This is a genomic window from Pseudomonas putida, assembly GCF_009883635.2.
Classification (GTDB): Bacteria; Pseudomonadota; Gammaproteobacteria; order Pseudomonadales; family Pseudomonadaceae; genus Aquipseudomonas; species Aquipseudomonas putida_W.
This window is the reverse complement of record NZ_CP026115.2, coordinates 2,606,905-3,056,963: the sequence shown is the minus strand read 5'-3', so window position 1 is coordinate 3,056,963 and position 450,059 is coordinate 2,606,905. Positions and strand designations below refer to the sequence as shown.

The following is a 450,059-nucleotide window of genomic DNA, read 5'->3' as shown; positions in this document are numbered from 1 at the left end:
AAGGCACCCGCTTCACCGAGGCCAAGCACCGCGAACAGCAGTCGCCCTACCGATATCTGCTCAAGCCCAAGGCCGGCGGCGTGGCGTTCGTGCTGGCGGCGCTGGGCGAGCAGCTGGATGCGCTGCTGGACGTGACCATCGTCTATCCCGGCAACCAGGCGCCCGGGTTCTGGGACTTGCTCAATGGCAGCATCAGCCGGGTGATTATCGACATTCAGGTGCGTGAGCTGGACCCGGCATTGTGGGAAGGAGATTATGAAAATGACCCGGCCTTCCGCCAGACCGTGCAGGCCTGGGTGAATCAGCTGTGGTTGGACAAGGACCAGCGGATCGCGCAGCTGCGGGCAGAAATAGGCTGAACCCGCTTCGCCTGTGCCGGCCCTTTCGCGGGACAAGCCCGCTCCTACAGGTCGGCGGTATTCCTGTAGGAGCGGGCTTGTCCCGCGAAGAGGCCGGCACAGGAGTGCACACAACCCCGATTAAAACCCAGGCTAATAATCAGAATAAGTAATACTTTTTTGTCATCACCCACCTAAGTGGATAAAAATCGACCAAAGCACAACTACAAAAATGCCTGGATCGATCGATGGCCAACCCACCCAGCTCCAACTCCGCCCAACTGCGCCGTGTCCTCGGCCTCCCCGCCCTGGTGTTCTTCGGCCTGGTGTACATGGTCCCGCTGACTATCTTCACCACCTACGGCATCGTCACCGAACTCACTGGCGGCCGCACCGCCAGCGCCTACATGGTCACCCTGGTGGCCATGCTGTTCACCGCAGCGTCCTACAGCTTCATGGTCAAGCGCTTCCCGGTCGCAGGCTCGGCGTACTCCTACACCAACATGGCCTTCGGCCCCAACGTCGGCTTCCTCGCGGGCTGGTCGCTGCTGCTGGATTACCTGTTCCTGCCGATGATCAACTACCTGCTGATCGGCCTGTTCCTCAACATCGCCTTCCCGGCCATCCCGGCGTGGTCCATCGCCCTGGCCTCGATCGTGCTGGTAACGGTGTTGAACGTGGTCGGCATCCACTCGGTGGCCAAGACCAGCAACCTGATCGTCGGCGCGCAGATCGTGTTCATCGTGGTGTTCGTCGCTCTGTCGTGCCAGTCGCTGGCCGGCCAGCCGCTGGACCTGCTGTCGCCGCTGATGGGTGATGGTTCCAAGCCCGGCTTTGGCGCGATCATGGCCGGTGCGGCGGTGCTGTGCCTGTCGTTCCTCGGCTTCGACGCTGTCTCGACTCTGGCAGAAGAGTGCCGCGATGCCCGCCGCGACGTGCCACGGGCTATCATCCTCACCACCCTGTTTGCTGGTGTGCTGTTCACCGTGTTGGCCTACGTCAGCCAGCTGGTCTTGCCGGGAAGCACCTTCGCCAATGCTGATGCAGCGGCCAACGAGGTGATGTTCAAGGCGGGCGGTCAGTTCCTGGCCAACTTCTTCACCGCCGCGTACGTGGCCGGCAGCCTGGGTTCGGCGCTGGCCTCCCAGGCGGCGGTATCGCGCATTCTGTTCACCATGGGGCGGGACAACGTGCTGCCACGACGCAGCTTCGGTTATCTGTCGCCACGCTTTGGCACGCCGGTGTTCGCCATTGCGCTGGTGTCGGCGTTTTCGCTGCTGGCACTTGTGATCGACCTGGCCACCCTTGCCTCGCTGATCAGCTTCGGTGCGCTTGTGGCGTTCTCGGCGGTGAACCTGGCGGTGGTGAAGACCCACCTGATGGACGATGGCGCCCAGCGTAACCTCAAGGGGCTGCTGTGCTATGGCCTGGTGCCGCTGGTGGGGTTGGCGCTGACTCTGTGGCTGTGGACCAGCCTGTCGGCACTGACTCTGGTGATTGGCCTGTGCTGGTTTGCCCTGGGCCTGGCCTACCTGGCGGTATTGACCGCCGGCTTCCGCCGCCCGGTACGCCTGGTGGACTTCACAGAAGCTGCATAGCCAACCCGATCCCGCGCCGATCAAACAATGCGCTTGCGCACTGATCTCACAGGCTTGACTGGTCCGAAACAGACGTAGGAGCGAGCGACAGCTCGCGATGCGCCGCGCGGGCGGCGCTCGATCTGATAGGCGCTGAAGGTGTGATGCCGAGCACCTGCTTGCCTCTACAACATCTTCCGGTTACACCCCAGGCGTCATACCTGAAAGGCCGGTGTGGCCAAGCCAGGAGATTGGCAGGCGACCCGGTCAGGGCCGCCATGCGCATGCCTTGAGGGGTGTGGCGCCTGTGACATCGAGCGCCGCCCGCGCGGCGCATCGCGAGCTGCGCTCGCTCCTACGTCTGTTTCGGGCCAGTTACGCCTGCACCAGAGGCGCGCGCCCCCTCGGGCATGGCTTGAGATCGGGCTGGACATGACAGTGCTCAAAAACGTTGGTTGGCGACCGGGCTTTAGACCGAAGGCTGGGCCAATGGCGCAGGAGTAGTCCACAAACTCCCCAGATTCTGCAACAACGACCCGGCAATCCCCTGCTGCCCCAGGTACTGCAGAATCAACGGCGCAAACTGCCCGATCATCCCGGTATCCATCCCCAGCGCCTTGAACGCACTGTCCAGGTCGCCACGGTTCTGCACATCGTTGCCCAGCGCCTTGTCCAGGGCCGACTGGTTGCCCTTGTCGCTGCCCAGCAAATCACCCAACCCACTCAACCCGCCCAGGGCATTGGCGCCCGACAGCAGGTCCAGGCCCGGCACGGCCTTGGTCAGCTGGCCATAGTCGTCGCTGCTCAGGTTGTTGCGCGCCAGCCCCAACATGGCCCCTGCCCCGCCCACGGCCTGTTCGGGGGTGATGTTCAGCTGGCTGCCCAGGGTGTTGAGCAGATTGGCCTGCCCTTCGGGTGCCTGTACCTGGCCTTGTTGCTTCTGGTTCTGCATGGAAGAGACGGCGTTGGCGGCGTCGCTGAGGTTGAAGGCGAACACCGGACTTGCGGCCAGGGTCAGCAGAGTTGCCAGGGTGAATGCTTTCATCGGGAGAGACCTCGTTGGCCGGGATGGCCTGGGAAACGAGCCATTAGACTGAATGTTCGAAGATTTGTTCCGAGACATGCTTCGGGCCGCTTGGGCCCGCCTATCCTCCCCGGCAAGTATGAGCGCCGCAATGCTATCGCTGCCTAGCATTTTTGCCAGTTGTGGCATTGTTCGGAAGCGAACGACGCTGAGCTCAACTCCTGCCTGTCGGATGGCAGGCAAAACTATCAACGAGGGTAGGCGAGTGAATACTCAGCAGCACTTCTATAAAGGCCCGCATCTGCACACCATAAAGTCGAAAGACCAAGCTATTTCATTGTTCCATCATCAGGACATACCTTTGGCGGAACGGCGCGGGGCAAGTCCGGCAAATTTGTTCGGTAGCGACATGAGTCGATCAGTATTGAAGAGCCTTAAGGCATCTCTGCCAAACTCATTTTCTTACACGCCATACGGGCACACTCCCTACCAGATAGGGACATCGTCATCGCTGGGCTTCAACGGCGAACACCGCAACGCTCTGGGGCTCTACGCACTTGGCAATGGCTATCGTTCCTATAGCCCCACACTCATGCGATTCTTTTCGCCGGACTCCATGAGCCCGTTTGGAAAGGGTGGATTGAATGCCTATGCCTATTGCGCAGGAGATCCGATTAACCGTAAAGATCCTACAGGCCACTTCTTCTTCCAAGTGGTCGTAGGGATAATAGTTGCAGTAATCATCTTAGCCATAGTTGTTTCCGTTGTTCTAAATAACCTTGCTAAAAAAGGAAAGGGTGTAGGCAGGGTAGGAAACGCCGTACAAGACGACACATCAAAGATTAGAAAATCGACTCGCGAGGCTTGGCAAAGGTCCCAACTATTGTAGCGTTTGTTGCTGCTGGCCCCCTTTAGACCGCTCAGCGTGCCAAACTCGCCAAGACTTTCAGATTTTTACGCTTACTTGTAGGACGTTCCTGAATTACTGTCCCAAGTCGCTTAAGCCATTGCGATGATCTGGGCCGGGCTCTAGTCTCGGGCGGTCGCTGCGAAATCAGCGACCGGCTTTGACAGGCCGTCCTAGTCAAACACATGGCTTTGCCTATATGGCAGCTGTGCATGGGGCACTTCACGTGCGCCGGGTTTTGTTTGACCTACCGGTCTGTCAACCCATGTACAGCAGCAATCCACCCCACACCTCCCATTCCCTCGAAGACACCCTCATCCAGGCCACGGACTATGCGCTATGTGCCCAAACCGTCGCGCATCAGGCGATTCTGCTGCAGCCCAAGTCGCCGGCCTCGATTCTGATCATGGCCACGATGCATGAGCTCGAAACGTTGCGGGTGCTGCTTGAGACGGCCTTAATTCAGGTGCAGTTGCCTGCTGAGCCGCGGACTTTGCATTAAGGGCTCCAAGCCTTGCGTTGCCTGGCCTGGCCTGGCCTCTTCGCGGGACAAGCCCGCTCCTACAGGTTCAATGCTGGCCTCAGGCTTGGCGCACGGCCTGTAGAAGCGGCTTTAGCCGCGATAGGGCCGGGCCTGGCTGTCGAGAAACTTCAGGGAGATAGAACGATGACCAGCGACGGCATCAAGACCACCGTAGGCACGACCTTTTTCTACCAGGGCGAAGGCCAGACCCACCCGCTGTTCTGCATTGCCCCGGGCATTCCCTGCCAGAGTGCACGGGAACAGGCTTCGGAACTGATGGGCTATGTGCGGGATTTGACCATTGATGGCCTGATGGACAACAAGCCGCAATTGCTTTGGGCTTCACATTATCTGAGTGCGATGGCCAAGGCGCTGATGGATGATGCTGAATTGGGGATGATGCGCTGAGTGATGGGTTGGCAGGGCTGGCCTCTTCGCGGGCGAGCCCGCTCCCACAGAGACTCGTGTCAGACTATAAAACTAGTATTTCTGCCAGTAGTAAAATCCCTGCAGCTGTTCAGAATGGGCCTCAAGCAACCGCCATTCATCCAGCACGGCAGGGACTTGAATCATGAACAAAGCATCGAACCGTTCACTTTTCTTCTACCAGGGCGACAAGCTCATTACCGTGAAAGAAGGCGACCAGCATCGCGCCATTTTCCGCAATGCGGAACAACCATTGGCAGAGTTGAGTACAGACAACACTCAAGCCGGTGGCCTTCTGGCGATCGACCAGATGGGCTCGGTGCTTGTCGTACAAGGCTCAGACGAGCAGCCATAAAAAAGCCCCTCAAGATGAGGGGCTCTTTGTTACATCACGCGATCAAGCCGCGCCCCACATCTTGTGCGGGTCGATCACGAACTTCTTCGGCACGCCTGCATCGAACTCGCCATAGCCTTCCGGCGCCTGATCCAGGTTGATCACCTGCACGCCCACCACTTCGGCAATGTTGATGCGGTCCCACATGATCGCCTGCATCAGCTGGCGGTTGTACTTCATGGTCGGGGTCTGGCCGGTGTGGAAGCTGTGCGACTTGGCCCAGCCCAGGCCGAAGCGGATGCTCAGCGCACCGATCTTGGCAGCGGCATCCACCGCGCCTGGGTCTTCGGTCACGTACAGGCCCGGGATACCGATGTTGCCGGCTACGCGGGTCACTTGCATCAGCGAGTTGAGCACGGTGGCCGGGGCCTCGTGCTTGGCGCCCTCATGACCATGACCACGGGCCTCGAAGCCGACGGCGTCAACGGCACAGTCCACTTCCGGTTCGCCGAGGATGTCGACGATCTGCTCGTGCAGCGGGGTGTCCTTGGACAGGTCGACCACTTCGAAGCCCTGGGACTTGGCGTGGGCCAGGCGCGCCGGGTTGAGGTCACCCACGATGACGCAGGCGGCGCCCAGCAGGCGCGCCGAGGCAGCGGCGGCCAGGCCGACCGGGCCGGCACCGGCGACGTAGACGGTGCTGCCTGGGCCAACGCCGGCAGTAACGGCGCCGTGGTAGCCAGTTGGCAGGATGTCGGACAGGCAGGTCAGGTCACGGATCTTCTCCATGGCCTTGTCGCGGTCCGGCAGTTTCAGCAGGTTGAAGTCGGCGTACGGCACCAGCACGTATTCGGCCTGCCCACCGGTCCAGTCGCCCATGTCGACGTAGCCGTAGGCACCGCCAGCGCGGGCCGGGTTGACGGTGAGGCAGACACCGGTGTGCATCTCTTTGCACGAGCGGCAACGGCCGCAGGCGACGTTGAACGGTACCGACACCAGGTCGCCGATCTTCAGGCGCTCTACATCACGCCCCATCTCGACGATTTCACCGGTGATTTCGTGGCCCAGGACCAGGCCGACCTGGGCAGTGGTGCGGCCGCGGACCATGTGCTGGTCGGAGCCGCAGATGTTGGTGGAAACCACCTTGAGGATCACGCCGTGCTCGATTTTCTTGCCGCGTGGGTCTTGCATTTTCGGGTAGTCGATCTTCTGCACCTCGACCTTGCCCGCGCCGAGATACACCACTCCACGATTGCCAGACATGCTCTTACCTCGCTTGATTTTTATGTATGCAGCGGTGGTGAACGCGCCGCCATCCATGGGCGGCTTGTGTTACTGGAATGCAGGGAATTGTGGGCCTGATACGGCGGATTGCACTGACTGGAAACGACAGGGAGATGCCTTTTAACGGCAGGTAGAAATGTCGGCCCCTTCGCGGGACAAGCCCGCTCCCACAGGTATTGCGTAGGCCTGGAGCAACGCGATACCTGTGGGAGCGGGCTTGTCCCGCGAAGGGGCCGGTGCAGGATGTCAGAGAACGACTGTCCGGTTGGCGTTGAGGAACACCCGCCGCTCGATGTGATACCCCACCGCCCTCGCCAATGTCAGGCACTCGATGTCACGCCCCTTGGCGATCAGGTCTTCCGGGTAATGGCTGTGGTCCACCACCTCGACACCCTGGGCAATGATCGGCCCTTCGTCGAGGTCGTTGTTGATGTAGTGCGCCGTGGCGCCGACCATCTTCACGCCCTTGTTGTAGGCCTGGTGATAAGGCTTGGCGCCCTTGAACCCGGGCAGCAACGAGTGGTGAATGTTGATCGCCCAACCATCAAGACGCCGGCACAGCTCCGGCGACAGCACCTGCATGTAGCGGGCAAGCACCACCAGCTCCGCGCCGGTTTCTTCAATCACCTGGATCACCTTGCGCTCCTGCGCAGGCTTGTCCTTCGGGTCGAGGGCGAAGTGGTAGTAGGGAATCTTGTGCCAGTGCGCCAGGGGTTCGAGGTCCGGGTGGTTGGACACCACCGCGACCACGTCCATGGCCAGCTGGCCGATGCGCTGGCGATACAGCAGGTCGTTCAGGCAATGGTCGGCCTTGGACACCATGATCACCACCTTGGGGCGGTGATTGGGTGCGGTCAGCTCGAAGGCCATGCCGAACGCATCGCTGCGCTCGGCGAGGCCGGCGCGGAAACCCGCCTCGTCGAAATCGTCCGGCTGGCGGAACTCCACGCGAATGAAGAAACGCCCCGACAGCCGGTCATCGAAGGAGTGGTGCTCCGTGACGTAGCAGTGCTGCTCGTAGAGGTAACGCGTCACTACGTCGACGGTGCCGAGCATGCTCGGGCAATCGGCGGTGAGAATCCAGGTATCCGGTGCCCGACTCATGTTCTGCTCTCCTTACGCCTCGATGCTCAGGCCGTACTCGGCCGAAGCGTCCTGCAGCCACAACCACCAGTAGTCGGAGAAGCTGCGGCGGATCACCAGTTCCCAGGTGTCTTCGGCAGTGCGGCGGATCACCAGCTGCGACTTGGCGAACACGGTGCCGACGGCCTTGCCGACCGGGAAGTTGTTCGGGTGAACATCATAGCTGGTGGATTTCATCAGCACTTCGCGCACGTTGGGGCCGCGCAGTTCCAGCAGGCTCTGCCCGCCGCTGACATTCACCACCTGGATGTGCTGGCCTTCGAGGGCCGCACGCAGCTTCTGTTCAACCGCCAGTTCCTGGCCGCCCGGAACGATCAGCAGCCACTCGTCGGGGCCGACCCATTGCAGGGAGCTGTCAGCATTGGCCACGACGGTCAGGGCAACCGGCAGCTCCAGGCCCAGGGCCTTGTGCACGCCAGCGGCGAATTCCGGATTGTGACCATCGCCACGAATGGTCAGGTGACCGAGGAATTTCTTCTCACGCAGGGTCACGCCTGCGTTCTTGCGGCCTTTGCCAACCAGGCTGGCCAGGTCGGCGTGGTGCAGTGGCGACTGGGCCTTGGCCTCGGCGCCGGGGTTTTGCTGGAAGACGTTGATAGCGCTCATTTCTTACCTGCCTTGAATTCTTGTTCGTCAGGGCTGCGCAGCGCTGCAAGCAGGCTGCGCGGCCATCCGGGGCCTTAGACGTTCTGCCGCTCACCCTTCGGATCGAAGAACACCGAAGACACGATCTCCGCCTCGATCACGCTGCCATCGGCCTGCGGCGAGTACACACGCTCGCCCATGCGCTTGAGGCCGCCCTTGACCACACCCATGGCGAACGAATAGCCCAGGGAGTTGGAGGCGTAGCTGGAGGTCACGTGGCCAACCATGTCCATCGGGATCGGCTGCTTCGGATCGAACACCAGCTGGGCGCCTTCGGGCAGCCACTTGGTCGGGTCGATCGGCTTCAGGCCTACCAGCTGCTTGCGGTTGTCGCGCAGGCAGTCTTCGCGGTTCATGCCACGCAGGCCGATCCACGAGAACGGCTTGTTGCGGCCCACGCACCAGCTCATGTTGAGGTCGTCCGGGTTCATCGAGCCATCGGTATCCTGGCCGACGATGATGAAGCCCTTCTCGGCACGCAGTACGTGCATGGTCTCGGTGCCGTACGGGGTCAGGTTGTACTTCTTGCCCGCCTCGATGATCTGTTCCAGCACGCCCATGGCGTAGTTGGCCTGCACGTTGACTTCGTACGACAGCTCACCGGTGAACGAGATACGGAACACGCGGGCCGGTACGCCGCCAACGTTGCCTTCCTTCCAGGTCATGAACGGGAAGGCTTCCTTGTCCATGTCGATGTCGGTCAGCTCGCTGAGCAGCTTGCGGCTGTTCGGGCCGGACAGGGTCATGGTGGCCCAGTGGTCGGTGACCGAGGTGAAGTACACCTTCAGCTCTGGCCATTCGGTCTGGTGGTACAGCTCCATCCACTGCAGCACGCGGGCGGCGCCGCCGGTGGTGGTGGTCATGATGAAGTGGTTGTCGCCGACGCAGGCGGTCACACCGTCGTCGAAGACCATGCCGTCTTCCTTGCACATCAGGCCGTAGCGGGCCTTGCCCACGTCGAGCTTGGTCCAGGCGTTGGTGTAGATGCGGTTGAGGAACTCGCGCGCGTCCGGGCCCTGGATGTCGATCTTGCCCAGGGTCGAGGCGTCCAGCAGGCCCACGCTGTCACGCACGGCCTTGCATTCACGGGCCACGGCGGCATGGATGTCTTCACCGGCTTTCGGGAAGTACCAAGGGCGCTTCCACTGGCCGACGTCTTCGAACTCGGCGCCGTTCTTCACGTGCCAGGCATGCAGGGCAGTGAAGCGCACTGGCTCGAACAGGTGGCCACAGTGACGACCGGCTACTGCACCGAAGGTTACCGGCGTGTAGTTCGGGCGGAACATGGTGGTGCCCATTTCCGGGATGGTGATGCCGATCGAACGGGCGGCGATGGCCAGGCCGTTGATGTTGCCCAGCTTGCCCTGGTCGGTACCGAAGCCCAGTGCAGTGTAGCGCTTGACGTGCTCGACCGACTCGAAGCCTTCGCGGGTGGCCAGTTCAATGGCTGCGGCGGTGACGTCGTTCTGCTGGTCGACGAACTGCTTGGGTGCGCGGGCAGTGCCCTTGTCGTGCGGCACCTGGAACAGCGCCACGGTGGCCTCTTCCTTGCGCGCCACGGTTTTCGGCAGGCTGCCAACGGTGGCCTTGAAGCCGGCTTCAGTGGCTGCGCGGGCGCCGCCCTCGAAGCCATCGGCAATCACATCGCCCAAGGTGTAGACGCCGTTGATGCCACCCACGCATTCGCGTTTCTGTGGGGCATCGCCCGGCACGAAGCCGAGGATGTCTTCACGCCAGACCGGGCGACCGCCCAGGTGCGACGCCAGGTGCACGATCGGGCTGTAGCCGCCGGAGGTGGCGATCAGGTCGCATTCGAGGGTTTCACCAGGGCTGGTGACCTTGTGCGCCTGCACATCGATGGCGGCCACGCGGGCGCCGCTGACGTGCTTGGTGCCCTTGGCCTCGATCACGGCACTGGAAGTGAGGATGCGGATGCCCTTGGCGCGTGCTTCTTCAACCAGCGAACCGCGTGGGTTGTGGCGGGCATCGGCAATGGCGACCACCTGCAGGCCAGCGTCGTGCCAGTCCAGCGCGGCGCGGTAGGCATGGTCGTTGTTGGTCGACAGCACCAGCTTGCGGCCCGGGGCCACGCCGTAACGGCGAACGTAGGTGGACACGGCACCGGCCAGCATGTTGCCCGGCAGGTCGTTGTTGCCGTACACCAGCGGGCGCTCGTGGGCGCCGGCAGCCAGCACCACGCGCTTGGCGCGAACACGGTGCACGCGGTGGCGAACCTGGCCGATCGGGGCGCGGTCGCCGAGGTGGTCGGTGAGGCGCTCGTGAATGGTCAGGAAGTTATGGTCGTGGTAGCCGTTGACCGTGGCGCGTGGCAGCAGGGTCACTTCCGGCAGGCTTTCCAGCTCTTTGACCACGGCGTTGACCCAGTCGGCGGCAGGCTTGCCGTCGAGGGTTTCGCGGGTGTCGAGCAGGCTGCCGCCGAACTCTTCCTGCTCGTCAGCCAGGATCACGCGGGCACCGCTGCGGGCAGCGGCCAGCGCGGCGGCCAGGCCAGCAGGGCCGGCACCGACGATCAGCACGTCGCAGTGCTGGTTCATGTAGTCGTAGCTGTCCGGATCGTTCTGCAGCGGCGCACGGCCCAGGCCGGCTGCCTTGCGAATGTACTTCTCGTACGTCATCCAGAACGATTTCGGGTACATGAAAGTTTTGTAGTAGAAGCCCGGCGGCATCATGCTGCCGCCCACCTTGCCGAGGATGCCCATGACGTCGTTGTTGACGTTCGGCCAGCCGTTGGTGCTGGTGGCGACCAGGCCTGCGTACAGCGCCTGCTGGGTGGCACGCACGTTAGGGATCTGGGTGGCTTCGCTGGAGCCGATCTGCAGGATGGCGTTCGGCTCTTCGGTACCGGCGGCGATGATGCCGCGTGGGCGCGAGTACTTGAAGCTGCGGCCAACGATGTCGACGCCGTTGGCCAGCAACGCGGCGGCCAGGCTGTCACCGGCATAACCCTGGTAGGTCTTGCCGTTGAAGGTGAAGTTCAGGACCTTGCTGCGGTCGATACGGCCGCCGCTGGCGAGGCGATAGGTCTGGCTCATACTTTTTCCCCTTGGCCTTTGACGGTCGACGGTGCGCTGCTTGGCTTGCCGGCGTCGGTCACTTGCGGCTTCTCGCCAATCTTGTAGGTTTCCAGAATTTCGTAAGTCACGGTGTTACGGGTGACGTTGAAGTACTGGCGGCAGCCGGCAACGTGGTCCCACAGTTCGTGGTGAATACCGCGTGGGTTGTCACGGTAGAACATGTAGGTGCCCCACTCCTCGTCGGAGCAGGCGTTGGGGTCCAGCGGGCGGGCGATGTGCGCCTGGCCAGAGGCGTGGAACTCTTCTTCGGAGCGCAGCTCGCCACAATGGGGACAGAAAATATGCAACATGACGGTGGCTCCGGTTAGTGGGCGACGGCGGCAGCGCCGTGTTCGTCGATCAGTGCGCCGTTGTAGAAGCGGTCCATGGAGAACGGCGCGGCCAGTGGGTGCATTTCGCCCTTGGCCAGGCTTGCGGCGAAGACGTTGCCCGAACCCGGGGTCGCCTTGAAGCCGCCAGTACCCCAACCGCAGTTGAAGAACATGTTCTTGACCGGGGTCTTGGTGATGATCGGGCACGCGTCCGGCGAGGTGTCGACGATGCCGCCCCACTGGCGGTTCATGCGCACGCGCGAGAGGTTGGGGAACATCTCGACGATGGCCTGCAGGGTGTGCTCGATCACCGGGTACGAACCGCGCTGGCCGTAGCCGACCCAGCCGTCGATACCGGCACCGATCACCAGGTCGCCCTTGTCGGACTGGCTGATGTAGCCGTGTACGGCGTTGGACATGATCACGCTGTCGATGATCGGCTTGATCGGCTCGGAGACCAGTGCTTGCAGCGGGTGCGATTCCAGCGGCAGGCGGAAGCCGGCCAGCTTGGCCATGTGCCCGGAGTTACCGGCGGTGACCACGCCGACGCGCTTGGCGCCGATGAAGCCTTTGTTGGTTTCCACACCGATGACCGCGCCGTTTTCCTTGCGGAAGCCGATTACTTCGGTCTGCTGGATCAGGTCCACGCCCAGGGCGTCGGCGGCACGGGCGAAGCCCCAGGCCACGGCGTCGTGACGGGCTACGCCGCCACGGCGCTGAACGGTGGCGCCGAGGATCGGGTAGCGGGTGTTCTTGGAGCAGTCCAGGTACGGGATTTCGGCCGCGACCTGAGCGGTGTTGAGCAGCTCGCCATCGACGCCGTTGAGGCGGTTGGCGGAGACACGACGCTCGGAGTCACGCATGTCCTGCAGGGTGTGGCACAGGTTGTAGACGCCGCGCTGGGAGAACATCACGTTGTAGTTGAGGTCCTGGGACAGGCCCTCCCACAGCTTCATGGCGTGCTCGTACAGGTGCGCCGACTCGTCCCACAGGTAGTTGGAACGCACGATGGTGGTATTACGGGCGGTGTTGCCGCCGCCCAGGTAACCCTTCTCGATCACCGCGACGTTGGTGATGCCGTGTTCCTTGGCCAGGTAGTAGGCCGTGGCCAGACCATGGCCGCCACCGCCGACGATGACCACGTCGTAGACCTTTTTAGGGGTCGGCGTGCGCCACATGCGCTGCCAGTTCTCGTGGTGGCTGAGGGAGTGCTTGAAAAGGCCGAAGCCCGAGTAGCGTTGCATGGTCGTTTACTCCACTCAGCGGTAAACAGGGAAGTCAGCGCACAGGGCCGCGACGTTCTTCGCCACATCGGCTTCGACGTCAGCGTCACCGAGGTTGTCGAGGATGTCGCAGATCCAGCCGGCCAGGGCCACGCACTGAGCGACCTTGAAGCCGCGGGTGGTGACGGCCGGGGTGCCGATGCGCAGGCCCGAGGTGACGAACGGCGACTGTGGGTCGTTCGGTACGGCGTTCTTGTTGACGGTGATGTGCGCGCGGCCCAGGGCGGCGTCGGCATCTTTACCGGTGAGGCCCTGGCGGATCAGGCTGACCAGGAACAGGTGGTTGTCGGTACCGCCGGAAACCACGTCGTAGCCGCGGTCGATGAACACCTGGGCCATGGCCTGGGCGTTTTCGATCACTTGCTTCTGGTAGCTCTTGAACTCAGGCTCCAGCGCTTCCTTGAAGCACACGGCCTTGGCAGCGATCACGTGCATCAGCGGGCCGCCCTGGGCGCCCGGGAATACCGCGGCGTTGAGCTTCTTCTCGATCTCTTCGTTGGACTTGGCAAGGATCAGGCCGCCACGTGGACCGCGCAGGGTCTTGTGGGTGGTGGTGGTGACCACGTCGGCGAACGGGATCGGGTTCGGGTACAGGCCAGCGGCAACCAGGCCGGCAACGTGGGCCATGTCGACGAACAGCAGCGCACCGACTTTGTCGGCGATGGCGCGGAAGCGTGGGAAATCGAGGGTCTTGGAGTAGGCCGAGAAACCGGCAACGATCATCTTCGGCTTGTGCTCGACGGCCAGGCGCTCGACTTCGTCGTAGTCGATCAGGCCGGTGTCGGTATTGATGCCATATTGAACGGCGTTGTACAGCTTGCCCGAGGACGACACCTTGGCGCCGTGGGTCAGGTGGCCGCCGTGGGCCAGGCTCATGCCGAGGATGGTGTCACCGGCCTGCAGCAGGGCCAGGTAGACCGCGCCGTTGGCCGACGAGCCGGAGTGTGGCTGGACGTTGGCGTAGTCGGCGCCGAACAGTTGCTTGGCGCGCTCGATGGCCAGCGCCTCGACTTTGTCGACGTGCTCGCAGCCACCGTAGTAGCGCTTGCCTGGGTAGCCTTCGGCGTACTTGTTGGTCAGGCCGCTGCCCTGGGCCTGCATCACGCGCTTGCTGGTGTAGTTTTCCGAAGCGATCAGCTCGATGTGATCTTCCTGACGCTGTTCTTCGGCATTCATCGCCGCCAGCAGTGCATCGTCGTAACCCTGGATCTGGTCTTGCTTGCTGAACATCGTGTATCTCCCGGCAGCGATCGTTTTTTGTCGTGGGGCACTGTGGCCCTTTGTGGCGATGTTATGACTGGCCGGGGCGGGTCAGATGCCTGCGCACGCCTTGCAATGGCGCGTTTACGACATTGGCTTTTGTGTTGACCATGCCGGCCCTTTCGCGGGGCAAGCCCGCTCCCACAATGTTCGATGTGCACAGGGCCATTGTGGGAGCGGGCTTGCCCCGCGAAAGGGCCGGAATGACCAACCCTGATTTCAGCTTATGGTGGGGTTGTATAGGCAACCGCTGAATCGATGGTTTAGAGTGCTGTTCTGCGTCGTTCAAAGGACAGTGCCATGACAGACAAGAGCCAACAATTCGCCAGCGACAACTATTCCGGCATCTGCCCCGAAGCCTGGGCCGCGATGGAAAAAGCCAACCAGGGCCACGACCGCGCCTACGGCGACGACCAATGGACCGAGCGTGCGTCGGAATACTTCCGCAACCTGTTCGAAACCGACTGCGAGGTGTTCTTCGCCTTCAACGGCACCGCCGCCAACTCCCTGGCCCTGGCCTCGCTGTGCCAGAGCTACCACAGCGTGATCTGCTCCGAGACCGCCCACGTCGAAACCGACGAGTGCGGCGCGCCGGAGTTCTTCTCCAACGGCTCCAAGCTGCTCACCGCACCCAGCGTCAACGGCAAGCTCACGCCTGAATCGATCCGCGAAGTGGCGCTCAAGCGCCAGGACATCCACTACCCCAAGCCGCGGGTTGTCACCATCACCCAGGCCACCGAGGTCGGTACTGTCTATCGACCCGACGAGCTCAGGGCGATCAGCGCCACCTGCAAGGAGCTGGGCCTGAACCTACACATGGACGGCGCGCGCTTCACCAACGCCTGCGCGTTCCTCGGCTGCAGCCCGGCCGAACTGACCTGGAAGGCCGGCGTGGATGTGCTGTGCTTTGGCGGCACCAAGAATGGTATGGCGGTGGGTGAGGCGATCCTGTTCTTCAACCGCCAACTGGCCGAGGACTTCGACTACCGCTGCAAGCAAGCCGGGCAACTGGCGTCGAAGATGCGCTTCCTGTCGGCGCCGTGGGTGGGGTTGCTGGAAGATGGCGCCTGGTTGCGCCATGGCAATCACGCCAACCATTGTGCGCAGTTGCTGGCGTCGCTGGTGGGTGATTTGCCGGGGGTGGAACTGATGTTCCCGGTGGAGGCCAATGGGGTGTTCCTGCAGATGCCGGAGCATGCCATTGAAGCGCTGCGTGGCAGGGGCTGGCGGTTCTATACCTTTATTGGTAGCGGTGGCGCGCGGTTCATGTGTTCGTGGGATACCGAGGAAGAGCGTGTGCGTGAACTGGCGGCGGATATCCGCACGATCATTGTTGGCTGAGGGATTGCTGGGGCTGCTGCGCAGCCCATCGCCGGCAAGCGCGGCTCCCACAGGTACGGCGCATGGCTTGAATCCTAGGCGGTCGGGGTGGAAGCCGCGCTTGCCGGCGATGGGCCGCGAAGCGGCCCCGGCAATCTAGAGTTTGAACCCACCCATCTGCCGCGCCAGGTCATCAGCCAGCCCACGCAACGCTTGGCATTCCTCGCGACACCCCTGCACCTCGGCCGCCGTCTCCCGCGCCAGGTCGGAAATGCCCTGCACCGTCCGGTTGATCTCCTCGGTCACCGCCGACTGCTCCTCGGTTGCCGTAGCCACTTGGTGGTTCATGTCACTGATGTGCTCCACCTGATCGGTAATCGCGCCCAGCGATGTGCCCGTGCGCAGGCTCGATTCAACCCCGCTACCCGTCGCCTGTTGCCCCGCCTGCATCGAACTGACCGCCGAACCTGCCCCCTGCTTCAGGCGCTGGATCATCTGCTGCACTTCATCGGTCGATAGTTGCGTACGCCGGGCCAAGGTACGCACCTCATCGGCCACCACGGCAAACCCGCGGCCCATCTCTCCAGCCCGCGCGGCCTCGATGGCTGCGTTCAGTGCAAGCAAGTTGGTCTGTTCAGAAATGCTACGGATCACCGCTAAGACTTCATCGATCGAAGCAACTTCATCCGCCAACTGGCTGACGGCATCGGCCGCCTTGCCGATATCGCCCGACATGCCCTCGATACCGCGGATCGAACGCTGCACCACTTCGCGTGCCTGCAACGCCTCCTCCCGTGCCGATTGCGATGCCTGGGCCGCATCACCGGCATTGCGGGCGATGTCCTGCACGGTCAGGCCCATCTCGTGCACGGCGGTGGCGACCATTTCGGTCATTTCCTGCTGGCGGCCGGAGCGTTCGGCCGTGTTGTCCACCACCTGGGTGACCTGCTCCACAGCCAGGTGCAGCCGCTGGCTGGTGCGCAACACCTCACCGATCAGGCCGCGCTGGCTGTCAAGGAAGCGGTTGAAACCACGGGCCAGGTCGCCCAGTTCATCCTGGCGGGCATCGTCCAGGCGATGGCTGAGGTCCCCGCTCCCACCGCCGATCTCCACCAGCGCGGCGGTGACGCGGCGAATCGGCCGCACCAGGCCTCGCGCCAGCAGTACCACCAGCAGCAGCGAAATCAATGCAACCGCGCCGCCGACCAGGCTGGTCAACCACACCGCCTGGCGCATCTGGGCGTAGATTTCCGCCTTCGGCACTTCGGCTACCAAGGTCCAGTTCAAGTCGCGCAGGGGCAACCCCAGTGCCAGATACTCTTCGCCGTCTCGGCTGAACTGGCCGCTGAGCAGTTGGCCCCCCTTGGCCAATACAGCCCTGGCTGTGTCCTCGCCCATTTGCTCGGCGAGCTGGCGCTTGCCGCTGAATGCCGCGTCTGGATGCACCTGGATCAGGCCATCGTTGCGCACGAGGAAAACCTTGCCATGCTCGCCGAAGCTGAAGTCATGGATCAGTTTCGACAGTTCGGTCATGCGCAGGCCCATGCCGGCGACGCCGACCAGCTTGCCGGCCTTTTCCACCCGGTAATCGATGAACAGCGCCAGTTCGCCCGTGGCATGGTCGATGTCGATATTTACCAGGCGTTCGGCGCCGCTGTCGATGTAACCGTAGAACCACTTGTCATTGAGGTTGCCGCGACTGAGAACGCGGTCCAGGCCATTCTCGTTGTAGTAGTTGCCGGTTTCGGTCGAGGCGAACAGCGCGGTGAACGCATGGTTGCGCTGCTTGGCGGCTTGCAGGTATTCCAGGAATTGGGGGGTCTGAGCGGGATCTTCGCCAGCCGCGAGCCAATCGCGCAGCAGCGTATTACCGGCAATGTCGGCCGCAGCCACTAACGGCTGGCCAAGCATGCGCTCGATGTCGTTGCGGATGGCTTCGATGCCGGCCGGCAAGGCCGTTTCGAGCAGGTAACGCTCGGTCAGGCGGTTGAGCGCCACCGTGAAGATGATCACTACCACCAGGATGCTCGCCAGCAGGGCTGCGCCCATGCTCGCAATCAATTGCCACTGGATGCTCTTACGCCAGATACGCATGCCCCGCTCCCCGCTAATTATTGTTTTGCGAGAAGTGTATACACTTGCGTATTCAGTTAATCCAGTGATCTGGAACAATGGGGCCGCATCGCGACCCCGAAGAGGTGTCAGGACTCAGCAATGGTCTTGACGATGGCGTCCACCGTGGCGTCGATCTGCGCCTGGGTACGCTCGAGGGTCTGCTGGTGTTCCTTTTGCAGTTCAACCTGCTTGGAACACAGATTCAGCGCGGCCAGCACCAGCAACTTGTCACCGATCAGGGTCGGGTACTGGCGCTTGGTTTCGTTCAGCGCGGTGTTGAGCATCCGCACTGCCTGGGCCAAGGTCTCTTCCTGGCCTTCGGGCGCCTTGATCGAATAGTCGCTGCCGAGGATCGACACGACATTGATCGGCTGCGCTTGCAGTCTCATGCGCCGACGACGCCTGCGCTGGCGCGGTCAAGCAAAGCCTGCAGACGTGCGGCGGTGCTGCCGTTTTTCTCTTCCTGCTCCATCAGAGACAGTTGCAGGGTCTCGTTTTCTTCCTTGGCCTGGGCCAGTTCCTGGCCGAGGACGGTGTTCTGCTCGGTGAGTTGAGCGTTTTTCTGCATCAGGTCGCTGACCAGTTGCTCGATTTGATTCAGGGAGGCTTCCAGCATGGGTCTATCTCGGGTTGTTGCAAAGGGCGCACACGATAAAGAAAAGTGTGAGCCCCCGCCATTAAATATCGGATTCTTAAGGTTTCTGCCCCGCAGATTGACAGGGTATCGGGCCCCTTGTTCCGACATGGATCAACCGCCGGTCAGGTAAATAGTTAGCTGGCTCACATTTTCCGTCAGTCAGCCTCAAGACTGGCCAGTCACGACCGATAGACAGGCAGGTCATATTTCGTCGCATGGACCGCGCCTCCATATTCCTTGCCTGGACTCTTCCCCATGTCTCTTCGCAACATGAACATCGCCCCGCGCGCGTTGCTCGGGTTCGCCCTGATCGGCGTGCTCATGCTCGGCCTTGGTATTTTCTCGCTCATGCAAATGGGCAACATCCGCCAGGCCGGCGTGGACATCGAAAATGTCAGTGTGCCCAGCATCAAGACCCTGGACGAGCTGACCGCACTCAACCTGCGCATGCGCACCCTGTCTTATCGCCTGCTGCTCAACCGCGAGCCGGAAACCCAGCGCGATACCCTCAACCTGCTGGACCAGCGCAACGCCCAGATCGACCGCGCCCACCAGGCCTACCTGCCGATGATCGGCGCTGCCGACGAGCGGGCCGCCTTCGACCAGTACACCCAGCTGCTCAGCCAGTACCGCCAACTGGAATCACGCATGCGCAGCCTGAGCCAGGCCAACCGCCTGGACGAACTGCGCGACCTGCTCAACCGCGATCTGCTGGCCAACTCCGAGCAGATCAACAAGGTCATGGACACCTTGGTGCAGATCAACACCGACCAGACCCGCGCCACCAATGAAACCGCCGCCAGCCAGTACTCCGCCGCCTTCGCCCTGGTGATCGGCCTGTTGATCGCCGCTACCGTACTGACCTTCCTCTGCGCCTTCCTGCTGACCCGCAGCATCGTCAAGCCGATCGAAGAGGCGCTGCAGGCGGCCGAGCAGGTGGCCGACGGCGACCTGACCAAGGTCATCCGCGCCGAAGGTACCGACGAAGCGGCACGCCTGCAGCGCGCCATGGCCCGTATGCAGGACAAACTGCGCGACACCCTGCAACTGATCGCCGGTTCCGCCACCCAGCTGGCCTCGGCGGCCGAAGAGCTGAACTGCGTCACCGACGAAAGCGCCCGCGGCCTGCAGCAGCAGAACAACGAAATCGAACAGGCCGCCACCGCCGTCACCGAGATGACCAGCGCCGTGGAAGAAGTGGCGCGCAATGCGGTCAGCACCTCGGAGGCTTCAAGCGAAGCCAGCCGCTCGGCCGGCGATGGTCGTGACCTGGTCATGGAAACCGTGGGTGCCATCGAGCGCATGAGCGGTGATGTGCAGGCCACCGCCCAGCTGATCACTCACCTGGCCGAGCAGTCGCGCGACATCGGCAAGGTGCTCGACGTAATCCGCGGCCTGGCCGACCAGACCAACCTGCTGGCGCTGAACGCCGCGATCGAAGCGGCACGTGCCGGTGAGGCCGGTCGTGGCTTTGCCGTGGTGGCGGATGAAGTGCGGGCACTGGCCCATCGTACCCAGCAGTCGACCAGCGAGATCGAGCGCATGATCGGCAGCATCCAGGGCGGCACCGAGCAGGCGGTGGAGTCGATGCGCACCAGCACCGAGCGCGCCGAGTCGACGTTGAGTATCGCCAAGGGTGCGGGCATGGCGCTGGATACCATTGCCGGGGCTGTGGCGCAGATCAACGAGCGTAACCTGGTGATCGCCAGTGCGGCAGAGGAGCAGGCCCAGGTGGCGCGGGAGGTGGACCGCAACCTGGTGAACATCAACGACCTGTCGGTGCAGAGTGCTACCGGGGCGCATCAGACCAGTGCGGCAAGCGCCGAGCTGTCGCGCCTGGCGGTGGACCTGAACGGTTTGGTGGCCCGCTTCCGTACCTGACTTCAGAAAGCCGGGGCCGCTTTGCGGCCCCGGCAATCTCGGATCAGTAATCGATCCGCACATCCCCTTTCGGCACACTGCAGCACGACAGGATGTAGCCCTCGGCTTCGTCTTCCTCGGTAATCCCGCCGTTGTGCTCCATCTCCACTTCGCCGCCCAGCTTGAGCACCTTGCAGGTGCCGCAGATACCCATGCCGCAGGCTTTCGGGATCATCAGGCCAACCTTCGCCGCCGCCGCATGCACGGTCTCGCCCGGGGCGACGCGGATGCTCTTCTCGCTGCCGATGAACTCCACCAGGTTGAGGTCGGAAACATCCAGTTCCGGCGCATCGGCGGCTTGCTCGGCATGCTCCACCGCATCGGCCTTGGCTTCCGGTGGCGTCGCGCCGAACGATTCCTCGTGGTAGTTCTTCATGTCGAAGCCGACCGCTTCGAGCATGCGCTTGACCGCGCTCATGTACGGCGTCGGGCCGCAGCAGAACACCGTGCGCTCCATGTAGTCCGGCGCAATCAGTTCCATCAGGCGCTGGTTCAGGTAGCCACGATAACCTGCCCACGGCTCACCTAGCCCATGCTTCTCGCAGATGATGTGCAGGCTGAAGTTGGGAATGCGCGAAGCCATCTGTTCCAGCTCGCGGTGGTAGATGATGTCCTTCGGCGAGCGCGCGCTGTGCACGAACACCATGTCGACGTTGGCGTTGGTGTCGTAGAACCAGCGCGCCATCGACATCACCGGGGTAATACCCACGCCACCGGACAGGTACAGCACCTTGCCCGCCGGGAAGTCGATGGCGTTGAACAGCCCCACCGGCCCGTGCACCGGCAGCTCGGCGCCTTCGTGCATGGTGTCGTGGAGGAAGTTGGACACCAAGCCGCCCGGCACGCGCTTGACGGTGATCGAGAAGCTGTAGGGCACCGACGGCGAGCTGGAGATGGTGTACGAGCGCATCACCGGCTTGCCTTCGATCTCCAGCTCCAGGGTGACGAACTGCCCGGGCTTGAAGAAAAACATGATCGGCTGGTCGGCCATGAAGCAGAAGGTGCGCACGTCCCAGGTCTCCTGGATGACCTTGACGCAGCGCACGATGTGGCGGCCGTTGGCCCAGGTCTGGGTGGTGACCGGATTGAGGAAGGTATCGGACATGTTCATCTCCAGCGGCCGACTATGGCCCTTTTTATGGCTTGGATAATGCGCAAGCTGAAGGCTGCGTACATTCCTGCCAGCGACATCGGCGTGCTTATCGCGACCAGCCCCGCGCTACAAGGGCTGGCGCGTCGTAATTCAAATCGGCCATGTCGCCCATGGATACGGTTCACGGCGCCTTCGGACGCACACTCCACGGCAAAACAAACAGCTGTTTTTCAGACAGTGACCTTGCGGCACCACAACAACGATTAGCCACCTTTTTCCGGCCGCGCACGGCCCCGAGGAATACACGATGGACGTCACCGCAACCCTGAGCCTGGGCGATCCACTGGAACCTGCACGCAAGGCCACCGCCGAGATGCTGCAGACCCGCGAGCGCACCTACTCGCTGCCCCAGCCGTTCTACACCGACGAGCGTCTGTTCCAGATCGACATGCAGGAGATCTTCCAGAAGGAGTGGCTGATCGCCGGCATGACCTGCGAGATCCCGGCCAAGGGCAACTACATCACCCTGCAGATCGGCAAGAACCCGATCCTGGTGGTGCGTGGTGCTGAAGGTAAGGTGCATGCCTTCCATAACGTCTGCCGCCACCGCGGCTCGCGCCTGTGCGTGAGCGACAAGGGCAAGGTGGCCAAGCTGGTCTGCCACTACCACCAGTGGACCTACGAACTGGACGGCCGCCTGCTGTTCGCGGGCACCGAAATGGGCGCCGACTTCGACATGAAGGAATATGGCCTGAAGCCTGTGCACGTGAAGGTTTCCGGCGGCTACATCTTCATCAGCCTGGCGGAAAACCCGCCTGCCATCGACGAGTTCCTGGCCACCTTGGACCATTACATGGAACCGTACGACATGGAGAACACCAAGGTGGCGGTGCAGACCACCTTGATGGAAAAGGCTAACTGGAAGCTGGTGCTGGAAAACAACCGCGAGTGCTACCACTGCTCCGGCTCGCACCCGGAACTCCTGCAGACCTTGCTGGAGTGGGACGACACCAACGACCCGCGCGCCGACCAGGCCTTCAAGGACCACGTGGCCGCGTCCGCCGCCGCCTGGGAAGCCGAGAAGATCCCGTACCTGCACAAGAGCCATGGGTTGCGTAACCGTATCGTGCGCATGCCGCTGCTCAAGGGCACCGTGTCGATGACCATGGACGGCAAGCAGGCCTGCCAGAAGCTGATGGGCCGCATCAAGAACCCAGACCTGGGCTCGATGCGCATCCTGCACCTGCCACACTCGTGGAACCACTGCATGGGCGACCACATCATCGTCTTCACCGTATGGCCGATCAGCGCACAGGAGACCATGGTCACCACCAAGTGGCTGGTGCACAAGGATGCCGTCGAGGGTGTGGATTACGACCCAGAGCGCATGCGCAAGGTGTGGGATGCCACCAACGACCAGGACCGTCGCCTGGCCGAAGAGAACCAGCGTGGGATCAACTCCACGGCGTACCAGCCTGGGCCTTACTCGAAGACTTACGAGTTTGGCGTGGTCAACTTCATTGATTGGTACAGCCAGCGGGTGCTGAACAACCTGGGCGCGGAGCCAGCGCCCTACCTGAAGGAAGTGCAAGCGCAGTAACGGTGCAGCTGGACTGACAACGCCACGGCCGGGTTAACCGCCGTGGCGTTTTACATGACAATCCAGAGCTTCCTCACACGTTACCCACAGATTTAGCTACAGCCTTTGCGGGCAGCAGTGCAAGCACTCCAGCAATACCCTCAAGCTACAATCGATCATTATTTGATCAAAACACTGTAACCCTCTGATTTAAAGGCTTACAGCCCATACCGAACATCTTGTCCACAGAAGCGCCAACAGTTTTTGTGCGCAGTTGCATTTTGATCTCTGAAACTCTGTGGGTAAGCAGCACAAGTTCCTGAAATTGCTGGCTCTGCGCGAAACTGCAGCCTTTTGATCATTTATTGAACACCACGCTAGAGCACCCAGAATTCGCGGCCTTCAGCTGTTGCCAAACAGATTATCCACAAACCCGCCAACAGTGATTGTGGGAAACTTGGCCTCCCCAGTTCTGCAGCTGCCTGTTTTCAACATCTGTGCCACTGATCATATTTTGACCGCTCCCGCGCAGCCATTGCCAGGCAAGGGCCCCAGCGAAGCGCAAACACTTTATCCACATAGTGGCGAACAGATTCCGTGGGCAAAACGGCGACGCAACTGACATTTTTACCAGTTTCACCCAAATGCCACCTGTGCTTCAGTATTGGCCACTACTTTGGCATTACTCAGGAGCAACTTATGCACAGGCGCCTGGCTGGGACTGTGAAATGGTTCGATGACGGCCATGGCATGGGGGTAATCAGCGCCGAGGGGCAAGATTGGGATTACCTGGTGTTGCGCTGTGCGGCAGGGGATGGGGGACTTTCGGCGGGGGAGCGGGTGTCATTCGAGCCGGTAACCGAAGCGCTGGCGAGCTGGGCGTTCAACGTGGTTCGGCAGTAACCGCTTTTGTAGGAGCGGCCTTGTGTCGCGAAAGGGCTGCGAAGCAGCCCCGGCAATATGTGCAACTGCGCTGATATCCTGGGGCTGCTTCGCAGCCCTTTCGCGACACAAGGCCGCTCTCATCAAACATAAAATAACTCATTGTTTTATAAGCATTAAAATCAAGCGGCCTCTACCAGTTCCAGACCCAGTTTCCGGGCCTTGCGCAGCAAGGCCCGGAGCTGCCTGCCCTTGCTTCGCTCTTCAAATTCTTCAATGCCTTTCTCTGCGTAGGCTTGGCCTCTGGTCACCATCGCATATATCAACCGTGCAACCTGATGCGCTGTGGCCTTGATCGCACAGCTCGTGTCCATTCGCGAAAGACGGGCGCGATGACTGGTACCGATAAAACTCTTGTCGTTTCTGGCGTTGGACGCGGCCTGCTTCAGTGCCTGCGCAGCACGATTGATTACTTTAGGGCCTGATCCCGATAGCTGTCGGCCGCCGGAGATGCGAGTGGGCGGTGCCAAACCCAGCCAGGAACAGAAGTGCTGTGAACTAGGAAAGCGGCTGAGATCTGGGCCGATCTCACTCGCAATGACCAACGCGGTATCCACGCCGATCGTGGGAATGGCGGTTAAATCAACGCCCATCACTTTCCAGACGGCTTGATGCAATGCGGTCTGAGCAGCAGCAGATCGGTGTGGGCTGCGCAGCACTTTGCGCGATGGCTGTGGCTTCTCTTGTCGCACAGGCAGTAGTGCTAGAACACCGCTAATCGCCTCATCGTTATCAGCGATTTGCTGTTCCAGAAAGTCGTAAGCCTCCACCTCCTGCGCTAGTGCATGGAGATGTTCCAAGCGCCAGTTGCCGTGCAGACTGCGAGCAACAGTTTCTGGAGTTGCCTTGATGCGACGATCAATCATCCCTGCCAGTATCTGTGGATCGCGTTCGCCGTCAATGATCGCTCGCAGAATCCTCATTCCCGTGACCCCAGAGATGTCACTGATGACATTGGCAAGTTGGATGTTCATCTGAGTGAGCGCTTTCTGAATACGATTCAATGCTTGCGCCTGATCGCGGACTTTATTGGCCCGTTGGCGAACCAGCGCACGCAAGGTGCAAATCGATTCAGATGGGCGGAATGCTCCTCGGAGCAATCCATGGCTCATCAACTGCCAAATCCACTGACAGTCGAGCACATCCGATTTGCGCCCGGAAATCTGCCGGGTGGACCGCGAGTTAACCAGGTAAACATTGAAGCCGCGGGCATCAAGGAGTTCAAACAAGGGAATCCAGTAGACCCCGGTTGCCTCCATAGCAACGACCTCGACTCCCATTTCAGAAAGCCAGTCGGCCAACTGGTTGAGGTCGTGCGTGAACGTGGCGAAGCTGCGCACGATGGGCTCATGATCCTTACTGGCTGCAACCCAATGCTCGCGGCTACCGATGTCAATGCCAGCACAATGTGGATGAACAAGTTGAAAACGTTGCTTGGCCTGCTTGCGCGCCATGAGTATTCCTCGCAGGATAATGGGCGCGCGGGGCACACGGCGGCGAAAGGTTCACTCTCTCATACGTGGTCATCACCTGACGGTGGTGCCTACATGGACTCCACGCCGATGCCGTGCGGGCCACTCTCCTACGCGGGTGCTGATGACACCAATGCGGGTTACGGCCTCTGTCCCGCGCCCTTAGATCCTAACAAAGCAAAAGGCGGCTGCCCTACGGGCAGCCGCCTTTTGCTTTGTCCATTTCATGCCTCAGCGCTCAATGCAGGCCATGCGCATACCAGTTTGCTGCGCGACAGCGCGGCGCCTAGCGGCGGGTGGACTCCTACAAAACAGCGCAGCCAGGCTCAGCGCAGGACACCCTCCTCTATCAGCAGCTTGAGGATCGCCTCGGCGCCCTCCTGTGGAGAAACATCCTTCAGCACCTTGCCGCCACCACCACTGGCCTTGGCGGTAGCTGCCTTCATCCGGTCCGCGCCACTCTTGGCCTTGATGACCTTGAGCCGCTTGGGCCGTGGCCGTGCTGGCTGCAACTCGGCTTCGACCAGCAGTTCATCCTCGACGATCACCACATTGCGCGCCGCCAGCACACCCCGGCGTGCCGGGCCGAACGCGCTCTGCCGCGGCTTGGGTGCAGCGTTGTCCACAGTTGCCAACAACGGCAAGCGCACTTTCAGACGGCGCCGCTGGCCGCGTGGCAGCGCTTGCAACACTTGGGCAGTACCGTTCTCGATCGACTCTACTTCAGCGAGCCCCACCACCAACGGCCAGCCGAGCTTCTCGGCCAGCAGGAACGGCAGCATGCCCGACCCCTCACCGGTTTCAGCCTGGCTGCCGGTCAGCACCAGCTGGGCGTCGGCATCACGCAGGTACTCACCCAGCACACCCAGCACATCGGCGCCGACCGGCTGCTCCAAGACGTCCAGATGGTCCAGGCCCATGCCCAGGTAAGCGCGCAGCGCTTCTTCACGTGGGTCGCCGGCATGCACCACTTGCAAGTTATCCCCCGCCAGCTGCAAACCCAGTTCCACGGCGCGGGCATCTTGCTCGGCGCGGCGGGCGCGGCCGGAGCTGGGGTGGGCACCGATGGAAACCAGGCTGATCACTTTCGTACTCATGCTCGTGCCCTTATGCCGCGTCGCGCTGGCCGCCGCTGCGGAAGTTGTCCACAGCCTCGATCAGTGCCTGAAGAATCGCCGAACTGTCGCCAATCACCGACAGGTCAGCCCGTTTGATCATGTCGCAGCCCGGGTCCATGTTGATCGCCACCACCTTGTCGCAGGCGCCAATGCCCTGCAGGTGCTGGATCGCGCCCGAGATACCCACAGCCACGTAGACCCGTGCGGTAACCCAGGTACCGGTAGCACCCACCTGGCGGTTGCGCGGCATGAAGCCATCGTCCACCGCCACCCGCGACGCGCCTTCAGTGGCGCCGAGGGCAGCAGTGGCCTTGTGGTACAGGTCCCAGTCCTTGACGCCGTTGCCGCCGGAGACGATGAATTCGGCCTCGGCCATCGCGATGGTCGCCGGGTCGACGGCCACCGAGCCCAGGTCCTCGATGCGCGACAGGCTGCGCACCACGCTTGTGGACAACTCCACTGGCAGCGCTTCGTGTCGGGTTTCGCTGACCGGCTCGGCACACTCCGCCGCGCCCAGGATCAGACGTGGTACGGCGCGCTGCAGGTCTTGCTGGCCAGCACCGGCACGGCCGATGCACTGGCCGTCCTTGATCTGCCAGACTCGCGTCGCCGGGCGCTCGCCAAGCGATGCGCCAAGGCGCCGCCCCAGCTCGCCGCCGCCGGTACGGCTGTCGGGCAGCAGCCAGTGGCGCGGGGCGAACTGGTTATCCACAGCGCGCAGGCCCTGGACCAGTTGCTCCGGTGCATAACCTTCGAATTCCTCACCTTCAAGCACCAGCAGGCGGTCGACACCGGCTGTGGAAAAGTTGCTTTCCTTGTGTTCACCGAACACCACCGCCAGCACTGCGCCGTCGCTGCCAGCCAGGCTGTGGGCCAGGCCCAGCAGGTCGCGGTCGTGGCTGCTCAGGCGGCCGCCCACCATGTCCGGCACCACGGCAATGTAGAACGCCGGCGCCGGTACCTGATGCAGCGGCAGCTGCACTTCGGCTGCCGCCGTACGCCGCCCGCCGACACCGGTGCCCTGCTGGGCACCGCTGCGGTCGATGCGCTTGAGGCCTGCCGGGCCGATGAAACCTGCGGCGATGGCATGGGGGTTCTTGCGGATCAGGCCGTTAGGCCCCATCCAGCGGGTCTGTTGCGTCTGCATCGCCGCATGCAGCGGATGCAGACGGTTACGGGCGATCCACTCGGCGCGTGGATCGCGGCGGATGATGTCGCTCATCAATGCACCTCCGCAGTTTCGCGTTTAACCGTTGGCGACTTTGGGGCCGCAGGCGTTTCCTCTTCGATCAGCACATCGGCCACCAGCTCGGCGAGGTCCTTGATCTGTGGGCGCGGTTCGACCACACCCTCGAGCATTGCGGTGCACTGCGGGCAACCCACGGCCACCAGCTCGGCCTTGGTCTCGCGGATGTCGTCCATGCGCATGTCCGGGATCCGCTGCTTGCCAGGGATGTCGGTGATCGGCGCACCACCGCCACCGCCGCAGCAACGGGAACGGAAGCCCGAGCGCTCCATTTCGCGCACTTCGATACCCAGCGCCTTGAGCACTTCACGCGGGGCTTCGTACTCACCGTTGTAGCGGCCCAGGTAGCACGGGTCGTGGTAGGTGACGCTGCCGCCCTTGTGCTGGCCGAGGTTCAACTTCTTGGCCGCGATCAGTTCGGCGATATACGTGCTGTGGTGCTGCACCTGGTAGTCGCCGCCCAGCGCGCCGTATTCGTTCTTCAACACATGGAAGCTGTGCGGGTCGCAGGTGACGATGCGCTGGAACTTGTACTTGGCCAGGGTCTGGATGTTGCGTTTGGCCAGTTGCTGGAAGGTCGCTTCATCGCCCAGGCGGCGCGCCACGTCACCGCTGTCGCGCTCTTCCAGGCCGAGCACGGCAAAGTCCACGCCCGACGCCTTGAGCACCTTGACGAACGAACGCAGGGTGCGCTGGTTGCGCATGTCGAAGGCACCGTCACCTACCCAGAACAGCACCTCGGTGGCTTTCACCTCCGAGAGCAGTTGCAGGTTGAGGTCGGCTGCCCAGTTCATCCGCCCGCCTGGGGCGAAGCCGCCAGGGTTGTCGGTGGCGATCAGGTTTTCCAGCACCTCGGCGCCCTTGTTCGGGGTCGCGCCCTTTTCCAGGGTGAGGTGGCGGCGCATGTCGACGATGGCATCGACGTGCTCGATCATCATCGGGCATTCCTCGACGCAGGCTCGGCAGGTGGTGCACGACCACAGCGTCTCGGCATCGACCAGGCCGTTGACGATCGGCTGGTGCGGGTTGCCGCTGTGCTCGCCGATCGGCTTGCCTGGGTACGGGCTACCGGCAAAGTTGGCATCGCTGCCACCGGCCAGGCCGATGACCATGTCCTGGATGAGTTTTTTCGGGTTCAGTGGCTGGCCGGCGGCGAATGCCGGGCACATGGCTTCACACTTGCCGCACTGCACGCAGGCGTCGAAGCCGAGCAGCTGGTTCCAGGTGAAGTCCACTGGCTTTTCCACGCCCAGCGGCGCGCTCCGGTCCTCCAGGTCCAGCGGCTTGAGGCCAGTGGAGCGGCCGCCGCCGAAGCGCTCGGCGCGGCGGTGCCAGGCCAGGTGCAGGGCACCGGCGAAGGCATGTTTCATCGGGCCGCCCCAGGTCATGCCGAAGAACAGCTCCGACACGCCCCACAGCACACCCAGGCCGAGAATGCCGACCATGACCCAACCTCCAGTGTTGGCCGGCAGGATGCCAGCGACTGGCAAGGTGGCGATGAAGAAGCTGGCAGCGAACACCAGAAGGCTTTTCGGCAGGCGCATCCACGGGCCCTTGGACAGGCGCGAGGGCGGGTTCAGGCGGCGCTTGAAGACGAAGATGGCGCCGGTGAACATGATTACCGTAGCCACCAGCAGCGCGTAGCCGAGGATCTTGCTCTGCAGGCCAAAGCCGTGCACCAGGATAGCCAGCGCGGCCGACAGCACGAAGCCGCCCGCAGTGGCTACGTGGGTCTTGGACATGTATTTGTCGCGCTCGACCACGTGGTGCAGGTCGACCAGGTAGCGCCTCGGCATGGCCAGCAGGCCGCCGATCAGGTCAACCTTGGACGGCCGGCCACGCCGCCACATGCGCACCCGGCGCAGGGCGCCGAGCACTGCCAGGCCAAGGGCAGCGAACAGCAGGATGGGTAGAAGGGTGTTCAACATGGGAGGCTCCCACAACAGCTGGATTCTTGCGCCACTCTCAAGTGCGGCGCGGACCCCTGTAGGAGCGAGCGAAGCTCGCGATAGCGCCCGATCAGACAACCCGGGTGCCAAGGCTGACGCCATCGCGAGCTACGCTCGCTCCTACAGGGGGGCCAGTCCCGCCTCTAGAGAGGCGGTGCGATCAGAAGTCCTTGCACAGGCGCAAGGCGTCGTAGATCGCCGCATGCACGTTGCGCTGGGCCACGCAGTCGCCGATGCGGTACAGCAGGTAACCTTCGCCCGGCTGGCTGAGGATCGGCTGTGGCTTGATGGCGAACAGCGCCTCCACATCGATCTGGCCCTTGTTGCGCGAACCTTCCTTCAGCGCGTAATACAGCTGCTCGTCCGGACGCACACCGTTTTCCACCACCACTTGGTCGACCACGCGTTCTTCCTTGGCGCCGGTGTATTCGTTCTCCAGCACCGCCACCAGCTTGTCGCCTTCGCGGTAGACCTTTTCCAGCATCATGTCGCCGGTCATGATCACTTCTTTGGGGTACATGCTGCGGTAGTAGGTCGGGAAGGTGGTACCGCCCATGGCCACGCCTGGCTTGATGTCGTCGGTGACGATCTCGACCTGGCTGCCCTTGTCGGCGATGAAGTCAGCCACCGACATGCCGGTGAACTCGCAGATGGTGTCGTACACCAGCACGTTCTTGCCCGGCGCGACCTTGCCGTCGAGCACGTCCCAGCTGCTGACCACCAGCCCTTCGGCGGCGCCCCAGTGCTCGTTCTGCTCAAGGAACGAATGGCCACCCACCGCCAGCACGATGACGTCCGGGCGCAGGTCCTGGATGGTGGCCACATCGGCCGCAGTGCCCAGGCGCAGGTCGACCTTCAGGCGCGCCAGCTCCAGTTGGTACCAACGGGTGATACCGGCAATCTGGTCACGCTGAGGTGCCTTGGCGGCGATGGTGATCTGCCCGCCGATCTGGTCCTTCTTCTCGAACAGGGTCACGTCGTGGCCGCGCTCGGCCGCCACGCGGGCCGCTTCCATGCCGGCCGGGCCTGCGCCGACCACCACCACCTTGCGCTTGACGCCGGTGGTCTTCTCGATGATATGCGGCACGCCCATGTATTCACGGGAGGTCGCGGCGTTCTGGATGCACAGCACATCCAGGCCCTGGTACTGGCGGTCGATGCAGTAGTTGGCACCGACACACTGCTTGATCTGGTCGATCTGGCCCATCTTGATCTTGGCGATCAGGTGCGGGTCGGCCATGTGCGCACGGGTCATGCCGACCATGTCCACGTAGCCGCCTTCCAGAATACGCGTGGCCTGGTTCGGGTCCTTGATGTTCTGCGCGTGCAGCACCGGGACCTTGACCACTTCCTTGATGCCCGCCGCCAGGTGCAGGAACGGCTCCGGCGGGTAGCTCATGTTGGGAATGACGTTGGCCAGGGTGTTGTGGGTGTCGCAGCCCGAGCCGACCACACCGATGAAGTCGAGCATGCCGGTGGCGTCGTAGTACGCGGCAATCTGCTTCATGTCCTCGTGGCTGAGGCCATCGGGGTGGAACTCGTCACCGCAGATGCGCATGCCGACGCAGAAATCGTCGCCGACTTCGGCGCGCACGGCCTTGAGCACTTCCATGCCGAACTTCATGCGGCCTTCGAAGGTGCCGCCCCATTCATCGGTGCGCTTGTTGACCCGAGGGCTCCAGAACTGGTCGATCATGTGCTGGTGCACGGCCGACAGCTCGACGCCGTCCAGGCCGCCCTCCTTGGCACGCCGCGCAGCCTGCGCGTAGTTGCCGATCACGCGCCAGATCTCTTCCACCTCGATGGTCTTGCAGGTGGCGCGGTGCACCGGTTCACGGATGCCCGACGGCGACATCAGGGTCGGCCAGTTGAAGCCGTCCCAACGCGAGCGACGGCCCATGTGGGTAATCTGGATCATGATCTTGGCGCCATGCTTGTGCATGGCGTCAGCGAGGTTCTGGAAGTGCGGGATGATGCGGTCGGTCGACAGGTTGACCGAGGCCCACCACTCCTGCGGGCTGTCGATAGCCACGACAGACGAGCCGCCGCAGATCGCCAGGCCGATACCGCCCTTGGCCTTCTCTTCGTAGTACTTCACGTAGCGCTCGGTGGTCATGCCGCCGTCAGTGGCGTAGACCTCGGCGTGCGCGGTGCTGAGTACACGGTTGCGGATGGTCAGTTTGCCGATCTGGATCGGCTGGAACATTGCTTCGAATGCCATGACGCTATCTCCGGCTTACAACGGCTTTGTAACGAACAGGCCATCTTCGTGGCCTTCTTCCGACCCGCCGTAGACCTGTTCGGCCACGGTGCGGATCTTGCTGCCGCGGGCAGCGAGAATCTGGTCCATGGCGCCGGCGAACCAGCCGGTGAACATGTAGTCGACCTTGCGCCCGCACTTGCCATAGACGTACACGAACGCGGAGTGTTTGAGCTTGACGCTGCAGGTGCCTTTATCCAGGTCGATGTCCTGGATCTCGAACAGGCCCCAGCCACGCTGGCTCAGGCGCTTCATGTAGTGCTCGAACACCGCCACGCCCTCCAGGCCATGGCATTCGGCTTCCTTCTCGCACCAGTGCCACGCGGACTTGTAGCCGGCCTTGTAGAGGATCTCGGCATAGGCGTCGGCGCCCAGCACTTCCTCGATGCCAATGTGGTTGTTGACGAAGAAATGGCGCGGCACATACAGCATCGGCAGGGCGTCGCTGGTCCAGACACCGGTCTCGCTGTCGACTTCGATTGGCAATTGCGGGGCGATCTTGGCCATGGAAACTCAACTCCATAAAATTTTTATGTGGGTGCCCCGGCGTTGCTGGCAGGGGCTATCAGGCTTGGAGAGCGGCTTACTCGCCCCAGACGTCCTTGAGGACGTTGACCCAGTTCTCGCCCATGATCTTGCGCACCACACGCTCGGAATGGCCGCGCTTGAGCAGGGTCTCGGTGAGGTTGGGGAATTCGCCGACAGTGCGAATGCCCAGTGGGTTGATGATCTTGCCGAAGTTGGTCAGGCGACGGGCGTAGCCCTTGTCGTGGGTCAGGTACTCGAAGAAGTCCTGGCCGTGGCCCTGGGTGAAGTCGGTACCGATACCGATAGCGTCTTCACCGACGATGTTCATGGTGTACTCGATGGCTTCGGCGTAGTCGTCGATGGTCGAGTCGATGCCCTTGGCCAGGAACGGCGCGAACATGGTCACGCCGACGAAGCCGCCGTGGTCGGCGATGAACTTGAGCTCCGCGTCCGACTTGTTGCGCGGGTGTTCCTTCAGGCCCGAAGGCAGGCAGTGGGAGTAGCAGACCGGCTTCTTCGATTCGAGGATGACTTCCTCGGAGGTCTTGGAGCCGACGTGGGACAGGTCGCACATGATGCCGACGCGGTTCATCTCGGCGACGATCTCGCGGCCGAAGCCCGACAGGCCGCCGTCACGCTCGTAGCAACCGGTGCCGACCAGGTTCTGAGTGTTGTAGCACATCTGCACGATGCCCACGCCCAGCTGCTTGAACACGTCGACGTAGGCGATCTGGTCTTCGAACGCGTGGGCGTTCTGAAAGCCGAAGAGGATGCCGGTCTTGCCCAGTTCCTTGGCCTTGCGGATGTCAGCGGTAGTGCGCACCGGCATCACCAGGTCGCTGTTGTCGCGGATGAGCTTCTGGCTGGCGGCGATCTGATCGACGGTCGCCTTGAAGCCTTCCCAGACCGACACCGTGCAGTTGGCCGCAGTCAGCCCGCCTTTGCGCATGTCCTCGAACAGCTCGCGGTTCCATTTGGCAATGATCAGGCCGTCGATGACGATGCTGTCGGCGTGAAGTTCGGCTGGGCTCATCAGGCTGTCCCCTTTGTTGATTTGGGCCGCGCCGAATCTTCTGCCGGCGCTTTGGGGCCAGCATATGCCTGTGCCCAAAGGCGCCCCGATGCAAAAACGACAGGGGGTTTGCCGAAAGCGTCAATGCACGACACCGCGGCCTCTGGCACGCCGCTTGGGGATGAGAGACAGTCTCGATAACGACATTTCCGAGCGTTTTATGAACATTTCGTCAGAGAGCTATCGTCTTCTCTGCAGCTGAGCGAGAATCCAGCCGATTCGTCAGCCTTGTTGAGGAGAAAACGGATGAAATCAATGGCATGGCTGGTACTGCTGGCTGTCGTTTCGGGCGCCCACGCCGGCGAGGAAGAAAGCACCCCGTGCGACAACGTCGAGAGCGACCAGCAGACCTTCGCTTGCGCGGCATTCAACAAGCAGACCGCCGAGCGCGAGCTGAAATCGGCGTATGACGACCTGATTCAGCGCATTCGCGACCAGTATGCCGATGAGGGCGACAAGGCCACTGCCCTGGTCGGGCGCATGGAGGCTGCCGAGAAGTTGTGGACGCAGCTGCGTGATGCCGATTGCAAGGTCGAGACCTATGCCGAGAAACCTGGCAGCAAGGCATTCCAGGCGGCTTGGGATACCTGCGTGGCACAGCGCAGTGATGACCGCTCGGAGTATTTGCAGTCCATTGGCCAGCAGTAGAAGTATCCGCTGAGCGGGAAGAGCTTTCAGCTTATCTCCGTGGATTATCCGAACCACAGTGCATCCCAGGCGCCTCGCCGAGGCGCTGGAATGTACTGAATCGGAATCCAAGATATGACCTCCAACATCAGCAAAACCGACATGGACAGCGCGATCGCTGCCCTGAAGAAAGAAGGCGAAGAGCGCGCCGTCATGGTCGCCAACACCGTCTGCATCTTCGCCCCGGATGTACCAGCCAGCGTTGCGGAAGACGTGCTCGATGGCATGCGCCTGATGAACCTGTCGTCCAACAAGAAGTTCGACAAGGAAACCCAGCAGCGCGAGTGGTACAACTACTACAACGACGGCCTGGGCAAGTTCGGCTGGACACTGACCGGCGCCGCCCATGTTGAGGAAGCCCTCGACAAGGACACCCACACACTGGCAACCCTGGCGCCTGAGATCGTTACCGTCCAGATCGGCCGCAGCCATCGCTTGAGCCGCTGTGTGAAACGCTCTTTCGAAGTGATCGTGAAAACGCCAAAGGCTCAGCAACTGCTTGAAGAAAGCAGCGTGAGCGTTTCGGGCAAATCCAGCACTGTGCAGATTTCCGCCTGCGAGATGTCGCCGCAAGGGCTGCCGATCATGCACATGACCAGCGTTCAGCTGAGCTACGACAAAGCGGAAAAGGCAGCAGGTTCCGCTGGCCGCATCATCGACAAGTCGAACACTCGCGTCTATCGCGCCTCGCAACAAGGCTCCTTCAGTGTTCGCCACTTCGAAGCCATGCGTGAAGCCGTCAGGTTGAAGCTGGCCAGTCAAGCCTTCGACATCCTGGCACTCGACATCTGACCTGGGTCTGGCGCTGTCGTACAGCGCCAGGTTCCGTTCTTGCGCATAAGCCGAGGGCCCGCAATATGCCCGCGAAACCTGCCGCCCAGCGTTACGAAGACCTGCATGCCTGCTTGCGCCTGGCGCAATTGGAGGCCAACGGGGCTCATGACCGCCAGCAAGATGGCCAGCGCTGGTTCAGTCGCTTTCTGCTCACCCTGGAAGATTACGGCGCCAGGCTGTTTGAACGGACAACAAAAAACATCACCTGCACGCCTACGGACGCTGTGTTTGAAGACGTCTTCTCTGGCTGGATTGCGCCACCTCAGCAGCCAAACCTCAGGTTCAAACGGGTTGCCAGCGACATACTCCATGGCTTGAAACAGCCAGACCTCGCCCTACTGCGCAGCACATCGGCCAGCTCACATATGAGCATCGCGTTCGATGTGGATGACGACGGCGAGCCCGTGGCAATTGTGTTGCACCTGTGGTCTGCGACCGACCCGGATGCCCCTCGCACGCGCCTGGCCCTGCAACTGAATCACCTGGGCGTGAAACTCGATACCCAGGCATTCGAGGCACGGCGTGCACAGCTCGAAAGCCGACTGCAGGCGTTTTCCAACCTTGATCAGTTCTGATCTGGCGCCTGTGGCTTGAGTGCCTGACGTTCTTCGCGCGGGCAGCGGCCAAAGCGCAGTTTGTATCGGCGAGTGAAATACGACGGCAGCTCGAAACCGCACGCCACGCTGACCTGCGTGATGCTCATCTGCGTTTGGCATAGCAACTGACGTGCCTTGTCCAAGCGCAGGCCGAGATAAAAGCCACTTGGTGTGTCATTCAGGTACAAGCGAAACAGACGCTCCAGTTGACGTCTGGTGATCATGGCTCTGGCAGCCAGCTCCAATGTGCTCAGCGGCGGCTCGATATGTTTTTCCATTTCACCGATCACCTGCACCAGCTTTCGGTTGCTGATGCCATAGCGTGAGGCAATTTGCATCCGCTGGTGGTCCTGGCGGGGCCGGATGCGGCCGAGCACGAACTGTTCTGACACCTGCACCGCCAGCTCGCTGCCATGGGCCTGTCCGATCAGGTCGAGCATCAGGTCGATCGATGCAGTGCCACCGGCACAGGTGATGCGCCGGCGGTCGATCTCGAACAGCTCCTGGGTCACCTGCAGGCGTGGATAGCGCTCCTTGAACGCGTCCAACGCTTCCCAGTGCAAGGTGGCGCGGTAACCGTCGAGCAAGCCGGCTTCAGCCAGCACCACCGGGCCAGTGTCGATACCGCCAAGGATTACCCCATCATGGTCGAGCCGGCGCAGCGCCTGTTGCAACTTCGGCCCATAACAGGCCAGCGGCTCGAAGCCGGCGACGATCAGCAACACACCTCCCGGCTCGCCCTCCCCTAAGGCGCCATCGGCATTCACCGACATGCCATTGCTCGCTTGCACCGCCCCGCCATCCAGGCTGAGCACGCGCCAGCGATACGACGGCCCCTTGAAACGGTTAGCCACGCGCAGTGGCTCCAGTGCGCTGATAAAGCCCATTGCCGAGAACCCCGGCAACAACAGGAAATGAATCAGTTGCGGCATTGCATGCTCCACGACAACAGGTGGTCGCCTCCGTGCAAATCTTGGTCGCCAGGGTGCGATTTCCCACCCTGCCGCCAGCGTAGCTTATCCACACGGCCCGCAGAGGCCGCCCTCAATAACAATATGCACTGCCGATGGAGAGCCACCATGCACAGCTTGATCCGCCGCAGCCTGTTGACCCTTGCCCTGAGCAGCATCGCTTCCACCCCGCTTTTCGCCGCCGAGCCGGCAGTTTGCAAGAACGTGCGCCTGGGCGTGGTCAACTGGACCGACGTCATCGCCACCAGCGCCATGGCCCAGGTGCTGCTCGACGGCCTGGGTTACCAGACCAAGCAGACCAGCGCCTCGCAGCAGATCATCTTCGCCGGTATCCGCGACAAGCGCCTGGACATGTTCCTGGGTTACTGGAACCCGATCATGACCCAGACCATCACCCCGTTCGTCGACGCCAACCAGGTCAAGGTTCTCGAAAAACCCAGCCTGGAAGACGCCCGCGCCACCCTTGCCGTGCCGAAGTACCTGTATGACAAGGGCCTGAAGACCTTCGCCGACATCCACAAGTTCGAGAAGGAACTGGGCGGCAAGATCTACGGCATCGAGCCCGGCTCCGGCGCCAACACCCAGATCAAGGCGATGATCACCAAGAACCAGTTCGACCTGGGCAAGTTCCAGCTGGTCGAGTCCAGCGAGGCCGGCATGCTCGCCGCTGTCGACCGCGCCGTACGGCGCAAGGAAGCCGTAGTGTTCTTCGGCTGGGCGCCGCACCCGATGAACGTGAACATCGACATGGCCTACCTGGGCGACAGCCAGGACGCCCTGGGCCCGGACGAAGGCCGTGCCACGGTGTGGACGGTGACCGCACCGGACTACGCCGAACGCTGCCCCAACGCCCACCGCCTGCTGGCCAACCTGAACTTCAGCGCCGAGGACGAGAGCCGCATGATGCAGCCGCTGCTCGACCATAAGGACGCGCTGGAATCGGCCCGCCAGTGGCTCAAGGACCACCCCGACGACAAAGCCCGCTGGCTTGAGGGTGTGACCACCTTCGATGGCAAGCCTGCGGCGGGCAACCTCAAGCTCACTGCCAACTGATCCGGCCTCTTCGCGGGACAAGCCCGCTCCTACAGGTTACACGCATGCCAGGGCCTCCACGGTCCCCTGTAGGAGCGGGCTTGCCCCGCGAAAGGGCCAGCACAGACAACACAAGGAACAAAGCCATGAACCACGACGTTATCATCACCTGCGCCCTCACTGGCGCTGGCGACACGGTCGCCAAGAGCCACCTGGTCCCGGTCACCCCGAAACAGATCGCCGAATCCGCCGTGGAAGCCGCCAAGGCCGGCGCCACCGTGGTCCACTGCCACGTCCGCGACCCACAGACCGGCCGTTTCAGCCGCGACGTGGCGCTGTACCGCGAAGTCATGGAGCGCATCCGCGAGGCTGACGTCGACGTCATCGTCAACCTCACCGCCGGCATGGGCGGCGACCTGGAAATCGGCCCGGGTGAATCGCCGATGGAATTCGGCCCCGGCACCGACCTGATCGGCCCGCTGGAGCGCCTGGCCCACGTCGAAGCCCTGCTGCCGGAAATCTGCACCCTCGACTGCGGCACCCTCAACTTCGGTGACGGCAACGCCATCTATGTTTCCACGCCGGCGCAACTGCGCGCCGGCGCCAAGCGCATCACCGAGCTGGGCGTGAAAGCCGAGCTGGAGATTTTCGACACCGGCCACCTGTGGTTCGCCAAGCAGATGATGAAAGAAGGTCTGCTCGAAGACCCGCTGTTCCAGCTGTGCCTGGGCATCCCGTGGGGTGCGCCGGCTGATACCACCACCATGAAGGCCATGGTCGACAACCTGCCGGCCAACGTCACCTGGGCCGGCTTCGGCATCGGCCGCATGCAGATGCCAATGGCCGCGCAGGCCGTGCTGCTTGGCGGCAACGTGCGAGTGGGCCTGGAAGACAACCTGTACCTGGACCGTGGCGTGCTGGCCAGCAATGGCCAGCTGGTGGAACGCGCCGCCGAAATCATCACCCGCATGGGTGGCCGCGTGCTCAGCCCGGCAGAAGGCCGGGAAAAAATGAACCTCAAGCGCCGCTGATCCCCCTCAGGAGACCGATATGCCCTTCATCACCGAGATCAAGACCTTCGCCGCCCTGGGTAGCGGCGTGATCGGCAGTGGCTGGGTCGCGCGCGCCCTGGCCCATGGCCTGGACGTGGTCGCCTGGGACCCGGCGCCCGGTGCCGAGCAGGCCCTGCGCAAGCGTATCGCCAATGCCTGGCCGGCCCTGGAGAAGCAAGGCCTGGCGCCAGGTGCCGCGCAAGACCGCCTGCGCTTCGTGGCGACCATCGAGGAATGCGTGCGCGACGCCGACTTCATCCAGGAAAGCGCACCCGAGCGCCTGGACCTCAAACTCGACCTGCACGCGAAGATCAGCGCCGCCGCCAAGCCCGACGCAATCATCGGTTCCAGCACCTCGGGCCTGCTGCCCAGCGAGTTCTACGAGTCGGCCACCCACCCCGAGCGCTGCGTGGTCGGCCACCCGTTCAACCCGGTGTACCTGCTGCCACTGGTGGAGATCGTCGGCGGTAATCGCACGGCCCCAGAGGCCATCGAAGCCGCCAAGACCATCTATACCGCCCTCGGCATGCGCCCGCTGCATGTTCGCAAGGAAGTGCCCGGCTTCATCGCCGACCGCCTGCTCGAAGCGCTGTGGCGCGAGGCCCTGCACCTGGTCAACGATGGCGTGGCCAGCACCGGTGAGATCGACGACGCGATCCGTTTCGGCGCCGGCCTGCGCTGGTCGTTCATGGGCACCTTCCTCACCTACACCCTGGCCGGTGGTGATGCCGGCATGCGCCATTTCATGGCCCAGTTCGGCCCGGCGCTGAAGCTGCCCTGGACCTACCTGCCGGCACCGGAGCTGACCGACAAGCTGATCGACGATGTGGTCGAAGGCACGTCGGAACAACTGGGTGACCACAGTATCGCCGCGCTGGAGCGCTATCGCGATGACACGCTGCTGGCCGTGCTGGAAGCGGTGAAGACCAGCAAGGCGAGCCACGGCATGGCCTTTAGCGACTGAGGAGCAGACGATGCCCGCACTGATCACTTACCGCACCCCAGTCCAGGAGGACTGGGTCGACTACAACGGGCATCTGCGCGATGCCTATTACCTGCTGATCTTCAGCTACGCCACCGATGCGCTGATGGAGCGCATCGGACTGGATGCCGACAACCGAGGGCAGAGCGGCAACTCGCTGTTCACCCTGGAAGCGCACATCAACTACCTGCACGAGGTGAAGCTGGGTACTGAGGTGTGGGTGCAGACGCAGATCATCGGCTTCGATCGCAAACGCCTGCACGTCTATCACAGCCTGCACCGGGCCGGGTTCGATGAAGTGCTGGCGGCAAGCGAACAATTGCTGCTACACGTAGACTTAATTGGGCCAAAAGCTGCCCCGTTTACAGACTCGCATACCGAACGACTGCAGCAGTTAACGCATAGCCAGCACGACTTAAGGGCTCCAGTCTATGTCCAGCGCGTGATTGGCTTGACCATCAAGAAGTAGTAAGTGCGGGCCATTCTTGGCCCGCAGTTAGCTTGTCTTAACAGAAAAGACCAAGTTTCATTCACCAAAAGAACTAGAGACAGTAGTGACATGGCCGGTCATGGCCTCACCACCTTCTATTATCTCTACGTTAGGATAGTGCGCAGGATCAGCTTTTAAGGGTGTTACCAGCAGTGAAGGCAAGAATGTCTTTGCCCGATAACTCCGCCATTTTTTGCCACCCTCACTTATTGCAAAACTTACACCTTCCGGAACATCCACGACCGTAACAATACCAATTTGCTTATCCGCAAAGAAATCACACTTATCTGCAACAGCACTACTCCCGCCAACATCATGTTCAAACTCACATGTCCTCATTGAGTTACTGAGCGCCACGCTTAGAGAATTGGGGTAGAAATTCGCAACTACTTCCCTGCGATCGTTGAACCGTCGCGCGACATCATGATGCTCTCGCGTTCCAACAGGAATACCCTCATAAGTCACATCAGGGTTGGAATGATAGGGTATCCGTGGACATGCCGGGTTACATGCATAGGACATCTGCGTGCTAAAGCGTGGAGTCCCTGCTTGATAGCGATAGCCGTACATATAAGGCGGATTGCGAACCGGGTCGCCCTCATGCCAGTTATGATCCGCCCCAATATTATGTCCCAGCTCGTGAGCCAAACTTCCAAAACATGAAACCACTGAATGCCCTTGAGCCTTGGATGCATTTAACCATGCCTGGCCACAGTATTCTCTGGCCGTTGAATACATTGAAACCAGATCCGCACGCAAGGCATCCCGCACCCTGAGAAGGTCAGGCCCAAACGGTTTCGCCAAGCGCATATCATTAAGTTGATCGAAGTAAGCCCTTCCTGTTTCGTCATAATCAGCATCGTAAAAGCCTGCAAGCTCATAAGTGATCGCCACATTACTGTTCTTCATGTAGAGATTGGCATCTTGCAGCGCTTGGGCAAAGGGCATCCGATAGTTAGGATTCGCTGCTCTGGACTGCAGGGTGGACACGAGCAATACACGGATGGTGCTATGTGCCGACTGCGGCTGCTTGCCAACGGCGGGGTCTTTTCTGCCTGAGTCGGGCCCGAGTAACGGTTCAGCCTCCGGTGGCAACTTAGACTCATCAACTTTTATCAGAACGTGCTTTCCATCACCCACGTAGTCCAAGCGATACAACCGGCCATCAACATGTATGTTGCCCACCACTTTTTCGCCTTCACGAACAAGGGAGATCCATTTCAAGGGGTCGAAATCCATTTCCGAACGCAACGTGAAGCGCTGTCTTCGATCCGGTGCCACATCGCCCACCCACCCCACCATATCCGGTGCCGGCGGCTCGGCCCCTCGCAACTGGAACGTAACGGTTTCTTTTTCGCTCAACGGTATGGTCATTGCTTGGGTGTCTGGCGACACCAGCGAAGTGGTGATAAGGATCGGAAGGACCTCTACGTTAGCCCGGTCGTTGATCAGCGTGTTCAGATAGGGTGCCACTTCCGGATTTACCTTTAGTGCCGAAAGTTTTTTGCTATCAAGTACCTCGAATAGCTTCACGGCCTGGTTCGAGGGGGGGGCGTTAGAAACTACAGTAGAGTTGCAAGCCGTCAATAGCCCCAAGCTCGAAAGTACCAGAAATCTCACTAAATTCTGCATGATCCTGCTCCAATGGAAAGTTCATCCCATTAAGCAGCGACGCAAAAGACCTTCACAACTGACAGAAATACCAGTTACCAGACAAAAAATAACCCCGGAAAGCCGTGAGCATCCGGGGCCAAGAGCGAGCAACATCCACTGTGCATGTGTGAGGGTGACCAAACCCTCGAGGACCGTGAATGGGTGCAGTCTGCTGGCTTCCCGGCACCTGCAATTAGCCGGGAGCGACCTGTTCTTAGCCAAACCAGCCATTGCGACATTCTGCCCTTGCGGGCGTGTCGCTGCAGACACAGAATCGGTCGTAAATCACAGCAGCACTCTCTTCGCGATAAAAGGGACAACAGCCATGATGCATGCGGATTTGATAGACCAGGACGACCTGGCAGGCCACCTGCGCGCACGCGGGTTCGACATTCCTGCAGGGGCCAGTGCCGAGCAGGCCTGCGAGGCGGTGGTGCGCGGGCTGACCGAGCCCAATGCACGGGCGCTCAAGGGCATGGTCGAACAGATGTACACCGGTAGTGCGACCATCTTGCCAGCGGTGCGCCAGGCCATCGACAAGCAGCTGTTGCCGGCGCTGGCCCAGTTCAGCCGCCGCGCCTGATTTCGCCTGTTCCGGCCCTTTCGCGGGGCAAGCCCGCTCCCACAAGTTACTCATCACTCAGAGCTGGTGATTTCCCTGTGGGAGCGGGCTTGCCCCGCGAAGAGGCCGGCACTGACCTACGCCGGCTCGGCCAATTTCTCCAGCTCAAAGGTCCGGTCAAACAACCCTGCCAACCCCTCCTGATGAGTCACCCCCACCACCGTACACCCCGGCAATTCCCGCCTGAGCATCTCAAGCAACGCTCGCGCACTCTCCATATCGAGCTGACTGGTAGCCTCATCCAGATACAAGGTATCCGGCCGATACACCAGTGCCCGCGCAAGGCTCAGCCGCTGCTGTTCGCCACCTGAAAACACCCGTTCCCATTCCTGCTCATCATCCAGCCGGCCACTGAGCCCGACTTGGGACAATGCTTCCAGCAACAGCCGATCATCCACAACCTCAACCTGTGGATAAGCCAACAACCCACGCAAACTCATGCGCGGCAGGTAAGGCTTCTGCGGCAACAGCAAACTGCGCCCCGGCGGCAACTGCCACTCGCCCAGGCAATAAGGCCACAGCCCCTGCAAGGTCCGCAGCAAGGTCGACTTGCCCAGCCCGCTGCGTCCGCCAAGGCGCACCCATTCGCCCTGGCCGACGCGCAGGTCGAGTGTTTCCAGCAGCACACCACCATCGGGCTTGCACAGCGTCAGCCCTTGAGTGCACAAGCATTGCCCCTGTGGCGCCGCAAGCACCTGCTGACGGCTCTCGGCAATCGCCTGCTCAAACTGCTCCAGCCGCTGCAATGCCGCACTCCAGCGCACCAGCTTGTGATAGAGCTTGATGAACCAGCTGAGCGAGCCGTGCACGGCGTTGAAGGCACTGCGGATCTGCATCAGCCCACCCAGGGTGATGGTCTTGGCCATGAACGCTGGCAAGGCGGCGAACACCGGGATGATCAGGCTCAACCGTTCGTAGGAGACGGTGAACAGGCTGAGGTTGCGCTCGCGCCCCATCAGTTGCCGCCAGTTGTCGGCGATGGCGCGAAAGCGCGTGGCCAGATGCTCACGCTCGACGGCCTCGCCCCGGTACAGCGCGATCTGCTCGGCATGGTCGCGCTTGCGCAGCAGGCTCGCGCGAAAATCGGCCTCGCGATGCTCACGCTCGTAGTTCAGCGCATGCAGCGGCTTGCCGATCAGGTGTGTCAGCAGGCTGCCGGCCAGGGTGTAGGCGAGCACGATCCACACCAGGTAACCATGCACCGTGAAGGTCTCGTCGAACAGGCTGAAGGTCTGCACACCCGACAGATTCCACAGGATCAGCATGAACGCGCCAACCTGCGCCAGGTTGATCACCAGGGAGGCCACCAGCTCGATGCTCAGGCCGACCATCAGGTCGATGTCCTGGGCGATGCGCTGGTCGGGGTTGTCCGGCTCACCGGCCAGCCCCAGACGGTAGAAGGCCTGGTCCGCCAGCCAGGCATCGGTCAGGCGCCCGGTCATCGCCTGGCGCCAGCGCAGCTCCAGGCCTTTGCGGATGTAGTCCATGGCCACGATGATCAGCACATAGCTGCCCAGGTACAACGCGTACTCGCCGACCAAACCGTACAGCCCCGCCGTATCGAACGCGGCCAGGGTGTCGTAGAAGGTCTTGCTCCAGCTGTTGATCAGCACATTGATCTGCACCACCAGCAGCCCCAGGCCGATCACCGCTGCCAGCATCAGCCAGGCTGGCCATTGCTGGCGGCTGGTCCAGAACGGGCGGCTCAGGCGATAGAACGTTCGCAGGGTTTTCACAGCGCCTGCTCCAGCGCCGCTGGCGACGGCAGCACGCGCAGTTGCACCTGGTTAGCACGAGGGAACAGCTGTTTCGCTTGCTGTTGTAGCGCTGGCAGGTTCAAGGCTTCAGGCAGTTGCGCCTGAGTCTGCAAGTAGCGCGGGTCGTGCCAGCGGCGGTCACTCAGGATCAGGCGCTTGAACTGGGTTTGCGGGTCTTCGCGGCGTTTGCTCTCCTGGCGCTGGAACTCGGCGCGCTCATTACGCAGCCATTGGGCATCCGGATGAAGCTCGGCCAACGTCTGCTGGGCCAGGGCCCACAGTTCGTCGACCCGCGCCGGGTCACAGGTGAAACTCAAGCTGCTCTCAATGCGCTGGGTGTCGGCATTCAGTTCGCTTTCGAACCGCAAGCGATACACGCCGGCAGCCTCGCCGCGCAGCTGGGCTTTCAGCCGCTGGTTGGCCAGATCGCGCAGCACCGCTACCCGTGCCGCCGCTTCCGGGCTCCAGGCCTGGGGCTGATAGCTGCTGGCTTGCAGGACGGCACGCGGTTCCAGCGCGATCGCCAGGTCATCACGACGCCGGCCGGGCAGTTGTAAAGCCTGTTGGCTGGCCAACGGCGCTGTGCGCGGGATGGTCGCGAGCAGTTCACCGACCAATTTCTCCAGCGATTCCGGCGTCGCCTCCGCCATCAGGTAATAGGTCACTGGCGCACCAGCCAAGCGCTTCCAGTCGGCACTCAGCTGTTCGGCGGTCAATTGTTCGAGCGCGTCGATATCCGGTGACCGCCAGTGGTCTACGCCGTACTTGAGCACACGCTGACGGCTGTCCTGCAGCCCGCGTACGTCATCCGGACGGCTGCGCAGGCGTTGCAGCAAGACATCGCGCGTGGTGCTGAACACTTCCGGGTCGATGCTGGCCAATTGGCTTACCCGATAGCTCTGCATCAACGCCGGCAGTTGCTCCGGTGCTGCGCCAAGGTTGAGTTGCAGGCGCTGGGGCTGCTGGTCGAAGCCGAGCGTGGCGCGCTGCTCCTGGCGCCAGGTTGCCAGGGCCTGCTGATCCATCCCGGGCAGGCCGCTGTGCATGGCCAGTTGCGCGGCCATCTGCAGACGCCAGGCCGGGGTGCCGGCAAGGTGGTAGCCAGCGGACGATTCGGCCTGCAGCAGCCACTTGCCTTCCGGGCCATTACGCTTGAGCCAGACCAGGCGATCACCGTTGCCAAGGTGCCAGTGTTCCACGTGTTGCTCAGGGAAGGCTTTGCGCTCGACGATAGCTGCCGCAGGTGGCGCGGCCGGCATTTCCAGGCGCGGTGCCGATGGGGTTGCGGCTGCCACCTGCACCGGCGCCGGCAGTGCAGTTGCCGCCAGCTTCGCCTGATGTGCCTCGACCTGGGCAACGCTCGGCAGGGCAACCGTGGCGCTGCCCGCCGCACTCAGTTGCAATACCCGGTCTGGGCTGGCGAGCCAACGTCGCAGGCGGTCGTTGAGGTCATCGCGTGTAATGCTGCCCAGCACATCCAGATAGCGTGCAGCGGTAGCATGCCGCTCGGTGACGGCATTCCCCTGCACGGCGGCATTGTTGAGTTGCTCCACCCATTGCTCGAACGTTCGCGACGCCTGATTGGCCAAGGTCTTGTCGCCCAGTGCACGAATATGTTCGCGCTCATGTTGCAGGTCCGTTCCGCTGAAACCGTGCTGGCGCAGGCGCTCGACCTCGGTCAGCAATTGCTCCAAGGCCTGGTCGTGGGCCTGGCCCTCGACACCTGCGGCGATGCCGAGCACGGTGGAGTGTGCACCGATCAGGGTCTTCTGCACGATCAGGCTGCGCACCCCCGCTTGCAGCGGTTGGCGGCGCAGGCTGTCGAGCATCGCGGCGAGCGTCATGCGGTCGATCAGCCGCTCGCGCAGTGCAGCGCGGGTAGTGCCGCGGCTGTCCGGCTCATGGGAACGAAACAGCATCGCCACCTGGTTGCTGCCTGACTGCGAGTCCTGCAGGCGAAACACCTTCAGCTTTTTGTCCAGTGGCAGTTCGCGCTGCTCGCGGCTCGGAACGCTTCCGGGCCTGGCCGCGCCGAACGCCTGCTCGATCTGCACCAGCAGGACTTGGGGATCAAAGTCGCCGACTGCCGACAGCACCATGTTGTTGGGCAGGTACCAGCGGTTCTGGAAGGCCTGCAGGTTTTGCAGGGTGGCCGCACGAATGGCGCCTTCGTTGCCGATGGTGCGGTGCTCAGGGTACCGCGAGCCGACCCTTTGCGACGCCGTGCGCTGCTCGTTCATGCGCTGCGCCACACCCAGCCCGCCGCGCCATTCCTCGATCACGATCGGCCGCTCACGCTCCAGGTCCTGGGCGTTGTAGTCGCGAGCGAAAGCCAGATCGGCCAGCGCCTGCAATGCCTGCGGGGCCTGGCGCACGCCAGCGGGCGGGCCGATCAGGTACTGGGTGCGCTCGTAGTTGGTCACCGCGTTGAAGTGGCGGCCCTGGACCCAGCCCAGGTCAGTCATGCGCTGGCGCACGTTCTGTTCGCCGCCAGCGCGGCCATGGAAGGCCAGGTGTTCTACCAGGTGGGCCACGCCGACCTGGTCGTCGGCCTCGTCCACAGAACCGGCCTTGACCGTCAGGCGCAGGTCCAGGCGACCGGGTTGCGAGGTTTCCCGTACCAGGCGATAGGCCAGGCCATTGGCCAATTGGCCATGCACCACCTGGGCATCCCAGGGCAGTGGCGCGTCGGGTTCGGTCACTGTGGCGCAAGCGCCGAGCAGCATCGGGCCGAGCAGGCCCGCGATGAGCTTGTTCATCAGGTTATCCACGGTTTTGTTATGGGGTCAGAAGCGGTAGCCGACTTCCAGCCAGTACTGGCGGCCGACTTCGTAGCTCACCAGGCTCACCGACTCGCGGCTGGTGATCTTGTTGACCTTGTCGGTAACGTTGGTGATATCGACGTTGACGAAGAACGCCTGGTCCTTGCCGGTGGGGATGTCCCAGGCCAGCTTCATGTCCCAGGTCGGGGCCGCCGGCGTGGCCACGGTTTCGTAGCGGCTGAGCACCTCGCCGTCGACCTCGATGTCCTCATCCAGGTTGACGACCTGGTCGTACGCACCGCGGTAGCGAAGGAAGTTGCTGATCGACAGGTTCCACTGGGGGATGTCGGTGATGGTGGTCAGCCGCGCGGTCCATGGCCGGTTGTAATCACTGCCCGGCAGTTCGTTGTAGGGAATGCGCTTGCCGTCGAGCACCACATCGTTGCCGGCCAGCTCGTCGCCATCCAGGCCGGCCTCGTAGGTCGCGCCGTAGCCACTTTTGGTCCGCGACCAGTCCAGGGCCAGCTGCACGCTGGTACTGGTACCCCTGAAGCGCAGGGGCTGCATCGGCGTGACGGTCAGGCTGATATTTTCGGTCTCGCTGGTGCCGGCGTTGAGGTAGGCGTAGTAGTCCTTGCTGTAGCCTTCGGGAATATCCTTGGCATCCAGGTTGTAGTAAGGCCGGGTACGGTAGATCTGGTCATGGCCCTTACGGTTGACGTACTTGAGCTGGAACTCGGTGTCGAACCAGCGCTGGTTGAGCCCCAGCATCAATTCATCGTCATAGGGGATGTCCATGCTGGAGAACTTGCTCATGTTCTTGTTCTGGCTGGACAGGACCCAATCGCTGGTCTGCGTGGCGCGGGTATAGCGCGAGGTGAACTGCTGGCGGCCGTCGGCCAGGCGATACTTGAACAGGTTGCGGCCGTAATAGCGGTTGGCACCGAACACCAGTACCGTGCTGCGGTCGCCAAAGAAGTCGTAATCGCCGGCAAAGCGTGGCGCCAGGCTTTTCTTCTCCATGTAGTCGTCGCCCTCGAATCGCAAGCCGGGGCGCAGTGTGAGGTTGCCGTAGCCGATTTCGTCCTGGACGAACAGCGCGTACTTCTTCTGCGTCATGTCGATCTTGCCAGCCCCGTAGACCATCATCGCCGAGCCCCACTGGCGGTTATTGCCGTTGAGCAACAGGCCGTTCGAGCACCAGGGGTCGCTGCCGCTGCACACGCCGTTGTCACGCTTCAAGGTGGTGATCGACAGGGCGTCATCCTCACGTTCCCAGCTTGCCCGCTGATAACCCAGCTCCAGGCCGGTGGTCAGGCTGTGGGCAGCCGCGCCGACGCTGAAGGTCTGCCAGTCGGCCTTGAGCTTGTAGTCGATGCTGCGCTGGGTCTGGTACAGGCTGCCGAACCCGCCTTCGGCACTGCGCGCGTTGCTGTCGTCAGGGTTGCCCCAGTCCTTGCTGTCGGACCAGTACCACTTGATCTCCTGGTTGCGGTCGGAGTCGCGCGAGGCATACAGGTTGCCCACCGCCAGTTGCTGCGTCCAGCGTGCGTTGTCGCCCTCGTAGATGGCCTTGAACGAGCCCTGCCAGCCACCGTTGATGTTGGTGTAGCCGGAGTCGCGGTAGTCCTCGCGGTAGTAGGTGTTTTCTTGCGGGGCGTAGACGATCGAAGTGTCCAGGGTCAGGCGATCGTTGACGTTCCAGTAGGTCTTGAGCAGGAAGTTGTCCAGTGCTCGGGTCTGCTCCTGTTCGTTGTCGTTGTCAGGGCTGTTGTAGCCATTCGCATAGGTGCGCAGCGGCAGGTACGAGCGCTTCTGCGAGAAGTTGAACAAGGCGCCGAAATCGTCGGTGAAGTGCCCTTCGAGGGTGCCGCGCAAGGTGGTCTTGGTGAACTCGGGCTGGTTCTTCTCGTTCGACGAAGTGTCGAAGGTTTCCTTGTTTTCGCGGGTGATGTGGTAGCTCGTCCATTCCGAGCGGGTCATGGCGTAGGACAGCTTGCCATGCAGGTCGTGGCTGGGGCGACGGGTGATGGCATCGACCACACCGCCATTGAAGCCACCGTACTCGACCGGCACGTTGCTATCGTAGACCTTGATCTCCTCGAGCAGGTCGGCGTCCAGGGCGATACCGTGCGAACGGCTGGGCGCCGAGTCGAACTGGCGGGTTTCGTTGTAGCCATGGGCGCCGGGGTCGAGGTCGTTGTTGATCGAGATGCCATCGATCATGAAGTTGTTCTGGTAGAACTTGGCGCCGTTGATGCTGATGTCGGCAGGGTCGATTTCGCCTGGTGTGTTGGAGCTTTTCTGCTCGGTGCTGAACTGCACGCTGGGGTGCATCTGCAGCAGGGTGGTGATATCGCCGTTGGCACCGGGGAAGGCCTGGATCGCCTTGCGGTCAATGACCTTGGCGCCCATGTAGCTGTTCTCTTCGGTGTCGCCGAGGATCACCGTGTTGTGCAGTTCGATGGCACCGTTGTCGGCCTGCAGCAGGCGAAACATCAGGGTGCCGTATTCGTAGTCCCAGGTGATGCCGGTGCCCAGCAACAGCTGAGCCAGCGCAGCCTCGCTGCTCAGATGGCCGCTGACGACGGTGGACTGCTGGCCTTCGAGCAGGTCCGGGTCGACCGACACCTGCAGGCCGCTTTGCTGGCCGAAGGTGATCAGGGCGATGGCCAGTTTCTGTGCCGGAATGTCGAACGCGTGGACCTGGGCCAGCTCCGAACCTGGCTGGGTCGCTTCTTCGGCAGACGCAGGCAGCATCGCCAGCACACTGCACATGCCGAGCACCCCGGCCCCCGCCACAGATTTCAGGCGCAACGACCAACCCCGCGCACTGCGCGGCTTCCGGCTTGTTGTTTGAGTCATCCCACATCCCCGCCCCGGACAGTCGCCGGGCAGCAAAATTGAATACGAATCGATATCAGTTGTTGCGCGCGGGGGAGAAGACGGGGCAGTGCGAGGAATTTTCAGGAAATTGTGAAATTATTTTTTTGGGGGATCGTGTTGGGTTTTAGAGGTGCCCGTCATGAGTGCTCTGGCGCTTGGGAGATCGAGCGCCGCCCGCGCGGCGCATCGCGAGCTGGCGCTCGCTCCTACGTTGTTTCGGGCCAATTATTCCTGGGGGATTTGCGCGCGAACGCCTTGATGCATTTCTCGATATCGCGTCGAGCAAACAAAGCGGTCGCGCGCGCCTGTCACAGGTGTTACTGGCCGTAAATAAACGTAGAAGCGAGCGCCAGCTCGCGATGCGCCGCGCGGGCGGCGCTCGATCTCACAGGCGCTAAAATCTCACGGCGAACACACGGGCCCCCGCTGATCTCAAGGCTTGCTCAGCACAAGCAGCCAAGGCCCATAACTGCGCACTTCTCCACCATGCGGCCGGATCACCGCGCGCAAGGCTGCCTCAGGCTTGCGCAGGTCATAAACCCCGGTGACGCGCTTGTTGCCCAGCGCCTCATCGCGCAGCACCACCTGGCCCGGCAGGTATTGCGCCAGCTCCTGCACAAGTTCGGCAACCCGCTGGTCATCGGCAATCAACTGCCCCTGACGCCAAGCCGCTGCCTGCGAAGGCACGAAGGTTTTCACCTGTACGATGCCCTCGACATAAAGCAAGCGCTCACCAGTCGTGAGGGCATCCGAGAGCACATGCCCATCAACAACATCCTCTACCCGCACCGAGCCATGCTGCACATCTACCCCCGCCCTGCCCGGCCGCAGCGCGACGTTGAAGGCGGTGCCGGTCACCGCCACCTTGATCGCATCGGCCCGCACATGGAACGGCTTGGCCTTGTCGGGCTTGACCTCGAAGAACGCTTGGCCCGTGAGCAGTTTCACGTCGCGATGATCGCCGGAATAGTCAACGGCGATGGCTGTGTCGCTGTCCATCTGCACCACGCTGCCGTCGGCCAGGGTGATATCGCGAGTTTCGCCCTGGGCGGTGCGGTAGTCGGCCTGCAGACGCAGGCTCAAGGAGGGTGCGACGGCGATCAGCAGGCAGGCAGCAACAGCAGCGCCCAGCCACCAGCGACGCCGCCGCGCCGGTAGTTGCACCACCGGCGCCTTGGGCCATTGCTCGGTAGTGGTCGGCGCCAGCTGCCCAGTGAGCTGCCAGACCCGCTCGGCCTTGCGATAGGCCTCGGTGTTGGCCGCGTCGCTCGCGCACCACTGCTCGAACTCACCGCGCAGCTGTGCGTCGTGCGGTGTTTGCTGCAAGCGCAGCAGCCAGTCCAGGGCCTGCTCGCGGCGACGGGTGATGAGGTCTGCTGACGTCATGTCGGGCAAGGCTCCTGGGGGCTCGAAGGTGCGAAGGCCGCGAAGGGTCGCACAGAGTCGCCCCGTTCAGCAAAAGACGCGGCAGCCTGGTGTTTTTTCACAAGTCATCCTCCAGCCGCGCCATGCAGTGGCTGAGGGCGTCGCGCACCAACTGGTGTACCAGGCTGACCGAAACGTTCAAATGGCTGGCCACTTCTTGCAGGGTATGCCCGCCCAGGCGGTGCATCTCGAAGGCCACACGGGTGCGCAGGGGCAGTTCCTCGAGCGCGCGGCTGATGGCGCTGAGTTCGTTTTGCTGGGTGACCGCCTGTTCGGGCGAAGCACTGCTGGACGGCAACTCGGCGAGGATCTCGTCGCCGCCAGGCTGGGCCTTTTCGGTGGCACTGCGGCGGGTCTGGTCGAGGGCCAGGTTGCGCACGATGCGATACAGGTAGCTGGCGGGGTGGCGGATGTCGGCATCGTCCTGCTGGCGGCTGAAACGCAGCCAGGCTTCCTGCACCACATCCTCGGCACGCGCGCGGCAGCCGACGATCGGCGCGGCATAGTCGAGCAATGCCGCCCGATGGGCCAGGTAGAGCTGGAGTTTGTCGTCCGCCACGGGGTGGTATGCCAGAGTGTTTCGGGGGCGGCGATGTTACCTGTAGTCGAGAATCATTATCAACAGTTGGGTTTGTGTTGCCTGTGCTGGCCTATTCGCGGGACAAGCCCGCTCCCACAGGGATCGTGTGGGAGCGGGCTTGCCCCGCGAAGCAAGCGACGCCGAGTCAGAGCCTTACGCTGGCAAACGTCGACTCGTTGCGCGCCTGGCTCAGGGCCGCCATCGGCCCGCTGTGCGGCGACAGGGTCATGGCCTGTGGGATCGGCATCATCGCCACCTGCTGCGCAGTATTGGAGCCGACGCGCTCGTCACGCGGCGGAATGCCGAAGTACTCGCGGTAGCACTTGGAGAAGTGCGGCGTGGAGACGAAGCCGCACACCGAGGCCACTTCGATGATCGACATCGGCGTCTGCTTGAGCAGCTGCCGTGCGCGGATCAGGCGTAGCTTCAGGTAGTAGCGCGACGGCGAGCAATGCAGGTACTTCTGGAACAGCCGTTCGAGCTGCCGGCGCGACACCGACACGTACACGGCCAGTTCGTCGAGATCGATCGGCTCTTCGAGGTTGGCCTCCATCAGCGCGACGATTTCCTGCAGCTTCGGCTGGTTGGTGCCGAGCATGTGCTTGAGCGGCACACGCTGGTGATCCTGTTCGTTGCGGATGCGCTCGTAGACGAACATCTCGGAAATCGCCGCCGACAGCTCGCGGCCATGATCGCGGCTGATCAGGTGCAGCATCATGTCCAGCGGCGCGGTGCCGCCGGAGCTGGTGAAGCGGTTGCGGTCGAGGGTGAACAGGCGGGTGCTCATGTTGACCCGCGGGAAGGCCTCCTGCATGGCTGCCAGGCATTCCCAGTGCACGCTGCAATCGAAACCATCGAGCAGACCGGCACAGGCCAGAGCCCAGCTGCCGGTGCACACTGCACCGAGGCGGCGCGACTGGCGCGCCTGGGCCTGCAGCCAAGTGACATGCTCACGGGTAACAGTGCGCTGGATGCCGACACCGCCGCAGACGATCACGGTGTCGATCTGCGGTGCGTTGTGCATGGCGGCATCGGGGGTGATCTGCAGGCCGTCGCTGGCCCATACCTGGCCACCATCGACGGTCAGCGTGTGCCAGCGGTACAGCTCGCGGCCGGATAGCTGGTTGGCCATGCGCAGCGGCTCGACGGCCGACGCCAGGGAAATCAGGGTGAAATTGTCCAAAAGAAGAAACCCGATGGACTGGGGTGCTGTGCGGTTCTGGGTTGGGTTCCCGGAGGTGTACGACGTCATCGCGATTTCTCCTCACACAAATGCAGGGTGTGCCTCAGGCGGGCACTGATTTCTTGTTATGGCCCCGGATTCGTGTGCAGGGGCTTGTTGCCAATCTCAACGCAAAGGCCGTGCCTGAAATTGAACGGCCATCCAAAAAATCCTGAAAACGACGCCTTCGTTCGGCAAATCAGGAACTTCGGTCGAGTTGGCTGGCTCTTCGCAAACCGCCGTGCTAGCGCCTTGCGTGTAACGGCTGAGCAATTTGGTGACACGTGCAGTGTAAGTTGCCCAGAAACGACACTCTTGAGTGTCACCGACAATGCCCGCACTGATAGCGACATCCGACGATCGGTATAAACACAAACGCCCCGAAACGGGGCGTTGTAGGCGGGCCAGCGCGTTATCGGCGCATCAGCATTCAATGGCGCTGACCGCCAGGCCACCGCGCGAGGTCTCTTTATATTTGTCATGCATGTCGGCCCCGGTGTCGCGCATGGTGCGGATCACCTGGTCGAGGGAGATGAAGTGCTCGCCATCGCCGCGCAGGGACATCTGCACGGCATTGATCGCCTTCACCGCAGCAATCGCGTTGCGCTCGATGCACGGCACCTGTACCAGGCCGCCGACCGGGTCGCAGGTCAGGCCGAGGTTGTGTTCCAAGGCGATCTCGGCGGCGTTCTCCACCTGAGGCGGGGTCGCCCCGAGGACTTCGGCAAGGCCTGCAGCGGCCATGGCGCAGGCCGAGCCGACCTCACCCTGGCAACCGACTTCGGCACCGGAAATCGACGCGTTCTTCTTGCACAGGATGCCCACGGCGGCGGCGGCGAGGAAGTAGTCGACCACGCTGGACTCATTCACGGCATCGCTGAAGCGCATGTAGTAGTGCAGCACCGCTGGGATGATGCCGGCCGCGCCGTTGGTGGGCGCGGTAACCATGCGCCCGCCAGCGGCGTTTTCTTCGTTGACCGCCAGGGCGAACAGGTTGACCCATTCCATGGCGCTCATGGTCGAGCCGATCACGTTGGGTTTGCCGATCTCCTGCAGGCTGCGGTGCAGCTTGGCGGCGCGACGGCGCACGTTGAGCCCGCCGGGCAATGTACCTTCGTATTTCAGGCCGTTGTTGACGCATTCCTGCATGGCTTCCCAGAGCTTGTGCAGGCCGGCGCGGATCTCTTCCTCGCTGCGCCAGACCTTCTCGTTGGCCATCATCAATTGCGACACGCTGAGGTCGTTTTGCTTGCACAGGCGCAGCAGCTCGGCGGCGCTGTTGAAATCGTACGGCAGCACCGTCTGGTCGGCATCCAGCACGCCACTGGCGGCCTGGGCGGCGTCGACCACGAAGCCGCCACCGACCGAGTAGTAGGTGTCGCGGTGCAGCTCGCCCTGGGCGCCTTCGGCGATCAAGGTCATGGCGTTGGGATGGTACGGCAGGTTCTCGTCCAGCAGCAGCATGTCGCGGGCCCAGACGAACTCGATGGGCAGGCGGTTATCCAGCTTCAAGGTGTTGGTTTCGCGCAGGTCGGCGATGCGCGGGACGATCTGGGTCGGGTCGATGGCGTCCGGCCATTCGCCCATCAGGCCCATGATGGTGGCGTTGTCGGTGCCGTGGCCGATGCCGGTGGCCGACAGCGAACCGTACAGCCGCACTTCGATCCTTTGCACCTGTTCCAGCTCGCCGCGCTCACGCAGGCCCTGGACGAACAAGGCGCCAGCACGCATGGGGCCGACGGTGTGGGAGCTGGAGGGCCCGACACCGATCTTGAACAGGTCGAACACGCTGATGGCCATTGTCGCTTCACCTCTTGCTGGGCTTGTCTCTGCGCGCCATGCGCAGGGCGGGGCAACTGCTAGGCTGAAGCTGCGAGCCGCCACGAATGCCAGCATCATCGGGCTTTTGCCTACCCCCTCGCCGTCTGCAACCGACGTACTTTTGTCCAGCAGCGCCGCAGCCTTTTCGGCCACCTGTGCGCCGCTTTCGAGCGGCCTGGTGACGCAAAAATGCGGCTGCAGGGGTGGAAAAACTCATAAACGACATCGCCCGTACTGGATGCGACCCGTTCCGTACTGGTTACGACCCCACCAGTAGGCGATTGCCCGGCGCTGGAGGATTATCGAAAGCGACTCGTAAAGCACGGCCACGCAACCTGCCCTCTGCAGGCCTGGTCGACCGGACCCTGAGAAAGCCCGGCGACCCATGCGAACCCGAAGACAAAATCACAGGAGTCCATCCATGAAAGGTTCACCCTCGCTGTTGCTGGTTGCGATGCTGTCCGCGCCTCTGCTGGCCCAGGCCGCCGAGCCCGAGCAGTGCCAGACGGTACGCTTCTCCGATGTCGGCTGGACCGATATCACCGTGACCACGGCAACCACCAGCGTTGTGCTCGAAGCACTGGGTTACAAGACCCACACCACCATGATCTCGGTACCGGTGACCTACAAGTCGCTGGCCACCGGCAAGGACCTGGACGTGTTTCTCGGCAACTGGATGCCGACCATGGAGAACGACATCAAGCAGTACCGCGACGCCGGCACTGTGGATACCGTGCGCGCCAATCTGGAAAACGCCAAATACACCCTTGCCGTCCCCCAGGCGCTGTATGACAAGGGGCTCAAGGATTTCAGCGACATTCCCAAGTTCAAGAAGGAACTGGACGGCAAGATCTACGGCATCGAGCCTGGTAACGATGGCAACCGCACCATCCAGAGCATGATCGACAAGAACGCCTTCGGCCTGAAGGACGCCGGTTTCAAGATCGTGCAGTCGAGCGAGGCCGGCATGCTGTCGCAGGTCGATCGTGCGCAGAAGCGTGACGAGGCGGTGGTGTTCCTGGGCTGGGAACCGCACCCGATGAACACCCGCTTCAAGATGCAGTACCTTACCGGTGGGGATGAATTCTTCGGCCCCGATTTCGGCAAGGCCACCGTGCTGACCAACACCCGCAAGGACTATGTGCAGGAATGCAGCAACGTCGGCCAGCTCCTGAAGAACCTGTCGTTCGAGCTCAAGGATGAAAGCACCATGATGGGCTATGTCCTGGACGACAAGATGAAGCCCGAGGCGGCCGCCAAGAAGTGGCTCAAGGACAACCCCGGCAAGCTGGATACCTGGCTGGCGGGCGTCACCACCGTGGATGGCAAACCCGGCCTTGAGGCGGCCAAGGCCAAGCTCGCTCAATAACGCAATACGTCGTAGCGCTACCTCGGGGCGGGACCGTGCCCGCCCCGGACTGATTTCAATCTTTGCAGGTGGAAGCTCGCTATCATGCTTATCGATCAGAAAATACCCTTGGGTCAGTACATCGCGTCGTTCGTCGAATGGCTGACCCAGAATGGCGCGAACTACTTCGACGCCATTGCCCGTGGCCTGGAGTTCATGATCCATGGCGTCACCAGTACCCTGACCTTCTTCAACCCGTTCGTGCTCATCGCCCTGTTCGCCGCCCTGGCGCACTTCATCCAGCGCAAGTGGGCGCTTACCGCATTCGTCGCCCTCTCCTTCCTGCTGATCCTCAACCTGGGGTACTGGCAGGAAACCATGGAGACCTTGGCCCAGGTGACCTTCGCCACCGTGGTCTGCGTGGCCATCGGCGTGCCGCTGGGCATCGTCGCCGCGCACAAGCCGATGTTCTATACCGCCATGCGCCCGGTGCTCGACCTGATGCAGACCGTGCCGACCTTCGTCTACCTGATCCCGACCCTGACCCTGTTCGGCCTGGGCGTGGTGCCGGGGCTGATTTCGACGGTGGTGTTCGCCATCGCCGCGCCAATCCGCCTGACCTACCTGGGTATCTGCGACGTGCCGCAAGAGCTGATGGACGCCGGCAAGGCGTTTGGCTGCTCGCGCCGCCAGCTGCTCACCCGCATCGAACTGCCGCACGCGATGCCGAGCATCGCCGCCGGCGTCACCCAGTGCATCATGCTGTCGCTGTCGATGGTGGTGATTGCCGCCCTGGTGGGCGCCGATGGCCTGGGTAAACCCGTGGTCAACGCACTGAACACCGCTGATATCTCCCTGGGCTTCGAAGCAGGCCTGGCGATCGTGCTGCTGGCGATCATGCTCGACCGTATCTGCAAGCAACCGGAACTGCCGGTAAGGGGTGAGGCATGAGCATCATTCGATTCGAAGACGTCGACGTCATCTTCTCCAACAAGCCGCGCGAAGCACTGGCGCTGCTGGACAAGGGCCAGACCCGCGAACAGATCCTCAAGCAGACCGGCCTGGTGGTCGGTGTGGAAAAGGCCAACCTGGATATCAACAAAGGCGAGATCTGCGTGCTGATGGGCCTGTCCGGCTCGGGCAAGTCGAGCCTGCTGCGCTGCATCAACGGACTCAACACCGTGAGCCGCGGCAAGCTGTTCGTCGAGCATGAAGGCAAGCACATCGACATTGCCCACTGCACCCCGGCAGAACTGAAGATGATGCGCACCAAGCGCATCGCCATGGTGTTCCAGAAGTTCGCCCTGATGCCATGGCTGACGGTGCGCGAGAACATCAGCTTCGGCCTTGAGATGCAGGGCCGCCCGGAAAAGGAACGGCGCAAGCTGGTCGACGAGAAGCTCGAACTGGTTGGCCTGACCCAGTGGCGCAACAAGAAGCCGGACGAACTCTCCGGCGGCATGCAGCAGCGGGTGGGCCTGGCCCGGGCGCTGGCGATGGATGCCGACATCTTGCTGATGGACGAACCGTTCTCGGCCCTCGACCCGCTGATCCGCCAAGGCCTGCAAGACGAGTTGCTGGGGCTGCAGGCCAAGCTGAGCAAGACCATCGTGTTTGTCAGCCACGACCTCGACGAGGCCCTGAAGCTGGGCAGCCGCATCGCCATCATGAAGGACGGGCGGATCATCCAGTACAGCAAGCCGGAAGAGATCGTGCTGAACCCGGCCGACGAGTACGTGCGTACCTTCGTCGCCCACACCAACCCGCTGAACGTGCTGTGCGGCCGCAGCCTGATGCGCAGCCTGGACAACTGCAAACGGGTCAACGGCTCGGTGTGCCTGGACCCGGGTGGCGATTCGTGGCTGGACCTGGGTGAAGGGAATTCGATCAAGCGTGCACGCCAGGGGCAGAACGGGCTGGACATGCAGAACTGGGTGCCGGGGCAGGCCGTGGAAGGGCTGGGGCGCAAGCCGACGCTGGTGCATGCTGACATTGGCATGCGTGAGGCGCTGCAGATTCGCTACCAGACCGGGAACAAGCTGGTGCTGCAGGAGAATGACAAGGTGGTGGGGATTCTTGGGGATACCGAGCTTTACCACGCCTTGCTCGGCAAGAATCACGGGTGATGCAATTGGGGCCGCGGTGCGGCCCATTCGCGGGACAAGCCCGCTCCCACAGGGTTATCGGTTGACCTTGTGGGAGCGGGCTTGTCCCGCGAATGGGCTGCACAGCAGCCCCAATCAATGTCTCAGCGAACTACGATGCCGCGCGAAGCCATGTAGGCCTTGGCCTCAGGCACCGTGTACTCGCCAAAGTGGAAGATGCTGGCCGCCAGCACCGCGCTGGCATGCCCTTCCAGAATCCCGTCGGCCAGGTGCTGCAGGTTACCCACACCACCCGAAGCGATCACCGGAATCCCCAGCGCATCGCTGATGGCGCGGGTCACACCCAGGTCGAAGCCGTTCTTCATGCCGTCCTGGTCCATGCTGGTCAGCAGGATCTCGCCGGCACCCAGGCCTTCCATCTTCTTCGCCCATTCGACGGCATCCAGCCCGGTCGGCTTGCGCCCGCCGTGGGTGAAGATCTCCCAGCGCGGTTCTTCGCCCGGCCCGGACACCTTCTTGGCGTCGATGGCGACGACGATGCACTGCGAACCGAAACGGTCCGCCGCCTCGCCGACGAACTCCGGGTTGAACACCGCGGCAGTGTTGATCGAAACCTTGTCGGCACCGGCGTTGAGCAGGTTGCGGATGTCCTGCACGGTGCGCACGCCACCGCCCACGGTCAGCGGGATGAACACCTGGCTGGCCATGCGCTCGACGGTATGCAGCGTGGTGTCGCGGCCATCGACGCTGGCCGTGATGTCGAGGAAAGTGATTTCATCGGCACCCTGCTCGTTGTAGCGACGGGCGATTTCCACCGGGTCGCCGGCATCACGGATGTTCTCGAACTTGACGCCCTTGACCACCCGGCCGTTGTCCACGTCCAGGCAAGGGATGATGCGCTTGGCCAGTGCCATGGTTCAGTCCTCAGCCTTGGTAGTTGTCGCAGAAGGCCTGGGCCTCGGCGACATCGAGGGTGCCTTCGTAGATGGCACGGCCGGTGATGGCGCCGATGATGCCCGGGGCCTTGGCGTCCAGCAGGGCCTTGATGTCGCCCAGGTTGTGGATGCCGCCCGAGGCGATTACCGGGATGCGCGTGGCTTCAGCCAGGGCTTTGGTGAAGGGCACGTTGCAGCCCTGCATCATGCCGTCCTTGGCGATGTCGGTGTAGACGATCGCCGAAACGCCATCGGCCTCGAAACGCTTGGCCAGGTCGATGACCTGCACCGAGCTCACTTCCGCCCAGCCGTCGGTGGCGACGAAGCCGTCTTTGGCATCCAGGCCAACAATGACCTTGCCCGGAAACGCCTTGCACGCTTCGGCTACGAACTCAGGCTGCTTGACCGCCTTGGTGCCGATGATCACGTAGCTGACGCCAGCCTTGACGTAGTGCTCGATGGTTTCCAGCGAGCGGATGCCGCCGCCGATCTGGATCGGCAGGTTCGGGTAGCGCTTGGCGATGGCGGTGACCACTTCACCGTTGACCGGCTGGCCTTCGAAGGCGCCGTTGAGGTCGACCAGGTGCAGGCGGCGGCAGCCACCCTCGACCCACTTGGCGGCCATGCTCACCGGGTCGTCGGAGAATACCGTGGAGTCTTCCATGCGGCCCTGGCGCAGGCGCACGCAGGCACCGTCCTTCAGATCGATAGCGGGGATAATCAGCATCTTGGGAACCTGTCTGTTCTTGGGGGTTCAGGGCTTTTCGAGTGCCCACAGATCGCTTTCGATGCTCTCGAACCGCTCCTTGAGGTGCAGCTGAACATCGGCAATCGCCCTGTTGTAGTAATGGGGTGCAATTTCTTTGCTGAACAGCTCGAGGACCTCGGCCACCTCGAACGACCCGAGCTGCAGCTCGAAGCGGTCTTCCAGGAAGCGCTTGAGCGTGTCGAGCGCCTCGCGTTCCTCTTCGGGGGCCAGGGTGATGACCGGGGCCTTGGTCTTCGAACGGCTCATTTACCAGCGCCCGTCCCAGGCGACGAAGTTCTGCAACAGCTGCAGGCCATGGGTATGGCTCTTCTCCGGGTGGAACTGCACGGCAAAGCGCGAGCCATCGGCCAGCGCGGCAGCGAAGTCGACGCCATAGTGGCCACGGCCGACTACCTGGCCCGGTTTGCCGGCATTGATGTAGTAGCTGTGCACGAAATAGAAGCGCGCACGGTCGGAAATGTCGTGCCATAGCGGGTGGTCGATGGTCTGGCTGACTTCGTTCCAGCCCATGTGCGGCACCTTCAGGTGCTCGCCGTCTTCTTTCAGGTCTTTGCCAAAGAAGCGCACCTGGCCAGGGAACAGGCCGATGCAGTCGACACCGTCGTTCTCCTCGCTATGGTCCAGCAGCGCTTGCATGCCGACGCAGATGCCGAGGAACGGGCGGTCCTGGCTCACTTCGCGGACCAGGCTGTCGAAGCCCAGGCGGCGGATTTCGGCCATGCAGTCGCGAATCGCGCCCACACCCGGGAACACCACGCGGTCAGCCTCGCGGATCACTGCGGCGTCGCTGGTGACCAGCACCTTGCCGGCGCCGACGTGCTCGAGCGCCTTGGCCACCGAGTGCAGGTTGCCCATGCCATAGTCGATTACGGCTACCGTCTGCATTTACAGGCACCCTTTGGTCGACGGCATCTGCCCGGCCATGCGCTCGTCGAGGGTCACGGCCATGCGCAGGGCGCGGCCGAAAGCCTTGAACACGGTTTCGATCTGGTGGTGGGTGTTGTGGCCACGCAGGTTGTCGATGTGCAGGGTCACCAGGGCGTGGTTGACGAAGCCCTGGAAGAATTCCTGGAACAGGTCGACATCGAAGCCGCCAACGCTGGCGCGGGTGTAGGGCACATGCATCTGCAGGCCTGGGCGGCCGGAGAAGTCGATGACCACGCGCGACAGGGCTTCGTCCAGCGGCACATAGGCGTGGCCGTAGCGGAAGATGCCTTTCTTGTCGCCGATGGCCTGGGCGAATGCCATGCCCAGGGTGATACCGACGTCTTCGACGGTATGGTGATCGTCGATATGCAGGTCACCCTTGCACTCGATATCCAGATCGATCAGCCCATGACGGGCGATCTGGTCCAGCATGTGTTCAAGGAAAGGCACACCGATATCGAATCGGGCCTTGCCACTGCCATCGAGGTTGATCGAGCACTTGACCTGGGTTTCCAGGGTATTGCGCTCGACGGAAGCCTTACGTTCGACCATCACCAGCTCCGCAAAATCATTGGGCGAAAAGGGCTCCATTATAGGCCCAGAACGCGCCCGCTTGAAACGCGGATGACATATGGCATGGCAAGGATTTGCGGGGCCGGACGGCCCTACAGGTCTATACAAGCAGGTCATGGGGGCTGCAAGGCAACCCCCAGACGGCTACATCAATGGAACAGTACAGCGGTCTTCTGCAGGGTAATCCACACACCCCAGGCCAGCGGAATCACCACCACAGCCCAAGCCAGCAGCACCAGCGGCAGGCTACCCGGCGCGGCGTGCCACTCCAGCGAACGCGCACCGTCAGCACCTTTGTCGTGGCTCAGCGCACGCTCGGCAGCCAGCTCGGCATCGGTCATGAAGTACTTGTCGGCGACCGGGCGGATCAGCAGGTTGCAGATAAAGCCCAGCACCAGCAGGCCGGCGAGGATGTACAGGGTCATGTCGTACGCTGCCGCACGCTCCACGCCCGACGCCAGCTGGTACTCGCGCAGGTAGGTGATCAGCACCGGGCCCAGTACGCCGGCTGCGGCCCAGGCGGTCAGCAGGCGACCGTGGATGGCACCGACCATCTGCGTGCCGAACAGGTCGGCCAGGTAGGCCGGCACGGTGGAGAAGCCACCGCCGTACATCGACAGGATGATGCAGAACGCCGCCACGAACAGCGCCACGTTGCCCAGGTGGCCCATGTTCGGCACCAGGCTGTAGAGGCCGACGCCCAGGGCGAAGAAGGCGAAGTAGGTGTTCTTGCGGCCGATGTAGTCGGAGAACGACGCCCAGAAGAAGCGTCCACCGATGTTGAACAGGCTCAGCAGGCCGGTGAAGCCGGCAGCAATGGCGGCGATCTGCGCCAATTGTGCGGCATTCAGCTCACTGAAAGTCAGCTCGTTACCCAGCAGCTTGCCAGCGAACACTTCCTGCAGCAGCGGCGACGCCATGCCGAGGATGCCGATACCGGCCGAGACGTTCAGGCACAGCACCAGCCATACCAAGGCGAACTGCGGGGTTTTCCAGGCGACGCTGACGTGCACGTGACGGTCGGTGACCATGCCATTGCCGGCATTTTTCACCGGGGCAGTCCAGCCTTCAGGTTTCCAGCCGGTCGGCGGTACGCGGTAAGCCAGGGCGCCGGCGGTCATGAACACGAAGTAGATCGCGGCCATGGCGACGAAGCTCTGCCACACACCCACCTCATGCTCGTTACCGAAGTGGCCCATCAGCGCCGTAGCCAGCGGTGCGCCAACCATGGCGCCACCACCGAAGCCCATGATCGCCATGCCGGTGGCCATGCCGCGCTTGTCCGGGAACCACTTGATCAGGGTAGAGACCGGCGAAATATAGCCCAGGCCCAGGCCGATACCGCCAATCACACCGGAACCCAGCCACATCAGCCACAGCTGGTGGGTCTTCACGCCGATCGCCGAGATCAGCATGCCGCCACACCAGCACAGCGCCGAAACCAGGCCCGCCTTGCGCGGGCCGGCGTGTTCCAGCCAGCCGCCAAGTACTGCGGCCGAGCAGCCAAGGAAGACGAAGAACAGGGTGTAGATCCAGCTCAGCATCGAGATCGGCCAGTCGCATTCGGCGCTGAACATACGGGCGATGAAGCCCATGTCGGCCGAACAGGCAACCGGCGCGGTGATGCCGATGGCTTGCGACAGTGGCAACCAGAACACCGAGAAGCCATAGGCCATGCCGATGCACAGGTGGATGGCCAGGGCGGCTGGCGGGACCAGCCAGCGGTTGAAGCCCGGGCGGGCGATGATGCGCTCCTTCGACAGGAAGCTTGGCGCGCTGGCCAGCCCCCCTGCCGTGATGGTACTGCTCATGGATTCGATCCTTTTGTAGGTAGACAGTGCTGGCGGATTGCATCCCGGGCTCTTGTACTCGCACGCAGGGCGAACTGGCCTTTTCCCTGGGTAACGCTCCGCGACAATGGGTCGCGGCCGCTCCGCAAAGCGGCACAAGGGTACCAGTTCGCAGATGACATGAAAGCAATCTGATATCGTTATTTTTCGCCTGGCTGAATCGGTATTTCTGCTAAATCCAGCGTCGAAGGAACTGCCTAGACCACAACTGTCGAATCCCGCAAACATCGGAAATGTCCTGCATCGCTAGTCGAATACGCAGGGCCCACCCCTGCGGCGCTATACTCAGCCGTTCGGAATTCACTCTACGGACTACAAGGACTCGCCCATGAAAGCGTTCGGCAAAATCCTGGGACTTGGGCTTCTCGGGTTGCTGCTGATCATCGTGGCGCTGGGCTTCGCCCTGACCCACCTCTTCGATCCCAACGACTACAAAGACGAGATCCGCCAGTTGGCGCGCGACAAGGCCCACGTCGAGCTGACCCTCAACGGCGACATCGGCTGGAGCCTGTTCCCCTGGCTGGGCCTGGAGCTGCACGAAGCCAGCATCGCCACCCTGACCAAACCCAAGGAGCCGTTCGCCGACCTGCAGATGCTCGGTCTCTCCGTGCGCGTGCTGCCATTGCTGCGCCGCGAAGTGCAGATGAGCGATGTTCGCGTCGAAGGCCTCAACCTGACCCTGGCGCGTGACGAAAACGGCCACGGCAACTGGGAAGACATCGGCAAACCGCTGCCGGCTGCAACCGATGGCACTGCCAATGCCCCCGCCCAGGCGCCTGCCGAGCAGCCCGCCAAACCTGTCGAAAGCAGCAACGAACGTGCGGTGAAGCTCGACATCGACAGCCTCACCGTGAACAACGCCCGGGTCTACTACACCGATGCCAAGAGCGGCCAGAGCTACAGCGCCGAAAGCATCCAGCTGAGCACCGGCCCGGTCCACGAAGGCACCAACATCGCCCTCAAGGCCAGTGCCTTCCTCAGCGCCAGCCAGCCGGCCATCAAGGCCCGCACCGAGCTGGCTGGCGAACTGCGCTTCGACCGCAAGCTCAAGCGCTACAACTTCGAAGACCTGCGCCTGACCGGCGAAACCTCGGGCGAACCTACCGGCGGCAAGACCGTCACCTTTGGCGCCCAGGGCCAGTTGCTGGTCGACATGGGTGCCAACGTGGCCTCGTGGAACAGCCTGAAGGTCTCGGCCAACCAGCTGCGTGCCCTCGGCGAGCTGAACGTGCGTGAACTGGATAAGACCCCGCAACTGAGTGGCGGCCTGTCCATCGCCCAGTTCAACCTGCGCACCTTCCTCGACGGCATCGGCCACCCGCTGCCGGTCACCACAGACCCCGCCGCATTCGGCAAGCTGGAGCTGGTGACCCGCCTGCAAGGCACGCCAACCAGCCTGACCTTGGCCGACCTGGCCGTGAAACTGGACGACAGCACCTTCACCGGCCGTGTGGCCATTGAGGACTTCGCCAAGCAGGCCCTGCGCCTGCAGCTCAAAGGCGACAAGTTCGACGCCGATCGCTACATGCCGGCCAAGAGCGAAGAGGCCAAGGGTGCCACTGCCGCACGCCAGGCCGAGGTCCAGCAACAGGAGTCCACCGCCGTGGCCGCTGCTGGTAGCTCGCCATTGCCCAACGCCCCGACCCAGGTGGCCTGGAGTGATGACAAGCTGCTGCCGGTCGACCGCCTGCGCGCACTCGACCTGCAGGCCGACCTGGCCTTCGGCTCGCTTACCCTGGACAAGCTGCCGATCAGCGACGCCCAGCTGCAGGCCACCGGCCAAGGCGGCCTCCTGACCTTGCAGGCCCTGCGTGGCGGCCTCTACAACGGCACTTTCGAAGCCAAGGGCAACCTCGACGTACGCCCTGCCGTGCCGCAGCTCGGTATCAACACCAAGATCAACCGGGTACCGGTCGAGCACTTCATCAAGGTCGAAGGCAAGGAGCAGACGCCACCGGTCAAAGGCCTGCTGACCCTGACCAGTGATCTGACCGCCACCGGTAACAGCCAGAAGGCACTGGTCGATACCCTCAATGGCAGCGCAAACTTCGCCATCAATGACGGCGTGCTGGTCAACGCCAACCTTGAACAGCAACTCTGCCAGGCCATCGCCACCCTCAACCGCAAGACCCTGAGCGGTGAGCCGCGCGGCAAGGACACCCCGTTCGAAGAACTGCGCGGCAGCCTGGTGATTCGCAATGGCGTGGCCAGCAACCCGGACCTCAAGGCACGTATCCCGGGCCTGACCGTCAATGGCCATGGCGACCTCGACCTGCGCGTGCTGGGCATGGACTACAACATCGGCGTGATCGTCGAAGGTGACCAGCGCGCTATGCCCGACCCGGCCTGCCAGGTCAACGAACGCTTCGTGGGCGTGGAAGTGCCGCTGCGCTGCCGTGGCCCGCTGGAACTCGGTGCCAAGGCCTGCCGCCTGGACCAGGACGGCCTGGGCAAGGTCGCGGCCAAGCTGGCCGGCAACCGCCTGAAAGACAAGATCGATGAAAAACTCGGAGACAAAGTGAGCCCAGAACTGAAAGACGCGCTCAAGGGGCTGTTCAAGCGATGACCCCCACGCAGTTCTCCAGCGCCGTGCTAGATTGGTACGACCAGCACGGTCGCCACGACCTGCCCTGGCAACAGGGCATCAACCCATACCGGGTATGGGTGTCGGAAATCATGCTGCAGCAGACCCAGGTCAGCACCGTGCTGAACTACTTCGACCGCTTCATGCAGGCCCTGCCGACCGTGCAGGCCCTGGCTGCAGCGCCGGAGGACGAAGTGCTGCACCTGTGGACCGGCCTTGGCTACTACACCCGCGCCCGCAACCTGCAGAAGGCGGCGAAGATCGTCGTCGAACAGCATGGCGGCGAATTCCCACGCAGCGTCGAGCAGCTCACCGAACTGCCCGGCATCGGCCGCTCGACCGCAGGCGCCATCGCCAGCATCAGCATGGGCATCCGCGCGCCGATTCTCGATGGCAACGTCAAGCGCGTGCTGGCCCGCTACACCGCCCAGGCCGGCTACCCCGGCGAGCCCAAGGTGGCCAACCAGCTGTGGGCCACGGCCGAGCGCTTCACCCCGCAGCAGCGCGCCAACCACTACACCCAGGCGATGATGGACATGGGCGCGACGCTGTGCACGCGCAGCAAGCCCAGCTGCCTGATCTGCCCGCTGCAGCGCGGCTGCGAGGCGCACCTGCACGGCGAAGAAACCCGCTACCCCGAGCCCAAGCCACGCAAGGCGCTGCCACAACGGCGCACGCTGATGCCGCTGCTGGCCAACCACGAAGGCGCCATCCTGCTTTACCGCCGGCCATCCAGCGGCCTTTGGGGTGGCCTGTGGAGCCTGCCGGAGCTCGACGACATCGCCCAGCTCGACGACCTCGCCTACCAGCACGGCCTGCGCCTGACCGAGAGCCGCGCACTGGACGGCCTGACCCACACCTTCAGCCACTTCCAGCTGGCGATCGAGCCCTGGCTGGTACGCGTCGACCCGGTCGGCCAGCACGTGGCCGAGGCCGACTGGCTCTGGTATAACCTCGCCACCCCGCCGCGCCTGGGCCTCGCCGCCCCGGTCAAGAAGCTGCTCAAACGCGCGGCCGACGAACTCATTGCAGGAGAAGCCCAATGACCCGCACCGTGATGTGCCGCAAGTACAAAGAAGAACTCCCAGGCCTGGACCGCCCACCCTACCCCGGCGCCAAGGGCCAGGACATCTTCGAACACATCTCGGAGAAAGCCTGGGAAGACTGGAAGAAACACCAGACCATGCTGATCAACGAAAAGCGCCTGAACATGATGAACGGCGAGGACCGCAAGTTCCTCCAGGGCGAGATGGACAAGTTCTTCGCCGGCGAGGAATACGCCCAGGCGGAAGGCTACGTTCCACCCTCCGAATGACCCCATGAAACGTAAGCGACGGAATTAATTTAAAATTTTTTCAAAAAGTCGTTGACGGGCCGTCAGAAAATCTATTTAATTCACCTCGTCGCCCAGATAGCTCAGTCGGTAGAGCAGAGGATTGAAAATCCTCGTGTCGGCGGTTCGACTCCGTCTCTGGGCACCACCTTCAAGCTTCTGGTGGTTGCAAAGTTACCCGAAGCGACAACAAGAAACCCGCCTAGTGCGGGTTTTTTGTTGCCTTGAATTTTTGCATCTCGGGCTGCTCAGCATCTGCAGCTGCCACCCCATACCAAGCCCTACCCCGCAGTTCGCGGAGATACCACCTCGGCATGTAGCCTCAGGCCGAGTGCCGCCATCACTTTCATGATGGTCGCCAGGCTAGGGTTACCCTCCGCCGACAAGGCTTTGTATAGCCCTTCGCGAGTCAGGCCCGTATCACGCGCCAGTTGCGCCATGCCACGAGCACGCGCAATATCGCCCAAGGCAGCAGCAAGCAGCACCGGATCGTTTTCTTCAAGGCAGGCCTCAAGGTACAGAGCCATGTCTTCCTCTGTCTTGAGGTGATCTGCGGCATCCCACTTGGTCAGTTTGGTATCAGTCATGGCGGCCTCCTATAGCTCGCGTGCCAGCTTGAGGGCTGATCTGATATCCCTGGCCTGAGTGGACTTGTCGCCACCCGCCAGAAGGATGATCACCTCGTAGCCTCGCTGAACGAAATACACCCGATAGCCCGGACCGTAATCGATCCGCAGCTCGGACACTCCTTCACCTACCGGCCTACAGTCCCCAGTCACTCCAAGCTCGACCCGCCGCAAGCGCACATTGATACGAGCCTGTGCACGAGCATCCCGCAACGCGGCGAACCACCTTCTATAGCTGTCGGTTTGTAATAGTGTGCGCATGGGAAAAATGTAAACCGTGGTTCACACTACATCAATCTGGACGTGTTTCAAACTATTTGAATGCGCAGCGCCACATCCTCCGCCCACCGGCATTGATCAGCATCAACAACTTCTCCCATACCCAAACTCACAATCAGAATTGGACATTCGACCCCACCTCGCAAGGACCTCCATGAGCGAAGAAGCCACCCTCCTGCTCCCCGCCCCCGACGAATCCTCTACTCGCGCCCCGGCCACTCCACGCACGCGCCGCCCTCGCCAGCGCAAACCCGAGCCCACCATCACCCAGGTCAGCCAAGCCCCGGCCGCACTGGAAGTGGCCAGCGCACCGAAGGGCAGCAACGAGGACAGCACCTCGGCGCGCCTGCCGGCCAGCTACCCGTACCGCACCCGCCTGCGCCGCCAGGATTACGAAAAGGCCAAGCACGCACTGCAGATCGAACTGCTGAAGGTACAAAGCTGGGTCAAGGAAACCGGCCAGCGTGTGGTGATCCTGTTCGAGGGGCGTGACGCGGCGGGCAAGGGTGGCACGATCAAGCGCTTCATGGAGCACCTCAACCCGCGGGGCGCACGCATTGTCGCACTGGAGAAGCCTTCCGAGCAGGAGTTGGGGCAGTGGTATTTCCAGCGCTACACCCAGCACCTGCCCACGGCGGGGGAAATGGTCTTCTTCGACCGCTCCTGGTACAACCGCGCCGGTGTCGAGAAGGTGATGGAGTTCTGCTCGCCGCTGCAGTATCTGGAGTTCATGCGCCAGACGCCGGACCTGGAGCGGATGCTATGCAACAGCGGCATCCTGCTGTTCAAGTACTGGTTCTCGGTAAACCGCGAAGAACAACTGCGCCGCTTCATCTCGCGCCGGGACGACCCGCTCAAGCACTGGAAGCTGTCGCCCATCGACATCAAGTCGCTGGACAAGTGGGAGGACTACACCGCAGCCAAGGAAGCCATGTTCTTCCATACCGATACCGCCGATGCGCCATGGACGGTGATCAAGTCGGACGACAAGAAGCGTGCGCGGATCAACTGCATCCGGCACTTCCTGCATTCGCTGGACTACCCGGGCAAGGACCACCGGGTGGCGCATGCGCCGGATGAGCTGCTGGTCGGCCGGGCATCGCGCGGGTTCGAGGAGGACGAGCCGACAGCGCCCGCCAGTTGAATCGCCCGGGCCGCTGCGCTTCAATACGCGCAATTTCCGAACACCCCAAGGATTCACCCCATGGCCACCCCTACCAAGCAACAGAAACGCGCCAAGCGCGCCGCCAGCAAAGCCAAGCAGAACCGCATGGTGCGCAGCGGCCAGGCGGTCAAGGCCAGCGCCGGTGACAGCGCGAGCATCGAGCAGGTGTTCAACAAGGCCATGGAGACCGACAGCTACAAAGAGCTGTTCGACAAGATGAAGGCCGCCCAGGAAACCAGCCTGGTGGCGATGATCTCGGTGTTCCTGGTCGACCCACTGCTGGCCTTGGTACTCAAGGGCCACAAGGAAGAGCACGCCACCGACTACATCGTGCTGGTATTCAACGCCTACCGCACCTGGCTCGACGGCGCTGACGAAGACACCACCATGGCCTGGCTGGAGAGCGATGAGTTCCAGGAAGCCTATATCGCCGCTTCCGAGCTGGTGGCCAAGCAGCAGCAACAGCAGAAGCAGTTTGGCTGATCGGGCTTGGTAACCTGTTCCGGCCCATTCGCGGGGCAAGCCCGCTCCTACAGGATCACCTCAAGCCTGGGGCATGCGCTGTACCTGTAGGAGCGGGCTTGCCCCGCGAATGGGCCGGAACAGGCAACAAAAAAGGCCGCACCCTGCTGAGGATGCGGCCTTTCTTCATTTCAGAAAGCGCGGATCAGTTATCCAGCGCCACCCGCCCGGCAGCTTCACGCTTGCGATGCACCAGCAAGCCAGCCGCCACCAGGCCAATGCTCAGCAGCGCAGTCGCGATGATCTCGGCACGGTGATCCTCACGCAGCGCCATAACCGCCAGCACGGCAACGATGAAGGCGATTGTCGCCCAGGTCAGGCCCGGGAACAGCCACATCTTGAAGGCGATCTTCTCGCCACGTGCCTCACGCTGGCTGCGCATGCGCAGCTGCGACACGGCAATCACCAGGTACACCAGCAACGCGATGGCGCCGGAGCTGGCCAGCAGGAACTCGAACACCTGGGCCGGGGCCACGTAGTTGGCGAACACGCAGAGGAACGCGGCAGCGGTCGACAGCAGTACGGCCACATGCGGGGTAGCCGCCTTGGTGGTGCGCTGGGCGATTGCCGGGGCGTCGCCACGCTTGCTCAGCGAGAACAGCATGCGCGACGAAGTGTACAGCGCCGAGTTCAGGCAGCTGGTCACGGCGACCAGTACGACGATGTCGACGATCAGCTTGGCGTTCGGCACACCGATGCGGCTCAGCACGGTCTGGTAGGAACCGACTTCGGCCAGCGCCGGGTCGTTCCACGGCACCAGGGCCACGACCAGGAAGATCGACACCAGGTAGAACAGGCAGATACGCCAGATCACCGAGTTGGTGGCACGGCTGATCTGCTTGCCTGGGTCTTTCGATTCGGCAGCCGCGATGGTGACGATTTCGGTCCCCATGAACGAGAACATGGTGGTCAGCATGGCCGCCAGCACTGCGCCCAGGCCGTTAGGCATGAAGCCTTGGGTATCGAACAGGTGTGATGCGCCGCTCACCTGGCTGCTTGGCACGAAGCCGAACATGGCGATGCAGCCGACGACGATGAAGCCGATGATCGCCAGCACCTTGAGCAAGGCGAACCAGAACTCGAACTCACCGTAGTTCTTGACGCTGCACAGGTTGGTCAGGGTCAGCGCCAGGGTAATAAGAAGAGAGAAGGCCCACAGGTCCACGGACGGGAACCAGGCGTGGAGAATGGCTGCAGCGGCATTGGCCTCAAGCGGGATGACCAGTACCCAGAACCACCAATACAACCAGCCAATGGTGAAGCCAGCCCAGCGGCCAATGGCGCGGTCGGCGTAGGTAGAGAACGAACCGGTATCCGGCGAGGCGATCGCCATTTCGCCGAGCATGCGCATTACTAGTACGACCAAGGTACCTGCGGCGGCATAGGCCAGCAGCACGGCCGGGCCGGCCGCTGCGATAGCGTGGCCGGAACCCACGAACAGACCGGCGCCGATAACGCCAGCAATGGACAGCATGGTGACATGCCGTTGTTTGAGCCCCTGAGCGAGGTCATTGGAATTGTTACCGCTCATTAAAACTACCTTTGTAAGGAGTGGACCACTCCGACTGCGGGAACAGAGCGCACCTAGGGTTGGCCTAGGCGTCGCTGCAGTCGGCGGTTTCCTACTGGCAATAAGCGAGCCATGTGCTAAATGCATTCGTCAGATGGATACCGCGACCGTTTAATGGCGCGGGTTGCAGGGCATTCGGCCAACCTTTGACCGAAAGGTCGCCAAATCCACATGCCAGGTCCGGATTACGGAAATACTCACTTACAAACGCACCAAAGGTGCTCCTCGGTAACACCTTTGCACCGGCGCAAGGCATAAAAGCGCAACCCTCAGGTACAACCTTCAGCCCTCGAATCAACAGGTCGTAGTCGCACCCACAGTAGCGGCACAGATCAGCAAATGGCCCGCGAATGGTCTAAAACAGCTTCCCAGTGCCGGTCAAAACTGGCACCATCGCGCCTTTTTTCATCAAGGCTATGGAGCTGGGCGAGACCCTTTGCGGACATCTGCGCGACGTTGCACTGCAACGATGCGACAAACTGCCCCGGCAACGCCTTGAGCCCCCTGCGACCCTGTTGGCCGTCATATTGCCGCTATGCTAGCGTGGCGCTCGCCAGGAAGGCCGCCAACAGCTGGGAACGCACCCGATCACATGAGGACCGCACATGGCCCAGGCCACGCCCGCGCTGGAAATCCGCAATCTGCACAAACGCTACGGCGAGCAGGAAATTCTCAAGGGCATTTCGCTGACCGCGCGCGACGGTGACGTGATCTCCATCCTGGGGTCGTCCGGCTCCGGCAAGTCCACTCTGCTGCGCTGCATCAACCTGCTGGAAAACCCCCACCAGGGCGAAATCCTCGTTGCTGGCGAAAGCCTCAAGCTCAAGGCCGCCAAAAACGGCGACCTGATCGCCGCCGACAACCGCCAGATCAACCGCCTGCGCAGCGAGATCGGCTTCGTCTTCCAGAACTTCAACCTGTGGCCGCACATGTCGATCCTCGACAACATCATCGAGGCGCCACGCCGCGTGCTTGGCCAAAGCAAGGCCGAGGCCATCCAAGCCGCCGAAGCGCTGCTGAACAAGGTCGGCATCTACGACAAGCGCCACAGCTACCCCGCCCAGCTTTCCGGTGGCCAGCAACAGCGTGCTGCCATCGCCCGCACCCTGGCCATGAAGCCCAAGGTCATCCTGTTCGACGAGCCGACCTCGGCGCTCGATCCGGAAATGGTCCAGGAAGTGCTTAACGTTATCCGCGCACTGGCCGAAGAAGGCCGTACCATGCTGCTGGTGACGCACGAGATGAACTTTGCCCGCCAGGTGTCCAGTGAAGTGGTTTTCCTGCACCAGGGCCTGGTTGAAGAGCAAGGATCGCCGCAGCAGGTCTTCGAGAACCCGACCTCGGCGCGTTGCAAGCAATTCATGTCCAGCCACCGCTAACGGAGCAATACATGCACACTTACAAGAAGTTCCTCCTGGCAGCCGCTGCCACCCTGGTGATGTCGGCAAACGCCATGGCCGCGGAAAAACTGCGCATGGGTATCGAAGCCGCCTACCCACCATTCAACAACAAGGATGCCAGCGGTAACGTCGTCGGCTTCGACAAGGACATCGGCGACGCCCTGTGCGCCAAGATGAAAGTCGAGTGCTCGGTGGTCACCTCCGACTGGGACGGTATCATCCCGGCCCTGAACGCCAAGAAGTTCGACTTCCTGGTGTCGTCGCTGTCGATCACCGACGAGCGCAAGCAGGCCGTCGACTTCACCGACCCCTACTACTCCAACAAGCTGCAGTTCATCGCGCCGAAGAATGTCGACTTCAAGACCGACAAGGCTTCGCTCAAGGGCAAGACCATCGGCACCCAGCGCGCCACGCTGGCAGGCACTTACCTTGAAGACAACTTCCCGGATGTCAACGTCAAGCTCTATGACACGCAGGAAAACGCCTACCTCGACCTGGTTTCCGGTCGTATCGATGGCATCCTTGCCGACAAGTACGTGCAGTACGAGTGGCTGAAAAGCAAGGACGGCATGAACTACGAGTTCAAGGGTGAGCCGGTGATGGACAGCGACAAGATCGGCATTGCCGTGCGCAAGGGTGATACCAAGCTGCGCGACGATCTGAACAAAGCCCTGGCAGAAATCAAGGCTGACGGTACGTACAAGAAGATCAACGACAAGTACTTCCCATTCAGCATCGAATGATCCGCCCTGACCTGCGCGCCCCTGCGGCGCGCAAGTCCCTAGAATGACCTGCCCATGAATATCGACCTGCACGGATTCGGTCCGGCCATGATGGCCGGCACCCTGATGACCGTAAAACTGGCGCTCTGCGCCCTGCTGCTGGGGCTGGTCCTGGGCCTGCTCGGCGCCCTGGCCAAGACTTCCACGATCAAGCCGCTGCAATGGCTTGGCGGCTTCTACTCGACCCTGGTGCGCGGCGTGCCCGAGCTGCTTTGGGTCCTGCTTATCTACTTCGGCACCGTCGGGCTGATGAACAGCCTCGGCGAAGCCCTGAACATGCCTGGCCTTGAGCTGAGCGCCTTCGCCGCGGGTGTCATCGCCCTGGGCCTGTGCTTCGGCGCCTACGCCACGGAAGTGTTCCGTGGTGCGATCCTGGCGATCCCCAAGGGCCACCGCGAAGCCGGCCTGGCACTGGGCCTGTCCCAGGGCCGCATCCTGTCGCGGATCATCCTGCCGCAGATGTGGCGCATCGCCCTGCCGGGCCTGGGCAACCTGTTCATGATCCTGATGAAGGACACCGCGCTGGTGTCGGTGATCGGCCTGGAAGAAATCATGCGCCATGCGCAGATCGGCGTGACCGTGACCAAGGAGCCGTTCACCTTCTACATGGTCGCTGCCTGCATCTACCTGAGCCTGACCATCATCGCCATGACCGGCATGCACTTCATGGAAAAACGCGCCGCTCGCGGCTTTGCGAGGGCCGAATAAAATGAATTGGGAAGTCATCTTCAAGTGGCTGCCACGCCTTGCCCAGGGTGCGACCCTGACCCTGGAGCTGGTGGCCATCGCCGTGGTTGCCGGGTTGATCCTGGCCATCCCGCTGGGTATCGCCCGCTCCTCGCGCCACTGGTACGTGCGCGCCGTGCCGTTCAGCTACATCTTCTTCTTCCGTGGCACGCCACTGCTGGTGCAGCTGTTCCTGGTGTATTACGGCCTGGCGCAGTTCGATGCGGTACGTTCCAGCTCGCTGTGGCCGTACCTTCGCGATCCGTTCTGGTGCACGGTGCTGACCATGACCCTGCACACTGCCGCCTACATCGCCGAGATCCTGCGCGGTGCGCTGCAGTCGATCCCCAAGGGCGAGATCGAGGCGGCGCGGGCGCTGGGCATGTCGCGGGGCAAGACGCTGTTCTACATCATGCTGCCACGTGCCGCGCGCATCGGCCTGCCGGCCTACAGCAACGAAGTGATCCTGATGCTCAAGGCCAGTGCCCTGGCCAGTACCGTGACCCTGCTGGAGCTGACCGGCATGGCCCGTACCATCATTGCCCGGACCTACCTGCCGGTGGAGATATTCTTCGCCGCCGGGGTGTTCTACCTGGTGATCTCGTTCGTGCTGGTGCAAGGCTTCAAGCTGCTGGAGCGCTGGTTGCGCGTGGACGCTTGCCAGGGCCGCTAACCCCCACTGCCGTGTTCGCGGGTAAACCCGCTCCTACAAGGCCTGCGCGGCACCTGTAGGAGCGGGCTTGTCCCGCGAAAGGGCCCTCAAAGATATCCCACATTGCAGAACCAGCCATGGCTTCTTTCCTCCACAGCCACCAACTCAGTGACCGCTTCCAGGCCCTCGACCAGTTCCTGACCAAGCACCAACCGCTGTGGAAACCCCGGCCTTTCACCGCCCTGCGCCTGGACTGGGAAACCGAATACCCCGAACTCGCCGCCCACCTGCGCCAGTGCACCCTGGCCGATGCCGAAGCCGATATCGACCCCAAAGGCCTGCCCGCCCCGTTCCCGCAACTGGCGGCGCAAGCCCAGCAACTGTCAGCCCTCGGTGAGCTCCCCGACACCGGCCTGCCCACCGCCGGCCACCGCCTCGACGTCGCCGTTCCCGGCCGCAAATGGCAGCAGATCGAAGCCTTCAGCCGCCGACTGGGCTTTCGCGAACACACCCGCCACTGGCTTGACTGGTGCTCCGGCAAAGGCCACCTCGGCCGGCGCCTGCTGCAACCCGGCCAGCAGCTGACCTGCCTGGAGTACAACCCTGAGCTGGTCGCCGCCGGTCAGGCTCTGAGCGATCACCATCACCTGCCCGCAACCCACGTCCACCAGGATGTGATGGCTGCCGGCAGCACCCAGCACCTGAACCACGAGAAAAGCGTGGTCGCCCTGCACGCCTGCGGCGAACTGCACGTGCACCTGCTGCGCCAGGCCAGCCAGCAAGGCTGCCGCCACCTGGCCGTGGCCCCTTGCTGCTACAACCGCATCCCCGGCGAGCACTATCAGGCGTTATCCACAGTCGCACAGCACTCCCCGCTGCGGCTGAACATGATCGACCTCGGCCTGCCTCTGAACGAAGCGGTCACCGCCAGCGCCCGCGTGCGGCATCAACGCGACTGCTCCATGGCCCGCCGTCTGGGCTTCGACCTGCTGCAGCGCGAACAGCGCCAGTGCGATGAATACCTGTCCACCCCTTCCCTGCCGATCGCCTGGCTGGACAAGTCTTTCGAGCAGTACTGCCGTGAGCTGGCCCACCTGCGCCAGGTCGAGCTGAGTGGCAACCCGGACTGGGCCGCGCTGGAGGCCGCTGGCTGGCAGCGCCTGGCCGAGGTACGCAACCTCGAGCGCCTGCGCAACCTGTTCCGCCGCCCGTTGGAGCTGTGGCTGGTGCTCGATCGCGCCCTGTTCCTCGAAGAACAGGGCTACAACGTTCGCCTGGGCACTTTCTGCGACTATCCGCTCACCCCACGCAACCTCTTGCTACTCGCCGAACGTGACCGTTAGCCCCAGCACAACCTGTGGATAAGTCTGTGAACAAGCTTTTGATGACTGGATGGAGCCAAGCGCTATTTCAAGCGGTTGGCTTATTCCAGCATGGGCGTCAAGCCCAGTAAAAACAGGCGTTTGCGCAAAGACCGGCGGTACGCAGAAGCGGCATGCCTTTCGCGCAAGGCGGCAATGCCTCTTGTGCATAAACAAAAATTCGATTAGGCAATGGGCCCCCTGTGGAAGCGGGCGCGACCGAGGAAGGGCCCTCGAATCAATGCACCTTGTTCTTGGCAATCTCGATATCGTTCATCAACGCTTTGGCCAGGGCCAGCAGATAATCCGCAGCGCCCAAAAGCTTATGGTCATCCTCCATATCCCCCTCGCGCACTAGGTGTTTGATATAGCCGAGCAACACCGACACATGCTCGTAGGCGTGGTCGATCGGGATACCCGGCTGCACCCGTAGCAGATCCACTGTCGGGTTTCCTGCTTCCAGGAAGGTCTCTACACCCGCCGTGACGAGTGTATTTGCGGTATCACTCATGCGTCTGCCCCTCTTCATCGCGCATGCTCGCCACCGCATGGTGGAACAGGATCAATGCCGATTCGGCCGCAAAGGCGGCGTTGGTCAGCGTGTTCAAGCCAGGTTCGCCAGCGTGATGGCGGCAGTGTTCATCGATGGTTTCGGCGACGCCGCGGATGAGCTCGGCGCCATGGGTGACGGCGTCTTCGGGGGAGATGTCACTGTGGACGGAGAAGTATGGGGTTTGGATTAACAGATGGGGCGGATCAGGGACGATCTTTTTCATGGCAAAACTCCTTATTCCATAGAAGGGAGGCGCCATCCGAATCTTTCTCACGGATTAGGGTGGCAGCCGTACGGGGGGTGAGAAACCGAGGGAATAAGGAAGCTCGGCCAGACCGAAGTCTGCCCACGTACGGCCGCCATGAAGGGCTACCGCTTATTCGCCTCGGGTTCTCACACCCGGTCGCCGAAACGACCGGGAAACGTTATCCCCAAGGCACTTGTCCGCCAACAGCGATAGTTCAGGAGCGCGCGTAGGATAATTCCCAAATACCTCAACCTTGAAGCATTTAGTCTCAAGTTCAGAATTCCCTCACAAAATCACCACGATCCCTGTGGAAGCGGGTTCACCCGCGAAGAGGCCCGACGGTGTATCATCCGCCCCCCAAAACATTAAAAAGTCACGTCGCACGCTGCCCGCCAGCCCTGCGACCGTCTGGCGTTGCGCCAGAACCGACAATGGACTAACGGACTACACCATCGTGACCCAAGCCAAATCCCTTGCCCTGCTGGCCTTCACCCTGACCGTGGGCGCCTGCAGCAACAGCCCTGCCCCGCACCCCGCCAGCAACCTGGACTGGAACACCCCCGGCATGCAACTGGGCGGCGACAACGGCCTGCCCCTGCGCGTGGAAAGCCCGTGCCGCAAGCGTGGCTGCGACAACGACAAGCTGTTTTTCAACCCCGGCAAGAGCGAGCCGAGCGTCAACACCATCCACCGCGGCTGGTAAGAAAATATCCTTTTAGGCCGGTGACTTAGGCTATTTTCACGCTTTCGCAAGGAAGTGGTTTACAGGCGCCAACCGATCGTTATAATGACGCCCCATTGCCGGTATAGCTCAGATGGTAGAGCAACTGACTTGTAATCAGTAGGTCCCGGGTTCGATTCCTGGTGCCGGCACCATATTTATCAAGGTGTTACGTGCGTTTCTTCATGTCGTTTCGGCAGTGCGCGTAACAACCGACGTAACAAGAGGCGTGCACAAGCGCAGATCTGCGTATCACCCTCGACCAGCCTCCCCCTAGGGGCGACCGCCGTTTGATGTTGACCCATCGGAAAAAGGTTAGGTCGGTTAGGTTTCATGCGAACAGGCTGTATCCCTCTCCGTTTCTGGCCTCCAGAAGACCTCTAAAAGTTAGATTTTGGTTAAGTAATAGTAATTTCCTTACCTTTATCTATAGTCAGTTTCTCAAAACAAAATCCCTTTATAATCAGGCACTTGAGAATTCCTAACCTCAATCCTAACCATTCCTAACCATCCAAAGTTAGCTACGAAACCCAGGAACGACGGGGCTTCGGGGGCGCGAAGACACCCCAAGGAAAAAACTTACCTTTTTCCGAGGTGACCTTCTGAAATAGGGGGAGGATTGCCGGCGGTGGTGTGCTGATGCACGAAGGAGGTTTGAGGGAATGGGGTAGCTGCGAGGGAGGTTGTGTAGGCGCTGAGCCGAAACCTTTTGACTTGTGGTTGCTTGTGGATTACGATTTTATCGTAAATTTTAGATATTTCTTTGAGGAGGCCATTCAATGGCGCTTCAATTCCACGACAGCCCATTCCACGTTACACATGACGAGGAAACGGCCAGCAAAATGGCTTTAAAGATGGACCTCTCCATCTTCATCACCGACTGCATCAAAAAAATGGGCCTCAAACAGAATGAGGCCGCTGCTAGGTTGAATGTGACCCAGTCCCGCGTATCCGAACTCGCTAATGGCAAGATCGAGAAATTCACGCTGGACGCCATGATGGACATGCTCGATAAGCTCGGATTCCGAACCTGCCTCACGCTCCCCACAAACGATGCTGGGTCACCACCTCAAATCGTCATCTCTCAAGCGCAGAGCTGCTAAACCTTGTAGCCCATGCTCCTGAGTTCTTGCTTGAACTCCTTCATCCGATCGTCAGCGACCTGCATCGCGTGGCGATCGGTTCCGTTCGTGGTTTTCACGAACGAATGCAGCACAACGACCATGTCAGCGTATTTCGCTACGTAAACGCACCGGAACGCCGGGCTGCCGTTGATGATGAGTTCGATTGCTCCCGCTCCTACCGTCGTCAACGGTTTGATATCCAGCTCGGGATCTTGTCCATACTGAATGCGCCGGAGATCCTTGCCGAATTCGTCTTGGACGTCCTCGGGCAGATCCTTGTACTCACGCTCAGCTGCAGCACTTACAAAAGCAAATTTTCTCAAATAGGCGTCTCTCTCTGTGGCCAAATGGGGCGCCCACTCTGGGTGAGCACCATCATTGTGCCATACCTTTTGTCGAGCGTTTTGCAACCCCGTGGCCCTGGCCCGATATGCCCCCGTCGCGCAGGGATTCGCAGGGTTCCTTCAAGAGGTTCGTAGCCGGCGCAGGCTTATGGGCAGCTTGCTGGAGCGCTTTGCAGAAGTGCAGAAATCCCGACACGTTTAGCCCGCAGGCGTGGCGGGGGGACGAGGGCGCGCGCCGGGGTCCAGGCTGAGTTGGTCAGCCATGTCGTCGGGTGTCCTCGCTCGGCTCCATGAAGACTGATACTGTATCGATAACCAGTATTGAGGTTGGTCCTATGGACATCGATGACAGTGGCTTTGAGCTGGGCATGCCTTCGCACCTGGAACTGCTCGAACATCAGTGCAACATGCTCTGCAACGAGAATGATGAGTTGCGCCAGGACCTGATGAAGGCAAAGCGCAACATTGAGAAGCTGGTGGAAATCAACGCAGGCCTGACAGCCAATTTGCGATCGCTACATCAGCAGCAGAATCGGGGCTATTTTGAAGGCCAAAGGCCCCGGCACAGCGTCGGCACTTAGGGAACGATAGGCAATCTGATCACCCCGGAAGAGGCGGCCAGTATTCAGGAGAGAATGAATGGAGTGGCTGACGAAGCTGTTCGAGGGCGCTGACTGGGGTGCCCGAATTCCGGCGTATGCCGGGCTTTTGCTGTCAGTCTGGGCGCTATGGAGGGGCCGGACAGTCGTGAAGGTGCGGCTGGGAAATGACCCTCGGGACAGCACAGTGGTGATCAGCAACTTGAGTCCACATGCAATTGAGATCACTGCCGTGGGCCTGGTTGAAGCGGATGGCAGCCTTACCAGGTGGGCTGAGGATCTGGGATTGAATGAAGAAATGCCGAAGCGCGTCGATGCACGATCTGAGCTGGTTCTTCAGCTTGATCTGGACATGACAATCAGGCTCGCATATGAGCAGAAGGCCCGCGGCCGAGGCGGCTGCTACGTGCGCGTAGCTGGGGGAAGGATTTACGCTGACCCAGGAAGATTTCAGCGGTGGTGGTGGCGTGCACTTGGATAATCAACCGGCCGAGAAAAGCCGCCTCAATGGGCGGCTTTTCTATTTCAACTGTCCCACGTGAGTCCGTGCAGTCCCTGTGAGCGGCCTTGTATCGCGAAGGGCCGCAACGCGGCCCCGGCAATCTTGACTAAAGCCTACACCTTGAACTGACCCAGCACACCCAATCAGGCCGCTCGCTGTTCCAACATTTCCCAACCCAAACAAGCGAGCGCCAAAGTACGTGGCACCGCTTCCCGACCACTACTGTAGCGGCTGATGCTACGTGCACTCACGCCCAGCGCTTCGGCAGCCTGGTCGAGCGTCATCCGATGCCGTAGGCGCCAGCGAATGAATACCCGGGTGTTCTCATCAGGAGCAGTTTGCGCGAGCGCATCCAGCAAGAGGGTGTCGGCACCGATCTGAATATCCAGCTCCGGCCACTCCACTGACCATCCACCGTCACCCAAAACCACCCCATCGAACGCTTTTCGCTTGGCCAGTGGCGCCAGCCCCGGATACGCCTTGAGCGCCTCGCTCATATCCAGGATGAAGTGTTGACCATTGGTAAAGGTAAGCTCTAGACGGGAGCCTGATCGAGGCTCAACCGCTCGCAAGCGGGGACGTTTCATCGATGCCATTTCATCCACTCCTTCAACAGATCGGCCTGATTGGCCGCGACCCACGCTAAGGCCTCTTGCATCACTTTGGCTGGTGCTCTGCCTTGGGTAACAGTCACAGATTCCAGACTGATCACCACGTCTACCCCTCCACCCGTGAGATGCACGTGAGGCGGTAGGTGATCCCTTTCCCTTAGCTCGATACGGTACTTTTCGCGAAATCGGTATTTGGTCGACATGCCTTGATCGTATCGCCAAATTGGCGATACGACAAGAAGCGAATCCATGGCCTCGAGTGCTCAGAATTTCACATCACACTGACTAGCTGGTTGTCCATCCAGCGGCTTAATACCCCTGTTCTCAATATTTCACACCTCCTTCACCTCAAAGTATTCAAACAATTGCCCCAAATACCCCAAACACGTTCAACGCCATCAGGCCTAGGCACCTCCCCCAACGCCTGATCCAACACCCGCCCCACCCGCGCCAGCTGCACCACAAACCGCTTCACCCCCGCCCCTGCCAGCCGCTCTCCCAGCCTCCGCACCCGCTGCCCATCGAATAACCCCCAATGCACCGTAGTCCGGCACTCATACTCAACGCCGCTGCGCAGCAACATCTCCAGGCTGGCCCAGTTCGCCCGCCCGCTGCCGCGCACGCCAGTGATCAGCTGGCAGTCTTCCTCCAGCGCCTTGACGTCCATCCCTACCCAGTCGCAATACGGCAGCACCCGGCTTAATGCACCAGGGCGAATGCCGGCGGTGTGCAACCCAACCTTGAACCCGCGCTCGCGCACGGTACGCATGGCGGCGGGCAGGGCCGGTTGCAGGGTGGCTTCACCGCCGCTGAAGACCACGGCCTGGAGCAGGCCCTGGCGGCGGTCGAGGAGTTCGAGCACGTCGTTCCAGGGAACGCCGGGCTCGGGGTTGCGCGGGATCAGTTCAGGGTTGTGGCAGTAGCGGCAGCGCCAGGCGCAGCCTTGGCAGAAGACCACGCAGGTGAGGTGGTCGGGGTAGTCGAGGGTGGTCAGGGGTTGCAGGCCGCCGATGCGCAGGGCGCTGGCTTGGCAATTGGGGTTGGAAGTCGGCATGGGCGCTCCTGTTGGCCGCTCCTACAAGATCTGCGTCAGGTCTGGAATGTCAGCGCCGCTCGCGGAAGTGCTGGCGTTCCTGGTGTTCGGACTGTTTACCGGGGTTGAAGGCGGCCACGGGCCGATGGTAACCCATTACCCGGGTCCACACCTCGCAACGCTGGCGTTTCTCTTCAGGCAGTGGCTGCTGTGCATTCATGCTCGTGCTCCTTTATCAACGCTTCATCACAACGGGGGCAGAACTCGTGCTCCCCCGCCAGGTAACCGTGCACCGGGCAGATCGAAAAGGTCGGTGTCACGGTCAGGTAAGGCAGCCGGAAGCGGCTTAGCGCAGTGCGCACCAACTGCTTGCAGGCCTGGCTCGAGCTGATGCGCTCGGCCATGTACAGGTGCAGCACTGTCCCGCCGGTGTACTTGCACTGCAACGCATCCTGCAGCTCCAGCGCTTCGAACGGGTCGTCGGTGAGACCCACCGGCAGTTGCGAAGAATTGGTGTAGTACGGGGCCTCGGGCGTGCCGGCCTGGAGAATGCCCGGGAAGCGTTTGCGGTCCTCGCGCGCAAAGCGGTAGGTGGTGCCTTCGGCGGGTGTGGCTTCAAGGTTGTAGAGGTGGCCGCTACGCTCCTGAAAGGCCACCAGGCGCTTGCGCACGTGGTCGAGCAGCGCCAGGGCGAAGGCGCGGCCGGCCTCGGTATGCAGGGCGTCGCGGTCACCGGTGTAGTTGCGCAGCATCTCGTGCAGGCCATTCACGCCGATGGTGGAGAAGTGGTTGCGCAGTGTGCCGAGGTAGCGCCGGGTATAGGGGAACAGGCCGTTGTCCATGTAGCGCTGGATCACTTCGCGCTTGCGCTCAAGGCTTTCGAAGGCCAGCTCCAGCAGGGCGTCGAGGCGTGCGTACAAACCGGTCGAATCGCCGGGGTACAGGTACCCCAAGCGAGCGCAGTTGAGCGTTACCACACCCAGTGAGCCGGTCTGCTCGGCCGAGCCGAACAGGCCATTGCCGCGCTTGAGCAGTTCACGCACGTCCAGTTGCAGGCGGCAGCACATCGAGCGCACCTGGTTGGGCTGCATATCGGAATTGAGAAAGTTCTGGAAGTACGGCAAGCCGTAGCGGGCGGTCATTTCGAACAGGCGCCCGGCGTTGTCGCTGTCCCAGGGGAAGTCGTGGGTGATGTTGTAGGTCGGGATCGGAAAGGTGAACACCCGGCCTTTGGCGTCGCCGGCCATCATCACTTCGATGTAGGCACGGTTGAGCAGGTCCATTTCAGCCTGCAGTTCGCCGTAGGCGAAAGGCATTTCTTCACCCGCGATGAGCGGCACCTGCTCACGCAGGTCTTCGGGGCAGACCCAGTCGAAGGTGAGGTTGGTGAACGGGGTCTGGCTGCCCCAGCGTGAAGGCACGTTGAGGTTGTAGATGAACTCCTGCAGGGCCTGGCGCACCTGTGGATATTCCAGCCGGTCGTTACGTACGAAGGGCGCGAGGTAGGTGTCGAACGAGCTGAATGCCTGGGCGCCAGCCCATTCGTTCTGCAAGGTGCCGAGGAAGTTGACCATCTGCCCGAGGGCGCTGGTCAGGTGCCTGGGTGGCCCAGCTTCGACCCGCCCGGGTACGCCGTTGAAGCCTTCGTGCAGCAGGCTGCGCAGTGACCAGCCGGCGCAGTAGCCGGCCAGCATGTCGAGGTCGTGCAGGTGGAGGTCGCCCTCGCGGTGCGCGTCACCGATTTCGGCGCGGTAGATCTCATCGAGCCAGTAATTGGCAGTGACCTTGCCCGACACATTGAGCACCAGGCCACCCAGCGAATAGCCCTGGTTGGCGTTGGCCTGCACGCGCCAGTCCTGGCGTGACAGGTACTCGTTCATGGCCTGCGCAACCTCGATCGACCGCCTCCCGCGCGGCACCTCTTGCTCCCTGTACATCTGGCCTCCAGAACACATCATCTAGTAGTCATAAATCGTTAGACCACTATATGTTGTGCATAGATCAAGCAAATGACCTATATCAGTGTTTCAACCACCGCTGGCATTCATGAAGCGCAACACTTGCACATCGTCGCTGCCGAAGACGTGCTGCGCAGGCTTGTGCAACAGGGCCTGGTGGATTGCATCGAGCACCGGGCCATCTTCCCCTGGATAACGTCGCAGCAGCCCGCGCATGTCCAGCGAGTGCTCGTGACCAAGGCACAGCAGCAACCGCCCCTCGGCGGTCATGCGCACGCGGTTGCAGGTGTCGCAGAAGTGCTGGCTGATCGGTGAGATGAAGCCGATCCGTGTTTCCGGGTGACCGATGACGCGCACGTAGCGGGCCGGGCCGCCACTCTGCTCGGCGCTGTCGATCAGGCTGTAGCGCTCGGCAATGCGCTCGCGCACCCAGGCGCTGGAGCAGTGAGTTTCGTCCCGTGAGCGACCGACATCGCCCAGCGGCATCTCTTCGATGAAACTGATGTCCAGGCCGTTGGCGATGGCGAAGTCGACCAACGCCGGGACTTCATCGGAATTGCGCCCATGCAGGGCCACGATGTTGAGCTTGATGGCGCTGAAGCCAGCCTTGCGGGCGGCGTCGATTCCACGCAGCACGCGGCCCAGCTCTCCGGTACGGGTGATGCTGCGAAAGCGTTCCGGGTCGAGGGTATCCAGGCTGATGTTGAGGCGTTTGACCCCGGCATCAGCCAGGGGTTGGGCGAGCTTGAGCAATTGCGAGCCGTTGCTGGTCATCACCAGCTCGTGCAACCCGGGCATGGCGGCGATGCGCTCGCACAGGCCGACGATGCCGGGGCGTACCAGCGGCTCGCCACCCGTGAGGCGGATCTTGCGCACGCCCTGGCTTACGAACAGGTGGGCTGTACGCTCGATTTCTTCCAGGGTCAGCACTTGCTGACGGGGGAGGAACTGCATGGTTTCGGCCATGCAGTAGATGCAGCGCAAATCGCAGCGGTCGGTGACCGAAATGCGCAGGTAGTCGATCTTGCGGCCGCAGCCGTCGAGCAGTTGGGTGGTCATGGAAGTCATCCTTTAGGCCGCATTCGCGGGCATGTCGGGACGCCGAACCGCCGCGAAGAGGCCATTGAGGTTGTTACTGAACCAACGGGCCTGAGCTGCCATCGAGCAGGATCCCGCGGATGTCGGCCTGGCCTATCAGGTTGCCGAGATACTGCCCCACCGCCACCTGCCACACCCGCTGATCCAGCTCGGCGCGAATCGCCTCATGCACCACCTCGAACGGCAACGCCCGCCCTTCGATGCGCTGATCAACCCACACCAGATGCACGCCATATCGGCTCTCCAGCGGCTGCAGTGCCAGCCCCAACGGCAAGCGCAGCAACTGCCGCTCAAACTCTGGAACGGTCTGCCCTTGGCTGATCTGCCCCAGCGCCCCACCCTGCGCTTTCGATGGGCAGGCCGAATGGGCCAGGGCCAATTCGGCAAAGCGCGAACCGTCTTCGGTCAGGCGGGTGATCAGCACGGTAGCCTGCTCCCGGGCCTGGCTGCGGCCCTCGGCATCGTCCGGCGCACAGGCCAGCAGGATATGGCGCACGGCCAGCAACGGCGCGGTCGCATAGCGTTCGCGGTTGCTGTCGAAGTAATGCCGACAAATCTCCTCATCGGCACCCGGCAGCGCCAGCTCCTGTTCGATCAGCAGGCGGGTCAATGCCTCTTCCTCGCTCTCACCGTCGGTGCATTCGGCCTGTAGGCCCAGTTCGGCAATACGCTGCTGCAGCAGCTCGCGAACTACCAGCGCCTGGCTGGCGAGGAAGACCGCCTCATCGCGATCATCCGCCGGGTGATACTGCAGCTCCCGGGCAATGGCGTCGCCCGCGATGGCCACGCCGTTGACGGTAATCCGCGGCCACTGCTGCTCGCTGGTGGCAATCAATGCAGACGCTTGCATGGTGGTTTCTCCTGTTCAGCCTTTTTGCCGCACGATCTGGTAGCGCCGGCCCAGGTACCACACCGGGGCGCTGACGAAGTGCACCAGGCGGGTAAACGGGAACAGCACGAACAGGGTCAGGCCCAACGCCACGTGCAGCTTGTACACCAGGCCTACCGGGGCGATGGCCTGTGCGGCCAGCTGCGGCTGCAGGGTCACGGTGTATTGCGCCCAGTCGGCCAGCATCACCATCACCGAGCCATCCAGGTGCTGGGTGGAGGCAACGATGGTCATCAGGCCAAGCGACAGCTGCACCAGCAGCACCACCAGGATCATGATGTCGGAGAAACTCGAACTGGCCCGAACCCGTGGGTTGAACACCCGGCGGTACAGCAGCATGATCAGGCCGAAGAAGCACAGCACGCCGAAGAAACCACCCGAAACCATCGCCAGCAGCTGCTTCTCGGCGGTGCCGATGAAGCGGTGGTAAACCGCCTCAGGGGTCAGCAGGCCGACGAAGTGGCCGGCCAGGATGAACAGCACGCCGACGTGGAACAGGTTGCTGGCCACGCGCATGTAGCGCTGGTCCGCCGGGGTCTGGCTGAAGATCTGGCTGGAGCCGGCCTTCCAGCTGTACTGCGACAGGTCGAAGCGTGCCCAGCTGCCGATCAGGCAAACAGCCAGGGCAATGTACGGGTAGACCCCGAACACCAGCAGGTTGACGTTAGACATTGTGCACCTCCCAGGCCGGGGTATCCGGCCCGCCTTGCTTGAAATCGACCCAGTGCAACGGCACCGGCACCTCTTCACGCGCCTTGCCCGGCGCCCGTGGCTGGCTCGGGCAACGCTCCTGCTGCTCAGCCTTGAGGAAGTCCACGGCCTCCTCCTCCCAAACCTTGTCCATGGCCTCCAGCGAATCGTCGCGTAGCTCTTCCACCACACGCTCGCGGGCTGCCTCCATTACCGTTTGTGGGTTGACCCCGGCAATCTGCAACAAGGCGCGCAGGCACGCGGCATAGCGGCTGTCGCGCTCTTCCAGGCGTGCAGCCAGCAGCGCCAGCAGGTGTGCCACGTCGGCCAGCCCTTCGCGGGCGGTCAGGTCGTCGCGGGTGGACAGGTACTCCAGGTACAGCGGGATGTAGTCGGGCAGCTCACGCACGCCGATGGCAAAACCCGCTTCCTCGTACTGGGCCATCAGGTCGACCATGGCCTGGCCACGATCGCGAGACTCACCGTGCACATGCTCGAACAGCAACAGCGACACAGCGCGGCCACGCTCGAACAGGCCGTCGTAACGGGCCTGCACCTCCATGGTGTCGTCGCCGGCCAGTTCGTCGAGCAGGCACCGCAGGGCCGCACGCTGCGCCGGGCTGATCTCGCGGGCGGTGTCGATCGCAACCGCCAGTTCTTCGTAGCCCTGGACCAACGCCTCATCGGGGTAGTCGAGCAACAGGGCAATCACCTTGAGAATGCGCATGTTCATTTCTCCCACAGCTGGACGGTCTTGAGTACGTCGCGACGGTTGGCCTTTTTCGCCCCGAACATGTTGGTGTCGGAGCTGCCGCCGCAGCCGCTGCCAAAGCTGAAGCCACAACCGGAACGTTCGGCGAAGGCGTCGCTCATGGCCTCTTCGCGGTGCGCCGACGGCACCACGTAGCGGTCTTCGTAGTTGGCGATGGCAAGGTAGCGGTACATGTCCTCGCACTGGGCCTGGGTCAGGCCGACCGACTCCAGCACCTGCAGGTCGCGGATGCCGTCCACCTGTTCAGCGCGCTTGTAGGCGCGCATTGCCAACAGGCGCTTGAGGGCCAGGCGTACCGGCTCTTCATCACCCGCCGTCAGCATGTTGGCCAGGTAGCGCACCGGAATGCGCAGGCTGTCGACGTCGGGCAGCACACCATCCATGCTCACGCTGCCGGCCGCAGCGGCGTTCTGGATCGGCGACAGCGGCGGCACGTACCAGACCATCGGCAAGGTGCGGTATTCAGGGTGCAGTGGCAGCGCCAGCTGCCAGTCCACGGCCATCTTGTAGACCGGCGATTGCTGCGCGGCCTCGATGACCGAGCGCGGCACGCCGTCCTTCAAGGCCTGTTCGATGACCTTGGGGTCGTTGGGGTCGAGGAAAATTTCCAGCTGCTTGCGGTACAGGTCCTGTTCGCCTGCGGTGCTGGCCACCTCAAAGATACGGTCGGCGTCATACAGCAGCACTCCCAGGTAGCGGATGCGCCCGACACAGGTTTCCGAGCATACGGTCGGCATGCCGGCCTCGATGCGCGGGTAGCAGAAGATGCACTTCTCGGACTTGCCGCTCTTCCAGTTGAAGTAGATCTTCTTGTACGGGCAGCCGCTGATGCACATGCGCCAGCCGCGGCACTTTTCCTGGTCGATGAGGACGATGCCGTCCTCCTCGCGCTTGTAGATCGCGCCGCTGGGGCACGAGGCCGCGCAGGCCGGGTTCAGGCAGTGCTCGCACAGGCGCGGCAGGTACATCATGAAGGTGTTTTCGTACTCACCGTAGATGTCTGCCTGCACCTGGTCGAAGTTCTTGTCCTTGCGCCGCTTGGCGAATTCGGTGCCGAGGATCTCTTCCCAGTTCGGGCCCCACTCGATCTTCTCCATGCGCTGGCCGGAGATCAGCGAACGTGGCCGCGCCACCGGCTGGTGCTTGGCCTGGGGCGCGGTGTGCAGGTGCTGGTAATCGAAGTCGAACGGCTCGTAATAGTCGTCGATGGCGGGCAGGTCGGGGTTGGCGAAGATATTCGCCAGCACCCGGAACTTGCCGCCGATGCGCGGGTTGATCGAACCGTCGCGGTTACGCACCCAGCCGCCTTTCCATTTGTCCTGGTTTTCCCATTCCTTCGGGTAGCCGATGCCGGGTTTGCTCTCGACGTTGTTGAACCAGGCGTATTCCATACCTTCGCGGCTGGTCCAGACGTTCTTGCAGGTGATCGAGCAGGTGTGGCAGCCGATGCACTTGTCCAGGTTCAGGACCATGCCGACTTGCGAACGAATCTTCATGGCTATCTCCTCAAATGTCCTTGGGCAGTGGCTGTGGCAGGGCGTCGCCGCCCAGGCCGCCGACGTCGGTGCCGTCGAGCCAGTCGACCTTGCTCATCTTGCGCACCACCACGAATTCGTCGCGGTTGCAGCCGACCGTGCCGTAGTAGTTGAAGCCGTACGCCTGCTGGGCGTAGCCGCCGATCATGTGGGTAGGCTTGAGCACCACGCGGGTCACCGAGTTGTGGTGGCCGCCACGGGTCTTGGTGCTTTCGGCACCCGGCACGTTCACGATGCGTTCCTGGGCGTGGTACATCATCACCATGCCCTCCTTCACCCGCTGGCTGACCACCGCACGGGCAGTGAGCGCGCCGTTGGCGTTGAAGCACTCGATCCAGTCGTTGTCCTCGATGCCGACCTTTTTCGCGTCGATCTCGGACATCCACACGATCGGCCCGCCACGGCTCAGGGTGAGCATGATCAGGTTGTCGCTGTAGGTGCTGTGGATACCCCACTTCTGGTGCGGGGTAATCCAGTTCAGGGCGATCTCCGGATTGCCGTTGGGCTTCTTGCCTTTGACGTAGTCCACCGTGCGGGTGTTGATCGGCGGTCGATAGCTTTGCAGCTGCTCACCGAAGGCCTGCATCCATGGGTGGTCCTGGTAGAACTGCTGGCGGCCGGTGATGGTGCGCCACGGGATCAGCTCGTGGACGTTGGTGTAGCCGGCGTTGTAGCTCACGTGCTCGTCTTCCAGGCCCGACCAGGTCGGGCTGGAAATGATCTTGCGCGGCTGTGCCTGGATATCACGGAAGCGGATCGCCTCGTGCTCCTTGGGCAGCGCCAGGTGGCTGTGGTCGCGGCCGGTGAACTCCGACAGCGCGGCCCAGGCCTTGACCGCCACATGGCCGTTGGTTTCCGGTGCCAGGCTGAGGATCACCTCGGCGGCATCGATGGCCGATTCGATCTGCGGCCGACCCTGACTGACGCCTTCGTCGCGCACGGTGTGGTTGAGCTCACCGAGGTGTTCCACCTCGTGCTCGGTGTTCCAGTTGATGCCCTTGCCACCGTTGCCGAGCTTGTCGAGCAGCGGGCCAAGGGAGGTGAACTTCTTGTAGGTGGCCGGGTAGTCGCGCTCGACCACGGTCATGTTCGGGCAATTCAGGCCAGGCACCGGGGCCACGCCCTCGGTCTTCCAGTCGCTGCCACCAAACGGCTGGGCCAGCTCGCCGGGGCTGTCATGCAGCAGCGGCACGGTGACCAGGTCCTGCTCGACGCCAAGCTGGCCTTCGCTCATGGCCGAGAAGGCCTTGGCGATGCCTTTGTAGATCTCCCAGTCCGAACGTGCTTCCCAGGCTGGGTCGATGGCCGCCGACAGCGGGTGGATGAACGGGTGCATGTCCGAGGTGTTCATGTCGTCCTTCTCGTACCAGGTCGCGGTCGGCAGGACGATGTCGGAATACATGCAGGTCGACGACATGCGGAAGTCCAGGGTGGTGACCAGGTCGAGCTTACCGATGGCCCCCTCTTCCACCCATTCGGCCTCGTTGGGCTTGAAGCCGCCACGCTTGCCGAGGTCTTCGTTCATCACGCCATTACGGGTACCGAGCAGGTACTTGAGCATGTACTCGTGGCCCTTGCCCGAGCTGCCCAGCAGGTTGGAGCGCCAGATGAACATGTTGCGCGGGAAGTTGGCCGGGTTGTCCGGCTGCTCGCAGGCGAAGCGCAGCGAGCCATCCTGCAACGACTTGAGTACATAGTCCTTGGCCGGCATGCCGGCAGCGGCGGCATCACGGGTGACCTGCAGCGGGTTGCGGTTGAGCTGCGGTGCACTGGGCAACCAGCCGGCGCGCTCGGCGCGGATGTTGTAGTCGAGCATGTGCTCGGGGAACTGCGACTTGTCGGCCAGCGGCGAAAGCACCTCGTGGATGCTCATTTTCTCGTGGCGCCACTGCGAGCTGTGGTTATAGAAGAAACTGGTGCCATTCATTTGCCGTGGCGGGCGGCTCCAGTCCAGGCCGAAGGCCAGTGGCAGCCAGCCGCATTGCGGGCGCAGTTTTTCCTGGCCGACGTAGTGGGCCCAGCCGCCGCCGGTCTGGCCAACGCAACCGCAGAGCATGAGCATGTTGATCAGCCCGCGGTAATTCATGTCCATGTGGTACCAGTGGTTCATCGCCGCACCGACGATGATCATGCTGCGGCCATGGGTCTTGTCGGCGTTCTCGGCAAATTCGCGGGCCACCTGGATCGCCTTTTCCCGCGACACACCGGTGATCTGCTCCTGCCAGGCCGGCGTGCCCGGCACGCTGGCATCATCGTAGCTGCTGGCGACGTTGCCACCGCCCAGGCCACGGTCGATGCCGAGGTTGGCGGCCATCAGGTCGAACACCGTGGCCACCTTGGCCTGGCGGCCGTCGGCCAGGGTCAGGCTGCGCACCGGTACCCGGCGCAATTGGATCTCGTCACCGGGGGCAGCGGCGAAGTGCTCGTGGTACTGGCCGCCGAAATACGGGAACGCCACCTGCGCCGCTTCACCGTCGCCGAGCAGGCTCAGGCGCAGAATGGTGTCGCGGCCTCCACCGCCTTCCCGGGCTTCGATGTTCCACTTGCCCTTCTCGCCCCAGCGGTAGCCGATGGCACCCTGTGGCGACACCAGGCCGGCGCTGATGTCATCGACGGCAATGGTCTTCCACTCGGGGTTGTTGGCCTGGCCAAGGTTGTCGGCAAGGTCCGATGCGCGCAGGAAGCGGTCGGCGCTGTAGCCTTCGCCCCGCTCTTCGAGCAGCACCAGCATCGGCAGGTCGGTGTAGCGCCTGGCATAGTCGCGGAAGTAGTCGCTCGGCGTATCGAGGTGGAATTCCTTGAAGATGACATGCGCGAAAGCCTGGGCCAGCGCGGCATCGGTGCCTTGCTTGGGGTTGAGCCAAAGGTCGGTGAGCTTGGCCACTTCGGCGTAGTCCGGGGTGATGGCCACGGTCTTGGTGCCCTTGTAGCGCACCTCGGTGAAGAAGTGCGCATCCGGGGTGCGGGTCTGCGGAACGTTGGAACCCCAGGCGATGATGTAGTTGGAGTTGTACCAGTCGGCCGACTCCGGCACGTCGGTCTGCTCACCCCACACTTGCGGCGAGGCTGGCGGCAGGTCGCAGTACCAGTCGTAGAACGACAGGCACACGCCACCGATCAACGACAGGTAGCGGGCACCGGCGGCATAGCTGACCATCGACATCGCCGGGATCGGCGAGAAGCCCACCACCCGGTCCGGGCCATGCGCCTTGACGGTGTGCACGTTGGCAGCGGCGATGATCTCGTTGACTTCCTCCCAGCTGGAACGCACGAAGCCGCCCATGCCGCGCTGGCTCTTGTACGACTCGGCCTTGGCCGGGTCGCTGACGATGCTGGCCCAGGCTTCGACCGGTGCCAGCGTGCGACGCGCCTCGCGCCACAGCTTGAGCAGCGGCTTGCGTACCTTGGGGTATTTCAGGCGGTTGGCACTGTAGATGTACCAGCTGTAACTGGCGCCGCGCGGGCAACCACGGGGTTCGTGGTTGGGCAGGTCGTTGCGGGTGCGTGGGTAGTCGGTCTGCTGGGTTTCCCAAGTGATCAGGCCGTTTTTCACGTAAATCTTCCAGGAGCACGACCCGGTGCAGTTCACCCCGTGGGTGGAACGCACGATCTTGTCGTACTGCCAGCGCGAACGGTAGACGTTTTCCCAGTCGCGGGATTCCTTGCGGGTTTCGCCGTGGCCGTTGGCAAACTCACCCTGCTTGCGCTTGAAGAAGCGCATCTGGTCGAGTAGGTGGCTCATGTTCAGATCCTCTCAGGCTGGACGCGGCTGCCCGCGCCCGTAATCAGGTATTCGGGTCGGTCAGCAGGGCGTCTGGGCGCCTTTGCGCGCGTACCACCACCAGGTCACCAGGATGCAGCTGAGGTAATAGGCGATGAACGCGTAGAGGGCCGCTTCCGGGCCACCGGTCAGGGCGATGGAGCTGCCGAAACTCTTGGGGATGAAGAAACCGCCGAAGGCGCCCACGGCCGAGCTGAAGCCCAGCACGGCGGCCGACTCCTTGCCTGCCTGGCGCAACGCCTGCTCGCGCTTGCCTTTGCCGGCGGCGCGCTCATGCAGGGTGCGGAAGATCACCGGGATCATGCGGAAGGTGGAGCCGTTGCCGATGCCGGTGGTGATGAACAGCACCATGAACATGCTGAGGAAGCCGAAGAAGTGCCCGCCTTCGCCAGCCTGCGGCAGGAAGGCCACCACGCCGAACACCGCGGCGATCATCAGCACGAAATTCCACAGGGTCACTCGCGCGCCGCCGAGCTTGTCCGACACCCAGCCACCCAGCGGGCGCGCCAGGGCCCCGACCAGCGGGCCGAGGAAGGCGAACTGCAGGGCATTTACCTCGGGGAACGAGGTCTTGATCAGCAACGGGAAGGCAGCGGCAAAGCCGATGAACGAGCCAAAGGTGGCCAGGTACAGCCAGCACATCAGCCAGTTGTGCTTGCGCTTGAAGATCACCGCCTGCTCACTGAACGAGGCACTGGCGCACTTCAGGTCATTCATGCCGAACCAGGCGGCCAGGGTCACCAGGGTAATCAGCGGCACCCATACAAGGCCCGCGTTCTGCAGCCACATGGCGCTGCCGTCGGCCAGCTCGCTCGGCTCGCCACCGGCGGCGCCGAACAGGCCGACGCCAATCACCATCGGCACCAGGAACTGCATGCCCGATACCCCCAGGTTACCGAGGCCGGCATTGAGCCCCAGGGCAGTACCTTGCTGGGCCTTGGGGAAGAAGAAGCTGATGTTGGACATCGACGAGGCGAAGTTGCCGCCGCCAAACCCGCACAGCAGGGCGATGATCACGAACACGCTGTAAGGCGTGCTGGTGTCCTGCAGCGCCATGCCCATCCACAGTGCCGGGATCAGCAGCGAGGCGGTACTCAGCGCGGTCCAGCGCCGGCCGCCGAACACAGGCACGATGAACGAATAGAACACCCGCAAGGTGGCGCCAGACAGGCCTGGCAGCGCCGCCAGCCAGAACAGCTGGTCGGTGCTGAAACTAAAGCCCGCAGCGCTCATGCGCACGATCACGGTGCTCCAGATCATCCACAGGGCAAAGGCCAGGAACAGCGCGGCGATGGATATCCACAGGTTGCGGTTGGCGATGGCCTTGCCCGTCGCGCTCCAGAACTGCGGGTTTTCCGGGCGCCAGTCTTCGATCACCGGGCCAGGCCGGGCCTGGCCGCCCACGGCGGAGTTGTTGGATGCCGACATGGTCAGTCTCCTTGAGGTTTCAGGAATCGGATTGCGTGGTGCCCAGCAGCGGTGCCTTGCGCACCTCGCTGAAGTACATCCAGATCAGCGAGACCCAGACGACGCCGTACAGGAGCATGAAGTTGGAGCTGCGCACGCCAATCAGGTCGACCAGCACGCCGAACAGGATCGGCAGCACGAAGCCACCCAGGCCCCCGGCCAGGCCGACGATGCCCGACACTGCGCCCATGCGGTCTGGGAACTCGTCGGCGATGTACTTGAACACCGAGGCCTTGCCGAATGCCCAGGCCACCCCGACGATGAACATCAGCGCGGTGAACACCCAGACATTGAGGCCAAGGTGAAAGCTGCGTGGGCCATCGACGGTGTGCAGGGTGATGTCGGTCTGGGGGTACGAAAGCAGGAACAGGCACACCCAGCTCACCCACATCACCCACCAGGTCACGCTGTGCGCCCCCCAACGATCGGACATCCAGCCGCCGACAGCGCGCAGCACACCCCCGGGGAGCGAGAAGCAGGCGGCGAGCAAGGCGGCGGTCTGCAGGCTGAAGCCGTATTCGCCGACGTAGTACTGAGTCATCCACAGCGCCAGGGCGACATAGCCGCCGAAGACGATCGAGTAGTACTGGCAGTAACGCCATACCCGCGGGTCTTTCAAGGTGGCCAGCTGTTCGCGCAGCGACACGCTGGAAGCGACCCGGTGCGATTTGTCGTCATAGGTGAAGAACCAGAACATCACCGCAGTGACGAACAGGATCGCCGAGAACACCTTGGGCACCATCTGCCAGCTGGCGGCGGCGATGATCGCCGGGGCCAGGAACTTGGTCAGCGCCGAACCCGCATTACCCGCGCCAAAGATGCCCATCGCCAGGCCCTGGTTGGCCTTGTCGAACCACTTGGCGACATAGGCGATGCCCACCGAAAACGAGCCTCCGGCCAGGCCGACGAACAGCCCCAGCAGCAGAAACTGCCAATACTCGGTGGCATCGCCGATCAGGTAGATCGGCAACACGCACACCAGCATCAGCACGAAGAACACGATGCGCCCGCCGAAGCGGTCGCCAAGCATGCCCAGTGGAAGGCGCACCAGCGAACCGCTGAGCACCGGAGTGGCGGCCAGCAGACCGAACTGAGTTTCGTTGAGGTCGAGCAGATCCTTGATAGGCACCCCAAGCACCGCGAACATCATCCACACCATGAAGCAGATGGTGAATGCAGTGGTGCTCATCCCGAGCACCAGCCCCTGTTGTACGTTGCGTTGCATGATGAACGCTCTCCAGGGCGACATTACACGCGCAGGCTAGGAGCATGCCGCCCGGCGGCGATTGACCTGCGTCAAGGTGCGGGGGGCGCCGGCTGGCCTACCATGAACGCAGCTACCACCAAAGTGGTAGGCCCGATAAACAAGAAATAAACCTTGTTAATCAGATAGTTACATTGTTTAGCGTGGAGCCCGTGGTGACGAATAAACACCCAGGGACTCTTTGGAGGTAGCGCCATGTTCGACTGGCTGAAAAGCTCGCTGCCGGCCCGTGCCGGCTTGGCCGTGGTGCTGCTGGCGACCCTCAGCCTAGCCAGCACGTTCAGCGCAGTGATGATCGCCCGCATCGCCGAAAACGACGCGGCGGCCATGAACACCGCCGGCTCGCTGCGCATGGCCACCTACCGCCTCGACTGGCAGCTGGAGGCCAACGCTTCAGCGGCGACCCTCGACCAGTTGCGCGAAGACCTGCAACAGCGGCTGCACAGCCCGATGCTCGCGCACATGCTCGACGACGGGGAACAAAGCCCGGTCGGCAAGGCCTTCGCGCAAGTGCTCGCGCAGTGGCAACACCAGCTGCTACCCGCCCTCCAAGCCAACGACAAGGCGCTGTTCCAGCGTGAATCCGAAGTATTCGTCGACCACCTTGAAACCTTCGTTCTGCAACTGCAGAAGCAGAGCGAAAGGCGCCAGGGCTGGCAGCAGAACATCCAAGGCGGGGCGCTGCTGGTGACCGTGGTCATCCTGCTGATCGGCCTATTCGAATTGAACAGCGGCGTCATCGCACCTCTTCAGGAGTTGGTTCGTACGACCGAGCGCTTTCGCGCCGGCAAGCTCGACGCACGCATCCGCTATCGCTCTCGCGACGAACTGGGGCAGATGGCCGATAGCTTCAACGCCATGGCCGACGCCATCGAGCAATCGCACCAGACCCTGGCCACGCGGGTGGCAGAGAAAACCCTTGAGCTGGAGCAGAGCAACGCTGCGCTCGACCTGCTGTGCCACGCCAGCCGCAGCATCGCCACCCAGCCAACCAGTGCAGAACATCTGGACGAACTGATCTCCAGCTTCCAGCTTCGCTTGCCCGGCCTGCGTCTTTCACTGTGCCTGGGCCAGCAGACCGAGGCCGGCCAGGTGCGCCTGATCGCCCTGCATGGCGACGACAACAGCCGCGAAATCTGTGCCCCTGACGATTGCGCTGGCTGCCAGCGCCAGCAGCTGGCCAACCGCTTCAGCCTGCCGGTGCGCTCCCTGGGTACGGTGCTGGGCGACTTGCGCGCACACTTTGTCGACGGGCATGCCGCGCACCCCTGGGAGCGCGAGCTGATCCAGGCCCTGGCGGACCTGATCGGCACCAGCCTGTCACTGGAGCGCCAGCGCCAGCGCGACAACCGCCTGCTGCTGCTCGACGAACGCACCACCATCGCCCGCGAACTGCACGACTCACTGGCCCAGGCGCTGTCGTACATGAAACTGCAGGTGAGCCGTCTGCAAACCCTGATCAAGCGTGGCGAAAAGTCTGAAACCTTACTGGTGGTCAGCGACGAACTGCGCGACGGGCTGAATAATGGCTACCGCCAGTTGCGCGAGCTGCTGACCACCTTCCGCCTGCAGATCCAGGACGGCGGCCTGGAGCAGGCACTGGAAGACACGGCCCGCGAGTTCGCCGAGCGCGGCAACCTGCGCGTTCGCCTGCAGCAGCAGCCACTGGCTTTCAACCTGGGTGCCAATGAACAGATCCACGTCCTGCAGATCGCCCGAGAGGCGCTGTCGAACTGCGCACGCCATGCCCAGGCCAGCGAAGCCTGGGTGCACCTGCGCCAGGAAGGCGAAATGATCGAACTGCTGATCGAGGATGATGGCGTGGGCCTGCGCGCCGATTACGACGACCGCCTGCACCACGGCCTGAACATCATGCAGGAACGTGCTCGCAGCCTGGGTGGCCAACTCAGCCTGGAATGCCACCAACCCCATGGCACCCGGGTGCGATTGCGCTTTGCACCCGGTTTCCTGCGCCAACCCGATAGCGAGACCATCACATGACCGTTGCTGCCCCTTACACCTTGTTACTGGCCGACGACCATCCGATGATGCGCCGTGCTCTGCGCCAGCTGATCGAACTGGAGAGCGACCTGGTGGTGGTCGGCGAGGCCAACAATGGCTTGGAGGCCTGCACCCTGGTGCAGCGGTTGCAGCCTGACCTGGTGATACTCGACAACAACATGCCCGAGCTCAATGGCGTGGAGGCGCTCAAGCGCTTGCGCGAGCAGGGCTATGCCGGGCGAATCCTGTTGTTCACGGTGTCGGATGCCGAGCAGGACGTGCGCGATGCCATGCGCTTCGGCGCCAACGGCTATCTGCTCAAGGACATGGAGCCAGAGCTGCTGATCGACCGCCTGCGCGAGGTGTTGGCCGGCAGCCTGGTGGTGAGCCCGTCGCTGACCACCGTGCTGGCCCAGGCGCTGCGCACCTCGCACGGGGCCAGCTCGCTGGACCTGACAGAACGCGAGCGCCAGGTATTGAAGATGATTGCCGGGGGCTTGAGCAACAAGATGATCGGCAACAAGCTGGGAATCACTGAAGGCACGGTGAAGGTGCATGTGAAGAACTTGCTGCACAAGCTGGGGCTGCGCTCGCGCGTCGAAGCGGCCGTGTGGGCGCTGGAGCACCTGCGCTAGGCCCTCGCGGCCTGGCCCATCTCTCGAATCACCCGCCACAGCGCGGGTGGCATCTGCTGCGGGTCCAGCGCATCGAGCAGGTTCTTCACCGCCAACCCCAGCTCGGTATCCCCTTCGATGACCAACCGTCGGCGGAAGAACAGTGTGTCCGGGTCCTCCTGCCGGCTCGCCAGCAGCAGAAACTCCCGCCAGTTGCCGCGAATGGTCACGTCAGCCTGCTCCCGCGCCAGCAACTTCAGCCGCCGGCCATCGCACGTCACACACCACGCCAACCCCAGGTCACTGACCTGCAGGCGCAGCCAATGGCCGCGCAGCAACTCGAACGCTCCTTCTTTCAAGGGTTCGGCGAACAGCCGTGCCGCCAGTTGCTCGATCAGCAGTTTCTGGTAGGCGAAGGGTACATGCCGGCCGAACTTGAGCAACGGCTCGCCATAGGTGAGCAAGCGCTTCATGGCAGCACCTCACCGACCCGCAACATACCCGGCTGGCCATGCCAGTAACCATTGCAGCCTGCAGTGGCGATCGGCGGTGTTGCGCCGTCGCGCACCGCATCAAAGGCGGCTATCACCGCCTGCATGCCCTCACCGCGCGGGCTCAGGCGCAGGATGTCCACACCCGTCTCGACCATACCGGCATAGTCGCTGAGCAGGTTGCTGGCTTCGCCCGACATCGTCTGGATGCCGTTGAGCACGAACAGTGGCTGCCCTTCCTGACTAAGCATTGGCAGCCCCTCTACGTGCTTCTGGCAGCAGAACTGGCAATCGTCCTTGGGCCGGTTTTCAGCGCGGGCGGTAAAGCAGCGCGCTGAATAAGCCAGCGGCAGGTGGCCGTAGGCGAACAGCTCGACTTCAGGGCGGCTGGCACCCAGCGCGTCGAGTTGGCGCAGGCAGTCACCCACCAGCTTCCCCGAGCATTCCACGGGCGGCACCCAGCGCTGCAAGCCGCAATTCATCAGCTCTTGCAGCGCATGGGCGTTATACAGGTTCAGCGCCGGGCCAGCGACAAAGGGCAGCCGGCGTTCGGCCAGCATCTGCACGGCGCCCATGTCGTTGGCTTCGACCAGCAGCTCGCCGTTTTCGCACAAGCGCTTGAGACTCGACAGTTCCGAAGCGGCCTCGACCAACGCCAGCCCCGAAAGCACCAGTTCAGCGCCGGTGGCCGAGCGCAGCTCGCGAGCCAGCGCCAGCCAGTCGCCCGGTGAAAGCGCCCGTCGTTTGGAGCAGACGGTTTCCCCCAGGTAAATCACGTCGAGCGGTTGGCCGGCCATGGATTCATAGAAGGCCAGCAGCTTCGTTCGGCTCCAGTAGAACAGAACAGGTCCAAGGCTCAGTTTCATAGGCACCTCACTGCCAGGCTCGATGGTAGGCACCCAGCGTGGTCTGGCTGCCTTCGGAAAGGCCCGCCAGCACCTGGCGCCAGCGAGACTGGATGACGAACCCGGCACCGTCCCGGGCGTGCACGTCCAGTGCCTCGCGCCAGACCCGGGTGACCTGTTCCACATAAGCCGGGCTACGCTGCCGACCTTCTATCTTCACCGCCGTAATGCCCAGTTCGACGAGCTGCGGAATCAGCTCGAGGGTATTGAGGCTGGTGGGTTCCTCCAGCGCATGGAAACGCTGGTCGCCCACCAGGAAACGACCCTTGCACAGGGTGGGATACCCCGCCGGCTCATCGGCTGCATAACGGTCGATGAGCACACCGCCCAGGCGCGCGCTCAGGCCATCGGCGCCCTCGCTCCAGCGCACCGCCTTGGCCGGCGAGCAAACGCCGTAGAGGTTGGGCGATTCGCCGGTAACGTAAGACGACAGGTGGCAACGCCCCTCGGCCATGATGCACAAACTACCGAAGGCGAAGACCTCCAGGGGTACCTCGCTGCGCTCGGCCACCTGGCGCACCTGGGCCAGGGACAGCACCCGAGGCAGCACGGCGCGGCGGATGCCGTAACGCTGGTGGTAGAACGCCAGGGCCGCCGGGTTGGTAGCAGAGCCCTGCACCGAAAGGTGCAGGTTCAAACCCGGATGGCGACGACTGGCATAGGCCAATACACCGGCGTCGGCTGCAATCAAGGCGTCCACGCCGAGATCGGCGGCCTGGTCCACGGCGCGCTGCCAACGTGACCACCCATGGGGCTGGCCATAGGTGTTGACCGCCACATAAAGCTGCCGGCGCTGCTCGCGAATCAGCGCCAGGCCGATTTCCAGCTGCCGCTCATCGAGGTTGAGCCCGCTGAAATGGCGCGCATTGGTGTCATCGCGAAAGCCTACATAGATGGCGTCCGCGCCTTGCTGCAACGCAGCCTTGAGGGCGGGCAGGCTACCCGCCGGACAAACCAGGTGCATGGTGCAACCTCTTGTTGGAGGGCAGCTCAAGCTGCCAGTGTGTCGAAGCTGATGAAGTCAACCTGCTCGCCGATGCGCAAAGTGCGGTGGGCTTCGATCACCGCCAGGCCTTCGGCGCCGCACATGCCGCTGAGCATGGCCGAGCCCTGCCAGGCATGGGGTATCACGCGGATGCCGGCAGGTGTCGAGGTGAGCCAGGCGCGCAGGTATTGGCGGCGCAGATTGGCCCGTGGCCAGTCGAAGCCGGCCATCACCGGCATCGCCCGCGGCAGCACCTCGAGGCGGCCTTGAGCACGCAGCAGGAACGGCCTGGCCACCACCTGCAGGCACAACAGCGCGGCAACCGGGTTGCCGGGCAGGCCAAGCCATGGCGTATTGCCGACACGGCCGAAGGCGAACGGCTTGCCCGGCTGGATTGCCAGGCGCCACAGGCGCAGTTCACCCAGTGCCTCGACGGAGGCCTTGAGGTGGTCTTCCTCGCCCACCGACACGCCCCCCGAGGTGATGAGCACATCCCACTCGGTGGCGGCCTTGCCCAGCGTCGCGCGGCAAGCCTGCGGGTCGTCCGGCAAGCGGCCCAGCTCGCCCACTTCCAGCTGCCAGCCTCGCAGCATGGCGGCGAGGCTGTAGGTATTGGCGTCGTAGATCTGCCCACGCTTGAGCACGTCGCCAGGTGCGCACAACTCATCCCCCGTGCTCAGCAAGCCGACCCGCAGCGGCCGGTAGACCGCTACCGAGGCAATTCCCTGGCTGGCAAGCAAACCCAGTTCGGCGGCCCGCAAGCGCTGCCCAGCCTCTAGCAACCTTGCGCCCTGGCGAAACTCCTCCCCGCAACGGCGCACATGGTCGCCCGGCCAGCAGGCCGGCAACCAGACGCCGCCCTCGCCGGCCTTGGCCTGCTCCTGCGGAACCACGCTGTCGGCGCCGGCAGGCAATGGCGCACCGGTGAAGATGCGCACTGCATGCCCGGCAGGCAACTCATCCAGCGCTGCATCCCCCGCCGCGATTCGCCCGGCCAACGGCAGGTAGCCACCCTCGGCAGGCAGGTCGCTGGCGCGCAGGGCATAGCCGTCCATGGCGCTGTTGTCCCAGGCAGGGCCTGGGCGCGGCGCCATCACGTCGGCGGCGAGGATCATGCCCAAGGCCATGTCCAGTGGCACCCGCTGCGTCGCGGGCGGGCGCGGCGCCTGGTCCAGCAGCTCGGCGATCGCCAGGTCGACCGGGCGCAGATTGTCCAGGCCACAGCCACAGGCATTCATGCCCGCCTCCCGCAAGCCGCCACGGCCTGCTCGGGCGACAGCTTGAGGTGTGGGACGAAGTTGCACGGCGTGGTGCGACAGTCCAGCTGTTTGCGCAGGATGCCCTCCCAACCGGTGCGACAGGCGCCCGGGGAGCCTGGCAGGCAGCACACCAGCGTGCCGTTGCTCAGCCCCGCCAAGGCGCGGGACTGAATGGTGGAGGTACCAATCTGCTCAAGCGAGATCTGCCGGAACAGCTCGCCGAACCCATCGACGTGCTTTTCGAGCAGCGGCCCGACTGCCTGGGGCGTGTTGTCACGGCCGGTGAAGCCGGTGCCGCCGGTCAGTAAGACCGCCTGCACCTGCGGGTCGGCGATCCAGGCGCATAACCGCGCACGGATCTGCCAGATGTCGTCGGGCACCAGCGCCCTGTCATGGAGGATGTGCCCTGCTTCCTGCAGGCCATCGACCAGGGTCTGACCCGAGCCATCGGTGGCCAGGGTACGGGTATCGCTGATGGTCAGCACCGCGATGCGCAGTGCCTGGAATTCGCTCAGTGCAAGGTGAGCCATGCTGGCACCCTCCTCTGGATGACAGCGCGCAGCCTGCGCCCCAGCAGGGGCACTGGCACATTCCCCTAAGGAGGTATCCCTGGGGGTAGATGCAGCAAAGGTTGATCTCGATCAAGCCGGGAGGGGTTGGCGGGCATAGGCTGGGGTCGAACGGCTAGCGCTGGAGGCGTGCCATGGCCAAGAAATTTCCACAGAACCCAAGCCACCCCGAGCGAATCTGCTGGGGGTGTGACCTGTATTGCCCGGCCAAGGCCCTGGCTTGCGGCAATGGAGCGGAGCGGACGATGCATCCTGCGGAGCTGTTTGGCGAGGATTGGGACAGCTTCGACAGAACACTGGGGCTTGCCGACGATGGGCGGCACCGCGCGACGAGTGGCGAAGATTGAAAATCAGCAGGTTGGCATAATGGCATCGCCAGCAATTAATCCAATCCGCCGTTGTGAGCCCCTCTGCAATGAATGCCGAAATCCGTTACTCGATCATCCTGGAGCACAACGCTGAAGTGCTACTTGCCAATGCCTCCATGGCGCAGGTCGAGGCATTCTGGGATGCAAACGACTCCCGCTATTTTGGTTTGCACATGGAAGACCCGTGCGGCTCGCATGTGCGCGTCATGGTCACCGATGAAATGCCAGACGACGAATAAGCTGCACCGCCGCCCGCCCCCACAAGGTGGGGCCGCAAAGCGGCCCCAATTGATCAGAACGCGGTGCTGACCGTCAGCGACATGTTGCGCGGGTCACCGTAGATCGCCCCGGCATAGAACCCGTACTGGGTGTAGTAGTGCTTGTCGAACAGGTTGTCGACATTGAGGCTCACCGAGGTGTCGTCGGTCAGTTGGTACTTGGCCATGGCATTCCAGATCGCATAACCAGACCAGTTCACGTCGGTCGCCCCGGCACTCACGCCGTTCACCGGCTGCCCTGCCGGGCTGGAAATGGCGCGGATGTTGGTCTGCGCCTTCACTCCCGCGCCCAGGGTCAGGCGGTCCAGCGGGCCGGACAGGCGATAGGTGGTCGAAGCCTTGAACAGGTGCGACGGGTCGCTGCGCCCGTCGCTGTCGACGCGGCGGAAGTGCAGGTAGGTATAACCGGCATACATGTTCCAGTTCGGCGTCAGCGCACCGGCAATTTCCAGGTCGATACCGTCAGTTTCCTGGCCAGTGCCGGCCTTGTAGGCATCACCGCCGGTCGGCGTGGTCAAGCCGTCGTCGAGTACCGCCTTGTTCTGTTGCTTGGTGCGGAAGTACGCCGCCGAGGCGTTCAGGCGCCCATCCAGCCACTCGCCCTTGATGCCGGTCTCGTAGCTCTGGCCGCGAATCGGCTCGACCTTGGTACCGCTTTCGGTCTCGGCCGTCTGCGGGTTGAAGATGTCGGTGTAGCTGGCGTACAGCGAATAGTTGTCGTTGAGGTCGTACACCGCGCCCAGGTAGGGAGTGACGATGCCGTTGTTCTGCTGGTTGCTGCGCACGCCGGCGACACTGTTGGTGGTTGCCGAGTAATCGGTGGTGCGCACGCCAACGATCACCGACAACGGGTCGGTGATGCTCAGCCGAGTGGCGGCGTACATGCCCTGCAAGCGGGTGGTGGTCTTGCTGTGGCGGCCGGTGCGCGAGGCGATCATGTCGTAGTCGCTGTCCACGCCATTGTGCCAGTCGGTGAGCGGGAAGCCGTTGTTGGCGCGGAACTGGCAGCCCACCGAGGGTGCGCTGACGCGGTCATCGCTGACCATGGTGCAGCTGTATTCCGGCGACCAGGCCACGGTACGGCTGTCGTTGTAGCCGACCATTGCCTGGTGGGTGCGACCGAACAGCTGGAACGGGCCAGACAGGTCGATCTGCGCGGACTGCTGGGTGGTATCGCTGGAGCTGTGCAGGCCGTTGAGCACCGCGCCGCTGCCATCCTGGTCCCAGTAGCCGCCGTAGCTGCCACGGCCAGCCGAGTTGACCTTGGCCAGGCCACGGTGGTTGAGGACTTCGGCAGTACTCTGGGCGGCCTTCAGGTCCAGGGTCCAGTCATTGTCGAAGCGGTGCTCCAAAGAGCCGAAGGTGGTGCGGGTGGTGTACTCGCCGAAGCTCCAGCTCGGCACCACGTTGGTGCTGCGCGGCAAGTCGGTCTTGCTGCCGTCCTTGTACCAGATCGGGATGTTGGCACCCCAGCCGCCACCGACCACCTTGTTGTATTCGTACTGGTAGCCAGCGCCAATCGTGGTGGCGTCGTCGAGGTCGAATTCGAAATTGGCCAGTGCCGCACGCGAGCGTTCGGACTGGTTGTCGCGAAACGAGTTGGCGTCGCCCTGGGTCATCACGAAGCGCGAACGCAGGCGGCCGTCTTCTGACAGCGGCAGGTTGAGGTCGGCGCCCAGGCGGCGTTTGTCCCAGCTGCCATAGGTGGCGTAGGCGCTGCCGCCAAAGTTCTTGGTCGGTGCCTTGCGGATCAGGTTGACCGTGGCCGACGGGTCGCCGGTGCCTCCGAGCAGGCCGTTGGCGCCGCGGACGATATCGATACGCTCGTACAGGTCCATGTTCAGCGCATTGCCGCCACCGCTGAAGTCGGAACCGCCCTGGAACTGCAGGCCGTCGACCTTCCAGTTGCTGATCGAGTAGCCACGGGCGCGGAAGTCGGTGCGCCCGCCCACTTCGGACTTGGTGGCGCTTACGCCTGGCGTGGTGTCCAGCGCCTGCTCGATGGAATGCACATCGCGGTCGTCCATCTGCTGGCGGGTGATGGTGGTGACCGACTGCGGCGTTTGCCGTGGGGTCAGCTTGAGGCCGGTGGAACTGCGGGTACTTTCCACCGTGTAGCCCAGCTGGCCAGTTTCATCTGCGGAAACAAGTGCACTGTCCTCGATCTGTGTGGCATCCAGCACCAGGGGCTGGCTTTCGGCAGCCAGTGTGCTGCCACTGATGGCGACGGCAACGAAGAAGGCAAGCGGGTGCAGGCGGCTACCGCCCTGGACAGCTGGAGTGAAGTCGTTCATGGCGCTCTTGTGATTCATTTGGGAAGGCTTCGTATTCGCAGATGATTTTTTGTTACGATTCTAGGGATCCGCCCTTTGGGCTCCATACCCGGCTTGTACGGGCATGTAATTGAACGTAACGAGCGCTGCCGGCCCTCCCCGAACAGGTGTTTTTCCCGATGAGCACAACCTTGCTGGTTGTCGACGATGACGACGAGATCCGCGAACTTCTTTGCGATTACCTTGCCGATGCCGGCTATACCGTTCTGGCGGCCGCCGACGGTGAAGGCATGCGCGAGCAACTGGCCGCGAGCAAGGTCGACCTGGTGGTGCTCGACCTGATGCTGCCAGGCGAGGACGGCTTGAGCCTGTGCCGCCAGTTGCAGGCGACGCCGGGCCTGGCGGTGATCATGCTGTCGGCCAAGGGCAGCACCCTGGACCGCATCATCGGCCTGGAGGTGGGTGCCGACGACTACCTGGCCAAGCCATTCGAACCGCGCGAGCTGATCGCCCGCATCAAGGCGGTGCTGCGCCGCCCGCAACGCCTGGATACTCCAGCCGAAGAGCCAGCGGCCGAAGCCCAGCGTTTCGCAGGCTTCAGCCTCGACCACGTCAAGCGCCTGCTGACCCGCCCGGACGGCACGAGCCTCACCCTGCCCCGCTCCGATTACCGGGTGCTGCGTGAACTGCTGGAGGCCAACAACCGCGTGGTCTCCCGGGATCAGCTGACACGCAGTGCATTTGGCCGCGATCACCACCCCGACGATCGCTCGGTGGACATGTGCATCAGCCGCCTGCGCCAGCAACTGCGCCGTGCACCGGCCAGCGATATCCAGATCCTGACCATCCGCAACGAAGGCTATCTGCTGAGCATCGCCCGTCCCGAGGCCGACAGCTGACATGCGTTGGCTCCGTCGCCTGTGGCCACGCACGCTGTTTGGCCAGCTGCTGCTGATCATGGTCAGCGGCACGCTGGTGATCCAGTTGATGTCGAGCAGCATCTGGTTCGATGTGCGTTTCGCCCAGGTGCTCGAGGCACCGATCCGGCTCATGGCCGCACGCAGTGCTCCACTGATTGCCCAGGCCAATTGCCACACGTCAGACCTGCAGGTCCCCGCGCACTACCAGTTGCGTTGCGCCGAGAACGAACCTGTGCAGCAGGAGGATCAGCGGCGCGGGCGCCGGCGCATCGAACTGTTGCTGCAACAGGCGCTCAAGTACGAACTGGGCCATGCCCAGGAAGTGCGCCTGCTGAAGGTGCAACTGACCGATGAACTGGGCCAGCCGATCGTCTGGCGCAGCCTGTTCGGCCTGCGCACCGCCCAGGCGCATATCCAGTTCGCCGTGCCGTTGCCCGATGGCCATTGGTTGAGCATCGACGGCCAGGAGCTACAGGGCTGGAGCGGCGAGTCGGCGTGGGTGCTGATCAGCGACTACCTGCTGAGGGTCTATGCGCTGCGGATCGTCGCCGTGCTGCTGGTCTGCCTGATCGCGGTGCGCCTGTGCCTGCGCCCGTTGCGGCGCCTGGCCGATGCGGCGCGTGGGCTAGGCAGCAACCTCGAACAGCCTCCGCTGGCCCTGGACGGCCCCGAGGAAGTACGCCAGGCCGCGTTGGCGTTCAACGCCATGCAGCAGCGCCTGATCACCATGGTCAACGACAAGGCCTACTTTCTGGCCGCCGTGTCCCACGACCTGCGCACCCCGTTGACCCGCATGCGCCTGCGCCTGGAGCGGCTGGCGGATGACGAGCAGCGCGAACGCCTGCGGCAGAACATCACCCAGATGGACAACATGATCGGCCAGGTGCTCGACTACCTGCGTGCCGGCGAGCAGCAGAACCTCCAGCACGTCGACCTCGACCGCCTGGTGGCGCGGCTGTGTTCGGACCTGGCCAGCAGCGCCGAGCCATTGCCTGTCCATGGCAAGGGCGGCAGCCTGCAGGTTGATGCCCTGTTGCTGCAACGCTGCCTGCAGAACCTGGTGGTCAATGCCCTGCGTTATGCCAGGCAGGTTTCGGTCACGCTGGAAACCGCCATCACTGGCGTGTACATCCACATCGACGACCGCGGCCCCGGCATTGCGCCAGGCCTGCTGGCCACCATCACCGATCCGTTCGTGCGTGGCGAAGGGTCACGTAATCAGGCGTCCGGGGGCTATGGCCTTGGGCTGAGCATCGCCCAGCGCATCGCCAGCAGCCATGGCGGCGAATTGCTGCTGCGCAATCGCGAGGGCGGCGGTTTGCGCGTCAGTGTATTGCTGCCCCGGTGATCCTGCCCATCACGTTCAGGTAATAGTCTTTTACCAAAACCCCAGGTTTTCCCGACCTGGGGTTTGCCTATCCTAGGCCGCGTCATCCAGCCTGCGATGGACCCATGAAAGATTCGCTCCCCAGCCGTTATGCCTGCCTGGCCCTGTGCCTGCTGTTCACCTTCGCCAGCATTGCGTTCCTTGCCCAGCACAGTTGGCTCTGGCCGCTGACGGTGGTCACCACCCTGCTCAGCCTGGTCGGCCTCAACGACCTGCGCCAGAGCCACCACGCTGTGCGGCGCAACTACCCGATCCTGGGCAACATCCGCTACCTGATCGAGACCATCCGCCCCGAGATCCGCCAGTACCTGATCGAAGGTGACGACGACAAGCTGCCGTTCTCCCGTTCGCAGCGCTCGCTGGTGTATGCCCGGGCCAAGAACGAGAGCGCCGAGAAAGCCTTCGGCACGCTCAACGATGCCTACAAGCCCGGCTTCGAATTCATCAGCCACTCGATGCTTCCGGTCGCCACACCCGACCCGGCGTCGTTCCGCATTGCCATTGGCGGGCCGCAATGTCGCCTGCCCTACTCCGCCTCGATCTTCAACATCTCGGCCATGAGCTTCGGCGCGCTCAGCGCCAATGCAATTGCCGCGCTCAACCAGGGCGCACGCCTTGGCCGCTTTGCCCATGACACTGGCGAAGGCAGCATCAGCCCTTACCACCGCGAGCATGGCGGCGACCTGATTTGGGAAATCGGCAGCGGCTACTTCGGTTGCCGCACCGAAGACGGCCGTTTCGACGCGCAACGCTTCGCCGAGCAGGCGCGCAGCCCGCAGGTGAAGATGATCGAAATCAAGCTCAGCCAGGGCGCCAAGCCCGGCCACGGCGGAATTCTGCCGGCCCACAAGGTCAGCCCGGAAATCGCCGCTACCCGGGGCGTGCGCGTGGGCGAAGACTGTATCTCCCCCGCCGCGCACAGCGCATTCCGAACCCCGGTGGAGTTGCTGCACTTCGTCGCCAGTCTGCGCGAGCTGTCGGGCGGCAAACCGGTGGGCTTCAAGTTCTGCCTGGGCCACCCGTGGGAGTTCATGGGCATCGCCAAGGCCATGCTGGTCACCGGCATCACCCCGGACTTCATCGTTGTCGACGGCAAGGAAGGCGGTACCGGCGCGGCACCTCGGGAGTTCAGCGACAACATGGGCGTGCCGATGCGCGAAGGCCTGATGTTCGTGCACAACACCCTGGTCGGCCTGAACCTGCGCTCGAGCATTCGCATCGGCGCTGCGGGCAAGATCGTCAGCGCCTTCGATATTGCCAGCGTGCTGGCCATCGGTGCCGACTGGGTCAACTCCGCTCGCGGCTTCATGTTCGCCATCGGCTGCATCCAGTCGCAGAGCTGCCACACCAACAAGTGCCCGACCGGTGTCGCCACCCAGGACTCACTGCGCCAGCGTGCGCTGGTGGTGCCCGACAAGGCCGAGCGGGTGGCCAGTTTCCATCGCAACACGCTGCATGCCCTGGCCGAAATGCTCGCGGCCGCAGGCCTGGAGCACCCTTCGGAGCTCAAGCCCAAGCACCTGGCGCGGCGCATCAGCAACAGCGAGATCAGCCTGTTTTCCGACCTGCACCAATTCCTCAAGCCAGGCGAATTGCTCAGCGGCTCGATTGAAAGTGAGTTCTATGCACGGATGTGGCGGATGGCGCGCAGTGACAGCTTTGCGCCGGAGACGGGGGATGTTGCGGTCGCGCCGGCAGCGGCCAGTGCGCGCCGCAAAGAAGCAGCCCCGGCATAGGCCGGGGCTGCTTGAGACGCTCGATCAGGATCAGAAGATGCTGATCGGGTACTCGACGAATACGCGGACTTCGTTGCCGTCGTCGTTGTAGCCGTTCTGCTGTACCGCGTTGTTGGTACGCAGCCAGGAACCACGCAGCTTGACCGACAGGTCCTTGGCCGGGCCGTCCTGAACGACGTAGCGCAGCTGGTTGAAGATTTCGCGCTCTTTACCTTCGCCGAAGCCGTGGGTGTTGATGTTGTCACCCGCCACGTAGGCGATCTTGTAGGTCAGGCCCGGCATGCCGAAGGCGCCGAAGTCCAGGCCGTAGGCGAGCTGCCAGGAGCGCTCGTCTTCGGCGTTGAAGTCGGACCAGTAGGAGTTGGCCAGGTAGATGGTCGAACCACCGTCACCCACGCCACCGCGGTCCTGGTACCAGCCGTAGTTGTAGCCGGTGCTGCCGGTGCTGCGCTGGTGCGCCAGGGTCACCGAGTGCGGGCCGAAGGCGTAGGTGGCCGCCAGGCTCCAGATGGTGTTTTCGTCACCGGTCAGCTCGGCTTTCTGGACGTACTTGCTGTTGATGTCCGACTTGTAGCCGTTGAAGTCCAGGGTCAGGGACTGGTCTGCCGCGATCGGGAAGACGTAGTTCATGCCCAGGTAGTGCTTCTTCATCACGTCTTCGATGTTCGACGTGTAGGCGGAAGCGGTGAAGTTATCGGTGAACTTGTAGCTGCCACCGAATACATCGATCGACTTCAGGTGGCCGCTGTCGCGACCTTCGGCGCTCTTGCGCGCTTCCTCGGTGAAGTGACCGGCATTCAGCTCCAGGCCTTCGATCTCCTTGGAGGTGATGAAGGTACCGGTGTAGCTCTCGGGCAGCAGGCGGCTGTCGTCGTACTGCAGCACCGGCAGCTCAGGCATCATGTCACCGTACTTGAGCACGGTGTTGGAGACGCGGAACTTGATGGCAGCGCCACCGCGAGCCAGGTTGTGCGGCGAGTTCTTCGGGTCGGTGTCGCTGGCCTTGAAGAAGTCGATGCCGGCAGCGCCGTTGCGGCCTTTGCCGCCATCCAGGCGCATTGCATACAGGCCAAAGGCGTCAACGCCCACGCCGACGGTGCCCTGGGTGAAACCGGAGGAGAATTTGCCGATGAACGCCTGGCCCCATTCGCTCTGGTCGTTCTTGCCGTGCTTCTTGTCACGGTTGATGAACGCGTTGCGCAGCAGAACGTTGGCGTGGCTGTCCTCGAGGAAGCCCTTGCTGTCGGCCTGATCGTTGGCCTGGGCCTGGGTCGCGGCGATCATCGCCAGAGCGACCAGGCTGATCCTGGTTTTCAACATGTTGTTTTCCTTATTTCTAAATCAAAAACGCTTTGCACCATTACGCCAGGAACCAACGCCCCTTCGTAGGTTCGACGCTGTGCGGATCCGAACTGAAAAGCCCGCCGACTGTGGTGTGGCGGGCTTTGAGCAGCAGCATGGCCAGTCGTGGCCAGCAAGCGTTGGCCGAATCCTATCTGCCTGCGATTACAAATGTCAAAAACTCGTGAATTGCAGGTTGATATAACCAATTTCACTGCCGTGACTGGTGCATTTTCATGCCACTTGAGGCAATCGGCAGTCATTTTGACTTCCGTGGGATTTTTCGGCATCAAACCGTGGAAAAGCGATATTTACAAACTGATACATATGTAAAGACAAGGCTTTACAAATACCCGAGCAGTAGTAAATAGCAAGCATTACCATTCGCGCCTGTTTTTCATTTACCCCTGCCCGGATGTTCCGATGCCCGTCCCCAATCGCCTGCCGTTCCTTGGCCTTGGCCTGTCACTGTTGATCAGCCCCAGCCTGGCCAGCGCCACCAGCACCACACTTCCCGAACTCTCGGTGACTGCCGAGAGCGAACGCGAAAAAGACAACCCACAGGTCAAGGAGGTCAGCACCGCAACCCGAACGTCGACGCCGGTGCGCTATGTGCCGCAAGCCATCGACACGGTGAAAACCTCCAACGTCATGGACTACGGCAGCAACACGCTGGGCAAGGCGCTGGAGGGCATTCCCAACGTCAGCAGCGGTGCCGATACGCGCTTCGACAGCATCCGTATTCGTGGCTTCGAGGCCAGCAACGACTTCTATCTGGACGGCATTCGCGACGACAGCCAGTACATTCGCGACCTGCATAACATCGAACGGGTCGAAGTCCTCAAAGGGCCCGCAGCCGTGCTTTATGGCCGTGGCAGCCAGGGCGGCATCGTCAATCGGGTGAGCAAGACGCCCGAGCAGGGACGGCGTTCGTCAATCGAAGCCCAGGGTGGCAGTGAAGACCTGCGCAGCCTGTATGCCGACCTCAGTGCCGACCCCAGCGACTCCATCAGCCTGCGCCTGAACATGGGCAACCAGGACAACAACAGTTTCCGCGATGGCATCGACGGTAGCCGGCAACTGTTTGCGCCGTCGATGAGCTGGCAGCTTTCCCCCGACCTCAACTGGCTGGTGCAGTACGAATACAGCCGCTACAACCGCACGCCTGACCGTGGCATTCCCGGTGTCGACGGGCGCCCAGCGGATGTCGGCCGCAGTACCACCTACGGCGACACCCAGCGCGACTACATCGATGACCGCGCGCAATCGTTGCGCTCTCGCCTGAACTATCAGCTCAATGAAACCTGGCAATTGCGCCACACCCTTGGCCTGTTCAAGCTCGACAGCGACTTCGACAACACCTACCTGACCGGCTACAACGCCAGCAACCAGACGGTCACCCGCCAGCGCTGGCAACAGGACCTGACCACCCGCAATCTGTTCAACAACCTGGAAGCCGAAGGTGATTTCGCCACCCTCGGCCTTGAGCACAAGCTGTTGATCGGGCTGGAGTTCGGCAATCAGCGCCGCGACCCGACGCTGTACACCGCCGCGCCGGTCTCGGCCGGGGGCAGCCCGGTCCCCCCTTTGAATGTCTACAACCCCGACCGCAGCCTGCAGCACAATGGCCGCATGGTGGTGTCGAGCGACAACCACACCGTGGTCGACAGCCGCGGGCTCTACCTGCAGGACCAGATCCGCCTGAATGACCAATGGCAATTGCTGGCCGGGGTGCGTTTCGACCAGTTCGAGGTAGAGACCACCAACAAGGTCCGCAATGTGTCCGAGAAACAGGACAGCAATACCACCAGCCCGCGCCTGGGCGTGGTCTACACACCTTGGCGCGACCACTCCTTCTATGCGTCGTGGAGCAAGACTTTCTCGCCCGTGGGCGGCGGTTTGATCGGCATCACCCCAGGCGCGCCGGGCAACACCAACGACACCAGCCCGGAGCTGACCCGGCAGAAAGAGATCGGGGTGAAAAGCGACTGGCTGGACGAGCGCCTGAGCACCACCCTCGCCATATATGAACTGGAACTCTACAACCGCCGCACCCGCGACCCGAACAACCCGGAGATCACCTTGCTCAGCGGCCTCCAGCGCTCGCGCGGCATCGAACTGACCGCCACCGGCAATATCGTCGGCAACTGGTATGTACGCGGCGGCATTGGCCTGCAGGATGCAACCATCGTCAAGGACAACAATGGCCTGGAGGGCAATCGCATCAACGATGTGGCCAAACGCAACGGCAGCCTGTTCGTGACCTGGAAACCCGAACTGGGCTGGTATGCCGAGACCGGGCTGACACTGGTCGGCGAACGCTACGCCGACAACCAGAACACCACGGTATTGCCAGGCTACGGCCGTTGGGATGCACTGGCAGGGTTCCGTACCCATGACTGGGATGTGCGGGCAGCGCTGAGCAACATCACCGACAAGACCTACTACAGCTCGGCTACCAGTGCCGCGCAGATCCAGGTCGGCGACCCGCGCAGCCTGGTGGTGTCCGGTACCTACAGTTTCTGATCAGCCGTCTGCGCCTTGTACAAACGAAAACGCCACCGCAATTGCGGTGGCGTTTTTCATGGGGCGGGCTCCAGCCCTGGTCAGCGCCAGACCCCCAGCAGCGCATCCAGCTCAGCATCGCTGATCAGCCCTTGAGGATAGCGGCCGTCAAGCAGACGTCGTGGGTCGGTCGTCCTGACCCTTTTGCCTCCATGGTGTTTCAACCACTGCGCCACAACGCTGAGCGATTGGTGATTGACTGCCGATGGGCGCAAAGCCGTCTCACTTGCTGCGTTCATGTCCACACGTACTCCCTGGGCCCGTGAGCGGCTAATTTACGTCGTGATTGTTACAGAACCGTGTGCCCGGCCTGACTGGTAACTCTCTGAAAAACAATACAAAACGTATGCCATCCAGCCTTCCGAGTATCGTTCAGGCAAAAAAAAGCCCGTCATCCGACGGGCTTCTTCGTGCGGCCTGTATCAGCGCTTGACCGGTGCCGGCTGCTGCTGGGTCAGGCAGTGGATGTTGCCACCGCCGAGCAGCAGCTCACGGCCCGGTATCATCACCACTTCGTGGTCTGGGAAGACCTTCGCCAGAATCGCTCTGGCCTGGGCATCTGCCGGGTCATTGAAGCTCGGTGCAATGATGCCGCCGTTGACGATCAGGAAGTTCACGTACGAACCGGCCAGGCGCACCGACGGGTCGCGCTCCTGGCTACCGGCCACCTGATCGACGCCCGCGCACTCTTCTTCAGTGGCGAACAGTGGGCCGGGGATCGGCATCTTGTGCACCACGAACTCGCGGCCTTTGGCATCACGGGTGTTTTTCAGCACCTCGTAGGCGGCGTGGCAACGGGCGTAGTTGGGGTCGTTGGAATCATCGGTCCAGGCCAGTAACACTTCACCTGGGCTGACGTAACAGCAGAAGTTGTCGACGTGGCCGTCGGTTTCGTCGTTGTACAGGCCATCGGGCAACCAGACGATGGTTTCCACCGCCAGCTGCTCGCGCAGGATCTCTTCGATCTGCTCACGGTTCAGGTGCGGGTTGCGGTTGCGGTTCAGCAGGCATTCTTCGGTGGTGATCAGGGTGCCTTCACCATCGACATGAATCGAACCGCCTTCAAGCACGAAGCCTTCGGTGTGGTAGCGCTGGCAGCGCTCCATTTCCAGCACCTTGGCCGCCAGTTCCTCGTCACGGTTCCATGGCGCATACAGGCCACCGTCGAAGCCGCCCCAGGCATTGAAGCCCCAGTCCACGCCGCGCACTTCACCGTGGTCGTTGATCACGAAGGTCGGGCCGGTGTCGCGCACCCAGGCGTCATCGTTGCTGATTTCCACCACACGAATGTTCGGCAGGTCGAGCTGACGACGGGCGTTTTCGTACTGACCGGCAGAAACAGCCACCGTCACCGGCTCGAAGCGGGCGATTGCCTTGGCCAGGGTGACATGCGCAGCCTGTGCAGGCTTGCCGCCCAGGCGCCAGTTGTCCGAGCGCTCTGGCCAGACCATCCAGACCTGGCTTTGCGGCGCCCATTCGGCGGGCATGTGGAAACCGTCGGCGCGGGGGGTGGAGTTGAGGGTTTTCATGGGTAACCTCTGCAAAGGCACTGGGCCGATGGTCGATGGATAGCAAGTGAATGTGACATTTCCGACGGTGCGTGATCCCCGCCGCAACTGGTTAATTTATAACCGATACATATCGACTTTAAAAGCCTTATTGCTGCGTTAATCTTAAAAGAATTCCCATTATTACCGATATAGATCGACAAATGCCCTGCCAAGGTCTCTCTGCACTCGACCTTGGATATAATCTCTTGGCGTAGGCTGCACCCGCATGCCAAAAAGCCTCAAGATGAAACCTGTTTCATCTTTCTACTGAGGAAGCCGGGCTTGTGGCCGATAACCCGGTGCGAAGATGAAATCGACAGGTGGGCGCGTGCTGGCTCACCGCCAGCCGATCTAGGCTCAGTTTGCCAAGGCGGCGGACTTAGAGCGGACCTTTCAAGGTCGGACCTTCAGCACACTGACCGAAGAACTTCCATGAACATCATAGCGACCGAGATACCCGACGTAGTCATCATCGAACCTAAGGTCTTCGGCGACAGCCGTGGCTTCTTCTTCGAAAGCTTCAATGCCCGTGAATTCAAGAAACAGACCGGGTTCGACGGTCACTTTGTCCAGGACAACCATTCGCGCTCCCAGCGCGGCGTGCTGCGCGGTCTGCATTACCAGATCGACAACCCTCAGGGCAAACTGGTGCGTGTGGTGCAGGGCGAAGTGCTGGACGTGGCCGTGGACATCCGCCGCAGCTCGCCATATTTCGGCCGCTGGGTGGCCCGGCACCTTACCGCCACCGACCACCTGCAGTTCTGGATCCCGCCGGGGTTCGCCCACGGTTTCCTGGTGCTGAGCGAGACGGCCGACTTCCTGTACAAGACCACCGACTACTACAACCCCGCAGCGGAGCGCTCGATCCGCTGGGACGACCCTGATCTGGCCATCGACTGGGGCGTGGAGACCCCGGCCCTGTCGGCCAAGGACCAGGCGGCCGTGTGGTTGAAAGACGCGGACCTGTTCCCATGAAGATTCTCGTCTGTGGCCACCATGGCCAGGTCGCTCAGGCACTGCAGGCGCAGTTGAACGGTCTCGGCGAATTACATCTGCTTGGCCGAAACCAACTGAACATGGCCTGCCCCGAGGCGCTACGCGAGCCTTTGCGACGCCTGGCACCGCAGCTGATCATCAACGCCGCCGCCCATACCGCGGTGGACCAGGCCGAAACCGAACCGGACCTGGCCTTCGCGATCAACGCTGAAGGCCCGCGGGTTCTGGCCGAAGAGGCGGTGCGCCTGGGTGCGCTGCTGATCCACTACTCCACCGACTATGTCTTCGATGGCGAAAAGGCCCTGCCCTATACCGAAGCCGACCGCCCCAACCCGCTGGGTGTCTACGGCCGCAGCAAACTGGCCGGGGAACAAGCCATCGCCGCAGTGGATGGTGAGCACCTGATCCTGCGCACCAGTTGGGTGTACTCGCTGTACGGGCGCAATTTCCTGCTGACCATGCAACGCCTGCTGCAGGAAAAACCGCAGCTGCGTGTGGTCAACGACCAGATCGGCGCCCCCACCTGGGCCACGACCATCGCCGTCGCCACCCGGGAACTCATCGAGCGCTGGCAAGCCGGCCAGCGCGGCGCCTGGGGCACCTATCACCTGGCCGCCCAAGGCGAAACCTCCTGGTTTGGCTTCGCCCAGGCGATTGGCGAACAACTCAAGGCGCGCGGCCTGCCTTGCGCCGAGCTGCTGCCGATCCCTTCCAGCGAGTATCCGACCCCGGCGCGTCGCCCGGCCAACTCACGCCTGGACTGCTCGCGCCTGGCCCGAGAGTGGGACGTACACTTACCGCACTGGCAGCAAGCGCTGATCGACTGCCTCAAGTAGCGCATAATTGCGCCAGACCCATCTGGCGCACTTACGCGATGATTGCAAAACCCACGTCCCCTCGCCGTCCCCGCTGGCGCAGCCTGGCCCTGCTGGCCCTGTGTCTGGCGCCACTGCTGTGGCCGCTGCACCATCTGGCCGAGCGCTACTACCAGGACGAACTGGCCTCGCAGAACCGCCAGACCCTCGACCTGTACGTCGCCAACCTGCTCGGCACCCTGCACCGCTACGAAACCCTGCCGCAGATCCTCGGCGACCTGCCGGCACTGCGCGGCGTGCTGGCCGACCCGTTCCGCCTCGAGGCGGTCACCAACGCCAACCGCCTGCTCAAGGACATCGTCCAGCAGACCGGCGCCGAGGTGATGTACCTGATGGACGTCAGCGGCAACACCCTGGCCGCCTCCAACTGGGACAAGCAGGACAGCTTCGTCGGCCGCAACTTCTCGTTCCGCCCGTACTTCATCGAAGCCATGGCCGGCCGCCTGGGTCGTTTCTTCGGCCAGGGCACCACCTCGGCCAAACGCGGCTACTTCTTCGCTGCCGCCGTGCGCGACCGCGAGCGGATCGTCGGCGTGCTGGTGGTCAAGGTCGACCTGGACCATACCGAAACCCTCTGGGGCCGGACCCCCGAGCAACTGCTGCTGACCGACCACAATGGCGTGGTGATTCTCACCTCGCGCCCCGACTGGCGCTTTCGCGCCACCCGCGAGCTGACCGACGCCGAGCGCCAGGCGATCGTCGCCATCCAGCCCTACCCGACCCAGGCCCCGCAACCGCTGGTGCTCAACCAGGACGCCTGGCTCACCCAGACCCGCGACATCAAGGAAACCGGCTGGCAGGTCAGCATCCTCGCCCCGCGCCTGTTGGTCGATCGCTCGGTGCAGACGGTAATGGCCATCGGCGCCGGCGCGCTGCTGGTGCTGATGTTGTTCGCCGGCCTGGTGATGCAGCGGCGCCGCCACTACATCGACCGCATCGACTTCGAGGCCCGTGGTCGCCAAGAGCTGGAAACCCGCGTGGCCGAGCGTACCGCCGCCCTCGAAGGCCTCAACACCCGGCTGAAAAGCGCCGTGCTGGAACGCGAGAACGCCCAGCAGGAGCTGGTGCGCGCCCAGGACGAACTGGTCCAGGCTGGCAAGCTGTCGGTGCTGGGCACCATGTCGGCGAGCATCAGCCACGAGCTCAACCAACCCCTGGCGGCGATCCGCAGCTACGCCGAGAACGCCGAAATCCTGCTCGACCACCAGCGCACCGAGGACGCCCGCGGAAACCTCAAGCTGATTGGCGAACTGACCGGGCGCATGGCGTCGATCATCGCCCACCTGCGCGCCTTTGCCCGTCGCGACCGCCACGCCCCGGAAAGCGTGGCCCTGCAACCGGCACTGGATGATGCCCTGGCCTTGCTGGCCAAGCGCCGTCGGGCGATGGCCGTGGAGCTGATCCGCGACCTGCCCGAGGCCACCCTGTGGGTGCAGGCCGGCGAAACCCGACTGCGCCAGGTGCTCGGCAACCTGCTGGCCAACGCTCTCGACGCCCTGACGGAAAAGGCCAACCCGCGGCGCCTGTGGCTGAGTGCCGAAAAGCACGATGAATACGTCTACCTGTACATTCGCGACAATGGCCCGGGGTTCAGCCGCCAGGCTTTGGAGCACGCCAAGGAGCCGTTCTTCACCACCAAGACCCGCACCCAGGGCCTGGGCCTGGGTCTGGCCATCTGCGAAAGCCTGATGCGCACGCTGGGCGGTGAACTGCTGCTGGCCAACCACCCTGAAGGTGGCGCCCTGCTCACCCTGCAACTGCGCGTGGCCGCACCCGGCGCTACCTTGCCCACTTCGGAGGACCCCTCGGCATGACGACCGAGCCTTACATCGACAGCCAGGCCCAGGTGATCCTGGTCGACGACGACCCACACTTGCGCCAGGCCCTGAGCCAGACCCTCGACCTGGCCGGGCTCAAGGTGGTCGCACTGGCTGACGCCCAAGGCCTGGCCGAGCGCATCGAGCCTGACTGGCCGGGCGTGGTGGTCAGCGATATCCGCATGCCTGGCATCGACGGCCTGCAACTGCTGGAACAGTTGCACGGTCGCGACAGCGAACTGCCGGTGCTGCTGATTACCGGCCACGGCGATGTGCCGCTGGCGGTGCAGGCCATGCGCGCGGGCGCCTACGACTTCCTGGAAAAGCCCTTCGCCAGCGATGCCCTGCTCGACAGCGTGCGTCGCGCCCTGGCCCTGCGCCGCCTGGTGCTGGACAACCGCAGCCTGCGCCTGGCCCTGAGCGACCGTCAGCAGCTGGCCACCCGGCTGGTCGGTCACTCACCGTCAATGCAGCGCCTGCGTGAACAGATCGGCGCCCTGGCAGGCACCCGTGCCGATGTCCTGATCCTCGGTGAGACCGGTGCTGGCAAAGAGGTGGTCGCCCGCGCCCTGCACGACCTGTCCAGCCGCCGCGAGGGTCCGTTCGTGGCCATCAACGCCGGTGCGCTGGCCGAGTCGGTGGTCGAAAGCGAGCTGTTCGGCCACGAGCCGGGCGCTTTCACCGGTGCGCAGAAGCGCCGCATCGGCAAGTTCGAGTTCGCCAACGGCGGCACGCTGTTCCTCGACGAGATCGAGAGCATGAGCCTGGACGTGCAGGTAAAGCTGCTGCGCCTGTTGCAGGAGCGGGTGGTCGAACGCCTCGGTGGCAACCAGCTCATCCCGCTGGATATCCGCATCATCGCGGCCACCAAGGAAGACCTGCGCACCTCTGCCGACCAGGGCCGCTTCCGCGCCGACCTCTACTACCGCCTGAACGTGGCGCCGCTGCGCATCCCCCCATTGCGCGAACGCGGTGACGACATCCTCGTGCTGTTCCAGCACTTCGCCGATGCCGCCAGCCAGCGCCATGGCCTGCCACCTCACAGCCTGCAACCGGCCCAGCGGGCCATGCTGTTGCGCCATGACTGGCCGGGCAACGTGCGCGAACTGCAGAACGCTGCCGAACGCTTTGCCCTGGGCCTGGAGCTGGCCCTCGATGGCCAGGCACCGGCGGCTGCCCCCAGCGCAGCGCCGATATTGTTGGGCAACCTCAGCGAGCAGGTCGAGCAGTTCGAGCGCTCGCTGATCGCCGCCGAACTGGCCCAGCCCCATGGCTCCATGCGCAGCCTCGCCGAAGCCCTCGGCATCCCGCGCAAGACCCTGCACGACAAGCTGCGCAAGCACGGCCTGCATTTCGAAGGCGGTAGCAGCGGCAGCGACGACCACGAGGAAAACCGCCCATGAGTTCCGATAGCCAATACCTGCAGTCCGTGCTGCACGGCGACATTCCGCTAACCCGTGAAATGGGCCTTGAAGTCATCGATTGGCAAGCCCAGACCCTGCGCCTGCAACTGCCGCTGGCCGCCAACGTCAACCACAAGAGCACCATGTTCGGCGGCAGCCTGTACTGTGCTGCGGTGTTGGTGGGATGGGGCTGGCTGCACCTGCGCCTGCGCGAACTGGGCATCGATGATGGGCATATCGTCATCCAGGAAGGCCAGATCAACTACCCGCTGCCGGTGACCGGCGCGGCGGTGGCGCGTTGCACGGCGCCGGACGAAAAGACCTGGGAACGGTTCCTGACCATGTACCAGCGCCGCGGACGGGCACGGCTGACATTAGCGACCACTGTCTGCAACGCTGGCAGCGATGAGCCCGCCGTCACTTTCAGCGGGCAGTACGTTTTACATCGCTGAAGCGAGCTGGATCAGCGCCTGGCGCCAGCTGGCGGCGGCGGGCAGAGCCAGGAAGAACGGATTGAGCAGCGACTCGCGGGCAGGGTAGCGGAATGGCTGGCCATCCAGGCCAATCACTTCGCCCCCAGCACCTTCCAGCACGCCCTGCGCCGCAGCCGTGTCCCATTGCGAGGTCGGCGCCAAGCGCGGGTAGCAGTCGGCGCTGCCTTCGGCCAACAGGCAGAATTTCAGCGAGCTGCCGATATTGGCCAGCTCCAGTTCACCCACGGCAGCGCCCAGGCCAGCCAGCAGCGCTTCCTGCTGCGGGCTGGAATGACGACGGCTTGCCACCACGGTGAAACGGCCATCGACGGGCGGCGCATTGCGCACTTGAACAGGCAGCGCCTCGGCAGCCCTTTCAGAGCGCCAGGCGCCGAAGCTGCGGCCACCGAAATAGCAGCGTCCGTTGGTCGGCATCGACACCACGCCAAACACCACCTCGCCGTTCTCGATCAGCGCGATGTTGACGGTGTATTCCTCACTGCCGGCAATGAACTCCTTGGTGCCGTCGAGCGGGTCAACCAGCCACCAGCGGCTCCAGCCCCGGCGCTCGGCCAGTGGGATATTGCAGTCCTCTTCGGAGAGCACCGGAATTTTCGGCGCCAGCGCCAGCAAGCCATCGGCAATGACCCGATGCGCAGCCAGGTCCGCGGCCGTCACCGGCGAATCGTCGGCTTTGTTGGTCACCGCCACGTCGGCGCGCCAAAACGGCAGAATGGCCTCGCCGGCCAGCTGGGCGAGCTTGACCACTTCGTGCATCAGTTGCAGGTCGTTCATGCTTCGAGCAGCCCCCGCTGGATCAACAGGTCACGGGCCAGATACAGCGCCGCCAATGCTCGTCCCTCGGTGAACTGCGGGTGCATGGCCAGGGCCGAAAGCTCGCGCAGGTTGACCTTGTCGACCCGCATCGGCTCCGGCTCGTCGCCCTCCAGGCGCTCCTCGTAGAGGTCGCTGGCCAGCACCACCTGGATCTTCTGGCTCATGTAGCCAGGCGAAAGCGACAGTTCGGTCAGGTGCTCCAGCTGGCGAGCGCCGAAGCCAGCTTCTTCCTTGAGCTCGCGGTCGGCGGCGGCCAGCACGTCCTCGCCCGGCTCGATCAGGCCTTTGGGCAACGACAGCTCGTATTCGTCGGTGCCGCCGCAGTATTCCTCCACCAGCACCGCGTGCTCGGCATCGAGCATGGCCACGATCATCACCGCGCCGTAGCCGTTGCCACGGCCGACCAGGCGCTCATAGGTGCGCTCGTTGCCATTGCTGAAGCGCAGCTGCACGGCCTCGACCCGGAACAGGCGGCTGCTGGCGACGATCTCGCGACTGAGGACGGTGGGTTTCTGGCGCATGGGGCGGCTCCTTGGCGTGAACGGGTTACTATACCGTGGCTAGCCGACTGATCGAGAGTTTCCCATGCCTGTTCTTCCCTGGTCCGCCATCGACACCGTCCTGCTGGACATGGACGGCACCCTGCTCGACCTGCACTACGACAACCGCTTCTGGCTCGACCACCTGCCCCAGCGCTACGCCGAGCTGCATGGGGTCAGCCGGGCCATGGCAGAAATGGAGCTGCAGCCGCTGTTCGAGCGCAATGCCGGCACCCTCAACTGGTACTGCCTGGATTTCTGGAGCCGCGAGCTGAAATTGCCGATTCGCGAGCTCAAGCGCGAAATCGCCGACCTGATCGCCCTGCGGCCCGATGCCGATACCTTTCTCGCGGCCATCCGCAAGGCGGGCAAGCGCGTGGTGATGATCACCAATGCCCACCGCGATTCCCTGTCACTGAAGCTGGAGCGGGTGGAACTGGCGCCGTATTTCGAACGGCTGATCAGTTCGCACGATTACGGTTACCCGAAGGAAAACGCGCAGTTCTGGGACGCCTTGAAGGCGGATATCGGCTTTGATCCGCAGCGCAGCCTGTTCATCGATGACACCCTGGCCATCCTGCGCAGTGCACGACGCTTTGGTGTGGGGCACCTGCTGGCGGTGCGCCAACCGGACAGCAGGGCGCAGCCGCGCGATACCGAGGAGTTTGCGGCGGTCGAGGACTACCGGGAGTTGCTGGTAGGCCTGTGAGGGCCTCTTCGCGGGGCAAGCCCGCTCCCACAAGAGATCGCGCACCTCTGTAGGAGCGGGCTTGCCCCGCGAATGGGCCGGACCTGGCGGTAGAGATCAGTCAGGAATACGCAGCACCTGCCCCGGATAGATCTTGTCCGGGTGCTTGAGCATCGGCTTGTTGGCCTCGAAAATCTTGTTGTACTGGCCGGCATTGCCATACACGACCACAGAGATCGCTGACAGCGTGTCGCCCTTTTTCACCGTGACGAACCTTGCCGCCGCCACGACCGGCCCGGTCACGGTAATCTGGTCATCGACGCTGGCTACCCCCTCGATGTTGCCGGCGGCGAGAATGATCTTCTCTTTCTCCTCCTGGCTGGCCACCTCGCCCTTGAGAATGACCTTGTCACCCTCTACAGTGGCCGAGATGTTCGGGTTGCCCAGGCCGACACTTTCCACGTGTTTCTTCAGCTGCTCTTCGGCATTGGCATTGCCGGGAGTCAGCAGGTCGATCAACTTCTCGCCGGCTTCCTTCACGAAACTGAACAGGCTCATGACGCGCTCCTTGTTGACGTAAACCTCGGAGCCAGGAGTCTAGGCCAGGATTGCCCTGCCCGCCCCTCTGCGACCAATCGACGCGGTCTATCAAGGCATAGATCCTAGCGATTAGACGCGCCCGGCCCGGCGGCCTAGGCTGGTGCTATCAAATAGCCGCCGGTTATCTCGCTCGATGCAAAGCAAACCTCCGGTCTGCGCGGCCTCCATGCCTCTGGCCCTGCCTGCCGCCAGCAACACCTATGACTACGTCCAGCTCAGCGACGGCGAACGCGCCTGCACGCCGCTGGCCGAAGAAGTCGCGCTGGCCATTGCCTACAACGGCCTGAACCAGGCTGTCATGCTGGTCAGCCCCACCGACCTGGAAGACTTCGCGGTCGGTTTCAGCGTTGGCAGCGGCATCGTCGAAGGCACTTCGGAAATCTATGACCTGAAACTCTCGGGCAGCGGTTCGGCGATGTATGCCGACCTGGAGATTTCCAGCCGTGCCTTCTGGAACCTGAAGAACCAGCGTCGCCAGCTGGCCGGCACCAGTGGCTGTGGCCTGTGCGGGGTGGAAGCCCTGGAGCAGGCGCTGCCGGAACTGACCGCACTGCCTGGCGCACCGTTGCCGCCAACGCAATGGCTGGCGGGCCTGCGCGAGCGCATCGATGCGTTCACCCCGCTGGGCCAGCACTGCGGTGCCGTGCACGCTGCGCTGTTCATGAACGCCCAGGGCGAATTGCTGATGGGCCGCGAAGACATCGGCCGGCACAACGCCCTCGACAAGCTGATCGGCGCGCTGCTGCGCCAAGGCATCGGCACCGAGGGCGGCCTGGCCATCGTCACCAGCCGCTGCAGCCTGGAGCTGATCCAGAAGGTGCTGCGCGCCGGCATCCAGACCCTGGTCAGCCTCTCGGCGCCTACTGGCCTGGCCCTGCAATGGGCGCGCAAGCACAACCTCAACCTCATTCATCTGCCCAAACACAGTGCACCGCGGGTCTACAGCCCAGCGGCGGAGTCGTAACAGTCGTGACCTCGTACCAGCAACTCCCGGACAACGCCCCAGCCTCCACCCCTCGCTACCAGCCCTACCACGGCCCCGCCGGTGGTTGGGGCGCGCTGCGCAGCGTGGCCAAGGCCTGGGTCGGCAGCGACAACGCGCTGAAGAACATCCGCGCCCTGCTCAAGACCAACCAGAACGGCGGCTTCGACTGCCCCGGCTGCGCCTGGGGCGATTCGCCCGAGAGCGGCATGGTCAAGTTTTGCGAGAACGGTGCCAAGGCGGTCAACTGGGAGGCCACCAAACGCCGCGTCGATGCGGCGTTCTTCGCGCGCTACAGCGTCAGCGCGCTGCTGCAGCAGAGCGACTACTGGCTTGAGTACCAGGGCCGCCTGACTGAACCGATGGTCTACGACCCACAGAGCGATCGCTACCAACCGATCGCCTGGGATGCCGCCTACGCCCTGATCGCCCGTGAACTGAACAAACTGGCCACCCCCGACCAGGCCGAGTTCTACACCTCCGGTCGCGCCAGCAACGAAGCGGCCTACCTGTATCAGCTGTTCGTGCGCGCCTACGGCACCAACAACTTCCCTGACTGCTCGAACATGTGCCACGAAGCCAGTGGTGTGGCCCTGGGCCAGAGCGTCGGGGTCGGCAAGGGCACGGTCACCTATGACGACTTCGAGCATGCCGATGCGATCTTCGTCTGGGGCCAGAACCCGGGCACCAACCACCCACGCATGCTCGACCCCCTGCGCGACGCGGTGAAACGTGGTGCCCAGGTGGTCTGCGTCAACCCGCTCAAAGAGCGTGGCCTGGAGCGCTTCCAGCACCCGCAGAACCCGCTGGAGATGCTGACCAACAGCGACCGCCCGACCAACACCGCGTTCTTCCGCCCGGCTCTGGGCGGTGACATGGCCTTGCTGCGCGGCATGGCCAAGTTCGTCGTGCAATGGGAGCGCGAAGCCCAGGCCAACGGCGAACCGGCAGTCTTCGACCATGTGTTCATCGCCGAGCACGGCCATGGCGTGCAAGAGTACCTGGCAGCGGTGGACGCCACCTCATGGGAGCACATACAGGCGCAATCCGGCCTGACCCTGGCCGACATCGAACTGGCTGCACGCATGTATTGCCGTGGCAAGCGGGTAATCATGTGCTGGGCGATGGGCATCACCCAGCACCGCCATTCGGTGCCGACCATCCAGGAAATCGTCAACCTGCAGATGTTGCGCGGCAACCTTGGCGTGCCGGGCGCCGGCCTGTGCCCGGTACGTGGCCACAGCAACGTGCAGGGCGACCGCACCATGGGCATCAACGAGCGCCCACCGGTGGCACTGCTCGATGCCATCGAAAATCGCTTCAACTTCCGGGTGCCACGGCACAACGGTCACAACACCGTCGAGGCGATCCACGCCATGCTCGATGGCCGCTCGAAAGTGTTCATCGGCCTTGGCGGCAACTTCGCCCAGGCCACCCCGGACACCGAACGGACCGCGCAAGCCCTGCGCAACTGCGAACTCACCGTACACATCAGCACCAAGCTCAACCGCAGCCATCTGATCCACGGCAAGCAGGCACTGATCCTGCCGTGCCTGGGCCGCACCGACATCGACCTGCAGGCCGATGGGCCGCAGGCGGTCACCGTGGAAGACTCGTTCAGCATGGTCCACGCCTCCAATGGCCAGCTCAAGCCGCTTTCGCCCCAGATGCGCTCGGAGCCTGCCGTGGTCGCCGGTATCGCGGCCGCCACCCTGGGCAAGCACCCAGTGGACTGGCACTGGCTGGTGGCCGACTACGCGCGCATCCGCGACCTGATCGGCGACACCATTGCCGGCTTTGCCGACTTCAACCAGCGCCTGGCCCACCCGGGCGGCTTCTACCTGGGCAACAGCGCCGCCAGCCGCCAGTGGAAGACCACCACGGGCCGCGCCAACTTCAAGGCCAACCTGCTGCCCGATACCCTGATCGACGAGCGCGTCCGCGCCAGCGGCCAATTGCCTGACCTGATCATGCAGTCGATGCGCTCCCATGATCAGTACAACACCACCATCTACGGCCTGGACGACCGTTACCGAGGTGTGCGCGGCCAGCGCGAGGTGCTGTTCGCCAACGAGGCCGACATCATCCGCCTGGGCTTCCAGCCTGGGCAGAAGGTCGACATCGTCTCGTTGTGGGGTGATGAGCATGTGCGCCGTGTGCATGGCTTCACATTGCTGGCCTTCGACATCCCTGCCGGGCAGGCGGCGGCGTATTATCCGGAAGTGAACCCGCTGATCCCGCTGGAAAGCATCGGCGACGGCAGCCATACGCCGACGTCCAAGTTCGTTGCCATCAAGCTGGAACGCGCCCGGGACGACGGTCGAATCCTGTAAGCGGAAACGCCCCGGCAAAAATGAAAAAAGCCCTGTTCCGCGAGGTTCAGGGCTTTGTCATAAATAGCTCAGACACGCGAAAAACGATAAAGTTTCACAGCAAATACAGCAACTTAGAGAATTGTGTACAACTCGTGTTACTCGTCGGATTTTCGTTGCCAGCCGCCCTCCGTAGCCTCAAATTCGCCCACGTCATCCCTATGAGGCTCTCTTGATGAAGAAGTACTCCTCGATTCTGTTGTTGTCTTTCAGCTTGCTCAGCGGCGTTGCCATGGCAGGCGGCAATACCGAGGCTGGCATTGGCGGCGCATTGGGTGGGGTACTCGGCTCCGTAGTGGGCAACTCCATCGGTGGTAGCACTGGCGGTGCCATTGGCGCTGGTCTGGGCGGTGCGGCCGGCGGTGCCCTGGGTGCCGACAAGCGCCAGCGTGGCGAGGCCGCCATCGGTGGCGCCCTGGGCGCTGCAGGCGGTAACGTGGTCGGTCGCTCGATGGGCGGCACCACCGGTAGCTACATCGGTGCAGCCGCAGGCGGTGGTGCCGGTGGTGCGTTGGGTAACTACATGGGCAACAAGGCCGATGAAGACGAGCGCCATGACGACCGTCGCTACCGTCGTGACTACGACGACCGTCGCCATTACGACCGTGGCCGCCACTACGGCCACCGCAAGCACCGTCACTGGCGCCACTGATACCTGAGGCTCAGCCTGCGGGTAAAAAGAGCCCTGCCCTCACCGGCAGGGCTTTTTCATGCCTGCGAGTCGAGTTGCAGGCCGGCCAGGATCATCTGCAGCGTCTCGGGCAGCGGCACCGGCCTGGCGCTGGCGCGCTCGATGAACACCTGCACCACCGTCCCTGCCGCGCACGCATCGGTCTCTCCCGGGCGGTAAAGCGCCAGGCGGTACTCCACCGTGCTGCCCGCCAACCGCGCCACCCCCAGCCCCACCTCCAGTACATCCGGGAAGCCCGGCAAGGTGAAGAAGTCTGCCGCCGAACTCACCACGAACGCTGCCAGCTCTCCATCGCGCAGGTCCAGGTCGGCCTGTTCCACGAGGAAGGCCTGGATGGCGGTTTCGAAGAAGCCATGCACGGTGGCGCCGGCGATGTGGCCGTTGACATCGTTGTCCTGGGGGCGAGTGAGGATTGGGTGGAAGTGGGAGAAGGCCGTGCGGTTGGGAGATTCGGTCATCTGTCAGGCCTGTGTCTTGGCAGTGGATGCATACAGTGAAACAGAAATTCCAGTTTTTGACTGCCTTCCACAATGACCGTGTCAGTTTTCAGAAAACAAAAAGCCGCCCCAAGGGGCGGCTTTGGCGTTACGGCTGGCGTCAGCTTACAGCTGTGGGCCAGCTGCCTTGATGGCGTCGGAAACTTCGAACTTCTTGAAGTTTTCGATGAACAGCTTGGCCAGGCCTTGGGCGGCCTCGTCGTAGGCAGCCTTGTCAGCCCAGGTGGCGCGTGGGTTGAGCAGCTCGGTGTCAACGCCCGGAACGGCCTTCGGCACGTCCAGGTTGATGATGTCCAGGTGCTCGGTTTCGGCGCCGACCAGAGCACCGCTCTGGATGGCAGCGATCACGCCACGGGTGGTCGGAATGCTGAAGCGCTTGCCAACGCCGTAGCCGCCGCCGGTCCAGCCGGTGTTGACCAGGTAAACCTTGGAACCGAAGGCCTTGATGCGCTTGATCAGCAGCTCGGCGTAGACGCCAGCCGGGCGCGGGAAGAACGGTGCGCCGAAGCAGGTGGAGAAGGTCGACTTGATGCCGCCGCCCGAACCCATCTCGGTGGAACCAACCAGCGCGGTGTAGCCGGACAGGAAGTGGTAGGCAGCCTGCTCGTTGTTCAGGATCGACACCGGCGGCAGAACGCCAGTCAGGTCGCAGGTCAGGAAGATGACCGCGTTCGGCTCACCGCCCAGGTTCTTCTCGGAGACCTTCGCGACGTGCTCCAGCGGGTAGGCGGCACGGCTGTTCTGGGTCAGGCTGACATCGGTGTAGTCAGCGTGCTTGGCATCGTTGATGACGACGTTTTCCAGCACTGCACCATGTTTGATGGCTTTCCAGATGACCGGCTCGTTCTTCTCGGACAGGTCGATGCACTTGGCATAGCAGCCGCCTTCGATGTTGAAGACAACGCCTTCACCCCAACCGTGCTCGTCGTCACCAATCAGGTAACGGCTTTCATCAGCCGACAGGGTGGTCTTGCCAGTGCCGGACAGCCCGAAGAACAGGGTTACGTCGCCAGCTTCACCGATGTTGGCGGCGCAGTGCATCGGCAGTACGTCGGCAGCCGGCAGCAGGAAGTTCTGCACCGAGAACATGGCTTTCTTCATTTCGCCAGCGTAACGCATGCCAGCGATCAACACCTTCTTCTGGGCGAAGTTGATGATGACGCAACCATCGGAGTTGGTGCCGTCACGCTCTGGCACGCACTCGAAGTTGGCGACGTTCAGAACTTGCCACTCGTCGCGGCCAGCTGGGTTGTACTGCTCCGGGTTGATGAACAGGCAACGGCCGAACAGGTTCTGCCAGGCAGTCTGGGTGGTCATCTTCACCGGCAGGTAGTGCTCGGCAGCGGAGCCTACGTGAACGTAGGAAACGAAGTGATCCTGAGCGTTGTTGAACGCCTCGACGCGGTCCCACAGGGCATCGAACTTGTCGGCCGGGAACTTGCGGTTGATCGGGCCCCAGCCAATCTGGTCCTGGGTGGAAGGTTCTTCGACGATGAAACGATCAGCCGGCGAGCGGCCAGTACGGTGGCCAGTTTCGACTACCAGTGCGCCAGTATCGGCCAGCACGCCTTCACCGCGGGACAGCGCTTCTTTAACCAGCTCATCGACGCTCAGGTCGGTGTACACGGTGTTGTTGGCTTGCGTCATGAGATACCCCATCCGGCCCGAGGCCGAGTGCTCCAAACGTTTTGTAGTTGTCTCGAAAAAACTACTACAGCGAAAAAAGTGGCCGGATTATGCCAGAAACGCCCAAAAAAAGTAGGCCCCTCCTGTCAGAACTGCGCTTTTGCGCAATTCGACAGGAGATTCCCCTGTAATTAAACGTTTCAGTGGCGAGTTTCTGACGCCGCTTCCGTGCCGCCACCGGCAAACAGTTGCGCAACATCGCTGGCATCGAAGAAATAGCGCTGGTTACAGAACTGGCAATCGATCTCCACCGTGCCACCGCACTCCTCGACCAGCGCCTTGGCATCGTGCTCGCCCAAACTGACCAGCGCATTGCCGGAACGTTCGCGCGAGCAGCTGCATTTGAAGCGCAGTGGCTGGATGTCGAACAGGCGTACCGCGTCTTCGTGGTACAGGCGGTGCAGCAGGGTTTCGTTGTCTTCCGACCACTCTTCGGGCTTGAGCGTCTTGGCCAGGGCAATCACGTGCTGCCAGCTGTCTTCGCGTTCTTCATCGTCCGGCTGGCGATCACGCGGCAGCTGCTGCAGCAGCAGGCCACGGGCCTTGCCACCTTCGGCGTTGAGCCAGAAGCGGGTATTGAGCTGCTGCGACTGAACGAAGTAGTTGGTGAAGCACTCCGACAGGTTGGCGCCGTCCAGGTCGACGGTGCCCTGGTAGCGCTGGCCCTTCACCGGATCGATGGTCAAGGTCAGGTGGCCGCCGGGCATCAACTGCTCCAGGGTGGCATCGGCCGGGATCTGCTCCGCTTCATAGCGGGCCATGCCGCGGATGTCGCGCTCGCCCGAGCATTCGACCATCAACAGCGGGATCGGCCCTTCGGAGCGCGCCTGCAGGATCAGCAGGCCGTCGAACTTCAGCGCGCCCACCAGCAAGGCGGTTGCGGCCATCAGTTCGCCAAGCAATGCCTGCACCGGCTGCGGGTACTCATGACGCGCCAGCACCGCGGCGTAGCTGTCATCGAGAGACACCCACTCGCCGCGCACATCGCGCTCGTCGAAGATGAAACGTTGGGTGAAATCGGTATCAGGCAAATCGCTCATAGGTTTTGGCTATCTGAAAATGATGACAAAATGGTTACACGAGATGTCGAAAACGCCGAAATCTCGTGGCAGAGCGCTCAAAAAGCGCTCCGATTTCCTGTTGGCAATAGAGGTATTTTATGGACAATCGACCACTGTTCCAAGCAAGGTGGTCCTTGGGGCCATTGGCAGCCTGTACGCTGCTTCCCATCGCTCTACTGTGTTTCTGGTTATGGCCTATTGGCCAGATCCTGTGCCTGACTTTCGACGAGTGGCTATTCCATAGCCTCAACACGCCACTGGCCGACAATACGACCTGGCGCTACATCTGGACCGTCGGCAGCCTGCGCCCCTTCGACATCGTCGTCGGCCTGACCCTTCTGGCCTTGCTGATCCGTGGCAATTGGGTGTTCAAGGCCAGCCAGGTTCGCGAAGCCTTCTTTGGCTTTCTGGTCACGCTGCTCCTATTAGTGGTGATTCGCGCGCTGTTTTCCAAGTGGGTGGATGCAATGGGTTGGCAACATGACAGCCCATCGATGGTGTTCGACAACGTGGTGCATCTCAGCAGCTACTACCCGAACCTGGAAAAAGCCTGGGAGCTGAAGGACCGTTCCAGCAACAGTTTCCCGGGCGATCACGCCTCGGTGCTACTGATCTGGGCCTTGTTCATGAGCCTGTTCAGCCGCCGCCTGGTGCAGCACCTGGTGGTCTGGGGCCTGGCGTTCCTGTTCATGATGCCGCGGCTGGTGGCCGGAGCGCACTGGGGGCAGGACGATTACATCGGCGGCCTGCTGATGGCGGTACTGGCGTTGGGCTGGAGTTGCCATACGCCGTTGGCGGCCAAGGGCAGTGCCTTGCTGCTGCGCTGGACGGCACCTCTGTTCACCATCGCGGCCAAGCTACCGTTGGTCGGGCGACTGGCGGTGATGCGCTAGATCCCAGGGGCTGCTTTGCAGCCCATCGCAGCGGCCCCAGCTATTCAAAGCTGCCATGCAGCTGGTGAATCTGCCGCCGCTGCTTCTTGTTCGGCCGGCCATCGGTGGTAACCCCCATCGCCCCGGCCTTGCGCATCTCGGCCGCCTGCTCGCGCCGGCGCACACTGTCCTCAGTCTCTTCATACAGCGTCTGCGCCTCCGGCGCTCCACGCCGCACCACCGAAAGCGCCTTGACCACGACTGTGCGTTCGTCGAACCCGGTGCGAAGCACGAATTCATCACCTACCCGAGGTTCCTTGCCCGGCTTGCAGCGCTCGCCCCGGCAATGCACCTTGCCGCTCTCGATGGCAGCCTTGGCCAGCGCACGGGTCTTGTAGAAGCGCGCCGCCCACAGCCATTTGTCCAGGCGGACCTTGTCGTCTTCCTCGGCTTTTTGTGCCATCTCGTTACCTCGAATTCTGTCTTTCATCGAACTGTACTACCGTAACTGACGGATGCAAAAAGTCCCCGCCGTGCTTACAGTTCACCACCTTATCCGCAGGGTGTGCTTTGTGAAGAAATTTGACCATCTGACAGTGATCGGCCTGCGCGAGTGGGTGGCCCTGCCCGACCTCGGCGTGGCGGGCCTGCGCGCCAAGATCGACACCGGTGCCAGCACCTCAAGCCTGCATGCCACCGAGGTCGAGCCGTTCGAGCGTAACGGCCAACCTTGGGTGCGCTTCACCGCCCACCTCGGCTCGGTCGTGCAACTGCGCCACCGCCGCTGTGAAGCGCCGCTGGTGACCATGAAGACCATCAAGAGCTCCAACGGCCAGGCGCAGACCCGGTACGTGATCCGCACCACACTGGCCCTGGGCGATGCGGTCTGGGAAGTCGAGTTTACCCTGGCCTGCCGCAAGAACATGCGCTATCGCCTGCTGCTGGGTTCGAAGGCGCTCATACACGGCCAACTGGTGGTCAACCCCGGCCTGAAATACGTACAAGACAAACCGGCCTATCCGGCCACCCTCTCCCCTGTCACAGGTGCTGCATGAAGATCGCTGTGCTGTCGCGCAATCCGCGTCTGTATTCCACCCGCCGTCTGGTCGAAGCCGGTACCCAGCGGGGCCATGAAATGGTGGTGATCGACACCCTGCGGGCCTACATGAACATCGCCAGCCACAAGCCGCAGATCCACTACCGCGGCAAGCCGCTGGAGGGCTTCGATGCGGTGATCCCGCGTATCGGCGCTTCAGTGACCTTCTACGGCTGCGCGGTGCTGCGCCAGTTCGAAATGATGGGCGTGTACCCGCTGAACGAATCAGTGGCCATCGCCCGTTCGCGTGACAAGCTGCGCTCGCTGCAATTGCTGTCGCGTCGTGGCATTGGCCTGCCTATTACCGGTTTCGCCCACTCGCCGGATGACATCCCCGACCTGATCCAGATGGTCAATGGCGCGCCACTGGTGATCAAGGTGCTGGAAGGCACCCAAGGCATCGGTGTGGTGCTGTGCGAAACCACCAAGGCCGCCGAGTCGGTGATCGAGGCATTCATGGGGCTGAAGCAGAACATCATGGTCCAGGAATACATCAAGGAGGCCGGTGGTGCGGATATCCGCTGCTTCGTGGTAGGCGACAAGGTCATCGCCTCTATGAAACGCCAGGCCAAACCAGGGGAGTTCCGCTCCAACCTGCACCGCGGCGGAGTGGCCAGCCTGATCAAGATCACCCCCGAAGAGCGCATGACGGCCATTCGTGCCGCCAAGGTGATGGGGCTGAGCGTGGCGGGGGTGGATATCCTGCGCTCCAACCATGGGCCGTTGGTGATGGAAGTGAACTCGTCGCCTGGGCTGGAAGGGATCGAAACGACCACCGGCAAGAACGTGGCCGCGATGATCATCGAGCACCTGGAAAAGAATGGCGGGCCGAATCAGACCCGCACCAAAGGCAAAGGGTGACTCAAGCCTGCAACGGCCCCTTCGCGGCTTTAGCCGCGAAGGGGCCAGTGAAACTCATACCGCATTACGCGGCAGCAGCAATCCCAACGGCAAGCGCACTCGCGCCTCGATACCGCCACCGGAGCGGTTGCGCAACTCGACATTCCCACCATGTTGCGCCGCAATCCGCTTGACGATCGCCAAGCCCAACCCGGTTCCCTTGCCCCCACGGGCGCGGTCCCCGCGAATGAACGGGTTGAAGATGGTTTCCAGCTCCGATTCGTCGATCCCGGTACCCCGGTCCAACACGCTGAGCACCACATACGGCGCGCTCTCGTCTCCAGACACATAGGCCGCCACCTCGACGCCCTTGCCAGCATGATGCAGGGCATTGCCGATCAGGTTGCCAAGCATGCGCTTGAGCGAAACCCTGCGCAGCGGGAACGGCGGAATCGGCTCCAGGCAAAGACGCACGCGTTCTTTCGGTTGGTTATAGGGTGCCACCACTTCACGCACCAGGTCGGCCAGGTCGACCTCCTCGACCGGCTCGTCCCGCCCATCGCGGATGAACGCGAGGAACTGGTCTAGAATCGCGTCCATGTCCTCGATGTCGCGGACCATGTCATCACTCAGCTCGTTGTCGCTGTTCAGCAGCGACAGCGACAGCCGCAGCCGCGTAAGCGGCGTACGCAGGTCATGGGAAACCCCCGCCAGCATCAACTCCCGTTCACGACCGGCCTGCTCGACATCTTCAGCCATCTGGTTGAAGGCCCGGTAAACCTCGGTCATTTCGCTAGGCGTGTCGCTGATCGGCAAGCGCACGCTGCGCCCCTGGCCTACCTGACGGGCAGCGAATACCAAGCGCTTCAACGGCTGGTTGAGCTGGCGCACGAAGATCCACGCCGAGGCGGTGGACAACAGGCCGATGGCCAGGAACCAGCCCAGCACGTTCCAGATCTTCTGCCCACGCAGCGGGTGCGGGTATAGCGGCACCTTGAGCCAGCCCGGGCCCAGGCTCGGTGCGTTCACCCACAGCGCTGGTGGCGCATGGATGCGCAGGCGCACCTCAGTGTCTTCACCCAGCTCGGCCTGCATCTGCCGCTGGTAGATCTCGCTGTAAGGCCAGTGCTGCTCACCCTCCGGCACGCCGGAACCGGTGACCCGGATCAGCCCGGCGGCTTCGGCGATCTTGTCACGGTTTTCTTCATCCGCCGCCCAATAGGCGCGCAGGGTCAGTGCCACACCGTGGCTGTACTGCCGATCGACCAGCACGTCCTCGTTCATCAGCAGGTAGACCAGCGTCAATGCCTTGGAGAACAGGACAACGATCAGCACCAGCCACAGGGTGCGGGCAAAGAAGCTTTGCGGGAACCAGAGCGGCGTTTTCATCGACGGCGAAGCATCATTTGCCAGCGTTTCCGTCTGGTACGAACACGTAGCCTACGCCCCAGACCGTCTGGATGTAGCGTGGCTTGGACGGGTCCGGTTCGATCATGCGGCGCAGGCGCGAGATCTGCACGTCGATGGAGCGCTCCAGGGCGTCCCACTCGCGGCCACGGGCCAGGTTCATCAGCTTGTCGCGGGTCAGCGGCTCGCGGGCGTGCATCACCAGCGCCTTGAGCACGGCAAACTCACCGGTGGTGAGCATGTGCACTTCTTCGCCACGCTTGAGTTCACGGGTGGCCAGCGACAGCTCGTAGTCGCCGAACGTGACCGACTCATCCTCGCTGCCCGGGGCGCCCGGCACGCTCGGTGCCTGGCGGCGCAGCACGGCCTTGACCCGTGCCATCAGCTCGTCCGGGTTGAACGGCTTGCCCAGGTAGTCGTCAGCGCCCAGTTCCAGGCCCTTGATGCGGCTAAGCTCGTCACCCTTGGCGGTGAGCATGATGATCGGGATCTGGTTGTTCGACTGGCGCAAGCGCTTGCAGGCGGACAGGCCGTCTTCGCCTGGCAGCATCAGGTCGAGCACCACCAGGTTGAACACTTCGCGCGCCAGCAGGCGGTCCATCTGTTCGGTGTTGGGCACCGCGCGGGCGCGGTAGCCCTTGCTGGTGAAGAAACGTTCCAGCAGGCTGCTGAGCCCCGGATCGTCGTCGACGATGAGAATCTTGTCACCTTCAGCGGTGTTTGCGGTGCCGGTCATGAATAACTCCTCTGATATCGCCGCGCATTATGGCGTAGCCATTGCTGCACGTTGCGTGAGCATTGTTAGCAGATTTTTCCCCGGGCGCCAGTTCCGGCTGGCCGGGCGCCATCACCGCAAGCCGTTTGCGATGGGTATAATGCGCGGCTTTCATCCAGCGCCACCGGGCCGAAGGCCCACCGGCGACCCCCGTATTCTCAAATGTCAGGTGGTTTACATGGACAGCATCAACAGCCGTATCGCCGAGGAACTGGGCGTACGCCCCCAGCAGGTCGAGGCGGCCGTGGGCCTGTTGGACGAAGGCTCGACCGTGCCTTTCATCGCCCGTTACCGCAAGGAAGTGACCGGTAGCCTCGACGACACCCAGCTGCGCCACCTGGAAGAGCGCCTGCGCTACCTGCGCGAACTCGACGAGCGCCGCGCCAGCATCCTGTCCAGCATCGAGGAACAGGGCAAGCTGACTCCGGAGCTGGCCCGCGAGATCAAGCTGGCCGACACCAAGACCCGCCTCGAAGACCTCTACCTGCCGTACAAGCAGAAGCGCCGCACCAAGGGCCAGATCGCCCTGGAAGCCGGCCTCGGCGAGCTGGCCGACGGCCTGTTCAACGACCCGAACCTGGCCCCGGAAAGCGAAGCCGCGCGCTTCGTCGACGCGGAAAAAGGCGTGGCCGACGTCAAGGCCGCGCTGGAAGGCGCCAAGTACATCCTCATGGAGCGCTTCGCCGAGGACGCCGCCCTGCTCGACAAGCTGCGCAACTTCCTCAAGCAGGAAGCGGTGCTAAGCGCCCGCGTGGTGGCCGGCAAGGAAGAAGAAGGCGCCAAGTTCCGCGACTACTTCGCCCATGACGAACTGCTGCGCACCGCCCCGTCGCACCGTGCCCTGGCGATCTTCCGCGGGCGCAACGAAGGCGTGCTGAGCGCCTCGCTCAAGGTCGGCGAAGAGCTGCCGGGCACCCTGCACCCGTGCGAACTGATGATCGGCAACCACGTCGGCATCGAAAACCGCAGCCGCCCAGCCGACAAATGGTTGGGCGAGGTGGTGCGCTGGACCTGGAAGGTCAAGCTCTACACCCACCTGGAAACCGACCTGTTCGGCGAGCTGCGCGACAATGCCGAAGGCGAGGCGATCAACGTCTTCGCCCACAACCTGCACGACCTGTTGCTGGCCGCCCCGGCCGGCCCGCGCGCCACCCTGGGATTCGACCCGGGCCTGCGCACCGGCTGCAAGATCGCCGTGGTCGATGCCACCGGCAAGCTGCTTGATTACACCACGGTCTACCCGCACGCGCCGAAGAATGACTGGGACCGCACCATTTCCATCATGGCCGCCCTGTGCGCCAAGCACTCGGTGGAGCTGATCGCCATCGGCAACGGCACCGCCAGCCGCGAGAGCGACAAGCTGGTGGCCGAGCTGGTCAAGAAATACCCGGCACTGAAGATCACCAAGATCATGGTCTCCGAGGCAGGTGCTTCGGTGTACTCGGCATCTGAACTGGCCGCTCGCGAATTCCCGGACCTGGACGTATCGATCCGTGGTGCCGTTTCGATTGCCCGCCGCCTGCAGGACCCGCTGGCCGAACTGGTGAAGATCGACCCGAAATCCATCGGGGTCGGCCAGTATCAGCACGACGTTTCGCAAATCAAGCTGGCCCGTGGCCTGGACGCCGTGGTCGAGGACTGCGTGAACGCCGTAGGCGTCGACGTGAACACCGCTTCGGTGGCGCTACTGACCCGTATTTCGGGCCTGAACGCGACCCTGGCGCAGAACATCGTCGCCCACCGCGACGCCAACGGCCCATTCGCTACCCGTGCGGCGCTGAAAAAGGTCAGCCGCCTGGGCGAGAAGACCTTCGAACAGGCTGCTGGCTTCCTGCGCGTGATGAACGGCGACAACCCGCTCGACGCCTCCGCCGTGCACCCCGAGGCCTACCCGCTGGTGCAGCGCATCGCCGCCGGCACCGACCGCGACATCCGCTCGCTGATCGGCGACAGCGGTTTCCTCAAGCGCCTGGACCCGAAAAAATTCACCGACGAGACCTTCGGCCTGCCGACCGTCACCGACATCCTCCAGGAACTGGACAAACCCGGCCGTGACCCACGCCCCGAGTTCAAGACCGCCACCTTCCAGGACGGCGTCGAGGACCTCAAGGACCTGGAGCCGGGCATGATCCTCGAAGGCGTGGTGACCAACGTCACCAACTTTGGTGCCTTCGTCGACATCGGCGTGCACCAGGACGGCCTGGTGCACATCTCGGCGCTGTCGGAGAAGTTCGTCAAGGACCCGCGTGAAGCGGTCAAGGCCGGCGACGTGGTCAAGGTCAAGGTCATGGAAGTGGACATCCCGCGCAAGCGGGTCGGCCTGTCCATGCGCATGAGCGACACCCCGGGCGAGAAAGTTGAAGGCAACCGTGGCGGCAACCGTGGCAATGGCGGCAACCGCCAGCAGCAGGCGCCGCGCCAGCGTGAAACCGCCACTGCAGCTCCGGCCAACAACGCCATGGCCGCCCTGTTCGCCAACGCCAAGCAGCTGAAGAAGAAGTAATGGACATCGCCAAGGAACTGGTCCAGAGCGCCTACAGCCAGCTCCTTGGCTGCCGCGTGCAACGCCTGGATACAGGCGTTGCCGAGGTGGCCTTGGCGCTCGAGCCGCACCTGCGCAACCGCGGCCAGAAGCTGCACGGCGGGGCAATCTTCAGCCTTGTGGACATCACCATGGGCCTGGCTTGCTCGGCCAGCCACGGTTTCGACCAGCAGAGCGTGACCATCGAATGCAAGATCAACTACATGCGCGCCGTCAGCGACGGTGAAGTGCTGTGCACCGCCCGAGTGCTGCACGCCGGGCGCCGTACCCTGGTGGTCGACGCCGACGTAGTTCAAGGCGACAAACTGGTGGCAAAAGCGCAAGGAACCTTCGCGGTTCTCTAGCTCACCAAGGGGTATCTGCGGTATTTTTCGGCAGTGCGCTGGCACTGCCGGAACCGCGTAAACCAGGCGACAACGCCAGTTCCTTTTTTCCTACCCTTGTAGACCGTCATCTCTACCCCCATATTGGGGCGACTGACGCGTGAAGGAATACATCTTGAGCGACCTCCTCAACCGCCGCCTGAGCTTGCTCGGCGCCAATCTTCCCCTGCTCAAGCAGTGCCTGCACGGTATTGAGCGCGAATGCCTGCGCGTTACCGACGAAGGTCGCCTGGCCCAGACCCCGCACCCGGAAGCACTGGGATCGGCGCTGACCAACGAGCAGATCACCACCGACTACTCCGAATCGCTGCTGGAGTTCATCACCCCGGCCCTGCCTGACCCGGCCAAGGTGCTCGAAAGCCTCGAACAGACCCACCGCTTCGTCTACAGCAAGCTCGGCGACGAATTCCTGTGGAGCCCGTCGATGCCCTGCACGCTGCCGGCCGAGGAAGACATCCCGATCGCCGAGTACGGCACTTCGAACATCGGCAAGCTCAAGCACGTCTACCGCAAGGGCCTGGCCCTGCGTTACGGCCGCACCATGCAGTGCATCGCCGGTATCCATTACAACTTCTCGCTGCCTGAAGCGCTGTGGCCACTGTTGCGCGATGCCGAAGGTGGCGAGGAAAGCGACCGCGACTACCAGTCCTCGGCATACATCGCGCTGATCCGCAACTTCCGCCGCTACAGCTGGCTGCTGATGTACCTGTTCGGCGCCTCGCCGGCACTGGACAAGGGCTTCCTGCGTGGCCGCCCGCACCAGCTCGAAGAGCTGGACGCCGAAACCCTGTACCTACCCTACGCCACCAGCCTGCGCATGAGCGACCTGGGCTACCAAAGCAACGCCCAGGCCGGCCTCACGCCCTGCTACAACAACCTCGCCAGCTACACCGACAGCCTGCGCAAGGCCGTGGGCACGCCCTACCCGCCTTACGTCGAGGTCGGTACGCATGTGGATGGCGAATGGGTGCAGTTGAACACCAACATCCTGCAGATCGAGAACGAGTACTACTCGAACATCCGCCCGAAACGCGTCACCTACACCGGCGAGCGGCCGATCCAGGCGCTGACCTCGCGCGGCGTGCAGTACGTCGAAGTGCGCTGCCTGGACATCAACCCGTTCCTGCCGGTCGGTATCGACCTGACCGAAGCGCGCTTCCTCGACGCCTTCCTGCTGTTCTGCGCCCTTGAAGAGAGCCCGCAGCTGGACAACGGCGAGTGCGGCCAGTGCACCAGCAACTTCCTTACCGTGGTCAAGGAAGGCCGTCGCCCGGGCCTGGAACTGCAGCGCAACGGCCAGCCTGTTGCCCTGCGCGAATGGGCCACCGAGCTGATCAGCCGCATCGGCCAGCTGGCGACCTTGCTCGACAGCGCTCAGGGTGGTGACGAACACGCCAAGGCCCTGGCCACCCAGCAGGCCAAGGTCGATGACGCCTCGCTGACCCCGTCGGCCCAGGTGCTGGCGCGCATGACCGAGCACGACGAAACCTTCGTCCAGTTCTCCCTGCGCCAGAGCCGCCTGCATGCCGAGACCTTCCGCGAGCAACCGCTGTCGGTCGCGGAGCAACAGGCCTTCGAGACCTTGGCCCGCGAGTCGCTCGCCAAGCAGTCCGAGCTGGAACAGGAGGAAGTCGGTGACTTCGACCTGTTCGTCGGTGCCTACCAGGCCAGCATCCTGGCGATCAGCAACTGATGAACCGCACCGCCACCCCACGCAAGCCCCGCGCCAGCAGCCAGGCCAGGATCGAAGCGATCCTGGCGGCCGCGCGCGAGCTGCTGGCTGAACAAGGGGTGGCGGCCCTGTCGATCTACAGCGTGGCCGAGCGGGCACAGATTCCGCCTTCGTCGGTCTACCACTTCTTTGCCAGCGTCCCGGCCTTGCTGGAAGCGCTGACCGCTGATGTGCACCGGGCATTTCGCGAGGCCTTGAGTGCGCCCATCGACAGCAGCGCGTTTGCCAGCTGGCATGAGCTGTCGCGGTTGATCGAGCAGCGCATGCTCGACATCTACAACGAGGATGCGGCAGCGCGGCAGTTGATCCTGGCCCAGCATGGGCTCAGTGAAGTGGTGCAGGCCGATCGCCAACACGACATGGAGCTGGGCGACTTGATGCAGAAGTTGTTCGATCAGCACTTTCACCTACCGGCGATGCCGGCCGATGTGGACGTGTTTGCCCTGGCTATGGAGCTGAGCGACCGGGTGTATGCGCGGTCGGTGCAGCTGCATGAGGCGATCACCCCACGAATGGCCGAGGAAGGCAAGCGGGTGTTCGAGGCGTATCTGGGGCTTTATCTGCCGCCTTTCCTGGCCAAACGTTCAGCTTGAGCCCTTCGCGGGACAAGCCCGCGAAGGACCGCCCAGCGGTCCCAAGGCAGTCACAATCACAGCTTGGCGATGGATACTTCGGTCGATTTCACAAAGGCGATCACTTCACTGCCCACCTGCAGTTCCAGCTCTTTCACAGAGCGGGTAGTAATCACCGAAGTGACGATACCCGAGGCCGTCTGCACGTCGATTTCCGACAATACCGGGCCTTCGAGGATTTCTTTCACAGTGCCTTTGAACTGGTTGCGGACGTTGATGGCTTTGATGGTCATGGCTTGATTCCTTCTCTTTGGCTTCAGTGCGCCCAACGCAGTTGCGTAGGCAAAGGGGCTACAGGGTCCGGCTCGGGCGCAGTGCCCGGGGCCGACAGAACACGGTTGAGAACTTCGCTTTCCAGCGCGGCCAAGCGGTGCGAACCACGCGCCCTGGGCCGAGCCAGTTCGACGTTGAGGTCCAGGCCGACTTCGCCGTCCTCGATCAGGATCACCCGATCTGCGACGGCCACCGCCTCGTTGACGTCGTGGGTCACCAGCAGGACGGTGAAGCCGTGCTGACGCCACAGGCGTTCGATCAGTTGCTGCATCTCGATGCGGGTCAGCGCATCCAGCGCGCCCAGCGGCTCATCCAGCAACAGCAGGCGCGGTTGGTGGATCAAGGCGCGGGCCAGGGCCACGCGCTGCTTCTGGCCACCGGACAACGCCGCCGGCCACTCGTTGGCGCGATCAGCCAGGCCAACTGCCTCCAGGGCATCCAGCGCACGCTGGCGCCAATCACCGCGCAGGCCCAGGCCGACGTTGTCGATCACCTTCTTCCAGGGCAGCAGGCGCGCGTCCTGGAACATCAGGCGGGTTTCCTCGCGGGCCTCGCTCAGCGGTGCGGCACCGGCCAGCAACTCACCGGCGCTCGGCTGGTCGAGCCCGGCCAGCAGGCGCAGCAAGGTGCTCTTGCCGCAACCACTGCGACCGACGATGGCGACGAACTGACCGGCCGGGATATGCAGGTCGATACCCTTCAACACGTCACGCTGACCGAAGGCCTTGCGCAGGCCGTTGGCGGCCAGCGGGATGCCACGCAGCAGGCGTGGCGGCTGTTCCTTGAGCACGGTCATGCGCCCTCCTTCTTCGCCACCTGGTAGGCCGGGTGCCAGCGCAGCCACACCCGTTCCAGGCCGCGGGCGGCGAGGTCGGCGAGCTTGCCGAGCACGGCGTACAGGACGATGGCCAGCACCACTACGTCGGTTTGCAGGAATTCACGCGCATTCATGGCCAGGTAACCGATGCCGGCATTGGCCGAAATGGTCTCGGCAACGATCAACGTCAGCCACATGAAGCCCAGGGCGAAGCGCACCCCGACCAGGATCGAAGGCAGCGCACCGGGCAGGATCACCTGACGGAACAGGCCGAAGCCGGACAGGCCATAACTGCGGGCCATCTCCACCAGTGCCGGGTCGACATTGCGGATGCCGTGGTAGGTGTTCAGGTAGATCGGGAACAGCGTGCCCAGCGCGACCAGGAAGATCTTTGCCGACTCGTCGATACCGAACCACAGGATCACCAGCGGGATCAGCGCCAGATGTGGCACGTTGCGGATCATCTGCACCGAGCTGTCGAGCAGGCGTTCGCCCCAGTTCGACAGGCCGGTGATGAACCCCAGCACGAGGCCGATGCTGCCGCCGATCACGAAGCCTAGCCCGGCCCGCCAGCCACTGATGGCCAGGTGGGTCCAGATTTCACCGCTGCGCACCAGCTCGACGCCAGCACTGACCACCGCGCTCGGCGCAGGCAGGATGCGGGTCGACAGCCAGCCGGCGCTGACCGCCAGTTGCCAGGCCGCCAGCAGCAGCACTGGCAGCGCCCATGGCGCCAGACGCTGGCTCAGGGTGGTGGAGGTTGCTCGACTCATGGCCCGGCCCTCAGCTCTGCGCGACGGACTTGGGCAGGATGTCGTTGGCGACCATCTCGCCGAACGGGCTCACGTAGCCACCAGTCTTGGCCTGCTCCGGGCGCTGCACATCGAGGTGCGGGAACAGCAGTTCGGCCACCCGATACGACTCTTCCAGGTGTGGATAACCGGAGAAGATGAAGGTATCGATACCCAGTTCGGCGTATTCCTTGACCCGTGCCGCCACGGTCGCGCCATCGCCGACCAGCGCGGTGCCGGCACCGCCACGCACCAGGCCGACACCGGCCCAGAGGTTAGGGCTGACTTCCAGGTTGTCGCGGTTGCCCTTGTGCAGGGCCGCCATGCGTTGCTGGCCGACCGAGTCGAAACGGGCCAGCGAGGCCTGGGCACGGGCGATGGTGTCGTCGTCCAGGTGCGAGATCAGCTTGTCCGCGGCAGCCCAGGCTTCTTCGTTGGTCTCCCGCACGATCACGTGCAGGCGGATGCCGAAGCGTACTTCGCGGCCCTGGGCGGCAGCTTTCTCACGTACCTGGGCGATCTTCTCGGCAACGGCGCTCGGCGGTTCGCCCCAGGTCAGGTACAGCTCGACCTGCTCGGCCGCAAGGTCCTGGGCCGCGTCCGACGAGCCACCAAAGTACAGCGGCGGGCGCGGTTGCTGGATCGGTGGATAAAGGAGCTTGGCGCCCTTCACCTGGATGTGCTTGCCGTCGTAGTCGACGGTTTCGCCTTCCAGCACCTTGCGCCAGATGCGGGTGAACTCGACCGAGGCTTCGTAACGCTCCTGGTGGTTCAGGTGCAGGCCGTCACCGGCCAGTTCATCAGGGTCGCCCCCGGTCACCAGGTTGAACAGCGCACGGCCGTTGGACAGCCGATCGAGGGTCGCGGCCTGGCGTGCGGCCACGGTCGGCGAAATGATGCCTGGGCGCAGGGCTACCAGGAACTTCAGGCGCTGGGTCACCGGAATCAGCGACGCTGCCACCAGCCAGGAGTCTTCGCAGGAACGCCCGGTAGGGATCAGCACCCCTCCGAAACCCAGGCGGTCGGCGGCCTGGGCGATTTGCTGCAGGTAACCGTGATCGACCGCGCGGGCGCCGTCGGAAGTGCCCAGGTACTTGCCGTCACCGTGGGTAGGGAGGAACCAGAAAATGTTAAGGCTCATTGGAGTTGTCTCCTCAAGGGTGGCGAGGGCCAGGGCGGCGCCCCGGCGCAGGCAAATCAATCAAGGCGCAGTGGCGACCTTGGCCGGGGGTGTCCAGATCACGTCCTTGATGCTCAGCGGCTTGGGAATCAGCTTGAGCGCCTGGAAGGTGTCGGCGATCTTCTGTTGGGCGGCCACCACTTGCGGGGTGAGCGGCTGGGCACCATAGCCTTGGCGCTTGACCGAGGTCAGGGTGATGTCGGCAGGCAGGCCGAGCAGTGGCGCGACCTGGTCGGTGACTTCCTGCGGGTTGGCCTGGGACCACTGGCCCACGGCACGCACTTCGTCGATCAGGGTGCTGATCACCGCCGGGTGCTGGGTGGCGTAGTTGCGGGTAGCCAGGTAGAACTGGTGGTTGTCGACCAGGCCCTTGCCGTCACGCAGGGTACGGGCCTGCAGCTGTTGCTCGGCGGCGGCCTGGTAAGGGTCCCAGATAACCCAGGCATCGACGCTGCCACGCTCGAAGGCGGCGCGGGCATCGGCAGGTGGCAGGTAGACGGGCTGGATGTCGCTGTACTTGAGGCCGGCATCTTCCAGGGCGCGGACCAGCAGGTAGTGAACGTTTGAGCCTTTGTTGAAGGCGACTTTCTTGCCTTTGAGTTCTTTCACCGACTGGATCGGCGAACCTTTCGGCACGAGGATGGCTTCGCTGTGCGGCGCTGGCGGCTCGTAGGCCACATAGAGCAGGTCGGCGCCAGCGGCCTGGGCGAACACGGGCGGTGTCTCGCCGGTGACACCGAAGTCGATCGAGCCGACGTTCAGCCCTTCGAGCAGCTGCGGGCCGCCAGGGAACTCGGTCCACTGCACCTGAACGCCCTGCTCGGCCAGGCGCTTCTCCAGCGTGCCCTTGGCCTTGAGCAGCACCAGGGTGCCGTATTTCTGATAACCGATACGCAGGCTTTCAGCCTGGGCTTGGGTGATGGCGCCGAAGGACACAGCCGCCGCAAACAGGGCGACCAGACCACGACGCAAGAAGACTGTGCGCATGGCGCTCTCCTGTGCGATTGAGGTTCGGGTTGCACCTGCTTGCCTCGTTGGCGGGCGAGTAAGGTGATGAAGCAATGGCTCGGCCGGTCAGTGGTTTCGGCGGTGCCTGATGTTCTGTTGGAGTGACATTACCAGCCTGTTCATATATCTAGAAATCATATTTTTTCATTTGTTTATTCCATTTCTACTTATGCCATTCAGGTTTTCGCAGGCAAAAAAAAAGGCCGTCGAAACGGCCCGAAAATCCCTGCTATGGCTAAGAGCAATGCAACGAGGAATTCATCAGCGGTTAGGCTGCGGGGTCAGCCGCAGATAGGGCTTCACCGCCCGATAACCTTTCGGGAAGCGCTGCTTGATCTCGTCTTCGTCCTTCAGCGAAGGCACGATCACCACCTCGTCGCCGTCCTGCCAGTTACCTGGCGTGGCGACCTTGTGGTTGTCGGTGAGCTGCAGCGAGTCGATCACCCGCAGGATCTCGTTGAAGTTGCGCCCGGTACTGGCCGGATAGGTGATGGTCAGGCGCACCTTCTTGTTCGGGTCGATGACGAACAGCGAACGCACGGTGAGGGTGTCGCTGGCGTTTGGGTGGATCAGGTCGTACAGGTCGGACACCTTGCGGTCGGCGTCGGCGATGATCGGGAAGTTGACCACGGTGTTCTGGGTCTCGTTGATATCCTCGATCCACTTGTGGTGCGAGTCGACCGGGTCGACCGACAGGGCGATGGCCTTCACGCCGCGCTTGGCGAAGTCTTCCTTGAGCTTGGCGGTCAGGCCCAGTTCGGTGGTGCACACCGGGGTGAAGTCCGCCGGATGGGAGAACAACACACCCCAGCTGCTGCCCAGCCATTCGTGGAATCGGATCTTGCCTTCACTGGATTCCTGCTCGAAGTCCGGGGCGATGTCGCCGAGTTTGAGGCTCATGGGGTGCGGCTCCTGTGCTGTGTTCTGTCGTGTGGGTTCAATGTGCCTGCATTCGATGAGAAACAAAAAGAATAAATAATGATTTATTTATAACTTTTACGCATACGAAATCGCGGCCACAAAAAAGCCTCGCACTAGGCGAGGCTTTTGGTGTGGCTACGACTTACAGGAAGCTGTAAGTGTAGTTCACGATGAAGCGAGCCTGGTCCTGGTCGGCGCTGCTTTCACCCGAACCACGGTAGACGCCCTGACGCAGGCTGAAGCCCAGGCCTTTGAGTGTGCCTTCCTGAATGGTGTAGTCGACGCGTGCGTCACGTTCCCATTCGTTGTAGGTGCCGTGGCCCGACTTGTTACGGATGTCATCACCACGCAGGTAGGCAACCGATGCCTTCAGGCCTGGTACACCCAGGGACGCGAAGTCATAGGAGTACTGACCGAAGTTGGTGTTTTCACCAGCGCGGGCGAACTGGTTGATCATGCTGTCGGTGAACAGGTAGAAGCTGGAGCCACCGGCGCCTTCCGAGGTGCCACTGTCGTTCACCAGGTTGCCCTGATTCAACCAGACAAAGCCGCCGTCATCGCCAACCTGCTGGCGACCGACCATGAACGCGTGACCACCCAGGGTATAGGTGAACATGGCGGACCAGGTCTTGTTGTCAATTTTGCCGTCGGTCTTCTCGTAACCGCCGTTGTTGTTGAAGTTGTACTCGCCTGGGCCACCTTTCTTGTTCTTGCCGTCGGCGCTGCTATCGAAATAGCGCAGGTCGGTCTTGAACGACTGATCGTCAGCGATCTTGAAGACGTGGGTCGCGCCCAGGAAGTGCTGCTTGTAGAAGTCTTCCAGGTTCGAGTAGTAGTACTGCAGGGTCAGGTCTGGAGTGAGCTTGTAGTCCAGGCCGCCGAAGCGGAACTTGTTGCTTTCTGCGGTGGCACCAGCAACGGACAGACCAGTGCGGTTACTCGAAGCACGACCCATGGCGTGAGTCAGCTGACCGGCGTTGATGGTCAGGTTGTCGATTTCCTTCGACTGGATGGTGCCGCCTTCAAAGGTTTGTGGCAGCAGACGGCCGTCGTTGGAAACCAGGATTGGCAGGTTCGGCGCCAGGGCGCTACCGAAGTGTACTTCGGTCTTGGAGAAGCGAGCCTTGGCATTGGCGCCGAAGCGAGCCCACTGGGCAGCTGCGCCCTTGCCGTCATCCGGGAAGAAACCGGATTTGTGGTAACCCTCACCACCATCCAGGTGGATACCCCACAGCGCCTGCGCGTCAACACCAAAGCCTACGGTGCCTGGAGTGAAGCCCGAAATATAGTCGAGCTTGAAGCCCTGACCCGACTCACGCTGATCCGGGCGCTCTGCAGTGCCAGTAGCGTGCGCTTCACGGTTGTCGTTGTTGAAGTACATGGTGCGCGAGCTCAGCGCCAGTTTGCTGTCTTCAACGAAACCGGCAGCGCCTGCTGTTTGGGCGAAAACCCCCAGTGCCACGGCCACGGCCAGGCTGGACTTGTACATGTTTTGCTCCTCTACGTTCTAATTCTTGTGTATCTCTGGCGGCAGGATCTGTTGCCCCGCTCAACCGTGGATGGGCGATTAGCCCCAAAGCGTGACCATTAAGTCAATCGTTTCTAAACGTTTCTCGACTTTGGTCTAAGACGCCCCCTGCGCTACAGGATAATGACAATCCTATAAATCCAAAATGACCGTTTTATGAATTTGTAAGATTATTAAGGAATATCGTAGGAACCTTTACTGCGAAAAGTTGTATCGACCTCGTCAATCATACCTTTAGGTTATTTGCAAACGTTTGCCGACCAGCAACCGATCACCCACCCTTACGAAGGGGAAAAAGATTAGCAGTGGATCGCCGTTGCGCTAGCCGCCTTTTCCGGCTCTGGCTAGCGTTAAAGCGTTTGGCTCCTAAGCTAATTCTAAAAAGTTATTTATTTTCGATTTCTTAGATCATCTAGTCTTCTCGCCATCCAATACATCCATTGCCTGACGAGAGGTTCACCATGATCCCGCACGCTCCGCTGCGCCTGTTCGCCGCCCTGACCCTCGCCAGCACCAGCTGGTTGGCCCAGGCTGCCGACCTCACCGTTGCCTATCAAACCACCGTCGACCCGGCCAAGGTGGCCCAGGTCGATGGCAGCTACGAAAAAGCCAGCAAGGCCAGCATCGACTGGCGAAAATTCGATAACGGCGCGGACGTGATCACCGCCGTGGCCAGCGGCGACGTGCAGATCGGCTACCTCGGCTCCAGCCCGCTGGCTGCCGCAGCAACCCGCAAGCTGCCGGTCGAGACCTTCCTCATCGCCACCCAGATCGGTGCCGGCGAGGCCCTGGTCGCCCGTGACAGCGTCAAGACTCCGCAGGACCTGATCGGCAAGAAAGTCGCCGTGCCGTTCGTTTCCACTGGCCACTACAGCCTGCTGGCCGCGCTGAAAAGCTGGAACATCGACCCGTCCAAGGTGCAGATCCTCAACCTCGCACCACCGGCGATCATCGCCGCCTGGAAGCGTGGCGACATCGACGCCACCTACGTTTGGGACCCGGCCCTGGGCGTGGCCAAGGAAAACGGCAAGGTGCTGATCACCTCGGGCGAACTGGCCGAAAAAGGCGCACCAACCTTCGATGCCTGGATCGTGCGCAAGGACTTCGCCGCCAAACACCCAGAGGTGGTCAAGGCCTTCGCCAAAGTCACCCTCGACGCCTACGCCGACTACCGCAAGGACCCTCAAGCCTGGCTGGCCAACCCGGACAACGTCGCCAAGCTGGCCAAGCTGTCCGGAGCCAAGCCGGCAGATATCCCGGTGCTGTTGCAGGGCAACGTCTACCCGCTGGCCGCCGACCAGGCCAAGGAACTGGGCGCGCCCACCACCCAGGCGCTGACCGACACGGCCACCTTCCTCAAGCAGCAAGGCAAGGTCGACGCGGTACTGCCGGACTACTCGCCGTACGTCAGCGCCCAGTACATCCCCAACTAAGACTGCAACCGCACGGAGCCTGCCATGGCCTTGCTCGAACTGGAGCGCATCAGCGCACAGTACCCCGGCGCTACCGCCCCGGTGCTGGCCGACATCAACCTGAGCCTGGGGCCGCGCCAACTGCTGGTGGCCCTGGGGCCATCCGGCAGTGGCAAGACCTCGCTGCTGAATCTGATCGCCGGCTTCGTCGCCCCGAGCAGCGGGCGCATCACCCTCGACGGTGTGCCGGTACAGGGTCCGGGGGCCGAGCGTGGCGTGGTGTTCCAGGATGATGCCCTGCTGCCTTGGCAGAACGTGCTGGGCAACGTCGCTTTCGGCCTGGAGCTGGCCGGTGTGCCACGCGAACAGCGTGAGGCCAAGGCCCGCGAGATGCTGGCCCTGGTCGACCTCGACGGCTTCGGCGAGCGGCGCATCTGGCAACTGTCCGGTGGCCAGAAGCAGCGCGTCGGCCTGGCCCGGGCGCTGGCTGCCGACCCGCGGGTGCTGCTGATGGACGAACCGTTCGGCGCCCTCGACGCTTTCACCCGCGAGCAGATGCAGGAGCTGCTGCTGCAGGTCTGGCAACGCACCGCCAAACCGGTGTTCCTGATCACCCACGACATCGAGGAAGCGGTATTCCTCGCCAGCGAATTGGTGCTGCTGGCGCCCAACCCCGGCCGCGTCGTCGAGCGCCTGCAGCTGGACTTCGGCCAGCGCTACGCCGCTGGCGAGTCGGCCCGGGCGATCAAGTCTGATCCACGTTTCATCGAAACCCGCGAGCATGTACTGGCCCGCGTGTTCTCCCAACGCCAAAACCTGCAGGAGCGCGCATGAGCAGCCTGGATCTGCCGGTCGCCGGCAAACGCGACAATCAAACCCGGCCCGTCCCCCACGCCCGCCGCCCATTGTCTACCCGCTGGATCAGCACCCTGACCCTGGCCAGCCTGCTGCTCTTCTGGTGGCTGGTGACGGCCGCCGGCTGGATCGAACCGCTGTTCCTGCCCTCGCCCGGCGACATCCTGGCCAAGGCCTGCACCCTGCTCACCCAGGGCTATATGGACGCCAGCCTGTGGCAGCACCTGGGCGCCAGCCTGGGGCGCATCGGCCTGGCCCTGGTCGCCGCGACCCTGACCGCCATCCCGGTCGGCATCGCTATCGGCTACAACCGAGTGGCACGTGGCATCCTCGACCCGCTGATCGAGTTCTACCGGCCGATCCCGCCACTGGCCTATCTGCCGTTGATCGTCATCTGGTGCGGGATCGGCGAGCTGTCCAAGGTGCTGCTGATCTACCTGGCGATCTTCGCCCCGATTGCCATCGCCACCGCCACCGGCGTGCGCACCGTCGACCCGGCCAAGCTGCGTGCCGCGCAGTCGCTGGGCGCAACCAAGGTGCAGTTGATCCGCCACGTGATCCTGCCCAGCGCCCTGCCCGACATCCTGACCGGCATCCGCATCGGCCTGGGGGTCGGCTGGTCGACCCTGGTCGCCGCCGAGCTGATCGCCGCCACCAGCGGCCTGGGCTTCATGGTGCAGTCAGCGGCGCAGTTTTTGGTAACCGACGTTGTGGTGCTGGGCATCCTGCTGATCGCCCTGATCGCCTTCGCCCTGGAAATGGGCCTGCGCGCCCTGCAACGCAAGCTGGTGCCCTGGCACGGGCAGAGCCACTGAATTCCTGTTGACCACGCCAGCAGCCTGGCGCCTGATTGAAGAGACCGACATGAGCCTGACCATCACTCCCCTCAGCCCGGCGCTCGGCGCACAGATCAGCGGCGTGGACATCAGCCGCGACATCACCGCCGAGCAGCGCGATGCCATCGAGCAGGCGCTGCTCCAGCACCAGGTGCTGTTCTTCCGCGACCAGCCGATCAACCCGGAGCAACAGGCGCGCTTCGCCGCCCGTTTCGGCGACCTGCACATCCACCCGATCTACCCCAACGTGCCAGAGACGCCGCAGGTGCTGATCCTCGACACGGCAGTCACCGACGTGCGCGACAACGCCGTGTGGCACACCGACGTGACCTTCCTGCCTACCCCGGCGCTGGGCGCGGTGCTCAGCGCCAAGCAACTGCCGGCCTATGGCGGCGACACCTTGTGGGCCAGCGGTATCGCAGCGTTCGAAGCCTTGTCGGCACCGCTGCGCGAGTTGCTTGATGGCCTGACCGCCACCCACGACTTCACCAAGTCGTTCCCGCTGGAGCGCTTTGGCACCACGGCCGAGGACCTCGCGCGCTGGGAAGCGACCCGGCGCAGCAACCCGCCGTTGTCGCACCCGGTGGTGCGCACGCATCCAGTAAGCGGGCGCAAGGCGTTGTTCGTCAATGAAGGGTTCACCACGCGTATCAATGAGTTGAGCGAGCTGGAAAGCGAGGCACTGCTGAAGCTGCTGTTCGCCCATGCGACGCGGCCGGAGTTCAGCATTCGCTGGCGTTGGCAGGAGAATGACGTGGCGTTCTGGGACAACCGCGTGACCCAGCATTTTGCGGTGGATGATTACCGGCCAAATCGGCGGGTGATGCACCGGGCTACCATCCTGGGGGATGCACCGTTCTGAGATTTCCTGCTCCGGCCTCTTCGCGGGACAAGCCCGCTCCTACAGGAATCGCATTGCCCTTGTAGGAGCGGGCTTGTCCCGCGAAGAGACCGGTACAGGTATTAGCGAACCAGATGCAGGAACTGCATGTGCCGCTCGTACTGGTCGAGGATGTCGTTGATGATCTGCTCCTTGCTGTAGCCCACCAGGTCATAGTTCTGGCTGCCTTCGCTCAGATGCACCTCGGCCCGGTAGTACCGGCGGTTCTTCAACTCCTGCGTGCCCAGCCCACCCAGCGCGAACGACGGCGTGAAGTAGCCACGCATCTGCACCTGGTAGATGAACGGCTGTTCCTCGCCATGGCCAACCTTCAGGCTGACGTTGTCATGGCTCGGGTCGTCCTGGGTCACCAGCACCAGGCCCTTCTGCTCGAACACCTCACGCACTTCGGCAATCGCCGGGCGTACCACGTCGTCCATGAAGCGGTACACCTCGTCCCGCGACGGGAAGTGCACTGCCTGGCTCAGGCGTTGACGCCAGCCACCACGGCCACGGCGTGACTGGGCGAACGGTGCCAGCGAGTGCATCTGCGCGATCTGCCGCTGGCTCTCCAGGTAGAAGGCCTTGTGCAGCCCCCACATCATGCACAGCAGGATCAGCGAGAACGGCAGCGAGGTCAGCACCACCGCCGACTTCAGCGAATCGATGCTGCCCGCGAACAACAGGCCGCTGGTGATCAGCGCAGTCATCGCGCCCCAGAAGATGCGCAACCAGTTCGGCCCGTCTTCATCAGCACCGCCGCCCTTGGCGGACAGGGTCGACAGCACCACGGTGCCGGAGTCGGCCGAGGTGACGAAGAACACGAAGCTGATGAACACCGTCACGGCGATCACCACCTTGCTCCACGGGTAGGTTTCCAGCAGCAGGTACAGGCTCATCGACGGGTTGTCCAACGCCGACTGGCCGAGCGCGGTCATGCCGTGGTTGATCACCTGGTCCAGCGCGCTGTTGCCGAAGATCGACATCCACGCCAGGGTGAAGCCCAGCGGGATCAGCAGCACGCCGAAGACGAATTCACGGATGGTACGGCCACGCGAGATGCGCGCGATGAACAAGCCCACGAACGGCGCCCAGGCAATCCACCAGGCCCAGTAGAACACCGTCCAGCCACCCAGCCAGTCACGTTGCTCGCCATAGGCGTACACGTCGAAGCTCTTGCGCGGCAAGGCACCGAGGTAATCGCCGAGGTTCTGAATCAGGGTATTGAACAGGTGCTGGGTGGGCCCGGCAAACAGCACGAACAGCAGCAAAGCGCAGGCCAGGAACAGGTTGATGTCGCTCATCACCCGCACGCCCTTTTCCACTCCCGCCACGGCTACCGCCACCGCTGCGCCCATCATCAGCGCGACGAGGATCACCTGCACCCACTGGCTGTGGCTGATGCCGAACAGGTAGTCGAGGCCGGCGTTCAGGTGCAGCACGCCAAAGCCCATGTCGGCGCCCAGGCCGAACACCGTGGCGATGATGCCGAAGCCATCCACGGCATAGCCGATAGGGCCATTGATACGCTTGCCGATCAGCGGATACAGCGCCGAACGCAAGGCCAGCGGCAGGTTGTGCCGGTAGGCGAAGTAGGCCAGCGCCATACCGACGAAGGCGAACACGCCCCAGCCATGCAGGCCCCAGTGCAGGAACAGGATCTCCATCGCCTGGCGCCCGGCCTCGGCCGTGCCCCCTTCACCCTGGGGCGGGGTGAGCATGTGGGTCAGCGGCTCGGACACGCAGAAGAAGAACAGCGTGATGCTGATACCGGCGGCGAACAACATGCCGGCCCAGGACAAATAGCTGAACTCGGGCTCGTCGTGGTCGGCACCGAGCTTGATCTTGCCGTAGCCGGACAAGGCGGTGACCACCACGAACACCAGGTACAGGGTCATGGCCAGCATGTAGTACCAGCCGACCGTGTTGGCCGCCCAGTTCTGCGCCGCCAGCAACCACTCGCCGGCAGCCTGCGGGAAGGCGATGACCACCAGGCCGAAGAGAAGAATGAAACTAGCCGCGAAGTAGAACACCGGCGGGTTCATGCGGATCTTGCCAGTGGCAAGGGATGGGGACGGTGCACTCATGAAACAGGCACCTCGTCGATCGACGTGAGGTTCGGAATGAACGGGTTCAGCAAAGGAATCCTCCTGTTGAACACCGGCAGCGGACCAGCGTTTTTCATTGAACAAGCGTTCAAGTTAAACATGGATTGGCTTTCAAAGCGAACCGGGGCGCCGATTGGCGCCCCTTGTAAATCAGTTCTTGTCCTGGCAATCCAGCTGCAGGTTGGCCTGGGTAATGTTGCTTTCGGCCGGCACACTGCGGGTCAGCCAGACATTACCGCCAATGGTCGAGCCCTTGCCGATGGTAATGCGCCCCAGGATCGTCGCCCCGGCATAGATAACCACATCGTCCTCGACGATCGGGTGGCGTGGCAGCCCCTTGTGCAGCGTCCCTGACTCATCGCTGGGGAAGCGCTTGGCGCCCAGAGTAACTGCCTGATAGATACGCACCCGCTCGCCGATGATCGCGGTCTCTCCAATCACCACGCCAGTACCGTGGTCGATGAAGAAGCTCTGGCCGATCTGCGCGCCTGGGTGAATGTCGATACCGGTGGCCGAATGCGCCAGCTCCGAGCTGATCCGTGCCAGCAGCGGCAGGCCCGCGCTATAAAGGTGGTGAGCCAGACGGTGGTGGATGATCGCCAGGATCCCCGGATAGCACAGCAGTACCTCGTCTACGCTGCGCGCCGCAGGGTCGCCGTGATAGGCCGCGAGCACATCGGTATCGAGCAGCACGCGCAGGCCCGGCAAGGCCGCCGCGAAGTCCTGGATCAGGCACAGGGCCTGGGCATCGATGCCCTGCAGCTCCGTCTTGCTCTGGCGGGCGGCGTAGCGCAGTTCCAGCCGCGCCTGCGCCAGCAAGGCCGTCAGCGCCGCGTCGAGAGTATGGCCAACGTAGAAGTCCTCGCTCTCTTCACGCAGGTCTACCGGGCCCAGGCGCATCGGGAACAGCGCCCCGCACAGCTGCTCGAGAATCTGCCGCATGGCCTCGCGCGAAGGCAGCTCGCGCCCGCCCTGCTCGCCACTGCTGCGGCCATTGCGGCTGCGCCATTGCTCGCGGGCACCGCGCAGGCCACTGACGATGCTGTGCAGTTGCCAATGCCCAGATGAAGTTTGTTCGCTCACGGTGTTCTCCTGCCGAAGGTGGCCAATCTGTCGTTATGCGATCCACTCTACGGCAAATCCGTCCCTTGGAAAAAACAACGCTTTATTCCATCCTGCGCTAAGTCGGGCATAAGCCGCGATGACGGCGGCACTATCCTGGCCTAACCTCAAAACAGCCAGAACCTGGCATAGATCAAAACGGGAATAACAAAATAAGTTTTTATTATTTCCTGGCCTATCAAGCCAACTCTATAGTCGCCACCCACTACTTCCACAACAAGCGCGGGGTCTGACATGTCGAAATTCGCCAAACCGCTTCTCAACGCCAGCCTGGCAATCCTGCTGGGTGCCGGCCTGCTCGGCCAGGCATTCGCCGGCGAGCAACTGAAGACCATCCAGGAAAAAGGCGTGATCAACGTCGGCCTCGAAGGCACCTACCCGCCGTTCAGCTTCCAGGATGAAAACGGCAAGCTGACCGGCTTCGAGGTCGAGCTGTCCGAACTGCTGGCCAAGGAGCTGGGGGTCAAGGCCAAGATCCAGCCAACCAAATGGGACGGCATCCTCGCCGCGCTGGAATCCAAGCGCCTGGACGTGGTGGTCAACCAGGTGACCATCTCCGAGGAGCGCAAGAAGAAGTACGACTTCTCCGAGCCCTACACCATCTCCGGCATCCAGGCGCTGGTCCTGAAGAAAAAGGCCGAGCAGCTGAACATCAAGAGTGCGCAAGACCTGGCCGGCAAGAAAGTCGGTGTCGGCCTTGGCACCAACTACGAGCAATGGGTGAAGCAGGACGTGCCGAAGGCTGACGTGCGCACCTATGAAGACGACCCGAGCAAGTTCGCCGACCTGCGCAACGGCCGCATCGATGCCATCCTGATCGACCGCCTGGCTGCGTTGGAATACGCCCAGAAGGCCAAGGACACCGAGCTGGCTGGCGACGCCTTCTCGCGCCTGGAAAGCGGCGTGGCCCTGCGCAAGGGTGAGCCTGAGCTGCTGGCCGCGATCAACAAGGCCATCGACAAGCTCAAGGCCGACGGCACGCTGGCCAAGCTGTCGGAGAAATACTTCGGTGCCGATGTCACCAAATGATCGCTGAAAGCCTGCAACTCGTTGCCGACTCCACGCCCTTCCTGCTGAAGGGCGCGGGTTATACGGTGCTGCTCAGTGTTGGCGGCATGTTCTTCGGCCTGGTGCTGGGCTTTGCCCTGGCACTGATGCGGCTGTCGAAGATCCTGCCGCTGAACTGGCTGGCCCGGGTCTATGTGTCGTTCTTCCGTGGCACGCCGCTGCTGGTGCAGCTGTTCGTGATCTACTTCGGCATGCCGCAGATCGGTATCGAGCTCGACCCGATTCCGGCCTCGCTGATCGGCCTGTCACTGAACATGGCGGCCTACATCTGCGAAATCCTGCGTGCAGCGATCTCTTCGATCGACCGCGGCCAATGGGAAGCTGCAGCCAGCATCGGCATGACCCGTACCCAGGCCATGCGCCGGGCGATCCTGCCCCAGGCACTGCGCACTGCGCTGCCACCGCTGGGCAACAGCTTCATCTCGCTGGTCAAGGACACCGCCCTGGCGGCGACCATCCAGGTGCCCGAGCTGTTCCGCCAAGCGCAGCTGATTACCGCGCGTACCTTCGAAGTATTCACCATGTACCTGGCCGTTGCCGTGATCTACTGGGTCCTCTGCAGCATCCTCGCGCACTTCCAGAACCGCATGGAAGCGCGGGTCAACCAGCACGACCAGGAGCAATGAGATGATCGTCGCCAAAGGCCTGACCAAGCAGTTCAAGGGCCAGACCGTGCTCAACGGTATCGACCTGACCGTGCAACCCGGTGAAGTGGTGGCCATCATCGGCCCCAGCGGCTCGGGCAAGACCACCTTCCTGCGTTGCCTCAACCTGCTGGAAACCCCGGATGCCGGGCAGATCCAGATCGGTGATATCAGCATCGATGCCAACCGCCCGCTCGGCGGCCAGCAAAGTGCGATCCGCCGCCTGCGCCAGCAAGCTGGCTTCGTGTTCCAGAACTTCAACCTGTTCCCCCACCGCACCGCGCTGGAAAACGTCATCGAAGGCCCGCTGATCGTCAAGAAGACGCCTCGCGAGCAGGCCGTCGACCTGGGTCGGCGGCTGCTGGCCAAGGTCGGCCTGGCGGGCAAGGAAGACGCCTACCCGCGGCGCCTTTCCGGCGGCCAGCAGCAGCGCGTGGCGATTGCCCGTGCGCTGGCCATGGAACCTGAAGTGATCCTGTTCGACGAACCCACCTCGGCCCTCGACCCGGAGCTGGTCGGCGAGGTGCTGGCGACCATCCGCGGGCTGGCCGAGGAGAAGCGCACCATGATCATCGTTACCCACGAGATGAGTTTTGCCCGGGATGTAGCCAACCGGGTGATCTTCTTCGACAAGGGCGTGATCGTGGAACAGGGTGAGGCCAGGGCGCTGTTTGCCAATCCGAAGGAAGAGCGTACCCGGCAGTTCCTGCGCAAGTTCCTCGGTACCACCGCTGCGCAAGACTGAAAATCTCGGCTGGATTCTTCGCGGGCACGCCCGCTCCCACATTGATCGGTGTGGGAGCGGGCGTGCCCGCGAACAGGCCGGCACATCAAATGCAAATCCCTCTTCTATATATATTCCAAAGAGTTAGTTCATAAACATTTGATAAGCCATTAGGGTATATGAACCGGACCACCGGACCAGCAAATGTCTGTCGCCATCAGCTGAAGCGACGCATCCACTTTGTGAGGTTCGGTTCTGATGACCACCCAGCCAAATACCCAATTCCACAGCGACCTCGACAGCTCGCCCCTGCTGCTGCCGGCCAAGGTCCTGCGCAACGACGCCGAAGCCCTGCAAGCTGCCCGCGAACTGGCCGAGAGCGCCCGTGAGCAGGCCGCCCGCCGTGACCAGCAACGCAAGCTGCCCTGGGCAGAAATCGAACAGTTCACCCGCAGCGGCCTGGGCAGCATCAGCGTGCCCAAGGCTCATGGCGGCCCGGACGTCTCGTTCGAAACCGTCGCCGAGGTGTTCCGCCTGATCAGCGCCGCCGACCCGGCCCTGGGGCAGATCCCGCAAAACCAGTTCGGCATGCTGCAACTGCTGCGCCTGACCGCTACCGAGGCCCAGCAGGCGCTGATCTTCCGCAACGTGCTGGACGGCTGGCGCATCGGCAATGCCGGCCCCGAGCGCGGCACCAAGGACACCCTGACGCTCAAGGCCAGGATCACCCGCAGCGGTGACGGCTATCGCATCAGCGGTGAAAAGTTCTATTCCACCGGCGCGTTGTTCGCTCACTGGGTGGCGGTCAAGGCACTGGACGACGAAGGCCGCCAGCGCCTGGCCTTCGTCCGCCGTGGCAGCCCGGGGCTGCGCATCGTCGACGACTGGTCCGGCTTCGGCCAGCGCACCACCGCCAGCGGTACCGTGCTGCTCGACCAGGTACCAGTCGATGCGGAGCTGGTCATCGACAACTGGCGTCAGCGCGATATCCCCAATATCCAGGGCGCGGCCTCGCAGTTGATTCAGGCGGCCATCGATGCCGGCATCGCCGAGGCAGCTATCGACGACGCCATCACCTTCGTCCGCGAAAAATCCCGCCCATGGATCGAAGCCAAGGTCGAGCGCGCCAGCGATGACCCTTACGTGATTGCCGACATCGGCCGTCTGAAGCTTGAGTTGCATGCCGCCGAGGCACTGCTGCGCAAGGCCGCGCGCGTGCTCGACGAGGTCAATGCCGGGGCGATCGATGCCACCGCTGCAGCACGGGCGTCAATTGCCGTGGCCGAGGCCAAGGTGCTGACCACCGAGATCTCGCTGCAGGCCAGCGAGAAGCTGTTCGAGCTGGCTGGCAGCCGCGCAAGCCTGGCCGAGTTCAACCTCGACCGGCACTGGCGCAATGCCCGGGTGCACACCCTGCACGACCCGGTGCGCTGGAAGTACCACGCGGTTGGCGCTTACCACCTCAACGGCACCCTGCCCGCCCGGCATTCATGGATTTGATTTGAGGCCAGCATGACAACATCCGTTATCACCAACGACAGCCAAGCCCTGACCGTCGCTGAACAAGTCGCCCAGCAACTCAAACGCGACAGCGCTCTGCGAGACCGCGAACGCCGCCTGCCCCACGCCGAACTGGAGCTGTTCACCCGCTCTGGCCTGTGGGCCATCAGCGTCCCCAAAGCCTTTGGCGGTGCCGGCGTGTCCAACGTCACCCTGGCCCAGGTCATCGCCCGCATCGCCCAGGCTGACGCCTCCCTTGGCCAGATTCCGCAGAACCACTTCTACGCCCTCGAAGTGCTGCGAGTGAACGGCAACCCCGTGCAACAGCGGCGCCTGTACGCCGAAGTGCTGGCCGGCCGCCGGTTCGGCAACGCGCTGGCCGAACTGGGCACGAAAACCGCCCACGACCGCACCACCCGCCTGACCCGCGACGGCGCCGGCTACCGCATCAACGGCCGCAAGTTCTACGCCACCGGCGCGCTCTACGCGCAACGTATCCCGACCTCGGTGATCGACGACCAGGGCCGCCAACAGTTGGCCTTCGTCCCCGCCGACAGCCAGGGCCTGCAGGTGATCGACGACTGGAGCGGTTTCGGCCAGCGCACCACCGGCAGCGGCTCGGTGACATTCGACAACGTCTGGGTCGATGCCGACGACGTGGTGCCGTTCCAGAGTGCCTTCGAACGCCCGACACCGGTCGGCCCGCTGGCGCAGATTCTCCACGCAGCCATCGACACCGGTATCGCCCGCGCCGCGCTGGATGATGCCCTGCACTTCGTGCGCACGCGCAGCCGGCCGTGGATCGACTCCGGCCTGGACAAAGCCAGCGACGACCCACTGACCCTGAAAAGCTTCGGCCAGCTGTTGATCCGCCTGCATGCCGCTGAAGCCTTGCTCGAACGCGCTGGCGAACTCCTTGACCGCGCCCAGGCCGACAGCAATGCCGAAACCGTGGCCGCTGCCTCCATCGCCGTTGCCGAAGCACGGGCGATCAGCACGGAAATCTCTCTCGCCGCCGGCACCACGCTGTTCGAACTGGCCGGCAGCCAGGCCACCCTGGCCGAGCACAACCTCGACCGCCATTGGCGCAACGCCCGCGTGCACACCCTGCACGACCCGGTGCGCTGGAAGTATCACGCCATCGGCAACTACTACCTGAACAACGAAAACCCACCACGCCGGGGGACTATCTGATGGCCAGGCAGATCCTGCTCAATGCCTTCAACATGAACTGCATCGGGCACATAAACCACGGTTTGTGGACCCACCCTCGGGACACCTCGACCCGGTACAAGACCCTGGAATACTGGACCGATCTGGCGCGTCTGCTGGAGCGCGGGCTGTTCGACGGCCTGTTCATCGCCGACATCGTCGGCACCTATGACATCTATGGCAACTCCGTAGACGTGACCCTCAAGGAGTCGATCCAGTTGCCGGTCAACGACCCGCTGCTGCTGGTTTCGGCCATGGCCGCCGTCACCCGCCACCTGGGTTTCGGCCTCACCGCCAACCTCACCTACGAAGCGCCCTACCTGTTCGCCCGGCGCCTCTCCACCCTCGACCACCTGAGCAATGGCCGGGTCGGCTGGAACATCGTCACCGGTTACCTCGACAGCGCCGCCCGCGCCATGGGCCTGGAGCAACAGCCCGAGCACGACCGCCGCTACGACCAGGCCGACGAATACCTGCAGGTGCTGTACAAGCTGCTGGAAGGCAGCTGGGCCGATGACGCCGTGGTCAACGACCGCCAACGCCGGGTCTACGCCGAGCCGAACAAGGTGCGCAAGGTCCGCCACCAGGGCGAGTTCTACAAGGTCGAGGGCTACCACCTGTGCGAACCCTCGCCACAGCGCACGCCGGTACTGTTCCAGGCGGGCAGCTCGCCGCGCGGCCTGGCCTTCGCCGGCAGCCATGCCGAGTGCGTGTTCATCAGCGGCCAGGACAAGGCCGCCACCCGCGCCCAGGTCAACAAGGTCCGCGCGGCTGCCCAGGCTGCTGGCCGTGATCCACAGGCGGTGAAGGTTTTCATGGGCATCACGGTGATTGTCGCCCCCACCGAGCAGCAGGCCCAGGCCAAGCACGCCGAGTACCTGCAACATGCCAGCGCGGAAGCCGGCGTGGCGCACTTCGCCGCCTCTACCGGCATCGACTTCGCCGCCTACGGGCTGGACGAACCGATCGGCGCCAGCAAGGGCAACGCCATCCAGTCGGCCACCCGTCAGCTGCAGGAGAACGCCTGGACCCGCCGCCGCCTGCTGGAGCAGCACGCCCTCGGTGGGCGCTATGTAACCCTGGTCGGCGCGCCCGATCAGGTTGCCGAACAGCTGATCGCCTGGATCGATGAAACCGGCCTGGACGGTTTCAACCTGACCCGCACCGTCACCCCGGAAAACTATGAGGACTTCATCGAGCTGGTGGTCCCGCAACTGCAGCAACGCGGACGCTACAAGACCGCCTACGCCGACGGCACCCTGCGCGAGAAGCTGTTTGCCAGCAACCACCCACACTTGCCTGCCGACCACCCAGGTTCCACTTACCGCAACACCCCAACCCCTGCCCCGACTGGAGCCCTGCACCATGCTTGAGAAACTGTTCCGGCCCGTCGCGGCCATCGCCATCACCCTCGGCCTGTCCGCCAGCGCCTTCGCCGCCGAACCACTGAAGATCGGCACCACCGCAGCCTTCGCCATCCCTCTGGAGGCGGCGGTGGAAGAAGCCCACAAGCAAGGCCTGGAGGTGAAGCTGATCGAGTTCAGCGACTGGATCGCGCCGAATGTCAGCCTCAACAGCGGCGACATCGATGTGAACTACTTCCAGCACATTCCCTTCCTGGAGAACGCCAAGGCTGCGGCCGGTTTCAACCTGGTGCCCTACGCCCCGGGCATCATCAACAACGTCGGCCTGTACTCGAAAAAGTACAAGAGCTTCGCCGAACTGCCCGAGGGCGCCAGCGTGGCCATCGCCAATGACCCGATCAACAGCGGCCGCGGCCTGCAGTTGCTGGCCAAGGCTGGCTTGATCACCCTCAAGCCGGGGGTAGGCTACAAGGCCACCGAAGACGACATCGTCGCCAACCCGAAGAAGCTGAAGATTCTTCAGGTCGAAGCTGTGCAACTGGTGCGTGCCTACGACGACGCCGACCTGGTCCAGGGCTACCCGGCCTACATCCGCCTGGCCAACAGCTTCGATGCCACTTCGGCGCTGCTGTTCGATGGCCTGGAAAACAAGGAGTACGTGATCCAGTTCGTCATCCGCCCGCAGAGCAAGGACGACCCGCGCCTGGCCAGGTTCGTCGACATCTACCAACACTCGCCTGCCGTGCGTTCGGCCTTGAACAAGGCCCATGGCAGCCTGTACCAGGCCGGTTGGGAGGGCTGACATGAGCCAGGCCAGCGCGCTCAGGGCGCCCACCGCACAACCATCGCCGTCTACGGCCAGGGAGCAGGCCCTGCGCCCGGAGGTAAACGAAGCCCACGTGCGCTTCATCGGCCTCGGCAAGACTTACCCTGGCCAGCAGCAACCCGCGCTGCACGGCATCGACCTGAATATCCGCCGTGGCGAGATCTTCGGCATCATCGGCCGCAGTGGTGCGGGCAAGTCGTCGCTGCTGCGCACCATCAACCGCCTCGAGCAGCCGAGCCAGGGCCGTGTACTGATCGACCAGGTGGACATCGCGCCCTTCGACGAGGACCGCCTGGTAGCCCTGCGCCGACGCATCGGCATGATCTTCCAGCACTTCAACCTCATGTCGGCCAAGACGGTGTGGCAGAACGTCGAGCTGCCGCTGAAGGTGGCCGGCGTGGCCAAGGCCGAGCGCCAGCGCAAGGTCCGCGAGCTGCTGGAGCTGGTGGGTTTGCAGGAGAAACATCACGTCTATCCGGCGCAACTGTCCGGCGGGCAGAAGCAGCGGGTCGGCATCGCCCGCGCCTTGGTGCACGACCCGGAAATTCTGCTGTGCGACGAAGCCACCTCGGCGCTGGACCCCGAGACCACGGCGTCAATCCTCGAACTGCTGCGAGACATCAACCAGCGCCTGGGGCTGACCGTGGTGTTGATCACCCACGAGATGGCAGTGATCCGCGACATCTGTCACCGCGTGGTGGTGCTGGAGCGTGGCGCGATCGTCGAGCAGGGCGAAGTCTGGCGCGTGTTCGGCAGCCCACGCCATGAGGTCACCCGCACCCTGCTCGCGCCGTTGCAGACCAAGCTGCCCGCGGCTTTGCAGGCAAACCTGCGCGCAAGCCCGGCGGGCCGAGACAGCGCATTGGTGCTCAAACTCACCCTGCTCGGCGAGCCAGCGCTGTCCGACCTGTTCGCCGAACTGGGCGGGCGTGTGCGGCTGCTTCAGGGTGGCGTGGAGACCATCGGCGAGCATGCACTCGGGCAGTTGATCCTGTCGATTCAAGGCTCACCGCACGACACGCACCTATTGCTCGAACGCGCCCGCCGCTGGGCCGAAGACGTGGAGGTACTGGGCCATGTGGTTTGATCGCTTGCTCGAAGGCCTGCTCGATACCTTGCTGATGGTGGGCGTGTCCTCGCTGGTCGCGCTGCTGGTGGGGGTGCCGATGGCGGTGCTGCTGGTCACCAGCGACAAGGGTGGCATCTTCGAGGCTCAGCTGCTGAACCGGGTGCTGGGCGCCTTCGTCAACCTGTTCCGCTCGATCCCGTTCCTGATCCTGATGGTCGCGCTGATCCCCTTCACCCGGCTGGTGGTGGGCACCACCTATGGTGTGTGGGCCGCCGTGGTGCCACTGACCATCGCCGCAACGCCGTTCTTCGCACGGATTGCCGAGGTGAGCCTGCGCGAGGTCGACCATGGCCTGGTGGAGGCGGCGCAAGCCATGGGCTGCCGACGTTGGCACATCGTCTGGCATGTGCTCTTGCCAGAAGCACTGCCGGGGATCGTGGGCGGGTTCACCATTACCCTGGTGACGCTGATCAACTCGTCAGCCATGGCCGGGGCGATTGGTGCGGGTGGGCTGGGGGATATTGCCTATCGGTATGGGTATCAGCGCTTCGACAGCCAGATCATGTTGACCGTGATTGCCATGCTGGTGGCCTTGGTGGCGCTGATCCAGCTCGGTGGGGACCGGTTGGCGAAAGGCTTGAATAAACGCTGAAGTGCCTGACATGAGGGTTGTGGCGCCTGTGAGATCGAGCGCCGCCCGCGCGGCGCATCGCGAGCTTTGCTCGCTCCTACGTTTATTTCGGGCCAATGCCTCCAGTGGGATTTGCGCGCGAACGCCTTGGCGCATGACGCGATATCGCGTCGTACCAACAAGGCGGTCGCGCGCACCTGCCACAGGCGTTACTGGCCAAAAACAAACGTAGGAGCGAGCAAAGCTCGCGATGCGCCGCGCGGGCGGCGCTCGGCTTCACAGGCGCAAAAAATCTCCCGCCGTACCCCTCAGCCCCAGCGCAAGTCCACAGCCGGCACCGGCCGCCCGAACCAGTAGCCCTGACCCAGCTGGCACTGCTGCTCCAGCAAAAAGCGCGCTTGTTCCGCCTGTTCGATCCCCTCGGCATGCACCTGCATACCCATACTCCGCGCCAGCGCGACGATCACCCGGACGATGGCGATGTCATCATCATCCTGCGGCAAGCCGGCCACGAAGCCCTGGTCGATCTTCAGTTTCTGCACCGGCAAGCGCTTGAGCCGCAGCAAAGACGAGTACCCGGTGCCGAAGTCATCGATGGCCAGGTTCAGCCCCAGCTCGCGCAAGCGGTGCAGCTGCTCCAGCGCCACCTCCGGGTCTTCCATGACCGCACTCTCGGTCACTTCCAGCTCCAGCAGCGTCGGCTCCAACCCTGTCTGATGCAGCACGTCGGCCACCTGCCGGTACAACTCGCGCTGGCCGAACAAGCGACTGGAAATATTGACGGCAACGAACGCCAGCATGCGCCCATCTTCTCGCCACTGAACCATCTGCCGGCAGGCTTCACGCAACACCCAGGCATCGATCTCGGCAATCAGACCGGTGCGCTCGGCGATGGGGATGAAATCGCTCGGCGGCACCAACCCTCGCTGCGGGTGCTGCCAGCGGACCAGTGCCTCGACCCCGACCATCTTCGCCGTGGACAGGTCATGCACTGGTTGAAAGAACACCCTCAGCTCATCCTTGGCCAGGGCCCGGCGCAACTCGCTCGCGGTTTCCACCCGGTGCTGGGCGTGGGCGGTCAGCTCTTCGGTGTACAGCGCATAACAGGCACGGCCATTGCCCTTGGCCTTGAACAGCGCCGAATCGGCATTGCGCAACAGTTGCTCGGCGCTCAGGGCGTCATTGGGGAACAGGCTGATACCCACGCTGGCACTGACGAACAGCCGGTGGCCATCGAACTCGAAGGGCTCACGCATGCGCTCGATGATGGCCTGCGCCAGCTTGCCGGCCTGGCCAACCTGCTGGCAGTTCTCGGCCAGCACGCCAAACTCGTCCCCGCCCAGGCGCGCCAGGGTCACGTTGCTGCCCACGGTCTCACGCAGGCGTTCGCCAACCAGCTTGAGCAACTGGTCGCCGATGGTATGGCCAAGGCCGTCGTTGATGCTTTGAAAATGATCCAGGTCGAGCAACAGCAAGGCGCAGCCGCGCTTGTTGGCCTGCGCCGAAGCCAGCGCCTGCTCGGCACGATCGTTGAACAGCAGGCGGTTGGGCAGGCCGGTGAGCGGGTCATGGTGAGCCAGGTAGGCGAGTTCCTGCTCGGAATGCTTGATCGCACTGATGTCGCTGAACACCGCCACGTAATGGCTCAGCTCGCCGCTGTCGTCAAGGATGGCGCAGATCGTCTGCCATTGCGGATAGATTTCACCGCTTTTACGGCGGTTCCAGATCTCGCCGCTCCATTCACCCTTTTCGGCCAGGGCCGCAAAGATCTGCTGGTAGAACGGCACGCCGTGGCGGCCAGACTTGAACTTGCTGGGGCGATGACCCAGCACCTCATCCTGCTGGTAGCCGGTGATGCGCATGAAGGCGCGATTGACATGCACGATCAGGCCTTGGCGGTCTGTGACCAATACCCCCTCCAGGGTGCTGTCGAACACCGCCGCGGCCATGCGCAGGCGCTCACGGTCCTCGCTGCGCAGGCGCGCGCCGATACCGATGAAGTTGAGCAGGCGGGCACGGGAAACGAAGATCAGCAAGGCACTGACCAGTACCCACACCACCACGTTGATCTGCCGGCCCACGGTCAGCGCCAGGGGGTCGTCAGACATACTGCGCAGGACCACCTCGGCCAGCACCAGCCAGAGGAACGAGAGCACCACATACAGCGCGGCCATGCGCAAGGCGTCGCGAACGGAAACAGACATGTCGGGGGGGAAAGCCCATGAAAAAGGATGGGGCATTATAAAGGCTGAAACATGCCGTGACTTCCTATCTGAAAGGGTGACTGGTTTTATTTGCCCGCCAAGGGATAATCACCCTTTCCTCCCTGCATTCCCGAGGGCTTCTACACTTATGTGGTACAACGGTCTGCTCGACTTGTCGGCCTGGCAACTGGTTGGCGTCACCCTGCTGATGACCCACGTGACAATCGTCAGCGTCACCATCTACCTGCATCGCTACTCCGCCCATCGCGCCCTGGAGCTCAATGGCGCGCTCAAGCACTTCTTCCGTTTCTGGCTGTGGCTGACCACGGCACAGAACACCCGCGAATGGACGGCCGTGCATCGCAAGCACCACGCCAAGTGCGAAACCCCGGACGACCCGCACAGCCCGGTGTACAAGGGCCTGGGTACGGTGCTGCGCAAAGGCGCCGAGCTCTACCGCGAAGAGGCACGCAATCCCGAGACCCTGCGCATCTACGGCAAGAACTGCCCGGAAGACTGGATCGAGCGCAACCTCTATTCACGCTACAAGCTCGGCGGCATCGTGCTGATGGCGGTCATCGACCTGCTGCTGTTCGGCACCATCGGCATCACCATCTGGGCAGTGCAGATGATGTGGATTCCATTCTGGGCCGCCGGCGTGGTCAACGGTCTTGGCCATGCGGTCGGCTACCGCAATTTCGAATGCCGCGACGCCGCCACCAACCTGGTGCCGTGGGGTATCGTCATCGGTGGTGAAGAGCTGCACAACAACCACCACACCTACCCCAATTCGGCCAAGCTGTCGGTCAAGCGCTGGGAGTTCGACATGGGCTGGGCGTGGATCCGCCTGTTCTGCCTGCTGCGCCTGGCCAAGGTGCAGCGTGTGGCGCCCATCGCCCACCGCGTCGAGGGCAAGGCCAGCCTGGACATGGACACGGCCATGGCCATCCTCAACAACCGTTTCCAGATCATGGCCCAGTACCGCAAGCTGGTGATTGGCCCGCTGGTCAAGCAGGAGCTGGCCAAGGTCGATGCTTCGGTACGCCACCGCTTCCGCCGTGCCAAGCGCCTGCTGTCGCGTGAAACCAGCCTGCTGGAAGACCGCCACCACGTGCGTATCGAGAGCCTGCTGGCCCACAGCCAGGCACTTAAGACCATCTACGAGAAGCGCCTGGCCCTGCAACAGATCTGGGCCCGCACCAGCGCCAACGGCCACGATATGCTGGCGGCCATGAAGGACTGGGTACACGAGGCCGAGGCCAGCGGCATCCATGCCCTGCACGACTTCGCAGCACAGCTGAAAACCTACTCCCTGCGCCCCACCGCCTGATAGCCGCTGATCGGCACGCCCTGCAACGGGGCGTGCCCGCTGGAACTTCCCCCCTGAAAATCCACTCAAACCCGGCACATCGCCCGCGTGGCGGGCCGGTTCGTGGCCGCGCGCCTCATCAATGAGAACTGCTCCGTGCTCATGGCCAAGAACCTTCCTCCATCTTTGTCAGGTACCCCGCCCCCCGAAGCTGCGCAAACCTTGCTGGCCCTGCTCCACGCCCAGGGCGAAGTCGCCCGCCTGAGTGAACGCGAACAGCTCTACAGCTCGTTGCTCGACAGCGTCAACGCCGTGCTGTGGGCCTTCGACTGGGAGACCCGCCAGGTGCTCTACGTCAGCCCCGCCTACGAACGTATCTTCGGTCGCCCTGCCAGCCTGGTGCTGGCCGACTACAACGAATGGCGCGACAGCATCTACCCCGACGACCTGGAATTCGCCGAACGCAGCCTGGCCCAAGTGCTGCTCAAGGGCGCAGTGGAAGACCGCGAGTACCGCATCCTCAATGCCAGCGGCCAAGTGCGCTGGCTCAGCGACAAGTGCTACATCAACCAGCAGAACGACGGCGACCGGGTGATCATCGTCGGCATCGCCGAAGACATCACCGAAAAGAAGCAGCTCGAAGGCGAATTGCAGCGCCTGGCCACCACCGACGTACTGACCCAGAGCAGCAACCGCCGGCACTTCTTCGAATGCGCCCAACAGGCCTTCGACAGTGCCCGTGAAGACGGCACGCCACTGGCGTTCCTGCTGCTGGACATCGACGACTTCAAGCGTATCAACGACAGCTACGGGCACCAGGAAGGCGACCAGGTGCTGCAGCGCATCGCCGATAGCGGCAAGGCCGTGCTACGCCGCGGCGATCTGTTCGGGCGTATCGGCGGTGAGGAGTTCGCGGCGGTATTCCCAGGTTGCAACGCGCAGGTGGCCGAGCAGATTGCCGAGCGGTTACAGCGGGAGATTCAGCGGCAGAGCTTCAGCCATGGCGATGAGGCGTACAGCGTTACGGTGAGCCAGGGGCTGACCGGACTGACGGATGAGGACGAGTCGCTGGACAGCTTGTTCGCCCGTGCCGATGCGGCGATGTACCGGGCCAAGCGGCAGGGCAAGAACCAGATAGTCCGCGGGTAGGGGGATCGAGATCAGAAAAATCCTGCAGATCTGCAGAAGCACCATGTAGGAATGGTCTCGATTTACATTGCATCGCTGCGATCCGCTCATTTGGCGTAAGTCGCGTGACATCATGAGTCCGAATCCAAGGCCTCAGGATGGTACATCCTCCTTACTGTTACTCCGTAGCCCATAGAGGCACTTAGCGTTTTATTCCCCTTGAGGGACTTGCAAAACCCGGCCGAGGCTGGGTTTTGTCATTTCAGGGTGCGGCGTTTTCAGGCTCAGACCCATCAACCGACCCCTCAGACCCAGTGATCGATAGATCCGCTGGCGTCTCGATTTTCTGAGCCTCCTGCGTTCTTACTTCAGGATTCTCCACCTTGCGCAACCGGCTCAGCTCCGGCAACCCAACCTTCAGCAAGCGCGCGGTCTTGCTGTTGGCAATTTTCTCCAGCCCCTGATCCGCCGGCAGGCGCGCAAGTTGCCCGGCCAGGTTCAAGGCCAGGATCTCCCGCGAATACACCCCGCCACCCAGTTGGTAGATCGCCGCAATCAGCTCGCGCAGGCTCAGCGGCAAACGCCAGCGGGTGCGCAGCGCCGAGCCGAACGCTGCGCCGAACTCATTGAGCGACAGCTGCACCCGGTCCTCGTCCAGCTCGCCACCGGCCAGGCGCCACTCTTGCAGGCAGCGCAGCACCGCCAAGTCACCCAGGCAATGCAACAGGCCAGCGCAATAGCAGCGCTCCTGATCCAGTTCGAGCATGCGCGCCAGCGTGCGGGCATATTCGGCCGTGTGCAGCGAAAGATTCCAGTAGCGCGTGGCATGTTGCGTCAGCAGCGGGTCGCTCAGCCGTGCACTGCGCTTGAGGGTGAGGCCGAGAATCAGGTTCATGCTCTGGGTGCTGCCGAGCTTGTTCAGTGCCTGCATCAGCGTTTGCACAGGTGCGTCACGGTGCAGGCTGGCACTGTTGGCAGCGGCGATGAGCACTGCCGTGATCTGTGGATCATCACGCACCTCTTCTTCAAGCACCTTGAGGTTCAGGCCCTGCGGGTTGAGCGCGCGCTTGATCGCCACCTGCACATCGGCGAACAGCGGCCCGCCGTCGGCGGTAGCGCGCCGTTGCTCGAGATAGGCCGGCAGGTTGGCGCCAGGCTGCAACGGCGGCACCGGGCAGGCGATCTGCTCGCCCACGGCGAGTAGCAGTTCTTCCAGGCTCTTGCGTAGCTTGTCCAGGTTCAGCGGTTTGCTCAGGTAAGCCGTGGGATGCAGCGGTATTGCTTCGCGCACGCTCGCACTATCGCTGCGGTCGCTCATGAGAATGAACGGCAGCCCCGGGCCTTTGGCGCGCACCTTGCGCAGCAGGTCGAGGCCATCGAGCCCGGCCAGTTCGCGAGCAGCGATGATCAGGTCAGGTTTGCTGGCCAGCGCCGTGAGCGCTTGCGAGCCGTCGGCGCAGACTTGCAAGCGGGCGTCGCAACGCACGCTGAGCAGCATTTCGCTCAGCATTTCGCGCACCCAAGGGTCGCCTTCGGCGATCAATACGCAAGGTGGGGTGGGGTCTGCAGCACTCATGGCCAACTCCTGAATATCCCTGACACACAGTCCTTCGCAGCTTCCAAGGCGAATCCTTTCACCACCATAGCCTCACATGGCTTTTCTGGGCACAAAAAAACCCGCCGAGGCGGGTTTTTTTTAGAAGCGCGTCACATCAGGCGAGTTCAGCGAAGCACTCTTCGATAATGGCGAGGCCTTTGTCCAGCAGCGCGTCTTCGGCGGTCAGCGGAACCAGGATACGCAGGACGTTACCGTAGGTGCCGCAGGACAGCAGGATCAGACCCTTGTCGCGCGCCTTGGCCACAACCTGGGCAACGGCAGCAGCGTTCGGGGTGTGGGTGCCTTTTTCGAAAACTTCCACAGCGATCATCGAGCCCAAACCACGGACATCACCGATGATCGGGTGCTTTTCCTGGATCTTGCGCAGACCAGTGGTCAGGTGCTCACCAACAGCCTTGCTGCGGTCCAGCAGCTTCTCTTCCTCGAACACCTGGATAACGGCCAGGGCCGCGGCGCAGGCGATCGGCGAACCGGCGTAGGTGCCGCCCAGGCCACCTGGAGCGATGGCGTCCATGATTTCGGCCTTGCCGCATACACCGGCCAGCGGGAAGCCGCCAGCGATGGACTTGGCGAAGGTGGTCAGGTCAGGCGCGACGCCCATCTGTTCCATGGCGAAGAAGGTGCCAGTACGGCCAGCGCCGGTCTGCACTTCGTCGGCGATCAGCAGGATGCCGTGCTTGTCGCACAGCTCGCGCAGGCGCTTCATCAGCTCTTTCGGTGCTGGCAGGAAGCCGCCTTCGCCTTGTACTGGCTCGAGGATGATGGCGGCGATGTCGCGCGGCTCGGCGTCGTTCTTGAAGATGCGCTCGACCGAAGCGATGGCGTCGTCAACGCTGACACCGTGCAGTTCGCTCGGGAACAGGGCACGGAAGATGCCGCCTGGCATCAGGCCCATGCCAGCGGAGTACGGCACGACCTTGCCGGTCAGGCCCAGGGTCATCATGGTACGGCCGTGGTAACCGCCGGTGAAGGCGATCACGCCAGCGCGGCCAGTGGCGGCACGGGCGATCTTGACGGCGTTTTCAACGGCTTCGGAGCCAGTAGAAACCAGCAGGGTCTTCTTGTCGAAGTCACCTGGGACCAGCTTGTTGATCTTTTCACACAGCTCTACGTAAGGCTCGTAGGCCAGCACCTGGAAGCAGGTGTGGCTGACCTTGGTCAGCTGCTCTTGCACAGCTGCAACCACTTTCGGGTGCAGGTGGCCAGTGTTCAGTACAGCGATGCCGCCGGCGAAGTCGATCAGTTCGCGGCCTTCAACGTCGATCACGGTCGAGTTCTTCGCGGATTCGACGAAGATCGGGTGGATCTGGCCAACGCCACGTGGGACGGCGGCTACACGACGTTGCATCAAGGATTCGTTGGTCTTGCTCATAGTGCCCTCATTTGCGCCGATCAGCGGCGCTTTTATTCGGGGGTGGCTGGGAGTGCTCGCGAACAGTATTCGTTGATCGACTGCCGTGAACGCCCTGGCCACCAGGTACTGCGATGTCAAAAAGGCCAGCGAGACGTCGCTCTCGCGCCCCGCTGGCAGAGGTAAAACCTTTTACCCGGCGATCAGACGCTGATGCACAGGTATTTGATTTCGAGGTAGTCCTCGATACCGTATTTGGAACCTTCGCGGCCCAGGCCCGAAGCCTTGATGCCACCGAATGGCGCGACTTCGTTGGAGATCAGGCCGGTGTTGATACCCACCATGCCGTATTCCAGGGCCTCGGCGACACGGAACACACGGCTCATGTCACGGGCGTAGAAGTACGAGGCCAGGCCGAACTCGGTGTCGTTGGACATGGCGATGACTTCGGCTTCGTCTTTGAAGCGGAACAGCGGCGCCAGTGGGCCGAAGGTCTCTTCCTTGGCGACGGCAGCGGTTTTCGGCACGTCGACCAGGATGGTCGGCTCGAAGAAGTTGCCTTCGATCAGCTTGCCACCGGACAGCACCTTGGCGCCTTTGCCGACGGCGTCTTCGATGTGTTCCTGGACCTTGGCGACAGCCTTGCCGTCGATCAGCGGGCCAGTGGTGGTGCCTTCTTCCAGACCGTTACCGATCTTCAGCTTGGCGACAGCGGCGGCCAGCTTCTGGGCGAACGCGTCGTAGACGCCGTCCTGCACGTAGATACGGTTGGCGCAGACGCAGGTCTGACCGTTGTTGCGGTACTTGGAGATGATCGCGCCCTCGACCGCCTTGTCCAGGTCGGCGTCATCGAACACGATGAACGGAGCGTTACCGCCCAGCTCCAGGGAAACTTTCTTGATGTCCTTGGCGCATTCTTGCATCAGCTGGCGACCGATTTCGGTCGAGCCGGTGAAGGACAGCTTGCGTACCAGGGAGTTGCCGGTCAGCTCGCCGCCGACTTCACCAGCGCTGCCGGTGACGACGCTCAGCACGCCAGCCGGGATGCCGGCACGGTTGGCCAGCTCGACCAGGGCCAGGGCGGAGTACGGGGTCTGCGACGCAGGCTTGAGCACCATGGTGCAGCCAGCGGCCAGGGCCGGGCCGGCTTTACGGGTGATCATGGCGGCCGGGAAGTTCCACGGGGTGATGGCCGCGGTAACGCCGATCGGCTGCTTGATGACGATCAGGCGCTTGTCTGGCTGGTGGCCTGGGATGGTGTCGCCGTAGACGCGCTTGGCTTCTTCGGCGAACCACTCGATGAACGAGGCGGCGTAGGCGATTTCGCCCTTGGCTTCGGCCAGTGGCTTGCCTTGCTCGATGGTCATCAGGCGAGCCAGGTCGTCCTGGTTCTCGATCATCAGTTCGAACCAGCGACGCAGCTTGGCCGAACGCTCCTTGGCGGTCAGTGCACGCCAGGCCGGCAGGGCCTTGTCGGCGGCTTCGATGGCGCGGCGGGTTTCCGCAGTGCCCATCTTCGGCACGGTACCGATGACTTCACCAGTGGCCGGGTTGGTCACTTTGATGGTCTGGCCGCTGTCCGCATCCAGCCACTCACCGTTGATGAAGGCTTGCTGGCGGAACAACTGAGCGTCTTTGAGCTGCATGTCGGCTTCCCGAATTGTTGATTGTTTGAAAAGCGCCCAAGGCAGGGCATCGAGCGTTTGAAATCTCAAACGAATGCTAAGCGGCTGCTGGGGTGTTGGACAATAGCCTGTTCGAAAAAAAGAACGAACGGTTGAACACCCGGGCAAAATTTCATGAGTTTGCATGAAGGCAACTGGCCTCTTCGCGGGCACGCCAGCGAAGAGGCCAGTACAGGTTAGACGAACGAGCTGAAAACAATGTGAATCAGAACGCCATGGCCAGGTCGATCACCAGGGCCCGGTAGCCAACGGAACCCGGCTGGCGGCTGTGCACCTTGAGTTCGACTAACACCTCCTGGGTCCCTCGACGTACCTCATTGAGAACCGTGGTGGTCAGCTTCTCGGGCGTGAGGAAGTTGACCGAAGCCGAATAGATGAACTGGGTATCGGTCTCTGGCCGGTAGGCCACCACCGAGGTCACCGGGCTGTACCATTCGTCGCCACGCTCCTTACCGTACTCCCACACCTGCTCGACCGTGCCCTTGGCTTCGTCGATCTTGTACTCCACCGCCCGGCTGTAGTTGCCACTGAGCTTGGTCGGTTCAAAGTCGCGCCCCCAGCCGTTGTCGAACACCGTCAGTGTGCCTTTGCCGGTCAGCCAGGCGGTGTGCTGGGTCCAGGACCAGTCGAAGCCTTCGCTTGCGACTGGTGTCAGTACCTTCTCGCGCAGGTGCTGCGGCCAGCCTTGCGGTGACGCCAGAATCCACTTCACCTGCTTGTCCCGACCGATCTTCACCACACCCTGATGGCGAGCTGAAACGATAATGCTGTCATCATCGGCATCGTAGTCGATGGCATTGACGTGCGCCCAGTTGCGCCCGGTGCCCACGCCAGGGGTATCGCCGAACGGCAGGTCGCCTTCGGCCAGCTCGTTGGCCAGCCTCTCGTCTTGCTTCTGCACGCCTTCGGGCAGCTGAATCGCCGCCTTGCCCAGGGTTTCCAGCAAGTCGCCACGATAGGGATCGAGAATCTGGTTCAGGTCCCAGAAGTCCAGCACGTCGCCTGCTTCGTTGACTTCGATGATGTGGTCACGGATCGAGCGCACCCGCTTGCCATCCGGGCGACGGTAATCGCTGGTGCCGACGCGCAGCAGGTAGGTGCCGTTGGCGGTTTCACGGATCTCGTGGGAGAAGTCGGCGAACTTGTCCGGCAAGTTGCGCTGCCAGATGCGCCGGCCGAGCAGGTCGAACTTGGAGTAGGTCTGGCCCTGCCCCCAGATCAGCTTGCCATCGCGGGTCTGCTGGAAGCCCATCGTCCCGCCCAGGCCGTCGCGGCGGTTGGAATCGTGGATCTGTTCGATGTCCAGGTACCAACGCACGTCGCCGTTGCTGTCAGCGATCCAGTTGTTGCCAACCTGGTCCCATTCGGCAGCGCCGCCCAGGCCGTTCCACTTGAAGGCGCGGCCACCGGGGATGTCCCCTTGCAGGTGGTTGAACAGGTACAGGCGCTGCTCGAAGCCTGGCGCCACCTTGACCGGCTCCACTTCCGGCAGCGCGGCGGTCTGTTTCGCCACCACCGGCAGTCGCACGGCCGGGGCGTAGATCTGGTAATGCTCGCGGATGCGCTCGCCGTCGAGCTTGTAGGTCACCTCCACCTGGTTGACGTGATCCGGGTACAGGCCAAATACCGGGATGCCGCCGTAAGTCCACAGCGAGCGCTCCGACACCTCGTAGGCGATGTCGACGCCGCGCTCGCCCTTGCCGCGCACCCGCACATGGGCGGCGCTCAGGCTGCGCCCACCGTCGCGGATGATCGCGGTCAGCGGTGCCAGGCGGTAAGGGTTGACCACCACGTGGCCGAGCAGCGCCTCGGTGCGTTCGGGGACCTTGGCCGTGAGGCAGGCACCTTCGGGCAGTACTGGGGTTTCAGTCTTGGCATTCATGGCAAAGCTCCTTTTTACTCAGAAGTCGTAACGGGCGGTGGCGCCGAAGGTGCGCGGGGTACCGAGCACGCCGGCATAACCACCGTTGGCGGAGTTCCACAGGCTGGTGAAATAGGTCTTGTCGCCGGCGTTCTTCACCCACAGCGACAGGTCGACCACGCCGTCGCCCTGGTCCAGGCGCACACCGGCGGAAAGGTTGACCAGCGCGTAGCTGGGGATCTGGCCGAAGTCGGAATCGTCAATGGTGCCCACCGCCCTTGAGCGGAACGCGTAGCTGGCGGTGACGTAGGGCTCGACGTGCTGGCTTGCCTGCCACTTGTATTCGCCGTTGAGGTTGGCGATGTACTTGGAGGCGCCGACCACCTGGTGGCCGGACAGGTCACAGGTGGCGGAGGCATTGGCCAGGCTCACCTCCGGCGGGCACGGTGCGTCGTCGTACTTCAGGTAACGGACGTCGTTCCACGAGCCGTTGAAGTTCACCGTCAGGCCTTTGATCGGCAGCGCCGTGGCTTCGAACTCCAGACCGCGCGAGCGCACGCTGCCGGCGTTGGCCAGGTACTGCACGCGGTTGATCTGGTCGTAGACGTTGGCCTGGTAGCCATGCACCTCTGTCCAGAACAGGTTGGTGTTGAGTTGCAGGCGGTTGTCGAACAGCGTGCTCTTGAGGCCCAACTCGGCGTTGTTGGCCCGCTCGGTACCTACCAGCAGTGAGTCGGTGCCCAGGCGTGGCGCGGCGCCGACGGTGAGGTTCACGCCACCAGACTTCTCGCCGTGGGTCAGGGTGGCGTAACCGAGCAACTGGTCGTTGAAGCGGTAGCTCAGGCTCAGCAACCCGGAAGGGCTGAAGCTGTATTGGTTGAGGTCGCCCGAATCGTACGCCCCTACCCTGCCCTGGCGTGCAGCGGCAGCAGCCCCGGTGACTGCAGCACCGCCGGTTGGCGCATCGCGTGTCACCCAGGCGCTTTTTTCCTCGTAGGTACCGCGGATGCCGGCAGTGAAGTCCAGGCGGTCGGTGATGTGCCAGGTGCCCTGGGCGAACAGCGCGTAGCTGTCAGTATCGATATGGCCGTTGCCGATGGTGTTGACGTTGGCCAGGGCGCCAGCCGGGGTGATGTTCCAGATGTCGGCCTGGGGCCCGTAATAAGTGAACGACTTATTGTCCAGGTCCTGCTTGAAGTAGTACGCACCCAGCACATAGTCGAAAAGGCCACCGGTAGGCGACGCCAGGCGAATTTCCTGCGAATACTGCTTGTCGCGCACCGACACCCCGGCGCTGTAGAACACCGGCACATTGAGGCCGTCATCGTTGCGCGGGGTGAAGTCCCACCAGCGGTAGGCGCTGATCGAGGTCAGGGTGAAGTCGTTGGGTAGGGTCCAGTTGGCCTCGACCGAGGTACCGCCCTGGAACACCGTCACCTGCTGGTCGGCATCGAAGTTGACCTTGCGGTCCTTGCCTGACACCAGCGTCGCGCCAGCCTGGGCCGCCAGGCTCTCGTAACGGTTGACGCCGTTGATGGTCGGCCCGGTGCTGTACAGGCTGAGGATGCCGTTGTTGGAGTCTTCCTCGTTGTATTCGCCGATCCAGCGCAGGTTGAAAGTTTCGCTCGGTTGGAACAGCAACTGGGTACGAAAGCCCTGGCGTTTGCCACCGTTGAGTTCATCGCCGTTGTGGATGTTCTTCACGTAGCCATCGTCTTCGGTGTGGTAGGCGCTGATGCGCCCGGCCAGCGTCTCGGTGATCGGCCCGGAGTAGCTGCCCTGGGTCTGCAGGTAACCGTCCTCGCCAATCGACTGCTGGATGCTCCCTTCCGGGTGAAAGGTCGGCTTGCGCGTGGTGATGTTCAGCACCCCCGCCGTGGTGTTCTTGCCGAACAGCGTGCCCTGCGGGCCACGCAGCACTTCCAGCTGCTCGACATCGAGCAGGTCGAACACCGCCATGCCCGGGCGGCCGAGGTAGACGTTGTCCAGGTAGATACCGACGCTGCCTTCCAGGCCATCGCTGGCCGGGTTGTTGCCCAGGCCACGAATCGAGATGCTCGACTGCCGCGCATGCACATAGGCGACGTTGGTGCTGGGCACCAGCTGTTGCAGATCCTGCACACGGTAGATGCGCTGGGTTTCCAGGGTTTCGCTGCTGAGCACACTGATGGGTGTGGGCACGCTCTGCGCGGTTTCTTCGCGGCGACGGGCATTGACCGTGACGGTGCCGAGCTTGGCTTCCTGCTCTACAGCCGGGGTAACGCTGACAGGTTCTTCGGCGAAGCTGGCGTTGGATGCCGCCAGCAACACGCCGGCGGCCAAGGGTTGCAAGGTGAAACGCGACGCGCGCGCAGGCCAACGGGAAAGTCCGGACATGCAAATGCTCCTTGAGGCATGGGCCCTGGGCGAGCATTTCCGTTGGCGGAACCGAATCGCGGTCAGTCGGGCTTATATTCTTTTAAGAGATATAAATATTTTTAATTCATATTTTGTGGAATAAGTAACTCCCTTTATAAGGGGACTCACCCTTGTCAGCAATTGCATTTGACCGAAGGTTTTAATGTAGAAAATGCATATCGATCTGCGTCAGCTGCGCCACTACATTGCCCTTGTCGAGCACCGCAGTTTTGTCGCCGCAGCCGCGGCGGTGAACCTGTCGCAATCGGCCTTCAGCCGCAGCATCCAGACCCTGGAGCACAACATCGGCTGCCGCCTGGTCGACCGCGCCAGCAAGGAACTTGCACCCACCCGCCAGGGCCTGCTGGTGCTGGAGCACTCGCGGCGCCTGGTGCATGGCGCGCATAACCTGGTCAACGAGATCCACCAGTTCAATGGCGCCACCACTGGCGTGGTGCGCTTCGGCTCCGGCCCGGCACCCGCTGGCGGCCTGGTGCCACGGGCGGTAGCGCGCTTCGTGGCCGAATACCCAGCGGCGCGCACCTGCTTCCAGGTGGATAACTGGCAGGCACTGAACCGCAAACTGATCGCCGAAGAGATCGAGTTCTTCGTGGCCGATACCCGGCAGTTCGAGTCCGACCCGGATTACCGCGTACACAAGCTTGCACCGCAGCGCTGGCACTTCTGCTGCCGAGAAGGGCACCCGCTGACCGAGCAAGCCGAGGTACGCGCACGGGATGTGTTCGACTACCCGTTGGCAACCACTTTCCGCCCGCCGAACATCCGCAAGATCCTCAGTGACCTCAGCGGCCGCCAGGACTTTCTGCCGACGGTGGAGTGCGAGCATGGGTATGCGCTGCTGAACGTGGTGATGCATTCGGACACCATTGGCATCGCCTGCAATGCCAACTTGCGGCCTTACCAGATGGAGCGGAGGCTGGTGGCGTTGAAACTGGTGGACCTGGCAGCGGAGCAGGAAGAGGCGTTCTATACCCGCTACGGGGTGGTGAGCCGGGTTGGGTATGGCTTGTCGCCGTTGGCGCAGGGGTTGGTCAGGCAATTGATAGCCTGTGATACCGATACATAAAGACATAAAGCAGTCGAAGGGATCTCTGTAGGAGCGGGCTTGCCCCGCGAACACCAGCGAAGCTGGTGCCATGCTCTGCAGCGTCTGGCACCAGCTTCGCTGGTGTTCGCGGGGCAAGCCCGCTCCTACAAGGCCCGCCTCAAGGCTTAGCCTTTGCGGGTAGTCCGGCTCAACTGACCATCAACCCCAACCGGCACTTCCCCGGCCAGGGTCACTCGACGAACGATTCGCGGCTGGGAGCCGTAGTCATCCACCGCATAATGCTGCGTGGCGCGGTTATCCCAGATCGCCACATCACCCGCCTCCCAGCGCCAGCGCACGGTGTTTTCCAGCCGCGTCACATGCCCCTGCAGCACCGCAAACAGGTGCTGCGAGTCGGCCAGCGAATAGCCCTTGATGCGCTTCACGAAGTGCCCCAGCTGCAATGCACGTTCACCACTGATCGGGTGCACCCGCACCACCGGGTGCTCGGTCTCGTAGACGGTGGAGGTGAACACCTTGCGATAACGCTCGAGCTTGGCCGGGTCGACATCGGGCTTGATGCTCGCGTAGTCATATTCATTGCTGTGCACCGCCCACAACTTGTCGGCCAGCTCGCGCAACGGCTCGGGCAGTTCCTGGTAGGCCGCCGCCGTATTGGCCCAGACGGTATCGCCGCCTGAAGCCGGCGCCACCACGCTGCGCAGGATCGAGGCCTTGGGGTAGGCATCGACGAAGGTTACGTCGGTGTGCCAGGAGTTGGCCCGCTGGCCTTCGGCACCGTCCAGTTGCAGCAAGTAGCTGGTGCCGTCCACCACTGGAACGGTTGGGTGGGCGACCGGCTCGCCGAGCAGCTTGGCGAAGCCTTCCTGGGTAAGGTCGTCCAGGTGAGCCTGGCCACGGAAGAAGATCACCTTGTGCTTCACCAGGGCAGCCTGGATGGCGTCGATGGTGGCGGCATCGAGGTCGGCGGACAGCTTCAACCCACGGATTTCGGCGCCGATGCGGCCGGCAACGGGGTGGATGTCGAGTTCGAGGGCGTGTGGCGCGGAGGCCAGGGCGGCATTGCTCATGGTCGTGGTCCTTGCGGTCATGGTCAGGTTTGGGTTCAGCGGGCGGCCTGCACGGCCTGTTGGTGTTGCAGTGCGGCATCGAGGAAGCGGGGTTCGATCCACTCGGAAACCTGGAAGCCACGGCGAATCAGGCGCTCGCGGGCGGCCAGGTCGACGCCCTGCTGCAGCTGGGCAACGAAATCGGCGTCCAGCCGTGGGTCGAAGTAATGGGCGAGGTCTTCCTTGGCCAGGTCATCGCTGAGGATGCTGCGCGGCCAGTTGGCGTTATTCGCCACCAGGTCGACATAAGCCTCACGGTTATGCTCGTCGCGTACCCAGCTGGCGGCCTGCTCCTGGGCATTGACCAGGCGCTGCACCAGCTCGGGGTATTTGCGGATGAAATCGCCAGTGCCGAGCAAAACCGCCTGGGTGCTGCCGGCGCCGGCCAGGTCGCGGGAATTGACAGGAAGCTCGACCAGCCCGCGCTCACGCAGCGACAGCAGGCTGGAGAGACCCCAGGTAGCGTCTATCTGCTTGGCGGCCAACGCGGCGTTGGCGGCATTGAAGTCGAGGTTGATCACTTTCAGGTCACGTTCGGACAGCCCCTGGCTGGCCAGGGCACTGGCGAACGACAGCTGGTTGGCGGTGCCGCGGAACACCGCCACGCGCTTGCCCTTGAGGTCGTGCAGGGTCTTGATGCCGGAGCCCGGCACCACCCCCAGATAGCTCTTCACTCCACGCACCCCTGCCGTCAGCACGCGGGTGTCCAGGCCGTTGGCCTTGCCGACGATCGCCGCCAGGTCGCCCAGGTAGGCGAAGTCGGCCTGGCCATTGGCCAAGGCTTCGTTGACCACGGGCCCTGCGCCCTTGAAGAAATGCCAGTCGATGCGGATGCCGTCTTTGGCGAATTCCTTCTCCAGCAGTTGCTGGTCACGCAGTACATCGACCACACCACCAGCACTGTGCTTGCTGCCGGCGCTCAGGTCGGGTACGGCGATACGGATGCTTTCCGGCTTGGCCGGCTCGGCTGCATGGGCGTTCAGGGTAAAGGCCAGACCGAGGGCGGTGATCAGGTGGCGCAAAGGGGTTTTCATGGCAAGGCTCCTTGGCAGGCTGCCACCGGCGATGGCCGGCGCTTTGGCCAGAAGCTAGGCAGGTCTGGTTAGAACCTACAAAGATCAAAACTTCATTTTTTAGTAACTGAAAGACATAAATGAGGATTCATGGGGGACGCAGGGCGGCTTGCGGGAAACGCATCGAAAATATGAGGAAAACGCAATGGCGAGAGGGTTCCGCATGCACGGTCTGCATGCTCTTATCTCTTGAAAGTCACTTATGTAAATTTTTAATTCCATAAGCGAATAACATTGGAACACTTTCGAGAGATGGCCGATGAGTGGAGTTCTGAGCAGGAATCGGGGGGGGCCGCTACGCGGCCCATTCGCGGCGCAAGGCCGCTCCTACAGAGACCGCGCCTTCTCTGCAGAGCGGGTACTACCTTGGTTACTGCCAGTCTTGATTGCGCTGCTGTGGGTCGTGGCAAGCCGGCAGCACTGGATGAGCGAACAGATCCTGCCGGCACCCTCGCTGGTGTGGCAAAGCGCGCTGGAGTTTGGCTCCGGTGAGCTTTGGGGGCACTTGTGGATAAGCCTGCAGCGGCTGTTCTGGGGGCTGCTGGCGGGCGTCGGCAGTGGCTTGCTGCTCGGCACTTGGCTGGGCACCTCACGCCATGCGCAGACCTTGGTGCTGCCGACCTTCGTGGCCTTGGCGCAAATCCCTACCCTGGCCTGGATTCCGCTGTTCATGCTGTTCTTCGGTATCGGCGAACTGCTCAAGCTGGTGGTGCTGGTGAAGGCCGTGGTGGTACCGGTCACCTTGCATACCCTGGTCGGCGTGCGCGATGCCCAGCCCAAGTTGCACGAAGCCGCCGCCGCGCTGCGCCTGCCACGCCACCTATTGTTCCGGCGCCTGCTGCTACCAGCTGCGCTACCCGCCTTCCTGACTGGGGTGCGCCTGGCCCTGGCGACAGGCTGGACCTCGTTGCTCGCCGTTGAGCTGCTGGCCTCCAGCGAAGGCATCGGTTACCTGATGGTCTGGGGCAGGCAACTGTTCATGCTCGATCTGGTGCTGTTGTGCATCCTGGTGATTGGCCTGGTTGGCGCACTGCTGGAACGTGGCTTCTCGACCCTGGAAAAACGCCTGCTGTACTGGCCGCAACCAGCCACCGGTGAACAACAGCGCGGGCCAGTGCCACGGGGCTGGCAGAGCCTGCTGCTACCGATTGCGTTGCTTGCACTATGGCAGGCGAGTAACAGCTTCGGCTGGATCGACCCGAACATCCTCACTTCCCCGCTGGACGTGTTGCGCACCCTGTTCAGTGGGCTGGCCGATGGCTCGCTGCCAGAAGCCATGCTGCTGAGCCTGCAGCGTACCCTGACCGGCCTGCTTCTGGGCGGCGGCAGCGGCTTGCTGAGCGGGCTGCTGCTGGGGCTGTCGCACAACGCCGAACGCCTCTTCGGGCCAAGTTTTTCGGCCCTGCGACAAGTGGCGCTGTTTGCCTGGGTACCCTTGCTCACGGCCTGGTTCGGCCTCGGCGAAGGAGCCAAGAACGTGTTCGTCGGCCTGGCGGCGTTCTTTCCGTTGCTGATCGCCACCCAGCGCGGCATCGCCAGCCTCTCACCGCAACTGGGCGAAGCCGCGCGCACACTGCGCTTGAACCTGTGGCAACGCCTGCGCCTGCTGGTGCTCCCCGGCGCCGCACCGGCGATATTCGCCGGCCTGCGCCTGTCACTGATCTACGCCTGGCTGGGTACCATCGGTGCCGAGTACTTCATGCCCTCGGACGGCGGCATCGCCAGCCTGATGATCGGCGCCCAGCAACTGTTCCGCATGGACCAGGTCATGGCCGCGATGGTCCTGATCGGCCTGATCGGCGCCCTGCTGGGCACCCTCGGCCAACGCCTTGAATCACGCGCTACGCGCTGGAGAACCGCATGAATGCTTTCAATGCTTCACACCTGCTCACGGCCAATCAGGCCGACACCACGCCGCCGCTGGTCAGCTTCGAAGGTGTCGGCAAAGTCTTCAGCGTCGATGGCCAGCCCCTCGAGGCCATCCGCAACTTCAACCTGGCCATCAACGAAGGCGAGTTCATCGCCATCGTTGGCGCCTCGGGTTGCGGCAAATCGACCCTGCTGCGCCTGCTGGTCGGGCTGGACACCGACTACAGCGGCAGCATCCACGTCGATGGCCAGGCGGTCAGCGGTATCGGCGGCGAGCGCGGCATCGTGTTCCAGGAGCATCGCCTGTTCCCCTGGCTGACGGTTGAGCAGAACATCGCCCTGGGCCTGGTCAACGAACACCTGACCCAAGGTGAACGCGCCCGGCGTGTGCATGAGTTCGTGCAACTGGTAGGCCTGGTCGGTTTCGAGTCGGCCTACCCGCACCAGCTCTCCGGCGGCATGGCCCAGCGCGTGGCAATCGCCCGTGGCCTGGTGGCCAGCCCGCGCATCCTGTTGCTGGACGAGCCCTTCGGCGCGCTCGATGCACTGACCCGCCAGCAGCTGCAGGACGAACTGCTGGCCATCCGCGAACGCGCCGGCATCACCACCCTGCTGGTGACCCACGATGCCGAGGAAGCCACCTACCTCGCCGACCGGGTGGTGGTGCTGGAGCCGCGCCCCGGGCGGATCAAGTCGGTGGTGGAAATCGACCTGCCCCACCCGCGCCTGCGCACCGGCGTGGCCCTGCATGCACTGCGCGAGAAGGTCCTGCACCAGATCACTGGCGACGGCGGCTACCTGCCGCAGCCAGCGCGCCGGGTGGAAGGGTTGCGGCCTGAACTGATCGCCCTCTAGGTCCAATCCGCTGCCGGGAAGAAACGCTCGACCACGGCATCATGCTGCACCAGCTGCTGGTAAGCCTGGCGGTCGAAGGGCAAGCCGGTGCGCATGGCGTAGGCCGGTTTGCCCATGGGCTTCGCGACCTCCCTCAAGCGGATACGCAGGAAGCGGTAATGCGTGCCGCTGATCTGGCTGGCGGATTCGATCCGGAAGTAGCGCCCAGGCGTGAACAGCACCTCAGCCTCCTGCCAGTTCAACGACAGGGATGCCACCGGCACGCCGCTGGCCTGGCCATCGGCAAGCAGTTCGTACAACACCGTGTTGTCGTCGAAGTGCTCTGCGGCCTGTTCCAGCGGCAGGTCGACCGCCTCCTTGGGCAGCATGAACCGGCGCGGGATGTACGGGCTCTCGGTGAAGGATGTGAGGTCGGTGCTGACCAGCACATCACCTTGACGGACTGCCCCGGCTCGCCAGCGTGCCCCGATGGTCACACGCGGGCCACAGCCTCCGCGCCATAGCACCTTGGCGCCGCTTGCTGGAAGTTGTTCCATCGAGTCGAGCAGGTTGTCGAGGTATGCCTGCAGCTCGTCTTCGGGTATCGCCGCCAGGCGTTGCCTGCCGATACTGAACACGTCGTTGACCTTGGCCATGTGGTTGCTGTACTGCTCGATCAGGTTGTTGTGCACCTCGCCTTCGTGCTTGAAATTGTAGAAGCGCTTGCCCTGCCACTCGACATGTGGCGTACCGAATTCGTCCATCGGCGCCATATGCCCCTCGAACTCGGGCAGGTCGGCCTGGTTCAGCACGCCTCGGTGACGCTGGCGCACGGAGCGCGAAACCAGGTCGCTGGAGGTGTCATCCACTTCCATGTAGGTATCCCACTGTTCCGGAGCGCCCTTGGGCAACACCGTGAATACCGAAAACGCCATCACCAGGAGGTCGCTCAGGGCTGAAGTGAACGCTTCAATGCGCTGAGCCTTGGTAGGCGCCTGCAACAGCGCATCGATATCCAGCCCCAGGCGAACGCTGCCGAGTAAGAACAGCACCATGCCAAAGGGTTGCCACGCGAGCGCGAATACACTCAGCACGGCAATCGCTACTCCCAGTTCATGGCGCCAGAACTGCTTGTGCAGGTCGCTGTTGGAGACCAGAACGCGGTGGCTGGCCTGGATGTCATCCTTGACCCATTCACTCATCTGCTCGAATAGCGGCCGAGAGACTTCGGCACCCAGGCCGAACGGCCAGTGGGGCACCGGCCCCGTTCCGCTGCGCTCGCGCAGCCGCTCCAGCCCAGCCTTGCGCGCAGCCTCATCGACCTGGTCGTAGGGCCTGTGCAGGGAGTCGTACCACCTCTGGCCATCGTCCCCGTGCAAACGCCTGGCTACCCAGGCGCGCAGGGCTGCCACGTCATCGAATGCACGCAGTGGCACGTCCGCAGTCGGGGTGTACAAAAGGAACCGGCCACTGCGAATAGCGAAGGTCAGCAGGTGACCACCACCGTGCATCGAATAGTACCGAAGCGAGTAAGCTCCACTGCCGCCGGGGCCAGTCAAGCTCGCCAGGCTCAGGCGCTTGCCAGCCTCCAGCCCCATCCAGCCCCATAACCGCTGGCGATCGTCGGAAGTGATATGGCCATCGGCAAGGCTGCTCTCGATGGCGGCGATGAAGCGAACCTTCAGCAGCATCGGCAGATCCCGGCCTTCATTGCGCCAGAATCTATCCGTACGCTCACGCACCACGCCGGCAAAGTCGATTTCCCAGAAATGGCTCCTGACCTTCACCGGGTCAAGCTGCACCTCATTATGCGCACCGTATGCCGTAGCTTGCGGGCCTTCATGGTAAAAGCCATTCAAGCGGAAGATCGTTTCGGCATCCTCATCCTGCAACTCGACATCCAGCCGCCTGATCCACAGCTCGGTAAAGGTCAGTGAGCTGATCGGAGGATGGTGGTGAGTCCAGCCCGTGAAACATTGGGCTCGGCGATTGTCACCGGTACGAAAGTGGTGCCACCACACCCGGTCGGGGTCCAGTGTTGTGCCGGTTTGCCTAGACAGGTAAGCGCTTGCCTGCTCGTGCGCCAGCGAATGCAGATCGGGAAATGCCTCGCGCAAACGCCGGGCCTTTTTCACGATGGCCTTGGCGTCCTTGAGCCAATCGAGGCTCTGCTGGTAGGGGTCGGTCATGCTCATGCTCCTCGGTTGCAAAGCCCAGAAGCTGCTCCGACCCGAGGTGAGCCAGGGAGTACAGCTATGCCACCCCCAACCCGCGCAAGTATTCCCAGGGGTAGATGCCCCGCTGGTGCCCATCACTGAACTGCAGTTGCACACCGTAACCTTGCGGCTCGATGCGCACTATTCGCACATCGTCCTGCACCACGCCGATCACGCCGCGCAAGCGGGCAGCGCGGCATTGCGAGCAGGGGCAGGCACCGCGCAGGCGAGTGTGGCTGATGACCTGCTCGGCATCCTGCCATTGCACGGTCAATCGCCCTTCCTCGCGCTGATTGCGTATTGCGCTCGGGCTGTTCATCAAGCAACTCCTCATCAAGAAACTCCTGATCAAGCAGCTACGCGCAGCTGCGCCAAGGCAATGCGCACGGCCTTGCGCACTTCCGGATCGCTGTCCGCTTCAGCCACCTGCAACGCCGGCAACGCGCGGGCCAGGCCCAGTTCGCCCAGCGCCAGCGCAGCTTCCTTGCGCAGGTTGGCGATGTCATGGCCCAGCAAGTCGGCCAAGGCATCCAGCGCCTCGGCATGACGCAGGCGGCCCAGAGAACGGGCTGCGCGCAAGCGCACTTGCCAGAAGCCATCGTCCAATGCCTCCACTAGTGCAGGCCCCGCCTGGGCATGGCCAACCTTGCCCAGCGTCGTCGCGGCTTCTTCACGTACCTGCCAGGCGGGGTCGCGCAAGGCGCCAACCAGCGCCGGCAAAACGGCGAGGTCACGTGCCAGCCCCAAGGCACCCAGCGCGGCGCGACGGACCTCGGTGTCAGGCTCGTGCTCGGCCAGTTTCGCCAAGGCCGGCAAAGCGGGCTGGTGCTTGAGCCAACCCAGAATACCCACGGCTTCGCGCCGCACCGTCGCATCCTGGTCCTCCAGCGCCTGCAGCGCAGGCGTGGCAGCGTCCTCCAGGCGCAGCTCGCGCAGGGCGCGCAAGGCACTGGCACGGACGAAGGCATCGGCATGGCTCGTCCATGGCAAGATCAGCTGGCCGGCTTCAGCGGTCTTCAACTCGGTGAGGCTCTGCGCGGCAGCCAGGCGCACTGCTTCGGCACCATCGGCCAATGCGGCACACAGGGCCTGTACCACTTCTGGATCCTCCCAGGCTTCCAGCAGGCGCGCGGCCTCAGCGCGCACTTCGTCGGCACCATCGACCAACAGCGCATCGGTCAGCCACGGCAAGGCGTCGGGGTCTTCCAGGTCGGCCAGCTCGATCAAGGCAATGCGCCGCACGCCTGCGTCGTTGGCTTCGAGGCGTGGCAGCAGTTCGAGAATTTCTGGGTTGTCGGTGCTTCGTTCAGTCATGACGCGATCCTTAGCGGCGGATGACGGGGATGAATCAGCGCAGCAGGTACGGAATGTCGACCTTGACCGCGCCGGTGGGGCAGTCCTTCTCGCAGGGCATGCAATACCAGCACTCGTCGAAGGCCATGTAAGCCTTTTGCGTCGCCGGGTTGATCGCCAGCAGGTCCATGGGACAGACCTCGACGCAGACGGTGCAGCCTTTTTCGGCGATGCACTTGTCTTCGTCGATGGTTACCGGGGCGCTGCTGCGAAAGAAGATTTCCTGGGGCTGGTAGGCCATTTCACGGGGTCCTTGGGGCCTTCGGCCCTCTGTTTTACTCAGGCAGCGTCAGCTTTCACCCGCAGCCGGTCATAGGCAGTCTGCTCTTCGGCATCCAGAGCGATCAGGTATGGCTCGACCGCCTTCTTGAAGCTGGTCATCTCACCGTTTTCGCTCTTCTTCAGATGGCAGTGACAGAACCACTCACCATCGTTGCGCTCGGGGAAGTCCACGCGGTGGTGATAAAGACCCCAGCGGCTTTCCTCGCGGAACAAAGAGGCGCGCGCCGCCATCTCGGCACAGTCGCGGATCACCGACACTTCCATGGCACGCATCAGTTCGTGGGGGTTGCTGGCCTTCATCTGGTCGAGATCGCGTTCGATCTCGGCAAAGCGCGCCAGACCGATTTCCATCTTCTTGGTCACCTTGGGCGGCTGCAGGTAGTCGTTGACCATGCGTCGCAACTTGTATTCGACCTGCGTCGGCGGCAGGCCATGCTCACGTTGCAGCGGGGCGAACACCCGCGCGCGCTCGCGTTCGACCTGCTCGGCATCAACCTCGGCAAATTCGCGCCCGGCCACATACTGCGCGGCGTTCACACCGGCAAACCAACCGTAGGTGAACGCGCCGAGCATGTAGTTGTGCGGCACCGCAGCCATGTCACCGGCGGCATACAAGCCCTTGACGCTGGTCTCGGCCTTCTCGTTCACCCACACCCCCGAGGCTGAATGCCCCGAGCAGAAGCCGATCTCGGAGATATGCATCTCGACCATGTGCTGGCGGTAGTCGGTGCCACGCCCGGCATGGAACTGGCCACGGCTGGGGCGCTCATTGCTGTGCAGGATTTCTTCGATGTTCTGGATGGTCTCCTCGGCCAGGTGGTCGAGCTTTAGGAACACCGGGCCGTTGCCGCCTTCAAGTTCCTGATGGAACTCCCACATCATCTGCCCGCTCCAGTAGTCGCACTCGATGAAGCGCTCACCCTTGCTGTTGGCGGTGTAGCCGCCCAGCGGGCCGGTGACGTAGGCGCAAGCCGGGCCGTTGTAATCCTTGATCAGCGGGTTGATCTGGAAGCACTCGAGGTTGGCCAGCTCGGCGCCAGCATGGTAGGCCATGGCATAGCCGTCGCCGGCATTGGTCGGGTTCTCGTAGGTGCCCATCAGGTAACCCGATGAGGGCAGGCCCAGGCGCCCGGCAGCGCCGCAGGCGAGGATCACCGCCTTGGCCCGCACCACGCGGAACTCGCCGCTACGGCAATCGAAACCCAGTACGCCGGCAGCGGCACCTTCGGCATCGAGCAGCACGCGGGTGCAGACCATGCGGTTGCTGATCTCGACCCGGGCGCGCTTGAGCTGGCGGTACAGCACCTTCTTGATGTCGTGGCCTTCGGGCATGGGCAACACGTATGCACCCATGTGGTGGACCTTCTTCACCGCGTAGTCGCCGGTTTCATCCTTTTCGAACTTCACCCCCCACCGATCAAGCTGTTCGATCGTCTCGAAACTATGGGTGGCATAGGCATGGACGGCGGCCTGGTTGACGATGCCGTCGTTGGCCACGGTGATTTCCTTGGTGTACTGCTCGGGCGTGGCATGGCCAGGGATGATGGCGTTGTTCAGGCCGTCCATGCCCATGCTGATGGCACCGCTGCGCTTGACGTTGGCCTTGTCCAGCAACAGTACACGCAGGTGCTTGGCCTGCTCTTTGGCTTTGATCGCCGCCATCGGCCCGGCGGTGCCACCGCCAATCACGATGATGTCGTAGTCCTGGGTCTCGATGCTCATGCCTTGCTCCCCTTCTGGCGGTCGATGCGCAGGCGGTACTGGAAGGCATCGCCGCGGTAGTACAGGTGTTCGAAGTCCAGCGGCGTGCCGTCGGCGGCGTGGGTCAGGCGCTCGATGCGCATGATCGGTGCGCCCTCCTCCACCTCCAGCGCCTGGGTCAGGTCGCTGTCGGCCAGCACCGCGTCGATGGCCAGGTCGGCATGCCCCAGGGCAATGCCGCAGTCGTTTTCCAGCAGCAGGAAGATGTCGCGGGTAACCAGGTCGGCCTTTTCCAGCTTTTCGCCAACGGCCTTGGGCAACCAGGTAAGCTCCAACGACACAGGCTCGCGGTTGATCAGCCGTACCCGGCGGATCTCGGTCACCAGGCTGCCCTCCTCGACCTGCAGCCGCGCCGCCACCAGGGCGTTGGCCGGTACGTGGCGGAAGCTGCGAAGGCGGTTGATCACCTCGTAGCCCATCTGTGTCATCGACTCGCCCAGGCCCTGCAGGGTGCTGACGTTCTGGAACGCCTTGGGTTTGGCGACGAAGGTGCCCTTGCCGTGGATCTTGAAGATCAGCCCTTCTTTCTGCAGATCACCCAGCGCTTGGCGCACGGTAATCCGGCTGACATCGAAAACCTTGCCCAGCTCGCTTTCCGAGGGCATGCGGCTGTGCGGTGGGTAAGTGCCGTCGAGGATGCGCTCGCGCAGCAATTCCTTGAGCTGGGTGTAGAGCGGTACCGGGGACAGGGGGAGCAGTTCGGCCATGGGTCTCTTCGCTGATCGATGACTTGTTATAACAAGTTGTGACCAGAGCATAGAGGGCATAAGAACCAACAGTGAAATACTGATATCGCATATGAATAGATGGATTTTCGCTGGCCTGAGCCGGCCACAGTGGAAAAACAGCCATAGATCAAGGCGATGGACGCCGCCGAATCAGATGGGTATCATGCGTGCGCGTTGCACTCGTAGCTCAGCTGGATAGAGTACTGCCCTCCGAAGGCAGGGGTCGTGGGTTCGAATCCCGCCGAGTGCGCCATCTCTGAAAGCCCTGGGATCACTCCCGGGGCTTTTTCATTTGTGCGACATGTCGCATTTCTGGCACTCCCGTGCCATGGGTCATTGGTGTTAGCGTGGGTCCCTTCCCGTTCCAGACGGGTACCCAACAACAATGATTCGCGAAGGAATGCGTGCCCATGCACCTGAAAAAGCTCACCTCCACCGCCCTGCTGCTGGCCAGCATCGGCCTTTTCACGCAACCGGCCCAAGCTAACCTCTCCCAGCAACAGTCCGCGGCCATTGTCAAAGCGTTCGACGGCAGCAACCCGACCGACTTCAAGCAATTCCTCGGCAAACTGAAAGGCAGCGACCTGGCCAAGGCCGACAACCTTGCTGCCACCCTCGACGCCTACCTGGCCGGCAAGCCGCTCGCAGACGAACAACAGAACGAAATCAACCGTCTGCTCGGCCTGTACACCCGCATCAAGTACGCCAAGGCCGCCACGGAAAACCTGCGCGAACTGGTGGCCATTCCCACCTTCAGTGTCGACGGCGTGCCGCAGCACGAAAACCCAGAATTCCTGAAGATCGCCGACAAGATCAAGGCCCTGGCCGAGAGCTTCGGCCTGGCCTTCCGCAACGTCGACAACCGCGTCTACGAGATTACGCTGGGCGAAGGCAAGGAAGTGGTCGGCATCCATGCCCACGCTGACGTGGTGCCGGTCAACCCGGTCAACTGGAAGCTGGCCGACGGCACCCGCCTCGACCCGTTCAAGGTCACCCTGGTCGGCGACCGCATGTACGGCCGTGGCACCGAGGATGACAAGAACGGCATCATCGTCGCGCTGTATGCGCTGAAAGTGGCCAAGGACGAAAACCTGCCCCTGGCCCGGCAGTTCAAGCTGCTGATCGACACCACCGAAGAAACCAGCGGCGACGCCATCCCCTATTACTTCGAGCGCAACCCTACGCCCGACTACAACCTGGCACTCGATGGCGGCTACCCGGTGGTGATTGCCGAAAAAGGCTACGGCACGGTCATGGCCAGCTTCAGCAAGCGCCCGGCCACGGGCAAGGGCGCGGAAATCGTCAACCTGACCGGCGGCTTGGCGACCAACCAGATTCCGACCACGTCGGTGGCGACCCTGGTGGCGGATAACCCAGCGGAACTGGCCAAGCGCCTGGAGAAGGCCGGTGCCGACTACGTGAAGCGCAATGGCAACGATTTCAGCATCGACGCCAAGGTAAACGGCAGCAACGTGTTGCTCACCGTGACCGGCGTTTCCGCCCACTCCTCGGAGCCAGAGTCCGGCGTAAACCCGGTGGCGCGCATGCTCGACTTCCTCAAAGGCCTGGGGCAGCAAGTGCCGCTCAAGCACAACCACTTCACCGATGCCGCCCGCTACGCCGCCGACAACTGGGGCCTGGACTACCTGGGCAAGAAACTGGAGATCGGCTTCGAAGACACGTTCATGGGCCCACTGACCACCTCGCTGACCTTCGTCGGCGTGGATGCCAAGGGCCTGAAGCTGGCCGTGAACCTGCGCATCCCCAAAGGCAAGCCACTGGCCACGCTCAAGGACCAACTGGCCGACAAGCTGGGCAAATGGACCCGCCAGAGCCACACCTCGGTGGCCTTCGACTACAGCCTCGACGAGCCGATGTTCCGCAACCCTGAAGGCGAATGGGTCAAGGCGCTGCTCGATGTGGCCAGCGAAAACCTGGGCATGAAGCACGAGTTCGGCACCTCGGCCGGCGCCACCTCGGTGCACGACCTGCCCAACGGCGTGCAGTTCGGCCTGGCCATGCCGGATGTGAAGTACACGGGGCACAACGACAACGAGTTCAAAACCGTGGAGCAATTCATGCTAGACCTGCAAGTGGTGAGCGAGATGGTGGCGCGGATCGGGCAGATGCCGAAGCTTTGAGGCCGGGACAGGAAACGAGCATGACGTTTTTCAATCGACTCCATGCCGTTTCCTGCATTGCCGTGCAGGCTGGCGTGCCGGATGCTTTATTTACTCAAAGCGCTCGTCTTTTCCACCCGCAGAGGCCCGTATGAAGACCGTCGAACAAATCCTCAAGACCAAGTCCCAGCACCAGGCCGTGTACACCATCGGCCCGGATGACTCGGTGCTCGACGCCCTGAAACTGCTGGCGGAGAAAAACGTCGGTGCCCTGCCGGTCGTCGAAAACGACCAGGTGGTGGGAATCGTCAGTGAACGCGATTATGCGCGCAAGCTGGTGCTCAAGGGCCGCTCCTCGGCCGCCACGCCAGTGCGCGAGATCATGAGCGCGCCAGTGATCACCGTGGAGCCGAAGAAGAACCTGGATTACTGCATGCAGCAAATGACCGACCGCCACCTGCGTCACCTGCCCGTCGTCGAAAACGGCAAGCTGCTCGGGCTGCTGTCGATTGGTGACCTGGTGAAGGAAACCATCGCCGAGCAGGCCAGCCTGATCAAGCAACTGGAGCAGTACATCCGCGGCGAATAATGGCGCCTCAGTGGTAGGCGCGCTCCAGTTCGTCCAGCTGATGGTCGAAACTGCGCAGGCGCGCCGACCAGGTGTACACCAGTACCTCCAGGTCACGATTGAGCACGGCGGTATTGCCATGGCCGTTGCTCGACGGTTCGCACAGGTCCAGCTGATAACGCTCGCGCGCCATGGCCGTGGCCACGCTGGACAGGTCGCGGGCGTTGGCCAGCCAGTGATGGTGATGGTCGTGAATTTCCCGGTCGAGCGCCCGGCACTGGCGTTTCAATGCATCCAGGCTCTGCTCCAGCGGGGTGCCCTTGAGCTCGCCCATCACCTCCTCGAAGGTGCGCCCGGAATGCCAGTAGCTGCCCCAGAAGTAGCGATCGAACACCGTTTCGACGCGGCGTAGCGCGACCTTGGTGTTCCAGATGGTCAGCAAGGTTCGCCCCTGAATCACTTCGCGCTTGTTCAGGCGCAACTGCTGCCAGGCAATCCAGGTCAGCGCCACCAGCACGACCGCGCCGGTGACGGCGGCGGCAGCGTAGAGGAACTGTATCGCCTGGTTCATCTGCTGGGTGTGGCGGATGCCGTAGAAGTAACCGGCCGTCAGGGTGCCCAGGATCGTCACGGAGCACCAGAAACCTGATGCGTAGGGATCTTTCATCACGCTATCCCCTCTTGTTTTCCCTGAGCATAGCAACGGCCAATCACTCGTCAGGTGCCGCTCGGCACTTTATTTTCGGGGGCGCCGCAGCGCTTCGTTGAGTTGATCGAAAGGCACCGCCCAATCGGCATCTTCAATGATGCTTTCCTTCAGGAAGGTGCGCTGGGAGTCGGTCCAGAACGGTGCATCCACCAGTTTGGTCTCGTTCTTCAACGGTGAATGGCTGGTGATGAACTGGTCAATGCTCTGCGCATCGTCGGGCAGGCCCAGTTGCTTGAACAGCTCGGCGAATGGATGGGTCGGTGCGTCCATGGTTCCTCCTGTGTGCCGGGCTGGCCGTCCACGACGCCGGCCCGGCATTGGCTTGAGAACATCAGCACAGCTCGCGTACTTCGGCTTGCGGTACAAGTTTCAGGTACTGCTCCATGCTCATGTGGATCAGGTGATCGTGGTCACCCGCCTCCAGGTAGACATCGCCCTGGCGGGTAAGACTCGAATCGAGCAGCATCTTTATCTGATAGGCGTCACCCATTGCCGGGATGGCACCCCTTTCGCAATCGCCGAACAGCATCGGCAAGGCGCTTTCGCGGGTCAGTTGCCAGGCGCCAGACATGCGCACCTTGCTCATGTCCATGTGCCGGTTGGCCGGTAGCACGGCCATGATGTAGTTGCCATGTCGGTCGTCGAGCATGACCGACTTGGCCACCCGCTCGGCAGGTACGCCAGCCGTGCGCGCCGACTCCAGGCTGGTGGCCGAGTGTGGGTGGGGAATGATGTCGTAATCGCAGTTGGCCTGGTCCAGGCGCTGCTGCAGGGTCTTGGCCATACGCATGATGCACCTCCGGTTTCGCCCCCCAACTTCCAATTTTAGGCCTTGGGCCGGCAGGCATGGCTAAACTTCAAACAGAGAGGTCAACGAGGTGACGACAGGTGTTCACTCGATGTTGCCGCTGCTTGCTGCTGTTGCTACTGCTGTTTGGCCTTGCTCCGGCCAGCCAGGCAGCGCCCGGCAGTGTCTGGGTGCTGGGCATCGATGACGCCATCGGCCCGGCCAGCGCCGACTACCTGATTCGCAACCTCGAACAGGCCAAGGCCCAGGGTGCCCAGTTGGTGGTGCTGCGCCTGGACACCCCCGGCGGGCTGGACAGCGCCATGCGCCAGATGATCAAGGCGATTCTCGCAAGCCCGGTGCCTGTCGCCAGCTACGTTGCCCCCAGCGGCGCCCGTGCTGCCAGCGCCGGCACCTACATCCTGTATGCCAGCCATGTCGCCGCCATGGCCCCAGGGACCAACCTCGGCGCCGCCACGCCCGTGCAGATCGGTGGCTCACCCGGGGTGCCGAAGGACGACAAGGCCAAGCCCGGCGACGACGAACAGACCCTGGCCCGCAAGCAGGTCAATGATGCCGCTGCCTACATCCGCGGCCTGGCCCAGCTGCGCGGGCGCAACGCCGACTGGGCGGAACAGGCGGTGCGCGAGTCGGTCAGCCTGTCAGCCAGCGAGGCGCTGCGCCTGAAGGTGATCGACCAGGTGGCCAACGACCTGCCCGACCTGATGCGCCAGCTCGACGGCAAGACGCTGGTCGCCGCTGGCCAGCCGCAGCTCCTGCAAACCCGGGATGCTGCACTGATCGAGCATCTGCCGGACTGGCGTACGCGCCTGCTGGCCGTCATCACCAACCCCAGCGTGGCGCTGATCCTGATCATGATCGGGGTCTACGGCCTGCTGTTCGAGTTCATGAACCCCGGCTCGGCACTGGGCGGCGTGGTCGGCGGCATCTGCCTGCTGCTGGCACTGTATGCCCTGCAGCTGCTACCGGTGAGCTTCGCCGGTGTCGCGCTGATCCTGCTCGGCATCGCCTTCATGATCGCCGAAGCATTCCTGCCCAGTTTTGGTGTGGTCGGTTTTGGCGGCATCGTCGCCTTTGTGGTCGGCGCCGTAATCCTGATCGACACCGACGCACCGGGTTTCGGCATCCCGCTGGTGCTGATCGGCACCCTCGCCGTGCTCTCGGCGCTGCTGATCGGCGGTGTGCTGGGCATGGCCATCAAAGCGCGACGACGGGCGCTGGTCAGCGGTGACGCCGGCCTGGTCGGCAGCCTGGTGACGGTCACCCAGGTGATCGCGGACAACCCGTTCTGCGGTTCGGTCCAGGCCCAGGGCGAACAATGGCAAGTCCAGTGCGACACGCCGCTGCAGACCGGGCAGAACGTTCGGGTCATGGCACGCCATGGCGTGATGCTGGAAGTGAGCGCCGCCGCGCCCGCGGCGCAAGGAGACTGACGATGTTCATGCAAGTGGGTTTCGGTGCCGTGCTGATCGTGCTGGCCATGCTGTTGCTGTCGGCATTCCGCATCCTGCGCGAGTACGAGCGTGGCGTGGTGTTCCAGTTGGGGCGCTTCTGGCAGGTCAAGGGGCCGGGGCTGATCCTGCTGATTCCGGTCATCCAGCAGATGGTCCGGGTCGACCTGCGCACCGTGGTGCTGGATGTGCCGCCACAGGATGTAATCACCCGCGACAACGTGTCGGTGAAGGTCAATGCGGTGCTGTATTTCCGTGTGCTCGACCCGCAGAAGGCAATCATCCAGGTCGAGGACTTCCTCGTCGCCACCAGCCAGCTGGCGCAGACCACCTTGCGTGCGGTGCTGGGCAAGCACGAGCTGGACGAACTGCTGGCCGAGCGCGAGCAGCTGAATCTGGACATCCGCCAGGTACTGGACGCACAGACCGATGCCTGGGGCATCAAGGTCGCCAATGTCGAGATCAAGCATGTCGACCTCAACGAATCGATGGTCCGCGCCATCGCCCGTCAGGCGGAGGCCGAACGGGAACGGCGGGCCAAGGTGATCCATGCCGAGGGCGAGCTGCAGGCGTCGGAGAAGCTGATGCAGGCCGCGCAGATGCTCAGCAAGGAGCCTGGGGCGATGCAGCTGCGCTACATGCAGACACTGGGGACGATTGCCGGGGACAAGAGCTCGACCATTGTATTTCCGCTGCCGGTCGATTTGCTCAAGGGATTGGTGGACAAGCAGAAATGACCGGGGCTGCAACGCAGCCCCGATATTCGATCAGATCGGCGCCCGGCGCAGCGTGGCGAGGAAGGTCGCCGCGCCAATGAACAACCCGGCAAAGGTGCGGTTCAGGCGCTTTTGCTGCTTGGGCGTGCGCAGCAGGCGCAACACCCGCGAAGCCAGGCCGGTGTAACCCGCCATCACCAGCATGTCGACGCAGATCATGGTCACGGTGATCGCGATGTACTGTGGCAGCAGCGGCGCGTGCGGGTTGATGAACTGCGGCAGTACCGCCAGCATGAACACCAGCGCCTTGGGGTTGCTGACGTTGACCAGGAAGCCACGGAACACCAGGCTCAACGGCTTGCCGATCGGGCGCACGCCCGATTCATCGGTCATGTCCATGGGCAGGGCACGCCATTGCTTGTAGGCCAGGTAGACCAGGTAGCCAACGCCGAACCACTTGATGATCTGGAAGGCAGTGGCAGAAGCAGCAAGGATGGCGCCGACGCCGGCGGCAATGATGGCGATCTGCACGATCAGGCCCAATTGCAGGCCCAGGGCATTCCAGTATCCACGCCAGAAACCGTACTGTAGCCCGCTGGACATCGAGGCAATCGCCCCGGCACCCGGCGACAGGCTGATTACCCAGCACGCGGCAAAGAAGCCCAACCACACTTCCATCGACATCACACACCTCGCTCAACAATTGTTGCAAAACATTAAGCTAAGGCGTTGGCGAAAAAATAACCAGCAAATTCTGCGGACATCTATCGCCTGTACTGGCCCCTGTAGGAGCGGGCTTGTCCCGCGAAGAGGCCAGCACTGACAACAACAATGGATCAGGACAACGCCTCAAGCTCAGCCTGCATGCTCTCCAGGGTTTCCAGAGCCTCCATCCAGGCCTCCTCCAACTCACCCTCACGCTGCTTCAACTTGGTCTGCCGAGCCAGCAGATCGCGCAATTCATCCTTGCGCGCCGCCTCGTACACCCCCCCGTCACCCAGCGCAGTCTCGATCTCGGCCAGCTGCGCATGCACTTGGTTGAGTTCGGTCTCCAGCTTGTCGGCCGCCTTCTTGTGCGGTGCCAACTGCTGACGCAAGGCCGCCGCCGCCTGACGCTGGGCCTTTTTGTCGGTCTTGTCCGGATTGGCCGGGGCGTTGCTGGCCGGCGCACTGCGCTGGCGGTACTCGACCAGCCAGCGGCTGTAGTCGTCGAGGTCACCATCGAAGGTCTCGACCTTGCCATCAGCCACCAGCAGGAAGTCGTCAGTGGTGCTCTTGAGCAGGTGACGGTCGTGGGAAACCACCACCACGGCACCGGCAAACTCCTGCAGGGCCATGGTCAGCGCCAGACGCATTTCCAGGTCGAGGTGGTTGGTCGGTTCGTCGAGCAGCAGCAGGTTCGGCCGCTCCCAGGCAATCAGCGCCAGGGCCAGGCGGGCCTTCTCGCCACCGGAGAAGTTCACCACCGGCTCGTCGACACGGTCGCCATGGAAGTCGAAGCCGCCGAGGAAGTCACGCAGGGTCTGCTCGCGTTCGGTCGGCGCGATACGTTGCAGGTGCAAGAGCGGGCTGGCCTTGTCGTCCAGCGAGTCGAGCTGGTGCTGGGCGAAGTAGCCGACGGCCAGGTTCTCACCACGCACCAGGCGGCCCGACAGCGGCTCGAGCTCACCGGCGAGGTTCTTGATCAGGGTCGACTTGCCGGCGCCGTTGGGGCCGAGCAGGCCGATGCGTGCACCCGGGACCAGCTGCAGCTTGACCTTGTCGAGGATCGCCTTGTCGCCATAGCCCAGGCGGCCTTCGGACAGGCTCAGCAGCGGGCTGGAGATTTTTTGCGATTCGCGGAAGACGAAGTCGAACGGCGAATCCACATGCGCCGCCGACAGCTCTTCCATGCGTTCCAGGGCCTTGATCCGGCTCTGCGCCTGGCGGGCCTTGGTGGCCTGCGCCTTGAAGCGGGCGATGTACTTTTCCATGTGCGCGCGCTGCGCCTGCTGCTTCTCGTAGGCCTGTTGCTGCTGCGCCAGGCGTTCGGCACGGGTGCGCTCGAAGGCGGTGTAACCACCCTTGTACAGGTTGAGCTTGCGCTGCTCGACGTGGAGCACATGGTCGACCACGGCATCGAGGAAATCGCGGTCGTGGGAGATCAGCAACAGCGTGCCCGGGTAACCCTTGAGCCAGTCTTCCAGCCACAGGATCGCATCGAGGTCGAGGTGGTTGGTCGGCTCGTCGAGCAGCAGCAGGTCGGACGGGCACATCAATGCCTGGGCCAGGTTCAGGCGCATCCGCCAGCCACCGGAGAAGTCACCGACGCGGCGGTCCATCTGCTCGTTGGTGAAGCCCAGGCCCGCCAGCAATTTACGGGCGCGGGCATCGGCGGTGTAGCCGTCGGCAACTTCCAGCTCACTGTGCAGGCGCGCCAGGGCGGTGCCGTCATGGGCCTGTTCGGCCACGGCCAGTTCGGCCTGGACCTTGCGCAGGCGGGCGTCACCGTCGAGCACGTAGTCCACGGCCAGGCGGTCGAGGGTATCGACTTCCTGACGCATGTGGGCAATGCGCCAGTCGCCGGGCAGCTGGCAATCGCCGGCATCGGGCGACAGCTCGCCGCGCAGCAGGGCGAACAGGCTGGATTTTCCGGCACCGTTGGCGCCGATCAGGCCGGCCTTGTGACCGGCGTGCAGGGTCATCTCGGCGCCTTCTAGCAAGCGCTGCGGACCACGCTGTAAAGTGAGGTTGGATAGTCTGATCATAGTGGTCGCGGAGTCTACCAGCTTCCTCGGCCCGCAGCGTGAGTGGAATCATGTACACCGACCTGTGGAATCACGCCCTGGCGCTGTATGCCCGCCCGGGAGTCGAAACGGCTTGCCTGGACGTTCAGGCGATAGGGGGCGACGTCTGCCTGCTGCTGTGCGCAACCTGGCTGCAGGCGCGTGCCGTCAGCTTCAATGAAGAGCGCGCCCAGGCATTGCGTGCGATTGCCGGGCCGTGGCAACACGATGTGGTGGCGCCGTTACGCAGCCTGCGCCAGCAATGGCGCACGCCCGCGCAGCACGATCCACACCTGGCTGCATTGCGTGAGCAAGTGAAGGGTCTGGAGTTACAGGCGGAGAAGCAGTTGCTGCAACGGCTGGAAGCCTGTGCACAACAATGGCCCACGGGCTCGCATGAGCCCACGGGCGATTGGCTGGACCAGCTGGCACCGGACCAAGCCCGTGACCACGACGCGCTGGTTGGCTTGCGCGTCGCGGCCGCAGCGCTTCAGGAGGCCGAAGACGGCGTCTGAGCTGGGGTGCTGGCGGGTGCCGAGGGAGCGGCTGGAGCTGCCGAGTTGGTTGCTGGCGCACTGGCGGCTGGAGTAGCCGGTTTTGCTTCGGCAGGTTTGGCAGCGACGGCTTTCGCAGAGGCCTTGGCTGCAGGTCTTGCTGCTGGCTTGGCGGCGGCAGGTTTGGCCGGAGCTTTGGCAGCAGCAGGTTTGGTTGCTGGCTTGGCTGGAGCTTTGGCAGCAGCAGCAGGTTTGACTGCTGGCTTGGCTGGAGCCTTGGCGGCTGCAGGTTTGCCAGCTGGCTTGGCGGCAGCGGTTCTGGCCGGGGCCTTGGCTGCTGCAGGCTTGGCGGCCACTGGCTTGGCAGGAGCCTTGGCAGCGGCAGGTTTAGCGGCTGGCTTGGCGGCGGCAGTTCTGGCCGGGGCTTTGGCTGCTGCAGGCTTGGCGGCCGCTGGTCTGGCTGCAGGCTTGGCAGCAGCAGCTTTCGCGGATGGCTTGGCGGCAGGCTTGGCTGCGGCGGCGCGGGCTGGGGCCTTGGTTGCAGCCGGCTTGGCCGGGGCCTTGGCGGCAGGCTTGGCGGCGCTGCGGGCCGGTGCCTTGGCAGCAACCGGTTTCGCGGTCTTGGCAGCCACTGCACGCTGATCGAGTGCCTTGCCAGCGGCCTCACGGACCTTGCCGACACCTTGAGCCAGTTTCAGGCTTTCTTGGGCATCGCGCTTGAGTTGCTGAATATAGGTACGCGTCTGGGTCTGACGCTCCTTGAGCGAGTCGAGCAATGCTTCAAGTTCACCAATAACCTTTTGTGCCTTGTTCTGCGCCTTGGCTTTGCCTGCCTTGGCCGAATCCTGCAACTTCAGGCGACCGTTGTGCAGTTTTTCCTGGGCTTTGCCGCGCTGCTTTTCCAACTTGGCCAGCAATTTCTCCGCATCAGCCAGCGCTTGCGAGCAGGCCTCTTCCAAGTGTTCGAGCAGGCTGCCCGAAAGTTGCTGGAGCAGGTGTAACGGCGTATTTACTGGCTTCTTTTTAGCCGACATGGTTTACCTCCTGGCTGACGAGATTGCGGCTCATACTATGCTTCTGCTGCTACCGCCGCTAGGGCATGTTGACAGTATTGATGGCGCCGCGTTGCATGCCTGGGCAAAGTTGTTATCTTGCAGCTCCGTGCAAGTGTAGTTGCTTAACAAAACGTTGCTGATATTTACACATGTCGGGGCAACAACGCTGGCATACTTCCCAGCTTATCGAGCTGGAGTTAGACATGCCGCGTTATCTTGCTTTCGGCCTGTGCCTGATGGCGCCGTTCGCCCTGGCCGCCAACGATACCGCCTCTGCCAACGATCAAGACCTGGCCTACAGCCTCGGCGCCAGCCTGGGCGAGCGCCTTCGTCAAGAAGTGCCCGGCCTGCAACTGGATGCGCTGGTCGAAGGCCTGCGCCAGTCCTATCAGGGCCAGCCATTGAAACTCGACAAGGCGCGAATGGAGGCCATTCTCCAGCAGCACGAGGAGCAAGCCGGCGCCGCCGCCGAACAAGCGGAAGTGACCAAGCTGCAGGCCGTGGAAACGCGCTTCATGGCCAACGAGCGGGCCCGTGCCGGGGTGCACGAGTTGCCGGAAGGCATACTGTACAGTGAGCTGAAAGCGGGTAATGGCGCGCAACCCAAAGCCGGCGGCAAGGTGCAGGTGCGCTATGTCGGCAAGCTGCCGGATGGTTCGGTGTTCGACCAGAACCAACAACCACAGTGGTTCAGCCTGGACTCGGTGATCGAGGGCTGGCAAGTAGCGCTGCCACACATGAAGGCGGGTTCGACCTGGCGCCTGGTGATCCCCTCGGCACAGGCCTACGGTGCCGAGGGCGCAGGTGACCTGATCGCGCCCTACACGCCGCTGGTGTTCGAAATCGAGTTACTGGCGGTCGGCGACTGACGCCGACCTTCAGGCTTCGACCGCGCCCTCTTCCTTGTGCGCGTTATGCAGCACCTCGATCAGGCAGTCTTCGAGCTCGAAGCGTTCGTGCAGCAGGCCGCCCAGCTTGCCGAGCTTTTCGGCGAAACGTGCAGGATCCTTGCACTCGCCCTTGTCGCAATGGTCATTGAAGGCCAAAGCAAACTGAGTGCTTTCATCAATGCGCGGATTGATCTGCGTGGCCAGTTCCAGGCCTCGCGTATCGCCGAACGCTTTCGCTTCACTGACCAGTTGCTCGCTGACTTCGAAATGCCACGCCGAAACGTAGTCGACAAGTAGCGTGCAAAAGTCGCCGTTCGTGTCCTTGTCGGCAAAGGCCGGCTTGGCGTCGCGCAAGGTGCGGAAAGCCTGAACCAGCTCCTCGCGTTCCTCGAGCCAACGGTCGATCAGCTTGTGAACCCCACCCCAGCGTTCCTGGGCGTTCTGACAACTATCGAGCATGGCGATCTCTTCCCTTCTGGGTAGATGCCGCTGCACCTCGCACCACGACCGTGCAGCACAAAGGTGACATCAGCAGGACGGCATCGAGCAGTTGTGTTTTCAGTATGCGTGCTGGGAGATTATTCCCGCGCGTGCTTAGCATCAAGGTACGCAGCGGACAAAGTTCATACAAGTGTTTAATACCCTGATGCACCACCACTGGTCGCGCGAAGTGAGCGGAAACGACACACCAGCAGCCCGCTCAAGGGCAGCGCGGCCAACAGCAGAAACGCCAGCAGGCTCCACTCCGGCAATGTCAGGTCGAGAAAGCTCCAGGTCAGCGAGCTGCAATCGGGACCGCCCAGCAATAGTTGCCGCGCAGCTTCACGCCAGGACTGTTCGAACATGTGCCCGATGGGTAAAGGGCACAGATGGCCTGCATCACTCGCGCCCTGCAACCACACATGCCGTGCCGCCAGCAAGGCACCACTGGCCGCGCACAGCAGCCCTGCTCGCGCATAACGCCGTACCCCGGCAATACCAGGCGAATGCAACGCCGCACTAAGGCAGACAAGTGCATACAAGGCCAGCAGTATCCGCTGGCTGAAACACAGCAGGCAAGGCACAAGCCCAACGGCACTCTCGAGATAGAAGGACGCGCCCAGCACTGCCAGCGATGCAAGGCATGCCGGAATGAAAAGCGTGCGCAGACTGGCCATCGGCATGGGAAGAACAGCCCCGGGAAGTTGAAGTGGCTTGGAACGGTAGAGGAAAGGCCGGGCTTGTTTCAAGGCACTACGGGAGTGACAAGTCGCTGTATTGCAGGGAAAGTCTCCATTCAAGCTGTAGGAAACTTCCGAAGAAGAGACTGCAGATAAAACTTTTAACGCAGAACTAGTTACCAAGCCCATGAGCCCGCGCCTCTACGCGGGCTCATGGAAGGCTCAGGCGCGTACGCTCTCTGGCAGCGGCAGTGCCAGAAGACGCTCGTCGAGCAGGCCCAGCCCTTCCTCGAACAGCTGATTGCTGCGTTCGGTTTCGCCCAGGCTGGCCAGCAAGCGCGCGAGTTCGGCGCAGGCTTCCGGATTACGCTCCATGCGCAGACTGCTTTCGAGATAGTCGCGCGCCTTGCCCCACAGACGGTTCTGCAGGCTAAGGCGACCGAGTGTAAGCAACAGGCTCGGGTCTTCTGGGTGGGCCTTCAGCCAACCTTCGGCGGTTTGCAGCTGACGCGCCGGGTCATCACCGCGCACGAGGCCGTACAGGCGAGCCAGGTGGCTTTCGTACTCACGCTTGAGCGCGCTGCGCAGTACCTGCTCGGCTTCGCCCTGGGCACCCACCTGGCGCAGCTGTTCGGCATAGGCCAGCACCAGTTGCGGCTCCTGGCGCTGGGCTGCGGTCAGCTGCTGCCAGGCGCGCTCCAGCGCCTGCCGGGCACTTTGCACATCCTCGCCACGGGTGGTCGCCAGGCCAAGGTTCTGGCCCCAAGCGCGCTTCTCCAACGCCGCCAGCTCATCAGCCGGCAACACCTTGCCCTTGCGCAGGTCTGGCATCAGGCGGATCAGCGCCGGCCAGTCGCCGCGCTCCAGGTGCAGACGCTGCAACAAGCGCAGGACCTGGGTGTTATGGGGATGCCGCTCCTGCATGGCCAGCAGCGTCTCCAGCGCGGCATCACGCTCGCCACGGTCCATCTGCAATTGCGCATGGGTCAGGGCAATGGCCAGCTCGGCCTGCGGCTGACGCTCCAGGGCACGCTCCAGCAGGTTGTCGCTGTCTTCCTTACGCCCCTGCTCATTGGCGGCTCGGGCAGCGCCGAGGTAATACAACAGCGGCTGGCGCTCGGCCTCGGCGGCACGATGCAAGTGGCGCTGGGCACTGGCCCAGCGGCCCTCGGCCAGGTCCAGCTGGCCCTGCTCGATGGCGATCCGCACGCGTCGGCTGCGGTTGCGCCGCGACCATGGGTTGACCACGCCACTGGAGGTCAGCACCAGGCCAACCAGGTAACGCAGCAGCAACAGCAAAACGACCACCGCAGCCAGCGCTCCGAGCGCCGCCCACAATCCGGACTGGTAACGGAAACCGCCGTAGGCGATCAGCACGTAACCACTGTGCTTGGCTACCGCGATGCCCAAGGCTGCAGCAATCACGATCGCCAGTACGGCCAGCAGGTAGACACGCTTCATGGCTTGCCCCCTTCTGCCTCGGCTGGCAGATGGCGACGCTGGATGTACGCCTGCACCGCCGCCAGGCTTTCGCTCAGGTCCGGCGTCACTACCGAGACGGGCTGTTCAGCCAGCGCGTTGAGGCTGTCGAGCATCGCCTTGCTTTGCGGGTTGTCGGCATTGAAGTTGGCCAGCAGCACGCTGCGGGCATCATCCAGGGCCTGGCTGTAGACCTTGGCCTCACCATTGAGCGCAGCCCACTGCGCCTGTTCGATGGTCAGGCTCAGGGCCAGGCGCAGCTGGTTCAGCTGTTGGCCGGCCAGCAACGGCCGCACGTTGTCGTCAGCGTTGAAGTCGATCTGGAAGTACTTGGAGATTTCTGCCCACCACTGCGACAGGCGACTGGCCCCATCACCCTCGGCAGTCAGTGCACCGAGCGCATCGGCGTTGCTGGCGAACTCGGGCGACTGGGCGCTGAGTTCCTGAACCAGTTCACGCTGGGCGGCGAGCTTGAGGAACAGACCAGTGCGGTCCGGCTGCTGGGTGCTGTTGAGCGTGGCCAGGCTGCGCGCCAGTTGCTCGCGGGCAGCAAAGGCGCCCGGGTCGCTCTGTTCGCGGAGGATTTCGTCGGCCCCTTCGACCAGTGCCTTGGCGCTGGTGATGTCCTGCAGCGCCGACAAGCGCAGGGTAGCAAGGCGCAGCAGGTGTTCGGCCTCGGCCAGGCGCCACTCCTTGCGGCTTTCGCCAAGTGCGGTTTCCAGACGCTGGCTGAGACGCTGCTGGTCGCCTTGCAGCTGCGCCACCAGGCGGCGGCGGTCTTCCAGCTCGCTGGCTGCCGGCAGGCTGGCCAGTTGTGCACTGATCTGCTGCTCACGCTGCTGCAGTGCAGAGGCGCGCTGGTTGAGGGCTTCGAGGTGCTGGCCCTGGTTCACTGCACTGCCTTGCAGCTGCCGCACCTGCCAGACACCCCAACCCCCTACTGCGACCCCGGCCGCACCCAGCAACAGCGCCAGCACGGCCAGACCACTGCCAGAGCGCTTTACAGGCTTGTCGGTGACGGGTTGCGCCGGCGCTTGCGCCGACGGCTGATCATTGTTGGACAAGACAGTTTCGCTCACGTATCCATCCTTTGCATGGGGGCGCCTCGCGCTAGTGCGAAGCGCCTTGAGAGGCAGGTGCAGCGCTGCGCTGCACGGCTGCCAGCAAGGCCGTGGCACTCGCGCCACGGCAATCCACAACCTGTTGGGCCCCGGCGGCCCTGGCCTGTTCCGCGACCCGCGGACTGGGTACGAACAAAGGCAGGCTCGCCACTCGCGGCCAGTCGGCAGCGGCCATCTGCTGCAAATGTTCAAGACCCTGCCCACTGCTGACCACCAGGCCATTGAGGCGTTCCGCTTCTATGCGGCGCATCAGCGTGCCCGCCGGGTACTCCGGCAGACAGCGGCGATACAGTTCCAGATATTCGACACTAGCACCTTGCTCTGCAAGACGCTCGGCCAGCAGTTCGCGACCTCCGACGCCACGCACGATCAGCACGCGCGCTCCAGGCGCCGCAATAGCCTGGCGCAGGGCTGGGAGTGCGAGCAAGGCCTCGCTGTCGTCACCCAGCCCGGGAAATGTCACCTGAAGCCCCGCGCCCTGCAACACCGCCGCCGTTGCCTCGCCCACGGTAAACCAGCCTGCAGACGGTGCTTGCAGGCCAGCGCGCTGCAGCTGCTCAAGCAGCAGTCGGGCCGCCGGCTTGCTGACCACGATGATCGCCTGGCACTGCGCCAGCCCGGCCAGCTGTTGACGCTGCCCGTCAGCCACAGCGACGGGCTCGATGGCCAACAACGGCAGGCAACTGCTGGCCACACCGGCGGCGGCCAGGCTCTGCGCCAATGCCGCGCAGTCATCGATAGGCCGGGTCAGCAGCAGGCGCCAAGGGCTCACGGATGCCCGGCCTCGCCGTAGACTTCCTTGAGAATGGCTTCGGCGCCCTGGCCCAGCAGGGCTTCGGCAACCTGCACGCCCAAGGCTTCGGCATCCTTACGTGGTGCGCGCGCATCCGCCACCAGCAGGGTACCGCCACTTGGCTGGCCAACCAGGCCGCGCAGCCACAGCTGATTGCCTTCGAGCACCGCATAGCAGGCGATCGGCACCTGGCAGCCACCATTGAGGCGCTTGTTCAAGGCACGCTCGGCGACTACGCGGTCGGCAGTATCTGCATGGTGCAGCGGAGCCAGCAGCGCATGGATTTTGCTGTCGGCGCTGCGGCACTCGATGCCCACCGCGCCTTGGCCACCAGCTGGCAGGCTGTCGTCGACGCTGATGGTATCGGTGATACGGTCCTCGAAGCCCAGGCGAATCAGGCCCGCAGCGGCGAGGATGATGGCGTCGTATTCGCCGGCATCGAGCTTGGCCAGGCGGGTGTTGACGTTGCCGCGCAGGAAGTGGATTTTCAGGTCCGGCCGGCGTGCCAGCAGCTGAGCCTGGCGGCGCAGGCTGGAGGTGCCGACGATGCTGCCGGCCGGTAGGGCGTCGAGGCTGGCGAAGGTATTGGAGACGAAGGCATCGCGCGGGTCTTCGCGCTCGCAGATGCAGTACAGGCCCAGGCCTTCGGGGAAGTCCATGGGCACGTCCTTCATCGAATGCACGGCGATGTCGGCTTCGTTGTCCAGCAGCGCTGTTTCCAATTCTTTGACGAACAGCCCCTTGCCGCCGATCTTCGCCAGCGGTGCATCAAGCAGCTTGTCGCCGCGGCTGACCATGGGTACCAGGGTCACCAGCAGACCGGGGTGGGCCTGCTCGAGGCGGGCTTTGACGTATTCGGCCTGCCATAGGGCCAAGGCACTTTTACGGGTGGCAATGCGGATTTCGCGAGTGGACATGGAACGCCCCGATCCAGAGAAATGCCGCTGATGATAACAGCATCACCGGCATCGCTAGCAGATGTGGGTCAGGATCCAGTTGTGGCCTGTACCGGCGAAAACGCCGGTACTGCGTCAAAGCGTCTGCATCATCTTGCGCACGCCCGCCACATGCCGGCGGCTGACCGTCAGGGCATCGCCGTCCAGGCCCTTGAGGAACAGCTGGAAATGCCCCAGCGGCGTGCGTTGCAAGCGTTCGATGCGCTCGCGGGCAACCAGCGCATTGCGGTGGATGCGTACGAAGCGCTCGCCGAACTCGTCCTCCAGCGCCTTGAGCGGCTCGTCGAGCAGCACCTCCCCGGCTTCGTGGCGCAAGGTCACGTACTTGTGGTCGGCTATGAAATAGATCACCTGGGGCAAAGGAATGAGTTCGATCCCTTTACGCGTGCGCGCACTGATATGGCTGCGCGGGCCGCCGCCTTCACTGCCAGGCCGGGTCAACGCCGCCAGCTGGGCGCGGTTGGGCTTCTCGGCCTTGCGCAAGGCATCACGCAGGGCTTGAGGCTGAATCGGCTTGGTCACGTGGCTGAGGGTGCTTTCCTTGAATGCCTCGGCACCGTATTCATCATCGCCGGTACAGAACACCACCGACGGTGGTGCCTCGCGCTCGCACAGGCGAGCGGCGACCTGCAGGCCATCCAGGCCTGGCATGCCGATGTCCAGCAGGACTACATCGGGCTTGAGGCTTTCGATCAATGCCAGGGCCTCATCGCCGTTGGTGGCGCTGGGCTCCAGCACAGAGTACCCCTCCAGTTCAGCGAATAGCCGTGTGAGGCGTTCACGGGCTTGGGGTTCGTCATCAACGATCAGGACATTCATAATTGCTCTGGATTCCTGAGTGAGTCTCGCACAGGTATAGCGTAGACAAGAGCAGGTCGAGCGACACTGCGGTCACGCTCTAGACCGATACGAAGGCCAAAGATTCACTGAGCCGGCAGAATCGCTGCCAGTCCTCTGTCCAACTGTAGACGGTCCGTGGAACACTGCCGTTCAATCGTTGAATATCGTCCTGCCTTGCCTTTATGGATGTTTCACCCGGTTTCTGTCGACCGACGCCCTGCGGCAGTCGGCCCAACCCTGCTATTATCGGCGCCACTTTTTCGTTCACGCCTGCATAGAGTGAATCCATGAGCACCGACAAGACCAATCAGTCCTGGGGCGGCCGCTTCAGTGAGCCCGTCGACGCCTTCGTCGCCCGCTTCACCGCCTCGGTCGACTTCGACAAGCGCCTGTACCGCCACGACATCATGGGTTCGATCGCCCACGCCACCATGCTGGCGCAAGTCGGCGTTCTCAGCGATGCCGAGCGCGACACCATCATCGATGGCCTGAAAACCATCCAGGGCGAAATCGAGGCTGGCAGCTTCGACTGGCGCGTCGACCTGGAAGACGTGCACATGAACATCGAAGCACGCCTGACCGACCGCATCGGCATCACCGGCAAGAAACTGCACACCGGCCGCAGCCGCAACGACCAGGTGGCCACCGACATCCGCCTGTGGCTGCGTGACGAGATCGACCTGATCCTGGCCGAGATCACTCGCCTGCAACAGGGTCTGCTGGAACAGGCCGAGCGTGAAGCCGAAACCATCATGCCTGGCTTCACCCACCTGCAGACCGCCCAGCCGGTCACCTTCGGCCACCACCTGCTGGCCTGGTTCGAAATGCTCAGCCGCGACTACGAGCGCCTGGTCGACTGCCGCAAGCGCGCCAACCGCATGCCACTGGGCAGCGCCGCGCTGGCCGGCACCACCTACCCGATCGACCGTGAACTGACCTGCAAGCTGCTGGGCTTCGAAGCTGTGGCCGGTAACTCGCTGGACGGTGTTTCGGACCGCGACTTCGCCATCGAATTCTGCGCTGCCGCCAGCGTGGCGATGATGCACCTGTCGCGCTTCTCCGAAGAGCTGGTGCTGTGGACCAGCGCCCAGTTCCAGTTCATCGACCTGCCTGATCGCTTCTGCACCGGCAGCTCGATCATGCCGCAGAAGAAGAATCCGGACGTTCCGGAGCTGGTGCGTGGCAAGAGCGGCCGTGTCTTCGGCGCCCTGACCGGCCTGCTGACCTTGATGAAAGGCCAGCCGCTGGCCTACAACAAGGACAACCAGGAAGACAAGGAGCCGCTGTTCGACGCCGCAGACACCCTGCGCGACTCGCTGCGCGCCTTCGCCGACATGATCCCAGCGATCAAGCCCAAGCACGCCATCATGCGCGAAGCAGCTCTGCGCGGCTTCTCCACCGCCACTGACCTTGCCGACTACCTGGTCCGCCGCGGCCTGCCGTTCCGTGATTGCCACGAGATCGTCGGCCACGCCGTGAAGTATGGCGTCGACACCGGCAAGGACCTGGCCGAAATGAGCCTGGAGGAGCTGCGCCAGTTCAGCGACCAGATCGAGCAGGACGTGTTTGCCGTGCTGACCCTGGAAGGCTCGGTGAATGCCCGTAACCACATCGGTGGCACCGCGCCGGCGCAGGTACGCGCCGCTGTCGTTCGCGGCAAGGCCCTGCTGGCTTCGCGTTAAGTAGCGTCTGGGGCTGCCCTGCAGCCCCAGCCTTCAGCGCTTGCCGCTGCGAATCATCTCCATGAAGGCCGGCATCGAGGCCTCCTTGTCCGCCACGATCCGCGCCATGTGCGGGTTCTCACCCATCAGTTGCAGCAACGCCTTCGCCTGCGGGAAGTCCGCCAGGAAGTCGATGCCCAGCACCTTTTTGCCTACTGCGCACGCCAGGTCCACCGAGAAGCAGAACATCAGGTCGGCCAGGGTCATCTGCTCACCCGCCACATAAGGCGCGAAACGGCCATTGCGCTTGAGCGTGGCAAACCCCGCCAGCAGGTCGGCACGTGCACGCTCCTTGATCAGCGGCTCCACCGCCATGCCGAAGAACGACTCGCCGTAACAGGTACGCGCCGGCAGCTCGATATACAGTTCGATTTCCTTGAGCAGTTCCCGCACCTTGGCCTGGCCGAACGGGTCACTCGGCAGCAACGCCTTGCCACTTTGGGTCTGCTCGATATAGTCGAGAATGACGCTGGTTTCGCTGAGGAAGCCGTGTTCGGTTTCCAGCACCGGCACCTTGCCCCTTGGGCTGACCTCCAGCGCCTGCGGTGCCTGCCCGCCGTAGAAGGTGACTTCCTCGAAAGGCAGGCCTTTTTCCAGCAATGCCAGCTTGACCATGTTGTAGTAGTTGCTGACCGAGAATCCGTGAAGCTTGAGCATAAGGTTACAGCCTCCAGGCCGTGTGGGGATGGCTCGGCTGTTATAGACCGTACGCCAGTGCCTGACCAGCGTCATGCACCGGGTCGATGACCAGGCATTGCCGGCGCGGGCATGGCAAACTGTGCGTCCCACCACAGGAGTAGCGCCATGAGCGAACACGACGAAATCGGCAATGACGACGAAGCCTTCGCCGAAGCGACGCTGACCGAAGCCATCGAAAACCAGATCGAAAGCGGCGAGCCGCCAGCGGCCAAGGCCACCTTCAACAAACTGACCCTGGTCGGTTACGAGCGCGAAGACATCCTCAACCTCATGGCCCACGTGCTGGCCTTCGAAATCGACAACATGCTCCAGGAAGACCGCCCGTTCAACGGCGAGTGGTACGAAACCGCCCTGCGCGCCCTGCCCGAGCTGCCGCCTGAGATGGATCAAGGCGACGACGAATAACCCGACTACACTCCAGGATCAGGCACCGCTGGCGGTGCCGCCATCCTCGTCTGGAAGTCAGGAGTCGCCATGTCTTTTACCCCCGAACTGATCGCCGAACTGGAAGTGCTCGCCCTGTTCAACCTGGACAACCACCAGGAAGGCATCAAAGTTGGCAGTAACGCGTCGCCCGCCCTGATCGCTGCGGCCAAGCGCCTTCATGAAAAAGAACTCACCGACCAGCCCGATGGTGGCTACCTCACCAGCCTCGGGAATGATGCGGCTGAAAGCGTCCAACTGTTGCTTAGCATCCTCAAATCCACACAGCCCGCATAACCCTGTACCGGCCTCTTCGCGGGCTTGCCCCGCGAAAGGGTCGGCACTGGCGATAGAAAAATGGCGCCAATAATCCATATTCCGCTTATCCGACTACCCCACTCAGGCTAAACTCGCCTCAGCTTTCCTGGCCCGCCCTGAGTGCGCAATGAATTACCCTCACGAAATCCGCCCTGACCTGGACGAAGGCATCGACCGCAAGGTGCTGGCGACATTGCGTGCGCGCTTTATGCACATCAACCAATGCCGGCTAGAGCGCGCCATGGAGGGCCTGTCGAGCCGCCAACAGCTGGTCCTGACCCTGCTGCCGCTGCTGTTCCACGTCAACCACCCGCTGTTGCCCGGTTACGTATCCGGCGCCACACCGGCCGGGGTGGCGGGGTTCGAGCCAGATGCCGATCAGGTCGCCGATGCCCAGCGCCTGGCGCGCTCGTTCGCCTACAAGGCGCGCCATGGCAACCCGCCACGCCCGATCCACGGCCTGTTCCTGATGGGCAGCCTCGGCTCACTGGCCCAGGCCGAACAGAGCGACATGGACCTGTGGGTGTGCCATGCACCCGGCCTGGCCGAAACCGAGCGTGAGGAACTGCGCCGCAAATGCCAGCTGCTGGAGGCCTGGGCGGCCAGCCAGGGTGCCGAGGCGCATTTCTTCCTGATCGACCCGCAAAGTTTTGCCCAAGGCCAGCGCGACAGCCAGCTCAGCTCCGACGACTGCGGCACCACCCAGCATTTCCTGCTTCTCGACGAGTTCTACCGCACGGCGATCTGGCTCGCCGGGCGCACGCCGCTGTGGTGGCTGGTGCCGGTCTATGAAGAGCACAACTATCAGGCCTATACCGAGACCTTGCTGTCCAAGCGGTTCATCCGCAATCAGGACGCCCTGGACCTTGGCAACCTTGCCCATATTCCACCCGGCGAGTATGTCGGCGCCGGGTTGTGGCAACTGTTCAAGGGCATCGATTCGCCCTACAAGTCACTGCTCAAGCTGCTGCTGACCGAGGTCTATGCCAGCGAGCATCCGACCGTGCGCTGCCTGAGCCTGGACTACAAGCAGGCGGTGTTCGCCAACCATCTCGACCTCGACGAACTCGACCCCTATGTGATGGTGTACCGGCGCATCGAGCGCTACCTGCAGCAACGCGGCGAAACCGCCCGGCTCGAACTGGTCCGGCGCAGCCTGTACCTGAAGGTAAACAAGAAACTGAGCGGCCTGGACCGCACCCGCAGCAACGGCTGGCAGCGCCAACTGTTGCAGCGCCTGGCCGATGAGTGGGGATGGGACGAACGCCAGCTGGCCATGCTCGACAGCCGCAGCCAATGGAAGGTGCGCCAGGTCGCCGTCGAACGCCGTGAACTGGTGGCCGAGCTCAACCATAGCTATCGCTTCCTCGGCCAGTTTGCACAAAGCCAGGGTGCCAGCAGCCGCGCCGACCAGCGTGACCTGAATGTCCTGGGGCGGCGCCTGTACGCCGCCTTCGAACGCCGCGCCGGCAAGATCGAAGTGATCAACCCGGGCATTGCCCCGGACATCGCCGAAGACACCTTGACGCTGGTCCAGTCGCCGAACCGCAAGGAGCCTGGCACCCATCACTGGGGCCTGTACAACGGCAACCTGGGGGTGCACGAATGGGAGCATTTCAGCCCGATCAAGCGCTGCCGCGAATTGCTCGAGCTGTTGACCTGGGCCCACCGCAATGGCGTCATCGACAGCACTACGCGCCTGGCCCTGCACCCAGGCGATAGCGACCTCAGCGAATTCGAGCTGTTCAACCTGTTGGGCAGCCTGCAGCAAAGCATCCCGCTACCGCTGGACAGCGTCAGCGAAGAGCGCCTGCTGCAGCCGAGCGTGGCGGACGAAATCCTGCTGCTGGTCAATGTCGGCGTCGACCCACTGCGCCATCACCGCGACCTGAACATCCTGATGACCACCGAGCGCACCGACTCATTGAGCTATGCCGGCGTGCGCGAGAATCTGGTGCTGACCCTCGACCAAATCACCCGCAACAGCTGGAACGAAGTCCTGGTGCAACGCTACGACGGCGAACACGCACTGCTGCGCTGCCTGCGTGACTTCCTCAACAGCCTCGGCCAGCGCAGCCACCGCCCGCAGGTTCGGGTGCGCTGCTTCTGCCATAACCGCGCCCAGGCCATCAGCCAGCGGGTCGAGGAAATCTTCGACACGGTGCAATTGCTGCTCGATCAAGGCCTGAATTACCGCTACCTGCTGCAGGTGGCGCAGTACACCCATGTGCTTGAACTCGTGCCCGGCCAGGTCAGCCTGGCCACCATGGCCGAGCATGACGCCGTGCTCGATCACCTGGGCGAAGAGCGCAGCGAGTACAGCCCGTTGCACCTGGATGGCAATGCCCTGCAGGACTTCGACCTGCCCCTGCTGCTGGAGCACGGCCGGCGCAATTGCATCCAGGTGTTCTACCGCCTGCTCGATGGCTGGGCCGACCTGTACGTACTGGATGAGTACAACGCCCTCTGGCAGCAGCGCCTCCCACTATTTGACGAAAGTCACCTACTGCTGCCGTTGCAGCGTTTTTTGCGGTCGGTGGTGGTGCGCCATGATGCCCGCCTGCCGCTCGACCATCTGCAGCAGGCTTCACTGGCAATCCACTATGCCCAGCTGCTGCCCTCCGGCCCAGGCAAGGCACGCAGCATCGAGCCTCGCCCAGCACCCAGCGCCGGCGTCGAGCAACCTTTTTACGAGGTTCAGGCCATTCTGCAGGCCGGTACGGGGGATGAGGTGCATGTGACGCTGTATTGCGACCAGCAGGAGTTTTCCGAGCTGGACCATGGCGACCAACTGTATGAAGTGGTCGCCCGGCAGATCCTTGGCCAGCGACGCAGCGCCGGGCACTACCGCTGCTATATCACCGACCTGGACCTGTCCGAGCTGCTCGAGGATGAGCAGGGGTCGACCAGCCTGTACCTGCGCTACAAGCGCCAACTGGAGCAGGCATTGAATCAGGGGCTGGAGCAATTGCAGGCCGCGCTCACCCCCTGAGCCAGCCGGTGTTTCCCTCTGCACCGGACAACTGGTTACCGACATGCTGCGCACTCATCCAACGATTGGAGTGCGTCATGAACAAACAGAACTGGATGGCCAGCGTGCCTGAGCTTGGCCGCCTGCGCATTGACCAGCTTATCCTGCCCGGCAGCCATGATTCGGGCATGGACAAACAAGCCGACAATATCGTGCCTCCACAGGAAGTGACCCAGGACGTTTCGTGCATCGAGCAGATCCGCGCTGGCATTCGCGTGCTGGACCTTCGTGTACGCGCCAACCGCGAGTACACACCCGACTCACCCTACCGCTACAAGCTCTATCACCTGAGCACATCGGGGCGCACTGTGCTCGGCGACGTCGTGGCGGAGCTGAACCGCTTCTACGAAGATCCCGCCAACGAACGGGAAATCATCATTCTCGACTTCCATCAATTCGATCACTTCAGTGCCCAGGAGCACGAGTGGATGCTGGCGATGCTGGACCAGCACATGGGCCAGCGAATCATCCCTTATGACTTGCACATGCTGACCTTGGATCAACTGTGGAATGACCACCCCGGCAGAACCGTGGTCATTGCCTATAACGACCAGGCCGGAGGCAACCACTGGAATGGTGTGGAACAGGTCTGGATGGGTGAGAACACACCCTCCACAGAGGAGCTGAAAGCCTTCATCGACGAGAAGCGAGGGCAGCAGTACAAGCCAGACGGCACGCTACGTTCGATCCAGTGCGCCAAATACAACAAGGTGGTGTTCACCCCTGATGATTTCAGCGACAAGATTGATGAGTGGTTTGATTCGAAAGACCTGGATAGCTATATCCAGGGCTTCCACATCATCAATACCGATTGGTCGCTGCGCAGCCGCATCGTCGACAACTGTATTCACGCCTGCCAGCTCAGGGCGCAGAACACACCCTGAAAGACCGTACAGGGCTCAGAGGTCGAAATCGCCAGCCGCTTCTGGCTGGTATTCGACTTCCAGCAACTTCAGCTTCAGGGTCTTGCCCCCCGGTGCCGGCCAGTCGATCTGCTCACCCACCGACAAGCCCAGCAGCGCACAACCGATCGGCGCGAGGATCGACACCTTGCCCTCGCCACCCGCATCCTTCGGGTACACCAGGGTCAGGTGGTAGTCCTTGCCACTGGCTTCCTCACGGCAATGCACGCGCGAATTCATGGTCACCACACCGGCGGGCACTTCATCATGGCCGACCACCTGACCGGCACGGTCCAGCTCCTCCTGCAGGGCGAGCACACCCGGCGTGCTTTCGTCGAGGCTGTCGATCAGGCGCTCGAGACGCTGTACGTCCAATCGGGTGAGGATGAGGGAAGGCTTGGTGCTCATGATCCAGTCAGACTCCTTTGAACAGGCGGTTTCCTGCAGGCAGATAAAGCAAAACCCCGCCCAAGGGCGGGGTTTGTGAATGCTTTTGCGTCATCGACGCACTACCCGACACTACCACAGCCGGGCAAATACTCAAGCCCGTGCGCGCAGGGCCTCGGCTTCGCGGCAGATCTGCCGGCGCCGTTCGTCGTCGGCCGAGCGCCATTCGCGGATATGCTCGACATGCCGGTGGCAGCCAGTGCATACCCGCTGCTCATCCAGCCGGCAAACGCTGATGCAGGGTGAAGGCACCGCCGGGCTGACATTGCTGTACAGCGGCTTGGGTGGCCGCGGCTGGCTGGTCATGTCAGATCTCGTCGAAGTCCAGCTTCTCGCCGGCCCGCTCCCAGACGATGCGCTCGAGCATCTCACCCAGCAGCTCTTCGCTCTTCTCGCACACCCACTTGCCGTTCTCTTCGTCGTAGTCGAAGTGGAAGCCGCCGGAACGGTCGGCCAGCCACAGCTGGCGCAGCGGCTCCTGGCGGCTGAAGATCAGCTGGGCGCCGCCTTCGAACTTGACGGTCAGCACGCCGCCGGAATTTTCCATGTCCAGGTCCAGGCCGCTCTCGTCGAACAGGTCTTCCAGTGCCTGTTGGGTCGCGTCGACCAGATCATGGAAACGCGCTTCGCTCAAACTCATTGCAGGAACCTCGAAATTGGCTGCTTTACGGGCAAGCCGGGCAAGATACGGGCGCAAAGCGCCAGCTGCAAGCTGCCAGCTACAAGCCGCAAGTAAAAGCCCAGCGTACACCCGACAGCTTTTTCTTGCCGCTTGAAGCTTGAAACTTGCCGCTTCAGCTGCCCCGCCCGACGGACCGGCTCTTGCATAGGCAATCCGCCGGTCGCTCGGTATACTCGGGCGCAATACTGCATATTTCAAAGGATTTCACCCATGAAGCGCCTGATTTCCTCGCTCGCGGCGCTGGTCGCGGTTGCCTGCCTCGTTTCGGCCTGCGGTCAGAAAGGCCCCCTGTACCTGCCAGAAGACGGCAAGGACGGCAAAGGCCCGAAAAAGACGCACCAGCACCAGCACGCTCCAGCGGTCCAGCCGCAGGAAGAGCAGCCAATCCAGCCCGAGCAGACGCCAGAGCAGTAAGGAATTCAGATGAACGCTTTCAACTACCGCGACGGTGAACTGTTCGCGGAAGGCGTGGCCCTGTCGGCCATCGCCGAACGTTTCGGCACCCCGACCTACGTGTACTCGCGCGCTCACATCGAAGCCCAGTACCGCAGCTACACCGATGCCCTGCAAGGCACCGAGCACCTGGTCTGCTTCGCCGTCAAGGCCAACTCCAACCTTGGCGTGCTGAACGTCCTGGCGCGCCTGGGCGCAGGCTTCGACATCGTTTCCGGCGGTGAGCTGGAACGCGTGCTGGCCGCTGGCGGCCGCGCCGATCGCGTGGTGTTCTCCGGCGTCGGCAAAACCCGTGAAGACATGCGCCGCGCCCTGGAAGTCGGCGTGCACTGCTTCAACGTCGAATCCACCGATGAGCTCGAGCGCCTGCAAGTGGTGGCCGCCGAGATGGGCAAGGTTGCGCCGATCTCGCTGCGTGTGAACCCGGACGTCGATGCCGGCACCCACCCGTACATTTCCACCGGTCTCAAAGAGAACAAGTTCGGCATCGCCATCGCCGACGCCGAAGCCATCTACGTGCGCGCCGCGCAGCTGCCGAACCTGGACGTCGTCGGTGTCGACTGCCACATCGGTTCGCAGCTGACCACCGTCGACCCGTTCCTCGATGCCCTCGACCGCCTGCTGGCGCTGGTCGATCGCCTGGCCGAGTGCGGCATCCATCTGCGCCACCTGGACCTGGGCGGCGGCGTTGGCGTGCGCTATCGCGACGAAGAGCCGCCACTGGTGGCCGACTACATCAAGGCCATCCGCGAGCGCGTCGGCACCCGTGACCTGGCCCTGGTGTTCGAGCCTGGCCGCTACATCGTGGCCAACGCCGGTGCCCTGCTGACCCGCGTGGAATATCTCAAGCACACCGAACACAAGGACTTCGCCATCATCGACGCGGCGATGAACGACCTGATCCGCCCGGCCCTGTACCAGGCCTGGATGGGTGTCAGCGCGGTCACGCCACGTGCCGGCGAAGGCCGTGCCTACGACCTGGTCGGCCCGATCTGCGAAACCGGCGACTTCCTCGCCAAGGACCGCGTGCTGAACCTGGCCGAAGGTGACCTGCTGGCCGTGCAGTCGGCGGGCGCCTATGGTTTCGTCATGAGCTCGAACTACAACACCCGTGGCCGTTGCGCGGAAATCCTGGTCGACGGCGACCAGGCTTTCGAAGTCCGCCGCCGCGAGACCATCGCCGAACTGTACGCTGGCGAAAGCCTGCTGCCGGAGTGAGCCCATGCTGCTGCGCTTTACCAAAATGCATGGGCTGGGCAACGACTTCATGGTCCTTGACCTGGTCAGCCAGCACGCGCACATCCAGCCCAAGCACGCCAAGCAATGGGGCGACCGCCACACCGGTATCGGCTTCGACCAGCTGCTGATCGTCGAGGCGCCGAGCAACCCGGAAGTGGACTTCCGCTACCGGATCTTCAACGCTGACGGTTCCGAGGTCGAGCAGTGCGGCAATGGCGCGCGCTGCTTCGCCCGCTTCGTGCTGGACAAGCGCCTGACCGCGAAAAAGCGCATCCGCGTGGAAACCAAGGGCGGCATCATCGAGCTGGACGTGCAGAACGACGGCCAGGTGTGTGTCGACATGGGCCCGCCGCGCTTCGTCCCGGCAGACATCCCGTTCATTGCCGACGAACAGGCGTTGAACTACCCGCTGGAGGTTGACGGCCAGGTGCATTCGATTGCCGCCGTGTCCATGGGCAACCCGCATGCGGTGCTGCGCGTCGATGACGTGCACACCGCACCGGTCCATGAACTGGGCCCGAAAATCGAAAACCACCCGCGCTTCCCGCAGCGGGTGAATGCCGGTTTCCTCCAGGTCATCGACCGCCATCGCGCCAACCTGCGGGTGTGGGAGCGTGGCGCCGGCGAGACCCAGGCCTGTGGCACCGGCGCCTGCGCTGCGGCCGTGGCCGCCATCAGCCAGGGCTGGATGGACTCCCCGGTGACACTCGACCTGCCGGGTGGTCGCCTGAACATCGAATGGGCCGGCCCCGGCAAGCCCGTGTTGATGACCGGCCCAGCCGTACGCGTCTTCGAAGGACAGGTTCGTCTCTAAGCGAGTAACCGCCATGACCGATCAGCCAGTACCCCAGCAGCCCGATGAGCTCGATGCCGAAGCGGTGGTCGCCTACCTGCGCGCCCACCCCACCTTCTTCGCCGAGCACGACGAGTTGCTGATCGAGCAACGTATCCCCCACCAGCGCGGCGACAGCGTGTCGCTGGTGGAACGCCAGCTCAAGCTGCTGCGCGACCGCAACATCGAGATGCGCCATCGCCTGTCGCAACTGATGGACGTGGCCCGTGACAACGACCGGCTGTTCGACAAGACCCGCCGGCTGATCCTCGACCTGCTCGATGCCGGCAGTCTGGAAGAAGTGGTGATGGCCGTCGAAGACAGCTTGCGCCAGGAATTCCAGGTGCCTTTCGTCAGCCTGATCCTGTTCGGCGACAACGCGGCACCCGTCGGCCGCTGGGTGAGCAATGCCGAAGCCCAGCAAGCCATCGGCGGCTTGCTCGGCGGCGGCAAGACAGTCAGCGGCAACCTGCGCGAGCACGAACTGGCCTTCCTGTTCGGCAAGGAGCAGCAGCAGGAAGTCGGCTCCAGTGCGGTTGCCGCCCTCGAATACCAGGGGCTGCATGGCGTGCTGGCAATCGGCAGTCGCGACCCGCAGCACTACAAGAGCAGCGTCGGCACATTGTTCCTCGGCTATATCGCCGAAGTGCTCGGCCGCGTGGTGCCACGCGTGACCCAGACCCTGCGTTCGGTGCGCTGATGGAACGCCAGCTGGAGGCTTATTGCGCACACCTGCGCAACGAGCGCCAGGTGTCGGAACACACCCTTCTGGCCTACCGCCGCGACCTCGACAAGGTCATCGAATACTGCAACAGCCAGGGCATCGCCGGCTGGGGCGCGCTGCAGATCCAGCAGCTGCGCCAGCTGGTCGCCCGCCAGCACCACCAGGGGCAGTCCTCGCGCAGCCTGGCGCGGTTGCTTTCGGCGGTGCGCGGCCTGTACCGCTACCTCAACCGCGAAGGCCTGTGCCAGCACGACCCGGCCACCGGCCTGAGCGCGCCCAAGGGCGAACGCCGGCTGCCCAAGGTGCTCGATACCGACCGCGCCCTGCAGCTGCTCGATGGCGGGGTCGACGATGACTTCATCGCCCGCCGCGACCAGGCCATCCTCGAACTGTTCTATTCCTCCGGCTTGCGCCTGTCCGAGCTGAACAACCTCGACCTCGAGCAGCTCGACCTGGCCGCTGGCCTGGTGCAGGTGCTTGGCAAGGGCAGCAAGACCCGCGTGCTACCGGTTGGCCGCAAGGCCCGTGAGGCCTTGCAGGCCTGGTTCAAGCTGCGCGGCATCGGCGGCCCGCGTGACAGCGCGGTGTTCATCACTCGGCAAGGCAATCGCATGAGCCCGCGGGCCATTCAGCTGCGGGTCAAGGCCGCCGGCGAGCGCGAGCTGGGCCAGCACCTGCACCCGCACATGCTTCGCCATTCCTTCGCCAGCCATGTGCTGGAATCGTCCCAGGACCTGCGCGCGGTGCAAGAAATGCTCGGCCATGCCGACATCAGCACCACGCAGATCTACACCCACCTGGACTTCCAGCACCTGGCCGCGGTGTACGACAGCGCCCACCCTCGGGCCAAACGCAGCAAAGGCACAGACTCATGAGCATCAAGCTGATCACCTTCGACCTCGACGACACCCTGTGGGACACCGCGCCTGTGATTGCCAGCGCCGAAGTCGTACTGCGCGACTGGCTCGAAGCCAACGCACCGATCCTTGGCGGCGTGCCGGTGGAACACCTGTTCGCCATTCGCGAGCGCCTGGTGCAGGCTGAGCCAGGCCTCAAGCACCGCATCAGTGCCCTGCGCCGGCGTGTACTGTTCCACGCTCTGGAGGAGGTCGGCTACAGCGAAAAGCAGGCGCAGGAGCTGGCCAACGAGGGTTTTGAAGTGTTCCTGCATGCCCGCCACCAGGTCGAAGTGTTCCCTGAAGTGCAGCCGGTGCTGGAGATCCTGCGCCATCACTACACCTTGGGCGTGGTCACCAACGGCAACGCCGATGTACGCCGCTTGGGGCTGGCAGATTACTTCCGCTTTGCCCTGTGCGCGGAGGACTTGGGTATCGGCAAGCCGGACCCGGCGCCGTTCCTGGAAGCGCTCAAGCGTGGCGAAGCTGAAGCCAGTGCAGCGGTGCATATCGGCGATCACCCGGGCGACGACATTGCCGGGGCCCAGCGCGCCGGATTGCGCGCGGTGTGGTTCAACCCGCTAGGCAAGGCCTGGGCTGGCGATCAGGCGCCGGATGCAGAGATTCAGCGGCTGTCCCAGTTGCCAGACGTCCTGGCGCGCTGGCGCTGACAGACAGGCACAAAAAAGCCCGCAGCGACGGCGGGCTCTTTTGAATTCAGCCACTCAGATAGGGCGGCTGCCGTACTTGTTGTCCGGCTTCTTGGGCGGGTCGGCGACCACGTTGGCCTCGACTTCCTGCACCTTGCCACCGCGCGAAAGGAATTCTTCCATCGCCTTGGCCAGGGCATCACGCTCCTTCTGCTTGGCTTCCATGCTCGGCATCTCGTCTACCGAGACAGCGGCCTTGGATTTGCCCTTGGCAGTCGGTGCCGGGCTGCTGTCGTCATCGCCAGCATCTTCCGCACCATCGTCAGCCGCCGCTTCAAGGCCTTCATCAGCCTCGTCTTCGTCGCCTACTTCGAGGTCATCATTTTCCAGATCGTCGTCGCTCATGTTCTACCTCATGACTTGCGAAAAGCAGGTTAGTTATAGACCAGTGCAGCCGTAGACCGGCAGCCACCAGTGAAAATTCAACTGGCCGTGGGTTAGGCCACTGCCCTTGGGTCGGCGCTCCTGATGGGAGGCGCCACCCAGCAGGCCCTGCTCCTGGCAGGACCTGACAAATCCTTGAACCCTGCTGGCCACACGCTATTGGCAAGCCTAGCAAAGGCTGGTGAAGCGTGCGGACTACTCGTCCAACACCCTTTGGCGCGCATTCTAGCGCGCCCGTGGAAAAAGCAAAGCACCATAAACGCCCTAAGACTTGTAAGTTTTTGGCCTACGTCGCGAACGTGAGTGATAAACCGTTTGCACTGCGGGAAATGGCAAAAAACAGGCAAAAAAATGCCCGGCGAACCGGGCAAGTTTTTCCAGCGTCGCAGTTACAGGTTGTAGCCGCGTTCGTTGTGCTGAGCCAGGTCGAGGCCGACCGACTCTTCTTCTTCGTTGACCCGCAAGCCCATCACCACATCCAGCACCTTGAGGATCACGTAGGTGACGATGGCGGTGTAGACCACGGTGAAGATCACGCCCTTGGCCTGGATCCAGACCTGGGCCCCGATGTCGGTGACCGCGCCGAAGCCGCCCAGGGCCGGTGCCGCGAACACGCCGGTGAGGATGGCACCGATGATGCCACCGACGCCGTGCACGCCGAAGGCATCGAGGGAGTCGTCATAACCCAGCTTGCGCTTGAGGGTGGTGGCGCAGAAGTAGCAGATCACGCCGGAGGCCAGGCCGATCACCAGGGCGCCCATCGGGCCCACGGTACCGGCAGCCGGCGTGATGGCGACCAGGCCAGCGACCACACCCGAGGCGATGCCCAAGGCACTTGGCTTGCCGTGGAAGATCCACTCGGCGAACATCCAGCCCATTGCTGCGGCGGCGGTGGCGATCTGGGTCACCAGCATGGCCATGCCCGCAGTACCGTTGGCGGCGGCGGCGGAACCGGCGTTGAAGCCGAACCAGCCGATCCACAGCATGGCCGCGCCCATCAGGGTGTAGCCCAGGTTGTGCGGGGCCATCGGGGTGGTCGGGTAGCCTTTGCGCTTGCCCAGCACCAGGCAGCAGACCAGGCCTGCGATACCGGCGTTGATGTGCACCACGGTGCCGCCCGCGAAGTCGAGCACGCCCCAGTCCCACATCAGCGCGCCGTCACCACTCCAGACCATGTGTGCGATCGGTGCGTAGACCAGGGTGAACCAGATACCCATGAACACCAGCATCGCCGAGAACTTCATGCGTTCGGCGAAGGCACCGACGATCAACGCCGGGGTGATGATGGCGAAGGTCATCTGGAAGGTGACGAACACTGCCTCGGGGAACAGCGCGGTGGCCGAGGTCAGGTTGGCCGGGGTGACGCCGCTCAGGAACGCCTTGGAGAACCCGCCGACGAAGGAATTGAAGTTGAGCACGCCCTTTTCCATACCGGTGGTATCGAAGGCCATGCTGTAGCCGTAGATGACCCAGAGAATGCTGATCAGGCCCGTGATGGCGAAGCACTGCATCATCACCGACAGCACGTTCTTGGAACGCACCATGCCGCCGTAGAACAGGGCCAGGCCCGGAATGGTCATGAACAGCACCAGCGCTGTCGAGGTGAGCATCCAGGCGGTATCGCCGGAGTTCAGCGCTGGGGCAGCTGCTTCCTCTGCCAGGGCAAGCCCGGGCATTACGAGGGACAATAGGGCTCCTAGCCCTGCGATCTTACGCAGAGTCATGTTGTTTTCTCCTGGGGCGTTGGGTTTGGTGAGGCTTTTTTCGGCGCTTAGATCGCGTCGGTATCGGTTTCGCCGGTACGGATGCGGATCGCCTGCTCCAGATTCACCACGAAGATCTTGCCGTCACCGATCTTGCCGGTGTTGGCCGCCTTGGTGATGGCTTCGATCACTCGATCAAGGTCCTTGTCGTCGATGGCGACGTCGATCTTCACTTTTGGCAGGAAGTCGACCACGTACTCCGCGCCGCGATACAGCTCGGTGTGGCCCTTCTGCCGGCCGAAACCCTTGACTTCGGTGACGGTAATGCCCTGCACGCCGATTTCCGACAGCGACTCGCGCACGTCGTCCAGCTTGAACGGCTTGATGATGGCTGTGACTAGCTTCATGAAACTCTCTCCCGATTTGGTGGACTTGCCCCAGGAAAACAAACCCGTCTCAAGTCTAAGCGCAGCGGTTGGCTTTGTAACGCGTCGTCGGCATCCGGCTCCGCGTGCGCACTGCCTGGTCACAAGGAACTGCATCAGTGCATGGCTCGTACAGGTCTTTGCAGAAACCTTGCCAGTTCCGTTAAACCACCGGAAAACAGCGAGTTATGTGAATCAGTCGGGATTGGCCAGTCGCCAGCATGACAAACATGCACAACTTCGGTGCAGGCAAGCCCGGCGAGTTGCTCAAAAAGCGTGCAACCGCCTGGAGTCCATGGTGCAGGTTTGGCCCGTGCTACACTGCGAGCCATTTCTCAGTATCAGTGGACAGCCGCCCATGCTCGCGCCCAAAGCCCTTCTCGACGCCCTGAGCGACCAGGCCTCGCGCCTGTTCAGCAGCGATACCGCCCAGCCACGCGCCGAACTGGAAAGCCAGTTCAAGGTGCTGATGCAAGGCGCCTTCAGCAAGCTGGACCTGGTCAGCCGCGAAGAATTCGACAGCCAGATGGTCGTGCTGGCGCGCACCCGCGCCCGCCTCGAGGCCCTGGAGAAACAGGTCGCCGAGCTGGAAGCGCGGATGGCGCCAGCGTCGCAGGAATAACAATCGATAAGGACGAGTCACCATGAAAGTCAGTGCCCTCAATGTCTGAAGGTACCGTCAGCGCCGTGCACCCCGGCGCAGTGACCCGGTGTGAAGGCCACCGCACTGATCAAGGCGTCGCATATCATCCTTGGCGCCATGCCATAAAAGCTTTGGGGCTGCGTTGCAGCCCTTCGCGGCCCCGACTCTATTCAGGCCGAAGCCCTGTGCTGGCCGGTCGCCTTGGGCGGTAGCTCGCTGGCATGCAGGTCGCCACGGAACAATGCCGCTCCGCATACCGTGAACAACGTCTTCACCCGGCTGTGCGAATTGCGGATCTCGGCCTGTATTTCTTCGATTAGCGGATCGCTGGACTGCAACGCAACGGCACGATTGGCCCACTCGATTGCTGCAAAGCGGCTCTGTTTACGCGTGCCGCTGCCCTGCATCCAGGCCAGCCCGAGTTCCGCACAGGCACGCGCGGCGGTCCAGGCATCGGGGTGCTCGGCCAGCCCCAGCAGATAGTCGACCGCCTCGACACGCTCCCGCGGATCACCGTACTGGCGCAGAAGGATGCCTAGCTGCAACTGCGCCTTGGCATGGATTTTCGGATCGCCCAGAGCGTCGAGCAGCAGCCGCTTGACCGCCAGCATTGCCTTGCGGTCATCCATCCCTTGCGGCGCGCTCATGCGTTGGCGGGCCAGGTCGAACTTGGCAAGTGGGTCACCAGACTCCGCCGCACGCAACAGCCAGTGCTCGGCAGCCTTGCTGCTCAAGTAGTGCGCGGGAGTGTTGTCCAGCCAGCCACGGTGAAGATCGTATAGCGCAATGGCAGCACCCGGCAGTTTCAGCTCCGCACAGGCTTCATACAGGAAATGCGCGGCCTCATGCAGGTTGGCAGCCCAGAGCAGGCGCGGCACATCGAGCACATCGAAGCCCTGCGCTTCTTGCCCGCACTGGCGCTTGACCGCCATGCGCAACCACAGGCGTGCCTGCTCGGCAGATGGCCCGAAACCCCACAAGCCGAACTGGTGCCCCGCAGCTCGCAGAGCGCAGGCCGCCGCCTGTCGATAGTCGTCGCATAGCCGCTCGGTGGCGGTGCGCAATACCTGCAAATCGTCCTCGGCCTCGCTGAACAGCACCAGGCAGACAAGGCTATGGAAGGGCTCGCCAATGACCGTCACAAAGCCGTGGTCTGGGTAGAGCGCGACGCTGTCGGCAAAGTCGCGCATCGCACCGGCGTAATCACGCATCGAATAGCGCCGCAGAGCGCCACGCCGGGCCAGCAGCGTTGCGCGCTCCTTGGGCCTGAGTTCACGCTGTGCCCACTGGGCAAAGGTTCTCTGCCAGGTCGCGATCTGTGGCAGTTGCTTGGCATGCGGCAGCCAGAAGGTCTCTTCCAGGGCCAGCCAGCGGATCGCATTGCGCTGTGCTTCAGACCAACTCTGGCACAGCGGGCTACTGACCAGTGCATCGATAGCCTCATCGCTGCCGCCCCAGCGTGGCGTCAGGCAAGCGGCATAGGCCTCGATCGCCTCGAAGCAGCCGGGAAACCACGCCAACGCATGGCGCAGCCAGTAATCCCGCGCGCTCTCGCCCTGCTCATGCATGCGCGCGCTCAACCTTGCGGGCAATGTTTGCGGCAGCTCCAGCAACGGTGTCAGGCCGAATTTGACCAACAGTGGCGCAGCCGCCTCCTGCACCTCTACATCGGCATGCGCGCTGGGCCGATAGCGCGCCACCTGGCCATCGAACAGTTCGACCAACCAGCCAGGCTCGAGCAACTGCGAGCTGATCAGCAGCATGCCGATGACTGCAGCAACAGGCTGTGCGCCATGTTCCATGGCCCGCAGGAAATGCGCCGCGCCCTTTTCACAAGCCTGCTCGGCAGCCAGCCAGCGTTCTTCGGATACATCATGGGAGCCGGCCTGGCCGCGGATCTGGCAGGCATGGCTGAAGCAGTGAAATCCCATCACCACATGCGGGTGATAAGCCTTGGGGCTGGCGTCGATCCAGGCCGTGAGGGTGTGCGTCAGGGCTTTGCCGCCCTGGGTGTCCCAATCCAGCATGTAGCCTTGCAGGGCCTCCAGGTAAGCGGGGCACTCACCGGGGGGCGCTTGTTGCCACTGCGCCTGGAGCGCATCGAAGAGGCGGTTGAGTTCGGCGTATTCATTGGCCTGCACTCGTTCTTGGATCTGCTGGCGGGTGCGAATGAGCGTTTGCACGGGCAGTACCTTAAGTCCATTTCAGGGTCGCGTTGCCATCCCATGGCAACAACAGTCGCTCTTGAACACTAAGCCATAGCCGGGCGCTTCGCAAAGATATTGGATCCAGTATTTGTCAAAGGGTGTGAAAAGACAGGGGAAAACCCTGACATGCAAAATAAAGTCGCATTTTTCTTGCGCCTGTCTCGCTGAAACTCACTAGGCTTCGACTCGCCGCAGGAAGCGGCTCTGGATCGTGTAACAATCGGAGCGTCCATGTCCCTCGCCCTCGTTCACAGCCGCGCCCAGGTCGGCGTGCAGGCCCCGGCGGTCAGCGTCGAAACGCACCTGGCCAACGGCCTGCCTCATCTCACCTTGGTCGGCCTGCCGGAAACCACGGTCAAGGAGAGCAAGGACCGTGTGCGCAGCGCCATCGTCAATTCCGGACTGAATTACCCGCAGCGGCGCATTACCCAGAACCTCGCGCCGGCCGACCTGCCCAAGGACGGCGGGCGTTATGACCTGGCCATCGCCTTGGGCATACTCGCCGCCGATGGCCAGGTACCGTTGCCAGCCCTGGCTGAAATGGAATGCCTGGGCGAGCTGGCCCTGTCGGGCAAGTTGCGCCCAGTGCAGGGCGTGTTGCCGGCGGCGCTGGCGGCGCGCGAGGCCGGCCGGGCATTGGTGGTGCCGCGGGAGAATGCTGAAGAAGCCAGCCTGGCGGGCGGGCTGGTGGTGTATGCAGCTGGGCACCTGCTGGAGTTGGTGGCGCATCTCAACGGGCAGGTGCCGCTACCACCATTTGCTGCCAATGGCTTGGTCCTGAAGCAACAGCCTTATCCGGACCTCAGCGAGGTACAAGGCCAGGTCGCGGCCAAGCGGGCATTGCTGTTGGCCGCTGCCGGAGCGCATAACCTGCTGTTCACCGGGCCGCCCGGCACGGGCAAGACGCTACTCGCCAGCCGCCTGCCCGGCCTGCTGCCACCTCTGGATGAGCAAGAGGCGCTGGAAGTGGCGGCGATCCAGTCGGTGAGTGGCCACACGCCGCTGAGCAGCTGGCCGCAGCGCCCATTTCGCCACCCGCACCATTCGGCCTCGGGGCCGGCGCTGGTAGGCGGCAGCAGCCGGCCGCAGCCAGGCGAGATCACCCTGGCGCACCATGGTGTGCTGTTTCTCGACGAGCTGCCAGAGTTTGAAAGGCGCGTGCTGGAAGTGCTGCGCGAGCCGCTGGAGTCGGGCGAGATCGTGATTGCGCGGGCGCGCGACAAGGTGCGTTTCCCGGCGCGCTTCCAGCTGGTGGCGGCGATGAACCCCTGCCCTTGCGGCTACCTGGGCGACCCCACCGGCCGCTGCCGCTGCAGCACCGAGCAGATAGCACGGTATCGCAACAAGCTGTCTGGCCCATTGCTGGACCGCATCGACCTGCACCTGACCGTGGCCCGCGAGACCACCACGCTCAACAACCAGCCCAGTGGGGAGACCAGCGCCGATGTGGCTGTGAAGGTGGCGCAGGCTCGGGAGGTGCAGCAGCGGCGGCAAGGCTGTGCCAATGCGTTTCTGAACCTCGAGGGATTGCGCAGCCATTGTCAGCTGGCAACGGCGGACCAGGCTTGGCTGGAAAGTGCCTGCGAGCGGCTGACGCTTTCATTGCGGGCGGCGCATCGGTTGTTGAAAGTGGCGCGGACCTTGGCAGATCTGGAAGGTAGCCAGGCGATCAGCCGGGGGCATCTGGCCGAGGCTTTACAGTACCGACCGGGCAGCAGCTAGAGCCTGGGGCCGCAACGCGGCCCCAAGATCCATCAAGGGAACTTGCTTCGGCCGATCAGCCCGGAGACCGAGTACAACCCAGGCCCAGTCAACGCCAGCCCGCCATAAAGCGCCACCAGCAACCAGGCAAACTGCCCCTGCTCCAGCGACCAGTCCGGATGCACCACCACCAGCGCTACGAGCAATACCGCCAGCACCGGCAGGCAGGCCAGCCGCGCTGCCACGCCCAGCACCAGCAACACCGGGCAGACCACTTCGGCAAACACCGCCAGGCCCAAGGTCAGCGGCGCTCCCAGGCCAAAAGGATCTTCGATGCGCTGCAACTCCCCGCTCCAGTTCAGCAGCTTGGGCAACCCGTGGATGGAAAACAGCAGCACAGCAGCCATCACCCGCATGAACAGCAGGCCAATGGCGATAAGGGTTGGCGACTGCGGGGCGAGAAAGGTCTTGAGGTGTGGCATGGCAAAGATCCCGTAATTCAATCAACCCAACGAGCATCAGCCGACGGCCCAGCGATTGATTGTTCAGGTGTGCTCATTCACCTGCCAACGCCTCTTCGACCACCTTGAGCAGTGCCTCTTCGGAAAACGGCTTACCCAGGCAAGCCTGCGCGCCATTGGCTAGCGCCGCCTGCACCGCGCCATCTTCCCAATGCGCCGACATGCCAATCACCGGCAAGCGCCAACCCCGCCGCGCCAGCTCACGCTGCACCTCCAGCCCGCTCATCCCCGGCATCTTCAGATCGAGCAGAACGCACCCAGCCTCACGTGCCTGGCCGGAGGCCAGAAACACATCCCCCGTGGCGAACGCCAAGCACTCGAAACCTGCTGAACGCAGCAGGTTGCCCAGGCTTTTGCGCACCGAAGCATCGTCATCGACAATGCACACCGCTTTGCTCATGCGCCAGACCTAGCCTCGATGACGTTGTGCATGGCCACCAGCTCCAGCAGCGAGCGGGATTGCATCTTGTTCATGATGTTCTTCTTGTGCACCTTGGTGGTTACCTCACTGGTGCCGATCGCCTTGGCGATCTGTTTGTGCGACAAGCCGCCAACCACCAGCGAAAACACCTGGCGCTCGCGCTGGGTCAGGTGCTGGTACTTTTCCTGGACCTGCCGCCCGTGCTGCCATTTGCGCCCCTCGGTCACCGCGCGCACGCGTACCGACTCAAGCAGCGCCAGCAGTTGGTCTTCGTCGAAGGGCTTGGTCAGAAACTCCACGGCCCCGGCGCGCATGGCCTGGACCGTCATGGGGATAGTGCCGAAACCGGTCATGAACACGATTGGCCAGGGCAGCGCCAGCCGACGCAGCGCAGCCTGAACCTCAAGCCCGGTGGTTTCGGGCAGATGCATGTCCAGTAGCAGGCAGGCGCAAGGGCTTTCCAGGCGAGCGTCGAACAGCTCCTCGGCGCTGGCGAACAAACGGTGCGGAATGTCCTGCGAACGCAGCAGGCGGCCCAGTGCCGTGCGCACCGAAGGGTCGTCATCCACCACCAGCACAGGGACGTTCAAAGCGTCGTCGAACGGCTCGCTGGCATCGGCCATAGTGCCAAATGGCGACTGGCCCAGCGCCAGGCAAGGCACGTCGAAACTGACCTGCGCAGCCAGGCGATACCCCCTGCGCGCCACGGTCTGGATCAGCCCGCGGTCGCCGAAGGCCTTGCGCAGCAGCGACACCTGCACCTGCAGGTTGTTGTCCTCGACCACCGTGCCGGCCCACACCTGACTGAACAGCTCATCCTTGCCGACCACCCGGCCCTTGGCCTTGATCAGCGTGGCCAACACCTCGAATGCACGCCCGCCCAACGGGATCGGCTTGCCATCGAGAAAGGCTTCTCGCCGCTCCAGCGACACCTGGGCATTACCGATTCGGATCATGGTTTCCTCGCGCGGGCATGGGCGTTTGCACAGCCTCGGGCAGCCTAGGTGAGCATCCGCATTCAGACAATTATCCCGAGGGATAGGTTGGCCTCAGCACTATACAAGCGCACTACAGCCGCCAGGTATTGATAACGGACAACAGCGTGCCCGTTTCAGCCAAGCCGGCTGCAGGCCGCGTTCTTGAAGGGGCTGCTGCGTATACTCGCACGTCAGGATGTCGCTAGCAGGGGGTGCTTTATGCTCGATGAACGCCTCGCAAACAGGCCCATCGATTTCGACCAATCGATCGACGATGACTGGCTGAATCGCTGCGATATCACGCAACTGGGTCAAGAAGGTGAGCTCAGCTATTTCCGCTTGTGCGACCCCGAGACCCGCCAAGCCTGGATCGCCGTGCGCGCCCCGCTCGAGGCCCCTGCGGCCTGCCAGCGCCTTGAGCGTGACTACCGCCTGCAGCTGGACCCGCAATGGGCGGTAATCCCCTCAGCGTTCGTCCGTTCCACCGAAGGCCCTTTGCTGGTGTACCCGGCCGGCCGCTCCATCGCCGACCTGATCCGCCAGGGCCCGCTCGCCCTGGCGACCTTTCTCGAAATCGCGGTAAACGCCGCCAACGCCTTGACCCAAGCACACGAGCACAACGTACTGCACGGTGCATTGCAGCCCGAACACGTGTGCCTGCGGCCCAACCATCAGGTGCGACTTGGCTGTTTTCGTGCCGATACACCAGAACTGATCAGCGAACAGGGCAATGCGCTCGGCAACTGGGCCTACCTGGCACCGGAGCAGATCTGCCCACATGGCAGCAGCAGCGACCGGCGCAGCGACATCTATGCATTGGGCGCAATCCTCTACCAGCTGCTGTTGGGCGAGCTGCCGCTGGCCGGGCGCGATACCCAGCACTGGCGCCAGTTGCATGCCGGCGTTCAGCCACGCACGGCCTGTGAGGTCGACAGTCAGGTACCGCAGCCACTGAGCCGGATCCTGGCCAAGGCCCTGGCAAAGGAACCCGACGCCCGCTACCAGAGCGCCCGGGCCCTGACTGTGGACCTGGCCCACTGCCAAAGGCAATGGGCCGCCAGCAAGTCTATCGCCCCGTTCGAGCCCGGCTGCGCCGACCCGGCTTCGCCCAGTCGCGAGCGACTGTACGGCCGCAATGCCGAACAGAAGCTCATCGCCCTGATGCTCAATGCCCTGCGTCGCGACAGCAAGCCGCAGGTGCTGCTCATCAATGGCGCGGCGGGCATGGGCAAGTCCAGCCTGGTCGAGGCCGCACTCAAAGCCCATGCCGAAGGCTATTGGGCTATCGGCAAGTGCAATAGCCCGGAACAGGCTGTGCCCTATGCGCCTTGGGTCGAGATCCTCGGTTCGCTGACCACCCAGCTGCTGGCCAAGAACAGCCAGGATCTGGACACGCTGCGCCGCGAGATCCTGCATCGCATCAAGGATCACGGTCGGTTGCTCGGCAAGCTGGCCCCAGAGCTGCAACTGATACTCGGTCCCCTGCCCGACCTGCCGGAAAAGCCCACGCGTCTGGCATTGCAGAAAGCGCAGCAGGCCATCGTCGAATTCCTGCAGGTGTTCAGCTCCCCCGGTCACCCGCTGACGCTGTGTTTCGATGACCTGCAGTGGGCCGACGATGCCACCCAACAGCTGCTGGCACAGTTGCTCGCCCAGGCCCCCGACAACCTGCTGCTGATCTTCGTCCGCCGCGACGATGCGCAAACCGCGGTTACGCCACTTGCCACGCCCGCAACGCTGCACAGCATCACACTGAACCTGCGCCCACTGACCGTCGGTGCAGTCACCGAACTGGTCGGCGAGCGCTACCACGTCAGCCCCGACCAGGCGTTGCAGGTCGCCGAGCTGATTCACGGCAAGACCGCAGGTAACCCGTTCTTCATCAACCAGATCCTCAGGGTCATGGTCGAAGACCGGCTGTTCACCTTCGACACCCAGGCCATGCGCTGGTCGTGGTGCCTGCAAGCCGTGGCCCGGCAACGCTATTCCGACAACGTCGCCGATCTGATGATCCACCGTCTGGCACGTCTGCCGACCCCTCAACGCGATGTACTGCGGATCGCCAGCGCGGCAGGCAGCCGCTGCGATGAACGCCTGCTGCTTGCACTGCTGCCGGGCAAACCGCTGAAGGCCTTGGTTGACGCGGGTTTCCTGCAACCGGGCCAGAAGGGTCTGAGCTTCGCCCATGGCCGCGTGATGGAGGCCGCCTACCAACTCACGCCTGCGCGTGATCGCGGCCAGCTGCATGCAAGCATTGCCCTGGCCATGCTCCAGGTCTGGCGCAACGACTTGCAGGAGGCTGAGTTCGAGATCGCCAATCAGCTGCAACGCGCCAGCCCACGCGGGTTTGCAGCGGATGACTGCGACCTTTTCCTGCAGCTTTTGCATGATGCGGCGCTGCGCTCGCGCGACACGGGCGCCTACGAACAATCTGCGGCCTACCTGCAAACATGCGAGCTGCTGCTGCACCAGAGTGCCACACCGCAGAGCCACGCCAACCATGCCTTTGCCATCGCCTGCATGGCTGCAGAATGCCACCTGCAGCTGTCGCGCATGGCTGCAGCCGAAGAGCGGATCATGGTATGCCGCCAGCGCGCACGCTCGACGCTGGAGCGGGTACGGGTATGCCGGCTGCAGGCATGCCTGCACACCGTGCGCGGCGATTACCAGGCCGCCATCAACACCGCCGTCGACGGCCTTGAGCTGCTGGGAATCAGCCTGACTTGCGGTGTCGACCCGCAGCAAGTGGAAGCCAGCCACGCGCATGTCCTGGACCTGATCGAACAGCAAGGCCGCCATTGCCTGGCGTCGCTGCCGCGTACCGACTCGGAGGAGGTAGCGGCTGCCATTGGCTTGCTGGCCACCTTGTCGTCATCGTTTTTTGTACAGGACGATATCTGCTTCCTGCACCTGGCCAAGCTCATGGAGCTATCGCTGTTGCACGGTGTCGCCCCAGGCAGCACCTACGGCCTGGCCTGGTACGGGGTGATGATCGCCGAGCGCTTCGGCAGCTACCACGACGGCCATGCCTGCTGCCTGGCCGCGCTCAAGCTGATCGAGCGACACGGCTTCGAGGCCGATCTCACCAGCGCGCTGCTGGCCCTGGACCAGGTCAGTGCCTGGACTTCGCCCATGGAGTTCGCCCGCCGCATGGCGCTGGAAGCACTCGACTCGACACGCGTGAGCGGTGACGTGGCCATGACCTGCTATGCCTGCAACCATCTGGTTTCCGACTCCCTGTTCATGGGCCGCTATCTGCCGGAAGTGGCCGAGGAAGTGGCTCAGGGCCTGGCTACCGTGCGCGGTTACGGCTACAGCGATATCGAGCAGATCCTGCAAGCCCAGCAGGCATTCGTCGCCAGCCTGAGCGGAGCACCCTGCACGATCCAGCCCGCGCATGTGAATTCACCCACCACGTTGTTCTTCCAGCAGCTGTTCACCGGCATGTCAGCCTTCTACCTGGGCAATGTCGCGCAAGCCATGCACAGCCTGAACGCTGCGGGCGATAACGCCTGGGCAGCACCGGCACATATCAACCTGGCTGACTACCACCTGTTCCGCGGCCTGGCCCTGGGCAGCCCGGAAGCCCACGGCAGCCTTGCCGACAAGCTGGCCGAGCTGCAGGCCCTGCACGAGCGCTTCGGCCGCTGGGCCGGCTTCAATCCGGTGACCTTCCGCAGCAAGCTCCTGTTGATCGAAGGGGTAATTGCCAAGCTCGAAGGCGACGGCCTGGCGGCCATTCGCTGCTTCGACCAGGCGCAGATCGCCGCGACCGCCGCCGGCTTCATCCACGAACAGGCCCTGGCCCACGAGCAACTGGCCGAGGTCTGCATCCCCAGCGGGCTGATCTCCGGCGCCAACCTGCACCTGCGTATTGCCCGCGACTGCTTCCATATCTGGGGGGCGACCGGCAAGGTGCAGCAGCTGGAGGCCTTGCATCCGTTCCTGCGCACGCAACCCGTCCAGGAGACCTACCGCGCCACCCAGCAGGCCAAGCTGGACCTCGAGGCCGGTATCGAGGCGGCGCGGGCGTTGTCCGAGGAAGTGCTGCTCGAAGGCCTGATCGAAACGCTGATGGGCCACCTCACCCAACACTCCGGCGCCGATCACGGTGCGCTGCTGATCGTCAGCGGCGCCGAATTCCAGATGGCCGCCCTGGCCTTCATCGACAATGCAGGGCTGCACGTGAGCATGGACAACTGCCAGAAGTTCATGACCCAGGCGCCGCTGTCGATCATCAACGCCACCCTCCGTACCAAGAAGCCGCTGGTGCTCAATGATGCCCAAAGCGATTGCCCCGAGGCCTTCCGCCAGGAGCTGCACGCACGCAAGGCCCGTTCGGTGCTGTGCCTGCCGCTGGTGATCCAGGGCGTGCTGATCGGCCTGGTGTACCTGGAAAACCGCCTGGTGCCGAACCTTTTCGGCAGCCAGCGCCTGGCGATGCTGGAGATCCTCGCCTCGCAGGCGGCCGTGTCACTGCAGACGGCCAAGTTCTATACACGCCTGGCCGAGGACAACCAGGCCCGGGCGCAAATGGAAGAAGAACTGCGCCGATCACGCGCCGAACTTGCGCGCAGTGCCCACTTGCAGGTGATGAACGAGCTGTCGGCGTCCATTGCCCACGAGATCAGCCAGCCGCTGTTGGGCATTGCCTCCAACGCTGCGGCCAGCCTGCGTTGGCTCAAGCGCGCCGAGCCCAACCTGGAAGAGGCGATTGCCGGCCTGGAAGACATCCGCAATGACAGCGAACGCGCCGCCAACATCGTCCGCGCACTGCGCTCGCTGGCCAAACAGTCGCCAATGCAGCTCAAGGCCGTAAAGGTCGACGAGCTGATTCGCGAGGTACTGCGCCTGACCTCGGCCGATGCCGCCAAGCATCTGGTCGAGGTACAGACCCGATTGCAGGCAGGAGTGAGCGTGATGGCCGACCCGGTGCAGTTGCAGCAGCTGGTATTCAACCTGATCACCAATGCGCTGGATGCCCTGGCCGGGTATCGCAGTGATGGCGTGTTGCGGATTTCATCTGCAGTGGGTGCAGACGTGGTGGAAATCTGCGTGGACGACAACGGGCCCGGCATCTCGGTGGATGAGCGGGTGCATGTGTTTGACGCGTTTCATACCACCAAGGACGAAGGGTTGGGGATGGGGCTGGCGATCTGCAGTTCGGTGGTGCAGGCCCATGGTGGGCAGTTGCAGGCGCTGGAGTCGGCGTTTGGCGGCTGCCGGATTCGCTTCACGCTGCCTGTGAATCGTTCGTAGCCTGTTCCGGCCCTTTCGCGGGCTTGCCTGCGAAAGGGCCGGAACAGGTTTGCATCAGCGAGCGCTCAACGCCGCATAGCTGTTCATCAGGTTGCGGTAGTTGGGGATCCGCTGCGACAGCAGGTTACCTAGCCCTTCGATGTCGTTGCGCCAGTCACGGTGCAGCTCACAGGCCACCGAGAACCAGTTCATCATCTGCGCACCCGCCTGGGTCATGCGCACCCATGCCGCCTGCTGCACGGTCTCGTTGAAGGTGCCCGAGGCATCGGTCACCACGAACACTTCAAAGCCCTCAGCCAATGCCGACAGGGTCGGGAAGGCCACGCATACATCGGTCACCACACCGGCAATGATCAGCTGCTTGCGGCCAGTGGCCTTGATCGCCTTGACGAAGTCCTCGTTGTCCCAGGCATTGATCTGGCCTGGGCGAGCAATGTACGGCGCGTCCGGGAACATCTCTTTCAACTCCGGCACCAGCGGGCCGTTGGGGCCTTGCTCGAAGCTGGTGGTGAGAATGGTCGGCAGGCCGAAGAACTTGGCCAGGTCGCCCAGGGCCAGGACGTTATTCTTGAATTCGTTGGGCGAGAAGTCCTGTACCAGCGAGATCAGGCCAGTCTGGTGGTCGACCAGCAGCACCACGGCGTCGTCTTTGTTCAGGCGCTTGTAATCAGGTTGGCTCATGGGGGTGACTCCTTGGGTTGGGAAAACGGGCCAGGACTTACCTAAAGGCTTATCCCAGCGGATAGATCCGGCTTAAGAAAATGCCTGCGCCTGGCGCCAAGCCTTGGGCGGCTGGCCGACCAGGCGGCTGAAGGCCCGGGTGAAATGGGCCTGGTCGCAGAAGCCGCACTCCAGGCTCACGTGGGTGATCGGTGCCTCGGTGACGAGCAGGCGCTTGGCCTTTTCCATGCGCGCCAGCAGGCGCCAGGCCTGGGGCGACAGGCCGGTGTTGACCTTGAAGGCACGGGAGAAATGGCTGCGGGTGAGGTTGCACACAGCCGCGATCTCGATGATCGACAGCGAGCTGCGCAGCATCAGTTCCTTGGCTTGGCGCAACCGCGCGGGCGTCAGCGCGCCGGGGGTTGGCAGTGGCTCTTGGGGCGTCCCAGGGTGCATGGCGACTCTCCTGTTCAATGGAGAAAGTCTCGCCGCCAGCCTGTGACAAAGTCCTGAGCCAAAGCTGAATTGTTCTTAATTGTGCAGCGCTGCCCTAAGATGCAGTGCTCAGGATACGAAGGGCTATGGGGTATGCAGGAAAATCGCGCTCATCGAACCGTGGCCATGGTGCTGTTCAACGACGTGCTATTGCTGGACGTAACCGGGCCGATGGATGCCTTTGCCATCGCCAATCGGTTCTTGCCCGCAGACAAACATTATCGGTTGGTGACCGTGGCCGAAGGCCAAGGGACCATTCGCGGCTCATGCGGCCTGAAGGTCGTGGCCGATCTGCGCCTGGAGCAATTGCCGGCCAGCGTCGACCTGTTGCTGGTACCAGGGGGGCCGGGGGCCTACCACGTCGCCCTGCCGGCGATCGAGCGCTGGCTGCCCCAGGCCGTGCAACAGGCCCGGCGCTTCGGCGCGATCTGCACCGGGGTGTTCTTGCTCGGGCGTGCCGGGTTGCTCGGCGGCTATCGCTGCACCACCCACTGGAACTACGTGGAGCGCCTGGCCCAGGCCTTTCCCGAGGCCAAGGTCGAGACCGAGCAGATCTACGTGATCGACCGGTGCCTGATCACCTCGGGAGGGATCACCGCAGGCATCGACCTGGCGCTGGCGCTGGTGGCCGAGGACCACGGCAAGGCCCTGGCCCTGGAAGTGGCCAAGGTGCTGCTGGTCGCCCGTCATCGCCAGGGCGGGCAGACGCCTTACGGACCGCTGCTGGCCGCCGTACCGCGGGATGACTCGCCGATTGCCCGGGTGCAGGCCTATATCGTCGACCACATCGACCAGGCGTTCACCGTGCAGAAGATGGCCGACCTGGTGGCCATGAGCGGGCGCAACTTTGCCCGGACCTTTCAGCGTGAGGTCGGGATCACGCCGCTGCAGTACCTGCAGAATGCGCGGATCGACCAGTCGCGCAAGCTGCTCGAATGCGGCGAGCTGCCATTGAAGGTGGTGGCGGCGCGCTGCGGGTTTGGCAGTGACCGGCATATGAGAAAGGTGTTCTGCGAGCGGATCGGCATGACACCGGCGCAGTATCGGGCGCAGTTTGGCGAGGCTTGAGTCAAATGAGCACAGGTTGTCTCATTTCCCGGGACAATGTTTCTCCATCCGGGCAGATTGTCTGACTCCTGCACATTCCCCAGAATTGTCCGCCAAACTGTTCAAACGCTGCCCCGGCAGCTCATGGAGTACGAGCCAATGCCACACGAAGGCAGCCTTCTGCAAACCGCGGTGATCTTCCTGCTCGCCGCGGTCGTCGCCGTCCCACTGGCCAAGCGCCTGCAATTGGGAGCCGTGATCGGTTACCTGCTCGCCGGCGTGGCCATCGGCCCCCAGGCCCTGGGCCTGATCCGCGATACCGAGAGCGTCGCGCACATTTCCGAACTGGGCGTGGTCCTGTTGCTGTTCATCATCGGCCTTGAGCTGTCACCCAAGCGTCTGTGGCTGATGCGCAAGTCGGTGTTCGGCGTCGGTACTGCCCAGGTGCTGCTGACCGGCGCGGTGATCGGCGCCATCGCCCTGTTCGGCTTCGGCCAGTCGCTCCCCGCAGCAGTCGTGCTCGGCCTGGGCCTGGCGCTGTCATCCACTGCCCTCGGCCTGCAAAGCCTGGCCGAAACCAAGCAGCTCAACGCGCCCCATGGCCGCCTGGCGTTCGCCATCCTGCTGTTCCAGGACATCGCCGCCATCCCGCTGATCGCCCTGGTCCCGTTGCTGGCCGCCAGCGGCCCCGACACCAGCCACGGCGACAGCCTGCAACACGGCCTGAAGGTATTTGCCAGCATCGCCGTGGTCATCATCGGCGGCCGCTACCTGCTGCGCCCGGTGTTCCGCACCGTGGCCCGCACCGGCCTGCCGGAAGTGTCCACCGCCACCGCGCTGCTGGTGGTAATCGGTACCGCCTGGCTGATGGAAGAAGCCGGCATTTCCATGGCCCTGGGCGCCTTCCTCGCCGGCCTGTTGCTGGCCGACTCGGAGTACCGTCACGAGCTTGAATCACAGATCGAACCGTTCAAGGGCCTGCTGCTGGGACTGTTCTTCATCAGCGTCGGCATGGGCGCCAACCTGAGCCTGCTGCTGGAAATGCCACTGGTGCTGCTGGGCCTGACTCTGCTGCTGGTGGCGGTGAAGCTGGCCCTGCTGATCGGCGTCGGCCGCTTGGCCGGTGGCCTCAACAGCGCCAGCGCGCTGCGCCTGGGCATGGTGCTGGCGGCCGGTGGCGAGTTCGCCTTCGTGGTGTTCAAGCTGGGCAAGGACCAGGGCCTGTTCGACACCCAGACCTACGACCTGCTGCTGATGACCATTACGTTGTCGATGGCTATCACCCCGCTGCTGATGCTCGGCTGCGCCCGCGCCCTGAAACGCCCGCAACCGGCGCGTGAAGTGCCCGAGCAGTACAAGACCATCGACGCCGGCACGCCGCGGGTGGTGATCGTCGGCATGGGCCGCATGGGCCAGATCGTCGCGCGCATCCTGCGGGCACAGAAGATCCCGTTCATTGCCCTGGAAACCTCGGTGGACACCATCGAAATGACGCGCATGTTCGAGCAGGTGCCGGTGTTCTACGGCGACCCTCTGCGCCCCGAGGTGCTGCATGCGGCCAAGGTCGGTGAGGCGGAGTACTTCATCATCACCATCGATGACCCTGAAGCCGCCATCCATACCGCTGAACGGGTAAAGCGCCAGTACCCGCACCTGAAAGTGCTGGCCCGGGCGCGTAACCGCCAGCATGTGCACAAGCTGGCGGATGTCGGGGCCGAGCCGATTCGCGAGACGTTCTACTCCAGCCTGGAGATGACCCGCCGGGCGCTGGTCGGGCTGGGCTTGAGCGACGAGCAGGCGGCGGACCGGATCGAGCGGTTTGCCCAACACGACGAGGAAGTGCTGGAGGCTCAGGGGCTCGTGCGCGATGACCGGGCCAAGGTGATGCAGACGGCCAAGGAGGCGCGGGTGGAGTTGGCGCGGTTGTTTGATTCGGATGCTGATTAGGGCAAGAACACAGAAACCAGAAGAGGGCTTAGGCCTAATGCCAGTCAGTTAATAGCGATCTGGGCGCAGAGGTGTTCATCGGGGTATTTACTTCGCCTGTGAGATCGAGCGCCGCCCGCGCGGCGCATCGCGAGCTGTCGCTCGCTCCTACGTCTGTTTCGGGCCAATCATTTCTGTGGCATTGGCGCGCGACCGCCTTGGTGCATGTCTCGATATCGCGTCGTACCAACAAGGCGGTCGCGCGCGCCAGTCACAGGCGTTACTGGCCCGAAACAAACGTAGGAGCGAGCAACAGCTCGCGATGCGCCGCGCGGGCGGCGCTCGATCTTATAGGCGCCATAAATATCAAGGCATACACCTGTCAGCCCTGACACTGCCTCCAGGCGGACACATCGCTGCCATCACACAGCCAAACGAAAAAGGCCGACCCCGCAATCGGGGTCGGCCTCTTTTATTCAGAAATCTGCTGCTATTACTTACCTGCAGTCAACGCGTTATAGCTGGTCATCAGGTTCCGATAATCCGGAATATGGTTGGAGCACAGCGCCGCCAGCCCTTCAATGTCGTTGCGCCAGTCGCGGTGCAGTTCACAGGCCACGCCGAACCAGGTCATCAGCTGGGCACCGGCGCGGCTCATGCGGTCATGGGCAGCATCACGAGTCATTTCGTTGAACGTGCCGGAAGCATCGGTCACCACGAACACTTCAAACTCTTCTTCCAGGGCAGCCAGCGCCGGGAATGCCACGCAGACCTCGGTAACCACACCCGCAATGATCAGCTGTTTCTTGCCAGTAGCCTTCACCGCCTTGACGAAGTCTTCGTTGTCCCAGGCATTGATCTGCCCTGGGCGGGCGATGTACGGCGCATCCGGGAACAGTTCCTTCAGCTCTGGCACCAGCGGGCCGTTGGGGCCTTGCTCAAAGCTGGTGGTAAGGATGGTCGGCAGGTTGAAGAACTTGGCCAGGTCCGCCAGGGCCAGCACGTTGTTCTTGAACTTGTCCGGCTCGATGTCGCGCACCAGGGACAGCAGGCCCGCCTGGTGATCGACCAGCAGGACAGCGGCGTCGTCTTTGTTCAGGCGGTTGTAGGTGAATTTGCTCATGGTCTGTGCTCCTAAGGTTTATGAATTTTTCAGCAATCCGGGGTGTTTCGCGTTGATGGACACAGATTAAAATCATCACCTTTACGGCGGTAGACTGCGAAAATTGCCCTTAGCGTTCCATCTGGAGAACGACCGTTGGAAGACCTCAACTCCCTCTATTACTTCACCCAGGTTGTAGAGCACGGTGGCTTCGCCCCGGCCGGGCGGGCGTTGGACATGCCCAAGTCAAAGCTCAGCCGGCGCATCGCCGACCTTGAGGACCGCCTGGGCGTGCGGCTGCTGCACCGCACCAGCCGCCACTGCTCGCTGACCGAGATCGGCCAGGCCTACTACAACCGCTGCCTGGCCATGCGCGTGGAAGCCGAAGGTGCAGCAGAGATCATTGAGCGTAACCGCAGCGAACCACGCGGCCTGGTGCGCATCAGTTGCCCGACCACCCTGCTCAACTCCTGGGTCGGGCCGATGCTCACCCGCTACATGCTCAAGTACCCACAGGTGGAGCTGTTCATCGAAAGCACCAACCGCCGCGTCGACCTGCTGCACGAAGGGTTCGACATTGCGCTGCGTGTGCGCTTTCCGCCGTTGGAAAACACCGACATGGTGATGAAGGTGCTGAGCAACAGCACCCAGTGCCTGGTCGGCCAGCCGCAATACCTGGAACAGCTGCCGAAAGGCTTCGACCCAAAGTTGCTCGGCACGCTGCCAAGCCTGCATTGGGGCAGCGCTCAGCGCGAGTACCAATGGGAGCTGTTCCAGGGCGAGGACAGCAGCCGCAGCATCGTCATCCCGCATACGCCGCGCATGGTGACGGACGACCTGTTCGCCCTGCGTCACTTCGTGGTAGCTGGAGTGGGTATTGCGCACCTGCCACGGGTGGCGGTGCGTGAGGACCTGGCGGCCGGTCGTTTGGTGGAGCTGATACCGGACTGGCACCCGCGGTGCGGCATCGTGCATGCGATATTCCCGTCGCGGCGTGGGTTGCTGCCGTCGGTGCGGGCACTGATCGATCACCTGGCCGAAGAGTTCGCAATCAGCGACATGGCCTGACGCTCTTTGAGCAACAGGTCGACCAGCAGCGCCAGCAGCACTGCTCCGGCCGCCACGGCGAACAGCACCGCATAATGGCCACCGCTGAAAGCGAACAGTGCCGAATAGGCGTAACCGGCAATCGCCTGGAAACTGGCGAACGATACTGTCGCCCTGCTCCAGGTCGCGGTCTGCCGGGCATGGCCGTCGACCAGCTGATGCACCCTGGCCAGAGCCAGCGGCACGATGCCCGGCGGGAACGAACCGATCAACAGCGCGGCAGCACCCAACAGGCGCAGGTCATGGCAGCCCAGCAACACCGCCAAGGCCGCCAGTTGCGCCAGCAGTACCAGGCGAATGCCAGCACGCGGCCCCAGGTGGTCGGCCAACAGCCCGTAAATCACCGGCCCGGCAATTGCCCCCAGGCCATACAGCCCCCAGATCACTGCCCCGGCATGGGTGCCTGCGCCCAAGCCACGGCTGATGTAGTCCACCAGGAACATCATCGGTGCCACGAGTGCCATGGCCATGAGCGCATACTGGCCGAACAGTACGAAGATCGCGGGCGAGGCGACAGGTTGCTGCGCCGCCTCGGCCACCGGCGGATGCGCCTGCTCGCCCGGCCAGCCAGCCCAGCTACTGGCCGTCAGCAGCAGCGACAGCGCGGCCAGCCCCAGCCAGGTCTGCTGCAACCCCTTGCCCAGCAGCCAAGGCACCAGGCTGGCGGCACCGGCGATACCCAGGCCGATGCCGAGGAAGATCGCGCCACTGGCCAGCCCACGGCGCGAAGCCGCGACATGGGGCAGTATCGCGCTGGCCGCCAGCACCATGATCACCCCGCCAGCCACCCCTGAGAGCAGACGCCAGCCGAAGAACCAGCTCACCGACAGCGGCCAGGCACACGCCAGGAACGCCAGGCTGACCAATAGCATCATGCCGCGCAGTACCGATGCACTCGACCAGTACGCCACCAGTGGCCTGCCGACCAGGGCCCCGATCAGATAGCCCGCGAGGTTGGCCGCGCCGAGATAGACCACCGCCGAACTGGCGAACCAATGCGCATCGATCAACGCCGGAACCAGCGGTGTATAGGCAAACCGCGCCAGGCCAATACCGACCAGACTGGCACACAGCCCGGCCCAGATCGGCAGCCAGGGCGCCCGTGGTGTCGAGTGACTCATGATCTTCCCTTGCGCCGGATACGGCGCTTGTTGATGACGATGGGAAAAGCATAAAGTCGTCGAACGCTGAATAAACGCAGCGATTTCTCATCACTACCCTGCATTCATGCATCACCGAGGACCAGCCTTGATGAACTGGGACGATACTCGTGTCTTTCTTGCCCTGTGCCGCGAGCAGACCTTGCGAGCAGCAGCCCGCAGCCTGGGTGTGGATCAGGCGACCGTGGGCCGTCGGCTCGCATCGCTGGAGAGTGCGCTGGCCGCAACCCTGTTCCTGCGCACGTCCAGCGGCTATTCATTGACCAGCGCAGGCGAGGTGGCAATGCGTGCGGCGCTCGAGATGGAAGCCGCCGCTGCCGGTCTGCAGAGGCAGATCCTCGGCATGGATGAGCGCCTGAGCGGCGTGGTGCGGGTCACGACCACCGACTCCTTTGCGCTCGATTTCATCATTCCGGCGGTCGCCCGACTGCGCCTCGATCACCCGGGGATTGAAGTACAACTGCAGGCCTCGACGCAGATGCTCAACCTGAGCCAGCGCGAGGCCGATATCGCGGTGCGTACCCACAAGCCAGACAACCCCGAGCTGGTGGTGCGGCGGCTGGCGCGCTGGCACAGCGGGCTGTTTGCGTCGTGCGAGTATTTGCAGCGGTGCGGCGAACCCTCCCCAGGCAGCGCGTTTGCCGGGCACGAGCTGGTGGTCTACCAGCCATATCTGGACAGCGGCAAGGAGGTGACACTGGCGGGCGAGCCGATTGCTCAAGGCCGGATTGCCATGACCTGCACCTCGGGGTTGATGGTGCGGCGGGCGCTGGCCAGTGGCATCGGCCTGGGTGAACTGCCGGTACCGCTGGGGGAGCGGGATGGCCTGCAGCAGGTCTGGGCGCAGGGCAAGCCTTACGACATCTGGCTGGTGACCCATGAGGACGTGCGGCATACGGCCCGGGTGCGCGTGGTGATCGAGGCGATTGCGCAGGCATTCAAGCCTTAGGTTGCCCGAGCAGGTCGAGCATCCAGCACACGCTTACAAGACCTCTGGCCTATCCTTCCTCCACAGTCCCGGATCATCGCCCCCCGGAGCCCCTATGATCCGCGCCACTCACGGACCAGGCCGCGCCCTGCTCGCCATCTTCGCCCTGTACCCGGCACTCAGCCAGGCCGACGAACCCGGCTGGTCGCTGCTCAGCCGCAACTACTTCCTGCACAGCGACTTCCGCTCGCCCTCCGCCAGCGGCCAGAACTACCGCCAGGAATGGGCCCAGGGTTTCATCGGCGAGGTTCGCTCCGGCTTCACCGAAGGCACGGTCGGTGTCGGCCTCGACGCCCACGGTTTCCTCGGTCTCAAGCTCGACGGCGGTCGTGGCCATGCCGGCACCGGCCTGCTGCCCCGTGACAGCGATGGCCGCGCCGAATCCGATTACTCCAGCGCCGGTGCCGCGCTCAAGCTGCGCCTGGGCAACACCCAGCTGCGCTATGGCGAAATGACCGTGGAAACCCCGGTGTTCGATACCGGCGACAAGCGCCTGCACCCGGAGTACGCCACCGGTTGGTTCGTGGATAACACCGACTTGCCCGACTGGCGACTGCAGGCCGGACGCTTCACGGCCTTCAACAACCAGGACAACAGCTCCACCCACGACGATTTCAGCGGCTACGGCGCCACCACCCGCAACCGCGCCATCAGCCTGGCCGGTGCCACCTTCGCGCCGCACGGGCCGTTCGGCGCTGCGTTGTACACCGGGGAGCTGGAGGACACCTGGCGCCAGGCCTACCTCAACCTGAACCTGGCCGAGGGCAACTGGCGCCTGGACGGCAATCTCTACAAGACCCGCGACACCGGCAACGCCAGCGCCGGAGCGATCGACACCCTCGCCTACAGTCTGCTGACCAAGTACAGCTTCGGCGCTCAGGCCCTGACCCTGGCTTACCAGAAGGTCGAGGGCGACACTCCATTCGACTTCGTCGGTGGCGACTCCATCTATCTGGCCAACTCGATCAAGTACGCCGACTTCAACGGCCCCGGCGAACGCTCGTGGCAACTGCGCTACGACCTTAACTTCGCCACCCTCGGCGTCCCGGGCCTGAGCCTGATGGGCCGCTACGTCAGCGGCCGCGGCATCGACGGCAGTCATGCGCCTGCGGGCGGCGCCTACGTGAACCAGTACGGCCAGGGCGGCAAGCACTGGGAGCGCGATGTCGACCTGAAATACGTGGTGCAGTCGGGCGCCGCCAAAGACCTGAGCCTGTCGTTCTCCCACGTCAGCCACCGCGCCAACCAGGCCCAGGCGGGCGATGACATTGATCGTATCTACCTGATCATCGAATACCCACTCAAAGGCAGCTTCTGACATGAGTACATCCCCTTCAGGTGCCTGGAGCCCGTTGCGCAACACCACCTTCCGCATGCTGTGGATTGCCACCATCGCCTCCAACATCGGCACCTGGATGCATGAGGTAGGCGCCGGCTGGCTGATGACCACGCTGTCGACCAACCCACTGCACGTGGCGCTGATCCAGGTGGCCGGTTCGCTGCCGATGTTCTTCCTCGCCCTGCCGGCCGGCGCGGCGGCAGATATTGTCGACAAGCGCCGCTACTTGCTGCTGGTGCAGCTGTGGATGTCATCGGTGGCCGTGGTGCTGGCGGCCCTGACGCTGCTCGGGCTGATGAATGTCCCCCTGCTGCTGGTGCTGACATTGGCCCTGGGCATCGGCACCGCGTTGATGATGCCGGCCTGGAGCGCACTGACGCCGGAGCTGGTGGGCAAGGAGGACCTGGCCAACGCGGTGGCCATTTCCAGCGTCGGCATCAACGTGTCACGCGCAATCGGCCCCGCGCTGGCAGGCGTAGTGGTGAGCATGGTCGGCCCTTGGCTGACGTTCGCTTTGAATGCCGCGTCCTTCGCCGGGGTGATCCTGGTGCTGTTCCTATGGAAGCGCGAGGTGAAGGAGCCGTTGTTGCCGGCCGAGCGCTTCGTCGGCGCCATGCGCACCGGCCTGCGCTTTGCGCGCAGTGCCAAACCCTTGCAGGCCGTGCTGTTGCGGGCGTTAGCGTTCTTTTTCTGCGCCAGCGCCGGGACCTCGCTGTTGCCGTTGATCGTGCGCGGTGAGATGCACGGCACTGCGGCCGACTTCGGCCTGCTGCTGGCGGCTATCGGCATCGGTGCGGTAGCCGGCGCCACTTTGCTGCCCCGCCTGCGCGAGCGCATCAGCCGCGACCGCCTGGTGATGTTTGCCAGCGTGCTGTATGCCCTGTTCCTGCTGGCCCTGGCGCTGGTACGCAGCTTCTACGTATTGCTGCCGGCGATGCTGCTCAGCGGTGCGGCGTGGATCGCGGTGCTGTCCAACCTGCAGGTGGCGGCGCAAACCTCGGTCCCGGCCTGGGTACGGGCGCGGGCGTTGTCGGTGTACATCCTGGTGTTCTTCGGTGCCATGGCCAGCGGCGGCTTGCTGTGGGGTACGCTGGCCAGTCATGCGTCGATCACCCTGAGCCTGTTGCTGGCAGCCGGCGGCCTGGCGCTGGGTACGTTGCTGACCTGCAAGGTCACCCTGCCGGAAACCGAAGCCGAGGAGCTGACGCCGTCGCTGCACTGGCCGGTACCGCTGCTGAGCGATGACATGGACAAGGAAAGCGGGCCGGTCATGGTGACGGTGGAGTACCACATCGAGCCGACCAAGGCCGAGGCGTTCCAGCAGGCGGCGCGGGAGCTGGAGGCGATGCGCAAGCGCAATGGCGCGTTGTCGTGGGGGTTGATGCGGGACAGTGCAGACCCTGCGCTTTGGCTTGAGTTCTTCTTCGAGGAGTCGTGGCTGGAGCATTTGCGGCATCACCATCGGGTGACCCGGGGTGAGTTGAAGATCGAGGCGCGGGTGCGGATGCTGCAGACCGATGGGGTCGAGGTGAAGATTCGGCATCTGTTGGCCGGGGGGGAGCACAAGGCTCACCATTGATACTGGCCTTTCCGACCTCTTCGCGGGGCAAGCCCGCTCCTACTGGGTCACCTCTACCTTGAGGTTTGCGAGGTACCTGTAGGAGCGGGCTTGTCCCGCGAAGAGGCCAGCACTGAAGGAACAAAAAAGGGGGCCAGTAACTGGCCCCCTTTTCACATCAACTCAGCTTAGAAAGCAAAGCACGAGCAGCCCAAAGCCCCCCAAAAGCCCTGGAAATCGTTGACCGGCACACTCGATTGACGCGCCTTGTCATGGCTGTGCGCATGCACCCCGCACGGCCCCGAGCACTGGTGCACGGCTGCGGCCAGCGATGGCGTGCCCACGCGCCAATGCCCCGGCACCTTGACCACCGGCGACCACTCCGGCAGCACCGGCACCTGCGGCGGGCCGAGCTTGTCGAATTCGCCGGCACCGTACACGACCTTGCCATCGACAATGGTCAGCACCGACTCGATGCCCTTGATCGCTTCTTCATCGACGCTGAAGAAGTCCAGCGACAATGCCGCAAGGTCTGCCAACTGGCCTACCTTGATCTGGCCCTTCTTGCCCTGCTCGCTGGAGAACCAGGCGCTGCCCTGGGTGAACAGCTGCAGTGCGGTGTCGCGGTCCAGGCCTTCCTTGTACAGCTCCATGCCGCCAACGGTCTTGCCGCTGACCAGCCAGTACAGCGAAGTCCACGGGTTGTAGCTGGACACGCGGGTGGCATCGGTACCGGCACCCACCGGCACGCCCATCTCGAGCATGCGCTTGATCGGCGGGGTCTGCTCGGCAGCCTTGGCGCCGTAACGATCGACGAAGTATTCACCCTGGAAGGCCATGCGGTCCTGAATGGCGATGCCGCCGCCCAAGGCACGCACGCGCTCGATGTTCTGCGGGGTGATGGTTTCGGCGTGGTCGAAGAACCACGGCAGGCCGTTGAACGGAATGTCGCGGTTGACCTTCTCGAACACGTCGAGCATGCGCGTGATCGATTCGTTGTAGGTGGCGTGCAGGCGGAATGGCCAGCGTTGCTCGACCAGGTGGCGCACCACGGGCTCCAGCTCTTCTTCCATGGTCTGCGGCAGGTCCGGGCGCGGCTCGAGGAAGTCTTCGAAGTCGGCGGCGGAGAACACCAGCATCTCGCCCGCACCGTTGTGGCGCAGGAAGTCGGTGCCGCTGTGCAACTTGACGCTGGAGGTCCATTTGCGGAAGTCGTCCAGCTCTTCCTTCGGCTTCTGGGTGAACAGGTTGTAGGCAATGCGCACGGTCAGCTGGTTGTTGTCGGCCAGCTCCTGGATCACCGAGTAGTCATCGGGGAAGTTCTGGTAGCCGCCGCCGGCATCGATGGCACTGGTCAGGCCCAGGCGGTTCAGCTCGCGCATGAACTGGCGGGTGGAGTTGACCTGATATTCCAGTGGCAGCTTCGGCCCCTTGGCCAAGGTGGCGTAGAGGATCATCGCGTTGGGGCGGGCGATCAGCATGCCGGTCGGGTTGCCGAACTTGTCGCGCTGGATCTCGCCACCCGGCGGGTTCGGGGTGGTCTTGTCGTAGCCGACGGCCTTGAGCGCAGCGCGGTTGAGCAGTGCGCGGTCGTACAGGTGCAGCAGGAACACCGGGGTGTCCGGCGCGGCCTGGTTGATTTCTTCCAGGGTCGGCATGCGTTTTTCAGCGAACTGGAATTCGTTCCAGCCACCGACCACGCGCACCCACTGTGGCGTCGGCGTGCGTGCGGCCTGGTCCTTGAGCATGCGCAGGGCATCGGCCACCGACGGTACGCCTTCCCAGCGAAGTTCCAGGTTGTAGTTCAGGCCACCACGGATCAGGTGCAGGTGCGAGTCGTTCAGGCCAGGGATCACCGTGCGCTGCTTGAGGTCGACGATCTGCGTAGTGGTGCCCTTGTGGGCCATGGCCTCGGCGTCGTTGCCCACGGCGATGAAGCGGCCGTCCTTGATGGCGACGGCAGTGGCGGTGGGCTTTTCGCGGTCAACGGTGTGCAATTTGCCGTTGAACAGAATCAGGTCGGCGGTCATGGAGCCTCCTTGGGTGGATGCGTGGGCGGAACCGGCTTGGCCGGTGAAGGGCAGTGCGGACCAGAGGGCGCCGGCGGCACCTAGCACGGTGCTGGTGGCGAGGAACTGGCGACGGGTCTTGTCGTTGCGGTCCTGGGGCATGGGCTTCTCCATCTGGGTGCGGCGGCGGCAGGCGCAACTGCAGAGCATGCAGGTGGGTGCAAGGCCAGGGATTGCACGGATGTGCGGTGGGTCGTAGAAGGTTAGCCCTGTTCAAGATTTGTGCTGGCTGGGCAGGCCTCTTCGCGGGGCAAGCCCGCTCCTACAGGAGCGGGTTTACCCGCGAATGCCTCCCTCGATTACCGCTGGAGGAACGCCAGCAAGTCTTCATTGAGCTGCTGCGCATGAGTCACGGCAAACCCGTGCGGCGCGCCGGCATACACCTTCAGCTTCGCCCCGCGAATCAGCTCCGCCGCCTGCTTGCCGGTGGTTTCGAACGGCACGATCTGGTCGTCGTCACCATGGATCACCAGGGTCGGCACATCGATCCTGGCCATGTCCGGGCGGAAGTCGGTCTCCGAGAACGCAGTCACGCAATCGAGGGTGCCCTTGATCGACGCCATCAGCGCAATGTTCAGGGTCTGGGTCTGCACGCCTTGAGACACCTGCTGCCCATGGTTCAGGCCATAGAACGGTGTGGCGAAATCAGCGATGAACTGCGCCCGGTCGGCACGCAGGCCGGCGCAGATACCTTCGAATACCGACAGGTCGACACCTTCAGGGTTGTCTTCACGCTTGCCGAACACCGGTGTCACCGCACCCAGCAGCACCAAGCCGGCCACCCGCTCGCTACCGTGGCGAGCGATGTAGCGGCTGACATCGCCGCCGCCCATCGAGAAACCCACCAAAGTCACGTCACGCAGGTCGAGGTGTTCGATCAGCTGGGCGATGTCGTCGGCGAAGGTGTCGTAGTCGTAGCCGGTCCATGGCTGGCTCGAACGGCCGAAGCCTCGACGGTCGAAGGCAATGGCGCGGTAGCCGCGGCTGGCCAGGAACTCCATCTGCGAGTCCCACATGTCGGCGTCCAGCGGCCAGCCGTGGCTGAACAGCACCGGTTTTCCGCTGCCCCAGTCCTTGTAATAGATCGAAGTGCCGTCGCGGGTAACAAGCGTGGTCATGTCGGTATCTCCTTGAAAGTCTGAAGGTGAAGGCGTGGCTCAGCCGCGCAGCCAGTTGGCGCAGCGGCGGGTTACCCAAGGCATGATGTAGAACACCACGGGCAGGATGACGAACAGGTTGACGATGAGGTTTCCGCTGATCGGGCCGCCCAGCTGCGGGAAGCGCGTGAACAACGGCGCCAGCAACTGCGGGATGACCATGGTCATCGGGCAGATCACCAGGTAGGTCAGCAGTGCCTGCTTCCAGCGTGGCGGTTGTTTTGCCGTGGTGCCCGCCGGGCTATCGAGGACCTGGTGTTGCAGGCATACGGTGACCACTTCGCGGTTGTCTTGGAGTGCGGTGTTCATCGGCGTTCCTTGGGATGAGCTTGCCCGCATCCACTGTGCAACGGCGGACGGGCGGAGGATTGAATGGGTGTGCTGCCCTCGCCGGGCACCGGCTGGCGGTGCCCGGGGGCGCGGTGTTACTTGCTGGCGTTGAAGGCGTTGTAGCTGGTCATCAGGTTGCGGTAGTCCGGGATGTGGTTGGAGCACAGCGCGGCCAGGCCTTCGATGTCGTTGCGCCAGTCGCGGTGCAGCTCACAGGCCACGCCGAACCAGGTCATCATTTGCGCGCCGGCCTGGCTCATGCGGTCGTGGGCGGCGTCGCGGGTCATGGCGTTGAAGGTACCGGAGGCATCGGCTACCACGAACACTTCAAACTCTTCTTCCAGGGCCGACAGCGCCGGGAAGGCAACGCAGACTTCAGTCACCACGCCGGCGATGATCAGCTGCTTCTTGCCGGTGGCCTTCACCGCCTTGACGAAGTCTTCGTTGTCCCAGGCGTTGATCTGGCCTGGGCGGGCGATGTACGGGGCGTCCGGGAACAGCGCTTTCAACTCTGGCATCAGCGGGCCGTTGGGGCCTTGCTCGAAGCTGGTGGTGAGGATGGTCGGCAGGTTGAAGAACTTGGCCAGGTCGGCCAGCGCCAGAACATTGTTCTTGAACGCGTCCGGCTCGATGTCGCGAACCAGGGACAGCAGGCCAGCCTGGTGGTCGACCAGCAGAACTGCGGCGTCGTCTTTGTTCAGGCGGTTGTATTTGAAGTTGGTCATTTGAATAGCTCCTAAGGGGTTTTGATTTTCAGTAAGTAGGGTGTTTCGCGTTGATGGGAGAAGATTAAAACCAACACCTTTGGAGCGGTAGATAGTGGTTTTTGGCTTTAGCGTTCCATTTTAGGAACGATCTGTTGGCAGTTGTTTTGCTGGCCTCATTGCTTGCCCGACCAAGCTGCTCTATTACTACGCACAGCCCTCCCCTCACCCCCGAGACCTCCATGCTGGCGTTCATCCAGTCGTCCCCGTTGTTGCTCGGTACCGCCCTGATCCTGCTCGACCTCGTGCTCTGGCAGTTGATCCCGATCCAGCGCCGGGCGTGGCGCATCGGCACGCGGCTGGCGATCTTCCTGCTGTTCAGCGCGGTGCTGGTGGCCGCCGGAATGAGCCCGCTGCAACCGCCGCCGTGGCCCGACGATGTAGCGCGCAACCTGATTGCCACGGTATTGGCCATCGGCTGGTGGCTGTTCGGCGCGCGCACGGTGACGGTAGTGTTCGGCCTGCTGCTGGTGGCCCGTGGCAGCCACGGTGGCCGCCTGCTGCAGGATGTGCTGGGGGCGCTGATCTTCCTCGTGGCCGTGGTCGCTGCGGCGGGTTATGTTCTGCAACTGCCGGTGAAGGGCCTGCTGGCCACCTCCGGGGTGATGGCCATCGTCATCGGCCTGGCGCTGCAGAGCACCTTGGCCGACGTGTTCAGCGGCATCGTGCTGAACACCACGCGGCCCTATCAGATTGGCGATTCGATCTCCATCGACGGCACCGAGGGCAAGGTGCTGGACATCGACTGGCGCGCCACGCGCCTGCTCACCGGCAGTGGCAGCCTGGCGGTAATCCCCAATTCGGTGGCGGCCAAGGCGCGGCTGCTCAACCACAGCCGCCCGGCCGATGTGAACGGGGTGTCGATCAGCGTGGTGGTGCCGGCCAAGGTACGCCCCAAGCGGGTTTTCGATGCCCTGGAGAAAGCCCTGCAAGGCACCAGCGCGATCCTCCCCTCACCCAAGCCCAAGGTCTCGGTGAAAGCCTCGACGCTGGAATCGGTGGAGTACGAGGCCAGTGGCTTTATCGCTGACATGGGCGGCAAGACCGAGGCCCGCAATCAGCTGTTCGACCTGGCGCACCGCCATCTGGAAGCCAGCGGGGTGATGTGGAACGTCGACCTGGCCATGCCACCGCGCAGCCGTCAGCGCGAAGTGCTGGACGAGGTGCGGGTGTTCCGCTCGCTGAGTGGTGAAGAGCGGGATGCCTTGAGCCAGCGCATGACGGCGGTGGAGTACCTGGCCGACCAGGTGATCCTGGAGGTGGGTGAGCAATCCGAGCATTTGCTGGTGATTGGCAGCGGCGTGGTGTCGGCCTCGGTGCGCGATGGCGACAAGCTGCTGGAGGCCGGGCGCATGGGGCCGGGCGAGGTACTGGGGATCGAGGGGATCATCGATGAAGATAACTCGTTTGCCGAGTTCCGTACCCTGACCAGCTGCGTGCTGTACCGCATCGACAAGGCGCAGGTGAAGAGCTGCCTGGTGCAGCGTGGAGAGGTGCAGATGGCGCTGACCAAGTTGCAGCGCTTTCGGCGGCAGAGCCGGGAGTCGCTGTTGCTGCAGAAGCCGGTTTCGATCAAGAAAGGCGGCTTTCTCAGCTGGTTGCACAAGTAAGCCTGTGCCGGCCTCTTCGCGGCAGTTCGACGTGAAGAGGCCAGTGGTTACAGCACGACTCTCAGGCATTGCCCCGCGTGGTACAGCGAGAACCCGGATTCATAGAACGCGGTCCGCAATGACGGCGCACTCACCCCGCTCATCGGCGAGAACGGAATCGGCAGGCTGTCCGCCTCGTCCTTCAACAGGAACTCGGCAAACGCCCGGCCAATCACGGTCCCGGTGGTGTTGCCACGGCCGTTATAGCCCGTCACTGCCACCAGCCCCGGCGCCGGCTCGAACAGCCGCATCAGGTGATCCGGGGTGAAGTCGATACAGCCGGTCCAATGCATTTCCCACTCGACCTTGCCCAGCTCCGGGTAGTAATGGCTCTGGATCCGGTCGGCCCAGCTGCGCACGAACCAGGCCGGCTTGTTGTCGACCCGGCCAAGGCTGCCCAGCAGCAAACGGCCCTGGTCGTCGCGGCGGATGCTGCTGAGCACGGTGCGGGTGTCCCACGAACCCTGGCCGTGCGGCAGCACCTTGTCGGCTGCCGCGCCGTGCAGCGGCTTGGACGCCACCTGGTAGTAGTAGCCCCGGAAGAACTGCTTCTGCAGGTTGCTCCAGTCGCCTTCGGTGTAGGCACCAGTGGAAATCACCACTTTCTCGGCGCGTACCGAACCACGCGCGGTCTTCACCCGCCAGGCATCGCCATCGCGCTCAAGGCCTTCGACCGACGACTGCTGGAACAGCTTGCCGCCCAGGCGCGCCACGGCGGCAGCCAGGCCCTGGGTGTAGCCCATCGGGTTGATGGTGCCGGCGCGGCGGTCGAGCAGCGCGGCGGAAATCTTGTCGGTACCGCAGTATTCCTGGCATTGGGCGCCGGTCAGCAGCTCGACGTCGGCACCGCGGCGGCGCCACTGCTCGTGGCGAGCCTCGAGGTCGGCAATGCCGGTGGCGTTGTGCGCCATGTGCAGCGTGCCTTTGTGCTGGGCCTGGCAGTCGATGCCGAGGCGCTCGATCATGGCAAACACTTCAGCCGGGGCTTCACCCAGCACCTTGTTCAGGCGGCTGCCCTGCTTCTGGCCGAGGGTTACCTCGACGTCATCGGGGCGGATCCAGGTGCCGGCGTTGACCAGGCCGACGTTGCGCCCGGAGCCGCCGTGGCCGATCTTCCAGGCCTCCAGCAGGATCACCGACTTGCCCTGTTCGAGCAGGTGGATGGCCGCCGACAGGCCGGTGATGCCACCGCCGATCACGCAAACATCGGCCTTGTGTTCCCCGGCCAGGGCCTGGCTGACGACGCTCGGTTGGCTGACGTGTTCCCACAAGCATTGTTGACGCAGTTCGGACATGGCCCAGCTCCAGCGATATTGTTCTTGTTGCGGTTGGGGCGGCGTTGCCGCCCATTCGCGGGACAAGCCCGCTCCTACAGCGATCGCGCAGGCGCCAGAGATCCCTGTAGGAGCGGGCTTGTCCCGCGAATGGGCGGCAACGCCGCCTCAAACCATCAGTCGAACACGATACCCTGCGCCAGCGGCAGCTCGCGCGAGTAGTTCACGGTATTGGTCTGGCGACGCATGTAGCCTTTCCAGGCATCGGAACCCGACTCACGGCCACCGCCAGTCTCCTTCTCGCCACCGAACGCACCGCCGATCTCGGCGCCGCTGGTGCCGATGTTGACGTTGGCGATGCCGCAGTCGCTGCCCGACGCACTCTGGAAGCGCTCGGCTTCGCGAATGTCGGTGGTGAAGATGCACGACGACAGGCCTTGTGGAACTTCGTTGTTCAGGCGCAGGGCCTCTTCGAAGTCGTCGTAGGCCAGCACGTAGAGGATCGGCGCGAAGGTTTCGTGGCGCACCACGTCGCTCTGGGCCGGCATTTCAGCGATGGCAGGCGACACGTAGTAGGCGTTCGGATACTGATCGGCCAGCTGACGCTCGCCGCCGAACACCTGACCACCCTCGTCACGGGCCTTGGCCAGCGCACCCTGCATGGCGTCGAAGGACTGCTTGTCGATCAGCGGGCCGACCAGGTTGTCCTTGCGTGGGTCGCCGATCCGCACTTTGCCGTAGGCGGCTTTGACGCGGGCAACCACTTCATCCTTGATCGAGCGGTGCACGATCAGGCGACGCAGGGTGGTGCAGCGCTGGCCGGCGGTACCGACAGCAGAGAACAGAATGCCGCGCACGGCCAGGTCGAGGTCGGCGCTCGGGGCCAGGATCATGGCGTTGTTGCCACCCAGCTCGAGGATGCTGCGACCGAAGCGGGCGGCAACACGTGGGCCCACTTCACGGCCCATGCGGGTGCTGCCGGTGGCGCTGACCAGCGGCACGCGCGGGTCGTCGACCATGGCTTCGCCAGCTTCACGGCCGCCGATCACCAGTTGTGCCAGGCCAGCCGGGGCATCACCAAAGGCTTTCAGGGCTTTTTCGAACAGCGCCTGGCAAGCCAGGGCGGTCAGCGGGGTCTTCTCGGACGGTTTCCACACCACCGAGTTACCGGCCACCAGGGCCAGCGCGGTGTTCCAGGCCCATACCGCAACCGGGAAGTTGAAGGCGCTGATCACGCCGACCACGCCCAGCGGGTGCCAGGTTTCACGCATGTGGTGGCCTGGGCGCTCGGAGGCGATGGTCAGGCCGTACAGCTGGCGCGACAGGCCGACGGCGAAGTCGCAGATGTCGATCATTTCCTGCACTTCGCCCAGGCCTTCCTGGGTGATCTTGCCGGCTTCGATCGAGACCAGCTCGCCGAGATCGGCCTTGTGCTCACGCAGCACTTCGCCGAACAGGCGCACCAGCTCGCCACGGCGCGGGGCCGGCACGCTGCGCCAGGCTTCGAAGGCGCTCTGGGCCTGATCGATGCGGGCGATGGTCTCGGCCTTGCCGAGCAATTTCACCTTGGCGATCTGGCTGCCGTCGATCGGCGTGTGAACAGGGTAGTCGCCCTGGGTGTAAGCCTCGGCGGCAACGCCAAGGCGCTCGAGCAATCCAGCAACCATTGTGCTTCTCCTACATCGGGTGATGGGGTGGAAAAATGATGTGGATCAGTATTAATCCGATCACACCGGTGCAACAAACGACCTTTATTCCGCATATCATTCCGTCAGGTAATGATTAGAGCCACAGAGACCGCTATGTCCAAACGCCTGGTGCCCTCCATGACCGCCCTGCAGTGCTTCGAAGCTGCAGCCCGTCACCTGAGCTTTACCCGTGCCGCCGAAGAGCTGCACCTGACCCAGAGCGCAGTCAGCAAGCAGGTGGCGCAGCTTGAAGAGATGCTGCGCCACCATCTGTTCCTGCGTATCCGCCGGCGCCTGCAACTCACGCCCGCTGGCAGCCTGTACCTGGCCGAGGTCAACAAGATCCTCACCCAGGTCGACATGTCGAGCCGCTACGTGCTCACCTACGGCGAGCAGACCGAGATATTGAAAGTAGCCACTCAACCGAGTTTTGGCGTGCGCTGGCTGATCCCGCACCTCAAGGGCTTTGGCAAGCGGCACGCGAACATCCACCTCGACATCCGCAATGAGATGGAGCCGTTTGCCCTGCTGCAGGGCTCGGCGGATGTGGTGTTCTTCTACGGCCAGGGCACCTGGCCGGGGGCTACCTGCGTGGAGCTGTTCGGCGAAGAGGTGGTGCCGGTGTGTGCGCCGGAGTTGCTGGCCGGGCGTGAGCTGGCGGATGCGGGTGAGTTGGCGGACCTGGTGCTGCTGCAGAGCACGTCGCGGCCGGAAGCCTGGCATGAGTGGTTCCTGGAACTGGGGTTGCACAGCGTCAGCGCCTACCATGGGCCGCGCTTCGATACGTTCTACATGGCGTTGAGTGCGGCGCAGGCCGGGTGTGGGGTGGCGTTAGTGCCGCGGTACCTGGTTGCCAAGGAGCTGTCAGGGGGGAGCCTGGTCATTCCGTGGAATCATGCGATGCGCAGTGCCGGCAAGCATTACCTGGCCTATGCCGAGCATGCAGCTGAAGTGCCGAAGGTGCGGGCATTGGTGGAATGGATTCGCGAGCAGCTCCAGGCTTGAGGGCTTGCCCCGCGAAAGGACCCGCGAGGTCGATCATAAATGGAATGACTGACTCACTTTTTTTCGCTTGTGAGCCAAGTGCATTCCCAGCTTTCATGTAAGTGTCCGAACCTAACCAGGAAGCTAGCGATGCCCGCCCACGATTTCGTCAGCCCCGACAGCATCCGCGCGCAGTTCTCTGCCGCCATGTCGCTCATGTACAAACAGGAAGTGCCGCTGTACGGCACGCTGCTGGAGCTGGTGAGCGAAATCAACCAGCAGGTCATGGCCGAGCAGCCCAAGGTGGCCGAAGCCCTGCGCTGGACCGGCGAGATCGAACGCCTGGACCAGGAGCGCCATGGCGCCATCCGCGTCGGCACGGCCGAAGAGCTGGCCACCATCGCCCGCCTGTTCGCGGTGATGGGCATGGCGCCGGTCGGCTATTACGACCTCAGCTCCGCTGGCGTGCCGGTGCATTCCACCGCGTTCCGCGCCGTGCACGAGCAGTCGCTGCACGTCAGCCCGTTCCGCGTGTTCACCTCGCTGCTGCGCCTGGAGCTGATCGACAACCTGCCACTGCGCGAGCTGGCCCAGGGCATCCTCGCCAAGCGCAAGATCTTCACCGCTCGCGCACTCGAACTGATTGCCCAGTCCGAGCACGATGGCGGCCTGAACGCCGGTGATGCCGACGAGTTCGTCCGCGAAGCCTTGCACACCTTCCGCTGGCACCAGGACGCCACGGTCACTGCCGAGCAGTACCAGCAGCTGCACGACCAGCACCGCCTGATCGCCGACGTGGTGGCCTTCAAAGGCCCGCACATCAACCACCTGACCCCGCGCACCCTGGATATCGACGCGATCCAGGTCGGCATGCCGGCCAAGGGCATCCCGCCGAAAGCCGTGGTCGAAGGCCCACCAACCCGCCGCCACCCGATCCTGCTGCGCCAGACCAGCTTCAAGGCGCTGCAGGAGAAGGTTGCGTTCAGCGATCACCTGGGCAGCCACACTGCCCGTTTCGGCGAGATCGAACAGCGCGGCGCGGCGCTGACGCCGAAAGGCCGCCAGCTCTACGACAAGCTGCTCGACGCCACCCGCGCCGCCTTGGGTGGCGCGCCAGCCGAGGCCAATGCCGAGCGCTACAGGGCGCTGCTGCAGGAAAGCTTCGCTGCATTCCCGGATGACCTGGCGCAGATGCGGGAGCAGGGGTTGGCGTACTTCCGCTATTTCGCCACTGAGAAAGGTATGGCGCAGCGCGACCAGCAGGATCGCCCAACCACGCTGGAAGGCCTGATCGCGGCCGGCCATGTGCACTTCGAGGCACTGGTGTACGAGGACTTCCTGCCGGTGAGTGCGGCGGGGATCTTCCAGTCGAACCTGGGGGATGAGGGCCAGGCCGAGTATGGCAGCAATGCCAACCGTGAGGCTTTCGAGGCGGCGCTGGGGCTGCAGGTGCAGGATGAGCTGGCGCTGTATGCGCAGAGCGAGCGGAGGTCTTTGCAGGCTTGTGCCCAGGCGCTGAACCTGGGTTCGATGTAAGGCTCAGGATTGCCGGGGGCGCTTTGCGCCCCATTCGCGGGACAAGCCCGCTCCTACAGGTACGGCGCAAGCCCAAGGTCTGCGGTAATCCTGTAGGAGCGGGCTTGTCCCGCGAAGGGGCTGCGAAGCGGCCCCCTGCAATCTCAGCGGAAGCGGTCCACTTCCTGGCGCAGTTGCGCCGCCAACCCTTCAAGCTCCTTCGCGGTAAAGGCCAGTTCATTGGCCACATCGCGCTGCTCGCTGTTGGCCTGGGCAATGCTCTGCAGGTTGCGGCTGAGCACCGTCGCCGTGCTGCTCTGCTCCTGGGTTGCCGTGCTGATCACCGCAAACTGCTCACCCGCCGTGCGGCTCTGCTCATCGATTCTCGCCAGCGCCTCGGCGACCTTGTCGTTGCGCGCCAGCCCTTCCTGCATCAGTTGATTGCCCTGCTCCAAGGTATTGATGGCGTGCCCGGTCTGTTGCTGGATGCTGGTGATCATCCCGGAAATCTCATCGGTCGCCTGGCGCGTGCGCGCGGCCAGCCCGCGCACCTCATCGGCGACCACGGCAAAGCCACGGCCTTGCTCACCGGCACGGGCAGCCTCGATGGCGGCGTTCAGCGCCAGCAGGTTGGTCTGCTCGGCAATCGCAGTGATCACGCTGATGATGCCGCCGATTTCCTGTGAACGTGCGCCAAGGCTGTCCATTACCGTGGCAGTGCCGCCCAGCGCTTCGGCAATCTGCCGCAGCGAGCTCGACGCTTCGTCCATGGCACTGCGGCCGATGCGGGTCTGCTGGGCGTTGTCGCGGGCCATGCGTTCGGTACCGGCCATGTTGTCGGCGATGTTCATCGAGGTCGCGCTGAACTCCTCAACCGCACCGGCCATGCTGGTGATCTCGCCGGACTGCTGGTCCATGCCCTCGCAGGCACCGGTAGACAGCCCGGACAGCGAACGCGCACGGCTGCTGACCTGCTCGGAGGCACTGCGAATGTGCTCGACCATGGTCGCCAGCGCCTCACCCATCTGGTTGAAGCTGCGCGCCAGCTGGCCGATCTCGTCATGGCTGGACACGCTCAGGCGCGCATTCAGGTCGCCGGCACCCAGTGCCTCGGCCTGGCGCACCAGGTCATCCAGCGGCCGCAGCTTGCGGCGCAGCAGCCACAGGGTGGCGGCCACGGCCAGCAGCATCGCCAGCAGGCTGCCGATGGCCAGGCGCAGGCCGACGCTCCAGGTCACTTCGCGAATTTCCGCCTTCGGCATGCTGGCGACCACGGTCCAGGGGCCCTCGGCGAACGGCGCGCTGGCGCTGAACAGGTCCTGGTCGGCATTGGCCGGCGGCACCAGCCATTGGTCTTTTTCATCGCGAATGGCCAGGGAGCCGGTTTCACCGATACGGAAGCGCTTGAGGTTGGCGAACTGGGCGTTCTGCGCGTCGGTGTAGTCGAAGCCGACGAACAGCACCGCGATCACCCGGCCGCTGCTGTCGCTGACCGGCACGTAGCGGGTCATGTAGTTGCGCTCGAACAGCACGGCGCGGCCGACGTACATCTGCCCGGCCAGCAGCTTGGTATAGGCCGGGTGCTGGCGGTCGAGCTGGGTACCGATGGCGCGGGTGCCGTCCTGTTTCTTCAGGTTGGTGCTGATGCGCACGAAGTCCTCGCCGCTGCGCACGAACAGGGTCGCGATGCCGGCGGTCATCTGCTGGAATTCGTCGACCACCTGGAAATCGTTGTTCAGCAGCCGATCGCCCAGGTACAGGGCGGGCGTGGCAAGGCCTGCGACCTGCACGGTCTCGCCAGCGTGCAGCGACAGGCCCGAGGCGAAGCGGCGCTCGAACAGGCCGCTCAGGCGCTGGGTGTTGTCCTTGAGCGAACCGTGGAAGGTATCGAGCTGATCGGCCAGCAGTCGCGCTTCGCTGGCCAGGTGGGCCTGGCGGGTGGCGAGGTTGGCGTCGTCCAGCGCACGCAGGGCGAACAGGGTACTGCCGGTAATCACCAGCGCCAGCACGACGGCGAGGGCGACACCGAGTTGCGAGGCAATTCGGGCACGCGGTTGAGACATGAAGAAGCTCCTGGCAAGAGGCCGGGATCGTCCCTGATCACGCTGACCGCCCGCTTGTTATAGACAGGAAATCGCGCCCTCTTCCGGGACGCTGGTGCCAGTAGATCGGCGACGCTTCTGAATACTTGAGTGTCGGACCGGGGTATTCGCAAACGTTTTCCTTTTGCCTGTTCCGGCCTCTTCGCGGGGCAAGCCCGCTCCTACAGTCGAGCGCGCGTCCCTGTAGGAGCGGGCTTGCCCCGCGAAGAGGCCAGTGCAGGCAGTCAAAGGGCTGGCAGGATTTCCACCGCAGGCAAGTCAACTGCCGCCGCCTCTTCCTGCAAAAACACGCTCAACCGCCGCAACCGCTCCCCGCCTGGCCGGGTCCGCGGCCACACCAGGTAATAATCCATGCCACTAGGCACCGCCGTCGGCCAAGGCAAACTCAAGCGCCCCTGAGCCACATCCTCGGCAACCATCAGCAAGTCGCCCATCGAGATGCCGTAACCCCGCGCCGCCGCGATCATGCCCAGCTCCAGGGTATCGAACACCTGCCCGCCCTTGAGCGACACCTTGTCGCTGAGCCCCATGCGCTCCAGCCATTCGCGCCAGTCACGCTTGTCGGGGGTCGGGTGCAGCAGCTCGATACCGGCCAGCCGCCGCTCGTCCCACGGCCCTTCCTGTAGCAGGTCCGGCGCCCCTACCGGGATCAACAGCTCGGAAAACAACCGACGCACTTCCCAGTCCGCCGGGAATACCCCGTCGCTGAGCAGCACCGCGCAATCGAACGGTTCCTGGTTGAAGTCCACATGGTCGACATCCATCCAGGCACTGGTCAGCTGCACCTCGTTGCCGGGCTGCAGGTGCCTGAAGCGGCTCAGCCGTGCCAGTAGCCAGCGCATGGTCAGCGTGGACGGCGCCTTCATGCGCAGGATGTCATCCTCCCCGCGCAAGGTATCGCAGGCCCGCTCCAGCGCCGCAAAGCCTTCGCGCACGCCGGGCAGCAGCACCCGTGCCGCTTCGGTCAGCTGCAGGCTGCGACCACTGCGCACGAAGAGCCGACAGGCGAAATGCTCTTCGAGGGTGCGAATATGCCGGCTCACCGCGCTCTGGGTGATCGACAGCTCTTCACCGGCACGGGTGAACGAGCTCAACCGCGCAGCCGCTTCGAATGCGCGCAGTGCATACAGGGGAGGCAGCTGGCGGGACATGGGGCACCTGTCATCCGGGGGTGGGAATGGAATGCACAGAATCATATATGCATGAGTTCAACTCATGCCAACCATCGCATTTATCCTTTTGTGCAAAGTTGACCGAAGCCTCAGAATCGTCGCCTTGCTCACAGGATCAGGAAGAAGGACACCCCCATGCATGTCGCGCCCACCACAGAACTCAAGGCTTTGCTGCGCCTGGCCGGGCCGCTGATCGCCTCGCAGTTGGCGCACATGCTGATGGTGCTCACCGACACCCTGATGATGGCCCGCATCAGCCCGCAGGCCCTGGCCGGTGGCGGGTTGGGTGCGGCGAGCTATTCGTTCGTGTCGATCTTCTGCCTGGGCGTGATTGCCGCAGTGGGCACCCTGGTGGCGATCCGCAAAGGCGCCAGCGACATCGAGGGCGCCACCCGCCTGGCGCAGAACGGCCTGTGGCTGGCATGGGGCCTGGCACTGGTGGCGGCACTGGTGCTGTGGAACCTGAAACCGGTGCTGTTGCTGTTCGGCCAACAGCCGGAGAACGTTGACTCGGCCGCCGAGTTCCTCACCCTGCTGCCACTGGCCCTGCCCGGCTACCTTACCTTCATGGCCCTGCGCGGCTTCACCAGTGCGCTGGGGCGTTCGACCCCGGTGATGGTCATCAGCCTGGTCGGCACGGTGCTCAACTACCTGTTCAATGTCGCCTTGATCGAAGGCATGTTCGGCCTGCCGAAGCTGGGCCTGATGGGTATCGGCCTGGTCACCGCAGTGGTGTCGATGGGCATGGCCATCGCCCTGGCCTTGTACATCCGCTGGCATCCGGCTTACGCCGACTACCCGCTGCGCAAAGGGCTGTCGCGCCCCTCGTTGCCTGCCCTGCGTGAGCTGTGGCGGCTGGGCCTGCCGATTGGCGGCACCTACATGGTGGAAGTCGGGCTGTTCGCCTTCGCCGCGCTGTGCATGGGCGTGCTCGGCAGCACGCAGCTGGCGGCGCACCAGATTGCCCTGCAGATCGTCTCCACCGCGTTCATGGTGCCGACCGGGCTGTCGTATGCGGTGACCATGCGCGTTGGCCTCTACTATGGCGCCGGTAACCTGTTGGCCGCCCGCAGCGCCGGGCGGGTGGGGATCGGCTTCGGGGCGACGATCATGTTTGCCTTTGCAGCGTTGTTCCTGCTGCTGCCGGAGGCGCTGGTGGGGGCATTCATCGACCGCAATGACCCTGGCTTTGCAGCGATCTATCAGCTGGCCGTGCAACTGGTGATGGTGGCAGCGTGGTTCGAGCTGTTCGATGGCATGCAGACCATCGCCATGGGCTCGATCCGTGGGCTGAAGGACGCCAAGACCACGTTCCTGATCGGGCTGTGCTGCTACTGGCTGGTGGGGGCGCCGAGTGCCTGGTTGTTCGCCTTCAACCTCGGTGGCGGCGCGGTGGGGATCTGGTGGGGGCTGGCGTTGGGACTGGCGTGCGCGGCGGTGGCTTTGACTCTTGGGTTCGAGTGGCGAATGAAGCGGTTGCTGCGCAAGGCCGGAGTTGGGGCTGCTGTATCGACCTGACGGGAGGGCCTCTTCGCGGGACAAGCCCGCTCCTACAAGGATCGCGCAGGCCTGTAGGAGCTTGCCCCGCGAAGAGGCCCTAGAGGGCAGCTACGAGCTGTCGCTCGGACGCCTGTAGCAAATATTCCATCAGCTCGTCCACCGGCAGCGGCTTGCTAACCAGGAACCCTTGCACCTGGTCACAGCCAAATCCGCGCAGCAAGGCCATTTGCTCTGGGCTTTCCACACCCTCGGCCACCACTTCCAGGTTGAGGTTGTGCGCCAGGTTGATCATGGCGTGCACCAGCTTGCGGTTCTCTTCGCGCATCTCCATCTCGGCAACGAAGCTGCGGTCGACCTTGAGCAAGGTGATCGGCAGGCTGTTCAGGTGCACGAACGACGAGAAGCCGGTACCGAAGTCGTCCAGCGAGAAGCGCACTCCCAGCCGCCCGAGGGCGTCCATGGTCTGGCGCACCAGCTCGTTGCGGCGCATCACTGCCGTTTCGGTCAGTTCAAATTCCAGCCAACGGGCATCAACGCCGTGTTCGATGATCAACCGGCTCAGGGTGGCCAGCAACTGGCTGTCCTGGAACTGGCGGAAGCTCAGGTTCACCGCCATGTGCAGCGGCGCAAGCCCACGCTCGCGCAGCGCCTGCATGTCGCGCAGGGCACGGGAAATAACCCAGTAGCCCAGCGGTACGATCAGCCCGCTCTGCTCGGCCAGCGGCACGAACTCGCTGGGCGGCAGCAAACCGCGCTCGGCATGGCGCCAGCGCACCAGGGCCTCGAGGCCGACGATGCGCCCATCGGCAAGGTTCAGCCGCGGCTGGTAATGCAGCTCCAGTTCGTCGCGGCGCAAGGCTCGGCGCAGTTCGCTTTCCAGGTCGGCCAGGCTGCGCGCGTTGCGGTTGATGCGTTCGTTGAACACGTGGAAGGTGCAGCCTTGGCTGCCCTTGGCCTGACGCATGGCGATGTGCGCATGCCACATCAGCGGGTCGGGCCCGCCCTGTGCGCGGGCGTGGGCCAGGCCCAGGCTGCAGCCGAGCAGCAGGCTTTCGCCGTCGATCCAGTAAGGCTCGGCCAGCGCCTCGACGATACGTTCGGCGATCCATTCGGCGCGGTTGGCATCGCGGCGCGTGTCGATCAGCAAGGCGAATTCGTCGCTGCCCAGGCGCGCAAGCTGGTCACCGGCCTCCAGTTGCAGCTTGAGGCGCGCCACCACCTGCAGGATCAGGCGGTCGCCGCACTGATGGCCAAGGGCGTCGTTGACATGACGGAAGTTGTCCAGGTCCAGGTGGCCGAGGGCCACGCCGCGGCCTTCGTTCTCGGCCAGGCGCGTGGTCAGCAGGGCCTGGAAGCCCTGGCGGTTGGCAATGCCGGTCAGTGGGTCCTGCTCGGCCAGGCGCTGCAAGGTGGCCACCAGCACACCGCGCTCGCGCACATGGCGCAACGAGCGGCGCAGGGCATCGACGTTGAGCTGGTCGCGTACCAGCCAGTCACTGACGCCCGTTGGGGCAGCGTCTGGTTCATGGTCAAGCAAGAGGATGGTCGGCAGCTCGCAGCGCCCCGGTGCGGGCTGCAACGCCGGCGTGGCCAGCACCACCGCCTGGCGGTCAGCGCTGAAAAGGGTATCGACTGCCGCCCAGTTCGGCGCAGTCAGCAATACTGCGGTACCTTCCAGCGGTAGCAGGCATTCGCGTAACAAGGCGGCCCATTCCGGCTCATCAGCCAACAGCAGCAAACGCAAAGGTTCGACAGGCGTGGACAAGCGGGCTCCTTAAGACTCGAAAGGTGTAGCGTTGGATATCGGACATGCTACTGCATAAATGAAAATGATTTTCACTTTTAGACATGTCCTTTGCCTACAGTGCCTCCCGTCGCATTTTGACGTGCATCCTGCGCGAAAGTCGTCAAACCGGCAATTACGATTTTTCCGGTGAATAGCATTAGTTTCACTAATGCTTATCCCTGAACAAAAGTCTGACTCAAACGTCAGACGGTCGCGCCACAAGTGGCCCATGCCTGTTAGAATGCGCGGCTATTTTCTGGCGACCCCCGGTTTCTAGCATGTCCCGACTCAATCCCCGGCAACAGGAAGCCCGTGACTACGTCGGCGGCCCTCTATTGGTGCTCGCCGGTGCTGGCTCGGGCAAGACCAGCGTGATCACGCGCAAAATTGCCCACCTCATCCAGAACTGCGGCATCCGTGCCCAGTACATCGTGGCGATGACCTTCACCAACAAGGCCGCCCGCGAGATGAAGGAGCGGGTCGCCACCCTGCTGCGTCCAGGGGAAGGCCGGGGCCTGACGGTGTGCACCTTCCACAACCTGGGCCTGAACATCATCCGCAAGGAACACGAGCGCCTGGGCTACAAGCCGGGCTTCTCGATCTTCGATGAATCCGACATCAAGGCGCTGCTGTCGGACATCATGCAGAAGGAATACTCCGGCGACGACGGCATCGACGAGATCAAGAACATGATCGGTGCCTGGAAAAACGACCTGATCCTGCCCGCCGAAGCCCTGGAAAAGGCGCGCAACCCGCGCGAGCAGACCGCCGCCATCGTCTACACCCACTACCAGCGCACGCTCAAGGCGTTCAACGCGGTGGATTTCGACGACCTGATCCTGCTGCCGGTCAAGCTGTTCCAGGAGCACCCCGACGTGCTCGAGCGCTGGCAGAACCGCGTGCGCTACCTGCTGGTGGACGAATACCAGGACACCAACGCCAGCCAGTACCTGCTGGTGAAGATGCTGATCGGCATGCGCAACCAGTTCACCGTGGTGGGCGATGACGACCAGTCGATCTACGCCTGGCGTGGCGCACGCCCAGAGAACCTGATGCTGCTCAAGGAGGACTACCCCTCCCTGAAGATCGTCATGCTCGAACAGAACTACCGCTCCACCAGCCGCATCCTGCGCTGCGCCAACGTGCTGATCGCCAACAACCCGCATGCTTTCGAAAAGCAGCTGTGGAGCGAGATGGGAGTCGGCGACGAGATCCGCGTGATCCGCTGCAAGAACGAGGAAGCCGAGGCCGAACGCGTGGCCATGGAGATCCTCACCTTGCACCTGCGCACCAACCGCCCGTACAGCGACTTCGCCATCCTCTACCGCGGCAACTACCAGGCCAAGCTGATCGAACTGAAGCTTCAGCACCACCAGGTGCCATATCGCCTGTCGGGCGGCAACAGCTTCTTCGGCCGCCAGGAGGTCAAGGACCTGATGGCCTACCTGCGCCTGCTGGTGAATCCGGACGACGACAACGCCTACCTGCGGGTGATCAACGTACCACGCCGGGAAATCGGCTCGACCACCCTGGAAAAGCTCGGCAACTATTCCACCGAACGCGGCATCTCGATGTACGCCGCCAGCGAGGAGCTGGGCCTGGGTGAGCACCTGGACGCCCGCTACACCGAGCGCCTGCAGCGCTTCAAGCATTGGCTCGACGGCGTGCGCCACAAGGTCGCCCTGGAAGACCCGATTGCCGCGCTGCACGAGATGATCCGCGACATCGACTACGAGAACTGGATCCGCCAGCAGACCGCCAGCGACAAGGCGGCGGAATTCCGCATCAGCAACGTCTGGTTCCTGGTCGAAGCGCTGAAGAACACCCTAGAAAAGGACGAAGAGGGTGACATGACCATCGAGGACGCCATCGGCAAGCTGGTGTTGCGCGACATGCTCGAGCGCCAGCAGGAAGAGGAAGAAAACGCCGAAGGTGTGCAGATGATGACCCTGCACGCCTCCAAGGGCCTGGAATTCCCATACGTGTTCATCATGGGCATGGAGGAGGAAATCCTCCCCCACCGCTCCAGCATCGAAGCCGACACCATCGAAGAGGAACGCCGCCTGGCCTACGTGGGCATCACCCGCGCGCGCCAGACCCTGGCCTTCACCTTCGCCGCCAAGCGCAAGCAGTACGGTGAGATCATCGACTGCACGCCGAGCCGGTTCCTCGATGAATTGCCACCGGACGACCTGGCCTGGGAAGGCCTGGACGACGCGCCGGTCGAGGTGAAGGCCGCTCGCGGCAACAACGCCCTGGCCGATATCCGGGCGATGCTCAAACGCTGATCAACCTTTATTCTTTAATTCTGCCGCTATTTGCGGCCACGGTGGTTTGTATGGCCGATTTGTGAGGCCAAATTCGAGTGCCAGAGTTCGACACGCAAGGCGCCGCGACGAGTCGTAGCCCAGCTACGGCGAGGAGCGGCAACGCAGCGTGACGAAGTCTGGCGCCGAAGTTGGGCTTACAAATCGGCCATACAGACCACTACCTACATCGAGGAAAACATAGTGGAAGCACTGCATCAGAAGATTCGCGAAGAAGGCATCGTGCTTTCCGACCAGGTTCTCAAAGTCGACGCGTTTCTCAACCACCAGATCGACCCGGCGCTGATGCAGCTGATCGGTGACGAGTTCGCCCGCCTGTTCGCCGATGCCGGCGTGACCAAGATCGTCACCATCGAAGCCTCGGGCATTGCCCCGGCGGTGATGACCGGCCTGAAGCTGGGCGTACCGGTGATCTTCGCGCGCAAGCACCAGTCGCTGACCCTGACCGAGAACCTGCTGACCGCCTCGGTGTACTCCTTCACCAAGCAGACCGAGAACACCGTGGCCATTTCGCCGCGCCACCTCAACAGCAGCGACCGCGTGCTGGTGATCGACGACTTCCTGGCCAATGGCAAGGCGTCGCAGGCATTGATCTCGATCATCAAGCAGGCCGGTGCCACCGTGGCCGGCCTGGGCATCGTCATCGAGAAGTCGTTCCAGGGCGGCCGTGCCGAGCTGGACAGCCAGGGCTACCGCGTCGAATCGCTGGCCCGGGTGAAGTCGCTGGAAGGTGGTGTGGTCAGCTTCATCGAGTGATGGCCCTTGGGGCCGCTTTGCGGCCCATCGCGACCTGCGGTCGCTCCTACGAAGGAACGCGATCCCCTGTAGGAGCGACCGTAGGTCGCGATGGGCTGCAAAGCAGCCCCGGCGATCTTCAAGTCGCCGCCAACCCCGCCAGCAACAACCGCTGATACAGTTCTTCCTTCAACCCCTGCGGCCGCTCCAGCTGCATCCGCGCCAGGTGCGCCTCATACCCTTCCGGCCCCGGCGCCTCCAGTGCCGCCTTGCCCAGCTCCAGCACTTCGCTCAACTTGAACTTGCTCTTCAACCAGTTCAGCGCCCGCAACAAGTCCCGCTCTTCTGCCGTGAAATCCGTGCCTAGCGGATACTCGGGGAACAGTCGCGCATGCCGCACCTTGATCGCTTCCAGCCGCTCAGGCGTATTGTCAGTAAACCGCGCATCCAGCTGAAAGTCCCTGGCCAGCTTGCCAGCACGCTTGGCCTGCTCCATCAACTCGTCCTGGAACCGCGAATCGCTCACCGCCAGCAGCCGCGCAATCACCTCGCTGTCGGTCTGCCCACGCAAATCGGCAATGCCGTACTCGGTCACCACGATATCGCGCAGGTGCCGCGGAATGGTGCAGTGGCCGTATTGCCAGAACAGGTTGGATGTCACCTCACCGCCCGACTCGCGCCAGCTGCGCAGCAGCAGGATCGAGCGCCCTCCTTCCAGTGCATGGCCCTGGGCAACGAAGTTGTATTGCCCGCCGACCCCGCTGAGTACGCGCCCGTCCTCCAGCTGGTCGGCCACCCCGGCGCCGAGCAGGGTCATGCCGAACACCGTGTTGACGAAGCGCGCATCGCGGCGCTGGCGGCGCTTGAGGTCTTCCTGGCCGTACAGTTCGTTGATGAAGCTGATGCGGGTCATGGCGAACCGGGCGCGCTGCTCCAGCGGCATCTCGCGCAGACGCTGGTAGAACGCCTGCGGGCCGAGGAAGAATCCACCATGCGCCAGCACGCCCTGCTCGTCTGCCGGGCGCCGCACCACACCGGCCTCGGCCAGCGCCAGCAGGCCGTTGACGAACATTTCGCTGCACCCGTACAGGCCCTGAGCGAAGGCATCCACCCCCCCTTCCCGCTCGATCAGCGCTTGCCACGGGCCGACATCCAGTTCGCCGAGCAAGGCGCGATACCCTTCGTTGTCACCTTGACGGGCAAGCAACGCGGCCGCCAGCGCATCCCCCATGGCGCCGATGCCAATTTGCAGGGTGCCGCCGTCGCGCACCAGCGAACTTGCGTGCAAGCCAATGCAGTGGTCCTGGGTGGTAACCGGCATGTTCGGGGTAGAGAACAGCCGGCGCTGCTCCGCTTCGTCGATCAACAGGTCGAACGCGTCGATTGGCAGTTCGGCATCGCCCGGCATGTAGGGCAATTCGGTATGCACCTGGCCGAGCATGAGGATGGTTTCACCTGCCGCACGCCGCTTGGCGATCATCGGCTGCAGGTCGAGGGTGATGTCGGGGTTGCAGGCCAGGCTCAGGTGGACGGGCTTCTCCGGCGTGGCAGCGACCAGCTGGGCCACCAGGTTCAGTCCCTTGGCGTTGATGTCGCGCGCGGCGTGGCTGTAGTTGCTGCTGATGTAGTCCTGCTGGGCGGTCTCGCTGTGCAGCAGGCTGCCGGGTTGCATGAAGAACTGCTCGACGCGGATGTTCGGTGGCAGGTTGTCGTTGCGCAGGTCGGCGAGGTAAGTGAGTTCTTCGTAATCGGCGAATACGCGTTCGACGAAGGGCTCAAGGAAGCGCCTTTGCAGGCCGTCGCCCAAGGGTGGCCGCCCCAGGGATAACGCCGTGTAGATTGTCAGGCTCCGCTCCGGTAATTCGCGCACGCGGGCGTACAGCGCGTTGACGAAGGCGTTGGGCTTGCCCAGGCCCAGCGGCAGGCCCATGTGGATATGGGCTGGCAGGCGGGAGAGGACCTGCTCGACGGCCTGGTCGATGGAGCAAAGGTGCATCGTGGCCTCCTGAATCTTCCATGGGTCAGGGATTGGACATGGCTCTAGTGGGTTGGTTGCCTGTGCCGGCCCTTTCGCGGGGCAAGCCCGCTCCTACAAGGATTTCGACGTACCTGTAGGAGCGGGCTTGCCCCGCGAAAGGGCAGGCACAGACTACACAAATACAAAGCCCGCCGAAGAAGGCGGGCCTTGTGCAATTAATCTGTGGCTCAGAGCCCGGACATCTTCTTGATGGCCCCTTTCAGATCGTCATCCGAGCAGTCGGCGCAGGTGCCCTTGGGCGGCATGGCATTCACGCCGGTAATCGCCTTGGCCAGAATCCCGTCTACGCCACCTTGTTCATCCGCGCGTTTCTTCCAGGCAGCGGTATCGCCAATCTTCGGCGCCCCCAGCAAGCCGGTGCCGTGGCAGGCGTTGCAGTGCTTGGCAATCACATCATCCGGCGTCTTGGCCCCGCCGCCCCCTGCTGCGGCAGCCACTTCCATGCCCTTGCATTCCTGGCCCTGCACACACACCTGGCCCACCGGCTCAAGGCGTTTGGCGAGCTCGTCGTTGGTCGCTGCGGTTGCGCTCATTGCCCAAAGGGCGAATACGGCTGCTGGTACGGCCAGCATCTTCTTGATTTGGTTCACGCGAACACCCTCATGGTGGCTAATCACGCCCGCGGCCACGGTAACGCGAGCGTTGAAAAGTATAGCGGGAACCCGGAAAGCGTGAAACGACCCTACTGAGGAAAGGGGTATTGCCGAAGCAATGCACTGCGCTGGATCAAAAGTTCGACGGTGTCGCCGCGCTGATCAGCCGCGCAGGCGCGTCGAACGGGTTGCGGAAACGGTGCGGACGGGTGCTTTCAAAGTAGTAGCTGTCGCCCGCCTCAAGGATGAAGATCTCGTTGCCCACCACCAGCTCAAGCTTGCCTTCGAGCAGGATGCCGGTTTCTTCACCATCGTGAGTGAGCATCTCGGCACCGGTATCGGCACCCGGCGGGTAGACCTCGGTCAGGAAGGCGATGGCGCGGTTGGGGTGCGACTTGCCCACCAACTTCATGGTCACCGCACCGTCGGAGATGTCGATCAGCTCGTGGGCCTTGTAGACAATCTGCGCGGGGCTTTCGGCCTCCAGCTCGACCGAAAAGAACTCGACCATCGACATGGGAATGCCGCTGAGGACCTTGCGCAGCGAGCTGATCGAAGGGCTGACGCTGTTCTTCTCGATCATCGAGATGGTGCTGTTGGTCACCCCCGCTCGCTTGGCGAGTTCCCGCTGGGACAGGCCCTTGAGCTTGCGGATGGCTTGCAGTCGTTCGCCGACGTCCAAAGCTGGAGCCTCCTGAAACGGTGAGATGGCGGGGTGAATGTGAACGATATCATGGCAATGCCGTTCAGTATTTACAACACACCGCCCCTCAAGCTGTCCGCTTCGGCGCCTTATTCGCCGTAATAGTCCAGCGGCACGCGTTTCAGGTTGCAGAAGATCTGGTAGGGAATGCTCCCGGCCTGCATCGCCACATCACTGGCCAGCACCTGCTTGCCCCACAGCTCGACCGGGCTGCCGACGGTGGCCTCGGGCACATCGGTGAGGTCGATGCAGAGCATGTCCATCGACACACGGCCGATCAGCTGGCTGCGCTTGCCGGCAACCATCACCGGCGTGCCGGTGGGCGCATGGCGTGGGTAGCCGTCGGCGTAGCCCATGGCGACCACACCGACACGGGTCGGGCGCGGGCTGACGAACTTGGCGCCGTAGCCCACCGGTTCACCGGTAGGCAGCTCGCGCACGCTGATGACCCGCGACTGCAGGGTCATCACCGGCTGCAGGCGCGCTGCCTGGGGCTGGTCGGCTTCGAAGGGGCTGGCGCCATACAGCATGATGCCTGGGCGCACCCAGTCGCTCGGGGCCTGCGGCCAGGCCAATACTCCGGGCGAATTGCGCAGGCTGCATTCGGCAGCCAGGCCTTCACGGGCGGCGTTGAACACGGCGATCTGCAGCTCGGTGGCGTCGGCCTCCGGCTCGTCGGCGCGGGCAAAGTGGCTCATCAGCACGATGCGCGAAACCTTGCCGCTGGCCAGCAAGCGCTGGTAGGCGTCGTGGTAGTCCTTGGGGTGCAGGCCGACGCGGTGCATGCCGCTGTCGAGCTTGAGCCAGATAGTCAACGGCTTGTGCACCTGGGTCTGCTCGAGGGCTTCGAGCTGCCACAGCGAATGCACCACGCACCACAGGTCGTGCTCGGCGATCAGCGCCAGCTCGCTGGCTTCGAAGAAACCTTCGAGCAGCAGTACCGGGCCCTTGATGCCGGCGGCGCGCAACTCCAGCGCTTCTTCGATGCAGGCCACGGCAAAGCCATCGGCTTCGGGCTCCAGGGCCAGGGCGCAACGCACGGCACCGTGGCCGTAGGCATCGGCCTTGACCACGGCGAGGGCCTTGGCACCGGACAGTTCACGGGCCAGGCGGTAGTTGTGGCGGAGGGCTTGCAGGTCGATCAGGGCGCGGGCGGGACGCATGGCGGCTGCCTTATGGTGTTCAGGTTGAAATCAGTGTTGGATTCTTCGCGGGTCAAGCCCGCTCCCACAGAGATCGCGCAATCTGTGGGAGCGGGCTTGCCCGCGAAGGGGCCGGTACAGGCAACCTTACTGCTGGTGGGCCGGCGCAGTCTGACCGTGCCTGGCGACTTCCGGGCTGTTGCCATACCGGGAGATGTCCAGGCCTTCGGCACTGATCTGCGGCTTCTTGCGCGCAATCAGGTCGGCCAGCAAGCGGCCAGAACCGCACGCCATGGTCCAGCCCAGCGTACCGTGGCCGGTGTTGAGGAACAGGTTGCGGAACGCGGTGGCACCCACGATCGGCGTACCGTCCGGGGTCGCCGGGCGCAGGCCGGTCCAGAAGCTGGCCTCGCTCAGGTCGCCGCCGCGAGGATAAAGGTCGTTGACGATCATCTCCAGCGTTTCGCGTCGACGCGGGTTCAGCGACAGGTCAAAACCGGCGATTTCAGCCATGCCGCCAACGCGGATGCGGTTGTCGAAACGGGTGATCGCGACCTTGTAGGTCTCGTCGAGAATGGTCGAGGTCGGCGCCATATCAGCATTGGTGATCGGCACGGTCAGCGAGTAACCCTTGAGCGGATACACCGGAGCCTTGATGCCCAGGGGCTTGAGCATCTGCGGCGAGTAGCTGCCCAGGGCCAGCACGTAGCGGTCGGCGGTTTCCAGCTTGCCGTCGATCCACACACCGTTGATGCGGTCACCGGCAAAGTCCAGGCGCTGGATGTCCTGGCCAAAGCGGAACTCCACCCCCAGCTTCACCGCCATTTCGGCGAGCTTGGTGGTGAACAGCTGGCAGTCGCCGGTCTGGTCGTTGGGCAGGCGCAGGGCGCCGGCGAGGATGTCTTTCACCCCGGCCAGGGCCGGCTCGACACGGGCGATGCCATCGCGGTCGAGCAGCTCATAAGGCACGCCGGACTGTTCGAGCACGGCGATGTCCTTGGCCGCAGCGTCAACCTGGGCCTGGGTGCGGAACAGCTGGGTAGTACCCAGGCTACGGTTCTCGTAGGCAATACCGGTTTCGGCGCGCAGTTCGTCGAGGCAGTCACGGCTGTACTCGGACAGACGCACCATGCGCTCCTTGTTCACTGCGTAGCGGCTGGCGGTGCAGTTGCGCAGCATTTGCGCCATCCACAGGTACTGGTCGACATCACCGGTCAGCTTGATGGCCAGGGGCGCGTGGCGCTCCAGCAGCCACTTGATGGCTTTCAGCGGCACGCCAGGGGCGGCCCAGGGCGAGGCATAGCCGGGCGAGATCTGGCCTGCGTTGGCAAAGCTGGTTTCCAGGGCCACTGCCGGCTGGCGGTCGACCACGGTCACCTCAAAGCCTTGCCGGGCCAGGTAATAGGCACTGGCGGTACCAATCACCCCGCTACCAAGTACCAATACTCGCATCGTTCATCCCTCGCACGCGGCGCACCGCTATTTTGTTGATATGGCATGGATGCGCGCAGTATAAGAATCTGAGCCCAGTGCAATTCACTATATAAAAGCCTATTATTGGCGAGAATTCTCGGCAAAATCGCCTTTCACGGAGGGGCATCCCCTATGAGAACCCAGCACCAGAGCAAACGTGAACTGGACAAGATCGACCGTAACATCCTGCGCATCCTGCAGAATGACGGGCGTATTTCCTTCACCGAACTGGGCGAGAAAGTTGGGCTTTCCACCACCCCTTGCACCGAGCGCGTACGCCGCCTGGAGCGCGAGGGCATCATCATGGGCTACAACGCCCGCTTGAATCCGCAGCACCTCAAGGGCAGCCTGCTGGTGTTCGTGGAAATCAGCCTGGACTACAAGTCCGGCGACACCTTCGAGGAGTTCCGCCGTGCGGTGCTCAAGCTGCCCCATGTGCTGGAATGCCACCTGGTATCCGGTGACTTCGACTATCTGGTGAAAGCGCGCATTTCGGAAATGGCCTCGTACCGCAAGCTGCTCGGCGACATTCTGCTGAAGCTTCCACACGTGCGCGAGTCGAAGAGCTACATCGTGATGGAAGAGGTGAAAGAGAGCCTCTGCCTGCCGATCCCTGACTGAGGCTAGACCAGCACCTGGCGCGTGCTGGCAATGAACTGGTGGACCAGCTGTTCGGCTTCGGGTTCGATCATCTGGTCCGGGCCACGGCCACGCGGGCAGGCCATGCGCGGCGTGGTGCCGAACAGGCGGCAGATCATCGGCCGTTCTTCATAGACGGTGCAGCCGTTGGGGCCCAGGTGCACGCAGTTAAGGTGCTCCAGCGCGGCATCCTGCTCGGCCTGGGTCTTGCGCGGCAAGCGAGCCATCTCTTCAGACGAGGTGGTCACCGGGCCGCAGCAGTCATGGCAGCCCGGCTCGCATTCGAATGAAGGAATGAGCTCGCGCAGGAAGTGGATCTTGTGGCGGTTGCAGGACATGGCTGGGTACAAGATTGAAAGTGAAATCCGGCTTGAATTATAGGACCAATTGCCTAGCCACGGCTTATCCTCCTACAACCAAAACCGCCACAGGACCTCGCTCATGATCCACAGCGCGCAGCACGCCGCCTCCTACTACGCCGCCAGCAGCGCGCCCCACCCGGACCATTCCTTCCTGCAAGGCGAACACAGTGCCGACGTGTGCATCGTCGGTGGTGGCTACTCGGGCTTGAACACCGCCATCGAACTGGCCGAGCGCGGCTTCTCGGTGATCCTCCTGGAAGCACGCAAGCTCGGCTGGGGCGCCAGCGGACGCAATGGCGGCCAGCTGATTCGCGGCGTCGGTCACGGCCTGGAGCAGTTTCTCCCGGTGATCGGCGAGGAAGGCGTACGCAGCCTGAGGCTGATGGGCCTGGAAGCCGTGGAGATCGTTCGCGAACGGGTCGAGCGCCACGCCATCGCCTGCGACCTGACCTGGGGCTACTGTGACCTGGCCAACAAACCCGGCGAGCTGAAGGGTTTTGCCGAGGATGCCGATGAACTGCGCAGCCTGGGCTACCGCCACGAACTGCGCTTGGTGGGCAAGGACGACATGCACAGCGTGGTGGGCTCCGACCGCTACGTCGGCGGCCTGATCGACATGGGTTCGGGCCACCTGCACCCGCTCAACCTGGCCCTGGGTGAAGCGGCCGTGGCCAGCCACCTGGGGGTGAAGCTGTTCGAACAGTCAGAGGTCACGCGCATCGACTACGGCCCTGAAGTCCAGGTGCACACCGCCCAGGGTCGGGTGCGCGCCAAGACCCTGGTGCTGTGCTGCAATGCCTACCACAACGACCTCAACCGCGAGCTGGGCGGCAAGGTGCTGCCCGCCGGTAGCTACATCATTGCCACCGAGCCGCTTGACGAAGAACGCGCCCATCAGTTGCTGCCGCAGAACATGGCCGTGTGCGACCAGCGCGTGGCGCTGGACTACTATCGCCTGTCGGCCGACCGCCGCCTGTTGTTCGGCGGTGCCTGCCACTATTCCGGGCGCGACCCGAAGGACATCGCTGCCTACATGCGGCCGAAGATGCTCCAGGTGTTCCCGCAACTGGCGGATGTGCGCATCGATTATCAGTGGGGCGGCATGATCGGCATCGGCGCCAACCGCCTGCCACAGGTCGGCCGCCTGGCCAGCCAGCCTAACGTCTACTACGCCCAGGCCTACGCGGGCCACGGCCTCAACGCCACCCACCTGGCCGCGCGCCTGCTGGGTGAAGCGATCAGCGGCCAGGAAAGCGGGCGCTTCGACCTGTTCGCCAAGGTGCCGCACGTCACCTTCCCCGGCGGCAAGCACCTGCGCTCGCCAGTACTGGCCCTGGGGATGCTCTGGCATCGCCTGAAAGAGCTCATCTAGCGCCTGCGGCCTACTGCGTCAGTCTTTCCAGAAGGGTTTGCGACCCTCGGTACGTGCCTGCTCCCAACTCAGGCCGATGTCCCGCAACTGGTCATCATCCAGTTGCAGCAGGGCCCGGCGGGTGTGCCAGCGGTGCAGCATCAGCCCCCAACGCCCGAGCCCTGCCGGTGCGTTGAAAACCTTGGTCTGCTGCCCGGCGTCCAGTTCCTTGGCCAACAGTTGCAAGCGCACATCGCTCATGCCACCCATCGCTGCTCTCTCCCATTCAGTGTGTAACCGTGGAGAAAGCATGCGCGACGACAGGTGTGGCAATACAGATCCAATACAGGCTTATTATTCCCATACAGAATTGGTCGTCTGACGCCTGAATGCTGTATTTTCAACGCAACTGTACTGGTCGCTTCCTACAAGAAGCGTAGGAGTATGCCGTGACCCTCTACCTGAACCTCGCCGAGCTGCTCGGTGCGCGCATCGAACAGGGCCTCTACCGCCCCGGCCAACGCCTGCCCTCGGTGCGCGCCCTCAGCGTGGAGCACGGCGTCAGCCTGAGTACCGTGCAGCAGGCCTACCGCATGCTCGAAGACAGCGGCATGGTCTCGCCACGGCCCAAGTCCGGCTATTTCGTCAGCGACCATCGCCACCTCCCTGCCCTGCCCGCCGTCAGCCGCCCGGCCCAACGCCCGGTGGATATCTCGCAATGGGAACAGGTGCTCGAACTGGTACGCAGTACCCCGCGTCAGGATGTGATCCAGCTCGGCCGCGGCATGCCCGACATCGACAGCCCGACCCTCAAGCCGCTGCTGCGCAGCCTCGCCCAACTGAGCCGGCGCCAGGACATGCCCGGGCTGTACTACGACAACATCCACGGCAACCTGGCCCTGCGCGAGCAGATCGCCCGGTTGATGCTCGACTCCGGCTGCCGCCTGGGCCCGGCCGACCTGGTGGTGACCACGGGCTGCCATGAGGCGCTGTCGTGCAGCATCCGTGCAGTGTGCGAGCCGGGCGATATCGTCGCGGTCGACTCGCCAAGCTTCCACGGCGCCATGCAGACCCTCAAGGGCCTGGGCATGAAGGCCCTGGAAATTCCTACCGACCCGGTCACCGGCATCAGCCTCGAAGCCCTGGAGTTGGCGCTCGATCAATGGCCGATCAAGCTCATCCAGATCACCCCGAGCTGCAACAACCCGCTCGGCTACATCATGCCCGAAGCCCGCAAGAAAGCCCTGCTGAGCCTGGCCCAGCGCTACGATGTGGCCATTCTTGAAGACGATGTGTATGGCGACCTGGCTTACACCTACCCTCGCCCGCGCACCCTCAAGTCGTTCGACGACGACGGTCGCGTGCTGCTGTGCAGTTCGTTCTCCAAGACCCTCGCACCTGGCCTGCGCATCGGCTGGGTCGCCCCCGGCCGCTACCTGGAGCGGGTGCTGCACATGAAGTACATCAGCACCGGCAGCACTGCCAGCCAGCCGCAACTGGCAATCGCCGACTTCATCGCCGCTGGCCACTACCAGCCCCATGTACGACGCATGCGCAGCCAGTACCAGCGTGGCCGCGACCTGATGAGCGACTGGGTAACCCGTTATTTCCCGCCCGGTAGCCGAGTCAGCCGGCCGCAAGGCGGTTTCATGCTGTGGGTGGAGTTGCCCGAAGATTTCGATACGCTGCGCCTGAACCGCGCTTTACTGGAGCAGGGTGTGCAGATCGCCGTGGGCAGCATCTTCTCGGCCTCGGGCAAGTTCCGTCATTGCCTTCGCATGAATTTCGCCGCGCGGCCGACACCGAAGATCGAAGCGGCCGTGCGCAAGGTTGGTGAAACCGCCCTTCGTCTACTGGCTGAAGACAACGCCCAGGCGTAACTTTGCGCCGCCTTTCGTAGTCCAACCCTTAGCGCTGTGCTGTACAGGACGATTCACCCTTGAGACTCCAGCGAGCCTTGCCTCTGCTGCTGGTGCTGCTACTCGGCCTCGATGGCTGTGCCAGCGTCGGCACGCCCCGCGAAACCAGCCAAGCGCTGCCCGCCAACGAGTCGGCCTTCGGCCGCTCGGTGTTGCGCCAGGCCGCACCCTATGACGGGCGTTCGGGCTTTCGTTTGCTGCCCAACAGCAACGAGGCCTTCCGTGCCCGCGCCGAGCTGATTCGCAACGCCCAGGCGAGCATCGACCTGCAGTACTACATCGTCCACGATGGCTTGAGCACCCGCGCCCTGGTGCACGAACTGCTGCGTGCAGCCGACCGCGGCGTACGTGTGCGCATCCTGCTCGACGACACCACCAGCGATGGCCTGGACACGATCATGGGCACCCTCGATGCCCACCCGAACATCGAGATCCGCGTGTTCAATCCGTTGCACCTGGGGCGCAGCACAGGCGTGACGCGCGCAGTCGGGCGCCTGTTCAACCTGTCGCGCCAGCACCGGCGCATGCACAACAAGTTGTTTCTGGTGGACAACAGCATGGCCATCGTCGGCGGGCGCAACCTGGGTGACGAGTACTTCGATGCCGAACCCAACCTCAACTTCACCGACATCGACCTGCTCGGGGTTGGCCCAGTGGCCGAGCAACTGGGGCACAGCTTCGACCAGTACTGGAACAGCGCCCTGAGCCGGCCGATCACCGACTTCCTCTGGCACGCCCCGGATGCCGACGACCTGCGCGCCAGCCGCCAGCGCCTGGAAGTGTCCCTGGCCCAGGCGCGGGTACAGCGCAAGGCTCTGTATGACCGGCTCATGTCCTATCAGTCGCAGCCGCGCCTGGATGTGTGGCGCAACGAGCTGATCTGGGCCCACGCCCAGGCACTGTGGGATGCGCCGAGCAAGGTGCTGGCCGAGGATGAGCCGGACCCGCAACTGCTGATGAGCCAGCAACTGGCACCGGACCTGGCCAACGTGCAGCGCGAGCTGATCCTGATGTCGGCCTATTTCGTGCCGGGTGAGCCGGGCTTGCTGTACCTGACCGGCCGGGCCGACGCCGGGGCTTCGGTCAAGCTGCTGACCAACTCGCTGGAAGCCACTGACGTGCCAGCCGTGCATGGTGGCTATGCCCCTTATCGCCGCGCGCTGCTCGAGCATGGGGTACAGCTGTTTGAACTGCGTCGCCAGCCGGGTGACCCCAGTGCCGGGCACCTGAGTTTCCGTGGCAGCTCCGACTCGAGCCTGCATACCAAGGCCATCGTGTTCGACCGGCGCAAGACCTTTGTCGGCTCGTTCAACTTCGACCCTCGCTCGGTGCTGTGGAACACCGAGGTTGGCGTACTGGTGGACAGCCCGGAGCTGGCCGAATACACCCGCGAGCTGGCCCAGCAGGGTATGGCGCCAGCGTTGAGTTACCAGGTCAAGCTGGTGGGTGACAAGCTGGTCTGGGCGACTGAGGACAATGGCCAACGGCACATGCTGACATCAGAACCAGGCGGCCTCTGGCGACGCTTCAATGCCTGGATCAGTAAGGCCGTTGGCCTGGAGAAAATGCTCTAGGCTCAGGCCGAGGCAGGCTCGAATGCTCCGCGCCTGCGGGTCAGCACCACCAGCCCGGCCGCCCCCGCCGCCATCAGCCACAGCAGCGCATGCCCGCTGATCCATTGGCTACCCGCGCCGGCCAGCAGCGGCCCGAGCAGGCAACCGATACCCCAGAGCTGCGCCACATGAGCATTGGCCCGCACCAGGGCGTCATCGCGGTAACGCTCGCCGATCAATATCAGCGACAAGGTGAACAAGCCACCGGCACTGGCACCGAACAACACCCACAGGGGCCAGATCGCGGGCGTGTCCAGCAGCAATGGAATCGCCAGGCTGGACACCATCAAGGTCACCGCGCAGCCGGTGAACAGCGCCTGCCGCGACATATGGTCGGCCAAAGCGCCGATCGGCAGCTGCAGCACCGCGTCGCCCACCACCACGGTGCTGACCATGAACAGGGCGATCTCGGTGCTGAAGCCCTGCTGCAGGCAATACACCGGCAACAAGGTAAGAATCATCGCCTCGAAGGCGGCAAACAGGGCGACAGCCCAGGCAATCACCGGCAAGCGGCGGCAGAAGGCGAACAGGTCACCGAAGGTCACGCTGCAGGCTTCGGTGCTGGGTGCGCCACCACGCCCGAGCAGCAGCAAGGGTGCCAGCAGCAGCAGACCGGTGGCGGCCCAGAAGCCGAAGTCATCATCGGAGCCGAGGAAGCCCAGCACCAACGGCCCGGCCAGCTGGCTCAGCGCGTAGCTGCTGCCGTACAGCGCCACCAGGCGACCGCGCCATTGCTCGACCACCAGCTGATTGATCCAGCTCTCGCCGAGGATGAACACCACGGTCAACGACATGCCAATGAGCAGGCGCAAGGCAAGCCACAGCGGGTAGCTTGGCAGCAGCGCCACCAGGCCAATGGACAGCGCCCCACCCCACAGGCACAGGCGCATCGCCGAGGGCACGCCGACCCAGCCTGCCAGGCGGCTGGCCAGGCTGGCACCGAGCAGCACGCCCAGCGCCGGCATTGCCGCCATCACACCGATGGCGAACCCACCGTAGCCCCAGGCCTCAAGGCGCAGGGACACCAGCGGCATGCTCACACCCAGCGCGAGCCCGACACTGAGCACCGACGCCAGCACGGCAAAGTAGGTTCCCCAACGCATTGCAGCCTCCCAGGCAGAATTCTTGAATGGCAGAAACGACGAAGCCGGGGCGGTATGAGCCGCCCCGGCTATTGTTGGGCCGCAAAGCGGCCCCCCACTGGAATTACAGCTTGATCCAGGTCGCCTTCAGCTCGGTGTACTTCTCCAGCGCGTGCAGCGACTTGTCACGGCCGTTGCCCGACTGCTTGAAGCCACCAAACGGCGCGGTCATGTCGCCGCCGTCGTACTGGTTGACCCAGACACTGCCAGCGCGCACGGCACGGGCAGTCTTGTGGGCCTTGGAGATGTCCGAGGTCCAGATGCCAGCGGCCAGGCCATACGGGGTATCGTTGGCGATGGCGATGGCTTCCTCGGCGGTGTCGAAGGCGATTACCGACAGCACTGGGCCGAAAATTTCTTCCTGGGCGATCTTCATGGCGTTGGTCACGCCGTCGAAGATGGTCGGCTCGACGTAGGTGCCACCGGTTTCTTCCAGGGTGCGCTTGCCACCGGCCAGCAGCTTGGCGCCGTCCTTGTGGCCGGCGTCGATGTACGACAGCACGGTATTCATCTGCTGGGTGTCGACCAGTGCACCGACGGTGGTCTGTGGGTCCAGCGGGTTGCCAGGCTTCCAGCCTTTGAGGGCCTCGACCACCATTGGCAGGAACTTGTCCTTGATCGAACGCTCGACCAGCAGGCGAGAACCGGCGGTGCAGACTTCGCCCTGGTTGAAGGCGATGGCGCTGGCGGCAGCTTCAGCTGCGGCTTGCAGGTCCGGGGCGTCGGCGAAGACGATGTTCGGGCTCTTGCCGCCGGCTTCCAGCCAGATGCGCTTCATGTTCGACTCGCCGGCGTAGACCATCAGCTGCTTGGCGATCTTGGTCGAACCGGTGAACACCAGGGTGTCGACGTCCATGTGCAGGGCCAGGGCCTTGCCCACGGTGTGGCCGTAGCCTGGCAGCACATTCAGCACGCCGGCCGGGATGCCGGCTTCGATCGCCAGCTGGGCGATGCGGATGGCGGTCAGCGGGGATTTTTCGGACGGCTTGAGCACCAGCGAGTTGCCGGTAGCCAGGGCCGGGGCGATTTTCCAGCAGGCCATCAGCAGCGGGAAGTTCCACGGCACGATGGCACCGACCACGCCCACCGGCTCACGGGTCACCAGGCCGAGCTGGTCGTGTGGCGTCGGGGCGACTTCGTCGTAGACTTTGTCGATGGCTTCGGCGGTCCAGTGAATGGCTTGCGCTGCGCCCGGCACGTCGATGCTGGAGGAGTCGCCGATAGGCTTGCCCATGTCCAGGGTTTCCAGCAGCGCCAGCTCTTCGACATTCTTGCGCAGCAGGTCGGCGAAGCGGATCAGCTTGGCCTTGCGCTTGGCCGGGGCCAGTTGCGACCAGACGCCGGAATTGAAGGTGGCGCGGGCGTTTTCCACGGCGCGGTTGGCGTCGGCCAGGTCGCAGCTGGCAACCTTGGCCAGGAAGCGTCCGTCGACCGGGCTCAGGCAGTCGAATGTTTCACCGGATGCGGCGTCGGTGTATTCGCCGTTGATGAAGGCGCGGCCTTCAATCTTCAGTTGCTGGGCACGTTGTTCCCAGTCCGCACGAGTCAGGGTGGTCATACGAAACTCCTCCTCTTGTTTAGGTGCAACGCCGCACTGAGGACTCACTGGCGTTGTCAGAATGCTGGCCGGGCGACGAGCGCACACGGGCAAGCGATACCCTAAACCAGGCGGGGTAAAGTATCAATATATTTGACACGAACAGCCTAAAAGCCTACTGATGTGCATTTTATTAAACAACAACAGGAGCCGCACCATGAGCATCGACAGCATCATCGACTTCGCCCAGGTTCTCACCGAGGCCGAACGCTACCGCCCTGCGGCGGAAAAAATCCTCAAGGGCGAGCCGGACCAGGCTGTCTACAACCACTATTCCAGCCCATGCGGGCAGTTCGCCGCGGGCGTCTGGGAAGGTGAGGTGGGGCAATGGACGGTGAGCTACACCGAGCATGAGTATTGCGAGATCGTCCAGGGTGTTTCTGTGCTGCGCGACCAGGATGGCGGGGCCAAGACCCTGCGTGCCGGTGATCGGTTTGTCATCCCGGCAGGCTTCAAGGGCACCTGGGAAGTGCTGGAGCCATGCCGCAAGATCTATGTGATGTTCGAGCAGAAGTAACTATGTAGCACCGGCGCCTTCACCGGCTAAGTGAGGATGATTCCCGCCCACATCGGGCCATTCTCACCAAAAAAGGTAATGCGCCATGGACAATGAAGAAGTGCTGCAAGCGCTCGCCTATCTGATCGGCACTCCCTACGAACCCTCGGTAAAAGGCATCATCACCGAAATCACTGGCCGTGCTCGCGTCGTAGGGCCCAACGAAATCAGAACCTTGGAGTTCGACATCAACCGGATTCACATCCGCACAGATGCCAACCAAATCATCCAGGGCTTCAGCTTCGCCTGACCTTGCCTTTGCTGTAGGCATAAAAAAACCCGCGCCCTTTCGGATGCGGGTTTTTTTAGGTCGCCGATCAATTACTTGATCTTGGCTTCCTTGTACACCACGTGCTTGCGAACAACCGGATCGTATTTCTTGATCTCGATTTTGTCCGGGGTGGTGCGCTTGTTCTTGTCAGTGGTGTAGAAGTGGCCGGTACCGGCACTCGAAACCAGACGGATCAATTCACGCATGATGTTCTCCCTTAAACCTTGGCGCCAGCTTTACGGATATCAACCAGAACGGCGTCGATGCCGCGCTTGTCGATGATACGCATGCCTTTGGCGGATACGCGCAGACGCACGAAACGCTTCTCGGATTCAACCCAGAAACGGTGGTGCTGCAGGTTCGGCAGGAAACGACGACGGGTTTTGTTGTTTGCGTGGGAAATGTTGTTCCCGGTTACTGGACCCTTACCAGTAACTTGACAGACTCTCGACATGACTCAGCCCTCTAAAACCACATGCCCAACCCGGCATGGGTTGGCCGCTTAATCTCTCAGTCTTTGGCGCCAGGCGCCGTGATTCTGGAGGTCTTATCGACCGGATCCGCTGATGCGACAGGCCGAGCCCCTAGAAAAGAGCGCTGCTTTATACCAGAAAGACTACGCCGCAACAACAGAAGATGAGCATTCGTGTGCTGCAAATAGCGCGCGAGCAGCATAGCGACTCGCCCGCCGCGCTGTCGACCGCTCGTCGCCAAGCAACTGAAAAAGAAGGTGGTCATTTCCGAAAACGCGCACTAGGGTAGGACGTTTCCAGACTGCGCCGGCAGATGGGCCATTGACCAGCCAAGGAGCCACCATGCGTGCTGCCGCCCTTTCCTTATTGTTCACCTCCTTGTTTGCCGCAGGCGTGGCCCAGGCCGCCCCGTTGAGTGTCTGCACCGAGGCCAGCCCCGAAGGCTTCGACGTGGTCCAGTACAACTCGCTGACCACTACCAACGCCTCGGCCGACGTCCTGATGAACCGCTTGGTCGAGTTTGACGCGGGCCAGGGCAAAGTGGTGCCGAGCCTGGCGCAGAGCTGGACGGTGTCGGCCGATGGCCTGACCTACGACTTCAAGCTGCGCGACGGAGTGAAGTTCCACACCACGCCCTACTTCAAGCCCACCCGTGAACTGAACGCCGACGACGTGCTGTTCAGCTTCCAGCGCATGCTCTACCCCGCTCACGCCTGGCACAAGACCGCGCCGGGTGGCTACCCGCACGCCCAGTCGCTGCAACTGGGCAGCCTGATCAAGGCGATCGAGGCCCCGGAGCCAAACACCGTGCGTTTCAGCTTGACCCACGCAGACGCCACCTTCCTGGCCACCCTGAGCATGGGCTTCGCGTCGATCTACTCGGCCGAGTACGCCGACAAGCTGCTCAAGGAAGGCAGCCCGGAAAAACTCAACAGCCAGCCGATCGGCACCGGCCCGTTCGTGTTCCAGCGTTTCCAGAAGGATGCCGTGGTGCGCTACCGCGCCAACCCGGATTACTTCGACGGCAAGCCGGCAGTCGACCCGCTGATCTTCGCCATCACCCCCGACGCCAACGTGCGCCTGCAGAAGCTCAAGCGGGGCGAATGCCAGGTGGCCCTGTCGCCCAAGCCGGTGGACATCGCCGAAGCCGGCAAGGACGGCAACCTCAAGGTCGCCACTACCCCGGCATTCATGACTGCCTTCGTCGCCATCAACAGCGAACATCCGCCGCTGGACAAGCCTGAAGTGCGCCAGGCGATCAACCTGGCCTTCGACAAACAGGCCTACCTCAAGGCCGTGTTCGAAGACACCGCCACCGCTGCCAACGGCCCCTACCCGCCCAACACCTGGAGCTACGCCAAGGACCTGCCCGGCTACCCGCTGGACCTGGTCAAGGCCAAGGCGATGCTGGCCAAGGCCGGCCTGGCTGATGGTTTCAGCACCACCATCTGGACCCGCCCGTCGGGCAGCCTGCTCAACCCCAACCCGAGCCTGGGCGCGCAGATGCTCCAGGCCGACCTGGCGAAGATCGGCATCAAGGCCGAGATCCGTGTGATCGAGTGGGGCGAGCTGATCCGCCGGGCCAAAGCCGGCGAACATGACCTGCTGTTCATGGGCTGGGCCGGCGACAACGGCGACCCGGACAACTTCCTCAGCCCGCAGTTTTCCTGCGCGGCGGTAAAGTCAGGGACCAACTTCGCACGGTTCTGCGATGACCGCCTGGACCAGCTGATCAGTGCCGGGCGCACCACCAACGACCAGAGCGTGCGAAGCCGGCTGTACCAGCAGGCGCAGACCTTGATCCAGCAGCAGGCACTGTGGGTGCCACTGGCGCATCCGACGGCGGCGACGCTGTTGCGCCAAGGGGTCGAGGGCTACCAGGTGAGCCCGTTCGGGCGGCTGGACTTCAGCAAGGTCTCGGCGACCAAGTAACCCTGCTCCGGCCTTTTCGCGGGCGAGCCCGCGAAGAGGCCGGCACAGGCAACGCAAAGGCCTATGCCACAATCCACCCATGTTCGACCATCGACAGCGGCTCGCCGTCGCCGATGATGATGTGATCCAGCACCCGTACATCGATCAACCCCAATCCCCGCTTCAGCGACAGCGTCAGGTGCACATCATCCTGGCTCGGCTCACTGTTGCCCGAAGGATGGTTGTGGCACAGGATCAGAGCCGCCGCGTTGTGCTGCAGCGCCCGGCGCACCACTTCGCGCGGGTAGACACTCGCACGGTCTATCGTGCCCCTGAACAGGATCTCGAACGCCAGCGGCCGGTGCTTGGTATCCAGAAACAGACAGCCGAACACCTCGCTCACTTCATGGCGCAGCATGGACTTCAGATAGCGTCGCACCGCAGCCGGGCTGTCCATGACCGACTCGCGTTCGATAGAAGTGGCCAGGTGCCTGCGCCCGATCTCCAGCAATGCCTGCAACTGGCTGTACCTCACCGGGCCCAGCCCAAGCTCACCGACGAAGGCTTCACGGTCGGCTTCCAGCAACTGACGCAAGCCGCCGAACTTCACCAGCAGACCTCGCGCCAGCTCCACGACATTGCGCCCACGCACGCCAGAGCCGAGAAACACGGCCAGTAACTCCGCATCGGTCAGGCTGCCAGCCCCGCGCTGCAACAACTTCTCCCTCGGCCGCTCTTCAGCTGGCCACTCCCTGATATTCATCCCTGCTCCCTGCCCTTGCTGCGGCCCGTTTCGGCCCTGTGTTAATCTATTTCGCTTCGCACATGCGACGTTCTGCCGCAGGCATTTTCAAACGTCGCCGCCCGCTCTCACTGGAAAAAGGCAAGCCTATGCAGCGGCTGTATCGCAAGCGCATCGTTCTCGGCGTCGGAGGTGGCATTGCCGCCTACAAAAGCGCCGAGCTGATTCGCCGACTCCTGGAGCACGGCGCGCAGGTGCGCGTCGTCATGACCCGCGGTGGTGCAGAATTCATCACCCCGCTGACCCTGCAGGCGCTGTCCGGCCACCCGGTGCACATGGATCTGCTCGACCCTGCCGCAGAAGCGGCCATGGGCCACATCGAACTGGCCAAGTGGGCCGACCTGGTACTGATCGCCCCGGCCACCGCCGACCTCATGGCGCGCCTGGCCCAAGGCATGGCCGACGACCTGCTGACCACCCTGGTGCTGGCCACCGACGCCACCGTGGCCGTGGCCCCGGCGATGAACCAGGCGATGTGGCGCGACCCGGCCACGCAAGACAATCTCGAACTGCTCAAGCGCCGTGGCATCCAGGTGTTCGGCCCGGCCTCGGGCAGCCAGGCCTGTGGCGACGTGGGCCTGGGCCGCATGCTCGAAGCCACCGACCTGGCCTGGTGCGCCGCAGAAAGCTTCAAGCGCCAGGCCCTGACCGGCAAACATGTGCTGATCACCGCCGGCCCGACCCAGGAAAACATCGACCCGGTGCGCTACATCACCAATCATAGCTCCGGGAAGATGGGCTTCGCCCTGGCCGAGGCGGCCGCCGAAGCCGGTGCTCGGGTGACCCTCGTCACCGGCCCTGTGCACCTGCAGACCCCCGACCGCGTGCAGCGTATCGATGTGGTCAGCGCACGGGACATGCTCGCAGCCTGTGAAGCCGCCATGCCGTGCGACCTGTTCATCGCGTCCGCAGCGGTCGCGGACTACCGCCCAGAGGTGGTTGCCCCGCAAAAGCTCAAGAAGGATCCTACGACCGGCGACGGCATGCTGCTGCAGATGGTGCGCAATCCCGATATCCTTGCCACCATCGCTGGCCGTGCCGACCGCCCGTTCAGCGTCGGCTTCGCCGCCGAAACCGAACACTTGCTCGATTACGCCACGCGCAAGCTCAAGGACAAGAACCTCGATCTGATCGTCGCCAATGATGTGGCCAACCCCAGCATCGGCTTCAACAGCGAGGAAAATGCCCTGACCGTGATCGACCGCCAGCAGCACCAGACCCTCTTCGCGCAGACCAGCAAGGGCAAGATCGCCCGGCAACTGGTCGCCTTCATCGCCGAACGGCTCAATCAGGTTCAATAAGTTACATGCACGCTCTTCAAGCCAAGATTCTCGACCCACGCCTGGGCAGCGAATTCCCGCTGCCGCAATACGCCACACCAGGCTCCGCCGGCCTCGACCTGCGCGCCTTGCTGAAAGAGGACACCGTCCTCGAGCCGGGCCAAACCCTGCTGATCCCGACCGGCCTGTCGATCTACATTGGCGACCCGGGTCTTGCGGCCATGATCCTGCCGCGCTCGGGCCTGGGCCACAAACACGGCATCGTGCTCGGCAACCTGGTCGGCCTTATCGACTCGGACTACCAGGGCGAACTGATGGTGTCGTGCTGGAACCGTGGCAACACGCCGTTCACCATCGCCGTCGGCGAGCGCATCGCACAGCTTGTCCTCGTTCCTGTGGTACAAGCGCATTTCGACATCGTCGAGAGCTTCGACGAGAGCCAGCGTGGCACGGGCGGCTTCGGCCATTCCGGTAGCCACTGAGCCGACCGACGACCGTTCAGGCCAAGGATGGCGAACTCTCTGGCGATTCCACCGTCCAAGCGTTCAGTTTGCGCCTGCCCAGACAAGCCTTTGATTAATGGAGCTTCCCGAGATGAACGACATGGCCCACCTGGTCCCGGCACTGCCGGAAAGCATCTTCCGCGCCTATGACATCCGCGGCGTGGTCGGCAAGACCCTGCACGGCGAAACCGCCTACTGGATCGGCCGCGCCATCGGCGCGCAGACCATTTCCCAGGGCGAACCGCAGATTTCCGTAGGCCGCGATGGCCGCCTGTCCGGCCCGATGCTGGTCGAGCAGCTGATCAAGGGCCTGGTCGACGCCGGTTGCCAGGTCAGCGATGTCGGCCTGGTGCCGACCCCGGCGCTGTACTTCGCCGCCAACGTGCTGGCCGGCAAGTCGGGCGTTATGCTCACCGGCAGCCACAACCCGTCGGACTACAACGGCTTCAAGATCGTCATCGCTGGCGATACCCTGGCCAATGAGCAGATCCAAGCCCTGCTGACCCGCCTGCAGACCAACGACGTGCCGCGCGGCAAAGGCAGCGTGCAGAAGGTCGAGATTCTCGAGCGTTACTACCAGCAGATCGTCGACGACGTGAAGCTGGCGAAAAAGCTCAAGGTCGTGGTCGACTGCGGCAACGGTGCCGCTGGCGTGATCGCGCCACAGCTGATCGAAGCCCTGGGCTGCGATGTCATCCCGCTGTTCTGCGAGGTGGACGGCAACTTCCCCAACCACCACCCGGACCCGGGCAAGCCGGAAAACCTCGAAGACCTGATCGCCAAGGTCAAGGAAACCGGTGCCGACATCGGCCTGGCCTTCGACGGCGATGGTGACCGCGTGGGCGTGGTGACCAACACCGGCAGCATCGTCTACCCAGACCGCCTGCTGATGCTCTTCGCCCTCGACGTGCTGGAGCGCAACCCAGGCGCCGAGATCATCTTCGACGTCAAATGCACCCGCCGCCTGACCCCGCTGATCGAACAGCATGGTGGCCGCGCGCTGATGTGGAAGACCGGCCACTCGCTGATCAAGAAGAAGATGAAACAGACCGGCTCGCTGCTGGCTGGCGAGATGAGCGGGCACATCTTCATCAAGGAGCGCTGGTACGGTTTCGACGACGGCATCTACAGCGCCGCGCGCCTGCTGGAGATCCTCAGCAAGGCCTCGCAGAACGCCGAAGACCTGTTCGCCGCCTTCCCGAACGATATTTCCACGCCGGAAATCAATATTGATGTGACCGACGAGGGTAAATTCAGCATCATTGATGCACTGCAACGCGACGCCCAGTGGGGCGATGCCAACCTGACCACCATCGACGGTGTGCGGGTCGACTACCCGAAAGGCTGGGGCCTGGTCCGCGCTTCCAACACCACGCCGGTGCTGGTGCTGCGTTTCGAGGCTGAAAGCGACGCCGAGTTGCAACGTATCAAGGATGTTTTCCGTGCCCAGTTGCTGCGGGTTGCCCCTGAGCTGCAACTGCCGTTCTGACCGACTATCTGTTCCTTACAGGAGCCCTGCATGACCCTCGATCGCGATGCCGCTTCCCATGTAGCCGAGGTTTTGTCCGAAGCACTGCCTTACATTCGCCGCTTTGTCGGCAAGACCCTGGTGATCAAGTACGGCGGCAACGCGATGGAGAGCGAGGAGCTCAAGACCGGCTTTGCCCGGGACATCGTGCTGATGAAAGCCGTGGGCATCAACCCGGTGGTCGTGCACGGTGGCGGCCCGCAGATCGGTGACCTGCTCAAGCGCCTGTCGATCGAGAGCCACTTCATCGATGGCATGCGCGTCACCGACGCCGCGACCATGGACGTGGTGGAGATGGTCCTCGGCGGCCAGGTCAACAAGGACATCGTCAACCTGATCAACCGCCACGGCGGCAGCGCCATCGGCCTGACCGGCAAGGACGCCGAGCTGATTCGTGCGAAGAAGCTCACCGTCACCCGCCAGACCCCGGAGATGACCCAGCCGGAAATCATCGACATCGGCCACGTCGGCGAAGTGGTCAGCGTCAACACCGACCTGCTGAACATGCTGGTGAAGGGCGACTTCATCCCGGTGATCGCGCCAATCGGCGTGGGCGCCAACGGTGAGTCGTACAACATCAACGCCGATCTGGTGGCGGGCAAGGTGGCCGAAGCACTGAAGGCTGAAAAGCTGATGCTGCTGACCAACATCGCCGGCCTGATGGACAAGCAGGGCCAGGTCCTGACCGGCCTGACCACCGAGCAGGTCAATGAACTGATCGCCGACGGCACCATCTACGGCGGCATGCTGCCGAAGATCAAGTGCGCACTGGAAGCGGTCCAGGGCGGCGTCAACAGCTCGCACATCGTCGACGGCCGCGTGCCGAACGCGGTGCTGCTGGAGATCTTCACCGACAGCGGCGTCGGCACTTTGATCACCAACCGCAAGCGTCACGCATAACCGGCACCGGCAGAAACAAAAAAGGCGACCCTCTCACGAAGGTCGCCTTTTTTCGTTAACGGGCCAGGATCAGATCCCGTACTGCGCCCGATAGGCTTCCACAGCCGGCAGATGCTGCTTGAGCTGCGGGTCGTCCGCCAGGAACTCCAGTACCTGGGTCAACGAAACGATGCTGACCACAGGAATACCGAAGTCACGCTCCACTTCCTGGATCGCCGACAGCTCGCCATTGCCGCGCTCTTCGCGGTTCAGCGCGATCAGCACGCCAGCGGCCTTGGCCTGCTGGGCGTTGATGATCTGCATCACTTCGCGAATCGCGGTACCGGCAGTGATCACGTCGTCGATGATCAGCACGTCACCGGCCAGCGGTGCGCCCACCAGGCTGCCGCCTTCGCCGTGATCCTTGGCTTCCTTGCGGTTGAAGCACCACGGCACGTCGAGCTGATGCTGATCTGCCAGGGCCACCGCAGTGGTTGCTGCCAGGGGAATACCCTTGTAGGCCGGGCCGAACAACACGTCGAACGGGATCTTGCTGTCGACGATGGCTGCCGCGTAGCAACGGCCCAGTTGCGCAAGGGCGGAACCGGTGTTGAACAGGCCGGCATTGAAGAAATACGGGCTGGTACGGCCCGATTTCAGGGTGAACTCACCGAAGCGCAGCACGCCGCGATCGATGGCAAAACGGATGAAGTCGCGCTGATACGGCTGCATGTAAGGTCCCGGACACCACGGATTTAGCTAAATGGGTTGAGCTCGGGTATCATACACGCACGAGATTTTTGGGGCCATTTATGCGGATCATCAGTGTGAACGTGAATGGCATTCAGGCTGCGGCCGAGCGTGGATTGCTCAGCTGGCTGCAAGCCCAGAATGCCGACGTCATCTGCCTTCAGGATACCCGCGCCTCGGCCTTTGAACTCGACGACCCAGCTTTCCAGCTCGATGGCTATTTCCTTTATGCCTGCGACGCGGAGGTACCCGCCCAAGGTGGCGTGGCACTGTACTCGCGCATGCAGCCCAAGGCAGTCATCACCGGCCTGGGTTTCGAGACAGCCGACCGCTACGGGCGTTATCTGCAAGCAGATTTCGACAAAGTCAGTATTGCCAGCCTGCTGCTGCCTTCGGGTATGAACGGCGACGAAGACTTGAACCAGAAATTCAAGTTGATGGACGACTTCGCCAAGTACCTGGACAAACAGCGTCGCAAGCGTCGCGAATACATCTATTGCGGCTCGTTCTACGTGGCGCAGCAGAAGCTTGACATCAAGAACTGGCGTGACAGCCAGCAGTCGCCGGGCTTCCTGCCGCCAGAACGGGCGTGGATGGATGCGATCACCGGCGACATGGGCTATGTCGATGCCTTGCGCGAAGTCAGCCGTGAAGGCGACCAGTACAGCTGGTGGCCGGACAACGAACAGGCCGAGATGCTCAACCTGGGCTACCGGTTCGACTACCAGATCCTCACCCCGGGCCTGCGCCGCTTCGTGCGCAATGCCCGCCTGCCGCGTCAGCCGCGCTTCTCCCAGCATGCGCCGCTGATTGTCGACTACGACTGGACGTTGACCATCTGAGCCCTGCTCAGACACAAAAAAGCCGACAGTGATGTCGGCTTTTTTGTGTCTGTAGGAACAGTCAGTCGGCCAATGCGGCGTTCTGCAGTTCGAAGATTTCGCTCATGCCCTTTTGCGCCAGCGCCAGCATGGCGTTGAAGTCTTCAGGCTGGAACGGCGCACCTTCGGCAGTGCCCTGTACTTCGATGAAACCACCGGCGCTGGTCATGACCACGTTGAGGTCGGTTTCCGCAGCGGAATCTTCCAAGTAGTCCAGGTCGAGTACCGCTTCGCCCTGGTACATGCCCACCGATACGGCAGCGATCATGTGCTTGAGCGGGTTGCCGGCCTTCAGGCCACCGCGCTTCTTGATCACGGCCAGGGCGTCGCACAGGGCGACCATGGCGCCAGTGATCGAAGCGGTGCGGGTGCCGCCATCGGCCTGGATCACGTCGCAGTCGATGTACAGGGTGATGTCACCGAGCTTGCTCATGTCCAGGGCGGCGCGCAGCGAACGGCCGATCAGGCGCTGGATTTCCAGGGTGCGGCCACCTTGCTTGCCACGGCTGGCTTCGCGCTGGTTACGCTCGCCGGTGGAACGCGGCAGCATGCCATACTCGGCGGTCAGCCAACCTTGGCCCTGGCCTTTGAGGAAGCGCGGTACGCCGTTTTCGACGCTGACCGTGCAGATGACCTTGGTGTCACCGAACTCGACCAGTACCGACCCTTCGGCGTGCTTGGTGTAGTTGCGGGTGATGCGGATCGAGCGGAGCTGATCGGCGGCGCGACCACTTGGACGTTTCATCTGGGATACCTGTACTGGGACTTTGAATCTGCCCGCCATTATAGTGCCCGTCGCCCCCAGAGGACATGCCTATTGTCGCGCCCCCGGCAGCCTGTCGCCTTTTCCCACTCACTGGCACGTGCTCTGTAACATGGGCGGATTGGGCGTCACGTGCGCACTGCGCTACAATCGCGCGCCTTCAATTCATTTACGCGAGGTACTTCCCATGGTGCACAGCATGACCGCTTTTGCTCGTGTCGAGCGCGCAGGCAGCCAAGGCACCCTGGTCTGGGAACTGCGCTCGGTCAACCACCGTTACCTTGAGCCTCACCTGCGCCTGCCGGACGCCCTGCGCGACCTGGAAGGCGCGGTACGTGAAGGTCTGCGCCAGGGCCTGTCGCGCGGCAAGGTCGAATGCACCCTGCGCCTGCACGAAGACAGCAACGGCAAGCCGCTCAAGGTCGACCGCGAGCGCGCCGCGCAGCTGGTCGCCGCCGCTGAGGAGGTGGCCGGCCTGATCAAGCAGCCGGCTGCACTCAACCCGCTGGAAGTGCTGTCCTGGCCGGGCGTGCTGGTGGCCGACGCCACTGACCCCCAGGCCCTGAACGCCGAAGCCGTGGCGCTGTTCGACGAGGCCCTGGCCGAGCTCAAGGCCGGGCGCCTGCGCGAAGGCCAGGAGCTGGCCCGGCTGATCAACGAACGCCTGGACAACATGACCACCGAGGTCACCACCCTGCGCGCCCTGGTGCCGCAGATGCTCGCCGCCCAGCGCCAGAAGATCATCGACCGATTCGGCGACCTCAAGGCCGAGCTCGACCCGCAGCGCCTGGAGCAGGAAATGGTGCTGCTGGCACAGAAGAGCGACGTCGCCGAGGAACTCGACCGCCTCAGCACTCACGTCAACGAAGTGCGCCGGGTGCTCAAGTCCGGCGGTGCCGCCGGCCGGCGCCTGGATTTCCTGATGCAGGAACTCAACCGAGAAGCCAACACCCTGGGCTCCAAGGCCTTCGACCCACGCAGCACGCAAGCGGCGGTCAACCTGAAGGTGTTGATCGAACAGATGCGTGAACAAGTACAGAACATCGAGTAAGGCCACCCCGACCATGAATCAAAGCAGCGGCACCCTATATATCGTTTCGGCACCGTCCGGCGCCGGCAAGACCAGCCTGGTCACCGCCCTGATCAAGGCCGACCCGCGCGTCAGCGTCTCGGTCTCGCACACCACCCGCGCCATGCGCCCGGGCGAAGAACACGGCGTGAACTACCACTTCGTCAGCCATGACGATTTCAAGGGGCTGATCGCCAAGGGTGACTTCCTCGAGCACGCCGAAGTGTTTGGCAATTTCTACGGGACTTCACGCAGTGCGCTGCAAGAGGTGCTGGACCGGGGCAACGACCTGATTCTGGAGATCGACTGGCAAGGCGCCCAGCAGGTGCGCAAGTTGATGCCCGAGGCACGTTCGGTGTTCATCCTGCCGCCGAGCCAGCAGGCCCTGCGCGAGCGCCTGGATGGCCGTGGCCAGGACAGCGAAGAGATCATCGCCGGGCGCATGAAGGAAGCGGTCAGCGAGATGGTGCACTACGACGAGTATGAGTACGTCATCATCAACGACGACTTCGGCGTGGCGCTTGAGGAGTTGAAAGCGGTATTCGTGGCCAACCGATTGCTGCTGAACAAGCAACAGCAACGTTACAGCGGGCTGCTGAAAGAACTGCTCGCCTGATACACCGAAAGGGGCCGCTTTGCGGCCCCTTTGCATTAGTCCTGCAGTGGCAGGGTGGCCTGCTGACGCAGGGTAGCCCCGAGGAAGTAAGCCGGCGCACGCATCCGCGAGATCATCATCAGCACGATCCCCAGTGCCGAAATGATCGCCGCAATCACGAACACCAAGCCCAGCCCGGCCACATGCGAGCCGCTGCCAAAGTCCGGCGAGGCGCTGTCGATGGCCGTGCGCACGAAGATTACCGACAGGATCACCCCTCCCACCAAAGGGCACAGGCCGCGCATGAAGAAGTGGCGCAGGCTGCCGAACAGGCTGTCACGGAAGTACCAGACGCAGGCGAACGCCGTCAGCGAATAGTAGAAGCAGATCATCATGCCCAGCGCCGTGATGGTGTCTGCCAGCACGTTCTCGCTCAGGGTACGCATGGTCACGTAGAACAGGCCTGCCGCCACACCGGCGCAAATGGTCGCGTAACGCGGCGTTTGCGAACGCGGGCAGACGCTGGCGAATTTCTGCGGCACCGCGCCGTAGTAACCCATGGCCAGCAGCGTGCGCGCCGGCGACACGAAGGTCGACTGCAGCGACGCCGCGGTACTCGCCAGCACCGCGATCGACATCAGGATCGCCAACGGCCCCATCACCGGCCCCGCCAGGTGTGCGAACACGTTTTCCTGGATGCGCGGGTTGTTCAGGCCCAGGCCTTGCTCGCTGATGCCGGCGAACTGCAGGGTGGCAATGGCGGTAACCAGGTACAGGCCAAGGATCAGCAGCACCGTCCAGGTGGCCGCCTTGCCCGGCACCTCGTCACTGCCAACCGACTCTTCGCTGACGGTCAGGCACACGTCCCAGCCCCAGAAAATGAAGATCGACAGCGACAGCCCCGCGGCAAAGGCCGAGAACGACTCGACACCGAACGGGTTGAACCAGGCGAAATCGAACTCCAGCGGTGGCGGCGCGGTGGTGCCGCCGAAGGCCGCGAAGGCAAAGCCGAGCAATACCATCAGCTGCAGCGCCACCAGCCCGTATTGCACGGTCATGGTGGTGGCCATGCCGCGGCAGCAGATCCACACCGCCATGGCGATGAACACGCAGCAGGTGGTGATGTTGATCAACAGGTTGTCGGCCAGCGCCGCCAACTCATGGTGGCCGGTGATCTGGCTGAGGAACAGATAGAAGAAGTCGACGGCAACACCCGCCAGGTTGGACAGCACGATGGTGGTGGCCACGACCAGCCCCCAGCCACCGATCCAGCCGATCATCGGGCCAAAGGCGCGGGCCGACCAGGTAAACGAAGTGCCGCTGTCCGGCTCGGCCGAATTCAGCTCGCGGTAGCCCAGGGCAACCAGCAGCATCGGCAGGAAGCCGACAATGAACACGGCGGGAAGATGAGCACCGACCTCACGTACGGTCGGGCCAAGGGCGCCGGTCAGGGTGTAGACCGGGGCGATGGTGGAAATGCCCAGCACCACGCTGGCCAGCAGGCCAAGTCGGCCCTTGGCCAAGCCTTTGCTGCGCTGAGTGCTGCCCGAGTCGGCCACATCGGGTGGGCGGCCGGCTTCTGTGTAATTGCTCATGAGTTTTTGCCGTAACTATTGGAATTGTTTTCACAGGCCCTGTTCCCAAGGCCTGCTTCCACTCATTGAAAGCGCGCTGCCGGGGGTGAGTCATCCCGGACTTTTGGCTGACTTCTGTCAGACCTCCCGTGCAGCATGGGCAATACAGGCCTCGCGGAACGCCTGGAAAAGGCTCCGGGAGACCGGGTTGTCGGCGAAACGCCATTCAGGGTGCCACTGCACGCCAAGTACAAAGCCCGGCGCGTCAGGCATCGACACTGCTTCGATCAGGCCATCCGGGGCCCGTGCCTCGACCCGCAGGCCTGGGGCCAGGCGGTCGATGCCCTGGCTGTGCAGCGAGTTGACCTCGAACTGCGCAGCCAGGCCCAGGCGCTCGAACAACCCGCCAGGCGCAACGCTGACGGGATGACGAGGGCCGTATTGCACCTCCAGGGGTGCATCCTCAGGTTCACGATGGTCCATGTAGCCGGGCAGCTCATGCACACGCTGGTGCAAGCTGCCGCCCAAGGCCACGTTCAGTTCCTGGAAGCCACGGCAGATGCAGAACACCGGCACGCCGGCGGCAATCGCCGCCTGCAGCAGCGGTAGGGTCAGCCGATCACGGGCAAGGTCGTGCCGGGTCCCTTCGGCGCTGGCGGCGCCATTGTAATGATGCGGCTCGATATTTGAAGGCGAGCCGGTAAAAACAATACCGTCGAGCTGGGCCAGCAGCGCCTGAGTATCACTGCCGCCGTCGCGGGCCGGCAGGATCAGCGGCAATCCGGCGAAGCCGGCGGCCTCCACGTACTTGTCGCCCACCGTGTGCGACGAGTTCTTCCCCACCTGCTGACGGCAGGCGCTGATACCGATCAAGGGGACCGCAATTGCGCTCATGGGCTTACACCGTGTGCAGGTACCAGTTGTACTCGAGGTCGGAAATCGAAACTTCGAACTCGGCCAGCTCACTTTCCTTGCAGGCCACGAAGATATCGATGTAGTCCGGGCTGATGTATTGGTTGAGGACTTCACTGTCATCCAGCGCACGCAGGGCGTCGCGCAGGTTGTTCGGCAGGCTCTGCTCCAGCTGTTCGTAGGAGTTGCCTTCGATCGGTGCACTTGGCTCGATCTTGCTGGTCAGGCCGTGGTGAATGCCGGCCAGGATGGCCGCCAGCATCAGGTACGGGTTGGCATCGGCGCCGGCCACGCGGTGCTCGATGCGCACGTTGTCGCTACTGTCGGTCGGTACGCGCACGGCCACGGTGCGGTTGTCCAGGCCCCAGCTCGGCGCGTTCGGTACGTAGAACTGCGCACCGAAGCGGCGGTAGGAGTTGATGTTCGGGCACAGGAAGGCCATCGACGCCGGCATGGTCTCGAGTACACCGCCGATGGCGTGGCGCAGGGCGTCGCTTTGCAGCGGGTCTTCATTGGCGAAGATGTTCTTGCCTGTTTTCTTGTCCAGCAGCGAGATGTGCACGTGCAGGCCGTTGCCCGCCTGGCCCGGGTAGGGCTTGGCCATGAAGGTGGTGTCCATTTCATGGTCGTAGGCGACGTTCTTGATCAGGCGCTTGAGCAGGATCGCATAGTCGCAGGCCTTCATCGGGTCGGCGACGTGGTGCAGGTTGACCTCGAACTGCGCCGGGGCACTTTCCTTGACGATGGCATCGGCAGGCAGGCCTTGCTCCTTGGCCGCTTCGAGCATGTCCTGCAGGCAGTCGGCGTATTCGTCGAGGTCGTCGATCAGGTACACCTGGGTCGACTGCGGGCGCTTGCCCGAGATTGGCGAGCGGGGCGGTTGCGGGCGACCGTTGAGGTTGTCCTGGTCGATCAGGTAGAACTCCAGCTCGAACGCGGCGCAGATATCCAGGCCCATGGCGTCGAACTTGCTCACCACCTGGCGCAGCACTTCGCGCGGGTCGGCGAAGAACGGCTCACCGTCGAGTTCGTGCATGGTCATCAGCAGCTGTGCGGTCGGGCGCTTCTGCCACGGCTCGTCGGACAGCGTGCCGGCAATCGGGTAGCAGATGCGGTCGGCGTCACCGATGTCCAGGCCCAGGCCGGTGCTTTCCACGGTCGAGCCATTGATGTCGAGGGCGAACAACGAGGCCGGCAGGTTGATACCTTTCTCGTACACCTTGTGCAGGCTGGCGCGCTCGATGCGCTTGCCGCGTACCACGCCGTTCATGTCGGAAATCAGCAGATCGACGTACTGCGTATCCGGATGGGCCTGAAGGAAGTCATTCATCTCGCTGGAAGTACTGGCGCACGGGGTGACCGACGTCATGGCTTACATCCTATGATTTGCTGCGGCGATGTGGGGGATACGGCTGGCGCCTCACGGGCGACGATGGTTGCAGCTGTTGTTCTTTTCACTTTCCCATCGTGGGGATTGGTTGCCCGACCGGGCGCATTGATTCCCGGGGGCCGTTTCACTATAAAATGGCCCTCACGCAACAGACATTGGCAATTCGGCAAGCAGAGCGTGCACCAATGCAATATCAGATTACCCACGCCGACCTCTCCCTGGTCCTGGCACTGGAACGCGGGCGCTCACTGGCCAAGGCCGCCGAACTGCTCAAGGTCGACGTTTCGACCGTGTTCCGCTCGATTCGCCGGCTGGAGTCGGCGCTGGGCACCGCGCTGTTCGTGAAAAGCCGCAAAGGCTACCTGCCGACGGACACGGCCCAGGCCCTGGCCGAGCAGGCCGAGCGCGCTGAACAGGCGCTGGATGCCGCACGCATCGCCATGACCAGCGGCGAGCAGGTGGTCAGCGGCACCGTGCGCCTGACCTGCACAGAGGCAGTGATGCACAGCCTACTGCTGCCGGCGCTGGCGGCGTTCATGCCGAACTACCCGGCGTTGTCGCTGGAGATGGGCACCTCCAATACCTTCGCCAACCTCAGCCGGCGCGATGCCGACATCGCACTGCGCCTGACCAATACGCCGCCGGAGCATCTGGTGGGTCGTTGCCTGGGTTCCACATCTTATGTGATCTGCGGTCAGCCGCAGTGGCGCGAGCGCCTGAACGAGTCGGCCAGCAGCGTGCCGTGGATCGCCCCGGACGATTCCATGCAGGACCACCCCACCGTGGTCTGGCGCAACCAGCAATTCCCAGGGCTGAGCCCGCGCTACCAGTGCAGCGGCATGTCGACCATCGCCCAGCTGGTGAGCACCGGGCTGGGCGTGGCGGCATTGCCCGACTATATGGTGCATGCGCTGCCGGGGGTCGACGCGTTGAGCGGGCCGCTGCCAGGCTGCGATACCCAGCTGTGGCTGCTGACGCGGCCGGATTGCCGGGCGTTGCGCTCGGTGCAGACGCTGTTCGAGGAACTGACGCCGCGGTTGCGGGATGCGATGCTCTGAGGTTATCGTCAGAAGCATGCATCGAGGGTGTCTGTTCCGGCCCTTTCGCAGCTGAAGCCGCTCCCACAGGGTACGGTGATACGCAGGCCTGACGAGGTAGCCGACAAAACAGCGCTTCCCTATTGGCTGGTGATTTTTTAAACTATCGAGTCCGCCTGCCCATATTGGGCTGCACGCCTACCGCATTTGCTACTGAGGAAGACCATGGCCCGCGTAACTGTTGAAGACTGCCTGGAACACGTGGATAACCGTTTTGAGCTGGTCATGCTCTCGACCAAGCGCGCCCGTCAGCTGGCTACCGGCGGCAAAGAGCCACGCGTAGCGTGGGAAAACGACAAGCCGACCGTGGTCGCCCTGCGCGAAATCGCCGAAGGTATCGTTACCCCTGAGTTCATCGCCGCCGAAGAGATCGTCACCGAGGATCCGGTCTTCGCCGCGTTCGAGGACGAGTCCAACGAGGCTGTCTGATCGATGCCCTGTCGACGTCGCGCGGCACAAGGCCCTCTTCCTCGGCAAGAGGTGAAACCATGCCGGGCATAGAAGCCTTAGCCGAACGGCTGTCGACCTACCTGGGCCCCGAACAGGTCAACCTGGTTCGCCGCGCCTATTTCTACGCCGAACAGGCACACGACGGGCAGCGCCGCCGCAGCGGCGAGCCCTACGTGACCCATCCGCTGGCCGTAGCCAGCATCCTCGCCGACATGCACATGGACCATCAGAGCCTGATGGCAGCCATGCTGCACGACGTGATCGAAGACACCGGCATCGCCAAGGAAGCCCTCTGCCAGCAATTTGGCGAGACCGTGGCCGAACTGGTCGATGGGGTCAGCAAGCTGACCCAGATGAACTTCGAGACCAAGGCCGAGGCGCAGGCCGAAAACTTCCAGAAGATGGCCATGGCCATGGCCCGCGATATTCGCGTGATCCTGGTCAAGCTGGCCGATCGCCTGCACAACATGCGCACCCTGGAAGTGCTGTCTGGCGAAAAACGCCGGCGCATCGCCAAGGAAACCCTTGAGATCTACGCCCCCATCGCCAACCGCCTGGGGATGCACACCGTGCGCGTGGAGTTCGAGGACCTCGGCTTCAAGGCCATGCACCCGATGCGTTCGTCGCTGATCCACCGGGCGGTGAAGAGCGCACGCGGCAACCGTAAAGAGATCGTCGCCAAGATCGAGCACTCGCTGGCCAACTGCCTGGCCGCAGACGGTATCGAGGGCGAGGTCAGCGGCCGGCAGAAACACCTCTATGGCATCTACAAGAAGATGCGTGGCAAGCGCCGCGCCTTCAACGAGATCATGGACGTGTACGCCTTCCGCATCATCGTCGACAAGGTCGACACCTGCTACCGCGTGCTCGGCGCCGTGCACAACCTGTACAAGCCGCTGCCCGGTCGCTTCAAGGATTACATCGCGATCCCCAAGGCCAACGGCTACCAGTCGTTGCACACCACGCTGTTCGGCATGCACGGCGTGCCCATCGAAATCCAGATCCGCACCCGCGAGATGGAAGAGATGGCCAACAACGGCATCGCCGCACACTGGCTGTACAAGTCCAACGATGACGAGCAACCCAAGGGCAGCCATGCCCGGGCGCGTCAGTGGGTCAAGGGCATCCTCGAGCTGCAGCAACGTGCCGGCAACTCGCTGGAATTCATCGAAAGCGTGAAGATCGACCTGTTCCCGGACGAGGTCTACGTGTTCACGCCCAAAGGCCGGATCATGGAGCTGCCCAAAGGCTCTACCGCCGTCGACTTCGCCTACGCGGTGCACACCGACGTTGGCAACAGCTGCATCGCCTGCCGCATCAACCGCCGCCTGGCACCATTGTCCGAGCCGCTGCAGAGCGGCTCGACGGTGGAAATCGTCAGCGCCCCGGGCGCACGGCCGAATCCGGCCTGGCTCAATTTCGTGGTCACCGGCAAGGCGCGCACGCACATTCGCCATGCCCTCAAGCAGCAGCGCCGCTCCGAGTCGATCAGCCTCGGCGAGCGCCTGCTGAACAAGGTGCTGACCGGTTTCGACAGCAGCCTGGAGAAAATCCCCCAGGAGCGTATCCAGGCGATTCTCGCCGAGTACCGCCTGGAGCTGATCGAAGACCTGCTCGAAGACATCGGCCTGGGCAACCGCATGGCCTACGTGGTCGCCCGCCGCCTGCTGTCGGCCGAAGGCGAGCAGCTGCCGGCGCCGGAAGGTCCGCTGGCGATCCGCGGGACCGAAGGCTTGGTGCTGAGCTACGCCAAGTGCTGCACGCCGATCCCGGGCGACCCGATCGTCGGCCACCTGTCAGCAGGCAAGGGCATGGTCGTGCACCTGGAAAATTGCCGCAACATCAGCGAAATCCGCCATAACCCAGAGAAGTGCGTGCAGCTCTCCTGGGCCAAGGACATCGCTGGCGAATTCAATGTCGAGCTGCGTGTCGAGCTTGAACACCAGCGCGGCCTGATCGCCCTGCTGGCCAGCAGCGTCAACGCTGCCGACGGCAACATCGAGAAGATCAGCATGGACGAACGCGACGGCCGTATCAGCGTGGTCCAACTGGTGGTCAGCGTGCACGACCGTGTGCACCTGGCGCGTGTGATCAAGAAGCTGCGTACCTTGACCGGCGTGGTCCGCATCACCCGCATGCGTACGTAGTCCGCCAACCGCAAGGAGTCATCATGAGCAAGACCGTAATCAACAGCGACAAGGCCCCTGCCGCTATCGGCACCTACTCCCAGGCGATCAAGGCCGGCAACACCGTCTACATGTCGGGCCAGATCCCGCTGGACCCGAAGACCATGGAACTGGTCGAAGGCTTCGAAGCCCAGACCGTGCAGGTGTTCGAGAACCTCAAGTCCGTGGCTGAAGCAGCTGGCGGTTCGTTCAAGGACATCGTCAAGCTGAACATCTTCCTCACCGACCTGAGCCACTTCGCCAAGGTCAACGAGGTGATGGGCCGCTACTTCGAACAGCCCTACCCAGCCCGCGCCGCCATCGGCGTTGCTGCACTGCCGAAAGGCGCCCAGGTCGAAATGGACGCCATCCTGGTCATCGAATGATGCCCCTGGTGACGGGCGCCCTGCCCGTCACCCTCCTCTGCAAGGTTATCCCGTCATGCGTCAAGCACTGCCCCTCGCGCTGGCAGCCCTGCTTCTGGGCGGCTGCGCCAGCCACAAACCCGAAGATTTCAACGGTACCTGGATCAACCAGGACGCCATCAAGGCCGCCATCAAGGGCGACAGCCTGCGCCAAGCCCTGAACGAACACGGCCCGGTCTTCGAGTGGAAGCTCGATGTGAGCAGCCAGCGAGCCAGCTACAGCAATGGCTTCGAGGCGGCCGACGGCCAGCTGAGCGCCAACGACAAGCAATGGCAGGCCAGCTTCCCAGGCGGCCAGACCGAATTGCTGGCACTCGACGGCGACGAGCTCGAAGCCACCGACCAGAGCGGCGCCAAGCAGACCTTCGTGCGCGCCAAGCAACCTGGCAATACGCCGCTGGGTGGCAGCTTCGAGAAGGCGCTGTACCAGGCCTACCTCGGTGGCGACTGGAAGATCATCGAAGGTCAGGGCAAGGGCGCCACCGTACACTTCAGCGATACCGGCAACGTCACCGGCCTGCCAGGCCCTGACCGTTTCGCCCTGTGCCTGGCCGGCGACTGCGCCAGCATGGGTGGCAACAACGACAGCCTGTGGCTGGAGCGTAATCAGCGTGGCGCGCCGTTCATCTTCAAGCGTGATGGCGACAAGCTGGCGATCTTCCAGGCGGTGAACACTGCCCATGCGGACGAGATTCCGCAGCTTGCAGCCGGCACACAGCAGTGGGTGCTGGAGCGGGACTGAAGACCGCTCTCAAACCGAACGCTGCCCCTGTAGGAGCGGGCTTGTCCCGCGAAGAAGACCCCGCGGAGCCTGGCACCGGCTTTGCCGGTGTTCGCGGGGCAAGCCCGCTCCTACAAAAAACCAGCCAAGCGGCGAATTCAGCGTTTGCCCGCCAGAATCGCCGCATAGCCTTCCTTGTAGCTCGGATACTCCGGCGCCCAGCCCAACGCCCGCACCCGGGCATTGCTGCAACGCTTGCTGCCCGTACGGCGCACCCGCTGCTCATCGGACCACTCGGTAACCCCCATGTACGCGCGCAGCCAAGCCACCACATCGGCCAGCGGCGCCGGGTCGTCGTCGACACCGATGTAGCAATCCTCCAGCGCCACACCATCGGCATCGGCCTGCAGCAGGAACGCCATCAGGCTTGCGGCATCCTCGGCATGAATCCGGTTGCCATACAGCGGCGGCTCCTCGGCGACCCGATACCCTTGCCGTACCTGGCTCAGCAGCCACTCGCGACCCGGGCCGTAGATGCCGGTCAGGCGAATCACGCTTGCAGGCATGCCACTGGCCAGCGCCAACCCTTCGGCCTCAAGCATCACCTTCCCGGAATAACCTTCAGGTTCGGTGGGTGCGGTTTCGTCGATCCATTCGCCTTCCTTTTGCGCGAATACGCTGCTGCTGGAGACGAACAGCAAGCGCCGTGGGCGCTGACCGCGCTCGGCCAGCCACGTCAGCACATGGCGCAAACCGTCGACGTAGGCGGACTGATAACCCGCCTCATCGTGCTGGCTGGCGGCTACGCAATACACCAGGTAGTCCGGCGAGCGTGGTGGCCAGGCCTGGGGGATGCCGGGCTCGGAAAGGTCGGCGGCGATCGGGTGAACACCTTCTGGAAGCTGCTCGACCGAGCGACGCAAGCCACTGACTTGCCAACCCATAGCCAGCAACTGAAGGGCGAGTCGGCTACCTACATCACCACACCCCACGATTACCGCTGAAAGATCTGACATTCACGTAGCCCTTTTCTTAAAGGCTCACACTATAGGGATTACACGATCAGCGGCTAGACCAAAGGTGAAAAAAGCAACAAGATTACTTTTGTTAACAAGAATTACTTGCAATAATGGCACCCCTATCTGTTCTCGGCCGATCTCGAGGCCTTGGAGAACGCACACTTTCTTCTTCATCAGGTCCGGCCAGCATGACACGTACTCAACCTTCCGCTTCGCCAACCCCGTCGCGCGCCTGGCGCGCCATCGCCGCGCTGATGTTCAGCCTGGTGCTGGCCCCGGTGGCCATGGCCGATGAGCCTGCCGCCAACGCCGCTACCCCGGCTGCCGCTGCCGCTCCGGCCACCCCGGCACCGGCTGCTGTCGAAGGCCAGGCCGCAACGCCGGTCGAAGCGCCTGTCGCCGCCGACCCGGCGGTCCAGGAACTGGTTGAAGACACCTCGCTGGGCATGGCCCACGACCTGTCCCCATGGGGCATGTACAAGAACGCTGACATCGTCGTCAAAATCGTGATGATCGGCCTGGCTATCGCCTCGATCATCACCTGGACCATCTGGATCGCCAAGGGCTTCGAGCTGATGGGCGCCAAGCGCCGCCTGCGTGGCGAAATCGCCGCGCTGAAGCAGTCGGTGAGCCTCAAAGAAGCCAGCACCGTCTCCAATAAAGAAGGAACCCTGGCCCACACCCTGGTCCATGATGCCCTCGAAGAGATGCGCCTGTCGGCCAATGCCCGCGAGAAAGAAGGCATCAAGGAACGCGTCAGCTTCCGCCTGGAGCGCTTGGTAGCCGCCAGCGGTCGCGCCATGAGCAACGGCACCGGCGTGCTCGCCACCATCGGTTCCACCGCGCCGTTCGTCGGCCTGTTCGGTACCGTGTGGGGCATCATGAACAGCTTCATCGGCATCGCCAAGACCCAGACCACCAACCTGGCCGTGGTTGCCCCAGGTATCGCCGAGGCCCTGCTGGCCACCGCCCTGGGCCTGGTCGCAGCGATCCCGGCCGTGGTCATCTACAACGTCTTCGCCCGCTCCATCGCCGGCTACAAGGCACAGGTGTCCGACGCCTCCGCCCAGGTGCTGCTGCTGGTCAGCCGTGATCTGGACCACCAGGGTGGCGACCGCGCCGCCCCGCACATGGTGAAAGTGGGGTAAACCATGGGCCTGCATCTCAACGAAGGTGGCGACGACCTCGCCGAAAACCACGAAATCAACGTTACGCCGTTCATCGACGTGATGCTGGTGCTGCTGATCATCTTCATGGTCGCAGCCCCACTGGCAACGGTCGACATCAAGGTAGACCTGCCGGCCTCGACTGCCAAGCCGGCACCGAGGCCCGAGAAACCGGTGTTCGTCAGCGTCAAGGCCGACCAGAAGCTGTATGTCGGCGACGATCAGGTACCTGCCCCCGAACAGCTTGGCCCGATGCTCGACGCCAAGACCAAGGGCGACAAGGAAACCACCATCTTCTTCCAGGCCGACAAGGGCGTGGATTACGGTGACCTGATGGAAGTGATGAACAACATGCGCGCGGCCGGCTACCTCAAGGTCGGTCTGGTAGGTCTCGAGACGGCAGCCAAGAAATGACGAAACCGCGCTCAAACGTGGCGCGCTACGGGGGCAGCCTGGCGATCGTGCTGGGCGTGCACGTGGTCGCCGTGCTGCTGACGCTCAACTGGTCGGTGCCCCAGGCCATCGAGCTGCCCCCGGCAGCCATGATGGTCGAGCTGGCACCGCTGCCCGAGCCCGCGCCGCCGCCACCACCGAAAGCCGCCCCACAGCCACCGGCACCGGTAGAAGAACCGCCGCTGCCCAAGCTGGTCGAGGCGCCGAAACCGAAGATCGCCATCGCCAAGCCGCCCAAGCCGAAGCCCAAGCCTCAGCCACCGAAGCCTGAGAAGAAGCCAGAGCCGCCGAAGGATGAGCCACCGGCCAAGGAACAGGTAGCCGATACGCCGCCAAGCAACACGCCACCGCAGAAGTCGGCGGCACCGGCGCCAAGCATCGCTTCCAATAGTCAGGCGCTGCCAACCTGGCAGAGCGACCTGCTGCGCCACCTGGCGAAGTACAAGCGCTATCCGGAGGACGCTCGCCGTCGCGGCTTGCAAGGCATCAACCGCCTGCGCTTCGTGGTCGACGCCGAAGGTAAAGTGGTGTCCTACTCCATGGCAGGCGGCTCCGGCAGCGCGGCCCTGGACCGGGCGACCATGGAAATGATCCGCCGCGCTGGCACGGTACCCAAGCCGCCAGCGGAGTTGCTGACCAATGGCACGATCGAAGTGGTGGCACCGTTCGTCTACTCGCTGGACCGTCGCTGATACTTTTGTTTCTGTCACAAATCGGCAAGTCTGATAACGTGCGTCTATCGATTGCAGCCGCTATGCTGGGCCCGCAACTTCATGGACGCACGTTATGACCCTCACAGAATTACGCTACATCGTCACGCTCGCCCAGGAGCAGCACTTCGGCCATGCTGCCGAGCGCTGCCACGTCAGCCAGCCGACCCTGTCGGTCGGCGTGAAGAAGCTTGAGGACGAGCTTGGCGTGCTGATCTTCGAGCGCAGCAAGAGCGCGGTGCGCCTGACCCCGGTCGGCGAAAGCATCGTGGCCCAGGCGCAGAAGGTACTGGAGCAAGCCCAGGGCATTCGCGAGCTGGCCCAGGCCGGCAAGAACCAGCTGACCGCCCCGCTCAAGGTCGGCGCCATCTATACCGTCGGCCCGTACCTGTTCCCGCACCTGATCCCGCAGCTGCATCGGGTGGCGCCACAGATGCCGCTGTACATCGAAGAAAACTTCACTCACGTGCTGCGCGAGAAGCTGCGCAACGGCGAACTGGATGCGGTGATCATCGCCCTGCCGTTCAACGAAGCCGATGTGCTGACCCTGCCGCTGTACGACGAGCCCTTCTGTGCGTTGATGCCAGCCGACCACCCGTGGACGGCGAAGAAGACCATCGACACTGCCATGCTCAACGACAAGAGCCTGCTGCTGCTCGGCGAGGGCCACTGCTTCCGCGACCAGGTGCTGGAAGCCTGCCCGACGCTGAACAAAGGTGGCGAAGGCTCCAAGCACACCACGGTCGAGTCCAGCTCGCTGGAAACCATCCGCCACATGGTCGCGTCCGGCCTGGGGGTGTCGATCCTGCCGCTGTCGGCCGTGCACAGCCATCACTATGCGCCTGGGGTCATCGAAGTGCGTCCGCTTACCCCGCCTGCACCGTTCCGTACCGTGGCCATCGCCTGGCGCGCCAGCTTCCCGCGGCCGAAGGCGATCGAGATCCTTGCCGACTCGATCCGCCTCTGCTCGGTGGCCAAGCCGCCAGTGGAACAACCGGCCTGAGCCATGACTGAGCTGTCGAAGGTCTCGGTCACGGCGCTCAAGGGCGTAGGCGATGCCATGGCGGAAAAGCTCGCCAAGGTAGGCCTGGAGAACCTGCAGGACGTGTTGTTCCACCTGCCCCTGCGCTATCAGGACCGTACCCGCGTGGTGCCGATCGGCCAGCTGCGCCCAGGCCAGGACGCGGTGATCGAGGGCGTGGTCAGCGGTGCCGACGTGACCATGGGCAAGCGCCGTAGCCTGGTGGTACGCCTGGGCGACGGCACAGGCGTGTTGAGCCTGCGCTTCTACCATTTCAGCAATGCGCAGAAGGAAGGCCTCAAGCGTGGCACCCACTTGCGCTGCTACGGCGAAGCCCGCCCCGGCGCCTCGGGCCTGGAAATCTACCACCCGGAGTACCGCGCGCTGAATGGCGACGAGCCGCCGCCACCGGTCGAGCAGACCCTGACGCCGATCTACCCGTCCACCGAAGGCCTCACCCAACAGCGCCTGCGCCTGCTCTGCCAGCAGAGCCTGGGGATGCTCGGGCCGCGCAGCCTGCCCGACTGGCTGCCCGACGAACTGGCCCGCGACTACCACCTGGCGCCTTTGGACGATGCTATCCGCTACCTGCACAACCCGCCAGCCGATGCCGACCTCGACGAGCTAGCCGAAGGCCAGCACTGGGCCCAGCACCGCCTGGCCTTCGAAGAGCTGCTGACCCACCAGCTGTCGCAGCAACGCCTGCGCGAGAGCCTGCGCAGCTTGCGGGCGCCGGTACTGCCCAAGGCCAAGCGCCTGCAGGCGCAGTACCTGGCCAACCTGGGTTTCCAGCCGACCGGGGCACAGCAGCGGGTGGCCAACGAAATCGCCTATGACCTCAGCCAGCACGAACCCATGATGCGTCTGGTGCAGGGCGACGTCGGTGCCGGCAAGACCGTGGTCGCCGCCCTCGCCGCACTGCAGGCCCTGGAAGCCGGCTACCAGGTGGCGCTGATGGCGCCTACCGAGATCCTCGCCGAACAGCACTACATCACCTTCAAGCGCTGGTTGGAGCCGCTGGGCATCGAAGTCGCCTGGCTGGCCGGCAAGCTCAAGGGCAAAGCCCGCGCCAGCGCGCTGGAGCAGATCGCCGGCGGTGCGCCGATGGTGGTTGGTACCCACGCGCTGTTCCAGGAAGAAGTTCGCTTCAAGCACCTGGCCCTGGCGATCATCGACGAACAGCACCGCTTCGGCGTGCAGCAGCGCCTGGCCCTGCGCAAGAAAGGCGTGGCCGGCGAGCTGTGCCCGCACCAGCTGATCATGACCGCCACGCCTATCCCGCGCACCCTGGCCATGAGCGCCTATGCCGACCTAGACACTTCGGTGCTCGACGAACTGCCGCCAGGGCGTACGCCGGTGAATACCGTGCTGGTCGCCGACAGCCGCCGCTTCGAAGTGGTCGAGCGGGTTCGCGCCGCCTGTGCCGAAGGGCGCCAGGCCTACTGGGTGTGCACGCTGATCGAAGAGTCCGAAGAGCTGACCTGCCAGGCGGCCGAGAGCACCTACGAAGAGCTTGGCAGCGCACTCGGCGAACTGCGCGTGGGCCTGATCCACGGCCGCATGAAGCCGGCAGAAAAGGCCGAAGTCATGGCCGAGTTCAAGCAAGGCAACCTGCAACTGCTGGTCGCCACCACGGTGATCGAGGTTGGCGTGGACGTACCCAACGCCAGCCTGATGATCATCGAGAACCCCGAGCGCCTTGGCCTGGCCCAGCTGCACCAGCTGCGTGGCCGAGTTGGCCGGGGTAGCGCGGTGAGCCACTGTGTGTTGCTGTATCACCCGCCGCTGTCGCAGATCGGCCGCGAACGCCTGGGGATCATGCGGGAAACCAACGATGGCTTCATCATCGCCGAGAAAGACCTCGAGCTACGCGGGCCCGGCGAAATGCTCGGCACACGCCAGACCGGCCTGCTGCAGTTCAAGGTCGCCGACCTGATGCGCGACGCCGACCTGCTGCCGGCCGTGCGTGATGCGGCCCAGGCGCTACTGGCACGCTGGCCCGACCACGTCAGCCCGCTGCTCGACCGCTGGCTGCGCCACGGTCAACAATATGGCCAGGTGTGACGCCTGTCCCAGAATGGATCCAGCTTTGCCGCCAGGCTGGTTATACTTCGCGTTTAAAAGAATTTGTGGATACAGACCATGACTGAAGTTGCCCTGGACACCGCAACCCCACACGCACCGTCTGTCATCCGGCTGTTGCTCGAAAAACTGCACGTTGCCTTTGAAGAGGTGGCGGAACATCCGGAGCTGCCAGTCGCGTCCCGGGTGCAGGCGATCCTGCTCGATGACGAGATCGGCGCCCTGCTGGTGCTGTTCCCGCAGAGCAAGCTGCTGGACCTCAACCGTCTCGAAGAGCTGACCGGCCGCAAGCTCAAGGCCGTGCCGTTGCCACGCCTCAAGCAGATGCTCGACAAGCACCAGCTCAAGGCCTTGCCGGCCATTCCGGCCCTGACCAGCTCGCCCTGCCTGTACGAAGGCAAACTGCTAGAGGCCGAACACCTGTTCATCCAGTCCGGTGAAGCCGGCCTGCTGCTGAAAGTAAGCCGTGAAGATTTCAAGCGCATGCTCGCCAAGGCCAGTGCCGGCAGTTTCGGCCAGCCTGTGCGCGACATCCGCCCCAACCTCGACCGCCCGGATGACGACCCCAAGGAAATCACCCAGGCAGTCCAGGCCTTCACTGCCCGGCGCATCCAGAAGCGCCTCGAAGAGACCATCGAGATCCCGCCACTGGCCGACACCGCGCAGAAGATCATCAAGCTGCGGGTCGACCCCAATGCCAGCATCGACGACATCACCGGCGTGGTCGAAACCGACCCGGCCCTGGCCGCCCAGGTGGTCAGCTGGGCCGCTTCGCCCTACTACGCCTCACCCGGCAAGATCCGTTCGGTGGAAGACGCCATCGTCCGTGTACTGGGCTTCGACCTGGTGATCAACCTGGCCCTCGGCCTGGCCCTGGGCAAGACCTTGAGCCTGCCCAAGGACCACCCGCAGCAGGCCACGCCGTACTGGCAGCAGTCGATCTACACCGCAGCCATCATCGAAGGCCTGACCCGCGCCATGCCGCGCGCCGAACGCCCGGAAGCCGGCCTGACCTACCTGGCAGGGCTGCTGCACAACTTCGGCTACCTGCTGCTGGCGCATGTATTCCCACCGCACTTCTCGTTGATCTGCCGCCATCTGGAGGTCAACCCGCACCTGTGTCATACCTACGTGGAACAACACCTGCTGGGCATCAGTCGCGAGCAGATCGGCGCCTGGCTGATGAAGCTGTGGGACATGCCCGAAGAGTTGTCGACCGCGCTGCGCTTCCAGCATGACCCGGCGTATGACGGCGAATACTCGGCGTACCCCAACCTGGTGTGCCTGGCAACTCGCCTGCTGCGTTCGCGGGGCATTGGTTCGGGGCCACAGGAGCAGATTCCCGATGAGCTGCTGGAGCGTCTGGGGATCACCCGGGACAAGGCAGAGGATGTGGTGAACAAGGTGCTCGAGGCCGAGGCTTTGTTGCGGGATCTGGCGTCGCAGCTCAACGCCCCACATTGAGGCCATTGGGGCTGCTTTGCAGCCCCGGCGATTTCAGCCTTTCTTTTTGGGCTTCAGGTACTTCATCAGCCCCTGGAACCACATCACCAGCGCCGGATTGCCCTTGATCTGGATGTTCTTGTCCTGAATGCCCTGCATGAACGCCAGCTGCTTGTTCCCCGCCTGCATCGTCGCGAAGCCGTAAGCGGCATCCTTGAAGGCGATGGCGAAGGCCGGCTGCGGATGGCTGCCGCCTTTACTGCTGATCCGCTCGCCGCTGACGATGAAGTGCCGTGCCACCTTGCCGTCCAGCGTCTGCATCTGGAACACCAGGTCCTTGTCCTTGAGTTGCTGCTGGAATGCCGGGTTGTTGCGGCTGGCCCTGGCCATCAGCAGCCCCATGGCCCAGAGAAGAAAGCGAAACTTCATCAACGCGCCTCGAATAAAAAATGACTGAAGCGCGCAGTTTATCCTTTTCCCGAACTAATTACGCAATTTCGCAACACTTAGCCGCCATAATGCATAACGGGCGCCCTGGGGCGCCCGCTTGGATGACACTGAGGTCAGCAGTCGATCACTTTTTCTTGGCTGGCTTGGTGGGTACGTTGACGCTGTCGCGCAGGTTCTTGCCAGGCTTGAAGGCAACGGTGTTGCTGGCCTTGATCTTCACCGGCTCGCCGGTTTGCGGGTTCTTGCCAGTGCGGGCACCACGATGACGTTTTTCGAAGGTACCGAAACCGACCAGGGTGACCGTGTCCTTGTCCAGGGCACCGGTGATGCTGTCGAGAATGGCGTTCAGCACCTGGTTGGCTTTTTCCTTGGTCAGGTCAGCCTTTTCGGCGATGACAGCGGCGAGTTCTGGTTTACGCATAGTGAAGCCTCTTTGACGGGATTTCTTGTTGTTATGCCGTGCTGCCATTGAAGCAGCGTTCAAGGCACCGCAGGCTCTAATCTGCGGCAGACGGAACTGAGAATGGCACGCCCACCGAGGCCGCGCCAGTATCTGGGCGGCCATTGTGCTGGCAACAACAGGATAAATCCGACAGAACACCCGCTGTTCATGCCATCAGGGCGGGTAACTGCCGATTGAGCGCGAGTTTTTCCATCACGGCGCTGCCAGTAAGGGCGTAGCCGAGCAACTGGCCGTCGGCGGCATGGCAGAGCACTTTCAGGTCGCCACCCTGCCCCTCGACCTGCCAGTTGCCTTCACGGCCTACCGGCGGCGGCGACACCACCAGCGGGCACGCTGGGGTCTTCACGGTGATCGGCATCGGCCCATAGCTGACCGGGGTCGGGTTGCCGGCCAGGGTCTGCGCCAGGGCACGGGCGCAGGCCATCAATGGCATAACATAGAGCAGGTTGATGCCGTCGACTTCGGCGCAATCGCCAAGGGCGAAGATATTGTTGTGCGAAGTGCGCAGCTGGCGGTCCACTACCACGCCACGGTTGGTCTGCAACCCGGCGGCAGCGGCGAGGTCGATACGCGGGCGCAGACCAATGGCCGAGACCACCAGGTCGCAGGCGATCACTTGACCATCTGACAGGTGCGCCTCAAGCCCTTCGCCCGCCTGTTGCAAGCGCGTCAGCACTGGGCCGAGGTGGAAGCGTACGCCCAGCCCTTCCAGGCCGCCTTGCACGGCAGCGGCCGCCGCCGGGTGCAACAAGGTCGGCATGACCTGCTCGCATGGCGCCACCACGTCGACCTCGAAACTGCCCAGGCGCATGTCGTTGGCAAACTCGCAACCAATCAGGCCGGCACCGAGAATCAGCACGCGCTGCTTGCCCAAAGCAGCGGCACGGAAGCGCGCATAGTCTTCAAGATCATTGATCGGGAATACCCGCCCGGCACCATCACCTTCGATCGGCACTTGCACGGTCTGCGCGCCCCAGGCCAGTACCAGGTCGCGATACTCGATCGCCTCTTCACCGACCCACAGGCGCTTGTGGCCCGGATCGATACCGCTGATGCGGGTATGGGTGCGGATCTCGGCCTTGAGCTGCTCGGCCATCACGCCAGGCTCGGCCATGCACAGGCCATCGGCGTCCTTGTGCTTGGCAAAGCCGGTGGACAGCATGGGCTTGGAGTAGGAACGGCCGTCGTCGGCAGTAATCAGCAGCAGCGGCGTATCGCCATCGAGCTTGCGAAATTCACGGGCCAGGTTGTAGCCGGCCAGGCCGGTACCAATGATGACTACGGGGGACGTCATGCCGTGCTTTCCTCTATCAGCCGATGGAGATCATTTCGAAGTCGCTCTTGCCCACGCCGCAGTCTGGGCACAGCCAGTCTGCCGGTACGTCTTCCCAGCGAGTACCGGGCGGGATGCCGTCATCCGGCCAACCTTCGGCTTCGTCATAGATCAGGCCACAGACAATACACTGCCACTTTTTCATCAGGTCATTTTCCTCGGTGTCGCTCAGGCTTTGTTGTAGCCCGGCATTATGCAAGCAGTGAGGGCAATCATGCTAAGCTCGCCGCCTCTCTGGCTGTAATCAAGCATACCGACGTGTCGTACGAATCCCCGCAAGCAGCCGCTGTCGCGTGGCTGCCGTATTCACAGCTGGCCACTGACATCGACCAGCCAACCCTGGCCTGGCTGTTCGACGAAGGCTCCCTGACTCGCCGCCTCACCCAGCTGTCCCAGGACCACTTCAGTGTCACCCCCCTGTTCGAAGGCTGGCAACTGCTGCGAGACGACGAGTGCCTTGCCCTGAATATCGCCCCAGGCGCCGAAGGCTGGGTGCGCGAGGTGTTCCTGCGCGGGCATGGCGAACCTTGGGTGTTCGCCCGCAGCGTGGCAAGCCGCAGCGCCCTGGAACGGGGCGGCCTGGACCTGGAAACCTTGGGCAGCCGTTCGCTGGGCGAACTGCTGTTCTGCGACCAGGCGTTCATCCGCCACCCGATCGAGGTGTGCCGTTATCCACAAGGCTGGTTGCCAGCCGATGCCGCGCAAGCCGCCCTGTGGGGGCGCCGCTCGCGCTTCGCCCGTGATGGCCTCGACCTGCTGGTGGCCGAGGTTTTCCTGCCTGCACTGTGGCAAGCGGCCAAGGAGGAGAACCGCTGATGTACCTGCAACTGCTCAAGTCGCTCAACCGCCTGCACCCACGGGCCTGGGATTTCGTCCAGCTCAGCCGCATGGACCGGCCGATCGGCATTTATCTGCTGCTCTGGCCGACCCTGTCAGCGGTATGGATCGCCGGGCAAGGTTCGCCGACCTTGGCCAACGTGCTGATCTTTGGCCTGGGCGTGGTGCTGATGCGCGCCGCCGGCTGCTGCATCAACGACTTTGCCGACCGCAAGGTCGATGGCCACGTCAAACGTACCGCTGACCGGCCGCTGGCCAGTGGCCGGGTCAAGTCGCGTGAGGCGCTGGCATTGTTCGCCATTCTGGTCGGTGTGAGCTTCCTGTTGGTGCTGTGCACCAACAGCCGGACCGTGTGGTTGTCTTTCGGTGCGGTGGCGCTGGCGTCCTGCTACCCGTTCATGAAGCGCTACACCTATTACCCGCAGGTGGTGCTGGGTGCTGCCTATTCCTGGGGCATTCCCATGGCCTTTACCGCGGCCGGTGGCGAGCTGCCGGCCAGTGCCTGGCTGCTGTACATCGCCAACCTGCTGTGGACGGTGGGTTACGACACCTACTACGCCATGGTCGACCGTGATGACGACCTGAAGATCGGGGTGAAATCGACCGCGATCCTGTTCGGCGAGGCAGACCGGACGATCATCCTGACTTTGCAGTTGCTGTCGCTGGGTTGCTTGTTGCTGGCGGGCAGCCGTTTCGAGCTGGGCGGCTGGTTCCACCTGGGGTTGCTGGGTGCCGCGGCGTGCTTTGTCTGGGAATACTGGTCGACGCGCGAGCTGGACCGCGAATCGTGCTTCAAGGCGTTTTTGCACAATCACTGGGCGGGGTTGCTCGTGTTCATCGGGGTGGTGCTGGATTATGCATTGCGCTAATTCCTGTGGGCGCGGGTTTACCGCGCCCACAGGATCAGAAAGCGGCCTTCAAGGCTTGGCGACGTGCCAGACGTCCTTCATGCCGTCACCGGTCATGTCCCCGGCTTTCTTGTCCTTGACGAAGGTGTACAGCGGCTTGCCGTCATAAGCCCACTGCATCTTGCCGTCGTCACGCTTGATCTGTGTCCACTTGCCTTCAGCCTTTTCGCCACCCATCACCATCAATGGCGGCCAGTTGGTCGCACAGTCTCCATTGCACATCGACTTGCCGCCGGAGTCCTTGTCGAAGGTGTACAACGTCATGCCGTTGTGATCGACCCACATGCCGTCCTTCTCCATGGCATGGTGGGCGGACGCCACCCCCGGCAGCGCCAGTGCAGCAAAAAGGGCCATCCAGCTCAGCGTATGTCGTGTCATTGGAATCACCATGAATTCGGGGGTGGAATGCATTCTGTTTGCCGCCGCAGCGGCCCTGTGAAGCCTAGCCCAGTCATGGAATGTCGCCAGAACGGCCAACACCCTGTCACACAGCTGCAATAATTCCGTTATCTAATGCGGGCCAAGACACGATTACTGGGAGAGGTTTTGAGCATGGTTGGCAGAAACATTCTGATCGTCGACGACGAAGCGCCTATTCGCGAGATGATCGCCGTTGCATTGGAAATGGCCGGCTATGACTGCCTGGAAGCGGAGAATTCGCAACAGGCCCACGCAATCATAGTCGACCGCAAACCGGACCTGATCCTGCTCGACTGGATGCTGCCCGGCACTTCCGGCATCGAGCTGGCACGCCGCCTGAAGCGTGACGAGCTGACCGGCGACATCCCGATCATCATGCTCACCGCCAAAGGCGAAGAAGACAACAAGATCCAGGGCCTGGAAGTAGGCGCCGACGACTACATCACCAAGCCGTTCTCGCCTCGCGAACTGGTAGCCCGCCTGAAGGCCGTGCTGCGTCGCACCGGCCCGAGCGACAGCGAAGCGCCAATCGAAGTCGGCGGCCTGCTGCTCGACCCGATCAGCCACCGCGTGACCATCGACGGCAAGCCAGCAGAGATGGGCCCGACCGAGTACCGCCTGCTGCAGTTCTTCATGACTCACCAGGAACGCGCCTACACCCGGGGCCAACTGCTCGACCAAGTGTGGGGCGGCAACGTGTATGTCGAGGAGCGCACCGTCGACGTGCACATCCGTCGCCTGCGCAAGGCACTGGGTGAAGCCTACGAAAATCTGGTACAAACCGTCCGGGGCACTGGCTACCGCTTCTCGACCAAGAGCTGATCGAGCTTACAAGCGCCAAGCTGCAAGCCGTTGTACAAGGACCGTCAATTGAACCAGAACTGGCACGCGACCCTGATTCGCCACCTGTTGCTGCTGATCACCGTCTGCCTGATAGGCGGCCTGGTCAGCGGCTATTACGGCTGGAGCCTGGCCATCGGCCTGGCGCTGTACCTGGGCTGGACCCTCAAGCAGCTGCTGCGCCTGCACGACTGGCTGCGCAACCACCAACCCGACGAAGCCCCGCCCGATGGCTACGGCCTGTGGGGTGAGGTGTTCGACAGCATCTACCACCTGCAGCGCCGCGACCAGCGCGTGCGCGGGCGCCTGCAGGCAGTGATCGACCGGGTGCAGGAGTCCACTGCGGCGCTGCGCGACGCGGTGATCATGCTCGACAGCGACGGCAACCTGGAGTGGTGGAACCGCGCCGCAGAGACGCTGCTGGGCTTCAAGACCCCTCAGGACGGTGGCCAGCCGGTGACCAACCTGGTGCGCCACCCGCGCTTCAAGGAATACTTCGAGGCGGAAAACTACGTCGAGCCGCTGGAAATCCCCTCCCCGATCAACGACCGCTTGCGCGTGCAACTGCACATCACCCGCTACGGCAACAACGAGCACCTGATGCTGGTGCGCGACGTCACCCGCATCCATCAGCTCGAGCAGATGCGCAAGGACTTCGTCGCCAACGTCTCCCACGAGCTGCGCACGCCGCTGACCGTGATCACCGGCTACCTGGAAACCCTGCTGGACAACGTCGAGGACGTGAACCCGCGCTGGGCCCGGGCGCTGCAGCAGATGACCCAGCAAGGCTCGCGCATGCAGACTCTGCTCAACGACCTGTTGCTGCTGGCCAAGCTGGAAGCCACCGACTACCCGTCGGACAACCAGCCAGTGGCGGTCGATGCACTGCTCACCGCAATCAAGCAGGATGCCCAGGCACTGTCTGGCCCGCGTAACCAGAAGATCACCCTGGAAGCCGCGCCGGGCCTGCGCCTGAAGGGCAGCGAGTCGGAACTGCGCAGCGCCTTCTCCAACCTGGTGTTCAATGCCGTAAAGTACACCCAGGATGAAGGCAACATCCGCATCCGCTGGTGGGGCGACGAACACGGCGCGCACCTGTCGGTGCAGGATTCCGGGGTCGGTATCGACGCCAAGCACCTGCCGCGGCTGACCGAACGCTTCTACCGGGTCGACTCCAGCCGTGCGTCGAATACCGGTGGCACCGGCCTTGGGCTGGCGATCGTCAAGCACGTGCTGATGCGCCACCGCGGCAAGCTGGAAATCAGCAGCGTACCGGGGCATGGCAGTACCTTCACCTGTCACTTTGCACCGGCACAATTGGCCAACGGCAAAGCCTGAGGTACCGGGGGCTGCTTTGCAGCCCTTTGCTTTTACAGCCCCAGCCGCTACATTGGATCCCCTGTGCCAGCAAGAGCTGGCACTTTTTTTCTCTCTATCTCAAAGACGGACCCCGTAAAAACTCCATCATGGACCCTTCCCCTGGTATCAGCCTCGCCTCGTTATTCGCCGATTTCGGCATGATCATCTTCGCCTTCCTGCTGGTGCTGCTCAACGGCTTTTTCGTTGCCGCCGAGTTCGCCATGGTCAAGCTGCGCGCCACCCGCGTCGAGTCCATCGCCGAACAGCATGGCTGGCGCGGCACCATCCTGCGCAAGGTACACAACCAGCTCGACGCCTACCTGTCGGCCTGCCAGCTGGGCATCACCCTCGCCTCGCTGGGCCTGGGCTGGGTCGGTGAGCCGGCCTTCGCCCACCTGCTCGAACCGCTGCTGGCCTATTTGGGCGTGGACAGTGCAGAAGTGGTAAAGGCGGTGTCGTTCTTCGTCGCCTTCTTTGTCATCTCGTACCTGCACATCGTGGTCGGTGAACTGGCGCCCAAGTCGTGGGCTATTCGCAAACCCGAGCTGCTGTCGCTGTGGACCGCCGTGCCGCTGTACCTGTTCTACTGGGCGATGTACCCGGCCATCTACCTGCTCAACGCCAGCGCCAACACCATCCTGCGCATCGCCGGCCAGGGTGAACCCGGCCCGCACCATGAGCACCACTACAGCCGCGAGGAACTCAAGCTGATCCTGCACTCCAGCCGTGGCCAGGACCCGAGCGACCAAGGCATGCGCGTACTCGCCTCGGCCGTGGAAATGGGCGAGTTGGAAGTGGTCGACTGGGCCAACTCGCGCGAGGACATGGTCAGCATCGACGCCCATGCCCCGCTCAAGGAAATCCTCGCCCTGGTCCGCCGGCACAAATTCAGCCGCTACCCGGTGTACGACGCCGAGCGCGAGGAGTTCACCGGCCTGCTGCACATCAAGGACTTGTTGCTTGAGCTGGCCGAACTCGAACACCTGCCCGAAACCATCGACCTGGACGACCTGGCCCGCCCGCTGGAGCGCGTATCGCGGCACATGCCGCTGTCGCAGCTGCTGGAGCAGTTCCGCAAGGGCGGCGCGCACTTCGTGCTGGTGGAGGAAGCCGACGGCAAGGTGATCGGCTACCTGACCATGGAAGACGTGCTGGAAGTGCTGGTGGGTGACATCCAGGACGAACACCGCAAGACCGAACGCGGCATCCTCGCCTACCAGCCGGGCAAACTGCTGGTGCGGGGCGATACGCCGCTGTTCAAGGTCGAGCGCCTGCTCGGTGTCGACCTTGACCACATCGAGGCAGAAACCCTCGCCGGCCTGGTCTACGAGACCCTCAAGCGCGTACCCGAGGAAGAGGAAGTGCTGGAGGTCGAGGGCCTGCGCATCATCATCAAGAAGATGAAAGGGCCGAAGATCGTCCTGGCCAAGGTACTAAAGCTCGACTGACCCTAGGGGTTGCCGGCGGTGAAGTCCGGCAACCCGCCAAGCGGCCGGTCGAACTGGAAGGGTATCGATTCCAGCGCCAGCCCCACATTGCGCTGCACCACGAAATGCAGGTGGGGCCCAGTGCTGTTACCGGTATTGCCTGACTTGGCCACGGCCTGCCCCACCACTACCTGCTGCCCTTCGCGCACCACCACCGAACCCCGCATCAGGTGCAGGTACACGCCCATGGTTCCGTCGGGGTGCAGAATCCGCACGAAATTGCCTCCTGGGTTTGTGCCCCGTCCACTTTGGCCATTCTCGACCTTCACCACCATCCCGCCTCGGGCGGCGATGATCGGCGTGCCCTCCGGCATGGCGATGTCCATCGCATAGCGGCTCCTGGGGCCGAAGTGGCTGAAACGGCCGTTGGGCCCCTGGGTCAGGCGAAATGGCCCGCCCTTCCAGGGGAACGGGTAGCGATAAGCCAAAGACCGCTGGCCAGGGTCGCCCATGGCGTACTGGAAGCTTGTGGCGTACTGCAACTTGCCACCGGGCGCGGCCAGCACCGAACTCAGCACCTTGCTCGAACGCGGCCCCACCACGGCGCGTATGTTGCGCGGCTGGTTGCCACCGAAGGCGTTGGTCAGCTTGTCGATACGCAACTCGACCTGCATCGGCACATACAAGTCGTTGCGCACCATGAAGCGCACGCCGCCCGGGAAGGTTTCGGCCAGCAGGCGCACCTTGCCATCGATGTGATCGAGAATCGGCTCGCTGAGCTCGAAGGTTTTCGCCCCCGGGCTGTAGCGATCGGAGTACGAGACCACGCCGGAGTTATCGACGGTCTTGTAGATCGTCATGCCCATGCTCGACGCCGAGGCCGAAAGCAGGGCACAGAAAAGCAGCAAGCGAGCGGTGGCTGGCATGATGGTGGCTTTTTGACAGGTATGGTCTGTCGAAGACTAGCAGCGGGATTGGCGAGCGGTATTGCAGCTGGTCGGAAGAACCCGGCAGGTTGATGCGGACCTGTGGGAGCCGCGCTTGCCGGCGATGGGCCGCGAAGCGGCCCCACGATTTCAAGGTTGTTGCATAAATTGCCGGGGCCGCTTCGCGGCCCATCGCCGGCAAGCGCGGCTCCCACAAGTACAGCGCATGCCTGGAAGCAGGGGATAATCCTGTGTGTATGGCCTTGATCAGGCGCCGGGAGTGAAGTGCTTCTGCTGGGTACCACGGGCAATCAGGCGCGACAGGTAGTCAAGCTTCTGCGCATCCTGGTCGACAAACTTGAAGGTCAGCTGCAGCCAGTCACTTTCAGGCTTGGGCTCCAGCGCGGCAATGGCGTGCAGATAGCCGTTCAAGCGCGCCACTTCGGCGTTCTCACCCTGCTCCAGGTCGAGCACTGCGCCTTCCAGCACCTGTGGCAGCGCTGCACTGCGACGCACCACCAGCAGCGCTTCCTTGAGGCTCAGCGCCTTGATCACGCAGGGCTGGGTACCGCTGGACAGGCGCAACTGGCCCTGCCCTCGCCCGCTCTGGGCCGCAGCCGCCGCTGTCTGCGGCTTTGGCGCGTTGAGCAAAGGCTTGGCCGGCGCGGCAGCAGGCGTCGCCGCCTTGATCGCTTCAGGCTTACCACCGGTCAGTGCAGTAAGGGAGTCATTGGCGAACGCCGAATTCACTCGCGCAGGCGCACCGGAAATCAGGCTCTCCAGCTTGCCGATCTTGCTCAGGGCTTTCTTCACCTTGGTCAACAGCTGTTCGTTGGTGAACGGCTTGCCGACGAAGTCGGAGACGCCGGCCTGAATGGCCTGGATCACGTTCTCCTTGTCACCACGGCTGGTCACCATGATGAACTGCAGGTCCTTCATCTCGGGCTGCTGACGGCACCAGGTCAGCAGTTCCAGGCCAGACATCTCCGGCATCTCCCAGTCGCACAGCACCAGGTCGAACGGTTCCTTGCCCAGCATGGCCATGGCCTTGCGACCGTTGACCGCGTCTTCGATGACCATGCCCGGGAAGGCATTGCGCAGGCACTTCCTCACCAGGTCACGAATGAATGGCGCGTCATCCACGACCAGCACATTGACTTTACTCATCGATACTCCTCTTGAACCCGACTAGCCTACCGCGCAATGGTGGCCACTTGCCAACTCTAGGGTCACGCCGGGACTTCTTCGCATCGTTCGCGGGTGCCTGCTGATTGCTCTGCCACACACGAAAACGCCCGGCACGGGCCGGGCGTCGATGCTCGGGAGCAATCTTATTTATCGTCAGGTTTGCCCGGAACATTAGCGATTTCGGCGTCACCCGCAGTGCCTTCGACTTCTGCCTTCATACGCTTGAGGCCCATGTGACGTACGTCGGTGCCGCGCACCAGGTAGATCACCAGCTCCGAGATGTTGCGCGCGTGGTCGCCGATGCGCTCCAGCGAACGCAGCACCCAGATCACGCTGAGCACCCGCGAGATCGAACGCGGGTCTTCCATCATGTAGGTGACCAGTTCGCGCAGGGCGGTCTTGTATTCGCGGTCGATGGTCTTGTCGTACTGGGCCACCGCCAGCGCCAGGTCGGCGTCGAAGCGGGCGAAGGCATCGAGGGCGTCGCGCACCATGTTGCGCACCTGGTCGCCGATGTGGCGCACCTCGACGTAGCCACGCGGCGACTCGCCTTCCTCGCACAGCTGGATGGCGCGGCGGGCGATCTTGGTCGATTCGTCACCGATACGCTCAAGGTCGATCACCGACTTGGAAATGCTGATGATCAGGCGCAGGTCGGAGGCCGCCGGTTGGCGGCGGGCGAGGATGCGCAGGCACTCCTCGTCGATGTTGCGCTCCATCTGGTTGATCTGCTCGTCGACTTCACGCACCTGCTGGGCCAGACCCGAGTCAGCCTCGATCAGCGCGGTAACGGCATCGTTCACTTGCTTCTCGACCAGGCCACCCATGGCCAGCAAGTGGCTGCGCACCTCTTCGAGTTCGGCGTTGAACTGCTGGGAAATATGGTGCGTCAGGCTTTCTTTGTTGATCATGTGTTCGCTCCGCGAAGCAGCTGCAAGCTTCAAGTAGTTCGTATCGTTCCCAGGGCAAAGCGGCCTTAGCCGTAACGACCGGTGATGTAGTCTTCGGTCTGCTTCTTCGCCGGGTTGGTGAACAGGGTGTCGGTATCACCGAATTCGACCAGTTTGCCCATGTACATGAACGCGGTGTAGTCCGAAACACGGGCTGCCTGTTGCATGTTGTGGGTCACGATGACGATGGTGTACTTGGATTTCAGTTCGTAGATCAGCTCTTCGACCTTCAGCGTCGAGATCGGGTCCAGCGCCGAGCACGGTTCGTCGAGCAGCAGTACTTCCGGCTCGACGGCGATGGTACGGGCGATCACCAGACGCTGCTGCTGGCCGCCGGACAGGCCCAGGGCGGACTCGTGCAGGCGGTCCTTGACCTCATCCCACAGGGCGGCGCCCTTCAAAGCCCACTCCACGGCTTCATCGAGCACGCGCTTCTTGTTGATGCCCTGGATACGCAGGCCATAGACCACGTTCTCGTAAATGGTCTTGGGGAACGGGTTGGGCTTCTGGAACACCATGCCCACCCGGCGACGCAGCTCGGCCACGTCTTCGCCCTTGCGGTAGATGTTGTTGCCGTACAGGTTGATGGCGCCTTCCACGCGGCAGCCGTCGACCAGATCGTTCATGCGGTTGAAGGTGCGCAGCAGGGTCGACTTGCCGCAGCCAGACGGGCCGATGAAGGCGGTCACACGCTGCTTGGGGATGTTCATCTGCACATCGAACAGCGCTTGCTTGTCGCCGTAGAACAGGCTCAGGCCTGGCACTTCGATGGCCACGGTTTCCTCGGCCAGGCGCAGGCCCTGCTTGTCGCGACCCAGGGCGGACATGTCGATGCCGTGGGTGTGGGATTCATTCTGCATGGTCAACTCCATACGCTTTCAATTCGTTTCAAAGGGCCGCCCGGCTGGCAGGCGGCACGCTTGCAATTCAGGCTCAGCTGTCGAGCGCCTTGTACTTCTCGCGCAGGTGGTTTCGGATCCACACCGCCGACAGGTTGAGGGTGGCGATCACCAGCACCAGCAGCAGCGCGGTGGCGTACACCAGCGGTCGCGCCGCTTCGACGTTCGGGCTCTGGAAGCCGACGTCGTAGATGTGGAAGCCCAGGTGCATGATCTTCTGGTCCAGGTGCAGGTACGGGTAGTTGCCGTCCAGCGGCAGCGATGGCGCCAGCTTCACCACACCCACCAGCATCAGCGGCGCCACTTCACCGGCGGCGCGGGCCACGGCGAGGATCATGCCGGTCATCATGGCCGGGCTGGCCATCGGCAGGACGATCTTCCACAGGGTTTCGGCCTTGGTCGCACCCAGGGCCAGGGAGCCTTCACGCACAGTCCGCGGGATCCGCGCCAGGCCTTCCTCGGTGGCCACGATCACCACCGGCACGGCCAGCAGCGCCAGGGTCAGCGAAGCCCACAGCAAGCCTGGGGTACCCAGGGTCGGCGCCGGCAGCGCTTCGGGGAAGAACAGGCGGTCGATCGAGCCGCCCAGCACGTAGACGAAGAAGCCCAGGCCGAACACGCCGTAGACGATCGCCGGTACGCCGGCCAGGTTGTTCACCGCGATGCGGATCAAGCGGGTCACCGGGCCTTGCCTGGCGTATTCGCGCAGGTAGACCGCAGCCAGCACGCCAAACGGCGTGACGATCACGGCCATGATCAGGGTCATCATCACGGTGCCGAAGATGGCCGGGAAGATACCACCCTCGGTGTTGGCTTCACGCGGGTCGTCGCTGAGGAATTCCCAGACCTTGGCGAAGTAGGTGCCCATCTTGCTGAAGCCAGACATGCCGTTCGGCTGGATGGCGTGCACCACCTTGCTCAGGTTGATTTCCACTTCACGGCCGTTGCCGTCGCGGGCCACCAGGCTGTCGCGGGCGAAGGCCTGGTGCAGGCCCAGCAAGCGGTCCTCGATGGCCTTGTAGCGGCTGTTCAGTTCGGCGCGTTCGGCGTCCATGTCGGCCTGGGCGGCGGCGTCCAGCTTGCCGTCCAGCTCCAGCTTGCGACCGTGCAGGCGCAGGCGCTCGAGGCCATGGTTGATGGCACCGATGTCTTTCTTCTCGAGGGTTTGCAGTTCGCTGTTGAGCTGGTTGGCGCGCTTGAGACGGGCTTGCAGCTCGTTCCAGGCCGCCGGGCCTTGGGCAACCACGCGGCCTTCTTCCTTGACGCTGACCAGGTAACCGTAGAAGTTGCCCCACTCGCGGCGCTCCAGGGCGATCAGGTCAGCCGGGCGCTGCTCGTCGACCAGCCAGTCGCCGACCACCCAGGTGAAGTCGCTGCCGTTGAGGTCGCGGTTGCCCACCTTGACCAGTTCGCGGGTCATGAACTCCGGGCCGTCGTCCGGCACCGGCAGGCCGGCGCCCTTGAGGCGGGCACGCGGTACTTCTTCCTTCTGCACCACTTCGCCGATCACGATGTGGTCGGCCTGGCCCGGCACCTTGTAGGTGGCCTGGATCAGGTCAGCCGGCCAGAAGTGGCCAAGCCCGCGCACGGCGATCACCGCCAGCAGGCCAACGGTCATGATCACCGCCATGGCCACCGCGCCACCGCTGATCCAGACGCCTGGGGCGCCGCTCTTGAACCAGCCTTTGAGGGAATCCTTTTTCACGGATCGCTACCTTTCTATCAAAGCGACGAGTATTTCTTGCGCAGACGCTGGCGAATCAGCTCGGCCAAGGTGTTCATGACGAAGGTGAACATCAGCAGCACGAGGGCGGCGAGGAACAGCACACGATAGTGGCTGCCGCCGACTTCCGACTCAGGCATTTCCACCGCCACGTTGGCGGCCAGGGTGCGCATGCCTTCGAACAGGTTCAGCTCCATCACCGGTGTGTTGCCGGTGGCCATCAGCACGATCATGGTCTCGCCCACCGCACGGCCCATGCCGATCATCAACGCCGAGAAGATGCCCGGACTGGCGGTGAGGATGACCACGCGGGTCAGGGTCTGCCACGGCGTCGCACCCAGGGCCAGGGAGCCCAGGGTCAGGCTGCGCGGCACGCTGAACACGGCGTCTTCGGCGATCGAGTAGATGTTCGGGATGACCGCGAAGCCCATGGCGATACCCACGACCATGGCGTTGCGCTGGTCGTAACGCAGGCCGAGGGTGTGCTCGATCCACAGACGCATGTCACCACCGAAGAACCAGCTCTCCAGGTACGGGCTGACAGCCAGCGCCATCCAGCCGATCGCCAGGATCACCGGGATCAGGATTGCCGCTTCCCAGCCATCCGGGATGCGCAGGCGGATCGACTCCGGCAGGCGGCTCCAGGCATAGCCTGCCAGCAGGATGCCGATGGGCATGATCAGGAACAGGCTGAACACGCCGGGCAGGTGGCCTTCCAGGTACGGAGCAAGGAACAGCCCGGCGAAGAAGCCGAGGATCACCGTCGGCATCGCTTCCATCAGCTCGATCACCGGCTTGACCTTGCGGCGCATGCCTGGGGCCATGAAGTAGGCGGTGTAGATAGCAGCGGCAATGGCCAGCGGGGCCGCCAGGATCATCGCGTAGAACGCGGCCTTGAGGGTACCGAAGGTCAGCGGCGACAGGCTCAGCTTGGGCTCGAAGTCGGTATTCGAGGCGGTCGACTGCCAGACGTATTTAGGCTCGTCGTAGTTTTCGTACCAGACCTTGCCCCACAGCGCGCTGAAGGAAATTTCCGGGTGCGGGTTGCGCAGGCTCAGCGGCAGCAGCTTGCCGCCTTCTTCGATGATGATGCGGTTGGCACGCGGCGACAGGGCCAGGACGCCTGCGCCTTCGGCAGCCTGCTCGACCAGCAGGGTGCGGTGCGCGGTGCTGTGGAACACGCCGAGCTTGCCGTCGGTGTCCAGGGCGATGAAGCCCTTGCGGCGCTCTTCGGCGTCGATCTGGGCGATCGGTGCCTTGCCCAGCTGGAAGGTGCGTATCTGCTGGAAGCGCTGCTCACCATCCGGGTCACGGGCCATGAACCACTGGGCCAGGCCACCCTTGGAGTCACCGATGATCAGCGAAATGCCGCCAACCAGCTGGGCGGTGGCGGTGACTTCGGTGTCGGCGCTTTCAGCCAGTTTGTAGCGGCCATTGAGGCTCTTGTCGCGCAGGCTGAAGACATCGGCGGTGGCGCGACCGTTGATCACGTACAACCACTGCTGACGCGGGTCGATGAAGATGTTCTTCACCGCTTCGGTCATCTGCGGCAATTCGATACGGTTCTGCTCGGTGCTGGTCTCACCGGTCAGCATGTTCTCAGTCTGCGACAGCTCGACCACTTGCAGGTGCGCACCAGTGGAACCGGCCAGCACCAGGGTTTCGCCGTTGACGTTGACGCTCACGTGCTCCAGCGCACGGCCCTGCTCGTCGAGCACGAACGGCGCCTGGCCGTACGGATAGTCGATGCCTGGGGTGATGGTCTTCTTGTTGTCCGGGTAGGTGATCTTGTAGGTGTGGTGGAACACCAGTGCCTGACCATTGGACAGACCGAGCACGATCAGCGGGCTGCCCGGCTGGTCGGCGCTGATCGAAGTGACCTGGGTACCTGCCGGCACTGGCAGGTCGACACGCTTGAGCTCTTTACCGCCCTTGGTGTCGAAGAAAATGGCCTGACCCTTGTCCGAAACGCGCATGCCAACCAGGTTCTGCTCTTCAAGGGCGATCATCAGTGGCTTGCCGGCATCCTGCTGCAGCCAGGTCGGCTCCAGGGCCTTCTTGCTGGTCAGCTCGGCACCCTGGAACAGTGGCAGCACCACATAAGCCAGGTAGAAGAAGATCAGCGTGATGGCTGCCAATACGGCAAGCCCGCCCACCAGTACATACCAGCGGGTCAGGCGATCCTTGAGGGCGCGCATCCGGCGCTTGCGTTGCAACTCGGGCGTATTGAAGTCAATCCGCACGGGCGGGGAATTTGGGGTCATTGTGGAATTGGCCAGATCATTCATGCGCACACCCTAGCGGTCCCGTATGACAAAAACATGACAATGTGTTGACGTGACAAAGCCCGCCGCTCAGGAACCCTGGCTTCGGACTGGGAAAAGCGTGGAAGAGGCCGGCCTTGGGGTTCCGGCCTCTTCTCAGTTACTTACTTCTTTGCAACATTGTCGCTGTGGGACAGGCCCAGGTCAGCCAAGGTCTTGTCGACCACTTTGGCCGGCAGCGGGATGTAGCCATCCTTCACCACGACCTGCTGGCCAGCTTGCGACAGTACCAGCTTGACGAACTCGGCTTCCAGCGGGGCCAGAGGCTTGTTCGGCGCCTTGTTGACGTACACGTACAGGAAGCGCGACAGCGGGTACGAGCCGTTCAGGGCGTTGGCTTCGTTGTCTTCGACGAACTCGCCGCCTTCTTTCTTGGCCAGGGCTACGGTCTTGACGCTGGCGGTCTTGTAACCGATGCCCGAGTAGCCAATGCCGTTCAGCGAGGAGCTGATCGACTGCACGACCGAAGCCGAGCCAGGTTGTTCGTTGACGCTAGGCTTGAAGTCGCCTTTGCACAGGGCTTCTTCCTTGAAGTAGCCGTAGGTGCCCGATACCGAGTTGCGGCCGAACAGCTGAACCGGCTTGTTGGCCAGGTCGCCGGTCACGCCCAGGTCACCCCAGGTCTTGACTTCGGCTTTGGCGCCGCACAGGCGGGTGGACGAGAAGATGGCATCAACCTGAGCCATGGTCAGGCCTTTGATCGGGTTGTCCTTGTGCACGAACACGGCCAGGGCGTCGACGGCAACCGGGATCGCGGTTGGCTTGTAGCCGTACTTCTGCTCGAAAGCTTGTAGCTCGACGTCCTTCATCTTGCGGCTCATCGGGCCGAGGTTGGCGGTGCCTTCGGTCAGCGCGGGTGGCGCGGTCGAGGAACCGGCAGCCTGAATCTGGATGTTTACGTTCGGATATTCCTTCTTGTAGGCCTCGGCCCACAGAGTCATCAGGTTCGCGAGCGTGTCGGAACCGACGCTGGAGAGGTTGCCCGATACACCGGTGGTCTTGGTGTAGGTCGGGATTGCAGGGTCGACAGCGGCTACCGCGTTGGCGGTCGCAACGCCAGCGGCGACAAAGGTGAGGGCCGCCATCAAACGCTTCAGTTTCATGCCTTGCTCCTAGCAGGAATATTTGGGGTGTTGGATGGAACGGGGCCAAGTATCTGCAGGCCGCATGAATACGATATGACTCAATTGTGACAAATGGATGAAAGGCCATCACTCGAATTTTGAGGATGGCCTTCGCGGATGCGGCCCGATGCTATAGCTCACGACGGTCTCTGAATGCGATATATAAAGGTGCCAAGCCGGTGTCGGGCGGAAACACCACGACGTAGTCATCGAATTGCACCTGAGACAAGTCGGCGTAGTGTTCGATCAGCGGTACCTTTGGCATATGCAGGAAACCAATGCTCGACGGCCGTGCCTGATCCTTGAGTGCATAGGGCGCACGCTCCGTGTGCCACAGCACGGTCACCGGCGCCTGATCCTCGCTGGTAAAGGCAAATACCTGCCGCGTACCATCCCATGCAGCCGGCCGCACGCGTACGTTCGTAGGGACGACCGCCCCCTGAGTGGGCGTCATGACCACATGAGAGTAACGAGTGAATGGCTTGACGCCCGTGGTGGTGAAAGAGCCCACGCCGCGAACCGTGGAGCACAAGCGTACGGGCAAATCCACCTCGGCTCTTTCTGCAGCCAGGGCTGCCCAGTCCAGATCCTCGCCGGTGAATAGTTCATCCAACGGCACTGTCATGGCAAAACGCGGGTCATCGCTTGGCGTACCCAGCACGAACTCGACAACATCCGCATAAATGCCAGGATGCTCGCCTTGCACGGAGGTCGATTGCCACTCCAGCTCAGCTATTGCAGAGCGGACACTTTTGGTCAGGTGATGCTGCTGTTGGGCCACCTCGCGGCTCAGGCCCTGCGCGGTCAGCAATGCTGGATGCAGGCCTGCTGCAGGTGCATGCGCCTGCAACGTCAGCGGACCATGGCCTGGCCCGGTCAGCGTGGTTCTGGCCAGTTGTGCGATACGCGCCTCGAGGGTTTCGATCAGCGTTACCGCTCGGGCGTACAAGCCGGGATGGCGCGCCTGTGCCGCCGCCAGTGCTGCCGCATGCCGCTGGCTGCCGGCGCTGATCTCCTGCAGCACCACGGCCTGAATCGCCGCGTTGAGGAATGGACTGGTAACATCGCGCGTGGCGCCATCGAGTGCAAACTTGACCGACATCTGCAACCGCTCAAGCTGGCTTACTGCGCGCTTGGCCTGGTGCTGGGTGGTTTCCAGTGCACCCAACGTAGCCAGGCTGACAGCCAGTTGCTGCTCTGGCGTGTCGGCAATAGGGTCGGTGGCCAGTTGCTGCTCCAGTACGGCAAGGTGCTGCACTGCCTGCTGCTCAGCGGCATGAACCTCAGCCACCAATTTGCGCACTTTCTCCAGGTTCCGGTTGGACGACTGACTGGCGCGCTGCTCACGGGACAGGTTCTGCCGGGGCGAGGGCGGCTGCAGGGTCTGGCCCAGGAAGGCCGCACGGCCGTTTTGCCGGTGCCACTCCTTGACCGTTTGAATGATGTACGTGGGCGAGTTGATGTTGCCGGTTTCGTCAGCGTTTGAGTAGAACAGGAGGTCGCTGCCGGCGGGATGGCCAACGATCTGGTTGAAGTGGGTAATCCATGCGTCATGCGAGGCCTTGTCGGTCTCGGCCTGCCAAATAGCTTCGATCAGACTAAGAAAGGAATGCTCTTCGTACTGATTCAACTGGGGTCTCAGTTCCATTAAATATTCCTCATTCGCCAGCTTGCCGCTTAACTTCATCACGCATGCGGTCGAAGCCAGTTTGCTCCAACGCAAAAGCTACGCCGGTGACATTCATAGCCACGTCATATTTGAAGAGGGCGATTATCCCAGGGTACTTCTGGTCGAGTAGATGAAATTTATCCCAACCCCCTACCTCGCCCATGGGGAGCGGCATTTTAAACGGACCCTTCGACTCAAATGGCTCGCCTAATACATTCAACGCCACATCACGGGTTACACATTCCACGTAGGGGTCTGGAAGTTTATGCTTATATACGGTTTTCGCTGTAGCTGTCTCGGCAAGCGACACAATTACTGATTCGAACTGTTTGTTTTCCGCCCAAAAACACAAATATAAGCCCGGCACTGGCTCCAAATACAAGGTCCACGCCCCAGGATAGACCTCTATAAAGTCGACAGCCGGAACAACACCTTCGGCGACTAGCTCTGCGTGCGGTCTACCTAGATTATCAAGATAAGATTCCAATTGCTGTGCGTTCATTCATACAATCCTTTTTGTTGGTGCAACTCATGCAGTTGGCGCCGAGCGCTCTCTATCTCATCCTCAGTAAAGCCGTATTCAAGGAGGCCTGGCTTTAAAGCATCCATGTTGCTATCAACTGCTGCCCGAAGATCAGAAGCATCTTTGATCTGCCTGGCCCGATTATTCCTTCCGCCATAAGTCTGACTAAATTTTCTGTGCACCTCTGCGGGGATCACCACACTGGGTGCCGCTTCCAACAACTCCTTGATGTCACTAGGCTGCAAATGTGGAAAATTAATGCTCAAAAAATACTGATAGGCTTTACGGGAGACGATATGGTCTACATCCATTCTATCGTTAATACTTCGGCGTCGTAGGTCCCTGTATTCACCGACTTCTAAAGGTTTGGCTGGTTCGTAGTTGACCAAACCTGGCTGCGGCAGGTCTGTATCGCCACCAAACCCAGGAATTATGGCCCCAGTCTCACCCGGATTCTCGCCCGGAAGTATTTCAATACTTGGCCCCACCGGATCGGTGGGCGCTCCCGGCAGGATGCCCGGTAACGGCGGCGCCTCCGGCAAACGCGTCGGGCCGAGCAGTTCTGCACCGGGCGCCACAACAGGTGTCCAGGTGCGTGGTGGCTGGCCCTCTACGATTGCCGGGTCAAAAGCCAGCGCCACACTTGAAGCGAACCACGGCTGGAACGGCTGGACGACCGTCAACACGCCCTGGGAATCGCTGGGCCTGTGAATGCTCAATTGGTCGAGGTCGTAGAGCCCGGAGCCAACCCCAGCAGCGGACGTATGCCGTAATTCGAACGCTTGCCGCGACCCGTTCCAGGTCGCCTTGGGTGCGATGGGAGGAAAACCACTGAGGATGCGGCGCTGGTTCAGCTCATCGAATTGCCCCAGCAACGCCTGATCTGCTGCAATAGCCCGCCATACCGCACTTTCGAAGGCCGGCATGCCCGCGAACGTGCGGCCGCGCAACTGGCTGCCTACCTGTGCAGGCATGGCCACACCGGCGGCGGCACCATGGGCGGCCCACCAACTGCCACCCGCCACTTGCCCTCTGCCACTGACGATTCCAGTACCCGCCGGTGGTACCGCGAAAGAGAAATACTGAGAGGGCTGACCAGGGACACAGACGATGCAGTCGTCGAAGCGCAGGTCCACACCCGCGCCAATTGGGGCCGCCTCCGGCGCAAGGGCCAGTACCCTTCCTGCAGGCCGACCTTCTGCTGGCACGGCAGAATCACCGAGGACGATGGTCTTGCCAGTGGGTGTCTCGGCCTGGAGGCGATAGGTTTCGGTCAGCGGATCGAAAGCGGCATTTCTGACCCGTACCTCGGACGCGATCCCCGCGCCTGTCGACGCCACCGCGATACCACTGCCTCCCGGCAGGTGCTCGATCTTGATGCGAGTCGAGAGGCGGGCCGAGCCACCAGCATTGGCAATAGCCTGGAGGTCCTGCCCAGCCTCAACGCCCAGCAGTTCAGCACGTACCCCCAGCCCTTCGAGTCGTCGCCGACGCTGGTCGGAAGTCAACTCGCCATCGCCCAGCACCGGGGAGTGCACCATAGCCGTAACCGACAGGCTAATGGCCTGACCGGCGCGGATCGCTGCAACCCTCAACACTTCCTTCGCCGCATTGGCGATGGCCTGCTGGATGGCAGTCGCCACTTCCAACGCAACCTGTGCGCCGCTCTGGGTGAGCAACACACCACCGGCCTGGGCTGCGGCAACCGGAGCCGTCAGCGTGGCGGCATCTTTCAGCCGTTGCAGTCGTCGATCTTCACCGGCCTGTTGCTTGTAACGAACCCGTGCTTCGCGCTGTTCAGCGTACTGACGCTGCTCTTCCCAGCGTGCCTCCCTCTCGCTCCATAGCTGTCGCTGCGTAGCATGCTCGGCCAGCAATGCAGCCGAACGCTGCGACAACTGCCTGATGGCCTCTTCCAGCAGCCGAGCCTCCTGGAATGCCAGATAGCCCGCTTCCCAGTCGCGATGCAGTTGCTGCATCTGCTCTGCGGTCGCCAGCCCTGACAGCCGCGCTGCATAGGCGTCCGCGCTTGCGCCCGGGCCAACGAAAGCAGCCGCTCGTGCCTGATACTCGGCCAGCGCGCCTTGCTTTGCCGCAATGAGCCCTTCTGTCTCGTTCCGTGCCTTGGTGATCTGGTAGAGCTGCCAGCGTTCGCTGCCGTCGTATTCGGGGCGCTTGCGTGCTGCATCGATTTCGCCTTGAAGCGCCTGGGACAAACCCTGAGCCTGCCCTGCGAAATGAGCGTCAAGCTGCACGCGCCGGCCTTCTCGTGCCTGGCTGAAGGCAGCCACTCGCTGTCGATGAGCGAGCGCTTGCGCTTCGGCGTTTGCAGCCGCAGCCGCAGCCTGGCGTGCTTGCTGTTCGGCCTGCGCCTTGGCCAGCGCAGCAGCGCGAGCTCTCGCCCGCTTTTTCCGGCGACGTCTGCTGGAGCCGCCAAAGCCACCACCGAAACCACCGCCGCCGCCAATGCTGAAGAATCCACCCCCGCCGCCGCTTGAACCAGAAGAGCCTGGGGTGATGACAACGTCACCTGTTGAATTGTCGTTAAAAGTGTCTTGAGCCATACAGAGTCTCCTTGTCTGTATGGCCGATCTTTGTAAAAAAGCCGTATGGCGCCGCGTTACATATTTATAAACTTATTATCGAAGTCCAGCCCCTTCTATTTATCCCCGGACTCAAAAAAGAAATTTCCTACTAGTTATATCGATGCTTCCTACAGCGAAACAAAACAGCACACAATGAAACAAATCCGCGCTGACACAGAAGACCGTCGAATGCAATTCTATGAGTGAAGTATTTGCCACTCACATTTGAATTATTAGCAGCGAAAATCATGCCTGATAAAACTGTTCATGAGAGAACCTTCACCCTACCAAGCATTTGGCCAGAAACGCTCATCAAGACGCTAATAAAGAGACACCCGAGACTCAGCTTTACCAAGACCAAGGAAATATTACTGAGAACACCCTCGATCGTTTTGCCCGAAACCCTATTGCCAAAATTCGATTTGGCATTTCATCTCGTCAGGAACAAGAGGCTCGCTTCCGATGCTCAACTTGTGGATATATTGGCTGAGGTCGACCTGTTTTTCATCGCTTTAAAAATAGCTTGGCCGGACAAAGCTTCACAACTCGAGCGCTCCAAGCTGGAGGTCATTAGTCGTTATCAGAAAGGAGGGTGGATAGAATGAAAGAATCAATAACTGATTGCTGGATAAAGCGACTTGGCAACCCGCACACGTCATTAGTAACACTGGGCCATTTGCCAGATACACCTCTTGAGGTGGTATTCATGGGGCAAGAATCAGAAACTGCCACCCCTCTCCCCGTCCTTGAACTGGAGTTCTCAAGTGAACCGTTAATTTTAAAATGCGTGCATGTCAACGTGACAAAAACAATTCCACAGGATCAACCCTTTCAAGGTAGGCTACCTGAACGATTACAAGGTCTTACAAACCGAAAAGAAGTCACCGAGCGGTTCGGCCCTTCGCCCATGTCACAGCCTCCCTTGTAGATGCCCTCACCTTTGGGCGATACCGGAGGTTGGGACGTGTTTGCCTGGGAAAACACAAACAACGTCCCCACTTTCGTGATGTTCCAATACAACGCCGAGCTACAGGTTTGCGACCTGGCCTTCTTCAGGGATGGTATCGGATCTGAAGCTCAACGTTTCTTCGCCAACAAATAGAGGCCGACGAGCAGGCCGAGAACACACAAGCCAGCCACATAGTAGGCCGGCGCCATCGGGCTCACCTTGAGCAGCGCCGTTACCACCATCGGCGTCAGGCCGCCAAAGATGGCGTAGGCAACGTTGTAGGAGAACGACAGCCCGCTGAAGCGCACCACCGGCGGGAATGCCTTGACCATCACATAGGGCACCGCGCCAATCACACCCACGCACAAGCCGGTCACCGCATACAGCGGGAACAGCAGTTCAGGACGGGTCGGCAGGCTGTGGTAGAAGGTCCAGGAGCTGGCCAGCAGCAGCAGGCTGCCGATCACGAACACCCGGCCCGCACCGAAGCGGTCGGCCAGGCTGCCAGCACCGATGCAGCCGAAGCTGAGCAGCACGATCGCCAGGCTGTTGGCTTTTAGCGAGTCGGTCGGGCTGATGTGGTAGAAGCTCTGCAACAGTGCCGGGGTCATCAGAATGACCACCACGATGCCGGCCGACAACATCCAAGTCAGCAGCATCGACAGGATGATCGGACCACGGTGGTCACGCAGCACCGCGCGCAGCGGCAGCTCTTCGGCCAGGGCCTTGCGCTGCTGCATCTCGGCGAACACCGGCGTCTCGTGCAGCCAGCGGCGCAGGTACACCGAGAACAGGCCGAACACACCGCCGAGCAGGAACGGAATACGCCAGGCGTAGTCAGCCACTTCCTCGGCGCTATAGAGGGTGTTGATCAGGGTCGCCACCAACGAACCGAGCAGGATACCCGCCGTCAGGCCGGCGGTCAGGGTCCCGCAGGCGTAGCCGGTGTTGCGCTCCGGCACATGCTCGGAGACGAACACCCAGGCGCCCGGTACCTCGCCACCGATGGCCGCGCCCTGGATCACCCGCATCAGCAGCAACAGGATCGGCGCCCACAGGCCGATCTGCGCATACGTCGGCAGCAGGCCCATGATCAGGGTCGGCAACGCCATCATGAAGATGCTCAGGGTGAACATTTTCTTGCGCCCGAGCAGGTCGCCGAAGTGGGCCATGACGATGCCACCCAGCGGTCGTGCCAGGTAGCCGGCGGCGAAAATGCCGAAGGTCTGCATCAGGCGTAGCCACTCAGGCATGTCAGCGGGGAAGAACAGCTTGCCGACCACTGTGGCGAAGAACACGAAGATGATGAAGTCGTAGAACTCCAGGGCTCCGCCCAGGGCGGACAGTGAGAGGGTCTTGTAGTCACTGCGGGTCAGCGGCCGCGAGGGCTGCTCGATACTGCTCGGCACGGAGGTCATCGCTCTTGGTTCTCTTGTAGGTCATGCAGGCCGCTTGGCACGCGGCTTCTGGATTGGGGCGAGGAGCGAAGATAGCAAATTGCCGAGCTGCGCTGAAAGCGATACAAAATCCATACACATATTCATAAATACGCGGTCGTCGCTGGGCGATTGGCTATATATACTGGCCGTTCGTAGGAAAAGGTTGCTTTAACCGTGGGAAGTTGTGCGAAAACGCCGGTCGTGATGTCAGACGGTTTCGCAGAGTTTCCCTTTGGCCGCCCAGCAAAACGGAATCGGCGTAGTATGTTGTCAGCTGAATCGTTTTCCCGGCCTTGCGCCACACCAACGAAAGCGTCACGGGTCAGAGGCCCCATCGCATGATTGAGCTCGAACAAGAAGATCCTATCCCGCAAGGCGACCTGGCTTTGCAAATCACCGCGCTGCCGCGCGAAACCAATGGCTTCGGCGACATCTTCGGCGGCTGGCTGGTCGCGCAGATGGACCTGGCCGGCACCGCCATGGCCAGCCGCGTCGCTGGCGGCCGGGTGGCCACGGTATCCATCGACCGCATGGCATTCCTGGTGCCGGTGGCCGTGGGCGCACAACTGTCGTTCTATACCCAGACCCTGGAAATCGGCCGCAGCTCGATCCGCATGATGGTCGAGGTGTGGAGTGACGACCCGCTGTCCAGCGAATGGCGCAAGGTTACCGAAGCGACATTCGTGTTCGTCGCCATCGATGGCAGTGGCCGAACCCGCTCGGTGTCTCGTCGCTGAGCCGCGCGAGCGGTAAACTCATTGCACGTCACCGGGTCCAAGGGCCCACAGGCAATCAATGAGACGAGCGCAATGGCTACCTTCAAGGTCGAATCCGAGCAACACGGCGAACTCAACTGCTGGCGCATCAGCAGCGACCGCGCCGAACTACTGGTCGCCCAGCAGGGCGCGCAGATTCTCAGCTACCAGCGTGTTGGCGAGCCACCGCTGCTGTGGCTGAGCGACCAGGCCATCTTCCGCCAAGGCAAATCGGTGCGAGCCGGTGTGCCGGTGTGCTGGCCATGGTTTGGTAACTTACAGCGCAATCCCGCATCAGTGCAGGCCATGTACAGTGGCGAGCAGGCCCCCGCCCATGGCTTGGCGCGTACGCGTGACTGGCAGTTGCTGGGCGTCGAAGAAAAAGGCGATGACCTGCACATCGAATTCGAGCTGCCAGAGGCCCAGGGTGATCTGCCGGGCTGGCCGCATGATGTCGAGCTTAAGCTGCAGATCGTAATGGGTGAAGAACTCAGCGTGTCCCTGAACAGCCGCAACATGGGCAACAGCCCCGTGACCATCAGCCAGGCCCTGCACAGCTACTTCGCCGTCAGCGACGTGCGCCAGGCGCGCGTTGAAGGGGTCGAGGGGCTGCAATACATCGAGACCCTGGCCGACTGGGAACAGCGCCAGCAGCAGGGTGCGTTGGGCTTTGCCGGGGAAACTGACCGGATCTACCTGGATACGCCGCAGAAGCTGAGCATTGTCGATCCGCACTGGAAGCGGCGGATCACCTTGACCTGCAGCGGCTCGCGCTCGGCGGTGATCTGGAACCCCTGGACCGAGCGGGCCAAGGAGCTGGCGGACATGGCCGATGACGGCTGGCAGCGGATGCTGTGCATCGAGACGGCGAATGTCTGGGATGATGTGGTGGAGCTCAAGCCCGGGGCCAGCCGTTCGTTGCAGGTCAGGATCGGCAGCATCACAGTCTGATCATGCGTTGGCAGGTCTGGTCTCTTCGCGGGTAAACCCGCGAAGAGGCTGGGGCAGGCGATCAGAGGTCAGCGTCTTCCACTACCCTCACCTTCCCCGCATCCAGCGCATAAGCCGCATCGGCCAGGTCATTGCTGACCTTCTCCACTTTCAGCTTGCCGCTGACCCAAAGCGGCGTGTAGATGTCATCGATCTTCAGGCCCTTCGGATACCGCACCAGCACCAGCTGGTTGGGCGGCGGCGGCGGCACGTGGATGCACGCGCCCGGGTAAGGCACAAGGAAGAACAAGGTGCTGTTGCCCTTGGCATCGCTTTCCAGCGGCACCGGGTAGCCGCCCAGGCGGATGTCCTTGCCGTTCATGGTAGCCACGGTCTTGCTCGAATACATCACCGCCGGCAGGCCCTTGCTCTGCTTGAGGCCGCCCTTGGCGGTGAAGGTGCCATTGGCTTCCGGCGAGTTGTGATCGATCTCGGGCATCTCTTCGAGGGCCTTCTGGTCCGACTTGGGCATCAGCTCCAGCCAGTCGGTTTCGGGCAACTCGGCATGGGCCAGGGTGCTGGCCAGAAGCAACGGAATGAGGAAAAGGGCACGCATGGAAATGCTCGGCAACTCAAGAGAATTGCCGGCATTCTAACCAGTATTCAGCGTTTCTTGATGAATCCGTAGATCACCAGAAGGACGATGGCACCGACCAGCGCACCGATGAATGCTGCAGCCTGGCCCGCCTGGTAGATCCCCAGTGCCTGGCCGCCATAAGTGGCGAGCAGAGAGCCTGCGATACCCAGCAGAATGGTCATGATCCAGCCCATGCTGTCGTCGCCCGGCTTGAGGAAGCGAGCCAGCAGGCCGACGATGAGGCCGATGAATATGGTTCCAATGATGCCCATGGCAATCCCTCTGAAGTGAATATGGAACAAGCCAAAGCCTAGACAGCGGTTTGGCTTGTTGCCATTTTCAGAGGGCAGACCCCGAGCAGAAGTTCGATCAGTTGCTGATCAGCGCTTCTACTTCGGCAATCTTGACTTTCAAGCTGGCCATGTCCTGGCAGCGCAGGGTGGCGTGGCCGACCTTGCGCCCGATCTTGAAGGCCTTGCCATAGTGGTGCAGGTGGCAGCCGTCGATGGACACGACCTTTTCAACCGCCGGCACTTCACCGATAAAGTTGAGCATGGCGCTTTCACCGACCTTGGCAGTCGAGCCCAGCGGCAGGCCGGCCACGGCGCGCAGGTGGTTCTCGAACTGGCTGCACTCGGCGCCTTCGATGGTCCAGTGCCCGGAGTTGTGCACACGCGGGGCGATTTCGTTGGCCTTCAGGCCACCGTCGACTTCGAAGAACTCAAAGGCCATCACGCCGACATAGTCCAGTTGCTTGAGCACACGGCCGACATAGTCTTCGGCCAGCCCCTGCAGCGGGTGTGCCTGGCTGGCCACCGACAGTTTCAGGATGCCGCTCTCGTGGGTGTTGTGCACCAACGGGTAGAAGCGGGTTTCGCCATCGCGGGCACGCACGGCCACCAGCGATACTTCGCCAGTAAACGGCACGAAGCCTTCCAGCAGACAAGGCACGCTGCCCAGCTCGGCGAAGGTGCCGACCACGTCTTCAGGCGAGCGCAGCACCTTCTGGCCCTTGCCGTCGTAGCCCAGGGTGCGGGTCTTCAGCACAGCCGGCAGGCCGATGCTGGCGACTGCCGCGTCGAGGTCTGCTTGCGAGAGGATGTCGGCGAAGGCCGGGGTCGGGATACCCAGGTCGCGGAACATGCTCTTCTCGAACAGGCGATCACGGGCGATCCGCAGGGCTTCGGCACTCGGGTAGACCGGGACGAACTGCGACAGGAAAGCCACGGTCTCAGCCGGGACGCTTTCGAATTCGAAGGTCACCAGGTCGACTTCGTCGGCCAGCTGGCGCAGGTGGTCCTGGTCGCCGTAGTCGGCACGCAGGTGCTCGCCCAGCGGGGCGGCACAGGCGTCCGGGGCCGGGTCGAGGAAGGCGAAGTTCATGCCCAGCGGGGTGCCCGCCAAGGCCAGCATGCGGCCCAGCTGGCCGCCACCGATTACACCGATCTTCATGGGTTCAGCCTCAAGCCTGGCGCGGGTCTGGATTGTCCAGCACGGTGTCGGTCTGCTCGGTGCGGAACTGCTTGAGCGCCGCGTGGTACTGCGGGTACTTGGCACCGAGGATGCTCGCCGACAGCAGTGCGGCGTTGACGGCGCCAGCACGGCCGATGGCCAGGGTGGCAACCGGCACGCCGGCAGGCATCTGCACGATCGACAGCAGCGAATCGACGCCCGACAGCATCGACGACTGGACGGGCACGCCCAGCACCGGCAGGTGGGTCTTGGCGGCACACATGCCTGGCAAGTGGGCAGCGCCACCGGCACCCGCAATGATTACCTCGATGCCACGCCCTTCGGCCTCTTCGGCGTACTGGAACAGCAAGTCCGGGGTGCGGTGGGCGGAAACCACCTTCACTTCATAGGGAATGCCGAGTTTTTCCAGCATATCGGCGGTGTGGCTAAGGGTGGACCAATCGGACTTGGAGCCCATGATCACGCCAACCAGTGCACTCATCGTCGAGCCTCTCCTGCAAGCGCCTTCTGGCGCGCTAAAAGCAACAAGCCACGCAGGTGGACCGGCGTGGCTTGTCATACGGATTCTGAATCGACCGGGTCGGCCGAAGGCGCGGGATTGTAGCGTATTTCTGGGCGGGCCGCCCACCCCCGTAAGCACATGTCGGATCAAAGGGCAAGCTGTCTCGCGGGACAAGTTTTTCCCACTGCTGTACGAATCGGCGGCTGCAAGAGGATAGGACTTCAATGTTCAACTTTTCAGGAGCTTGAAATGACCAACCGATTCCTTGCTGCACTGACTTTCAACATCATGATGGCACTGCAGACGGCCCCTGCCTGGGCGGCAAAATCCCTGATAGTAACCCTCTATCCCCATGATGAACTGGGAGACATCAGTGACAACAAGATACGTCAGGATTTCGTACAGCCATGGCTGAGCGAAATGCGCGAATTCAGCAACCATTCGATTGAGGTAATCTTCAAACGTCATGTCGCCGGCATCACTGATATCCCGTACCGGGAGATGTCACCAGAAGACACTTACCGAGCCTTCAGCAATGCCACTCCAGCGCAGTACGGCGGTCAGAAATCGGTTTTGCTGGCGCGCGATAGTTTCGGCCCTAACCGTGAAGGGACTGATACCGTTGGTTTGGCTGAATTAGGCTACCCCTACGGAATCGCTTCGCTTGCCACCTACACAGCTTTGGGACACGAACTGGGTCACATGATGAATGCAACACACGAAGCGGCAGAACTACGCTACAACCCATGGCGTTGCGAGACTTATGTGTTCCCGCTCCGCAATTCGCTTCGGTCCAATTGCTACCGCTACAGCGACGAGAACAGAGCAAGCATTTCCAGTTACTTGAACGAAACGCTCGGTCGCTGAAAAGAAAGGTTCACTCCGACGTCGGTGTGTTTTCCAGCTTGCGCCACAACAAACGCACGTTGGCCTTACGCACCAGTGCGCAGCGATACAGGCGAATCTCCAATGGCACGTGCCACTGGCTCCCGCCACAGATCGCAAGTTCCCCACGCTCCAGCTCGCCACGCATCGAAAGACGAGGCACCCAGGCGACGCCCATACCTTCCAGCGCCATGCTCTTGAGACTGTCAGCCATGGCAGTCTCATAGACGGTGGTGTATCGCAGATTGCGTTGACGAAGCAGCAGGTTCACCGAACGCCCCAGGAAGGCACCAGCGCTATAGGCCAACAACGGCACGCTGCTGTCGGCTTCAAGGTCGAACAGCGGCTTGCCGTTGGCATCCACTGCGCACACCGGAAGCATTTCGGTGGTGCCCATGTGCAACGACGGGAAGATCTCGGCATCCATCTGCAGGGCGGCGTCAGGGTCATAGAACGCCAGCATCAGGTCGCAGCCCCCTTCCCTTAATGCATGCACCGCGTCTCCGACGTTAGTCGCAACCAGGCGTGTGGCGATGTTCAATCCATCATTGCGCAACTGGGCTACCCAGCGTGGGAAAAAGCCCGATGCCAGGGAGTGCGCGGCAGCCACCTGGATCACCTCACCCTGGCCGCCTTCGAGGTGATGCAAATGGCGAAGAACTTCGCTCAACTGGTCGACAACGGTACGTGCAGTGACGAGAAACAGCTGCCCTGCCTCGGTCAGCTCGATCGGTGTGCGGGAACGATTCACCAGAGTCAGTCCCAGCGCCGCTTCCAGGCTGCGTATACGCCGACTGAAGGCGGGTTGGGTGACGAAACGTCGCTCGGCCGCCTGAGAAAAACTGCGGGTGGAAGCCAGGGCACTGAAGTCCTCCAGCCACTTGCTTTCAAGGTTCATGAAGCAGATCTCCCGGCGTGCACCAAAATGGAACACGCTCGAATGTCAATTGGCGTCACATGAAACACTATGCCGTTTGTGCATAGGTTAGCGTGCAACAGCATTGGCCGCAAAATCTCCTTCAGGCCTAGGATTGGCGCCATTCCGGCATGTGCCGGGTCAAAATCGAGATGATATCCATCATGTCCTCCGCTGCATCGTTCCGCGTCGAAAAAGATCTGCTTGGTACCCTTGAAGTCCCTGCCGATGCCTACTACGGCATCCAGACCCTGCGCGCTGCCAACAACTTCCATCTCTCCGGTGTTCCGCTGTCGCACTACCCGAAGCTGGTCGTGGCCCTGGCCATGGTCAAGCAGGCCGCTGCCGACGCCAACCGTGAGCTGGGTCACCTGAGCGATGCCAAGCACGCTGCCATCAGTGCAGCCTGCGCCCGCCTGATCAAAGGCGATTACCACGAGCAGTTCGTGGTGGACATGATCCAGGGTGGTGCCGGTACTTCCACCAACATGAACGCGAACGAAGTCATTGCCAACGTCGCGCTGGAGGCCATGGGCCACCAGAAGGGTGAGTACCAGTACCTGCACCCGAACAACGACGTGAACATGGCGCAGTCGACCAACGACGCCTACCCGACCGCTATCCGCCTGGGCCTGCTGCTGGGCCACGACGCCCTGCTGGCCAGCCTCGACAGCCTGATCCAGGCCTTCGCTGCCAAAGGCAAGGAATTCGACCACGTACTGAAGATGGGCCGTACCCAGCTGCAGGACGCCGTGCCGATGACCCTGGGCCAGGAATTCCGTGCCTTCGCCACCACCATGAGCGAAGACCTGCAGCGCCTGCGCTCGCTGGCTCCGGAACTGCTGACCGAAATCAACCTGGGCGGTACTGCCATCGGTACCGGCATCAACGCCGACCCGGGCTACCAGGCCCTGGCCGTACAGCGCCTGGCCACCATCAGCGGCCAGCCGCTGGTACCGGCTGCCGACCTGATCGAAGCCACCTCCGACATGGGCGCCTTCGTGCTGTTCTCCGGCATGCTCAAGCGTACTGCGGTCAAGCTGTCGAAGATCTGCAACGACCTGCGTCTGCTGTCCAGCGGCCCACGCACCGGCATCAACGAAATCAACCTGCCAGCGCGTCAGCCAGGCAGCTCGATCATGCCAGGCAAGGTCAACCCGGTTATCCCGGAAGCCGTCAACCAGGTGGCCTTCGCCATCATGGGCAACGACCTGGCCCTGACCGTCGCCGCCGAAGGTGGCCAGCTGCAGCTGAACGTGATGGAGCCGCTGATCGCCTACAAGATCTTCGACTCGATCCGCCTGCTCCAGCGCGCCATGGACATGCTGCGCGAGCACTGCATCGTCGGCATCACCGCCAACGAACAGCGCTGCCGTGAACTGGTCGAGCACTCGATCGGCCTGGTCACCGCCCTGAACCCGTACATCGGCTACGAAAACGCCACCCGTATCGCTCGCGTTGCCCTGGAAACCGGCCGCGGCGTACTGGAGCTGGTGCGTGAAGAGAAGCTGCTGGACGACGCGATGCTCGACGACATCCTGCGTCCGGAAAACATGATCGCTCCACGTCTGGTTCCGCTGAAGGGGTAACTCAGACCGCTGCAAACAGTCTCACCAGGTCGAGGGACTAGACACCTCTCAACCTTTCAAAGGCCCGAGCGCACGCTCCGGGCCTTTTTTTTCGCCTCATGAATACCGCGCCAACCATGCCGTGCCGGTATCGGCACACAACTTGCTCCATAATGCCTCCCAGGCCCACGGGAAGACCGAGCATGCTGCACAGCCACCTGACCACCCTCAACGCGGTTTCGCTGATCCTCAACCTGTTCCGGGAAGAAGGCTGCGAGGCGACGACGTTGCTCGCCGGCAGCGGCATAGGCCCGGCCGACCTGGGCCATAGCGACGCGCGCATCACCACCCAGCAAGAGTTGCAGGTGTGCGCCAATGCCGTGGCCCGACGCGAAGAGATCGGCCTGGAACTGGGCCGGCGCATGCATGTGTCGTGCTACGGGATGCTCGGTTACGCCCTGCTCTCCAGTGCCACTTTGGGTGACGCCCTGCGCCTGGCGCTGCACTATCCGGCACTGCTGGGAACAGTCTTCAAGCTGCGCCTGGTCGACGATGGCCAGCGCGTCTGGTTCAGCGCCAGCGAATACCATGACAGCCCAGCCCTCGCCGCCTTCAATGCCGAGTTCTGCCTGGTGTCGTTGAAAGTGATCTGCGATGACCTGCTAGGCCGCACCCTACCGCTGCTCGGCGCCCGTTTCGAGCACGCGCGCCCCGGCTACCACAGCCTCTACACCGGCGCCTTTCAGTGCCCAATGGCCTTCGACGCCGAGGACAACGCCTTTGCCTTCGAGCGGCGCTGGCTGGACATGCCATTGCCGCTGGCCGACCCGATTACCCACAAGGCCATGAGTGAGCGCTGCCGGCGTCTGAACCTGGAGTTCACCGGGCGCCAGGCCTGGCTTGGGCGGATCCGCCAGCTCTTGCTGCAACAGCTGGACGCAGCGCCGGGCCTGGAGGGGCTGGCGCGGCAGATGAACTGTTCGTCGCGGACCTTGCGCCGGCACCTGCAGGCGCTGGGCTGCAGCTATCAACAACTGCTCGATGAGCTGCGCTTCGATCGGGCCAAGCAATTGCTGGCCGACGAGCAGATGCCGATATACCGCATCGCCGAGACCCTGGGGTTCAGCGAGACCGCGAGTTTCCGCCATGCATTCCAGCGTTGGAGCGGGGTCGCCCCCAGCCACTTCCGCGGTTGACCTGCAATGGCCAACGAGCTTGGCCACATCGATCCCCTTTTGGCCGTTTGCGTCGTTCTCTGCCACTTGGCCGCCCGTGAAAATGGGCCCACGCCAGTACCCCCGGAGAACAACAAATGCTGACGATCTATTCCGATGACCACCGCCTGCATCATGGCCGCTGCGAGCTGATCGACGGCAAGCTGATGCCTTGCTTCGAAATGCCCTCACGCGCCGACCATGTCCTCGAACAAGTGAAAAAGCGCAACCTCGGCGACGTCCAGGGCCCGACCGACTTCGGCCGCGCACCGCTGCAGCGCATTCACAGCGCCGACTACCTCGACTTCTTTCAGGGCGCCTGGGCACGCTGGGCCGCGCTCGGCCACGACGGCGACCTGCTGCCCTTCACCTGGCCGGCGCGCACCCTGCGCCAGGTCAAGCCAACCGGCCTGCATGGCGAACTGGGCTACTACAGCTTCGACGCCGGCGCGCCGATCACCGCTGGCACCTGGCAGGCTGCCTACAGCGCCGCCCAGGTCGCCCTGACCGCCCAGGCCGCCATCCAGCAAGGCGCTCACTCGGCCTTCGCCCTGTGCCGGCCACCAGGGCACCACGCCGCCGCTGAAGTCATGGGTGGCTATTGCTACCTGAACAATGCCGCAATCGCTGCCCAGGCCTTCCTCGACCAGGGCCGTGCCAAGGTGGCCATCCTCGACGTCGACTACCATCACGGCAACGGCACCCAGGATATCTTCTACCAGCGCAACGACGTGTACTTCGCCTCGATCCACGGCGATCCAACGGATGAATTCCCGTTCTTCCTCGGCTATGCCGACGAAACCGGAGAAGGCGCAGGCGAAGGCTGCAACATCAACTACCCGCTGCCCGCCGGCAGTGACTGGGCAGCCTGGAGCGCGGCACTGGAAGACGCCTGCCAACGCATTACCGCCTATGACGCCGACGTGCTGGTGATCTCCCTCGGCGTGGATACCTTCAAGGACGATCCGATCTCCCAGTTCAAGCTGGACAGCCCGGATTACCTGGAGATGGGCAAGCGCATCGCCCAGCTCGGCAAACCCACCCTGTTCGTGATGGAGGGTGGCTACGCTGTGGAAGAAATTGGTATCAACGCAGTCAATGTGCTGGAAGGCTTCCAGCGCGCCCAGCCAGGAGCCTGATCATGGTCCGACTCAAGCGTCTGCTCGCCCCGTTCATCGCTGCCACCCTGTTCACCGGTGCCCTGCACGCTCAAGCGGAGCAGCGCACCCTGCGTGTGTATAACTGGTTCGATTACATCACCCCGCAGACCTTGAGCGACTTCCAGAAGGACAGTGGCGTCAAGCTGATCTACGACATCTTCGACACCAACGAAGCGCTCGAGGCCAAGCTGCTCACCGGCAACTCCGGCTACGACGTGGTTGTGCCGTCCAACGTGTTCCTCGCCAAGCAGATCGAAGCCGGAGTGTTCCAGCCGCTGGACCGCAGCAAGCTGCCGAACTGGCAACACCTGGACCCGGCGCTGATGAAGCTGATCGAGGCCAACGACCCAGGCAACAAGTTCGCCGTGCCGTACATGTACGGCACCATCCTGATTGGCTTCAACCCGGACAAGGTCAAGGCCGTGCTCGGCGACAAGGCCCCGGTCGACAGCTGGGACCTGATCTTCAAGGAAGAGAACATCGCCAAGCTGAAGCAGTGCGGCGTCGCGCTGCTCGACTCGCCTTCGGAGATCCTGCCGCTTGCCTTGCAGCACCTGGGCTTGCCACCCAACAGTGACAAGCCGGACGATTACAAGAAGGCCGAAGCACTGCTGCTGAAGATCCGCCCGTACATCACCTACTTCCATTCCTCGAAGTACATGGCCGACATCGCCAATGGCGATATCTGCGTGGCGGTGGGCTACAGCGGCAGCTTCTCGCAGGCCGCCAACCGGGCAAAGGATGCGAAGAATGGCGTGGTGGTGGACATGCGCCTGCCCAAGGAAGGTGCACCGATCTGGTTCGACATGTTGGCGATCCCGAAGAACGCGGCGAACCCGGAGGACGCCCATGCATTCATCAACTACCTGCTGCGGCCTGAGGTGATCGCGCCGATCAGCGATTTCGTCGGCTACCCGAACCCGAACAAGGATGCCACCGACAAGGTCAGCCCGGCGATTCGCAACAACCCGAACCTGTACCCGACGGCGGAGGCGATGGCCAAGCTTTATACGCTCAAGCCGTTGACGCGTGAGGCTGAGCGGGCGCGGACCAGGGCCTGGACAAGGATCAAGTCCGGAACCTGATTTAGAGCCGGGGCCGCTACGCGGCCCCATTCACACTTTCCAGGCCCTGCGCAATTTCAACAAGGATTCGGCAATCTCCCCTTCAGGCACCGCCGCAAAACCCAGCACCAGCCCTGCCCGCTTATCCACAGGCGCCTCGCTATCCTCCAGCCAGTAACTGCTTAGCGGGTTCACCTCAACCCCCACCGTTTCAGCCCTGGCCACCAGCTCCTGCTCCCGCGCAAAGTTATCCACATCCACCTTCACATGCAGCCCCGCCGCCACCTCAGGCATCGCACCCAGCCCAGAAACATCCACAGGCCATCCAGCCTTGAGCACATTGCGCCGGCTCAGCGCTGCCTTGCGCATGCGCCGGATGTGCCGCTGGAAGTGCCCTTGGGCCATGAATTCGGCCATCACGCACTGGGTGCCCACTTCCGAATGCCGTACCGCCAGTGCCCGTCCCTGGCTGAACGCCTGGACCAGCCGTGGCGGCAGCACCAGATAGCCCAGCCGTAATGCCGGAAAGGCGATCTTGCCAAAGGTCCCGACGTACAACACCCGCCCGTGGCGGTCGAGCGCTGCCAGCGGGGTCAAGGGCGCGCCGCTGTAGCGGTACTCGCCGTCGTAGTCATCCTCGATGATCCAGCCATCGCTGCGCTCGGCCCATGCCAGCAAGGCCAGGCGCCGTGGCAGGCTCATGGTCACGCCGGTCGGGTACTGGTGCGCCGGGGTGACGTAGACCAGCCGGCAGTCCGTCAACTGATCCAGATGCAGGCAATCCATGCCCTCCTCGTCCACCGGCACGCCAGTCACTTTGCCACCGGCCACGGCGAAGGTATGCCCGGCGGCCCGATAACCCGGGTTTTCCACAGCCACGCCGTCGCCCGGTTGCAACAGCAACTGTGCACAAAGGCTGATGGCCTGTTGCGCACCACTGGTGATCACAATTTGTTCAGCCGTGCAGGAAAGACCACGCGAACGGCGCAAGTAGGCGGCTATCAGCTCGCGTAGTACAGGCTCACCCGCTGGGTCGCCATAACCCAGCTGCGCAGGCGACGGATTGCGCCAGAAAGCCGCCTGCAGCTTGGCCCAGACGTCAAAGGGGAACAGATCAAACGCTGGAATTCCGACTCGAAATGCCCTCGGTGCGCCGCTTTTTGGCGGTGGCAGATGGTTACTTTTCAACCGCTCCAGCGGCTCGCTGGAAAGCTTGTTGCTGGATAAATCCTCAGTGCTTTCCGAAGTAAATGTGGATAAGTCTGTTGATAAACCCCGGGATAACCCTGTGGACAGTTGTGTGGATAGTTTTGGTAGACGGCTCACATAAGTGCCATCACCCACCCGGCTTTCGATGTAGCCCTCCGCATACAACTGGTCATAGGCACGCACCACGCTGTTGCGCGACAGCGCCAGCACGTTTGCCAGGTCACGGGTAGCCGGCAACCGCGTGCCGCTGCTCAAGCGGCCATCCAGCACCCGCGCACGCAGGGCCTGGTACAGCTGCTGGCTGAGCCCACGACGACGATCGAGAACGATACCAGCAGGATCGAAAGGCAATACGAGGGGGCGCTCGCTCATGAGATTGGACCTATCAAAACAGTCATAAATGGCTCTTACCCAGAACCAATAGCCTGCCTAGGATGGAACCATTCGACAAGGATCCTGCGCATGTACAACAGCAAACCCCATCAGGAACATGACCTTGAGCGCTTGCACCAGCACATGCGCGAAACCCGTCTGGCCGTGCTGGTCAGCCACGGTGAACAGGGCCTGCTGGCCACGCACCTGCCGGTTTTGCTCGACACCCAAGAGGGCCAATTCGGCACCGTCTATGCCCACCTGGCGCGGGCTAACCGCCAATGGCAGGACCTCGAACAAGGCGCCGAAGCACTGCTCGTGTTCCCGGGTGCCGACGCCTACGTCAGCCCCAGCTACTACCCGAGCAAGGCCGTAAACCCCAAGGTGGTGCCGACCTGGAACTACCTTGCCGTGCACGCCTACGGCACGGCCGAAGTGATCCACGCCGCCGCGCCATTGCTGCAAATCGTCAGCCGCCTGACCGACCGCCACGAGCAGGGCCGCAGTGCGCCCTGGAAAGTCGCCGACGCCCCCGCCGACTACCTCGACGGCATGCTCCGCGCCATCGTCGGCATCCGCCTGCCCATCGCCCGTCTGCAAGGTGCGCGCAAGCTCAGCCAGAACCGCTCGGCCGAAGATATCGCCGGCGTGCGTGATGGCCTGGGCGCCAGCCCGGATTACCTGGACAACCAACTTGCGGCGCACATGCGCCAACTCTGAAGGAAGAGTCTATGCCCAGCATTACCCTGCGCCCTGTCAGCGCCCAAGACCACGCTGCCTGGCTCGCCCTGTGGCAAGCCTACCTGCGCTTCTACCAGACCGAGCTGGCAGAGGAAGTAAGCCTCAGCACCTGGCAACGCCTGCTCGACCTCAACGAACCGACCCACTCGACCCTGGCCTGGGTCGATGGCAAGGCGGTGGGCATGGTCAACTTCATCTACCATCGTTCCAACTGGAGCATCGAGAATTCCTGCTACCTGCAGGACCTCTACGTCGACAGCAGCCAGCGCGGCCTGGGCATCGGCCGTCAGCTGATCGAACACGTGTACGCCACGGCCAAGGCCGCCGGCTGCATCAAGGTGCACTGGCTGACCCACGAAACCAACGCCACCGCCATCAGCCTGTACGAGCAGGTTGCCGAGCGCCCGGGCTTCATCCAATTCCGCAAAGGGTTGTAGGCCACATGACTGACGCACTGAACTGGAAACCTGCTGCATCGCCCAAGGCCGAAGCCATCGACGGCCGCTTCATCCGCTTGGAGAAACTCGACCCGGCGCGCCACGGCGACGACCTCTGGGCCGCCTTGCAAGGTCCCGATTCCGACCCGGTGCTGTGGGACTACCTGCCCTACGGCCCGTTCACCGAGCGCGCTGCCTTCGACCGCTGGCTGCAAAGCAACGCCGCCGGCCACGACCCGCTGTATTACACGGTGATCGACCGCACCAACGGCCAGGCCCAGGGCGTGCTCACCCTGATGTCGATCGTGCCCGACCACGGCCGTATCGAGATCGGCCACATCGCCTTCGGCGCCCCCATGCAGCGCACGCCCAAGAGCACCGAGGCCGTTTACCTGTTGGGCAAGCTGGGCTTTGAGCTGGGCAACAGGAGGCTGGAGTGGAAGTGCAACAACGCCAACGCCCGCTCCAAGCGCGCAGCGGAGCGGTTCGGTTTCGTCTTCGAGGGGGTGTTCCGCAAGCACCTGGTGGTAAAGGACCACAACCGCGATACGGCGTGGTATTCGATTACCGATGATGAGTGGCCACAGGTGGCAGCGGGGTTCGAACGGTGGTTGAGTGAGGCGAATCAAAAGCCGGAAGGTCAGTTGGAGACGCTCGAGGCATGCCGCAAAGGCTGAAAGATTTGCTGGATTTACTGGCCTCTTCGCGGGGCAAGTCCGACACAAAAAAGGGGAGCATCCGCTCCCCAGAGGTTAACCGCTTGTAGATGAAGGCTTATCTCAGCCTTCGATCTCGATCAGGATCTCGCCCGGTGTCACGCGATCGCCCTTGGCCACGTGGATGGCCACGACCTTGCCGGCGATGGCCGCCTGCACTTCGGTCTCCATCTTCATCGCCTCGGTGATCAGCACGGCCTGGCCGGCCTTGACCACGTCGCCTTCCTTGACCAGCACATCGACGATGTTGCCTGGCATGGTGGTGCTGACATGGCCCGGTGCACTGGCCTGCTTGCGCTTGCTGCCACCGCCGCCGACGAATTCGTTGAGCGGCTCGAACACCACTTCTTCCGGCATGCCGTCGATCGACAGGTAGAAGTGACGCTTGCCTTCGGCCTTGACGCCCACACCGGTGATGTCAACGCGGTAGGTTTCACCGTGCACGTCGATGACGAACTCGGTCGGTACACCTTCCCCGCCATGGGACGCCACTGCTCCGGCTTCGGGAATCGGCAGCAGCGCTTCCGGGGTAAGGGTGCCGGCTTCGCGTTCTTCCAGGAACTTGCGGCCAATGTCCGGGAACATGGCGTAGGTCAGCACGTCTTCTTCGCAACGAGCCAGGGCACCGATGTCGCCACGCAGCTTGGTCATCTCTGGCTTGAGCAGGTCGGCCGGGCGTACGTCGATCACTTCCTCGTTACCGATGGCCTGGCGGCGCAGCTGCTCGTTGATCACGCCCGGCGCCTTGCCGTAACCGCCTTGCAGGTACAGCTTCACCTCGTTGGTGATGGTCTTGTAGCGCTCACCGGCCAATACGTTGAAGAACGCCTGGGTACCGACGATCTGCGAGGTCGGGGTCACCAGCGGCGGGAAGCCGAGGTCTTCACGCACCCGTGGGATTTCTGCCAGCACTTCGTTCATGCGGCTCAGCGCACCCTGCTCCTTGAGCTGGTTAGCCAGGTTGGAAATCATCCCGCCCGGGACCTGGTTGACCTGCACGCGGGTATCCACGGCGGTGAACTCGCTCTCGAACTGGTGGTACTTCTTGCGCACGGCGTAGAAGTACAGGCCGATTTCCTGCAGCAGCTCCAGGTCCAGGCCGGTGTCGAACTCGCTGCCCTTGAGCGCGGCGACCATCGACTCGGTACCTGGGTGGCTGGTGCCCCAGGCGAAGCTGGAGATCGCGGTGTCGATGTGGTCGGCACCGTTTTCCACGGCCTTGAGCTGGCACATGGCGGCCAGGCCGGCGGTGTCGTGGGAATGGATGAACACCGGCAGCGACTGCTCGGCCTTCAGCGCCCTGACCAGCTCTCCGGTGGCGAACGGCGTCAGCAAGCCGGCCATGTCCTTGATCGCAATCGAGTCGCAACCCATGGCTTCCATCTGCTTGGCCTGGGCGACGAAGGCGTCGATGGTGTGCACGGGGCTGACGGTGTAGGCGATGGTGCCCTGGGCGTGTTTGCCGGCAGCCTTCACCGCTTCGATGGCGACACGCAGGTTACGCACGTCGTTCATGGCGTCGAAGATGCGGAACACGTCGATGCCGTTGACCGCGGCCTTGGCGACGAAGGCCTTGACCACGTCGTCGCTGTAGTGGCGGTAGCCCAGCAGGTTCTGGCCGCGCAGCAGCATTTGCAGACGGGTGTTCGGCAGGGCCGCACGCAGTTTGCGCAAGCGCTCCCACGGGTCTTCTTTGAGGAAGCGCACGCAGGCGTCGAAGGTGGCGCCACCCCAGACTTCCAGCGACCAGTAGCCGACCTTGTCGAGCTTGTCGCAGATCGGCAGCATGTCTTCGGTACGCATGCGGGTAGCCAGCAGGGACTGGTGGGCGTCGCGCAGGATCGTGTCGGTTACGTGAATTTTCTTGGACATTATGGGGTTCCTCACAGGCCTGCGTGGGCGGCGATGGCGGCGGCGATGGCCAGGGCCAGCTCTTCGGGTTTGCGCTTGATCGAGTAGTTGGTCAGTTCCGGGTGGCTTTCGACGAAGCTGGTATTGAACTGGCCGCTACGGAATTCCGGATTGCGCAGGATTTCCTGGTAGTACGCGGCGGTGGTCTTCACCCCTTGCACGCGCATGTCGTCCAGGGCCCGCAGGCCACGGTCCATGGCTTCTTCCCAGGTCAACGCCCAGACCACCAGCTTCAGGCACATGGAGTCGTAGAACGGCGGAATGGTGTAGCCGGTGTAGATCGCCGTGTCGGTGCGCACGCCCGGGCCGCCGGGGGCATAGTAACGGGTGATCTTGCCGAAGCTGGGCAGGAAGTTGTTCTTCGGGTCTTCGGCGTTGATACGGAACTGCAACGCATAGCCACGGTGCTGGATGTCTTCCTGTTTCACCGACAACGGCAGGCCCGAGGCGATACGGATCTGTTCGCGGACGATGTCGATACCGGTGATTTCTTCGGTGATGGTGTGTTCCACCTGCACCCGGGTGTTCATCTCCATGAAGTACACCTCGCCATCGGCGAGCAGGAACTCCACGGTACCGGCGTTCTCGTAGTCCACCGCCTTGGCCGCACGCACCGCCAGGTCGCCGATGTAGGCGCGCTGCTCGGGGGTGAGCTGTGGGCTCGGGGCGATTTCGATGAGCTTCTGGTTGCGGCGCTGGATCGAGCAGTCTCGCTCGAACAGGTGCACGACGTTGCCAAAGCTGTCACCGAGGATCTGTGCCTCGATGTGCTTGGGGTTGACGATGCACTTTTCCAGGAACACTTCGGCCGAACCGAAGGCCTTGGTGGCTTCGGAAATCACCCGCGGGAAGTTCTGTTCCAGCTCTTCACGGCTGTTGCAGCGGCGAATACCACGGCCGCCACCACCGGAAGTCGCTTTGAGCATCACCGGGTAACCGATACGCTCGCCTTCGCTCAGGGCTTCGTGAATGTCGGCAACGTTGCCTTCGGTGCCCGGGGTTACCGGCACACCGGCTGCGATCATGGTGCGGCGCGCTTCGGTCTTGTCGCCCATGCGGCGGATGACCTCGGCAGCTGGGCCGATGAACTTGATCCCGCGCTCGGCGCAGATCTCTGCCAGCTCGGCGTTTTCCGACAGGAAACCGTAACCTGGGTGCAGGGCGTCACAGCCGGTTTCCACAGCAAGGTTGACCAGCTTGCGCGGGTTCAGGTAACCGGCCAATGGCTCGGCACCAATGCTGTAGGCCTCGTCGGCGCGCTTGACGTGCAAGGCGTGACGGTCGGCGTCGGAATAGATCGCGACAGAGCGAATGCCCATCTCGGCGCAGGCACGCACGATCCGAACTGCGATTTCACCCCGGTTGGCGATCAGGATTTTTTTTATCACTGGAGTCTTCCCAAAGCCGTAGGAACAGACGATCCGGTTCTACCGGTCGGCGCGTGACCAGAGGTTGCTGGCCAGTCGCACATTCACCCTAGCGCTGAAGGTCGATAAACAAAAATCAATATTTGTTAGGGGCTGTATTAGCAAAAGCTTATAGTTCGGTAACAAGGTATTGCCGAAGAGCCGATAAAAATGCGTAAGTCCTTGATGCGTATGACATTGCGTCAATTGCAAATCTTCAACGAGGTGTGCGATTTGCGTTCGTACAGCCGGGCTGCGGAGGAGATGGCACTGACGCAACCCGCCGTTAGTCTACAGATCCGTCAGCTCGAAGAGCTGATCGGCCAGCCGCTGTTCGAGTACGTCGGCAAGAAGCTCTACCTGACCGAAGCGGCCGAAGCGCTGCAGCGCGCCAGCCGTGACATCTTCGGGCGCCTGGAGAGCCTGGACATGCAGCTGTCGGATATGCAGGGCTCACTGCAGGGGCAGCTGAAACTGGCGATCGAGTCCAGTGCCAAGTACTTCGTGCCACACCTGTTCGCCGCCTTCAAGCAGCGTCACCCGGAGGTCAACCTCACCCTCACGGTAGTCAACCGTGCCCAGGCGATCCGCCGGCTCTCCGACAATCGCGATGACCTGATCATCATGTCGATGGTGCCCCAGGACATGGGCCTGGAGTTTCTGCCGTTTCTGAACAACCCGATCGTGGCCGTGGCCCCGCCGGAACACCCGCTGTGCAAGCTCGAACACCTGCGCCTGCAGGACCTGGAGCCTCATACCTTGCTGGTCCGCGAGCAGGGTTCGGGCACGCGCAAGGCCTGCGAGGAGTACTTCAAGGACAAACGCGTGCACTTCACCCAGACGCTGGAGGTTGCTTCGGCCGATGCCCAGCGCGAATGCGTGATCGCCGGCCTGGGTATTGCCCTGCTGACCCGCCATGCCGTGAACCTGGAGCTGGCCACGGGGGTACTCAGGGAGCTGCCGGTGGAGGAGTTGCCGCTGTACCGCAGTTGGTGCGTGGTGCAGGCCAAAGCCAAGCGACAATCGCCGGTGGCCTTGGCCTTTCTGGCGTTCATCCGCAGCGAACGTGCGTTGATCAGCGCGCTGGTTGAGCGTTTTTCGGGGAAGTTGCCGTCGCCGCCTGCCACACCGTAAGCGCTTGCAGTTCGGGGTAATCGGCCAGATCGCGGAGCAGTTGACGTTGGTCGCAATAACTCTCGATCGCGCGGCGGTACTCCATGCGGCGCTGATCCTTTTCCTGTTGCTTGCGAGCCTTGGCGCTGGGTTGGTACGTACCGTCGAAGTCACGAGCCATTGCCTGTCTCCCAGATAGGATGCGGGAGTTTCAGACTGGCCTTGAGGGGTTACGGTTTGGCTGTGGAATGGTGACAAAACCGTGAAATCTGCTTTTCCTGTCCCGCGAACGCGTCTGAAAAGGAGAAAGAATCAGTCGTCGGTAGCCTTGATCGACTTGGGCGACAACCGCAGGCTGCGCAAGCTGCGCTTCACGCTCTTGAGGTGATTGACCAGGCTCGGCCCACGGGCCATTGCCACGCCCATGGCCAGTACGTCGATCACCACCAGGTGAGCGATACGCGAGGTCAGCGGGGTGTAGATTTCGGTGTCTTCATGCACGTCGATCGCCAGGTTGACCGTCGAAAGCTCCGCCAACGGCGTCGCGCTCGGGCACAGAGTGATCAGGTTGGCGCCGCTTTCACGCACCAGGTTGGCGGTGATCAGCAGGTCCTTGGAACGCCCCGACTGGGAAATGCACACCGCCACGTCACCCGGCTTCAGCGTCACCGCCGACATGGCCTGCATGTGTGGGTCGGAGTAGGCCGCGGCACTGAGCAGCAGGCGGAAGAACTTGTGCTGGGCGTCGGCCGCTACCGCGCCGGATGCGCCAAAGCCATAGAACTCCACACGCTGGGCCTGAGCCATGGCACTCACGGCCTGTTGCAGGGCCTGCGGGTCCAGGTGCTCTCGCACTTCCATCAGCGTGTGCAGGGTAGTGTCGAAAATCTTCAGGCTGTAGTCGGCAACCGAGTCGTCTTCATGAATCGCGAACTGGCCGAAACTGGCACCGGCCGCCAGGCTCTGCGCCAGCTTGAGCTTGAGATCCTGGAAGCCCGAACAACCGATCGCCCGGCAGAAACGCACAATGGTCGGCTCGCTGATACCCACGCTGTGCGCCAGGTCAGCCATGGAGCTGTGCATCACGGCAGCAGGGTCGAGCAGCACGTGGTCGGCCACTTTGAGTTCCGATTTGCGCAGCAGGTGGCGCGATTGGGCGATATGTTGCAACAGATTCACGGGCTGGACTCGGTTATGATCGGCTGGCCGGGATGTAGCTTTCTTGTAGTTATACTACATGGACGCCAACCCGCCCAGTTAAACGAACGTGGAGAGTGGTGGTTTGACTATTCCTTGCGACATTCTGGTGTTCGGTGGCACCGGTGACCTGGCCCTGCACAAACTGCTGCCGGCGCTCTATCACCTGTATCGCGAGGCACGCCTGAACAACGCGGTGCGCATCATTGCCCTCGCCCGCCGCCACATAAGCCGTGACGAATACCTCAAGCTCGCCGAACGCCATTGCCGGGCGCAGATCGCCCGCCACGATTTCGATGAAGATGTGTGGCAACGCTTTTCCGCACGCCTCGACTACTTCCCCATGGATGCCGCGCAAAGCGCCGATTTCGGCCGCCTGGCGCGCTACCTCGGCGAGCCTGGAGGGCTGACCCGCATCTACTACCTGGCCACTGCGCCCAACCTCTTCGTCCCGATCGCCAACCATTTGCGGATTGCCGGGCTTGCCGACAGCGAAGCGCGCATCGTGCTGGAGAAGCCGATCGGCCACTCGCTGGCATCTGCCACCGCCATCAACGAAGCGATCGGCGCGGTATTCGACGAATCGCAGGTGTTTCGCATCGACCACTACCTCGGCAAGGAAACCGTGCAGAACCTGATGGCCCTGCGCTTCGCCAATGCCCTGCTGGAACCCGTGTGGCGCAACGGCCAGGTCGACCATGTACAGATCAGCGTCTGCGAAACCCTCGGCGTGGAAAACCGCGGCGGTTACTACGACCGCGCCGGGGCGACCCGCGACATGCTGCAGAATCACCTGCTGCAGCTGCTGTGCCTGGTGGCCATGGAGCCGCCTGCGCAGTTCGAGGCCGAAGCCGTACGCGACGAGAAAGTGAAGATCCTGCGTGCCCTCAAGCCCATTACCGGCCAGGACGTGCAGGACAAGACCGTGCGTGGCCAGTACGGTGCCGGCCACATCGGCGGCCAGGAAGTGCCGGCCTACTACTTCGAGAAGGACGTCGACAACGACACCGACACTGAAACCTTCGTCGCTGTGCACGCTCACATCGACAACTGGCGCTGGGCCGGCGTGCCCTTCTACCTGCGGACCGGCAAGCGCATGGCCCGGCGCTCGTCGCAAATCGTCATCCAGTTCAAACCGGTGCCCCACGAGCTGTTCAGCGGCGGCCAGGTCAACCAGCTGCTGATCCAACTGCAGCCAGAAGAGCGCATCAGCCTGCGGATGATGACCAAGAGTCCCGGCAAGGGCATGCGCCTGGAGCCCGTCGACCTGGACCTCAACCTTGCCCAGGTATTTGGCCAGACCCGCCGCTGGGAGGCCTACGAACGCCTGTTGCTGGACGTGCTGGAAGGCGATTCGACGCTATTCATGCGCCGCGACGAAGTCGAGGCCGCCTGGGCCTGGATCGACCCTATCATCGGAGGATGGGAAGAGCATTTCCAGGCTCCACGCCCCTACTCCGCAGGCACCAATGGGCCGGAACAGGCGCTGGGCCTGCTGGCGCGACACGGCAGGCAATGGCATAGCTGAAAAGCTACCCGATTCCGGCGGTTCATCCGTGAACAGAAAGTAGCCATGCGCATCAGCGCAACTACTCACTGAAGGAAAGAACCATGACCGTAACCATTGAAGAAGTTTCTGCAGTCAACGAAATCACCAACCTTGAAGAAGTGTTCCGAGTTGAATGCACTGTCACTGTCAGTAGCCCAGCCATTGAGCTGGAGCTGGTTGAGCCTGTGGTGCGCAATAAAGGAGGGTGGGCAGAACTTCACCTGCAAACTCGTGACACTGGCGAAATCACATTGCAAGTTGAAACGAAGAAGACCGTGGTCTACGAACAAAAAGGGACTTGCAAGTGGCCAACCTTGAGGATTGTTTCCGCCAACGAGACCAAGCTTGTGAACATCGATACCATCAAGACTAATCAGTAACCCCCCGGCGTGAACCACTCGTCGTGACGGGCGATCTGGTTCACTCGGCCAACGCAGATCGCAGCAATGGGGTGAATATTCATACAGTAGATATTTGCCCCATTTCCCGCATCGCCATAGAATGGCTCAATGCGCACAGATGACCTTTCCCTCCTGCTGAACTCCCTCAACGATGCCCAACGCCAGGCCGTCGCGGCCACGCTTGGGCGTCAGCTGGTGCTTGCTGGCGCCGGTTCCGGTAAAACCCGCGTGCTGGTGCACCGCATCGCCTGGCTGATCCAGGTCGAGCAGGCCTCGCCGCACTCGATCCTGTCGGTGACCTTCACCAACAAGGCGGCCGCCGAGATGCGCCAGCGGATCGAGCAACTGCTGGGTATCAATCCGGCGGGCATGTGGGTAGGCACCTTCCACGGCCTGGCGCACCGCCTGTTGCGGGCGCACTGGCAGGAAGCACGCCTGGTGCAGAACTTCCAGATCCTCGACAGCGATGACCAGCAGCGGCTGATCAAGCGCGTCATGCGCGAACTCGGCCTGGACGAGCAGAAATGGCCGGCGCGCCAGGCCCAGTGGTTCATCAACGGGCAAAAGGACGAGGGCCTGCGACCGCAACATATCCAGGCCAGCGGCGACCTGTTCCTGCAGACCATGCGCGATGTCTACAGTGCCTACGAACAGGCCTGCGAGCGCGCCGGGGTCATCGACTTCTCCGAATTGCTGCTGCGCGCCCTCGACCTGTGGCGCGACCACCCTGGCCTGCTGGAACACTACCAGCGGCGCTTCCGCCACCTTCTGGTGGACGAGTTCCAGGATACCAACGCCGTGCAATACGCCTGGCTGCGCCTGCTGGCCGGCAAAAACGGTGGCAGCCTGATGGCGGTGGGCGACGACGACCAGTCCATCTATGGTTGGCGCGGCGCCAAGATCGAGAACATTCACCAGTACACAGCCGACTTCCCCGACGCCGAGATGATCCGCCTGGAGCAGAACTACCGCTCCACCGGCGGCATCCTCAAGGCCGCGAACGCGCTGATCGCCAACAACAGCGGGCGCTTGGGCAAGGAACTGTGGACTGACATGGGTGAAGGCGAGCCGCTGACGCTGTACGCCGCCTACAACGAACACGATGAAGCGCGCTATGTGGTCGAGACCATCGAAAGCTTGATCAAGCAAGGCAACGCGCGCAGCGATATCGCCATCCTGTATCGCTCCAACGCCCAGTCGCGGGTGCTGGAAGAAGCCCTGCTGCGCGAACGCATCCCCTATCGCATCTACGGTGGCCAGCGCTTCTTCGAACGCGCCGAAATCAAGAATGCCATGGCCTACCTGCGGCTGATCGAAGGCCGCGGCAACGATGCGGCGCTGGAACGGGTGATCAACGTGCCACCTCGTGGAATCGGCGAGAAGACCGTCGAAGCCATTCGCGAACATGCCCGCCACAGCCAGCTGTCGATGTGGGAAGCCATGTGCCAGCTGTTGGCCGCCAAGGCGCTGAAAGGCCGCGCTGCCTCTGCCCTCGGTGCCTTCATCGAGTTGATCGAGGGCCTGGCCAGCAAGGTCGCGGACATGCCGTTGCATACCATGACCCAGACCGCCATCGAGCAGTCCGGCCTGATCATCTATCACCAGGAAGAGAAGGGTGAAAAGGGCCAGGCACGGGTAGAAAACCTTGAGGAACTGGTAAGCGCCGCGCGCAACTTCGAAACCAGCGAAGACGACGCCGACCTGTCGCCGCTGTCGGCCTTCCTTGGCCATGCCTCGCTGGAGGCTGGCGATACCCAGGCAGAGGAGCACGAAGACAGCATTCAGCTGATGACCTTGCACAGTGCCAAGGGCCTGGAATTCCCCTACGTGTTCCTGGTCGGCATGGAAGAAGGCCTGTTCCCGCACAAGATGAGCCTGGAAGAACCCGGCCGCCTGGAAGAGGAACGCCGCCTGGCCTACGTGGGCATTACCCGTGCCATGCGCCAGCTGATCATGACCTACGCCGAGACTCGCCGCCTCTATGGCAGCGAGACCTACAACAAGGTGTCTCGATTCGTACGCGAGATTCCGAGCGGCCTGGTTCAGGAGGTACGCCTTTCCAACAGTGTCAGCCGACCGTTTGGCGGTTCGACGAGCACGAGCAGCAACCTGTTCGCCAATGCCAATATTCCGCAGACCGCCTTCAACCTTGGCCAGCGCGTGCAGCACGCCGTGTTTGGTGAAGGGGTGATCCTCAACTTCGAGGGCTCCGGTGCCCAGGCGCGGGTGCAAGTAAACTTCGCCGAAGGCAGCAAATGGCTCATGCTGGGGTACGCCAAGCTCGAGGCTATCTAAAAGCCTCGAAACATTCAGGCAAAAGCTGGAAACATCTTGTCGCTGGCCATGTGCACAGGAACCTGTGCACCATGACGCGCGTGCAATCCACAACAGGGGAAATCCCACTTATGCAACGTTTTCTTAGCATCGCACTGGCGCTCTGCGTCGGCCTGACGCTGAGCCTGGACGCCAACGCCAAGCGTTTCGGCGGCGGCAAGAGCTCGGGCGCCGCGCCTATCCACCAGACCCGCCAGGCTACGCCAACCACGCCTGCCGCCGCGCCGACCGCTCCAGGTCGCGCTCCGGCCGCCGCCAGCGGTGCTTCGCGCTGGCTGGGCCCACTGGCCGGCCTCGCCGCCGGTGGCCTGCTGGCGTCCATGTTCATGGGCGACGGATTCGAAGGCTTCCAGATCATGGACTTCCTGATCGTGGCGCTGATCGCCTTCCTGGTGTTCCGCTTCATTGCCGCGCGACGTCGCCAGCAGCAGCCGCAAATGGCCGCTCCGGGCCACGCGCCGTTCCAGCGTGAAGCCCATGGCCAGCAGCATGCCCAGCCGTCGATCTTCGGTGGTTCGGCCGCTCCTGCTGCCGCAGCCGCTCCGGTGATCAACGCACCGGCCTGGTTCAACGAGCAGAGCTTCCTGGCCGCAGCCCGCAGCCACTTCCAGTCGCTGCAGCAGCACTGGGATGCCAACGAAATGGACAAGATCGCCGAGTTCGTCACCCCGCAGATGCTCGAGTTCCTCAAGCGCGAGCGTGCCGACCTGGGTGATGGCTTCCAGTCCACCTACATCGATGACCTCGATGTGCAGCTGGACGGTGTCGACGATCGCGCCGACCGCACCGACGCCACCCTGACCTTCCGTGGTGTGTCGAAGACCTCGCGCTTCGACCAGGGTGAGGCCTTCAGCGAAAGCTGGCACATGGTTCGCGCCCAGGGCGACAACCAGCCTTGGCTGGTTGCCGGTATCCGTCAAAACGGTTAACCGACGCACGTTGCACAAAAAACCCCGGGCCTGTCCCGGGGTTTTTGCTTTTGCCAGAGCAGGCTACTAGGGTATAACGCGCAGCGTTGTCATCAAGGTCAGAGGATGTAAGCCGTGGAAGAAGTGATCGAACAACTCCGTGAAGCCAATGAACCCGTGCCGGTGCCCTTGGAGCTTCCCGACGAAGACCAGCTGGTAGAGATCGAGGAAGAGCTGTTCATCAACATTCCGTTCGTGTTCAAAGAGTTTCTGCTGACCGTCAGCGATGTCGTGTACGGTTCGCTCGAGCCTGTAACCGTCACTGATCCGCAATCGCACACCTACCTGCCCGATGTCGCGGCCAATGCCTGGGATGCCGGCGTGCCACGCGACTTGATTCCACTGTGTCAGGACGGCGACGACTACTACTGCGTCGAAGAAGACGGCACCGTGGTGCTGTGGGTTGCAGAAGATGAAGCTACTGCCGAGGACAATTGGGAATCGGTGTGGCACTGGGCGCGGGACGTGTGGCTGGAAAGCTGACACACAGGGAAATAATGGCTTAGCGCCATTAATGCAGTTAAAATCGCCAGGCTTTCTGCGCCTGGCGACATCGCTACCGCTCCATCCCCTCGGACGACGGTGAAATCTTGCGCAGGGAGCGTATCCTTCAGTGCGAGTGATCGCGGTTGTTCTCCAGCGTCTCCAACAAGGCGATCTGCATCCGCGAATGTACGCGGATGAACCAGCGCCACAGCAACGCCACCACCACCGCCGCTACCACTGCGATCACCAGCAACAGCTCGCTGGTCGGCAGAATGCTCGCCGACAATGCCGACAGCAGCAGGAAGATCACCAGTAGCGACAGCAGCGGGATCACCTCGGCAACCACGCGTCGCACGCGCTGGGTATGCCGCCCGGCAATTTCCGGCTTCACCCCCATCTCTGCCAATAGCATCGACAATGCCTTGAGCTTGCGATAGGCAGCAATCAAAAACGGCAGCGACAACAGTAGCGCCGCGCCCCAGATCAGCGCCTTCTGCTGGCTGATATCCGTCACCCACTCATTGAGCCAAGTGCCGATGCGCCCGGCGAAGTAACCGCCGCTGAAGAAGATCGCGATCACCAATGCCAGGTTTACACCCACCTGCAGCAGGATGCGCCGGATCATCGCCGCCAGCATGGCGCTTTCACCTTGCGGCTGAATGTTACGCAACCATTCCCCATATAGTGACAGCACCCGCGCCAGGCGCCGTGGCACGACATTGCCGAGCTTCAACGACAGCGGGTCGGCGGCGCGGATCAGGTAAGGCGTCAGCAGCGTGGTAATGGCCGAAACCGCCACCGCCACCGGGTAAAGGAAGTCGCTGGTAACTTGCAGGGTCATCCCCAGGGCCGCAATGATGAAGGAGAATTCGCCAATCTGCGAAAGGCCCATGCCCACCCGTAGCGAGGTGCGCCCGTCGTTACCGGCAATGAAAGCGCCCATGCCGCACGACAGCATCTTGCCCAGCACTACCGCCAGGGTGATGACCACGATCGGCCAGGCGTAGTCGACCAGCACCTGCGGGTCGATCATCAGGCCGATGGCGACGAAGAAAATCGCGCTGAACAGGTCGCGCACGGGCTCGATCAGGCGTTCGATCTTCAGCAGTTGGCGCGACTCGGCCATGATCGCACCGATCAGGAAGGCCCCCAGCACCATGCTGTATTCCAGCTTGACCACCAACAGGCAGAAACCGAAACACAGGCCCAGCACGGTGATCAGCAACATCTCGTTGCTTTCGAATTTCGCCACGTAGGCCAGAAGCCGCGGCACCAGCAGGATGCCGATCACCAGCGCGACGATCATGAACAGCGACAGCTTGCCGACTGTGGAGAACACTTCACCGGAGCTGACCGAGCCACTGACGGCGATGCCCGACAGCAAGGCGATGATGCCGATGCCTAGGATGTCCTCGACGATCAGCACACCGAAAATCAGCTGGGCGAAACGCTCGTTCTTCATCTTCAGGTCGTTCAGCGCCTTGACGATGATGGTGGTCGAGGAAATCGCCAGGATCGCGCCAAGGAACAGCGAGTCCATGGTGTTCCAGCCGAACCAGCGGCCGATCTCGAAACCGATCCAGATCATCAGGACGATTTCCAGGAATGCCGCAATGAATGCCGTGGCACCGACCTTGAACAGCTTGCGCAGGCTGAACTCCAGGCCCAGGCAGAACATCAGGAAAATGACCCCCAGCTCGGCCAGGGTCTTGATCGTGTCTTCATCGTGGATGAGGCCGAACGGCGGCGTATGCGGGCCGATGATGAAGCCAGCGACGATGTAGCCCAGTACCACGGGCTGCTTGAGGCGATGAAAGAGGATCGTCACCACACCGGCGACCAGCATGATCACTGCCAGATCCTGGATGAAGCTGATGGCATGCATGGCGCGATACTCCTTTTCGACTTTGCTGGATGCCCGGGCAGACCGCTCCTCTGCCAAGGCAAAGCTGAGCGAGCAGCGAGTACATACTGTATTGAATGCAGAAACGCCCACGTTGCATGGGCGTACTCAGGTTAACATCGCACCCCGCCGCAAAAAGCCGGTGCAATATGTAGAAACAGATCGGCCGAACAGCCGCTTCTGATGAGGTAAATGGCGTGACGAGGGAGCGTCCGGCAACGTCCCGTAATTCAGGAAGGCAAACCTTCTAGAGGGGAAACAGAAGTGTCAGCAGATACCCGCCCCGATTCAGCGCAATCTCACCGTGAGCACACTATGGAACCTGGAAACGCCGAGCTGAGCATGACCGTCTTGATGACACCGGACATGGCCAACTTTTCTGGCAACGTACACGGCGGCACCCTGCTCAAGTACCTAGACGAAGTGGCCTATGCCTGTGCCAGCCGCTATGCCGGCAGCTATGTGGTGACCCTGTCGGTCGACCAGGTGATCTTCCGCGAGCCGGTTCACGTCGGCGAGCTGGTGACCTTCCTCGCCTCGGTCAACTACACCGGCAACACCTCGATGGAAGTGGGTATCAAGGTGGTCACCGAGAACATCCGCGAGCGTTCGGTACGCCATTCCAACAGCTGCTTCTTCACCATGGTCGCAGTCGATGACAACCGCCGCCCGGTGCCGGTGCCGCCTCGCCAGCCGCACTCCAGCGAAGAGAAGCGCCGCTTCCTGCAGGGTCAGCAGCGCCGCCAGATCCGTCAGGAGCTGGAAAAGCGCTACCAGGACCTTAAAACCGACGCGATTTAGTAAGCCAGGCGCTGCGCCTCGAAGCGCACGCGCGGGTGGGCAATGCGATCCTGGGCCCGCACCAGCTGCAGTTCGTAGCTGGTGCAAGCCTGGGTTTCCAGTAGCACCTCGTGCACGGCCGCCGCGGTGAATTCAAAGGCCTGTAGCCAGCCGTCGCCCAGCAGCACCCGGGCCAGGAACAAGCCCGAAGTCAGGTCACCCACGCCAACCGGCTGCCGCGGGAAGGCCAACAGGGGGCGACGCAGGTGCCAGCTGTCTTCGCGGGTCACCAGCAACATCTCGAACATATCTTCAGCACGCCCCGGATACGACAGGTGCTTGACCAGCACCACTTGCGGGCCGCGCTCGAGCAGGCTGCGCGCCATGCTGACGCAGTCCTCGAGCGATTGCGCACGGCGGCCGCAGAAGCTATCCAGTTCCAGCTGATTGGGGCAAAGGATATCCGCCTTGGCAGCTGCTTCATCGAGCAGAAACTCGCTGACCTCCTGGGGAACGATACAGCCCTTTTCCGCATGGCCCATGACCGGGTCACACAGGTACAGTGCCTTCGGGTTAACAGCCTTGATGCGTTCGAACCCAGCCAGAATCGCCCGGCCCTGCTCGGCGCTGCCAAGGTAGCCAGACAGCACGGCGTCGCAGTGGCCCAGTTCGCCAATGTTGGAAATACCTTCCACCAACGCAGGAATTTGCGCTGGAGCGAGCACTTCACCCGCCCACTGGCCATACTGAGTGTGATTGGAAAACTGTACGGTATTGAGGGGCCAGACGTTGACCCCGATACGCTGCATGGGGAACACCGCAGCGCTGTTGCCGGCGTGGCCGAACACCACGTGGGACTGGATGGCGAGCAGATGCGGGGTACGTTTCATGCGGGAGGGTTCCAAAGCTGTTTCAAGGATTGTGCAGCGCGCAGTATGGACTCGATTGCCACCTGTACGACAGGCCAGGGACGCAGTTAAGCTGGTTCGACCTGTTTGGAGCATACGTAAATGTTGACCCTGGAGAATCTCTTCGTCCTGATGTTGTTGGCCACGGCAGGCGCTTGGTTATGGCACAACCATGGGCTACGCGAGAAGGCCCTGGAGCGGGTCAAACAGCACTGCGCAAAGCTCGACCTGGAACTGCTGGATGACGCCGTTGCGCTCAAGCGCATTGCGTTCATCCGCGATGCCAACGGCCGCAAGCGTCTGGCCCGGGTCTATGCCTTCGAGTTCACCGTGACCGGGGAACAACGCCACCCTGGGACCGTGACCCAGTTCGGCGCCCACAGCGCACAGATCGAACTGGCACCCTACCCGTTCGAGATCAAGACGCCGCCACGGGCTGACAATGTGATCGAGATGCAGCAGTGGCGCCAGGAGCACAATCGCTGGCGCAACTGACAATCAGATCAGGCATTTCGCCAGAGCCGTCTGTAACAGCGGCTCTGGCTGCGCCTGCTCGAAGATCAGCTCGATGCGCGAGTCCTTGCGCCAGTCGCTCGGCTGCCACTGCGGCAAGTCACCTTCCAGCCCATTGAATGACTGCCATCCATCGACACTGTGGATAACTCCCTTGGCGCGTCGCCATGGCCAGGCTGTGAGAAACGCTTGCAAGCGCTGTGGCTGGAATTGCTGACTGGGGTGCCAGCGCCAGCCGATGCTCCAACCCCCCTCACCTTCATGAGCCGAACAAATCGGCAGAGAAGGATCTATCCACAGGGCTGAAGACGCTGTGGATAGACTTGTTTTAGGCAAACTATTCACAGAACTGTCACTAATCTGACTTGTGGATGAAACAGGTAGCATGCTGAGCTCGACCAACCCCTGCCGGGTCCAAACCTTGTGGATATTTAAAAAGTCTTTATTTATCAACAGCTTAATATCTTCATCCACAGCGTCGGCCTTGTTCAGCAGAACCAGCGCTGCCGCTTGCAAGGCCTGTTGCTGAGCCTCCGGTAATGGCTCACCTCGGGCCAGTGCCTGTGCATCCAGCACCATCACCAAAGGCTGCACCGCCAGAACCCCAACCCAGGGTGCCTGCTGCAGCTGGTTCAGCAATTGCACAGGATGACCCAGCCCTGAAGGCTCGATGAACAACCGGTCGGGCCGAGCCTTGCGCAGCAGGCGGCCGAGCCCGACCTGGAACGGTGTGCCGTTCACGCAGCACAGGCAGCCGCCAGCCACCTCGCCGATGGCAATACCGTCCTCGTCACGGCTGAGCAAGGCCGCATCGAGGCCGACCTGGCCAAACTCGTTGACCAGCACGGCCCAGCGCTCGTTTGCCGGGCGCTGCGCCATCAGCTGGCGGATCAGGCTGGTCTTGCCGGCCCCCAAGGGGCCGGCGATGACGTGGGTGGGGATGTTCTGCAGCATGCCAGGGCTTCTATAGGGGAATTCATCCCACTATGCCCCGTCATGCCAACCAGTCAAGGCTGAGCAACAGCCGCCGCTGGTCGCTGGCTGGCGAGCGGTGGATAAGTCCCGCACCTTCATTGCCCAACCATTTTTCCCCTTTGAGGACGGCCACCTCTCCCGCCTGCAAGGTGCGAATGTTATCCACAGGTGCCGGCGCCAGGTGCAGGCCAACCCGCGCTACTGCGCCTTCTTCCAGCCATTCGCTGCCAGGCCCCACGTAAGTGGTCAGTAAGCGCAAGGGCACGTTATCCACATGGAAGCGCGGACACATGGCACCTTGCAGCACTCGCAGCCGCAGCCCCACCCGCCGTGCTCCGAGCAGGCAGGTGTAGGCTGATACCAGCCACTTCACATCGGCGACAAAGCCCTCGTAACCATGCAGGTCGGCTGCCTCCTGCAGCAAGCCAGGCAATAGCGGCGGTTCGTGCTCGCTCACATCGAGTACACGCTGATCAGCCAGGGACTGGCCGAGGCTCACCACCAAGGCAGCAAAGTCTTCCACCTGTGCTGGCAAACGGCGCTGCCAGACAGCCAGGTTCACGCCATCCTGGAAGATTTCGGTGAGCACCTTTGGCGATTCTGCGAAGGCTTGGCGGATATCCACAGGGCGCAACGCCGGGTTCATGCCGCTTCCTCGGCATGCCAGGGGCCGAAAGGATCAGGCAGGCGAAGCCAGGACATCGGCCCAAGCGCCATTTCATCATCACTAAGCAGGCAGGCATCCAGCTCTGTGGATAACTGTACGAAGTCTATGTTCTGCCCGATGAACACCAGCTCCTGACGGCAGTCACCGGTTTCGGCGTGCCAGTGCTTGAGAATGTCTGCTGTGCTCTGCTCATCCTGCGGCCAGTGTTCCCGTGGTACAAAACGCCACCAACGCCCGGCCAGGCCATGACGCATCATGCCGCCGGCCTGCGACCAGCTGCCGGCTTCCTGGAATTTGCTGGCCAGCCAGAAAAAGCCCTTGGAGCGAAGCAGCCGACCGTTGCTCCAGGTGTTGTGGATAAAGTCGAAGAAGCGTTGCGGGTGCAGTGGCCGGCGGGCTTCCCAGGTGGTCGCCGCGATGCCGTATTCCTCGGTTTCCGGTATGTGCGCGCCGCGTAATTCCTGCAGCCAACCTGGCGCCTGCGCAGCCTGATCGAAGTCGAACAGCCCGGTATCGAGAATCCGCGCCAGCGGTATCTGGCCCATGACCATCGGTACGATCTGTGCGCGGGCATTGAGGCTGCGCAAAATGGCGGTGAGTTCTTCGCGCTCGTGCTGGCTGATCAGGTCGATCTTGCTGAGCAGCAGCACATCGGCGAACTCGACCTGTTCGATCAACAGGTCGCTGATTGAACGCTCATCGTCTTCACCCAGCGTCTCGCCACGGCTGGCCAGGCTGTCGGCTTGCTGATAATCGCGCAGGAAGTTAAGGCCATCGACCACGGTGACCATGGTGTCCAGGCGCGCCATGTCGGACAAGCTGCGGCCTCGCTCATCGCGGAAGGTGAATGTCTCGGCGACCGGCAGCGGCTCCGAGATACCGGTGGACTCGATCAGCAAATAGTCAAAGCGGCCTTCCTCGGCCAGTCGCGCGACTTCCTCCAGCAGGTCTTCACGCAGGGTGCAGCAGATGCAGCCGTTGCTCATCTCGACCAGTTTTTCTTCTGCACGGTTGAGACTGACATTGCGCTGCACTTCGCTGGCGTCGATGTTGATTTCACTCATGTCGTTGACGATCACCGCGACCCGAAGGTTGTCGCGGTTACGCAGCACATGATTGAGCAAGGTGCTCTTGCCGGCGCCGAGGAAGCCGGAAAGCACGGTGACGGGGAGGCGATTGGACATGGTGAAACCTCTTCAGGCGGACGCACTCGAAACGATGCATTGCATAATGTTATAAAGTAACAATACAATTTCGCCAAGCCGTATTCGTCGGAAGGGTACATCGGAGATGGAAATGAGCCTGTCACGTGCTGCCCTGTTGCTGCTGCTTCTCGCGCCTCTGCCAGCCCTGGCAGTGGCGCAAGGCAGTTCGCTGGCGCTGTGTACCCGCAGCGCAACGCTGCTCGCCTGCCAGGACGGCAAAGGTAGTTACTACAGCGTGCGCACCGAAGGCAGCCATCTCTACCTTCGCGGCTTCGACACGATGACGCGTCGGCTCTGGTCGCAAACCAACAGCCGCTATGGCGCGCTGACGTTCTTCACCGGTTTGGCCAGCGATGGTGAAGCCTGGTTCGGTTACAGCCGCCGTGTTGGCTGGACCACGTTCAATCGCGTGTCCAGCTCCAGCGGCCAACGTTTCAACTTGCATTGCAGCCTGGTCGGCGGATGTCGCTGACCCTTTTGCCTGGTATCGGTATCCCCATGACTAGCCTGACACTACCCGACATTGCCGCACAGACCCAAGAGCATGCCGTCCCACTGGATTGGGTCGGCATGTGCGGCATCGCCTTACCCATCCAGCTCGATGGTCGTCAGGTGGCGGCCATGGCCAATGCAGGTGTCAGCTTGGTGGATGGCACTTCGCGGGGCATTCATATGTCTCGCCTCTACCTCGCACTGGAATCGCTTGAACAGCAACCATTGACGCCCTTGGCTATTCGCCATCTTCTGGCTGACTTCCTTGCCAGCCACGAAGGGCTTTCCAACGCGGCTTATCTCAACCTGGCTTTCGAGCACATGCTGAAACGGCCAGCCTTGGTCAGCCCACTCGCAGGTTGGAAGAGCTATCCGATTACCCTCGAAGCGAAGATAGAAAATGAAATGTTCCACGTGGAACTATCAGTTTGTGTCCCTTACTCCTCAACCTGCCCCTGCTCTGCAGCGCTGGCAAGGCAACTGATTCAACAGCAGTTCGAGGCTGATTTCTCTGGGCGGCACCTGGAGCGCAGCGCGGTACTGGAGTGGTTGGGCAGCAGCCAGGGCATCGTCGCAACACCGCATAGCCAGCGCAGCCAGGCGCTGATTAGCGTGCGCCTGCGAGACAATCTGGTGTCGCTACCCATAACCGAATTGATCGACCAGATTGAGGCAAGCCTGGGTACGGCTGTGCAGACCGCCGTAAAGCGTGCAGACGAACAGGCGTTCGCGTTGGCCAATGGGCAGAACCTGATGTTCTGTGAGGATGCCGCGCGGCGACTGCATCAGTCGCTGCGGCAGTTGCAGTGGGCTACCGCCTTCAAGCTGCGCGTGGAACATGCAGAGAGCCTGCATGCCCACGATGCGGTAGCCAGCAGCCAATCGCGGTGGTGAAACTCAGGTCCGGGGTTTGACTGTTCCACAATCGTTGCCGAGCCATACGGCCCGGGTGTTCATACTGCCCTGCTGCTGAACGCCCGAGGCATTGAAGGTGCCGTTGACCTGCGTGGTGAATTCCTTGTCGCTGAGGAACGTCGCCTGGCCAGTACCTTGGGCTTTCGGGCAGCTGAACTGGAACTTCCAGACATTGCCGGTGCGGTCGGTAATTTTCTGGGTACAACCCGACTTCGGGTCCTGCAACGGAATATCGTTGGTCTGGACCTGCTCAGGCGTCAGACACGAACGCACCCCGTTGCCACCAATCGTGACGCCCTGCTTGGCCAGTACCCCTTCCATCATGGCCCGCTGTTCCGGTGGCAGGTTCTTCAACTGCCCGAGCATGAACTGCATATCGGGTAGCGGCTTGCCATCGACCTGCATGTTGCTGGTAGTCAGCTCCCACAAACCAGGCTGCAACATCTGCGCATGCACCAGTGGGCTGCTCAGGCCCAGGGCCAAAGCCAACAGTGGCAGACGAATCTTCATGTACGAACGCTCCTCGGAAAACCGGCCAACGGGCCGGGCTCAGCCTTAGACGCCAAATCCGCTTTCAGGTTGCAAGCCGGACGTGGAACGTGTTCTGTTATCCGCTGTGTATTCGGCAAGCAGGATGCGTATGGATTACCACAGCCCCTACTTTTTCGGCTACGTGCTCGGCCTGATTCATTTGCTCGGCATGATCGCCGCGTTGCATGCAGTGTTCACCGTGCGTACCGCCCAAGGCGCAATCGCCTGGGCCATGTCGCTGTTCTTCATACCTTACTTCACGCTGGTTCCCTACCTGATCTTTGGTGCGCGATCCTTCTACGCCTACATCCAGGCCCGGCGCCAGGCCAACCAGGAAATGCACGTGGCGATGGCCAACCTCAACTGGCGGCCGTGGGTTGAGGAAGCCCTCACCGCCAGAGAGTCGGAAAGCTACGCGGCCTTGCGTGCCATGCCGAAACTCGGGCGAATGCCTTGCCTGGCCAATAACCAAGTGAAGCTGCTGATCAATGGCAAAGCCACTTTTGACGCTATCTTCGCCGCCATCGAGCAGGCACGCGAAGCGGTACTGGTGCAGTTTTTCATCATCCACGACGACGCTCTTGGCAAAGATCTGCAGCAGTTGTTACTGCGCAAGGCGGCCGAAGGGGTGAAGGTATTCGTGCTGTATGACCGTGTCGGCAGCCATGCCCTACCCGCAAGCTACAGCCAGGTACTGCGCGATGGCGGTGTGCAGATCCATGCCTTCGCGACCCGCCGCGGATGGTTCAACCGCTTCCAGGTCAACTTCCGCAACCACCGCAAGATCGTCGTGGTCGATGGCCTGCTCGGCTTCATCGGTGGGCATAACGTAGGGGACGAGTACCTCGGCAAGAACCCTCATCTGTCACCTTGGCGCGATACCCATGTGCAGATCAGCGGCCCGGTGCTGGCCTGCCTGCAGGAGTCGTTTGCCGAAGACTGGTACTGGGCCACGCGCCAGCTGCCACCTTTGATCCTGCCGGATACCTACCCCGACAACGGCGTACTGTGCCAGGCCCTAGCCAGTGGCCCGGCAGACCCGCAGGAAACCTGTTCGCTGTTCTTCATCGAGGCCATCCACTCGGCAAGCAAGCGGGTATGGATCACCAGCCCTTACTTCATTCCAGATGAAGCCGTGTTCGCCGCCTTGCGCCTGGCAGTGCTGCGCGGGGTGGATGTGCGCGTGCTGATTCCGTCTCGGCCCGATCACAGGATCGTCTATGCGGCCTCCAGCCTGTTCGCGTTCGAAGCGGTACGTGCAGGAGTGAGGATGTTCCGTTATCAGCCTGGCTTCCTGCACCAGAAGGTGGTGCTGGTGGATGACGAGGTCAGCGCGATCGGCAGCGCCAACCTGGACAACCGCTCGTTCCGGCTCAATTTCGAGATCACCTTGCTGACGGTGGACCGCCCGTTCGCCGACCAGGTGGAAGCGATGCTGCTGGACGACTTCGAACAGGCCCGCGAGATCACCGCCGAAGACAGCCGCGATACCCATCGTGTCCAGCAACTGGGGATGCGTATAGCGCGCCTGATTTCACCCATCCTCTGAATGAAGAAAGGGCCGCTTATGCGGCCCTTTCTTCATCCGGTGCATGATCAGCGATAAACGTCTTCCCGCGTCCACGGCAGATCATGGTGCCCATCGGCATACGGCTTCACGGCCAGAATCTGATGCAGGTTGATCCAGCCCTTCTGGAACGCATAGGCGCAGCCGGCCAGGTACAAGCGCCAGATGCGCAGGGTCTTTTCCGGCACCAGCGCCGCTGCCTTGTGCAGCTGGTTCTCCAGGTTCTCGCTCCAGTGATGCAGCGTCTTGGCGTAGTGCAGGCGCAGGCTCTCCACGTCCACCACTTCCAACCCCGCTTCACAGATGCTGGCAGTGATCATCGACAAGTGCGGCAGTTCACCATTGGGGAATACGTAACGGTCGATGAAGTCACCAGCCCCTCGTCCGACCGGTCGGCCATCGATGTGCTTGGCAGTGATGCCATGGTTCATCACCACGCCACCTTCCCTGACCGCACCGAACAGCTTCTGGCAATACAGCGCCAGGTTGGCGTGCCCGACGTGCTCGAACATGCCAACGCTGACGACCTTGTCGAAGCGGCCATCCTGAGGCAGGTCACGGTAGTCGAGAATCTGCAGGTCGACCTTGTCCGCCAACCCCTCCGCCTTTACCCGCGCGCGCCCAAGCTTGAGCTGCTCTTTGCTGAGGGTGATCCCGAATACGTTGGCGCCGTATTCACGCGCGGCGAAACGTGACAGCCCACCCCAGCCACAGCCCACGTCGAGCAGATAATCACCGGCTTCCAGACGGAGCTTGCGACACAAGTGGTCGAACTTGTCCTGCTGGGCCTGATCGAGGGTATTGTCCGGCTCGCGGAAGTAGGCGCAGGAATACGCCATGTCCTGATCCAGCCACAGCTGGTAGAACTCATTGGACACATCATAGTGGTAGGAAATGGACTGGGCGTCGGTGCTCTTGTCGTGGGCCAGACGCTGCGGCGGAGCTTCGTCCTCGTCGGTCAGCAGTGCTTCGCTGAGTTCGTCGCATACGCGGATGGCTTCGCCGATGTCGCCTTCCAGCTCCAGCTTGCCCTCCACGAACGCGGTGCCCAGCTGGTCCATGCTTGGATGCGTCAACTGAGCGATCAGCTGTGGGTCCTTGACCAGGATGGTGACCTGCGGGCTTGGGCCCAGATCGAACTGGTTGCCGTCCCACAGTTTAAACCGCAGTGGCAAATGCAGGCTTTGCAGTGCCGGTGGAAGTTGAGCAAGCATGAACACTCCTCCTATCCCTATAAGGCCACGACGCCTGATATTTCGAACGTCGCCGGAACAGAGTAGTTCATTCGTGGGAGGTTTCCTCCAAAGCAGGCCTAAACGAGACCAAGGTCTAGAACCAACTGATCTGATCAAAACAACGGATTGTATACAATCCGCCCTTCTCAGCTTAACCTTATGCCCCTCTCGCGCTTCCTCATCTGGAGTAAAAACCCATGAAATCCTATGACGTGGTGATCATTGGCGGCGGCCCTGGCGGCTACAACGCAGCGATCCGCGCCGGCCAACTGGGCCTGAGCGCCGCTTGCGTGGAAGGCCGTTCGACCCTCGGTGGCACCTGCCTCAACGTCGGTTGCATGCCGTCCAAAGCGTTGCTGCACGCCTCCGAGCTTTACGAAGCGGCCAGCGGCGAAGAGTTCGCCCACCTCGGCATCGAAGTGAAGCCGACGCTCAACCTCGCCCAGATGATGAAACAGAAGGACGAGAGCGTGACTGGCCTGACCAAGGGCATCGAGTACCTGTTCCGCAAGAACAAGGTCGAATGGATCAAAGGCTGGGGCCGCCTGGATGGCGTCGGCAAGGTCATCGTCAAGGCCGAAGATGGCAGCGAGACCCCGCTGCAGGCCAAGGACATCGTCATCGCCACGGGCTCCGAGCCCACTCCCCTGCCCGGCGTGACCATCGACAACCAGCGCATCATCGACTCCACCGGCGCCTTGGCCCTGCCGCAGGTACCCAAGCACCTGGTGGTGATCGGCGCTGGCGTCATCGGCCTGGAACTGGGTTCGGTATGGCGCCGCCTGGGTGCCCAAGTCACCGTCATCGAGTACCTCGACCGCATCTGCCCGGGCACCGATGAAGAAACCGCCAAGACCCTGCAGAAAGCCCTGGCCAAGCAAGGCATGGCCTTCAAGCTCGGTAGCAAGGTCACACAGGCCAAGACTGAAGCCGATGGTGTCAGCCTGACACTGGAGCCGGCAGCTGGTGGCGCCGCCGAAACCCTGCAGGCCGACTACGTGCTGGTCGCGATCGGCCGTCGTCCTTATACCAAGGGCCTGAACCTTGAGAGCGTAGGGCTGGAAACCGACAAGCGCGGCATGCTGAGCAACGAGCAGCACCGCACCTCGGTCCCCGGTGTGTGGGTGATCGGCGACGTCACTTCCGGCCCGATGCTGGCGCACAAGGCCGAGGACGAAGCAGTCGCCTGCATCGAGCGCATCGCCGGCAAGCCCCATGAAGTGAACTACAACCTGATCCCCGGCGTGATCTACACCCGTCCGGAACTGGCTACCGTCGGCAAGACCGAAGAGCAGTTGAAGGCCGAAGGCCGCGCCTACAAGGTCGGCAAGTTCCCCTTCACCGCCAACAGCCGCGCCAAGATCAACCACGAGACCGAAGGCTTCGCCAAGGTCATCGCCGATGCCAACACCGATGAGGTGCTCGGCGTGCATTTGGTCGGCCCGAGCGTCAGCGAGATGATTGGCGAGTTCTGCGTGGCCATGGAGTTCGCCGCCTCGGCTGAAGACATCGCGCTGATCTGCCACCCGCACCCGACCCGCTCCGAAGCCCTGCGCCAGGCAGCCATGAACGTTCACGGCATGGCCATGCAGATCTGACCCAGCTGGCTCCGCCGGTTTTTTCGAAATACCATTGATGCACGCTTTCGATCAAACCAGCGGAGCCCACCGGTTGAGCATCAACTTCGATCTGAATGACCTGCAGGCCTTCCGTGCCGTGGTCGAGCAAGGCAGCTTCCGCCGCGCCGCCGATACCATTCGCATCACCCAGTCGGCGTTGAGCCGGCGTATCGAAAAACTCGAGTCGGCGCTGGGCGTGAAGCTGCTCGAGCGGACCACGCGCAAGGTGTCGCTGACCAATGTCGGGCGCGCCTTCCTGCCCCAGGTCGAACGCCTGCTGGATGATCTGGACTTGGCGCTGCTCAGCGTCGGTGATGGTGGCACGCTGCGCACCGGCACCCTGACCATCGCCTGTGTGCCGTCAGCGGCCTACTACTTCATGCCCCACGCGATCCGCGCCTTCCATTCGCAGTATCCGAAAGTTCGGATCAACCTGTACGACGCCTCCGCCAACGAAGTCAGCGCCGCCGTGGCTTCCGGTGAAGCAGACTTTGGCCTGAGCTTCACTGGCAACCTCGCCCCGGAGATCGAGTTCAGCGTCCTGCTCGAGGAGCGCTATGTCATCGCCTGCCGCCAGGATCACCCGCTTGCCAAGCTGGACAAGGTGACCTGGGCACAAGCCTACGAGCATGACTACATCACTCTGGGCAAATCGTCAGGCAACCGCCTGGTACTGGATAGGGCGTTGGCCGGGATGCAGGTCAGCAAAGAGAGTGTCTGCGAAGCCAGGCATGTGACCACCCTGCTCGGCCTGATCGAAGCAGGCCTGGGCATCGCGGCGGTGCCATCGATCGCACTGCCGATGACCCCGCATCCGATCCTCGCCAGCATTGCACTGGTCGAACCGGAGGTCAGCCGCAAGATGGGCCTGCTCACGCGCCGCGGCCGCACGCTGACGCCTGCGGCACTTGAGATGGTCAGGTTGATTGGCGAACTGCCTGGCGTATTACCGGGCGACTGAATCCAGCCCGGTGGCGCGCACGGCAGGCTGCACGTCGGGCGAAGCGAGGTAGTTCAGCAGCTGCTTCGCCTCTGCCGGGTGCTCGGCGGTTTTCGGGATGCCAGCGGCAAAGCGGGTCACCGACTGCAGGCTTTCCGGGATCTTGCCAACGTAAGTGACACCCGGCACAGGCAACAGCTCGGCAACCTGCTGGAAGCCAAGTTGATAGGTGCCCTTTGCCACCTGCGAGGCCACCGGAATGCGCTCCACCATGGTGCTCTTGCCGACCAGTTGGTCCTGGATACCCAGCTTCTTGTACAGCTCCTTCTCGATGTACACGCCGCTGGCGCTGTCCGAGTAGGCCACTGACTGTGCCGCCAGCAAGGTCCGCTTCAATTCGTCAGCGGTGCCGATCGCGGGTTTGGCCTGCCCTTCCCGGACTACCAGGCCAATGCGCGAGTCTGCCAGCTCCACCCGCGATGCCGGGTCGACCTTGCCCTGACGGATGAGCTCGTCCAGTGCATAGCCGACCATGATCACCACATCCGCGTGCTCGCCACGAGCGAGGCGATTGGGGATCGCCTCGGGGGCCTTGCCCATGGACGGCCCCAGCACGGTGACCAAGGTATCGCCGCTCTGCGCCGCATACTGCGGCCCCAGTTGCTTGTAGGCGGCAGTGAAGCCGCCCGAGGTCATCACAGTCAGTTCGGCAGCCTGGGCAATGCTGCCGCCAGCGAGCAAAGTAGCGGCCAGCAACGCTTTCAACGCAGCTCTCATACGGCCACCACTGCGCGGTTGGCCAGGCGACGGTAGAGCATCCAGGTAGCAACGAATGCACAGAGTGCAGCGAACATCATCCAGTAGGCCGGTGCTGCCTTGTCGTTGGTGACGTGGATCATCCAGGTCGAGATCGCCGGGGTGAAACCGCCGAACAGTGCAGTCGCCAGGCTATAGGCCAGCGAGAAACCTGCCACCCGCACTTCGACTGGCATGATTTCGGTCAGCGCCGGGATCATCGCACCGTTGTACATGCCGTACAGGAACGAGAACCACAGCAGCACTTCGAGCATGTGACCAAAGGTCGGCGCCTGAGCCAGATAGGTCAGCGCCGGGTAGGCGGTGATCACGGTCATCAGCGACATGGCCAGCAGCAGCGGCTTGCGCCCAAGGCGGTCGCTGAGTGTGCCGCCGATGGGCAACCAGATGAAGTTCGACACCGCCGTCAGCAAGGTCACCAGCAGTGCATCACCGGTACTCAACTGCAGCACGGTCTTGCCGAAGGTTGGCGCGTACACCGTGATCATGTAGAAGGCTGTTGTGGTCATGGCCACCATCAGCATGCCGAACAGTACCACGCCGGAGTTGGCAGCCAGCGTCGCCAGCACCTGCTTCATGGTAGGGCGATGCTTGCGGGCGGCAAACTCTTCGGTTTCCTGCAGGTTGCGACGCAGCAGGAAGATCATCGGGATGATCATGCAGCCCACGGCAAACGGCACGCGCCAGCCCCACTGGGCGATCTCGGCGGCAGACAGCCATTCGTTGAGGGCAAAGCCCAGTGCGGCGGCGACGACGATCGCCACCTGCTGGCTGGCGGACTGCCAGCTGGCGTAGAAACCCTTGTGCCCCGGCGTGGCCATTTCGGCCAGGTACACCGACACACCGCCCAGCTCGGCGCCCGCCGAGAACCCTTGCAACAAGCGCCCGATCAGCACCAGCGCCGGGGCCAGTAGCCCGATGCTGGCGTAGCCGGGCACCAGCACGATCAGCAAGGTCCCGCTGGCCATGATCGCCAGGGTGACGATCAGCCCTTTGCGTCGACCGACGTCATCAATGTACGCACCCAGGATTACCGCACCCAGCGGGCGCATGAGGAAGCCGGCGCCGAACACGGCGAAGGTCATCATCAGCGAAGCGAATTCATTGGACGCGGGGAAGAAGGCCGCCGCGATGTGTGTGGCGTAGAAGCCGAACAGGAAGAAGTCGAACTGTTCAAGGAAGTTTCCGGACGTTACCCGGAAGACCATACCGGCCTTTGACTTGCCCTCGGGCACCGAGCGTGACGGCAGACTCATGGTGGATCTCCAGCGTTTCTTAAAAATTGTAAGTGCTTATTGCTGGGATGATCGTCGAAAGCAGCGCTGGAGATAATCGTTCATTTTTCATTAATTGATGCGTGGATGCGATCAATAAGACGCGTGCTTCCGATGATGAGGGGACAGTGCGCAGTGTTCGACGCTTTGATGGCTTTTATTATTGTCCTGTTTTTCGGAACAATCATTCACTTTAAAGCCTGATTGTCTTGACTGATATTGGGCTTCAGAATGGCCGCCATACCGCAGACAACGCCACCGGGCATAGCGCGGTGAGCCATTCGAACTCAAGGATCAGGAGCTACAAAATGAACACTTTCAAAGGTACAACTGCAGTCGTCGGTCGTGTTTTGCTGGCCATGCTCTTCCTACTCAGCGGCTTCAGCAAGCTGGCTTCGCCTGAGGGCACCATCGCCTACATTGAATCGAGCGGCCTGCCCTTCCCGGTACTGAGCTACCTGGCCGCACTGGGTGTTGAGCTCGGCCTCGCGGCATTGCTGATTATCGGGTTTCAAACCCGCATCGTCGCGGTGGTCATGGCGCTGTTCACCGTGATGGCCGCCTTCGCCTTCCACAACAACCTGGCGGACCAAGGGCAGTTCATCAACTTCTTCAAGAACATCTCGATTGCAGGCGGCCTGCTGCAGATTGCAGCGTTTGGTGGGGGGGCATTGAGCGTGGATGCGCTGATCGGCAACAACAAAGCGCGGGCGGCAGGGAAGACTGTACTGAAAGCAGCTTGAACCTGACTGATTGCACAAATGAAAAAAGCCCCGGCATCGAGCCGGGGCTTTGGTGGATTTAGAGAATTAAAACTGTCGCAAAGAGGCCCAGTTTCCGTGGCCTTCAGCCCGATTCGGAGTAAACGCAAAACTGTCGCGAGCCCCCAAAACCGTTGACTCGGACAAATGCGCCAGAGAATAAAAACTGTCTAGCCCAGTAATGACGGGCCTTACAGCCACCTCTGAGATTTCAGGAGTGGATGTCCTGCCCGCTATTCGGGTTGAACCCAGCAGCCCGGGCTCTCACTGTCGAAGAAATCGACGTCAACTGGCCCCAGGTCATCCTGAATGATTTGGTAAGCCATGTTGCAATAAGGCTGATATCCCCGAAAGACTGAGACGGCTACGCGCTCAATGCCCGTCCCCTTCATTCGCTTGAGCAAATGCCTGTCGTGCTCCCCCAAGCCCCAACCGAACAGTGTCAGTGTCTTCCGGGGCGCCGTAAGCACCTCTCGATAGACAGTCGACAGGTAGTAGCTATTTTGAATCGAAGCTACCTTCTGACGCATGGTTCCTTCACTGACAAACAGCGGTACCACACGCTCGTTTTTCCACTCCTGAAGAATGGCTTCCAGCAAGCCGCCGCCCAATGCGCGGATCTTGAACTCTTCCTCTATGTTGTTGCGGCATAAAGCTAAGCTGCCATGGGGGTAGAACACCAACGTATTCACTCGCTCCTTGTACAGCTTCCGGAATCGACGCCAGTCGTCATCGAATACCCCGCCATCGACGAAGCAGTCTTTGAACATATGGCCGTCCGGGATGTTGAGACCATAGGCCACCGTCCAGTAAACCAGCAGGTCATAGTTTAGCGACAAGACCGTGTCGAACTCCTTCAGATACCGGTACATGTTCGGCAGATGATCGGTGATCTGGTGATATTCAGGGTGAACATCCCGCACTGCCTGGATCAGGCAATCCCGGACGCGCACGTAGGCTTCGTGGGTACGCTGATCTGGGATCTCCAACGATTTGTTGACGTTGGATGCTTGCCAGACGACCCGCAGAATTAGCTCAAAATCTTCTGTCTCAAAAAACTCGAACAGACGCGCCACGTCGTTCTGGAGCAGCTCATTTTCCCTGACATGTTCTAGCAGTGAGCGGTACGCAAAACTCTGCGACACAGCGATACTCGCGCCGTTGCCCAACAAGATGGTACCGCGCTGATAATGCTGAGCTATTTCTGCCCATGGCTTTACGGGGTATGGCATAGAGGCCACCTTCGAGTTGTGATCGCAGGATCATATCTCTGATGGTTCCATCGAGTCTTCTAGGCCGCCGACGTGTCTTCGCAACACGCTAGCTCAGATTCAAGCCCTGGTGACGAAACGCTCAGCGGCCGCTCAAATGGACCCTTCAAAATGGACCTCATGTTCTAACGCGGCATCGGGATTTGGGATAAGAAGCTTGTAGGAGCCTCAGGCCGACAACCCTCGCCACCGAAATCAAACCGCCAATATCCCACGTCATGCCACGCACCGAGTTTGAACCCGACCTGCGAAAACGTACCGATGTGCTGAAAGCCGAGTCGCTCATGGAGACCCACGCTTCCTTCGTTCGGTAAAGAAATACCCGCGTATGCAGAACGATATCCTAGCTGCTTCAGAACCGGCAGGAGAACGTCATAAAGCTGCCGGCCAATCCCACTCCGACGCTGCCCCTCTGCAACGTAGACGGTCACATCTACCGCCCACCGATATGCCGCTCGCGCTCGATGCTGGCTAGCATAGGCATAACCGACCACCCGACCTTGCTGCACAGCCACAAAATATGGATAGGTATGAAGCGTCGTCTCGATACGCTGGCGCATTTCTTCCGCGCTCGGCGCTACCTCTTCAAACGAGATGGCAGTGTGGAGCACAATCGGAGCGTAGATAGCCTGTATGGCTGCAGCGTCTTCTGGACCAGCAATACGAATCTCGATTCCGCTATGCATCCGGCTGCTCCAAGCTGTTCAGGTATTCCACTACTTCGTTTACGGTGCTGCGCGCGGTACGGGTGACGCCGATCAGCGTCGCCGAGGCCAGGGCGGTCCAGTCGCCATATCCGACCAGCCAGAGGCGCGGCTCGCGAATAGAGCGCGACCCGTCAACCTCGACCTTACCGCTGTCATCCAGCACGTCCAAGTCCCGCAAGTGATCCAGAGCCGGCCGGAAACCGGTACACCAGATCACCGCATCGACCTGGGTTTTCTCACCATTGGGCCAGACGACCCCGTCAGGCGTGAATGAGACAAAAGGCCTTACAGACCGTAGGGCTCCTCGCTCGCGGGCCCGGACCACCGGGGGCACCATGACTATATCGCCAAGCCCGCCGACCGGTACGTTGATAACACGGCCCTCCTGTTGAGCCTTGAGGCGCTCGGTAGCCCGCTCGAACAGCACCCGGCCATCGACATCATCAGGCAGAAACGCCGGCTCCTCCGTGGTTACCCACGTTGCGTCGGCGACCTCGGACAGCTCCGCATAGATTTGCGCCCCCGAGTTGCCACCACCAACGACCAGCACGCGCTTTCCTTGGAAAGCCTCTGGTGACTGATAATGGGCGGAGTGAATTTGCTGCCCCCCGTACAGCTCTATCCCCGGATAAACCGGAACATAGGGTTTGCTCCAAGTCCCCGTTGCGCTGATGACGGCACGGGCTTCCCAGTCGCGGTCCTTCGAGCGAACACGAAGGCCACGCCCGGTTCGCTCCACCGCCGTAACGCTGACGGGGCGAACGATAGGAAACCCGTAGCGCGCCTCGTACTGCTCCAGATAGCTGACCACGTGATCCCTATCGGGATTACCTTCGGTGACTAGCGGCATCGGCCAGCCCGCGATCGAGCTCCATGCTGAGGGTGAGAATAGCGTCAGCGAGTCCCAGCCATGGCGCCACGCCCCGCCCGCAGCCTCTTCGGCGTCGAGCAGCAGAAACGACAACTTGGCCCGCTTGAGAAAATAGGCCACCGTAAGCGCGGACTGCCCGCCGCCAATCACGATGACATCGAGTAGTTCGCCGTCGGTGGCCATGGTCTCTCCTGTCTGGCTGGAGCGCTCAGTCTTCGCCGAATTGGTTGATGTAGTTGATGTGCGCAGGCTTCTGAATCGCCCGTGGGCGAAGCTCCTGCACCCAAGCGATCGCCTCGCGACGCGGCATTCCGGATTCGATCAGCAGACGGGCAGCGAACAGCCCGGTGCGACCGGAGCCGCCCTTGCAGTGGATGGCCAGGGCCTTGTTGGAAGCGAGCAAATCGTCTAACTGGTGGCGAATCTCCCCCAACCGAGCCTCGAAGGTTTGATCAGGAGCCTGATCATCCTCGATCGGCAACTGGTACCACTCCAACCCATACTGCCTGGCCGCGACGCCAAGCTCACCAACGCCGTTTTCCTGAAGCTCTGTATCCGACATCAGGGTAACCAGCGCCACGGCGCCAGCCTGCTTCAGCGTCTTCAGGCTTTCAGCAAGATCGCTGGCCTGGGTGCCCGGGCAGGGTGTGAAAATTAGCGCTCCTGGGGCATGGGGCAGCGATTTCATCGAGTAGGGATGTGACATGCTCATGACCTCAAATGGACCGCAGATTGACTCGCTTGGACAGCTCTTCCGCCGACTCCTTGCGCTCGGAGTAGCGATCCACCAGGTAATCCTGGCGGTCGCGCAATAGCAGCGTGAACTTGGTCAGTTCTTCCATCACATCAACCAGCCGGTCATAGAAGGAAGAAGGTTTCATGCGCCCGGCATCATCGAACTCCAGGAAGGCTTTTGGAACCGACGACTGGTTAGGGATAGTGAACATGCGCATCCAACGGCCCAGCACGCGCAATTGGTTCACCACGTTGAACGACTGCGAGCCACCACAAACCTGCATCACCGCTAATGTCTTGCCCTGGGTCGGACGTACGGCGCCCATGGCCAAAGGTACCCAGTCGATCTGCGCCTTAAAGACTGCGCTCATAGAACCGTGACGCTCGGGCGAGCACCACACCTGGCCCTCGGACCATTGCATCAGCTCGCGGAGTTCCAGCACCTTCTCGTGGGAGTCCGGAGCGTCATCCGGGAGCGGCAGGCCGGAAGGGTCGAAGATACGGGTTTCGGCGCCGAACTCTTCCAGCAGGCGCGCAGCTTCCTGGACCATCAAGCGGCTGAATGAGCGTTCGCGGGTCGATCCGTACAGCAGCAGGATGCGTGGTTTATGCGTGGAGGGATCCTTCGGCTCCAGACGCTCCAGCGACGGCAGATCGATCAGTTCTGGCTGGATATTTGGCAGGTGGTCGTTCATTTCAGTCTCCATTGATCCAGGGCCTACAGCGCGCCGATGCGAGCAAGTTCGGCTTTCAGTTCGTCCTGGCTCAGTTGCGAGAAGGGCAGCGCAATGAAAGCGCGCACGCGCTCATCGATCTTCGCAAGTGTGGTCTGGAAGGCTTGTTCGATTTCCGCCTCACTGCCGGTAACCGCCGAAGGGTCGGCCAGGCCCCAGTGGGCTTTGAGCGATGGACCGAAGAAGATCGGGCAGGCTTCGCCGGCAGCTCGATCGCACACGGTGACGACTATGTCGGGAGGAGAGCTCTCGAAGACATCCGAGGCCTTGCTTGAAAGACCAGCGGTGGGGATACCGGCGGCTTCCAAGGTCTTCAGCGCCCGCTCATTGACCTTGCCGCTTGGGAAGCTACCCGAGCTCACAGCTTCCATACCCTCGGGGGCCAGATGATTGAACAGCGCCTCGGACAGGATGCTGCGGCAGCTGTTGTGGGTGCACATGAACAAGACTTTCATCAGATATCTCCGGTTCAAAAGCTCAGGCGTATGGCCAATGCGGCCAAGGTGGCAAGCAGGATCGGCAGCGTCAGGACGATACCGGTGCGGAAGTAGTAACCCCAGGTGATAACGATGTTTTTGCGGGCCAGCACGTGCAGCCACAGCAAGGTGGCCAGGCTGCCGATTGGGGTGATTTTCGGACCGAGGTCACAGCCGATGACGTTGGCGTAGATCATGGCCTCACGCACGATGCCAGTGGCCTCGGCGGAATGGATCGACAAAGCTCCTACCAGTACAGTGGGCATGTTGTTCATGACCGACGACAGGCCAGCGGCGAGCAGCCCCGTCCCGAGGGATGCGCCCCAGACCCCGTAGCCGGTGAAGACATTGAGGATCTGCGTCAGGTAGTCGGTGAGGCCGGCATTACGCAGGCCATAGACCACCAGGTACATGCCAAGCGAGAACACCACGACCTGCCAAGGCGCGTCCTTGAGCACCTTGCGGGTTGAGATCACGTGCCCATGCGCAGCGATCAGGTAGAGGATCAGCGCACAGGCAGCAGCGATGGCGCTGATCGGAACGCCCAGCGGCTCGATGGCGAAGAAGCCGACCAGCAACAGCGCAAGCACCCACCAGCCGGCAACGAACGTCGCCTTGTCGCGGATAGCGGCTTCGGGAGCCTTCAGTTGGTCGAGTTCATAGGTTCGCGGCAGGTCCTTGCGGAAGAACCACAGCAGCATTCCCAGCGTGGCGGCGATACTGACCAGGTTCACCGGCACCATGATCGAGGCGTACTCGCTGAAACCGATGCCAAAGTAGTCGGCGGAAACGATGTTCACCAGGTTGGACACCACCAGCGGCAGGCTCGCGGTATCGGCGATAAAACCTGCTGCCATGACAAATGCCAACGTCGCCGCCGGGGAAAAACGCAGGGCAAGCAGCATGGCGATAACGATCGGCGTCAGGATCAGCGCTGCGCCATCATTGGCGAATAACGCCGACACTGCTGCTCCCAGGAGAATGATGAAAGCGAACAGCTTGCGGGTACTGCCGTTGCCCCAGCGGGCCACATGCAACGCTGCCCATTCGAAGAAACCCGCCTCATCCAGCAAAAGGCTGATGATGATGACAGCGATAAACGTTGCGGTGGCGTTCCATACTATCTGCCACACCACTGGGATATCAGACAGATTCACTACGCCCGCCAGTAGCGCCACGACCGCCCCTAGACCAGCGCTCCAGCCCACCCCCAGACCCTTTGGCTGCCAGATCACCAGAACGATCGTTGCGAGAAAAATCAAAAATGCGATGAACATGGCTCAACTCAGTCAGCGAAGTGAAAATCAAGCACAAGCAGCAGGGCTTTGTGGACGCTCGCCCATTTCAGCAAGGCGCACAGCATCGGCGCTTAGCCACTGGGCGTTTGCATCGACAACACTCTTGAGCATCATCTGCACCCATTCTGGCAAGGACGGATTGAGGCGGTAATACACCCATTGTCCCTGCCGCCGGTCCATGAGGATTCCGGCTTCTCGCAATTGAGCAAGATGCCGAGAAATCTTCGGCTGGCTGAGGTCGAGTGCGCAGGTCAACTCACATACGCATAGCTCGCCTTCACTGGCGATCAGCAAGGTCATCCGGGCTCGTGTTTCGTCAGCGAGACATTTAAAAACGATGGGGGGGGTTAGGGTTTCCCGCATTTGACCTCCTGGGGAACGCAGCACGGGCGGCTCATATCTGGAGGCTCGAATATATGACCATTCAGATATACGGTAAAGCAGATATTAATTCACTGACCAGATGACCGAGTCACAGTAGGAGGCAAAATCCAGGGTTCGCGCCCTTATCCGGATATTGATTCCCTTCCCATCGAGTCCACGATGAACCACCCTGAGATGTCTCTCCGATTGCTTGGTGCCGATCAGATCCAGGGGTTGGATGAGTATCTTTCCGCAGCCGGCTTGCCTACCCCGGACCTTCTGCAGCACGACCGCATGTTCTATTCCTTTCACCGTGGAGAAACGGAACTGGGATATGGGGCATCGAAGGATGGCCAGGCTCGTCTAATTCGTTCGCTGGTTGTGGATCCTGGGAAAGAGGATCCGGGGTCGGTACCTTGCTGCTTAGAGCACTTGAACGCATAGCCGAAGCCGACGGGGCTTAAAGCCTCTGCGGACCACAATTGCGCCCGATTTATTCGAGGCTCGGGGATATGAGCGCAGAGAGCGATCCCTAGCCCCTAGGGTGATTTCCAACTCCGCAGAGTTTGAAAAGCTCTGTCCCGTGTCGGCTTTACCTTAGGCACCCGCAAACTGTCTATGAGGGAATAGCGCTGTCAACCCAGCACAGCCTTACAAAGATGTAATGCCTGGATCACATGGATGACAGCTACCGGGCCTTAGGCTGCAGTCATGTTTTCATGGAGTAATTGAAATGATCAAAGCCAAATGCATCGCCGGCCTACTTCTCTTAATCGCCTCCTCATCCGCTTTTTCCGAAGGAGGTTCTGATCGTTTGCACGGAAAAATGATTCAGGCGAATGAGCAGGCTATGCGTGCATACGCAGCGGCCAATGGAAAAAAGCCACCTGAGGTGATCCATTATCGCTATGGAATGAAGCTGGACGTGGCGAGAGTCATCAGCAGGACTTCGACCAACGGCAGCTGCGACGTGATGCCGGCACAGATGAATTACGAGGACTCAACAGGAGAGCTGAAAATCCTTGAATATCGCACTGCCGGAATTAACTGCAGGGGTCAAAACTGACCGAAGCACAGGTTAATTCTTGAAGTCAGCTGATCACCAGTAGCGCCAGCTGATCGGCCGCCAGGGGGCTTGTGATCGACCGACCGAGGTCTTCCCTAAGTACTTTGCAAAAGAACGACGGTCGGTCGAAATTAATTAGGCAGCCATTGCTTCGCAGGATTGTGCGCAGGCCAAACAGGCTTGTGCGCAATGCTGACAGTGGTCTGCCGTGTGCTTACTGCACTCCTCCCCGCAGGCGCGGCAAATCCTGGCGCACAACGCACAAAATTCCTTGGCGAGCATGCTTTCTCGTGCCATCAAGGTAGCCGCCAGCCTGCACATATCTGCGCAATCCCTGTCCAACTTGATGCAGTCAGCCATCATTTTTACGTCCTGCTCTTGCAGGCAGGCTGACGCGCAGCCTTCACAGGCCAGCGCACAGCGCAGGCATTCCGAGATGCATTCATCAAAGCTACTGTTCATGATCATATCTCCGGTATCGGGTCGATGTGATGCCAGTGCACCGTCTCATGACGGTATGTAGCGTTCGACCTGAGGGGTTCCTGAAGATTGATTACATTTCTGTAAGCTTGTCCGAATCATCTCAGTATGAAGGCGTGCCCGATCATTCAAGGCTTTTCAATCACTGCTTCTGGATGCTCACGATTTTCGCGGAGCTTCCCTCCATGCGGAACCCAAATTTCACCTTGTCGCCTACGTTCAAGCCCTTCAGCTGTGCAGGCTCAGATTGGAAGCCCATGGTCATCGCCGGCCATTTGAGCTCTGCTACCGGGCCGTGCGCTAAGGTGATTTTCCCGCTTTGAAGATCCAGCGCCTTTATTGTCCCCTCAGCATGCGCAGTGGGAGCCGCCTGGCTCCCTTGGCCCCCCTCGGCGGAGGCTGGCATTTTCTTCATGTCCATACCATCCATGTCCTGGGCATGCACACTGGTGGCAAAAGCGGTGACCAGGCCTGCGATGACAATTAGCTTTTTCATTGGATTTCTCCTGAGAGGTTGGGGGTAGTTACAGCAAGTTCGCGGCGACGGATCAGCCAGTACGCCGCAGGGATTACAAAAAGGGAAAGCAAGGGGGCGGTGAGCATGCCGCCCACCATGGGAACCGCGATGCGGCTCATGACCTCGCTGCCGGTACCGCTGCTCCAGAGGATGGGCAGCAAGCCTGCAACGATGACCGCCACAGTCATTGCCTTGGGCCTGATGCGTTGCACCGCGCCCTCACGGATCGCGTCGAGCAGCGCTGTTCGTGTGGTTTCGCCTTTGGCTTGACGCTCAGCCCAAGCGTTATTCAGGTAGATGAGCATGATCACTCCGAACTCCGCCGCTACGCCGGCCAGGGCAATGAAACCAACGCCTGTGGCCACCGACAGGTTGTAGCCCAGCAGGTACAGCAGCCAAACGCCTCCGGTCAGCGCGAACGGTAGTGTGCCCATGATGAGCAACGCCTCACCGAGGCGCCCAAAGGTCAGGTAGAGCAGCACGAAGATGATGGCCAGCGTCGCCGGCACCACCCAGGCCAGACGGGCATTCGCCCGCTCCAGGTATTCGAACTGGCCGGAGTAGCTCAAGCTCATGCCTGGATCGAGCTTCACCTCGCTGTTGATCGCCTGACGAAGGTCTGCCACAACAGACGATAGATCCCGGCCGCGCACATCGATGTACACCCAACCCGAGGGGCGAGCATTCTCGCTCTTAAGCATGGGCGGGCCATCAGCGATACGTATGCGGGCCACGCTGCCGAGCGTCAGCTGACCGCCCTGCGAGGTGTAGATCGGCAGCTGACGCAACGCCTCCACGGAATCACGCCATTCGCGTGGATAGCGCACGCTGATGGGATAGCGGGCCAAGCCTTCAACCGTTTCTCCAATGGTTTCGCCACCAATGGCGCCAGCCACGAGGGCCTGTACGTCGGTGATGTTCAGACCGTAACGGGCAGCGGCATGGCGATCGATATCCAGATCAATGTAGCGGCCACCAGTCAAACGCTCCGCCAGCGCCGAAGTCACTCCAGGAACCTTTTTCGCTGCCCGCTCCACAGCGAGGGTAGCCCGGTCTATCTGGTCTAGGTCGCTGCCGGCCACCTTGACGCCTATTGGGCTCTTGATACCGGTGGCCAGCATATCGATGCGGTTGCGGATGGGCGGGATCCAGATGTTGGTCAGCCCAGGCACACGCACAGTGCGATCAAGCTCCTCGATGAGCTTCTCCGTGGTCATTCCTGGACGCCACTCACTCTTGGGCTTGAGCCGAACGATGGTCTCGAACATCTCCAGCGGTGCCGGGTCGGTAGCGGACTCGGCGCGGCCGGCTTTACCAAAGACACTGGCCACCTCGGGAACAGTTCGAATCAGACGATCCGTTCGCTGCAACAGCTCTGAAGCTTTCTGCGCCGAGAGTCCAGGCAAGGCTGAAGGCATGTAAAGCAGATCACCTTCATCGAGCGGAGGAAGGAACTCGCCCCCAAGATGATTCAAGGGCCACAGACTGCTGAGCAGGATGAGCAATGCTCCAGCGAGGGTAACCAGAGGCCGGCGCAGGACGACCTCTAATGCCGGACGGTACAGCCGGATGAGGCCCCGGTTGAGCGGGTTGCGCTGTTCCGCAGGCAGTGGCCCTCTGATCCAGTACCCCATCAGCACCGGAATCAGGGTCACCGATAGCGCAGCCGCCGCTGCCATTGCGTAGGTCTTGGTAAAGGCCAGGGGTGCGAAGAGACGCCCTTCCTGGGCTTGCAGCGTGAACACCGGGATGAACGATAGCGTGATGATCATCAGGCTGAAGAATAGTGCCGGTCCTACCTCGACGGCCGCCTCTGTCATTACCCTCCAATGCGCTTCGCCTCGCAAGGGTTGACCAGGATGCCGGGCATGCCAAGCCTCAACACGTTTGTGGGCGTTCTCGATCATGACCACGGCAGCGTCCACCATTGCACCGATGGCAATAGCGATTCCGCCAAGGGACATGATGTTGGCATTGATACCCTGATGACGCATGACAATCAGCGCAATCAAGATTCCCACGGGAAGCGACACGATAGCCACCAACGACGAGCGCAGGTGCCAGAGAAACGCTGCGCATACCAACGCCACTACTACGAATTCCTCGATCAGCTTGTGACTGAGGTTCTCCACGGCACGGTCGATCAACTGGCTGCGGTCGTAGACGGTGACAAGCTCCACCCCGGCTGGCAGGCCTTTCTTCAGGGTTTCTAGCTTGGCCTTGACGTGCCCGATGGCCTCACGAGCATTCTTCCCGCTGCGCAGGATCACCACCCCTCCTACGGCTTCGCCGAGGCCGTCCAGTTCGCCTATGCCTCTGCGGGCTTCCGGACCTATCTGCACCGTAGCGACGTCGCCTAATGTCACCGGCACGCCCTTGGTAGCCAGTCGCAGCGGTATCGCTCTGAAATCATCCAGCGATCGCAGGTAGCCGGCCGCACGTACCATGAACTCCGCTTCGCCCTGCTCCAGTACACCGCCACCGGTCTCCTGGTTGGCCTTGCCTATAGCCTCAACCACCTCAGCCTGGGTGATACCGAGGCTGGCCATGCGCAGCGGATCGAGGACGACTTGGTACTGCTTGACCATACCGCCGATGGTGGCTACCTCAGCGACATCCGGCAGGGTCTTGAGCTCATAGCGCAGGAACCAGTCCTGCAGGCTGCGCAGTTGCGACAGGTCATGGCCGCCGTTGCGATCGACCAACGCATACTGATAAATCCAGCCCACTCCGGTGGCATCCGGGCCCAGTACCGGCTTGGCTGCCTCAGGTAATCGCGATTGCGCCTGGCTCAGGTACTCAAGCACCCGTGAGCGCGCCCAATACAGATCGGTGCCGTCCTCGAACAGCACGTAGACGAAGCTGTCACCGAAGGCGGAGAAACCGCGTACCGTTTTGGCCCCCGGAACCGAGAGCATGGTTGTGGTCAGCGGATAGGTCACCTGATTCTCAACGATTTGGGGAGCCTGGCCTGGGTAGGACGTGCGGATGATCACCTGCACGTCCGACAGGTCGGGCAAGGCGTCGATTGGCAGGCTACGCACCGAGACGAAGCCCCATGCCACCAGAAACAGCGTGGCGAGGAGCACCAGCACACGGTTGCCTACCGACCAGCGGATCAGTTTGGCAATCATGGTTGGCCCTCCACCACGTTGATCTGCTCAACTACCATGCCCTCGTCGCGTTCGCGTATGCCAAAGCGAATCTGCGCACCGACCTTGAGGCCATCAAGGAGAGACTGATCAACCACAGGAAAGGTCATGGTCATCCCTGGCATGCCCAGGGTGATGAAAGGACCGTGGGCAACGGTGAGCTGGGTGCCGTCTATCTGCACGACACGGCCATCCGCTTCATGCAGGGCTGGCCCCGCATTAGGCTGACTATCCTGCGCCGTCGCCGCCTCGATGCCTTTCAAATTAGCGTCGGAGTCCAACAGGAATTGCCCGGACGCGACGATGCGCTGTCCTGGCTGAAGGCCCTGCAACACCGCAACTTTCCCTCTGCTCTCCTGGCCCAACACGACTTCCACCGGCCGGAAGCGACCACCGTCTTCAGCCAGCATCAACAGGTCTCGCTTGCCGGTGCGGATGACCGCCTCGGCAGGCACCAAGAGGCTTTGCTCGGAAGACTCGCCGGGATGGAGAGCCACTTGAGCGGTCATCCCAGGACGAAGCCGTCCATCCGGGTTGGGCAACTCGATACGCAGGCGCAACGTGCGGCTCTGCAAATCGGCATCGGCGAGCAACGCGGTCAACTTGCCCGGTATGGGATCGCCTGGGAACGCTGGCAATTGCGCCCGCACAGGCTGGCCTTCGCGAAGACCTTGAGCCTGGGCTTCCGGCACAGCCGCTTCCAGCCAGACGTTGGCCACTCCATTGATCCTCGCCAAGGTAGCCCCCGGCGTCAACGTCATTCCGGGTCGCAAATCGAGAACCTGGATGACTCCGGCCATGGGTGCGGAGAGTGTGACCGAGAGCTGCACCTTCCCAGTGCTCGCGACCCGGTTGATCAGGTCGGCCGGCATGCCGGCGAGCACAAGCCGCTGTCGTGCCGCCGCCGTCAGCTGCGTGTCGCCGGAATGCCGCAGCGCCAGGTATTCCTCCTGCAAACCAGCCCACTCCGGGGTTAGCACATCGGCTAGAGGAGCCCCTTTGGCAACGATGTCGCCCGTCGCTCGACCATAGACGCGCTCGACGTAGCCGCCAGTCCGGGCCTGCAATACGCTGAAGTCGCGTTCGTCGAACGTTAGAACGCCGCTCACACTCAGGGTCCGTTCTAGCCGGCCAGCCGTCACCGTCGCCAATCGAATCCCAAGGTTTTGCTGGAGCCCAGCCGAGACCTGAACCGCAGGCTGCTCCTCGCCAGCCGTGTCATCCGAATACTTGGGCACGAGCGGCATGTCCATGAACGGCGATTTTCCGGGCGCCGGGAAGTGCTGCTGGGGATACATCGGGTCATACCAGTACAGCGCTTTTTTTTCCTCACCTACTGGCTGGGATGAGGAATACGCACCTCTTCCACCTAGCCAGAAGCCCGCGCCTATCCCAATAGCAAGGGCAGCAGCCACGAGCAAACCAATCGACCTATTCCTCATGCCCGCACCTCTCCATAAACGAAATGCAGACGCGCTGCTGTTGCCGCCAACTGTCCTTGCAGGTCCACATCCTGTAGCAGCGCTTCCACACGCTGCCGGCGTGCCGACAGCACTTCACTCAACGGCGAATTACCGGCGCGGTAGTCCGCCAGAGCGAGGCGTACCCGGTCCTCGGCCAGGGGCAAAAGTGTTTCGCGACTGCGCCGTACAGCCCGTTGCAAGCGTTGGTACTCGGCAAGGTCTGTTTCAAGCTGAGCTTGATGCTCGCGCAGGGCAGCGTCCTGCTCATTTTCCAATTGGCGAACTTATGCGCGTCGTGCCGCAATCATTGGGTCTTGCCGGGAGCTGGTGAACAACGGCAACTGGAAGCTGACTTGCAGGCTGACCATGTTGCTGAAGTCCGGACCACGGCGCTGATAATCCACCCCCCAGGACCAATCCGATTTCTTTTCCGCCTGAGCCTGGTGTACCTGGGCTTGAGCCTCGCGTGTCATGGCGTTGTAGGTATTGAGCTCCGGATGGGCATGGACGGAGTGCAAGTATTCAGCTGCATCTACAGGCCAGACAGGGAACGTCGGCGCGCCCACTTCGGCGTCCTGCCCAATCCAGCGCTTCAGCGCGGCTCGCGCCTGAGCTGACTGACTCAACAGAACGTCTTTCTGCTCGTCCAACTGTGCCAATTCCTGTTTGGGAGCCAACGTATCGGCCGTTGAGCCTGCGCCTCCGGCCAGGCTGGCCCGCACCGTGGAAGCCAGCAGCTGGTTTTCTTTGTAGAAGGCGTCGAACTGTTCAAGCTTTCGCTGCACGGTGTATGCAGCCACCCAAGCCTGTGCGGTTGCCGCCCGAACTTTCAGCCGTTCGAACAGCGCCTCGGCATCGGCTCGCTCGACCGTGGCCTGCGCTGTCTCTATGCGAGCTTTGCGTTTGTCCCGGTTCGGTACTTCTTGGGACAGGCCAACCACCTGCATGGTCATGAAGTCTCTGTTCATGCTCCAGCGGTCGGTGCCTTCAATCGGCAGGTTCTGTACCCCGAGATTCAGGCGCGGATCGGGTAGTTCGCCCGCTGGAATGACTGCGCTGCGCGCAGCTGATGCCTGCTCCTGGCGGGCCTGTAGAGAGGGAGCGTTGCGTTCAGCCAGTTGCAGCGCCTCATCCAGCGACAGCGTTGCAGCCTGTGCCGAGACAGCCGGCAGCAGTATGAACAGGACGGCCGTGGTTATCCGTCCCTGAAAACGTTGGGGAGTCATGAAAATGATTCCTCGAAAGATCAGCGCCCAGGCGCGTGCCATCGCCCCGCTGCTAGGCGGAACGACGGTGTGAAATTAAGAGGGAATCAGACGCGGGGAGGCCGCCATGGATCGGGGGGAGAGCCTGTCGCTATGCCTACCGCGTAGGTATCGGCAGGTCGTGGCTTGGCAAAGGTCAGCCCAGGCGTCAGGAAGCTGAGCTGCACTGTGCTAGCAGTCCTGCACTCCTGGCCGACCTTGCAGGATTTGGCGTGATCGCCGGCCTTGCCCAGGTCTTGGTCCTGGCAGCAGTCATGATCCATACCCGCCATCATTTCCATGCCCATGGTCTGCATTGGGCAAGGTTCAGTCGCCGAATCGATGCCCGCCATCCCGTTAAGCGGAAGCGCCACGATAAGCATCAGGATGGTGAGCAGTCGAATGAACCGATTCATGATGGGCGAGTATAGATTACCGGGATGAGTTCAGCATTAAGGGGTTGGGGCTGCACTAACCCACCGCTTAGAGGCTGGGAGACTGATGAAGAAGGTTGTGACACCCTCCGCTGAAGTACACCAGATTCGTCCGCTATGAGCCTCGATGATAGAGCGGGTTATCGACAGACCCAGGCCTGCATTGCTTGGGCCGCCTTCGCGCCTGGCTGGATCGGCTCGATAGAATCGGTCGAAGATCTTGCCAATGTGCTGGGAATCGATGATTACCCCGCTGTTACGCACGGAAAGCGTCACGCTTTCAGGCGTCTGCTCGATTCGCACTGATATCTCGTTACCTTCCGGGGTGTAGCGCAACGCGTTGGATAGAAGGTTGGAAAGCGCTCGGTCAATCATCAGGCGATCGCCACGAACCTTACCCTGCCCGTGTAGGGTCAGCTGGATGCCTTGATCCTCAGCCAGGAACTGGTAGTACTCGAACAGCTTGGAAACGAGGTCGGAGAGCTCCACATCAATCTGCTCAGGGACGATCAGACCGTTATCCGCCTTGGCGAGGAACAGCATGTCGTCGATCATGCGCGACATACGCTTGAGGTCTTCCAGGTTCGAATAGAGGTTCTCCTCATAGGCATCCAGGTCACGCTTCTTGGTGAGCACCACTTCAGTATGGGTCAGAAGGTTGCTGACTGGCGTTCTCAACTCGTGAGCGATATCGGCAGAGAAGTTGGACAACCGAACGAATGCATCCTCCAACCGTCCCAGCATCCCGTTGAAAGACAGGATGAGCTCCTGAAGCTCTAGCGGCACGGGCTCCAGGGGAATGCGCTCGCGGAGCGATCTTGCCGACATCCCGGTGGCCACTTTGGTGATTTGCCCAACAGGCCGAAGCCCACTCTTGGCCACGACCCAACCCAAGCCTGCGCTTACAATCGCGCTGATCACCAGGCCAATTCCGAACCACCATTGCAGGGTGACAAAGAAATGGGCGTGAGTGGTGACATCGAGCATCAGCACGGCCGTCACCGGTTCCGGCTCGCCTGCAATGGTCAGCTGGGCGGTAATGCCGCGAAAGTTCTGCGATTCATCCTGCCATTCCCAGACCGCACCCCGGTGCGCCTGCTCGAACCGCTGGGGAATTTGGGAGGCTTTGGGGTCTGAAAACAGGACCGTACCGTCAGCCTTGGTGATTTTCGCCGACAAATCCTGATGTGCGCCGAGCAATGCCCGCAGCTGCTGCTCCTGATCGTGGAGCCCGCCTCGCGCTGCTGAGATGGACAGGATATGACGCGTTGACTCCAGCTTTTCGGAAAGCGCCTGCTCATCCAGCATCCGGAAATGGTGCTGGCTGAGCCCGTAGAAAGCCACCCCGGCAACCACCAGGACAGCAGTCACTGCGAACATGAACATCAGGGTCAGTCGCTTGACGAGCGATGATTGCGGGCGCATCACTCGGGCACATCCATCATGTAGCCCATGCCTCGGGCGGTATGGATGAGCTTTGGCGCGAAGTCGTCATCTATTTTGGCCCGCAGTCGGCGAATCGCTACCTCAATCACGTTGGTGTCACTGTCGAAGTTCATGTCCCAGACCTGAGAAGCGATCAGCGACTTGGGGAGCACCTCGCCGCGTCGGCGCATGAGCAGCTCCAGCAGGGAAAACTCCTTTGCGGTAAGGTCGATCCGCTTGCCGTTTCGCGTAGCTCGACGCTTGAGCAGGTCTACCTCAAGGTCTGCCATCTTCATGGTGGTTTGAGCAGCACCACCGTTGCCTCTGCGCAACAACGTGCGAACCCGAGCCAGCAGCTCCGAGAACGCAAAGGGCTTCACCAGGTAGTCATCAGCGCCCAGTTCCAAACCTTTCACGCGGTCGTCTACGCCGTCTCGGGCCGTCAAGAAAAGAACCGGCACATCCTGACCCGCCGCACGGATCTTGCGCAGGACATCCCAGCCATCGAGCCCCGGCATCATCACGTCGAGTATCAGCAAGTCATACGCTTCGCTCTGTGCCTGTTGCAGGGCGTCAGTGCCTGTCATCACCCGGTCAACGGTGAAGCCAGCTTCTGTCAGACCTTGCTGGAGGTAGACACCGGTTTTTGGCTCATCTTCGGCTACGAGTAATTTCATCTGCTCTCATCCACGCGGGGTGCATCTCCAGTTTGCAGGAAAAAAGACGCCCAACCAGAAGCTGACGGAAAAGTAATGTCGAGATCAGTTTTCTGACAGCACCGCGAAGCTAACTTGACCCTGTACCTGACGCCATGAGGCGCAGAACCCACTGAGGATCTCCAGATGAACATGGTCAAAGCAATTGTGATGGTCGTTACCTTCGGCATGGCAGGCATCGCCCTGGCAGAGGGCGGCGCGGACCGGACCTTTGCGCGGATGGAAGCGGCTCGCCAAAGCTCCATGCAGGCATTCCAAGTTGCGCAGGAGAAGAAAGAGCAGGCGCCAGTTGCCGCCCAGTCCAGCAAGCATGCCGGCCACGAAAGCTGCTGATCCCAGCTTACAGAAATGTAATCACCCCGGAATCTGAACTATGGCAGTTTCAGACTACGGCCTCTCATCAGCCTCGCGCAGTGACGAAAGTCTACGAGACTGGTGAGAGCTCCAATGAACCCAAGGGCTGCCCCATCGAGCAGCCTGGATATCAGCGATCTACCTGACTGGACGCAACGGCATGCAAAGCAAAACCACGAGACGATCTTTCGTCAAAGGCCTGGCCGCTACCGGACTTCTGGGTGGGCTCGGCATGTGGCGCGCGCCGGTCTGGGCCGTGACCAGCCCTGGCCAACCGAACGTGCTGAGCGGCACGGACTTCGATCTGTATATCGGCGAACTCCCCGTCAATATCACGGGTGCAGCTCGCACGGCCATGGCCATCAACGGTTCGGTGCCAGGGCCGATCCTGCGATGGCGCGAAGGCGACACCGTGACACTGCGCGTACGCAACCGGCTGAAACAAGACACCTCCATTCACTGGCACGGCATCATCCTGCCCGCCAACATGGACGGTGTGCCGGGCTTGAGCTTCCACGGCATCGCTCCCGATGGCATGTACGAATACAAGTTCAAGGTCCACCAGAACGGCACCTACTGGTATCACAGCCACTCAGGCTTCCAGGAACAGTCCGGGGTCTATGGGGCGTTGGTGATCGATGCCAAGGATCCGGAGCCGTTTGTGTACGACCGTGATTACGTCGTCATGCTCAGCGATTGGACGGATGAAGACCCGGCGCGGGTGCTCTCCAAACTCAAGAAGCAATCTGACTACTACAACTTCCACAAGCGCACTGTTAGCGACTTCGTTGACGATGTGAGCGAGAAAGGCTGGTCGGCCGCTGTAGCGGATCGGAAGATGTGGGCTGAAATGAAGATGAGCCCCACCGACCTCGCTGACGTGAGCGGGTATACCTACACCTACCTCATGAACGGCCAGGCTCCGAACGGCAACTGGACGGGTATCTTCAAGCCCGGCGAGAAGATCCGCCTGCGCTTTATCAACGGCTCGGCCATGACCTATTTCGATGTCCGGATTCCTGGGCTCAAGATGACGGTTGTGGCTGCCGACGGCCAGTACGTCAAACCCGTATCGGTCGATGAGTTCCGGATCGCCGTTGCCGAAACCTACGATGTCATCGTCGAACCTGAAAACGAGCAGGCCTATACAATCTTCGCGCAATCCATGGACCGTACCGGGTACTCCCGAGGCACCCTGGCAGTTCGTGAAGGCTTGCAAGCGCCCGTGCCGGAGGTAGATCCACGCCCGATCATCGCCATGAGCGATATGGGCATGGACCACGGCAGCATGGGCGGAATGGATCACGGCGGCATGGCTGGCATGGACCAGGGGAACATGGCCGGGATGGATCACAGCAAGATGGCTGGGATGGACCATGGCAGCATGGCCGGCATGGACCACAGCAAGATGGCTGGAATGGACCATAGCAGCATGGCCGGCATGGACCACAGCAAGATGGCTGGAATGGACCATAGCAACATGGCCGGCATGGATCACAGCACGATGGCTGGGATGAGTCATGAGGGCATGGCCGGCATGAGCGGTGCAATGCAGAGCCATCCGGCTTCCGAGACAAACAACCCGTTGGTCGATATGCAGACCATGTCGCCGACCCCGAAGCTGAACGATCCGGGAATTGGCCTGCGCAACAACGGGCGCCGAGTGCTGACCTACGCCGATTTGCGGAGCACCTTCATCGATCCCGATGGTCGAGAGCCTGGACGCACAATCGAACTGCACCTTACCGGCCACATGGAGAAGTTCGCGTGGTCGTTCGACGGTATCAAATTCTCTGATGCTGAACCGCTGCGGTTGAAATATGGCGAGCGTCTTCGCATCACCTTGGTCAACGACACCATGATGACTCACCCCATCCATCTCCACGGTATGTGGAGTGATCTGGAGGACGAGAACGGCAACTTCATGGTTCGCAAGCACACCATCGACATGCCACCTGGCTCAAAACGAAGCTATCGCGTCACCGCAGATGCCTTGGGACGTTGGGCCTATCACTGTCACCTACTGTTCCACATGGAAATGGGCATGTTCCGAGAAGTCCGTGTGGACGAATGAGCTGGAGATTTGAGATGAGCAAACCAATGAAACGAAGCGCCTTTTTCCTCTCTGCTGCGATGGTCGGCATGTTGGCTGTTTATGCCCCGTCGTCGTGGTCCAGCGACAACCATGATCAGCATTCCCAGAAATCTACCGAGGCCGGTAAAGCCAAAGGTTCGCAGGACAAGCAGGGTCAGGGGATGAACCATGAAGGCATGGACCATGGGTCCATGGAAAGTATGGACCACGGCTCGATGAAGGGGATGGACCATGGCTCGATGGAAGGCATGGACCACGACAAAATGATGGAATCGCATGGCAGCGACAAAGCTAAGGCAGGGAAAGATGGTCAATAGCCTTGGGCGGCCTTCGCTGCTGGCCCTGACTGTTTCAATCGGCATGCTGGGCGTAACGCCCAGCTTCGCCGCTGAAGAAATGGATCACTCGGGCATGGATCATTCGAAAATGGGGCACGGTTCCATGCAAATGGATGCTGTTCCGTCCGAATCGATGCCGGCGATGGATCACAGCAAGATGGGGGTGAGCAAACAGCAGAAACAGCCTGCCCCTGTTGATCACAGCCAGATGGAGCATGCTCAAAGCCAGAGCAAATCCAGCCCGGTGGACCATAGCAAGATGGACCACAGCAAAATGGGCCATGGAAACATGAAGGGCATGGATCACGGTTCGATGAAGGGCATGGACCATTCCCAGATGAATCATGGTTCAGCGATTTCTCCGACCACAACGAGTCGCACGCCGATTCCAGTGCTCACTGATGCCGACCGCGAGGCAGCCTTTCCGCCTTTGGGTGGCCACCAGGTGCACGACAGCGGAATCAACAGCTTCTTCCTGTTGGACCAGCTCGAATACCAAGACGCCGATGAGGGCAGCACCCTGGCCTGGGACGCATCAGGCTGGGTAGGCGGCGACATCAATCGACTCTGGGTTCGCTCGGAAGGCGAGCGCACCAATGGGGTAACCGAAGACGCTGAGCTGCAACTGCTATACGGGCGCTCGGTCAGTCCTTGGTGGGACGTGGTCGCCGGAGTCCGTCAGGATTTCAAACCGGAATCACCGCAGACCTGGGCAGCCTTTGGTATTCAGGGCATGGCCTTGTATGACTTCGAGGCCGAAGCTACGGCGTTCATCGGCGAGAACGGCCAGACTGCTGCGCGTCTTGAAGGCGAATACGACATCCTGCTGACCAATCGCTTGATTTTGCAGCCCACGGCCGAGGCGAACTTCTATGGCAAGAACGATCCTGAGCGCGGTGTTGGATCGGGTCTGGCCAATACCGAAGTCGGGCTGCGTCTACGGTATGAAATCGTCCGCCAGTTTGCCCCGTACATAGGCGTTACCTGGAGCCGCTCCTACGGCAACACCGCTGACTTCATCCGAGACGAGGGTGGAGATGTTGATGAGGCACGCTTCGTTGCCGGTATCAGGATGTGGTTCTGAGAATTCCAACATGAAAAGAACAATTACAACGCTGCTTGTGGCCGGTGCTGTCGGAAGTGCTGCGGTATTGGGCACCGCGTATTTCGGCTTGGTGAATGTCGGCGCCGATGATCCTCACTTCCCGGCTGTCCATTCGTTTCTCGCCATGGCTCGCGACCGGTCGATTGAGGTTCGAGCGCGAGACATTGAAGTGCCTGACCTGAAGAACGCTGCGTTGATCAAGGCAGGCGCAGGCAACTACAACGCCATGTGCATTGGGTGCCACCTCGCCCCTGGCGTTGGAAAGACAGAACTTAGCCAAGCGCTATACCCGTCGCCACCTGACCTCACCAAGGTGGGTGTCGGAGGCGAACCGGCTGCCGCATTCTGGACGATCAAGCACGGCATCAAAGCCACCGGCATGCCCGCTTGGGGCAAGAGCATGGGTGATGAGTACATCTGGGGAATAGTCGCGTTCCTGGATCAACTTCCCGAAATGAATCCCGAGCAGTACAAGGCTTTGGTGGCCACGAGCGGTGGCCATCAGCACGGCGGCGGCGAAAGCGATATGCATAACCATGAGGGCCAGCACGGCGGGAGCGGGCATGCCGAGCATGGCGATCACGACGAAGCGGCAGACAACGATCATGCCCAGGCAGCTCACGACCATGGAGCTCCACCCGCAGGCGCCACCCAAGCGGCAGATCATCACGGTGACCACAATGCGGCCGAAGCCCATTCGGACGCCCACCCGAAATCGTCGACAAAGACGCATGTTCACAAAGACGGTAAGGAGCACACTCATGCCAACTAACCGGATACTCGTTCGTCTAGCCGCTATCGCTGGGCTGCTGGTGACCTCAGCGGCCTACGCTGCCGAGCCTTTGTCCATCGACGTTCACCGAGACGCGAACTGCGGTTGCTGCAAGAAATGGATCGCGCACTTGGAAGCCAATAGTTTCAAAGTGACCGACCATATTGAGACGGACATGAGCGCAGTGAAACAGAAGCTGGGCGTAGCGCCACGGTTAGCGTCCTGCCACACAGCCGTGATTGATGGAAAGTTTGTTGAAGGTCACGTGCCAGCTGAGCAGATTCGAGAACTCAAGGAGCGGAACGATCTGGTCGGGATCGCCGTGCCAGGAATGCCAGCTGGATCCCCAGGCATGGAGGTTGATGGCGTAAGCCATGCCTACCAAGTCATTGGGTTAACCAAAAGCGGCGCGGACCTAGTAGTCGCCAACTATCCAGCCAAATAACGCACCGACCAGAAGGACGGCAGTAGGCTGACTGCCGTCCCATGTATCCCCGCTAGAAAGCTTCATCAGCTCAACACGACGACACAGAGGGCCTGCAACGCGTAGCTAATCAGATTCGCGGCGCTCGCGGACTGGCTTGAGTACGATATCGCCGTTGATGAGCTCTATGGAGAGTCTGTCGCCCGTCGTGACCCCGAGCTCGCGCAGAATGTCGTCAGGTAATTCCACAATCACATCGCCGGAGCCGTCGCCGGGATCCAGGCACTTTACCGTGGTGCGCGCTGATTCAGTCATTGGGCTCTCCTGCCAGAGCTACCAGTCCCCATCATACTCCAGCAGCCATGCAAGCGGTGATTTGCTCAAGCAGCTTTGCAAATGCCATTTTGTTGGAGTGTTCAGTACGCCGGAAGCCCCTTGCGACTGAGCTAGATCCCATCGACGAACATCGAAAGGGGCCGCAACCCCAAACGGTGCGTAGCTCGTCCGCTTCAATCGGACGGCAAGTTCGTGCCGAAGCTGCGTTCAATCTTTCTGCGGTGCAGCCCGGTTAGGCAATCCCTAGCAGCAGCTATGCCTGAATTGCTCGCTCTTGGTGATGACGCTCAGTGGCAGCCGCACATGGATGAGGTTTGTCGGGACAGGGCGATATCATATGGCCAGTTTACGCTCTGGTCGCTACAGTATCAGCAGTACAATAAGGACGTGCCTGTATGAGAAGGAAAGCTCGCATACTAATCCTATGCAAAACATACCCGTCACCCAGCGCTGCCTATACAGAGACTTCGTGCGTTGCGGGGATGGACGAGGCAGGCAATCTGATCCGTCTTTACCCTGTACCGTTCCGCCTGGTCACTGATGATCAACGATTTTCAAAGTGGCAGTGGATCGAAGCCTCCATCGAAAAAAGCTCCAACGATCACCGACCTGAAAGCCATAAGATTGGCGTGGATACGATTCAGCCCCAAGACATTATTCCAACCTCGAAAGCGTGGATTCGAAGGAGGGAAATGCTTAGCAAGCTGCCCATCTACGACAGTTTTGAGGCTCTGGAGCAGGCTCGACAGAATTCCAATGTCACGCTCGGCTTGATCAAGCCTGAGCGAATTATTGGATTAGAGATCCGTAAAGCCGCGTCAGAAAGCTGGACTGATGAGGAGCTTGAAAAACTGGAGAGACTGCAGCGCCAGCCCGGTTTATTCGATCAGGACGATGTCAAAGCCAGCATCAAGCGCCTAGAGAAGGTGCCCTTCGATTTCTACTACAGCTATGAGTCAGTACTTGATGGTGAGGTAAAGATTTATAAGCACAAGATCGTAGACTGGGAGGCAAGCCAGCTGTACAGAAACATGCGCCGAGCTCATGGGCCTAACGGCTGGGAAGCGCCGTTTCGACAGAAGCTGGAGGTCGAGTTACCAGGAAAAGATCTTATGCTTCTAATGGGAACGATTCATCGATTTCCGCAACAGTGGCTTATCATCAGTCTCATCTATCCACCTAAGCAACCGCCCGAAGCAAATCAGCAAATTTCTCTATTTTGAGAGGCAGATGCCGCGTATCCAGGGATGAATCCAATTCACTCGCAGCCTCGGCGATAAGGCTGCGGTGACAAAAATTCGCGTCAGCTTCGTAGCAAACCATACAAATGCGCTGGCTTGAGGCATCAGCTGTCAGGTTCTCCAGAAGGTCCATCCGGGTACGGATGTAAGCCCTGAAGTCGCGCGCATAGACCCCCCAATCGCCATCGACCTTATAGCGGTTTCGAATCGGTTTTGGGCAACCCAAGGGAGGGGAATGCTCGTAGGCAATTCCTGCATCCGCCAAGCACTGGGCGAAAGCCTTCTTGGAGAAACCAGGCTTTCTGGACAGAGGGTACTCGCGAACGTCCAGAACCTTGTCGATCTGAGCTTGCTTAAGACGAGCGATGAAGGCGTCGATAGACAACCCTTCATAGCCTGCGGTGTAGATCGCCATGTGAAATCTCCCAGCGGCTTCCTGCGGCTGTTCTGCAAATAAATGAGAGACTATACCATTCTAGCCATGCTGTACCCCATGGGCATTGGATGGATGGCCATCTCCAAGAGGTAGCGACGAGCGGATGGTAGGGGCCAGAAATCATCTCGGTCCGCGTTAGGTGGAAGCGCCTTCGCCGAGAGGCTATTGAGGTTTAGGACTTCGAATAGAGCATCGCAGCAGCCAAACCAGTGCATTCCTCAAGAAGCGCCGCTATCACGGATCGGAGCTTACTCGCGTCATACACACCTGATTCAACATCCTCCTGAGTGGTTTCATAAAACGCCTTTGCGTAGCTATCTTTGAAATCGAGGGCGCCCTGATAAATACCTAACGACTCCTTGTAATTCGTCCAGGTCACCTGCGCTGGGGGTCGCCCCTTAAGATTGAGATCGAGATAGCACTCGATAGCGGCCGCGCAGCCGTTGATGTCAGCGTTGGCAACACCACACGGGCCTTTCGCCGGAAACTCGCGCAGCTCGTCCAAGTCAGGAAGAACCATAGCTTTCATGTTCACTGGGAATTGAAAGCGTTTGAGTAGATTTTTATAGGTATCCACTCCTTCGGCGTCGTTATCGAACAGGAAGACCACGCGATTGTGAACATCAATTTTGACCAGTCCCTCGGCGAACTTGGACAGATTACCTGTACCGGAAAATGGGTGACGCTCCTCGATGTCAATGAATCGAAAAAAATCCTCGATGTCCGGGCGGAGCAGCGCCAGACCCCGCTTCAGAATGTGGGTATCAGAAGTGCCTTCAGTCGCTATCAAATAGGTCTGGGTCCGACGTGCGTTCCCAATGAAATCCTCATTTTTAGCCCATCCTGCATCCACAAAATTGCCGTAATCCCAGACGACATCTTCACCTAGATTAGCGGGGTTTTCGGCAAGGATTCGCAGAGTTGCATATGGGCTCAGAAATCCTAACATTGAGCCGAAATGGCTGCGCTCGGAGTAGCCTCCGATGTCTCGATCAAACACTCCCGTCGGGAGTAGAGATGCCGCTGGATCAGCCGCAAAGCGGCCCCGGCCCTGTGCATGATCGGAATCGTAGCTGGCGACATAGTCGCTTTTTAGGTCTCGCAATGCGTACGCTTTGATGAAGTCGATAAATTGATCGAAAGTCAAACGGTCGGATCGACGCTCACCTGGCAGGTATTCCTCGAACTGGTCTCTGTCGAGCACGACCTGATTTTCGTATTCCGACCTCACCGCCGCCAATGTGTATCCGAGCAGCTCCAACCGTGACACCATCGAACCAAGTGTCCGGCAAAAACACAGCTCCATTTGCTCCAGACTTTCAGGGCTATGAGCGTAGTCGTAGTCGATGCCCTCGTGCCGACGGTACTGGCGGTCGGACTCTTGATAGAGCATCCCGTGATCCATGCCCATATAGCCAGTGTTGTATGTGAGATCGAGGCTACCCACAGACAGCGTAATTGGTGTGCTCATAAGATCTTTGTACCTGGAGTTAACTGTCTAACGCCAATGCATGACGCGAATCTGGACATGCTTGTACTGGCACGTGATAGCACATTTCAGCGGCGTCGGAGATGCATCCGAGCTCAGGTGCTCTATCCTGGTGTACCTGCCCCTCGCTAACTCAGGCGTGTAAACCTGTTTTTTTCACTGTAAACCACTCTGGTTAACAGTGAAAAAAATAGGTTTACACGCCAGCAATCATAGGGCCCGCGAACGGAATTCTTCGCCACACCATCACTTGGGTTTGGGGTCCTTGTCGTCCTCCATCAAGGCAAAGAAAGCTTTGGCCTGCTCTTCCTCGGAGAGCTCCTCAACCGGAGTCCGCCGCGGGCGCGCAGTCGGCTTCTGCAGAGCATTCGCTGAGGCATCAAGTTGCTTTTTTACAGATCGTTCCGACGCAGTGAGCGATGAGTCGAAAACCTTCTGGGTGACTCGGTCCTGCCGTTCAGCTCGCGCAAATTTCACTACGTTGGACGTGAACGCGGCTGGCAGGTCAAACGGACACCGCAGGTCTGGATGCTGTTTGGACACCCGACCACCCAGAGCCAATTTTTGAAGGTGTTCGACCTGTTTGGCACTGGACGTGTAAGCCGCTGAGCGGTAAGCATGGCCGATGTCTTGAAGGGAGGCCGCATGACGGCCTGCACTGCGGCACTCAATGTACGCCTGCTTCAACAACTCCACCGCCAGGCGCTTGATACCGAAGGTGCAACGGTAAATTTCCCTTGCCAATTCACCCTGATTACCGCGAATCGCGCCATTGCCCACGCGAACACATTCATCAATGAAAGCTTTCCAGTCGGAACTGCCAGGCTCATCGGGAAGCATGATTCTTGGGTCCGTCAGCAAGCGCTGCTGATCCTCATTGTTTCTCTCAAACAACTTGTGACCCAAGCTGTAATTGCACACGTAGACCATTGGCGGACCGATACCAGCCATGTTCAAGAGGATATCGGTAACCTTCGCTGCACCAAGCCCCTTTTGGATGTACTGCATTTCATCCAGGATGACTAACGATACCCCATCACGATTCGCCCTACGCCGGCATTCACTCAGCAGCTCAGCAACGGTCAGTCGCGACAGAGGCAACTCAACGAACTCTCGAAGAAGGGCCTTAGCATTGGTGGTACCTCGGGCGCTTGCATACCAATGCGACCGCAACGGTAGCTCACCCTGGAAGTGATCGCAGGACAGATCAACGGGGCCAGGCAGAACCTTGCGCAGCGCAGCAATGGTCTGGCTCTTCCCAACCCCTGCAAGCCCTGTAAAACACACCGGCACAGCATCGACTGCAGGTGCTTCATAGAGCCCTCGGGCGTACTCGCGCTCAGAAGAGAACAATGCTCGCGCATGCAGCGCTGCGCGCCCCACCATCTCCTGGATGAACTCAATCGTAAATGCGTTGGGAATGAACGATTCACGCAATGCTTGAGACAGCACCTCTGCCGCCAACCGAGGTTCAATTTCGTACAGACTTTCCAATGGCTCAGGTCGACGCGTGATGATCTGGCGGACCTGATCAGCCGTTTGGCAGCCGTCGAACCAACTCGCAATGGCCTCATTCATTTGGCTTTACCTCGGAATCGATCATAGTCATCTGTATCTCGCTGCGCAGATGCCGATTTAGGTGGTCGACCAATTCTTCTCACGCCACCTTTACACTCTTCACCGGTATCTTCTTTGAATCTATCATCGTGAAATTGATGAATTGCCGGCATCTCATTACGAAGCAAGGTTTGAGATTTTCGCCTTAAGGCATCTAGTGACTGAAGATCACGTAATGATATGTCCCGATCACCGTCAACGGTCCTTTGCGTCGTTACAAAGTCCAGTTCGAACAGTGTGCCTCCTACCTCAATCCATATATGCCGAACGCACATAGTCAGTACATATACATCAACTTCAATAACGCTGCTCCTAGCAACTCGATCAAATATCCCGGTATTGATCAAATCAACAGACCTATACTTGCGCCCGTACAGATAGACTGCGTCTTGACGTACAACGGCCGGGTGCACAGACAGGAAGCTCTTTATGGCAACCTCTTGCTGCATCCCGATTGCAGAATTACGGAAGCGGCTGTCCCAGTAATTCCAGATACCCAGCGGGGTGGGCTTTATTCCGCACCAATACATTTCGGTTTCCATGCGGCCACTTGCGTCAGACGACCGGTTGTCTTTCAGGACTTGGTGAATCTCCCTGCGGGCCATTTGGACAAAATTCAGTGTGCTATGAACATAGGTGGGTTGATCGAGGTCGGATTTTGCTCGCGGGTGCGATGACTCAACCGTAGCTTTAGACTGGCCAGAAAAAACTGGCGTATTTTCAAGTGTGCCTAGCCAGTGGATCTCAGGCTCCGTGTCCAGGGCTGCTGCAGGACCTCGATCAAACACCAGCCCACCTGCCAAGCCTTCGCAGGGCCACCAGTCCGGTTTGATGGTTACTCCGAAAAGCCCACAAAACCATACTTTGTCGACAGCCATGGAAAACAGACACATCCGATAAGCTTCTTTGGTTTCTTTACCTTCGGCAAATCCAATGCCAACCACCATTCCGGACAATCCACACACGGCACGAACGACGCAAAATCCGTCAACGGGGCTACCCTCTGTCAGGCCCGAAAGTTTTTCAACTATGTAGTAACCATCAAACTCGACCTGCTGATTTAGATTCGTCAAGCGTTCTGAGAAACTGCCCAAACTGCCGCTCTGGTCGCGGGTCTTTTGTTTACCTCTTACGCCAATAGATTTCTCTTTAGCGCTAACTTGTTGTTCGATGCAGTAACGCACTTGGTCAATAGTTGGAAATGGGTGCCCTTTACGATTGATGAAAAATGCTACTCCATTTCGTTCAACGGAAACGCAACCAAATTCCTCTGTAAGGATTTTTCGGTAAACTTGACTATATGTTTTGTCAGCGGAACGGAACCTAAGATACGCAGAAAGGATTCTTTCCCTCATGGCGCTATCGGCCCGGTAACCCCACTCTTTGCCATTGGGTGATGGCCGGCCCAGCCTGCGTAATTTCCCCGGCCCCTCCCTGTCCCACCTCCCGATGCGGTGCAGGGGAGGCATGAGAGCCCACTTGTTTTGTCCAAAAGTAATGTAAGTGTAGAACCACAACCTCAAGCGAGCTGCATTTTGCTGAGGCGACTGGCTTTTGGCATGAGCGTTAATTACAGCGTCCGGATCGTCACTGGCTAGAACCTCCTGGAGACGAACCATCAGGCCTGAGATAGCCAGAAAACGGCGGTTGACCTTTTGGTCGTAGGTTTCCTTAGCAGAAACCCGCTTCGTTTCACGATCTGAAATTGCGATCCCCTTAATCGGTTCCAGCCATGGCGGAAATTTGTCCGTCTCCCCTGACGCCAGCAGCGCACCCGCTTCGAGCGCTTCTTCGAACTCGAACCTTGTGAGGGTGATCAAGGTGGTGCGCACGTCTTTCGCTAGATCACTGAACTCCACCAAGCGCACCCGGTTGTGGACCGCATCACTGTTCAGGAAATGGTAATAGTGGCCTTTGACAAGGCTCCGATAACCTTCAGGCGCAAATAACCTAGCGCCCGTGATCACGGCTCAATCTCCAAGAAAAATTTGCCGTAGGCTGCCAGCAGATCACCACCGTCGGTATCGAGAGGATGGTCGATCAGAATCGGCTTGAAGAAATTTACTGGCAGCTTTCGGTCCCAGATGTCTTGGTAGACCTTCGCAATAAACTGGTCACGCTTACCCCATCGGGCTGCATACCGGTAAATGATGGGGTGGATCAAGGCCCCAGCATGCACAGCGCCCTCAATCTCAGCGCTAAACTCCCTGAGCAGCTCGGGGTCGTGGGTCAGCGGCAAGCCATGCATCGGAAATAGCAGATCGAGATTGCCCATGACGATCGGGTCCAGACGATCCAAAGACATTTGCACGGTCCTGATACCGCCGCTTGCGTAATGCAGTTGCTCTAGGGCTGTGCGTAGCTCAGCATGATCACGGTCCTTTTTTTGCTGATTAGGGGTCTTGGCTGCTGAGTAGCGCCTCTCGCTGAAGGCATGAGCTTGATCCTTCACCGTCCAATTGACCGCGTAGGGTTTCCCATCTGAACCCATCAAATACAGTAAAAGGTCCCCCTGATAGGGAAAGGGCATTCTCTGTCGGCTACCAGCTTTAGTGGTAATCACCACCTGGTGATGCTTGAAGCCAATTTGCTTGGCAATTTCCATCGTCCCAGTGACAGGATGAGAAAAATGTCCTTTGGTGAGTGGATGCCCGTGCAATGGATGCGGGGCGTGATATGGCCACAGCATCTTCTGCTCGTGAATATCGAGCAGCTGAGGATGGAAGAGCGCGAGCTGTGCGAACACCGCTTCTGGGGTGGACAGCGAGTGAATCGCACGGCCGAGCTTCCGGCTATTCATTCTGCTGATACGAGAGCCCTTAGGGGCTTCTCGTGGAACCGCTAAAATCGAAGGCGTGTAGATATCGCCCCACGCGAAGTGAGCTTGTCGGCTCCTGATGAGGGCAAATCTCTCCTGCAAAGTCATCAATACAGTCCAATGTCTACGGACCTAGGATCGTCATCCAGCCTGGGGATAATTTGCTGGATGCCCCTATAGCCCTTGCCTCCCGGGCGTACCCAAGAGTGCGGGTTGTGGATAACGCTCACCTTCTTGTGGATGAACGAAGCCCTGCAGGACTTGACGTCCCGCATGTTCGGAATAGACAATGGAAAGGTCAGGTCGCTAAATTCTGACTTATCCACAGAGGCCCAAGGTCGCACTTGGGCCTTTGTCTATCTGAATTCTAGCGCTAATTAACTAGTCAGATTTCATTCAATACTTCCTTATTATTCATACGTGTTAAGAATCTAGGACATAGTTAGCAGCTATCTGCAATGGATTCGCTGGGTGTACACGTATCTGTGTGCACATTTTAAAGCGCTTCGCTTAGCAGGGTATGTTACCGCCGTGGTTAACAGGGTGACAACTGAAAAGTCATCCCTCTCTGGGTCGCGACTGGATTCAAAATTGTCCAGCTTGGGTCATTATCTAGATCAACCGTGCGCCTCACACCCATCGGATATATATCTTCACCCCCTTATCTCAACTGATAATTTAAGGGTTTAGCCCCAATCAAATAAAATGTTGAAAACGACAAGCGTTTGGTGAGGGAAATGGCTGATTCTGCAAATGCATCTGTCCCTGTCGTTCGATGGCTACCGGATGAGACCTTTTTCAGTATTTGTTGTCGTCAGCATCGTTTTATGTGCCACGTTACTAAGGCTAGCACCACTGCATGGCTATTTGGTGAGGGATCAAGTAGTGTGCAGCATGACTTTCCTAGCAGACTAAACTCTTTGCCCCAAAAAGCCAAAGAAGTATGGGGAAGCCCATTCAACATCATTACAGAACATACGATATTGCCGTTGTTTTTTCCTTTTCAATCCAAGGAAAGAATTGACGACGTCTTTCATACAGTTTCAAACAATTCTTTGGGCACCTTAAAATATCGCCTGGGTCTGGTGACCGGTCGCTTTGGCGCAGAGCACCCATTGAAAGCATGCCTCGAATGTTTAAGGGAAGACCGTATCAATCATGGGGTCGCCTACTGGCACCTGTCCCATCAGTATCCAGGCGTCACGTTATGCCCTAAGCACGGAACTCTCATCAGGATTTGCTCGGCCAACCGGCAGTGGTCGGACTCTGCGCACTGGGTATTACCTGCCGAGCACCTAATAGCGAGCGTTGCAGAGCAGCCCGTATGCCCGACAGTGGTACAAACCCTCAAGCGTTTAGGACACTCAGTGATTGAGTTAGCCAAGCTAGGCATTTCTGAGCAATTTCGTCCAGAAAATGTCACGGCTGCTTATAACGAAGCTATTCGTCGCCTCTCAGTCAATACAGAAGCATGCTTTGATGCCCAAGCAGACCTAGCTTCGTTCGCTTCACAACTGCAACCGTATCTTCCACTGGCCTCGCTTCCGACCACTCCAAAGAGAGCTGAAACTTTTATACAGAGTCTGACCCGTACACCGCGCGTTTACTCCCATCCGCTCAAACATCTGATTTTGATCACCTGTATATTCGGCGAGTTTGCGCCGTTTTTATGTGCGTTAAAAAGATTTCAGTCTCCAGGGGATCAGGAAACCCCAGTACAGTCTCCAGACCACGGAAGACGAGCAGTAGGCGATAAAGCAGCACACCGATTTAAAGGTCAGGAAATCAGGGATAGAGTCTTCAAAAAACTGAAGCCTAAAAAGCTGAAACCCGAGCTTCGGGAACAAATCTTGGGTTGCTTGGGCAAAGGAGTGGAGAAACATTCCATAGCGGAACGATATGACGTTTCGGTTTCTACAATAAACAGGATCCTAAGTGCTGATCCTCTACTGATGGCTGCTTGGACAACTCAGCGCAGGGAGCTACTGCTACACAATCACCGTGCGGAGTGGGTTAGCGCCATCGGCATGAATCCAGACGCCAGTCCGAAAAGCCTGAGATCAATGCTCCCCAAGGTCTATCAATGGCTATACCGGAACGATAATGACTGGTTGATGGCTCAAACTAAGCGGATGCCAAGTGGTCGCGTAGGCAACAATCAAAAAATCGATTGGAGTGCTCGCGACAGGCAACTATGCGAATCAATTGAATTGAGCATTCAAAGACTGAAATACTCGGCCACGAATTTCCCTGTTCGAGCTAGTCATATTTTCGCGTTGGTGCCCACACTGCATCGGTGCCTAGAAAAAAGGAATCGCTACCCAGAAGCACGAAACCTACTAGAAATTGTTACCCAATCGACCAAGACTTAACATGCAAGTGCAGCAACGCTCAGTCAGCTATTCCCGACAAGTGGTCGCATACCTACCATTACCATAATTTCGCCATAGAGACTCAATAGGAATCAAATCTTTATCATACTCGTACAAATCAACAACAAATTCATCGAAAGTCTCATAGGCATAAACCACGATTTTCAAAATTTCTTCGGGGAAAAATTCCGTCTTTACAACAGGACTCTCAAATCTTTTTTCTTCCAAATTATTTGAAATCCGATCGAGATACTCAATCATGGCTGTCCGCTCAGATTTCATCCGCTTCGTCAGTTTCTTGAGGCTGCGCAACTTATCGGAGAGAATGGCCACTGCAGAATGGATTGAAATGGAGAATTCATAAGCGCATAGCGCTTCTACGAAGCGAGCATGTTTGAGAGCATCTTCATCCAAGTTCATTACGCTCTCTGCGTTACCGAGGTGTCGCCCAGAACACTTTCTCCACATCACATCGAGATTGTGGCCTTTTGATGAGAAAGGTTGATCGCAATATGGGCAAGTGGACAGCAGCACCACATTGTGTGTGGCACACACGCTCACATGATCAGGGAAATTTCGTCGCCAGTAGGAAAAGCCCAAATCCTGCACGTCCTGCCTGACGCATTCCGGGCAGTAGGCGTGCAAGTCGGAATTAGTAATCGCCATTCGGGGTTTGAGATACGCCGTTCGAGAATAACTGGCATCTCGGGTATCCCTGATAACAAACTGCAGGGGCAATTGAGTGTGTTCGTGCAGCAAGCGGTTGAAGCCATAGCATCCTTGCCAACCCATCGTTGAGGCGATCACCTTAACTGCTTGGTGAGTAATCTCCCCTTCAGAAAGCCATCGTAACCTGTCTACCCTCCAGTCCATAAAATTCACGAGCAAATTGCGGTCAACATATGAGCGCAAAGATTCATCAGGTTGGATACGCAACAGCATGGATGGGTTGGCCCCTCAGCGACTGATCCCGCGTCATCGTTCAAAGGTTGCGGTTGAGCAAACATTGCCAGAAATAAGGTGTAAAAAAGGCACCCAAAGGTGCCTTTTCGGAAGGTTCGAGGAGTAGTCGCAGCGATCCTTTAACTCCCAGCCTTGCGACCTTGGGTTCAGAATCCGACCGGCTATGCCCGTCGTCACTACTTCAGAGAAACCAGCATTCTCTGCTGCCGAAATTGCGGGGGGGCCTTGCTGGTACCCAGTCCCAACGGATGCGCAGTTGCAGTCCTCGACTACAAGCCTATACAGCGTGACACACCTGTCAATTAGATTCTGAGGCGTAATTCCAAGTCGGGACAACGGCGTGCATCACTGCACCCCGCCAACCCGGATTGGTCACGAACAGGGTTACCCGCGACAGCTTTATTTCCCTTGCGACAGGTTTAATTCCCTAAATCTATTGGTTTTCCGGATGGAAAACGCTTACTCCACAGTCACCGACTTAGCCAGGTTACGCGGCTGGTCAACGTCAGTACCCTTGAGCACTGCCACGTAGTACGACAGCAGCTGCAGTGGGATGGTGTAAAGGATCGGCGCCAGCTCGTCGACGATGTGCGGCACCTTGATCACGTGGGTGCCTTCGCCGTTGCTCATGCCGGCGTTCTCGTCGGCAAACACCACCAGCTCTCCACCACGGGCGCGCACTTCCTGCAGGTTGGACTTGAGCTTCTCCAGCAGTTCGTTGTTCGGCGCCACGGTCACCACTGGCATGTCGTTATCCACCAGCGCCAGCGGGCCGTGCTTGAGCTCACCGGCCGGGTAGGCTTCGGCGTGGATGTACGAGATTTCCTTGAGCTTCAGCGCACCTTCCATGGCCACCGGGTACTGAGCACCACGGCCGAGGAACAGGGTGTGATGCTTGTCGGCGAACAGCTCGGCGGTTTTCTCCACGGTGCTGTCCATGGCCAGCGCCTCGCCCAGGCGCGCTGGCAGGCGACGCAGCTCTTCCACCAGCCCGGCTTCGACGCCCGCTTCTAGGGTGCCACGCACCTGGCCAAGGGCCAGGGTCAGCAGCATCAGCGAAACCAGCTGAGTGGTGAAGGCCTTGGTCGACGCCACGCCGATTTCCGGGCCGGCCAGGGTCAGCAGGGTCAGGTCGGACTCACGCACCAGCGAGCTGATGCCGACGTTGCAGATGGCCAGGCTACCGAGGAAGCCCAATTCCTTGGCATTGCGCAGGGCGGCCAGGGTGTCGGCGGTTTCGCCGGACTGGGAGATCGAGACGAACAGGGTGTCTGGCTGCACCACCACCTTGCGATAACGGAACTCGCTGGCCACTTCGACCTGGCAAGGAATGCCAGCCAGGCTTTCCAGCCAGTAACGGGCGACCATGCCGGCGTGGTAGCTGGTACCACAGGCGACGATCTGCACGTTGCGCACTTTGGCGAACAGCTCGGCAGCCTGCGGGCCGAAAGCCTGAACCATCACATGGTCCTTGCCCAAGCGGCCTTCCAGGGTGCGTTGGACCACGGTCGGCTGCTCGTGGATCTCTTTGAGCATGAAGTGGCGATAGGCACCTTTGTCGGCGGCTTCAGCCCCCTCGTGGTATCTCACGGTTTCACGCTGTACCGGATTGCCAGCCTGGTCCCAGATCTTCACTTGGTCGCGGCGGATCTCGGCGATATCGCCTTCCTCCAGGTACATGAAGCGGTCGGTCACCTGGCGCAGAGCCAGTTGGTCGGAAGCCAGGAAGTTCTCGCCATGGCCCAGGCCGATCACCAGCGGGCTACCGCTGCGCGCGGCGACCAGGCGGTCAGGCTGTTTCACGCTGATCAGTGCCAGGCCATAGGCTCCGTGCAGACGCTTGACGGCGGATTTCAGCGCATCGGCCAGGTCTGGAATGGTCTTCAGGGTGTGGTGGATCAGATGCACGATAACTTCAGTATCGGTCTGCGAGGTGAAGACATAACCCAAGACTTTGAGTTCTTCACGCAGCTCTTCGTGGTTCTCGATGATGCCGTTGTGCACAACGGCTACTTCGCTACCGGAGAAATGCGGGTGGGCATTGCCTTCGGTCGGTGCACCGTGAGTGGCCCAACGCGTATGGGCGATGCCCAGCTGGCCGTTCAGCGGCTCGGCAGCAACAGCCGCCTCCAGCTCGGCGACCTTGCCGATGCGGCGGCGGCGTTGCAGTTCGCCCTGCTGGGTGTAGACCGCCAGGCCGGCACTGTCGTACCCGCGATACTCAAGACGCTTGAGGCCTTCGATGAGAATGGCAGTGATGTTGCGCTCGGCTACGGCACCAACGATTCCACACATGGTTATTGCTCCTGGCTGATCGCGGCGCAGATCAGGTTGATGCCGCGGGCTTGAATCTGTTCGCGTGCCGCTGCGGGCAGGCGTTCGTCTGTAATAAGGGTGTGCACACTGCCCCAGGGCAGTTCGAGATTGGGGATCTTGCGCCCGACCTTGTCGGACTCGACCATGACGATCACTTCACGGGCCACCTCGGCCATCACTCGGCTCAGGCCAAGCAGCTCATTGAAGGTGGTAGTGCCGCGCTGCAGGTCGATGCCGTCGGCACCGATGAACAGCTGGTCGAAATCGTAAGAGCGTAGTACCTGCTCGGCGACCTGGCCCTGGAACGACTCCGAATGCGGGTCCCAGGTGCCGCCGGTCATCAGCAGCACCGGTTCGTGCTCGACCTCGCTGATGGCGCGGGCCACATTCAACGAATTGGTCATCACCACCAGACCGGGCTGACGGCCCAGTTCCGGGATCATGGCGGCGGTAGTGCTGCCGCTGTCGATGATGATCCGCGCATGCTCGCGGATACGGCCAACCGCTGCACGAGCGATAGCCTTCTTGTAGGCAGAGATCGGTTGCGCAGGTTCACTGAGCATCTCCTGCGGTACTGGCACCGCACCGCCGTAGCGGCGCAGCAGCAGGCCGTTGGCCTCCAGCGCGGCAAGGTCCTTGCGAATGGTCACTTCCGACGTTTCGAAACGCTTGGCCAAGGCATCCACGCTCACTTCGCCTTGCTCGCTAAGCAGGGCCAGGATGTTGTGGCGCCGCTGGGGGGTGTTACGTTTCGACATGGGCGTCTAAGTTTCGATTCGAAAGATAATGGTTGCAATCAAAACCTAAGATGGCCGGTTCGTCAAGGTGTGGATAAATTTTCCTGACCACCTGCCGCCTGGGCCAATAAAAAAGCCGACTTATTCACATAAGTCGGCTTTCGAGAGAAACGGCTGTGTATAACTCAGCTTTTCTTGATCTTCTCTGGCCGCTTCCAGCCGGAGATGTTGCGCTGGCGCGCACGCGCCACGGCAAGGTCACCGGCTTCGACTGCCTGGGTGATGGTCGAACCGGCTGCCGTAGTTGCACCGGCCTTGATTTCCACAGGCGCCACCAGGGAGTTGTTGGAGCCGATGAAGACATCCTCCCCCATCACGGTCTTGAATTTGTTGGCGCCATCGTAGTTACAGGTGATGGTACCGGCACCGATGTTGGTGCGTGCACCAATCTCGGCATCGCCCAGGTAGGTCAGGTGACCGGCCTTGGCGCCTTCACCGAGGTGGGCATTTTTCAGTTCGACGAAGTTACCCACATGGGCCTTGGCTTCAAGCACGCTGCCCGGGCGCAGGCGGGCGAACGGGCCGGCATCGCTGCCCTCGCCCATCACCGCACCGTCGAGGTGAGTGTTGGCCTTGATGATCGCGCCCTTGCGCAGTGTGCTGTCCTTGATCACGCAGTTCGGGCCGATCTGCACGTCGTCCTCGATGACCACCTTGCCTTCGAGGATCACGTTGATGTCGATCAGCACGTCGCGCCCAACGGTCACTTCGCCACGTACATCGAAGCGTGCAGGGTCGCGCAAGGTGACACCCTGGGCCATCAGCCGGCGGCCTTCGCGCAGCTGGTAATGGCGCTCGAGTTCCGACAACTGGCGACGGTCATTGGCGCCCTGCACTTCCATCGGGTCGTGCGGCTGTTCAGTGGCAACCACCAGCCCGTCGGCCACCGCCATGGCGATGACGTCAGTGAGGTAGTACTCGCCCTGGGCATTGTTGTTCGACAGGCGACCCATCCAGTCAGCCAGGCGCGCGGCCGGCATGGCCAGGATGCCAGTGTTGCCTTCCTTGATCGCCTTCTGTGCTTCGCTGGCGTCCTTGTGCTCGACGATAGCGATCACCTGCCCCTCGGCATCACGCACGATACGGCCATAACCGGTCGGGTCTTGCAGGTTGACGGTGAGCAGGCCCAACTGCTTGTCGCTGACCTTGGCCAGCAGGCGCTGCAGGGTTTCCACTTCGATCAACGGTACATCGCCATACAGTACCAGCACCGTCTCGGCGGTGATCGCCGGCAATGCCTGCGCAACGGCATGGCCGGTACCCAGCTGCTTGTCCTGCATGACGAAATTCAGGTCGTCGGCTGCCAGGCGCTCACGTACCAGCTCCGCACCGTGGCCGATGACCACGTGGATGCCTTGGGGCTGAAGCTGGCGAGCGCTGTGGATAACGTGGCCGAGCATGGAATTGCCGGCTACCGGGTGCAGCACCTTGGGCAGCGCCGAGCGCATGCGAGTACCTTGGCCTGCGGCGAGAATGACGATATCGAGGGACATTGGCTGGGTACCGATCCTGGGCGGTCAGGGATGACCGAAGAGGGGAATTCAGAAAAAGAAAAAGGGTAGCCGAGGCTACCCTTTAACTCAATCGCAACGGAAGTATGCGGCCTGAACCGGATTACTTGCCCTTGCGCATTTGCTGGACGGTACGCAGCTGAGCTGCAGCCTCGGCCAGGCGTGCGGCAGCAGCACCATAGTCGAAGTCCGCACTTTTCGCATTCAGGGCGTTCTCAGCAGCCTTGAGGGCTTCCTGAGCCTGAGCTTCGTCCAGGTCGGCAGCGCGCTGCACGGTGTCGGCAAGAACCTTGACCATGTTCGGCTGCACTTCGAGGAAACCACCGGAGATGTAGAACACCTCACGATCGCCACCTTGCTTGGTCAGCGTGATCGGACCCGGCTTGAGATTGGTGATCAGCGGGGCGTGGCCTGGAGCGATACCAAGATCGCCCAGGTTGCCGTGCGCTACTACCATCTCGACCAGGCCGGAGAAGATTTCTCCTTCCGCGCTGACGATATCGCAATGGACTGTCATAGCCATCTGCTTGCCTCAACCTGATTAGCGCCCCTTGCGGGGCGCCGGGATTACAGTTTCTTGGCTTTCTCGATCGCTTCGTCGATGCTGCCGACCATGTAGAACGCTTGTTCTGGCAGGTGGTCGTAGTCACCTTTGAGGATGCCGCTGAAGCCAGCGATGGTGTCTTTCAGGGAAACGTACTTGCCTGGCGAACCGGTGAAGACTTCGGCCACGAAGAACGGCTGCGACAGGAAGCGCTGGATCTTACGAGCGCGGGCTACCAGTTGCTTGTCGCTTTCGGACAGTTCGTCCATACCCAGGATCGCGATGATGTCCTTCAGCTCTTTGTAGCGCTGCAGAACATACTGAACGCCACGAGCGGTGTCGTAGTGTTCGTTGCCGATCACGTTCGGGTCCAGCTGGCGCGAAGTCGAGTCCAGTGGGTCGACCGCTGGGTAGATACCCAGGGAGGCGATGTCACGGGACAGAACGACGGTGGCGTCCAGGTGGGCGAAGGTGGTCGCTGGCGACGGGTCGGTCAGGTCGTCCGCAGGTACGTATACGGCCTGAACGGAGGTGATCGAACCTTCTTTGGTCGAAGTGATACGCTCTTGCAGAACGCCCATCTCTTCAGCCAGGGTCGGCTGGTAACCTACTGCCGAAGGCATACGGCCCAGCAGTGCGGATACTTCGGTACCGGCCAGGGTGTAACGATAGATGTTGTCGACGAACAGCAGAACGTCGTTACCTTCGTCACGGAACTTCTCAGCCATGGTCAGGCCGGTCAGCGCTACGCGCAGACGGTTTCCTGGTGGCTCGTTCATCTGACCGTAGACCAGCGCTACCTTGTCGAGAACGTTGGAGTCCTTCATCTCGTGGTAGAAGTCGTTACCCTCACGAGTACGCTCACCCACACCAGCGAACACGGAGTAACCGCTGTGTTCCATGGCGATGTTACGGATCAGTTCCATCATGTTTACGGTCTTGCCGACACCGGCACCACCGAACAGACCAACTTTACCACCCTTGGCGAACGGGCAAACCAGGTCGATAACCTTGATGCCGGTTTCCAGCAGGTCGTTGCCGCCTGCCTGGTCAGCGAACGAAGGCGCTGGCTGGTGGATACCGCGACGCTCTTCTTCGCCGATCGGGCCGGCTTCGTCGATCGGGTTGCCCAGTACGTCCATGATACGGCCCAGAGTGGCCTTACCAACTGGAACGGAAATGGCAGCACCGGTGTCAACGACATCCAGACCGCGCTTCAGGCCTTCGGTCGAGCCCATCGCAATGGTACGAACCACGCCGTCGCCCAGCTGCTGCTGAACTTCGAGGGTGGTTTCCGCGCCTTGTACTTTCAGCGCGTTGTAAACACTCGGTACGACGTCACGTGGGAATTCCACGTCGATGACGGCGCCGATGATTTGAACGATACGTCCGCTACTCATAGCTGGATCCTCTGAATTTTTGAACCGTTAAACCGCGGCAGCGCCGCCGACGATTTCCGAGATCTCCTGGGTGATCGCAGCCTGACGCGCCTTGTTGTAGATCAACTGCAGCTCTTTGATCAAATCACCGGCGTTGTCTGTGGCGTTCTTCATGGCGATCATCCGGGCCGCTTGTTCAGCAGCGTTGTTCTCGACCACCGCCTGGTATACCTGCGACTCCACGTAACGCACCATCAAGCCGTCCAGCAGCTCTTTTGCGTCGGGTTCGTACAGGTAATCCCAGTGATGCTTGAGATCCTGATCCGGGGTTGCCACCAACGGTACCAATTGCTCGACCGTCGGTTTTTGGGTCATGGTGTTGATGAACTTGTTCGAAACCACCGAGAGGCGATCGATACGGCCGTCCAGGTAGGCGTCCAGCATCACTTTGACGGAGCCGATCAGATCGTTGATCGATGGCTCTTCGCCCAGGTGGCTGATCGCGGCTACGACATTGCCGCCAAAGATGCGGAAGAAAGTCGCACCCTTGCTGCCGATCACGCACAGGTCGATTTCAACGCCCTGTTCGCGGTTTTCGTTCATGTCCTTGACCAGGGCCTTGAACAGGTTGGTGTTCAAGCCACCGCACAGACCACGGTCACTGCTCACCACGATATAACCGGCGCGCTTTACAGGGCGCTCGATCATGAACGGGTGGCGGTACTCCGGGTTGGCGTTGGCCAGATGACCGATCACCTGGCGGATACGCTCCGCGTAAGGACGGCTAGCAGCCATGCGCATTTGTGCCTTGCGCATCTTGCTGACCGCCACTTTCTCCATGGCGCTGGTAATTTTTTGCGTGCTTTTGATGCTCGCAATCTTACTGCGAATCTCTTTTGCGCCTGCCATGTATCACCTATCAGGTTAGCAAGCGGGGGCCTGGGCCCCCGCTGCGGCTTACCAGGTCTGGGTGGCCTTGAACTTCTCGATACCGGCTTTCAGGCCAGCGTCGATTTCGTCGTTGAAGTCACCCTTCACGTTGATCTTCGCCATCAGTTCGGCGTGATCACGGTTGAAGAAGGCGATCAGTGCTTGCTCGAAGCTGCCGATCTTGGAGACTTCCACGTCAGTCAGGAAACCACGCTCAGCGGCGTACAGCGACAGGGCCATGTCCGCGATGGACATTGGCGCGTACTGCTTCTGCTTCATCAGCTCGGTTACGCGCTGACCATGCTCCAGCTGCTTGCGGGTCGCTTCGTCCAGATCGGAAGCGAACTGGGCGAATGCAGCCAGTTCACGGTACTGAGCCAGAGCGGTACGAATACCACCGGACAGCTTCTTGATGATCTTGGTCTGAGCGGCACCACCTACGCGGGATACCGAAACACCGGCGTTCACTGCAGGGCGGATGCCCGAGTTGAACATGGCCGATTCCAGGAAGATCTGACCGTCGGTGATGGAAATCACGTTGGTCGGAACGAACGCGGAAACGTCGCCAGCCTGGGTTTCGATGATCGGCAGGGCGGTCAGGGAACCGGTCTTGCCAGTGACTGCGCCGTTGGTGAACTTCTCGACGTACTCTTCCGAAACGCGCGATGCACGCTCCAGCAAACGGGAGTGGAGATAGAACACGTCACCTGGGTACGCTTCACGTCCTGGTGGACGGCGCAGCAGCAGGGAGATCTGACGGTAGGCAACGGCCTGCTTGGACAGGTCATCGTATACGATCAGGGCGTCTTCGCCGCGGTCACGGAAGAACTCGCCCATGGTGCAGCCGGCGTATGGTGCCAGGAACTGCAGTGCGGCGGATTCCGAAGCACTGGCAACGACCACGATGGTGTTGGCCAGGGCGCCGGCTTCTTCCAGCTTGCGAACGATGTTGGCAACGGTGGAACGCTTCTGGCCGACAGCAACATAAACGCAGAAAATACCGGAGTCTTTCTGGTTGATGATGGCGTCGATGGCCATGGCGGTCTTGCCGATCTGACGGTCACCGATGATCAGCTCGCGCTGGCCACGGCCGACAGGGATCATGGCGTCGACGGACTTGTAGCCAGTCTGTACAGGCTGGTCTACCGACTTACGCCAGATCACGCCTGGAGCTACTTTCTCGACCGCGTCGGTCTGGGTGTTGCCCAGAGGACCTTTGCCGTCGATCGGGTTGCCCAGTGCGTCAACGACGCGACCCAGCAGTTCCTTACCAACCGGAACTTCCAGGATGCGGCCGGTGCACTTGGCGCTCATGCCTTCGGCGAGGGTGTCATAGGCACCCAGGATCACTGCACCTACGGAGTCTTGCTCCAGGTTCAGGGCCATGCCGAATACGCTGCCAGGGAACTCGATCATTTCGCCGTACATGACGTCGGCCAGACCGTGGATCCGCACGATACCGTCGGATACCGAAACAACGGTACCTTCGTTACGGGCTTGGGAGCTCACATCGAGGTTGTCGATGCGGCCCTTGATGATTTCACTAATTTCGGAAGGATTGAGTTGCTGCATTGCTCTGCTGCCCCTTCAAACTCAAGATTTCAATGCTTCGGCCAGTTTCGCGATCTTGCCGCGAACAGAGCCATCGATTACCAGGTCACCAGCGCGGATGACGACGCCGCCAATCAGGCTGGCATCCTCCGACGCGTGCAGGCGAACTTCCTGGCCTAGCCGTGCACTGAGAACCTTGGCGAGTTTGTCTTGCTGTTCTTGGTTCAACGCGAAGGCACTGGTGACTTCCACGTCCACGGATTTCTCTTGCTCGGCCTTGTACAGGTCGAACAGGGCGGCAATCTCCGGCAGAAGCAGGAGACGGTCGTTTTCCGCGGCAACATGAATGAAATTCTGTGCCTGTGCATTGAACTTGTCACCGCACACGTCAATGAACGTGGCGGCCTTTTCTGCGCTCGTCAGTCGCGGGGCCTTGAGCAGGCGCTGCATGGTGTCGTCTTGCGACACCGCAGCAGCCAGGCCGAGCATGGCTGACCAATTGGCCAGTTGCTGATGGGCCTGGGCATGCTCAAAGGCAGCCTTAGCGTAAGGTCGGGCCAACGTGGTCAGTTCTGCCATGATCGCCCTCGCTTAAATTTCAGCGGCCAGTTTGTTAACCAGCTCCGCATGCGCGTTTTGATCGATTGTGGCGCCAAGGATCTTTTCAGCACCGCCAACAGCCAGGGCACCCACTTGGGCACGCAGGGCGTCTTTAGCGCTGTTCAGTTCCTGTTCGATCTCGGCCAGAGCCTGAGCCTTCACACGGTCAGCTTCGACGCGGGCCTGGTCACGGGCTTCCTCGACAAGCTGAGCAGCGCGTTTCTTGCTTTGCTCAATGATTTCGGCTGCCTGTGCTTTAGCTTCACGCAGTTGCTGACCCACTTTCTCTTGGGCCAGCTCCAGGTCGCGAGCTGCGCGGTTGGCAGCGTCCAAGCCGTCGGCAATCTTCTTTTGACGCTCTTGCAGAGCAGTGATGACCGGAGGCCATACGTACTTCATGCAGAAGAGTACAAAAATCAGGAAGGCAACGGATTGGCCAATCAGGGTTGCATTAATGTTCACGCCAACACCTCGCTCGGTCTTAATTCATCACAGCCATCAACTCGTGGTTACGAGTGATTAGCCGGCGATCTGACCAACGAACGGATTCGCGAAGGTGAAGAACAGAGCGATACCAACACCGATCATGGTTACGGCGTCGAGCAGACCGGCAACGATGAACATTTTCACCTGCAGCATCGGAACCATTTCTGGTTGACGAGCAGCGCCTTCCAGGAATTTGCCGCCCAGCAGGCCGAAACCAATGGCGGTACCCAGAGCACCCAGGCCGATCAGCAGAGCAACAGCGATAGCGGTCAGACCAACTACAGTTTCCATCTTTCCTCCCGACTTTTACGTCGTATTGGTTAGGTTTTTAAGTTGAAGCGGTAAAACAAATCGTTTGGTACAGCTGCCCTTGCGGACTTTTAAAGCCCTCCCCCCAAACGAGCGGGGAAGGCTACAAGACACGCCAGGCGGTCTTAATGGTTATCTTCATGAGCCATCGACAGGTAGACGATGGTCAGCATCATGAAGATGAAAGCTTGCAGGGTGATGATCAGGATGTGGAACACAGCCCACGCCCACTGCAGCACGATACCCAGGCCGCTCAGCCAGAGGATGCCGGCGCCGAACATCACGGCGATCAGGATGAACACCAGCTCGCCGGCGTACATGTTGCCGAAAAGACGCAGTGCCAGCGAGATCGGCTTGGCGATCAGGGTGACGAATTCCAGCAGGAAGTTCACCGGGATCAGCAGGATCTGAACGAAGATGTTCTTGCTGCCGAACGGGTGCAGGGTGAGCTCACCGATGAAGCCGCCCAGGCCCTTGACCTTGATGCTGTAGAAGATGATCAGGGCGAACACGCTGAAGGCCATGGCCAGGGTCGCGTTCGGGTCGGTGGTCGACACGGCGCGGAACGGAATGTGCGGATCACCGGAGATCAGCATGGCCAGCTGAGGAATCCAGTCGACCGGTACCAGGTCGATGGCGTTCATCAGGAACACCCAGACGAAGATGGTCAGCGCCAGCGGAGCGATGACCGGGCTACGGCCGTGGAAGGAGTCCTTCACGCTGCCGTGGACGAAGTCCACCATCACTTCAACGAAGTTCTGCAGGCCGCCAGGTTGGCCGGAAGTCGCCTTCTTGGCCGCCATGCGGAAGATGAACAGGAAGATCAGACCCAGCGCGACGGACCAACCCAGGGTGTCCAGGTGGAACGCCCAGAAGCCCATTGCCTTGGCTTCTGCAGCCGAATGGGCGAAGCCCCAGCTGCCGTCTGGTAGTTGACCGTAGGTCAGGTTCTGCAAGTGGTGCTGGATATAGCCCGAAGCGGTTTCTGCTGCCATGGTTGCCTCAAACGCCCTAAGGTCTCGAAAGTCTTTTATTCATCAGCAGGGGCGCGAACCAGCTGACCAAAAGGGTCAACACGAAGACGCCGAATACTGCTAACGGCGCCAGTGGCTTCACTCCTGCGAAGGTCAGTGCAAAAAGCACTGCCGTCAAAATCATCTTGCCTGCTTCGCCCGCGTAAAACGACTTGACGATAGCTTGTGCCGCCCGAGCTCCGCTGAAGCGAAAAGCCTTCCAGGCGAAATACACATTGGGCAGCCAGGCAATCAAACCTCCGCAAAGGCCTGAATATCCACTGACCGCCCCTTTCCACTGCCACAACACCAAAGTTGCCAGCAGTAGTACGACGAATTGAGCCAGCAGTACCGGAAAAACCGCCCAGCGATGGAAAGGCAGGCGGTTTGGCGTGCGGATTTCCATCACAACTGCTCCTCGGAAGTCGACCAACAAGTCAGCTATGACTTGGCATAATTTGTGCCGACAAAATGCGCGCAGAGTATAGGGGTGGATTAACCCCTATTCAACTCTTCGGTAGTGATTTCCGACTGCGCGCTACAACAGGAATTGTTTCAGCGGATGTGAGCAAGCACGCCTTGCAACTCGTCAAGCGAGTTGTAGCGAATAACCAATTGGCCTTTGCCCTTGTTGCCGTGGCGTATCTGCACGGCAGAGCCCAGGCGCTCTGCGAGCCGCTGTTCAAGGCGCGCGATGTCCGGATCAGGTTTGCTCGGTTCGACCGGATCAGGCTTGCCATTAAGCCACTGACGGACCAGTGCCTCGGTTTGGCGCACGGTGAGGCCACGTGCGACAACATGACGCGCCCCCTCTTCCTGACGATCTTCCTCGAGGCCGAGCAAGGCGCGGGCGTGGCCCATTTCCAGATCGCCGTGGGCGAGCATGGTCTTGATCGCCTCAGGCAGCGAGATCAGGCGCAGCAGGTTGGCCACGGTTACCCGCGACTTGCCCACCGCATCGGCCACCTGTTGCTGGGTCAGCTCGAACTCCTGCTGCAGGCGCTGCAGGGCAAGGGCTTCTTCCAGCGGGTTGAGGTCCTCGCGCTGAATGTTCTCGATCAGCGCCATGGCGATGGCAGCTTCGTCCGGCACTTCGCGCACCATCGCCGGGATGGTGTCGAGACCAGCTTGCTGGGTGGCGCGCCAGCGACGCTCACCGGCAATGATCTCGTAGCGGCTACCGTCGATCGGGCGCACCACGATCGGCTGCATCACACCGTGGCTGCGAATCGAGTGCGCGAGTTCTTCCAGTGCCTCGGGGTCCATGTCGCGGCGCGGCTGGTACTTGCCGCGCTGGATCAGTTCGACGGGCAGGTGTTGCAGTTCTTTCTGGTCGATCGTCACAGCCTGCTCTTCGAGCGCGCTGACGGAAGGACCACTGAGCAGTGCATCCAACCCACGTCCGAGACCCCGTTTCTTAACGGCCATGCGGATTCCTTAAGTTGTTTGTGCAGTGCGAGATTGACGGCGTTGACGGCGTACCAGTTCCCCGGCCAGAGCCAGATAGGCCAGCGCGCCACGCGATTGCTTGTCGTAGGCCAGCGCCGGCATGCCGAAGCTCGGGGCCTCGGCCAGGCGGATGTTGCGCGGAATGACCGTGTCGTATAGTTGCTCGCCGAAGTGTTCCTTGAGCTGCGCCGACACATCGTTGTTCAGGCTCAGGCGCGGGTCGTACATGGTCCGCAGCAGGCCTTCGATTTTCAGCTGCGGGTTCAACCGGGCAGCGATGCGCTTGATGTTATCCACAAGGTCGCTGAGACCTTCCAGTGCGTAGTACTCGCACTGCATCGGGATGATCACGCCATCGGAGGCGACCAGCGCGTTGAGCGTCAGCATGGACAGCGACGGCGGGCAGTCGATGAGGATGAAATCGTAGTTTTCGCGAATCGGCGCCAGCGCGTTGCGCAGGCGGCTCTCCTTGACCTGCATTTCCAGCAGCACCACTTCCGCGGCGGTCAGGTCGCGGTTGGCCGGCAGCAGCTGGTAGGCGCCATGCTCGGAATAGTGCATGGCCTGGGCAAGGTCGCATTCCCCGATCAGCAGGTCATAGACCGAATGCTCGAGTTCGTGTTTGTCCACACCGCTGCCCATGGTCGCGTTGCCCTGCGGATCGAGGTCGATCAGCAGCACACGACGCTTGGTCGCGGCCAGCGATGCTGCGAGGTTGATACAGGTGGTGGTCTTGCCGACACCACCTTTCTGGTTCGCGATTGCGAATACCTTAGCCATTGTTGCGTGTGTTCCCAATCAAGCCTTGCGGCGCAGTATCAGCAGATGGCGCTGGCCCTGGCAACCTGGAACGGTCAGGGCCTGCTCGCTTTCCACTGTGAAGTCTGCGGGCAATGCTACCAGTTCATCGGCAGGATGCAGCCCCTTCATTGCAAGCCATTGCGTCCCGGTGTCGCCCAGATGGCGGGTCCAGTTGGTGAAGTTCTCCATGCTGCTGAAGGCGCGGGAGATGATTCCGCTGAACGGTAGCGACGGCTGGAAAGCTTCGACCCGGCTGTGGATAACCGTGAGGTTGTCCAGTTTCAGTTCCATCTTCACCTGGGTCAGGAAGCGCGTCTTCTTGCCATTGGCGTCCAGCACCGTCACCTGCTTGTGCGGATGCAGGATAGCCAAAGGAATGCCGGGCATGCCACCGCCGCTGCCAACATCCAGCCAGTTGTCACGCTCGCTGTGGATAAACGACATGACGCTGAGGCTGTCGAGCAGATGGCGGGACACCATCTCGTCCGGGTCGCGCACGGCAGTGAGGTTGTAGGCTTTGTTCCATTTGATCAACAGGGCCAGGTAGCCCAGCAGCTTTTCGTGCTGCTCGGCGCTCAGCTCGACACCAAGCTGGCGCGCACCTGTGGACAACTCTTCGGCGTGTTGCGGGGTGACCAGGGAACTCAAGCGCTTTGCTCCAATTCGCGGCCAGCGCCGCGTTTTTTCAGATGAATCAGCAACAGGGAAATCGCCGCCGGGGTAACGCCGGGGATGCGCGAAGCCTGGCCCAGGGTCTCTGGACGGGTCTGGCCGAGCTTGCCCTGGATTTCCTTCGAAAGCCCGGAAATCGTGGTGTAGTCGATATCCACAGGCAGGCGGGTGTCTTCACTGGCGCGCAGGCGGGCGATTTCGTCCTGCTGGCGGTCGATGTAACCGGCGTACTTGGTCTTGATCTCGACCTGTTCGGCAACCTGTGGATCGATTTCTGCACCGCCGGTCGCTTCGATCAGCCCGGCATAGTCGATCTCTGGACGGGCCAGCAGGTTGAGCAGGCTGTACTCGTGGGCCAGCGGGGTGCCGAACTTATCCACAATGGCGTGGCCTTGCTCGGTGTTCGGGCGCACCCAGGTCGACTTCAGGCGCTGCTCTTCCCGCTCGATGCCGTCGCGCTTGGCACAGAACGCCGCCCAGCGATCATCGTCGATCAGGCCGAGCTCGCGACCTTTCTCGGTCAGGCGCAGGTCAGCGTTGTCTTCACGCAGGATCAGCCGGTACTCGGCGCGCGAAGTGAACATGCGATACGGCTCCTGGGTACCCAAAGTAATCAGGTCGTCGACCAGTACGCCGATGTACGCCTCGTCGCGGCGCGGGCACCAGCTTTCGCGGCCTTGCGCACGCAGCGCGGCGTTGGTACCGGCCAGCAGGCCCTGGGCGCCGGCTTCTTCGTAGCCGGTGGTGCCGTTGATCTGGCCGGCGAAGAACAGCCCACCGATGACCTTGGTCTCGAGGCTGTACTTCAGGTCACGCGGGTCGAAGTAGTCGTACTCGATGGCGTAGCCCGGGCGAACGATATGGGCGTTTTCCATACCGCGGATCGAGCGCACAAGCTCCAGCTGCACATCGAACGGCAGCGAAGTGGAAATACCGTTGGGGTACAGCTCGTGGGTGGTCAGGCCTTCCGGCTCGATGAACACCTGGTGGCTTTCCTTGTCGGCGAAGCGGTGGATCTTGTCTTCGATCGACGGGCAATAGCGCGGGCCGACACCTTCGATCACCCCCGAGTACATGGGCGAACGGTCAAGGTTCGAGGCAATGATCTCGTGGGTCCGGGCGTTGGTGTGAGTAATCCAGCAGCTCACCTGGCGCGGGTGCATCTCGGCATTGCCCATGAACGACATCACCGGGATCGGCGTGTCGCCTGGCTGCTCGGTCATGACCGAAAAGTCGACCGAACGCCCATCGATACGCGGAGGAGTACCGGTTTTCAGGCGGCCGACGCGAAGCGGCAGTTCACGCATGCGGTGAGCCAGGGCGATCGAAGGCGGATCACCGGCGCGACCACCGGAATGGTTCTGCAGACCGATGTGGATAAGGCCACCGAGGAAAGTACCGGTGGTCAGCACCACGGATTCGGCGAAGAAGCGCAGACCCATCTGGGTCACCACGCCTTTGACCTGGTCCTGTTCGACGATCAAGTCGTCACAGGACTGCTGGAATATCCACAGGTTCGGCTGGTTTTCCAGGATCTCGCGTACCACCGCCTTGTAGATGGCGCGGTCGGCTTGCGCACGGGTGGCGCGTACGGCCGGGCCCTTGCGGTTGTTCAGGATGCGGAACTGGATGCCGCTCTTGTCGGTGGCCAGCGCCATGGCGCCGCCGAGTGCATCGATCTCTTTGACCAGATGGCTTTTACCAATACCGCCGATGGCGGGGTTGCAACTCATGTGACCGAGGGTTTCCACGTTGTGGGTCAACAGCAGGGTTTTCACACCCATGCGTGCTGACGCAAGCGCAGCCTCGGTACCGGCATGGCCGCCGCCGATGACGATCACTTCAAAACGGGAAGGGAAATCCACCACGCACCTCGTGCCTGTTTTTGCGAATAGAGAAGGTAAGCGGACAAGTATAGGGACTTCACCCCCTCTAAAGAAACCGTCTGAGCAAATTTTGACCAGTCTGTGGATGAGTGGCAGACAACAGAAATCAAAGAGAAGAAATTTAAAAAAGCTTTGTTTTTATCTTTATTCTTATGCACAGCCCTTTCTGTGGATAACGTTCTGTAGGCTAATATTTACATGGTGTACAGAGAAATTGAACCCTGTGGCTTACCCACCATGAGGGTTATGGATAACGCCATTTAGCCTGTGGATTAAATGCCTGTTTACCCACAGGTGGATTTGTCCTCAGAAAAAAAGCCTGCTTATCAACGGAGCTGAAGGCGGGTTTTCCACAGGTCTCCTGAACAGGGTTTTGGGTCTGTGGATGGATTTGCGTATGCGTGATCGGGCCTCTTAGCGGCTAAAGCCGCTCCTACAGGGCTCGGTGTGGTATTTGAAAGATCCGACGAGTGGATAAATTGCAGGCAAAAAAAGCCGCTCCCGGAGGAGCGGCCTTGGTTTTAGCCAGCTGTGGATTACTTGCCGATGCAGAAACTGGAGAAGATCCGCCCCAGCAGGTCATCGGAACTGAACGCACCGGTGATCTCACCGAGCGCCTGCTGCGCCTGACGCAAGTCCTCGGCCAGCAGTTCACCCGCTCCAGCCAGAGTCAACTGTGCGCGACCATGTTCCAGGTGAGAACTGGCCTGGCGCAAGGCATCGAGGTGGCGCCGGCGGGCGCTGAAACCGCTCTCGGCGGTCTGTTCATAACCCATGCAGGCCTTGAGGTGATCGCGCAGCAGTTGTAGCCCCTGATCGTCCCCTTTGGCGCTCAGGGTGATGGTCACGTGGCCATCGTCGCATTGTTCCAGGGCTACCCGCTCACCGCTGAGATCGGCTTTGTTGCGAATCAGCGTTACCTTGCCCGGGTCTGGCCGCTGGTCGAGAAACTCAGGCCACAAGGCGAACGGATCACTAGCCTCGGGGGCGGTGGAGTCGACCACCAGCAGCACTCGATCAGCCTCGCCAATGGCCTTCAGCGCGCGCTCCACGCCGATCTTTTCCACATGGTCGTCGGTATCCCGCAGGCCGGCAGTATCGACCACATGCAGTGGCATGCCGTCGATGTGGATATGTTCGCGCAGGATGTCCCGGGTGGTGCCTGCGATGTCGGTAACGATTGCCGCCTCACGCCCCGCCAGCTGGTTCAGCAGGCTCGATTTGCCTGCATTTGGCCGGCCGGCTATGACCACCGTCATGCCGTCACGCAGCAAGGCGCCCTGCCCGGCCTCGCGCTGCACGGTGGATAACTCGCTGCGCACCGCATCGAGCATCGACAACACATGGCCATCGGCAAGGAAGTCGATTTCCTCTTCAGGAAAGTCGATCGCGGCCTCGACGTAGATGCGCAGGGCAATCAACGCCTCCGTCAGGCCGTGCACACGCTTGGAGAACTCCCCCTGCAGCGAGCGCAAGGCATTGCGCGCAGCCTGGCTGGAGCTCGCTTCAATCAGGTCAGCAATGGCTTCGGCCTGGGCCAGGTCGAGCTTGTCGTTGAGGAACGCACGCTCGCTGAACTCGCCCGGACGCGCCAGGCGGCAGCCCACTTGTACACACCGCTGCAGCAGCATATCCAGGACCACAGGGCCGCCATGCCCCTGCAGCTCGAGTACATCCTCACCCGTGAACGAGTTGGGACCTGGGAAGTACAACGCGATGCCTTCATCCAGCACCAGGCCATCCTCGTCGCGGAATGGCCCGTAGTGGGCATGGCGGGGCGTCAGCGTTCGGCCGGTAATCAGCTGCCCCGCCTTGCTCGCCAATGGCCCGGACAACCTCACGATGCCGACGCCTCCGCGGCCCTGGGCAGTGGCGATGGCGGCGATGGTTTCACGCACAGTGTTCATGCTCGAAAGCCTCTACGACAAAAACGACAGATAGCAAAAACGCCCCCGAGGGGGCGTTTTTATTCACAGGCTAGCGCAGTAGCCCGTCAAGCAGCAGCTTTTTTGGTGGCTGCTTCGATACGGCGGGTGATGTACCACTGCTGAGTGATCGACAGGCAGTTGTTCACAACCCAGTACAGCACCAGACCAGCCGGGAACCACAGGAAGAAGAAGGTGAAGATGATCGGCATCATTTTCATCACCTTGGCCTGCATCGGATCCGGAGGCGTCGGGTTCAGACGCTGCTGGATGAACATGGTGGCGCCCATGATGATCGGCAGGATGAAGAACGGATCCTTGATCGACAGGTCGGTGATCCACAGCATCCACGGAGCCTGGCGCATTTCGACGCTTTCCAGCAGTACCCAGTACAGGGACAGGAACACCGGCATCTGCACCAGGATCGGCAAGCAGCCGCCCAGCGGGTTGATCTTCTCTTTCTTGTAAAGCTCCATCATCGCCTGGGACATCTTCTGGCGATCGTCACCGAAGCGTTCCTTCAGTGCGGCGAGCTTCGGCGCCACGGCACGCATGCGCGCCATCGAGCGGTAGCTGGCAGCCGACAGCGGGAAGAACAGGCCCTTGATGAGCATGGTCAGCACGATGATCGACCAGCCCCAGTTGCCCAGCAGGCTGTGGATATGTTGCAGCAGCCAGAAGATCGGCTGGGCGATGAACCACAGGAAGCCGTAGTCGACGGTCAGTTCCAGGCCTGGGGACAACTCTTTCAGCTTGGACTGGATCTTTGGACCGGCATACAGCATGGCGCTGGTTTCAACCTTGCCGCCAGCCGGAACGCTGAGGGCCGGGCCGGTGTAGCCGATGATGTAGTTACCCTGGCTGTCCTTGCGGGTCTGGACAACATTGTTATCCGACTTGGCCGGAATCCAAGCGGTCACGAAGTAGTGCTGCAGCCAGGCAACCCAGCCGCCCGACACATTTTCTTTCAAACTACCTTTGTCGATGTCCTTCATCGAGACCTTTTTGTAAGGCTCGGAAGCTGTCCACATGGCGGCGCCCAGGTAGGTCGCGGTGCCGGTGGCGGTGCTCGACGATGGATCGGAACTGGCGTCACGCTTGAGCTGGGCAAACATGTTGCCGTTCCAGGCCTGGCCGCTCTGGTTGTCGATCAGGTAGCTGACGGTCAGGTCGTACTCACCGCGCTTGAAGCTGAAGCGCTTGATGTAGTTGACGCCGTTGTCGCTGAACTTGAGGTCGACGACCAGTTGGTCCTGGCCATCAGCCAGCTGATAGCTCTTCTGCTCGGCAGCATACAGCGGGCGACCCGACGAACGGGCATCCGGACCGTTGGCGCCGGTCAGGCCGCTCTGTGCCAGGTAGATGCGCTCGCCACCATTGTCGAACAGCTGGAACGGAATGTCCGGATGGTCCTGACGGCGCGGGTACTTCGGCAGGTTCAGCTGGACGATGTCACCACCGACCGGATCGATAGCCAGTTCCAGGACATCGGTCTTGATCCGGATCAGATCCTTGCTGACCGCGGCCGGAGCCAGTTCGGCAGGGCTGGATTCGGCATTGGCGCTCGGCACATCGGCGCTGGCGGTACCGGCCGGCACACCATCCGGCAAGGCCGGGGCAACAGTGCTGGCAGCAGTATTCTGAGTCGGCAGGGCAGCCTGGCCGTAGTCCTCGTTCCACTTGAGGACCATGACGTAGGACACGATTGCCAGGGCGACGATCAGGATCGTGCGTTTAATATCCATGATTACTCGGCTATCGAAGAAGTTCGGGAGGAAGGAGCGGGGGGAACGGGATCGAAACCGCCGTCGTTCCACGGATGACAACGCCCCAGGCGACGAACGGCTAGCCACCCGCCACGCAAGAGACCATGGTTCTCAATGGCTTCAAGAGCGTAACAGGAGCAACTGGGGTAGAAACGACAGTGGTTGGCCATCAGGGGACTGATGGCGTAACGGTAAAACTGGATCGGAACGAGGGCCAGTTTACGCATTTTGACTGTCTACCCCTGCGGAATCGGCGTTTGCCGCTGGAGTTGGCCGGCTGCGCGCCAGGCGTTTCCAGAGCTTGCCAAAATGTTGGTGCAATTCCGGGTTTTCTATCTCACCCAATCCCTTGCGCGCGACGATCACTATATCCAGGCCACCCAGCAATTGCTGGTTGAGCCGGAAGGAATCGCGCATCAAGCGCTTGAGGCGGTTGCGTTGAACGGCGAGCTTGACGCTCTTCTTGCCGATCACCAGGCCGAGGCGCGGGTGATCCAGGCCGTTCTCGCGAGCAAGGATCAGCAGGTTTTTCCCTGGAACCTTGCCGGTTGGGGAGTCGAAGACCGCTTTGAAGTGCCGGGGTGTAAGCAGTCGCTTTTCCCGACTGAAGTCCTGACTCACCACCTGTGCCGAAAAATCAAATGGCCAGACGCTTACGGCCTTTGGCACGACGACGCGACAGAACAGCGCGGCCGTTCTTGGTAGCCATACGGGCACGGAAGCCGTGGGTGCGAGCGCGCTTGATGGTGCTTGGTTGGAAAGTACGTTTCATGGCGTTGTTACCTGGTTTGTCGACTACGGGCCGGAATGGCCCCCTTTTTAAGAGATCGGCGATTCTAGAGAAAGCAAGCCCATAGGTCAATTTCCAACCAGCCTTTCCTTATAGAAGGCGCCCTGACTGCTGGATGCCAGGGAGGGTTGATCAGCCAGGCAGACGGACGACAAAACGAAAAAAAAAGAAGAGAGATATAAAAAGCTTTTCTGAAGAACTTATAAATCTTAAGTGGATAACCTTCTGTGGATAACATGATGCAGCCCATGCATTACGCGATGTACAGAGATTTGAAACCTTGTCGGTAACAGGTGCTGCGCTTGTGTTGGACGTGCGGAAAGGCTGTGGATAGAAAGGGTCGTTATCCACAGGCGAGTTATCAACAGGGCTAACCCCGGGGTTGTGCATAGACCTCAAGGTCGCTTATCCACAGGGTTTATTCACAGAGGTTGGAAGACGTTTTTGCCGCTAAATGGCTGTTTTGTCATGGCTCTGAATGTTTCCACATGTGGATAACTGATCGCTCGACCGGTACAATGGCGGTTTGTTTTTGCCTCATCCGGCTTTCAACTCAGGGGATATCCGTGTCAGTGGAACTTTGGCAGCAGTGCGTGGAGCTTCTGCGCGATGAACTGCCTGCCCAGCAATTCAACACCTGGATCCGTCCGCTACAGGTCGAAGCCGAAGGCGACGAGTTGCGCGTCTATGCGCCTAACCGTTTCGTGCTCGATTGGGTGAATGAAAAGTACCTTGGCCGTCTGCTCGAACTGTTGGGTGAAAACGGCAGCGGCATGGCGCCAGCCCTTTCCTTGTTAATAGGCAGCCGCCGCAGCTCTGCTCCACGTGCTGCACCCAATGCCCCCGTCAGTGCTGCAGTTGCGGCTTCGCTTGCGCACAGCCAGACCCAACAGGCCGCCGCGCCTGCGGCCGCTGCCGTTGCCGAGCCGGTTCAAGCGCCAGTTGCCGAACCGGTGCAGGTGAATGAAGCCGCTGAGTCGGCATCGCGTGACAGCTTCGATGGCATGGGCGACAGCACTTCGGCGCCTGTTGCTGGCAGCCGTACCGAGCAGCGCACGGTTCAGGTGGAAGGCGCGCTCAAGCACACCAGCTATCTGAACCGCACCTTTACCTTCGAGACCTTTGTCGAAGGTAAGTCGAACCAGCTGGCCCGCGCTGCGGCCTGGCAGGTCGCCGACAACCCCAAGCATGGTTACAACCCACTGTTCCTTTATGGTGGTGTGGGCCTGGGTAAGACCCACCTGATGCATGCTGTAGGTAACCACCTGCTGAAGAAGAATCCGAATGCCAAGGTCGTGTACCTGCATTCCGAGCGCTTCGTCGCGGACATGGTCAAGGCGCTGCAGCTCAACGCAATCAACGAATTCAAGCGCTTCTACCGCTCGGTCGATGCGCTGCTGATCGACGACATCCAGTTCTTTGCCCGTAAAGAGCGTTCCCAGGAAGAGTTCTTCCACACCTTCAACGCCTTGCTCGAGGGCGGCCAGCAGGTGATTCTCACCAGTGACCGCTATCCGAAGGAAATCGAAGGCCTGGAAGAGCGCCTGAAGTCGCGCTTCGGCTGGGGCCTGACGGTGGCTGTCGAGCCGCCGGAACTGGAAACCCGCGTGGCGATCCTGATGAAGAAGGCCGACCAGGCCAAGGTCGAGCTGCCGCATGATGCTGCGTTCTTCATCGCCCAGCGTATTCGCTCCAACGTACGTGAACTCGAAGGCGCCCTGAAGCGGGTGATCGCTCACTCGCACTTCATGGGCCGTGACATAACCATCGAGCTGATTCGCGAGTCGTTGAAGGACCTGCTGGCGCTTCAGGACAAGCTGGTGAGTGTGGATAACATCCAGCGCACGGTGGCTGAATACTACAAGATCAAGATCGCCGATCTGTTGTCCAAACGCCGTTCGCGCTCCGTTGCGCGCCCGCGTCAGGTAGCCATGGCACTGTCGAAGGAACTGACCAACCACAGTCTGCCGGAAATCGGTGACATGTTTGGCGGCCGCGACCACACCACCGTGCTGCACGCCTGCCGCAAGATCAACGAATTGAAGGAATCCGACGCGGACATCCGCGAGGACTACAAGAACCTGCTGCGGACGCTGACGACGTGATGGTCGCCAGCGCAGCTATTTGAAGGCAAGGGACTAGACCATGCATTTCACCATTCAACGCGAAGCCCTGTTGAAACCCCTGCAACTGGTCGCCGGTGTCGTCGAGCGCCGCCAGACCTTGCCGGTGCTGTCCAACGTCCTGCTGGTCGTGCAAGGCCAGCAGCTGTCGTTGACCGGTACCGACCTGGAAGTCGAACTGGTTGGCCGCGTGCAACTGGAAGAGCCGGCCGAGCCAGGCGAGATCACTGTCCCGGCGCGCAAGCTGATGGACATCTGCAAGAGCCTGCCAAACGACGTTCTGATCGATATCAAGGTCGATGAGCAGAAGCTCCTGGTCAAAGCCGGCCGTAGTCGCTTCACCTTGTCGACACTGCCTGCCAACGATTTCCCTACGGTTGAAGAAGGCCCGGGTTCGCTGACCTGCAACCTGGAGCAGAGCAAACTGCGCCGCCTGATCGAGCGCACCAGCTTCGCCATGGCCCAGCAGGACGTGCGTTACTACCTCAACGGTATGCTGCTGGAAGTGTCGCGCAACACCCTGCGTGCGGTTTCTACCGATGGTCACCGCTTGGCGCTGTGCTCGATGAGCGCACCGATCGAGCAGGATGATCGCCATCAGGTCATCGTTCCACGTAAAGGTATTCTTGAGCTGGCGCGCCTGCTCACCGATCCGGAAGGCATGGTCAGCATCGTTCTCGGTCAGCACCACATTCGAGCGACCACCGGTGAATTCACCTTCACCTCGAAACTGGTCGACGGCAAGTTCCCGGACTACGAACGCGTACTGCCAAAAGGTGGTGACAAGCTGGTAGTCGGTGATCGCCAGGCGCTGCGTGAAGCGTTCAGCCGTACCGCAATTCTTTCCAACGAGAAATACCGCGGTATTCGCCTGCAGCTGGCCGCCGGCCAATTGAAAATCCAGGCCAACAACCCTGAGCAGGAAGAAGCAGAAGAAGAGATCAGCGTGGACTACGAAGGTAGCTCGCTGGAGATCGGCTTCAACGTCAGCTACCTGCTGGACGTGTTGGGCGTTATGACTACCGAGCAAGTTCGTCTGATTTTGTCTGACTCCAATAGCAGTGCCCTGCTGCAGGAGGCTGGCAATGACGATTCTTCCTACGTTGTCATGCCGATGCGCCTGTAATCTGTAGCAGGCGAAATGTCCCTTCGACGTATCATGGTCACCGCGGTGCGCAATCTGCACCCGGTGACTCTCTCACCTTCCCCCCGCATCAATATCCTCTACGGCGCCAACGGCAGCGGCAAGACCAGTGTGCTCGAAGCAGTGCACCTGCTTGGTCTCGCCCGGTCATTCCGCAGCACGCGGCTGAACCCGGTCATTCAGTATGAGCAGCCTGCTTGCACCGTGTTTGGCGAAGTTCAGTTGGCTGAAGGTGGTAGCAGTAACCTGGGCGTCTCCAGGGAGCGGGCGGGCGAATTTACTATCCGAATCGACGGGCAGAATGCCAAGAGCGCCGCTCAATTGGCTGAACTGCTGCCGTTGCAGCTGATCAACCCGGACAGTTTCAGGTTGCTGGAAGGCGCACCGAAAATCCGCCGGCAGTTTCTCGATTGGGGAGTGTTTCACGTGGAACCTCGGTTCCTGCCGGCCTGGCAACGTCTGCAGAAGGCGCTGCGGCAGCGGAACTCGTGGTTGCGGCATGGTACACTTGACCCAGCTTCGCAAGCCGCCTGGGACCGGGAGTTATGCCTGGCCAGCGCGGAAATAGATGAATACCGTCGCAACTACATCAAGGCCTTGAAGCCCGTCTTCGAGCAAACCCTGAGCGAGCTGGTCGAGCTGGACGGGTTGACCCTGAGCTACTACCGAGGCTGGGACAAGGACCGGGAACTGCAAGAAGTACTCGCCTCCTCTCTCCTTCGCGATCAGCAGATGGGCCATACCCAGGCCGGCCCGCAGCGTGCTGATCTGCGTCTTCGTCTGGCTGCCAATAACGCAGCCGACATCTTGTCGCGTGGTCAGCAAAAGCTGGTGGTGTGCGCATTGCGCATTGCCCAGGGCCATCTCGTCAGCCAGGCTCGCCGCGGCCACTGTATTTATCTCGTTGACGATCTGCCGTCCGAGCTGGATGACCAGCATCGCCGCGCGCTGTGCCGCTTGCTAGAAGAATTACGCTGCCAGGTGTTCATCACCTGTGTAGATCACGAATTACTGAGGGAAGGCTGGCAGACGGAAACGCCAGTTGCCTTGTTCCACGTGGAACAAGGCCGTATCACCCAGACCCACGACCATCGGGAGTGAAGGCATGAGCGAAAATCAAACGTACGACTCCTCCAGCATCAAGGTGCTGAAAGGTTTGGATGCCGTACGCAAGCGTCCCGGCATGTACATTGGCGACACCGATGATGGTAGCGGCCTGCACCACATGGTCTTCGAGGTGGTCGACAACTCGATCGACGAAGCCCTCGCCGGTCACTGCGATGACATCACCGTCATCATCCACACGGACGAATCCATCAGCGTGCGCGACAACGGTCGCGGCATTCCGGTCGACGTGCATAAAGAAGAAGGCGTTTCAGCAGCCGAGGTCATCATGACCGTGCTGCACGCCGGCGGTAAATTCGACGACAACTCCTACAAGGTATCCGGCGGTCTCCACGGTGTAGGTGTTTCGGTAGTGAACGCCCTGTCCGAGAAGCTGGTGCTGACCGTTCGCCGCAGCGGCAAGATCTGGGAACAGACCTACGTTCATGGTGTTCCTCAGGCGCCGATGGCCGTTGTCGGTGACAGCGAAACCACCGGTACCCACATCCACTTCAAGCCTTCGGCTGAAACCTTCAAGAACATCCACTTCAGCTGGGACATCCTGGCCAAGCGGATCCGCGAGCTGTCGTTCCTCAACTCGGGTGTCGGCATCCTGCTGAAGGACGAGCGTTCGGGCAAGGAAGAGTTCTTCAAGTACGAAGGTGGCTTGAAGGCATTCGTTGAATACCTCAACACCAACAAGACCCCGGTCAACTCGCAGGTCTTCCACTTCAACATCCAGCGTGACGACGGTGTGGGTGTCGAGATTGCCCTGCAGTGGAACGACAGCTTCAACGAAAACTTGCTGTGCTTCACCAACAACATTCCGCAGCGTGACGGCGGTACTCACCTGGTCGGTTTCCGCTCCTCGCTGACCCGTAGCCTGAACAGCTACATCGAGCAGGAAGGCCTGGCTAAGAAGAACAAGGTCGCCACCACCGGTGACGATGCCCGTGAAGGTCTCACCGCGATCATTTCGGTGAAGGTGCCGGATCCGAAGTTCAGCTCGCAGACCAAGGACAAGCTGGTCTCCTCGGAGGTGAAAACCGCCGTGGAACAAGAGATGAACAAGTACTTCGCCGACTTCCTGCTGGAAAACCCGAACGAAGCCAAGGCCGTGGTCGGCAAGATGATCGACGCTGCCCGTGCCCGTGAAGCGGCGCGTAAAGCCCGTGAAATGACTCGCCGCAAAGGCGCGCTGGATATCGCCGGCCTGCCGGGCAAACTGGCCGACTGCCAGGAGAAGGACCCTGCTCTTTCCGAACTGTACCTGGTGGAGGGTGACTCCGCAGGTGGCTCAGCCAAGCAAGGCCGTAACCGTCGCACCCAGGCGATCCTGCCGCTGAAGGGTAAGATCCTCAACGTCGAGAAAGCGCGCTTCGACAAGATGATCTCGTCCCAGGAAGTGGGCACGCTCATCACTGCACTGGGCTGCGGTATCGGCCGCGAAGAGTACAACATCGACAAGTTGCGTTATCACAACATCATCATCATGACCGATGCTGACGTCGACGGTTCGCACATCCGTACCCTGCTGCTGACCTTCTTCTTCCGTCAGCTGCCGGAGTTGGTCGAGCGCGGCTACATCTACATCGCGCAGCCGCCGCTGTACAAGGTCAAGAAAGGCAAGCAGGAGCAGTACATCAAGGACGACGAGGCCATGGAAGAATACATGACCCAATCGGCTCTGGAAGATGCCAGCCTGCACCTGGACGAATCGGCGCCAGCCGTTTCCGGCGTACAGCTGGAAACCCTGGTGAACGAATTCCGCGCGGTGATGAAGACCCTCAAGCGTCTGTCGCGCTTGTACCCGGAAGACCTCACCGAACACTTCATCTACCTGCCGGAAGTCACTCTGGAGCAACTGGGCGACCACGCCGTGATGCAAGCCTGGCTGGTGAAGTTCCAGGAGCGTCTGAGCAACAGCCAGAAGTCGGGCCTGGTCTATCAGGCCAGCCTGCGCGAAGATAAGGAGCGCAATGTCTGGCTGCCGGAAGTGGAAGTTACCTCCCACGGTCTGGCCAGCTACGTCACCTTCAACCGCGACTTCTTCGGCAGCAACGACTACCGCTCGGTGGTCACCCTGGGTGCCAAGCTGTCTACCCTGCTCGGCGAAGGTGCCTACGTGCAGCGTGGTGAACGTCGCAAGGCAATCACTGAGTTCAAGGAAGCCCTCGACTGGCTGATGAACGAAAGCACCAAGCGCCACACCATCCAGCGATACAAAGGTCTGGGTGAGATGAACCCGGAGCAGCTGTGGGAAACCACCATGGACCCAACCGTCCGCCGCATGCTCAAGGTCACCATCGAAGACGCGATTGCCGCCGACCAGATCTTCAATACCCTGATGGGCGACGCGGTGGAGCCACGCCGTGACTTCATCGAAAGCAATGCGCTGTCGGTATCGAACCTGGACTTCTGATCGCCCTCGGCAGCAACACACTATGTTCCACGTGGAACCCATCCTTTCTGAGAACCCTGAGCTTTGAGTTCGGCAGAAACAAGAAAGCCCGCTGACGCGGGCTTTTTTGTGGCTGTCGGAATCAATAACCGGAGAGGACGCTGACGACCACGCCAGTTGCAATCGCCACCAGCACGTAGTCACCGTTTACGTACAACCAGCGGTGATCGCGTGGTGGTGCGTACAGATGACGCGCGCGCCAGTCGGTCACCCAGTAGCGGTCGGTGCGGTAACGCGGTTCCACGACATAGCCTCGATGCCACTGCTGATGAGGCATCGGCATGCCCGCTTCAGGACGGAAGTTTGGGTTGTGGTAGGCCGGGTAGCGACCATTGTCATGGCGGTCATAGCGCTCGGGTTGACCATGTGGCGGGTTGCCCTGATGGGATGGACCACCGTCATAGTGATCCGGGCCCGGTTGAGCAAAACTGGCCAGGGGTGCGCTGAGCACAAGCGCGGCGCAGAGTACGGTTATGGCTTTCTTCATTTGCGGATCCTCTGCCTGTTAACGCCCGGCAGGTAATACGGGCTGCCCGGTGCGGTTAACTGATCAGACCACAAACTTTTCCACATAATGTAAGGGCAGAGGTAAAGGTCAGGTAAAGTCGGCGGACTACAAACCCAGCGCTTTCAAGCGGCGATACAAGGTTCGCTCACTCAGGCCAAGGTGACGGGCCAGCTCGCTGCGTGATCCTTGGAACTGCTCCAGCGCTTGCGCGAGATCACCCAAGTCGTTTCGTCCTCTGCTCATGCCAAATGCCTGTTGTGGCCCAAGCTCTTCCGGCAGATGCTCAGGCCGGATCAGCCCGTCATCGGCAAACAGCCGAGCCCTTTCCAGGATGTTGCGCAACTCGCGAATGTTCCCGGGGAACGCATGCAGCGTGAGTTGCTTCAGCGCTTCCTCGGTCAGACTGGGTGTCGGCTTGCCTGCCATGCGCTGAAGTAGGCTCTCGGCTAGCAATGGCAAATCTTCCACACGCTCGCGCAAAGCCGGCAGGCGTATCGGGAAACCACTGATGCGGTAATACAGATCTTCACGGAAGGTACCCTCTGCCACCATCTTCTTCAATGGTTTATGGGTTGCCGAAACCAGGCGGAAATCCGAATGCACGGTGCGCAGGCTGCCCACCGGGCGGAAGCTCCCGCACTCTATCAGGCGCAGCAGCTTGACCTGCATCGCCAATGGCACCTCGCCGATTTCGTCAAGGAACAACGTACCGCCATGGGCAGCTTCAGCCAAGCCGATCTTGCGTTGGTGGGCGCCCGTGAAAGCGCCTTTCTCGTAGCCGAACAGTTCGCTCTCGAACAGCGATTCGGTCAGGCCGGTGCAGTCAACGACGACAAGTGGCCCATCGGCCCGTGGGCTACCGATGTGAATAGCGCGGGCGAAAAGCTCCTTGCCCGTACCCGATTCGCCCTGGAGCAGTACAGGAATCTGTGCGGGTGCCGCACGTTGAAGGCTGGCCAACGCAGTCTTGAAGGCAGGTGCTCGCCCGACCAGCCCTTGTTCCTGAGGTTGTGCAGAGGCCAGGGTGATGCTGGTAAGGCGCTCGACGAAGGCCACCACCCTGCCCTGCTCATCGAGGATCGGCCGCAGCTCCACATCCACATGCTCAGGGCCTCGCGGTGTGTGATGAATGTGCAGCACACGCTCCGGCACTTTGCTGTCCCACGCCTTGCGCATCGGGCAGTGCTCGCCGGCCTGGTCACAGGGGACGGCGTAATGATGTGATACACGATGGCACTTCTCACCCAGAGGAGCCTGCTTGTCTCGACCGAACTGCCGCCGATAAGCCGCGTTGGCCGCGAGGATGTTGTAGTCGGTGTCCAGCACGATGGTAGGCAGGGCATCGTGCTCCAGGTAGGAAACCAGAGCTAGGATGAGTGGATGAGATTCAGGCATGACGGCACCGATTGGATAACCTGGCGCAGGGTAACAAGGACTGCCAAACACTGCCATTGGCTGACAGTCGACTGCCATTAGCGCTGCCACTTTCGGCATTTTCATAAATTGGGCGCCGGTTTTACTGGTCATGGCGTCTGAAAATGCCTGGCATGCATCTTGATAAATCTCCATCCACTGCCTACGCCTGTACAAGGCGAGGCAGATAATTTGGAGAACGTGATGATCATCGGCAACAACCTTCACGTGGACGCCTTCTATGACAAGGCGACCTCGACCATCAGCTACCTGGTGATGGATCGTGAAACCCTTCAGTGCGCGCTGATCGACAGCGTGCTGGACTACGACCCCAAGTCCGGGCGCACCTGCACTGCTTCGGCGGATCGCCTGATCGAGCGCGTGGCTGAACTGAATGCCAAGGTGCAGTGGGTTCTGGAAACCCATGTGCACGCCGACCACCTCTCGGCGGCGGCTTATCTGAAGGGCAAGCTCGGCGGCCATACCGCCATCGGTGCGCACATTACTCAGGTGCAGAAAGTCTTCGGCACGCTGTTCAATGCGGAGCCTGGCTTCGCCCGCGATGGCAGCCAGTTCGATGTGCTGTTCGAAGATGAAGAAGGTTTCCGCATCGGCAACCTGTATGCCCGTGCGCTGCATACCCCTGGGCACACGCCGGCATGCATCAGTTACATGGTCGTGGACGCTGGCGAAACTGCGGTGTTCGTCGGCGATACCCTGTTCATGCCTGACTACGGCACCGCCCGCTGCGACTTCCCTGGCGCCGATGCCCGGACGCTGTACCGCTCGATCCGCCGGTTGCTGGCATTCCCCGACCAGACCCAGTTGTTCATGTGCCACGACTACCTGCCAGGCGGGCGCGAGATGCAGTACGTCACCACGGTGGCCGAGCAGCGCGCCAGCAATATCCACATCCACCAGGGTATCGACGAGGACAGCTTCGTGACCATGCGCGAAGCCCGTGACAAGACCCTCGACATGCCCGTGCTGATCCTGCCATCGGTGCAGGTGAACATGCGCAGCGGCCAGCTCCCGGAGCCTGAGGAAAACGGCGTGAGCTACCTGAAGATCCCGCTGAACAAGCTTTGACTGCCCTGCCCCATTACCAGAAATTCCAGGATTGACTGCCATGCCTGCCAATGCCGACCACCACAAGGTGGTCATCGTCGGTGCCGGTGCCGCCGGTATCGCCACTGCCTCAAGCCTGATCGCCCGTGACCCGTCACTGGACATCGCCCTGATCGACCCTGCCGACGTGCACTACTACCAGCCAGGCTGGACCATGGTCGGCGCCGGCGTCTTCAGTGCGCCGAGCACCGCCCGCACCATGGCCTCGGCCATCCCGCGCGGCGTGCGCTGGATCAAGGCGCGCGTCCAGGGCTTCGACCCGTCTGCCCAGTTGGTGACCCTGGAGGGAGGCCGCGCCATCAGTTATGAACAGCTGGTGGTCTGCCCCGGTCTCAAGCTCGACTGGGACGCAATCGACGGGCTCAGCGAAACCCTAGGTCGCAACGGTGTAACCTCCAACTACCGCTACGACCTGGCACCTTACACTTGGGAGTTGGTGCAATCGCTCAAGCAAGGGCGTGCCCTGTTCACCCAGCCGCCGATGCCGATCAAGTGCGCTGGTGCGCCGCAAAAGGCACTGTACCTGTCCTGTGACCATTGGCTGCGCAGTGGTCGGCTGGGCGACGTAAAAGCCAGTTTCTTCAATGCTGGTGCCGTGCTGTTCGGCGTTCCCGACTATGTGCCAGCCTTGATGGCCTACATCGACAAGTACGGTGTGAACCTCAATTACAGCCATCGCCTAGTGGCCGTGGATGGGCCCAACCAGCGTGCCACCTTCGTTCGTACGCTGCCCGACGGCAGCAGTGAAACTCGTACTGAAGCCTTCGACATTCTGCACGTGGTGCCGCCGCAGGTTGCTCCGGACTTCATCCGCCAGAGCCCCTTGGCCGATGCCGCCGGCTGGGTCGACGTCGATCCGCATACCTTGCGCCACCGGCAGTTCGGCAACGTCCACGCGCTGGGCGATGTGGCCAACACCAGCAATGCCAAGACTGCTGCGGCTGCGCGCAAGCAGGCGCCAGTGGTAGCCAATAATGTGCTGGTCGCGCTGGGCCGCCTCCCAACCCTGGCCCAATACGACGGCTATGGCTCCTGCCCACTGACCGTCGAGCGCGGCAAGATCGTCCTGGCCGAGTTCACCTATGGCGGCAAGGTCGCACCGAGCTTTCCTCGCTGGCTGCTCGATGGGCGCCAGCCGACCCGCCTGGCCTGGCTGCTCAAGGCACGGGTGCTGCCGCCGTTGTACTGGCAGGGGATGCTCAAAGGCCGTGAGTGGCTGGCGCGCCCACAACCGCTGGACGCCGAGGCCGCGCAGTGATCGAACATCAACTGCTGGGCGCTGGCCTGGGCGCGATCATCGGTGCAGTGCTGGCGTTGACCGGCGCTGGCGGTGGCATCCTGGCGGTGCCGCTGCTGGTGTTCGGGCTGGGCCTGTCGATGGTCGAAGCTGCTCCCATCGGGCTGCTCGCCGTGGGGCTTGCTGCAGCGGTAGGTGCGGTACTCGGCTTGCGCGAGGGGCTGGTGCGTTATCGCGCCGCCCTCTTCATCGCCTTGATCGGCATCGCGGCGGCACCGTTCGGCCTGATGCTGGCCCACCGCTTGCCCAATACACCGTTGGCGCTGGTGTTCGCTGCCGTGCTGATCTATGCCTGTCTGCGCATCTGGCGCAAGGCGGCCAAGGACCTGCGCGGCGAAGGCAGCGAAGCTCATCGCTATATCGAGCCCTGCGTGTTGAACCCATTGCAGGGGCGCTTGCGCTGGACGTTACCCTGCGCACGCGCCCTTGCGTTTACCGGGGCCATGTCCGGCTTGCTCTCCGGCCTGCTGGGGGTCGGCGGCGGTTTTGTGATCATCCCCGCCTTGAACCGCTATACCAACCTGCGCATGAAGAGCATCGTCTCGACTTCCCTGGCTGTCATCGCGCTGGTTTCCACGGGGAGCGTGGTGAGCGCCAGCCTCGCCGGTGTGATGCACTGGCGGATCGGCGCACCTTTTGCCATCGGTGCGGTGATCGGCCTGTTGCTGGCCCGACCACTGGCGGCAAAAATCGCCGGGCCCCGCCTGCAGCAGATGTTCGCTGTCGCCGGTTGGCTGGCGGCCGTGCTGCTGGGCGGCAAGGCGCTATTCGGCTAGCAGCTCGTCCTGTTCCGCCGCGCACAGCGCCAGCAGGTAGTCCCACACCACCCGCAGGCGCACCGACTTGTGCAACTCGCGGCGGGTACAGATCCAGTAGCTGCGCTGGATGGTCTCGCTGGGCAGCACGCGCACTAGCGTCGGGTCATGGCGAGCCATGTAGTTGGGTAGCACGGCGATGCCCAGCCCTGCCCGTGCGGCGGTTTGCTGAGCGATCACACTGGTGCTGCGGAAGGCCACGTTCGGCGCGCGGCAGAAGCTGTTGAGAAACAGCAGTTCCTGGCTGAACAGCAGGTCATCGACGTAGCCGATCCAGCTGTGCCGGGCCAGGTCCTCGCGGTTGCGCAGAGGGGGCGCCCGGTCCAGGTAGCCTTGGCTGGCATACAGCGCCAGGCGGTAGTCGGTGAGCTTGCGGGTGATCAGCAGGTCGGCGTTGGGCCGCTCCAGATGAATGCTGATCTCTGCCTCGCGGTTGAGGATACTGACGAAGCGCGGTACCGCCACCAGTTCCACCTCCAGCCCAGGATAGCGGGCGAACAGCTCGCTCATGCGCGGGGTGAAGAACATGATGCCGATGCCCTCGGTGACGCCCAGGCGAATCTTGCCCAGCGGGGTGATGGCCTGGGTGATTTCTTCCTGCGCCAGCAGGGCTACGTTCTCCATGGCTTCGGCGTGCTTGAGCAGCGCCTGGCCCGACGGGGTCAGTTCATAACCCTGGGCGTGTTGCACGAACAGTGGCGTACCCAGGCTCTTCTCGATGCTTTCGATATGCCGGGCGACCGTGCTGTGGGTGGTATTGAGGCGCTTGGCCGCGCTGAGCAGGCGGCCACTGCGCTGCAACTCGAGGAAAAACCGCAGATCGTTCCAGTCGAACATGCTGATCCTTAGGGCTGTGCTAAAACGCACAACGGCTGCGTGAAATCTCGTGTTTCCTTAGCGAAATTACTCACTAAGATGGATCGGGACAAGAATAATAATCAGGCGCGAGGTTGCACATGCCATCAGCCGATTCTGTCTTCGACTACGTGGTCGTAGGCGCTGGCCCCGCCGGCTGCCTGCTGGCCAATCGTTTGTCCGCCGACCCTTCCTGCCGCGTCCTGCTGCTCGAAGCCGGCGGCCGCGACAACTATCCCTGGATTCACATCCCCGTCGGTTACCTCTACTGCATCGGCAACCCCCGCACCGACTGGTGCTTCAAGACCGAAGCACAGCCCGGCCTGCTAGGTCGGGTCCTGGGATATCCACGGGGCAAGGTGCTCGGTGGTTGTTCGTCGATCAACGGCATGATCTACATGCGTGGCCAGGCCGCCGATTACGACCATTGGGCCGAGCAAGGCAACGACGGCTGGGCCTGGAAGGATGTGCTGCCGTTGTTCAAGGCCAGCGAGAACCACTTTGCCGGCGCCAGCGAGCACCATGGCGGTGAGGGTGAATGGCGGGTCGAGCGCCAGCGCTACAGCTGGCCGATCCTTGATGCCTTCCGTGACGCCGCCGAACAGAGTGGCATTGGCAAAGTCGAGGACTTCAATACCGGCGACAACCAGGGCTGTGGATACTTTCAGGTCAATCAGCGCAGCGGTGTGCGCTGGAACGCCTCCAAGGCTTTTCTCCGGCCAATCAAGGACCGTCCCAACCTCACTGTGCTGACCGGCGTGGAGGTTGACCAGGTGCTGTTGAACAACACCCGTGCCCGTGCGGTCAAGGCCCAGTGGCAAGGTGCCTGGCATGAGTTCGCTGCGCGTCGCGAGATCATCCTCTGTGCTGGCGCCGTGGGCTCGCCCGGCATCCTCCAGCGCTCGGGCATCGGCCCGCGCAAGCTGCTCGAAAGCCTGGGTATCGGTGTGCGCCACGACATGCCTGGCGTCGGCGGTAACCTGCAGGATCACCTGCAACTGCGGCTGATCTATCAGATTCGCAACACCCGCACCCTCAACCAGATGGCCAACAGCCTGTGGGGCAAGCTGGGCATGGGCCTGCGCTATCTCTACGACCGCAGTGGCCCGCTGGCCATGGCGCCGAGCCAGCTGGGTGCCTTCGTGCGTTCGAGCCCGGAGCAGGCCACAGCCAACCTGCAGTATCACGTGCAGCCGCTGTCACTGGAGCGCTTCGGCGAGCCGTTGCATCCGTTCCCGGCCTTCACCGCCTCGGTGTGCAACCTGCGCCCGGCCAGCCGTGGGCGCATCGATATCCGCAGTGCGAACATGAACAGCACACCGCTGATCGATCCCAACTACTTGAGCGACCCCCAGGACCTGCGCGTTGCCGCCGATGCCATCCGCCTGACCCGGCGCATCGTCCAGGCCCCTGCCCTCGCCGCTTTCGATCCCCAGGAATATCTGCCAGGCCCGACCCTGCAAACCGAGGAAGAACTGTTCGACGCGGCCGGCAAGATCGGCACCACCATCTTCCACCCGGTCGGCACCTGCCGCATGGGCAGCGGCGAGCTGGACGTTGTGGATAACCAGCTGCGTGTGCACGGCATCCCTGGCTTGCGTGTGGCCGATGCCTCGATCATGCCGCGGATCACTTCCGGTAATACCTGTTCCCCCACCCTGATGATCGCCGAGAAGGCGGCGCAACTGATCCTCAAAGGAGCCGCAACCCAGACCTACCTGAACGAAGACGCAGTACCGACCCCCTGACCCGGGAGCGTGCAATACCGGCAGCTCGCGGTCACAAGCTGCCGACAGTGGAACAACAAGAATAATCACTGTGGCCTGCGGGCCGAGGACAGCAACGATGTCGGATTACATCCAAGAGCAGGGTGCGACGGCGAGTACCTCCAGTCGTCGTGAAGAACGCAAGATCATTTTCGCGTCATCCCTCGGGACAGTGTTCGAGTGGTATGACTTTTTTCTCTATGGCGCGCTGGCAGCTGTCATCAGCAAGCAGTTCTTCGCCGGGGTGAATGACACCACCGCCTTCATCTTCGCCCTCATGGCCTTTGCCGCCGGCTTCCTGGTGCGGCCGTTCGGTGCGCTGGTGTTTGGCCGTCTGGGCGACATGATAGGGCGCAAGTACACCTTCCTGGTGACCATCGTGCTGATGGGCCTGTCGACCTTCGCCGTCGGCCTGCTACCCACCTACGCCAGCATCGGCATCGCGGCACCGATCATCCTGGTGATCCTGCGCATGCTCCAGGGGCTGGCATTGGGCGGGGAATACGGCGGCGCCGCGACCTACGTGGCCGAGCACGCGCCACCCGGCAAGCGTGGCTTCCACACCGGTTTCATCCAGTCCACTGCGACCCTGGGCCTGCTGCTGTCATTGCTGGTGGTACTGGGCAGCCGCTACATCAGTGGTGACCAGTTCGAAAGCTGGGGCTGGCGCCTGCCGTTCCTGCTGTCGATCTTCCTGTTGGCGATCTCCACCTGGATCCGCATGAGCATGCACGAGTCGCCGGCCTTCGTGAAAATGAAGGCCCAGGGCAAGGTCAGCAAGTCGCCGATCCGCGAGTCGTTCACCTCCTGGCCCAACCTGAAGGTCGTGCTCACGGCGCTGTTCAGTATCAATGCCGGGCAAGCCGTGACCTTCTACACGGCGCAGTTCTATGTGCTGTTCTTCATGACCCAGATGCTCAAGATGGACCCGGCCCAGGCCAACACCTTGCTGATCATCAGTGTGGTCATCGGAGCGCCGTTCTTTGTGTTCTTTGGGTGGCTGTCCGATCGCATTGGGCGCAAGCCGATCCTGATGCTCGGCCTGCTGCTGGCCACTGTGCTGTATTTCCCGATGTTCAAGGCCCTGAGCCATTACGCCAACCCGCAGATCGACGCGGCCAGCCGTCAGGCGCCGATCGTGGTCACCGCAGACCCGCAAGGCTGTACCTTCCAGTTCGACCCGGTTGGCAAGGCGCGTTTCGACAGCCCGTGCGACAAGGTCAAGACCTTCCTGGTCAAGCAGGGCCTGCCGTACAGCTCGGTGAATGTGGCTGGTAGTGATGTGGTGGTGAACATTGGCGACAAGACCATCAACGGCTTCGATGAAGCGGCCATGCGCGCGGCGATCGATCAGGCGAGTTACCCGGCCAAGGCAGACCCGGGACAGGTCAACCAGGTGATGGTGGTGGTGCTGATCGTGGCAATGATCCTGATCGCGACCATGACCTACGGGCCGCTGGCGGCGGTGATGGTCGAGCTGTTCCCGACCCGCATCCGCTACACCTCGATGTCGCTGCCCTATCACATCGGCAACGGCTGGTTCGGCGGCTTCCTGCCAACGGTGTCGTTCGCGCTGGTGGTGTATACCGGGGATATCTTCTACGGCCTGTGGTACCCGGTGCTGGTGACCGGCATCAGCCTGGTGGTGGGAATCTTCTGCCTGAAAGAAACCAAGGACGTGGATATCGACAAGGTTTGACGCCATCACCAAGCCATAAAAAAACCGGCTGTAAAAGCCGGTTTTCTTATGCCCCGAAAAAACTTATGCACGTTTTTCAGAAAAATGTCACACCGAGAAATAAACAGCTAATTCATACACTTAGCTTCGTATCTTGGCGCTTCTCGAAAAAACTGTTCACAAGTTATCCACAGATGGTCAGGCCATCTGCTCCTGCGGTTTTTCATCCACTGGCGGCAGCGAGCCCATGGCCCGCTGGGTCGCTTCGTTCCATGCCGCAGCACGGTCGTTGAGCTCGGCAATGGCCCGAGGGCCGCTGCCTTCGGCGTACATCGGCTTGCCGATCACTACCTCGATGGTGCCCGAGCGCTTGCCCCAGCCCGTCTTGGGCCAGAACTTGCCAGCGTTGTGGGCAATCGGCAGCACTGGCAACCCGGCATTCACGGCCAGCGCGGTACCGCCCCGGGAGAATTTGCCCACGGTACCGAACGGCACACGGGTACCTTCCGGGAAGATCAGCACCCAGGTTTTCTGCTTGAGCAACTCGTCACCCTTGCTGGCCACCTGGCGCAGGGCTTCCTTGGGGTTGTCGCGGTTGATCGCGATCGGCCTCAGCATGGCCATGGCCCAGCCAAAGAACGGCACATAAAGCAGCTCGCGCTTGAGCACCTGGCTTAGCGGCGAGAAATACTGGGAAAGGAAGAAGGTTTCCCAGGTGCTCTGGTGGTTGGACAGGATCACGCAGGGTTCATCTGGTACGTTCTCGGCACCGGTGACCTTGTAGTTGATACCGAGGATGGTGCGCACCAGGAACAGTGCGCAACGGCACCAGTACACGTTGATGAACTTGTAGCGTTTGGGGAACGACAAGAACGGCGCGACGAAGAAGCTCAGCGAGCACCACAGCAGCGAACTGGTGCCCAGCAGCAGGTAAAAAAGAAAGATTCTGATCGCCTGCAGGATCGACATAGTGGCAAGTACCGTTGCGGGGCGTGCCCGCCTGGGAAAAATGCGCCCGAGGGCGCATTGTTGTTTAAATAATTTCTCTGGCGATAGCTGCCAGATCGTCGAAAATCAGTGTAGTTTCCGGGACGCCTTTTTCCAGGGTCCGCTCACCCTTGCCGGTTTTCACCAACACGGGTTGTGCACCGACGGCCAGGGCGGCCTCCAGGTCACCTTTGCTGTCGCCAACGAACCAGACGCCTTCAAGGCCTACCTGGTAATGCTCGGCGATCGCCCGCAGCATGCCAGGCTTGGGTTTGCGGCAATCGCAGCCTTCGTCCGGCCCGTGCGGGCAATATACGATGTGCCCCACCTCGCCGCCCTGCTCGGCCACCAGCGCGCGCAGGCGCGCGTGCATGGCCTCGAGGGTTGCCAGCGAGTAATAGCCACGGGCGATGCCGGACTGGTTGGTGGCCACGGCCACCGTCCAGCCCGCCTTGCTCAACTGCGCGATCGCTTCGACCGAGCCAGGGATCGGGATCCACTCTTCCAGCGTCTTGATGTAGGCGTCGGAGTCTTGGTTGATCACCCCGTCACGATCGAGAATCAGCAGTTTCAAGGTTTACCCCAGCAGCGAAATGTCGGCCACGCCCAGGAACAGCCCGCGCAGGCGGCTGAGCAGGGCATAACGGTTGGCACGTACCTTGGCGTCTTCGGCGTTGACCATCACCGCCTCGAAGAAGGCGTCGACCGGGTCACGCAGAGCCGCCAGGCGGGCCAGCGATTCGCTGTACTGGCGAGCGGCTGCCATCGGTTGCACGGCCTGGTCGGCCTGCTGGATGGCCGAGTACAGGGAGAACTCGTTCGCGTTGTCGAAGTACTTCGGCTCGACCTGGTCGGCGATGGCGCCTTCGGCCTTGCTCAGCAGGTTCGAAACGCGCTTGTTCACCGCGGCCAGGGCTTCGGCTTCCGGCAGCTTGCGGAAGGCCTGCACGGCCTGCACGCGCTGGTCGAAGTCCAGGGCAGAAGCCGGCTTCAGGGCACGTACCGACAGGTAGGTGGCAACGTCGATGCCTTCGTCTTCGTAACGTGCACGCAGGCGGTCGAAGATGAACTCCAGCACCTGCTCGGCCAGGCCTGCGGCCTT

At 62.2% G+C, this 450,059-nt stretch carries 411 protein-coding genes, 3 tRNA genes and 7 pseudogenes (2 of these 421 only partly in view); 186 read left to right on the top strand and 235 right to left on the bottom strand.

Features of this window, described 5'->3' with window-relative positions; all coding sequences use genetic code 11:
- Window positions 1–359 carry the 3' end of an acyltransferase gene (locus tag C2H86_RS13835; protein ID WP_159408591.1) on the top strand. It extends 529 nt beyond the left edge of the window, so the window shows 359 of its 888 coding nt (coding positions 530–888); the start codon falls outside the window, past its left edge; its stop codon occupies window positions 357–359.
- 227 nt (window positions 360–586) lie between these two features.
- Window positions 587–1,936: an APC family permease gene (locus C2H86_RS13830; protein ID WP_159408590.1), complete on the top strand. Its 1,350-nt coding sequence runs from the start codon at window positions 587–589 to the stop codon at window positions 1,934–1,936.
- A 448-nt stretch (window positions 1,937–2,384) separates the two neighbouring features.
- On the opposite strand, the gene C2H86_RS13825 is transcribed toward C2H86_RS13830, so the two are convergent.
- Entirely contained in the window at window positions 2,385–2,960 is a 576-nt protein-coding gene (locus tag C2H86_RS13825; protein WP_159408589.1) for a DUF2780 domain-containing protein, read from the bottom strand.
- Between the two features lie 244 nt (window positions 2,961–3,204).
- Here C2H86_RS13825 and C2H86_RS13820 point away from each other — a divergent pair, with 244 nt between their 5' ends.
- The 4 genes from C2H86_RS13820 (at window position 3,205) to C2H86_RS13805 (ending at window position 5,150) form a co-directional block, all read left to right on the top strand.
- Window positions 3,205–3,828 (top strand): RHS repeat-associated core domain-containing protein, encoded by a 624-nt coding sequence (locus tag C2H86_RS13820; protein WP_240349706.1) that lies wholly within the window; start codon window positions 3,205–3,207, stop codon window positions 3,826–3,828.
- A 283-nt stretch (window positions 3,829–4,111) separates the two neighbouring features.
- Window positions 4,112–4,348, top strand: a complete 237-nt coding sequence (locus tag C2H86_RS13815) for a hypothetical protein (protein WP_159408588.1) — start codon at window positions 4,112–4,114, stop codon at window positions 4,346–4,348.
- Between the two features lie 165 nt (window positions 4,349–4,513).
- The gene (locus C2H86_RS13810; RefSeq protein ID WP_159408587.1) at window positions 4,514–4,777 is read left to right on the top strand and encodes a DUF3077 domain-containing protein; all 264 of its coding nucleotides are present in this window, start codon (window positions 4,514–4,516) and stop codon (window positions 4,775–4,777) included.
- A gap of 163 nt (window positions 4,778–4,940) precedes the next feature.
- A complete protein-coding gene (locus tag C2H86_RS13805) occupies window positions 4,941–5,150 on the top strand; it encodes a hypothetical protein (protein ID WP_159408586.1) in 210 nt (69 codons plus the stop codon).
- A 42-nt stretch (window positions 5,151–5,192) separates the two neighbouring features.
- Here C2H86_RS13805 and fdhA read toward each other — a convergent pair whose 3' ends face one another.
- From fdhA to C2H86_RS13770, 7 genes are all read right to left on the bottom strand, one after another.
- Window positions 5,193–6,392, bottom strand: coding sequence for a formaldehyde dehydrogenase, glutathione-independent (gene fdhA / locus C2H86_RS13800; protein WP_060480490.1), 1,200 nt, complete (start codon window positions 6,390–6,392; stop codon window positions 5,193–5,195).
- 267 nt (window positions 6,393–6,659) lie between these two features.
- The gene (gene purU, locus C2H86_RS13795) at window positions 6,660–7,517 is read right to left on the bottom strand and encodes a formyltetrahydrofolate deformylase (RefSeq protein WP_159408585.1); all 858 of its coding nucleotides are present in this window, start codon (window positions 7,515–7,517) and stop codon (window positions 6,660–6,662) included.
- Between the two features lie 12 nt (window positions 7,518–7,529).
- Window positions 7,530–8,162, bottom strand: coding sequence for a sarcosine oxidase subunit gamma (locus C2H86_RS13790; RefSeq protein WP_159408584.1), 633 nt, complete (start codon window positions 8,160–8,162; stop codon window positions 7,530–7,532).
- A 74-nt stretch (window positions 8,163–8,236) separates the two neighbouring features.
- Window positions 8,237–11,254 carry a sarcosine oxidase subunit alpha gene (locus tag C2H86_RS13785; protein WP_159408583.1) on the bottom strand — a complete coding sequence of 1,006 codons (3,018 nt, stop codon included), beginning with the start codon at window positions 11,252–11,254 and terminating at the stop codon, window positions 8,237–8,239.
- Window positions 11,251–11,586 (bottom strand): sarcosine oxidase subunit delta, encoded by a 336-nt coding sequence (locus C2H86_RS13780; protein WP_103448656.1) that lies wholly within the window; start codon window positions 11,584–11,586, stop codon window positions 11,251–11,253. The genes C2H86_RS13785 and C2H86_RS13780 overlap by 4 nt, the downstream gene beginning before the upstream one ends.
- Window positions 11,587–11,600: 14 nt before the next feature.
- Window positions 11,601–12,851 (bottom strand): sarcosine oxidase subunit beta family protein, encoded by a 1,251-nt coding sequence (locus C2H86_RS13775; protein ID WP_003255680.1) that lies wholly within the window; start codon window positions 12,849–12,851, stop codon window positions 11,601–11,603.
- 15 nt (window positions 12,852–12,866) lie between these two features.
- Complete coding sequence (locus C2H86_RS13770; protein WP_110639190.1) at window positions 12,867–14,120, bottom strand: serine hydroxymethyltransferase; 1,254 nt, start codon at window positions 14,118–14,120, stop codon at window positions 12,867–12,869.
- A 330-nt stretch (window positions 14,121–14,450) separates the two neighbouring features.
- Here C2H86_RS13770 and C2H86_RS13765 point away from each other — a divergent pair, with 330 nt between their 5' ends.
- Window positions 14,451–15,491 carry a low specificity L-threonine aldolase gene (locus C2H86_RS13765; protein ID WP_159408582.1) on the top strand — a complete coding sequence of 347 codons (1,041 nt, stop codon included), beginning with the start codon at window positions 14,451–14,453 and terminating at the stop codon, window positions 15,489–15,491.
- A gap of 135 nt (window positions 15,492–15,626) precedes the next feature.
- Here C2H86_RS13765 and C2H86_RS28725 read toward each other — a convergent pair whose 3' ends face one another.
- The 4 genes and pseudogenes from C2H86_RS28725 to C2H86_RS13750 all read right to left on the bottom strand — a co-directional run bounded on the left by C2H86_RS28725 (window position 15,627) and on the right by C2H86_RS13750 (window position 18,201).
- Window positions 15,627–16,331, bottom strand: a complete 705-nt coding sequence (locus C2H86_RS28725) for a methyl-accepting chemotaxis protein (protein ID WP_430738589.1) — start codon at window positions 16,329–16,331, stop codon at window positions 15,627–15,629.
- 207 nt (window positions 16,332–16,538) lie between these two features.
- A pseudogene (locus C2H86_RS28720) lies at window positions 16,539–17,381 on the bottom strand (PDC sensor domain-containing protein); the annotation flags it as partial.
- A gap of 290 nt (window positions 17,382–17,671) precedes the next feature.
- Window positions 17,672–17,974 (bottom strand): cell division protein ZapA, encoded by a 303-nt coding sequence (locus C2H86_RS13755; protein ID WP_027917545.1) that lies wholly within the window; start codon window positions 17,972–17,974, stop codon window positions 17,672–17,674.
- Complete coding sequence (locus C2H86_RS13750; RefSeq protein ID WP_159408580.1) at window positions 17,971–18,201, bottom strand: hypothetical protein; 231 nt, start codon at window positions 18,199–18,201, stop codon at window positions 17,971–17,973. The genes C2H86_RS13755 and C2H86_RS13750 overlap by 4 nt, the downstream gene beginning before the upstream one ends.
- A 276-nt stretch (window positions 18,202–18,477) precedes the next feature.
- Here C2H86_RS13750 and C2H86_RS28715 point away from each other — a divergent pair.
- Window positions 18,478–19,200: pseudogene (locus C2H86_RS28715) on the top strand (MCP four helix bundle domain-containing protein); the annotation flags it as partial.
- Between the two features lie 30 nt (window positions 19,201–19,230).
- Window positions 19,231–20,103 carry a methyl-accepting chemotaxis protein gene (locus C2H86_RS28710; RefSeq protein ID WP_430738588.1) on the top strand — a complete coding sequence of 291 codons (873 nt, stop codon included), beginning with the start codon at window positions 19,231–19,233 and terminating at the stop codon, window positions 20,101–20,103.
- A gap of 43 nt (window positions 20,104–20,146) precedes the next feature.
- On the opposite strand, the gene gbcB is transcribed toward C2H86_RS28710, so the two are convergent.
- Window positions 20,147–21,247 carry a glycine-betaine demethylase subunit GbcB gene (gbcB, locus tag C2H86_RS13740; protein WP_159408578.1) on the bottom strand — a complete coding sequence of 367 codons (1,101 nt, stop codon included), beginning with the start codon at window positions 21,245–21,247 and terminating at the stop codon, window positions 20,147–20,149.
- 295 nt (window positions 21,248–21,542) lie between these two features.
- Here gbcB and gbcA point away from each other — a divergent pair, with 295 nt between their 5' ends.
- Window positions 21,543–22,835 (top strand): glycine-betaine demethylase subunit GbcA, encoded by a 1,293-nt coding sequence (gene gbcA, locus C2H86_RS13735; RefSeq protein WP_159408577.1) that lies wholly within the window; start codon window positions 21,543–21,545, stop codon window positions 22,833–22,835.
- 678 nt (window positions 22,836–23,513) lie between these two features.
- Entirely contained in the window at window positions 23,514–23,717 is a 204-nt protein-coding gene (locus C2H86_RS13730; protein ID WP_159408576.1) for a cold-shock protein, read from the top strand.
- A 161-nt stretch (window positions 23,718–23,878) separates the two neighbouring features.
- Here C2H86_RS13730 and C2H86_RS13725 read toward each other — a convergent pair whose 3' ends face one another.
- The 7 genes from C2H86_RS13725 to C2H86_RS13695 form a co-directional block, all read right to left on the bottom strand.
- On the bottom strand, window positions 23,879–25,210 hold the full coding sequence (locus tag C2H86_RS13725) for an IS110 family transposase (protein WP_159412190.1): 1,332 nt from the start codon (window positions 25,208–25,210) through the stop codon (window positions 23,879–23,881).
- Between the two features lie 344 nt (window positions 25,211–25,554).
- Window positions 25,555–26,325, bottom strand: coding sequence for an electron transfer flavoprotein subunit beta (locus tag C2H86_RS13720; protein WP_159412936.1), 771 nt, complete (start codon window positions 26,323–26,325; stop codon window positions 25,555–25,557).
- 10 nt (window positions 26,326–26,335) lie between these two features.
- Entirely contained in the window at window positions 26,336–27,568 is a 1,233-nt protein-coding gene (locus C2H86_RS13715) for an electron transfer flavoprotein subunit alpha/FixB family protein (RefSeq protein WP_159412935.1), read from the bottom strand.
- Window positions 27,568–29,520 (bottom strand): dimethylglycine demethylation protein DgcB, encoded by a 1,953-nt coding sequence (dgcB, locus tag C2H86_RS13710; protein ID WP_159412934.1) that lies wholly within the window; start codon window positions 29,518–29,520, stop codon window positions 27,568–27,570. Before dgcB ends, C2H86_RS13715 begins: the two co-directional genes overlap by 1 nt.
- A 181-nt stretch (window positions 29,521–29,701) precedes the next feature.
- Window positions 29,702–31,762, bottom strand: a complete 2,061-nt coding sequence (dgcA, locus tag C2H86_RS13705) for a dimethylglycine demethylation protein DgcA (RefSeq protein ID WP_159412933.1) — start codon at window positions 31,760–31,762, stop codon at window positions 29,702–29,704.
- Window positions 31,763–31,777: 15 nt separating this feature from the next.
- Window positions 31,778–32,308 (bottom strand): DUF5943 domain-containing protein, encoded by a 531-nt coding sequence (locus tag C2H86_RS13700; protein ID WP_008091518.1) that lies wholly within the window; start codon window positions 32,306–32,308, stop codon window positions 31,778–31,780.
- A gap of 76 nt (window positions 32,309–32,384) precedes the next feature.
- Window positions 32,385–33,362, bottom strand: a complete 978-nt coding sequence (locus C2H86_RS13695) for a dipeptidase (protein WP_009682902.1) — start codon at window positions 33,360–33,362, stop codon at window positions 32,385–32,387.
- A 285-nt stretch (window positions 33,363–33,647) separates the two neighbouring features.
- On the opposite strand from C2H86_RS13695, the gene C2H86_RS13690 reads away from it, so the two are divergent.
- The 3 genes from C2H86_RS13690 (at window position 33,648) to C2H86_RS13680 (ending at window position 35,497) form a co-directional block, all read left to right on the top strand.
- The gene (locus C2H86_RS13690) at window positions 33,648–34,049 is read left to right on the top strand and encodes a lysozyme inhibitor LprI family protein (RefSeq protein WP_159412932.1); all 402 of its coding nucleotides are present in this window, start codon (window positions 33,648–33,650) and stop codon (window positions 34,047–34,049) included.
- Between the two features lie 114 nt (window positions 34,050–34,163).
- On the top strand, window positions 34,164–34,880 hold the full coding sequence (locus C2H86_RS13685; protein WP_159412931.1) for a hypothetical protein: 717 nt from the start codon (window positions 34,164–34,166) through the stop codon (window positions 34,878–34,880).
- A gap of 113 nt (window positions 34,881–34,993) precedes the next feature.
- Window positions 34,994–35,497, top strand: a complete 504-nt coding sequence (locus tag C2H86_RS13680) for a hypothetical protein (RefSeq protein ID WP_205524607.1) — start codon at window positions 34,994–34,996, stop codon at window positions 35,495–35,497.
- Here the strand turns inward: C2H86_RS13680 and C2H86_RS13675 are convergent.
- A complete protein-coding gene (locus tag C2H86_RS13675; RefSeq protein WP_159412929.1) occupies window positions 35,488–36,450 on the bottom strand; it encodes a GlxA family transcriptional regulator in 963 nt (320 codons plus the stop codon). The genes C2H86_RS13680 and C2H86_RS13675 overlap by 10 nt on opposite strands.
- 147 nt (window positions 36,451–36,597) lie before the next feature.
- Between C2H86_RS13675 and choX the strand changes: the two genes are divergently transcribed.
- The 4 genes from choX (at window position 36,598) to C2H86_RS13655 (ending at window position 40,024) form a co-directional block, all read left to right on the top strand.
- On the top strand, window positions 36,598–37,542 hold the full coding sequence (gene choX, locus C2H86_RS13670) for a choline ABC transporter substrate-binding protein (RefSeq protein WP_159412928.1): 945 nt from the start codon (window positions 36,598–36,600) through the stop codon (window positions 37,540–37,542).
- A gap of 125 nt (window positions 37,543–37,667) precedes the next feature.
- The gene (locus tag C2H86_RS13665; RefSeq protein WP_159412927.1) at window positions 37,668–38,552 is read left to right on the top strand and encodes a 3-keto-5-aminohexanoate cleavage protein; all 885 of its coding nucleotides are present in this window, start codon (window positions 37,668–37,670) and stop codon (window positions 38,550–38,552) included.
- Window positions 38,553–38,571: 19 nt separating this feature from the next.
- A complete protein-coding gene (locus tag C2H86_RS13660; RefSeq protein WP_159412926.1) occupies window positions 38,572–39,537 on the top strand; it encodes an L-carnitine dehydrogenase in 966 nt (321 codons plus the stop codon).
- Between the two features lie 10 nt (window positions 39,538–39,547).
- Complete coding sequence (locus tag C2H86_RS13655) at window positions 39,548–40,024, top strand: thioesterase family protein (protein WP_159412925.1); 477 nt, start codon at window positions 39,548–39,550, stop codon at window positions 40,022–40,024.
- 57 nt (window positions 40,025–40,081) lie between these two features.
- On the opposite strand, the gene C2H86_RS13650 is transcribed toward C2H86_RS13655, so the two are convergent.
- Window positions 40,082–41,578 (bottom strand): reprolysin-like metallopeptidase, encoded by a 1,497-nt coding sequence (locus C2H86_RS13650; RefSeq protein ID WP_159412924.1) that lies wholly within the window; start codon window positions 41,576–41,578, stop codon window positions 40,082–40,084.
- A gap of 445 nt (window positions 41,579–42,023) precedes the next feature.
- On the opposite strand from C2H86_RS13650, the gene C2H86_RS13645 reads away from it, so the two are divergent.
- Window positions 42,024–42,281: a hypothetical protein gene (locus tag C2H86_RS13645; protein WP_159412923.1), complete on the top strand. Its 258-nt coding sequence runs from the start codon at window positions 42,024–42,026 to the stop codon at window positions 42,279–42,281.
- 116 nt (window positions 42,282–42,397) lie between these two features.
- Here the strand turns inward: C2H86_RS13645 and C2H86_RS13640 are convergent, their stop codons facing one another.
- The 7 genes from C2H86_RS13640 to C2H86_RS13610 form a co-directional block, all read right to left on the bottom strand.
- Window positions 42,398–44,056: an ABC transporter ATP-binding protein/permease gene (locus tag C2H86_RS13640; protein WP_159412922.1), complete on the bottom strand. Its 1,659-nt coding sequence runs from the start codon at window positions 44,054–44,056 to the stop codon at window positions 42,398–42,400.
- Window positions 44,053–46,836, bottom strand: coding sequence for a M16 family metallopeptidase (locus C2H86_RS13635; RefSeq protein WP_159412921.1), 2,784 nt, complete (start codon window positions 46,834–46,836; stop codon window positions 44,053–44,055). Before C2H86_RS13635 ends, C2H86_RS13640 begins: the two co-directional genes overlap by 4 nt.
- A gap of 27 nt (window positions 46,837–46,863) precedes the next feature.
- Entirely contained in the window at window positions 46,864–49,656 is a 2,793-nt protein-coding gene (locus tag C2H86_RS13630; protein ID WP_240349705.1) for a TonB-dependent receptor, read from the bottom strand.
- A gap of 501 nt (window positions 49,657–50,157) precedes the next feature.
- Window positions 50,158–51,111 (bottom strand): FecR family protein, encoded by a 954-nt coding sequence (locus C2H86_RS13625; protein ID WP_159412919.1) that lies wholly within the window; start codon window positions 51,109–51,111, stop codon window positions 50,158–50,160.
- A gap of 97 nt (window positions 51,112–51,208) precedes the next feature.
- A complete protein-coding gene (locus C2H86_RS13620; protein WP_054905527.1) occupies window positions 51,209–51,709 on the bottom strand; it encodes a sigma-70 family RNA polymerase sigma factor in 501 nt (166 codons plus the stop codon).
- A gap of 166 nt (window positions 51,710–51,875) precedes the next feature.
- Entirely contained in the window at window positions 51,876–52,982 is a 1,107-nt protein-coding gene (locus C2H86_RS13615) for a GlxA family transcriptional regulator (protein WP_159412918.1), read from the bottom strand.
- Between the two features lie 393 nt (window positions 52,983–53,375).
- Window positions 53,376–54,752 (bottom strand): L-serine ammonia-lyase, encoded by a 1,377-nt coding sequence (locus tag C2H86_RS13610; RefSeq protein ID WP_103448632.1) that lies wholly within the window; start codon window positions 54,750–54,752, stop codon window positions 53,376–53,378.
- Window positions 54,753–55,194: 442 nt separating this feature from the next.
- Between C2H86_RS13610 and C2H86_RS13605 the strand changes: the two genes are divergently transcribed.
- The 3 genes from C2H86_RS13605 (at window position 55,195) to choV (ending at window position 58,247) form a co-directional block, all read left to right on the top strand.
- Window positions 55,195–56,142: a choline ABC transporter substrate-binding protein gene (locus tag C2H86_RS13605; RefSeq protein WP_159412917.1), complete on the top strand. Its 948-nt coding sequence runs from the start codon at window positions 55,195–55,197 to the stop codon at window positions 56,140–56,142.
- Between the two features lie 81 nt (window positions 56,143–56,223).
- On the top strand, window positions 56,224–57,072 hold the full coding sequence (choW, locus tag C2H86_RS13600) for a choline ABC transporter permease subunit (RefSeq protein ID WP_177408542.1): 849 nt from the start codon (window positions 56,224–56,226) through the stop codon (window positions 57,070–57,072).
- Window positions 57,069–58,247: a choline ABC transporter ATP-binding protein gene (choV, locus tag C2H86_RS13595; RefSeq protein WP_054886704.1), complete on the top strand. Its 1,179-nt coding sequence runs from the start codon at window positions 57,069–57,071 to the stop codon at window positions 58,245–58,247. The genes choW and choV overlap by 4 nt, the downstream gene beginning before the upstream one ends.
- 122 nt (window positions 58,248–58,369) lie before the next feature.
- On the opposite strand, the gene hisF is transcribed toward choV, so the two are convergent.
- The 6 genes from hisF to C2H86_RS13565 form a co-directional block, all read right to left on the bottom strand.
- A complete protein-coding gene (hisF, locus tag C2H86_RS13590; RefSeq protein ID WP_079226229.1) occupies window positions 58,370–59,140 on the bottom strand; it encodes an imidazole glycerol phosphate synthase subunit HisF in 771 nt (256 codons plus the stop codon).
- Window positions 59,141–59,150: 10 nt separating this feature from the next.
- The gene (gene hisA / locus C2H86_RS13585) at window positions 59,151–59,888 is read right to left on the bottom strand and encodes a 1-(5-phosphoribosyl)-5-[(5-phosphoribosylamino)methylideneamino]imidazole-4-carboxamide isomerase (RefSeq protein WP_003255731.1); all 738 of its coding nucleotides are present in this window, start codon (window positions 59,886–59,888) and stop codon (window positions 59,151–59,153) included.
- Window positions 59,889–59,915: 27 nt separating this feature from the next.
- On the bottom strand, window positions 59,916–60,176 hold the full coding sequence (locus C2H86_RS13580; RefSeq protein ID WP_060512242.1) for a DUF2164 domain-containing protein: 261 nt from the start codon (window positions 60,174–60,176) through the stop codon (window positions 59,916–59,918).
- Window positions 60,177–60,815: an imidazole glycerol phosphate synthase subunit HisH gene (gene hisH / locus C2H86_RS13575; RefSeq protein WP_060512243.1), complete on the bottom strand. Its 639-nt coding sequence runs from the start codon at window positions 60,813–60,815 to the stop codon at window positions 60,177–60,179. It abuts the gene before it with no gap.
- Window positions 60,816–61,409, bottom strand: coding sequence for an imidazoleglycerol-phosphate dehydratase HisB (gene hisB / locus C2H86_RS13570; RefSeq protein WP_023532883.1), 594 nt, complete (start codon window positions 61,407–61,409; stop codon window positions 60,816–60,818). It lies immediately after the preceding gene.
- A gap of 170 nt (window positions 61,410–61,579) precedes the next feature.
- Window positions 61,580–63,241, bottom strand: coding sequence for an OFA family MFS transporter (locus C2H86_RS13565; RefSeq protein WP_159412916.1), 1,662 nt, complete (start codon window positions 63,239–63,241; stop codon window positions 61,580–61,582).
- A gap of 367 nt (window positions 63,242–63,608) precedes the next feature.
- On the opposite strand from C2H86_RS13565, the gene C2H86_RS13560 reads away from it, so the two are divergent.
- From C2H86_RS13560 to C2H86_RS13545, 4 genes are all read left to right on the top strand, one after another.
- Window positions 63,609–65,846, top strand: a complete 2,238-nt coding sequence (locus C2H86_RS13560; RefSeq protein WP_159412915.1) for an AsmA family protein — start codon at window positions 63,609–63,611, stop codon at window positions 65,844–65,846.
- The gene (gene mutY / locus C2H86_RS13555; protein ID WP_159412914.1) at window positions 65,843–66,910 is read left to right on the top strand and encodes an A/G-specific adenine glycosylase; all 1,068 of its coding nucleotides are present in this window, start codon (window positions 65,843–65,845) and stop codon (window positions 66,908–66,910) included. The genes C2H86_RS13560 and mutY overlap by 4 nt, the downstream gene beginning before the upstream one ends.
- Window positions 66,907–67,179, top strand: a complete 273-nt coding sequence (locus C2H86_RS13550) for an oxidative damage protection protein (protein WP_159412913.1) — start codon at window positions 66,907–66,909, stop codon at window positions 67,177–67,179. The genes mutY and C2H86_RS13550 overlap by 4 nt, the downstream gene beginning before the upstream one ends.
- 90 nt (window positions 67,180–67,269) lie before the next feature.
- Window positions 67,270–67,345, top strand: a tRNA-Phe gene (locus C2H86_RS13545).
- A gap of 133 nt (window positions 67,346–67,478) precedes the next feature.
- On the opposite strand, the gene C2H86_RS13540 is transcribed toward C2H86_RS13545, so the two are convergent.
- Together C2H86_RS13540 and C2H86_RS13535 are read right to left on the bottom strand one after the other, a co-directional pair.
- Complete coding sequence (locus C2H86_RS13540; RefSeq protein WP_159412912.1) at window positions 67,479–67,784, bottom strand: addiction module antidote protein; 306 nt, start codon at window positions 67,782–67,784, stop codon at window positions 67,479–67,481.
- Between the two features lie 9 nt (window positions 67,785–67,793).
- Window positions 67,794–68,084, bottom strand: coding sequence for a type II toxin-antitoxin system RelE/ParE family toxin (locus tag C2H86_RS13535; RefSeq protein WP_159412911.1), 291 nt, complete (start codon window positions 68,082–68,084; stop codon window positions 67,794–67,796).
- Between the two features lie 172 nt (window positions 68,085–68,256).
- Here C2H86_RS13535 and ppk2 point away from each other — a divergent pair, with 172 nt between their 5' ends.
- Both ppk2 and C2H86_RS13525 read left to right on the top strand, forming a co-directional pair.
- Window positions 68,257–69,246, top strand: a complete 990-nt coding sequence (gene ppk2, locus C2H86_RS13530; protein WP_159412910.1) for a polyphosphate kinase 2 — start codon at window positions 68,257–68,259, stop codon at window positions 69,244–69,246.
- A 60-nt stretch (window positions 69,247–69,306) separates the two neighbouring features.
- Window positions 69,307–69,750, top strand: coding sequence for a hypothetical protein (locus tag C2H86_RS13525; RefSeq protein ID WP_027917576.1), 444 nt, complete (start codon window positions 69,307–69,309; stop codon window positions 69,748–69,750).
- A 184-nt stretch (window positions 69,751–69,934) separates the two neighbouring features.
- On the opposite strand, the gene gabP is transcribed toward C2H86_RS13525, so the two are convergent.
- The gene (gabP, locus tag C2H86_RS13520; RefSeq protein WP_159412909.1) at window positions 69,935–71,320 is read right to left on the bottom strand and encodes a GABA permease; all 1,386 of its coding nucleotides are present in this window, start codon (window positions 71,318–71,320) and stop codon (window positions 69,935–69,937) included.
- A 644-nt stretch (window positions 71,321–71,964) separates the two neighbouring features.
- Here gabP and C2H86_RS13515 point away from each other — a divergent pair.
- The 5 genes from C2H86_RS13515 (at window position 71,965) to C2H86_RS13495 (ending at window position 76,262) form a co-directional block, all read left to right on the top strand.
- A complete protein-coding gene (locus tag C2H86_RS13515) occupies window positions 71,965–72,738 on the top strand; it encodes an ABC transporter ATP-binding protein (protein WP_159412908.1) in 774 nt (257 codons plus the stop codon).
- A gap of 11 nt (window positions 72,739–72,749) precedes the next feature.
- Window positions 72,750–73,502: an ABC transporter substrate-binding protein gene (locus tag C2H86_RS13510; RefSeq protein ID WP_103448624.1), complete on the top strand. Its 753-nt coding sequence runs from the start codon at window positions 72,750–72,752 to the stop codon at window positions 73,500–73,502.
- Between the two features lie 54 nt (window positions 73,503–73,556).
- Window positions 73,557–74,249: an ABC transporter permease gene (locus C2H86_RS13505; RefSeq protein ID WP_103448623.1), complete on the top strand. Its 693-nt coding sequence runs from the start codon at window positions 73,557–73,559 to the stop codon at window positions 74,247–74,249.
- A gap of 1 nt (window position 74,250) precedes the next feature.
- Window positions 74,251–74,940, top strand: coding sequence for an ABC transporter permease (locus C2H86_RS13500; RefSeq protein WP_159412907.1), 690 nt, complete (start codon window positions 74,251–74,253; stop codon window positions 74,938–74,940).
- A 116-nt stretch (window positions 74,941–75,056) separates the two neighbouring features.
- Window positions 75,057–76,262: a methyltransferase gene (locus C2H86_RS13495; RefSeq protein WP_159412906.1), complete on the top strand. Its 1,206-nt coding sequence runs from the start codon at window positions 75,057–75,059 to the stop codon at window positions 76,260–76,262.
- Between the two features lie 256 nt (window positions 76,263–76,518).
- On the opposite strand, the gene C2H86_RS13490 is transcribed toward C2H86_RS13495, so the two are convergent.
- Together C2H86_RS13490 and C2H86_RS13485 are read right to left on the bottom strand one after the other, a co-directional pair.
- Complete coding sequence (locus tag C2H86_RS13490; RefSeq protein ID WP_159412905.1) at window positions 76,519–76,791, bottom strand: DUF3077 domain-containing protein; 273 nt, start codon at window positions 76,789–76,791, stop codon at window positions 76,519–76,521.
- Window positions 76,784–77,056 carry a hypothetical protein gene (locus C2H86_RS13485; protein WP_159412904.1) on the bottom strand — a complete coding sequence of 91 codons (273 nt, stop codon included), beginning with the start codon at window positions 77,054–77,056 and terminating at the stop codon, window positions 76,784–76,786. The genes C2H86_RS13490 and C2H86_RS13485 overlap by 8 nt, the downstream gene beginning before the upstream one ends.
- Window positions 77,057–77,534: 478 nt before the next feature.
- Between C2H86_RS13485 and C2H86_RS13480 the strand changes: the two genes are divergently transcribed.
- The 3 genes from C2H86_RS13480 to C2H86_RS13470 all read left to right on the top strand — a co-directional run bounded on the left by C2H86_RS13480 (window position 77,535) and on the right by C2H86_RS13470 (window position 78,904).
- Window positions 77,535–77,783, top strand: a complete 249-nt coding sequence (locus tag C2H86_RS13480; protein ID WP_159412903.1) for a hypothetical protein — start codon at window positions 77,535–77,537, stop codon at window positions 77,781–77,783.
- Between the two features lie 97 nt (window positions 77,784–77,880).
- Window positions 77,881–77,956: transfer RNA gene (locus tag C2H86_RS13475), tRNA-Thr, on the top strand.
- Window positions 77,957–78,580: 624 nt separating this feature from the next.
- Entirely contained in the window at window positions 78,581–78,904 is a 324-nt protein-coding gene (locus C2H86_RS13470; RefSeq protein WP_159412902.1) for a helix-turn-helix domain-containing protein, read from the top strand.
- Here C2H86_RS13470 and C2H86_RS13465 read toward each other — a convergent pair.
- On the bottom strand, window positions 78,901–79,248 hold the full coding sequence (locus C2H86_RS13465) for a type II toxin-antitoxin system RelE/ParE family toxin (protein ID WP_159412901.1): 348 nt from the start codon (window positions 79,246–79,248) through the stop codon (window positions 78,901–78,903). The two genes, C2H86_RS13470 and C2H86_RS13465, sit on opposite strands and share 4 nt — an antisense overlap.
- 356 nt (window positions 79,249–79,604) lie before the next feature.
- On the opposite strand from C2H86_RS13465, the gene C2H86_RS13460 reads away from it, so the two are divergent.
- Window positions 79,605–79,850 carry a hypothetical protein gene (locus tag C2H86_RS13460; protein WP_159412900.1) on the top strand — a complete coding sequence of 82 codons (246 nt, stop codon included), beginning with the start codon at window positions 79,605–79,607 and terminating at the stop codon, window positions 79,848–79,850.
- Between the two features lie 58 nt (window positions 79,851–79,908).
- Entirely contained in the window at window positions 79,909–80,349 is a 441-nt protein-coding gene (locus C2H86_RS13455; protein WP_159412899.1) for a hypothetical protein, read from the top strand.
- 164 nt (window positions 80,350–80,513) lie between these two features.
- Here C2H86_RS13455 and C2H86_RS13450 read toward each other — a convergent pair whose 3' ends face one another.
- The 13 genes and pseudogenes from C2H86_RS13450 to C2H86_RS13390 form a co-directional block, all read right to left on the bottom strand.
- Entirely contained in the window at window positions 80,514–80,966 is a 453-nt protein-coding gene (locus C2H86_RS13450) for a DUF2442 domain-containing protein (RefSeq protein WP_159412898.1), read from the bottom strand.
- Window positions 80,954–81,184 (bottom strand): DUF4160 domain-containing protein, encoded by a 231-nt coding sequence (locus C2H86_RS13445; protein WP_159412897.1) that lies wholly within the window; start codon window positions 81,182–81,184, stop codon window positions 80,954–80,956. The genes C2H86_RS13450 and C2H86_RS13445 overlap by 13 nt, the downstream gene beginning before the upstream one ends.
- Before the next feature lie 129 nt (window positions 81,185–81,313).
- Window positions 81,314–82,035, bottom strand: a pseudogene (locus C2H86_RS13440) (anaerobic ribonucleoside-triphosphate reductase activating protein).
- A 49-nt stretch (window positions 82,036–82,084) separates the two neighbouring features.
- Entirely contained in the window at window positions 82,085–82,234 is a 150-nt protein-coding gene (nrdD, locus tag C2H86_RS28545; protein ID WP_159412896.1) for an anaerobic ribonucleoside-triphosphate reductase, read from the bottom strand.
- Window positions 82,209–83,906, bottom strand: a pseudogene (locus tag C2H86_RS13430) (ribonucleoside triphosphate reductase); the annotation flags it as partial. The pseudogene C2H86_RS13430 and the gene nrdD, both read right to left, overlap by 26 nt.
- A gap of 135 nt (window positions 83,907–84,041) precedes the next feature.
- Complete coding sequence (gene moaA / locus C2H86_RS13425) at window positions 84,042–85,031, bottom strand: GTP 3',8-cyclase MoaA (RefSeq protein ID WP_159412895.1); 990 nt, start codon at window positions 85,029–85,031, stop codon at window positions 84,042–84,044.
- 73 nt (window positions 85,032–85,104) lie between these two features.
- Entirely contained in the window at window positions 85,105–85,920 is an 816-nt protein-coding gene (locus C2H86_RS13420; RefSeq protein WP_159412894.1) for a peptidylprolyl isomerase, read from the bottom strand.
- 15 nt (window positions 85,921–85,935) lie between these two features.
- Complete coding sequence (gene narI, locus C2H86_RS13415) at window positions 85,936–86,631, bottom strand: respiratory nitrate reductase subunit gamma (RefSeq protein WP_159412893.1); 696 nt, start codon at window positions 86,629–86,631, stop codon at window positions 85,936–85,938.
- A complete protein-coding gene (gene narJ / locus C2H86_RS13410) occupies window positions 86,624–87,376 on the bottom strand; it encodes a nitrate reductase molybdenum cofactor assembly chaperone (RefSeq protein ID WP_159412892.1) in 753 nt (250 codons plus the stop codon). Before narJ ends, narI begins: the two co-directional genes overlap by 8 nt.
- Window positions 87,377–87,378: 2 nt before the next feature.
- Window positions 87,379–88,917, bottom strand: a complete 1,539-nt coding sequence (gene narH / locus C2H86_RS13405) for a nitrate reductase subunit beta (protein ID WP_159412891.1) — start codon at window positions 88,915–88,917, stop codon at window positions 87,379–87,381.
- 10 nt (window positions 88,918–88,927) lie between these two features.
- A complete protein-coding gene (locus C2H86_RS13400; RefSeq protein WP_159412890.1) occupies window positions 88,928–92,698 on the bottom strand; it encodes a nitrate reductase subunit alpha in 3,771 nt (1,256 codons plus the stop codon).
- A gap of 60 nt (window positions 92,699–92,758) precedes the next feature.
- Window positions 92,759–94,165, bottom strand: a complete 1,407-nt coding sequence (locus C2H86_RS13395; RefSeq protein WP_159412889.1) for a NarK family nitrate/nitrite MFS transporter — start codon at window positions 94,163–94,165, stop codon at window positions 92,759–92,761.
- Between the two features lie 19 nt (window positions 94,166–94,184).
- The gene (locus tag C2H86_RS13390; protein WP_430738578.1) at window positions 94,185–95,429 is read right to left on the bottom strand and encodes an MFS transporter; all 1,245 of its coding nucleotides are present in this window, start codon (window positions 95,427–95,429) and stop codon (window positions 94,185–94,187) included.
- A 234-nt stretch (window positions 95,430–95,663) separates the two neighbouring features.
- Between C2H86_RS13390 and C2H86_RS13385 the strand changes: the two genes are divergently transcribed.
- Together C2H86_RS13385 and narL are read left to right on the top strand one after the other, a co-directional pair.
- The gene (locus tag C2H86_RS13385) at window positions 95,664–97,469 is read left to right on the top strand and encodes a HAMP domain-containing protein (RefSeq protein ID WP_159412888.1); all 1,806 of its coding nucleotides are present in this window, start codon (window positions 95,664–95,666) and stop codon (window positions 97,467–97,469) included.
- Window positions 97,466–98,104 carry a two-component system response regulator NarL gene (narL, locus tag C2H86_RS13380; protein WP_159412887.1) on the top strand — a complete coding sequence of 213 codons (639 nt, stop codon included), beginning with the start codon at window positions 97,466–97,468 and terminating at the stop codon, window positions 98,102–98,104. Before C2H86_RS13385 ends, narL begins: the two co-directional genes overlap by 4 nt.
- Here the strand turns inward: narL and ubiT are convergent.
- The 5 genes from ubiT to moaB are packed head-to-tail and all read right to left on the bottom strand — an operon-like array spanning window position 98,101 to window position 102,253.
- Window positions 98,101–98,556, bottom strand: a complete 456-nt coding sequence (gene ubiT / locus C2H86_RS13375) for a ubiquinone anaerobic biosynthesis accessory factor UbiT (RefSeq protein ID WP_159412886.1) — start codon at window positions 98,554–98,556, stop codon at window positions 98,101–98,103. The genes narL and ubiT overlap by 4 nt on opposite strands.
- Window positions 98,553–99,440, bottom strand: a complete 888-nt coding sequence (locus tag C2H86_RS13370) for a U32 family peptidase (protein WP_159412885.1) — start codon at window positions 99,438–99,440, stop codon at window positions 98,553–98,555. The genes ubiT and C2H86_RS13370 overlap by 4 nt, the downstream gene beginning before the upstream one ends.
- A 7-nt stretch (window positions 99,441–99,447) precedes the next feature.
- Window positions 99,448–100,443 (bottom strand): ubiquinone anaerobic biosynthesis protein UbiU, encoded by a 996-nt coding sequence (gene ubiU, locus C2H86_RS13365; RefSeq protein ID WP_159412884.1) that lies wholly within the window; start codon window positions 100,441–100,443, stop codon window positions 99,448–99,450.
- 26 nt (window positions 100,444–100,469) lie between these two features.
- On the bottom strand, window positions 100,470–101,702 hold the full coding sequence (locus C2H86_RS13360; RefSeq protein WP_159412883.1) for a molybdopterin molybdotransferase MoeA: 1,233 nt from the start codon (window positions 101,700–101,702) through the stop codon (window positions 100,470–100,472).
- Window positions 101,699–102,253, bottom strand: a complete 555-nt coding sequence (gene moaB, locus C2H86_RS13355; RefSeq protein WP_159412882.1) for a molybdenum cofactor biosynthesis protein B — start codon at window positions 102,251–102,253, stop codon at window positions 101,699–101,701. The genes C2H86_RS13360 and moaB overlap by 4 nt, the downstream gene beginning before the upstream one ends.
- Window positions 102,254–102,426: 173 nt before the next feature.
- Here moaB and C2H86_RS13350 point away from each other — a divergent pair, with 173 nt between their 5' ends.
- Together C2H86_RS13350 and C2H86_RS13345 are read left to right on the top strand one after the other, a co-directional pair.
- Entirely contained in the window at window positions 102,427–102,639 is a 213-nt protein-coding gene (locus C2H86_RS13350) for a DUF3079 domain-containing protein (RefSeq protein WP_159412881.1), read from the top strand.
- Between the two features lie 68 nt (window positions 102,640–102,707).
- Window positions 102,708–102,899 carry a hypothetical protein gene (locus tag C2H86_RS13345; RefSeq protein WP_159412880.1) on the top strand — a complete coding sequence of 64 codons (192 nt, stop codon included), beginning with the start codon at window positions 102,708–102,710 and terminating at the stop codon, window positions 102,897–102,899.
- Between the two features lie 53 nt (window positions 102,900–102,952).
- Here C2H86_RS13345 and C2H86_RS13340 read toward each other — a convergent pair whose 3' ends face one another.
- The gene (locus tag C2H86_RS13340; RefSeq protein ID WP_430738577.1) at window positions 102,953–105,232 is read right to left on the bottom strand and encodes a TonB-dependent siderophore receptor; all 2,280 of its coding nucleotides are present in this window, start codon (window positions 105,230–105,232) and stop codon (window positions 102,953–102,955) included.
- A 158-nt stretch (window positions 105,233–105,390) separates the two neighbouring features.
- Between C2H86_RS13340 and C2H86_RS13335 the strand changes: the two genes are divergently transcribed.
- From C2H86_RS13335 to C2H86_RS13325, 3 genes are all read left to right on the top strand, one after another.
- Entirely contained in the window at window positions 105,391–106,110 is a 720-nt protein-coding gene (locus tag C2H86_RS13335) for a response regulator (RefSeq protein ID WP_159412878.1), read from the top strand.
- A gap of 1 nt (window position 106,111) precedes the next feature.
- Entirely contained in the window at window positions 106,112–107,479 is a 1,368-nt protein-coding gene (locus tag C2H86_RS13330) for an ATP-binding protein (protein WP_159412877.1), read from the top strand.
- A gap of 104 nt (window positions 107,480–107,583) precedes the next feature.
- Window positions 107,584–109,254 carry an FMN-binding glutamate synthase family protein gene (locus C2H86_RS13325; protein ID WP_159412876.1) on the top strand — a complete coding sequence of 557 codons (1,671 nt, stop codon included), beginning with the start codon at window positions 107,584–107,586 and terminating at the stop codon, window positions 109,252–109,254.
- 30 nt (window positions 109,255–109,284) lie between these two features.
- On the opposite strand, the gene C2H86_RS13320 is transcribed toward C2H86_RS13325, so the two are convergent.
- Entirely contained in the window at window positions 109,285–110,574 is a 1,290-nt protein-coding gene (locus C2H86_RS13320; RefSeq protein WP_159412875.1) for an OprD family porin, read from the bottom strand.
- A gap of 444 nt (window positions 110,575–111,018) precedes the next feature.
- Here C2H86_RS13320 and C2H86_RS13315 point away from each other — a divergent pair, with 444 nt between their 5' ends.
- Complete coding sequence (locus C2H86_RS13315; RefSeq protein WP_159412874.1) at window positions 111,019–113,121, top strand: TonB-dependent receptor; 2,103 nt, start codon at window positions 111,019–111,021, stop codon at window positions 113,119–113,121.
- Window positions 113,122–113,201: 80 nt separating this feature from the next.
- Here C2H86_RS13315 and C2H86_RS13310 read toward each other — a convergent pair whose 3' ends face one another.
- The gene (locus C2H86_RS13310) at window positions 113,202–113,399 is read right to left on the bottom strand and encodes a hypothetical protein (protein ID WP_163985967.1); all 198 of its coding nucleotides are present in this window, start codon (window positions 113,397–113,399) and stop codon (window positions 113,202–113,204) included.
- Between the two features lie 183 nt (window positions 113,400–113,582).
- On the bottom strand, window positions 113,583–114,689 hold the full coding sequence (gene aguA / locus C2H86_RS13305) for an agmatine deiminase (RefSeq protein WP_159412873.1): 1,107 nt from the start codon (window positions 114,687–114,689) through the stop codon (window positions 113,583–113,585).
- Window positions 114,690–115,142: 453 nt separating this feature from the next.
- Here aguA and rfbC point away from each other — a divergent pair, with 453 nt between their 5' ends.
- The 5 genes from rfbC to C2H86_RS13280 are packed head-to-tail and all read left to right on the top strand — an operon-like array spanning window position 115,143 to window position 120,253.
- Window positions 115,143–115,685, top strand: a complete 543-nt coding sequence (gene rfbC / locus C2H86_RS13300) for a dTDP-4-dehydrorhamnose 3,5-epimerase (RefSeq protein WP_159412872.1) — start codon at window positions 115,143–115,145, stop codon at window positions 115,683–115,685.
- On the top strand, window positions 115,682–116,542 hold the full coding sequence (gene rfbD, locus C2H86_RS13295; RefSeq protein WP_159412871.1) for a dTDP-4-dehydrorhamnose reductase: 861 nt from the start codon (window positions 115,682–115,684) through the stop codon (window positions 116,540–116,542). Before rfbC ends, rfbD begins: the two co-directional genes overlap by 4 nt.
- A gap of 38 nt (window positions 116,543–116,580) precedes the next feature.
- The gene (locus C2H86_RS13290; protein ID WP_159412870.1) at window positions 116,581–118,395 is read left to right on the top strand and encodes a sensor histidine kinase; all 1,815 of its coding nucleotides are present in this window, start codon (window positions 116,581–116,583) and stop codon (window positions 118,393–118,395) included.
- Window positions 118,392–119,801 carry a sigma-54-dependent transcriptional regulator gene (locus C2H86_RS13285; RefSeq protein WP_159412869.1) on the top strand — a complete coding sequence of 470 codons (1,410 nt, stop codon included), beginning with the start codon at window positions 118,392–118,394 and terminating at the stop codon, window positions 119,799–119,801. The genes C2H86_RS13290 and C2H86_RS13285 overlap by 4 nt, the downstream gene beginning before the upstream one ends.
- Complete coding sequence (locus tag C2H86_RS13280) at window positions 119,798–120,253, top strand: YiiD C-terminal domain-containing protein (RefSeq protein ID WP_159412868.1); 456 nt, start codon at window positions 119,798–119,800, stop codon at window positions 120,251–120,253. Before C2H86_RS13285 ends, C2H86_RS13280 begins: the two co-directional genes overlap by 4 nt.
- Here C2H86_RS13280 and cysQ read toward each other — a convergent pair.
- Window positions 120,242–121,069, bottom strand: coding sequence for a 3'(2'),5'-bisphosphate nucleotidase CysQ (cysQ, locus tag C2H86_RS13275; protein ID WP_159412867.1), 828 nt, complete (start codon window positions 121,067–121,069; stop codon window positions 120,242–120,244). The two genes, C2H86_RS13280 and cysQ, sit on opposite strands and share 12 nt — an antisense overlap.
- Window positions 121,066–121,632: an ADP compounds hydrolase NudE gene (nudE, locus tag C2H86_RS13270; protein ID WP_015268611.1), complete on the bottom strand. Its 567-nt coding sequence runs from the start codon at window positions 121,630–121,632 to the stop codon at window positions 121,066–121,068. The genes cysQ and nudE overlap by 4 nt, the downstream gene beginning before the upstream one ends.
- Window positions 121,633–121,696: 64 nt before the next feature.
- Between nudE and yrfG the strand changes: the two genes are divergently transcribed.
- Complete coding sequence (gene yrfG / locus C2H86_RS13265; protein ID WP_159412866.1) at window positions 121,697–122,359, top strand: GMP/IMP nucleotidase; 663 nt, start codon at window positions 121,697–121,699, stop codon at window positions 122,357–122,359.
- 96 nt (window positions 122,360–122,455) lie between these two features.
- Here yrfG and lysM read toward each other — a convergent pair whose 3' ends face one another.
- A complete protein-coding gene (gene lysM, locus C2H86_RS13260) occupies window positions 122,456–122,896 on the bottom strand; it encodes a peptidoglycan-binding protein LysM (protein WP_060507543.1) in 441 nt (146 codons plus the stop codon).
- Between the two features lie 175 nt (window positions 122,897–123,071).
- Here lysM and fdhD point away from each other — a divergent pair, with 175 nt between their 5' ends.
- The 3 genes from fdhD to C2H86_RS13245 all read left to right on the top strand — a co-directional run bounded on the left by fdhD (window position 123,072) and on the right by C2H86_RS13245 (window position 126,944).
- Window positions 123,072–123,902 carry a formate dehydrogenase accessory sulfurtransferase FdhD gene (gene fdhD, locus C2H86_RS13255; protein WP_159412865.1) on the top strand — a complete coding sequence of 277 codons (831 nt, stop codon included), beginning with the start codon at window positions 123,072–123,074 and terminating at the stop codon, window positions 123,900–123,902.
- Window positions 123,903–123,907: 5 nt separating this feature from the next.
- Window positions 123,908–126,253 (top strand): FdhF/YdeP family oxidoreductase, encoded by a 2,346-nt coding sequence (locus C2H86_RS13250; protein WP_159412864.1) that lies wholly within the window; start codon window positions 123,908–123,910, stop codon window positions 126,251–126,253.
- Between the two features lie 214 nt (window positions 126,254–126,467).
- A complete protein-coding gene (locus C2H86_RS13245; protein ID WP_159412863.1) occupies window positions 126,468–126,944 on the top strand; it encodes a glycine zipper domain-containing protein in 477 nt (158 codons plus the stop codon).
- Window positions 126,945–127,000: 56 nt separating this feature from the next.
- Here the strand turns inward: C2H86_RS13245 and C2H86_RS13240 are convergent, their stop codons facing one another.
- From C2H86_RS13240 to hslO, 3 genes are all read right to left on the bottom strand, one after another.
- On the bottom strand, window positions 127,001–127,441 hold the full coding sequence (locus tag C2H86_RS13240; RefSeq protein ID WP_159412862.1) for an acyl-CoA thioesterase: 441 nt from the start codon (window positions 127,439–127,441) through the stop codon (window positions 127,001–127,003).
- Window positions 127,442–127,585: 144 nt separating this feature from the next.
- Complete coding sequence (locus C2H86_RS13235) at window positions 127,586–129,127, bottom strand: phosphoenolpyruvate carboxykinase (RefSeq protein ID WP_159412861.1); 1,542 nt, start codon at window positions 129,125–129,127, stop codon at window positions 127,586–127,588.
- A gap of 179 nt (window positions 129,128–129,306) precedes the next feature.
- Complete coding sequence (gene hslO / locus C2H86_RS13230; RefSeq protein ID WP_085678662.1) at window positions 129,307–130,206, bottom strand: Hsp33 family molecular chaperone HslO; 900 nt, start codon at window positions 130,204–130,206, stop codon at window positions 129,307–129,309.
- A 119-nt stretch (window positions 130,207–130,325) separates the two neighbouring features.
- Between hslO and C2H86_RS13225 the strand changes: the two genes are divergently transcribed.
- Entirely contained in the window at window positions 130,326–131,120 is a 795-nt protein-coding gene (locus C2H86_RS13225) for a phosphatase PAP2 family protein (RefSeq protein WP_159412860.1), read from the top strand.
- Between the two features lie 40 nt (window positions 131,121–131,160).
- On the opposite strand, the gene C2H86_RS13220 is transcribed toward C2H86_RS13225, so the two are convergent.
- Window positions 131,161–131,562: an RNA-binding S4 domain-containing protein gene (locus tag C2H86_RS13220; RefSeq protein WP_159412859.1), complete on the bottom strand. Its 402-nt coding sequence runs from the start codon at window positions 131,560–131,562 to the stop codon at window positions 131,161–131,163.
- 175 nt (window positions 131,563–131,737) lie between these two features.
- Between C2H86_RS13220 and C2H86_RS13215 the strand changes: the two genes are divergently transcribed.
- Together C2H86_RS13215 and rimK are read left to right on the top strand one after the other, a co-directional pair.
- Window positions 131,738–132,154 carry an ATP-dependent zinc protease family protein gene (locus C2H86_RS13215; protein WP_240349720.1) on the top strand — a complete coding sequence of 139 codons (417 nt, stop codon included), beginning with the start codon at window positions 131,738–131,740 and terminating at the stop codon, window positions 132,152–132,154.
- Entirely contained in the window at window positions 132,151–133,056 is a 906-nt protein-coding gene (gene rimK / locus C2H86_RS13210; protein ID WP_103448592.1) for a 30S ribosomal protein S6--L-glutamate ligase, read from the top strand. Before C2H86_RS13215 ends, rimK begins: the two co-directional genes overlap by 4 nt.
- 54 nt (window positions 133,057–133,110) lie before the next feature.
- Here rimK and C2H86_RS13205 read toward each other — a convergent pair whose 3' ends face one another.
- Entirely contained in the window at window positions 133,111–134,424 is a 1,314-nt protein-coding gene (locus C2H86_RS13205) for an ATP-binding protein (protein WP_159412857.1), read from the bottom strand.
- A 13-nt stretch (window positions 134,425–134,437) separates the two neighbouring features.
- On the bottom strand, window positions 134,438–135,178 hold the full coding sequence (gene ompR, locus C2H86_RS13200) for an osmolarity response regulator transcription factor OmpR (RefSeq protein ID WP_159412856.1): 741 nt from the start codon (window positions 135,176–135,178) through the stop codon (window positions 134,438–134,440).
- A gap of 217 nt (window positions 135,179–135,395) precedes the next feature.
- Here ompR and C2H86_RS13195 point away from each other — a divergent pair, with 217 nt between their 5' ends.
- From C2H86_RS13195 to C2H86_RS13180, 4 genes are all read left to right on the top strand, one after another.
- The gene (locus tag C2H86_RS13195) at window positions 135,396–137,720 is read left to right on the top strand and encodes a Tex family protein (protein WP_159412855.1); all 2,325 of its coding nucleotides are present in this window, start codon (window positions 135,396–135,398) and stop codon (window positions 137,718–137,720) included.
- Window positions 137,720–138,103 carry a PaaI family thioesterase gene (locus tag C2H86_RS13190; protein ID WP_159412854.1) on the top strand — a complete coding sequence of 128 codons (384 nt, stop codon included), beginning with the start codon at window positions 137,720–137,722 and terminating at the stop codon, window positions 138,101–138,103. The genes C2H86_RS13195 and C2H86_RS13190 overlap by 1 nt, the downstream gene beginning before the upstream one ends.
- Window positions 138,104–138,257: 154 nt before the next feature.
- Complete coding sequence (gene gshA / locus C2H86_RS13185; protein WP_163985964.1) at window positions 138,258–139,835, top strand: glutamate--cysteine ligase; 1,578 nt, start codon at window positions 138,258–138,260, stop codon at window positions 139,833–139,835.
- Window positions 139,835–140,467, top strand: coding sequence for a TetR/AcrR family transcriptional regulator (locus C2H86_RS13180; protein ID WP_159412852.1), 633 nt, complete (start codon window positions 139,835–139,837; stop codon window positions 140,465–140,467). The genes gshA and C2H86_RS13180 overlap by 1 nt, the downstream gene beginning before the upstream one ends.
- A 56-nt stretch (window positions 140,468–140,523) precedes the next feature.
- On the opposite strand, the gene C2H86_RS13175 is transcribed toward C2H86_RS13180, so the two are convergent.
- The 7 genes from C2H86_RS13175 to C2H86_RS13145 all read right to left on the bottom strand — a co-directional run bounded on the left by C2H86_RS13175 (window position 140,524) and on the right by C2H86_RS13145 (window position 146,985).
- Window positions 140,524–140,739, bottom strand: a complete 216-nt coding sequence (locus C2H86_RS13175) for a TOBE domain-containing protein (protein WP_008095172.1) — start codon at window positions 140,737–140,739, stop codon at window positions 140,524–140,526.
- 23 nt (window positions 140,740–140,762) lie between these two features.
- Window positions 140,763–141,575, bottom strand: coding sequence for an aliphatic sulfonates ABC transporter ATP-binding protein (gene ssuB / locus C2H86_RS13170; RefSeq protein WP_159412851.1), 813 nt, complete (start codon window positions 141,573–141,575; stop codon window positions 140,763–140,765).
- A complete protein-coding gene (ssuC, locus tag C2H86_RS13165; protein ID WP_159412850.1) occupies window positions 141,572–142,369 on the bottom strand; it encodes an aliphatic sulfonate ABC transporter permease SsuC in 798 nt (265 codons plus the stop codon). Before ssuC ends, ssuB begins: the two co-directional genes overlap by 4 nt.
- Before the next feature lie 10 nt (window positions 142,370–142,379).
- The gene (gene ssuD / locus C2H86_RS13160) at window positions 142,380–143,528 is read right to left on the bottom strand and encodes an FMNH2-dependent alkanesulfonate monooxygenase (protein WP_159412849.1); all 1,149 of its coding nucleotides are present in this window, start codon (window positions 143,526–143,528) and stop codon (window positions 142,380–142,382) included.
- Between the two features lie 60 nt (window positions 143,529–143,588).
- Entirely contained in the window at window positions 143,589–144,554 is a 966-nt protein-coding gene (locus tag C2H86_RS13155; RefSeq protein ID WP_159412848.1) for a sulfonate ABC transporter substrate-binding protein, read from the bottom strand.
- A gap of 282 nt (window positions 144,555–144,836) precedes the next feature.
- Window positions 144,837–145,475 carry a peroxiredoxin gene (locus C2H86_RS13150; RefSeq protein WP_027917624.1) on the bottom strand — a complete coding sequence of 213 codons (639 nt, stop codon included), beginning with the start codon at window positions 145,473–145,475 and terminating at the stop codon, window positions 144,837–144,839.
- Between the two features lie 163 nt (window positions 145,476–145,638).
- On the bottom strand, window positions 145,639–146,985 hold the full coding sequence (locus tag C2H86_RS13145; RefSeq protein WP_159412847.1) for an OprD family outer membrane porin: 1,347 nt from the start codon (window positions 146,983–146,985) through the stop codon (window positions 145,639–145,641).
- Between the two features lie 500 nt (window positions 146,986–147,485).
- Between C2H86_RS13145 and tauA the strand changes: the two genes are divergently transcribed.
- The 4 genes from tauA to tauD are packed head-to-tail and all read left to right on the top strand — an operon-like array spanning window position 147,486 to window position 150,989.
- Window positions 147,486–148,457 carry a taurine ABC transporter substrate-binding protein gene (gene tauA / locus C2H86_RS13140; protein ID WP_159412846.1) on the top strand — a complete coding sequence of 324 codons (972 nt, stop codon included), beginning with the start codon at window positions 147,486–147,488 and terminating at the stop codon, window positions 148,455–148,457.
- 24 nt (window positions 148,458–148,481) lie between these two features.
- Window positions 148,482–149,270, top strand: coding sequence for a taurine ABC transporter ATP-binding subunit (gene tauB, locus C2H86_RS13135; RefSeq protein WP_159412845.1), 789 nt, complete (start codon window positions 148,482–148,484; stop codon window positions 149,268–149,270).
- On the top strand, window positions 149,267–150,106 hold the full coding sequence (gene tauC / locus C2H86_RS13130; protein WP_159412844.1) for a taurine ABC transporter permease TauC: 840 nt from the start codon (window positions 149,267–149,269) through the stop codon (window positions 150,104–150,106). Before tauB ends, tauC begins: the two co-directional genes overlap by 4 nt.
- A 49-nt stretch (window positions 150,107–150,155) precedes the next feature.
- Complete coding sequence (tauD, locus tag C2H86_RS13125; RefSeq protein ID WP_159412843.1) at window positions 150,156–150,989, top strand: taurine dioxygenase; 834 nt, start codon at window positions 150,156–150,158, stop codon at window positions 150,987–150,989.
- Window positions 150,990–151,090: 101 nt separating this feature from the next.
- Here the strand turns inward: tauD and betT are convergent, their stop codons facing one another.
- Together betT and epsC are read right to left on the bottom strand one after the other, a co-directional pair.
- The gene (betT, locus tag C2H86_RS13120; protein WP_205524622.1) at window positions 151,091–153,052 is read right to left on the bottom strand and encodes a choline transporter BetT; all 1,962 of its coding nucleotides are present in this window, start codon (window positions 153,050–153,052) and stop codon (window positions 151,091–151,093) included.
- 213 nt (window positions 153,053–153,265) lie between these two features.
- On the bottom strand, window positions 153,266–154,198 hold the full coding sequence (epsC, locus tag C2H86_RS13115) for a serine O-acetyltransferase EpsC (RefSeq protein WP_159412841.1): 933 nt from the start codon (window positions 154,196–154,198) through the stop codon (window positions 153,266–153,268).
- 273 nt (window positions 154,199–154,471) lie between these two features.
- Here epsC and tcyJ point away from each other — a divergent pair, with 273 nt between their 5' ends.
- The 9 genes from tcyJ to C2H86_RS13070 all read left to right on the top strand — a co-directional run bounded on the left by tcyJ (window position 154,472) and on the right by C2H86_RS13070 (window position 163,296).
- A complete protein-coding gene (tcyJ, locus tag C2H86_RS13110) occupies window positions 154,472–155,266 on the top strand; it encodes a cystine ABC transporter substrate-binding protein (protein WP_110637872.1) in 795 nt (264 codons plus the stop codon).
- On the top strand, window positions 155,263–155,931 hold the full coding sequence (gene tcyL / locus C2H86_RS13105; protein ID WP_085678603.1) for a cystine ABC transporter permease: 669 nt from the start codon (window positions 155,263–155,265) through the stop codon (window positions 155,929–155,931). The genes tcyJ and tcyL overlap by 4 nt, the downstream gene beginning before the upstream one ends.
- Before the next feature lies 1 nt (window position 155,932).
- Entirely contained in the window at window positions 155,933–156,694 is a 762-nt protein-coding gene (tcyN, locus tag C2H86_RS13100; RefSeq protein WP_159412840.1) for an L-cystine ABC transporter ATP-binding protein TcyN, read from the top strand.
- 237 nt (window positions 156,695–156,931) lie between these two features.
- On the top strand, window positions 156,932–158,173 hold the full coding sequence (locus C2H86_RS13095; RefSeq protein WP_159412839.1) for an SfnB family sulfur acquisition oxidoreductase: 1,242 nt from the start codon (window positions 156,932–156,934) through the stop codon (window positions 158,171–158,173).
- Window positions 158,174–158,185: 12 nt separating this feature from the next.
- A complete protein-coding gene (locus tag C2H86_RS13090) occupies window positions 158,186–159,367 on the top strand; it encodes an SfnB family sulfur acquisition oxidoreductase (protein WP_159412838.1) in 1,182 nt (393 codons plus the stop codon).
- Window positions 159,367–160,758 (top strand): LLM class flavin-dependent oxidoreductase, encoded by a 1,392-nt coding sequence (locus C2H86_RS13085; RefSeq protein ID WP_159412837.1) that lies wholly within the window; start codon window positions 159,367–159,369, stop codon window positions 160,756–160,758. The genes C2H86_RS13090 and C2H86_RS13085 overlap by 1 nt, the downstream gene beginning before the upstream one ends.
- Window positions 160,751–161,551: a MetQ/NlpA family ABC transporter substrate-binding protein gene (locus C2H86_RS13080; RefSeq protein ID WP_159412836.1), complete on the top strand. Its 801-nt coding sequence runs from the start codon at window positions 160,751–160,753 to the stop codon at window positions 161,549–161,551. Before C2H86_RS13085 ends, C2H86_RS13080 begins: the two co-directional genes overlap by 8 nt.
- A 1-nt stretch (window position 161,552) precedes the next feature.
- Window positions 161,553–162,662, top strand: coding sequence for a methionine ABC transporter ATP-binding protein (locus C2H86_RS13075; protein WP_159412835.1), 1,110 nt, complete (start codon window positions 161,553–161,555; stop codon window positions 162,660–162,662).
- Complete coding sequence (locus C2H86_RS13070; RefSeq protein ID WP_159412834.1) at window positions 162,652–163,296, top strand: methionine ABC transporter permease; 645 nt, start codon at window positions 162,652–162,654, stop codon at window positions 163,294–163,296. Before C2H86_RS13075 ends, C2H86_RS13070 begins: the two co-directional genes overlap by 11 nt.
- A gap of 287 nt (window positions 163,297–163,583) precedes the next feature.
- Here C2H86_RS13070 and dibA read toward each other — a convergent pair whose 3' ends face one another.
- Window positions 163,584–165,479: a phosphodiesterase DibA gene (dibA, locus tag C2H86_RS13065; protein ID WP_159412833.1), complete on the bottom strand. Its 1,896-nt coding sequence runs from the start codon at window positions 165,477–165,479 to the stop codon at window positions 163,584–163,586.
- Window positions 165,480–165,627: 148 nt separating this feature from the next.
- On the opposite strand from dibA, the gene desA reads away from it, so the two are divergent.
- Both desA and C2H86_RS13055 read left to right on the top strand, forming a co-directional pair.
- Entirely contained in the window at window positions 165,628–166,809 is a 1,182-nt protein-coding gene (gene desA / locus C2H86_RS13060) for a delta-9 fatty acid desaturase DesA (RefSeq protein ID WP_159412832.1), read from the top strand.
- A gap of 141 nt (window positions 166,810–166,950) precedes the next feature.
- The gene (locus tag C2H86_RS13055) at window positions 166,951–167,937 is read left to right on the top strand and encodes a GGDEF domain-containing protein (RefSeq protein ID WP_159413092.1); all 987 of its coding nucleotides are present in this window, start codon (window positions 166,951–166,953) and stop codon (window positions 167,935–167,937) included.
- 241 nt (window positions 167,938–168,178) lie between these two features.
- Here C2H86_RS13055 and C2H86_RS13050 read toward each other — a convergent pair whose 3' ends face one another.
- The 5 genes from C2H86_RS13050 to C2H86_RS13030 form a co-directional block, all read right to left on the bottom strand.
- Window positions 168,179–169,492 carry a response regulator gene (locus tag C2H86_RS13050; protein ID WP_240349704.1) on the bottom strand — a complete coding sequence of 438 codons (1,314 nt, stop codon included), beginning with the start codon at window positions 169,490–169,492 and terminating at the stop codon, window positions 168,179–168,181.
- 136 nt (window positions 169,493–169,628) lie between these two features.
- Window positions 169,629–170,906 (bottom strand): 4-aminobutyrate--2-oxoglutarate transaminase, encoded by a 1,278-nt coding sequence (gene gabT / locus C2H86_RS13045; RefSeq protein WP_054887246.1) that lies wholly within the window; start codon window positions 170,904–170,906, stop codon window positions 169,629–169,631.
- Window positions 170,907–171,088: 182 nt separating this feature from the next.
- Entirely contained in the window at window positions 171,089–172,531 is a 1,443-nt protein-coding gene (gene gabD / locus C2H86_RS13040; protein ID WP_159412831.1) for an NADP-dependent succinate-semialdehyde dehydrogenase, read from the bottom strand.
- A 244-nt stretch (window positions 172,532–172,775) separates the two neighbouring features.
- Entirely contained in the window at window positions 172,776–174,452 is a 1,677-nt protein-coding gene (locus tag C2H86_RS13035; protein WP_159412830.1) for an aryl-sulfate sulfotransferase, read from the bottom strand.
- 18 nt (window positions 174,453–174,470) lie between these two features.
- Window positions 174,471–176,807, bottom strand: a complete 2,337-nt coding sequence (locus C2H86_RS13030) for a TonB-dependent receptor (RefSeq protein WP_159412829.1) — start codon at window positions 176,805–176,807, stop codon at window positions 174,471–174,473.
- 193 nt (window positions 176,808–177,000) lie between these two features.
- Here C2H86_RS13030 and C2H86_RS13025 point away from each other — a divergent pair, with 193 nt between their 5' ends.
- Complete coding sequence (locus tag C2H86_RS13025) at window positions 177,001–177,915, top strand: LysR family transcriptional regulator (protein WP_159412828.1); 915 nt, start codon at window positions 177,001–177,003, stop codon at window positions 177,913–177,915.
- Between the two features lie 146 nt (window positions 177,916–178,061).
- Here the strand turns inward: C2H86_RS13025 and C2H86_RS13020 are convergent, their stop codons facing one another.
- Both C2H86_RS13020 and C2H86_RS13015 read right to left on the bottom strand, forming a co-directional pair.
- On the bottom strand, window positions 178,062–178,967 hold the full coding sequence (locus C2H86_RS13020; protein WP_159412827.1) for a TauD/TfdA dioxygenase family protein: 906 nt from the start codon (window positions 178,965–178,967) through the stop codon (window positions 178,062–178,064).
- Window positions 178,968–179,002: 35 nt separating this feature from the next.
- Complete coding sequence (locus C2H86_RS13015; protein ID WP_159412826.1) at window positions 179,003–180,040, bottom strand: ABC transporter substrate-binding protein; 1,038 nt, start codon at window positions 180,038–180,040, stop codon at window positions 179,003–179,005.
- A gap of 298 nt (window positions 180,041–180,338) precedes the next feature.
- On the opposite strand from C2H86_RS13015, the gene C2H86_RS13010 reads away from it, so the two are divergent.
- Together C2H86_RS13010 and C2H86_RS13005 are read left to right on the top strand one after the other, a co-directional pair.
- Window positions 180,339–181,943: an ABC transporter permease gene (locus tag C2H86_RS13010; RefSeq protein ID WP_275898230.1), complete on the top strand. Its 1,605-nt coding sequence runs from the start codon at window positions 180,339–180,341 to the stop codon at window positions 181,941–181,943.
- Entirely contained in the window at window positions 181,940–182,803 is an 864-nt protein-coding gene (locus tag C2H86_RS13005; protein ID WP_159412824.1) for an ABC transporter ATP-binding protein, read from the top strand. The genes C2H86_RS13010 and C2H86_RS13005 overlap by 4 nt, the downstream gene beginning before the upstream one ends.
- Here C2H86_RS13005 and C2H86_RS13000 read toward each other — a convergent pair.
- The 6 genes from C2H86_RS13000 to C2H86_RS12975 form a co-directional block, all read right to left on the bottom strand.
- Complete coding sequence (locus C2H86_RS13000) at window positions 182,800–184,971, bottom strand: dermonecrotic toxin domain-containing protein (RefSeq protein WP_159412823.1); 2,172 nt, start codon at window positions 184,969–184,971, stop codon at window positions 182,800–182,802. The genes C2H86_RS13005 and C2H86_RS13000 overlap by 4 nt on opposite strands.
- 64 nt (window positions 184,972–185,035) lie before the next feature.
- On the bottom strand, window positions 185,036–185,317 hold the full coding sequence (locus tag C2H86_RS12995; RefSeq protein WP_159412822.1) for a DUF971 domain-containing protein: 282 nt from the start codon (window positions 185,315–185,317) through the stop codon (window positions 185,036–185,038).
- A gap of 29 nt (window positions 185,318–185,346) precedes the next feature.
- The gene (locus C2H86_RS12990) at window positions 185,347–186,312 is read right to left on the bottom strand and encodes a HEAT repeat domain-containing protein (protein WP_159412821.1); all 966 of its coding nucleotides are present in this window, start codon (window positions 186,310–186,312) and stop codon (window positions 185,347–185,349) included.
- Between the two features lie 34 nt (window positions 186,313–186,346).
- On the bottom strand, window positions 186,347–186,592 hold the full coding sequence (locus C2H86_RS12985) for a 4Fe-4S dicluster domain-containing protein (protein WP_008096634.1): 246 nt from the start codon (window positions 186,590–186,592) through the stop codon (window positions 186,347–186,349).
- A gap of 38 nt (window positions 186,593–186,630) precedes the next feature.
- Window positions 186,631–188,355, bottom strand: coding sequence for a fumarate reductase/succinate dehydrogenase flavoprotein subunit (locus tag C2H86_RS12980; protein ID WP_159412820.1), 1,725 nt, complete (start codon window positions 188,353–188,355; stop codon window positions 186,631–186,633).
- A complete protein-coding gene (locus C2H86_RS12975) occupies window positions 188,352–189,101 on the bottom strand; it encodes a GntR family transcriptional regulator (protein WP_159412819.1) in 750 nt (249 codons plus the stop codon). The genes C2H86_RS12980 and C2H86_RS12975 overlap by 4 nt, the downstream gene beginning before the upstream one ends.
- A 197-nt stretch (window positions 189,102–189,298) precedes the next feature.
- On the opposite strand from C2H86_RS12975, the gene C2H86_RS12970 reads away from it, so the two are divergent.
- From C2H86_RS12970 to C2H86_RS12960, 3 genes are all read left to right on the top strand, one after another.
- Window positions 189,299–189,375 (top strand) — tRNA-Arg (locus C2H86_RS12970).
- 157 nt (window positions 189,376–189,532) lie between these two features.
- A complete protein-coding gene (locus C2H86_RS12965; RefSeq protein ID WP_159412818.1) occupies window positions 189,533–191,263 on the top strand; it encodes a dipeptidase in 1,731 nt (576 codons plus the stop codon).
- A 130-nt stretch (window positions 191,264–191,393) separates the two neighbouring features.
- Window positions 191,394–191,831, top strand: a complete 438-nt coding sequence (locus tag C2H86_RS12960) for a CBS domain-containing protein (protein ID WP_159412817.1) — start codon at window positions 191,394–191,396, stop codon at window positions 191,829–191,831.
- 7 nt (window positions 191,832–191,838) lie between these two features.
- Here C2H86_RS12960 and C2H86_RS12955 read toward each other — a convergent pair whose 3' ends face one another.
- The 3 genes from C2H86_RS12955 to C2H86_RS12945 all read right to left on the bottom strand — a co-directional run bounded on the left by C2H86_RS12955 (window position 191,839) and on the right by C2H86_RS12945 (window position 193,309).
- Window positions 191,839–192,477, bottom strand: coding sequence for an NADH:ubiquinone oxidoreductase subunit N (locus C2H86_RS12955; RefSeq protein ID WP_159412816.1), 639 nt, complete (start codon window positions 192,475–192,477; stop codon window positions 191,839–191,841).
- Between the two features lie 69 nt (window positions 192,478–192,546).
- On the bottom strand, window positions 192,547–192,789 hold the full coding sequence (locus C2H86_RS12950; RefSeq protein WP_110637904.1) for a DUF2789 domain-containing protein: 243 nt from the start codon (window positions 192,787–192,789) through the stop codon (window positions 192,547–192,549).
- Window positions 192,790–192,850: 61 nt separating this feature from the next.
- Window positions 192,851–193,309, bottom strand: a complete 459-nt coding sequence (locus C2H86_RS12945) for an aminoacyl-tRNA deacylase (RefSeq protein ID WP_027916942.1) — start codon at window positions 193,307–193,309, stop codon at window positions 192,851–192,853.
- A 98-nt stretch (window positions 193,310–193,407) separates the two neighbouring features.
- Between C2H86_RS12945 and C2H86_RS12940 the strand changes: the two genes are divergently transcribed.
- Window positions 193,408–194,760, top strand: a complete 1,353-nt coding sequence (locus tag C2H86_RS12940; RefSeq protein WP_159412815.1) for an NfeD family protein — start codon at window positions 193,408–193,410, stop codon at window positions 194,758–194,760.
- Between the two features lie 2 nt (window positions 194,761–194,762).
- Window positions 194,763–195,515, top strand: a complete 753-nt coding sequence (locus tag C2H86_RS12935; protein WP_060507606.1) for a slipin family protein — start codon at window positions 194,763–194,765, stop codon at window positions 195,513–195,515.
- 30 nt (window positions 195,516–195,545) lie between these two features.
- On the opposite strand, the gene C2H86_RS12930 is transcribed toward C2H86_RS12935, so the two are convergent.
- Together C2H86_RS12930 and C2H86_RS12925 are read right to left on the bottom strand one after the other, a co-directional pair.
- Entirely contained in the window at window positions 195,546–196,178 is a 633-nt protein-coding gene (locus tag C2H86_RS12930) for a LysE family transporter (RefSeq protein ID WP_159412814.1), read from the bottom strand.
- A gap of 152 nt (window positions 196,179–196,330) precedes the next feature.
- On the bottom strand, window positions 196,331–198,241 hold the full coding sequence (locus C2H86_RS12925) for an ATP-binding cassette domain-containing protein (RefSeq protein WP_159412813.1): 1,911 nt from the start codon (window positions 198,239–198,241) through the stop codon (window positions 196,331–196,333).
- A gap of 50 nt (window positions 198,242–198,291) precedes the next feature.
- On the opposite strand from C2H86_RS12925, the gene C2H86_RS12920 reads away from it, so the two are divergent.
- Entirely contained in the window at window positions 198,292–198,774 is a 483-nt protein-coding gene (locus C2H86_RS12920) for a TIGR02444 family protein (RefSeq protein WP_159412812.1), read from the top strand.
- On the opposite strand, the gene C2H86_RS12915 is transcribed toward C2H86_RS12920, so the two are convergent.
- A complete protein-coding gene (locus C2H86_RS12915) occupies window positions 198,750–199,787 on the bottom strand; it encodes an AlgP family protein (protein WP_159412811.1) in 1,038 nt (345 codons plus the stop codon). The genes C2H86_RS12920 and C2H86_RS12915 overlap by 25 nt on opposite strands.
- Window positions 199,788–200,011: 224 nt before the next feature.
- Between C2H86_RS12915 and C2H86_RS12910 the strand changes: the two genes are divergently transcribed.
- Window positions 200,012–200,677, top strand: coding sequence for an FKBP-type peptidyl-prolyl cis-trans isomerase (locus C2H86_RS12910; protein ID WP_159412810.1), 666 nt, complete (start codon window positions 200,012–200,014; stop codon window positions 200,675–200,677).
- Window positions 200,678–200,686: 9 nt separating this feature from the next.
- On the opposite strand, the gene rsd is transcribed toward C2H86_RS12910, so the two are convergent.
- The 7 genes from rsd to C2H86_RS12875 all read right to left on the bottom strand — a co-directional run bounded on the left by rsd (window position 200,687) and on the right by C2H86_RS12875 (window position 207,026).
- Complete coding sequence (gene rsd, locus C2H86_RS12905; protein ID WP_103448542.1) at window positions 200,687–201,157, bottom strand: sigma D regulator; 471 nt, start codon at window positions 201,155–201,157, stop codon at window positions 200,687–200,689.
- Between the two features lie 176 nt (window positions 201,158–201,333).
- Window positions 201,334–201,861, bottom strand: a complete 528-nt coding sequence (locus C2H86_RS12900; protein WP_159413091.1) for a disulfide bond formation protein B — start codon at window positions 201,859–201,861, stop codon at window positions 201,334–201,336.
- 219 nt (window positions 201,862–202,080) lie between these two features.
- Window positions 202,081–203,319 carry a heme biosynthesis HemY N-terminal domain-containing protein gene (locus tag C2H86_RS12895; protein ID WP_159412809.1) on the bottom strand — a complete coding sequence of 413 codons (1,239 nt, stop codon included), beginning with the start codon at window positions 203,317–203,319 and terminating at the stop codon, window positions 202,081–202,083.
- Window positions 203,316–204,416 (bottom strand): uroporphyrinogen-III C-methyltransferase, encoded by a 1,101-nt coding sequence (locus C2H86_RS12890; protein ID WP_159412808.1) that lies wholly within the window; start codon window positions 204,414–204,416, stop codon window positions 203,316–203,318. Before C2H86_RS12890 ends, C2H86_RS12895 begins: the two co-directional genes overlap by 4 nt.
- Window positions 204,417–204,447: 31 nt before the next feature.
- On the bottom strand, window positions 204,448–205,230 hold the full coding sequence (locus C2H86_RS12885; protein WP_159412807.1) for a uroporphyrinogen-III synthase: 783 nt from the start codon (window positions 205,228–205,230) through the stop codon (window positions 204,448–204,450).
- A complete protein-coding gene (gene hemC, locus C2H86_RS12880) occupies window positions 205,227–206,168 on the bottom strand; it encodes a hydroxymethylbilane synthase (RefSeq protein ID WP_159412806.1) in 942 nt (313 codons plus the stop codon). The genes C2H86_RS12885 and hemC overlap by 4 nt, the downstream gene beginning before the upstream one ends.
- A 114-nt stretch (window positions 206,169–206,282) precedes the next feature.
- Window positions 206,283–207,026 (bottom strand): LytR/AlgR family response regulator transcription factor, encoded by a 744-nt coding sequence (locus tag C2H86_RS12875; RefSeq protein ID WP_159412805.1) that lies wholly within the window; start codon window positions 207,024–207,026, stop codon window positions 206,283–206,285.
- A gap of 308 nt (window positions 207,027–207,334) precedes the next feature.
- Here C2H86_RS12875 and argH point away from each other — a divergent pair, with 308 nt between their 5' ends.
- Window positions 207,335–208,729 carry an argininosuccinate lyase gene (argH, locus tag C2H86_RS12870; RefSeq protein ID WP_159412804.1) on the top strand — a complete coding sequence of 465 codons (1,395 nt, stop codon included), beginning with the start codon at window positions 207,335–207,337 and terminating at the stop codon, window positions 208,727–208,729.
- A 33-nt stretch (window positions 208,730–208,762) separates the two neighbouring features.
- Here the strand turns inward: argH and C2H86_RS12865 are convergent, their stop codons facing one another.
- Window positions 208,763–209,425: a glutathione S-transferase gene (locus C2H86_RS12865; RefSeq protein ID WP_159412803.1), complete on the bottom strand. Its 663-nt coding sequence runs from the start codon at window positions 209,423–209,425 to the stop codon at window positions 208,763–208,765.
- A gap of 147 nt (window positions 209,426–209,572) precedes the next feature.
- Between C2H86_RS12865 and C2H86_RS12860 the strand changes: the two genes are divergently transcribed.
- The 4 genes from C2H86_RS12860 to C2H86_RS12845 all read left to right on the top strand — a co-directional run bounded on the left by C2H86_RS12860 (window position 209,573) and on the right by C2H86_RS12845 (window position 214,123).
- On the top strand, window positions 209,573–209,872 hold the full coding sequence (locus C2H86_RS12860; protein ID WP_103448534.1) for a hypothetical protein: 300 nt from the start codon (window positions 209,573–209,575) through the stop codon (window positions 209,870–209,872).
- 69 nt (window positions 209,873–209,941) lie between these two features.
- Window positions 209,942–210,187, top strand: coding sequence for a TIGR02647 family protein (locus C2H86_RS12855; protein WP_103448533.1), 246 nt, complete (start codon window positions 209,942–209,944; stop codon window positions 210,185–210,187).
- 148 nt (window positions 210,188–210,335) lie between these two features.
- Window positions 210,336–213,200, top strand: a complete 2,865-nt coding sequence (locus C2H86_RS12850; RefSeq protein WP_159412802.1) for a class I adenylate cyclase — start codon at window positions 210,336–210,338, stop codon at window positions 213,198–213,200.
- 77 nt (window positions 213,201–213,277) lie between these two features.
- On the top strand, window positions 213,278–214,123 hold the full coding sequence (locus tag C2H86_RS12845) for a hypothetical protein (RefSeq protein ID WP_159412801.1): 846 nt from the start codon (window positions 213,278–213,280) through the stop codon (window positions 214,121–214,123).
- Between the two features lie 15 nt (window positions 214,124–214,138).
- Here C2H86_RS12845 and rnk read toward each other — a convergent pair whose 3' ends face one another.
- The 3 genes from rnk to cyaY all read right to left on the bottom strand — a co-directional run bounded on the left by rnk (window position 214,139) and on the right by cyaY (window position 215,228).
- A complete protein-coding gene (rnk, locus tag C2H86_RS12840; RefSeq protein ID WP_110637922.1) occupies window positions 214,139–214,549 on the bottom strand; it encodes a nucleoside diphosphate kinase regulator in 411 nt (136 codons plus the stop codon).
- A gap of 132 nt (window positions 214,550–214,681) precedes the next feature.
- Entirely contained in the window at window positions 214,682–214,894 is a 213-nt protein-coding gene (locus C2H86_RS12835) for a DUF1289 domain-containing protein (protein ID WP_159412800.1), read from the bottom strand.
- A 1-nt stretch (window position 214,895) separates the two neighbouring features.
- A complete protein-coding gene (gene cyaY, locus C2H86_RS12830; protein WP_159412799.1) occupies window positions 214,896–215,228 on the bottom strand; it encodes an iron donor protein CyaY in 333 nt (110 codons plus the stop codon).
- Between the two features lie 252 nt (window positions 215,229–215,480).
- Here cyaY and lptM point away from each other — a divergent pair, with 252 nt between their 5' ends.
- From lptM to C2H86_RS12800, 6 genes are read left to right on the top strand one after another with little or no spacing between them, the layout of a single operon-like run.
- The gene (gene lptM / locus C2H86_RS12825) at window positions 215,481–215,684 is read left to right on the top strand and encodes an LPS translocon maturation chaperone LptM (RefSeq protein WP_060507625.1); all 204 of its coding nucleotides are present in this window, start codon (window positions 215,481–215,483) and stop codon (window positions 215,682–215,684) included.
- Window positions 215,685–215,693: 9 nt separating this feature from the next.
- Window positions 215,694–216,941, top strand: coding sequence for a diaminopimelate decarboxylase (lysA, locus tag C2H86_RS12820; RefSeq protein ID WP_110637924.1), 1,248 nt, complete (start codon window positions 215,694–215,696; stop codon window positions 216,939–216,941).
- A 4-nt stretch (window positions 216,942–216,945) separates the two neighbouring features.
- Window positions 216,946–217,776, top strand: a complete 831-nt coding sequence (dapF, locus tag C2H86_RS12815; protein ID WP_110637925.1) for a diaminopimelate epimerase — start codon at window positions 216,946–216,948, stop codon at window positions 217,774–217,776.
- 13 nt (window positions 217,777–217,789) lie between these two features.
- Complete coding sequence (locus tag C2H86_RS12810) at window positions 217,790–218,494, top strand: DUF484 family protein (RefSeq protein ID WP_110637926.1); 705 nt, start codon at window positions 217,790–217,792, stop codon at window positions 218,492–218,494.
- Window positions 218,494–219,393, top strand: coding sequence for a tyrosine recombinase XerC (gene xerC / locus C2H86_RS12805; RefSeq protein WP_103448524.1), 900 nt, complete (start codon window positions 218,494–218,496; stop codon window positions 219,391–219,393). Before C2H86_RS12810 ends, xerC begins: the two co-directional genes overlap by 1 nt.
- Window positions 219,390–220,085 (top strand): HAD family hydrolase, encoded by a 696-nt coding sequence (locus C2H86_RS12800; protein WP_159412798.1) that lies wholly within the window; start codon window positions 219,390–219,392, stop codon window positions 220,083–220,085. Before xerC ends, C2H86_RS12800 begins: the two co-directional genes overlap by 4 nt.
- 54 nt (window positions 220,086–220,139) lie before the next feature.
- On the opposite strand, the gene sutA is transcribed toward C2H86_RS12800, so the two are convergent.
- The 3 genes from sutA to glnK form a co-directional block, all read right to left on the bottom strand.
- The gene (gene sutA / locus C2H86_RS12795) at window positions 220,140–220,469 is read right to left on the bottom strand and encodes a transcriptional regulator SutA (RefSeq protein ID WP_056794110.1); all 330 of its coding nucleotides are present in this window, start codon (window positions 220,467–220,469) and stop codon (window positions 220,140–220,142) included.
- A 428-nt stretch (window positions 220,470–220,897) separates the two neighbouring features.
- A complete protein-coding gene (locus C2H86_RS12790) occupies window positions 220,898–222,232 on the bottom strand; it encodes an ammonium transporter (protein WP_159412797.1) in 1,335 nt (444 codons plus the stop codon).
- Window positions 222,233–222,279: 47 nt separating this feature from the next.
- Window positions 222,280–222,618: a P-II family nitrogen regulator gene (gene glnK / locus C2H86_RS12785; protein WP_002555808.1), complete on the bottom strand. Its 339-nt coding sequence runs from the start codon at window positions 222,616–222,618 to the stop codon at window positions 222,280–222,282.
- Between the two features lie 376 nt (window positions 222,619–222,994).
- On the opposite strand from glnK, the gene C2H86_RS12780 reads away from it, so the two are divergent.
- Window positions 222,995–223,258 carry an accessory factor UbiK family protein gene (locus C2H86_RS12780; RefSeq protein ID WP_103448521.1) on the top strand — a complete coding sequence of 88 codons (264 nt, stop codon included), beginning with the start codon at window positions 222,995–222,997 and terminating at the stop codon, window positions 223,256–223,258.
- A 191-nt stretch (window positions 223,259–223,449) separates the two neighbouring features.
- Here C2H86_RS12780 and C2H86_RS12775 read toward each other — a convergent pair whose 3' ends face one another.
- Window positions 223,450–225,462: a DUF4034 domain-containing protein gene (locus C2H86_RS12775; RefSeq protein ID WP_159412796.1), complete on the bottom strand. Its 2,013-nt coding sequence runs from the start codon at window positions 225,460–225,462 to the stop codon at window positions 223,450–223,452.
- Between the two features lie 255 nt (window positions 225,463–225,717).
- Here C2H86_RS12775 and C2H86_RS12770 point away from each other — a divergent pair, with 255 nt between their 5' ends.
- Window positions 225,718–227,208 carry a YifB family Mg chelatase-like AAA ATPase gene (locus C2H86_RS12770; RefSeq protein WP_159412795.1) on the top strand — a complete coding sequence of 497 codons (1,491 nt, stop codon included), beginning with the start codon at window positions 225,718–225,720 and terminating at the stop codon, window positions 227,206–227,208.
- A gap of 32 nt (window positions 227,209–227,240) precedes the next feature.
- Here C2H86_RS12770 and C2H86_RS12765 read toward each other — a convergent pair whose 3' ends face one another.
- The 3 genes from C2H86_RS12765 to C2H86_RS12755 all read right to left on the bottom strand — a co-directional run bounded on the left by C2H86_RS12765 (window position 227,241) and on the right by C2H86_RS12755 (window position 229,085).
- Window positions 227,241–227,669 carry a DoxX family protein gene (locus C2H86_RS12765; RefSeq protein WP_159412794.1) on the bottom strand — a complete coding sequence of 143 codons (429 nt, stop codon included), beginning with the start codon at window positions 227,667–227,669 and terminating at the stop codon, window positions 227,241–227,243.
- A gap of 73 nt (window positions 227,670–227,742) precedes the next feature.
- Window positions 227,743–228,108 (bottom strand): response regulator transcription factor, encoded by a 366-nt coding sequence (locus C2H86_RS12760; RefSeq protein WP_205524605.1) that lies wholly within the window; start codon window positions 228,106–228,108, stop codon window positions 227,743–227,745.
- Window positions 228,105–229,085 carry a response regulator gene (locus C2H86_RS12755; RefSeq protein ID WP_159412793.1) on the bottom strand — a complete coding sequence of 327 codons (981 nt, stop codon included), beginning with the start codon at window positions 229,083–229,085 and terminating at the stop codon, window positions 228,105–228,107. Before C2H86_RS12755 ends, C2H86_RS12760 begins: the two co-directional genes overlap by 4 nt.
- Window positions 229,086–229,325: 240 nt before the next feature.
- On the opposite strand from C2H86_RS12755, the gene C2H86_RS12750 reads away from it, so the two are divergent.
- Entirely contained in the window at window positions 229,326–234,365 is a 5,040-nt protein-coding gene (locus C2H86_RS12750; RefSeq protein WP_159412792.1) for a trifunctional serine/threonine-protein kinase/ATP-binding protein/sensor histidine kinase, read from the top strand.
- 54 nt (window positions 234,366–234,419) lie between these two features.
- On the opposite strand, the gene ycaC (C2H86_RS12745) is transcribed toward C2H86_RS12750, so the two are convergent.
- The gene (gene ycaC, locus C2H86_RS12745) at window positions 234,420–235,046 is read right to left on the bottom strand and encodes an isochorismate family cysteine hydrolase YcaC (protein ID WP_004375560.1); all 627 of its coding nucleotides are present in this window, start codon (window positions 235,044–235,046) and stop codon (window positions 234,420–234,422) included.
- Window positions 235,047–235,118: 72 nt separating this feature from the next.
- Window positions 235,119–235,481: a helix-turn-helix domain-containing protein gene (locus tag C2H86_RS12740; protein ID WP_110637980.1), complete on the bottom strand. Its 363-nt coding sequence runs from the start codon at window positions 235,479–235,481 to the stop codon at window positions 235,119–235,121.
- Between the two features lie 132 nt (window positions 235,482–235,613).
- Here C2H86_RS12740 and C2H86_RS12735 point away from each other — a divergent pair, with 132 nt between their 5' ends.
- Window positions 235,614–236,588, top strand: coding sequence for a GlxA family transcriptional regulator (locus tag C2H86_RS12735; protein WP_159412791.1), 975 nt, complete (start codon window positions 235,614–235,616; stop codon window positions 236,586–236,588).
- 138 nt (window positions 236,589–236,726) lie between these two features.
- Window positions 236,727–238,514, top strand: a complete 1,788-nt coding sequence (locus C2H86_RS12730; protein ID WP_159412790.1) for a monovalent cation:proton antiporter-2 (CPA2) family protein — start codon at window positions 236,727–236,729, stop codon at window positions 238,512–238,514.
- Between the two features lie 472 nt (window positions 238,515–238,986).
- Here C2H86_RS12730 and ycaC (C2H86_RS12725) read toward each other — a convergent pair whose 3' ends face one another.
- Entirely contained in the window at window positions 238,987–239,616 is a 630-nt protein-coding gene (ycaC, locus tag C2H86_RS12725; protein WP_079230358.1) for an isochorismate family cysteine hydrolase YcaC, read from the bottom strand.
- A gap of 135 nt (window positions 239,617–239,751) precedes the next feature.
- Here ycaC (C2H86_RS12725) and C2H86_RS12720 point away from each other — a divergent pair, with 135 nt between their 5' ends.
- Entirely contained in the window at window positions 239,752–240,663 is a 912-nt protein-coding gene (locus tag C2H86_RS12720) for a LysR substrate-binding domain-containing protein (protein WP_159412789.1), read from the top strand.
- On the opposite strand, the gene C2H86_RS12715 is transcribed toward C2H86_RS12720, so the two are convergent.
- Window positions 240,624–241,823, bottom strand: coding sequence for a YbfB/YjiJ family MFS transporter (locus tag C2H86_RS12715; RefSeq protein WP_159412788.1), 1,200 nt, complete (start codon window positions 241,821–241,823; stop codon window positions 240,624–240,626). The genes C2H86_RS12720 and C2H86_RS12715 overlap by 40 nt on opposite strands.
- Before the next feature lie 130 nt (window positions 241,824–241,953).
- Here C2H86_RS12715 and C2H86_RS12710 point away from each other — a divergent pair, with 130 nt between their 5' ends.
- The 3 genes from C2H86_RS12710 to C2H86_RS12700 all read left to right on the top strand — a co-directional run bounded on the left by C2H86_RS12710 (window position 241,954) and on the right by C2H86_RS12700 (window position 245,768).
- Window positions 241,954–242,811 (top strand): LysR family transcriptional regulator, encoded by an 858-nt coding sequence (locus tag C2H86_RS12710; protein ID WP_159412787.1) that lies wholly within the window; start codon window positions 241,954–241,956, stop codon window positions 242,809–242,811.
- Window positions 242,812–242,905: 94 nt separating this feature from the next.
- The gene (locus C2H86_RS12705; protein ID WP_159412786.1) at window positions 242,906–244,168 is read left to right on the top strand and encodes an OprD family porin; all 1,263 of its coding nucleotides are present in this window, start codon (window positions 242,906–242,908) and stop codon (window positions 244,166–244,168) included.
- Between the two features lies 1 nt (window position 244,169).
- A complete protein-coding gene (locus C2H86_RS12700; protein WP_159412785.1) occupies window positions 244,170–245,768 on the top strand; it encodes an MFS transporter in 1,599 nt (532 codons plus the stop codon).
- 167 nt (window positions 245,769–245,935) lie between these two features.
- On the opposite strand, the gene C2H86_RS12695 is transcribed toward C2H86_RS12700, so the two are convergent.
- The 4 genes from C2H86_RS12695 to ycaC (C2H86_RS12680) form a co-directional block, all read right to left on the bottom strand.
- Window positions 245,936–247,777 carry an amidohydrolase gene (locus C2H86_RS12695; protein WP_163986020.1) on the bottom strand — a complete coding sequence of 614 codons (1,842 nt, stop codon included), beginning with the start codon at window positions 247,775–247,777 and terminating at the stop codon, window positions 245,936–245,938.
- 338 nt (window positions 247,778–248,115) lie between these two features.
- Window positions 248,116–248,934, bottom strand: a complete 819-nt coding sequence (locus C2H86_RS12690) for an alpha/beta fold hydrolase (protein ID WP_159412783.1) — start codon at window positions 248,932–248,934, stop codon at window positions 248,116–248,118.
- Window positions 248,935–248,973: 39 nt separating this feature from the next.
- A complete protein-coding gene (locus C2H86_RS12685; protein ID WP_159412782.1) occupies window positions 248,974–249,282 on the bottom strand; it encodes a hypothetical protein in 309 nt (102 codons plus the stop codon).
- 116 nt (window positions 249,283–249,398) lie between these two features.
- A complete protein-coding gene (gene ycaC / locus C2H86_RS12680; protein ID WP_159412781.1) occupies window positions 249,399–250,028 on the bottom strand; it encodes an isochorismate family cysteine hydrolase YcaC in 630 nt (209 codons plus the stop codon).
- 221 nt (window positions 250,029–250,249) lie between these two features.
- On the opposite strand from ycaC (C2H86_RS12680), the gene C2H86_RS12675 reads away from it, so the two are divergent.
- The gene (locus tag C2H86_RS12675; protein ID WP_159412780.1) at window positions 250,250–251,677 is read left to right on the top strand and encodes a mechanosensitive ion channel family protein; all 1,428 of its coding nucleotides are present in this window, start codon (window positions 250,250–250,252) and stop codon (window positions 251,675–251,677) included.
- Between the two features lie 47 nt (window positions 251,678–251,724).
- Here C2H86_RS12675 and amaA read toward each other — a convergent pair whose 3' ends face one another.
- Window positions 251,725–253,011, bottom strand: a complete 1,287-nt coding sequence (amaA, locus tag C2H86_RS12670; RefSeq protein WP_159412779.1) for an L-pipecolate oxidase — start codon at window positions 253,009–253,011, stop codon at window positions 251,725–251,727.
- 155 nt (window positions 253,012–253,166) lie between these two features.
- Entirely contained in the window at window positions 253,167–254,657 is a 1,491-nt protein-coding gene (gene amaB / locus C2H86_RS12665) for an L-piperidine-6-carboxylate dehydrogenase (protein ID WP_159412778.1), read from the bottom strand.
- 135 nt (window positions 254,658–254,792) lie between these two features.
- Between amaB and C2H86_RS12660 the strand changes: the two genes are divergently transcribed.
- Window positions 254,793–255,683, top strand: a complete 891-nt coding sequence (locus C2H86_RS12660; protein WP_159412777.1) for a LysR family transcriptional regulator — start codon at window positions 254,793–254,795, stop codon at window positions 255,681–255,683.
- Window positions 255,684–255,812: 129 nt separating this feature from the next.
- Window positions 255,813–257,198, top strand: a complete 1,386-nt coding sequence (gene hglS / locus C2H86_RS12655; protein ID WP_159412776.1) for a 2-oxoadipate dioxygenase/decarboxylase HglS — start codon at window positions 255,813–255,815, stop codon at window positions 257,196–257,198.
- A gap of 143 nt (window positions 257,199–257,341) precedes the next feature.
- Here hglS and C2H86_RS28705 read toward each other — a convergent pair whose 3' ends face one another.
- The 3 genes and pseudogenes from C2H86_RS28705 to C2H86_RS12645 all read right to left on the bottom strand — a co-directional run bounded on the left by C2H86_RS28705 (window position 257,342) and on the right by C2H86_RS12645 (window position 260,430).
- Window positions 257,342–258,028 (bottom strand): methyl-accepting chemotaxis protein, encoded by a 687-nt coding sequence (locus tag C2H86_RS28705; protein WP_430738587.1) that lies wholly within the window; start codon window positions 258,026–258,028, stop codon window positions 257,342–257,344.
- A 219-nt stretch (window positions 258,029–258,247) separates the two neighbouring features.
- Window positions 258,248–259,240 (bottom strand): annotated as a pseudogene (locus C2H86_RS28700) (Cache 3/Cache 2 fusion domain-containing protein); the annotation flags it as partial.
- A gap of 263 nt (window positions 259,241–259,503) precedes the next feature.
- A complete protein-coding gene (locus tag C2H86_RS12645; protein WP_159412774.1) occupies window positions 259,504–260,430 on the bottom strand; it encodes a LysR substrate-binding domain-containing protein in 927 nt (308 codons plus the stop codon).
- A 156-nt stretch (window positions 260,431–260,586) separates the two neighbouring features.
- On the opposite strand from C2H86_RS12645, the gene C2H86_RS12640 reads away from it, so the two are divergent.
- Window positions 260,587–261,969, top strand: a complete 1,383-nt coding sequence (locus C2H86_RS12640; RefSeq protein ID WP_159412773.1) for a NorM family multidrug efflux MATE transporter — start codon at window positions 260,587–260,589, stop codon at window positions 261,967–261,969.
- A gap of 79 nt (window positions 261,970–262,048) precedes the next feature.
- On the opposite strand, the gene C2H86_RS12635 is transcribed toward C2H86_RS12640, so the two are convergent.
- Window positions 262,049–263,716 (bottom strand): putative bifunctional diguanylate cyclase/phosphodiesterase, encoded by a 1,668-nt coding sequence (locus tag C2H86_RS12635; protein ID WP_159412772.1) that lies wholly within the window; start codon window positions 263,714–263,716, stop codon window positions 262,049–262,051.
- A 299-nt stretch (window positions 263,717–264,015) separates the two neighbouring features.
- On the opposite strand from C2H86_RS12635, the gene rep reads away from it, so the two are divergent.
- Window positions 264,016–266,025, top strand: coding sequence for a DNA helicase Rep (gene rep, locus C2H86_RS12630; protein WP_027917001.1), 2,010 nt, complete (start codon window positions 264,016–264,018; stop codon window positions 266,023–266,025).
- Window positions 266,026–266,247: 222 nt separating this feature from the next.
- Window positions 266,248–266,820 carry a xanthine phosphoribosyltransferase gene (locus C2H86_RS12625; protein ID WP_003253535.1) on the top strand — a complete coding sequence of 191 codons (573 nt, stop codon included), beginning with the start codon at window positions 266,248–266,250 and terminating at the stop codon, window positions 266,818–266,820.
- Window positions 266,821–266,938: 118 nt separating this feature from the next.
- On the opposite strand, the gene C2H86_RS12620 is transcribed toward C2H86_RS12625, so the two are convergent.
- The 5 genes from C2H86_RS12620 to dadA all read right to left on the bottom strand — a co-directional run bounded on the left by C2H86_RS12620 (window position 266,939) and on the right by dadA (window position 272,727).
- On the bottom strand, window positions 266,939–268,795 hold the full coding sequence (locus tag C2H86_RS12620; protein ID WP_159412771.1) for an acetyl-CoA hydrolase/transferase C-terminal domain-containing protein: 1,857 nt from the start codon (window positions 268,793–268,795) through the stop codon (window positions 266,939–266,941).
- Between the two features lie 209 nt (window positions 268,796–269,004).
- Window positions 269,005–269,427, bottom strand: coding sequence for a c-type cytochrome (locus C2H86_RS12615; RefSeq protein ID WP_205524604.1), 423 nt, complete (start codon window positions 269,425–269,427; stop codon window positions 269,005–269,007).
- A 136-nt stretch (window positions 269,428–269,563) separates the two neighbouring features.
- The gene (locus tag C2H86_RS12610; protein WP_027917004.1) at window positions 269,564–270,112 is read right to left on the bottom strand and encodes a cupin domain-containing protein; all 549 of its coding nucleotides are present in this window, start codon (window positions 270,110–270,112) and stop codon (window positions 269,564–269,566) included.
- A 110-nt stretch (window positions 270,113–270,222) separates the two neighbouring features.
- Window positions 270,223–271,296: an alanine racemase gene (gene alr, locus C2H86_RS12605; protein ID WP_159412770.1), complete on the bottom strand. Its 1,074-nt coding sequence runs from the start codon at window positions 271,294–271,296 to the stop codon at window positions 270,223–270,225.
- Window positions 271,297–271,422: 126 nt separating this feature from the next.
- Complete coding sequence (gene dadA, locus C2H86_RS12600; RefSeq protein WP_159412769.1) at window positions 271,423–272,727, bottom strand: D-amino acid dehydrogenase; 1,305 nt, start codon at window positions 272,725–272,727, stop codon at window positions 271,423–271,425.
- A 153-nt stretch (window positions 272,728–272,880) separates the two neighbouring features.
- Here dadA and dadR point away from each other — a divergent pair, with 153 nt between their 5' ends.
- Window positions 272,881–273,369, top strand: coding sequence for a transcriptional regulator DadR (gene dadR / locus C2H86_RS12595; RefSeq protein ID WP_003258963.1), 489 nt, complete (start codon window positions 272,881–272,883; stop codon window positions 273,367–273,369).
- A gap of 2 nt (window positions 273,370–273,371) precedes the next feature.
- Here dadR and C2H86_RS12590 read toward each other — a convergent pair whose 3' ends face one another.
- Window positions 273,372–273,725, bottom strand: coding sequence for a YkgJ family cysteine cluster protein (locus C2H86_RS12590; protein ID WP_159412768.1), 354 nt, complete (start codon window positions 273,723–273,725; stop codon window positions 273,372–273,374).
- Between the two features lie 103 nt (window positions 273,726–273,828).
- Between C2H86_RS12590 and C2H86_RS12585 the strand changes: the two genes are divergently transcribed.
- Entirely contained in the window at window positions 273,829–275,121 is a 1,293-nt protein-coding gene (locus tag C2H86_RS12585; protein WP_159412767.1) for an NAD(P)/FAD-dependent oxidoreductase, read from the top strand.
- Between the two features lie 18 nt (window positions 275,122–275,139).
- Here C2H86_RS12585 and C2H86_RS12580 read toward each other — a convergent pair whose 3' ends face one another.
- Window positions 275,140–275,370, bottom strand: coding sequence for a DUF1127 domain-containing protein (locus C2H86_RS12580; RefSeq protein ID WP_060507671.1), 231 nt, complete (start codon window positions 275,368–275,370; stop codon window positions 275,140–275,142).
- Between the two features lie 179 nt (window positions 275,371–275,549).
- Here C2H86_RS12580 and C2H86_RS12575 point away from each other — a divergent pair, with 179 nt between their 5' ends.
- Window positions 275,550–276,980: a PLP-dependent aminotransferase family protein gene (locus tag C2H86_RS12575; protein WP_159412766.1), complete on the top strand. Its 1,431-nt coding sequence runs from the start codon at window positions 275,550–275,552 to the stop codon at window positions 276,978–276,980.
- Window positions 276,981–277,039: 59 nt separating this feature from the next.
- Window positions 277,040–278,593, top strand: coding sequence for a phospholipase D family protein (locus tag C2H86_RS12570; RefSeq protein WP_159412765.1), 1,554 nt, complete (start codon window positions 277,040–277,042; stop codon window positions 278,591–278,593).
- 2 nt (window positions 278,594–278,595) lie between these two features.
- Here C2H86_RS12570 and C2H86_RS12565 read toward each other — a convergent pair whose 3' ends face one another.
- Window positions 278,596–279,735 (bottom strand): MFS transporter, encoded by a 1,140-nt coding sequence (locus C2H86_RS12565; RefSeq protein WP_159412764.1) that lies wholly within the window; start codon window positions 279,733–279,735, stop codon window positions 278,596–278,598.
- Between the two features lie 103 nt (window positions 279,736–279,838).
- Window positions 279,839–281,332, bottom strand: coding sequence for an aldehyde dehydrogenase (locus C2H86_RS12560; RefSeq protein WP_103448485.1), 1,494 nt, complete (start codon window positions 281,330–281,332; stop codon window positions 279,839–279,841).
- A gap of 196 nt (window positions 281,333–281,528) precedes the next feature.
- Here C2H86_RS12560 and C2H86_RS12555 point away from each other — a divergent pair, with 196 nt between their 5' ends.
- Window positions 281,529–281,888 (top strand): cupin domain-containing protein, encoded by a 360-nt coding sequence (locus C2H86_RS12555; RefSeq protein ID WP_159412763.1) that lies wholly within the window; start codon window positions 281,529–281,531, stop codon window positions 281,886–281,888.
- Window positions 281,889–281,973: 85 nt separating this feature from the next.
- Window positions 281,974–282,177 (top strand): hypothetical protein, encoded by a 204-nt coding sequence (locus tag C2H86_RS12550; RefSeq protein WP_159412762.1) that lies wholly within the window; start codon window positions 281,974–281,976, stop codon window positions 282,175–282,177.
- Window positions 282,178–282,248: 71 nt separating this feature from the next.
- On the opposite strand, the gene rpmG is transcribed toward C2H86_RS12550, so the two are convergent.
- Both rpmG and rpmB read right to left on the bottom strand, forming a co-directional pair.
- Window positions 282,249–282,404, bottom strand: a complete 156-nt coding sequence (rpmG, locus tag C2H86_RS12545) for a 50S ribosomal protein L33 (RefSeq protein ID WP_003253507.1) — start codon at window positions 282,402–282,404, stop codon at window positions 282,249–282,251.
- Window positions 282,405–282,415: 11 nt separating this feature from the next.
- Window positions 282,416–282,652 (bottom strand): 50S ribosomal protein L28, encoded by a 237-nt coding sequence (gene rpmB / locus C2H86_RS12540; RefSeq protein WP_003253504.1) that lies wholly within the window; start codon window positions 282,650–282,652, stop codon window positions 282,416–282,418.
- Between the two features lie 361 nt (window positions 282,653–283,013).
- Here rpmB and C2H86_RS12535 point away from each other — a divergent pair, with 361 nt between their 5' ends.
- Window positions 283,014–284,603, top strand: a complete 1,590-nt coding sequence (locus C2H86_RS12535; protein WP_159412761.1) for an ABC transporter substrate-binding protein — start codon at window positions 283,014–283,016, stop codon at window positions 284,601–284,603.
- Between the two features lie 61 nt (window positions 284,604–284,664).
- Here the strand turns inward: C2H86_RS12535 and radC are convergent, their stop codons facing one another.
- Window positions 284,665–285,345 (bottom strand): RadC family protein, encoded by a 681-nt coding sequence (gene radC / locus C2H86_RS12530; RefSeq protein WP_159412760.1) that lies wholly within the window; start codon window positions 285,343–285,345, stop codon window positions 284,665–284,667.
- A 128-nt stretch (window positions 285,346–285,473) separates the two neighbouring features.
- Here radC and coaBC point away from each other — a divergent pair, with 128 nt between their 5' ends.
- The 4 genes and pseudogenes from coaBC (at window position 285,474) to argB (ending at window position 289,595) form a co-directional block, all read left to right on the top strand.
- Window positions 285,474–286,685 carry a bifunctional phosphopantothenoylcysteine decarboxylase/phosphopantothenate--cysteine ligase CoaBC gene (gene coaBC / locus C2H86_RS12525; RefSeq protein ID WP_159412759.1) on the top strand — a complete coding sequence of 404 codons (1,212 nt, stop codon included), beginning with the start codon at window positions 285,474–285,476 and terminating at the stop codon, window positions 286,683–286,685.
- 5 nt (window positions 286,686–286,690) lie between these two features.
- Window positions 286,691–287,146: a dUTP diphosphatase gene (dut, locus tag C2H86_RS12520; protein ID WP_103448479.1), complete on the top strand. Its 456-nt coding sequence runs from the start codon at window positions 286,691–286,693 to the stop codon at window positions 287,144–287,146.
- A 136-nt stretch (window positions 287,147–287,282) separates the two neighbouring features.
- Window positions 287,283–288,656 (top strand): annotated as a pseudogene (locus C2H86_RS12515) (phosphomannomutase/phosphoglucomutase); the annotation flags it as partial.
- Window positions 288,657–288,686: 30 nt separating this feature from the next.
- Complete coding sequence (gene argB / locus C2H86_RS12510) at window positions 288,687–289,595, top strand: acetylglutamate kinase (RefSeq protein WP_110639898.1); 909 nt, start codon at window positions 288,687–288,689, stop codon at window positions 289,593–289,595.
- Between the two features lie 69 nt (window positions 289,596–289,664).
- Here argB and pyrE read toward each other — a convergent pair whose 3' ends face one another.
- The gene (gene pyrE, locus C2H86_RS12505; RefSeq protein WP_008091580.1) at window positions 289,665–290,306 is read right to left on the bottom strand and encodes an orotate phosphoribosyltransferase; all 642 of its coding nucleotides are present in this window, start codon (window positions 290,304–290,306) and stop codon (window positions 289,665–289,667) included.
- Between the two features lie 80 nt (window positions 290,307–290,386).
- Here pyrE and C2H86_RS12500 point away from each other — a divergent pair, with 80 nt between their 5' ends.
- On the top strand, window positions 290,387–291,166 hold the full coding sequence (locus C2H86_RS12500) for an exodeoxyribonuclease III (protein ID WP_008091582.1): 780 nt from the start codon (window positions 290,387–290,389) through the stop codon (window positions 291,164–291,166).
- Between the two features lie 61 nt (window positions 291,167–291,227).
- Here C2H86_RS12500 and rph read toward each other — a convergent pair whose 3' ends face one another.
- On the bottom strand, window positions 291,228–291,950 hold the full coding sequence (gene rph, locus C2H86_RS12495) for a ribonuclease PH (RefSeq protein ID WP_103448475.1): 723 nt from the start codon (window positions 291,948–291,950) through the stop codon (window positions 291,228–291,230).
- Window positions 291,951–292,155: 205 nt separating this feature from the next.
- On the opposite strand from rph, the gene C2H86_RS12490 reads away from it, so the two are divergent.
- Together C2H86_RS12490 and gmk are read left to right on the top strand one after the other, a co-directional pair.
- Window positions 292,156–293,019 (top strand): YicC/YloC family endoribonuclease, encoded by an 864-nt coding sequence (locus tag C2H86_RS12490; RefSeq protein ID WP_085676482.1) that lies wholly within the window; start codon window positions 292,156–292,158, stop codon window positions 293,017–293,019.
- 13 nt (window positions 293,020–293,032) lie between these two features.
- Window positions 293,033–293,653, top strand: a complete 621-nt coding sequence (gene gmk / locus C2H86_RS12485; RefSeq protein ID WP_159412757.1) for a guanylate kinase — start codon at window positions 293,033–293,035, stop codon at window positions 293,651–293,653.
- A gap of 35 nt (window positions 293,654–293,688) precedes the next feature.
- Here the strand turns inward: gmk and C2H86_RS12480 are convergent, their stop codons facing one another.
- The 3 genes from C2H86_RS12480 to C2H86_RS12470 form a co-directional block, all read right to left on the bottom strand.
- Window positions 293,689–295,227 carry an APC family permease gene (locus C2H86_RS12480; protein WP_159412756.1) on the bottom strand — a complete coding sequence of 513 codons (1,539 nt, stop codon included), beginning with the start codon at window positions 295,225–295,227 and terminating at the stop codon, window positions 293,689–293,691.
- Window positions 295,228–295,344: 117 nt separating this feature from the next.
- Window positions 295,345–296,100 carry a gamma-glutamyl-gamma-aminobutyrate hydrolase family protein gene (locus C2H86_RS12475; protein WP_159412755.1) on the bottom strand — a complete coding sequence of 252 codons (756 nt, stop codon included), beginning with the start codon at window positions 296,098–296,100 and terminating at the stop codon, window positions 295,345–295,347.
- Window positions 296,101–296,104: 4 nt separating this feature from the next.
- A complete protein-coding gene (locus C2H86_RS12470; protein ID WP_159412754.1) occupies window positions 296,105–297,487 on the bottom strand; it encodes a glutamine synthetase family protein in 1,383 nt (460 codons plus the stop codon).
- Between the two features lie 206 nt (window positions 297,488–297,693).
- On the opposite strand from C2H86_RS12470, the gene C2H86_RS12465 reads away from it, so the two are divergent.
- The 5 genes from C2H86_RS12465 (at window position 297,694) to C2H86_RS12445 (ending at window position 302,387) form a co-directional block, all read left to right on the top strand.
- Window positions 297,694–298,566, top strand: coding sequence for a LysR family transcriptional regulator (locus tag C2H86_RS12465; RefSeq protein ID WP_159412753.1), 873 nt, complete (start codon window positions 297,694–297,696; stop codon window positions 298,564–298,566).
- Window positions 298,567–298,770: 204 nt separating this feature from the next.
- On the top strand, window positions 298,771–299,034 hold the full coding sequence (gene rpoZ, locus C2H86_RS12460; protein ID WP_016394025.1) for a DNA-directed RNA polymerase subunit omega: 264 nt from the start codon (window positions 298,771–298,773) through the stop codon (window positions 299,032–299,034).
- A gap of 59 nt (window positions 299,035–299,093) precedes the next feature.
- The gene (gene spoT / locus C2H86_RS12455; protein WP_159412752.1) at window positions 299,094–301,202 is read left to right on the top strand and encodes a bifunctional GTP diphosphokinase/guanosine-3',5'-bis pyrophosphate 3'-pyrophosphohydrolase; all 2,109 of its coding nucleotides are present in this window, start codon (window positions 299,094–299,096) and stop codon (window positions 301,200–301,202) included.
- 23 nt (window positions 301,203–301,225) lie between these two features.
- A complete protein-coding gene (locus C2H86_RS12450; protein ID WP_043199829.1) occupies window positions 301,226–301,606 on the top strand; it encodes a RidA family protein in 381 nt (126 codons plus the stop codon).
- A 55-nt stretch (window positions 301,607–301,661) separates the two neighbouring features.
- Window positions 301,662–302,387 (top strand): hypothetical protein, encoded by a 726-nt coding sequence (locus tag C2H86_RS12445; RefSeq protein WP_159412751.1) that lies wholly within the window; start codon window positions 301,662–301,664, stop codon window positions 302,385–302,387.
- 137 nt (window positions 302,388–302,524) lie between these two features.
- Here C2H86_RS12445 and C2H86_RS12440 read toward each other — a convergent pair whose 3' ends face one another.
- Window positions 302,525–303,382, bottom strand: coding sequence for an SDR family oxidoreductase (locus C2H86_RS12440; RefSeq protein ID WP_159412750.1), 858 nt, complete (start codon window positions 303,380–303,382; stop codon window positions 302,525–302,527).
- A 191-nt stretch (window positions 303,383–303,573) separates the two neighbouring features.
- On the opposite strand from C2H86_RS12440, the gene exbB reads away from it, so the two are divergent.
- The 6 genes from exbB to C2H86_RS12410 all read left to right on the top strand — a co-directional run bounded on the left by exbB (window position 303,574) and on the right by C2H86_RS12410 (window position 310,281).
- Window positions 303,574–304,533 (top strand): tonB-system energizer ExbB, encoded by a 960-nt coding sequence (gene exbB / locus C2H86_RS12435; protein WP_159412749.1) that lies wholly within the window; start codon window positions 303,574–303,576, stop codon window positions 304,531–304,533.
- Between the two features lie 3 nt (window positions 304,534–304,536).
- Window positions 304,537–304,965: a TonB system transport protein ExbD gene (exbD, locus tag C2H86_RS12430; RefSeq protein WP_054884743.1), complete on the top strand. Its 429-nt coding sequence runs from the start codon at window positions 304,537–304,539 to the stop codon at window positions 304,963–304,965.
- Window positions 304,962–305,696, top strand: coding sequence for an energy transducer TonB (locus C2H86_RS12425; protein ID WP_079230316.1), 735 nt, complete (start codon window positions 304,962–304,964; stop codon window positions 305,694–305,696). The genes exbD and C2H86_RS12425 overlap by 4 nt, the downstream gene beginning before the upstream one ends.
- 94 nt (window positions 305,697–305,790) lie before the next feature.
- Window positions 305,791–306,717: a hydrogen peroxide-inducible genes activator gene (locus C2H86_RS12420; protein WP_054884745.1), complete on the top strand. Its 927-nt coding sequence runs from the start codon at window positions 305,791–305,793 to the stop codon at window positions 306,715–306,717.
- A gap of 3 nt (window positions 306,718–306,720) precedes the next feature.
- Window positions 306,721–308,799: an ATP-dependent DNA helicase RecG gene (gene recG / locus C2H86_RS12415; RefSeq protein WP_103448461.1), complete on the top strand. Its 2,079-nt coding sequence runs from the start codon at window positions 306,721–306,723 to the stop codon at window positions 308,797–308,799.
- Between the two features lie 78 nt (window positions 308,800–308,877).
- Window positions 308,878–310,281, top strand: a complete 1,404-nt coding sequence (locus C2H86_RS12410) for an aminoacyl-tRNA deacylase and HDOD domain-containing protein (RefSeq protein ID WP_159412748.1) — start codon at window positions 308,878–308,880, stop codon at window positions 310,279–310,281.
- Window positions 310,282–310,314: 33 nt separating this feature from the next.
- On the opposite strand, the gene C2H86_RS12405 is transcribed toward C2H86_RS12410, so the two are convergent.
- The 4 genes from C2H86_RS12405 to C2H86_RS12390 form a co-directional block, all read right to left on the bottom strand.
- Window positions 310,315–310,689, bottom strand: coding sequence for a helicase (locus C2H86_RS12405; RefSeq protein ID WP_027917039.1), 375 nt, complete (start codon window positions 310,687–310,689; stop codon window positions 310,315–310,317).
- A gap of 145 nt (window positions 310,690–310,834) precedes the next feature.
- Window positions 310,835–311,131 (bottom strand): HU family DNA-binding protein, encoded by a 297-nt coding sequence (locus tag C2H86_RS12400; protein WP_159412747.1) that lies wholly within the window; start codon window positions 311,129–311,131, stop codon window positions 310,835–310,837.
- Between the two features lie 187 nt (window positions 311,132–311,318).
- Window positions 311,319–312,467, bottom strand: coding sequence for an NAD(P)/FAD-dependent oxidoreductase (locus C2H86_RS12395; RefSeq protein WP_159412746.1), 1,149 nt, complete (start codon window positions 312,465–312,467; stop codon window positions 311,319–311,321).
- A 16-nt stretch (window positions 312,468–312,483) separates the two neighbouring features.
- A complete protein-coding gene (locus C2H86_RS12390; protein WP_027917042.1) occupies window positions 312,484–312,651 on the bottom strand; it encodes a rubredoxin in 168 nt (55 codons plus the stop codon).
- Between the two features lie 113 nt (window positions 312,652–312,764).
- On the opposite strand from C2H86_RS12390, the gene C2H86_RS12385 reads away from it, so the two are divergent.
- Both C2H86_RS12385 and ubiA read left to right on the top strand, forming a co-directional pair.
- Entirely contained in the window at window positions 312,765–313,322 is a 558-nt protein-coding gene (locus C2H86_RS12385) for a chorismate--pyruvate lyase family protein (protein WP_159412745.1), read from the top strand.
- A complete protein-coding gene (gene ubiA / locus C2H86_RS12380; RefSeq protein WP_159412744.1) occupies window positions 313,322–314,212 on the top strand; it encodes a 4-hydroxybenzoate octaprenyltransferase in 891 nt (296 codons plus the stop codon). The genes C2H86_RS12385 and ubiA overlap by 1 nt, the downstream gene beginning before the upstream one ends.
- A gap of 48 nt (window positions 314,213–314,260) precedes the next feature.
- On the opposite strand, the gene C2H86_RS12375 is transcribed toward ubiA, so the two are convergent.
- Complete coding sequence (locus C2H86_RS12375; RefSeq protein WP_159412743.1) at window positions 314,261–314,629, bottom strand: COG4315 family predicted lipoprotein; 369 nt, start codon at window positions 314,627–314,629, stop codon at window positions 314,261–314,263.
- A gap of 174 nt (window positions 314,630–314,803) precedes the next feature.
- Between C2H86_RS12375 and phoB the strand changes: the two genes are divergently transcribed.
- The 3 genes from phoB (at window position 314,804) to C2H86_RS12360 (ending at window position 318,318) form a co-directional block, all read left to right on the top strand.
- Window positions 314,804–315,493: a phosphate regulon transcriptional regulator PhoB gene (gene phoB, locus C2H86_RS12370; RefSeq protein ID WP_003253341.1), complete on the top strand. Its 690-nt coding sequence runs from the start codon at window positions 314,804–314,806 to the stop codon at window positions 315,491–315,493.
- Between the two features lie 48 nt (window positions 315,494–315,541).
- Entirely contained in the window at window positions 315,542–316,849 is a 1,308-nt protein-coding gene (gene phoR / locus C2H86_RS12365) for a phosphate regulon sensor histidine kinase PhoR (protein ID WP_159412742.1), read from the top strand.
- A 128-nt stretch (window positions 316,850–316,977) separates the two neighbouring features.
- Window positions 316,978–318,318: a hemolysin family protein gene (locus C2H86_RS12360; protein WP_159412741.1), complete on the top strand. Its 1,341-nt coding sequence runs from the start codon at window positions 316,978–316,980 to the stop codon at window positions 318,316–318,318.
- Between the two features lie 2 nt (window positions 318,319–318,320).
- On the opposite strand, the gene C2H86_RS12355 is transcribed toward C2H86_RS12360, so the two are convergent.
- The 10 genes from C2H86_RS12355 to C2H86_RS12310 form a co-directional block, all read right to left on the bottom strand.
- Window positions 318,321–319,223 (bottom strand): peptidoglycan DD-metalloendopeptidase family protein, encoded by a 903-nt coding sequence (locus tag C2H86_RS12355; protein WP_159412740.1) that lies wholly within the window; start codon window positions 319,221–319,223, stop codon window positions 318,321–318,323.
- A gap of 267 nt (window positions 319,224–319,490) precedes the next feature.
- Window positions 319,491–320,390 (bottom strand): response regulator, encoded by a 900-nt coding sequence (locus tag C2H86_RS12350; protein WP_159412739.1) that lies wholly within the window; start codon window positions 320,388–320,390, stop codon window positions 319,491–319,493.
- 164 nt (window positions 320,391–320,554) lie between these two features.
- Window positions 320,555–321,322, bottom strand: coding sequence for a phosphate signaling complex protein PhoU (gene phoU, locus C2H86_RS12345; protein WP_159412738.1), 768 nt, complete (start codon window positions 321,320–321,322; stop codon window positions 320,555–320,557).
- A 65-nt stretch (window positions 321,323–321,387) separates the two neighbouring features.
- Complete coding sequence (pstB, locus tag C2H86_RS12340; RefSeq protein ID WP_110638940.1) at window positions 321,388–322,221, bottom strand: phosphate ABC transporter ATP-binding protein PstB; 834 nt, start codon at window positions 322,219–322,221, stop codon at window positions 321,388–321,390.
- Between the two features lie 73 nt (window positions 322,222–322,294).
- The gene (gene pstA, locus C2H86_RS12335; RefSeq protein WP_159412737.1) at window positions 322,295–323,965 is read right to left on the bottom strand and encodes a phosphate ABC transporter permease PstA; all 1,671 of its coding nucleotides are present in this window, start codon (window positions 323,963–323,965) and stop codon (window positions 322,295–322,297) included.
- 17 nt (window positions 323,966–323,982) lie between these two features.
- Window positions 323,983–326,271: an ABC transporter permease subunit gene (locus tag C2H86_RS12330; RefSeq protein ID WP_159412736.1), complete on the bottom strand. Its 2,289-nt coding sequence runs from the start codon at window positions 326,269–326,271 to the stop codon at window positions 323,983–323,985.
- A gap of 140 nt (window positions 326,272–326,411) precedes the next feature.
- Window positions 326,412–327,410, bottom strand: coding sequence for a phosphate ABC transporter substrate-binding protein PstS (locus tag C2H86_RS12325; protein WP_159412735.1), 999 nt, complete (start codon window positions 327,408–327,410; stop codon window positions 326,412–326,414).
- Between the two features lie 151 nt (window positions 327,411–327,561).
- Window positions 327,562–329,118, bottom strand: coding sequence for an S-type pyocin domain-containing protein (locus C2H86_RS12320; RefSeq protein ID WP_240349719.1), 1,557 nt, complete (start codon window positions 329,116–329,118; stop codon window positions 327,562–327,564).
- Complete coding sequence (locus C2H86_RS12315; RefSeq protein WP_159412734.1) at window positions 329,090–329,602, bottom strand: DUF6392 family protein; 513 nt, start codon at window positions 329,600–329,602, stop codon at window positions 329,090–329,092. Before C2H86_RS12315 ends, C2H86_RS12320 begins: the two co-directional genes overlap by 29 nt.
- Window positions 329,599–332,187: an S-type pyocin domain-containing protein gene (locus C2H86_RS12310; RefSeq protein WP_159412733.1), complete on the bottom strand. Its 2,589-nt coding sequence runs from the start codon at window positions 332,185–332,187 to the stop codon at window positions 329,599–329,601. The genes C2H86_RS12315 and C2H86_RS12310 overlap by 4 nt, the downstream gene beginning before the upstream one ends.
- Window positions 332,188–332,456: 269 nt before the next feature.
- On the opposite strand from C2H86_RS12310, the gene C2H86_RS12305 reads away from it, so the two are divergent.
- Window positions 332,457–332,813, top strand: coding sequence for a hypothetical protein (locus tag C2H86_RS12305; RefSeq protein ID WP_159412732.1), 357 nt, complete (start codon window positions 332,457–332,459; stop codon window positions 332,811–332,813).
- A gap of 472 nt (window positions 332,814–333,285) precedes the next feature.
- Here the strand turns inward: C2H86_RS12305 and C2H86_RS12300 are convergent, their stop codons facing one another.
- On the bottom strand, window positions 333,286–334,575 hold the full coding sequence (locus C2H86_RS12300) for an MFS transporter (RefSeq protein ID WP_159412731.1): 1,290 nt from the start codon (window positions 334,573–334,575) through the stop codon (window positions 333,286–333,288).
- Window positions 334,576–334,934: 359 nt separating this feature from the next.
- On the opposite strand from C2H86_RS12300, the gene C2H86_RS12295 reads away from it, so the two are divergent.
- Window positions 334,935–335,333 (top strand): acyl-CoA thioesterase, encoded by a 399-nt coding sequence (locus C2H86_RS12295; RefSeq protein WP_159412730.1) that lies wholly within the window; start codon window positions 334,935–334,937, stop codon window positions 335,331–335,333.
- Window positions 335,334–335,405: 72 nt separating this feature from the next.
- Window positions 335,406–336,302: a D-hexose-6-phosphate mutarotase gene (locus tag C2H86_RS12290; RefSeq protein WP_159412729.1), complete on the top strand. Its 897-nt coding sequence runs from the start codon at window positions 335,406–335,408 to the stop codon at window positions 336,300–336,302.
- A gap of 61 nt (window positions 336,303–336,363) precedes the next feature.
- Here C2H86_RS12290 and C2H86_RS12285 read toward each other — a convergent pair whose 3' ends face one another.
- From C2H86_RS12285 to purE, 4 genes are all read right to left on the bottom strand, one after another.
- Window positions 336,364–336,897, bottom strand: a complete 534-nt coding sequence (locus C2H86_RS12285) for a DUF3299 domain-containing protein (RefSeq protein ID WP_163985962.1) — start codon at window positions 336,895–336,897, stop codon at window positions 336,364–336,366.
- A gap of 47 nt (window positions 336,898–336,944) precedes the next feature.
- A complete protein-coding gene (locus C2H86_RS12280) occupies window positions 336,945–337,190 on the bottom strand; it encodes a GlsB/YeaQ/YmgE family stress response membrane protein (protein ID WP_159412727.1) in 246 nt (81 codons plus the stop codon).
- A gap of 97 nt (window positions 337,191–337,287) precedes the next feature.
- On the bottom strand, window positions 337,288–338,370 hold the full coding sequence (locus C2H86_RS12275) for a 5-(carboxyamino)imidazole ribonucleotide synthase (RefSeq protein ID WP_159412726.1): 1,083 nt from the start codon (window positions 338,368–338,370) through the stop codon (window positions 337,288–337,290).
- A gap of 10 nt (window positions 338,371–338,380) precedes the next feature.
- Window positions 338,381–338,872, bottom strand: coding sequence for a 5-(carboxyamino)imidazole ribonucleotide mutase (gene purE, locus C2H86_RS12270; RefSeq protein ID WP_003253304.1), 492 nt, complete (start codon window positions 338,870–338,872; stop codon window positions 338,381–338,383).
- A 270-nt stretch (window positions 338,873–339,142) separates the two neighbouring features.
- On the opposite strand from purE, the gene C2H86_RS12265 reads away from it, so the two are divergent.
- Window positions 339,143–339,760 (top strand): hypothetical protein, encoded by a 618-nt coding sequence (locus C2H86_RS12265; protein WP_159412725.1) that lies wholly within the window; start codon window positions 339,143–339,145, stop codon window positions 339,758–339,760.
- A 10-nt stretch (window positions 339,761–339,770) separates the two neighbouring features.
- Here C2H86_RS12265 and C2H86_RS12260 read toward each other — a convergent pair whose 3' ends face one another.
- Entirely contained in the window at window positions 339,771–340,676 is a 906-nt protein-coding gene (locus tag C2H86_RS12260) for a LysR substrate-binding domain-containing protein (RefSeq protein WP_159412724.1), read from the bottom strand.
- Window positions 340,677–340,858: 182 nt separating this feature from the next.
- On the opposite strand from C2H86_RS12260, the gene aspA reads away from it, so the two are divergent.
- The 4 genes from aspA (at window position 340,859) to C2H86_RS12240 (ending at window position 345,721) form a co-directional block, all read left to right on the top strand.
- A complete protein-coding gene (gene aspA, locus C2H86_RS12255) occupies window positions 340,859–342,283 on the top strand; it encodes an aspartate ammonia-lyase (protein WP_159412723.1) in 1,425 nt (474 codons plus the stop codon).
- A 182-nt stretch (window positions 342,284–342,465) separates the two neighbouring features.
- On the top strand, window positions 342,466–343,458 hold the full coding sequence (locus C2H86_RS12250; protein ID WP_159412722.1) for an AraC family transcriptional regulator: 993 nt from the start codon (window positions 342,466–342,468) through the stop codon (window positions 343,456–343,458).
- Window positions 343,459–343,574: 116 nt separating this feature from the next.
- Window positions 343,575–344,615, top strand: coding sequence for a histone deacetylase family protein (locus tag C2H86_RS12245; RefSeq protein ID WP_159412721.1), 1,041 nt, complete (start codon window positions 343,575–343,577; stop codon window positions 344,613–344,615).
- A gap of 2 nt (window positions 344,616–344,617) precedes the next feature.
- Window positions 344,618–345,721: a polyamine ABC transporter substrate-binding protein gene (locus C2H86_RS12240; protein WP_159412720.1), complete on the top strand. Its 1,104-nt coding sequence runs from the start codon at window positions 344,618–344,620 to the stop codon at window positions 345,719–345,721.
- A 30-nt stretch (window positions 345,722–345,751) separates the two neighbouring features.
- Here the strand turns inward: C2H86_RS12240 and C2H86_RS12235 are convergent, their stop codons facing one another.
- Window positions 345,752–347,281, bottom strand: coding sequence for a PLP-dependent aminotransferase family protein (locus C2H86_RS12235; RefSeq protein WP_159412719.1), 1,530 nt, complete (start codon window positions 347,279–347,281; stop codon window positions 345,752–345,754).
- Between the two features lie 90 nt (window positions 347,282–347,371).
- On the opposite strand from C2H86_RS12235, the gene C2H86_RS12230 reads away from it, so the two are divergent.
- The 3 genes from C2H86_RS12230 to C2H86_RS12220 are packed head-to-tail and all read left to right on the top strand — an operon-like array spanning window position 347,372 to window position 349,136.
- A complete protein-coding gene (locus C2H86_RS12230; RefSeq protein ID WP_159412718.1) occupies window positions 347,372–348,001 on the top strand; it encodes an FMN-binding negative transcriptional regulator in 630 nt (209 codons plus the stop codon).
- Window positions 348,002–348,012: 11 nt separating this feature from the next.
- On the top strand, window positions 348,013–348,459 hold the full coding sequence (locus C2H86_RS12225) for a GNAT family N-acetyltransferase (protein WP_159412717.1): 447 nt from the start codon (window positions 348,013–348,015) through the stop codon (window positions 348,457–348,459).
- A gap of 5 nt (window positions 348,460–348,464) precedes the next feature.
- Window positions 348,465–349,136: a GNAT family N-acetyltransferase gene (locus tag C2H86_RS12220; RefSeq protein WP_159412716.1), complete on the top strand. Its 672-nt coding sequence runs from the start codon at window positions 348,465–348,467 to the stop codon at window positions 349,134–349,136.
- A gap of 102 nt (window positions 349,137–349,238) precedes the next feature.
- Here C2H86_RS12220 and oadA read toward each other — a convergent pair whose 3' ends face one another.
- A complete protein-coding gene (gene oadA, locus C2H86_RS12215) occupies window positions 349,239–351,047 on the bottom strand; it encodes a sodium-extruding oxaloacetate decarboxylase subunit alpha (RefSeq protein ID WP_159412715.1) in 1,809 nt (602 codons plus the stop codon).
- 11 nt (window positions 351,048–351,058) lie between these two features.
- The gene (locus C2H86_RS12210; protein ID WP_159412714.1) at window positions 351,059–352,474 is read right to left on the bottom strand and encodes an acetyl-CoA carboxylase biotin carboxylase subunit; all 1,416 of its coding nucleotides are present in this window, start codon (window positions 352,472–352,474) and stop codon (window positions 351,059–351,061) included.
- A gap of 204 nt (window positions 352,475–352,678) precedes the next feature.
- On the opposite strand from C2H86_RS12210, the gene C2H86_RS12205 reads away from it, so the two are divergent.
- Window positions 352,679–353,626, top strand: a complete 948-nt coding sequence (locus C2H86_RS12205; RefSeq protein WP_163986018.1) for a LysR family transcriptional regulator — start codon at window positions 352,679–352,681, stop codon at window positions 353,624–353,626.
- Here the strand turns inward: C2H86_RS12205 and C2H86_RS28355 are convergent.
- Window positions 353,568–353,786: a PA3496 family putative envelope integrity protein gene (locus C2H86_RS28355; protein ID WP_240349703.1), complete on the bottom strand. Its 219-nt coding sequence runs from the start codon at window positions 353,784–353,786 to the stop codon at window positions 353,568–353,570. The two genes, C2H86_RS12205 and C2H86_RS28355, sit on opposite strands and share 59 nt — an antisense overlap.
- Window positions 353,787–353,917: 131 nt before the next feature.
- Complete coding sequence (hexR, locus tag C2H86_RS12200) at window positions 353,918–354,784, bottom strand: transcriptional regulator HexR (protein WP_027917078.1); 867 nt, start codon at window positions 354,782–354,784, stop codon at window positions 353,918–353,920.
- Window positions 354,785–354,887: 103 nt separating this feature from the next.
- On the opposite strand from hexR, the gene zwf reads away from it, so the two are divergent.
- From zwf to C2H86_RS12175, 5 genes are all read left to right on the top strand, one after another.
- Window positions 354,888–356,330 (top strand): glucose-6-phosphate dehydrogenase, encoded by a 1,443-nt coding sequence (gene zwf / locus C2H86_RS12195; RefSeq protein ID WP_159412712.1) that lies wholly within the window; start codon window positions 354,888–354,890, stop codon window positions 356,328–356,330.
- An 83-nt stretch (window positions 356,331–356,413) separates the two neighbouring features.
- On the top strand, window positions 356,414–356,731 hold the full coding sequence (locus C2H86_RS12190; RefSeq protein ID WP_159412711.1) for a hypothetical protein: 318 nt from the start codon (window positions 356,414–356,416) through the stop codon (window positions 356,729–356,731).
- A 129-nt stretch (window positions 356,732–356,860) separates the two neighbouring features.
- Window positions 356,861–359,047 (top strand): DNA helicase II, encoded by a 2,187-nt coding sequence (gene uvrD, locus C2H86_RS12185; RefSeq protein ID WP_159412710.1) that lies wholly within the window; start codon window positions 356,861–356,863, stop codon window positions 359,045–359,047.
- A 110-nt stretch (window positions 359,048–359,157) separates the two neighbouring features.
- Window positions 359,158–360,015 carry a Tim44 domain-containing protein gene (locus C2H86_RS12180; protein ID WP_159412709.1) on the top strand — a complete coding sequence of 286 codons (858 nt, stop codon included), beginning with the start codon at window positions 359,158–359,160 and terminating at the stop codon, window positions 360,013–360,015.
- Between the two features lie 114 nt (window positions 360,016–360,129).
- Window positions 360,130–360,537, top strand: coding sequence for an SMI1/KNR4 family protein (locus C2H86_RS12175; protein WP_159412708.1), 408 nt, complete (start codon window positions 360,130–360,132; stop codon window positions 360,535–360,537).
- Between the two features lie 127 nt (window positions 360,538–360,664).
- On the opposite strand, the gene C2H86_RS12170 is transcribed toward C2H86_RS12175, so the two are convergent.
- Window positions 360,665–362,425 (bottom strand): cation:proton antiporter, encoded by a 1,761-nt coding sequence (locus C2H86_RS12170; RefSeq protein WP_159412707.1) that lies wholly within the window; start codon window positions 362,423–362,425, stop codon window positions 360,665–360,667.
- Between the two features lie 333 nt (window positions 362,426–362,758).
- On the opposite strand from C2H86_RS12170, the gene C2H86_RS12165 reads away from it, so the two are divergent.
- A complete protein-coding gene (locus tag C2H86_RS12165; protein WP_103448418.1) occupies window positions 362,759–363,244 on the top strand; it encodes an acyl-CoA thioesterase in 486 nt (161 codons plus the stop codon).
- Here C2H86_RS12165 and pdxY read toward each other — a convergent pair.
- On the bottom strand, window positions 363,241–364,113 hold the full coding sequence (pdxY, locus tag C2H86_RS12160) for a pyridoxal kinase PdxY (protein WP_159412706.1): 873 nt from the start codon (window positions 364,111–364,113) through the stop codon (window positions 363,241–363,243). The two genes, C2H86_RS12165 and pdxY, sit on opposite strands and share 4 nt — an antisense overlap.
- A 120-nt stretch (window positions 364,114–364,233) precedes the next feature.
- On the opposite strand from pdxY, the gene C2H86_RS12155 reads away from it, so the two are divergent.
- Complete coding sequence (locus C2H86_RS12155; RefSeq protein ID WP_103448416.1) at window positions 364,234–364,626, top strand: DUF3301 domain-containing protein; 393 nt, start codon at window positions 364,234–364,236, stop codon at window positions 364,624–364,626.
- Between the two features lie 3 nt (window positions 364,627–364,629).
- Here C2H86_RS12155 and C2H86_RS12150 read toward each other — a convergent pair whose 3' ends face one another.
- From C2H86_RS12150 to zigA, 3 genes are read right to left on the bottom strand one after another with little or no spacing between them, the layout of a single operon-like run.
- Window positions 364,630–365,598 carry a CobW family GTP-binding protein gene (locus C2H86_RS12150; protein WP_159412705.1) on the bottom strand — a complete coding sequence of 323 codons (969 nt, stop codon included), beginning with the start codon at window positions 365,596–365,598 and terminating at the stop codon, window positions 364,630–364,632.
- A gap of 40 nt (window positions 365,599–365,638) precedes the next feature.
- Window positions 365,639–366,265 (bottom strand): DUF1826 domain-containing protein, encoded by a 627-nt coding sequence (locus C2H86_RS12145; protein ID WP_159412704.1) that lies wholly within the window; start codon window positions 366,263–366,265, stop codon window positions 365,639–365,641.
- Window positions 366,262–367,470: a zinc metallochaperone GTPase ZigA gene (gene zigA, locus C2H86_RS12140; protein WP_159412703.1), complete on the bottom strand. Its 1,209-nt coding sequence runs from the start codon at window positions 367,468–367,470 to the stop codon at window positions 366,262–366,264. The genes C2H86_RS12145 and zigA overlap by 4 nt, the downstream gene beginning before the upstream one ends.
- Before the next feature lie 112 nt (window positions 367,471–367,582).
- Here zigA and C2H86_RS12135 point away from each other — a divergent pair, with 112 nt between their 5' ends.
- Together C2H86_RS12135 and folE2 are read left to right on the top strand one after the other, a co-directional pair.
- Window positions 367,583–367,963, top strand: coding sequence for a glutamine synthetase (locus C2H86_RS12135; RefSeq protein WP_159412702.1), 381 nt, complete (start codon window positions 367,583–367,585; stop codon window positions 367,961–367,963).
- Window positions 367,964–367,989: 26 nt separating this feature from the next.
- A complete protein-coding gene (gene folE2, locus C2H86_RS12130) occupies window positions 367,990–368,877 on the top strand; it encodes a GTP cyclohydrolase FolE2 (protein ID WP_159413087.1) in 888 nt (295 codons plus the stop codon).
- A 3-nt stretch (window positions 368,878–368,880) separates the two neighbouring features.
- Here the strand turns inward: folE2 and C2H86_RS12125 are convergent, their stop codons facing one another.
- Complete coding sequence (locus tag C2H86_RS12125; protein ID WP_060483822.1) at window positions 368,881–369,408, bottom strand: DUF3617 domain-containing protein; 528 nt, start codon at window positions 369,406–369,408, stop codon at window positions 368,881–368,883.
- 130 nt (window positions 369,409–369,538) lie between these two features.
- Between C2H86_RS12125 and cls the strand changes: the two genes are divergently transcribed.
- Window positions 369,539–370,978, top strand: a complete 1,440-nt coding sequence (gene cls / locus C2H86_RS12120) for a cardiolipin synthase (RefSeq protein WP_159412701.1) — start codon at window positions 369,539–369,541, stop codon at window positions 370,976–370,978.
- Window positions 370,979–371,025: 47 nt separating this feature from the next.
- Here the strand turns inward: cls and cfaB are convergent, their stop codons facing one another.
- Window positions 371,026–372,210, bottom strand: coding sequence for a C17 cyclopropane fatty acid synthase CfaB (gene cfaB / locus C2H86_RS12115; protein WP_159412700.1), 1,185 nt, complete (start codon window positions 372,208–372,210; stop codon window positions 371,026–371,028).
- Between the two features lie 218 nt (window positions 372,211–372,428).
- Between cfaB and lpdA the strand changes: the two genes are divergently transcribed.
- Both lpdA and C2H86_RS12105 read left to right on the top strand, forming a co-directional pair.
- Complete coding sequence (gene lpdA / locus C2H86_RS12110; protein WP_159412699.1) at window positions 372,429–373,829, top strand: dihydrolipoyl dehydrogenase; 1,401 nt, start codon at window positions 372,429–372,431, stop codon at window positions 373,827–373,829.
- 73 nt (window positions 373,830–373,902) lie between these two features.
- Window positions 373,903–374,811: a LysR family transcriptional regulator gene (locus tag C2H86_RS12105; protein WP_159412698.1), complete on the top strand. Its 909-nt coding sequence runs from the start codon at window positions 373,903–373,905 to the stop codon at window positions 374,809–374,811.
- Here C2H86_RS12105 and C2H86_RS12100 read toward each other — a convergent pair.
- Both C2H86_RS12100 and C2H86_RS12095 read right to left on the bottom strand, forming a co-directional pair.
- The gene (locus tag C2H86_RS12100) at window positions 374,797–375,567 is read right to left on the bottom strand and encodes a substrate-binding domain-containing protein (protein ID WP_159412697.1); all 771 of its coding nucleotides are present in this window, start codon (window positions 375,565–375,567) and stop codon (window positions 374,797–374,799) included. The two genes, C2H86_RS12105 and C2H86_RS12100, sit on opposite strands and share 15 nt — an antisense overlap.
- Window positions 375,564–376,862 (bottom strand): MFS transporter, encoded by a 1,299-nt coding sequence (locus C2H86_RS12095; RefSeq protein WP_159412696.1) that lies wholly within the window; start codon window positions 376,860–376,862, stop codon window positions 375,564–375,566. Before C2H86_RS12095 ends, C2H86_RS12100 begins: the two co-directional genes overlap by 4 nt.
- A gap of 326 nt (window positions 376,863–377,188) precedes the next feature.
- Between C2H86_RS12095 and C2H86_RS12090 the strand changes: the two genes are divergently transcribed.
- A complete protein-coding gene (locus tag C2H86_RS12090) occupies window positions 377,189–377,623 on the top strand; it encodes a DoxX family protein (RefSeq protein ID WP_205524603.1) in 435 nt (144 codons plus the stop codon).
- Between the two features lie 251 nt (window positions 377,624–377,874).
- Here C2H86_RS12090 and C2H86_RS12085 read toward each other — a convergent pair whose 3' ends face one another.
- From C2H86_RS12085 to C2H86_RS12050, 8 genes are all read right to left on the bottom strand, one after another.
- On the bottom strand, window positions 377,875–378,873 hold the full coding sequence (locus C2H86_RS12085; RefSeq protein WP_060519736.1) for a DUF4917 family protein: 999 nt from the start codon (window positions 378,871–378,873) through the stop codon (window positions 377,875–377,877).
- Between the two features lie 164 nt (window positions 378,874–379,037).
- The gene (locus tag C2H86_RS12080) at window positions 379,038–379,598 is read right to left on the bottom strand and encodes an arsinothricin resistance N-acetyltransferase ArsN1 family B (RefSeq protein WP_060519738.1); all 561 of its coding nucleotides are present in this window, start codon (window positions 379,596–379,598) and stop codon (window positions 379,038–379,040) included.
- Window positions 379,591–380,673: an ArsO family NAD(P)H-dependent flavin-containing monooxygenase gene (locus tag C2H86_RS12075; RefSeq protein WP_101195987.1), complete on the bottom strand. Its 1,083-nt coding sequence runs from the start codon at window positions 380,671–380,673 to the stop codon at window positions 379,591–379,593. Before C2H86_RS12075 ends, C2H86_RS12080 begins: the two co-directional genes overlap by 8 nt.
- Window positions 380,674–380,698: 25 nt before the next feature.
- Window positions 380,699–381,202, bottom strand: a complete 504-nt coding sequence (locus C2H86_RS12070) for a cyclin-dependent kinase inhibitor 3 family protein (RefSeq protein WP_082422063.1) — start codon at window positions 381,200–381,202, stop codon at window positions 380,699–380,701.
- A 4-nt stretch (window positions 381,203–381,206) separates the two neighbouring features.
- Window positions 381,207–381,920: an arsenical resistance protein ArsH gene (gene arsH / locus C2H86_RS12065; protein WP_060519744.1), complete on the bottom strand. Its 714-nt coding sequence runs from the start codon at window positions 381,918–381,920 to the stop codon at window positions 381,207–381,209.
- A gap of 23 nt (window positions 381,921–381,943) precedes the next feature.
- Entirely contained in the window at window positions 381,944–382,414 is a 471-nt protein-coding gene (locus C2H86_RS12060; RefSeq protein ID WP_031314387.1) for an arsenate reductase ArsC, read from the bottom strand.
- A gap of 14 nt (window positions 382,415–382,428) precedes the next feature.
- Window positions 382,429–383,712, bottom strand: coding sequence for an arsenic transporter (locus C2H86_RS12055; protein ID WP_060519746.1), 1,284 nt, complete (start codon window positions 383,710–383,712; stop codon window positions 382,429–382,431).
- A gap of 27 nt (window positions 383,713–383,739) precedes the next feature.
- Complete coding sequence (locus tag C2H86_RS12050; RefSeq protein WP_060519748.1) at window positions 383,740–384,096, bottom strand: metalloregulator ArsR/SmtB family transcription factor; 357 nt, start codon at window positions 384,094–384,096, stop codon at window positions 383,740–383,742.
- A 733-nt stretch (window positions 384,097–384,829) separates the two neighbouring features.
- Here C2H86_RS12050 and C2H86_RS12045 point away from each other — a divergent pair.
- Window positions 384,830–385,162 carry a DUF2790 domain-containing protein gene (locus C2H86_RS12045; protein ID WP_039614978.1) on the top strand — a complete coding sequence of 111 codons (333 nt, stop codon included), beginning with the start codon at window positions 384,830–384,832 and terminating at the stop codon, window positions 385,160–385,162.
- 135 nt (window positions 385,163–385,297) lie between these two features.
- On the opposite strand, the gene C2H86_RS12040 is transcribed toward C2H86_RS12045, so the two are convergent.
- From C2H86_RS12040 to C2H86_RS12010, 7 genes and pseudogenes are all read right to left on the bottom strand, one after another.
- Window positions 385,298–385,624, bottom strand: a complete 327-nt coding sequence (locus tag C2H86_RS12040; protein WP_101195988.1) for a four-helix bundle copper-binding protein — start codon at window positions 385,622–385,624, stop codon at window positions 385,298–385,300.
- A gap of 160 nt (window positions 385,625–385,784) precedes the next feature.
- A complete protein-coding gene (locus C2H86_RS12035) occupies window positions 385,785–386,138 on the bottom strand; it encodes a copper-binding protein (protein WP_060519755.1) in 354 nt (117 codons plus the stop codon).
- Complete coding sequence (locus C2H86_RS12030; protein WP_060519757.1) at window positions 386,135–389,293, bottom strand: efflux RND transporter permease subunit; 3,159 nt, start codon at window positions 389,291–389,293, stop codon at window positions 386,135–386,137. Before C2H86_RS12030 ends, C2H86_RS12035 begins: the two co-directional genes overlap by 4 nt.
- Window positions 389,290–390,753, bottom strand: coding sequence for an efflux RND transporter periplasmic adaptor subunit (locus C2H86_RS12025; RefSeq protein WP_159412694.1), 1,464 nt, complete (start codon window positions 390,751–390,753; stop codon window positions 389,290–389,292). Before C2H86_RS12025 ends, C2H86_RS12030 begins: the two co-directional genes overlap by 4 nt.
- A pseudogene (locus tag C2H86_RS12020) lies at window positions 390,750–392,000 on the bottom strand (TolC family protein). The gene C2H86_RS12025 and the pseudogene C2H86_RS12020 overlap by 4 nt, the downstream one beginning before the upstream one ends.
- A gap of 470 nt (window positions 392,001–392,470) precedes the next feature.
- Window positions 392,471–393,877 carry a heavy metal sensor histidine kinase gene (locus C2H86_RS12015; RefSeq protein WP_060519764.1) on the bottom strand — a complete coding sequence of 469 codons (1,407 nt, stop codon included), beginning with the start codon at window positions 393,875–393,877 and terminating at the stop codon, window positions 392,471–392,473.
- Complete coding sequence (locus C2H86_RS12010) at window positions 393,877–394,554, bottom strand: heavy metal response regulator transcription factor (protein ID WP_060519766.1); 678 nt, start codon at window positions 394,552–394,554, stop codon at window positions 393,877–393,879. The genes C2H86_RS12015 and C2H86_RS12010 overlap by 1 nt, the downstream gene beginning before the upstream one ends.
- Window positions 394,555–394,719: 165 nt before the next feature.
- Between C2H86_RS12010 and C2H86_RS12005 the strand changes: the two genes are divergently transcribed.
- The 6 genes from C2H86_RS12005 to C2H86_RS11980 all read left to right on the top strand — a co-directional run bounded on the left by C2H86_RS12005 (window position 394,720) and on the right by C2H86_RS11980 (window position 399,702).
- Window positions 394,720–394,926, top strand: a complete 207-nt coding sequence (locus C2H86_RS12005) for a co-regulatory protein PtrA N-terminal domain-containing protein (protein WP_060519770.1) — start codon at window positions 394,720–394,722, stop codon at window positions 394,924–394,926.
- A gap of 181 nt (window positions 394,927–395,107) precedes the next feature.
- Window positions 395,108–397,021: a copper resistance system multicopper oxidase gene (locus tag C2H86_RS12000; protein WP_060519772.1), complete on the top strand. Its 1,914-nt coding sequence runs from the start codon at window positions 395,108–395,110 to the stop codon at window positions 397,019–397,021.
- Between the two features lie 14 nt (window positions 397,022–397,035).
- On the top strand, window positions 397,036–397,359 hold the full coding sequence (locus tag C2H86_RS11995) for a hypothetical protein (RefSeq protein ID WP_019470286.1): 324 nt from the start codon (window positions 397,036–397,038) through the stop codon (window positions 397,357–397,359).
- Window positions 397,349–398,464, top strand: a complete 1,116-nt coding sequence (locus C2H86_RS11990; RefSeq protein ID WP_060519774.1) for a copper resistance protein B — start codon at window positions 397,349–397,351, stop codon at window positions 398,462–398,464. The genes C2H86_RS11995 and C2H86_RS11990 overlap by 11 nt, the downstream gene beginning before the upstream one ends.
- A gap of 10 nt (window positions 398,465–398,474) precedes the next feature.
- Window positions 398,475–399,257 (top strand): c-type cytochrome, encoded by a 783-nt coding sequence (locus tag C2H86_RS11985; RefSeq protein WP_060519775.1) that lies wholly within the window; start codon window positions 398,475–398,477, stop codon window positions 399,255–399,257.
- Window positions 399,247–399,702, top strand: a complete 456-nt coding sequence (locus C2H86_RS11980; protein WP_060519778.1) for a DUF411 domain-containing protein — start codon at window positions 399,247–399,249, stop codon at window positions 399,700–399,702. The genes C2H86_RS11985 and C2H86_RS11980 overlap by 11 nt, the downstream gene beginning before the upstream one ends.
- 105 nt (window positions 399,703–399,807) lie before the next feature.
- Here C2H86_RS11980 and C2H86_RS11975 read toward each other — a convergent pair whose 3' ends face one another.
- Window positions 399,808–399,996, bottom strand: coding sequence for an AbrB/MazE/SpoVT family DNA-binding domain-containing protein (locus C2H86_RS11975; RefSeq protein WP_060519780.1), 189 nt, complete (start codon window positions 399,994–399,996; stop codon window positions 399,808–399,810).
- A 503-nt stretch (window positions 399,997–400,499) separates the two neighbouring features.
- On the opposite strand from C2H86_RS11975, the gene C2H86_RS11970 reads away from it, so the two are divergent.
- Window positions 400,500–401,240: a hypothetical protein gene (locus C2H86_RS11970; RefSeq protein ID WP_197864294.1), complete on the top strand. Its 741-nt coding sequence runs from the start codon at window positions 400,500–400,502 to the stop codon at window positions 401,238–401,240.
- On the opposite strand, the gene C2H86_RS11965 is transcribed toward C2H86_RS11970, so the two are convergent.
- The 5 genes from C2H86_RS11965 to C2H86_RS11945 form a co-directional block, all read right to left on the bottom strand.
- Entirely contained in the window at window positions 401,197–401,673 is a 477-nt protein-coding gene (locus C2H86_RS11965) for a DUF488 family protein (RefSeq protein ID WP_060519784.1), read from the bottom strand. The two genes, C2H86_RS11970 and C2H86_RS11965, sit on opposite strands and share 44 nt — an antisense overlap.
- Window positions 401,674–401,866: 193 nt before the next feature.
- Window positions 401,867–403,165 carry a HEPN/Toprim-associated domain-containing protein gene (locus C2H86_RS11960; protein WP_060519785.1) on the bottom strand — a complete coding sequence of 433 codons (1,299 nt, stop codon included), beginning with the start codon at window positions 403,163–403,165 and terminating at the stop codon, window positions 401,867–401,869.
- A 264-nt stretch (window positions 403,166–403,429) separates the two neighbouring features.
- Window positions 403,430–404,761, bottom strand: a complete 1,332-nt coding sequence (locus C2H86_RS11955; RefSeq protein ID WP_060519786.1) for a hypothetical protein — start codon at window positions 404,759–404,761, stop codon at window positions 403,430–403,432.
- Window positions 404,758–406,767, bottom strand: a complete 2,010-nt coding sequence (locus tag C2H86_RS28345) for a transposase (RefSeq protein ID WP_165961575.1) — start codon at window positions 406,765–406,767, stop codon at window positions 404,758–404,760. The genes C2H86_RS11955 and C2H86_RS28345 overlap by 4 nt, the downstream gene beginning before the upstream one ends.
- On the bottom strand, window positions 406,764–407,726 hold the full coding sequence (locus C2H86_RS11945) for a hypothetical protein (RefSeq protein WP_060519787.1): 963 nt from the start codon (window positions 407,724–407,726) through the stop codon (window positions 406,764–406,766). Before C2H86_RS11945 ends, C2H86_RS28345 begins: the two co-directional genes overlap by 4 nt.
- A gap of 629 nt (window positions 407,727–408,355) precedes the next feature.
- On the opposite strand from C2H86_RS11945, the gene C2H86_RS11940 reads away from it, so the two are divergent.
- The gene (locus C2H86_RS11940) at window positions 408,356–409,990 is read left to right on the top strand and encodes a TnsD family Tn7-like transposition protein (protein ID WP_082422064.1); all 1,635 of its coding nucleotides are present in this window, start codon (window positions 408,356–408,358) and stop codon (window positions 409,988–409,990) included.
- A 27-nt stretch (window positions 409,991–410,017) separates the two neighbouring features.
- On the opposite strand, the gene C2H86_RS11935 is transcribed toward C2H86_RS11940, so the two are convergent.
- From C2H86_RS11935 to rpmH, 22 genes are all read right to left on the bottom strand, one after another.
- The gene (locus tag C2H86_RS11935) at window positions 410,018–410,932 is read right to left on the bottom strand and encodes a TniQ family protein (RefSeq protein ID WP_110765414.1); all 915 of its coding nucleotides are present in this window, start codon (window positions 410,930–410,932) and stop codon (window positions 410,018–410,020) included.
- 480 nt (window positions 410,933–411,412) lie between these two features.
- The gene (glmS, locus tag C2H86_RS11930; RefSeq protein WP_159412693.1) at window positions 411,413–413,248 is read right to left on the bottom strand and encodes a glutamine--fructose-6-phosphate transaminase (isomerizing); all 1,836 of its coding nucleotides are present in this window, start codon (window positions 413,246–413,248) and stop codon (window positions 411,413–411,415) included.
- Window positions 413,249–413,250: 2 nt separating this feature from the next.
- Complete coding sequence (locus tag C2H86_RS11925) at window positions 413,251–414,027, bottom strand: DeoR/GlpR family DNA-binding transcription regulator (protein ID WP_110638897.1); 777 nt, start codon at window positions 414,025–414,027, stop codon at window positions 413,251–413,253.
- Window positions 414,028–414,191: 164 nt separating this feature from the next.
- Entirely contained in the window at window positions 414,192–415,559 is a 1,368-nt protein-coding gene (gene glmU / locus C2H86_RS11920; protein WP_159412692.1) for a bifunctional UDP-N-acetylglucosamine diphosphorylase/glucosamine-1-phosphate N-acetyltransferase GlmU, read from the bottom strand.
- Window positions 415,560–415,680: 121 nt separating this feature from the next.
- Window positions 415,681–416,100 carry a F0F1 ATP synthase subunit epsilon gene (locus C2H86_RS11915; RefSeq protein ID WP_103448396.1) on the bottom strand — a complete coding sequence of 140 codons (420 nt, stop codon included), beginning with the start codon at window positions 416,098–416,100 and terminating at the stop codon, window positions 415,681–415,683.
- A 44-nt stretch (window positions 416,101–416,144) separates the two neighbouring features.
- On the bottom strand, window positions 416,145–417,521 hold the full coding sequence (gene atpD / locus C2H86_RS11910; RefSeq protein WP_008092236.1) for a F0F1 ATP synthase subunit beta: 1,377 nt from the start codon (window positions 417,519–417,521) through the stop codon (window positions 416,145–416,147).
- Between the two features lie 27 nt (window positions 417,522–417,548).
- Entirely contained in the window at window positions 417,549–418,409 is an 861-nt protein-coding gene (gene atpG, locus C2H86_RS11905) for a F0F1 ATP synthase subunit gamma (RefSeq protein WP_013974905.1), read from the bottom strand.
- Between the two features lie 48 nt (window positions 418,410–418,457).
- Window positions 418,458–420,002, bottom strand: coding sequence for a F0F1 ATP synthase subunit alpha (gene atpA / locus C2H86_RS11900; protein WP_016712768.1), 1,545 nt, complete (start codon window positions 420,000–420,002; stop codon window positions 418,458–418,460).
- A 21-nt stretch (window positions 420,003–420,023) separates the two neighbouring features.
- Window positions 420,024–420,560: a F0F1 ATP synthase subunit delta gene (locus C2H86_RS11895; protein ID WP_003253191.1), complete on the bottom strand. Its 537-nt coding sequence runs from the start codon at window positions 420,558–420,560 to the stop codon at window positions 420,024–420,026.
- Window positions 420,561–420,572: 12 nt separating this feature from the next.
- Complete coding sequence (locus C2H86_RS11890) at window positions 420,573–421,043, bottom strand: F0F1 ATP synthase subunit B (protein ID WP_027917106.1); 471 nt, start codon at window positions 421,041–421,043, stop codon at window positions 420,573–420,575.
- A 57-nt stretch (window positions 421,044–421,100) separates the two neighbouring features.
- Complete coding sequence (atpE, locus tag C2H86_RS11885; RefSeq protein WP_003097235.1) at window positions 421,101–421,358, bottom strand: F0F1 ATP synthase subunit C; 258 nt, start codon at window positions 421,356–421,358, stop codon at window positions 421,101–421,103.
- A gap of 143 nt (window positions 421,359–421,501) precedes the next feature.
- Window positions 421,502–422,371, bottom strand: a complete 870-nt coding sequence (atpB, locus tag C2H86_RS11880; protein ID WP_103448395.1) for a F0F1 ATP synthase subunit A — start codon at window positions 422,369–422,371, stop codon at window positions 421,502–421,504.
- A gap of 16 nt (window positions 422,372–422,387) precedes the next feature.
- On the bottom strand, window positions 422,388–422,795 hold the full coding sequence (locus C2H86_RS11875) for a F0F1 ATP synthase subunit I (RefSeq protein ID WP_008092225.1): 408 nt from the start codon (window positions 422,793–422,795) through the stop codon (window positions 422,388–422,390).
- A 149-nt stretch (window positions 422,796–422,944) separates the two neighbouring features.
- A complete protein-coding gene (locus C2H86_RS11870) occupies window positions 422,945–423,817 on the bottom strand; it encodes a ParB/RepB/Spo0J family partition protein (protein ID WP_159412691.1) in 873 nt (290 codons plus the stop codon).
- Between the two features lie 9 nt (window positions 423,818–423,826).
- On the bottom strand, window positions 423,827–424,618 hold the full coding sequence (locus C2H86_RS11865) for a ParA family protein (protein ID WP_060507762.1): 792 nt from the start codon (window positions 424,616–424,618) through the stop codon (window positions 423,827–423,829).
- Window positions 424,619–424,636: 18 nt separating this feature from the next.
- Complete coding sequence (gene rsmG / locus C2H86_RS11860; protein ID WP_110638902.1) at window positions 424,637–425,287, bottom strand: 16S rRNA (guanine(527)-N(7))-methyltransferase RsmG; 651 nt, start codon at window positions 425,285–425,287, stop codon at window positions 424,637–424,639.
- Entirely contained in the window at window positions 425,284–427,176 is a 1,893-nt protein-coding gene (gene mnmG / locus C2H86_RS11855) for a tRNA uridine-5-carboxymethylaminomethyl(34) synthesis enzyme MnmG (RefSeq protein WP_159412690.1), read from the bottom strand. Before mnmG ends, rsmG begins: the two co-directional genes overlap by 4 nt.
- A 557-nt stretch (window positions 427,177–427,733) precedes the next feature.
- The gene (gene mnmE / locus C2H86_RS11850; protein ID WP_159412689.1) at window positions 427,734–429,104 is read right to left on the bottom strand and encodes a tRNA uridine-5-carboxymethylaminomethyl(34) synthesis GTPase MnmE; all 1,371 of its coding nucleotides are present in this window, start codon (window positions 429,102–429,104) and stop codon (window positions 427,734–427,736) included.
- Between the two features lie 86 nt (window positions 429,105–429,190).
- On the bottom strand, window positions 429,191–430,867 hold the full coding sequence (gene yidC, locus C2H86_RS11845) for a membrane protein insertase YidC (protein WP_103448390.1): 1,677 nt from the start codon (window positions 430,865–430,867) through the stop codon (window positions 429,191–429,193).
- Window positions 430,868–430,869: 2 nt separating this feature from the next.
- On the bottom strand, window positions 430,870–431,115 hold the full coding sequence (yidD, locus tag C2H86_RS11840; protein WP_079230263.1) for a membrane protein insertion efficiency factor YidD: 246 nt from the start codon (window positions 431,113–431,115) through the stop codon (window positions 430,870–430,872).
- Window positions 431,108–431,512, bottom strand: coding sequence for a ribonuclease P protein component (gene rnpA, locus C2H86_RS11835; RefSeq protein ID WP_082433472.1), 405 nt, complete (start codon window positions 431,510–431,512; stop codon window positions 431,108–431,110). The genes yidD and rnpA overlap by 8 nt, the downstream gene beginning before the upstream one ends.
- Window positions 431,513–431,525: 13 nt before the next feature.
- Entirely contained in the window at window positions 431,526–431,660 is a 135-nt protein-coding gene (gene rpmH, locus C2H86_RS11830; RefSeq protein ID WP_003253163.1) for a 50S ribosomal protein L34, read from the bottom strand.
- 584 nt (window positions 431,661–432,244) lie between these two features.
- On the opposite strand from rpmH, the gene dnaA reads away from it, so the two are divergent.
- Genes dnaA through gyrB form a run of 4 tightly spaced genes read left to right on the top strand, consistent with a single transcriptional unit; the run spans window position 432,245 to window position 438,471 of the window.
- Window positions 432,245–433,783, top strand: a complete 1,539-nt coding sequence (gene dnaA, locus C2H86_RS11825) for a chromosomal replication initiator protein DnaA (protein WP_159412688.1) — start codon at window positions 432,245–432,247, stop codon at window positions 433,781–433,783.
- A 40-nt stretch (window positions 433,784–433,823) separates the two neighbouring features.
- The gene (gene dnaN, locus C2H86_RS11820; protein ID WP_015268408.1) at window positions 433,824–434,927 is read left to right on the top strand and encodes a DNA polymerase III subunit beta; all 1,104 of its coding nucleotides are present in this window, start codon (window positions 433,824–433,826) and stop codon (window positions 434,925–434,927) included.
- 15 nt (window positions 434,928–434,942) lie between these two features.
- Window positions 434,943–436,046 (top strand): DNA replication/repair protein RecF, encoded by a 1,104-nt coding sequence (gene recF, locus C2H86_RS11815; RefSeq protein WP_159412687.1) that lies wholly within the window; start codon window positions 434,943–434,945, stop codon window positions 436,044–436,046.
- A 4-nt stretch (window positions 436,047–436,050) separates the two neighbouring features.
- Window positions 436,051–438,471, top strand: coding sequence for a DNA topoisomerase (ATP-hydrolyzing) subunit B (gene gyrB, locus C2H86_RS11810; protein ID WP_159412686.1), 2,421 nt, complete (start codon window positions 436,051–436,053; stop codon window positions 438,469–438,471).
- A gap of 121 nt (window positions 438,472–438,592) precedes the next feature.
- Here gyrB and C2H86_RS11805 read toward each other — a convergent pair whose 3' ends face one another.
- Together C2H86_RS11805 and C2H86_RS11800 are read right to left on the bottom strand one after the other, a co-directional pair.
- Window positions 438,593–438,997, bottom strand: a complete 405-nt coding sequence (locus C2H86_RS11805; protein ID WP_159412685.1) for an RcnB family protein — start codon at window positions 438,995–438,997, stop codon at window positions 438,593–438,595.
- A 126-nt stretch (window positions 438,998–439,123) separates the two neighbouring features.
- A complete protein-coding gene (locus C2H86_RS11800; protein ID WP_159413086.1) occupies window positions 439,124–440,413 on the bottom strand; it encodes a sigma-54 interaction domain-containing protein in 1,290 nt (429 codons plus the stop codon).
- A gap of 222 nt (window positions 440,414–440,635) precedes the next feature.
- Between C2H86_RS11800 and C2H86_RS11795 the strand changes: the two genes are divergently transcribed.
- Genes C2H86_RS11795 through C2H86_RS11785 form a run of 3 tightly spaced genes read left to right on the top strand, consistent with a single transcriptional unit; the run spans window position 440,636 to window position 443,632 of the window.
- Complete coding sequence (locus C2H86_RS11795; protein ID WP_159412684.1) at window positions 440,636–441,520, top strand: MBL fold metallo-hydrolase; 885 nt, start codon at window positions 440,636–440,638, stop codon at window positions 441,518–441,520.
- Between the two features lie 40 nt (window positions 441,521–441,560).
- Window positions 441,561–442,817 (top strand): NAD(P)/FAD-dependent oxidoreductase, encoded by a 1,257-nt coding sequence (locus tag C2H86_RS11790; protein ID WP_430738576.1) that lies wholly within the window; start codon window positions 441,561–441,563, stop codon window positions 442,815–442,817.
- Entirely contained in the window at window positions 442,814–443,632 is an 819-nt protein-coding gene (locus C2H86_RS11785) for a sulfite exporter TauE/SafE family protein (RefSeq protein WP_159412683.1), read from the top strand. The genes C2H86_RS11790 and C2H86_RS11785 overlap by 4 nt, the downstream gene beginning before the upstream one ends.
- On the opposite strand, the gene C2H86_RS11780 is transcribed toward C2H86_RS11785, so the two are convergent.
- Window positions 443,621–444,508, bottom strand: a complete 888-nt coding sequence (locus tag C2H86_RS11780) for a LysR family transcriptional regulator (protein ID WP_079230255.1) — start codon at window positions 444,506–444,508, stop codon at window positions 443,621–443,623. The two genes, C2H86_RS11785 and C2H86_RS11780, sit on opposite strands and share 12 nt — an antisense overlap.
- Window positions 444,509–444,627: 119 nt before the next feature.
- On the opposite strand from C2H86_RS11780, the gene C2H86_RS11775 reads away from it, so the two are divergent.
- Both C2H86_RS11775 and C2H86_RS11770 read left to right on the top strand, forming a co-directional pair.
- Window positions 444,628–446,274, top strand: coding sequence for a GMC family oxidoreductase (locus C2H86_RS11775; RefSeq protein ID WP_159412682.1), 1,647 nt, complete (start codon window positions 444,628–444,630; stop codon window positions 446,272–446,274).
- 97 nt (window positions 446,275–446,371) lie between these two features.
- Entirely contained in the window at window positions 446,372–447,991 is a 1,620-nt protein-coding gene (locus tag C2H86_RS11770; protein ID WP_159412681.1) for an MFS transporter, read from the top strand.
- A 177-nt stretch (window positions 447,992–448,168) separates the two neighbouring features.
- Here the strand turns inward: C2H86_RS11770 and C2H86_RS11765 are convergent, their stop codons facing one another.
- The 3 genes from C2H86_RS11765 to glyS form a co-directional block, all read right to left on the bottom strand.
- Window positions 448,169–448,939, bottom strand: a complete 771-nt coding sequence (locus C2H86_RS11765) for a lysophospholipid acyltransferase family protein (protein ID WP_159412680.1) — start codon at window positions 448,937–448,939, stop codon at window positions 448,169–448,171.
- 64 nt (window positions 448,940–449,003) lie between these two features.
- Window positions 449,004–449,531, bottom strand: a complete 528-nt coding sequence (gmhB, locus tag C2H86_RS11760; RefSeq protein ID WP_159412679.1) for a D-glycero-beta-D-manno-heptose 1,7-bisphosphate 7-phosphatase — start codon at window positions 449,529–449,531, stop codon at window positions 449,004–449,006.
- A 3-nt stretch (window positions 449,532–449,534) separates the two neighbouring features.
- Window positions 449,535–450,059 carry the 3' end of a glycine--tRNA ligase subunit beta gene (gene glyS / locus C2H86_RS11755; protein ID WP_159412678.1) on the bottom strand. Its footprint extends 1,527 nt past the window's final position, so only the last 525 of its 2,052 coding nucleotides appear in the window; the start codon falls outside the window, past its right edge; it ends in the stop codon at window positions 449,535–449,537.

What these genes read in the sequence shown, in the direction of transcription:
- C2H86_RS13830 (WP_159408590.1), top strand. Translation starts at nt 587, where the DNA reads ATGGCCAACCCACCCAGCTCCAACTCCGCCCAACTGCGCCGTGTCCTC.
- C2H86_RS13825 (WP_159408589.1), bottom strand. Translation starts at nt 2,960, where the DNA reads ATGAAAGCATTCACCCTGGCAACTCTGCTGACCCTGGCCGCAAGTCCG.
- C2H86_RS13815 (WP_159408588.1), top strand. Translation starts at nt 4,112, where the DNA reads ATGTACAGCAGCAATCCACCCCACACCTCCCATTCCCTCGAAGACACC.
- C2H86_RS13810 (WP_159408587.1), top strand. Translation starts at nt 4,514, where the DNA reads ATGACCAGCGACGGCATCAAGACCACCGTAGGCACGACCTTTTTCTAC.
- C2H86_RS13805 (WP_159408586.1), top strand. Translation starts at nt 4,941, where the DNA reads ATGAACAAAGCATCGAACCGTTCACTTTTCTTCTACCAGGGCGACAAG.
- fdhA (WP_060480490.1), bottom strand. Translation starts at nt 6,392, where the DNA reads ATGTCTGGCAATCGTGGAGTGGTGTATCTCGGCGCGGGCAAGGTCGAG.
- purU (WP_159408585.1), bottom strand. Translation starts at nt 7,517, where the DNA reads ATGAGTCGGGCACCGGATACCTGGATTCTCACCGCCGATTGCCCGAGC.
- C2H86_RS13790 (WP_159408584.1), bottom strand. Translation starts at nt 8,162, where the DNA reads ATGAGCGCTATCAACGTCTTCCAGCAAAACCCCGGCGCCGAGGCCAAG.
- C2H86_RS13785 (WP_159408583.1), bottom strand. Translation starts at nt 11,254, where the DNA reads ATGAGCCAGACCTATCGCCTCGCCAGCGGCGGCCGTATCGACCGCAGC.
- C2H86_RS13780 (WP_103448656.1), bottom strand. Translation starts at nt 11,586, where the DNA reads ATGTTGCATATTTTCTGTCCCCATTGTGGCGAGCTGCGCTCCGAAGAA.
- C2H86_RS13775 (WP_003255680.1), bottom strand. Translation starts at nt 12,851, where the DNA reads ATGCAACGCTACTCGGGCTTCGGCCTTTTCAAGCACTCCCTCAGCCAC.
- C2H86_RS13770 (WP_110639190.1), bottom strand. Translation starts at nt 14,120, where the DNA reads ATGTTCAGCAAGCAAGACCAGATCCAGGGTTACGACGATGCACTGCTG.
- C2H86_RS13765 (WP_159408582.1), top strand. Translation starts at nt 14,451, where the DNA reads ATGACAGACAAGAGCCAACAATTCGCCAGCGACAACTATTCCGGCATC.
- C2H86_RS28725 (WP_430738589.1), bottom strand. Translation starts at nt 16,331, where the DNA reads ATGGGCCTGACCGTGCAGGACATCGCCCGCAATGCCGGTGATGCGGCC.
- C2H86_RS13755 (WP_027917545.1), bottom strand. Translation starts at nt 17,974, where the DNA reads ATGAGACTGCAAGCGCAGCCGATCAATGTCGTGTCGATCCTCGGCAGC.
- C2H86_RS13750 (WP_159408580.1), bottom strand. Translation starts at nt 18,201, where the DNA reads ATGCTGGAAGCCTCCCTGAATCAAATCGAGCAACTGGTCAGCGACCTG.
- C2H86_RS28710 (WP_430738588.1), top strand. Translation starts at nt 19,231, where the DNA reads ATGGCCCGTATGCAGGACAAACTGCGCGACACCCTGCAACTGATCGCC.
- gbcB (WP_159408578.1), bottom strand. Translation starts at nt 21,247, where the DNA reads ATGTCCGATACCTTCCTCAATCCGGTCACCACCCAGACCTGGGCCAAC.
- gbcA (WP_159408577.1), top strand. Translation starts at nt 21,543, where the DNA reads ATGGACGTCACCGCAACCCTGAGCCTGGGCGATCCACTGGAACCTGCA.
- C2H86_RS13730 (WP_159408576.1), top strand. Translation starts at nt 23,514, where the DNA reads ATGCACAGGCGCCTGGCTGGGACTGTGAAATGGTTCGATGACGGCCAT.
- C2H86_RS13725 (WP_159412190.1), bottom strand. Translation starts at nt 25,210, where the DNA reads ATGGCGCGCAAGCAGGCCAAGCAACGTTTTCAACTTGTTCATCCACAT.
- C2H86_RS13720 (WP_159412936.1), bottom strand. Translation starts at nt 26,325, where the DNA reads ATGAGTACGAAAGTGATCAGCCTGGTTTCCATCGGTGCCCACCCCAGC.
- C2H86_RS13715 (WP_159412935.1), bottom strand. Translation starts at nt 27,568, where the DNA reads ATGAGCGACATCATCCGCCGCGATCCACGCGCCGAGTGGATCGCCCGT.
- dgcB (WP_159412934.1), bottom strand. Translation starts at nt 29,520, where the DNA reads ATGTTGAACACCCTTCTACCCATCCTGCTGTTCGCTGCCCTTGGCCTG.
- dgcA (WP_159412933.1), bottom strand. Translation starts at nt 31,762, where the DNA reads ATGGCATTCGAAGCAATGTTCCAGCCGATCCAGATCGGCAAACTGACC.
- C2H86_RS13700 (WP_008091518.1), bottom strand. Translation starts at nt 32,308, where the DNA reads ATGGCCAAGATCGCCCCGCAATTGCCAATCGAAGTCGACAGCGAGACC.
- C2H86_RS13695 (WP_009682902.1), bottom strand. Translation starts at nt 33,362, where the DNA reads ATGAGCCCAGCCGAACTTCACGCCGACAGCATCGTCATCGACGGCCTG.
- C2H86_RS13690 (WP_159412932.1), top strand. Translation starts at nt 33,648, where the DNA reads ATGAAATCAATGGCATGGCTGGTACTGCTGGCTGTCGTTTCGGGCGCC.
- C2H86_RS13685 (WP_159412931.1), top strand. Translation starts at nt 34,164, where the DNA reads ATGACCTCCAACATCAGCAAAACCGACATGGACAGCGCGATCGCTGCC.
- C2H86_RS13675 (WP_159412929.1), bottom strand. Translation starts at nt 36,450, where the DNA reads ATGCCGCAACTGATTCATTTCCTGTTGTTGCCGGGGTTCTCGGCAATG.
- choX (WP_159412928.1), top strand. Translation starts at nt 36,598, where the DNA reads ATGCACAGCTTGATCCGCCGCAGCCTGTTGACCCTTGCCCTGAGCAGC.
- C2H86_RS13665 (WP_159412927.1), top strand. Translation starts at nt 37,668, where the DNA reads ATGAACCACGACGTTATCATCACCTGCGCCCTCACTGGCGCTGGCGAC.
- C2H86_RS13660 (WP_159412926.1), top strand. Translation starts at nt 38,572, where the DNA reads ATGCCCTTCATCACCGAGATCAAGACCTTCGCCGCCCTGGGTAGCGGC.
- C2H86_RS13655 (WP_159412925.1), top strand. Translation starts at nt 39,548, where the DNA reads ATGCCCGCACTGATCACTTACCGCACCCCAGTCCAGGAGGACTGGGTC.
- C2H86_RS13645 (WP_159412923.1), top strand. Translation starts at nt 42,024, where the DNA reads ATGATGCATGCGGATTTGATAGACCAGGACGACCTGGCAGGCCACCTG.
- C2H86_RS13635 (WP_159412921.1), bottom strand. Translation starts at nt 46,836, where the DNA reads ATGAACAAGCTCATCGCGGGCCTGCTCGGCCCGATGCTGCTCGGCGCT.
- C2H86_RS13625 (WP_159412919.1), bottom strand. Translation starts at nt 51,111, where the DNA reads ATGACGTCAGCAGACCTCATCACCCGTCGCCGCGAGCAGGCCCTGGAC.
- C2H86_RS13615 (WP_159412918.1), bottom strand. Translation starts at nt 52,982, where the DNA reads ATGACGTCGTACACCTCCGGGAACCCAACCCAGAACCGCACAGCACCC.
- C2H86_RS13610 (WP_103448632.1), bottom strand. Translation starts at nt 54,752, where the DNA reads ATGGCCATCAGCGTGTTCGACCTGTTCAAGATCGGTGTCGGGCCCTCC.
- C2H86_RS13605 (WP_159412917.1), top strand. Translation starts at nt 55,195, where the DNA reads ATGAAAGGTTCACCCTCGCTGTTGCTGGTTGCGATGCTGTCCGCGCCT.
- choV (WP_054886704.1), top strand. Translation starts at nt 57,069, where the DNA reads ATGAGCATCATTCGATTCGAAGACGTCGACGTCATCTTCTCCAACAAG.
- hisF (WP_079226229.1), bottom strand. Translation starts at nt 59,140, where the DNA reads ATGGCACTGGCCAAGCGCATCATCCCTTGCCTGGACGTGGACAACGGC.
- hisA (WP_003255731.1), bottom strand. Translation starts at nt 59,888, where the DNA reads ATGCTGATTATCCCCGCTATCGATCTGAAGGACGGTGCCTGCGTGCGC.
- C2H86_RS13580 (WP_060512242.1), bottom strand. Translation starts at nt 60,176, where the DNA reads ATGAGCCGTTCGAAGACCAAGGCCCCGGTCATCACCCTGGCCCCCGAA.
- hisH (WP_060512243.1), bottom strand. Translation starts at nt 60,815, where the DNA reads ATGCAGACGGTAGCCGTAATCGACTATGGCATGGGCAACCTGCACTCG.
- hisB (WP_023532883.1), bottom strand. Translation starts at nt 61,409, where the DNA reads ATGGTCGAACGTAAGGCTTCCGTCGAGCGCAATACCCTGGAAACCCAG.
- C2H86_RS13565 (WP_159412916.1), bottom strand. Translation starts at nt 63,241, where the DNA reads ATGAGCAGTACCATCACGGCAGGGGGGCTGGCCAGCGCGCCAAGCTTC.
- C2H86_RS13560 (WP_159412915.1), top strand. Translation starts at nt 63,609, where the DNA reads ATGAAAGCGTTCGGCAAAATCCTGGGACTTGGGCTTCTCGGGTTGCTG.
- mutY (WP_159412914.1), top strand. Translation starts at nt 65,843, where the DNA reads ATGACCCCCACGCAGTTCTCCAGCGCCGTGCTAGATTGGTACGACCAG.
- C2H86_RS13550 (WP_159412913.1), top strand. Translation starts at nt 66,907, where the DNA reads ATGACCCGCACCGTGATGTGCCGCAAGTACAAAGAAGAACTCCCAGGC.
- C2H86_RS13540 (WP_159412912.1), bottom strand. Translation starts at nt 67,784, where the DNA reads ATGACTGATACCAAACTGACCAAGTGGGATGCCGCAGATCACCTCAAG.
- C2H86_RS13535 (WP_159412911.1), bottom strand. Translation starts at nt 68,084, where the DNA reads ATGCGCACACTATTACAAACCGACAGCTATAGAAGGTGGTTCGCCGCG.
- ppk2 (WP_159412910.1), top strand. Translation starts at nt 68,257, where the DNA reads ATGAGCGAAGAAGCCACCCTCCTGCTCCCCGCCCCCGACGAATCCTCT.
- C2H86_RS13525 (WP_027917576.1), top strand. Translation starts at nt 69,307, where the DNA reads ATGGCCACCCCTACCAAGCAACAGAAACGCGCCAAGCGCGCCGCCAGC.
- gabP (WP_159412909.1), bottom strand. Translation starts at nt 71,320, where the DNA reads ATGAGCGGTAACAATTCCAATGACCTCGCTCAGGGGCTCAAACAACGG.
- C2H86_RS13515 (WP_159412908.1), top strand. Translation starts at nt 71,965, where the DNA reads ATGGCCCAGGCCACGCCCGCGCTGGAAATCCGCAATCTGCACAAACGC.
- C2H86_RS13510 (WP_103448624.1), top strand. Translation starts at nt 72,750, where the DNA reads ATGCACACTTACAAGAAGTTCCTCCTGGCAGCCGCTGCCACCCTGGTG.
- C2H86_RS13505 (WP_103448623.1), top strand. Translation starts at nt 73,557, where the DNA reads ATGAATATCGACCTGCACGGATTCGGTCCGGCCATGATGGCCGGCACC.
- C2H86_RS13500 (WP_159412907.1), top strand. Translation starts at nt 74,251, where the DNA reads ATGAATTGGGAAGTCATCTTCAAGTGGCTGCCACGCCTTGCCCAGGGT.
- C2H86_RS13495 (WP_159412906.1), top strand. Translation starts at nt 75,057, where the DNA reads ATGGCTTCTTTCCTCCACAGCCACCAACTCAGTGACCGCTTCCAGGCC.
- C2H86_RS13490 (WP_159412905.1), bottom strand. Translation starts at nt 76,791, where the DNA reads ATGAGTGATACCGCAAATACACTCGTCACGGCGGGTGTAGAGACCTTC.
- C2H86_RS13485 (WP_159412904.1), bottom strand. Translation starts at nt 77,056, where the DNA reads ATGAAAAAGATCGTCCCTGATCCGCCCCATCTGTTAATCCAAACCCCA.
- C2H86_RS13470 (WP_159412902.1), top strand. Translation starts at nt 78,581, where the DNA reads ATGGCGCTTCAATTCCACGACAGCCCATTCCACGTTACACATGACGAG.
- C2H86_RS13460 (WP_159412900.1), top strand. Translation starts at nt 79,605, where the DNA reads ATGGACATCGATGACAGTGGCTTTGAGCTGGGCATGCCTTCGCACCTG.
- C2H86_RS13455 (WP_159412899.1), top strand. Translation starts at nt 79,909, where the DNA reads ATGGAGTGGCTGACGAAGCTGTTCGAGGGCGCTGACTGGGGTGCCCGA.
- C2H86_RS13450 (WP_159412898.1), bottom strand. Translation starts at nt 80,966, where the DNA reads ATGGCATCGATGAAACGTCCCCGCTTGCGAGCGGTTGAGCCTCGATCA.
- C2H86_RS13445 (WP_159412897.1), bottom strand. Translation starts at nt 81,184, where the DNA reads ATGTCGACCAAATACCGATTTCGCGAAAAGTACCGTATCGAGCTAAGG.
- nrdD (WP_159412896.1), bottom strand. Translation starts at nt 82,234, where the DNA reads ATGAATGCACAGCAGCCACTGCCTGAAGAGAAACGCCAGCGTTGCGAG.
- moaA (WP_159412895.1), bottom strand. Translation starts at nt 85,031, where the DNA reads ATGACCACCCAACTGCTCGACGGCTGCGGCCGCAAGATCGACTACCTG.
- C2H86_RS13420 (WP_159412894.1), bottom strand. Translation starts at nt 85,920, where the DNA reads ATGCAAGCGTCTGCATTGATTGCCACCAGCGAGCAGCAGTGGCCGCGG.
- narI (WP_159412893.1), bottom strand. Translation starts at nt 86,631, where the DNA reads ATGTCTAACGTCAACCTGCTGGTGTTCGGGGTCTACCCGTACATTGCC.
- narJ (WP_159412892.1), bottom strand. Translation starts at nt 87,376, where the DNA reads ATGCGCATTCTCAAGGTGATTGCCCTGTTGCTCGACTACCCCGATGAG.
- narH (WP_159412891.1), bottom strand. Translation starts at nt 88,917, where the DNA reads ATGAAGATTCGTTCGCAAGTCGGCATGGTCCTGAACCTGGACAAGTGC.
- C2H86_RS13400 (WP_159412890.1), bottom strand. Translation starts at nt 92,698, where the DNA reads ATGAGCCACCTACTCGACCAGATGCGCTTCTTCAAGCGCAAGCAGGGT.
- C2H86_RS13395 (WP_159412889.1), bottom strand. Translation starts at nt 94,165, where the DNA reads ATGTCGGCATCCAACAACTCCGCCGTGGGCGGCCAGGCCCGGCCTGGC.
- C2H86_RS13390 (WP_430738578.1), bottom strand. Translation starts at nt 95,429, where the DNA reads ATGCAACGCAACGTACAACAGGGGCTGGTGCTCGGGATGAGCACCACT.
- C2H86_RS13385 (WP_159412888.1), top strand. Translation starts at nt 95,664, where the DNA reads ATGTTCGACTGGCTGAAAAGCTCGCTGCCGGCCCGTGCCGGCTTGGCC.
- narL (WP_159412887.1), top strand. Translation starts at nt 97,466, where the DNA reads ATGACCGTTGCTGCCCCTTACACCTTGTTACTGGCCGACGACCATCCG.
- ubiT (WP_159412886.1), bottom strand. Translation starts at nt 98,556, where the DNA reads ATGAAGCGCTTGCTCACCTATGGCGAGCCGTTGCTCAAGTTCGGCCGG.
- C2H86_RS13370 (WP_159412885.1), bottom strand. Translation starts at nt 99,440, where the DNA reads ATGAAACTGAGCCTTGGACCTGTTCTGTTCTACTGGAGCCGAACGAAG.
- ubiU (WP_159412884.1), bottom strand. Translation starts at nt 100,443, where the DNA reads ATGCACCTGGTTTGTCCGGCGGGTAGCCTGCCCGCCCTCAAGGCTGCG.
- C2H86_RS13360 (WP_159412883.1), bottom strand. Translation starts at nt 101,702, where the DNA reads ATGAATGCCTGTGGCTGTGGCCTGGACAATCTGCGCCCGGTCGACCTG.
- moaB (WP_159412882.1), bottom strand. Translation starts at nt 102,253, where the DNA reads ATGGCTCACCTTGCACTGAGCGAATTCCAGGCACTGCGCATCGCGGTG.
- C2H86_RS13350 (WP_159412881.1), top strand. Translation starts at nt 102,427, where the DNA reads ATGGCCAAGAAATTTCCACAGAACCCAAGCCACCCCGAGCGAATCTGC.
- C2H86_RS13345 (WP_159412880.1), top strand. Translation starts at nt 102,708, where the DNA reads ATGAATGCCGAAATCCGTTACTCGATCATCCTGGAGCACAACGCTGAA.
- C2H86_RS13340 (WP_430738577.1), bottom strand. Translation starts at nt 105,232, where the DNA reads ATGAACGACTTCACTCCAGCTGTCCAGGGCGGTAGCCGCCTGCACCCG.
- C2H86_RS13335 (WP_159412878.1), top strand. Translation starts at nt 105,391, where the DNA reads ATGAGCACAACCTTGCTGGTTGTCGACGATGACGACGAGATCCGCGAA.
- C2H86_RS13330 (WP_159412877.1), top strand. Translation starts at nt 106,112, where the DNA reads ATGCGTTGGCTCCGTCGCCTGTGGCCACGCACGCTGTTTGGCCAGCTG.
- C2H86_RS13325 (WP_159412876.1), top strand. Translation starts at nt 107,584, where the DNA reads ATGAAAGATTCGCTCCCCAGCCGTTATGCCTGCCTGGCCCTGTGCCTG.
- C2H86_RS13320 (WP_159412875.1), bottom strand. Translation starts at nt 110,574, where the DNA reads ATGTTGAAAACCAGGATCAGCCTGGTCGCTCTGGCGATGATCGCCGCG.
- C2H86_RS13315 (WP_159412874.1), top strand. Translation starts at nt 111,019, where the DNA reads ATGCCCGTCCCCAATCGCCTGCCGTTCCTTGGCCTTGGCCTGTCACTG.
- C2H86_RS13310 (WP_163985967.1), bottom strand. Translation starts at nt 113,399, where the DNA reads ATGAACGCAGCAAGTGAGACGGCTTTGCGCCCATCGGCAGTCAATCAC.
- aguA (WP_159412873.1), bottom strand. Translation starts at nt 114,689, where the DNA reads ATGAAAACCCTCAACTCCACCCCCCGCGCCGACGGTTTCCACATGCCC.
- rfbC (WP_159412872.1), top strand. Translation starts at nt 115,143, where the DNA reads ATGAACATCATAGCGACCGAGATACCCGACGTAGTCATCATCGAACCT.
- rfbD (WP_159412871.1), top strand. Translation starts at nt 115,682, where the DNA reads ATGAAGATTCTCGTCTGTGGCCACCATGGCCAGGTCGCTCAGGCACTG.
- C2H86_RS13290 (WP_159412870.1), top strand. Translation starts at nt 116,581, where the DNA reads ATGATTGCAAAACCCACGTCCCCTCGCCGTCCCCGCTGGCGCAGCCTG.
- C2H86_RS13285 (WP_159412869.1), top strand. Translation starts at nt 118,392, where the DNA reads ATGACGACCGAGCCTTACATCGACAGCCAGGCCCAGGTGATCCTGGTC.
- C2H86_RS13280 (WP_159412868.1), top strand. Translation starts at nt 119,798, where the DNA reads ATGAGTTCCGATAGCCAATACCTGCAGTCCGTGCTGCACGGCGACATT.
- cysQ (WP_159412867.1), bottom strand. Translation starts at nt 121,069, where the DNA reads ATGAACGACCTGCAACTGATGCACGAAGTGGTCAAGCTCGCCCAGCTG.
- nudE (WP_015268611.1), bottom strand. Translation starts at nt 121,632, where the DNA reads ATGCGCCAGAAACCCACCGTCCTCAGTCGCGAGATCGTCGCCAGCAGC.
- yrfG (WP_159412866.1), top strand. Translation starts at nt 121,697, where the DNA reads ATGCCTGTTCTTCCCTGGTCCGCCATCGACACCGTCCTGCTGGACATG.
- lysM (WP_060507543.1), bottom strand. Translation starts at nt 122,896, where the DNA reads ATGAGCCTGTTCAGTTTCGTGAAGGAAGCCGGCGAGAAGTTGATCGAC.
- fdhD (WP_159412865.1), top strand. Translation starts at nt 123,072, where the DNA reads ATGCAAAGCAAACCTCCGGTCTGCGCGGCCTCCATGCCTCTGGCCCTG.
- C2H86_RS13245 (WP_159412863.1), top strand. Translation starts at nt 126,468, where the DNA reads ATGAAGAAGTACTCCTCGATTCTGTTGTTGTCTTTCAGCTTGCTCAGC.
- C2H86_RS13240 (WP_159412862.1), bottom strand. Translation starts at nt 127,441, where the DNA reads ATGACCGAATCTCCCAACCGCACGGCCTTCTCCCACTTCCACCCAATC.
- C2H86_RS13235 (WP_159412861.1), bottom strand. Translation starts at nt 129,127, where the DNA reads ATGACGCAAGCCAACAACACCGTGTACACCGACCTGAGCGTCGATGAG.
- hslO (WP_085678662.1), bottom strand. Translation starts at nt 130,206, where the DNA reads ATGAGCGATTTGCCTGATACCGATTTCACCCAACGTTTCATCTTCGAC.
- C2H86_RS13225 (WP_159412860.1), top strand. Translation starts at nt 130,326, where the DNA reads ATGGACAATCGACCACTGTTCCAAGCAAGGTGGTCCTTGGGGCCATTG.
- C2H86_RS13220 (WP_159412859.1), bottom strand. Translation starts at nt 131,562, where the DNA reads ATGGCACAAAAAGCCGAGGAAGACGACAAGGTCCGCCTGGACAAATGG.
- rimK (WP_103448592.1), top strand. Translation starts at nt 132,151, where the DNA reads ATGAAGATCGCTGTGCTGTCGCGCAATCCGCGTCTGTATTCCACCCGC.
- C2H86_RS13205 (WP_159412857.1), bottom strand. Translation starts at nt 134,424, where the DNA reads ATGAAAACGCCGCTCTGGTTCCCGCAAAGCTTCTTTGCCCGCACCCTG.
- ompR (WP_159412856.1), bottom strand. Translation starts at nt 135,178, where the DNA reads ATGACCGGCACCGCAAACACCGCTGAAGGTGACAAGATTCTCATCGTC.
- C2H86_RS13195 (WP_159412855.1), top strand. Translation starts at nt 135,396, where the DNA reads ATGGACAGCATCAACAGCCGTATCGCCGAGGAACTGGGCGTACGCCCC.
- C2H86_RS13190 (WP_159412854.1), top strand. Translation starts at nt 137,720, where the DNA reads ATGGACATCGCCAAGGAACTGGTCCAGAGCGCCTACAGCCAGCTCCTT.
- C2H86_RS13180 (WP_159412852.1), top strand. Translation starts at nt 139,835, where the DNA reads ATGAACCGCACCGCCACCCCACGCAAGCCCCGCGCCAGCAGCCAGGCC.
- C2H86_RS13175 (WP_008095172.1), bottom strand. Translation starts at nt 140,739, where the DNA reads ATGACCATCAAAGCCATCAACGTCCGCAACCAGTTCAAAGGCACTGTG.
- ssuB (WP_159412851.1), bottom strand. Translation starts at nt 141,575, where the DNA reads ATGACCGTGCTCAAGGAACAGCCGCCACGCCTGCTGCGTGGCATCCCG.
- ssuC (WP_159412850.1), bottom strand. Translation starts at nt 142,369, where the DNA reads ATGAGTCGAGCAACCTCCACCACCCTGAGCCAGCGTCTGGCGCCATGG.
- ssuD (WP_159412849.1), bottom strand. Translation starts at nt 143,528, where the DNA reads ATGAGCCTTAACATTTTCTGGTTCCTCCCTACCCACGGTGACGGCAAG.
- C2H86_RS13155 (WP_159412848.1), bottom strand. Translation starts at nt 144,554, where the DNA reads ATGCGCACAGTCTTCTTGCGTCGTGGTCTGGTCGCCCTGTTTGCGGCG.
- C2H86_RS13150 (WP_027917624.1), bottom strand. Translation starts at nt 145,475, where the DNA reads ATGAGCCTCAAACTCGGCGACATCGCCCCGGACTTCGAGCAGGAATCC.
- C2H86_RS13145 (WP_159412847.1), bottom strand. Translation starts at nt 146,985, where the DNA reads ATGTACAAGTCCAGCCTGGCCGTGGCCGTGGCACTGGGGGTTTTCGCC.
- tauA (WP_159412846.1), top strand. Translation starts at nt 147,486, where the DNA reads ATGATCCCGCACGCTCCGCTGCGCCTGTTCGCCGCCCTGACCCTCGCC.
- tauB (WP_159412845.1), top strand. Translation starts at nt 148,482, where the DNA reads ATGGCCTTGCTCGAACTGGAGCGCATCAGCGCACAGTACCCCGGCGCT.
- tauC (WP_159412844.1), top strand. Translation starts at nt 149,267, where the DNA reads ATGAGCAGCCTGGATCTGCCGGTCGCCGGCAAACGCGACAATCAAACC.
- tauD (WP_159412843.1), top strand. Translation starts at nt 150,156, where the DNA reads ATGAGCCTGACCATCACTCCCCTCAGCCCGGCGCTCGGCGCACAGATC.
- betT (WP_205524622.1), bottom strand. Translation starts at nt 153,052, where the DNA reads ATGAACCCGCCGGTGTTCTACTTCGCGGCTAGTTTCATTCTTCTCTTC.
- tcyJ (WP_110637872.1), top strand. Translation starts at nt 154,472, where the DNA reads ATGTCGAAATTCGCCAAACCGCTTCTCAACGCCAGCCTGGCAATCCTG.
- tcyL (WP_085678603.1), top strand. Translation starts at nt 155,263, where the DNA reads ATGATCGCTGAAAGCCTGCAACTCGTTGCCGACTCCACGCCCTTCCTG.
- tcyN (WP_159412840.1), top strand. Translation starts at nt 155,933, where the DNA reads ATGATCGTCGCCAAAGGCCTGACCAAGCAGTTCAAGGGCCAGACCGTG.
- C2H86_RS13095 (WP_159412839.1), top strand. Translation starts at nt 156,932, where the DNA reads ATGACCACCCAGCCAAATACCCAATTCCACAGCGACCTCGACAGCTCG.
- C2H86_RS13090 (WP_159412838.1), top strand. Translation starts at nt 158,186, where the DNA reads ATGACAACATCCGTTATCACCAACGACAGCCAAGCCCTGACCGTCGCT.
- C2H86_RS13085 (WP_159412837.1), top strand. Translation starts at nt 159,367, where the DNA reads ATGGCCAGGCAGATCCTGCTCAATGCCTTCAACATGAACTGCATCGGG.
- C2H86_RS13080 (WP_159412836.1), top strand. Translation starts at nt 160,751, where the DNA reads ATGCTTGAGAAACTGTTCCGGCCCGTCGCGGCCATCGCCATCACCCTC.
- C2H86_RS13075 (WP_159412835.1), top strand. Translation starts at nt 161,553, where the DNA reads ATGAGCCAGGCCAGCGCGCTCAGGGCGCCCACCGCACAACCATCGCCG.
- C2H86_RS13070 (WP_159412834.1), top strand. Translation starts at nt 162,652, where the DNA reads ATGTGGTTTGATCGCTTGCTCGAAGGCCTGCTCGATACCTTGCTGATG.
- dibA (WP_159412833.1), bottom strand. Translation starts at nt 165,479, where the DNA reads ATGTCTGTTTCCGTTCGCGACGCCTTGCGCATGGCCGCGCTGTATGTG.
- desA (WP_159412832.1), top strand. Translation starts at nt 165,628, where the DNA reads ATGTGGTACAACGGTCTGCTCGACTTGTCGGCCTGGCAACTGGTTGGC.
- C2H86_RS13055 (WP_159413092.1), top strand. Translation starts at nt 166,951, where the DNA reads ATGGCCAAGAACCTTCCTCCATCTTTGTCAGGTACCCCGCCCCCCGAA.
- C2H86_RS13050 (WP_240349704.1), bottom strand. Translation starts at nt 169,492, where the DNA reads ATGAGTGCTGCAGACCCCACCCCACCTTGCGTATTGATCGCCGAAGGC.
- gabT (WP_054887246.1), bottom strand. Translation starts at nt 170,906, where the DNA reads ATGAGCAAGACCAACGAATCCTTGATGCAACGTCGTGTAGCCGCCGTC.
- gabD (WP_159412831.1), bottom strand. Translation starts at nt 172,531, where the DNA reads ATGCAGCTCAAAGACGCTCAGTTGTTCCGCCAGCAAGCCTTCATCAAC.
- C2H86_RS13035 (WP_159412830.1), bottom strand. Translation starts at nt 174,452, where the DNA reads ATGAATGCCAAGACTGAAACCCCAGTACTGCCCGAAGGTGCCTGCCTC.
- C2H86_RS13030 (WP_159412829.1), bottom strand. Translation starts at nt 176,807, where the DNA reads ATGTCCGGACTTTCCCGTTGGCCTGCGCGCGCGTCGCGTTTCACCTTG.
- C2H86_RS13025 (WP_159412828.1), top strand. Translation starts at nt 177,001, where the DNA reads ATGCATATCGATCTGCGTCAGCTGCGCCACTACATTGCCCTTGTCGAG.
- C2H86_RS13020 (WP_159412827.1), bottom strand. Translation starts at nt 178,967, where the DNA reads ATGAGCAATGCCGCCCTGGCCTCCGCGCCACACGCCCTCGAACTCGAC.
- C2H86_RS13015 (WP_159412826.1), bottom strand. Translation starts at nt 180,040, where the DNA reads ATGAAAACCCCTTTGCGCCACCTGATCACCGCCCTCGGTCTGGCCTTT.
- C2H86_RS13010 (WP_275898230.1), top strand. Translation starts at nt 180,339, where the DNA reads ATGAGTGGAGTTCTGAGCAGGAATCGGGGGGGGCCGCTACGCGGCCCA.
- C2H86_RS13005 (WP_159412824.1), top strand. Translation starts at nt 181,940, where the DNA reads ATGAATGCTTTCAATGCTTCACACCTGCTCACGGCCAATCAGGCCGAC.
- C2H86_RS13000 (WP_159412823.1), bottom strand. Translation starts at nt 184,971, where the DNA reads ATGACCGACCCCTACCAGCAGAGCCTCGATTGGCTCAAGGACGCCAAG.
- C2H86_RS12995 (WP_159412822.1), bottom strand. Translation starts at nt 185,317, where the DNA reads ATGAACAGCCCGAGCGCAATACGCAATCAGCGCGAGGAAGGGCGATTG.
- C2H86_RS12990 (WP_159412821.1), bottom strand. Translation starts at nt 186,312, where the DNA reads ATGACTGAACGAAGCACCGACAACCCAGAAATTCTCGAACTGCTGCCA.
- C2H86_RS12985 (WP_008096634.1), bottom strand. Translation starts at nt 186,592, where the DNA reads ATGGCCTACCAGCCCCAGGAAATCTTCTTTCGCAGCAGCGCCCCGGTA.
- C2H86_RS12980 (WP_159412820.1), bottom strand. Translation starts at nt 188,355, where the DNA reads ATGAGCATCGAGACCCAGGACTACGACATCATCGTGATTGGCGGTGGC.
- C2H86_RS12975 (WP_159412819.1), bottom strand. Translation starts at nt 189,101, where the DNA reads ATGGCCGAACTGCTCCCCCTGTCCCCGGTACCGCTCTACACCCAGCTC.
- C2H86_RS12965 (WP_159412818.1), top strand. Translation starts at nt 189,533, where the DNA reads ATGCACCTGAAAAAGCTCACCTCCACCGCCCTGCTGCTGGCCAGCATC.
- C2H86_RS12960 (WP_159412817.1), top strand. Translation starts at nt 191,394, where the DNA reads ATGAAGACCGTCGAACAAATCCTCAAGACCAAGTCCCAGCACCAGGCC.
- C2H86_RS12955 (WP_159412816.1), bottom strand. Translation starts at nt 192,477, where the DNA reads ATGAAAGATCCCTACGCATCAGGTTTCTGGTGCTCCGTGACGATCCTG.
- C2H86_RS12950 (WP_110637904.1), bottom strand. Translation starts at nt 192,789, where the DNA reads ATGGACGCACCGACCCATCCATTCGCCGAGCTGTTCAAGCAACTGGGC.
- C2H86_RS12945 (WP_027916942.1), bottom strand. Translation starts at nt 193,309, where the DNA reads ATGCGTATGGCCAAGACCCTGCAGCAGCGCCTGGACCAGGCCAACTGC.
- C2H86_RS12935 (WP_060507606.1), top strand. Translation starts at nt 194,763, where the DNA reads ATGTTCATGCAAGTGGGTTTCGGTGCCGTGCTGATCGTGCTGGCCATG.
- C2H86_RS12930 (WP_159412814.1), bottom strand. Translation starts at nt 196,178, where the DNA reads ATGTCGATGGAAGTGTGGTTGGGCTTCTTTGCCGCGTGCTGGGTAATC.
- C2H86_RS12925 (WP_159412813.1), bottom strand. Translation starts at nt 198,241, where the DNA reads ATGATCAGACTATCCAACCTCACTTTACAGCGTGGTCCGCAGCGCTTG.
- C2H86_RS12920 (WP_159412812.1), top strand. Translation starts at nt 198,292, where the DNA reads ATGTACACCGACCTGTGGAATCACGCCCTGGCGCTGTATGCCCGCCCG.
- C2H86_RS12915 (WP_159412811.1), bottom strand. Translation starts at nt 199,787, where the DNA reads ATGTCGGCTAAAAAGAAGCCAGTAAATACGCCGTTACACCTGCTCCAG.
- C2H86_RS12910 (WP_159412810.1), top strand. Translation starts at nt 200,012, where the DNA reads ATGCCGCGTTATCTTGCTTTCGGCCTGTGCCTGATGGCGCCGTTCGCC.
- rsd (WP_103448542.1), bottom strand. Translation starts at nt 201,157, where the DNA reads ATGCTCGATAGTTGTCAGAACGCCCAGGAACGCTGGGGTGGGGTTCAC.
- C2H86_RS12900 (WP_159413091.1), bottom strand. Translation starts at nt 201,861, where the DNA reads ATGCCGATGGCCAGTCTGCGCACGCTTTTCATTCCGGCATGCCTTGCA.
- C2H86_RS12895 (WP_159412809.1), bottom strand. Translation starts at nt 203,319, where the DNA reads ATGAAGCGTGTCTACCTGCTGGCCGTACTGGCGATCGTGATTGCTGCA.
- hemC (WP_159412806.1), bottom strand. Translation starts at nt 206,168, where the DNA reads ATGTCCACTCGCGAAATCCGCATTGCCACCCGTAAAAGTGCCTTGGCC.
- C2H86_RS12875 (WP_159412805.1), bottom strand. Translation starts at nt 207,026, where the DNA reads ATGAATGTCCTGATCGTTGATGACGAACCCCAAGCCCGTGAACGCCTC.
- argH (WP_159412804.1), top strand. Translation starts at nt 207,335, where the DNA reads ATGAGCACCGACAAGACCAATCAGTCCTGGGGCGGCCGCTTCAGTGAG.
- C2H86_RS12865 (WP_159412803.1), bottom strand. Translation starts at nt 209,425, where the DNA reads ATGCTCAAGCTTCACGGATTCTCGGTCAGCAACTACTACAACATGGTC.
- C2H86_RS12860 (WP_103448534.1), top strand. Translation starts at nt 209,573, where the DNA reads ATGAGCGAACACGACGAAATCGGCAATGACGACGAAGCCTTCGCCGAA.
- C2H86_RS12855 (WP_103448533.1), top strand. Translation starts at nt 209,942, where the DNA reads ATGTCTTTTACCCCCGAACTGATCGCCGAACTGGAAGTGCTCGCCCTG.
- C2H86_RS12850 (WP_159412802.1), top strand. Translation starts at nt 210,336, where the DNA reads ATGAATTACCCTCACGAAATCCGCCCTGACCTGGACGAAGGCATCGAC.
- C2H86_RS12845 (WP_159412801.1), top strand. Translation starts at nt 213,278, where the DNA reads ATGAACAAACAGAACTGGATGGCCAGCGTGCCTGAGCTTGGCCGCCTG.
- rnk (WP_110637922.1), bottom strand. Translation starts at nt 214,549, where the DNA reads ATGAGCACCAAGCCTTCCCTCATCCTCACCCGATTGGACGTACAGCGT.
- C2H86_RS12835 (WP_159412800.1), bottom strand. Translation starts at nt 214,894, where the DNA reads ATGACCAGCCAGCCGCGGCCACCCAAGCCGCTGTACAGCAATGTCAGC.
- cyaY (WP_159412799.1), bottom strand. Translation starts at nt 215,228, where the DNA reads ATGAGTTTGAGCGAAGCGCGTTTCCATGATCTGGTCGACGCGACCCAA.
- lptM (WP_060507625.1), top strand. Translation starts at nt 215,481, where the DNA reads ATGAAGCGCCTGATTTCCTCGCTCGCGGCGCTGGTCGCGGTTGCCTGC.
- lysA (WP_110637924.1), top strand. Translation starts at nt 215,694, where the DNA reads ATGAACGCTTTCAACTACCGCGACGGTGAACTGTTCGCGGAAGGCGTG.
- dapF (WP_110637925.1), top strand. Translation starts at nt 216,946, where the DNA reads ATGCTGCTGCGCTTTACCAAAATGCATGGGCTGGGCAACGACTTCATG.
- C2H86_RS12810 (WP_110637926.1), top strand. Translation starts at nt 217,790, where the DNA reads ATGACCGATCAGCCAGTACCCCAGCAGCCCGATGAGCTCGATGCCGAA.
- xerC (WP_103448524.1), top strand. Translation starts at nt 218,494, where the DNA reads ATGGAACGCCAGCTGGAGGCTTATTGCGCACACCTGCGCAACGAGCGC.
- C2H86_RS12800 (WP_159412798.1), top strand. Translation starts at nt 219,390, where the DNA reads ATGAGCATCAAGCTGATCACCTTCGACCTCGACGACACCCTGTGGGAC.
- sutA (WP_056794110.1), bottom strand. Translation starts at nt 220,469, where the DNA reads ATGAGCGACGACGATCTGGAAAATGATGACCTCGAAGTAGGCGACGAA.
- C2H86_RS12790 (WP_159412797.1), bottom strand. Translation starts at nt 222,232, where the DNA reads ATGACTCTGCGTAAGATCGCAGGGCTAGGAGCCCTATTGTCCCTCGTA.
- glnK (WP_002555808.1), bottom strand. Translation starts at nt 222,618, where the DNA reads ATGAAGCTAGTCACAGCCATCATCAAGCCGTTCAAGCTGGACGACGTG.
- C2H86_RS12780 (WP_103448521.1), top strand. Translation starts at nt 222,995, where the DNA reads ATGCTCGCGCCCAAAGCCCTTCTCGACGCCCTGAGCGACCAGGCCTCG.
- C2H86_RS12770 (WP_159412795.1), top strand. Translation starts at nt 225,718, where the DNA reads ATGTCCCTCGCCCTCGTTCACAGCCGCGCCCAGGTCGGCGTGCAGGCC.
- C2H86_RS12765 (WP_159412794.1), bottom strand. Translation starts at nt 227,669, where the DNA reads ATGCCACACCTCAAGACCTTTCTCGCCCCGCAGTCGCCAACCCTTATC.
- C2H86_RS12760 (WP_205524605.1), bottom strand. Translation starts at nt 228,108, where the DNA reads ATGAGCAAAGCGGTGTGCATTGTCGATGACGATGCTTCGGTGCGCAAA.
- C2H86_RS12755 (WP_159412793.1), bottom strand. Translation starts at nt 229,085, where the DNA reads ATGATCCGAATCGGTAATGCCCAGGTGTCGCTGGAGCGGCGAGAAGCC.
- C2H86_RS12750 (WP_159412792.1), top strand. Translation starts at nt 229,326, where the DNA reads ATGCTCGATGAACGCCTCGCAAACAGGCCCATCGATTTCGACCAATCG.
- ycaC (WP_004375560.1), bottom strand. Translation starts at nt 235,046, where the DNA reads ATGAGCCAACCTGATTACAAGCGCCTGAACAAAGACGACGCCGTGGTG.
- C2H86_RS12740 (WP_110637980.1), bottom strand. Translation starts at nt 235,481, where the DNA reads ATGCACCCTGGGACGCCCCAAGAGCCACTGCCAACCCCCGGCGCGCTG.
- C2H86_RS12735 (WP_159412791.1), top strand. Translation starts at nt 235,614, where the DNA reads ATGCAGGAAAATCGCGCTCATCGAACCGTGGCCATGGTGCTGTTCAAC.
- C2H86_RS12730 (WP_159412790.1), top strand. Translation starts at nt 236,727, where the DNA reads ATGCCACACGAAGGCAGCCTTCTGCAAACCGCGGTGATCTTCCTGCTC.
- ycaC (WP_079230358.1), bottom strand. Translation starts at nt 239,616, where the DNA reads ATGAGCAAATTCACCTACAACCGCCTGAACAAAGACGACGCCGCTGTC.
- C2H86_RS12715 (WP_159412788.1), bottom strand. Translation starts at nt 241,823, where the DNA reads ATGAGTCACTCGACACCACGGGCGCCCTGGCTGCCGATCTGGGCCGGG.
- C2H86_RS12710 (WP_159412787.1), top strand. Translation starts at nt 241,954, where the DNA reads ATGAACTGGGACGATACTCGTGTCTTTCTTGCCCTGTGCCGCGAGCAG.
- C2H86_RS12705 (WP_159412786.1), top strand. Translation starts at nt 242,906, where the DNA reads ATGATCCGCGCCACTCACGGACCAGGCCGCGCCCTGCTCGCCATCTTC.
- C2H86_RS12700 (WP_159412785.1), top strand. Translation starts at nt 244,170, where the DNA reads ATGAGTACATCCCCTTCAGGTGCCTGGAGCCCGTTGCGCAACACCACC.
- C2H86_RS12695 (WP_163986020.1), bottom strand. Translation starts at nt 247,777, where the DNA reads ATGACCGCCGACCTGATTCTGTTCAACGGCAAATTGCACACCGTTGAC.
- C2H86_RS12690 (WP_159412783.1), bottom strand. Translation starts at nt 248,934, where the DNA reads ATGACCACGCTTGTTACCCGCGACGGCACTTCGATCTATTACAAGGAC.
- C2H86_RS12685 (WP_159412782.1), bottom strand. Translation starts at nt 249,282, where the DNA reads ATGAACACCGCACTCCAAGACAACCGCGAAGTGGTCACCGTATGCCTG.
- ycaC (WP_159412781.1), bottom strand. Translation starts at nt 250,028, where the DNA reads ATGACCAACTTCAAATACAACCGCCTGAACAAAGACGACGCCGCAGTT.
- C2H86_RS12675 (WP_159412780.1), top strand. Translation starts at nt 250,250, where the DNA reads ATGCTGGCGTTCATCCAGTCGTCCCCGTTGTTGCTCGGTACCGCCCTG.
- amaA (WP_159412779.1), bottom strand. Translation starts at nt 253,011, where the DNA reads ATGTCCGAACTGCGTCAACAATGCTTGTGGGAACACGTCAGCCAACCG.
- amaB (WP_159412778.1), bottom strand. Translation starts at nt 254,657, where the DNA reads ATGGTTGCTGGATTGCTCGAGCGCCTTGGCGTTGCCGCCGAGGCTTAC.
- C2H86_RS12660 (WP_159412777.1), top strand. Translation starts at nt 254,793, where the DNA reads ATGTCCAAACGCCTGGTGCCCTCCATGACCGCCCTGCAGTGCTTCGAA.
- hglS (WP_159412776.1), top strand. Translation starts at nt 255,813, where the DNA reads ATGCCCGCCCACGATTTCGTCAGCCCCGACAGCATCCGCGCGCAGTTC.
- C2H86_RS28705 (WP_430738587.1), bottom strand. Translation starts at nt 258,028, where the DNA reads ATGAACATCGCCGACAACATGGCCGGTACCGAACGCATGGCCCGCGAC.
- C2H86_RS12645 (WP_159412774.1), bottom strand. Translation starts at nt 260,430, where the DNA reads ATGTCCCGCCAGCTGCCTCCCCTGTATGCACTGCGCGCATTCGAAGCG.
- C2H86_RS12640 (WP_159412773.1), top strand. Translation starts at nt 260,587, where the DNA reads ATGCATGTCGCGCCCACCACAGAACTCAAGGCTTTGCTGCGCCTGGCC.
- rep (WP_027917001.1), top strand. Translation starts at nt 264,016, where the DNA reads ATGTCCCGACTCAATCCCCGGCAACAGGAAGCCCGTGACTACGTCGGC.
- C2H86_RS12620 (WP_159412771.1), bottom strand. Translation starts at nt 268,795, where the DNA reads ATGCACCTTTGCTCCATCGACCAGGCCGTCGAGCAGGTCCTCTCCCGC.
- alr (WP_159412770.1), bottom strand. Translation starts at nt 271,296, where the DNA reads ATGCGTCCCGCCCGCGCCCTGATCGACCTGCAAGCCCTCCGCCACAAC.
- dadA (WP_159412769.1), bottom strand. Translation starts at nt 272,727, where the DNA reads ATGCGAGTATTGGTACTTGGTAGCGGGGTGATTGGTACCGCCAGTGCC.
- dadR (WP_003258963.1), top strand. Translation starts at nt 272,881, where the DNA reads ATGAGAACCCAGCACCAGAGCAAACGTGAACTGGACAAGATCGACCGT.
- C2H86_RS12590 (WP_159412768.1), bottom strand. Translation starts at nt 273,725, where the DNA reads ATGTCCTGCAACCGCCACAAGATCCACTTCCTGCGCGAGCTCATTCCT.
- C2H86_RS12585 (WP_159412767.1), top strand. Translation starts at nt 273,829, where the DNA reads ATGATCCACAGCGCGCAGCACGCCGCCTCCTACTACGCCGCCAGCAGC.
- C2H86_RS12580 (WP_060507671.1), bottom strand. Translation starts at nt 275,370, where the DNA reads ATGGGTGGCATGAGCGATGTGCGCTTGCAACTGTTGGCCAAGGAACTG.
- C2H86_RS12565 (WP_159412764.1), bottom strand. Translation starts at nt 279,735, where the DNA reads ATGCGTTGGGGAACCTACTTTGCCGTGCTGGCGTCGGTGCTCAGTGTC.
- C2H86_RS12560 (WP_103448485.1), bottom strand. Translation starts at nt 281,332, where the DNA reads ATGACCACCCTGACTCGTGCGGACTGGGAACAACGTGCCCAGCAACTG.
- C2H86_RS12555 (WP_159412763.1), top strand. Translation starts at nt 281,529, where the DNA reads ATGAGCATCGACAGCATCATCGACTTCGCCCAGGTTCTCACCGAGGCC.
- C2H86_RS12550 (WP_159412762.1), top strand. Translation starts at nt 281,974, where the DNA reads ATGGACAATGAAGAAGTGCTGCAAGCGCTCGCCTATCTGATCGGCACT.
- rpmG (WP_003253507.1), bottom strand. Translation starts at nt 282,404, where the DNA reads ATGCGTGAATTGATCCGTCTGGTTTCGAGTGCCGGTACCGGCCACTTC.
- rpmB (WP_003253504.1), bottom strand. Translation starts at nt 282,652, where the DNA reads ATGTCGAGAGTCTGTCAAGTTACTGGTAAGGGTCCAGTAACCGGGAAC.
- C2H86_RS12535 (WP_159412761.1), top strand. Translation starts at nt 283,014, where the DNA reads ATGCGTGCTGCCGCCCTTTCCTTATTGTTCACCTCCTTGTTTGCCGCA.
- radC (WP_159412760.1), bottom strand. Translation starts at nt 285,345, where the DNA reads ATGAATATCAGGGAGTGGCCAGCTGAAGAGCGGCCGAGGGAGAAGTTG.
- coaBC (WP_159412759.1), top strand. Translation starts at nt 285,474, where the DNA reads ATGCAGCGGCTGTATCGCAAGCGCATCGTTCTCGGCGTCGGAGGTGGC.
- dut (WP_103448479.1), top strand. Translation starts at nt 286,691, where the DNA reads ATGCACGCTCTTCAAGCCAAGATTCTCGACCCACGCCTGGGCAGCGAA.
- argB (WP_110639898.1), top strand. Translation starts at nt 288,687, where the DNA reads ATGACCCTCGATCGCGATGCCGCTTCCCATGTAGCCGAGGTTTTGTCC.
- pyrE (WP_008091580.1), bottom strand. Translation starts at nt 290,306, where the DNA reads ATGCAGCCGTATCAGCGCGACTTCATCCGTTTTGCCATCGATCGCGGC.
- C2H86_RS12500 (WP_008091582.1), top strand. Translation starts at nt 290,387, where the DNA reads ATGCGGATCATCAGTGTGAACGTGAATGGCATTCAGGCTGCGGCCGAG.
- rph (WP_103448475.1), bottom strand. Translation starts at nt 291,950, where the DNA reads ATGAAACGTCCAAGTGGTCGCGCCGCCGATCAGCTCCGCTCGATCCGC.
- C2H86_RS12490 (WP_085676482.1), top strand. Translation starts at nt 292,156, where the DNA reads ATGGTGCACAGCATGACCGCTTTTGCTCGTGTCGAGCGCGCAGGCAGC.
- gmk (WP_159412757.1), top strand. Translation starts at nt 293,033, where the DNA reads ATGAATCAAAGCAGCGGCACCCTATATATCGTTTCGGCACCGTCCGGC.
- C2H86_RS12480 (WP_159412756.1), bottom strand. Translation starts at nt 295,227, where the DNA reads ATGAGCAATTACACAGAAGCCGGCCGCCCACCCGATGTGGCCGACTCG.
- C2H86_RS12475 (WP_159412755.1), bottom strand. Translation starts at nt 296,100, where the DNA reads ATGAGCGCAATTGCGGTCCCCTTGATCGGTATCAGCGCCTGCCGTCAG.
- C2H86_RS12470 (WP_159412754.1), bottom strand. Translation starts at nt 297,487, where the DNA reads ATGACGTCGGTCACCCCGTGCGCCAGTACTTCCAGCGAGATGAATGAC.
- C2H86_RS12465 (WP_159412753.1), top strand. Translation starts at nt 297,694, where the DNA reads ATGCAATATCAGATTACCCACGCCGACCTCTCCCTGGTCCTGGCACTG.
- rpoZ (WP_016394025.1), top strand. Translation starts at nt 298,771, where the DNA reads ATGGCCCGCGTAACTGTTGAAGACTGCCTGGAACACGTGGATAACCGT.
- spoT (WP_159412752.1), top strand. Translation starts at nt 299,094, where the DNA reads ATGCCGGGCATAGAAGCCTTAGCCGAACGGCTGTCGACCTACCTGGGC.
- C2H86_RS12450 (WP_043199829.1), top strand. Translation starts at nt 301,226, where the DNA reads ATGAGCAAGACCGTAATCAACAGCGACAAGGCCCCTGCCGCTATCGGC.
- C2H86_RS12445 (WP_159412751.1), top strand. Translation starts at nt 301,662, where the DNA reads ATGCGTCAAGCACTGCCCCTCGCGCTGGCAGCCCTGCTTCTGGGCGGC.
- C2H86_RS12440 (WP_159412750.1), bottom strand. Translation starts at nt 303,382, where the DNA reads ATGTCAGATCTTTCAGCGGTAATCGTGGGGTGTGGTGATGTAGGTAGC.
- exbB (WP_159412749.1), top strand. Translation starts at nt 303,574, where the DNA reads ATGACACGTACTCAACCTTCCGCTTCGCCAACCCCGTCGCGCGCCTGG.
- exbD (WP_054884743.1), top strand. Translation starts at nt 304,537, where the DNA reads ATGGGCCTGCATCTCAACGAAGGTGGCGACGACCTCGCCGAAAACCAC.
- C2H86_RS12425 (WP_079230316.1), top strand. Translation starts at nt 304,962, where the DNA reads ATGACGAAACCGCGCTCAAACGTGGCGCGCTACGGGGGCAGCCTGGCG.
- C2H86_RS12420 (WP_054884745.1), top strand. Translation starts at nt 305,791, where the DNA reads ATGACCCTCACAGAATTACGCTACATCGTCACGCTCGCCCAGGAGCAG.
- recG (WP_103448461.1), top strand. Translation starts at nt 306,721, where the DNA reads ATGACTGAGCTGTCGAAGGTCTCGGTCACGGCGCTCAAGGGCGTAGGC.
- C2H86_RS12410 (WP_159412748.1), top strand. Translation starts at nt 308,878, where the DNA reads ATGACTGAAGTTGCCCTGGACACCGCAACCCCACACGCACCGTCTGTC.
- C2H86_RS12405 (WP_027917039.1), bottom strand. Translation starts at nt 310,689, where the DNA reads ATGAAGTTTCGCTTTCTTCTCTGGGCCATGGGGCTGCTGATGGCCAGG.
- C2H86_RS12400 (WP_159412747.1), bottom strand. Translation starts at nt 311,131, where the DNA reads ATGCGTAAACCAGAACTCGCCGCTGTCATCGCCGAAAAGGCTGACCTG.
- C2H86_RS12395 (WP_159412746.1), bottom strand. Translation starts at nt 312,467, where the DNA reads ATGACGTCCCCCGTAGTCATCATTGGTACCGGCCTGGCCGGCTACAAC.
- C2H86_RS12390 (WP_027917042.1), bottom strand. Translation starts at nt 312,651, where the DNA reads ATGAAAAAGTGGCAGTGTATTGTCTGTGGCCTGATCTATGACGAAGCC.
- ubiA (WP_159412744.1), top strand. Translation starts at nt 313,322, where the DNA reads ATGTACCTGCAACTGCTCAAGTCGCTCAACCGCCTGCACCCACGGGCC.
- C2H86_RS12375 (WP_159412743.1), bottom strand. Translation starts at nt 314,629, where the DNA reads ATGACACGACATACGCTGAGCTGGATGGCCCTTTTTGCTGCACTGGCG.
- phoB (WP_003253341.1), top strand. Translation starts at nt 314,804, where the DNA reads ATGGTTGGCAGAAACATTCTGATCGTCGACGACGAAGCGCCTATTCGC.
- C2H86_RS12360 (WP_159412741.1), top strand. Translation starts at nt 316,978, where the DNA reads ATGGACCCTTCCCCTGGTATCAGCCTCGCCTCGTTATTCGCCGATTTC.
- C2H86_RS12355 (WP_159412740.1), bottom strand. Translation starts at nt 319,223, where the DNA reads ATGCCAGCCACCGCTCGCTTGCTGCTTTTCTGTGCCCTGCTTTCGGCC.
- C2H86_RS12350 (WP_159412739.1), bottom strand. Translation starts at nt 320,390, where the DNA reads ATGAGTAAAGTCAATGTGCTGGTCGTGGATGACGCGCCATTCATTCGT.
- phoU (WP_159412738.1), bottom strand. Translation starts at nt 321,322, where the DNA reads ATGATCAACAAAGAAAGCCTGACGCACCATATTTCCCAGCAGTTCAAC.
- pstB (WP_110638940.1), bottom strand. Translation starts at nt 322,221, where the DNA reads ATGCAGAATGAATCCCACACCCACGGCATCGACATGTCCGCCCTGGGT.
- C2H86_RS12330 (WP_159412736.1), bottom strand. Translation starts at nt 326,271, where the DNA reads ATGAATGATCTGGCCAATTCCACAATGACCCCAAATTCCCCGCCCGTG.
- C2H86_RS12325 (WP_159412735.1), bottom strand. Translation starts at nt 327,410, where the DNA reads ATGAAACTGAAGCGTTTGATGGCGGCCCTCACCTTTGTCGCCGCTGGC.
- C2H86_RS12320 (WP_240349719.1), bottom strand. Translation starts at nt 329,118, where the DNA reads ATGAAGTTAAGCGGCAAGCTGGCGAATGAGGAATATTTAATGGAACTG.
- C2H86_RS12315 (WP_159412734.1), bottom strand. Translation starts at nt 329,602, where the DNA reads ATGAACGCACAGCAATTGGAATCTTATCTTGATAATCTAGGTAGACCG.
- C2H86_RS12310 (WP_159412733.1), bottom strand. Translation starts at nt 332,187, where the DNA reads ATGGCTCAAGACACTTTTAACGACAATTCAACAGGTGACGTTGTCATC.
- C2H86_RS12305 (WP_159412732.1), top strand. Translation starts at nt 332,457, where the DNA reads ATGCCTGATAAAACTGTTCATGAGAGAACCTTCACCCTACCAAGCATT.
- C2H86_RS12300 (WP_159412731.1), bottom strand. Translation starts at nt 334,575, where the DNA reads ATGACCTCCGTGCCGAGCAGTATCGAGCAGCCCTCGCGGCCGCTGACC.
- C2H86_RS12295 (WP_159412730.1), top strand. Translation starts at nt 334,935, where the DNA reads ATGATTGAGCTCGAACAAGAAGATCCTATCCCGCAAGGCGACCTGGCT.
- C2H86_RS12290 (WP_159412729.1), top strand. Translation starts at nt 335,406, where the DNA reads ATGGCTACCTTCAAGGTCGAATCCGAGCAACACGGCGAACTCAACTGC.
- C2H86_RS12285 (WP_163985962.1), bottom strand. Translation starts at nt 336,897, where the DNA reads ATGCGTGCCCTTTTCCTCATTCCGTTGCTTCTGGCCAGCACCCTGGCC.
- C2H86_RS12280 (WP_159412727.1), bottom strand. Translation starts at nt 337,190, where the DNA reads ATGGGCATCATTGGAACCATATTCATCGGCCTCATCGTCGGCCTGCTG.
- C2H86_RS12275 (WP_159412726.1), bottom strand. Translation starts at nt 338,370, where the DNA reads ATGAAGATCGGTGTAATCGGTGGCGGCCAGCTGGGCCGCATGCTGGCC.
- purE (WP_003253304.1), bottom strand. Translation starts at nt 338,872, where the DNA reads ATGAGTGCACTGGTTGGCGTGATCATGGGCTCCAAGTCCGATTGGTCC.
- C2H86_RS12265 (WP_159412725.1), top strand. Translation starts at nt 339,143, where the DNA reads ATGACCAACCGATTCCTTGCTGCACTGACTTTCAACATCATGATGGCA.
- C2H86_RS12260 (WP_159412724.1), bottom strand. Translation starts at nt 340,676, where the DNA reads ATGAACCTTGAAAGCAAGTGGCTGGAGGACTTCAGTGCCCTGGCTTCC.
- aspA (WP_159412723.1), top strand. Translation starts at nt 340,859, where the DNA reads ATGTCCTCCGCTGCATCGTTCCGCGTCGAAAAAGATCTGCTTGGTACC.
- C2H86_RS12250 (WP_159412722.1), top strand. Translation starts at nt 342,466, where the DNA reads ATGCTGCACAGCCACCTGACCACCCTCAACGCGGTTTCGCTGATCCTC.
- C2H86_RS12245 (WP_159412721.1), top strand. Translation starts at nt 343,575, where the DNA reads ATGCTGACGATCTATTCCGATGACCACCGCCTGCATCATGGCCGCTGC.
- C2H86_RS12240 (WP_159412720.1), top strand. Translation starts at nt 344,618, where the DNA reads ATGGTCCGACTCAAGCGTCTGCTCGCCCCGTTCATCGCTGCCACCCTG.
- C2H86_RS12235 (WP_159412719.1), bottom strand. Translation starts at nt 347,281, where the DNA reads ATGAGCGAGCGCCCCCTCGTATTGCCTTTCGATCCTGCTGGTATCGTT.
- C2H86_RS12230 (WP_159412718.1), top strand. Translation starts at nt 347,372, where the DNA reads ATGTACAACAGCAAACCCCATCAGGAACATGACCTTGAGCGCTTGCAC.
- C2H86_RS12225 (WP_159412717.1), top strand. Translation starts at nt 348,013, where the DNA reads ATGCCCAGCATTACCCTGCGCCCTGTCAGCGCCCAAGACCACGCTGCC.
- C2H86_RS12220 (WP_159412716.1), top strand. Translation starts at nt 348,465, where the DNA reads ATGACTGACGCACTGAACTGGAAACCTGCTGCATCGCCCAAGGCCGAA.
- oadA (WP_159412715.1), bottom strand. Translation starts at nt 351,047, where the DNA reads ATGTCCAAGAAAATTCACGTAACCGACACGATCCTGCGCGACGCCCAC.
- C2H86_RS12205 (WP_163986018.1), top strand. Translation starts at nt 352,679, where the DNA reads ATGCGTATGACATTGCGTCAATTGCAAATCTTCAACGAGGTGTGCGAT.
- C2H86_RS28355 (WP_240349703.1), bottom strand. Translation starts at nt 353,786, where the DNA reads ATGGCTCGTGACTTCGACGGTACGTACCAACCCAGCGCCAAGGCTCGC.
- C2H86_RS12190 (WP_159412711.1), top strand. Translation starts at nt 356,414, where the DNA reads ATGACCGTAACCATTGAAGAAGTTTCTGCAGTCAACGAAATCACCAAC.
- uvrD (WP_159412710.1), top strand. Translation starts at nt 356,861, where the DNA reads ATGCGCACAGATGACCTTTCCCTCCTGCTGAACTCCCTCAACGATGCC.
- C2H86_RS12180 (WP_159412709.1), top strand. Translation starts at nt 359,158, where the DNA reads ATGCAACGTTTTCTTAGCATCGCACTGGCGCTCTGCGTCGGCCTGACG.
- C2H86_RS12170 (WP_159412707.1), bottom strand. Translation starts at nt 362,425, where the DNA reads ATGCATGCCATCAGCTTCATCCAGGATCTGGCAGTGATCATGCTGGTC.
- C2H86_RS12165 (WP_103448418.1), top strand. Translation starts at nt 362,759, where the DNA reads ATGGAACCTGGAAACGCCGAGCTGAGCATGACCGTCTTGATGACACCG.
- pdxY (WP_159412706.1), bottom strand. Translation starts at nt 364,113, where the DNA reads ATGAAACGTACCCCGCATCTGCTCGCCATCCAGTCCCACGTGGTGTTC.
- C2H86_RS12155 (WP_103448416.1), top strand. Translation starts at nt 364,234, where the DNA reads ATGTTGACCCTGGAGAATCTCTTCGTCCTGATGTTGTTGGCCACGGCA.
- C2H86_RS12150 (WP_159412705.1), bottom strand. Translation starts at nt 365,598, where the DNA reads ATGCTGCAGAACATCCCCACCCACGTCATCGCCGGCCCCTTGGGGGCC.
- C2H86_RS12145 (WP_159412704.1), bottom strand. Translation starts at nt 366,265, where the DNA reads ATGAACCCGGCGTTGCGCCCTGTGGATATCCGCCAAGCCTTCGCAGAA.
- zigA (WP_159412703.1), bottom strand. Translation starts at nt 367,470, where the DNA reads ATGTCCAATCGCCTCCCCGTCACCGTGCTTTCCGGCTTCCTCGGCGCC.
- C2H86_RS12135 (WP_159412702.1), top strand. Translation starts at nt 367,583, where the DNA reads ATGAGCCTGTCACGTGCTGCCCTGTTGCTGCTGCTTCTCGCGCCTCTG.
- folE2 (WP_159413087.1), top strand. Translation starts at nt 367,990, where the DNA reads ATGACTAGCCTGACACTACCCGACATTGCCGCACAGACCCAAGAGCAT.
- C2H86_RS12125 (WP_060483822.1), bottom strand. Translation starts at nt 369,408, where the DNA reads ATGAAGATTCGTCTGCCACTGTTGGCTTTGGCCCTGGGCCTGAGCAGC.
- cls (WP_159412701.1), top strand. Translation starts at nt 369,539, where the DNA reads ATGGATTACCACAGCCCCTACTTTTTCGGCTACGTGCTCGGCCTGATT.
- cfaB (WP_159412700.1), bottom strand. Translation starts at nt 372,210, where the DNA reads ATGCTTGCTCAACTTCCACCGGCACTGCAAAGCCTGCATTTGCCACTG.
- lpdA (WP_159412699.1), top strand. Translation starts at nt 372,429, where the DNA reads ATGAAATCCTATGACGTGGTGATCATTGGCGGCGGCCCTGGCGGCTAC.
- C2H86_RS12100 (WP_159412697.1), bottom strand. Translation starts at nt 375,567, where the DNA reads ATGAGAGCTGCGTTGAAAGCGTTGCTGGCCGCTACTTTGCTCGCTGGC.
- C2H86_RS12095 (WP_159412696.1), bottom strand. Translation starts at nt 376,862, where the DNA reads ATGAGTCTGCCGTCACGCTCGGTGCCCGAGGGCAAGTCAAAGGCCGGT.
- C2H86_RS12090 (WP_205524603.1), top strand. Translation starts at nt 377,189, where the DNA reads ATGAACACTTTCAAAGGTACAACTGCAGTCGTCGGTCGTGTTTTGCTG.
- C2H86_RS12085 (WP_060519736.1), bottom strand. Translation starts at nt 378,873, where the DNA reads ATGCCATACCCCGTAAAGCCATGGGCAGAAATAGCTCAGCATTATCAG.
- C2H86_RS12080 (WP_060519738.1), bottom strand. Translation starts at nt 379,598, where the DNA reads ATGCATAGCGGAATCGAGATTCGTATTGCTGGTCCAGAAGACGCTGCA.
- C2H86_RS12075 (WP_101195987.1), bottom strand. Translation starts at nt 380,673, where the DNA reads ATGGCCACCGACGGCGAACTACTCGATGTCATCGTGATTGGCGGCGGG.
- C2H86_RS12070 (WP_082422063.1), bottom strand. Translation starts at nt 381,202, where the DNA reads ATGAGCATGTCACATCCCTACTCGATGAAATCGCTGCCCCATGCCCCA.
- arsH (WP_060519744.1), bottom strand. Translation starts at nt 381,920, where the DNA reads ATGAACGACCACCTGCCAAATATCCAGCCAGAACTGATCGATCTGCCG.
- C2H86_RS12060 (WP_031314387.1), bottom strand. Translation starts at nt 382,414, where the DNA reads ATGAAAGTCTTGTTCATGTGCACCCACAACAGCTGCCGCAGCATCCTG.
- C2H86_RS12055 (WP_060519746.1), bottom strand. Translation starts at nt 383,712, where the DNA reads ATGTTCATCGCATTTTTGATTTTTCTCGCAACGATCGTTCTGGTGATC.
- C2H86_RS12050 (WP_060519748.1), bottom strand. Translation starts at nt 384,096, where the DNA reads ATGCGGGAAACCCTAACCCCCCCCATCGTTTTTAAATGTCTCGCTGAC.
- C2H86_RS12045 (WP_039614978.1), top strand. Translation starts at nt 384,830, where the DNA reads ATGATCAAAGCCAAATGCATCGCCGGCCTACTTCTCTTAATCGCCTCC.
- C2H86_RS12040 (WP_101195988.1), bottom strand. Translation starts at nt 385,624, where the DNA reads ATGAACAGTAGCTTTGATGAATGCATCTCGGAATGCCTGCGCTGTGCG.
- C2H86_RS12035 (WP_060519755.1), bottom strand. Translation starts at nt 386,138, where the DNA reads ATGAAAAAGCTAATTGTCATCGCAGGCCTGGTCACCGCTTTTGCCACC.
- C2H86_RS12030 (WP_060519757.1), bottom strand. Translation starts at nt 389,293, where the DNA reads ATGATTGCCAAACTGATCCGCTGGTCGGTAGGCAACCGTGTGCTGGTG.
- C2H86_RS12025 (WP_159412694.1), bottom strand. Translation starts at nt 390,753, where the DNA reads ATGAGGAATAGGTCGATTGGTTTGCTCGTGGCTGCTGCCCTTGCTATT.
- C2H86_RS12015 (WP_060519764.1), bottom strand. Translation starts at nt 393,877, where the DNA reads ATGCGCCCGCAATCATCGCTCGTCAAGCGACTGACCCTGATGTTCATG.
- C2H86_RS12010 (WP_060519766.1), bottom strand. Translation starts at nt 394,554, where the DNA reads ATGAAATTACTCGTAGCCGAAGATGAGCCAAAAACCGGTGTCTACCTC.
- C2H86_RS12005 (WP_060519770.1), top strand. Translation starts at nt 394,720, where the DNA reads ATGAACATGGTCAAAGCAATTGTGATGGTCGTTACCTTCGGCATGGCA.
- C2H86_RS12000 (WP_060519772.1), top strand. Translation starts at nt 395,108, where the DNA reads ATGCAAAGCAAAACCACGAGACGATCTTTCGTCAAAGGCCTGGCCGCT.
- C2H86_RS11995 (WP_019470286.1), top strand. Translation starts at nt 397,036, where the DNA reads ATGAGCAAACCAATGAAACGAAGCGCCTTTTTCCTCTCTGCTGCGATG.
- C2H86_RS11990 (WP_060519774.1), top strand. Translation starts at nt 397,349, where the DNA reads ATGGTCAATAGCCTTGGGCGGCCTTCGCTGCTGGCCCTGACTGTTTCA.
- C2H86_RS11985 (WP_060519775.1), top strand. Translation starts at nt 398,475, where the DNA reads ATGAAAAGAACAATTACAACGCTGCTTGTGGCCGGTGCTGTCGGAAGT.
- C2H86_RS11980 (WP_060519778.1), top strand. Translation starts at nt 399,247, where the DNA reads ATGCCAACTAACCGGATACTCGTTCGTCTAGCCGCTATCGCTGGGCTG.
- C2H86_RS11975 (WP_060519780.1), bottom strand. Translation starts at nt 399,996, where the DNA reads ATGACTGAATCAGCGCGCACCACGGTAAAGTGCCTGGATCCCGGCGAC.
- C2H86_RS11970 (WP_197864294.1), top strand. Translation starts at nt 400,500, where the DNA reads ATGGACGAGGCAGGCAATCTGATCCGTCTTTACCCTGTACCGTTCCGC.
- C2H86_RS11965 (WP_060519784.1), bottom strand. Translation starts at nt 401,673, where the DNA reads ATGGCGATCTACACCGCAGGCTATGAAGGGTTGTCTATCGACGCCTTC.
- C2H86_RS11960 (WP_060519785.1), bottom strand. Translation starts at nt 403,165, where the DNA reads ATGAGCACACCAATTACGCTGTCTGTGGGTAGCCTCGATCTCACATAC.
- C2H86_RS11955 (WP_060519786.1), bottom strand. Translation starts at nt 404,761, where the DNA reads ATGAATGAGGCCATTGCGAGTTGGTTCGACGGCTGCCAAACGGCTGAT.
- C2H86_RS11945 (WP_060519787.1), bottom strand. Translation starts at nt 407,726, where the DNA reads ATGACTTTGCAGGAGAGATTTGCCCTCATCAGGAGCCGACAAGCTCAC.
- C2H86_RS11940 (WP_082422064.1), top strand. Translation starts at nt 408,356, where the DNA reads ATGGCTGATTCTGCAAATGCATCTGTCCCTGTCGTTCGATGGCTACCG.
- C2H86_RS11935 (WP_110765414.1), bottom strand. Translation starts at nt 410,932, where the DNA reads ATGCTGTTGCGTATCCAACCTGATGAATCTTTGCGCTCATATGTTGAC.
- glmS (WP_159412693.1), bottom strand. Translation starts at nt 413,248, where the DNA reads ATGTGTGGAATCGTTGGTGCCGTAGCCGAGCGCAACATCACTGCCATT.
- C2H86_RS11925 (WP_110638897.1), bottom strand. Translation starts at nt 414,027, where the DNA reads ATGTCGAAACGTAACACCCCCCAGCGGCGCCACAACATCCTGGCCCTG.
- glmU (WP_159412692.1), bottom strand. Translation starts at nt 415,559, where the DNA reads ATGTCCCTCGATATCGTCATTCTCGCCGCAGGCCAAGGTACTCGCATG.
- C2H86_RS11915 (WP_103448396.1), bottom strand. Translation starts at nt 416,100, where the DNA reads ATGGCTATGACAGTCCATTGCGATATCGTCAGCGCGGAAGGAGAAATC.
- atpD (WP_008092236.1), bottom strand. Translation starts at nt 417,521, where the DNA reads ATGAGTAGCGGACGTATCGTTCAAATCATCGGCGCCGTCATCGACGTG.
- atpG (WP_013974905.1), bottom strand. Translation starts at nt 418,409, where the DNA reads ATGGCAGGCGCAAAAGAGATTCGCAGTAAGATTGCGAGCATCAAAAGC.
- atpA (WP_016712768.1), bottom strand. Translation starts at nt 420,002, where the DNA reads ATGCAGCAACTCAATCCTTCCGAAATTAGTGAAATCATCAAGGGCCGC.
- C2H86_RS11895 (WP_003253191.1), bottom strand. Translation starts at nt 420,560, where the DNA reads ATGGCAGAACTGACCACGTTGGCCCGACCTTACGCTAAGGCTGCCTTT.
- atpE (WP_003097235.1), bottom strand. Translation starts at nt 421,358, where the DNA reads ATGGAAACTGTAGTTGGTCTGACCGCTATCGCTGTTGCTCTGCTGATC.
- atpB (WP_103448395.1), bottom strand. Translation starts at nt 422,371, where the DNA reads ATGGCAGCAGAAACCGCTTCGGGCTATATCCAGCACCACTTGCAGAAC.
- C2H86_RS11875 (WP_008092225.1), bottom strand. Translation starts at nt 422,795, where the DNA reads ATGGAAATCCGCACGCCAAACCGCCTGCCTTTCCATCGCTGGGCGGTT.
- C2H86_RS11870 (WP_159412691.1), bottom strand. Translation starts at nt 423,817, where the DNA reads ATGGCCGTTAAGAAACGGGGTCTCGGACGTGGGTTGGATGCACTGCTC.
- C2H86_RS11865 (WP_060507762.1), bottom strand. Translation starts at nt 424,618, where the DNA reads ATGGCTAAGGTATTCGCAATCGCGAACCAGAAAGGTGGTGTCGGCAAG.
- mnmE (WP_159412689.1), bottom strand. Translation starts at nt 429,104, where the DNA reads ATGAACACTGTGCGTGAAACCATCGCCGCCATCGCCACTGCCCAGGGC.
- yidC (WP_103448390.1), bottom strand. Translation starts at nt 430,867, where the DNA reads ATGGATATTAAACGCACGATCCTGATCGTCGCCCTGGCAATCGTGTCC.
- yidD (WP_079230263.1), bottom strand. Translation starts at nt 431,115, where the DNA reads ATGCGTAAACTGGCCCTCGTTCCGATCCAGTTTTACCGTTACGCCATC.
- rpmH (WP_003253163.1), bottom strand. Translation starts at nt 431,660, where the DNA reads ATGAAACGTACTTTCCAACCAAGCACCATCAAGCGCGCTCGCACCCAC.
- dnaN (WP_015268408.1), top strand. Translation starts at nt 433,824, where the DNA reads ATGCATTTCACCATTCAACGCGAAGCCCTGTTGAAACCCCTGCAACTG.
- recF (WP_159412687.1), top strand. Translation starts at nt 434,943, where the DNA reads ATGTCCCTTCGACGTATCATGGTCACCGCGGTGCGCAATCTGCACCCG.
- gyrB (WP_159412686.1), top strand. Translation starts at nt 436,051, where the DNA reads ATGAGCGAAAATCAAACGTACGACTCCTCCAGCATCAAGGTGCTGAAA.
- C2H86_RS11805 (WP_159412685.1), bottom strand. Translation starts at nt 438,997, where the DNA reads ATGAAGAAAGCCATAACCGTACTCTGCGCCGCGCTTGTGCTCAGCGCA.
- C2H86_RS11800 (WP_159413086.1), bottom strand. Translation starts at nt 440,413, where the DNA reads ATGCCTGAATCTCATCCACTCATCCTAGCTCTGGTTTCCTACCTGGAG.
- C2H86_RS11795 (WP_159412684.1), top strand. Translation starts at nt 440,636, where the DNA reads ATGATCATCGGCAACAACCTTCACGTGGACGCCTTCTATGACAAGGCG.
- C2H86_RS11790 (WP_430738576.1), top strand. Translation starts at nt 441,561, where the DNA reads ATGCCTGCCAATGCCGACCACCACAAGGTGGTCATCGTCGGTGCCGGT.
- C2H86_RS11780 (WP_079230255.1), bottom strand. Translation starts at nt 444,508, where the DNA reads ATGTTCGACTGGAACGATCTGCGGTTTTTCCTCGAGTTGCAGCGCAGT.
- C2H86_RS11775 (WP_159412682.1), top strand. Translation starts at nt 444,628, where the DNA reads ATGCCATCAGCCGATTCTGTCTTCGACTACGTGGTCGTAGGCGCTGGC.
- C2H86_RS11770 (WP_159412681.1), top strand. Translation starts at nt 446,372, where the DNA reads ATGTCGGATTACATCCAAGAGCAGGGTGCGACGGCGAGTACCTCCAGT.
- C2H86_RS11765 (WP_159412680.1), bottom strand. Translation starts at nt 448,939, where the DNA reads ATGTCGATCCTGCAGGCGATCAGAATCTTTCTTTTTTACCTGCTGCTG.